The sequence below is a fragment of the Streptomyces peucetius genome (genome assembly GCF_025854275.1).
GTDB classification, from domain to species: domain Bacteria; phylum Actinomycetota; class Actinomycetes; order Streptomycetales; family Streptomycetaceae; genus Streptomyces; species Streptomyces peucetius_A.
Map to the genome: position 1 here is coordinate 624435 of NZ_CP107567.1, position 457473 is coordinate 1081907.

Below are 457473 nucleotides of genomic sequence, written 5' to 3' on the forward strand. Positions count from 1 at the left end.
TTGCGGCCTCCTCAGCTCGGCGCCGGGACAGCATCGGCTGCACCAGGGAGACGATCAGGATCAGGGCGAAGAAGATGTAGGAGACGGCCGAGGCGTAGCCGATGCGGTATCCCGTGAATCCCTGCTGGTAGACGTACTGGAGGATCGGCCGGGTGGACTCGTCGGGGCCGCCGCCGGTCATGATGTAGACCTGGTCGAAGATCTTCAGCGAGGCGAGGACCTGGAGGACCACCACGAGCCCGGTGGTGCGGCGCAGCATCGGCAGCGTGATGTGCCACAGCCGGTGCCAGGCGCCGGCGCCGTCCAGCTCGGCGGCCTCGTAGAGGTGGGCCGGGACGGCCTGCAGGGCGGCGAGGTAGAGCAGGAAGTTGAAGCCGACGGTCCACCAGACGGTGGTCGCGACGACGGAGAGCATCGCGTAGCGCTCCTCGCTGAGCCAGCCGATGCCCGGCTCCCGCCCGGCGGAGGCGAGCATCTGGTCGGCGAGGCCGAAGCCGGACGGGAAGATCATCTGCGCGAAGAGCAGACAGACGACTCCGGACGGCAGCAGGAACGGGGCGAACCAGCTGAGCCGCCACAGCCACTGCACCACCCGTAGCTGGTGCGCGAGCAGCGCCAGTCCCAGGCCCACGAGGACGAGCGGGACGGTGGACAGCACGGTGAACCAGACCGTGTTCCACAGCGATGACCAGACGTCGGGGTCGCCGAGGGCCTCGGCGTAGTTGGCGAAGCCGACGAACTCGCCCCCGGTGCCGGTGATGTTCTCGCTCGTCAGGCTCATGCCGACGCCGGACATCAGCGGCCACACCAGGAACATCGCGTACACGAGCAGGAACGGGGCGACGAACACCAGGCCGTGCTCGGTCCACCTGCGGTGGACCGAGCGGACCGGCGCCCGGTCCGCGGCGGCGTGGTGCTTCGCCACCGGTGGCGGCGGTGCCGCGGTGGTGGTGGTCATGACGCTGCTCCGGGAAGGGGGTTGCGGGTGTCGAGGAGGTTCCTGAGGCGGGCCTTGGCCTCGGTCAGGGCACCGCGCGGGCTGCGGGATCCGGTGAGGACACCGGAGAAGACGGCGCCGAGCTCGATCCACATGCGGGAGGCAGAGCCGGCGAACCACGCGGGCTCGTCGAGGGCCACGTCGTCGATGACACCGCGGTACTCGGACTGCGGCTTCAGCTCGAGATACGCGGCGTCCTTCAGCACCGGGAGGTACGCCGGCACATGGCCGCCCTCCGCCCAGGCGACGGAGTGGCGCAGCATCCAGGCGACGAGGGTGTGGGCGGCCTCGTTCGGCGCGCCGCCGCGGCCGGCCTGGTGCGGCAGGACGAAGGCGTGGCAGTCGGCCTGGGCGCTGGGACGGCCGAAGAGCGCGGGCACGCGGGTCATGGAGAACGGGATCCCGGCTGTCCGGAAGGTGCTGATCTCCCATTCGCCGTTGAGGTGGAAGGCCGTCTTCCCGCCGTTGAAGATGCCGACGGAGGCGCCGTAGTCGGCGCGGCGCACCATCAGTCCTTCCTCCGCGAGCGAGGCCATGTACGTCAGTACGCGCAGCGCCTTCGCGTCGTCGAGGGCCATGCGCCTGCCGTCGTCGGACAGGACCTTGCCGCCGGTCTGCGAGTAGAACGTGGCGAACAGCCGCCAGGGGGTGATGCAGTCGGGGCCGAGGGTCTCCGTCACCAGGCCGGGCAGGCCGGTCGCCTTCTTCGCCGCGCGCAGCGCGTCGGCGAAATCGTCGGCGCCCTCGATGGGCCTCAGCCTGCCGCCCGTCATGAGCCCGGCCTTCTCGCACACCTCGGTCTGGTAGTAGAGCACCATGGGGTGGGTGTCGAGCGGCACGGCGTACTGCTTGCCGGCCACCTTCCCGCGTCGCCAGATGTCCGGCGGGAAGTCCTGCTCGCGCACGCCCAGGTCGGCGAGCAGGTCCAGGTCGAACGGGTCCAGGAGCCGGCCGGGGGCGAACCCGGCGAGCCTGGCGAGGTGCAGCACGGCCAGTTCGGGAGCGCGTCCGCCCGCGCCCGCCATGCCCAGCTTGGTGTAGTAGGGGGCGCCCCACTGGAGCGTCACCGCTTCCAGCGCCACGTCGGAGTGCTCGGCGCGGAAGTCGTCCAGCATGCCCTGCATGTTGACGCCGTCGCCGCCGCCGAACAGATGCCAGAACCGCAGACGGGTCTGTCCGGGGCCGGCGGTGGCGGACGGCGCGGCGCAGCCGGACAGGGGCCCCAGGGCCGCGGCGCCGGCGAGGGCGCCGACACCACCGGCGAGGGCTCGGCGCCGGGTGAGGAGGGAAGGGTGCATGGCGGCTCGTCTCTGCGGGAGTTCGGTCGTCGGCTGAGGTTGCGGTAGGGGCACCGGGGGCCGCCCGGCCTCGGTGCTCCGGGCGACCGGGGGCGGGCGGCGGCTTGTGGGGAAGGGCGGGCCGGCTCGGGCGGTGGGTCAGGCGTCGGTGGCCAGGCGGATCACGTTCCACGACAGCGGCTCGAGGGTGACCTCGAGGCCCCCGCCGCCGACCCGGGCGCCCTGACCGGCGTGCGGTACGACGCGCTCGGGGTCGGTCAGGGTGTTGCGCGCGTCCGGGTCTGCGTCGCTGAGCACGCTGTGCTCCACGACACGGCTCACGTCCAGCCCCGACAGGGCCACCTGGAGCGGCAGCGGCCGGCTCTGGCTGCGGTTCACGGCGAAGACGGTGACGGCGCCGCTCTCCGGGTCGCGTACGGCGGTGGCGTGCAGCAGCGGCACCTCGCCGTAGGCGGCCGTCTCGTACGTGGGCGACTCGGCCCGTACGTCGAGGACCTCGCCGCGCCCGTACCGGGACGCCTGGGCGAAGGGGAAGAACGTCGTCTGCCGCCAGGCGGGGCCGCCCGGTTCGGTCATGATCGGGGCGATCACATTGACGAGCTGGGCGAGAGCGGCGACGGTGACCCGGTCGGCGTGGCGCAGCAGTGCGATCAGCAGCGAGCCGAAGACGACGGCGTCGGTGACGCTGTAGTTGTCCTCCAGCAGCCGCGGTGCCTCCCGCCAGTCCAGCGGGTTCGCCTCGGTCTCTGCCTGGAAGCGCTTCTGGTACCAGACGTTCCACTCGTCGAAGGAGAGCTGGATCTTCTTCTTCGACTTGAGCCGGGCACCCACGTGGTCGCAGGTGGCGACGACGTTCTCGATGAAGGACTCCATGTCGACGGCGGAGGCGAGGAACGAGTCGCGGTCCCCGTCGAGTTCCTCGTAGTAGGCGTGCAGCGAGATGTGGTCGACCAGGTCGTACGTCTCCTTCAGGACCGTCGCCTCCCACGCGGCGAAGGTGGGCATGGCCTGGCTGGAACTGCCGCAGGCCACGAGCTCCACCCCGGGGTCGATCTGGCGCATCGCCCGGGCCGTCTCCGCCGCCAGCCGGCCGTACTCCTCCGCCGTCTTGTGGCCGGTCTGCCAGGGCCCGTCCATCTCGTTGCCGAGACACCACAGACGGATGCCGAACGGGTCCTTGTCGCCGTGCGCGATGCGCCGGTCGGACAGTTCGGTGCCGGCCGGGTGGTTGGCGTACTCCTGGAGCTGGAGCGCCTCGGCCACGCCTCGCGTGCCGAGGTTCACGGCCATCATCGGCTCGGCCTCGGGGCCCGCCTTCTTCAGGAAGGCCATGAACTCGCTCAGCCCGAACCGGTTGGTCTCGGTTGACCGCCAGGCGAGGTCGAGACGGCGCGGCCGCTCCTCGGCCGGACCGACGGAGTCCTCCCACCGGTAGCCGGAGACGAAGTTGCCGCCGGGGTAGCGGATCACGGTGACGCCGAGTTCGCGGACCAGTTCCAGGACGTCGGTCCGCAGCCCGGCTTCGTCGGCGGCCGGGTGGCCGGGCTCGAAGATGCCGGTGTAGACACAGCGGCCCAAGTGCTCGACGAAGGAGCCGAAGAGACGTGGATTCACCTCTCCCACGGTGAAGGCCGGGTCGAGAGTGAAGCGGGCGTTGCTGTCGGGCATGGTGTCCTTCCGAAAGGTGTGGGGCGTCAGGGGCCGACGACGGGCCAGCCGTCCGCGCCCCAGGTCAGGGCGTTGAGGCCGAGCTTGGGCCTGCCGCCGTCCTGGCCGTCGTAGTAGTGGTAGACGAGGACGTCCCGGCCGCGGTCGCGGAGCACGGACTGGCCGCCGGTGCCGATGTGGCGGCCGTGTCCGGCGAGCAGCAATTCGCCGCCGCCGTCGGTCATGGCGGTGCCGTCGCGGTCGTAGTAGGGGCCGGTGGGGCTGGTGGACCGGCCGACGCGGATGTTGTACGTCGACTCGGTGCCGGCGCAGCACCGGTCGTAGGAGACGAAGAGGTAGTAGTGGCGGCCGTGCCGGACGATGTACGGCGCCTCGACGGCGTACGGCGCGTCCGGGCGGGTGGCGAGGTGCAGCACCTCGGGGTCGGCGGTGGCCGGCTTGCCGGTACGGCGGTCGAGTTCGATCATCCGGATGCCGGTCCAGTACGAGCCGAAGCTCATCCAGACCCGGCCGTCGGCCTGGATGACGGCTGGATCGATCGCGTTGTAGTGGTCGGAGGTCGTGGTGGCGAAGACGACGCCACGGTCCTGCCACGTGCCGGGCCTGCCGGAGGGCGAGGTGGCCAGGCCGATGGCGGAGTGGTTGGAGCCGAAGGACGAGACGGCGTAGTAGAGCCAGTGGACGCCGTCGCGGTAGGTGACCTCCGGTGCCCAGGGGTCGCCTTCGGGCGAGTAGGCGCGCCACCAGTCGGGGATCTCGGTGAAGGCGGACCCGGCGCGCCGCCATGTCCTGCCGTCCTGCGAGACGCGGGCCTCGATCCTGTTGTGGGTGGAGTAGAGGACGTAGCTGCCGTCCGCCAGACGAATGGCGGACGGGTCGTGGACCTCGGTGTCCCCGGTGACGGGGCGCGGGTCCGGATACGCGGCGGCGGACGCCGGGGCGCGGGCGGCGCGGTCCGCGGCGTGGCCGGGCAGCGTGCCGGCGCCGCAGAGGGCCGCGGCGAGGGCGGCGGCGGTCAGGGCGGTCCTGAGGTGCTTGCGGTGTTTGGGTCGCGCGGCGTTCATGAAGGGCGGCTCCTTCATCTGACGGGGGGTGGGAAGGGGAGCACCGCGCCGCCATCTGTTCGAAATACCGGCACATGCTCGCCACTTCGAACGGGACCGTAGACGCGGGGAAACGCGCCGTCAATGATTTTCGCTGAAATGACGAACAACGTTCGATATAGCGAACATGCGGCGAGCTGCTCACCGCCGCGGGCACCCCCCTCCGCTCAGCCCGCGAACGCCGGCTGCGCCAGCCCCTTTCCGGCATCGGGCAGCACCAGCACCGAGCCCGACAGCGGGTGCGGCGCCGCGAGTCCCTTACGGGCGGTGGTGATGTAGAGGTCCGCGAGGGCCTCGCCGCCGAACGCACACGCGGTGGGCCGGCGCACCGGAAGCGCGACCACGCGGTCCAGCACGCCCTGCGGCGTGTAGCGCCGCACTGCGCCGCCGTCCCACAGGGCGACCCAGACACAGCCGTCCGCGTCCACGGTCAGCCCGTCGGGGAACCCCGCGCCCGGCTCGACGACGGCCAGCGGACGGCGGTTCACCGGCAGCGGTTCACCGGGGCGCACGTCGAACACGTCGATGCGGCGGGTCGGCGAGTCGATGTAGTACATCCGGCTGCCGTCCGGGCTCCAGCCCGTGCCGTTGCTGACGGCCACATCGGTCAGCAGCGGGGCCGCCGCGCCGTCCGGCGCGATCCGGGTCAGCGTCCCGCCTCCGGCTGCCTCGTCGTAGCGCATGGTCCCGGCCCACAGCGAGCCGTCCGGCGCCACCGCGGCGTCGTTGCCGCGCCGCCCGTCGGCCGCATCCCGGTGCAGCCAGCGGAACGCGCCCCCGGCGTCGTAGAGCCCCACGCCGTCGCGGAGGTTGACGACCACTCCCCCGCCGGCGCGGGGCTTGGCCGCTCCGACGTGCTGCTCGGTGGCCATGACGGTACGCCGGCCGGTGGCCGGGTCGTAGGTGTGCACGCGCGCGGAGAGGATGTCGACCCACAGCAGGCGTGCGGCCGACGCGTCCCAGGTGGGCCCCTCGCCCAGTACGGCCTCGTGCCGCACCGCGATCTCGAGCCCCATCACAGCGCCCGGTGCCCGAGCCGCTCGGACAGGTCCGCGGCGCCCTTGGCGGCCAGCGGCCGCAGCTCGGCGAGGCGTTCCTCGCTCCAGCGGATCATCGGCACGGAGATGGACAGCGCGGCGACGACCCGGCCGGAGCGGTCGCGCACCGGCGCGGCGACACAGCTCACGTCCGCGTTCGACTCGCGCTGCTCCAGGGCGATGCCGGCGGACCGGATGTTCGCGAGTTCGGAGCGCAGGACGGCCGGGTCGGTGATGCTGTTCGGCGTCATGGCCACCAGTTCGGTGCCCGGTGCGAGCCGGGCGTCGAGCTGGTCCTCGGGGAGGGAGGCGAGCAGCATCTTGCCCACGGCGGTGCAGTGGGCCGGCAGGCTCCGGCCCGCGGCGGAGACCATACGGACGGCGTGGGTGGAGTCGACCTTCGCGACGTAGAGGACCTGGGAGCCGTCCAGGATCGCGACATGGACGGTCTCGCCGCAGGTCTGCGCGACGGAGCGGGCGACCTCCTGGCCCTCGCGGGCGAGGTCGAGCTGCTCGGCGTAGCGGCTGCCCAGCTGGTAGGTGCGGACGCCGAGCCGGTAGCGGCCGGACTGGCCCTCGACCGGGACGAGGTAGGACCGGGCCGTGAGCGTGGTGATGAGTTCGTGCACAGTGGTGCGCGGCAGCTGGAGTTTGCGGACGATGTCGGGTGCCGACAGCGTCCCGTCCCCGTCGAGGAAGAGCTCCAGAATGTCGAGAGCCCGGGTGACAGCGGGCACGTGGCGTCCCATGACTTCCCCCTTGTTCGAGATATCAACGCTTGACCGACTGAGCGAACAGTCTATCTCCGCAACCGCCCGCCGGTAAGCGTTGCGGATCTGCGGTTTCGGTCGCCAGACCCATTGACACCCACCCGGCCCGGTCCTTACCTTCACCACAGAATCTCGAACGACGTCCGAAATGCCGAACAATTGAGGTTTGCTCGTGACCCCTCCTCCCGCGCCGGCCGCCACCGGCAAACGCCGACCCGGTGAAGCGGCACTCGCCGCGCTCGGCCTGGCCGCTCCCGCAGACGACCCGGCGGACGCCTCCCCGCACCGGTTCCCCGACGGAGGCAGCTGGCGCACCGAGATCCCCTCCTGCGAGGGGCCCGAGACGCTGGCCGTCGTACTCGAGGAGGCCGCCCGGCTGGACCTGCCGATCCACCGCATCAGCCAGGGCAGCGGCGTCTGGATGCTGACCGACGGCGAGATCACGGAGATGGCCGGGGCCTGCGCGGAACGCGGCATCGAGCTGTGCCTGTTCACCGGACCGCGCGGCAGCTGGGACATCGGCGCGTCGACACGTACCGACTCCGGCGGTTCGGGGCTGCGGGCCCGCGGTCACGACGCGCTGGCCGGCTGCGTCGAGGACGCCCTGCGCGCCGCCTCCCTCGGCGTCCGGTGTCTGCTGGTCGCGGACGAGGGCGTGCTCTGGAGCCTGCACCGGCTGCGCGAGCAGGGCCTGCTGCCGGCCGATACGACGTTCAAGGTCTCCGCGCTGGTGGGCCCGGTCAACCCGGCCGCGTACGCGGTCCACGAACGACTCGGCGCCGACTCCGTCAACGTCCCTTCCGACCTGACGCTCGCTCACCTCACCGAGATCCGCCGGGTCAGCGGTGCTCCGATGGACCTCTACATCGAGGCGCCCGACGACCTCGGCGGCTATGTCCGCATGTACGAGGCGGCGGAGCTCATCCGGCGCGGCGCCCCGCTCTACCTCAAGTTCGGACTGAGCAGGGCTCCCGGCTTTTACCCGTACGGCGCCCACATGAAGGACACGATGCTGGCGTCGGCGCGCGAACGCGTCCGGCGGGGACGGCTCGTGCTCGACCTGCTGGCCCGGCACGGCGCCGACGCCGGGATGTCACCGCTCGGCTCCCGCCTGCCCGGCCCTCTCCACCGTTTTCCGGTCACCGACCGGACCGTCACGGATCTGCCCGTGGACCTGCCCGATGCCGCCCCGGCGGTCATGACCTCACCCCTTAAGGACTGATGACAATGCGTAACCGCCGAACCATGGTCACCGCCTCCGTCTCCGCCGCGCTGGCGCTGTCCCTCGCCGCCTGCGGCCAGAACAGCACCGGCGGCAGCAAGGAGGAGCAGAAGGGCGGCAAGGGCGCCACCATCGGCATCGCCATGCCGACGAAGTCGTCCGAGCGGTGGATCGCCGACGGCGACAACATGGCGGCCCAGTTCCAGAAGCTGGGCTACAAGACGGATCTGCAGTACGGCGACGACGACGTCGACCGGCAGGTCTCCCAGATCGAGAACATGATCACCAAGGGCGCGGACGTCCTCGTCGTCGCCGCCATCGACGGCCGTGCACTCAGCGACGTACTGCGCCAGGCCGGCGAGCGGGGCATCGAGGTGATCTCCTACGACCGGCTCATCCTCGGCAGTGACAACGTCGACTACTACGCGTCCTTCGACAACGAGAAGGTCGGTGAACTCCAGGCCGGCTACATCGTGGAGAAGCTGGGTCTGAAGGACGGCAGCGCCGAAGGCCCGTTCAACATCGAGCTGTTCGCCGGCTCCCCCGACGACAACAACACCCGCTTCTTCTTCGAGGGCGCGTGGAAGGTCCTCAAGCCCTACATCGACAAGAAGCAGCTGGTGGTCCGCAGCGGGCAGACCCGGCTGGAGCAGATCACCACCCTGCGCTGGGACGGCGGCACCGCGCAGAAGCGCATGGACGACCTGCTGACCGGCTCGTACTCGTCGGACACCGTGGACGCCGTGCTCTCGCCGTACGACGGGATCTCGATCGGCATCCTGTCCGCCCTCAAGTCGGACGGCTACGGCACCAAGGCCAAGCCGTACCCGGTGGTCACCGGGCAGGACGCGGAGGTCGCCTCCGTCAAGTCCATCATCGCCGGGCAGCAGACGCAGACCGTGTACAAGGACACCCGCGCGCTCGCCAAGCAGGCGGTGCAGATGGCCGACGCCGTGCTGAACGACAAGAAGCCCGAGGTCAACGACACCACGACCTACAACAACGAGAGGAAGGTCGTGCCCTCCTTCCTGCTCGACCCGGTCAGCGTCGACAAGTCCAACTACAAGAAGATCCTCGTCGACTCCGGCTACATCAAGGCGAGCGACCTGTGACCGGCGGCGCCGCACCGATCCTCGAGATGCGCTCGATCGGCAAGTCCTTCCCGGGCGTGCGGGCGCTGTCGGACGTGACGCTGACCGTGGCGCCCGGCGAGGTGCACGCCATCTGCGGGGAGAACGGCGCGGGCAAGTCGACGCTGATGAAGGTCCTCAGCGGGGTCCATCCGCACGGCAGTTACGAGGGGGAGATCCTCTTCGAGGGCGAGACGTGCGCCTTCAAGGACATCCGGGCGAGCGAGGACCGCGGCATCGTCATCATCCACCAGGAGCTCGCGCTGGTGCCGTACCTGTCCATCGCGGAGAACATCTTCCTCGGCAACGAGCACGCCCGGCGGGGCATCATCAGCTGGAACGAGACCCTGCGGCACGCCGCCGCCCTGCTGCAGCGCGTCGGTCTCCACGAGCACCCGCAGACCCGCGTCGCGGACATCGGCGTGGGCAAGCAGCAGCTCGTGGAGATCGCCAAGGCGCTCTCCAAGAAGGTCAGACTGCTCATCCTCGACGAGCCGACGGCCGCGCTCAACGACGAGGACAGCGCCAAACTCCTGGACCTGATGAAGGAGTTGAAGGAGCAGGGCATGACCTCGATCATCATCTCGCACAAGCTGGGCGAGATCGCCGAGGTCGCCGACTCCGTCACCGTCATCCGCGACGGCCGCACCATCGAGACCCTGGACGTCAGGGACGGGAACACGACGGAGGACCGCATCATCCGCGGCATGGTGGGCCGCGATCTGGACCACCGGTTCCCCGAACGCACGCCGTGGACCGGCGAGCGGGGGGAGCACCCGGCGCTGGAGATCCGGGACTGGACCGTGCACCATCCGATCGACCAGCAGCGCAAGGTGGTCGACAAGGTGTCCGTGAACGTCCGCAGGGGCGAGATCGTCGGCATCGCCGGGCTGATGGGCGCCGGACGCACGGAGCTGGCCATGAGCGTCTTCGGCCGCTCGTACGGGCGCAACATCAGCGGAACGGTGCTCAAGGACGGCAAGGAGATCAGGACCCGCACGGTCCCGGAGGCGGTGGGACACGGGATCGCCTACGTCACCGAGGACCGCAAGCACTACGGCCTCAACCTCATCGACACCATCGGCCGCAACATCACCATGAGCGCCCTGTCCAAGGTCTCCCGGCGCGGTGTCGTGGACGAGCACGCGGAACGCCGGGTCGCGGAGTCGTACCGCACCAGCATGAACATCAAGGCTCCGACGGTCTTCGAGCAGGTCGGCCGGCTCTCCGGCGGCAATCAGCAGAAGGTCGTCCTCAGCAAGTGGATCTTCGCGGGTCCCGACGTACTGATCCTCGACGAGCCCACCCGCGGCATCGACGTGGGCGCCAAGTTCGAGATCTACACCGTGATCGACCGGCTCGCGGCCGAGGGCAAGGCCGTCGTCCTCATCTCCTCCGAACTCCCCGAACTGCTCGGCATGTGCGACCGCATCTACACGATGTCCGGCGGCCGTCTCACGGGCGAGGTGCCGCGCGGCGAGGCGACCCAGGAAGCCCTCATGCGCCACATGACCGACACCAGCGACAAGAGGTAACAGACATGGGCCCGGTCACCACCGACGCCAAGAACAGCCCGCCCCGCCCGGCGCCGCCGGGCGCACGCTCCACCACGAAGACGCTCCTGATGGACGCGGCCCGCCGCAACATGCGGCAGTACGGGATGCTCGTCGCCCTGGCGCTCATCGTCGTGCTCTTCGAGATATGGACCGACGGCGTCCTGCTGATGCCGAACAACGTCACCAATCTCGTCCTCCAGAACAGCTACATCCTGGTACTCGGCATCGGCATGATGATCGTCATCATCTCGGGCCACATCGATCTGTCGGTCGGCTCCCTGGCGGCCCTCGTCTCCGCGGCGTGCGCGGTGATGATGGTCGAGCACGACGTGCCGTGGGTGCTCGCCGTGGTGCTCGCCCTGTGCATCGGCGCGCTCGCGGGCGCGTGGCAGGGCTTCTGGATCGCGTACGTCGGCATCCCCTCGTTCATCGTCACCCTGGCGGGCATGCTGCTGTTCCGCGGCGGCACCCAGATCCTGCTCGGCAGCCGGTCGCTCGGGCCGTTCCCGGAGGGGTTCCAGAAGATCTCCACCGGCTATCTGCCGGAGGTCGGCCCGGTCACCAACTACCACAACCTGACCCTGCTGCTGGGTCTCGCGCTGCTCGCGTTCGCGCTGTGGCAGGAGGTCCGTGACCGTCGCCGGCAGCAGAAGTACGACCTCGACGTGCTGCCGCGGGGCCTGTTCCTCGCCAAGTGCGCGGCCCTGGCGGCGGCGGTCCTCGCCTTCACCCTGACCCTCGCCAGCTACCGGGGCGCCCCGGTCGTGCTGCTCCTGCTGGCGGCCCTGCTCGTCGGCTTCGGCTTCGTCATGCGCAACGCGGTCGTGGGCCGCCATGTGTACGCCCTCGGCGGCAACCAGGCGGCGGCCAAGCTGTCGGGCGTGAAGGACAAGCGCGTCACGTTCCTGGTGTTCGTCAACATGGGTGTGCTGGCGGCGCTGGCGGGCGTGGTGTACGCCGCGCGCCTCAACGCCGGTGTGCCGCAGGCGGGCGTGAACTTCGAACTCGAGGCCATCGCGGCCGCGTTCATCGGCGGGGCCTCCATGAGCGGCGGCGTCGGGACGGTGCTCGGCGCGGTCATCGGCGGCCTGGTCCTCGGCGTGCTCAACAACGGCATGTCGCTCGTCGGTATCGGCAGCGACTATCAGCAGGTCATCAAGGGCCTGGTGTTGCTGGCCGCGGTCGGTTTCGACGTCTGGAACAAGCGCAAGGTCGGTTCCTGATCTCCACGGGGCCGCCGGTACGGGATCCCCGTACCGGCGGCCCTTGTGCTGTGCGGGGGCCGGCACCGCGGCGCGGAACCGGCCCCCTGTGCTGTCCTGCACCCGGTTTCAGAAGGTCCCGAAGGAGTGCACGGTCGAGGACCGGTACGTCTGCCCGGGGCGGAGCACGGTCGAGGGGAAGCCGGCCTGGTTGGGTGAGTCGGGGAAGTGCTGGGTCTCGAGACAGAAGCCGTCGCCCTGGCGATAGACCCGTCCGGAGGTGCCCATCAGCGTGCCGTCGAGGAAGTTCCCGCTGTAGAACTGCACTCCGGGCTCGGTGGTGGCGATCCTCATGATCCGTCCGGATGCCGGGTCCGCCACCGTGACCACCTGCTCCGGGGACGCGGTGATGCCCTTGTCGAGCACGAAGTTGTGGTCGTATCCCTGCCCCAGCAGGATCTGCTCGTGTCCGTCACGCAGGTCCTCACCGATGGGCTTGCCGTGCCGGAAGTCGAAGGGTGTCCGTGCGACCGGCGCCCTTTCGCCGGTCGGGATGAGGCCGGCGTCGACGGGTGTGTAGCGGGAGGCGTCGATCCGCAGCCGGTGGTCGTGGACCGTGCCGCTGCCCTCCCCCGCGAGGTTGAAGTACGTGTGGTGGGTGAGGTTGACGACGGTGGCCCGGTCCGTGGTCGCCTCGTAGTCGATGCGGAAGTCGCCGCGCGGGGTGAGCACGTAGTCGACGCGGACCGTCAGCGTGCCCGGGTAGCCCATCTCGCCGTGCGGGCTCACGCGGCGCAGGGTGAGCCCGGTGTCGGCACCCCTCCGGTACGGCTCGACGTCCCAGACCCGCTTGTCGAAGCCCCGGTCCCCGCCGTGGAGGCTGTTGGTCCCGTCGTTGGCCGGAAGCCGGTACTCCGTCCCGTCGAGGGTGAACCGCGCGCCGGCTATCCGGTTCCCGTAACGGCCGATGAGAGCGCCGAAGTACGGGCTCTTCGCGACGTAGCCCGCCAGATCGGCGAAGCCGAGGGACACGTTCGCCGGCCGGCCCCGGCGGTCGGGGATCTCGAGCACCTGGACGATGCCTCCGTACGACAGAACGCGCAACCGGGTGCCGCCGGCCGCGACCGTCCAGCGATCGACGGGGGTGCCGTCGTCCAATGTGCCGAAGTGCTCGCGCTCCGGGCCCCGCCGGCCGGCGGTCCGCGGGGAGTCCGTGGCCGCCGCCGGGCCGGTGGCCGGCGTGGCCGCCGCCGCTGTCGTCGTGGCCGCGGCGGCCGCGGCGCCCGCGGCCGCCGCCAGGACCGTGCGCCTGCTGGTCGTCATGGTTCTTCTCACTCCTTGTCGGCCGCTGGACAGCGGCATGTTCGAAATATCGATCAACGTTCGGAAGAGTGGCGTAAGTCAACGACCGCGTCCGCGCCGTGTCAACAGCCCGCACGGACCCGCATATTGACGCGCCCGGAGGGACTCCCCCATGCTCGCCATGCGCAATTTCGCACAACGTTCGACATCTCGAACTCATTGTCCTGAGGAGAGCCCCATGGCAACCCGCCCGACAAGCACGCGTGCGCCGTCCCGACGCCCATGGACCAAACCTTGGCCCCGTCTGTGCACGGGCATCCTGCTGGCCTGCACCCTCGGCGCCGGGCCGGCCACCGCCTCGGACGTGTCCGGCACGTCCGCCGCGCCCGTCACCGACTACACCCTCACCGTCGACCCCTCCGGTCGCGGCCCCTCGATCGACGACTCGATGTACGGGATCTTCTACGAGGACATCAACCGCGCCGCGGACGGCGGTCTGTACGCCGAGCTCGTGCAGAACCGCTCCTTCGAGTACGACCGTGCGGACAACGCCTCCTACACCCCGCTCACCTCCTGGGCCACGGCCACCGCCGGGTCCGCCGCCGCGGAAGTCGTCGACGACGACGGCCGCTTGGGCGAACGCAACAGGCGCTATCTGCGGGTGGCGCTCGACGGCCCCGACGCCGGCGTCCGGCTCACCAACAGCGGCTACAACTCCGGCGTGGCCGTACAGGCCGGGCAGCGGTACGACTTCTCGGTGTGGGCGCGCACCGACCGGGCCGCCGGCACCCCGCTGACGGTCTCCCTGGACGACGCGTCAGGAGCCCTCGCCGAGCCGCTGGACGTCAAGGTCGAAAGCGACCGCTGGACCCGCTACACAGGCACCCTCACCGCGAGCCGCACCAGCACCGAGGGCCGGCTCACCGTCAGTGCCGGCGGCTCCGGGACGCTCCGGCTCGACATGGTCTCGCTCTTCCCGGAGAACACGTACAAGAACCGGCCGAACGGCATGCGTGAGGACCTGGCGCGGAAGATCGCCGCCTTGAAGCCCGGTTTCCTGCGCTTTCCCGGCGGCTGCCTCGTCAACACCGGGAGCCATGAGGCCTACGAGGCACCGGACTGGGAGCGCAGCCGCTCCTACCAGTGGAAGGACACGATCGGCCCCGTCGAGGAGCGCGCGACCAACGCCAACTTCTGGGGCTACAACCAGTCCTACGGCCTCGGGTACTACGAGTACTTCCAGTTCGCCGAGGACATCGGCGCCATGCCCGTGCCCGTCGTGCCCGCACTCGTCACCGGCTGCGGCCAGAACCGCGCCACCGATGACCCCGAACTGCTGCGGCGGCACATCCAGGACACCCTGGACCTGATCGAGTTCGCCAACGGACCCAGGACCTCCACCTGGGGAGCGAAGCGTGCTGCGATGGGCCACCCGAAGCCGTTCGGCCTCACCCACCTCGCGGTCGGCAACGAGGAGAACCTGCCCGACGAGTTCCTCGCCCGCTTCACGCAGTTCCGGGACGCCATCGAGGAGCGGTACCCGGACATCACGGTCATCAGCAACTCGGGCCCGGACGACACGGGTGCCGTGTTCGACCGCGCCTGGGAGCTCAACCGGGCGGCCGGTGTCGCCATGGTCGACGAGCACTACTACAACAACCCGTCGTGGTTCCTGGAGAACAACGACCGCTACGACTCGTACGACCGCGAGGGCCCCAAGGTGTTCCTCGGCGAGTACGCCTCCAGGGACAACCGCTTCCGCAACGCCCTGGCGGAGGCCGCGTTCATGACCGGCCTCGAACGCAACGCGGACATCGTCAAGATGGCCTCCTACGCCCCGCTGCTCGCCAACGAGGACTATGTGCAGTGGCAGCCCGACATGATCTGGTTCGACAACCACCGCTCATGGGGCTCGGCCAACTACGAGATGCAGAAGCTCTTCATGAACAACGTCGGCGACCGCGTCGTGCCCAGCGAGGCGTCCGGAACGCCGGCGGCCGAGGCCGGCATCACCGGCGCGGTCGGGCTGTCGACCTGGGCGACCAGCGCCTCGTACGACGACGTCTCCGTCACCTCCGCCCACGGCCGCACGCTGCTCCGGGACGACTTCTCCGGGACCGACTCCCAGTGGACCAGGGCGGCGGGCCGCGGCTCCTGGCAGATCCAGGACGGTGCGTTCGTCCAGTCCGACACCACGGCGGAGGACACCATGGTCACCGCCGGCGACCCGCGGTGGCAGAACTACGACCTGCGGGTGAGGGCCACGAAGAAGTCGGGCCGCGAGGGCTTCCTGGTCGCCTTCGGCGTCAAGGACACCGGCAACTACTACTGGTGGAACCTCGGCGGCTGGGGCAACACCCGTTCCGCCGTGGAACAGGCCGAGCACGGCGCGAAGAACGTCGTGATCGAGGACGGCACGACGATCACCACGGGCCAGGAGTACGACCTGCGGGTACAGATCCGCGGCCGGCAGGTGACGCTGTTCCTGGACGGCAAGGAGTGGGGCAGCTTCACGGACAAGCCGGCGGAGCCCTTCCGCCAGGTCGTGACGTACGACCAGGCCCGTGGTGAGCTCGTCGTCAAGGTCGTCAACGCACAGGACGCGGCGGCCCGGACCCGTGTCGACCTCGGGCGGAGGACCGACGTCCCGCCGGTCGCGCGCCTGACGACGCTCGCCGGCGACCCGGACGCGGTCAACACCGCCTCGGCCACGCCGATCAGCCCGCAGCGGTCGGTGCTGCGCGGTGTGGACAACACCTTCAGCCACACGTTCCCGCCGAACTCCGTGACGTTCATGCGGATCAAGACCAGGACGCCCGGCTCCTGATCCGACGGGGACCCCGCGTGCCGCGGCCCGCCGCTCGACCGGCGGGCCGCTGCGTGCCACCTACACGCTGGGCGAGGATCTCGTCGTCACGATGACCGTCACCGCCCCGGCCGCGTAGGAGCGCAAAGCAGGAGTGGCGAAGGCCTCCGTGTGTGGTGGAGGTGTCGAATCTTCACCGCACGGAGGCTTCCGGCGGCGGTCGGGGCAGGCGGCCCGGCCGTGGATTCGCCGGCCGCCGCCCCCGGGTACGAGGGACGCGGACCAGCAGCAACACGCCTCATGTCCTCATCGGGCCGACCTCCGCTTGGACCCCCGCTCGGCCCTTTGGCCGCTTCGTCAATCGCCGCTGCCGTCCGCCGTTCGGCGGCGCGGGGCACGGGCGGGCCATGATGCCGTGGCCGGCCGGCCGTGCGCCCCGGCGCCACCGGCCGGAACGCCCATCGGCACGACAGACAGGACAGCAAATAGGGAATTACCGCATGTTTCCGGCATCGTGCTCCATGCTGGTCCTGCCGCGCCGGGCCCCACCCGGGGTGCCGCCCCTGGCCCGGGGCGGGATGCGCGCATGTGCGACGACCGGAGGACCATGTACTGGCAGGATCACCCCCGTCCGACCTCTGCCACGCGGCGTGCCGTACTCGGTGCCGGGATCGCCGCAGCGGGATCCGCGCTGCTCACCGCCTGTTCGGGCAGCGGCGCGGACTCCACAGCCGGCGCCGGGAAGGGGGCCGCCGGACCACAGGGCGCCGTCTCCGCGGACGACAAGGAGGTCCGGCCCACATGGACACCCAGCCCCGAAGGCAAGCTCCGCGGCCTCACCTTCACCGCCACACCGGCCACGGTCGAGATCGGCGGCGGACGCACCGTCAGGACCATGACCTACAACGGCGAACTGCCCGGCAAGGAGGTACGGATCACCGCCGGCGACACCCTCAAGTTGACGCTCGCCAACCACCTGCCCGAATCCACCACGGTCCACTGGCACGGCATCGCCCTGCGCAACGAGATGGACGGCGTGCCCGACGTGACGCAGCCGCCCATCAAGCCGGGTAGAACGTTCACGTACCGCTTCCAGGCGCCGCACCCCGGCACATACTGGTTCCACCCCCACCTGGGCCTGCAGGTCGACCGCGGAATGTACGCGCCGCTGATCGTCGACGACCCCAACGAGCCCCTCTCCTACGACGCGGAATGGATCGTCCTGCTCGACGACTGGATCGACGGGGTCGACGGCTCCAGCCCCGACGACGTCTTCGACCAGCTCCGCAAGGGCAAGCCCGCCATGGGCCACGGCTCCGCGCACCAGCGCGGGCACGACCGTGGCACCCGGCCCTCCAAACCCTCCGGAGGAATCGCGGCCGGATACGGCCCGCCGGGTGCGCACGCGCCACAGCCCGGCGACGCGCCGGCACGCGAGGAGGCGTCGCCCTCACCGAAGCCGGGGGGAGGCCCCAGCCGGCTGATGACCGGCGCCGACAGCCCGCTGCTCGGCGGCCACACCGGCGACGTCGCCTACCCGTACTACCTGATCAACGGACGCACACCCGACGACCCGACCCAGTTCCGCGCCAAACCCGGCGACCGGATCCGGCTGCGCATCATCAACGCGGGCGCCGAGACCCCGTTCCGAGTAGCCCTCGGCGGACACCGGATGACAATCACCCACAGCGACGGCTTCCCCGTACGCCACCACCGGACCGACTCCCTGCTCCTCGGCATGGGCGAACGCTACGACGTACTGATCACCGCCAAGGACGGCGTCTTCCCGCTCACCGCGCTCGCCGAAGGCAAGAACGGCGCCGCCATGGCCGTCCTGCGCACAGCGAGTGGTGCGCTCCCCGGCCCCGCGACCCGCCCCGCCGAACTCCGGCGCGCCGTTTTGCCCTCGGCGCGCCGGCTCAGGCCACACGAATCCGTCGAGCTCGACCGGCGCAGGCCCGACCGGATCGTCAGAATCACCCTCACCGGCGGTATGGAGAAATTCGACTGGGGCATCGACCACCGCCCCTACTCACCCGACCGCGTCCACCGCATCGAACGCGGCGAACGCGTACGGCTGGTCGTCGTCAACGCCACCGACATGTGGCACCCCGTCCACCTGCACGGCCACACCTACGCCCTCGCCGGCATCGACTCCAACGGCGCCCGCAAGGACACCGCCACCGTCCTGCCCCACAACAAACTCGTCCTCGACTTCGACGCCGACAACCCCGGCGACTGGATGCTCCACTGCCACAACACCTACCACTCGGAATCCGGCATGATGACCACCGTCGTCTACGACGCATAACCCCACCATCAGGGGCGGCGGAGTTCGGGACTGTAAATCGTCCGGTGCAACTCCCGATCACGGAAGATCCATCGGTGACGAGTGAGAACGTGTATGCGTCTGAGGCCGTCGAGCCCACGAAGGCTGCGTCGGCGAGGGCAGTGGACGACCAGTTGATCGACGAGCCGGTGGGCCGTGGGGAGGGGCCGGGAGATCGTCGGCTCAAGAGATCCTTCAAGGGCCACCCGTACGGCGTACGGCTGTTGAAGGATTCCTGAAGCGGGCCGCCGCAGACTGCCGTCGATCGGTGTCGCACGGCTCGGAGGGCGGAATTCTGGACGAGGTGCCCCCGCCCTACCCCGAACCGGCCGCGGTCCCGGTGCGCGAATGCGGCGAAAGGCTGGTCGACCTGCGGGACGTGCCCGCCCTGCGGACCGCGACGCCCGGATCCGTCCTGCTGCGGCTGGGCGTGGTGGACCGCCTGGTCACAGCGCAGACGATGCTGCCCGAGGGGCTGCGGCTGCTGGTGCTGGGCGCCTACCGGCCCTCCCCCGGACTCCGGTGCACCGGGCACGAGACGGGTGCGGCAGCCGACTTGACGTTGTGCCGGGCCGACGGCGTCGAGCTGTGGCCGGGCGCGACCGATCCGGTGGCCGCTGAGCAACGACACACCCTGAGCGAAGCGTTGAGCGTCGTGGGACTGAGCAACTACCCTGCGGCGTGGTGGCATTGGTCCCACGGCGACTGTTCCTGGGCGTATCTGCGGGGTGCCGGTCATGCGCGATATGGCCCGGTAAGGCGCTGAGTGACGAACCGCCCGTCGGCGCCTGCCGCCTCACAGCGTCGTTGAGGGGGCAACATGCTGCACTTGAGACTGCTCGGGCCCGTCGAGGCCGTGGCGGCGGAAGGCCGGATCGATCTCGGCGGGGCGAAACCCCGCGCTCTGCTGGCCGCCCTGGCACTGGAGCCCGGCCGGGTCGTGTCCGCCACACGACTCGTGGACGTGGTGTGGTCCGAGAACCCGCCGGCCAGCGCCCGCGCCCTCATCCAGACCTACGTCTCCACCCTGCGCCGGTCCTTCGCCGAAGCCGGGCACCCCGACATCATCGTCACCCGCGCTCCCGGCTACGCGCTGCGCGCCGACGCCGCCGTGGTGGACGCCGACCGGTTCGCCCGCCTGCTGGACCGTTCCAGGGAGGCCGCCGCCGCACGGGACTTCGCCGGAGCGGCGGGGCTGCTGCGCGAGGCCAGGGCCCTGTGGCAGGGACCCGCGCTCTCCGGGCTCGCGGACTCGCTGCTCGCCGGGGAGGCCCGGCGCCTGGACGAACTGCGGATCGCGGCCGCCGAGGAGCTGTACGCCGCCGAGCTGGCTCTGGGCCGCCTGGACCACCTGGCGGAGCTGACCGCCCTGGTCGAGACACACCCCGTCAACGAGCGGCTGCGCGGTCAGCTGATGGTCACCCTCTACCGTCTGGGCCGCCAGGCCGACGCCCTGGCCTGCTTCCGGGCGGGCCGGGACTCGCTCGTCGAGGAGCTGGGCATCGAGCCCGGTCCGGAACTGAGCGAGCTGCACGAATCCGTCCTGCGGGGCGACGACGACCGGCTGCCCGGCAGCCCGGCCCGCGCACCGGCCGCCGGGAACCACCGGCCGCCGGCCCATTTGCCGCCCCGCCTGTCCGACTTCACCGGCAGACGCGAGGAACTGCGTCTGCTCACCGCGGGTCTGACGTCCACGCCGGTGCATGTCGTCGCCGGACCCGGCGGCAGCGGCAAGTCCGCCCTTGCCGTGCACGCCGCGCACCAGGTGACGGCCCACTTCCCGGACGGACAGCTGTATGCAGAACTACGAGGCATGACCGAGTCCCCGGCCACCGCGGCCGAGACCCTCGGCGGCTTCCTGCGCGCGCTGGGCGTGCCGGACCAGCAACTGCCGGACTCCGCCCAGGCCAGGGTCGAGCTCTATCGCACCCTGCTCGCGGAGCGGCGGCTGCTCATCCTGCTCGACGACGCCGCGAACGAACGGCAGGTACGTCCGCTGCTTCCGGCGGGCAGCGCGTGCGCCGTGCTGATCACCGCGCGCGACCGGCTGGGCGGGCTCGCGGGAGCCCGGCTGACCGAACTGGACGTGCTGGTGCCGGACGAGGCGATGGACCTGTTCACGACCATAGTCGGCGCGGACCGGGTGCAGGCGGAGCCGGAGGCGGCGGCCCGCATCCTCACCGCGTGCAATCATCTGCCGCTGGCCATCCGCATCGCCGGGGCCCGCCTGGCGATGCGCCGCCGGCTGCCGCTGGCCACGCTGGCGGACCGGCTGGACGACGAACGCCGTCGGCTCGACGAACTGCGCGTCGGTGACCTCGCGGTGCGCTCCACCATCAGCCTCAGCTTCGAGGCCCTGGACGAGCAGACCCGCACGGCGCTGGGCCGCCTCGGCCACCTGGGGCTGCCGGACTTCTCCAGCTGGGTCGTCGGCCGGCTGCTGGGGCTGCCGGAATCCGAAGCGCAGCGGCTGCTGGAGGGACTCGTCGACGCCCAGTTGGTGGACTTCGCCGGGGTGGACACCGCGGGCGTGGACCGCTACCGGCTCCACGACCTGGTACGGATCTTCGCCCGGGAGCACGCGGAGGAGACGGAACCGGCCGACGTCCTGCGGTCCACCGTCGAGGCGCCACTGCACGGCTGGCTGTCGCTGCTGCGTGCCGTGGCGGCGAGCCGGCCGCCCGCAGAGATGATCTGGCAACCGCGTGCCACCGCGCCCGAGCCCGAGCCACCCGAGGAGCACACCCGGCGCGTCCTCGCCGACGTCGCCGGCTGGCTGACGAGTGAGGAGCCCGCGCTGGCCCACGCCGTCGAACGCGCCGCCGAGCTCGGACTCGACCGGCTGGTGTGCGAGGTGCTGTCGGCCCATACGGCCGTCGAACTGGGCAACAGCCGCTATGAGTTCCGCGAGCGGATCATCTCCCTCGGCGTCGCGGCCGCGCGGCGTGTCGGGGACCAGCGCACCAAGGCCGCCATGCACGCCGAACTCGCCCGGCTCCGTTTCGCCCAGGACAGGTTCGCCGAGGCCCGCGCGCACTACGGCGAGGCGCTCAGCGGCTTCCGGATCGAGCGCGACGTGCGGGCCCAGGCCGCCGCGCTGGCCGGTCTGGGCACCGCCTGCCGCGAGCCCGGGCACCTCACCGAGGCCCTGCACTTCCTGGACCAGGCCGGCGTCCTGGTGCAGGCCATGGGCGACCCGCGCGGAATGGGCTACGTCCATCGCATCCGCGGCTCGGTCCGACTGGAGCAGGGGGACTACGCGGGCGCCAAGAGCGACCTCGACGTGGCGTTGTCGGGGTACCGCGAGGCCGGCAGCCGCCGCGGCATCGCCCTGGCACTGCGTACCGAGGGGCTGTACCACCGGGCCCGCGGTGACTATGAGGAGGCGCTGCGCACCTGTGCCGAGGCCGCGGACATCTTCGCCGGGCTCGGCGACCGGCTGATGCGCTCCTATGCCGTGCGGGCCCATGCCAAGGTGCAGTTCAGGCTCGGCATGGATCACGGTGTGCTGCCTCGGCTGGAGTGGGCGCTGAGCGTGGCGAGCGCGGCCGACGACCGTTTCGGGCAGGCGGTGACGCTGCGGACGATCGGGCAGCTGCATCTGACGGAGGGGCGGCTCGATTCCGCGCTGAGGTGCCTGGACTCCGCGATGACGCTGTGGGAGGCGATGGACGTCCAGGTGTGGAGGGCGCGTACCGAATACGACCTGTCGCTCGTTCACGCCGCCCGCGGTGACGCGACGGCCGCGCAGGCCTGCCGCACTCATGCGATGGGCGTGTTCCAGGAGTACGGAGCCCGGGAGTTCGCCGAACTCAACGGCGCTGCAAAGGTCGGTGCAGAGCAACTGAAGCACGGTTGAAGCGGGTGCGCCCAGTGTGGTCGGCGTCATGAACGGCCGACTCCCCAGGGGGAATTCACCATGCGTATCAGCCTGCGTCGCCCGGTCTCCGCACTCACCGGTGTCCTCACCGCTTCGGCTCTCGGCCTCACGGCCACCGTCGTCACCGAGGTGGCCGCCCCGGGCACCGCGCACGCCTCCTCGGTCGGCGGGTCGATCAGCCGCAACGAGATCCTGAACCGGGCGGAGTGGTGGATCGACAACTACGGCGCCATCTACAGCCAGGACCAGGCTGACGCCAAGCCGTCCGTCACGGGGGAGAAGTACCGCCCGGACTGCTCCGGCTTCGTCTCCATGGCCTGGCGCCTGCCCAAGGACGGCGGCTGGGACCGCAGCACCCGGAGCCTCACCTCGTACGGGGACACCGACTACATCTCCCTGGACTCCCTCAAGCCGGGCGACGCGATCCTCGACTCCGTCGACGGCCATGTCGCCCTGTTCCACAAGTGGACCGACTCCAGCAAGAGCCAGATGTGGGTCTACGAGGAGTACAGCACCGGTGACCCGGGCCGGCACGTCGTCAAGTCCAAGTCGGCCTACGAGAACTCCGGCTACCGGGGCGTCAGCTACGACGAGGTCGTCGGCTCCACCGGCTCCGCCTCCGTCTACGGCACCCTGAGTGACGGCCGGCTGACCTACACCCGGATCGACACCGAGACCGGTCGGCGGAGCCACGGCGCGGTGGCCTCCACGGCGAAGCTGGGCTTCACCCCCAAGGCCATGGCGACGCTCAACTTCAACACCGTCCTGGTGACCTCCACCTCCGGTTACCTGTACCGGGTCGACGTCATCACCAACAACAACTCGCTGGAGTTCGATACCCCGGTCCGCCTGGGCAGCGGCTGGACCCACGACCTGCTCACCTATGACGGCAGCGGCCACCTCTACGGCATAGCCGACGGCACCCTGCGCCGCTACACCATCGGGGCCGCCAAGCCCACCGCCTCGAACATCACCGGGAACACCCTCATCGACACCGGCTTCGCCCTGCAGACGCTCACCTCCACCGGGCCGGACTGGCTGCTGGGCACGACGAGCGGCGGCGAGCTGCTCTCGTACCGGATCCGTGGCGCCGGTGACTGGAGCCGCTACGAGCTGCGGTCGTCGACCTGGCAGACCATGGACAACCTGATCGCCCCCGGCGGCGGCGCGTTCTACGGCCACCGGGCGGAGGGCTCGCTGCACGCCTACCTCGACACCCTGCCGGACAACGGCAGCGGCGCCGACCTGACCGGCACCGGCACCGTCGACACCAGTGGCTGGACGCAGATCCTGCTGTCCGCCCAGCCCCGCACCGCTCAGTAACCGCCCCGCCGAACGCGCTGCCGGATCCCTGTGGTCCGGCAGCGCAGCGGTGTCGGACACAGAGGCCGGGTCTCCGCCGCAGTGCTCGTGCATGAGCGAGCCGAAGCCTCGGACGTGCACCGTCGTGCCCCGGGCGGGTCCGCGCATCGGCGGCGCCTTGTCCCGGCGCGGGCCGGACCCGTAAAGTGACCGGCCAGCAAGCGCTTTCTACGCTCTCCACGAGGAGCAACTCCATGTCTCGCCCCCCAAGCCGTCTGCGTGCCGCCGTCGTCGGCACCGGAGCCATCGCCCACGGCAGCCATCTGCCCGCCCTGGCCGACCACGCCGACGCCGTGGAACTCGTCGCCGCCGTCGACGTGGACAAGGCGCGGCTCGACGCGTTCTGCTCCGCCGCCGGCGCAGGGGTCGAAGGCTACGACCGCCTCGATGCGATGCTGGCCGCCGCCCGGCCCGATCTGGTGCTGCTCGCGTCGCCGCCCGCGTTCCACCGCGAACAGAGCGTCGAGGCCCTGCGGGCCGGCGCCTGGGTGCTGTGCGAGAAGCCGCTGTGCCTGTCGCTCGCCGAGTACGACGCCATCGCCGCGGCCGAGGGCCGGGACGGGTCGGGCGGTCCCCACGTGTCCGTCATCTTCCAGCACCGCTACGGCTCCGGCGCCGCCCACGCCCGCGAACTGCTGACCTCCGGAGCACTCGGCACGCCGCTCGTCGCCCACTGCCAGACCACCTGGTACCGCGACACGGACTACTACGCCGTGCCCTGGCGCGGCCGCTGGGCCAGCGAAGGCGGCGGCCCCTCCATGGGGCACGGCATCCACCAGATCGACCTGCTGCTGCATCTGCTGGGCGAGTGGACCGAGATCCGCGCCATGGCGGGCCGGCTGGTGCACGACGTGGAGAGCGAGGACGTCTCCACGGCGCTGGTGCGCTTCGCGAACGGCGCGATGGCCACCGTCGTCAACAGCGTCGTGTCGCCGCAGGAGGTCAGCCGGATCCGGATCGACTGCGCCGACGCCACCGTCGAACTCACCCACCTGTACGGCCACTCCAACGACGACTGGCGCTACACCCCCGCCCCGCACGCCGCCGCCGACGGGCCGCGCGTCGAGACGTGGCGCACGCCCGCCGCCGAGCTGCCGAGCTCGCACTCGGCCCAGCTGACCGGTGTCCTGGCGGCGATGCGCGCCGGGACGCGGCCTCCCGGCGGCGGGCCCGACGCCCGCCGGACCCTGGAGTTCGTCGCCGCTTTGTACAAGGCCGCCTTCACCGGACTCCCGGTACGGGCCGGTGAGATCACCCCCGGGGACCCGTACTACTCCGCCATGCACGGCGGTCACCCCGACTGGGCACCGGTGGACGCGAGCGGCGGCGGCCGGTGAGCGCCCCCGTCTCCCTCACGCACACGCACGGCGAGAAGGTCGTCGTCTCCTGCGCGGGGGTGGACCTGATGACGTACGTCTACCGGCCCGATCCCGAGGCGTTCGAGTCCCGCAAACCGTACGTCCATCCGCTGCGCACCCTCTCCGGCCGCGTCGTCACGGGCTACCGGCCCAGCGACCACCGCTGGCACAAGGGTCTGCAGATGACGGCGAGCCATCTGTCCGGGCAGAACTTCTGGGGCGGCAACTCCTATGTGCACGGCGAGGGTTATCTGCCGCTGCGCGACCGGATCGGCTGGATGCGGCACGACGGTTTCGACGCCCTCACGGCGGAGGACGACCGGCTCACCCTGGCCGAGAAGCTCACCTGGATCGAGAACGGCGGGGCCGAGTGGGCCCGGGAACAGCGCCGCCTCACCGTGCACTCCGCGGAACCGGACCAGGGGTCGTGGGCGCTCGACTGGTCCATCCACCTCACCAACGTCCATGACGAGCCGCTGCGCTTCGGCTCGCCGACGACCGCCGGGCGGGAGGCGGCCGGCTACACCGGGCTGCACTGGCGCGGGCCGCGCGACTTCACCGGCGGCCGGGTCTTCGGCCCGGACGGGCCGGGAAGAGACGGAGAGGCGGGCGCCGCCGCCCTGATGGGCCGCCGCACGCCATGGCTGGCCTTCACCGGCGTGCACGACGAGGTCGACGCGTGCAGCACCCTGGTCTTCGCCCACGCACCGGAGAACGAACACGCCGTCCATCCGTCGCACTGGTTCGTACGGTCGGAACCGACCCCGACGGTCGCCTTCTCCTGGGCGTTCCACGAGGAGTTCGCACTGCCGCCGGGGGCGAGCTTCGCCTACCGCTACCGGATCGTGGTGGCCGACGGCGCACCGGACCGCAGGGGGATCGAGTCGCACCTGCGGTCCTGGTGACGCTGCTGATCAAGGAAGGGCTTTACGGCATGCGGTCGCCGAGCAGCGCCAGGTTCTCGATCGCGGCGAGGCCGTACAGCGCCGTGTCGTTGGTGTGGACCCAGTTCGCCTCGCTGCCCGGCACCAGCGTGACCGGTCCGCCGACCTCTTCCGTGGCCCAGGGGGCCGACTCCTTGTAGCCGTCGCTGTTGTAGAACTTCTCCCACGCGCGCCGGGCCAGCTTCTCGTCGCCGGTCTGCACGGCGGCGTACGCGTCGAGCCGCGAGTGGCCCTGGAAGAGGATCAGCGAGCCGAAGTGCGAGCCGTAGCGCGCGGCCTGCTCGGCCTTGGTTGCGTTGAAGGACCGGCAGTAGTCGAGGTACGCCTCCTTGAACTCCGGCATGTCCACCAGGTCGATCAGCTCGGCGCACAGCTCGTTCAGTCCGAAGACCGCGGAGAGGTGCGAGACACCGACCTTGGGCTCCTTGTCGATCGCGAACCGGCCGGTGTCGAGGTCGTACAGTCCACTGCCCTGGACGAAGCCGTTGGGCTGGGCGGCGATCGTCTCCATCGTGGACAGGACCCTGGCCTTCGCCTTCGCCGCCTTGGGGCCGCCGCGCTCCCATTCGGTGAGCCAGGCGGAGACCAGTCCGCTCCAGTCGGTGCCGAAACCGATGGACAGCGCGTGGCGGTCGGGGGTGTACGGCTCGGTGCGGATCTTCCGGATCGGGTCGAGGGCGAGGAAGGTCTCGTCGGAGTCGACATTGGCGTGCATCAGGTCGCCGGTGCGTTCGTCGGCGGTGAGGTAGTAGTAGAAGCGGCGGTAGGTGGTGTTGGCGATGCGCTGCTGCTTGGCGCTGTCGGCGTAGTGCTGGATGCCGTGCCGGGTACCGAGGCCCGCCCATTCGCCCAGGTGGTAGACGTCGACCTCGCCGGTGTGGCGGGTCATGGCCTCGGCGAAGCGGAAGATGTCGGCGCGGCCCGAGCGCAGATAGGCGTACCAGAGCCAGAGGTCGGGCGAGAGTTCGGAGTTGTCCCAGGCGTAGCCGCCGACGTCGTAGCGCCACTGATGCCTGGCCGGGTCGTAGCTGTGCATGATGTCGCCGTAGTCCCAGAAGCCGTACCAGCGCCGCATGTCCACCTGGTCGCGGTAGTAGGAGAACAGGAAGTCGAGGTGGTCCTCGATCCTGGCCTTGGCGGGGGTGGAGCGGTCCGGTTCGGCGAACAGTCCGCCGAAGACCTTGGCCGACACCAGATGGGCGGGCGGGGCGGCGAGCTGGGGCGGGGTGCGGACGGCGGCCGTCTCCTTCGCCAGGGTGCCGGCGCCGGGTGTGGAGTCGTGGGCCCAGAAGAGGAGTTCGCTGGTGCGGGCGATGCCGTAGGGGGTGCCGAAGCCGGGCTCGTAGTCCTCGTACGTGATGTTCAGCCCTTCGAGCTGTTCCTCGTACGTGTCCTGGCCCATGCCGTCGTGGTAGAAGCGCAGGTCCATCGGCTGGGCCTCGGGCGACCAGAGCCAGAGGGTGACCTCCGCGCTGTCGGTGTGGGCGTCACGGATGTCGAGTCCGGCGGGGTGCTTCTCCCAGAAGTCGCGCAGCCCGAAGGACAGGCCGCCGCTCGCGCCGCCGACGTAGCCGAAGCCGGAGGCTCGCCGGCCGCCGCCGGCGGCGATCCAGCCGTGGCCCTTCTTGGTGCGCTTGCGCACGGTGAAGCCGTCGGCGGAGAGCTGGCTGAGGGTGTAGTCGCCCCAGTCCGGGACCAGATGGAGCCGGCTGGTGACGCGCTGGTCCCAGGTGGCCGGGTCGGGCAGCTTGCGGCCCTCGAACTGGGCGGCCTGGACGGCGGCTCCCGGGTCGCGGCGCAGTCCCGTGACACCCTTGACGGCCTCGCGGAGCATGCCGGTGCCGTCGCCGCCGAGCCGGATGTGCCGGTCGTACGCCGGGTCCCGCATCGGCACGGTGAAGCGGACGCCGAGTCCGCGGATGAAGTCGCCGCTCGCCTTGCCCGGCTCCTGGGTGCCGTCGTAGGTGATGGTGTGCACCATGCGGAAGGACTCGGCGCCCGCGTAGAAGTAGAGGCGTACGGAGAAGGGCAGCCAGCTGCGGTTGCCCCGGCGGTGCTTGCCGTCGATGCGGACGACGGCGCGTACGGGGCCGTCCTGTTCGACCCGGGTCTCCCGGATGACGCTCTCGAAGCGTTCGTACGTCTCCCTGCCCTGGTCGCCGTCCTCGATCTCGCCCTGGCGGAGCAGTACCAGCCGTCCGTCCCTGGCGATCTCGGTGGTGCCGCGGGTGACGGACTTGACCAGGCTGGATCCGCTCCTGCCGAGTTTCGCGGTGATGACGCCGGTGGAGACCTCGATCGTGCCGCCCCTGGTGGTGACGGCGACCCGGCGGGCAGGAGCAGCGGCGGGGCGGCCCGCCGTGAGGGTGAAGCTGTCCGCGGTCGTCTCGGGGCCGATGGCGTGCGCGGTCCACTTCAAGGACCCGTCGGGCCACTGGGCGAGCGGCCAGGTCTGGACCGGAACCTCCTTGCCGTCGGGGGTGGCGAGCGAGAAGGTCTGGTCCTCGGCGTGGAGGCCCTTGGGCCAGGGCACGCCGAGTGTGGTGCCCGGGGCGGCGCCGAGCCCGTCGGCCTCGAGCCACTTGAGGGTCACCGGCTGGGGGCCGGCGGCCGCGGCCCGGGGTGCCGCCTGGGCGCTGCTGCTGCCGAGGGCCCAGCTGAACTGGGCGGCCGCGCCTGCGGCCGCGGCCGCCGAGAGCAGGGATCTGCGGGAGATGGGGGACATGACAAATTCCTTCCGTACGACCGTGCGGGCGGGAAGAAGCGGGGAAACAGGGGAATCAGCGGGCGGCGTACCGTGTCTCGACGGCCACCGCGGCCGCCGCGACGGCGCCGGTCACCGGGACGGCCAGCGGCGCCATGAACCAGGCGGAGGCCGCCACCACGGCGAACCCTCCGACGAGCAGCAGCGATCCGGCGGGGTCGCGGACGGTACGCCGGGCCGCCGCGCGCAGCAGGTCGCGCCAGCGTGCGCCGGGGTGCCAGGCGGCCGCCGCGCGCAGCACCGCGACGACGGCGGCGATGAAGGTGAGGACGCAGACGGCGCCGGTGAACGACCCGCCGGGCAGTCCGGCCCGTACGGCGGCGAGGTTCAGCCAGAGCAGCCACAGCGCGGCGAGGCCGGACAGGCCGACCAGCCAGCCGCCGCGCGCCGCGGTGGCGAAGTCGGCCGCGAACAGACGCCACCCGGACGCCTCGTCGCGCAGATGGCGCCGCAGGTGACGGCTCCCGGCGGCGAAGGCCGCCGGGGCCGTCAGCAGCGGCAGTGCGGCAAGAGTCATCCACACCCCGGTGAGCAGGCACTCGGCGAAGACACCGAAGCCGGTGGCGAGCCGGGACGGCCGGTGCGTTGCGGATCGCGCGGCCACGGGCGGTCAGCCCTTCAGTCCGGAGGTCGCCATGCCGTCGATCAGATAGCGCTGGAAGGCCAGGAAGAAGGCCAGCACGGGCAGCAGTGCGACGAGCGACATCGCGATCATGCCGCCGTAGTCCGCGACGGCGTCCTGGTCGATGAACATCTTCAGGCCCAGCGAGACGGTGTACTTCTCCGGCTCGTTCAGATAGATCAGCGGCCCCATGAAGTCGTTCCAGGCGTTGATGAAGGTGAAGATGGCGCTGGTGATGAGGGCGGGCCGGCACAGCGGCAGCACGATCGACCAGTAGATGCGCAGATGGCCGCAGCCGTCGAGCCTGGCGGCCTCGTCCAGTTCCTTCGGCAGGTTCCGCATGAACTGGAGCATGAGGAAGACGAAGAAGGCGTCGGTGGCGAGGTACTTGCCGAGCAGCAGCGGCACATAGGTGTTGATCAGTTCCAGCTTCTGGAACAGCACGTACTGCGGGATCAGGATCACGTGGTACGGCAGCAGCAGGGTGCCGATCATCAGCGCGAACATCAGGTTCCGTCCGGGGAACCGGATCTTGGCGAAGGCATAGGCGGCGAGCGAGCAGGACAGGAGCACGCCGGCCACGGAACCGACCGCCAGCAGTGTGGAGTTCAGGAAGAAGGTGGAGATCGGAATGTCGGCGATGCCCTCGGTCAGCCGCCGGTAGTTGTCGGCGATCGGCTCGGCGGGGAACAGGTCGAGACTGCCGACGATGTCACCGCTCGGCTTGAGCGAACCGCCGATGACCCAGGCGACGGGATAGAGCACGACGGCCAGCAGTGCCAGTGAGCCGAAGTGCCAGAGCAGCGAGCCGCTGCGACGCCGCCGGACGGTGGTGAGTGTGCCGCTCATCGGGCCGCCTCCTCGTAGTGCACCCAGCGCCGCTGGGACCAGAACAGCACCGCGGTGACCAGGCCGACCGCGAGCAGCAGCATCCAGGCCATGGCGGAGGCGAGGCCCATCCGGCTGTTCTCGAAGCCTTGTTGGTACAGGTAGCAGGTGTAGACGAGCGTGGCGTCCGCGGGGCCGCAGGTGCCGTTGCTGATGATGTACGCGGACCCGAAGATCTGGAAGGAGTGGATCGTCTCCAGCAGGACGTTGAAGAACATCACCGGCGAGATCATCGGCAGTGTGATGTTCCAGAACCGCCGCCAGGGCCCGGCGCCGTCGACCTGGGCCGCCTCGTACAGTTCCCGCGGCACCTGCTTGAGTCCCGCCAGGAAGATCACCATCGGCGCTCCGAACTGCCAGACGGTGAGCGCCACCAGGCTGTAGATGACCCACTCGGGGTCGCCGATCCAGCCGCCCACGTCCATGCCGAGGAACGACTGGGCCTTGTCCACCACGGCGTCGTCGGAGAAGAGCGCACGCCACACGATGGCGACGGAGACGCTGGCGCCGACCAGCGAGGGCGCGTAGAACGCGGCCCGGTAGAACGCCTGTCCGCGCCGGCTCTGGGCCAGCAGGAGCGCGACGCCGAGGGCCAGCAGCAGCTTCAGCGGGGTCCCGATCAGGACGTACTTGACGGTCACCTCGACGGAGGTCCGCCAGCGCGGGTCGGCGAACATCTCCGAGAAGTTGCCGAGGCCGATCCACTTCGGGGAGGCGAAGAGGTCGTAGTCGGTGAAGGCGAAGTAGAGCGAGGCGACCATCGGGCCGGCGGTGAGCAGCAGGAAGCCGGCGATCCAGGGCGACATGAACAGATAGCCGACCAGGCCGTCCCGCCGGCCGCGGCCCCGGGCGGCGGGCGGGGCCGTGCCACGGGCCGGGAGCGGCGCGGCGCCCGCCTGCCGTTCGGCCGGCTCGGGCTTCATCACGGTGGGGCTTCCCATCAGGAGTCCAGAGCCGTCTTCGCCTCGGTGAAGAACTGCTTCACGGAGTCCTCGACGGGGGCCTTGCCGAGCGACATGTCGCCGGCGATCCGCAGGAAGGCCGCCTCCACGACGTCGGCGCCGGCGGGGTGCGGGGTGATGGGCTCCAGCACACCGGCGTCGGCTATCTGCTGCTCGTAGGCGGCGATCTTCTTGCTGACCGGGTCGGTGGGCCGGAATGCCTCGAACTGCTCGGTGGTGGAGAGCACGCCGCGGTCGTATCCCATGATCCGGCCGGCCTCGGGGTCGTGCACCATGAAGCTGATGAAGGTGGCGACCTCGGCGGGGTGCTTGGTGCGGGCGCTGCCACTGAGCATCAGCGACCCGAGGTACTGGGCGGTGCGCTTGCCGTCCGTGGTGGGGATGGGTGCGATGGCGTACGAACTGTCGCCCTCAGCGGTGTAGCGCGCGGTGAAGTTGTCCCAGGTGAACTCGCCGCCTGCCAGGCCCTGGGCGAGAGCGGACTTGGGCTTGATCTGCTCGACCTTCTTCGGGTCGGCGTACAGCCCGGACTTGACGCGCTTCATCGCCTCCGTCCAGTACGGGACGAGGTCGCTCTCGGTGAATCCGAGCCCGTTCTCGGTGAAGAACGCCTTGCCGTTCTGGCGGAGTATCAGGTCGTAGAGGTACATGACGCCGTGGGGCCCGGAGTCGCCGGCCCTCCCGGCCTTGTCGTGGATCCTGATGAGGGCGTCGTCCCAGTCCTCCCAGGTCCAGCCGGTCTCCGGAGTGACGCCCGCCTTCTCGTAGACCCTCTCGTCGATGATGTAGCCCATCGAGTTGGACCCGACGGGGACGCCGAGGAGCTTGCCGTCGATCTCGCCGAACTTCTCCAGGCCCGCCCGGAAGTTCGCCAGGTCCAGGTTGCCCTTCTTTGCCTGCGGGCCGAGGTCGAGGAGCACACGCTTGGCGTCGTACTTGCGCAGGAAGCCGACGGCGTTCTGGAAGACGTCGGGCGGGTTGCCGCCCGCGGCCTGGGTGTTGAACTTCTTCCAGAAGTCGCCGTACTGCTGGAAGTCCGTCTTGACCTTGATCTTCGGGTGCTTCTTCTCGAAGAGGGCGATGGTCCGGTTGATCTTCTCGGCCCGGTCGTCCGCGCCCCACCATGCGTAGCGGATGGTCACGGGGCCGCCGGACGAGCCGCTGCCCGCGCCGCAGCCGGCGGCGGTGAGACCGACACCGGCAAGGGACGCGCCGGCCGCCTTGAGGAAGGTCCGCCTCTCCACATGCCTCGACATACGCATGATGCACCCTCTCGCCGTGATGACTGAAGAAATGAATGAATCGTTTCAGGAAAGCGCTTGCCACGAAATGTAGGGGCGCGGCGAGAGCGCGTCAACGGTTTGGGCGACGCCGAATTTCCGACCGCTCGTCCGGGATACCGAACGCCATGCGGCATGCCGGACGCTGCACGACCGTAACGGACCACCGGGGTGTGCGCCAGCCTCCATGGGCGCGCGATCCGCCGGGCACGCACGCCGGCGGCTCCGCCGCCTCGACCCGAAGAGCCCCACGACCCGGGAACGCCGGACGGCCGCCGTCCGCACGGCCGGCTCCACGACGGCGATCGCGGAGCCGGCGGCCGGCTCCGCAGCGCCGGTCGCGGCCCGATGCCGAAGGGACGACGATCGGGCGCGGCGCTTGCGGCGAGGGCAGGAACCGCTTCCGAAACACACTCACCTGCCGCCGGCCGCCGCCCCGGGAAGAACGTGAATCGATTCACCATCCCTGCCGAGTGGCCCGGCCTCCTCCACCGACGCGTGGCACCCCGCCACCGGTCGCGGCACACGTTCGCGGGCCGGCCGCCGAGGACACACCCCGTGCTCAGCGGTGCTCGAACCAGGCCGCCGCGGGCAGCAGCTTTTCGTCGTAGCCGAAGAGCGCCTGGTTCTCCCACGCGTTGCCGGACGACGGGTCGGCCGGGTCCCAGCCGTTGCCGGTGACCGCCGTCCAGGTCGGGTCCCAGTAGATGACGCCCAGTCCGCGCCCGCCGGGCACGGCCTCCACGACGTTCATCACATCCCGGACCCAGGCCGCCTGGCCGGCGGGGCTCGCCGGGTATCCGGCGACCAGTTCGGCGGGGAGGTCGATGATGTTCTCGTGGCCGTCCTTGCTGTCGAGACGGAAGGGATAGGCGGTCTCGGCCACCATGACCGGCTTGCCGTAGCGGGCGGAGATGTCGTCGAGATTTGTCTGCAGGTCGGACAGCGCTCCGTGCCAGTAGCCGTAGAAGGACAGGGCGATGACGTCGAACTCGACGCCCTGCGCGGTGGCGTTGTCGAACCACCACCGGTAGAGGCCGTTGTCCCCGCCGTTGGCCAGGTGCAGGGCGATCCGGGTGGAGGGGTCGACCGCCTTCGCTGCGGCGATTCCGGACTTCAGCAGCCCGGCGGTGCGGCTCCAGTTGTCCGTGGAGCCCTCGGGCCAGAGCATGCCGGTGTTGATCTCGTTGCCGATCTGCACCATGTCGGCGGTGGTGCCCTGCGCCTCGAGGGCGTTCAGGACGTCGTACGTGTGGTCGTACACGTCCTTCCTCAGCCCGTCGTACGAGTGCGAGGCCCAGGCGGCCGGTTTGGTCTGGGCGCCGGGGTCGGCCCAGACGTCGGAGTAGTGGAAGTCGACCAGCAGCTTCATGCCCTGCTGCTTGATGTGCTGGGCCATCTGCAGCAAGCGCCTCTTGTCGTTGTAGCCGTCGGCCGGGTCGACCCAGACCTTGAGCCGGCCGTAGTTCGCGCCCGCGGATTCGAGGATGCCGAGCGCGTCTCCGGTCCTGCCGCCGCTGTCGCGGTAGGTGCCGCCGAAGTCCTCGCTCTTCTTGAGCATGGAGACGTCGACGCCCTTGACGCCGAGCCCCGACGAGCCGGGGGTGAAGGCGAGGTCGTCGACGTTGATCCAGTTCCCGGCCCTGGCGTCGGAGTTGATGCTGACGGTGCACTGCCCGCCGGTCACGCGGACGGAGGTGACGAGGCGTATCCACTTCCCGTCGGGTGTGGGCGGCAGATCGGTCCGCTGCTCGGCCGATCCGCAGTTGCGCAGGGCGAGGTACGCGGACCTCTGCCCGCCGCTGGAGCGCACCCAGGCGCTGAGCCGGTAGGTGCCGCTGCTGAGGCCGGTCAGGTACTGGTACGTCTCCACCTTGTACGCGGAGGACGACCAGTGGCTGAGGCGGCTGCTGCCGCTGCGGCCGCCGGCCTCGGTGTACGAGGCCGTGTCCTGGCCCGTGGCGGAGTAGCTGGACCAGCCGGACGTGCCGGATTCGAAACCGGTGTTGGTGAGGGCGGATGCCGCGCCCGCCTGCTGGGCGGGCAGCGCGGCGAACAGCAGGGCGCCGAGCGCGGGCAGGACCGCGGCTCTCATCAGTGTGCGGGAGGTGCGTCGTGCCTGGACATGCATCGTCGAGTCCCTTCGACGGTGGTGGGCGAGGACGGATGGTGCACCTGCCGGGGGCGGCTGCTTCCTATGGCTCACTTCCCTGCGGGCGCTCGATGCCGGTGTCGACGTTCCTCGGCCCGCGGTCGCTTCGCTCCCTCGGCCTCGTCGCTTTCGACACCGCCGCGCCCTCCGGTCCGTTCGCGGCAGGCTCGGCGGCCGCCCCCGGAGTTCTGGTCCCGGTCGTCAGGCGTCGAGCCGTACGACCCTCACGGCGCCGGCCGGGACGGTGAGTTGTCCGGCGGCGCGTTCGCCGCCGAGGAGTTCGGTGCCGGGGGCCTGCAGCGGCACCTTGGCGTCGTGTTCCGTGTGGTTGACGGCGAAGAGGTAGTCGCCGCTCTCGCCGGAGCGACGCACCACCTCGTCACGCGGGATTCCGGTACGCGGCGCGATGCCCGCGTCCTCACAGGCGCCGGCGAGGACCGTGTCCAGCGCGCCCGGGCCCAGCCGGGTGGAGACGTACCAGGCGGTCCCCCGGCCGAGGCCGTGCCGGGTGACGGCCGGGCCCCCAGCGGCCGGCCCGTCGGCGTACGTCCACACGGTCTCGGCGCCGCGCGGGACGACGAACTCGGTCCAGACGTCGGCGGTGAGCGGCGTCTGCCCGGGGCCGGTGATGCGTACGCTCTCGCCCTCCCCGAGCGGCGACCACTCCTCGACCGTGAGGCCGAGCACGTCGCGCAGCACCCCCGGGTGGGCACCGGGGTGCACGGCGTCGTGTTCGTCGACGATGCCGGAGAAGTACGAGACGACGAGCGTGCCGCCCTTCTCCACGTACGCGCGCAGATTGCGTCCCGCTTCCGCGGTCGCAAGGTACAGGGCGGGGACGACGACCAGCGGGTAGGCCGACAGATCGGCCTCGGGGTGGGCGAAGTCGACGGTCAGGTGCCCGTCGTAGAGCGCCTCGTAGAAGCTGTCGGCGCGCTCGCGGGCGTCGTGGTCCTCGCTGGGGCGCCACTCGAGGCTCTGCGCCCACCAGGACTGCCAGTCCCACACCATGGCCGCGTCGGCGACGGTACGGGTGCCGTTCAGCGGGGCCAGCGAGCCGATGTCGGCGCCGAGGCGGACGACCTCGCGCCAGACGCGGGAGTCGGTGCCGGCGTGGGGCAGCATCGCGGAGTGGAACTTCTCCGCACCCTTCCGGGACTGGCGCCACTGGAAGAACATGGCGCCCTCCGAGCCGCGGGCCACGTGGGCGAGGGAGTTGCGGGCCATCTCACCGGGGCGCTTGGCGGGGTTGCGGGGCTGCCAGCTGACGCCGCTGGTGGAGTGCTCGAGCAGCAGCCAGGGCCCGCCACCGGCGACGGAGCGGGTGAGGTCGGCGGCCATCGCCAGGTTGACGTGAGTGCGGCGGCCGTCGGTCATCAGATAGTGGTCGTTGGTGACGAGGTCGACCTCGCGGCCCCAGGCCCAGTAGTCGACGGTGTCGCACTGGCTGAGCGCGGTCATGAAGTTGGTGGTCACGGGAACGCCGGGAGCGTGGCGGTGCAGGATGTCCCGTTCCATGCGGAAGTTCTCGCGCATGGTGTCGTCGGCGAAGCGGCGGTAGTCCAGCTGCTGGGCGGGGTTGCCGGCGGTGGGGGTCAGCCGCGGCGGGTCGATCTCGTCGAGCGAACCGTAGCGCAGCCCCCAGAAGGTGGTTCCCCAGGCGTCGTTGACCGCCTCGACCGAGCCGTAGCGGGCCCGGAGCCAGCGCCGGAAGTGGGCGGCGCAGTTGTCGCAGAAGCAGGCGCTGACGGGCACGCCGTACTCGTTGTGGACGTGCCACATGGCGAGGGCAGGGTGCCCGGCGTAGCGCTCGGCGAGCCGGGTGGTGATCGCGGCGGCGGCCTCGCGGTAGGCGGGGCTGCTGTGGCAGATGGCCGCGCGTGAGCCGAAGGCGTGGCGCACGCTGCTCGTGAAGGAGAGCGGCATCTACCCGGCCGCCACGTCCGCCCAGACCAGCGGCATCCTCGTCCAGGCCCCGGAGTTCTTCGCCGACCAGCCCGACTTCTACAGCCGCGCCGCCGACATCGCGAAGACCGCCGCCCCCGCCCACTGGGGGCCCAACGTGAACGTCGCCTACGCCACCTTCAAGGACGAGTTCGGCAAGGCGGCCAAGGCCAGGTCCGGCTTCGGCGCTGCCCTTGGCCGGATGCAGGACGCCACCGTCGCCGACCTGGAGAAGCAGGGCTTCGAGGTCGCGAAGTGAGCATGTCCCCCGCCGCCCGACGGACATCCGGGCGCCGGACGCCGAGCGGGGTGAGGACCGCCCCGTACGGATTCCTCCTGCCGGCCGTCGTGCTCTTCGCCCTGTTCTTCGCACTGCCCGTCGGGTACGCGCTCTGGCTCAGCCTGCACAAGGTCGACGTCCAGGGCCTCGGCCTGGGCAGGAACGCCCGGACCGAGGTCTGGGCGGGCCTGGAGAACTACATCGCCGCACTCACCGACTCCGAGCTCGGGTACGGCGCCCTGCGGGTCCTCGGCTACGGGGCGATCGTCGTCCCTGTCATGCTGGGCCTCGCGCTGCTGTTCGCGCTGCTGCTGGACACCGAGCGGGTCCGGGCACGGTCCTTCTCCCGGCTGACGATCTTCCTCCCGTACGCCATCCCCGGCGTGGTCGCGGCGCTGCTGTGGGGCTTTCTGTACCTGCCGGACGTCAGCCCCTTCCACCACGTCCTCGAGCGGCTGGGACTGCCGCAGCCCGATCTCCTCGACGGCGGACCGCTGTTCGTGGCCCTGGCGAACATCGCGGTGTGGGGCGGCACCGGCTTCAACATGATCGTGATCTACACCTCGCTGCGGTCCGTCCCGGCGGAGGTGTACGAGGCGGCGAAGCTCGACGGTGCGACACCGCTGCAGATCGCCCTCCGGATCAAGATCCCGATGGTGGTCCCCTCGCTGGTGCTGACCTTCTTCTTCTCGGTCATCGCCACCCTCCAGGTCTTCAGCGAGCCGACCACCCTCAAGCCGCTGACCAACGGCATCTCCACCACCTGGAGCCCGCTGATGAAGGTGTACAACGACGCCTTCGTGGCGGGGAACGTGTACGCGGCCTCGGCCACCGCCGTGGTCCTCGCCGCCGCGACGTTCCTCCTCTCGTTCTCCCTGCTGCGGGCCTCCGACTCCCGTGCCAAGCGCCAAGGAACCCGATGAGCACGCCCACCGCATCTCTGCGGCCCCGCAGGACCGCCCCGGCCGCCGGCACCACCCCCGGCACCTCCCAGGGACCGCCGCACCACCGCCGGGTCGCCCTGCTGCCCACCGCGGCGCTGCTGCTCGGCGCCCTCTACTGCCTGCTGCCGGTCGCCTGGGTCCTCGTCGCCTCAACCAAGTCCGGCGCGGAACTCTTCTCCACCTTCACCTTCCTGCCCGGCAGCGGCTTCGGTGACAACCTCACCGACCTCAACGCCTACCGCGACGGCATCTACTGGCGCTGGATGGCCAACTCCGCCCTATACGCGGGCCTGGGGGCCGTACTGTCCACGATGGTCTCCGCCGTCTCCGGCTACGCGCTCGCGGTCTACCGCTTCCGCGGCCGCGAGGCCCTCTTCAACGTGCTGCTCGCCGGCGTGCTCATGCCGCCGGTCATCCTCGCCATCCCCCAGTACCTGCTGATGGCGAAGGCCGACATGACGGACTCCTACCTGTCCGTGCTGCTGCCGCTGATCCTCTCCCCGTACGGCGTCTACCTCGGGCGCATCTACGCCCAGGCGGCCATCCCCATGGAGCTCGTCGAGGCCGGCCGGATGGACGGCGCCGGCGAATGGCGGATCTTCCTCAGGGTGGGCGTCCCGATGATGTCCTCCGGGCTGGTGACGATCTTCCTCTTCCAGTTCGTGGCCATCTGGAACAACTTCCTGCTGCCGTACATCATGCTCAGCGACGACGAGAAGTTCCCCATGACCGTGGGCCTGTTCACCCTGCTCGCCCAGGGCAGCAGCACGCCCGCCCTCTACACCCTGGTGATCACCGGCGCGCTGCTCGCCATCGTCCCGCTCATCGCGCTCTTCCTGGTCGTCCAACGGTTCTGGAGCCTGGACCTGCTGTCCGGAGCCGTAAAGTCTTGAGGGCAGGGGAACGAGGGGACACGACATGAACCGCGGCCCGGACGGCAGGCGCAGGCCGGTGACGATCCACGACGTGGCGCGCGAGGCGGGAGTCTCACGCGGCACCGTCTCCCGGGTGCTCAACGGCGGGCACTACGTCAGCCCGGCCGCGCAGACGGCCGTCAACAACGCGATCCGCAGGACGGGCTACGTCGTCAACCGGCACGCCCGGTCACTGATCACCGGAAAGTCCGACTCGGTGGCGTTCCTGCTGACCGAGCCCCAGGAGCGCTTCTTCGAGGACCCCAACTTCAACGTCCTGCTGCGCTCCTGCACCCAGGCACTCGCCGCCCAGGACATCCCGCTGCTGTTGATGATCGCCGGCAGCGACGACGAACGGCGCCGCAACCTGCGGTACATCGAGGCCGGTCACGTGGACGGCGTGCTGCTGGTCTCCAGCCACTCCGGCGACCCGGTGGCCGGTGAACTCCAGGCCGCGGGCGTACCCGTGGTCGCCTGCGGCAAGCCCATCGGCCGGCAGGCCAGGGTCAGTTACGTGGCGGCCGACGACCGGGAAGGCGCCCGGGACATGGTCCGCTACCTGCACGACCGCGGCCGCCGGCGGATCGCCACGGTCACCGGCCCGCTGGACACGCCCGGCGGGGTGGAGCGCCTCGCCGGCTACCGCGAGACGCTGGCCGAATGCGGCCTGCCCGCCGACGAGTCGCTGATCGCGACGGGCGACTACAGCAGGGCGAGCGGCGAACAGGCCGCCGAACTGCTGCTGGAACGCGCCCCCGACCTCGACGCGGTGTTCGTGGCGTCGGACCTGATGGCCCAGGGAGTCGTCGACGCCCTGGGCCGTGCCGGCCGCACGGTGCCCGAGGACGTGGCCGTGGGCGGCTTCGACGACTCGCCCGCCGCACTGTCGACCCGGCCCCCGCTCACCACGATCCGCCAGCCGTGGGACCGGATCAGCAGGGAGATGGTGCGGATGCTGCTGGCCAGGATCAGCGGCGAGGACCCTGCGGCCGTCATCCTCCCGACAGAGCTGGTCCGCCGCGACTCGGCCTGACGCCGGGGCGCGGGCCCGCGGACGGTCACGGACCGGCGGGGTGGGCGGGCCAGAGGCTCACGATCATTCGGCCCCGCGGGCGATGCCCCCGACCCACTGAACGACGCCCCCCGTCAGCGTGCCTCACGCGGCGGGCGCAGCGGCGCATCCATACACCGATGAGCCTCCCAGCTCCTCCTCGATGTTCGACCTGTTCGGCAGGCGTACGCAGGACGCCCTCCCCCGCGTACGCGTACCCACCACCCCGGGTAGAACTCCGACGACGCCGGGTCCATGACTAGGCCGATGTCCGCGCCGGGCCGATACCCGGCCCGGTCGATCGCGGCCATGACGAAGTCGAGCGCCTCCTCGGCCGTACGCAGCGCGGGCGCGAAGCCGCCTTCGTCGCCGACACCCGTGGAGTGGCCCGCGGCCAGCAGGTCACGTAGGCGGGTGGTCGGCAACCGCGACGCGGACGAAGCCGGGGGCCCGGATATTGACGATCCGGGCCCCGAGCTCATCGGGCCGGGCAGGGCTGGATCGCGACGAATGCGGTGTAGTGGTCGCGGTGGGTTTCCGTGAACGTCGACGGAGCACACAGCCTGGCGCGGCGGAACATGTCACGGGCGTCCTCCCGCAGGATGAAGCCGGCCCGCTGGTAGTCGCGGAGTCTGTCGGCGAAGGTCCGGACATAGGCCCGGTGGCTGCTGAACCCGAGTTGCTGCACCGTACGCACGTTGTCGTAGCTGCCGATGAAGCCGGTGAGGAAACGGGCCTCGCCGAGTTCGACGAACGGCAGCCGTGGCACGCGCCGGCCCTTGCGGTCCTCGGTGATGGCGTTGCCGTTGGTGTCCCGGACGATGGTCTCGTCGCTCAGGGTGCGCAACTGTGTGCTCGTCGGCGGCGGTGATCCCTTGCGTACCCAGTCGTGGCCCTGAAGGAAGTGCGCACGCAGCGCGGGCACGAAGCTCGCCGGTGTGGACCCCCTGACCGGGAACGGCACGTCAAGCGGCGCGTCCAGCGGATCCGGAATGTGCGGGCTGCCCGCGACGACGTAGAAGCGGTACCGCTTGGTCGCGATGCCCCGGTCGGTCAGATTCGCCGGGTCGTCCGCCTCCGAGTTCACGATGAGGACCTTGCCCCGGTAGCGGCCGGCGGCGATGTCCGCCTGGGGGTCGAACCCCTCGGTGGTGATGGGCAGCACCAGGTCGAGCGCACCGGTGGCGTCCCCGGAATGAACCAGCCGGAGCAGGGGGTACGAGCTGTCGGAGAAGCCCGTGCCGTACTGCCGGTGCACGTGGCCGACCAGTGGACGCGCGCCCGAGGACCGGGCGGAAAGAGCCCTGGCGAAGTCGGTGATGATCTCGTCGTCGACCCGTCCTCCGTCCTCTGCGAATCCGCCCTCGATGAACGTGTCGGGCACCGACGGGTCCAGGATGCGGTTCCCGATCGTGCTCCAGCCGATGCCGGCGTGCACGAATCCTTGGCGGAACAGGAAGTCCCTGCGCAGGTACACGTTGAGCGCGCCGAGTCCCACCACGAAGTGGGGCGGCTCCACGACAGCCGTGCCGTTGGCGCGGTGCGGATCGGCCGGGGCGCTGATCCGGTAGGGCACGCGGAACCGCCCGGTCGACGTCTCGCCCTCGAACACGCCGTCGTACTGCACGTATCGAATTCCGCCGAACGACCCGATGGGCGTGACCACCGGCGTGCCGAGCCGGTCCTCGGCACCGCCTTGCGGGGGGCTCGCCACGGGCCGCGGAGCCGGGGCGAGCGGGGAGTGACGGTAAGCCGCCTCGGCGGCCGAAGCCGGAACCACCGGCGTCAATGCTGCCAGCAGCAGCGCACCCAGTCGGAGAGTGCGCGCTCGTCGGCGACCCGGAGCGGGTCCATCCTGTCGGTGACACAGCCAGAACATCGAGTGCTCCTTCCTTCCGCGCGAGGAGGCACTCGTCCGGTGCTCCGGCGCTGGAGTCAGCCGATCACCCGATGCCTGTCTGGGCTTCCCGCCTGACCCAAAGGAGCGAGGCGCCTCCCCCGCACAGCCGACCGGCGACCGGCAGAAAGAGGCGGGGGAAGCGGTCCGGCGGTCCATCCCGGCGTCGATCCGGCCGGTCTCCTGTGCCTGCCGCACTGCCGCGATCTTGCCCTGGTAGGACGTCGCTTCGGTTTCCGTGGAACCCGGACGCTCCAGTTGCTTCCACAGCATCAGACGCATCAGCTCCGGCCGCCCGACAAGGTGGTCGAAGACAGCGCCCGCGTAGGCGGGCAGATCCCCGTGGCCCCGCACGGCGTGGTCTCGGGCGACCGCTACGCCCCCGGAGCTGATGAAGTCGCTGAACGGCTGACCGGTCACCGAGCGGTGGACAGGCCTCGTGCGGGCGCCGATGGCCCTGCGGACGGCTCGGGTCGCCGCGGCTCGGGCGCGTTCGGAGGCCGAGCAGGAAGTATGGCTCCAGGGACTGAACGCACACGAGGCACAGAGAGGCTGCGACATGGTGTCAGTGGCCAGGTTCACGGCTCTGCTCGACCCACCGGTGTACATCGTGACGGCTGCCGCGGACGGGCAAAGGGCCGGCTGCCTGGTGGGGTTCGCCTCCCAGTCGTCGCTGGACCCGGTGCGGTTCGTGGTGTGGCTGTCCAAGGTGAACCACACGTACCGGGTGGCGCGCCACGCCCCGTTCCTCGGCGTGCATCTGCTCCACCGCGACCGGACCGAGGTCGCCAGGCTGTTCGGCGGCGAGACCGGCGACCGGGTCGACAAGTTCGCACGGGCCCGCTGGGAGCCGAGGGGCGAGGGCGTTCCGGTGCTCGGGGATGCGTGCGCCTGGTTCATCGGCCGGGTGGAGGAGCGGGCCGACTGGGGGGATCATGTCGGTTTCTGCCTGACACCGGTCGACGGGTCGGCCGAGTCCCTGCCGCGCGGATCGCTGCTCACCCTGGGAGATGTCACCGATCTGCGGCCCGGCCACCCGGCGCCCTGACCGTCGGCGCGACCTGCCCCCGGCGAGCGCGGCGGCGCGGCCGCAGCCCGGGACGGCCGACCCGGCAGCGTGCCGCCCGGCAGCCGTCCACGGCGGGAAACACCGTCTCGGCGGGGTGGCTGCGATCCGCTGAGTCGGCACGTCGGCCACCGCGCCGTGCCGCGGCCCCGCCACACGCCGACAGCACGTTCGCCCACCGGCTCCCGCCCGTCGGTGGCGACCGCGCCGAGAGGGTGTCAGTGCCGGCGCGAGCCGACCCGGGCCCGCAGGACGTCGAAGAGCCGACGGCCGACAGCCGTGGTCGAGATGCCGTGCGGTCCCCTCCCGAGCCGGGAGGGCGGGTCGGGCTGCCGGCGCGGCGCGATCCCGTGCCGCCGCATGCGGCGTACGACGGTGCTCAGTTTCGAAGTCACTGTGGAGCTCCCTCCGTATCGGGGTCGGGGGGGTCGGCCCCCACACATCGCCTGCCCTTCGGGGCGAGCCGCATGCCCAAAAACGCGCTCCTGGCATCCATGGGCCGATCCACGGCCGGACTTCGAGGACAACCGCGGTGTGCATGACGACGCGATCCGCCGGCCTCCGGCACTGCCTTCACCACCGCGCTGGAGATGAAGCTCCGCGACGCGCGTCGACGAGGGCCTCCCAGTGGTGGAGAACTGGAACAGCGCCGATCATGACCTGTCCTGCGGGGGGACGGCGATCCGCCCGGTTCGGGCAAGCCCCGGCTCCGGTCTACGTCCGCTCGGTGGGCTGCTCGGCGGCCTCGCGTTCACCCGCGCTGACCAGCCCTGTCTCGTAGGCGACGATGACGGCCTGGACACGATCACGGAGCCCGAGCTTGGCGAGGATGCGGGCGACGTGCGTCTTGACCGTCGCCTCGGCCAGGTGGAGGCGGGTGGCGAGTTCGGCGTTGCTCAGCCCTCGGGCCAGCAGGCCGAGGACCTCCAGTTCGCGCGGGGTGAGCGAGGCGAGGTCGCGGTGGAGGGCGGCCGTGTCGCTGCCGCGCCGGGTGAACCGCTCCACGAGGCGGCGGGTGATGGCGGGCGCGAGCAGAGCGTCGCCGGTACGGACCGTGCGGACGGCCGCGGTCAGATGCTCGGGGGTGACGTCCTTGAGGAGAAAGCCGCTGGCCCCGGCGGACAGAGCCGCGTAGACGTATCGGTCGAGGTCGAAGGTGGTCAGGATGATGACGCGGGGTTCGTCGGGGGCGCCGGTGAGGATGCGGCGGGTTGCCTCCAGGCCGTCCATCTCGGGCATCCGGACGTCCATCAGGACCACGTCGGGGCGTGTGCGACGGACCGCTTCGACCGCTTCGGTTCCGTTGGTCGCCTCGGCGACGACGTCGATGCCGTCGGCGCCGAGGATCAACCGGAATCCGGTGCGGACCAGGGTCTGGTCGTCGGCGAGGAGCACACGCAGTGGCTCGGTCACGGTGTCTCCAAGGGGATCAGGGCCTCCACACGGTAGCCGCCGGTCAGGCGTCGGCCGGTGTTCAGGGTTCCGTCGTAGACGGCGAGGCGCTCGCGCAGGCCGATCAGGCCCCGGCCGCTTCCGGCGGCCCCGGCCGGGTGTCCACCGGTGTCGGTGACTTCCACCCGGAGCCGCCGCGGGCCGTATTCGACGGTCACGGCGGCGGTGGCGCCGGACGCGTGCTTCACGGTGTTGGTGAGGGCTTCCTGGACCACGCGGTAGGCGGCGAGTTCGAGACCGGGCGGGAGGGCACGGGGTGGTCCTGTCACGGTCAGGTCGACGCGCAGTCCGGTGTCCCGGACCCGTCCGACCAGCGCTTCCAGCTGGTTCAGGCCGGGTTGCGGGGTCAGCTCCGCCGCCGTGTCCGTCCCCTCGCCCTCGTCGGTCATGGTGAGCAGTCCCATGACGTGGCGCAGCTCGGCCATCGCCGCGCGCCCGCCCGCCTCGACGGCGAGCAGCGCCTCGCCGGCCTGCTCCGGGGAGGTGTTCATGATCTTGCGGGCGGCGCCCGCCTGGATGATCATCACGCTGACGTTGTGCGTGACGACGTCGTGCAGTTCGCGGGCGATCCTGGCCCGCTCGTGCTCGACGGCCCGGCGCAGCGCCTCCGCCTGTTCGCGCTTCAGGGCGGAGAGCCGGGCTCGGCCCTCGTCGGTCCGGAGCTTCCAGGTGCGCAGGCCGACGGCGGCCACGGCCATCGGGGCCAGGATCAGCAGGGCGATGTATTCGTTGGGGACGATCGGTGTCACCGAGTTCCCCGAAGTGCCGACCAGAACGACCGACACCGGCAGCGCCGCCAGGGTCGCCACCCGGTAGGGGCTGTACACGGCGGCGCTGTAGACGGCGATGACGAACGCGTAGAAGGTCAGCCGCAGGACACTCTGCGGTGTCGCCAGAGTCGCGGCCGTCGCGATGCAGAGCACGGCGAGCGGGTAGCGGCGGCGCAGCGCCAGGGCACCCGAGGCGATGACCGCGAGGGTCACCATGAGAACCAGGCCGCCGAGGCCGGACGGGCGTGGAAAGGCGCGCTCCACGCCGGGTGCGATCTCACGCACCACGACGTTGTCGACGTTGTCGACGCCGTAGTAGACGGTGGCGATTCCGAGTCCCAGTGCCACCAGCGCGTCGAACTGCCAGGCGCGCCGGGTGGGCCGCAGCGGTGGACCGGTCGGAAGCCTGGCATCGCGGATCGTCCGGCGGACGGTTTCCCGCAGCCGCGCCGGCGTCGTACGTACGTCCGTCACCGGTTCATTGTCGCCGTCGCGCGGACCCGCGGGGTCCGCCCCGGTGGTCATTCCCACGACACCGGATACATCACCCGCCTACATCGCAGGGATGACGTTTCCGGGGCCTCGTCCCGGCGCGGTACCGCAATGGGTTCGGGCGGGCGACGCGTGTGGGCCGGGCCCGCTCCTAGCGTTCACGCAACCCGACTGCCCGTACCTGAGGAGCCGTTCATGACCATGCCGGTGATCGAATTGCGCGAGGTGAGCCGCCGATACGACGACGGCCCGCCCGCTCTGCACGAGGCGTCGCTGACCGTGCAGCGCGGCGAAGCCGTCGCGATCCTCGGCCCTTCCGGCAGCGGCAAGTCCACGCTGCTCAATCTGATCGCGGGCCTGGACCGGCCCGACGCGGGGACCGTCACCGTGGACGGGGTGCGGGTGGACCGGCTGGGCGAAGCCGGATCGGCGCGCTACCGGCGGTCGAAGATCGGCATGGTCTTCCAGTTCTTCAACCTGCTCGACGATCTGACCGTCGCCGACAATGTCACCCTGCCCGCACGCCTCGCGGGCACGGCACGTCGCGAGGCGGAGCGCCGGGCGGCGGAACTCCTGGAAGTGCTGGGCATCGACCGGCACGCCCGCGCCTACCCGGGGCGGCTGTCCGGCGGCGAGCGGCAACGCGTCGCGGTGGCCCGGGCGTTGATGAACCGGCCGACGCTGCTCCTGGCCGACGAACCGACCGGGGCCCTGGACACGGCCGCCGGACAGGACGTCAGCAGGCTGCTCAGCGGCCTCAACGCCGAGGGCCAGACCGTCGTCGTGGTCACCCACGACCTGGCTCTGGCCCGGTCCTGCACGAACCGTACGGTCGAGATCGCCGACGGCCGGATCATCGCGGACGTCCGGTCGCAGGCCGTCGTGCCCCAGGCCGTCCGATGAGCACGCTCGGCAAGGTGGTGCGCTCGGGGGTGGGACGACGCCGGGTGCAGACGCTGGTTGTCGGGCTCACCACGATGATGGCGGTGGCCGCCTGCGTCCTCGGCGGATCGCTCCTCGTGGTGTCCGGCGCGCCCTTCGACGACGCCTTCGCCAAGCAGCACGGCGCTCATCTGTCCGTGCAGTTCGACGCGGGCCGAGTGAGTGCCGGGCAGTTGTCGAAGTCCAAGGACGCCGAAGGAGTGAGCAGTGCGGCCGGGCCGTTCCGTACGGCGACGGTCACCCCGCGGTCGGACGGGGCGGGCCCCGCGTGGCCGATGACCGTGGTCGGCCGGGGCGATCCCGGGCAGGACGTGGACAAGGTGGCACTGCTCGACGGGCGGTGGCCCACGCGCTCCGGCGAGATCGTGCTGTCCGCCGACTCCTCGCTCCTCCCGACCATGGGCATGCAGATCGCCTTCCCCGATCTGTCCGGCGGTCCGACCCTCACCGTGGTCGGTGTGGCCCGCTCGGTCACGCGGACCGCCGACGCGTGGGTGGTTCCGTCCCAGATGCCGGCGCTCACCGCTCCCGGCAGCGGCGGACACCAGATGCTCTACCGCTTCGCCGACGCGGGCACCGACGCGCAGATCAGCGCGGGGGGCGAGGCCGTGACGGCATCCCTGCCGCGGGGGACGGCCGTCGGCGAACAGTCCTGGCTCACCGTCAAGAAGGGCGCCGAGCGCGACACCGCCGTCTACGTCCCCTTCCTCATCGCGTTCGGCGTCCTGGGCCTGGTCATGTCGGTGCTCGTCGTCGGCAACGTCGTCGCGTCGGCCGTCGGCACGGGAACGCGCCGTATCGGCATCCTCAAGTCGGTCGGCTTCACCCCGGCCCAGGTCGTGCGAGCCTACGTGGGTCAGGCGCTGGTCCCGGCCGCCGTCGGCACGGCCCTCGGTGTTCTCGCCGGACACCTGCTCGCCGTGCCCGTACTGGCCGAGACCGAGGAGGTCTACGGCACCTCGTCCCTGGCCATCGCCCCCTGGGTCGACGTGGCGGTGATCGCCGGGCTGCTCGGTCTGGTGGCGGCGACCGCGTGGGCGAGCGCCTGGCGGGCCGGCCGGCTGCGTACGGTCGATGCGCTCGCCGTCGGGCGTACCGCTTCGGCGGGGCGCGGCCGGTGGGCCGCCCGCCTGGCCGGACAGCTGCCGTTGCCGCAGCCGGTCGCCCTGGGGCTGGCCCGGCCCTTCGCGCGGCCCGCCCGCGCGCTGGCCATGGGCACGGCGATCCTGTTCGGCGCCATCGCCGTCACGTTCGCCGTGGGGATGGGCGCCTCGCTCGGCGAGGTGATGAAAGCAAAGGCCCACGACGCCGCCGATGTCGTCGTGCCCGCGCCCCTCCCGGACTTCGGGCCCCGAGGTTCTGGAGCCGGGACGCAGCCCAAGGCCGATCTCCCCGCAGTCGCCGCGGCCGTCGAGGCCGCCGCCGGGACCGGGAAGTACTACAGGGCCGCGACGGTACGGGCGACCATGTCCGGCCTGACCGGCATCATCGACGTGATCGCCTTCACCGGCGACGCCTCCTGGGGCGGCTACACGATGGTCTCGGGCCGCTGGATCGACAAGCCGGGCGAGGCCGTGGTCCCGACCCCCTTCCTGGCCGCCACCGGCACCCGCATCGGCGACACCGTCACCCTGAACGGCCTGGCCGAGCCGGTCACGGTCCGGATCGTCGGCGAGGTCCTCGACCCCCGCAACGACGGCAGGCAGGTCTTCACCGACGCCACGACCCTCACGGCCGCACATCCCGACCTGACGGAAACGAGCCATCACATCGCGGTCGTGCCAGGCACCGACGTGTCCGGCTACGTCGCCGCGCTGAACTCGGACCTGGCACCGCTGGGTGTCACCGCGCGGGCCGGCGGGCTCGACGCGGGCGGCGACATGGTCGTCACGCTCAACGCGCTGTCCGTGATCCTCACGCTGATGCTCGTCGTCGTCGCCGCGCTCGGCGTGCTGAACGGCGTGCTGCTCGACACCCGCGAGCGGGTCCGGGAGATCGGTGTGCACAAGGCGCTCGGCATGACCCCCCGGCAGACCATCGCGATGGTCCTCACCTCGGTCGTCGTGACCGGACTGGTCGCAGGCGCTCTGGGCGTGCCGCTCGGCGTGGCCCTGCACGGCTGGGTCATCCCCGCGATGGGCGACAGCGTGGGGCTCCGCCTCCCCGGTTCCGTCATCGCCGTCTACCACGGGGCCGAACTGCTCCCGCTCTCACTCGGCGGCCTGCTCATCGCCACCCTGGGCGCTCTCCTGCCCGCCGGCTCGGCCGCCACGGCCCGAACCGCCACGGCCCTGCGCACCGAATAGGAGGCCGGGTTCGCAGCTCGTGCCTCCGGCCCCCGGCGCAAGGAGGACACTGTTGGCGAATTTCCTGTGCCAACGGAGGTTGTTGATCAGTAGGTTTGTGCCATCAAGGTTGTAACGGCCTGCTCGGAGGGGTGAACGTGGAGGACTCGCAGGTCGCCTTCCGCTTGGAGCTGGGTGTAACCGGGTTCCGCGACTGGAGTGACCCGCCCCTGCCGAGTACTGATCCCAGGACATGCCGTGCCGCCTGGCATGCCGCGGCGCGGGCTGCGGCGCGGGCTGCGGGCGGGCAGGTCGAGGACTTCACGGAGCAGGAATACCCGCAGAACTTCCACAGCGCCAGGATCAGCGATCGGGACGGCACACACAGCGCGCTGTTCCACGCTCACCACCCGCTGATTGCCTTCGTCGGAGACCGGCGCTACTGGTACACCGACGAGTTCCAGGAACCTCCCGCTTGGGCCACCGTCCTCACCGACGTCGGCTTTGTCGTCTTGAGCGCAGCACAGCTCCTGTTGCCGCTGACGGAGTCGGACACCTCTGCTCTGTCTGCGACGGAGTGGCGTCAGATCAAGCACTGGCGGCCGGAGACCCTTGGCGCAACACTCTTCAACTCATGGGACTGATGGCCCGGGCCACCCGAGCCGTCTCCTCAGGAACCCCGCCAACCTTCCTGGCGTGCAACGACACCGACACCCTCCCCGAACGCAACGTCGGCCTTCACGACCACAACGGGTCATGAAGGCCGACGTCACGTCCAGCCCTGGATTCGCCAACAGTGTCCAAGGAGCGGTGGGGGTCGGTCGGCTGGTTGGCTGCCAACTGGCGCGGGACACGGGAGTTCCGAAGCTCCTTCACCTCCGGTACGTGGTTGCAGAGCCTGTCGGCGGCGGCGCGGAGTACGGGGCCGGGCAGGCACGCCCCGGCCCCGCAGACCCGGTGAACGAGACCGGTTCCGAGGAGCGCCGACGGAGGTCAGCGCAGCGCGTGGTGCGGCAGTTCGCCGTCCGCCGTCAGCGGGACGAAGTCCTGTACGAAGTCCGCGCCCGCGCCGACGAGACCGCAGCTGCTCTCGGGAAACTCGTTCCACGCTCCCTGGAGGCCGCTGAGCGGTTCCGACACCACGAGGCGTGTCTCGGGGGACAGCCCGCTCAGGAACTCCAGATCGGGGTGCAGCGCGCGGAGTGTGTCGACCTCGGCGCTGTAGTAGAGGGACCGCGAGCGCCGCTCGCTGGAGTACCGGAAGGCCCAGAGCTGCTCCCCGTCCGTCACCGCGACGGTCATCTGGAGCGGGTGATCCACGCCGTGCCGGCGGCCCAGCTGCTCCACGTGTCCCGCCATGCGGGCCACGGCCGTCAGTGGGTCCTGGTCAAGGCCGAAGGTGAGCGCCAGGAAGAACATGACCTCGGAGTCGGTGGAGCCCTCGATGTCGGCGAACAGCGACGGGTCGATGACCAGGCACAGGTCACGGCGCAGCCGGTGGAAGTCGGCGATCGCCCCGTTGTGCATCCACAGCCAACGCCCGTGCCGGAAGGGGTGGCAGTTGGTCTGCTGGATGGCCGAACCGGTCGACGCCCTGATGTGGGCGAAGAACAGGTGGGAGCGGACGTGTGCCGAGATCTCGCGGAGGTTGCGGTTGTTCCACGCGGGGCCCGTCTCCCGGATCACGGCCGGGGTGTCCATGCCGGGGCTGTACCAACCGATGCCGAAGCCGTCACCGTTGGTCGTCTCGACGCCCATCCTGGCGTGCAGGCTCTGGTCGATGAGGGAGTGGGCGGGGCGGTAGAGCACGGAGTCGAGCAGCACGGGCGTCCCCGTGTAGGCAAGCCACCGGCACATCTGGGACCACCACTCCTCTCCGCCCCCGGCCGCCGACCCGGGCTCCTGGGCCGGGAGCAACACGGGCCGGCCCCTCCATCGTCGCCTGCCCCGCGGGGTGATCGCCACGCAGGACCCGGGTCGAGGGCCTACGGGAACCGGGTCGACGGCCATGCGGCGCCCGGGTGGATCGCATACGGGACCCGGAGCGGTGGGTGCCCGGCTGATGCTCCGCCAGGGGCGCGGAAGGCCCCGACGGGAACCCGGCGCGCCTCCCTCCGCAAAAGTTCAGGCTTAAAGGCAAGCCTAAAGAAAAGGCGTGTCGCATGTATTGACCACACCCGGCGGCGACAGGCAGTCTCTCCGACCGGAGAGCGCTCTCCCATCACAAGCTCCGACCAAGCCTGAGGAGAACGGTTCATGCCCGCAGCCGGCACACCGGTCGCGCCGACGCGACCGAGACCACCCGACACCACCTGGCGGCGAGGCCTCACGGGGGCGGTCGTCACCGCGCTGGTGGCCACCCTGCTCGCCTTCGCACCCGCCACCACCGCACACGCCGCACCCGTGCTGCTCTCCCAGGGCAAGCCGGTCACCACCTCCAGCCAGGAACACAACGGCACACCGGCGGCGCACGCCGTCGACGGCGACAACGGCACCCGGTGGTCGAGCGCCCACTCCGATCCGCAGTGGATCCAGGTGGACCTGGGCGCACCGGCGGCGCTCAGCCAGGTCGAACTGCGCTGGGAGACCGCGTACGCCGAGGCTTACCGCATCGAGCTGTCGACGGACGGGAACACCTGGTCGACGGCCTACTCGACCACGAGCGGGGGCGGCGGCACGGAGACCGTCGACATCTCCGGTACGGCCCGTCATGTGCGGATGACAGGCACCGCGCGCGCCACGCAATGGGGCTACTCGCTCTGGGAGTTCAAGGTGTTCGGCTCGACCGGCGGGGACGGCCCGGTCATCCCGGGCGGCGGCGACCTGGGCCCGAACGTCCATGTCTTCGACCCGTCGACACCGGGCATCCAGGCCAAGCTCGACGAGGTGTTCCGGCAGCAGGAGTCGGCCCAGTTCGGCTCCGGCCGCCATGCCTTCTTCTTCAAGCCGGGCACGTACAACGGCCTCAACGCGCAGATCGGCTTCTACACCCAGATCGCGGGCCTCGGCCTGAGGCCGGACGACACCACCATCAACGGGGACGTGACCGTCGACGCCGGTTGGTTCGAGGGCAATGCCACCCAGAACTTCTGGCGGGCCGCGGAGAACCTCGCCCTGAACCCGGTCAGCGGGACCAACCGCTGGGCCGTGTCACAGGCGGCCTCGTTCCGCCGTATGCACGTCAAGGGCGGGCTCAACCTCGCACCGAGCGGGTACGGCTGGGCCAGCGGCGGCTACATCGCCGACAGCAAGATCGACGGTACCGTCGGGCCGTACTCGCAGCAGCAGTGGTACACCCGCGACAGCTCGGTCGGCGGCTGGACCAACGGCGTGTGGAACATGACGTTCTCGGGCGTGGAGGGCGCCCCCGCCACCGGCTTCCCCGACCCGCCGTACACGACGCTCGACACGACGCCGATCTCCCGCGAGAAGCCGTTCCTCTACCTGGACGGCGACACGTACAAGGTGTTCGCCCCGGACAAGCGGACCGGCGCCCGCGGCACCACCTGGGCCTCCGGCACCCCGCAGGGCCGGTCGGTTCCGCTGGACCAGTTCTACGTCGTCAAGCCCGGCGCCACCGCCGCCACCATCAACGCGGCGCTCGCGCAGGGCCTGCACCTGCTCTTCACCCCCGGTGTCTACCACGTGGACCGGACGATCGAGGTCAACCGCCCGGGCACGATCGTGCTGGGCCTCGGGCTGGCCACGATCATCCCCGACAACGGCGTCACCGCCATGAAGGTCGCCGACGTCGACGGCGTCCGCCTCGCGGGCTTCCTGATCGACGCAGGGCCGGTCAACTCGCCCACCCTGCTGGAGGTCGGCGGCGAGAACGCCACCGCCGACCACGCCGCCGACCCGACGACGGTGCAGGACGTCTACATCCGCATCGGCGGGGCGGGTCCCGGCAAGGCGACCACCAGCATCGTGGTCAACAGCGACGACGTCATCATCGACCACACCTGGGTGTGGCGCGCCGACCACGGCGAGGGCGTCGGCTGGGAGACCAACCGGGCCGACTACGGCGTCCGCGTCAACGGTGACGACGTGCTGGCCACGGGCCTGTTCGTGGAGCACTTCAACAAGTACGACGTGGAGTGGTACGGCGAGCGCGGCCGGACGATCTTCTTCCAGAACGAGAAGGCGTACGACGCGCCGAACCAGGCGGCCATCCAGAACGGCAGCACCAAGGGTTACGCCGCCTACCGCGTCGACGACTCGGTCGACACCCACGAGGGGTGGGGCATGGGCAGCTACTGCTACTACAACGTCGACCCCACCATCCGTCAGGAGCATGGCTTCCGGGCCCCGGTGAAGCCGGGCGTGAGGTTCCACCATCTGCTGGTGGTCTCGCTCGGCGGAAACGGCCACTACGAGCATGTGATCAACCAGACGGGTTCACCGACCTCCGGCACGTCCACCGTGCCGTCCACGGTCGTCTCGTTCCCCTGACCGCGCCTGCGGCCGGTCCCTGGTCCCGCCGACCGGGGGCCGGCCAAGGTCCGTGCATGGCGCGCACCGAACTGGAGGCGCAGTGCAACGTGCACCTGCTACACGACGCCGTGCATCGTCACCGAGGGCGCCCCGGCCCGGGCCGGGGCGGCGCTGAACGCGCAGTACGAGCTGCCGTGAGCCGTATGCGGCAAGGGGCCGTTCCGGCCGCGGCGGAACGGGCCCCGCACAGCACTACGCGGAATCCCGGATCACCAGCTCCGCGTCGAAGACGACGGAGGTGGGCTCGGTCCGGATGCCCTCGATCTGTTCCTGGAGCAGCCGGGCCATGGTGGCCGCCATCTCCTGCACCGGCTGCCGGACCGTGGTCAGCGGCGGCCGGCAGGCGAGGGCCGCACTGGAGTCGTCGAAGCCGATGACCGCCACGTCGTCCGGCACCCGGCGGCCGCTCTCGCGCAGCGCCTCGCACGCGCCCTGGGCCATCAGGTCGTTGGCCGCGAAGACACCGTCGATGTCGGGGTGCTCGCTCAGCAGCCGGTTCATGGCGGCGGCACCGCTGTCGACGGTGAACCGTCCCTCGGCGACGGGTATCCAGGGCCGGCCGTGGCGGGCCATGGTGTCGCGGAAACCGGCCAGCCGGTCCTGGGCGGCGGGCAGTTCCAGCGGTCCGGCCACCGTGGCGATCCGCCGGCAGCCGCGCCCCAGCAGATGCTCGGCGGCCAGCTGCGCTCCCTCGCGGTGCGCGACGTCGACGAAACTGACGGGCGCCTGCGGCAGCGGACGGGCGAACAGCGCGCAGGGCAGGCCCTCGGACGCGAGGAGCGCGGGCAGAGGGTCCTCGGCACGGGTGGAGAAGACGAGCGCGCCGTCCGCGCTGCCCTGGCGCAGATACGCCACCACCTGCTGACGGGCGGCCTCCGTCTCCGCGAACATCAGCACCGGGTACATGGACCGTGGCCGCAGGAAGCCGACGACGCCGCTGACGACGCGGCCGAAGAAGGGGTCGGCCAGTGCCCGCGCCGCGAACGCGTTCTGCTCGGTCTCCGAGTCGTCCCCGGCGCCGGAGACGACCAGCGCGATGGTCTCGGCGCGGCGGGTCACCAGGGAACGCGCCGCACGGTTGGGGGCGTAGCCGGTGCTGCGGATCGCGGTGCGTACGGCGTCCTGGATGGCGGGGTCCACGTTGCGGACGCCGTTGACGACACGGGAGACGGTGGCGCGGGAGACTCCCGCCTCGCGGGCCACGTCCTCCAGGGTGGGCGCCTGTCTGGTCATGCACCGCACCCTATCGGCCGAGGCGGCCGGCCTCCGCGGCGGTGACGGCGAGCGTGCTGGTCAGCGGCAGGTCCCCGGCGGACCGGCCCGGACGGCGGCCTCGAAGGGGGCCAGGTACACCTCCCGCAGGGCACGCGCGTCGACGCGTACGTCGACCGTGAGGCGTTGGATCTCGGAGTCGCCTGCGACGTAGTGCTCGGCGGTGGCGGCGACGCCGTGCGCCTGGATGCCCCGGATCAGGGCGGCTCCGGTGCGGCCCGCGAGCAGCGGGTCCTCCGAGAAGCACACGAAGTGGCGGCCGCCGAGGGGCGACCGGTGCAGATTGAGGGTGGCGCGAGGAGCACGTGCACGCCCTTGCGCCTCGCCTCGGCGGCCAGCAGCCCGCCGAGGCGTCCGACGAGGTCGTCGTCCCACATCGCGCCGAGCGCGGAGGCAGAGGGCGGCAGGGCGGAGGTGTTCCGCTCGTCCCAGGAGTCTCCGCGCCCGCCCGCCGGGCCGTCGGAGGGGGTGAGGGCGGCCAGGCCGGCCGCCGACTCCGCGTGGGTGTCCCAGGTGGTCGCCCCCGTGAGCAGGCGGATCTTCTGCCGGGTGTCCAGTTTGTCGATCAGCCGGGCCAGGCCGTCCTCGGCCATGTGGTGTTCCCCCCACACCGCCGGAGAGCGCTCTCCGAGACGGGGAACACCACTGCGACCTGTCAATGGACCGCTCGTCCCTCCAGGGCGGCCCGCCAGGCCGGCGCGACGATCTCGCGGGCCGGCCTGGCTCTTCGGCCGCCGGCCGCGAGGAAGTGGGCGAGCGGCAGGGTCGCCGCGCCCAGCGTCACCGCGTCGGGTCCCAGGGCGCCGAGATCGATCGTCACGCGTCCGGCCGGGTAGCCCAGCGAGTACGCGGTGGCGTACTCGCGCACGGCGGCGAGGAACCGGGGGCCGAGTTCGAGCCCGGCCCAGCCGCCCATGAGGATCCGTTCGGGCTGGAAGAGATTGATGAGGCCGGAGAGCCCGGCGCCCAGGTACTCGGCCGTCTCCTGGAGCACCGCCAGCGCCACGGGATCGGCGGCCCCTTCTCCGGCCGGATACGCCGCGGCCAGCAGGGCCCCGAGCGCGGTCTCCTCGTCGGAGCCCTCCGGGGGGCATCCGCCGGCCTCCCGCCACCGTTCCAGCAGCGCCTCCGCGCCCGCGTACGCCTCCAGGCACCCGAGGGCGCCACAACGGCACCTGCGCCCCTGCACCTTGACGGTGAGGTGGCCCCATTCGAGGGCGCGGCCCTGTTCGGCCACGTCCGTCACGTGGCAGGCGCCCACACCCGAACCGAAGAGGATCACGGCCACGCTCTGCGCACCGCGTCCGGCCCCGAACCACATCTCCGCCTGCCCCAGCGTCCTGGCGCCGTTCTCGATGAAGTACGGCACGGTGTCCGGCAGTCCGCACGCGTCGCGCAGCAGCGCCTCCAGCGGCACGGCGTCCCAGCCGATGGTCTGGCCGTGGACGACCGCCCCGTCCTGCGGCGTCCGGGCCACGATGCCCGGCACGCCCACACCGACGCCGACGAGGTGTCCGGCGGTCGTCCCCGCGTGGCGCAGCACGTCGCCGATGGCGTCGCGGATGTGTTCCACGATGACGCCGACGTCGTACCCGTGGCCGGTCAGCACCCGTTCGGCGCGCGCGAGTTCGGTGAGGGTCAGGTCGAAGAGTTCGACGCGCACCCGGGTCTCGCCGACGTCGACGCCGATCAGATGGCCGCTCGCGGGGACGATGCGCAGCAGCGTGCGCGGACGGCCGCCGCCGGAGTCGACACTGCCGGCCTCCTCCACCAGGCCGTCCGCGGCGAGTTCACCGACGACGTTGCTGATGGTGCCGGAGCTGAGCCCGGTTGCGGGCCCGAGCGCCTGGCGGCTCATCGACCCGTCGAAGTACAACCGTTGCAGTACCGCGGCACGGTTGCTCCGCCGCAGGTCGTTGACCGTCCGTCCGGCCTGTCCAGCCATGCAGTGCTCCTCGGATCCGCGCGCTCGGACGTCACCTTCGCGCCAGCCCTTGACGCGGTCGCCCCCAGAAGCTTAACTCACGTCCTAAATTAAGCCGTGAGGTCATCCAGGAGTCGTGCCGCGTTCCGCCGGCCCCCTGCCCGCGGCGCCCGATGCTCCCGATGGAAGGGACACCTGGAGCCATGCACAGATTCAGAGCCGTAGCCCGTGGTGCGATCGCCGTCTCCCTGCTCGCCACCGCCACCGCCTGCGGCGGCGGCTCACCGACCGGTGGTGGCTCCGACGCGTCCCCGAAGACCCTCACCTACTGGGCGTCCAACCAGGGCCCCGACCTCGAGGCCGACAAGAAGATCCTGGAACCCGAGCTGAAGAAGTTCGAGGAGCGGACCGGCATCGAGGTCGAACTCGAAGTCGTCCCCTGGTCCGACCTCCTCACCCGGATCATGACCGCCACCACCTCCGGTCAGGGCCCCGACGTACTCAACATCGGCAACACCTGGTCGGCGTCCCTCCAGTCGACCGGGGCGCTGCTGCCGTGGGACGAGAAGAACCTCGCGAAGATCGGCGGCAGGGACCGGTTCGTCGAAGCGGCCCTCGCCTCCACCGGCGCGACCGGCTCCGACCCGGCGGCCGTGCCGCTGTACTCGATGTCGTACGCCCTCTACTACAACAAGAAGATGTTCGCCGACGCGGGCATCGAGAAGCCGCCGGCCACCTGGGACGAGCTGGTCGCCACCGGCAAGAAGCTGTCCCGGGACGGCAAGTGGGCGCTCGGCGCGGAGGGCGCCAACCTGTCCAACAACATCCACCAGGTGTTCGTCCTCGGCAAGCAGCACGGCGCCGAGTTCTTCGACGCCTCCGGCGAGGCCGACTTCACCTCCGACGGCGCGGTGGCGGCCGTCAAGCAGTACGTGGACTTCATGGCCACCGACAAGATCGTCGCCCCGGGCAACGCCGAGTACGCCCAGAACCAGTCGCTCAGCGACTTCGCCAACGACAAGACGGCGATGGTGCTGTGGCAGGCAGCCGCCTCCACCTTCAAGTCCCAGGGCATGAGCGACGACGAGTGGGGCGTGGCCCCGGTGCCCGTGCAGTCCGGCACGCCCGGCCAGGGCCGGCAGGTCAACTCCATGGTCGCCGGCATCAACATGGCCGTCTTCAAGAACACCGACAACCTCGACGGCGCCCTCGAGTTCATGAAGTTCATGACCAGCGACGAGGAGCAGCGGATCCTCTGCACGACGTACGGCTCGATACCGCCGGTCAAGGCCGCCCAGAACGACCCTGCCTTCGACCGCCCCGAGCTGAAGGTGCTCCGCGACACCCTCGCCACCAGCGCCGCCCCGCTCCCCCAGGTGCCGAGCGAGTCGCAGTTCGAGACCGTCGTCGGCACCGCGGTCAAGAATCTGTTCGCCGCGGCCGCCGGCGGCAAGCCGGTGACCACCGAGTCCGTCAAGGCCGAACTGGCCAAGGCGCAGCAGCAGATGCCGCAGCAGTGAGTGACACCCTCATGAACACGACCGTCGACCCGGAAGTGCGGGAGCGGGCCGTGCGCAAGGACACCCCCGGGGCGGCGCGTGGCCCGCGCCGCCCCGGGCGGCTGCGGCGCTCCGCACTGCCGTACCTCCTGCTGCTCCCGGCCCTTCTCCTGGAACTCCTGATCCATCTGGTGCCGATCGCCCTCGGTATCGCGATGAGCTTCAAGGAGCTGACCCAGTTCCACCTCCGCGACTGGGGGGCGGCCCCTTGGTCCGGGCTGGACAACTTCGAGGTCGCCGTCGACTTCGACGCCCCCGTAGGCGAGGCCCTGCTCACATCGTTCGTCACCACGTGCCTGTTCACCGTCCTGTCGGTCGCGCTGTGCTGGCTGCTGGGGACCGCCGCCGCGGTCTGCATGCAGGAGAGCTTCAAGGGCCGCGGCTACCTGCGGGCGCTGTTCCTCGTCCCGTACGCGCTGCCCGTCTACGCCGCCGTGATCACCTGGGCGTTCATGTTCCAGCGCGACAACGGCCTGATCAACCATGTGCTGCACGACCAGTTGGGCCTCACCGACAGCCCGTCGTTCTGGCTGATCGGCGACAACAGCTTCTGGGCGCTGCTGATCGTCTCCGTGTGGAAGGGCTGGCCGTTCGCCTTCCTCATCGTGATGGCGGGTCTCCAGAACATCCCGCGGGAGCTGTACGAGGCCGCTGCCCTCGACGGGGCGGGTGTGTGGCAGCAGATCCGGCGGATCACCCTGCCGTCGCTGCGGCCGGTCAACCAGGTGCTGGTGCTGGTGCTGTTCCTGTGGACGTTCAACGACTTCAACACGCCGTTCGTGCTCTTCGGCAAGGCGGCGCCGGAGGCGGCGAACCTCATCTCCATCCACATCTACCAGTCGTCGTTCGCCACCTGGAACTTCGGCACGGGCTCCGCCATGTCCGTGCTGCTGCTGGGCTTCCTGCTGCTGGTGACCGCCGTGTACCTGGTTGTCACCTCGCGCGGGAGGAAGGCGTCCGATGTCTAGCACCACGACGCACCGGCCGACGGCCGACGCCACGGCACACCGGCCCCGGGTGCACCGGTCCCCGATGGCAGCGCCGCGTTCGTTCCTGTGGACGCGCCGGGTCTTCCTGACCCTGCTGACCGGCTTCGTGCTGCTGCCCGTCTACGTCATGGTCTCCAGCTCACTCAAACCGCTGGAGGACGTCTCGGGCGAGTTCCGCTGGATGCCGAGCGGGCTGACGATCCGCCCCTACGTCGACATCTGGGGGACCGTCCCGCTGGCCAGGTACTTCATGAACTCGCTGATCGTGGCGGGCGCGGCCACCGTCTGCTCGGTCGTCATCGCCGTCTTCGCGGCGTACGCCGTCAGCCGCTACCGCTTCCGGGGCAAAAGGCTGTTCACCGTCTCCGTGCTGTCGACACAGATGTTCCCGGGCATCCTGTTCCTGCTGCCGCTCTTCCTCATCTTCGTCAACATCGGCAACACGACCGGCGTCGCCCTCTTCGGCTCGCGCGGCGGGCTGATCCTCACCTACCTGACGTTCTCGCTCCCCTTCTCCATCTGGATGCTGATCGGCTACTTCGACTCGGTCCCCAGGGAGCTGGACGAGGCCGCGCTCGTCGACGGCTGCGGACCGGTGAAGGCACTGTTCCGTGTCGTCGTGCCGGCCGCCGTCCCGGGGATCGTCGCCGTCGCCGTCTACGCGTTCATGACCGCGTGGGGCGAGGTCCTCTTCGCCTCCGTCATGACGAACGACACGACCAGGACCCTGGCCGTCGGCCTCCAGGGCTACTCGACACAGAACGACGTGTACTGGAACCAGATCATGGCCGCCTCGCTGGTCGTCTCCGTCCCCGTGGTGGCGGGCTTCCTGCTGCTCCAGCGCTATCTGGTCACCGGGCTCACCGCCGGCGCCGTGAAGTGACCGGCGCACCTTGCCACCCCCCTGCTCTCCTTCGGAAAGGACGTTCGTGACCGAGTTCACCGACCTCGCCGCCCTCCCCCACGACTTCGCCTGGGGCACCGCCACATCGGCCTACCAGATCGAGGGCGCGGCCGCGGAGGACGGCCGGTCGCCGTCCATCTGGGACACGTTCTCGCACACGCCCGGCAAGATCGACCACGACGACAACGGTGACGTCGCCTGCGACCACTACCACCGCTGGCGCGAGGACATCGCGCTGATGCAGCAGCTCGGCACGAACGCATACCGCCTCTCCGTCGCCTGGCCGCGCGTCGTGCCCGGCGGCGACGGCCCGGTCAACACCCGCGGGCTCGACTTCTACGACCAGCTGGTCGACGGACTCCTCGAGGCGGGCATCACCCCGTCCGTGACCGTCTACCACTGGGACCTGCCGCAGGTCCTCCAGGACCGCGGCGGCTGGCCGAAGCGCGACACCGCGCACCACCTCGCCGCCTACGCCTCCGCCGTCGCCGAACGGCTCGGCGACCGCGTCAGCCACTGGGCCACGCTCAACGAGCCGCTGTGCTCGGCCTGGATCGGGCACTTGGAGGGCAGAATGGCGCCCGGTCTGACCGACCTCACCGCCGCCGTCCGCGCCTCGTACCACCTGCTGCTCGGACACGGCCTGGCCGCCCAGGCGATCCGGGCGGCCGCGCCCGGCGCGCAGATCGGCATCGTCAACAACCTGTCCACCGTGGCACCGGCGAGCGACAGTGAGGCGGATCTGGCCGCCGCCCGCCGGATGGACGGCCACACCAACCGCTGGTGGCTCGACCCCGTCCACGGCCGCGGCTTCCCGGCCGACATGCTCGACGTGTACGGCGTGGAACTGCCCGAGCGGCCCGGTGACATGGAGACGATCGCCGCGCCGCTGGACTGGCTCGGGCTCAACTACTACTTCCCGGCCGTGGTGACCGACGACCCCACGGGCCCCGCGCCGTTCGCCCGGCAGATCGCCCGACCGGGTGTACGGCGCACCGGCATGGACTGGGAGGTCGACGCGAACGGCCTCGAGGCTCTGCTGCTCCGCCTCACCGACGAGTACGGCGCCCGCAGGATCTACGTCACGGAGAACGGCTCGGCCTACCCGGACACCGTGCGCGCCGACGGCACCGTCGACGACCCCGAGCGCGCCCGCTATCTGGAGGAGCATCTGGCGGCCTGCGCCCGCGCCGCCGGCAAGGGCGCCCCGCTGGCCGGCTACTTCGCCTGGTCGCTGCTGGACAACTTCGAGTGGGCGTACGGCTACGACAAGCGCTTCGGCCTGGTCCACGTCGATTACGCCACCCAGCGCCGCACCGTCAAGGGCAGCGGCCACCACTACGCCGGCCTGATCCGCGCCCATGCGGCGGCCCGGTCCGGCCGGGCGGCCTGACCACCCGACCGGGTCCGCCGGGGCCGCGGCCGCTCACCGGCCCCGGCCCCGGCCGCGCACCGGCCGTCGGTGTGTCCATCGCGCCGCTCGCGAGCCAGTCGGCCGCGGAGGTGCCACAGTGGCGGTGGAGAAGTCCGTGCGCCTCGACGGAACCGAGCGCGGACGTGGTGCAGAAGAGGTGGTCTTGTGACATCGGATGCGTCCGGCGGGACCCCGCCGAGCGGTGTCCGACCGCTCGCAGCAGGCGACCTCTCCGGCCGACAGCGGTGGCAGGCGCTCGCCGTCTGCCTCATGGCCGGTTTCATGACACTGCTGGACGTCTCGATCGTCAATGTGGCGCTGCCGTCCATCCGTGACGGGCTCGACGCGCCGGAGGCCGTCCTGCAATGGGTGCTGTCCGGGTACGCGCTGGCCTTCGGACTCGTTCTGGTGCCGGGCGGGCGCCTCGGCGACGCACGGGGCCGGCGTGCGGTGTTCATGCTGGGGCTTGCGTTGTTCACCCTGGCCTCGGCCGCCTGCGGTGCTGCCCAGTCGGGCACCTGGCTGGTCGTCGCCCGGGTGGCGCAAGGCTTCGCGGGAGGTCTGATCACGCCCCAGATCTCGGCGCTGATCCAGCAGATGTTCCCCGACCACGAACGCGGTCGCGCCTTCGGCGTCTTCAGCACCGTCGTCGCTGTCTCCACCGCGGTCGGTCCCCTGCTCGGCGGACTGATCATCCAGCTCGCCGGGGCGCAGGAGGGATGGCGCTGGGTGTTCTACGTGAATCTCCCGCTGGGCGCGATCTGTCTGGTCCTGGCCAGGCGGCTCCTGCCGGACACCCCTTCGACGGGCCGGATCACCGTGCGCCGGCTCGACCCCGTCGGTGTCGTGCTGCTCGGGGCCGGGGTGCTGACGCTGCTCCTGCCGTTCGTCCAGACGCACCAGTGGGAGGGGCCGTGGAAGTGGCTGCTGCTCGTCCCCTCCGCGGTGCTGCTCGCATGCTTCGCGGGCTGGGAGCGCCGCTGGCGGGAGCGCGGCGAGGAGCCCGTACTGGATTTGTCGCTGTTCCGGGTCCGCAGCTACTGGCTCGGATGCCTGCTCATCCTCTTCTACTTCGCCGGATTCACCTCGATCTTCTTCGTCTCCACGCTCTACCTGCAGAGTGGTCTGCACTACAGCGCCCTGCTGGCCGGGGCCGCCATCACGCCGTTCGCCGTCGGCTCGGGCCTCTCCGCGTGGGTGGGGGGCCGGCTGGTCAGCCGTTTCGGCAAGCCCCTGATCACCGTCGGTCTGACGACGGTCGCGGTGGGGCTCGCCGGGACCGCGCTCGCCGTCGGACTGGTTCCGGGTCCGGCGGCCGGATGGGCCATGGCGGGTCCGCTGCTGGTCGCCGGACTGGGCAGCGGCCTGGTGATCGCGCCGAATCAGACCCTGACCCTGGAGCAGGTGCCGGTGGGGGCCGCGGGCAGTGCCGCGGGCACGCTGCAGACGGCGCAGCGGGTCGGCTCCGCCGTGGGGATCGCCGCCGTCGGGTCGGTCTTCTTCGCCCACCTCGGCCAGGGCGACTGGGCCTCCGCGTTCAACGCCGGCCTGATCGTGTCGACTGCCTTCGTCGTCGCCGCCCTGGTCATCTCGATGGCCGACGTCGTCGGACGCAGACTGCGCCCGCTGCCGCCGGCCATGGCGCCGGCCGGCGACCGAGGCGCCGGGGAACGCCGCCACGGCGTGCCGGAGGCCTGATCACGTGGCCGTGGTCTCGGCGACGACCAGGTCGGTCACCGCTTTCACGCCGCCTTGGGCGAGGGCCCGCCGCTGCCGGTCGGCCGGCGTGCCCTCCTGCAGCCGCCGGTGCACCAGCGACACCACCTCCCGGTCGTCGCCGGCGGCCTCCAGCGCGGGCGTGATGTGTTCCATGAGCAGTGCGACGACGTCGCCGGCGCTTCTGCGCTCCCCCGTCGCGGTGATCAGGTGACCGTTGAGTCCGTGCCGGGCGGCCTGCCAGTTGGCGGCCTGCGCGACCTCGGGCGGTCCGGTGACCACCGGCATTCCGGCCTCGGCCTCGTGGATCGCCACGGTGACCAGCGCGCGCACGATGCCGGCGAACATGACCGCGTCGTCGGCCCGCAGCTGCACGTCGGGGCAGCGTACTTCGACGGTCGGGAAGCGGTCGGAGAGCCGGGCCTGCCAGTACAGCTGCCCGGTGTCGGAGACGATGCCGCTGGCCCGCAGCGTCTCGACGCGCTGCTTGTGGTCCGCGAGGTCGCGGAAGACGGGCGGCGGCCCGCTGACGGGCCAGCGGCCGAAGATCACGGTGCGCCAGCTGGCGAAGCCGGTGTCCCGGCCGTCCCACAGCGGTGAGTTCGCGGACATGGCGACCAGTACGGGCAGCCAGCCGCGGAGACGGTTCAGGACCGCCACCCCGGTTTCCCGGTTCGGCACCCCCGCGTGCACATGCATGCCGTTGACCAGTTGCTCGGCGACCAGTTGCGGGGCCTGTACCCGCATGGCGCGATAGCGCGGCTGCTCGGTCACCAGCGCCGACACGGCTCCCCGCAGCGGCGGTGTGGCGCAGGCCGCGAGCCGGCACCCGTTCGCCTCCGCGGCCGCGCCGACCGCGTGCCGCATGCGCAGCAGATGCCCGCCGACCTCCTCGAGGTCCTTGCAGACGGGGGTGACCGCTTCCACCTGCACCTGCAGGAGCTCCGAGTGCAGTTCGTCCGCGTCGAGGATGGGCGCCAGACCGGCGGCCGCGCGTACCTGCTCCGCGAGCGGCACCGGCACCCCGGTCTCCGGGTCGAGCAGCAGATATTCCTCTTCCACCCCAAGGGTGACCGGTTCCATCGGCCCAGTGTCACGGGCCGGGTCGCGGGAACCGCGCAGGACACAGGACGGTCGCCGGACGGTCGCCCGAAAGGCGTCCTCCGCCGTCGGCGCCTGTTCCCGGCGCGGGCGGTGAGAACACACGCGTCCCACCCGTATGGCGGCCAAGAACGCGTGCCGGGAGCGGACTGGCTCCGCGACGCGCAGGCCATGCGGTATTCCTGGCTGGATACCGCAGGGAGGCTTATCGATCACACGTACGCGGTCCGACGTCGATGCAGCCACCGCAGCCGTCGCCGCACGACACGGCGCACGGTGCCGTACGGGCGCCGATACCGGCGGCTCTGCTCTTCACCCTGTGGGAGTTCCAAATGCGCGTCATGCTCGTCCACCCGAGCGCCCTGATGTACTCGGAGATCTTTCTGCGACTCGAACCGCTGGGCCTGGAACGGGTGGCGGCGGCGGCGCGTGCCGCGGGACACGAGGTCCGCGTGGTGGACCTTCAGGTTCTTCCGCATTCGCTGCTGGAACGGGAGATGCGCTCCTTCGCGCCCGAAGCGCTGGGAATCTCGCTCAATTATCTGGCGAACATCCCCGAGGCGATCGACATCGCCCGGGAGGTCAAATCCGCCTCGCCGGGATGTTTCGTCTTCTTCGGCGGGCACAGCGTCTCCTTCATCGCGGAACATGTACTGGAGCAGGCCGAGGGGGCGGTCGACGCGATCGTGCGCGGCGAGGGCGAGCCGGCGGTCGCGCCGCTGCTCGAGGCGGCACGCTACGGCGGCCTGAACACCGTGCCGGGGGTCGTGTGCGCGGACGGCCGCGGACCGGCGCCCCGTCTGCTGGACGGCCTCGACGACCTGCCGCCCGCCCGGGATCTCATGCGCAGACGCAACCGCTACTTCATCGGCGAACTCGATCCGTGCGCCTCCATCGAATTCACCCGGGGCTGCCCGTGGGACTGCTCCTTCTGTTCCGCGTGGACGTTCTACGGGCGCAGTTACCGCAAGGCGTCGCCGGAGGCCGCCGCCGAGGAGATGGCGACCATTCGTGAGCCCAACGTCTTCATCGTCGACGACGTGGCGTTCATCCGGCCGGAGCACGGTCACGGCATCGCCGCCGAACTGGAACGCCGGAGAATCCGCAAACAGTATTACCTGGAGACCCGGAGCGACGTACTCCTGCGGAACGAGGAGGTCTTCGAACGCTGGACCCGACTCGGTCTCCGCTACATGTTCCTCGGCATGGAGGCGATCGACGCGGAAGGGCTGGACCTCTACCGCAAACGCGTCAGCCCGGACGAGAACTTCCGCGCCCTGGAAGCCGCCCGTCGCATGGGAATCATGGTGGCCATCAACCTGATCGTGGATCCCGCCTGGGACGAGGAACAATTCCGGCTCGTACGGGAGTTCGCTCTTTCCGTTCCGGAGATCGTGCATCTCACGGTGATGACGCCGTACCCGGGAACGGAGATCTGGCACACGGAGGCCCGGCAGCTGACCACGCGTGACTACCGGCTCTTCGACATCCAGCACGCGGTCGTCCCCACGAAGCTTCCCCTCGACGTCTTCTACCGGGAACTCGTACGCACCCAGGGCGTGCTGAACCGCAAGCACCTCGGGCTGAGCAACGCCTTCGGGGCCATGGGCGTCCTGGGGCGCAATCTCCTGCGCGGGCAGACGAACTTCGCCCGGATGCTGTGGAAGTTCAGCCGCGTGTACAACCCAGAGCGCCAGATGGCCGACCACCGCCGGCCCGTCCGCTACGAACTGCCGCTGCCCACGCGTCGCGACACGACACCGCAGCGGCAGGACCTGTACATCCACACCAAGCCGCAGTCGACACGGCGCCGGGCGGCCGACCCCGAGCCCGACGGGGTGTGACGGCGTGAGCGCCGGCCGGCGACCGGGCTATCCGGCCGCCGCCGCCGTGTTCGCCGTCGGGATGGCCGGGACGACGCTGCCCACGCCGCTGTACGGGCGGTACCAGGAGCAGATCGGGTTCTCCGAGCTGATGGTGACCGTCGTCTTCGCCACGTACGCCGCCGCTGTCATCGGGGTGCTGCTGGCGGCGGGCAACTACTCGGACACGGCCGGCCGGCGGCCCGTCCTGCTGTTCGCCATGGCCCTGTCGGCCGCGAGCGCGGGATGCTTTCTGCTCCAGAGCGGTCTGCCGCTGCTCTTCGCGGGACGGCTGCTGTCCGGCGGCGCGGCCGGCCTGCTGAGCGGCGCGGCGACGGCTGCCGTGATCGAACTCGCCGGTCCTCGTCACAAGGCGCGGGCCGCTTTCGCCGCCACCGCGGCGAACATGGGTGGCCTGGGTTGCGGCCCGCTCCTCTCCGGCATCGTCGCGCAGTACACCCCCTGGCCGCTGACGCTGCCGTTCTGGATCCATCTGGGGCTGGTGGCCCTTGCCTCGGGGATCATCCTGATGCTGCCGGAGACCGTGGCGGACACACGACGATGGCCGCCGCCCGCACCGCAGGGGGTCAGGGTGCCGCCCGAGGTGAAGGGGGTCTTCGCGCCGGCCTCGGTGGCCGCGTTCGCCGGCTTCGCACTGCTCGGGCTGTTCACGGCGGTCGCGCCGAGCTTCACGTCACGGACGCTGGGGGTGCACAACCTCGCCGTGTCGGGCGCGGTGGTCTTCTGCGTGTTCTTCGCGTCGACCCTGGGGCAGTACTGGACTGGGCGGATCGGCGCGCGACGAGCGCTGCCCGTGGGATGCGGCGTCCTCGTCGCCGGGCTGGTGCTGGTGGCGTCGTCACTGATCGCAGAGTCCATGCCGCTGCTCGTCCTGGGCGCCTTGTGCGGCGGCGGTGGTCAGGGCCTGGCCTTCCGCGCGGCACTCGCCCTCATCAGCGGCGCGGCTCCCGCGCGGCACCGCGGCGGCACCATCTCGGCGTTCTTCGTCGTCGCCTACGCGGGGATCTCGCTGCCGGTGGTCGGCGTCGGCGCGCTGGCCACATGGCTCGGACTGCGCCCGGCCGGGCTGATCTTCACGGCCTTCGTGATGCTGCTGGCGGCCTGCGCGGGAACGTACGCCGCGCGCAGGCCGCCGGCGGGGGCGTGACCGCGGCGCGCGCTCATGCGCGACGCGCCGCAGACGGTCGTATGGTCAGGCGGTCAGGCGGTCAGGGCTCGATGCCCACGTCCTCGCGGTGGCTCCATGCTTCCTCCCGCGCCGCGCTCAGGGCGGGCCAGTGATGGTCGCCGGCCCGTGCGCGCACCCGCGACGGCGGTGCCGAACGTGGCGAGCGTCGCGAGACAGCCGCCGAGCGGTCACTCCTCGTCGGGCGAGTAGCCCTCGAGGTGTGTGTGGGCACGCGTCTGGTTGCTGGTTGCGGGCATGTGCTGACCGTCCATGACGGCAGCTGCCGGGCTACCGCTCGGGACCCGGCCAAACAGTACGGAGCGCCTGCGCGCCGCCCACGCGCTACGCGGCGGAGAGGTCGTCGTACACGAGCAGGCCGTCCTCGCGGAGGCGGGCGCCCGGTGTGGGCCGGTGGTCGGCCGCGCGCCCGTCGTGCATCAGATGCCGGACCGGTACGCCGCGTGCCAGGACGGCGAAGTCCGCGATCAGACGCCGGTGACAGCGCCACCACACCGCCTCGCCGCACATGACCGCCGTGGGCACTGCCGCCGACCGGGCCAGCAGTTCGTCCATGGCCTCGACGAACTGCGGAGTACGGGTGTGGGCGGCGTAACCGCGGAAGGACTCGTTGCGCCACACGATGTCGGGCGAGTCGGGGCGCGGTTTGCGGAAGCCGCCCAGCGCCTGCTCCCACCGGTAGGCGATGCCGTTCTCCGGCAGCCACTCGGCGAGCCGCTGCCGGGACACGGCTGGGTTCCGCCGGCTCCCCGGCGCGGTACGGACATCCGTCACCGCCGCCACGCCGGCGTCGCGCAACAGGGTGACGATCTGCTCCTGCGTCGCCGTACTGTGCCCGAAGGTGAACAGCGGCCGGCTCACGGCGCCTGAACCTCCATGGGGGCCCGGTGCCACGCGAGGCGCTCCGCAAACATCAGGGGCCCGCCGGCGACCGGCGGTCCTCGGCTCCTGCCGTCGTCTGCGTCCGCACCGGTGAATCATCGCTCCGGCCGCAGGCCGCCGAACGGCGGCGCCGCGCTGTGGCTGTTTTGCTGAGGACCTCAGCCAAGGACACCAAGGAGCACCATCGTGTCGTCACAGCGTCCGGACATCTCGTACACCGTCCCGGGGATGAGCACTCAGGACAGCGGGCCGATCATCTCGCTGCTCCAGATGCGCCTGCACTCCCTCAACGATCTCGCCCTCACGTTGAAGCACATCCACTGGAATGTTGTCGGACCGCACTTCATCGCCGTGCACGAGATGATCGACCCGCAGGTCGACCAGGTCCGCGCCATGACGGACGATCTCGCCGAGCGGATCTCCACCCTCGGCGGCGAGCCCAACGGCACCCCCGGGGCGCTGGTCGACGAGCGCACGTGGAACGACTACTCGATCGGCCGTGCCGAGGCGATCGAGCACCTCGGTGCGCTGGACCTCGTCTACACGTCCGTCATCAAGGATCACCGTGAGGCCATGCGCGCCACCGAGACGTCCGATCCGGTCACCCAGGACATGCTCATCGAGCAGCTCCGTGGTCTGGAACTGTTCCAGTGGTTCGTCCGCGCCCACCTCGAGTCCAGCGGCGGCAAGCTGAGCACCCGCGGCGCCACCACCGAGACCGCCGCCGCCGGCCAGGCCGCCGACCAGGCACGCGACCAGCCCTGACCCGCCCCGGCCCCTGCAGAGCCGCAGGGGCCGGCCGCCGGCCACGAAAGCGCGCTCACGGCGCGATCAGTGCTCGTGCCCGGGTGCTCCGTGGTCCTCCGGCTCCGGCTCCTGCGCGGCCGGCCCGCCTGCCTGCACGGTGAACGCCGCGGTGCGGACCTTGCCCTCGTGCTGGAAGTCGAGGAAGAGACGGTACGAACCCTTGCTGGGCGCGGTCGCGGTGAAGGAGATCTCCGGGCCCGGGCGCGTCTTCCCGTCGCCCGGCTCACCGTTCGGGTGGACATGCAGGTAGGCGAGGTCGCCCGCACGCAGCGCGACGAGGTGCCCGTACGCGCCCAGGTAGGGCTGCAGGTCGGTGACCGGCTTGCCGTCCTTGGCGACATCGAGCTTCAGCTCACTGCCCGCGCCGGGGCGCAGATCTCCCCTGAGCGTCACCTCGTACCCGTCCACGGTCACCTTCCGCCCCGAAGAGGGCAGCGCCTGCGGCTCCGCCTTGCCCGATACGGCCAGGTCCGCCCCCAGTGTGAGACCGCCGGCGTTCTTCGCCCCGGGGACGAAGTCGGCGAAGACCCGGTACCCGCCCGCCTTCGGCAGTTCGACCGGCGTGGACCACGTCCCGTCCGCGGCACGCACCGGGTGCAGATGCCGATAGGTCGTCAGGTCACGTGAGGCGACGATCAGGTGCAGCTCCTTGCCGTGCTCCCGGCGGAACTCGGTCACATTGCGTCCCGCGGCCTGGTCCACGATCGCGAAACGCAGCTCACTCGTCTTCCCCGCGGCCACCCGCGGCGTCCGGAGATCGAGGGCGTACCCCTGCTCGGCGATCTGCAGACCGCCCGGCAACGACGCCTCACCACCCCCTTCCTCACCGTGGCCCTCATGCGTCCCCGCGCCGCTCTTCTCCTTCGTGTCGTGCCCGGAATGCCCCGCGCTCCGCGTCTCCTCGACGACCGGTTCCACGGCACTGCCCACCCCGTAGGCCGCGCCGAACGTCGCCCCGAGCGCCGCCACAAAGGCCGTGATCTTGAGACCGGTGTTCATGACCTGCTCCCTCGTCCAGGGCCGCCCCGAACGCGACCACACCTCGAGCATACCCCCTGGGGGTACCCAGTCAAGCTGTCGACCGTCTCACCCGTCCGCCGCTCACGCAGGGGGCCTGGGCGCGGGGGCGTGCCTCCTGAGACAGACTGAGGCCATGGGCGACCTCACTGCTCCGGAGGGGCCATCGCGGCGGTTCTCCCAGGGACCGGAGAGCGTGGCGGAGGCTCGGCGGTTCGTACGGGGCGCTCCGGGCGACGTCGCGCCGGACATCGTGGACACCGTCCAGCTCCTGGTCAGCGAGCTGGTGACCAACGCCGTGATGCATGCCCGCACGGAGGTCGAGGTCGGCCGGCGTCATTGACGACAAGGTCCGCGTACAGGTGCGGGACCAACGGCCGGACCGCGCACTCGTGCCGCACGACTGCTCTGTCTACGCCGGTACGGGGCAGGGCCTGGCCCTCGTGGAGCGGCTGGCGTCACGGCACGGCGTCGACATGGGCGAGGACGCCAAGACAGTGTGGTTCGAGCTGTGGCCCGACGGATCGCCGCCGCAGCCCAGCGGGGGGCAGACCGCCGCACCACCCTCCCGTGCCGGCGAGACCGTGACGCTGGTCGACGTGCCCGCGGCGCTCTACTCGGCCTCGCAGCAGCACCGCCACACGGTGCTGCGCGAACTCACGCTGGCCGCGGCCGCCGGCAACGACCTCGGCGGGCCGCCCGAGGACCTCGCCGTCGCCCAGGGCATGAGCAATGTGATCAGCGCCTGTGTGACGACCGCGCTGCGCCGGCAGGCCGCAGAGGCGGAGATCCGGTCCCTGCCCCTCGCGGTACCGCGGATGCCGGGCCGGCGGTGCGGACTCTGCGCGCGGTTCTGGACCGGGCCGAGGAGGCCACCCGTGACGAGCACCTCCTGACGCTGCCGGCTCTTCCACGCAGCCACGTCTTCCACGACTGGCTCTTCGACCAGATCGTCGGCCAGCTCGCCGGCGCGCACCCCACCGCCTGGACGGTGGTGCCCCGGGAGCCGGGCGCCGGTCCCTCGGAGCTGGTGCCGTGGGACGCGGGCCAGGTGCACGCCGGCCGGGTTCCGACGATCGCCGCCGACGAGCGGAACCGGATCATCGCGGCGAACGGACCGGCGGCGGACCTGCTCGGCTGGCACTCGGACGAACTCCTCGGGCTGCCGCTCATCACGCTCATTCCGGAGCACCTCCAACGGCGTCACATCTCCGCGTTCACGTCCCTGCTGCTCAGCGGTCAGCCCCGGATCCTCGGCCGCTCGGTACCGCTCCCCGCGTTGCACCCCGACGGCCCGCTGGTCCCCGTCAGGCTGGTCATCCAGACCCAGGAGACGGCCGACGGCCGCACCGTGTTCGTCGCCCAGCTCACCCCGAGGGCCGCCGCGCCCCTTCCCGCGTCACGCCCGCCCGGCCGGGCCCGGCCCGCGGCGCAGGAGGAGCCGGGCGGACCGCCTCCGCCGGACGCCCCGGAAGGCGAGCGCGGAACGGACCGCCGCCGGGCGGACCTGCCGACGCTGGAGCGGCTCTCGCTGCAGGCCGACATCGGGGCCGCGCTGAGCAACGCCATGGACCTGGACGAGGGCCTGGAGCGGGTGGGCCGGATCCTCAACGATCGGCTGGCGGACTGGTGCGCGGTGGACCTGTTCGCCGAAGAAGCCCAGGTGGAGCGGGTCTGCGTCGTCCGTAGCGCCTCCCAGGGGCCGTGGCCGGAAGAGTACGAGGGCCGGCTTCCGCCGGTGTCCGACACCGCCCGGGGACCCCTGGCCCGCGCGCTGCGCGGCGCGGGCCCGCTGCTGCTCGCCAAAGCCCCGCCGCCGAGCCAGGTCACGAGCCCGCTGGACGCCGACTACCTGGAGCTGTTCCGGAGAATGGGCGCGTCGAGCGCCGTCGTCGCCCCGCTGCGTGCGCGCCGGGAGGTCATCGGCGCGCTGACCGTGGCCCGCAGCGGCCGGGAGCGGCCGTTCAGGAGGACGATCTGCCGCTGGTCGACGACCTGGCCCGGGGCCTCGCCCTGGCAGTGGACAACTCCCGTCTCTACCAGGAGACGCGGAACACCGCCGAGCGCCTCCAGCGGTCGCTGCTGCCCGTGCTCCCGGAGGTCGAGCACCTCCAGCTGGCCGCCCGCTACGCGGCCTCGTCCACCACCGCCCAGGTCGGCGGCGACTGGTACGACAGTTTCGTCGTACCCAGCGGGGACACGGCGCTGGTCATCGGTGACGTCACCGGGCACAACCTCGACGCGGCGATCGCCATGAGCCAGCTGCGCAGCATGCTGCGCGGCATCGCCGTGGACCGCCAGGAGCCTCCCCGACGGTCCTGCGCCGCCTGGACATGGCGAACCACACGCTGCACCGGGAGGCCACAGCCACCTGCATCTACGGCCTGGTCAAGGGCCCTGCCCAGGGGCCGTGGGAGCTGGTCCAATCCTCAGCCGGGCATCTGCCGCCGCTGCTGATCGCCGCGGACGGCCGCACCCGCTGTCTGGAGGACGGCGCGGGGCTGCTGCTCGGCATGGATCCGGACATGCCCCGTCCCAGGGCGCGGGACGCGGTCCCGGCCCACGGCTGCTGTACACCGACGGCCTCATCGAACGCCGCGACGAACCCCTGGACGATTCCATGGAACGGCTCCGCCGTCACGTCGCCGAGCTGGCCCGCGAACCCCTCGACGTGTTCTGCGACGAGCTCCTCATCGGGCTGGGGGCGGACAAACGACGACATCGCCGTCCTCGCCGTCCGCCCCATCCCGCCCCCCTGACGACCCGTCCGGTCCACGCCACCTCCTAATGATGTTGTCAAGCCGGGACTGTGACCGGGAGTTCGCGTTGGAAACACCGTCCGTCACGGATCAGGGCCCACAGGACGTTGACCCGTCGGCGGGCCAGGGCGAGGACCGCCTGCGTATGCCGCTTGCCTTCGGAGCGTTTGCGTTCGTAGAAGCGGCGGGACGCGTCGCAGTTGCGGATGCTGATCAGCGCGGAGGTGTAGAAGACGCGCTGCAGGCCGCGGTGGTAACGCCGGGGGCGATGCAGGTTGCCGCTGACGTTGCCGGAGTCCCGGGGCACCGGAGCCACGCCTCCGAAGCTGGCCAGGCGGTCGGAGCTGCCGAAGCGGCTCATGTCGCCCGCGGTGGCGGCAAGGAACTCGGCGCCCAGGAGGGGGCCGATGCCGGGCATGCTGGAGATCACTTCGGCGAGCTCGTGTTCGCGAAACCGGGCCGCAATGAGCTTGTCGATCTCGGCGATCTGCTCGTTGAGGCTCATCACCTCCTTCGCCAGGGTGTGGATCACCTGGGCGGTGATCTTCTCCCCGGGGACGGCGGTGTGCTGGCGCCCGGCAGCTTCGAGGGCGGCCTCGGCGAGGGCTTCGGCGCTGCGGACCTTGCGGTTCCTGAGCCAGGTCTCCAGTCGGCTGCGGCCGGTTCGGCGCAGGGCGGCCGGGGTCTGGTAGCCGGTCAGGAGGATCAGCGGGCCGACGTTGCCGAGATCCAGTACGCGTTCCAACGCCGGGAAAATGCTGGTGAGTTGGCCACGAAGGCGGTTGATCCGGCGGGTGCGGTCCGCGTTGAGGTCGGCGCGGCGGTCCGTGAGGATCCGCAGTTCGACGGCCCGTTCGTCGTCCGGCCGCAGGATCGTCAGGTCCCGTCGCATCCGGGCCTGGTCGGCGATGACGGTCGCGTCCTTGGCGTCAGTCTTGCCCACGCCCCGGTAGCCGGCGGATGCCCGGTTGACCGCCAGGCCGGGTATGTAGACGAGCTGCTGCCCGTGGTTGAGCAACACGTTGATCAGCAGAGTGGCCATGCCGTCGGCGACGTCGACCGCCCACACCACGTCCTCGTCGATCGCCAGCACATCGGCGAGCAGAGCCAGCAGCTCCGGCTCGTCGTTCAGCACCCGCCGCGACAGCAGCCGCTTGCCCTCGGCGTCAAGGACCACGCAGTGATGGTGCGTCTTGCCGATGTCCGTACCCGCCCAGATCTGGGCCACCTGTTCCTCCGGTCGTTCGATATGCGTTGTCCTCCCGGACGACCTCGCCAGCGTGGTCCTACTCAGCGATGCACCCGCAGGGGCTCGCAGCTCCTAATCAGCGGCCGAGTCGTCGTGAGACACCGGGCGGCCAGGTGGCGGGAACCATCGAGGGCAACCCCCTGAAAGCCACACCCGGTGTCTCTGGGCCTCTGGACCTTACGACGGCCCGTCCAACCCACGAACAACGTAGGACCCCCTGACGACCCGTCCGGCCCGGTTGCCGCAGGCCCGTCAGACGCCCTTCTCGGGCAGATGCACCTCGGCCGTGTCGGGCCGGTGGTCGGGCAGTGTCGAGCGTTCGGTGGCCTCCCGGTGCAGCCGCAGGAACTCCAGGTGCCGCTCGTACTGGTCGAGAATGTTGCCGATGAGCTGCTCCTTGCTGTAGCCCATCACGTCGTAGCCCTGGCTGCCGTCGACGAGGTGCACCTCGAACCGTACGTACGTGTCGTGTTCGGTGACCACGCGGTGGGCGAACGCCGGGGTGGGCACCTCGACCGGCCACACGCGGTAGACGAAGACCTCGTCCCCGCCCATCGGGACCCGCAGTTCCAGGTGCGGCAGCCCGTTCACGTCGTCGACCCCCTCGACGATCGACGCCTCGGCTCCCTGCCGGCCCAGCTCCGCGGCGACGTCCTGGAACGCGGGGTGGCAGACCTCGTCGACGAATCTGACGGCCGTCCGATGGCTGGGGAAGCTCATCGCCCTCGCCAGGCGCCGCCGCCAGTTCCACTCCGTACCGCGCCCGCCGTGCACCGTACGCCCGGACAGCGACAGCGGCAGGGTCGTGGTCAGTGCGTCCTCCCGCATCCGTTCGATGCGCAGCGCCTTGTACAGGCCCCAGATGATCAGGAACATCACGAACGAGAACGGCAGGCCCATGATGATCGTCGCGTCGGTCAGTGCCTGCACACCGCCGACCAGGAGCATGGCGAGGGTCAGCAGTCCGGTCGCCGACGCCCAGAAGATGCGGACCCACGAAGGGGCGTCGGTCAGCGGGGTGCGCAGATGGGAGCTGAGGTTGCTCATCACCAGCGCGCCGGAGTCCGCCGAGGTGACGTAGAGCAGCAACCCGACGAAGGTGGCCAGTCCGGCGCTGAACATGGCCCCGGGGAACTGCGCGAGCAGCTCGTAGAAGCCCTGTTCGGGGGCGTTCGCCGCGGTCTCGCCGAACTCCTCGTTGCCGGCCCGCACCAGGCCCAGGGCGCTGTTGCCGAAGACGGAGAGGAAGGTCAGTGTGAACAGGAACGGGATGACCAGCGTCGCCGCGACGAACTGGCGGATGGTGCGGCCGCGTGAGATCCGTGCCAGGAACAGCCCGACGAACGGGGCCCACGCGATCCACCAGGCCCAGAAGAACAGTGTCCAGGCGTTGAGCCAGTCGGTCGGCTGGTCGTAGGCGAAGGTGTTCAGCGTCATCGACGGGAACCGGCTGACGTAGTCGCCGATGTTGAGGATGAGGCTGTTGAGGATGCGGAGCGGGCTGTCGACGAACAGCATGTAGAGCATCAGGACGACGGCGAGGACGACATTGAGTTCCGACAGCCGTCTGATGCCCCGGTCGACACCCGCGACGGCGGACACCGTGGCCAGGACCACGGCGAGCGCGATCAGCCCGATCTGCGCGGCGGTCCCCTGGGGAATGTCGAAGAGGAACGTCAGGCCGTAGTTCAGCTGTACGACGCCGATGCCGAGCGACACGGAGATGCCGAAGACCGTGCCGATGATGGCCGCGAGGTCGACCGCGTCACCGATCCTGCCGTGGATGCGCTTGCCGATGATCGGGTAGAGCGCCGACCGGATCGCCAGCGGAAGGCGGTAGCGGAAGGCGAAGTAGCCGAGCGTCATGCCCATCAGCGCGTACATCGCCCACCCGGTGATGCCGTAGTGGAACAGCGTCCACACCACCGCCTGCCGCGCCGCTTCGACGGTCTGCGGGTCGCCCTCCGGCGGGGCGAGGTAGTGGCTGACCGGCCCGGCGACGGAGAAGAACATCAGGTCGATGCCGATGCCGGCCGCGAACAGCATGGTGGCCCAGGCGAACAACCCGTAGTCGGGGGTGGAGTGCTGGGGCCCCAGTTTGATGGCTCCGTACCGGGACGCGGCCACGAAAACGACGAACAGCAGATAGAGGGTGGCGGCGAGGAAGTAGTACCAGCCGAACACCGAGGAGATCCACTCCACCACGACGCCGATGGTGCTCTCGGCCCCCGTCGGGGTGATGATCGCCCAGATCGAGATGGCGAGGATGAGCACCGACGACCCGAAGAAGACGACGGGCTTGAGCCTGCTCTCCCGTCCCGGGCCGGTGACGGCCGCCGCCGGATCCTGCGGCTCGGGTGTTTTGCTGTTTCCTCCTTCGATCGACACGGTGTCAGCTCTCCTGGGTGCGGTGCCGGTAGAAGTCCACGGTGGCCGGCGGCAACGGGGTGTTGCCGAGGATGAGGTCGGCAGACTTCTCGGCGAGCATCATCACCGGCGCGTAGATGTTTCCGTTGGTGAGGTACGGCATCGCGGACGCGTCGACCACCCGCAGCCCGTCGACACCGTGCACCCGCATGGAGGTCGGGTCCAGTACCGACATGTCGTCGACGCCCATGCGGGCGGTGCAGGACGGGTGGTAGGCGGTCTCGGCGTCGCGGGCCACCCAGTCCAGGATCTGTTCGTCCGATTCCACGCCGGGGCCCGGTGACAACTCGCCCGCGTCGTAGTCGGCGAAGGCCGGCTGGGCCAGGATGTCCCGCGCGACGTGGATCGCCTCGACCCATTCCTTCCGGTCGTTGGGCGTGGAGAGATAATTGAACCGCAGCGCCGGATACACCCTGGGATCCCGCGACTTGATTTTCACCGACCCGCGCACATCCGAATACATGGGGCCGATGTGCACCTGGTAGCCGTGCTCGGCGTCCACCGGCGTGCCGTCGTAGCGAACGGCGATGGGCAGGAAGTGGAACATCAGGTTGGGATACCGCACGACGTCGTTGCCGCGTACGAATCCGCCCGCCTCGAAATGGTTGGTCGCCGCCGGTCCCGTTCGGAACAGCAGCCACTGGAGTCCGATCGCGGGCCGCCGGGACAATTTCAGCGAGGGATTGTACGAGATCGGCTGCTTGCAGGCGTGCTGCACATAGACCTCGAGGTGATCCTGGAGGTTCTCGCCCACACCGCGCAGCTCGTGCACCATTTCGACGCCCAGCGGCCTGAGTTCGTCGGGGTTCCCGATGCCGGAGAGCTGCAGCAGCTGCGGCGTGTTGATCGCGCCTCCGCAGAGGATCACCTCGCCGCCGAAGGCCCGCCGTCGTTCCCGGCCCCACCGGCGGTAGTCCACGCCCACCGCGCGCTTGCCCCTGAACAGCACGCGGTCCACCTGCGAGAAGCACTGCACCGTCAGATTCGGCCGCTTCTTGACCGGGTGGACGTAGGCACGCGCGGCCGACCAGCGCCGCCCCTTGCGGATGTTGCGGTCGAAGCGGGCGAAGCCTTCCTGCCGGTAGCCGTTGACGTCGGAGGTCAGCGGATGGCCGGCCTGCTGCGCCGCCTCGAGGAACGCGGAGAACAACGGGTTCTTCGCAGGACCGCGTTCCAGCCACAGCGGGCCGCCCTGGCCGCGCCAGTCGTCGGCGCCGGCCACGCAGTGCTCCATCCGCTTGAAATACGGCAGGCAATGCGCGTAGTCCCAGGTCTCCATGCCCGGGTCGGCCGCCCAGCGTTCCAGGTCCATGGGGTTACCGCGCTGAAAAATCATCCCATTGATCGAACTCGATCCGCCGAGCAGCTTCCCGCGGCCCTGGGTGACGCGCCTGCCGCCCATGTGGGGCTCGGGTTCCGATACGTAGCACCAGTCGTACAGCCGATTTCCGATGACCATGGTCAGCGCGGCGGGCATGTGGGTGAAGATGTCCCAGATCCAGTCGGGCCGGCCCGCCTCCAGTACGAGGACCTTGTTTCCCCGGTCCGCACTGAGCCGATTGGCCAGTGCGCAACCGGCCGAGCCCCCACCGACGATGATGTAGTCGTACTCCGTCCGGGCCATGGCGCTCCTCGGGTTCATTGCACTGCCCTGCGTTACGCGCTAAAGATATGCAGCGGGGAATTCCGGCGCGCAACGGTGCAGCTGCATTCGGCTCAACCGGGAAAGGACTGCCACGTCCAGTCTGTTTATCGGCGGAAAATGGGTGGCCGCGTCGGGCGGCGCCACACGCGAAATTCTGAATCCCTTCGACCAGTCCGTGGTCAGAGCCGTGGACGAGGCCGACAGGACGGACGCGCTGGCGGCCGTCGCCGCGGCGAGGGCCGCGTTCGACCAGGGCGTCTGGCCGTCCTGGACTCCTCAGCAGCGTTCCGAACTGCTGCACAGGACGGCCGAGTACCTCCAGCGCGACCGTGCGGAGATCGCCCGGCTGGAAACGCTGGACACCGGAAAGACACTCGTCGAGAGCGGCATCGACGTCGACGACGTGACAGCGGTGTTCCGCTACTACGCGGGCCAGGCCGAGGCGGACTCCGGGCGGGTGGTGGACGCGGGCGACCCGAAGATCCGCAGCCGCGTCGTCCACGAGCCGGTCGGCGTGTGTGCGTTGATCACCCCCTGGAACTACCCGCTCCTCCAGGCGTCGTGGAAGGTGGCCCCCGCACTGGCCGCCGGGAACACCATGGTGCTCAAGCCCAGCGAGATCACCCCGCTGACCACCGTCAAAATGGTGGAGCTGATCGAGGAGGCCGGGGCGCCCGCCGGCGTGGTCAACCTCGTGCTCGGTGCGGGCGCGGCGGTCGGCGCGCCGTTGGTGGAGAGCCCCGATGTGGATCTGGTGTCCTTCACCGGCGGTCTGTCGACCGGTCAGATGATCATGCGCACGGCGGCCGACACGGTGAAGAACGTCGCCCTCGAGCTGGGCGGCAAGAATCCCAACATCGTGTTCGCCGACGCCGATGTCGAGACCGCGATCGACCACGCGCTCACCGCCGTGTTCTTCCACGCGGGGCAGGTGTGCTCCGCGGGCACCCGGCTCATCGTGGAGGACTCCCTGCACGACGACTTCGTCGCCGAACTGGTCGGCCGCACCGGGCGCATCCGTCTCGGCAACGGGCTGCACGAACACACCGAGAGCGGTCCGCTCGTCTCCGCGGAGCACCGGGACAAGGTCGAGTCCTATGTGCGGCTCGGCGTCGAGGAGGGCGCGAAGCTGGTCGCGGGCGGCAAGCGCCCGGACGAACCGGAGCTGCGAAACGGCTTCTTCTACCGGCCGACGGTGTTCGACGACTGCACACAGGACATGCGCATCGTGCAGGAGGAGACCTTCGGTCCCATCCTGACCGTGGAGCGCTTCACCGACGAGGACCGCGCGGTCGAACTGGGCAACCACACCGACTACGGTCTCGCCGGGGCCGTGTGGACCAGGGACGCCGCCCGGGCCGAGCGGGTGGCGCGGCGGCTGCGGCACGGCACGGTGTGGATCAACGACTTCGGCCCCTATCTGCCGCAGGCGGAGTGGGGCGGGTTCAAGCGTTCCGGGATCGGCAGGGAGCTCGGCCAGGAAGGGCTCGCCGAATACCGCCAGGCCAAGCACATCTACGAGAACACCGCTCCGGTGCCGCAGCGCTGGTTCGCCCGCTGAGCGGCCGACGGCACTGGGAGCCCGGCGCAGTGCACGGCCCGGGCAGGCCTCTGGTCTGCCCGGGCCGTGCACTGCGCCGACCGCCTCCTTGCCCCTGTGCCGCAGCGCAGCGGCCTCATCGGTCGGCATCCGTGTGCACGCCGCGCTCGTCGTCCGCGGGCGGAGCGCCCTCGCGTTCCAGGCGTTCTCCGAGCTCGTCCCGCACGAGGACGGACCGTTGAATGCCACCGGTGCGGTATGCGGTACGTCCCACGATCTGCCCGGTGACGGGAACGGTGACCAGCTGGAACAGGGCCACGAGCAGGACGACGGGAGCGTAGCGGCCCGGCACCTGAAGCGCCGTCCCCGTGAGGATCAGGACCAGACCCACCGACTGGGCCTTCGCCGAGGCATGCAGCCGGGTGACGGTGTCCGGGAAGCGCAGCAGCCCCAGCGCGGCGAGCAGGCACAGCCCGGCCCCGCCGAGGAGGAGCACGGCACAGGCGACGTCCCGCACGGTGTTCATCGCATGTGCTCCCGTTCTTCGACGAGATGGGCCGCGGCGATTGAGCCGATGAAGGCGAGCAGGGCCAGGACCAGCAGAACGGGCAGCGGGGTGGGGTCCGCACGGGCGGCCGCGTGGACGGCCGTGCCCGCGATGACCAGGGTCACCAGGACGTCCAGGGCCACGATCCGGTCGAGTGCGGCGGGTCCGCGCAACAGCCGGAACAAGGTCAGCAGCGCCGCGGCGGTGATCATGGCCAGGGCGGTCGTGAAGACGATGCTCATGACTCACTCCTCCTCGCCGCCGGGGGCGCCCGGCCCGTCCCCCCGGCCCAGTGTGCGCGTCACGCGCTCGTCCACGGCGCGGACCTCGCCCCGCCGGCGCTCGGGGCCGTCCGTGCCGCGGGCCGGGAGAGCGTGTACGTACAGGGTCTGCCCACCGCGGTCGATCTCCAACACGAGCGTCCCCGGGGTGAGCGTGGTGAGGTTGGCGACGGTCGTGACGAGGAGGTCCGTGTCGGCCCGCAGCGGTACCTCGACGATCGCGGCGGAGGTCCTACTGCCGTACCGGACGGCTTCCCATGCCACGGTGGCGGCGGAGCGGACGAGGTCGACGGCCAGGCGGCCCAGGAGCCGGACGATCCGGACCGGTCGCCGGCCCGCGGACGTGCGCACCGGCGGGAGCGGGAACGCCACGACGACGGCCAGGGCCATCAGAAGCCCGGACGTCACCACGAGGGGACTGAGCGATCCCCACAGCACCGCCCACAGCAGCCACAGCCAGCAGACCGCGGAAACGCGGCCCACGGCGCGCCGTTCGTCTCGCGTCACCGTTGCCCTCCCTCCTCGCCCAGTACGGCGGCTCGGTACTCCCTCGGGTCCAGGAGATCCTCCGCGGCCCGCTCACCGACGCGGGACAGCGGTCCGGCACCGGCCGCGATCGCCACCCCGGTCAGCGCCATGCCGGCGGTCGCGGCGAGCATGAGCGCCGTCCCGCGCCGCACGGTCCGTGGGGCTGCCGCGCCGCCCTCGGGCGGGGGCGGCGAAGGAGCGGGCCGAGTACCCGAGAACGCCGTGTTCCATACGCGTGCCATGGCGTAGAGCGTCAGCAGGCTCGTCAGCAGGGCAGCCGCCGCCAGTACGTGCCCGGCGGTACCCGCCGTCGCCGCCGCCCGGAGCAGGGCCAGCTTGGCCACGAAACCGGACAGGGGCGGGATGCCCGCGAGGCTGAGCGCGGGAAGGGCGAAGAGTACGGCGATCGCCGTGCCGGTGGCCGCCGTCCTGCCGTCCATGCGGTGCAGCGCGGTCGTGCCCGCTGTGCGTACGACGAGACCGGCGACGAGGAACAGCGTCGCCTGGACGACGATGTGGTGGACCACGTACAGGATGGTGCCGGTCAGCCCGGCAACGTCGAACAGCGCGAGACCCAGCAGCATGAAACCGATGTGGCTCACCAGGGTGAAGGACAGCAGCCGGTTGATGTCGTCCTGCGCGAGCGCGCCGAGGATGCCCACCAGAAGGGCGGCGATCGCCACGACGGCGAGCAGCAGCCACATCCCGGTGCGAGGGAAGAGCATGGTCTGGGTGCGCAGCACCGCGTACACCGCGACCTTGGTCAGCAGGGCCGCGAACACGGCGGTGATCGGCGCCGGCGCGGTGGGATAGCTGTCGGGGAGCCAGAAATGAAGCGGCACGACCGCCGCCTTGATGCCGAAGACCACGAGCATCAGCAGGCCCAGCGCGCTCCGCAGCTCGCCGGGCAGGGCGGCGAGACGCTCCGGCAGCTCGGCGAGCGTCACCGTTCCGGTGGCGGCGTACACCAGGGCCACGACCGTGATGAGCAGCAGCGAGGAAGTCAGAGAAACGATGGTGTACGTCATGCCGGCGCGTGTCCGGGGCTCGTTCGCGTCGAGGGTGATGAGCACGTACGAGGCCGCCAGCATCACCTCGAAGGCGACGAACAGGTTGAAGAGGTCGGCCGTCAGGTAGGCCAGGGCCACGCCGCCGAACAGCAGCAGGTACGCGGGGTGCAGGACGGCCGCCGTGCCGGGACGGTGGTCCGCGGTGCCCTGGCCGACGGCGAAAAGCAGCACGGCCAGCGCCACGAGCACGGAGACCATCAGCAGCAGCGCCGACAGGCGGTCGGCCACGAGCGCGATCCCCAGGGGCGGGGGCCAGCCGCCGGCGTGCACGGCCACGGGTCCCCGCTCGTCGGCAACCGTGAACAGGGCGATGGAGGCGGCGAGCACGCAGGTCAGGACGGCGATGCTGATCGCCCTGACAAGGGCTCGCGGCAGGTTGAACAGGAGTACGCCGGCGGCGAGCACCGGCAGCATGACCGGGACGGCGAGCAGGATGTCGGTCACAGGCGCTCCCCCGGTTCGTCGTCCTCGGCTCGGTCGTCCTCGCCGGACGGACCGGCGTCCGACCCGCCGTCGTCCGCCCGCTCACGGACGGTCCCGATGCGGCGGTCCTCGACGTCGTCGCGCACCTCGTCGTGTCCGGAGAGCCGCCAGGAACGGAAGGCCAGGGCCAGCAGGAACGTCGTGAGCCCGAAGGTGATGACGATCGAGGTCAGAGCCATGGCCTGCGGCAGCGGATCGGCGAACTCCTCCGGTTCCACGGCTTTGTCCCCGACGATCGGGGGCTTCCCCGGGCCGCCTCCCGCCACCAGGAGCAGCAGATTGGTGCCGTGCCCGAGGACGAGGAAGCCGAGGACGATCCGCATCAGCGACCGTTGCAGCATCAGGTAGAAACCGAGGGCGTACAGCCCGCCGACCACGACGGCCATGGTCAGGTCCAGTGTGTTCACGCCTCGTCGCTCCTCTCGGAACCGCCGGGCCCGCCCGCCCCGGAGCCGTCCGGCGCCGGCCCGTGCGGTGCCGCCGCGCGGCCGGGCATCGCCGTGTCCCGGGAGCGCCCGAGGGCGACGCCCGCGGCCGACAGCAGGGTGAGCGTGACTCCGACCACCAGCAGGTAGACGCCCATGTCGAAGAAGAGGCTCGTAGCGAACTCGACCTTTCCGAACACCGGCAGACGCGCCGTCACGACAGTGGCGGCCAGCGGCGGGCCGCCGAACAGGAGCGGCAACACGCCGACGGCGGACGCGAGGACGAGTCCCCCGCCGGCCAGGGCGCCCGCGCCGAGCGGCGCCGCCGTGCCCGGATCTGCTCTCCCTCCCACCAGGTACCTGAGGACGAATGCCTGACCGGCCACCAGCCCGCCGGCGAACCCGCCGCCCGGGTGCGAGTGGCCGGAGAACAGCAGGAAGAGGGAGAGCACAAGGATCGACGGGAAGAGCAGGCGGGTGACGACCTCGAGCAGTACGGAGCGCTCGCTCCCGGCGCGTTCGTCCGCGCCGGGCAGCCACTTCTCCCGCGGCTCGTCCCAGTGCGCCCTGGGGGAATCGTCCGGTTGCCCCGGCGCCCGTGGGGAATCGGGGTGCGACGGCCTCGCCTCGTTCCAGATCCGTACGAGACTGACGACTCCGATCGACGTGACCAGCAGCACGGAGATCTCGCCCAGGGTGTCCAGGGCGCGGAAGTCGACGATGACGGCGTTGACCACGTTGTGCGCTCCGGCCTCGTCCGCCCGGCGGAAATAGTCGGAGGCCACCGAGGGGCTTCGCCGGGCGGACGCGGCGACCAGCGCGAACGTGGCCACGAAGAGCCCCACGGCAACCGCGACGGCGGCACGTACGGTGCGGACGCGCCCGGTCGTTCCGCCGGGCGTGAACCTGGCCGGCATCCGGCGCAGCACCAGCACCACCACGACGAGCGTCATGGTCTCCACGAGGAACTGGGTGAGGGCCAGGTCGGGCGCGCCGCGCACCAGGAAGAGCCCCGCCACGCCGTAACCGGTGGCACCGACCAGGAGGACGCCGGTGAGCCTGTACCGGGTGGTCAGCACCATCGCCGCGGCGGCCAGCACCCCCGCGCCCAGCGGCAGTTCCAGGGCGGCCCGCCACAGCGGCGGTGACTCGATGCGCGGGATCATGGCCGCCAGGGCCGAACCGGGCAGCAGGACCACGGTCGTGAGGATGACGGCGAGGTAGACGGGCAGCGATCCGACCTGCGTGCGGCGCGTCAGCCGGGCTGCCGCCTCGTCCAGCGCGGCCAGCGTGCGGCGGTAGCCGGGCTGCTCCCCGGGCAGTTGTGGGGGCGCCGCGCGGGAAGGCCCCGAGACCGCGGACATGCCGGCCTGGCCGACGAGGTGCAGCAGCACACCGGCGAGCACCGCGAGCGCGGACAGTCCGAGTACGGGCGTCAAGCCGTGCCACAGAGCCGGTTCGTAGGGGGCGTCCGGGCCGGCCGGATAGCCGTCGGCGTAGGGGCGCACCGCCCGGTCCGTACCCGACGCCCACAGGCCGCCCACCAGTCCGGCGGCCGCCAGGACGGCCGCGGGTGCGACGAAACCGGCGGCGGGCGGCCGCGGTTCCTTGTCACCGGGGCGGGAGGCGCCGCCGAACGCCCCGGCGAGGAAGCGGACGGCGTAGGTCACCGTCAGGGCCGAGCCGAGGACCAGTGCCGCGAGCAGCCAGCCGTGCGCGGCGAAACCGGGGGCGTGGAGGAACGCCTCGAACGCGGCTTCCTTGCCGAGGAAGCCGATGAGCGGGGGCAGTCCCGCCATGGAGGCGGTCGCGAGGACGGCGACGGCGAACAGCACGGGCAGCCGGCGTCCCACGCCGGACAGTTCGCGTATGTCCCGCGTACCGATGCGGTGATCGATGATCCCGGTCACGAGGAACAGGGCCGCCTTGAACGCCGCGTGGGCGAGCAGCAGCACGGCGCCCGCCAGGGCGGCGGTCCGGGTGCCCGCTCCCAGCAAGGCGATCAGCATGCCCAGTTCGCTGATCGTGCCGTAGGCGAGGAGCTTCTTCAGGTCGGTCTCCCGCAGGGCGCACCACGCGCCGAGCACCAGGCTCGCCAGTCCCACGGTGAACACCATGGGACGCCAGGGTCCCGCGGGGGCCAGCCCGGGGGCGAGCCTGGCGACGAGATACACACCGGCCTTGACCATGGTGGCCGCGTGCAGATAGGCGCTCACGGGAGTCGGCGCCACCATCGCGGCGGGCAGCCAGCTGTGCAGCGGCATCTGGGCGGACTTGGCGAACGCGCCGATCAGCACCAGGACGACCGCGGCGGTGACCGCGCCGCCCCGCGGCGGGTCCGCGACGATCGCCGAGACCCGGTACGTACCGGCCGCCTCGCCCAGCAGGACGAATCCGAACAGCATGGCGAGGCCGCCCCCGGCCGTCACGAGCAGCGCCTGCACGGCGGCGCGGCGGCGCTCCGCCCGGTTCCCGCGTCCGGCGATGAGCAGGAACGACACGACGGTCGTGAGTTCCCAGAACACGTACAGCACAAAGAGGTTGTCGGCGAGGACGAGACCCGTCATCACCCCGGCGAAGGCCAGCAGCAGCGCGGACTCCCGGCCGGGGTCGTGTTGCGTGTAGTGGCGGGAGTAGAGGAGGACGGCGGCTCCCACGCCTCCGACGACCCACAGCATCAGCATCGAGAGGCCGTCGAGCCTCAGGTCCACGACGAGTCCCAGCGCCGGCGCCCATGCCCAGGACTCGTCGGCGGTGCCGCCGGCCAGCACCTCCGGGGCGTGGAGGCCGGCCCAGACGGCGGTTGCGAGCGGCACGGCGGCGGCGAGGTACCAGGCGGTGCGGGTGAACCGGCGTGCCCACCACGGCAGCACCAGGGCGACCGCCGCGTGGAGCGCCAGCAGGACCAGCACGTTCCGTCCCCCCTTCGCTGCTCGGCAGGTCCCCTGATCGATCGGCGGTGGCACGGCCTCGACGGCTGCTGCCGTTCGGGCCGCCCGTCGCCGTGCGAAGCAGTCGGCCGGCCCGCCGAGCATTTTCCAGCCGGGGCGCCGGGGCGGAGCGCCACCACGCGGGGCGTCCGGTCAAGTCCCCCGGGTGGCGGTGCGGGGCTGCCAAGGGGCTTCACCGGGCGGTGGCGAGCGGTGGCGCGGCGTCGCCGGTGGTGGCGTCGCCGTCGCCGGGTTCACGCCCTGACCGGGGTGTAGCCGTGGTCCGCGGCGTAGGCGGCGAAGGTCTGTCTGGGGGTTCCGTCTGTCCGCAGGAAGTAGGTCCCCAGGGTGGCGGCGAGGTTCTCGAGGGCCTTGCCGAGCATGGCGGCGCTCATGCGCACGGCTGCTTCTCGGGAGTGCTGTCCCTGGACGGCGAGGTCAGCGGCGTAGTCGGCCATCGCCGCCAGGGCCGTGTCGGGTTCGCCGTCGTGGAAGTAGTAGGTCTCGGCGTGCTGGGTCAGGTCGATGCGGACGTGGTTCACGTCCTCGGCGAGCTGTTGGAGCAAAACCGCGGTGGCCGTCGTCCCGGGCGGAGGCGGGAGACCCGTGGTGCGCAGCGACGACAGACGCGTGGCCAGCAGCCGCCGGCGGGTCAGCGCGGGGTAGATCTGGCTGATCCAGGAGACGGCGGCCGTCAGCAGGGCGAAGCCGATCAGGGCCTCCAAGGGGGCGGCGACGCGGAGCCACGCGTCGGTGGGGGCGATGTCGCCCAGGCCGAGGGTGCCGACCATGACCAGGGAGAAGTACAGGCCGTCCACGATGTCGGTGCGCTCCTCGGGCCGGAGGCCGGGACCATAGGAGAAGCCGTCGGGGATGTGGGGCCAGTAGACGAGAGTCCATCCGGCCACGATGATCAGAGCCCACATGAGGATCACGGCGATCATCGCCAGCGGGCCGGCCAGGGCCGCGACCGTGCCGTCGGCGCCGAAACGGCGGACCAGCCGCCACAGCCCCGTCATCACCGCCGTGCTCAGGCTGCCCCGGCCGGTGGGGTGCCACAGGGTGTGGAACAGATCGCGCAGGGCGACCAGCACCAGCAGCACCCCTGCCGCCGTGATCAGCCACTCCACGCTGCGCCTCCTTCTCCACCCGCCCCTGCTCGGCGTTCGACTGAGTGCCCGCCGTGCCCGTCACCGCGACGCGCCGTGCGGGCGGCTCGGCGTCGTCCGGCCGGGCCGGTCCCGTGCACGGAACCGTCGTCGGGCCGTGGCACGGGCTGTTCGACGGCGGATCACCACTCGGGTACCCGGACCGGGTCGCGGGACACGGAACACGTGGTCTCGGGACACGGGCCGGGACGACGGCGGCCGGCGCGGTGGTCCGGCTGTCCGGCGGCGGGTGCCGGCCGGCGCGGTACGGGGCGTGGGCCCGGGCCGCTCCCCGCGGTTCAACGCCGGGACTCGGCCCGGGTCGCGCCGATGCCGGCGGCCACCACCAGCGCGGTTCCGGCGAGTTGCAGGACCCCGGGCGTCTGCGCGATGAGGACCATGCCCGCCAGGAGACTGACGGCCGGTTCCAGACCGGCCAGGGTGCCGTACGTGGTCTTCCCGATGCGCTGGAGGGCCTTCATCTCCAGCAGGAACGGCACCAGCGGCATGAGCACCGCGATTCCCGCCGCGGCGGCCGCCGTCTGCCAGGTGAGGGCCGCCAGTGCGCCCGGCGCCCCGAACGGCGCGGCGGCGACGGCCGCGACCGCCAGGGACACCGCCAACGCGTGCGGTGCCGAGAGCCGGCTGCCGACGTGGGCGGTCCCGACGACGTACAGCGCCCAGCAGGCCGCCGAGCCCAGGCCGAAGAGCACGCCGGTCAGGCTCGTGGCACCCGTCCATGGCGAGGTGAGCAGTACGACTCCGGCTCCGGCCAGCGCCAGCCAGGCGAGCTCTCTGCGCCGGGACGACGCGAGGACGGCGACGGCGAGCGGGCCGAGGAACTCCAGCGCCGTGGCGGTGCCCAGCGGCAGACGCGCGGCGGCTTCGGAGAACAGCAGCATCATCCCCGCGCTGGCGACGCCGAGGAGGCCGGTCGCCAGCAGATCGCGCGGCGGGGTCGTGCGCAGCGTCCGCCACAGCGACCTCCCGGTGAACACGGTGAGGAAGACGGCGGCGAACGTGAGGCGCAGCCAGGTCGTGCCCGCCGGACCGAGGGAGTGGAACAGCTCGGTCGCCAGTGCGCTGCCGGTGTGCAGCACGACCATGGCGATGAGGACGAGTGCCGCCCCCGGCATACGGCGGGGGCGGGCGGCCTGCCCCGTTCCTGTCCGGGCCCGCGCGTCGGCGGCGGGGACGGCGACGACATGAGGAGCGGCAGGAGCGGCGGGTGTGGCGGTGGCGTGGGTGTTCTCGGTGGTCACCGGACCCATTGGACCGGCCCCGCTATGTTTCTGTCCACGGGCCGAAAGTGGATCGACCGGCCACCATTGGTGGACAATGTGTGGATGAGCGCGAAGGGCACGGACGGCGGCACGGAGATCGGCCCGCAACAGCTGCCCGACCTGGGGCGGCTGCGGCTGCTGGTCGAGCTGCACCGGCTGGGCACCATGGCCGCCGTGGCCGCGAGTACCGGATACGGAACCTCGGCCGTCTCCAAGCATCTGGCGGTCCTGGAACAGGAGGTCGGCATCCCGCTGCTGGCACCGGTCGGCCGCCGGGTGCAGCTCACACCGGCAGGTGAGCGACTGGTCGAGCACGCGGTGGGCATCCTGGCCGCGGTCGAGGAAGCGCAGGCCGAACTGCGTGGGACGGCCGATCCGGTCGGGCGGGTGCGGCTGGCGAGCTTCTTCACGGCGGTCGAGCCGGTGGTGCTGCCGGCGCTGGCCCGTCTGCGGGAGCAGTATCCGCGGGTCGCGGTGGAGGTGTACGAGCACGAGCCGGAGCACACGGCCCGGCTGCTGCGGTCGGGAAGTGCCGACCTGGGCGTGGTGTACGACTACAGCCTCGTACCGCGCGCCGTGCCGCCTGGTCTGAGCGCCCGGCAGTTCGAGGAGCAACCGCTGTACCTGGCCGTTCCCGCGAACCATCCGGACGCCGGCCGCCCTCTCGCCCTGTCCGGGCTGGCGGAGTTCGCCGGCACGGGCTGGATCGCCAATTCCCGTGGCACCGATGACGACGAGCTGGTGCAGCGCGTGTGTGCGATGGCCGGCTTCGTGCCCCGGATCGCCCACCGCGTGGACAGTCTCCATCTGGTCAACAGCCTCGTCGGAGCGGGTCTCGGGGTGGCCGTGCTCGCGAGCTCCGGTATCGAACGGCACCGGACGGACGTCGCCTTCCGGCCACTGGACCCGCTGGCCGGCACCCGCCGCAGTGCGCTGCTCGCGCGTGCCGGCCAGTGGTCGTGGCCTCCCGTCGCCGCGCTGGCGGCGATCGTCATGGAAGGCCCCTGCTGACCGCGGTCGACGGACGGTCGCCGTGCGGGCCGCCGACGTCCCGTCAGCCGGGCGGCCGGCCGGTGCGGAGCATGTGCCGGACAGCCGACCCGGCCGGCCCCTGGGTCGCGGGAATGCCGTAGGCGCCCTCGTCTCCGAGGCGGGGCAGCACTGCCGCGACGGTGACACCCTCCTCGTACAGCTCGATCACGCGGGGATTGCTGTAGGAGTCACGGCAGACGGCGGGGGTGCCCGCCGGGACGGCGCACAGGGGGCTGCGGCCGTTTCGGCCGCAGCTGCCAGGGCACCCGCCATGCATCGCATCGGAGGTGAACCATGCCAGGACGCGAAGAGCTTCCTTCGACACTGGAGCGCTCGCCCAAGGACGCGCAGCGCACCTGGATCAAGGCCCACGACTCGGCTGTCGAGCAGTACGGGGAGGGTGAGCGGGCCCACCGGGTCGCCTTCAGCGCGTTGAAGCACAAGTACGAGAAGGTCGCGGACCACTGGGAGCGGAAGGAGCAGGGCCGCAAGGGCCCCTCCGACCCGCGCGCCGCGACTCCGCGGCAGAAGCCGGCCCGCAGTGGTGAGGGCGTCGACGAGAACGCCACCGTGCAGCACCTGTACGAGGTGGCCCGGCGCCTGGACATAGGCGGCCGGTCGAAGATGAGCAGGGCGGAACTGCTCGAGGCGATCCGCAAGGAGAACCGTTCGAAGACGCGTGAAGCCCGGTCCTGACAGGGGCGGCGTGGGCAGGCGCACGGGACCGCCGACCGACAGGAGCCATGTATGAGCAGCAGCCGGACGGGTGCCGCATGAGCCGCAACAGCGACTACGGGAAGCGGCAGTTCAAGCGGTCGCCCAGCCACTTCACCGACCGCATCACTCGGGACGGGAGGGACGGCTGGCCGGTGGAGCCCGGCCGCTACCGTCTGGTGGTCAGCCGGGCGTGCCCCTGGGCGAGCCGTGCGCTGGTCTCCCGCCGCCTGCTGGGCCTGGAGGACGCGCTCCCGGTCGCCGTGGCCGATCCGGTCCAGGACGACCGCAGTTGGCGCTTCACCCTGGATCCCGGCGGCAAGGACCCCGTGCTCGGCATCCGGTACCTCTTCGAGGCGTACGACGCACGGGAGACGGACTACCCGGGGGGTGTCAGTGTGCCCGCCGTGGTGGACGTCCCGACCGGGAAGCTGGTCACCAACGACTACCTGCGCATCACGCTGGACCTGGCGACGGAGTGGCGTGAGCTGCATCGCCCGGGCGCGCCCGATCTGTATCCCGAGGCGCTGCGCGCGGAGATCGACGCGGTGATGGACGACATCTACCGCGACCTCAACAACGGCGTCTACCGTGCCGGTTTCGCGACGGGTCAGCAGGAGTACGAGGAGGCGTACACGGACGTCTTCCGCCGGCTGGACGCCGTGACCGAGCGCCTGAGGGATCAGAGGTATCTGGTCGGCGACACCGTCACCGAGGCCGACATCCGGCTGTTCACGACCCTGGTGCGGTTCGACGCGGTGTACCACGGCCACTTCAAGTGCAACCGCTACAAGATCGCGGAGAACGAGGTGCTGTGGGGGTACCTCCGCGACCTCTACCAGACCCCGGGCTTCGGCGACACGGTGGACTTCGACCACATCAAGCGGCACTACTACACGGTCCACACCGGCATCAATCCCACCGGCATCGTTCCGGCGGGGCCCGATCTGTCGGGGCTGACCACCCCGCACCACCGGGAGAGGCTCGGCGGCCGCCCCTTCGGGGACGGCATTCCGCCGGGGCCGCCGCCGGCGGGAGAACGGATCGCGCCGGACGGCACCGCTCCCGCACGGCCCTGATCGCCTCCGCCAAAGGCCCCGCGGTGGGGGCCGTACTTCACGCAGCTCATGTCCTTCACGCAGCTGACGTCCTTCTCGTAGCGTCCGAGCCCCTCGGACGCATACCCCCCTCCGGTATAGTTGGAGACAAAGGGAAGGAGTGATCCGATGGTTCAGGACGTGTACGACGTGAAGGGCATGACGTGCGACCACTGCGTGCGCGCGGTGACGTCGGAGGTCGGCGCACTGCCCGGCGTCGAGCAGGTGGACGTCGACCTCTCCACGGGCGAGGTGACGGTCAGCAGCAGGGACCGGCTCGACTACGACTCGATCGCCGCCGCCGTGGACGAGGCGGGATACGAGCTCGTCGGGCGTGACACGAAGTGACGCCGGGCGCCTGGGAGGCACTGCGACGAACCGCTGCCCACCCACTGGTCCGCGTCGTGGCGGTGGCGCTGCTGCAACATGCCGCGTCTCGGCTGGCCGAATCACCCTCCGCCGCCTCGGCCGCCCCGGCCGCACGCGGCGGATGCGGGAACCCGGCGGCGACGAAGGCGACGGCAGTCGAACGCCCGGAGTGAGGAGCACCGAAGGGGCGGACCGATACGGTCCGCCCCTTCGTGCCGGGACGCCGCCTTCAGCCCCGAGCGGGACAGCGACTGCGACCCCCGCCCACCCGGCTCGGGAAGGCCGGCCGGCACTCTCCCCCTTGCGCCATATACGCCTGGGGGGTATACATGGAGGCTCCAGATACCCCCTAGGGGTATGATTCTCAGGAGGATCCATGTCGGCATGCTGTACACCTGACGGAAGCTGCAACACCGGCGCGGCAGCTCAGCCCGCGACCGCCACGGCCGTGTCCGACGCCCACACCACCGTCTACAAGGTCGGCGGAGTCGGCAGCGCGCACTGCCAGGGAGTGGTCACCGAGGCTCTCGGCGGACTCGACGGCGTCCTGGCTGTCGACGTCGAGATCGGCACCGGCCTCGTCACGGTCACCACCGGCGGCGCACCCGAGGACGAGCTGATCGCGAGCACCGTCGAAGAGGCCGGCTACGCCTACGCCGGCCGCGCCTGACATCAGAACCCGGCCGGGGCCGACGGCCCCGGCCCCGATTCGTTACGTTCCCAGCACGAGGAGCAAGTCATGGGTACCCCGACGACGACAGCCGGCACAGCCGCGGTCGAGCTCGCCATTGGCGGCATGACCTGCGCCTCGTGCGCGGCGCGTATCGAGAAGAAGCTCAATCGCATGGACGGTGTCGAGGCGACGGTGAACTACGCCACCGAGAAGGCGAAGGTGACCTTCACCGAGGATGTCGCCGTCGCCGATCTGATCGCCACGGTCGAGGCCACCGGATACACGGCGCACGAGCCCACCCCTCCCCGCCCGGAGAGCAGGGCCGGCGGCACCGACGGGGCCGACGAGGAGAGCAGGGCGGACGAGGAGCTGCGGCCGTTGCGGCAGCGGTTGGTGACGGCGGTGGTGCTGGCCGTGCCGGTGATCGCGATGGCCATGGTCCCGGCGTTGCAGATCGAGTACTGGCAGTGGCTGAGTCTGACGCTGGCCGCGCCGGTCGTCACCTACGCCGCGTGGCCGTTCCATCGTGCGGCGTGGACGAACGCGCGGCATGGTGCGGCGACGATGGACACGCTGATCTCGGTGGGGACGTCGGCGGCGTTCGTGTGGTCGGTGTGGGCGTTGTTCTTCGGGACGGCCGGTACGCCGGGGATGACGCATCCGTTCGAGTTCACGATCGCGCGCAGTGACGGGGCGGGGAACATCTATCTGGAGGCGGCGGCGGGGGTGACGGCGTTCATCCTGGCGGGCCGGTACTTCGAGGCGCGGTCGAAGCGGAAGGCGGGTGCGGCGCTCAAGGCGTTGCTGGAGTTGGGGGCGAAGGAGGTCACCGTGGTGCGCGGTGGCCGTCAGGAGACGATCGCGACCGGGGATCTGGTGGTGGGTGACCGGTTCCTGGTGCGGCCCGGTGAGAAGATCGCCACGGACGGCACGGTGGTGGAGGGGTCGTCGGCGGTGGATGCGTCGATGCTGACCGGTGAGTCGGTGCCGGTGGAGGTGTCGGTCGGTGACGCGGTGACCGGGGCGACGTTGAACGCGGGTGGCCGGCTGGTGGTGGAGGCCACCCGGGTGGGGGCGGACACGCAGTTGGCGCGGATGGCGAAGCTGGTGGAGGACGCGCAGAACGGCAAGGCCGCGGCGCAGCGGCTGGCCGACCGGATCTCCGCGGTGTTCGTGCCCGTCGTGATCGCTCTGGCGCTGGGCACGTTGGGGTTCTGGCTCGGCAACGGCTCGGGGTTGACGGCGGCGTTCACCGCGGCGGTCGCCGTGTTGATCATCGCCTGCCCCTGTGCGCTGGGTCTGGCCACCCCGACCGCGTTGATGGTCGGCACCGGTCGCGGCGCGCAGCTGGGGATTCTGATCAAGGGCCCGGAGGTGCTGGAGACCACCCGCAAGGTCGACACCATCGTGCTGGACAAGACCGGCACGGTGACCACCGGGCGGATGACGCTGCTGGCCGTCCACACCGTCGAGGGCACCGAGGAGAGGGAGGTGCTGCGGCTGGCCGGTGCGCTGGAGAACGCCTCCGAGCACCCCGTCGCCCAGGCCGTGGCCACCGGCGCCGCCGAGCGGCTCGGCGCCCTGCCGGACCCGGAGGACTTCGCCAACGTCCCCGGCCTGGGCGTGCAGGGCATCGTCGACGGCCACGCCGTCCTCGTCGGCCGCACCAAACTCCTGGCCGAGTGGTCCATCGAGCTGCCCGCCGATCTGGCCCGGGCCCGGCACGACGCCGAGGCCGCCGGCCGCACCGCGATCACCGTCGCCTGGGACGGAGCCGCCCGCGCCGTCCTGGAGGTCGCCGACGCCGTCAAGGACACCAGCCCCCAGGCCATCCGCCGCCTGCGCGCCCTGGGCCTGACCCCGATCCTGCTGACCGGCGACAACAAGACCGTCGCCGACAGCGTCGCCACCGAGGTCGGCATCGACGAGGTCATCGCCGAGGTCATGCCCGAGGACAAGGTCGACGTCGTCAAACGCCTCCAGGCCGAAGGCCGCAGCGTCGCCATGGTCGGCGACGGCGTCAACGACGCCGCCGCCCTCGCCCAGGCCGACCTCGGCCTCGCCATGGGCACCGGCACCGACGCCGCCATCGAAGCCGGCGACCTCACCCTCGTCCGCGGCGACCTGAACGCCGCCGCCGACGCCATCCGCCTCTCCCGCCGCACCCTGGGCACCATCCGCTCCAACCTCTTCTGGGCCTTCGCCTACAACATCGCCGCCCTCCCCCTCGCCGCCGCCGGACTCCTCAACCCCATGATCGCCGGAGCCGCCATGGCCTTCTCCTCCGTCTTCGTCGTCGGCAACTCCCTGCGCCTGCGCAGCTTCAAAGCAACCTGAGCGGAGGCTCCAAGAGAAATGGCCGGTTACGAGCACCAGAAGGACGACGTACTCAGGCGCCTCAAGCGCATCGAAGGCCAGGTGCGCGGCCTGCACCGCATGGTCGACGAAGACACCTACTGCATCGACGTCCTCACGCAGATCTCGGCAACGGGTGCCGCGTTGAGGTCATGCGCACTCGCTCTGCTGGACGAACACCTCAACTGCTGCGTCGCCGAAGCGGTTTCGGCGGGCGGTGACCAGGCCAAGGCCAAGGTGAGTGAGGCCTCGCAGGCCATCGCACGACTCGTGAAGGCGTAAGAGGCCGGGAATCGCCGACACGACCGTCCGCCATACCCCGAGGGGGTATGGCGGATCCGTCGTGCAGGCCTCACCCTACGATGTGACACATCGTGAGCGGTTCGGGGCGGGGAGAGGGACATCGTGCGACGGCTGGGGGAACTGGAAGCGGAGATCATGGACCGCCTCTGGCGATGGCAGACACCGTCGACGGTCCGCCGGATCGTCGACGACCTCAACCGGAGCCGGCCGATCGCCTACACCACGGTCATGACGGTCGCCGACATCCTGCACACCAAGGGCTGGCTGCGGCGCGAGAAGGTGGGACGCGCCTGGGTCTACGAGGCCCGGCAGAGCCGGGAGCAGTACACGGCCGGCCTGATGCAGGCCGCCCTCGGAGACACCGAGAACAGGCAGGGAGCCCTCCTCCACTTCGTCGAGCACATGTCCACGGAGGACGTACAGGCCCTGGACGCCGCGCTGCGCGCGGTCCACCGGCCCGACGCCGACGGCAGTTCACGGTGAACCACCACGTGGTGCCGCCACTGGTGCTGGCGATCCTCGCAGGGGCGGTCCTCCCGCTCCCGCTCGCCCGTAGCCGCTGGTCCCACCAGGCCCCCCGGCTGGCGATCGCCACCTGGACCGTCCTTGCCGGCGTCTTCACCGTGGCATCGGCGCTGACCGTGCTCCAGCTGCTGCTCCCTTACAGAAGCAGCCACCGCCTCGCCGACGGCCTGGAGGACTGCCTGCCGTGGACGCCGCGCGGCTGTGCGGCGCCCGGGGCCGGAAGTCTCGTCCCCGCCGACTTCTTGGCGGCGCTCGGCGCAACAGCGGTACTCCTTCTTCCTGTGGCCCTGTTTCTGCGGCAGGCAATCCATGCCCGGCGCCGGCGGTCGCGCCATGCCGAATTGCTGCACTTCATCGGCCGGACGGAATCAAGGCTGGGAGCGACGGTCCTGGACCATCCGACTCCGGCCATTTACTGCTTGCCCGGGCGGACATCGCGAGTGGTTGTCAGTACGGGCGCGCTCCGCGTCCTCACCGGCGCCCAACTCGACGCCGTGCTCCACCATGAACGAGCACATATCACCGGTCGGCACCACCTGCTGACCGTGGGCGCGCAGGCCGCCGCCCACATATTCCCCGCCCTGCCACTCTTTCGGCATATTCAGGATGCCGTACCGCTGCTGCTGGAGATGGCCGCCGACGACCGAGCGCTGCGCCGGTGCTCACGAGAAGCGCTCGCCACGGCGCTGTACGCGATGGCAGCAGGGCAGGCGCCCCAGCCGGCCATGGCGGCCGGCGGCCCTTCCGCCGTTCTGCGCGTCCGCCGGATTCTGACGCCTGAAGCTGGACATCCCGTACTGCAGGGGTTGTTGACGACCGCCGCCGCCATCGGAGCGGTCACACCGTTGGTCATGGCCTGTTGTTCAATACCGGGCTAATTCTTTTACGGAAGTACTTAGTACTTTCGTAAATCCTCTGTATGCGGCCGGGAACGTCAATGGGCGGCTATTGTGGGCTCGTTGGAGCATGTGACACACCCTCGGGAGGTCCAGAGCCCATGCACCCCGTGGAGGTGCGTTCCGCAACCCCTGCCGAGGCATCCGCAATATCGCGCCTCCTGGCAGAAGCAATACGCGACACCTATACCGGCGTTCTGGATGAAGCGGCCGTCCAGCACTTGGTGAGCAGCAATTGCTCACTGACCCGCATCAGGGCCGAGATCGGCATCCCCGGCGGCGCACCCGGGTGGCTCGGGTGGCTCGTCGCCATGGAGGGCGACCGAGTGGTGGGCGCCGCCGCCGGAGGCGTACCGACCGCCGGCGAGGGTGAGTTGTACACCCTGTGCGCCGCGCTCGACCGACGCGGCAGGGACGTCGGAAGCACGCTGCTCACCGCGGCGACGGAGCTCATGCTCGAACACGACGCCGAGCAGCAGTCGGTGACGCTGCACTCGGAGCAGGACCCGACCGGGGGTTTCTTCCGCCGCCACGGGTTCACCGGCTCGGGCACCCGGCTGGTGCGCGGCCTGTAGAGACGGGCGACGCACCGGCAGCGCACGTCACCGTCCTCCGCGAACATCCGTGGCGCATCCACGCTATGGCGTGGATGCGCAACCGTTGGCGCTGGCCCCACCGGCGGGGTTCGGGAACCATTGTGGTCAGCGGGGTTCCGGCGGAGCCGGGCCCAGCCTCGACGGCAGGACCAGGCCGAGCGCCCGCGGAGGACCCATGCGCACCCAGACCGAGACTCCCGTGCGCGCCGCACTCGACGTCCTGTCGGTTCGGACCCCGGTCGCACCGCCCCTGCCCTTGCGGCTCCCGGGCCTGGAGTCGGTGTCACCGATCGACGAGCAGGACATGTGGCTGCACGAATCGCTGCTCGGCCCGTACAGCGAGGACATCCTGGAGTATCTGAACCTGGCCAGGCGCACCGGCGGCCGGGTTCTCGACCTGGGTTCCGGTTCCGGGCGGCTGGCCGTGCCGTTCGCACAGCACGGCTTCCAGGTGGACGCCGTGGACAGGGACGCCGCGAGCCTCGCACGGCTGCGTTCGTGGGCCGCCCGTATCGGTCCGCGCGCCCGGTGCTCCCTCTCCACCACCCGCGCGGATCTCGATCACCTGAAACTGCATCAGCACTACGACCTGGCGATCCTGGCAGGGGCCATGGTGTCCGCGGTGTCCCCCGACGCCCGCCCGGGGCTGTTGCACGAGGTCGCCTCCCACCTGAACAGAGGCGGCATGCTCGCGCTCGACTACACGTCGCACGAGCTCGACGGGCTCTCCCGGGCGCCGCGCCGCACGTGGCGCTTCCAGGTGCCGCGCTTCGACGGCCGTTCCGAGTGGACCGTGGCCCGGCAGGTGTTCGATCCGGAGGCCATGACCGAGCGGATCACGTACCACTCGGAGCGCTCCGGAGCCGGAGCGCAGACCCACAGCTCGGTGCTGACCACGTTCAAGTGGGTCGTCGACCAGGACATTCTGCGGGACGAGCTCGACGCGGCCGGCCTCCGTGTCGCCGAGCGGAAGCAACAGCGCCTCGATCGCCGGACCTTGAGCGTCTTCCTCGTCTGTCACGCACAGAAGTGACTCGCGTCACATCATCGATCAAGGGTGCGAGGCGTGCACCACATCTGTGTCTAAGGTGTGACGGGGTGCGATGTTTCCAGGTGAGCCAGGGGGGCGCTGCGCGTGGGGAAAACCGACAAAACAGGGACGCAGTCGGCCGATCTGACACTTTCCTTGTACCAGGAGCTGCGTGCCCGCGGGGCGGGAAGCTACGAGAAGGCAGTCGTCGATCTGGAGCTGGACGTCGACGAACGGGAGCGATGTCGCTCCGAGTTGCTGGACTTAGGTCTCATCGTCCCCACGGGCGAGAAGCATGCCAGCCGTCTCGACGCGGAGGGCGACGCGCCCGGCGACGCCGAAACCGACACCGTCGCGGTCATCGACCCGGAGATCGCGTTGCTCCGGCTGCTCCAGCGCGAGCAGCAGCGCCTCCAGGAGCATCTCGCCGAGGCCGACCGGTCGTACAGCGCGCTCGAATCACTGGCCGGCCGCTTCCTGAGGCCCGGCACCCTCACCAAGGGCACCGAGGTCGAAGTCGAGGTTCTCACCGACTACCGCCGTATCCAGCAGGTGCTCGAAGACATGAGCCACGTGGTGCGGCACGAAGAAGCCATGATGCATCCGGGGACGCTGCAGCGGGAGTTCCCCGAACGCGTCCTGGAGCGTGACCGGCGCCAGCTCGACAAGGGCGTACGCATCCGGGCGATCTTCAACCAGCGGTTCGTCTCCGTGCCCGAGCAGGCCGAGTACTTCCGGCGCAAGGCCGAGCAGGGTGCCGAGATCCGCATGTCCCCGGTGGTGCCCATGAACATGGTCATCGCCGACCACCATTTCGCCCTCATCCCGCTGGATCCGTCGAACCCGACCCTGGGCGCCATCCTCGCCCGCGGCGCCGCGCTGGTCCGCTCCTATCTGGCCCTCTACGAGTACTGCTGGCACACGGCCACGCCCTATGGGGAAGTGCTCAACTCGGAACAGGGCGGCGACGGTCTGACGGAACAGCAGCGGGCGGCCCTGCGCATGCTCGCGTCGGGCATGAAGGACGAGAAGATCGCCCGCAGCATGGGCGTCTCCTTGCGGACCGTCAGCCGCATGCTGTCGGAGGTCATGGCCGAACTCGGCGCGTCCAGCCGTTTCGAGGCGGGCGTACGGGCCGCGCGGCTCGGCTGGCTCGACTGAGCCTCCTGGCTCCCCACCGGGCGGCCCTCGTCACTTCTTGGGGACCAAGAGGTACGATGCCCGCAAAGGTTTGGTCCAACCAGGTGGCGGAGATCATGACACGCGAGGTAATGACGACCGAGCGCGATGCGGCGATACAGCGGCTCCGCGACGTCGGCCTGCGCGTGACGGGTCCGCGCCTCGAGATCCTGCAGATCCTGGCCGGCGGCGCCCATCTGGATGTGGAGTCCCTGACCGCCGCAGCGCGCGAGAAGTTGGGCACGCTCACCAGCCAGGCTGTTTATGAAATGCTTCGGCATTTTCTCGAGACCGGGCTTGTGACGAAATTCGACCGTCCAGGATGGCCGGCGGTCTTCGAAATCGCCGGGAAATCGCATCACCACGCGCTCTGCACGGCCTGCGGTCGCGTCGACAACGTGACGAGCACGGCCCCGCGTAAACCGGTCGCCAGCTTGCCCGGGTGGGACATCCAGGGCTCGGAGATCGTGTTCAAAGGCATATGCCCCGACTGCCGGTCCGCAAGCGGCGATTAGCCGCACAGAGACGGCGAAGGCCCGGAGTGACCCTGCCGCCAAGGTCTCTCCGGGCCTTTCCGCATTTCTCAGCCCTGCGACGGCGCCGGCCACTCACCGTCCGCCGGCTGCACCAGCTCCGGCTCCGGCGCAGGCCACTCGCCATCGCCGGACTCCGACGGAGCCGGCGTGGGCGCCGGCCACTCACCGTCGGCCAGCACCACGGCCGGGCCGGGCGCCGGCCACTCGCCGTCGCCCTCCGCCTGCGCGGCATTGCCCTGACCGGCCGCCATCACCGGCGGAAGGGCTATTGCGGAACACAGAACCGCGGCCACGACCAGCTGCCGAACGACCTTGCGCATTCCGTAAATGCGAACGTGAGCAGACATGTTTCCTCCAGGATGCGAATCGGTATTCCGTCTCCGGGGCCCGTGCCGCCGGGCTCTCGAAGACATCTAAATAATCGCTCAGGACGAGCGGCGCATCCATAGTTTTCAGCGTCGTGGACCTGCCATGGCGTAGACGCGTCACCGCTCGAATCACAAGGGCAGCGTCAAAGGGCTCCTGCGGCACCGGAAAACGAACCGCCAGAACGCATTGGGTGAAGACCGGGGAACGGCACGGCCGACGGAACGGAGAGCGCCACAGGGCTCCCGCGGCAGGCACACGCCGGCCGCGAGACGACGAGGGCGAAGCCCCGACCGGGGGCGTCGCCCTCTTGAGCACGCTCATCTTTTGGTCAAACCAAAACAGATGCTAGACTGGCGGTTCGGCTCCCCTGTTCCTCCAGGAGGGGGTTGCCGACGGGGCAGGGGCATGCCGCCGCCCTTGCCCCATCCGACTTCCCGGCCCGCAGGGCGCGTTCGTACACGGTCAGCGTCCTGTCGGCGGCCGCCTCCCAGCTCATCGCCCGCGCGTGACGCACCGCGGCGTGTCCCATCGACGTCACCGCACCGGGGTGACGCGCCAGCCACAACAGCCGGTCCGCGTAGTCGGCGGGATCGTGGCCGCGTACGAGCAGTCCCGTGACGCCGTCCCACACGGCCGTGGGCAGTCCGCCGACGTCCGACGCAAGCACCGGGGTTCCGCAGGCCTGTGCCTCGAGTGCCACCAGACCGAAGGACTCGCTGCGAGAGGGAACGACCAGAACGTCCGCCGCCCGATACCACTCGGCCAGCTCCTCCTGGGACATGGCCGGCTCGAAACGCATGACGTCAAGGACTCCCTCCTGCCCGCACAGGTTCTCCAGCGCGTCCGGTGCGGCGACAGCACCACGGCCGCTCAGCCCGCCGACGACGGGCACGACCGTGCGGCCGCGCAGTCCCGGTGCCGAGCGAAGAACTTCGCCCACCGCTTCGACCAGGACGTCCGGGCCCTTGAGCGGCTGGATGCGACCGGCGAAGAGCGGCACGAAGGCGTCCGACGGCAGCCCCAGGCGCGCCCGGGCCCCCTGCCGTCCGTGTCCCGGACGGAACAGCCGCGTGTCCACTCCCGGACTCACCACCTCGGTGCGCATCCGGTCGGCGCCGTACAGGCCCACCAACGCGGCGGCTTCGTCGGGGGTGTTCGCTATGAGACGGTCCGCCGCCCGCACGACACCGGCTTCGCCGCGGATGCGCCACTCGGGCTCGGGGACGTCACCGGGCGCCAGACAGGAGTTCTTCACCTTGGCAAGCGTGTGCATGGTGTGCACCAGGGGAACCCGCCAGTGCTCCGACGCGAGTGCTCCGGCCTGCCCGGACAGCCAGTAGTGGGAATGGACCAGGTCGTACGGACCCTCGGTCCTGGCCCTGATCAGAGCCAGCGAGAACTCCAGCAGGAGGTCACGCATCGACTCCTTCGACAGCGGCTCGCAGGGACCGGCGTGCAGATGCCGGACCCGGACCCGGTCGGCCGTCCGCACCGACTCGGGCTGCCCCTCCCCCCGGCAGCGGGTGAAGAGGTCGACGGAGGCGTTCCGGTCGGCGAGGGCACGTGCGAGCTCGAGCATGTAGACGTTCATGCCGCCGGCGTCTCCGGTGCCGGGCTGGTGCAGGGGTGAGGTGTGGACGCTGAGCATGGCGATGCGCAGGGACACAGCAGCTCCTCAATCGGAGGCCGCGCGCCCCTGCGCCGCGTCGGATCGCCGGCGCCCGGCCGCGCGGCGGATCGCTGGAAGGGACAACCCCTCAGAACCCGAATACGGGTCCCGAGAGCCGTGCGAGTCGCGTGCCGGAAGCGGGCACGGCCAGTGCGTCGGCCGTGACCGGACCCCCCGGTTCGATGCGGAGCGCGGAGGCCAGGCGCTTGGACCCTTCCGGCATCACGGGACCTGCCCAGGCGGACAGGGCCGCTGCCACGCTCAACTGTGCGGTCAGCGACGGGTGGTGGCGGCCGTCCGCGCCGGGGCGCCTGCGCTGGTGGGCATTGGCGTATCCGAAGTCGGCCGTGGAGAGCACGATCTCGTCGAGGAGGAGGACGGCGCGACGCGGGTCGAACGCCTCGGGCGCATATGCGTCGCGCAGGTCGTCGACGGCGCGGTGGAGACGTCGAAGCTGCGTGTCCCATCCCGCGCCGCCCGGAGCGGCTTCGGGGACCAGGCCGGCGTTCTCCTCCTGCACCGCTTCGAACAGGCGGTTCAGCCAGCCGTTCCAGGTGCCGGTGAGCGTCTGTCGCGTCCGCGCCAGATCGTCCATGCGGAAGTCGGTTCGCCGCGCGGCCGGACGCCCTTCGAGCACATGCCGGCGCAGTGTGTCCGAGCCGTACTCGATCAGCAGGTCCAGTGCCCATGCCTCGTCCGGCGCCTGCGCCGCCGCATAGGTCTCGTTGACGTAGAAGTCCTGCGGCAGCTTCACACCCTGTGCCAGCAGCAGCGCGGGAAGCAGCACCGCATGGCAGAAGGTGTGCCCGAAGCCGCCGAAGTGCGCGGTGCGTTCGGGCAGCGGGCGGCTGTCGAAGCCCTGGCCGAACAGGTGCATGGCTGCCGCCTCGAAGCATCCGTCGATGCGGTGGCCGTCGAATCCGTCGACGGGTACCGGGATCCCCCAGGAGCCGGGGTGGCCCACGGCCACGTCGGGCAGGCCGTCCTCGACGAGGGTTTCGCAGAGCACCGCCAGCCGTGGCGGGAGCTCGGAGGCCGCCCAGTAGTCGGCCAGCGGTTCACGGAACTGCTCCAGCACGAGGTACGGCCGGCGGGAGCGACGCGTCTGCGGGGCGGCGCCGCACAGCCCGCAAAAGGGGTCGGTCAGGACTCCGCCGTCGTTGGGCCGCGCGCAGGCGCGGCACATGCCGCCCTCGCTCGTCGCCCGGCAGTGGGGACAGCCACCGGTCACCAGAGCGCCGTGCAGCCAGCGTTCGCAGGAGGCGCAGTACGGCATCGGCCGGGAGCGCATCACGACGGCTCCGTCCGCGTGGAGCCTGCGGAAGAGTCCCTGTATCCAGCGGGCGTACCCACGGTCGCGGCGCGGGTGGACGATGTGGTCGAACTCGACGGCCGCGTGCCGCCAGTCCGCGGTGATCGAGGCACGGTAGCCGTCGGCGACCGCGGCCGGGTTCCGGTGCACGCGAAGTGCCTTGGCCTCCACCGACGCGGTGTGGTCCGCGGTCCCCGTGGTGAACAGGACCCGCTCGCCGTCCGCACGCAGGAAGCGTGCCAGGACGTCGGCGGCCACGTAGGGGCCGGCAAGATGACCGATCTCGAGTTCGGCGCAGGGGGCGGGCGGGGTCGCGGTGATCCAGAGTGGAGTGTTCACGGTTGGACCTCCTTGACGCTGGAGTGTCGCGGGTGCGGTGCTCAGCGCGGTTCGAAGTGGAAAGAGCGGATGAAGCAGTCCCGCGGCTGTTCGACCGCGTAGACGATGCATTCGAAAAGGGCCTGGGTGGTGAGCTTCTCCTCGGCGCTCTGCCGGTCCGGGCCCATGTCTTCCCATTCGGCGGACCGCGGGTCGGAGGTGGAGAAGTCCGGTGGATACAGCGAGAAGACGCGAATACCCGAAGGGCCGAGACGCCGGGAAAGGATGTCGGCGAAGCCGGCCTGGGCGCCCTTCGCCGCGTAGAAGGCTTCGTGCGCCGTGGAGTGGGGTGTCGCGCGGCCCGCGCACACGGCGACCATGTTGACGATGTCGGGCCGGCCGGACGCACGGAGCAGGGGCAGGAAGTGCTTGACCATGAGCACCGTGCCGCCGGCCGTCGACTCGATCGTCTCCACGATCTCGTCGTCGGAGGCGTCGTCGAGCTCCAGGCCGTCCAGCCATCTGGCCCCGTTGTTGACCAGCAGGTCCACCCGGTCCGTGTGTTCGCCCACGCGCCGGGCGAACTCCCGGATGTCGGCGGGCCTGCTCAGGTCGCAACCGAACGTGTGGATCCGGTCCCTGGCGGAACCCATGACTTCGGTCCTGGTGCGTTCGGCCGCTTCGACCGTGCGGGCCGATACGTAGACCTCGGCGCCCAGATGGGCGAATCCGATGGCGAGCGCACGGCCGAAGTGACGGGACGCCCCGGTCACCACGACGCGTAGATTCTCGAATTTCATCCTCTGCTGCACTCCCCCACACAGGACGGAAGCCGGTGGAACTCCCCGATGCGGATGAGCAGTCGGGAGCCCTTGTGGAATCCAGCGTGGCAGAGGACGGGCCTGGTGAAGGGGTCGGAAGGGCTGCGTATTCACGCCGTGACGCGGATACGCCAGGGCAGGCGCACCGACCGTTCCAGTATGTGCGCCCGCTTGCCGTGCACCGCGACACTGCCCAGGACTCCCGCCTTCGCCACGGCGGTCGTCCGCACCGCGCCCCCCGGGGTGAGGATCGTCAGGGCGGAGCCGTCGGCGAGGCGGTGCGGCACCGTCCCCGGAACGGCCACGGCTGCCGTGAGGCATGCCGCGCCGGTGAGCGCGAGGCTCGGGTGCCAGCCGTCGACCGCGACGCTCCGTACGAACGGCCGGCCGCTGCCGTCCGCCCCGATCGCCGCGATCTTTGGCAGCGCGGAGCGCGGTGCCAGGCCGAGCAGCCGGGCCGCCGCCGCGCGCACCCTGAGCAGCGGCAGCAGCAGTTCGACGCCGGCGCCGAACAGTTCCTCCGCCGTCCGCACGCCGAACGCCGAGGCGTCGACGAACACATAGGGGTTTCCGAAGCGCACCAGTGAGACGTCGAAGCCGCCGATCCGGTCGACCGGGCAACCCGTCGGCAGCAGACGGCGGGCCGCCCAGGGGCCGGTGAACCTGACGGTACGGGTGCCCTGCGGCTCCGGCTCGCAGACGACGGCGTCGCCGGTCGTCAGGGCACGTACGCGCACCGGTCCGGCTCGTCCCGCGGCTGCGACGCAAGCGAGCAGCGAATGACCGCAGCCGGTGCGGAAGTCGAACCCTCGCGGCAGGCTCTGGACGAACCGGTACTCCAGGTCGAAGGCCGAGGAGGAGGAGGCCCCGTACAGGGCGATCTTCCTGATGTGGCCGCGTCCGGTGCGGTCCAGCCACCGGCGCACGTTCCGTAGCTCCTCCCCCAGGGCCAGCGCGCCCTGCGGGAGCCTGTCCCCGGCGAGTACGAGAGTCGGGCCGGGCGCCCCCTCCGCCCGGACGACATCCGCCTTCACGCCGCGCAGCCGACGGGGATGCGCAGCCCCTGCACGACCTCCGTCCACAGCTCATGAACGGCGATGCCCCACAGGGCCAGCGCGTCGGAGGCGGAGGGCCGGGCGGCCTGGCGGGCCAGCAGCGCCTGGACCCGGTCGGGACGCAGGCGCCCGTCCCGGCCGAGTCTCGCCGGGGACAACAGCTCCCGCACCGTGTCCATGAGCGGACTGCCGGACGCCATCATGGCGGCGAGGGGAAGGGTGAAGGGCTGCTTGGGCCGGTTCAGTACCGAACCGGGCAGCAGTTCGCGGCCCACGTCGTACAGGGCGCGCTTCCCGGTGCGCTCCGCCGCGGTCCGCGAGCGTGCCATGGCCACGGTCCCGGGCTGGCAGAAGGGCATCCGGGTCTCGACGGCCCAGGCCATGCTCAGATGGTCGACGCGACGCAGATGGTACGCGGGCAGCCGGCATCGCGTCTCGAAGTCCTCGAGGGTGGAGAGCCGGTCCTTGGGGGAGTCGCGCAGACGGGCGGCGATCCGGTCACTGGCGGAACCACGTTCCCTGAGAAGGGCTCGATAGGCCGGGGTGTACAGACTGTGGCGCAGCAGCCTCGGGGCGGCGGCGAGCGCATCGACGTAGGCGGCTACCCAGTCCTGGCCCTCAGGAACCGCCAGGGCGCTGCGGACGCGGTCGTAGCCGCCGAAGAGTTCGTCGGCCCCGTCGCCGGTGAGGGCGACGGTGAAGCCCGCCTCACGGACCGCGCGGAACAGGGCGTAGGTGCTCAGGGCGATCGGGTCGGCGTTGGGCTGGCCCAGGTGGCGCACGGTCCGCGTGAGCAGGGAGGCGAGTTCCGACGGGTCGACGTCGACCCGGTGGTGCACCGTGCGGGCCCGGTTGGCGACAGCTTGTGCGTAGGTGTGCTCGGCACCGGGCCAGCGGCCCTTGTAGCCGAGGTGGAAGGTGTGCAGCTGCCTGTCGTCGAGGCGGAGCTCTTCGGCCGCCAGCGCGGTGACGAGGCCCGAGTCGAGGCCACCGCTGGTGACCGCGCAGACCGGCACATCGGCGGCGGCCAGCCGCTCCGTCTCGTGCCGCAAGGTGTCAAGCGTGCCCCGGCCGCCGGCCTGCGCAGTGTCCCGCGGTGCGCGGCGGCGTATCCGGAGAGCGGAACCGGGGTGGGCGACGGCGGTTGCTCCGGGCGGCAGTACGTGCACCCCGCGGAGCGCCGTCTCGGTGCCCAGCGGCGTCTTCGTCGCCAGTACGGTGTCGAGCGTCTCCTCCCGGATGTCGGTGGGGACGGCGTCGAACGCGAGGAGCGCCGGGATCTCGGAGGCGAAGCGCACGGACCCGTCTCCGGCGACGTGGTAGTGGATGGGCTTCATGCCCATGTCGTCCACGGCCAGCACGAGTCGCGGCCGTGAGCGCAGGTCGAGCACCGCGACGGCGAACATGCCGTCCAGGTGCTCCGCGAAGCCGGGGCCGTACTCCGTGTAGAGGGCGGGCAGAAGGCTGCCGTCGCACCGACCGTCGAGACGGTGGCCGCGGGCGGACAGACGCCGCCGCAGCTCACGATGGTTGTAGATCTCCCCGTTGAACACGGCGAGCACACCGGGGGCGGTGCGTAACCGGTACGGCTGACTACCGTGGCCGGGGTCCGTCACCGCCAGCCGGTCACACCCGAGCGACCAGCCGCGGCCGCTGAGGACGCCGCGCTCGTCGGGTCCGCCGTGGCGCTGTCTGCCCGACACGGCATGCAGCTCGGGGTCTGTCACCCCAGCGGCGAAGGAACCGAAAATCCTGCACATGCCAGTCGCCTCCGACGGTCACGTTCCTTATCCAGACCAATGATTTGAATCTACCAATTTTTTGAGTGGCGCGTAAGTGCCATGTCGTGGACGCGCCACCGGATGCGCCTTGCCCCGAGTCCGTCGGAGCAACAGGCTGAGGACATGGACGAGTTGAAGACGGACTCACCCGACCGCGGCGCACCCGAGAGCCTGCTGGTCGTGGCCGCCCACCCGGACGACATCGAGTTCTGCGTCAGCGGAACCGTGATGCAGTGGATCGCCCGAGGCACCAGGGCGACCTACTGCATCGTCACGGACGGAGGAGCCGGCGGTTACGACGAACAGCTGCCCCGGCAGGCGATGGCGGATCTGCGCCGTGCGGAACAGGTCCATTCGGCAAAGCTCAGCGGGGTGCAGGACGTCCGCTTCCTCGGCTACCCCGACAGCCTCGTGGAGCCGAGCGTCGCCCTGCGGCGGGACCTGTGCCGGGTGATCCGTGAGGTCCGGCCGCAGCGCGCCGTCATTCCGAGCCCCGAGATCAACTGGAAGCGGCTCGCCGACCTGCACCCCGACCACCGCGCCGTCGGGGACGCGGCACTGCGCGCCGTCTATCCGGAAGCACGCAACCCGTTCGCCTACCCCGAGCTCCTCCGGGACGAGGGGCTCGAGCCCTGGACCGTTCGGGAGCTCTGGCTGATGACCGGCCCGACCCCGAATCAGTACGTCGACGTCACAAACGTCTTCGCACGCAAGGTCGAAGCCCTGCGCATCCACACCTCACAGACCGCGCACTTCGACGATCTGTCCGGTCTGCTGCACACCTGGCTGTCGGAACACGCCCAGGCGGGCGGCCTCCCGCAGGGCCGCCTCGCCGAGGCCTTCCAGATCGTGTCGACCGAGTAGCGGGGGCCGAGTAGCCCGGTTGCCCGGCTCGTTGCCCGGTCCCTTCCGGCTCAGCGGTAGATGACCAGCTCGTGCTCGTGGGCACCGTCGAGCTCGTAGCGCGTGCCCACCAGGGGTCGCCCGGAGTAGAGCCGGATCAACGTCGGCACGTCGGCCACCAGCCGGGCAGGCGCCCGCCCCGGGACCGCGTCGCCGAGTACGAGCGTGCTGCCGTCGCCGAGGGTCGCCCGCAACAGAGGTGTATCCCGTCTTCTGCTGGCGACCGACAGCAACTCCAGTGCCGGTGCGGCGCCTTCACCGGCGTAGGCGCCCGGCGTGCCCCATGCGTCGCGCACATCGCCGGCATGGACCCACTCCCCCAGGGCGACCGTGTCCAGCAGGCCGTCCTCGTGGGTGGCGATCACCGGACCCGCCTCGGTGAAGCCGCGCTCCAGCTCGTCCAGCACGCGTCCCAGCGGCCAGTCCGCCCGGTCCGCCACGTCGGCCGCGTTGGCCTCGGGCAGGAAGACCCCCTCTTCGAGCCGTCCTTCCACGATCCGCATCAGCGCGGCGCCGCAGTGGGCGAGCACTTCGCGGACCGTCCAGCCCGGGCAGGCGGTCCGGAGGGCGAACAACTCGTCCGGCGCGGACCGGAGCAGCGGCATGAGAGCGTCCCTCTCCGTCAGGAGGAGACGGCCGGGCAACGCGGGGTCACGAGGCCTTTTGGACATCTGACTCCCCTTTCGACCGGATCAGTAGCGGTAGTGGTCGGGCTTGTAGGGGCCGTCGACGTCGACGCCGATGTAGGCGGCCTGTTCGGGGCGCAGGGTGGTGAGTGTGACGCCGAGTGCGTCGAGGTGGAGGCGGGCGACCTTCTCGTCGAGGTGTTTGGGGAGCACGTAGACGCCGGTGGGGTAGTCGGCCGGTTTGGTGAAGAGTTCGATCTGGGCGAGGGTCTGGTCGGCGAAGGAGTTGGACATCACGAAGGAGGGGTGGCCGGTGGCGTTGCCGAGGTTGAGCAGGCGGCCCTCGGACAGGACGATGAGGACCTTGCCGTCGGGGAAGGTCCAGGTGTGGACCTGGGGTTTGACCTCGTCCTTGACGATGCCGGGAATCCGGGCGAGGCCGGCCATGTCGATCTCGTTGTCGAAGTGGCCGATGTTGCCCACGATGGCCTGGTGCTTCATCCTGGCCATGTCCGGGGCCATGATGATGTCCTTGTTGCCGGTCGTCGTGATGAAGATGTCCGCGCTCTCGATGACGTCGTCGAGGGTGGTGACCTGGTAGCCGTCCATCGCCGCCTGCAGCGCGCAGATCGGGTCGATCTCCGTGACGATCACCCGGGCGCCCTGGCCGCGCAGTGATTCGGCGCAGCCCTTGCCGACGTCGCCGTAGCCGCACACGACCGCGGTCTTGCCGCCGATCAGGACGTCGGTGGCGCGGTTGATGCCGTCGATGAGCGAGTGGCGGCAGCCGTACTTGTTGTCGAACTTCGACTTCGTCACCGCGTCGTTCACGTTGATCGCCGGGAACAGCAGCGTGCCGTCGCGGTGCATCTCGTACAGGCGGTGGACACCGGTGGTGGTCTCCTCCGTCACCCCCCGGATGCCGGCAGCGAGACGGACCCAGTCGAGGGTGCTGTTCTTCAGGAGTTGGAGGATGACGCGCTGTTCGTCGTTGTCGGCGGTCGCCGGGTCGGGCACTGTGCCGGCCTTGGCGAACTCGACGCCCTGGTGGACCAGGAGGGTGGCGTCCCCGCCGTCGTCGAGGATCATGTTCGGGCCCGCGTGGCCGGGCCAGGTCAGCGCCTGCTCGGTGCACCACCAGTACTCCTGGAGCGTCTCGCCCTTCCAGGCGAACACCGGGATCCCCGCCGCCGCTATCGCCGCGGCCGCATGGTCCTGCGTCGAGTAGATGTTGCACGACACCCAACGCACCTGCGCACCCAACGCCACCAACGTCTCGATCAGGACCGCGGTCTGCACCGTCATGTGCAGGGAACCGGTGATCCGCGCCCCGGCCAGCGGCCGCGCATCGGCGTACTCCTTGCGGATCGCCATCAGACCGGGCATCTCGTGCTCGGCCAGCGTGATCTCCTTGCGACCGAAAGAAGCAAGAGACAGGTCGGCGACCTTGAAATCCGTGAACTCAGCAGACATGAGGGCTCCTTGACGCCTGGACATTGCGGTGGATGTCGAGTGCTGCCGTCGAACGGTTGAGCGTGATGTAGTGCAGTCCCGGGGCGCCCTCGGCGAGAAGCCTGTTCGCCATCTCCGTGGCGTGGTCGACGCCGATCCGGTAGGAGGCGGCGGGATCGGCGCGTACCGCCTCGAGGCGCAGTGCCAGGTGCCTGGGGAAGGCGGCGTCGCTGAGCCGGGCGAAGCGGCTGATCTGGCGGTAGTCGGTCGCCGGCATGATCTCGGGAATGATCGGTGTCGAGCAGCCCGCAGCGGACACGCGATCCCGGAATCTCAGGTACGTCTCCACGTCGAAGAACATCTGCGTGATCGCGTAGTCGGCACCCGCCTCGCACTTGGCCACGAAGTGGCGGATGTCGTCGTCCCGGGACGCGGCACGCGGGTGCCCTTCGGGGAAGGCGGCCACGCCGACGGTGAACTCGCCGAGTGACCTGACGAGTCGCACCAGTTCGACGGCGTGGGTGAAGCCCTCGGGATGCGGTGTCCACCGGGCGTTCGGGTCGCCGGGAGGGTCACCGCGCAGTACCAGCACGTCGCGGATGCCCGCGTCGGCGTACTGGCCGATGATGTGGCGCAGCTCGGCCACCGAGTGGCCGACGGCGGTCAGATGGGCCACAGGACGCAGAGTGGTCTCCGCGGCGATGCGTTTGGTGACGGCGACCGTGCGGTCCCGCGAGGAGCCGCCCGCCCCGTACGTCACGGAAACGAAGTCGGGTGCCAGCGGCTCGACGCGTCGCAGCGCCTCCCAGAGCGTCGCTTCGCCGGCCGATGTCTTCGGTGGGAAGAATTCGAAGGAGAAGGTGGTCACCGGCGGACTCCGGCGTCGAAGTGGTTCGCCTCCGGGTCGTGGGCGGCGGTCGCGCCAGTGGAGTGTCCGGGGCGGAGGCGGCACGTCACGCGGCCCTTCATGTCAGGTCCCTGAAGTGTGCGACGAGATGAGCGACGGACTCGGGGCCGTACGACGTCCTGAGCCGGCAGACGAGGGAGTCGCGGTAGAGGCGGTACTCCTGCGTTCCCACGTAGTCGAGCACCGTCGCGGCCACGGCGCAGCCCAGTTGCGCCGCGTGGAGCTCCGGCACGCCCCAGGCCAGGCCCGCGAGGAACCCGGCCCGGAAGCCGTCGCCGGCGCCTGTGGGGTCCACGACGCCGGCCACGTCGACGGCCGGGACGGTCAGCGGGGGCTGCCCTTCCCGCTCGATGCGTACGCCCTGCGCACCGAGGGTGGTCACCCAGCAGCCGACCCTGCCGAGGATCTGCTCCCCGGTGAGGCGGGTGCGCTCCTGGAGCAGTGCTGCCTCGTACTCGTTGGTGAACAGCCACCGGGCGCCGGTGACGAGTTCCAGAGTCTCTTCCCTGCCGAGTCCGGCCAGTTGCTGGGCCGGATCGGCCGCGAACGCGATGCCGTGCTTACGGCATGCCCGCGTGTGCCGGACCATCGCTTCGGGATCGTCCGGGGAGATCATGACGAGGCCGAGCCGGCCGACTCTGCGGATCACGGCGCAGAGGTCGATCTCCTTGGCCTCCGTCATGGCCCCGGCGTAGAAGGTGGCGATCTGGTTCTGCATCCGGTCTGTGGTGCACAGGAACCGGGCCGTGTGGAGTTCGGCGCTGATCCGCACGGAGTCCGTGTCGACCCCGTGCTGTTTCAGCCGGACCCGGTAGGGCTCGAAGTCGCTGCCCACCGCTCCGACCAGTACCGGCCGGAGCCCGAGCATTCCGAGCCCGAAGGAGATGTTCGCTGCCACTCCCCCTCGCCGTATCTCCAGGCGGTCCGCGAGGAAGGACAGTGACACCCGGTCGAGCCGGTCGGCCAGGAACTGGTCGGTGAACCTCCCGGGGAAAGTCATCAGATGGTCGGTGGCGATGGAGCCGGTGACAGCGATCCGCATCTCAGTCCTCCGCCGCCGCCCTGCGCAGGGCGTCGGCCCGGTCGGTGCGTTCCCAGGTGAATTCCGGCAGCTCGCGGCCGAAGTGGCCGTATGCGGCGGTCCGGGCGTAGACGGGCCGCAGCAGGTCGAGGTCGCGGATGACGGCGGCCGGGCGGAGATCGAAGACCCGGTCGATCGCCGACTGGATGCGTTCCACGGCCACGGTCTCGGTGCCGAAGGTCTCGACGAACAGGCCCACCGGCTCGGCCTTGCCGATGGCGTAGGCGACCTGCACCTCGCAGCGGCGTGCCAGGCCGGCGGCCACCACGTTCTTCGCGACCCAGCGCATGGCGTACGCGGCGGAGCGGTCGACCTTGGAGGGGTCCTTGCCGGAGAACGCGCCGCCGCCGTGACGGGCCATCCCGCCGTACGTGTCGATGATGATCTTCCGGCCGGTCAGTCCGGCGTCACCCATCGGGCCGCCGATCTCGAAACGCCCGGTCGGGTTCACGAGCAGCCGGTAGCCGTCGCTCTCCAGGCTCACACCCTGTTCGGCAAGTGCCTTGAGCTCTGCCTCGACCACGTGTTCGCGGATGTCGGGGGCGAGGAGTCCGTCGAGACTGATGTCGGCGGCGTGCTGGGAGGAGACGACGACCGTGTCCAGGCGGACGGGCCGGTCGCCGTCGTACTCGATGGTGACCTGGGTCTTGCCGTCCGGGCGCAGGTAGGGGACGGTCCCGTCCTTGCGGACCTCGCTCAGCCGGCGGGAGAGCCGGTGGGCGAGGTGGATGGGCAGCGGCATCAGTTCGGCGGTGTCGTCGCAGGCGTAGCCGAACATCAGGCCCTGGTCGCCCGCGCCCTGCCGGTCGAGCTCCTCGCCCTCCTTGCCGGAGGTGTCGACGCCCTGTGCGATGTCCGGCGACTGGGCCCCGATCGAGACGGACACACCACAGGAAGCGCCGTCGAAGCCCTTCGCCGACGAGTCGTAGCCGATGTCGAGCACGGCTTCCCGCACCAGCTCCGCCATGGGCACGTAGGCCGCGGTGGTCACCTCGCCGGCTATGTGCACCTGCCCGGTGGTGATGAGCGTCTCGACGGCGACGCGGGACGCCGGGTCCTCGGCCAGCAGCGCGTCGAGGATCGTGTCGCTGATCCTGTCGGCGATCTTGTCGGGGTGTCCCTCGGTGACGGATTCGGAGGTGAAGAGCCGTCGGGTCATGTCACTTCACCTCCGCACGGAAGAAGTTGTCCTCGATGGCGGCCAGCGTGCGGATGGCGTCGACCTCGAGGGTCTCCATCTCGATCGTCCGGCCGCTCTGCTGCTCGAGCAGGAAGACGAACTCGACGAAGGACAGCGAGTCGATCAGCCGGTTCTCGATGAGGTCCAGGTCGGAGGCGATGTCCTCACGGTCCTGGTGACGCTTGAGGATCCAGTCCTTGACCTGCTGCAGACCTGCGCTCATGGCTGTGCTCCTTACGGTGTCGTGTTCATGGGGGTGGGCTGGTGTGTCGTGACCGCCGGTGGGGGCGGCGGCAGGAGGGTCGCCGATGATGGGCGCGGCGACGGCGACGGCGTAGTCGACGTCGTGGCTGATGCTCACGGTGATCCCGGTGATGCCGGAGTCGGCGGCCATGGACGCGGCGGACCGGCGGAGTTCGACCAGGGGCCAGCCGCCGTCCGAGCGCCGCACGACGATGTCACGCCATGGCAGGAACCGGTTGCGGACCCGCAGTGTCTTGAAGGCCGCCTCCTTGGCGGCGATGCGGCCGCAGAGGCTGAGCACGTCGAGGCCGGTCGACGTTCGGCAGTCGGCCAGTTCGCCGGCATCGAGCATCCGGTCGAAGAACGCTTCGCCGTGGTCGGCCATGAGCCGGCGGACACGGTTGACGGACACGATGTCCATGCCGAGATTCGCCCAGCCCAGGCCGCCGGAGGCAGCGGTGGGGCGGGCCGGCACGTCAGGTCACCGGCCCGGCCGACGCCAGTCGTGCCACGGCGGTGCGGACCGCCTCGGTGGCGGCCGCCCAGTCGCCGTGCCGCCGGGTGAGCGCCGAGAGCCACCGTTCGAGGCCGAACGCGACGCAACTGGTGAAGGCGGGGCCACCGGTGTCGGCGAGGCTGATGGAGCAGCGGTCACCGAAGAAGTTGCGGTGGGTGTTGACGGAGGCGATCGCCAGGTCCTCGTAGAGGAATTCGTGCTTGACGGGTGACAGGCGCTGGAGGACCGCCTTGGAGCCGCCCTTGTCGAAGAACGGGTCGCAGGCCGCTTCCTTGCGCAGCGGGAGGTCGAGCGCCGCCGCGAAGGCGGTGATGCGCTCGGTGAAGCGGCAGAGGTGTTCCTCGGCGTGCTCACGGCCGCCGATGGCGACGATCTCCCGCATACGGAAACCCAGTTGCCGCCGCAGGCCCTCGTAGCGATCCTCCTTGCGGAAGCACCAGCCGACGACGGTCACCAGGGTGTCCTCGGTGAGCCGGCGCCCCTCGTGGTCGAGGTAGACGGCGTAGCAGGAGGCCGAGGGCAGCCCGAGCGCGGCCGGCTGGAGGGCGCTGCAGGGGAAGCAGCCCGAGTCGTCGCAGAACTTCTCCTGCTCACGCCGGTCCAGGTCGAGCGGGGCGGCGAGCACCGCCTGATGAGGGAAGTTCTCGTAGTAGTCGAGCCGTGCCAGGTCCGCTGCGGGCAGCAGCGGCGGCATCGTCATGGCGTGGGCGCCCGCGTCGACGCCCCAGGACTCGAAGGTGTCGTCGAGCAGTCGGAGGAGGGCGGTGCCCTCGGGTCCGAGTGACGGAAGCCCGTGCGGTTCTCCCGGGGAGGCCGGTGGTGCGGGCGACCCTCGCTGTGCGGTCAAAGTGGTACGGGACACGATGTCGATCCACCTCTCGGTTCAGACGACCGGCAGGGTGTCGTCGGAGAAGATCCCGGTCTTCAGGAAGAAGGCGAGGGGCTTACGGATGGCCTTGCGCTCGTGGGGCCGCCGGCGCTCGTCGGTGATGAGTGCCGTGCGCAGGGCCAGGGGGTCGGCGATGCCGGCGTCGCGGTAGACGTGGGGGTTGTAGAGGGAGTTGACGCTGTAGACGACGTAGCGCTTCAGGTACGCCTCCACCTCGGCGAGCCGCTCGGCGCCGACCGCCTCACGCATCCGCAGGTGGAGCAGGGACACCAGTTCCCGGCCGAAGGCGATGTGGCGGGACTCGTCCTGGTGGTGGATGCGGTTGACCTCGCGGATGGTGTCGCAGAGCGCCGGGTCCTGCGCCATCCTGCTGTTGTAGTGGTCGACGAGCTCCTCGAAGAAGAGGATGCGCGCGAAGACGAGGAAGTTCTCGACCTCCGGCTCCCACACGGAGTCGGCGCGCATGGCCGTGGAGCCGTAGATCTTGCCGCCGTAGCGCCGGCAGAACTCGGCGAAGAACCACATGTGTTCGTTCTCTTCACCGATGAAGTGGTGGAAGAAGTCCGAGGGGACCTCGAAGCCCGGCATGTGGATGCGGCCGACCACCTCGATGAGCAGCTCGCGGATGCCGTGGACGTTGAGGCTGTAGAAGTTGATGGACTCCCACTTGGCGAGCCGGCGCAGTGTGTCCTCCCCGAGCTCGTCGAAGAGGGGGGTGCCGTACGGGGTGAGCAGCTCGGGGCTCATCCACATGCGGTCCTCGTCGAGCCGGTCGGGCCACTGGAACTGCTGGTAGGGGTTGTAGTAGTCCTCGATCGACTTCTCGCTCAGCCTCCCGAGGACCTCGAGGAAACGGTCGTTCACGGGCAGGGCCGCCTGGGCCATGGTCTCTCCTGATGCGTACGTGGGTGGCGCACGGACGGGGGCGGGGATTGCAGTGGCGGTCAGGGCCTGACCTCGTACACGGCGTTGACCGGCGTCTCGGTCGCCCTGCGCCAGCGGGTGAAGCCGGCCTCTTCGGCGATGGCGCGGAACGCCTTCTCGCCGGAGTGGTTGCCCAGGGCGTGCGGGCCTCGCTGGGCAACCGCCACCGGCAGGCACATGACGGCGGACAGAGCCATGAACATCCGGGCGGCCGGAGTGCCGGAGTCGACGTCGGCGGGCGACACGTTCGACTCGACGAGCATCCATGTGCCGTCGCCGTCGAGGGACTTGTGGACGTGCTGGGCGGCGGCGACCGGATCGCCCATGTCGTGCAGGCAGTTGAAGAAGGTCACCAGGTCGTACCCGGAGCCCGGGTAGTCGTCGGCCGAAGCGGTCTCGAAGACCACCCGGTCACAGAGGCCGGCGTCCTCCGCCAGCTGGCGGGCGATGGCGATGGCCTCCTCCGAGTAGTCGAAGCCGTAGACGGTCGCCTCGGGGTAGGCCTTCGCGATGAGCAGCGTGGTGTGTCCGACGCCGCAGCCCACGTCGGCGACCCGGCCGCCGGCGGCCAGCTTGCCGGTGACGTCGTGCAGCGCGGGGAGCCAGTCGGGCAGCAGACGGTGCTGGTAGGTGGGCTCGAAGAAGCTGCCCATGCCGGTGTCGAGCGCCGGGTCGTGCTCGGCCCAGCCGACGCCGTCACCGGTGCGGTACGCCTCCACCAAGAGGTCCTCGGTGGCGTACAGCGCCTTCAGCGCGGTGAAGAACCCTGCGGCATGGGTGACGGCCGTGGGGTCGGCGAGCACCCGCGCGTGGGCGGCGGGCAGCGTGTACGTCCCGGCGCTGGGGTGCCGCTCGACGTACTCGGCACTGAGCTGGGAGTGCAGCCATTCCTCGACGTACCGCTCGGCGGTGCCGGTGCGTTCGGCGAGCTGCGCGGTGGTGAGCGGGCCGTGGTCGGCCAGCGCCCGGTACAGGCCGAGCCGCTCGCCGAGGGCCACGGTCAGACCGCGGACCGCGGCGGCCGCGTCACCGATGACGCGCTGGTGGAATTCCGTGGTGGGGCTGTCGGTCATGATGCGTTCTCCTCGCCGGTGGGCAGGTCGCAGGTGAACAGGAAGGACCGGGGCACCCGCGGCACCTCGCGTGCCGGCACCGGATAGGGCCAGCGTCCGAAGTCGGCGCCGTCCTCGCCGGGCTGCTTGACCTCGCGCACGGACCAGCCGCAGTCCTGGAGCAGCTGCTCGGGTTCCTCGGTGCCGAAGAGCCAGGGGTTGCCGTCCTCCTCCAGAGCTCGCAGGAAGGGGCGGGACAGCGGGTTCTGCAGGGCGGACCGGCTGATGACGTCACCGAGGAGGACGGAGCCGGGGGCGCTGTGCGCCGACAGGCCGGTGATGAGGGCGCGGACGGCTTCCTCGGGGAGGAAGAACAGCAGTCCCTCGACGACCCAGAGGGTGGCCTCCTCCGACCGCCAGCCGGCTTCCTTCAGGTGTCCCGTCCAGTCCTGGGTGAGATCGACCGCGACGGTGTGCCGTTCCCGGTCGGCGGGGGCCGGCTCGCCGGCGAGCATGGCGGCCTTCGCGTCGAGCAGCGCGGGCCGGTCCAGTTCGTAGACGGTGACGCCCGCCGGCCAGGTCAGGCGGTAGAAGCGGGTGTCCATGCCGGCGGCGAGGAAGACGACCTGGCGGATTCCCCGGTCCTCGACGGCGCGGCCGATGGCGCGGTCCAGATAGGTGGTGCGAATGGCCAGGAACGGCACGGTGCCTGCGCCCGCGTACCGCTCGAGGAGGTCGAAGCCGACGGTGTCGGCGACGGTACGCGCGTAAGGATCGGCGAACAGCCGGTCCTCGCGCTCGGTCTCCAGGGCACGCGCTGCGGCGGTCCACTGGGCGGTGCGGGATACGGCCTCCACGGAAGGCCCCCCTTCATTGGATGGGAATGAGCGGACGGTCGTGCTCAGCCGGCCCTCACACAGGCGACCGGGTCCTCCGCCGCGGGGGATCGAACGGAGGAGTCGGCGGGGCGCCGCCGGAAGATGCTGTGCAGGATCATGCTGAACACGACCGTCCCGTCCGGGGCCACCAGCTCGCAGCGGGGCTGGACGATGCCGGTGGCGGGGCTCATGAGCGAGGGACGGGAACCGAGGACCTCGAGCCTGGCGGTGAGCACGTCACCGGGGCGTACGGGTCGGTGGAACCGGATCTCGTCGATGCCCGGGGAGCCGGCGCAGGCGCTGTAGGCGAGCAGCCCGTCGACGTACCGCCGCATGAAGAGCGAGGCGGTGTGGAAGCCGCTGGCGATGAGCCCGCCGAACGGCGACTGCTCGGCCAGCTCGGCGTCGATGTGGAACGGCTGCGGATCGAAACGCCTGGCGAACTCCAGCACCTCGTCCTCGGTGACGGTGACCGTGCCCAGCTGGTGAACGTCGCCGGTGCGGAAGTCCTCGAAGTAGCGCATGCCGCGCCCCCCTTGAGCCGGAAGTGTGGTTTCTGATCTGACTCCAATCTACGAATCGACCATTTATTTTGTCAATCCAAATCTACGACCGATTCGCACCTGTCGGTGCGTCAGCCGTCGCCGAGCGCTTGCTCGATGTCCGCCCAGAGGTCGTCGATGTGCTCGATGCCCACCGAGATGCGCACGGTGCCGGCGCCCACGCCCGCCGCGGCCAGCGCACGGCTGTCGAGCTCACGGTGAGAGGTGGAGGCGGGGTGTGCGACGAGGGTCTCCACGCCGCCGAGGGACAGGGCGAGCCGCGCCAGCCGCACCTTCTCGATGAACGCGCGGCCCGCCTCGCGACCGCCGGCCAGCTCGCAGGTGACCATCCCCCCACCGCCCGACAGGACCCTGCGGGCGGCCCGGTACGTCGGGTTGTCCGTGAGCCACGGCCAGTGGACGGCCCGTACGGCGGCGTGCCCGGCAAGCCGCTCCGCGACGACCCCGGCGTTGGAGCAGTGCTGCCGCATCCGCAGCGGGAGGGTCGGCAGCCCGCGCAGCGTCAGCCATGCCGCGAACGGGTCCGGTGTGGCTCCGAGTTCGACGGTGCGTCCCCAGACACGGCGCCGCAGATCCTCGTCCGCGAAGACGGCGACGCCCCCGAGCACGTCGGAGTGGCCGGCCAGATACTTCGTCGTCGAGTGCACGACGATGTCGGCTCCGTACTCGATGGGCCGGCACAGCACCGGCGAGGCGAGGGAGTTGTCCACCAGGACGAGGGCCCCGCGCTGACGGGCGGCCGCCGTCAGTGCCGGCAGGTCCGGCACCCGGCCCGTCGGGTTGGAGATCGTCTCCAGCAGGACCAGGCGCGTCGCCGGCCGCAGCAGGCTTTCCAGCTCGCCCGGGTCGTCACTTGCCGGATGCTCGACCTCGACACCGAACCGCCGGGCCAGATCGGAGAGGACCGAATAGGTCCCCCCGTACAGGCACCGCTGGGCGATGACATGGTCGCCCGGCTCGAGCAGGGCGAGCAGCACCCCGCTGATCGCCCCCATCCCCGAGGCGAACGCGATGGCGGTGGCACCGCCCTCGAGCCCGGCGACCGTGCGCTCCAGCGCGCGGACGGTGGGGTTGCCCCGCCTCGTGTAGACGTACCGGCCGTCCGGGCCCGCCATGGCGTCCGCCAGCGCGTCGGCCGAGTCGAAGCCGAAGGCCGACGACTGCACGATGGGCACGCTGAGCGGCCAGCTCCCTTCACCGAAGGGCTCGTTCACGATGTGCACGGAACGCGTCCGTATGTCCATTCCTCTGCTCTCCAGGTCGGGTCGGATGGTGCTCGCGATACGGAAAGGGACCGCCCGATGTCTGCCTGAGACATCGGGCGGTCCCTCTGTGGACCTCTCCACTCCCCCGGCTGCGTGGCAGCCCATCGGCTATACGCCGACCTGCTCACCGTGCGAGGCCGGTGCGGCCTGGGCCTGCGCGGCGGCTGCGGCGGACTTCTCGCTCCGCATGACCAGCAGGGTGATGACGCCACCGACCGCGGCGATCACGGCCGCGCCGACGAACGCCGACGAGAAGCCGTCGGTGAGGGCGGGCAGGTTGCCCAGCTCACCGGCTCCCTGGGACATGGCGACCGCCGTCAGCGCGGCCAGACCCAGGGCGGAGCCGACGTTGTAGGTGGTGTTGACGATGCCGGACGCGAGACCGGCCTGCTCCTGCGGTGCGCCGGACATCGCGGCCATCATCGCGGGGATGTAGGCGAGCGACATGCCGAGCGCGGCGACGAGCGAGGCGGGCAGGACGTCGACCAGGAACGTACCGGTCGGCTCCACGGCGGACAGCCACAGCAGACCGGCGGCCAGCACGAGCAGGCCGCCTGCGATCAGCGGCTTGGCCCCGAACCTGCCCAGCAGCCTGGCCGTGATCATCGTCATGAAGATCATGAGGAGCACGGTCATGGGCAGGAGGGCGGCGCCGGAGGCGAAGGCTCCGTAGCCGAGGACCTGCTGGAGGTAGAGGTTGAGGAAGTACCACATCGGGATCCACGCGGCGCCGAGCAGGGCCATGCCCAGGTTGGCGGAGCCGAGACGCGGCACGCGCCAGATACCCAGCGGCATCAGCGGCTCGCGCACCGACTTCTGGATCACGAAGAACAGGATCAGCAGGGCGGCGGCGCCAGCCAGCTGCAGCACGGTGCCCGTCGAGCCCCAGCCCACCTCGGGCGCCCGGACGACCGCGAAGACGGTGAGCGCCAGGCCGGCGGTGACGGCCACCGCGCCCAGGACGTCGACGGAACCGCGACGGCTCTCGACGGCGGGCAGCAGCTTGGTGGCGGCGAGGGTCGCCAGACCGATGGGGACGTAGATGATGAACACCCACGGCCAGCTCAGCCACTCGGTGAAGACGCCGCCGAGGAACACACCGGCGGTACCGCCCGCGGGCGCGGCGGCGCCGTAGAGGGCCATCGCCTTGCCGAGCTCCTTCGGGTTGTGCCCGAAGAGCATCATCAGCAGCGTCATCGCGGCCGGCGCGATGAGCGCGCCACCGACACCCTGCACAGCACGGCCGACGACCTCGACCCACGCGGTCTGGGCCGCGGCGGCGACGACGGATCCGGCGATCATGACGACCCAGCCGGCGTTGAAGACCTTGCGTGCGCCGAGCAGGTCGGAGAGCCGTCCACCGAGCAGCAGCAGTCCGCCGAAGGCGATGACGTACGCGTTGAAGACCCACTGGAGCTCGCCCTGCGAGAAGCCGAGGTCCTTCTGCATCTCGGGGAGCGCGACCCCGATGATCGAGGTGTCCATGATCACCATGAACTGGGCGGCTGCGAGCACGGCGAGCGCCCACCACCGCCGGGGATTGACCGTTGACATGACCGTATCTCCCTTGGCTACATACCCCTGGGGGGTACCTGTGAAGCGCAACGTAACATACCCCCAGCGGGTATGCGAGAGCAAGGGTCGTGCACCGGCCTCGGCCACCGGAGCCGCGGCGGCGGCGCTGCGACCGCGGAACAACGGCCGACGGCGCGACGGACCCTCGTCGGCTGCCGACGAAGGCCCGTCGCCGCCATGACGTCGTCGGCGATCCGGGCGGCCACGACCTCCAGCGGTTCCCCGCGGGCCCGGAAGCGGGGCGTGAACGTGCACTCGGGCTTACCGGTTGACACCCGCCGCCGGCGTCGATCACGGCAGCCCTGCCGCACGGGGCGACGCCGGGGCGCGGAAGGCGCGCCGAAGGGTGCCGGAAGGCTTCGAGGAGAAGTAACTCTTACAGGCTTGTCAAAGTTAAGAGGGCCACATATCTTACAACCCTGTAAGCGATCCCGGCGGGACTCGACCCCCGCCCCGACCGAGGGGTGCCATGGAAGCCCTTGAGACACGGACGCCCGAGCAGTTCGTCAGCGACTTCTTCACCTCCTTCACCAATGCGGTCGTACGGGCCGAGGAGGACCCTGCCGCACTGATGAGCAGGTACTACACTCGGGACGTCGTGCAGGTCGCCGACGGCGTTCGGCTCGACTGGGACCGGCTTCTCGCCCATCTCCGCCCGGTCCGGCGTAATCTGACGGAGTATCGGTTCGAGGTGCACGAGGCGCTCGCGGACGGCGACCGCATCGCCGCCCGGTTCACCATCCACGCCGAGATGCGCAAGAGCGGACCGGTCTCGACGCAGGTGCACATGTTCGCCGAATTCACTCCGGACGGCCGGCTCCGGCGAGCGGACCAGGTCACCCGTACGCTCAAGCAGCCCTCCGGCGCGGAACCGGGGAGGCAGTGAGGGCGCGTCCGGCCCACGCGGGGCGTCCGCCGGCCGCCGGCTTCCGTCCAGCGGACGACCCCGCACCCCTCGGCCTCCGCGAAAGCCACAAGCGTTGTAACTAATCCACTTAACAGATTAGTATCCGCACGAGTCTCCGCACGGTCGATCACCCGCCCGGGGTGGCAACGGAGGCGACCGCCACGTCCACCGCTCCGACGGTGCCAGGGAGCGCTGTCCCCCGAGCGATGGCGGCCAAGGGAGAAGGAGCTCGCCTCAGTGGCGTCCCACCGTCGTCCTAAGCAGCCGAACCCGAGCTATACGACCGCGCTCACCGTGACAGCGGCGGCAGCCGTCGCCCTGTCCGCGCAGTCGGCCTCGGCGGACCCCTTGCCCGACCCCACCGCGAAGGGCGTCAAGGCGCAGGTCGACCGGCTGTACGAAGAGGCGACGCAGGCCACCGAGAAGTACAACGGCGCGAAGGAGAAGGCCGACGGGCTGCAGAAGCAGGTCAAGGCTCTGCAGGAGACAGCAGCCCGTAAGCAGGGCGAGCTCAACGAACTGCGCGACCGGCTGGGCACCATGGCGGCCGGGCAGTACCGAAGTGGCGGCCTGGACCCCTCCGTTCAGCTCCTGCTCTCGGAGAACCCCGACACCTACCTCCGCAAGGCCTCGGACATCGACCGGCTGAACGCGAGGCAGGTCACCCTGCTCCAGCAGTTCATGTCCCAGCAGCGTGCGCTGCAGCAGCAGCGCGGCCAGGCAGCGGAGAAACTCAGGGACCTCGAGGCCACCCGCAAGGAACTGGGGAGCAGGAAGCAGGAGATCCAGGGCAAGCTCTCCAAGGCCCGGCAGCTTCTCAACACCATGACGGCCGAGGAGCGGGCCCGGATCGCCGCCGCGGAGGATCGCGCCAACCGGGCCGGCGACCGCGTCGATCTCGGTGATGAGGCCAGTGCCTCGCAGCGCGCGGCCGCCGCCTTCAGCGCCGCCAGGAGCCGGGTCGGCATGCCGTACGTGTGGGGAGCGTCCGGACCGAACTCCTTCGACTGCTCCGGGCTGACGTCGTGGGCGTTCCGCCAGGCCGGAGTCTCCATACCCCGCACCTCACAGGGGCAGGCCAGTGCCGGAACCCGTATCGGCTCCCTCAGCGCGCTCAAGCCCGGCGACCTCATCATCATGCGCAGCGACCTGAGCCATGTCGGCTTCTACGCGGGAAACGGGCAGATCCTGCACGCCCCCAAGCCGGGAGCGCAGGTGCGGTACGAGTCCATCGCCCGCAGCGGAATGCCATTCATGTGGGGCGTGCGCATCAGCTGAGCCCCCTCCCCCGTTCGGCCCGGTCCGCTCACCCGAGGCCCGGTGGGCACACGAGGAGCAGGGGAAGCAGCGGGACGAGTGCCGCCACGGCCGCCGCCGAGCCGCGGAGCACGGGGTGCGGCGCCCTGTGCCGTCCCAGGACCCTGCGCATGCGGATCACAGCGCTGTCGCCCCCGACCGAGAACGTGCCCCGGGGAGCCCGTACGGCCGCCATCTCGTACATCGCCGAGGCGAACACGTCGTGCGACTGGCTTCGGACGGCACGGTCGTCCGCGATCATTTCGAGCAGCAGCGCCGTCTGCTCCTTGGCGTGACGTGCCAGGGGCAGTCGGCCGAACACCGACGCGAAGGCCTGCACAGCCGCCAGGGCGAGATGGTGCCGTCCGGCCACATGGGCCCGCTCGTGCTCCAGGACGGCCTGGAGCTGCTCGGGCGACAGCATGCGAACTGCCGTGTCACTGACGACGATCCTGGGGCGTCTGCCCGGAAGGCAGTACGCGGCGGGCGCACCGTACGTGAGCACCGTCGCCTGCAGATCGTCGGAGTGACAGCCGACCATGTCCAGCGTCTCCCGGTGCCGGGCACGCGCGCGGCGGGCGCGCAGGGCGTGGAACACGAAGCTGCTCGCCAGGGCCAGCATGACTGCCGCCGGCAGCACGACGGCCAACTGCTCCGCCGTACCCGGGTCGGGGCTTCCGGCACCCGCATGGAGGCCGCACGCATGGAGTACGCCGATGAAACCCGCGTGGAGGTGCTCGGTCGGTGTCGCCAGGTTGTAGGCGAGGAGAGCCGCGGCGACCGCGAACGAGAGAGCGAGCGCCTGCCACACCGCTGCCGCCGGAGCCGGCGCCCGATGCGGCCACGTGCTGCGAAGCATCAGCCGGGGCGCCGCGACGCCGACGGCCGCCATGTAGCCGATCAGTGCAGGCGCGGCGTTCACGCCTCGCCCTGCCGTTCCACGGTCCGCAGCGCCTTGCGCAGCGCGTCCACTTCGTCCTCGGACATGTTCTCGACGAAGTGGATCAGGGCGGCCGGGCGGTCCTTGCTGGTCCCGAGGCCGTCCTCCATGAGGGCGGCGGCATACGCCTCGCGGCTGCGGACCGGCGTGTACAGCCAGGCCCTGCCCTGCTTGCTGCGCACCAGCCAACCCTTGCCGTGCAGAATGTTGGTCACGGTCATCACCGTGCTGTACGCGACCGGGCGGTGCCTGTTGATGTCGTCGACGACCTCGCGGACTGTCGCCGGGCGGTTCCACGTCCACAGACGGTCCATGATCTCCGCCTCGAGCTCCCCCAGCCGCCGCATGGCCCGTCTTCCTTCCGCAGCACACCTTGCGGCTCCATACTAGGCGCGCCCCTCCCCGGCTCCGCGGCCGAGTGCGCCCGGCCCGGGGCTCATGAGGGTGTCGTCTCCCGCAGACGACGCCGTCCGTAGCAAATCGTCCCCCGCGGCTTGAAGACCGACAGCGCCACGGCCACCAGCAGCACCACCAGTGCGGCACCCGCGTCGGCGACGAGCTGGACCCGCAGGCCGCCGAGCTCGCCGTCCGACAGGGTCGCCTGCCGGACCGCGTCCGCCATGTGACCGATGGGCTGCATGTGGACCAGCAGCACCACGGTCGCCAGGACGGTTATCAGCAGCTTGATCAGCACCCAGTAGTGGCGCACCAACCCCCACACCGTGCCCAGCGACTGCACAAGACCGGTGACGAGGGAGGCGAGAGAGAGCGGGACGATCACGAGCCACCCGGTCAGTTCCATCGAGAGGTACGCCGCCCGCACCGTCTCGGGATCGCGGCTGTTCAAACCCGCGAGGGCGAGAGCGAGGAAGACGGCGACCGCGCCGATCCAGCCGACGGAGCAGGTCACATGGGCCGTCAGCGCGATCTTGCGCAGGCTCGGGGGCATGGTCGTCACGGCGTGTGTCCCACCATCCCGCCGCCGGTGAAGTGGATCGCGACGAACAGCACCACCACGGCGAGGACGACCCCGCCGAGCACCTTCACCCAACGCGGTGCGCCGCCCCCGTCAGGCGCTTCGTGGGGGAAATCGGGTCGGTCATGGTGCGGCCTCGTCTCTGTCCGTCTCGTGCTCAGCAGCGTCGCTGCTCAAACATTTTACGAGACACACTGTCTACGTCCTGTCCATGTCGTCTCGGTAGGGAGCAGCACGCATACTGGGGCAATGCCCAAGCTGTGGAACGAGACGGTCGAGGAGCACCGCCGCGCGGTACGGGACGCGATCCTGGACACAACGGCGGAACTGGTCGCGGAACACGGCCTCCGAGCGGCGACGATGTCCCGGATCGCCACGGAGACCGGCATCGGCCGGGCGACGCTCTACAAGTACTTCCCCGACGTCGAAGCCGTGCTGCTGGCTTGGCACGAGCGCCAGGTGACCGCCCATGTGAGCCGGCTGGCCGAGGTGCGCGACCGGGCCGGGACGCCGGTGGAGCGACTCGAGGCGGTGATGGAGGCGTACGCACTGATCGCGTACGAACGCCACGGCCACGGCGACGAACTGGCCGCCATGCTTCACCGGGGCGAGCACATCGCCATGGCGCACCAGCACCTCCGCGGCATTGTCCGCGATCTTCTGACGGAAGGCGCACACGCCGGCGAGGTGCGCGACGACGTCGCGGCCGACGAGCTGGCCGGTTACTGCGTGCACGCGCTCGCCGCGGCCGACTCGCTGCGTTCCAGGGCGGCGGTCCGCCGCCTCGTGGCCGTGACCCTGGCGGGGCTGCGCCCCGAGCACTGACCGTCCGGGCTCCGCGGTACGCTGCTTCGCGCCACGGACGGCGAGGTACCCTCCCGGCCCGGCCCCGCCCGACCCGGCCCCGAACTGCGGCCGGAGCGGTAGCGGTTGACCGACGCCGCAGGTCCGAACCCGGCTCTTGTAGAAGTCTACGAAGGGCCTGTCGACGCTTTCATGTCTTTTACGCCTGGCTGGTTCCGCTCGGGTGGCTGTGTACTCCTCTGCAAGCAGCAACGAATCAACGGATGAGCGCCGTGGACTTCCTCGGACCTGTCTCCCCAGGGGCGCCCGCGGACCCCACCCCGTCGCCCCGGGTGCGGTGTTCCGCACCGGCGGAGCGTCCCGGGGAGACCCCACCACCTCGAAATGGAGTGACCGTGACCGCACACATCCAGGAAACGAACGCCCAGGAGCTTCAGCGCGCCTGGACGGGCGAGGCGATCAGGCTGGCCACCGACAGCGTGGCGAACGGCGGCGGCCCGTTCGGCGCACTGGTCGCCAAGGACGGCGAGGTCGTCGCGATCGGGAACAACCAGGTCACCGCCTCCCTGGACCCGACGGCGCACGCAGAGGTGAGCGCGATGCGCGCCGCGTGCAAGCAGCTGGGGACCTTCTCGCTCAAGGGCTGCGTCCTGATCACCTCCTGCGAGCCGTGCCCGATGTGCCTTTCCTCCGCGCTGTGGGCGCGAGTCGACCGGATCGTCTACGCCGCCGACCGGCACGATGCCGCGGTGGCCGGTTTCGACGACCGCAGGTTCTACGACCTGTTCGAGACGAAGCCCGCATCGATGTGGCCGATGCAGGTCGAGCACCTGGACCTGCCGAACCGCACGGCGCCGTTCGACGCGTGGCTGGCCAGATCCGACCGCATCGAATACTGACGACGAGGATCGGCATGGCGCTGCCGCCGAACCCCCGTCGCGGGGTTCGGCGGCAGCGCCCCGACGGCTCAGGCGGCCCGGCCGGTCAGTTCGTAGCCGGCATCGTCGACGACCTTGGCGAACAGCGCGTCGTCGGGCTCGTCGGAGGTGATGACGGCGACCTGACCGGTGCTCAGGTCGACCTCGACGGACAGCACGCCGCCGAGGGCACCGAGCTCCTTCGTGAGAGTGGCCTTGCAGTGTCCGCAGGTCATACCGGAGACGTTGTAGACGGTGGTGCGGCCGTCGACAACGGCCTCTGCAGCCGCGCCGGTGGAGCAGCTTCCGTCGGGGGTGCAGCAGGACATGGTTCCTCCAACTGGGACAGTATACCCCTGGGGGGTACTTCTACAGCTCCTTCATGTATACCCCCACCCCGTACCCTTGGCAAGGGCGTGCCACCCGCCCCGAAGGCATTCGGCGGTCATCGGGCGGGCGCCGCCGCCGCTCCCGCGGCGCGCGCCGGCGCTTCGAGGCGGCCGGTGCGGTGCAGCGCGTACACGGCTGTGGCGCAGGCGAGACCGAGGAGGGCGAGAGCCGTCCACGGCAAGGCGGCCATGCCCGCCGCGCGGGCGGCGTCGAGAGCCACTCCGGTCAACAGGTTCCCCACCGTGATCCCGATTCCGCAGATGGTGTTGTACAGGCCGTAGTGGGTCGCCACGAGGCGTTCGCCGGACAGGCGGACGATGGTGTCCATCTCGAAGGGGTAGGCGATCATCGTTCCGACGGCGAGGAGCAGCGCGGACAGCGCGGGAGGCACCGCCGCGAGCAGCCACAGACCGATGCCGGCGTCCGGCACGGGCACCGCCGTCGCCAGGAGCAAGGGCACGAACGCGATGCCCATGGTCAGCAGCCCCCGGGCGAGCGCCCGGCCCGGTTCCATACGCGCCTTGCACCAGGCCGTCACCCTCGTCTGGCCGACGATCGTGCTGAGCCCGGAGACGGCGAAGAGTGCCGCGACCGCCGTTGTCCCGAACGCCCCGTCTCCACCCAGGCGTTGCACCTCCAGCGGCAGGGCGAGGTAGACCTGGAAGGTCATCACGTACGAGCCGACCATGGCGAGCGAGAACAGCAGGAACGGCCGGTTCGCCACGATGCCCCGCCACTGGGCCAGGACACTCCTGCGCTCCGCCGGTTCGTTCCCGTCCGCCGCGCGTCGCGCGGGCAGGGCGCGGATCTGCACGATGCTCAGTACCGCGAAAACACCGGCCGCAGTCAGGCATGTGACACGGAAGTCGACACCGGTCAGCACCATGCCCACCAGCGGTCCGAGCAGGATGCCTGCCTGGTAGAAGACATTGAAGAGAGCGAACGCCTCGACCCGGCGCTCACCCGCGTCAGCGGCGAGGTAGGCGCGGGAAGCCGGGTTGAACAGCGCCCCCGCGAGCCCGGTCGCCGCCGACGCGGCGATCAGCGCCGGCACACTGCCGACCAGCCCGAGCGTCGCGAATCCGGCGATCCGCAGCCCGAGACCGGCGATGATCATGGGCTTGTAGCCGTAGCGGTCCGCGAGCGTACCGCCGACGAGGAACATCCCCTGCTGGCTGAAGTTCCGCACCCCGAGAATCAGCCCCACGAGCCAGCCGGCCAGACCGAGCGGCCCGGCCAGGTGCGCGGCCAGGTACGGCATCAGCATGTAGAAGCCGAGGTTGATGGTGAACTGGTTCACCATCAACAGCTGAACGCTGCGGGGGTACGTGCGGACCTGCGCGACCGTGCTCCTCACCGGGCCTCCTTCGCGCCGGCCGGCTCGCCGCCGGCGTTCCGGCTCCCGGCAAGGGCCAGCGGGTCGGTCACCGTCGTGCACCGGGTCCAGCCAGTGACCTCCTTCTCGTCGAGGCGTCCGATCAACTCCGGTTCGGCGGCGGGGGCGGTGGCGAGAAGGCCGTGGGCCGCGCAGTAGTCGTCGTCGTACACGGTGCCCAGGTATCGCTGCGGCCCGTCGGGGAAGACGGCCGCGATGCGGGTGTCCGCCGGCGACGAACGCGCCAGCCACCCTGCGACGAGGGCGACGGCGCCGACGCTCCAGCCACCCGTGGCGTAGTGCGACGCGGCCAGCCGGCGGCAGGCCCACACCGCTTCGGGCGGCGCGACCCAGTGCACTTCGGAGAAGTTCTCGTAGGCGACATTGCGCGGGTAGATGCTGGAGCCGAGCCCGCGCATCAAGCGGGGCCGGGCGGGCTGCCCGAAGATCGTCGATCCGATCGTGTCGACCCCTACCAGCTTCAGCTCGGGGTACAGCTGCTGAAGTACGCGCGACACACCGGCCGAATGGCCGCCGGTGCCGACACTGCACACCAGTACGTCGATGTGGCCGAGCTCAGCGGCGAGTTCCAGCGCGAGTGGGGTGTAGGCGGAGATGTTGTCCGGGTTGTTGTACTGGTCCGGGCACCAGGAATCCGGTTCCCGCGCCGTCAGTTGGGCGACCCTGTCCCGGCGGGCCTGCTGCCAGCCGCCGGTCGGATGCGGTTCGGAGACGACGTTGACCTGCGCCCCGTAAGCCGTCAGCAGGCGGGTCATCGACATTTCCAGCCCCGGGTCGGTGACCAGGGTGACCGGATGGCCGTACACCATGCCGGCGAGGGCCAGTCCGAGCCCGAGCGTTCCGCTGGTCGACTCGATGATGCGCGCTCCTGGCAGCAGATCGCCCCGCGCGCGGGCACGCTCGACCATGTGCAGGGCGGGGCGGTCCTTGATGCCGCCGGGGTTGAAGCCTTCCAGTTTCGCCCAGAAGCCGCGGCCGGCGTGGGCGAAAGGTTCGCCCACACGCAGCAACGGAGTGTTGCCGACCAGGCCGGACAGGGCTGCGTGGCCGGGCTTGACCGGCCGGGTCGTATCGGGAGAGTGCATCGCTTGCTCTCGTCTTTCGTTGATGGCGCGTCGGGGTGCGGGCCTGGGCCCGGCGCCGCCCGGATCCTCGGGTGCACTGGGCGGAGACACGGCGCTGCGGCCGAACCGTGGGTCGGCAACGCGACAGGCGCGAACGCGCGGAGACATGGCATCGGACGGGTCCGGCGTCGCCGACGCGGCGGGATCCCCGGCCCGGATGCCCGGCAGCCGTTGCCACGCCGGAGGCGGTGACCGTCCGGCGATCAGACCGGTCAGGACAAGTCGGCAGGCGGGACGGCAGGTTGGGGCAACACCGCAGACACGGTCGCGCCCGCACACGGACGCGCTGGTGCATCGGGCCGGGGGGACCCGTCCTGCCCGCGCCGGAGGGCAAGCCGCCCATCAGCGCGGGGAGGGACCGGATCGGCGCGGAGCCGGCCGGAATTCTAGATCTGCAGGATCGTGGCTCTTATCGTCGCGCTCGGCAGCGGCCTGGCCGACGCGGCGTCACCGAATCCGCAGGCGGCAGGGCGGCTGACGAGAGGCGCTGCTTCGGCAACCAGGGCGGAGGCCATCGGCGCGTCCAGCACCGGAGTCTGCTGCGGCTGGCCGGGCACGCACTCCTGGACCACATGGTCAGGGCCGTGTTCACCGCCGTGGTGCTGCATGGGCGGGACTCCCGGCGCTGCCGTTCGATGAGTCTCGGCAGCTGCGGACAGGGTTGCGGTCGAGTCCAGATGACCGCTGACGCCTTCCATGCTCACGCCGTGCGCGTACAGGAAGGCGAACAGCGTCAAGGCCACCCACACCAGCCGCAGCGGACCCGCCGACGAGCGGGCCCGCGAGACGCGGAAGGGCGAAGCCGTGACCATGCCGTGATCTTAGCCTCTGACGCCGCTCGCAGCCGCATGGACAACCACCGACGTCGGCTGATCAGTTGGCCTGAATCCGGCGCGCCCGGCACAAAAGCACTGGTGGTGCCCGGATGCGGCCTCGCAACCATGACCGGAAGGGCACCCGGACGGGGCCGGAGGCCGGCGCGGTGCGGACCGCGCTGCCATCAGGCCGGGCTCGGGCGGTGCAGCACGGCCCAGCTCCGTCCGCCGTCCTTCGACTCGTAGACCACGTCGGCCGAATCAGCGGCCAGGAGACGATCGGCGGTCACCGCGCTCAGGAGGGTCGGCTCGGCACCCCGGGGAAGGCGGCCGCTCACGGTCCAGGTCCGGCCGTCGGTGCCTCGCAGCACCCGGCCGTCCGGGCCGATCCCGATCAGGACGCCGTCCTCGGGGCTGTCGATCGCCACCAGCGCCGGGGAACCGGGTACGGGGCGGAAGGTGCCTCCGCCGTCCTCGCTGACCTGCAGGCCGTCCGCAGTGGTCGCCCACACCCGCTGCGGCTTGCCGGCATGGGCGGCCAGGTCGCCGACGGGCAACCGTGCTCGGCGGTCCCATGTGCTGCCCCGGTCGCTGCTCACCCATACCTGCGAACTCTGGCTGTCGAACCCGTACAGCACCTCGCCCGCCTTCTGGAGCGAGTGGAAGTCCGCCTCCCCTTCCGCGGACACGGTCGTCCAGGTGCTGCCCGCGTCCGTGCTGCGGATCAGGCCCAGATGCGGCGACGCAGCGGTGCGGTCGGCGGGCGAAGGATGGCCGCTGGCGAGGAAGGTGCGCGGCCCGGTGACGGTGAAGCCCATCGTGTCCTGGAAGCGGTCCGCGACGCGCACGGCCTTCGAGCCGGCCAGGCGGAAGACTCCCAGATGCCCGGCGGCGTAGACGGTTCCGTCGGCCGGATCGACCCCGAGCCCGTGGAGATGCCCGGTGCCCGGGTCCGGCGCGGCGGCGGGGCGCTCCTCGTCCGCGGAACCGCAGGCCGCGAGAAGCAGCGCACAGACGGTCATGAGGGCGGCGACCGCCGGCCGTCGGCGGGCGGGCGGCCCGGAGGGACGCCTGTTCAGCGTGATCATGTACGTGGTCCCGATCCTCTGAGAATGGTCGCCCGAGGGTCGTGGGACCCCCGGACCAGGAACGGCGGGGGCGGCAGGAGCCGCCCCCGCCGCGGGAAGCTCCGGCACTCAGTCCTTGCCGAGCAGTTCGTTCATGCGGGTGATCTCGGCGCTCTGCGAGGTGATGATGTCGCCGGCCATGTCCTTGGCCGGCTGGTAGGAGCCGTCGGCCTGTTCGGTCCTGGCCATGTCGACGGCGCCTTCGTGGTGCTTGACCATCATGTCGAGGAACGCCGTGTCGAAGGCCTTGCCCGAGGCCTTCTCGAGCTCGGTCATTTCCTCGGCCGTCATCATCCCGGACATCGAGTGACCGGCGTGGCCGCCGCCCCCGCCCTCCTTCGGGACGTCCTCGCCCCAGGAGGTGAGCCATCCGGACAGGGTCTTGATCTCCGGGTCCTGGGCCTTCTTGATCTCGGCGGCGAGCTTCTTGACGTCCGCGGACCCCGCGCGCGTCTCCGCCAGGTCCGCCATCTCGACCGCCTGGCGGTGGTGGGGGATCATCCCCTGCGCGAAGGTCACGTCGGCGGCGTTGTGTCCGCCCTGCTTCGCCGGGGCCGACGCGGAGGCGCCGGCGGACGCGGACGCGGACGCGTTGTGGCCGTTGTGGCCGGACCCGGTGTCGGCTCCCCCGCCGCAGGCGGCGAGTACGACGGCGGCTGTTGCCGCGGCCGCCACGGCGGCGGCACGGCGGATCGTGGAACGGTGTGCGGTCATGGTGGTACTGCTCCTGTCACATACAAGGGAGATCGGGCATGGCGCACGGCGGCACCGGCTTTCGGAGCCGGGGCGCACCGGGGCTGCCCTATATGCGAAGGAGCTGCAGTTCACTCAACGACGGCGGCGCCCGGCCGTCCGGGGTCCCCGCGAGGACCGCTCTCGGCGTGCCCGTCGCGGGGGGCGCGAGGACGCCCGACGGGGCAGGGGCCGGCAAGGCGGGCGGGGCACCCGTACCGCTCGCCGCGCAGATCTCGTCGGCGTGCTCGGCGTGCCCGCCGCCCTCACGGCCGTGGTCGTCGGCGTGCTCGGCGTGCCCGCCGCCCTCACGGCCGTGGTCGTCGACGTGCGAGCAGTCGCACTCAGCCGACGTGTCGGCATGCGCCGGGATCTCGGCAGTCACCGCCGCCCGATGGGGCGCGACGGACGCCGTGCCGGTCGAGGCCGAGAAGGTCACGGGTCCCAGCCCGTGCATCGCCACCACGCCGGCGAGGACCGCCAGAACCAGCAACACGTGGACCCGCAGCCCATGGGGCTCGGTCCCGTGACGCGGCTGCCGGCTCATGCGGGCATCCTAAACGGCCCCTCACCGTCGCACGCACCGGCGGCCGCGCGAGGGCGGCGTGGCCGGGGGCGGGCCGGCACTTTCCCCGCCTCGTTCCGGTCCGGGCCGGTGCCTGCCGTATCCGCTCGGCAATGTCGCGGGCCGGAAAGCTGCCGCACACTGCACAAGAAGGCGCAGCCCGGCCGATGGCAGCATTCCGCGCATGAACGATGCCCGGGAAGTGATCTGCCGTCCCCTCCAGAACCGCGCCCTGTGGTTCCTCGTCGGACTCGGGGCGGCGGGGGCGGGTGTGGCGACGGTGCGCATGGCGTACTGGGGCGCGTTCGTGGACGTGTGGGTGTTCGTGGGCCTGACGGCCGCGGTGGTGGGCGTGGCGTGCCTCCACGGGGCCACCGCACGGGTGAGCGCCGATGCCCGCGGGCTCCACAACCGGACACTGCTGCGCCGCTGGAGCATGCCGTGGCACAACATCGCCGACCTTCGCGTGTACATGCAGTACGGGCGCAATCAGGAGATCCGTCGCGTCAGCGTGGTACTGCGCGACGGACGCAAGCGGCGGCTGTCCCTGCCGATGAGCGGGTCCGTCGACGACCGACCGGACTTCGACGCGAAGCTGGACGCGCTCCGCGCACTGCACCGCCGGCACGGAGCCCCGGAGTCGAGCCACCTCCCCGTCATCTCGTACCGCACCGCCGGGCGCGGCTCGGCCGTGTCGCTGGGCCTGTGCGTGCTGCTGCTCGCCGGCGCGGGCCTGGCGGCGTTGTTCGTGCCGATCGCCGAATCGGAGAAGCAGGCGTGGCGGTCGGCGACCCCGTGCACCGCCCGGACGCCCGCCGCGGAGCGCGGCGAGTGCCTGACCACCGTGCCGGCGGTGATCGAGCGGATCGAGGTGGGAAGCGGAAAGCAGCGCAGCTGGGTGTACTTCGCCGACGACGAGCCCCTGGACCGGCTCTCCGTCTCGCGGGAGGGAGCCCGGGGGTTCCAGCCCGGCGACAGCGTCGAACTGACCGTCTGGCGCCGCGAGGTGAGGGAGATCACCGGAGAGCACCACGTGTGGCGCGAGCACTTCCCCGGCGCCGGCGACATCGCGGTCGTCGCCGCGGCGTGCGCCCTCGCCGCGGGCTATCCCGGCGCCAAGGTGCTGCTGCGCCGCCGCGGGCGCCGGCTGCCCGACGACGAGGTCCTCCCGTCGGCTCTTCCGTTCGCGGGCGCGCTCGTCGGCACGGCGCTGTGGCTGCTGCCGCTCAGCTTCCTCCACCCCATGACCGTGCTCGACTCCCCGGTGACCGTCGCATGGGCGGCCACGGGCTCGCTGGCCACGCTGGGCCTCTTCGCCTGGGCCTGGCGCGCCACCCGCATCCGTACGCCCGAAACCGCCGCGGCGACCGGAGCGACGCGCGAGTCCCCCGGGGAGGATGTGTTCCTGGCCGCCCGCTTCCTCGAGTCCACCGACTACAACCCGAACGGCTTCGGCACCCACATCGTCCTCGGAGGCGGCCCGCCCGCGGTGACACCCCACTCCGGCCCGGGCCGGTTCGCGGCGAAACCGATCCCGGTGGAGCGGCTCGCCGTCAAGGACGTGCGACGTGTCCGGGGCAGCGACGGCGACGCCGTTCCCCGGGGCTGGCACATCGCCGAACTCGACGACGCGGGTACGCCGGTCCGCCTCGCGGCCGCCCCCGCCGACCTGACCCGCATCACGCGCGAGCTGGACCGTTCGGCGACGCCCGAGCCGTGACCGGCCCGCGTGGCGGTCGAGGTGGCGACGGAGCCCGGCCGTTCCCGTTTCCTCGTGACGGCGGGCCGGCCGCGTCGCCGCGACAGGCACGGTGACGCTGTCGCGGCCATGATCGAACGGACGCGGCAGCAGCGTCGTATCGAGCGTGTGGAGGACTCGCGTGGACACGGACGGACAGCGGAACGAGGAGCGGCTGCACTGCCTGGTCACCGGAGCGTCCGGGTACATCGGCGGGCGCCTGGTACCGGAGCTGCTGGAGGCCGGGCACCGGGTCCGTTGCCTGGTGCGTTCCCCGGGCAAGCTGCGTGACCATCCCTGGGCGGCGGCCGCCGAGGCGGTGCGCGGCGACGTGACGGATGCCGGGTCGGTCGCCGCGGCCATGCGCGGCATCGACGTCGCGTTCTACCTGGTGCACGCTCTCGGTTCCGGCTCCGGGTTCGAGGACACCGACCGCCGCGCGGCCCGGACCTTCGCCGAGCAGGCGCACGCCGCCGGGGTACGCCGGATCGTCTATCTCGGCGGACTCACCCCGCGCGGCGTGCCCGAGGACTCGCTCTCGCCCCACCTGCGCTCCCGTGCCGAGGTCGGGCGCATCTTCCTCGACGGCCCCGTGCCCGCCACCGTGCTCCGGGCGGCGGTCGTCATCGGCTCCGGGTCGGCGTCCTTCGAGATGCTGCGGTATCTCACCGAGCGGCTGCCCGTCATGGTCACGCCCAGCTGGGTGCACACCCGCACGCAGCCGGTCGGGGTGGGCGACGTGCTGCGCTACCTCGTCGGCTCGGCCACCATGCCGGACGACGTCGACCGTGCCTTCGACATCGGCGGCCCGGACGTCCTGACCTACCGGGACATGATGCGCCGTTACGCCGTCGTCGCCGGACTGCGGCGGCGGATCATCGTACCGGTGCCGGTTCTCACCCCGGGGTTGTCCAGCCACTGGGTCGGTCTCGTCACTCCCGTGCCCGCCTCCATCGCCCGGCCGCTGACCGAGTCCTTGCGTCATGAGGTCGTCTGTCACGAGCACGACATCGCCCGGTACGTGCCCGACCCGCAGGGCCGGCCGCTGCCGTTCGACGAGGCGCTGGCCCTGGCGCTGCGCAGGGTGCGGGAGGCGCAGGTCGCCACGCGCTGGTCGTCCGCCGCCGTACCGGGGGCGCCGAGTGATCCGCTGCCCACCGACCCGGTCTGGGCCGGCGGCAGCCTCTACCAGGACGAGCGACAACTGCCGGTCGACGCGTCCGGGGAGGCGCTGTGGAAGGTGGTCGAGGGCATCGGCGGCGACAACGGCTGGTACTCCTTCCCGCCGGCCTGGGCGGTCCGCGGCTGGCTGGACCGGTTCGTCGGCGGTGTCGGTCTGCGCCGTGGACGCCGTGACGCCGAGCGCCTGCGGGTCGGCGATTCACTGGACTTCTGGCGGGTCGAGGAGATCGAGCCCGTTCACCTGCTGCGGCTGCGGGCGGAGATGCGGCTGCCGGGCCTGGCGTGGCTGGAGATGTACGTCGAGACGGACGCGGAGGGCCGCACCCGTTACCGGCAGCGCGCCCTGTTCCACCCACGCGGTCTGCTGGGACACGCCTACTGGTGGGCCGTCTCCCCGTTCCACGCCGTCGTCTTCGGCGGCATGGCCCGCAACATCGCCCAGGCCGCCAAGGGCATGAGCGCACGCGGGAGGGCGTCGCACGCCGGCAGCGTCCGGCACAGGCTCCGCGAACGAAGGCTCCGGCGGTAGCGGGCTCCGTTCCGCATCATGGAATCAGTCAATTCACGCCACTTTGCTGCCTTGTTCCGACAACACCAGAGCGGGGTCCGACATGACGGTGATCTGATGACATCCGGTCGTCATGGAGGGACATCAGGTGCGGATCGGCTCGGGGCTCCAGCGCGCGCAGTCGTTTCTCGTGCTGGCGACGCTGCTGTACCGAACCAGCCACCTCGTGGTCGGTCTCACCGGTGTGGTGCGCAGCGCGCACGGCCGTCCGGCGAGCTGGCTGCTCATGTCGGCGGCCGTCGGGTGCAGCGTGCTCGCCTTCGCCCCCGCGCGGTCGGGAGGCTGGTTCCGCCGGCCGGCCGTCGTGGCCGACGTGCTGGTCGTGGGGTGCGCGCTGCCGTTCGCCTCGTACTTCTGGGCGGGCGCGCAGGACACTCCGGCCATCGGCTGGGCGATGCTGCTGGGCGGATCGTCCAGTGCACTGGCCGCTGTCGGGCTGGGCCGGTGGCCCGCGGCGGGCGCGATCACGCTGATCGCCGGAACCCACGTCATCGGCTACCGCATGACCGGCGCAGGGGCGGCCGTCGTCGTCGGGCACACCAACTCCGTGCTGTCCTCCGCGGCAATCGCCTGGGTGCTGTGGTGGTACGTGCGCCGGCAGGGAAACCTGCTCGACGCGGCGACCGAGCAGGCGATGGCGTCCGAGGCGGAACGGGTGCGGTACGCAGAGCGGATGGCCCACCACCGGGTCCTGCACGACACGGTGCTCGCCACACTGACCACCATCGCCCGTGGTGGTGTCGACGCCAACTCGGAGCGCGTCCGGGCGCGTTGTTCACGGGAGGCGGCGTACCTGCGCCGGCTGATCCAGCGCAGCGACGACGAGGAGGGGCCCGTGCCGGGCCTCGGCGCCGCACTGGAGGGCGCCGTGCGGGCCGCGGAGGACCTGGAGCTCAAGGTGACGGCCCAGTACCACGAGCTGCCCGTGCTGCCGCGCGAAGTCGTCGCGGCACTGGCCGACGCGGTCGGCGAAGCGCTCAACAACGTGCAGCGGCATGCCGGGACGGGGCATGCGTTCCTCACCGCCGCCGGGCACGGCGACGGTGTCGCGGTGAGGATCGTCGACCAGGGGGCCGGCTTCGCCCCGGGGGACGGGGACACGGCCGGTCACCTGGGGCTGGCGCAGTCGGTGCACGCCCGGATGCGGGAGGCCGGCGGCCGGGCGGAGGTGGACAGCGCGCCCGGCGAGGGCACCGTCGTGGAGCTGCGATGGCCGCGGTGATCAGGATCGCCGTCGTGGACGACGACCGGATGCTGCTGGGCAGCCTGCGGTTCTGGCTGGCGACGGCACCCGGGATGGAACTGGTGGCGGCAGTGTCCAGTGTCGACGAACTGATGGCGCCCGGCCACGCTGCGAACGGCGAGGAGCCGTCCGCCGACGTCGTGCTGCTCGACCTGCTGCTCAAGGACGGCTCGGACCCGGCAGCCAACATCCGCCGCCTCCGTGCGGCGGGCTGCCGGGTGCTGATCATCAGCACGGTGGCGGACCGGGCCCGGATCGTCTCGGCGGTCGCGGCGGGCGCGGACGGCTATCTGACCAAGGACCAGGACCTGGACGCCCTCGCGGAAGCGGTGACGGTGGTGGCGAGCGGCGGAACGGCGCACTCGGCGGAACTCGCGTTCGCCTGGGCGCACGACTCCAGCCCCGGCCGGCCCCCGCTGTCCCCCAAGGAGCGCGAGGTCCTGCTCGACTACGCCTCCGGTCTCACCCTCAAGAGCACGGCACGGCGGGCGGGCATCAGTCCGCACACGGCCAAGTACTACCTTGACCGGGTCAAGTACAAGTATCAGCAGGCAGGGCGGCCCGCGTACACGAAGATCGACCTCGCCGCCCGGGTGCGTGAGGACGGCCTCGGCGACGGCGGCGCCTGAGCACACCGCCGCCGGCCGCGCGCCGCCGGGCCGCAGTCCGGGGGCCGCCGGGTCCGGGCACCGCCTCGCCGCCGGCTCCGCCGGGCGCACGCCCGCCACGCCGAGCGGGCCAGCCGCGTCCGGGGCCGCAGGCTCCAGGTGCGCCGCGGCGTACCGCCGGGCGGCGGCCTTCGGGTGCGCGGCCGCGTCCGCCACAGGTCATCGCCGCTTCAGGACGCAGAAGAAGCGTTGTCCCGGCCCGGACTGCTCCTTAGGTTCGGGGCGTCCATCGGTGCCGGTGGTTCGCGGACCGGTCCGCGAACCACCGGCATCGCAGAACCGGGAGAGGAGGTGTCCCATGCTCCGGATCATCGACAAGATCGAGGAGAAGTACTTCTCGGCGGACGCGACGGTCGCGCCGGGCGGTTGGTGCTGCCACTGCCACTGCACGGTCGCGCAGAAGCTGCTCTAGTGCCAGGCCGCCGGGTCCGGCCCCCGCCGGACCCGGCGGTTGCCCCGCATCCGCAGCAGTCCACCGAGGAGAACCCGTGACAGAAACGCTCGACGGCGGCGTGCCGGCCGCATCCCCGACGCCGGCGGACGGTGCGCCGCAGCAGACCGGGGACCGGCTCGTGCGCAACCCGTACCTGACCCTGGTGCAGTGCACCGACGACGAGGTGCTGCTGCGCCACGGTGCTCGTTCGCGCTACTCGCGGGTACTGCGCGACGACGGCCGACACCGCGTCCTGGGGCCGCTGCTGCGGGAGTTCGCCGTCCCGCAAGTGCCCGGCGAAGTCCTGGAGACCTTCGCCGACCGGGCCGGAGCGGACGAACTGACCGCGCTGGTCGATCAGTTGGCGGACGAGGGTGTACTGGTGGCGGAAGGCTCCTCCACCTTCACCATGTACCGCAGCATCGTCGGCGGACGGCCGGTGCGCCCGCTGGCCGCGACGTCGGTGGCCGTGGTGGGCCAGGGCGCCGTCGGAGCGCAGCTCACCACGCAGCTCACCGGGCTCGGCGTCGGCGAGGTCCCCGTCCTGTCCGCCGACTCCGCCGGCGCGCCGGAGGGCGCGGACATCGACGACGAGCGGCTCGCGGACCTGCTGGACGGATCCGATCTCGTCGTCCTCGCCCTCGACGGCTTCCGCCCCTCCTTGCTGCACCGGATCAACCGTGCGGCGGTGGCGGCGGGCCGCCCCTGGCTGCCGGTGTACGCCGACGGCAGCGAGCTGATCATCGGCCCGCTGGTCGTGCCCGGAGAGTCGCCCTGCTACAACGAGCACGAGATCCAGCACGAGTCCTCGCGGGCACTGCGCGGCGAGTACCAGCTGTACAGCGAGGAGCTCGCGCGCCGCAGCGCCGACGACATCCCTCCGCTGCTCGGCCCGTACGCGGCCATCGGAGCGTCCTGGGCGGCGATCGGCATCGCACCGTTCCTCGTCGACGGCGCGAGCTTCCTGGTGGGCCGCGCGATCAGGGTCGACTTCGAGCGGCTGGAGATCACCCAGGAGCACGTGCTGCGGCTGCCGAGGTGTCCGGTCTGCACGGAGCACCGGCCCTCCTTCCGGCACCCCTTCCTCTAGTCCCGCGAGGAGACGGCACCCATGTCATCCGTCAACACCACCTCGGTCCGCACGCCGGGGCTCGACCACCTGCTTCGGCGGACGCTGGAGCAGACCCTCATCCCCTCCCCCAACGTCGTCGAACTCGCGCCGGGCAAGGCCGCCGGGTTCGTCAACCGCGTCGCCCCCGCGCAGGACGACGTCGCCGAGCTGTTCCACCTCAACAGCCGGCTGTCGAGACACCGTCCCGACGACCGCCTGACCGAAGCCGAGCAGGAGGGCGTACGCGGCTGGTACTTCACCACGTGCGGACGCCACCGGCCGGAGGACTTCACCGGCCCCTCGAACCAGGTGCGGCGTCCGCACAGTGAACTCCCTTGCGGTCTTGGCGAGTTGTGCGCCCCGTTCGGCGCCGGCGGCCGACTGGCGACCCTGCTCTACAGCTGCGACCTGATGGTCGTCGCGGCGGACGCGCTGTGCCGCCAGCAGCCGGGTGAGGACGCCCTGTGGGTGGAGCGCCGGCTGGACGGCCCGGCAGCGCTCGCCCCGGTCATGGCCGACCTGCCCGCGGCCGACGCCCTGCGCGAAAGCGAGGCCGCCGTCGTCGTCACGGGCGTGCCCTGGCGCAGCATGCTCGCCCGCGGTCCGCGCGGATACCGCCGCATGCTTATGGACGCGGGCGTCCTGACCGACGTGGTGTGCGGGCTCGCCCGGCAGTCGGGCTACGCCCCGCTGCCCGTCACGGACTTCTACGACGACGAACTCGACACCCTGCTCCACTGCGACGGCCTGGAGCGCTCGGCCCTGGCGGTGGTGGCCCTGCGCCCGGCCGCTCCCGAGGAGGAGCACCGGGCGGCGCGCCCCGACACCGGAGGTTCCGCATGACCACCGCTCCCGAGGTACCGCAGATCCTCCAGGCCCGGGAGCGGCCGGGCGACGAGGAACTGGCGGCGGCACTCGGCACTCGCGCCTGCGATCTGCCCGCCGTCCGCAGCCTGCTCGACGGCGCGGCCGCCGAGCCGGAGGACCCGCCGCTGCGGCTGCGCGACCTGCTGCACCGCCGGCTGCGGTCGGGCGTCTGCGACGACATGATCGACCCCAGGGCGCTCCAGGCGGCGCGCCCGCGCCCCGCCGAGCCCCCGTCGGCGGGCCTGCCGGCCGTCCCGTTGCCGGCGCCCCGCGCGCTGCCGGACATCACGCTCGCCGACGCGATCGAACAGCGGCACTCCAGCACCACGTTCGCCGCCCGGCCGATGGAGTTCGCCGTCCTGGCCACCCTGTTGGAGCAGGCCGCCGGTGTCCGCGGCCACCGGCCCGGCTACAACGTGCGTGACTTCCCGGTGCGCCGGGCCCCGTCGGCGGGCGGACTCGCCCCGATCGATCTGTACGTCGTGGCGAACGCGGTCGACGAATTGACGCAGGGCCTGTACTGCTACCGCCCGTCCGCACCGGAACTCGTGCGCGTCGACACGGGCAACATGCGCGCCAAGGTCGCCGAGGCCGGGATCGCCGCCGACTGGCTGTTCCACGCGCCCGCCGTGCTGTTCCTGGCGGTCGACATGTCCCGCGTCGACTGGAAGTACGGCGTGCGGTCCTACCGCTTCGTCCATGTGGACCTGGGCGTGCTCACCCAGAACCTGTACCTGGTGGCGACCGCTCTGGGGCTGAACACGTGCGCGGTGGCGGCATTCGACGACGACGCGGCCAACGATCTGCTGCGGCTGGACGGCCGGGACGCGTTCGTCTCGCTGATGTTCGCCTGCGGCCTGCCCGCCGGACGGTGACCGGATGGGGCGACTGCTGCTGGTCGTCGCGGTCCTGCCGGTGTTCGCGCTGGTCCTCGGCGCGGTGATCGCGGTCGGCATGCGCTACGGGCGGCCCGCGGCCGACGGCCGGGCGCCGCGCCGGACCGTCGAGCGGCTCGCGCCCGTGCTGTACGCCGGGGTCGTGGCGGCGGCGGCGCTCGTCGCCGCCTCGCTGGCCGGTTTCGATCCGCGCGCGCTGGGCCTGTGGACCGCCGAGCCGCTCGGGACGGGCGGCAGCGTGCTGATCGGCGCGGCGGTGGCCGGCGGGGCCGTGGCGGGGGCTGTCGGCTACCTCGGGGAACTGGTCTGGGCCGAGAGGGCGTTGGCCCGAAGAGGTTCCGGACCGCCGGGCACCGGGGACCCGGCGGTCCGGCCCGGGGGCAGCCCCGCCGCGTCGGCGGCCGTCCGCAGGGACGTGCCGTCGGCGACCGGGGCCGCCGTCCCGAGGGGCAGGCCGTGGACGACAGGCGCCGGCCCGGAGAACGGGGACTCGCCGGGAGCGACCGACCCGCAGGACAAGCGCTCGGCGGCAGCGGCCGGCCGGGGGACCGTTCCTCAGGGGAACGGGGACGCGCGGCGGCCCGAGCGCGGCGGGACCGCCGGGATGCGGGCGGCAGGAGCGTGGGCCGGCAGCCCCCGGGCCCTTTTCGCGCTCGGGTTCGTCACTGCCGTCGCGGAGGAGGTGCTGTTCCGCGGCTACCTGCTCACGGGGCTGCGGGAGGCGGTGCCGCTCGGGGCCGCGCTCGTGCTCCAGGCCCTGTTGTTCGGGGCGCACCACGCCTCGTTCGGTTTGCGGGCCGTACCGGCCAAGGCTGCGCACGGTCTGGTGTGGGGTGCGTCAGCGGTCCTCGCCGGGACGCTGCTGCCGGCCCTGACCGCACATCTGGTGTTCCAGTTCCTGGCCTGTCGGCGCATGGCGCGCCGCAAGGCCCGCGACATCCCGGAAGGAGGGACACGCGATGACGGTGCACACGGCTCCACTGCTGTGCGACGGCCGCCGATGGTCCCCTGACGGTTGGGTCCTGGTGACCGACGGACGGGTGGCCGACTGGGGCGCGGGGGGCACCCCTCCGCCCGCGGGCCACCCCGTGCAGCGGCACGGCGCGCTGCTGCCGGGCCCGGTCGACGTCTGCGCCCGGGTGACCGGCTACTTCAACCGCATGATCGACGGCGACGCCCTCGCACCGCACCGCGCCTGCCTGGAGCTGGCCGCCGAGGCCGGCGTCGGTGTGGTCCTCGCCGTCGGCGGTCACACCGAGCCGTGCGCGGCCCTGGCCGAACTCGGCGCAGGGGGCGGCCCCTCACTGCTGTGGACCGGGCCGGTTCTCGACGCCCCGCCCCTCGCCGCGACGGCGACGCGGCTGGTGCGCGATGCGCCGGCCGCCCGGCGCGCCGTCGAGGGGCTCGCGGCGGACGGGGCGTACATGGTCGCCACCGGCCCCTCGCTGGACGCCCGTCTCCTCGGCGAGGTGGTGGCCGCGGCGCGGGAGCACGGGATGGGTGTGACGCACCAGCCGGGGCGGGCCGACGCCGTCGAGGCGGCGAGAGCCGGGGTGCGCGTCGTGCGCGACCTGCCTCGCTGTCTTCTCGGACCGGCCGGGCAGGGCCGGGGCGGAGGTCGGGGGCCGGCGGCGGTGGTGCGGGCGTTCGCCGATCCGGCGGTGCGGCACGCGGCCGCCGAGCGGCTGCGGGTGCTGGCCGCGCACGAGGTGGCGCTCCTGCCGCTGCTGCACTCCTGGCGCAGGTCGGCCCTGCTGGACGAGGCGGTGGCCGAGCCCCGGCTGGACCGGCTGGTTCCGATGGCGCCGTTCCACCAGTACCTGCTGGACATGCGCGGGCCCGGCATGGTCTTCGGACGCCGGTACGCTCGCGACCACTTCGGCTTCGAGCACCTGAAGGGCGCTGCCCGCGAGGAGTTCGACGACGGCTGGGCGTTCCTGCTGGAGGCGCTGGCGACCGCCCACGCGAGCGGGGTGACGCTGCTGCCGGGCAGTGACGCCCTCGGCGTGGCCCTGGTGCCCGGCTACGGGCTGTACGACGAACTGTCCTGGTGGGAGCAGGCCGGGCTGCCGCGCCGGACCGTGCTGACCGCCGCGACGGGCGGCGCCTTCGACACGCTCACCGGCCGGTCGCAGGCGATCACCCCTTGGGCCACCGGCGTGCTGGCGCTGGAGGGCGACCTGGAGGCGCCGCCCGCCCTCGCGGCGCTGCCGCCCGCGCTGCGGACGCTCGCGGGGCCGTGGCCGGCCGACGCCCTGTCCCCGTCGCCCACCGGTCCGCCGAAGGGCGCGGTCCGCCCGCACAGCGGTCCCCCACGACCAGGTCCCCGCGACCCACAGGAGACGCGTCCATGACGACGAACGAGACGTCCCGCCGACCGGCCCCGCCGGCCCCGTCCGGCGGCCGCGTGCTGCTCGACGCGGCCGGCGTGTACAAGAGCTACGGCGACAAGGCGGTGCTCAAAGGGGTCTCCGTGCACGTCCGCCAGGGCGAGATCGTGGGACTGGTGGGCCCCAACGGGGCCGGCAAGACCACGTTCCTGGAGTGCGTGGAGGGGATCCGCCGGCCCGACAGCGGCACGGTCACCGTCTCCGGGCTGACGCGCGAGGCGGGTCCTGCCGCCTACCACCTCGCGTTCGGCGCGCAGTTGCAGGAGTCCAGCCTCGCCGAGCGGCTACGCGTGGGCGAGGCGCTGGACCTGTTCGCCGGCTTCTACGACGAGCCGTGGGACCCCGCGGACCTGCTGGAGCGGATCGGGCTGACCGCGCAGCGCAGGGTGTTCTACCGGCGGCTCTCCGGTGGGCAGAAGCGCCGGCTCACCCTCGCCCTGGCGCTGCTGGGCAGGCCGCCGGTCCTGCTCCTGGACGAGCCGACGACGGGCCTGGACCCCCATGCCCGGCTGGAGATGTGGGGCGTGCTGGAACAGCTCACCGGATCCCGGACGGCCGTCCTGCTGGCCACGCACGATCTGCACGAGGCGCAGAACCGCTGCCACCGGGTCTACGTGCTCGACAGGGGCCGGATCGCGGCCGAGGGCCCGGTCGGCGAACTGCTCGGCGCCGCGGGCCTCACCACCCGCGTCCGTCTGCCCGACCGGCCCTGGACCCAGGAGGTGCTGCGCCGGGTGCCGGGCTGGGCCGCCTCCCGGGTGGTCGCCGGCACCCACTACGCGTACGGCGGGGACGGCTTCGCCGAGAAGGCGGTGGCCGGACTGCGTGCGTACCTGGACGCCCCGCCCCGGCCGGGCGATCCCGCCCGGGACGACGTACGCCTGGTCCTCGCCGCGCTCTCCACCGGACCCACCGACCTCGAGGACCTCTATCTGACCCGGACGGGGACGCCCTATGAGCGTGACTGACCCTCCGGCACCGGTCGTCCCCCCGGCGCACCGAGCGCCGCGGGGGCTGCGACGGCTGTGCCGCATCGAGATGCTGCTGTTCCTGAGGGAACCCGCGGCCGTGTTCTTCACCCTGGTCTTTCCGATGGCGATGCTGCTGTTCCTGGGTGTGGCGTACGGCACGGAGAGCAGCGACGGGGTGCGCTACATCGACGAGTACGTGGCGCACATCGTGGTCACCATCGCGGTGAACCTGGGGGTGCTCGGCGTCGCCATCAACATCGCCGAGTGCCGGGCCAGCGGGGTTCTGCGCCGGTACCGGCTGGCGCCGGTGCCGATGTGGTGGTTCTGGCTGTCGCAGGTGGTGGTGGGGCTCCTGATGTTCGCGCTGGCCACCGGGGCGCTGCTGGCCGTGGTCGCGGCCTCCTACGGGGTGCTGCTGGCCTCGCCCGCGCAGTTCGCACTCGCGGTGCTGGTCGGTCTGGCGTTCACGTTCGCCACCGGGGTGCTGCTCGGCAGCCTCGATCTGCCCGCGCGGAGCGTGCAGATCATCGGGACCGGGCTGTTCTTCGTCCTGTTCCTCGGGTCGGGCGCGGCGATCCCGCGCGACTCGTTCCCCGGCTGGCTCCAGGCGCTCACCGCCGTCAACCCCATGACACCGGTCATCGACGCGGCCGTCGACGCCTATCTGGGCCGGCCGATGGCCGCCGAACTCCCGGAGCTGGCGCTGGTGCTGGTCGCGGCCGGGGTCATCGTCCGGATCGCCCGTACCAAATCCACCTGGGAGGGAACCCGATGAGCACACCGCCCCCTGCCGGCGCCCGTACGCCGACGCTGCACAGCGAATGGCTCAACCACCGGGACCGGCTGCTCAAACCGTCGCTGAACGACGTGGAGTTCGGCGCGATCAACGAGGTCCTCGACCACTACCACCCGCACGGCCCTCTGCGCACCTTCACCACGTACTTCCGTTCCGGGCTGGGCAAGCCGATGTACGTGGCGCACGGGCAGTACTTCGACCTGGACCATGTGATGTCCAGGCTGCTGGAGCTGCCCGGTCTCAGCACCGGGTTCGGCGGCCAGGTGTACGGCGGAGGCAAGGGCCACGACCTGTTCGGCACCACGGCGTCGTCGGTGGGCGAGGCGGTGGAGCGTGTGCTCGGTTCGCTGGCCTACCTGACGTACATGGACCGGATCCTGAACGGCTCGTACCGGACGCTGACGGGCAAGGGGATACCGTGCCTGCATCCGGAGGAGTTCCCCGTCTTCGCGCCGGAGCAGCTGGCCACCGACCCGCTGTACGAGGCGTGGACGGAGGACACCGAGCTGGGCTGGATCGCCGGGCACCGGCTGCGCTCGGGCGAGGAGGTCTACGTCCCGGCGCAGTTGGTGATGCTCTTCTATCTGCACGGTCCCGACGAGCCGATGATCGGTCTCGCCCCGAGCGGTGGCCTGGCCAGCCACATCAGCCGGCGCGACGCACTGTGGCACGGCGTGCTGGAGCTGTTCGAGCGCGACGCGGTGAATCTGCGGTGGTACGGGGGCGTCCCGCTCGACCGGGTCGTGATCGACCGGCCGCTGAAGAACCGGGCGCTGCGACGGCTGCTGGAGACGGCCGGGGAACAGCCCGGCGAGATCGGCTTCTATCTGCACAATCTCGACCTGCACGACTACCCGGTGCTCACGGCGGTCGAGCGGGACGGGTGGCTGCGCCGATACAGCTACTTCGCGGGCGGCGGTGTCAGCGACGACACGGAGGAGGCGATGCTGTCGGCACTGACCGAGTACTCCCAGGCCGAGCGGAGCCTGCGCATCTCGCTGGCCACTCCGGACTGGGAGTTCACCGAGGCCTTCGGCCGTCAGTTCGCCATCGGCAAGGACGCGCAGGCCGCGGACTTCACCAACTACATCCAGGTCATCCCGTTCTACGGTTTCGAGGAGAACCGGGACCGGGTCTCCTGGTTCTACGACGGCGGTGAGGAGATCCCGTTGTCCGAGCTGCCCCGGCGCCGGGCCGGTGAGGCGCCCGAACGGCGCTGGGACGCGCTGATGGGGCTGCTCGCGGAGCGCGGCTGGGACCCGATCGCGTTCGACTTCTCTCTGCCGCAGTTCCGGCACACCAGCCTGATGAAGGTGGTGATGCCGGAACTGAGCCCGCCGTACCCGCCGCAGGCCCCGGGGCTCGGCAACCCGCGGTACGGCCGGGTGCCCTTCGAGGCGGGCCGGCGGGAGCGGCCGCTGACGTTCGAGGATCTCAACACCAACCCCCTGCCCTATCCCTGAACCGGCACCGGGGAGCCGGGCGGCGGCGCGGCGGCGCGCGCCGGGGACGGGCCGCCGGCCGCCGGGGCGGGTGTTGCGGGTGCGGTCGCGCGGCCGAGGATCAGTCCGAGCTGGAGCCGCGAGGCGGCGCCGAAGCGTTCGGAGACGGCGGCGACGTGCCGGCGCACCGTGCGCGGGGTGACGCCGACCCGGCGGGCGACGCTCTCGTCGGTCAGACCCTGCGCGAGTCCGTCGATGACGGCGGCCTCGGTCCCGGTCAGCGCACCCCGGGAGGCGGGGAACCCCGGTGCGCACGGCCGGGCCCTGGGCCACCAGTCCTCGAGGAACCGGCGTGCCACGTCCCGGGCGGTCCCGGTCGCTCTGGTCGTGTGCACCACCATGGGGCCGCCGCCGAGTTCCAGCGCGACCGCGACGCGTTCCCGGTCGGCGACGGCGATGTGCAGGGGCAGCAGAGCGACGGTGCGTACGAGGGCCCCGCGGCCGGTCACGGCGGCCAGCCGGGCGGCCGCGCCCGGACTGTCCCCCGCCGGGAGGCCGACGATCAGGCGGTGGTGGGCGTCCGTGCCGGAGACGCGGCCGGCCGGCAGAGCGGGGCGTGCCTCCAGCAGTTCGAATCGCGCCGCCGCGCGCAGCGCGGCGAATACGTCGTCACCACCTGCCGCAGCTGTGCGGTGGGCCTCTCCGCGCCCGTCGCAACAGGGCGGCACCATCGCGGAGAGGGCGTCGGTGAGACCGTCCAGACTGTCAAGTGCGGTACGCAACCGGCCGAGCAACTGCTCCGGGTGCTCCGGGTGCTGGTGTGCGTGGTGCGTATCGACGTGACACGGACGGCTCGTCTCCGAATTGCTCTGCATCGGCTTCCCCCTCGTAAGGTTCTTCCGACGCGGGACGGCCGGCCTCGGTCGGGGGCCACCGTTTCATCCCGTTCGCCGGAAGCACGCCAATTCGCCATCCATGGATGGCCATACGCCTATTCGCTCGTATGAGCGGGCGTCTGCGAGTATTCGCCAGCCCCCGGACGAGGGTCAAGAACGAGGCGGGCAGCAGGGCCCCGGCTGTTCAGGGGGGTTTACACGGCGCGGCCGGGCGGAGCGGCGCCGGCCCCGGAGCCGCTGCGGTGCACGGCGGCGGGCCGCCGTGCACCGAGGGCCCGTATCGCCGCGGATTTCGAATTCTTGTCAGGCGGGAGCGCTCTGCGTGTTCTCGTAGCTGTACGGTCTGCGGTGCGCGACCATACGGACGCCGACACAGGCACAATCATCGGCGTCGTGCGTGGACAAGGTTCTCGCCGGGCGCTGCCCCCGGTTGACTGCCGCGGGCCCGGCAGGCGTTTCCAGTCGGCGGGCGCCGAGAGCAGCAGCCAGCAGAAGGAAGCACCGAGACAGAAAGAAGGACGGACGTGTCCGGCAGCGAAAGCGAGAACCCGGCAATCTCCTCCCCGACTCCCACGCCGACTCGGCCCAGGACGAACCGCGACTGGTGGCCGAACCAGCTCGATCTTCAGGTTCTCCACCAGCACTCGCCCCGGGCCAATCCGATGGGCGAGGACTTCGACTACGCGGAAGAGTTCGCGAACCTCGACGTCGACGCCCTGAAGCAGGACGTCTTCGAGGTGATGACGACGTCGCAGGACTGGTGGCCTGCCGACTACGGCCACTACGGGCCGCTGTTCATCCGGATGAGCTGGCACGCCGCTGGAACGTACCGCATCGCCGACGGCCGGGGCGGTGGCGGCGCCGGCGCTCAGCGCTTCGCCCCCCTCAACAGCTGGCCGGACAACGCGAGCCTCGACAAGGCGCGCCGTTTGCTCTGGCCGGTCAAACAGAAGTACGGACGGAAAATCTCCTGGGCCGATCTTCTGGTTTTCGCCGGGAACTGCGCCATGGAATCGATGGGGTTCAAGACGTTCGGATTCGGCTTCGGGCGAGAGGACATCTGGGAACCCGAGGAAATCTTCTGGGGGCCAGAGGACACATGGCTCGGAGATGAGCGCTACAGCGGCGAAAGGGAACTCGCCAGTCCTTTCGGTGCCGTACAGATGGGACTGATCTACGTCAATCCCGAGGGGCCCAACGGCAATCCCGATCCGATGGCTGCCGCCAGGGACATTCGCGAGACCTTCGGGCGGATGGCGATGAACGACGAGGAGACGGTCGCGCTCATCGTCGGCGGCCACACGTTCGGCAAGTGCCACGGTGCGGTCGATCCCCAGTACATCGGCCCCGAACCCGAGGCCTGCCCCATCGAGCAGCAGGGCATCGGCTGGAGGAACACGTACGGCAGCGGCAAGGGGGCCGACGCGCTCACCAGTGGGCTCGAGGGCGCGTGGACGTCCGAGCCGACGAAGTGGGACAACGGCTATCTGGACAACTTGTACGGGTACGAGTGGGAGCTGACGACGAGCCCCGCCGGTGCGAAGCAGTGGACTCCCACGGATCCGTCGGCCAAGGACACGGTGCCCGACGCACACGATCCGTCGAAGAGGCACGCTCCCATGATGCTGACGACGGACCTCGCCCTGAAGGTGGATCCGGTCTACGGGCCCATCACGAGGAGCTTCCACGAGAACCCGGACAAGCTCGCGGTGGCGTTCGCCAAGGCGTGGTACAAGCTGTTGCACCGCGACATGGGACCCGCCTCGCGCTACCTCGGCCCGTGGATTCCCGAGCCGCAGCTGTGGCAGGACCCTGTTCCCGAGGTCGATCACGAACTGGTCGGGGACGAGGACATCGCCGCCCTCAAGGAGAGGATCCTCTCCTCGGGACTGTCCGTCTCCCAGCTGGCGTCCACCGCCTGGGCGTCGGCTGCCGGCTTCCGTGGCACCGACAAGCGCGGCGGGGCGAACGGGGCGCGGATCCGCCTCGCGCCGCAGAAGGACTGGGAGGCCAATGACGTCCCCGAGGTGGCCGAGGTGGTGCGGACCCTCGAGCAGATCCGGCAGGACTTCAACCGGTCACAGGCCGGCGCTGTGAAGGTTTCGCTCGCCGACCTGATCGTCCTGGGCGGGTGCGCTGCCGTCGAGCAGGCAGCGAAGAACGCGGGGTACGACATCACCGTCCCGTTCGCACCGGGGCGCACGGACGCCTCGCAGGAACAGACCGACGTGGAGTCGTTCGCCGTGCTCGAACCCAAGGCGGACGGGTTCCGCAACTACCTCCGCGCGGGAGAGAAGCTGTCGCCGGAGACCCTCCTGCTGGACCGCGCCAACATGTTGACGCTGACGGCTCCGGAGATGACGGTGCTGGTCGGCGGCATGCGGGCCCTGAACACCGGCTTCAAGGGGTCCCCGCACGGTGTCTTCACCCACCGGCCGGAGACCCTGACCAACGACTTCTTCGTCAACCTGCTCGACATGGGCACGGAGTGGAAGGCGTCGACGTCGGCCGAGAACGTGTACGAAGGCCGGGACCGGACCACGGGCGAGGTCAAGTGGACGGCCACCGCCGTCGACCTCATCTTCGGTGCGCACTCCCAGCTCCGGGCCGTCTGTGAGGTCTACGCGGCGCAGGACGCGGGAGAGAAGTTCATGCGGGACTTCGTGGCGGCGTGGGACAAGGTGATGACCCTCGACCGGTTCGACCTCTCCTGAGCCCATGTCCCGGTCGGCCGCTCACCGGCCGACCGGGACACCCTCATGGACCGGCCGGTTCGCCGCACTGCTCAGTGGCGGTCCTGTTCGAAGGTCCGGAGCAGGTCTGCCGCGACGCTCACCGCGATCGTGGCGGGTTCCTTACCGGTGATCCCGGTGATTCCGATCGGGGTCTTGATCCGGTCGATGGTGGCATCGTCGTGGCCGCCTTCGGTTGCCAGGCGTTTCCGGAAGCGCGCCCATTTGGCAGCCGACCCGATCAGTCCGATGGAGCCGAGACCGCTGGTGCGCAAGGCCGCGTCGCACAGTGCGGCGTCCTCGGCATGATCATGAGTCATGATCAGGACATGGGTACCGGGTGCCAGTTCCGCGAGCACCTCCTCCGGGAGCAGCGGTGTGTGGTGCACGTGAATCTGCGCCACCGCATCCGCGAGCACGTCGAGCCGCTCGTCGGTGAGCATGTCGGCGCGGGTGTCCGTCAGGTGCAGATCGAGGTCGTGGCGGGCCATGATGCGTGCCAGCTCCAGCCCGACGTGCCCGACGCCGAAGACCGCCACCGCCGGGACCACCGGCAGCGGTTCGAGCAGTGCGGTGACGGCTCCGCCGCAGCACTGCACGCCGTGCGGGCCGGTGACCTTGTCGTTGAGGGCGAACTCCATCAGCTCCGGCTCCGGATCGGGTGTGCCGATCAGCTCACGGGCCCGGTCGATGGCCACGGCCTCGATGTTGCCGCCGCCGATCGAACCCCAGGTCTCGGTCCGTCCCACAACGAGTTTGGCACCGGCCCGGCGGGGCGCGTGGCCGCGCACGGTCGCGACGGTCACGAGCACGCCGGGTTCCCGGCGGGCCCGCAACCGCGCGACCGCGGCCACCCAGGTCATGTCAGGCATTGCTCAGAGCGCTCGCGCCGGCACGGATCTCGCTGCCGTTGCGAGCGTGGTCGCCCAGCTGCGCGTCGCCGCCGCGGGCTGCTTCGATCGCCCAGTACACCGCCTCCGGTGTCGCGGGGGAGGCGAGTTCCACGCTGACCCCGGCGGGCCCGAATGCCGCGGCGGCCTGCCGCAACGCCTCGCGCACCGAGAACGCCAGCATCAGCGGAGGCTCACCCACCGCCTTGGACCCGTACACCGCGCCCTCTTCGGTGGCGTTCTCCAGGAGCGTGACGTTGAACTCCTCGGGCATCTCCGAGAAGCTCGGCAGCTTGTAGGTGCTCGCCGCCTGGGTGAGCAGCCGGCCGCGGTTGGGCCCGTCGCCGGTGTCCCAGCGCAGGTCCTCCAGCGTCAGCCAGCCCGCGCCCTGCACGAAGCCACCCTCGACCTGACCGATGTCGATCAGCGGAGACAGGCTGTCGCCGACATCGTGCACGATGTCCACGCGCCGGATGCGGTACGCGCCGGTGAAGCCGTCCACCTCGACCTCGGTCGCGGCGGCGCCCAGGGCGAAGTACTTGAACGGCGAGCCCCGGAACGCCTTCGCGTCCCAGTGCAGCCCCTCGGTCCGGTAGAAGCCGGCCGCGGACAACTGAACCCGCTGGAAGTACGCGGTGCGCACCAGGTCGTCCCAGGCCAGCTCCTTGTCGCTGCCGAGAACGCGTGCGACGCCCTCGACGATGCGCACGTCCGAGGCGTTGCCGCCCAGCTGGGAGGCGGCCACCTGCAGCAGCCGCTCGCGCAACTGCTCACAGGCGTTCTTGATCGCCCCGCCGTTGAGGTCCGCCCCGGAACTGGCGGCGGTGGCCGAGGTGTTGGGCACCTTGTCGGTACGCGTGGGAGCAAGCCGGACCTTGTGCAGCGGGATGCCCAGCGTGGTCGCGGCCACCTGCATCATCTTGGTGTGCAGGCCCTGGCCCATCTCGGTGCCGCCGTGGTTGATCAGGACCGAGCCGTCCTTGTAGATCAGCACCAGCGCGCCGCCCTGGTTGAAGGCGGTGAGGTTGAACGAGATGCCGAACTTGATGCCCGTGACCGCAAGCGCCCGCTTGGTGTCCGGGTGCGCGGCGTTGAAAGCCGCGATCTCGCGCCTGCGGTCGGCGATGCCGGCGTCGTCCTGCACCCGCTGCCAGACGGTGGAGATCCGTTCGGCCTGCGTGACCGGCTGTCCGTACGGCGTCGTCTGGCCCTGGCCCGGCTGGTAGAAGTTGCGCTCGCGCAGCTCCATGGGGTCCAGGCCGAGCCGCGGTGCGCAGCGGCCCAGGATGTCCTCGATCACCAGCATGCCCTGCGGTCCGCCGAAGCCGCGGAAGGCGGTGTTGGAGACCGTGTTGGTCCTGGCGATGCGACCGGCGACGCGCGCGTTGGGAATCCAGTACGTGTTGTCGATGTGGCACAGCGCGCGGGCAAGGACCGGCTCGGACAGGTCCAGGCTCCAGCCGCCGTCCGCGACCAGGGTGGCGTCGAGGGCCTGGATGCGGCCGTCCGCGTCGAAGCCGATCTTCCAGGTGGCGTGGAACCCGTGCCGCTTGCCGGACATGGTCAGGTCCTGAGTCCGGTTGAGCCGGAACCGGACCGGACGGCCGGTCAGCTTGGCGCCGAGCGCGGCGACGGCCGCGAAGCCGTGCGGCTGCATCTCCTTGCCGCCGAAGCCGCCGCCCATCCGCAGGCACTGCACCGTCACCTCGTGGGCGGGCACGCCGAGCACGTGCGAGACGATTTCCTGGGTCTCCGACGGGTGCTGGGTGCTGCTCTGGATGAACACCTGCCCGTTCTCGTCCACCTGGGCCAGCGCCGCATGCGTCTCGAGATAGAAGTGTTCCTGACCGGCGAACTGGAACTCACCGGTGAACACGTGCGCGGAGTCGGCGAATCCGGCGGCGATGTCGCCGGTCTCCATCAGGGGCTGGGCGCCGTGGTAGCTGCCCGCCGCGATCGCGTCCTGCAGCGTGACCAAGGCAGGCTGTTCGTCGAGTTCCACCTCGACGGCCGCCGCACCGAGCCGGGCAGCCTCCAGGGTCTCACCGAGCACCCAGGCGACCGCGTGGCCGTGGAACATGACCTCGTCGGGGAACAGCGGCTCGTCGTGCTTCATGCCGGCGTCGTTGACGCCGGGCACGTCGGCACCGGTCAGCACGCGGACCACACCGGGCACGGCGAGCGCGGGCTCCGTGCGCAGCGCGGTGATCCGGCCGTGGGCCAACATGGCCTGGACCGGGTAGGCGTGCAGCACGTCCTTGGTGCGCTGGACCAGGTCGTCGGTGTAGAGCGCGGTACCGGTGACGTGTTGCACGGCACTCTCGTGCGGCATCGACACGCCGACGACAGGCTTTTCGGGACGCTCGGACAAATGACTCATGACGACACCGCCTCGGTGGTCTGTGCGTGCAGCTTCCGCAGGCTCTGGCCGAGCATCGCGGAACGGTAGAGGGAGCTGGCGCGGTGATCGCCCATCGGCGTGCCCTCGCCCCGCATCACCCGGGCCGCGGCCTCGACGGTCTCCGCCGACCACGGCCTGCCCTGAAGGGCCGCCTCGGTGGCGAGCGCGCGGATCGGGGTGGCGGCCACGCCGCCGAGGCCGATGCGTGCCTTGCGGACGACGCCGTCCTCGATGTCGAGCGCGAACGCGACCGCCACGCTGGAGATGTCGTCGAAGCGCCGCTTGGCGATCTTGTGGAAGCCCGTGACCGGCGACAGCGGCAGCGGAATGCTCACCGCGCGGATCAGCTCACCGGGGCGACGGACGCTCTGCCGGTAGCCCGTGAAGTACTCCGCCAGCGGGACCACGCGCTCACCGTCGGCGTCGGCGAGCACCACCGACGCCTCCAGCGCGAGCAGCACCGGAGGGCTGTCACCGATCGGCGAGCCGGTACCGAGGTTGCCGCCGATGGTCGCACTGTTGCGGATGAGCCGGGACGCGAACTGCGGGAACAGCTCCGCAAGGAGCGGAACTTCACCGTCGAGCCTGCGCTCGATCTCGGTGAGCGTCAGCGCCGCCCCGATCTCGATGTGGCCCGACTCGACGCGCAGCTCCCGCATTTCGGCCAGCCGGTCGATGGCGACCACGCAACTCGCCCGGCGTGAACGGATGTTCACTTCCACACCCCAGTCGGTGCTGCCGGCGACCACCACCGCTTCGGGCCGCTCGCGCAGTACCTGCAGCGCTTCGGCCAGGGTTCCCGGCCGCAGGAACGCACTGCCGTCCCGGGCGTATTCGGTGGCGACCGGCTCCGGCGGGGACTGTTCGCGACGCTGCGCCAGGGGGTCCTCCTCGGCGGGCGCGCCGACGGCGAACGCGGCATCACGAATCGGGCGGTAACCGGTGCAGCGGCAAAGGTTTCCGCTCAGCGCGTGCAGATCGAAACCGTTCGGACCGTGCTCGGGGTCGGTACCGTCGGCCTCCGCATCCGTGTCCCCGTCCGCCTCCGCGTGCGCACAGCGGTCGGGCCGGTAGTACTCGGCGGCCATGCTGCACACGAATCCCGGTGTGCAGTAACCGCACTGGGAGCCGCCACGGACCGCCATCTCCTCCTGCACCGGGTGCAGCGTGGGCGGCGTGCCGGCTTCACCGGCGGTGGCGAGACCCTCGGAGGTGACGATCTCCTGACCGTCGAGCGCCGCGACCGGCACCAGGCAGGCGTTGACCGCCACCCAGTCGGTGGGCTTGTTCGTCCCGGGCCGGGCCACCAGGACCGAACAGGCGCCGCATTCACCCTCGGCGCAGCCCTCCTTGGTGCCGGTGAGGCCGCGGTCGCGCAGGAAATCCAGCACCGTGGTGTGGGGCGCAGCCGGTGAAATCGGTGCTTCTTTGCCGTTGACCGTGATCCGCGCCGCTACCATGGCACGTCCTCGTTTCGGAGCGCGGTCGATCTGATTACCCTAGTCGCCATTTCAGGAGCCTTCTGTATTCGGTGGCGCAGCTCAAGAACCCGGTGCGCAGATCAGCACGCAAAGACGTGCCGTCGCAGACGGGTGACAGAAATCAAAAGATGCCGGGGCCGCAGAACAAGGGGCACGCCGGGAAAAGGGGCTGGTCAGCAGCCGTGTGCTACACGACCCGGAACCCAGGCAGCCTGGTGGGCGAGGCGATGCAGATCGGAGAAGGTCGACATCCGACTTCGCCTCCCTCCAACAGCTCACGAGTCGGTGCGCTCGAAATTACGTTGCCACGGTCCCATCGGTCAAGCCCCGATGTGCGGCGTCCTGGGCCCCGGCTGGTCGCTGTGGAAACGGGGCGCCCAGTCCGGCGGGATCGGCGGACCTGGGCGTACCGGTGAACGGGTGCGCCTCACTGCACGTTGATCCCCCGCAGCGTCTTCAGTCGGGCCGCCAGCCCGGCCGGCCGGATCGCGGCCTCGTACTCCTCACGGCCGGCTGCGACGACCGCAGCCGGGTGTACAGGAACCGATCGTCGGCGAAGCCGAACCACGTCGGATACCGGGCCGCTGGGCAGGCGGGCCGTCAGGGCAGCGGCAAGCAGGCTGCATGCGATTCGGCGCGGACACTGAAGCCTCCGGCCGCCACAGGTGCGCGCCATCGACGCCTCGCGCGGTCGCCCGGCCCAAAGCCAGCAAGCGACGTCCCGACAAGGACCGCCGAGCGTGCACCATATCTCCTGTTGCAGGCGCAGAACGCCAGGCGGAGCATGGAGAAAAAGGCGAATCCAGGAACTCACCACATCGACGTCCGGCCGTGCGGAAGCCCTGCTGGATGGCTGGAGGAAGGCCATGGCCAAGAAGGTAATTGACGTTACATTGGCGGCCATGACCAACACAGGCACGACCCGCGTGTCACCGAAGGGCGTCATCAATGCCCGCACGGTCCGCGCGGTGGACGATGAGCAAATATTCGAGACCGAGAATCTCTACTTCAGAGACGACGGACAGCCAATGCACTCAAGTGGGGTACAGGGCCTTGCGCCGGGCGAAAGTCTCACATTTGGTGTCACGAAGCGACTTACCGTTTCCCACTTCGGAGAAGAGAGCGTAGGACACCTCAATCAAATGCTGATATTCGACCCTGATCTGACACAGGACATAGTGGTCAGCGGCACGCTCCACAACCGCGTATATTTCGGCTGCTTCAAGCGCAAGGTGCGCTTCGCCGAGCTAGAGGGTTTTCAGGCGATCTCCTGCCCCCACAACGCCTTTCTCGGCGATCACGAATGTCGGTTCAGGATCGACTACACAATAAACGTAGTTTCTTCGTCCGGGTAGCCGCAGGTTATCGCCGACGGTCTTCTCGGCGGCATCGGCCCGGGGAAGCTGACCGACGCCGACGGCGGCGAGTTGGGCCGGCGGCCAAGCGCATCATGCAGGACGATTGCGGTCCCTCCGCCGGCCGGCCAGGAGGGCGGTCGCCTTCCCAGCGGTGCCACGTCCGCGGGGAGACGTTGCAGTGGCATCGTCGAGAAGCTGCTGCCTGTGGGCCGTGAGCCCAGCGGCGGCCTTGTCTACGGTGCGCCAGCCGCCTCGGAGCCTCGCGGCACATAGGGCGTCGTTGCGGCTCGCACCGCCAGTCTGCGGTGGAGCGCTCGTCGTACAGGTCGCAGACGACACCCAGGCCGCGATCGACGCCGCGCTCCACTCATTGGTGAAGGGCATACCGCCGATCCGCTCCCGCCGCGGGCCCCGTCGGCGCAAGCCGGGCAAGCTCCACAGCGACAAAGGCTACGACTACTCCCACCTGAGGCAATGGCTGCGCGAGCGCGGCATTGCCCACCGCATCGCCCGCAAAGGGATCGAGTCCTCGCAGCGGCTTGGCCGTCACCGAGGGACCATCGAGCGCACCATGTCCTGGCTCGCCGGCTGCCGCAGCCTCCACCGACGCTACGAGCGCAACGACGACCATTTCCTCGCCTTCGCCAGCATCGCCTGCACCCTCATCTGCTACCGCAGGCTCATGCCCGCCCGGGACGGCAAGGCTCAGGTGTTGGCGGCGCCATAGTGCAGGGCGTCGCCTTGTAGAAGCAGGTATCCGATGTCCCGCGTCTGCGGCAGCTTCCCCGCCAGTGTCGATGCGTCGGTGCAACCAGAAACCTCGAAACCGATAACCCCCAGGCTGAAAGAGGCGCTCTTGAAGGTTTCGACCCCTATGGCAGCCAGCCAGTCGTCCATCACGGCGGACCTGAAGAACGGCCGTCCGTCCCAGTAGGCCAGGCCCGCCTGACCCAGCGCACCGACGGGGACATAAAAGTCCAGCCAGTCGCTGCTTTCATCACCGCCCCGGATCGCTATACAACCGCAGACGACCTGTTGGCCCGTCGGCAGGCGGACCTGACCGTGGAGATGCCCGGACTCGGTCAGACGCCATCCGCTTATCGATGACGGGGCTCGTCTGGTCGAACAGGCTTCCTGTTCGGGTGATCGCGCGAGGGCTGACGCATGACAGCAGGGCCTCTTGGTAGTTCGGGGGTGCGAACCAAACCGATCGCCAGGAGGCCCTGTTGCCGCAGTCTTTCGCGCTCACATGTGTGGAGTCCAACTCGTCGTCCCTGTCGTGTGACTGCCTCGCGCACAGGTTCGGCAACGCGGCGGACGGGCCGGAGCGCGTGCGGTGTTACGGCTCGGATATGACAGACGCGGAATGGCAGGTCATCCGGGCGGTGATGCCGGTGCCCGCGTGGCTTGAAGGACGAGGCGGCCGGCCGGAGAGCTACTGCCACCGCATGATGCTGGACGCAGTCCGCTACGTGGTCGACAACGGCGTCAAATGGGTCAATCTGCCTGCGGATTTCCCGCCGTACCGGCGTGTGCACGCTTTCGCCCGCCGCTGGCAGGTGACGGGTCTGCTCGCCGAACTCCACGACCGGCTGCGCGACCGCGTGCGGGACAAGGAGGGCCGCGAGGCGGACCCGACGGCCGCGATCGTGGACTCGCAGTCACTGCGGGCAGCGGCGAACATCCCGCGCTCCACGTCGGGCTGGGACGGCGGGAAGAAGGTGGGCGGCCGCAAGCGGCACCTGGTGGTGGACTGCCTCGGCCTGGTCCTGGCCGTTGCGGTGACCGCGGCGAGCGTGCAGGACCGCGACGCCGCCGTCCCGCTGCTCGAGCAACTGCGCAAGATGTACTTCTCCATCCGCCTGGTGTGGGCGGACGGCGGCTATGCCGGGCGGCTGGTCGACTGGGCCGGCCGAGAACCTCCACCTCACCCTGGAGATCGTCAGACGAACCGACGACACCACGGGCTTCGTGGTGCTGCCGCGCAGGTGGGTGGTGGAAACAACGCTCAGCTGGCTGATGCGCTCGCGCCGCCTGGTGCGCGACTACGAGACTCTGCCCGCCATGCACGAAGCCATGGTGCTGTGGTCCATGACCATGCTCATGAGCGGCCGCCTCGCTGGACGCCGCCCCAGTGCCTTCAGCCGGCCGGCACCACGAGCGCGGTGAACACCCCCGGCCGCACCTGCCGAGCCCACCCCCGCTCCACCAGGCGTTTCGCCTTCGACCGCACCCCTCGACCTTCGCCGGGACCACCTGAAGCCCCAGAGCCCCGGCCAGCTGCTGACAGCGCATGCCCTCCCGGCCCGCTTCCGACTCCAGCACCGACACGATCCGCTGGTAGTCCGGCGCCGGCACCGACGCCGTCATGCTGTCGGTCCGGTGCGGCACCACCGAGCCGACCAACGAACCCCGCTGCGGCTTCGCGACCGCAGAAGGCGGCTCGGCCAGCACCTCGGCCACCGTTGCACGGGCATCCACCAGCCGCTGCAGCACGCGTTCTGCCTCGCCGAGTGCGGCCTGCACCCGCTCCGCCTCCTCCCGCAACCGCGCGATCTCTTCCCGGACCTTCTTCTCGCGAGCCTCCAGCAAACCGAGCACCGACGCCACCAGCCACCTCCACGAGCCAGACGAGCGGACCAACCACGCCCATCTCTCCCGCTGCCGACCGGAGTTCATACACACCCACCCGAACTAACGATCACGTTCAGAAAGCGGATGGCGTCTCAGTCACACGAGCCCTGCGCCCACTACCTGCAAGTGCGCAGTACGGTCCTGTCATGGCAGCCAAAATTGATCTGACCCTCGATTGCGCGAACGCACAGCTCCTTGCCGTTTTCTGGAAGACGGCGCTGGGCTATATCGACGAGCCGCCGCCTGCTCCCTTCACAACGCGCGAGGAGTGGCTCGCGCAGTTTGACCTGCCGGAGGACGACTCCGAGGACGACGGCGCGTGGCTCTGCGATCCCGACGGCGTCGGCCCCCGCCTCTCCATCCTCAAGGTCTCCGAACCGAAGGCGGCGAAGAACCGGCTTCATATTGACGTTCGGGTGCCGGGACACGGCAGTCCCGATGAGCGGTGGGCGCGGATCAAGGCGGAGTCTGAGCGGCTGGTGAGGGTGGGCGGGGTCGTCCTGCAGGAGTTCGACGGGCACCACGTTGTGATGGCCGACCCGGAGGGCAACGAGTTCTGCGTCGCCGCAGCCTCGGCCTGAGGTTGTCCGAGGTCGAAGACGCTCCCCAACCTCTGCCCTGGCTGGCGGAGCGCTGCTGTCACCGCCAACAATTTCGTCGACACATGGTGACGATGGAACTTCACTCAGAGTGAGCGACGTCGACTCCGCTGTGCATTTCGCTGGGGCGTGCGGGGTGACCGCGTCGGGGGCCGGCAGCTGCGAGGTGACGGTAGGGCGTCACGTCTCCCGGTGCCCACTCAAAACAGTTCCAGGTCCCCGCCGCTGGTGTCCACGACGACTGGCCGGGGCTGGGCAGGGAGGCCGTCCAGGCGGTCAGGACCGGCCGCGGCGGCCACGGTAGGGGCCGTCTCGGCCAACCAGACACGAAACCGCTCGGCGGCTTCGCGGTAGGCGACTCGCGCCAGGACGCGGTGCTCGCCGGAGGGGCAGAAGTCGACGGCGACAGTGAGCAGGCAGGAACGGGGCGCGTTCTGACTGCCCGTCCAGGACACGCGCAGGACACCGCAGGGCTTGCGCCCGCGGGAGGCTCGGTGGGTCGGGCGCAGTGATCGGCAGGCTATGTGGGCGGTCCATGCGGCGAGGTGAGGCAGGGGCAGGGTGGTGCGTGCGCGGCAGCCGGGGCAGCGGTGCCAGTGGCGGAGCCAGTCGTCGGTGTCGGTGTGGAAGAGGCGTGTGTAGCGGTTCGCCACTCGGATGTCGTTGCTGTACAGGTGGTCGGGGCGTTCCAGTGTGTTGCAGGACTGGCAGACGGGGGCGCGGACGTAACCGTGTTCGTGGCAGTGGTCGAGCACGGTGGCGGGCGCGGTGCGGCAGACGGCGCACGCCCACCCAGCCACCCTGCGAGCGGTACCGGGCTTCCTGCTGAGCACCGAGTACAGCTGACCTTCCAGCTCTTTGTTGTACGGGCACAGAGAGGCGGTGGGGCCCTCGGGGCTCGTCGTCTGCCGACCGCCGGCGTCTCGGATCTGCCGGGGGTGGGAGGACGGCTCGGTGACGGCCGCGCTTGCCTGGGGGGTCCGCGCGGCTTGCACCCACTGCGTTTCGGCGTGCTCGGCCGCGTCCAGCAGCCTGACCACAGCGCGCGGCAGCCACCACGTGCGCTGCGTCCCGTCGCGGGTCTGTTCCACGAGTATCTGTCGCCAGTCGATGCCCGCCAGATGGTACGGCCGGCCGGCTTCACGTCGTGCTGCCCGCTCGGGGCCGCCCGGCTCCTGCAGTTCCCCCGTGATGCGCTGGCGCCAACGCAGCAGCGTTCCCTCGTTGCACTCCCGCCTCGGTGCCCCACGAAACGGACCGATGCGGACCAGGTCCTGCCGATCCATCCCAACCGCGTTCAGTTCCGCCGCTGCCCGGCGCACCTCACCCTCCCGAACGCTCCACTGACCGCCGCTCGCCCGCGCCGTCGCCACCACATGGCCGCCGAGCAGGACGTGCCCCACCCGGGCACGGGCAGGAGAGCGGGTGAATGCCCCGGAAGCCGTCGGCACAGCGCTGCCGGCCGTCAGATCGACCCACAGAGCGTCCGCGGCACCCAGGGTGATCAGGCCGTCCGTGCGGCCGGGCATGACACGGTCTGGCATACCGACAGGCTAACGGCGCCAACGGGGCAACGGTCTCCATGCGCCTCGGTCAGCCGGCCGCGGCCCGCAACTCCGTATTCCTGAGCCTCTGGTTCATCAGCACCTCCCGTGCGCGTAGCCTCAGCACCAGAACGTCAAAAACCGGGCAAGTCGCCCTCGCGCATCAGCGGTCCCCTAGCCCAGACGAATTGAGCAACAGAGTCGATATCGGGGCCAAAGGCACCTGAGTACTCAAAATCTTCCAGGACAGCTGATGTTCACCGGGGCCGGATTCACCCGTTTTCCCAGGAACTGGTGCTCACGGAATCGCGGAACCTGCAGTTCGGGAGTGCGACCGCCGTAGGCGGCCGCACTCTCCGGACGAGTCGTGCCGTCAGCCGCGGTTTGTCGGAACTGTGGACGTCACTGCTGGACTCCCTGTAAGTGGTTGGTGATCTGCGCTTCGAGGTCGGCCATGCGGCGGTCCTGGAAGCGGAGGTTGGAGCGGGCAGCCTTGAGTCGTTCGTCGAGGGTGCGGTTGCCGAGTGAGCTGGCGGACTCGCTGCTTGAGGGTGGTGATCCGCTGGACGGCTTCCTGGGTCCGTTAGGCTTCCAAGTCACGTATCTGGCCGAAGAGTTCGCCGATCTGGATGCGTTGAGCGAGGATTTCGGTGTGGGCGGCCTTGAGGGTGGCCTCGGCGTTCAGCGCTCGTTCGCGCCAGGTCGCCTCGCGCTCATCGTCCTGCTCAGCGGGCATGCGGCATTGGCGTTCACCAGCCTGAGCCGTCGCTGCGGCCACCGCGGCTCTGGCCTCGGCGTTGTCGTAGAGGAAGGTGCGTGAGACGTCCGCTCGGCGGGCGAGGCTGGCCGCCTTCTCCCGCTGGTTTCCGGCCGAGCAGGACCTGCGCGGTCACGATCCGGTGCTGGGCTGGCTGCACGCCGTCGCTCACGGCGCCGACCTGCTGGGCAGCTTCGGCACCCACGCGGCCGTTCGACCCACGGACATGATCTCCCTGGCAACGGAACGCCTTCTGACCCGGAACGACTACGTCTTCGCCCAACAGGAGGACGACCGCCTTGCGCAGGCGATGGCGCTCGTCCTGACCCGCCCCGAAGTCGACGAGCACCAGGCCCTCGCCTGGCTGGACACCGTCGAGAACGACTTCGAAGGCCTCCCCTCCGGCCCGCTGCCCGCGTACGCCGCCAACTGCCTGCGCACGTTGCGCACGCTGTATCTCGTGGCCGACCTCGGCGTACGGCGGTCACGCGACGCAGCACCGGTGGTGCTCCCGCACCGCGACGCTCTCAAGCGGCGTCTGGCCGAGGTGATGGCCCCAGTGTTCCAGCACGCCTGAGCCGCCGGCCCCCACGCCGGCCAAGGTCAGCCTGCACTGCGCGACGCGGCAGGTTCCGGTGGGCCGTGCGACATGTTGACCGGACGACGAGCGGCGACACGCGTGTGTCGTGGAGAATCCCTCCTGCGACACGGTGGAGCTCTGAAAACGACACCGTGCGAGTGCGTGACGGCTGGCCCCGGGCTCCAAGTGTGACGCCCCGGAAGGCCCGTCCCTGTCGCGAGGCAGCCCTGTGCGGACCACACTGGTCCGCAGCGCCCTCGCTGGGCGAACCGTCACGCCGGAAGGACATCGTCCATGCTCACGGACGCCCACCCCGGCCCCCTGCGCGTGCTCGTCTTCGGCGCCGCCCTGCGGGCTGAGTCCACCAACGCCCGCCTCGCCTCACTCGTGGCCCGCATGATCGCCGACACCGGCGTCACCGCTGACCTCGCCACCATGCGCGACTTCGACATGCCCCCGTACGACGGCGATCTAGAGGCTTCCCAGGGGCTGCCGGAGGGCGCTCTCGCGCTGCACGACCGGCTCGAGCAATGCGACGCTTTCGTGATCTCCTCGCCGGAGTACAACGCCTCCATGCCCGGGGTCCTGAAGAACACAATCGACTGGGTCTCCCGCGTCCAACCCCAGCCGTTCAAGACCAAGCACGCGCTGCTCGTCTCCGCATCCCCGTCCATGGTCGGCGGCAACCGCGGGCTATGGGCACTGAGGGTTCCCCTGGAACACCTCGGCACCCGCGTCTATCCGGACATGTTCAGCCTTGCCAAGGCTCACCAGGGCTTCACCGAGGACGGCATGCTCACCGACTCGGGCCTGCAGGAGCGCCTTGCCGCCACCGTCGCGGCCTTCCTCCGTCTGGTCGAAGCCGATGTTCGTTACGTCTGCCTGCAGCGCCGGTGGTACGAGTTCCCAGGAGACCGCACGGAGGCACCCGTCACCCAACGGGCGGAGGACTGAAGCGTGCCCCTCTGATCGGCTGGTAAGTTGATCGGATGTGACTGTCCGGCGGAAGCGAGCCGGCAAGACCGAGGACCCGACCGGATGCTGTCATGGCAGACCGCGCGTATTCGTCCGGCGCGATCCGGGAGCCTCCGCCGGCGTGGAATCCGTGCCGTCTTTCCGCAACCGTCCGACCGGGTTGGCCACCGTCTGCGGCGGCAGCCGCCATCTCAACGGTCCACCACCCAACATGCGTTCGCAGGCCGACGTCGACCTCGACGGCGACGAGACGTACGAGCCCGCCAGCGCCACCGTGCGCAGGAATCACGACAGGTCCGGATGGCCGTCAGGCCTGGAGGACTCGGAACGCCTGAGCGTCATCACCGGCCAAGCCCGGCGACTTCACGGCGCGGCCGCCGGCGTGCGGGGCGTACAGAGCGGCCAGCTCGCGGTTGGCGGTACGGGCCGCGGTGCAAGCGCGGCGCAACTTGGCCTTGGCGTTCTGCTTGCGGCGGCTGCGGTCGAGGTGGGCCTGCCGCGCCGCTTCCAGTGCGTTGGCGGCGGTCCGGGTCTGGGCGCGGCCGCAGGCGGTGGCCAGCTGCTGCTGGCAGCGGCCGATGCCAGTGAGCGCGTCCACGGCTGCCTGGATGGCCCGGGCGCATGCGCGGGTGGCGGCGGTGTACGCGGCGTCGGCCTCGACGGCGCGCGCCGGACGGCTTCCAGGAGCTGCAGGCGAGTGGTGATGTCCATGGGTGTCCTCACGGTGTGGGGTGGTGTTCTCGGTGCCGGGCGGCTGCCACTACTGCCTGGCTGGGGTAGTGGGGTCGGTTCGAGGCGCAGAAGCGCTTCGGGCGCGGCGGGAAGTGGCCGAGGTAGCCCGGGGAGCCACGCGGTGACGCGGCGGGCGCACGGGGCCGCGTCGGCGGCGGCGTCCAGCGGCGTGGGCGATCCGTCGAAGACCGTGGCGATGTAGTCGCCCGGCGGCGCCGTGCAGGTGCGCGGACCAGGGCTCTGGGCAGCTGTCGCTGCCGCCCGACGTGCCGCGGTGAGCGGTCCGCCCACCGCGGCGGGGGCGCTTGGCTCGCGAGGCTGAGAGACGGGCGGGCCAGGGCGGCGAGGCGGTCTTCCGCGTTCGGCAGGTGGGCGGCGCCCCAACCGGTGGTGATGAACTGGCGGCCGATGTACTCGGTGTAGGCGGGCGGGATGGCTTCGGTCGGTTCCTCGTGGGCGTCGGTCCACGTGATGTCCATGGCGGCCTGCATCTCGGCGACCGTGCCCTTGCCACCACCCTTGCCGTAGGCGGCGATGTACGGGCCGTCACGGTAAACGCCGTGCCGCCAGCCGCGCACGGGCCCCGGTGCTTGACGTGGTGAGGCTGCTCGGCAGGCTCGGAGCCGATCCGGCCGATTTCGAACAGGCGGCAGCCCAGGACCCGGGACGTGCCGTCACGGTGCTCAGTGCCACGACCGCGCCGCCGAGGCGGCCGGCGTCAGCAACAGGAGCGCGATGACGTCGAGGGCCGCTTCCTGGCCACTGTTGCGAGCCGGCCAAGGCTGCGACACGGCAGGGCTGCTACGCCATCTCGGGCACGCCCGGCGACGGACATGGTCACGGCGTGGACCCGGCCCTTACGCAGAGCCGTAGAACGCACCGGTCGGGCACCCGTCAGCGCCGACGCTGCTGCCGACGCACCGGCACGATCACGAGTGGGTGGCGTGCCTTGAACGCACAATGGCCCGAACCAGACGACTCGGGGCCCTACTGTGCATTGAGAGGCAGTCAGGCAGTGGCATCTATGTCGATCAGACTGATCTTCGCCTGCCGATTGTTGATCGTCGCCAGGATCGGCGACTTCCCGTCCAGGCCCTTGGTCTTGTCCACAAGCTCCCGAAGGTCATCGAGCGTGATCTCTTTGCCTGTCTTCGGCTTCACATGAACACTCACAGGTGACATGCCCTCATGATGCAGACCATCGATCGACCTGTCACCAGTGCGCCTTCTCGGCGGCGCAATCTCGGCGCGGCGGGGGTGCCTCCCGCGCCGCCGGGGCGGGGCGCAGCGGGTCGACTGCGCCCCGGAGGTTGGGTCAGTTCTGGACGAGTCGCAGGTGCCGGGCCTGGGAGGCCGCATCGAGCGCCGGGGAGCACCACTGGATGCTGTCCACCCGCCCTTGTGCCGGCCGACCGGCTACGCCGTCGTCCGGCGCCCCCGCCTCGGCGTCTGGTCGCCGACCTTCAGGTCCGCGACGCGCACGGCTGGTGCGCCGCCGAACCAGTGGTCGGGATTCGGTACCTGAGACATCGCGGTGCCTTTCTGCGTGGAGTGCGTCGACGCCGGCGACACTGCGCCGGCGGCCGCCCGGCGTTCCCGCCGGGTGCCGGGCGGTCAGTCGCGGGGTAACGGGGCCGGTGAGCGGCCTGGGGGCGCTGTAGGGGCGCAGCATCACCGCACCGCCCCACCCCCAAAAACCGGGCTCGGCCTGGTCGCTCAGAGCAGGCAGAGCAGGCTCGGGCCTGAGTCGCCCGGGTCGTCCTCGCGCTCGGCCGAGTCCGGCAGGAAGTCGAAGCAGCCTCCAACGTCTTCCGGTCGGCGGACCAGGTGCAGCAGATCACTGGGGCGGTGCGGGTCCAGTTCGCCCCACGCCTGTCGCAGCTCGGTGTCAGTGAGGTCGGGAAGTGCAGACGAGCCTGGTTCGAAGTCGCACAGGATGTGGCCGGTGATGTCCCGGATGCTGTGGAGCCACAAGACATCGCGGTCGTCCTCGTCGCGCTCCATCACCAGGTAGGCGGCGCTCGGGTACATCGCGGGGAGGGTGTCGGCAATCGTGCGGGCCAGGCCGCGCGCCTGGTCGAGGGCGACTTCCTCGGCGTCCTTCCCAGCGATCTGAAGACACGTTGGCCGGTCTGCCACGGAGCTGCGACGATGCCCCCTGTTTCCCGAGCGGAGGACGTTTGTTCGTTTTCGTGTGTGTGCGGTGTGACGCCGAGCTGACCGCCCCGTTGTCCCAGGTCGCCCTGCCGGTCCACGCTCGTCAGAAGTACGGGAACGGGCTTCAGCTCATGGAATCGGGGACGTTCGCCGTGGAACCGGAGCCCTGGGGACCACCGTGGCGAAGGTGGGAGGAGATCAATCCGAACGAGGCGGCCGCCCGCGGCATCTACGCGCCGGTCCCCGCCCTGTCCGAAGGCACGGCCGGCGCGGTCGTCATCTCGCCGGGGGACACCCGTGGCACTGTGCTGATCCCGGAGAAGCGCGGCGCCGCCTGCTGCGGCTTCGACGCGAGTGACGGCCCGAACATGGCCTGCGCGGCATGCGGTCTTCCCGTCGCGAGCAGGATCGACGACTGCTCGCTCTGGCAGGCCGTGTGGCTCGCCCCGGATGCTGTGCGCCGTCTTCCCGTCGAAGGCGCCGACGCCGGGCTGTTGTCCTGGGCGGACCTGCTCGCGGAGGAAGCTGGCGTGCCCCCGTCCGAGCCGATCGCCCAGTGGGGAGAGCCGTTCAGGGCGAGCAACCGGTGGCACTGGAGCCCACAGTGGGTGGCGGCAGCCGGGCAGGCGCTCGCCCACCTCCTGGTGGCCTCGGAAGGCCGGGCGGTAGCCGTTCCGGACGGCCTGACCGCAAAGATGTTCCAACGCGCCCTCAACACCCTGCTGCCAACTGGCCGGCCGCCGCGGCGCGCCGTCCTGGCCGGACCGGGACATCTGGCCCGCAACGCTCACGCCGACATCCTCCTCGTGCCGTCTCACCGGCAGACCGGGAAGGCATGGACCCCTGCCACCCCGGCGTACTTGGTCCCATTGCCGTTCGGGGTGTGGCACCGGCTGGTCTTCCCCGAGCCTCAGCTACCCGTCCCTGCAACGGGTCCAGTACCCGACGGCGTCCTTCGCGACGAACCGCCTACGCCAAACGTCCATGACGTGTTCCGGTACGACTGGGAAGTCTTCCAACGGACCCTCGCCCGACTACCGGCCGTCCGCACCCCGTGGCTACGCGAGATCACCGAGAGCCTCACGCGGCATATGCGCACCGGCCTCCTCTGACAGGGGCCAGTACCGATCGAACAGCGCCGGACAGCGGTGCCTCCCGAAGTGGTGAACATCTGCTGTCTGTTCTCATGAACAAAGCCACCGGCCGCGTGACGCGGAGGCAGGCAGCGCCTGCGGCTGCGTATCTGCCCGTGAGGGCACTGCGGTGGCCGGGTCACAGGTCCCGGGGTGCTGCGTGCCGCGCGTTGGCGAGGCACTCTTCGACGAAGGCCAGGGCTTTCAGGTGGTAGGCACGGGCGGTCCAGCCGAGGCTGATGTTGTGGCCGGCTTGCGGCAGACGGTCGATGACGGTCCGTGGTGCGGCGGACAGCTGCGCGGTCAGGTCGGTGATGTCTTCATCGCCGTGGTGCCACCAGGCCTCGTGTTCGGCGAAGGTGAGCCGGACGGGGACGCGGATGCGCGGCAGGATGGCCGCCGACAGGCGTGTCCAGCTGGCGACGGTGTTCACCTCGCGTGCGGGCATAGGCGCGACGACCTGCTGGGTCGCCCAGAAGGTGTGCGGCGGATACAGGTTCAGTGGTCCCCAGTTCAGCCGCCGCAGGCTGCCGCCACGGTCACACCCGGCGAAACTGGTGTTGACGGCCAGTCGGCGCCCGCATCCGGAGACGTCCATGCCCAGCAGGTTCGGCGTGTCCCAGTCGGCCACGACCGCGAAGGCCACCTTGGCCCCGAAGGAATGCGCCAAGAGGAACGTGCCGGCACCGGGTGCGTGGCGTGCCGTGAACGCCTCGACGGCGCACCGCACGGTGGCCGCTTGGGCGGTCAGGCGTTGGCCTGCGGGCAGACGGGCGGCCGAGGCCCCGTAGCCGGGCCGGTCCAGAGCCAGCACCGTGTACCCCAGGCGCGCACCAAGAGTCAGCAACGACACGTCCGGGTGCGCTTGACCGTCGAAATAGCCCGCGTTCATACCGCCACCGTGCAGGGCAATGATGACCGCGCGCGGAGGCCTCTGTGGGGGCTCGCTCAGCAGGCCGGACAAGACGATGCCGCCCGCATCGACGGTGACCGGTCGGACGCCGGGTGAGCTCCGCCGGTCATAGGCCTCCAGCGCAGTCGCCGGGCTCGCGGCAGTGGGCTGCACGGCGGGGACATCAACCATGGCAGGCAGTCCTCAAAACTCGGGGTGGCGGCGCGCAAGCTGCACTCCTGCACCCGCACGCGAAGCACGCTGGCCGGGAAGGTCTGTCCAGGCGCGGGCCAGGCCACGTCCCCAGGCCACGCTGTTCATCCTGCGTGTCGCGACGACCGCCGGCCACCCCAGGCCACCCACCAGGGTTACCCTCGGTTGCGAGAACAAGGAAGTGGTGGCGCGACGAGGACTGCTACGGCACCAAAGCGGCCGCCGAGCCGCTGCTGGCTCAGGACCGATGGCACGCCCTGGCCTCCGCCTCGACGGACAGCCCGTGAAGGGGCCATCGGCAGCCGTCCAGCCCGGTGTTGCGGCCGGGGCGTGCGGTTGCGATCTTTCCCGGGCCGTTTTTCGTTGGAGTGCGCAGGCAGCTTCTGTGCGCCATCCGACCGCCGGCCCGGCCAGGACCACCGGTTGTGGCCGCGGAGGAGTCATGCAGGAGGCGCAGAGCAGGCACGCCTGGTGGTGGTTTCTGGCGGCCGGCGCTGTGGTGATCATCGTCTACCTCATCGTCGCCGCGCCCGTGCGTCACCTGCTTTCCCTCGTTCTGGCGGCCTGCGCCACCGTCGCGGTCCTGGTCGGCATCCGCTGGCACCGGCCACGCCCGAGCCGATCCTGGTATCTGTTCGCCGCCGGCATGGTGCTGTTCACGGCGGCGGACGCCATCTTCGGCGCCTTTCAGGCCGCGGGCACGTTGGTGCCGGTCCCCTCGGTGGCCTATCTCCTGCTCGGCGCGGGCGCACTGCACCCGTCCATGACCAGCACGACCCGGCTGGTGCCGCGCAGCCAGGAGCGGCTGTCCCCCGCCCGGATGACCGTCCTCGTCCTGCCCGCCCTCCTACTCCCCCGCAGCCTTGGCGTACCCCAGGCCATGCGCCGGGCGCCCCCAAGGCCATGCCCACCATGAACCGACGGGCTGGAACTCCCAGGAGAACCCCTATGAAAATCACCGGCTTCGAGACGTTCCTCGTCCGACCCCGCTGGCTCTTCCTGCGCGTCGACACCGACGAAGGCATCAGCGGCTGGGGCGAACCGATCGTCGAAGGCCGTGCCGAGGCCGTCCAGGCAGCGGTCACCACGCTCCTCGAGCACCTGATCGCAGCCGACCCGCTGCGCACCGAGGAGCACTGGCAGGTGCTGGCCAAGAGCGGCTTCTACCGCGGGGGACCCGTACTCTCCAGCGCCCTCGCCGGCATCGACCAGGCGCTGTGGGACATCAAGGGCCGCTACCACGGCGTCCCCGTGCACGAGCTGCTCGGCGGGCCAGTCCGCGACCGCGTCCGCGTCTACACCTGGATCGACGGCGACACCCCGCAGGACCTCGCCGAAGACGCGCTGGCCAAGGTCGAGGCCGGCTTTACCGCCGTGAAATGCAACGCCTCCGGCGCTCTGTCGCCCATCCCCGACGCCGCCGAAGTACACGCCCTGGTGAACCGCCTCTCCACATTGCGCGAGGCAGTCGGCGACGGCATCGACATCGCACTGGACTTCCACGGCCGCCTCACCACCGCCGCGACCCGCAGAGTACTGCCGCTGCTGGAACCCCTGCTGCCCCTGTTCGTAGAAGAGCCGGTGCTGCCGGAATTCTCCCGCGACCTGCGCCAGGTCGTCGAGTCTACCTCGATCCCCATCGCGGCCGGCGAACGCCTCTACTCCCGCTGGGACTTCCGCGACCTGCTGCCCACCGGCATCGCCGTCGCCCAGCCCGACCTCTCCCACGCCGGAGGCATCTCCGAGGTACGCCGCATCGCCGCCCTCGCCGAAACCCACGACGTCACCCCGGCCCCGCACTGCCCGCTCGGACCCATCGCACTCGCCGCCAGCGTCCAGATCGACTTCGCAGTCCCCAACTTCCTCATCCAGGAACAGGAACTGGGCATCGACGACAACGACGGCAACGAACTGCTGGACTACCTCGTCGACCCATCCGTCTTCCGCTTCAGCGACGGCTACGTACCACGCCCCACCGGACCGGGCCTCGGCATCGAAGTAGACGAGGAGGCAGTACGCTACGCCGCTCAAACCGGTCACCAATGGCGCTCGCCCACGCTGCGCCACACCGACGGCGGACGCGCCGAATGGTAACCACACCCCCCACCGAGCAGGCCGCCACACCTCCATGGCAGAACGGCAATGCCGCACTCCCCCGGCAAACCCCAAGCCACCGGCACACCGGCAACTCGGGCCGATCAGGCAACGTCCCGGACGGCGGTACCAGGTGCTCGCCCCGTCGGCAGCCGACTTCTGGCGCGGTTCGGCGGTGGCCTCGCGGCTGACCACGCGCCAGCCGGGTCACGGACCGAGGAGATACCGCTGAACACGGGTCCACTACGACAGCCGGACCCTTTTCGCCGATCTGCCAGCGGACAGAGGCGACGAAGTACTCGTCGGCCCCCAACCGGTAGGCCTTCAAGTCGCTCACGTCCACGAGCTTGCCGCAGGAAGGCTCCCGTAGTCGAAGCAGGCCACCAGGCGCTGCCTGGGAGTTTACGCGCATCGATACAGGACGGGGGGCGGTGACCATCGGGTACTGCGGTACGCAAGAGCTGCACGAGGCCGAGCAGTTCCGTCTTGAGGTCGACCTCCATGGAGAGGAAGGACCTCTGCCTCGGAGTTCCAGAACACGACCACAAGGAGTGGGCCTTCGTCTCGCAGTTGGAATGCTCTTCTGATTCCCCCGGCAGGTCTTCCGCTTCCTTCAAGTAGCTGTCTCTCAGCCGCAGGGCATGGCCCGGTTTACGGGGGCGTGTCGCCTGACTTCCCTGAAGGCGGCAAGGCGACGGCGTCCGAGATCGGTTTCAGCGGGTGAGGTCAGCCAGGCTGTTGAGTGCGGTGTCGATCTCTGCTGGAGTGTTGATGACGGCGGTGCCGATGCGGGTGTAGGTCGAGGTGGACAGCCGCACGCGGTGGGTGGCGGCGTGGTCGACGACCTGCTGATGGGTGTGTCCGGCCACGCTGAAACAGGTGATGCCCGCAGACAGTTCCGGGTCGGCAGGGGTGTGCACGGTGACCCCGGGGACGCGGCTCAGTCCTTGCTTCACCCGCGTCGACAGCTGTGTGATGCGGGCGGCGACGCGTGCTCGGCCCAGCTGCTCATGCAGCGCTACCGCCGCCGGCAGGGCGAAGGCATACTCGAACGCCAGAAACCCGCCGGGCGACAAGGGCGTTGCTCCCCCGCCCCTGATGAAGCTCACGAACGTGGGCCGCAGCTGGTCGAGGACGTCCGGCGCCACCCAGACCAGCCCTGTTCCCCTGGGACCGAACAACCATTTGTGCGTTCCGGCGATCACCACGTCCGCGCCCAGGCTGGCAGCATCCTCGTCGATCGCCGCCAGCCCGTGCACGCCGTCGACGACCAGCAGGCACCGGTCGGCAGGGCTGCGGCCTTCATTGGCTCGGCGCACCACCTCGGCCACCGCACGCACCGGCATCCGAAGCCCCGTGCTCGACTGCACCCAGGTGATCCCGACGACTCTGGTGTTCGGGCGGATCGCCTCACCGACTGCCGCCGCGATGCCGTCCGCCGTCGCGGTGGCGGGATCGGCGAACCAGGAGCCCAGCCGTAGCGTGTTGCCATGCTTTTCCGCGGCCAGTCGGGCGGCGGTGCGCTGGGAGATGTGGTCGTGCTCGGTCAACAGGAACTCCTGTCCCGGACGGGTCACGACGCCGTTGTAGAAGACGCCCAGCCCGATGCTCGTGCTCGCCGTCATCGCGATGTCCTCGGCCCGGCCTCCTATATAGGCCGCGAGCGCCTGGCGTACCCGGGGCCATCCGGTAGGACCATCGGGCAGCGTCAGCCCCGTGGGCACCGAGAGAGGATTGGCGTCGACCTGTGCCCTCAGATGATCCACCGCATCCCGCACCACCTTCGGATGCGAGGCCAGGTAGAACAACGCGAGGTTCACCCATCCCGGCTCCAGTCGAAACTGCGCCCGCAAGGCGTCCCAGTCCACGCGCCCGTCGACCCTAGCGACCGGCCGCTCCCGTGGTGTTTTCACCCTTGCCGCGCCGGAGCTGGGCACGAGAGTGACCGCCACCGCTCCCGCAGATCTCGCCAGCAGACCGCGCCGACTCGTCATCGACATCCAGCACCCCTTTGCACCGCGACCGGCGGAGCGGTGGCGGAATAGCTGTCGGTGCCCTTCTGCTAACGAGGTTACGCAAAGTGGCCGCGGGCGCCGGCAGCACCGTCACCCAAACGGTCTCTATCGAGAAGCCGCATAGCAGAGACCACCCGAAGAGACCAGCCATCTTGTCTGAGACGCACGCCGTCCTTCCCCTTCATTGGTAGGGCGTCGTGCCATGTCGCGCTGACATCTGCAGCAGTGCCAAAGCCAGAGGAATTCGACTTCAATAGGCCTCGGCGACCACACACGGTCACCAACCCGGGTGGACCCTCGAAGAACTGGCGACAGTTGGATAGGCGAGCTCACCAGCATCAACCCCGTTGCCCGCGCGCCGGCCTGGTTCGCGGTGCTGGGGCACCTCGGCGCGGACAGTCTGGGCCGGCCGGTCTTCCGGGCCCTCACCGTGAAGGGCAACCTCGCCAACAGGGCTCTCGCCACCAAGCGCGGCGACCACAAGAAGGGCGGGGGGGACCAAGGATGTGCAGCTGCTCGCTGACCAGGCGGGCATCCCTACATCGCGGGGAAGAAGGTGACGGCGCATTCCCTGCTGGCCGGCCGGAGTCTTGCCGGGGCCGCCGGCGCCCGCGGAAGGCCTGCGGGCTGGGCGCAGCGGTCGGCCGCGCGCAGCACCATGGGCCCAGCGCAATCCTCTTTTCCTCGGGGGGCGGGGCGCTGCGCCGTCCGCGCCGCCCGGTGGGGCGGGCCGCTGCGCTCCCCGCCCCACCTCGCTGCGTGCCGGGCGCCCGGTAGCCGGTCGACGGGGACGCTCCGCGCCCCGCTGGCTCGCTTCTCGCGCTGCACCTGCTGCAGTCCGGCACTCGTGCACGTCAACACGCTGCTGCTGCAGCAGGTGCTGGCCGAACCACCGTGGGCAATGAAGCTCACCGAGGAGGACCGGCGCGGGCTGACCGCGTTGTTCTGGTCCAATGTCAACCCGTACGGCCCCTTCCGGCTGGAGATGGACAGCGGCTCGACCTGGCACCGGCCGCCGCCGTGCTCCGCCACCGCGACGGACAACGATGGTTCCGGACTGGACATCGTCAAGCAGTAGGCGCATTCCGCAACCACGACGCGAAGGGGAGATCAGTGGTGGGGGTATCAGCGGGCTGGGGACGGCGCTCATGCTTGGCCGGCGGGGCCATACGGTCACGTTGTTCGAGCAGGACGCGCGGCAGGCCGGAGCGGACCTGGACCGGGACTTCTTCCACTGGGACAGGCCCCGAATCCCAGGTCATCCAGCCCCACTCGTTTCTCGCACCCGTGCTCACCGTGCTGCGCACCGAGGCCCCTGATGTCTACGCGGACCTGCTGGCACGGGGAGCCCGGGAGTACCACGAGTTCGACTGGTTCGGTAACGGAGATATCAACCCCCGCATATACGCAACCGTCGACTCACGCGGCTCCGACCTGGAGAAACGGTGCACAAATGTCAAGGAACAGTAGGAGTCCCCCGGGGACGGACAGTTGATCTCCCCACTGGCGGACAGCGAGTGTCCCCGGTGGACAGTTGATCTCCCCGATTGCGGGGTCAGCCGAGCGGACGACGCCTCGGCCGGTGGTGGCTTCGGCGAGGCGGTGGCTGTCGCCCTGGGTGCGTGAGAGCGCGCAGCGCTCGGTCCGGGCCGCAGCGCAGCGGAGCGGAGCGCCCGGCACGCAGCAAGGGGTGCTGCCCGCAAAGCGGGCCACACCCCGGCCGCCGCCGGTCGGCGCGCCCCGCCCCCGCCGTGCGTTCCTGGTGGGTACGCGGCCGACGTCTCGTGATCGGCGGATCGCCGGGCCGCCCGCGCCCGGTTCCGTCGTGATGTCCGAACAGCAGAGGGCGGGCAGAATTGCAGCTGAGGCCCAGGCGCCTTGGGGCGGGCGTACTCGGCCCCGTGTGCCGTGCCTGAAAGGGGGCCCATGGTGCCAGCGGACAGGCCAGGGCGAGGTCAGCCGTCCAGCTCGCTGCGCTCGGAGCCGGGAACCCTGCTGGAGCACGTCTCGGTGGCCGTGTTCGGCATCGACGAGGGCGGCCGGATCTGCTACTGGGGACCCGGTGCACAGCGCCTCTTCGGCCATGACTCCGCGGCGGTGCTGTCCCGGCCCGCCGCGCTGCTTTTCCCACGGGAGACGGGCGGCGGACCCGGCGCGGCCGTACGGCTGGCGGAACGCGGCCGCACCCTGGGCTACTGGCGGGTCCGGATGCCGGCGGTGCACGCGGACGGCTCGGTCTTCGACTGCGGATTCCGCGTCTTCCCCCTGACCGGGGAGGACGGCCGGTCCGTGATCATGGGGCTCGCGAGCAGCGGCAACGAACTGGACCGGGTGAAGACCAACCTGACGTTCCTCGACGCCCTCTTCGAGACCTGCCCCATCGGCCTGGTGATGCTCGACGAGGACCTGCGCTACGTCCACCTCAACCAGGCCCTCGCCGACATGGACGGACTGCCGATCGAGGATCACATCGGGCGGCGCATGGACGAGCTCATGGTCACCTCCGACGGAGGCGCGTACGGGCGCATGCTGCGCTCCGTCGCCGACGAAGGCCGTCCGGTCGTCGGCGCCCTCGTAGGGCTGCGCACGCCGGACCGCCCGGACCAGGACCAGGTCCGGTCGGTGAGCCTGTTCCCCCTCAGCGGGGCGGGCGACACACGCCGCGGAGTGGGCGGCCTGCTGGTCGACGTGACCGAACGCGAGCAGGCCATCGTCGAGGCGACCGCAGGGCGCCGGCGACTGGCCCTGCTCGACCGGGCCGCCGCCAGTATCGGCACCACCCTGGACGTGAAGGTCACCGCCCGTGAACTCGTCGAAGCCGCGGTCCCCGACTTCTCCGACGCGTCCGTCGTGGAGGTCGTGGACTGGATGGACGAGCCGGAGGTCTTCGACCCGCGGCTGCCGCTGGTCACCCGCCGGATCGCGGCCGGAACCACCCTGCCGCCGCCCGCGGCGGAGCTCGTGGGCGGACTCGAGAGCGTGGTCTACCCGCCCGGATCCACCATCCACGGCATGATGCAGACCGGCCGGCCCGTCGCCGTTCCCGTGAACGACGAGTTCATGTCGCGGACCGTCATTCACCCGGCCCGCGCACAGTTGCTGATCGACAGCGGACTGACCTGCCTGCTCATCGCCCCCCTCATCGCGCGGGGGACGGTGCAGGGGCTCACGATGTTCGGCCGGTCCGCCGCACGCCCGGCCTTCGACGAGCAGGACATCAGCCTCGCCGGAGAGCTGGCCTCGCGCGCCGCGCTGTGCCTGGACAACGCCCGCCTCTACAGCCGTGTCCGGCGCATCGCCCTCACCTTGCAAAGTGCGCTGCTCCCCACCGCCCTCGGGAGCAGCCCCCACGTCGACATCGCCCACCGGTATCTGCCCGCGAGCCAGGTCACGGAGGTCGGCGGCGACTGGTACGACGTGATCACCCTGCCAGGCGACCGGGTGGCGCTCGTCGTGGGTGATGTGATGGGACACGGGGTCCGGGCCGCGGCGGCGATGGGCCGGCTGCGCATCACCGCCAAAGCCGTGGCCCGCCACACCCTGGAACCCGGTGACGTCCTCACGGAGCTCGACACCTGCGCCCAGGAGGCCGGCATCGAACTGGCGACGTGCCTCTACCTCCTCTACGACCCGGCGACCGGCCGCGCCCGCATGGCCAGTGCTGGCCATCCGCCGCTGCTGGTGCGCAATCCGGACGGCACGGTGGTGACCTTCGACGACGTGCTGGGCATCCCGCTGGGAGTCGGCGGCTTCCCCTTCCGTACGGCCGAGATCGAACTCGCCGAGGGCGCCACCCTGGTCCTGTACACCGACGGCCTGGTCGAGGCCCGCGGCCACGACATCGAGGAACGCATGGAGGCGCTCCGCGGCCATCTGCGCGGCGCGACCGGGTCACTGGAGGCAACGACGGACCGCATTCTCGCGAGCATGCTGCCCGATATGCCGATGGACGACGCGGTGATCGTCCTGGCCCAGGTCCACCGCGCTCCGCGGCCCAGCCAGGGCCTCATCGTGTGACACCGCGCATGCCGGCATCCGGGTCCGCCGTCAGCAGGTGCGGCGCGAAGCGGGCCGCCACCACCATGGGAGGAGTGGTGACGAAATGCCCGCTCTGCGGTGACGAAATGCAGCCGGACCTGATTCGGCAGGGCGGCCGCCTCTGGTACGCCGACGTGTCCGTCGTGCTGTGGTCCCAGTTTGGAACGTGGTATCTGGCGCGGGATCGTCGGCCGCGCGCGGTGGACGAACTCGGTGGCCGCCGCCAGGGCCCGGCGGGCCTCGCCGGTCGTCGTGGTGGGGCGGTTCCGCTCCCGCCCCTCCTTGTGGATCTCGCGGACGAACTTGACCAGCAGGTCCACGAGGTTGGCCTTCTCCAGGTCCGTCCTCCGATCGTCGACGACCTCGGCGATGTCGTCGAGCCACCAGTACGCCTCGTCGCCGAGTACGAGACCGTCCTTATGTTCCAGGAGCCGGTGGCAGAGCTTCTGCGCGATCGGGAAGAGCGGCAGATTCCTGGCGATGCGGCCGAGCCGCTCCACCTCCTCGGCGACGGCCGCCATGGCCACGGCCACGGCCACGGCCGGACGCGCGAGGCCGGGGCCGCGCGCAGTCACTCCTGCGCGCCGTGCTCTCTGTCGGCCCATGGGGCCGAGCGGGCGCCGCCGCTACGTGGCGACGCGGGGGCTGGGCACTGTGGCCGCGTCGGCGGACGGTTCAGGATTTCCGGCCCGCCCGCCGGTCGCGGGTGGTGAGGGGGGTGAGCCGGTCACACCAGGACCAGGTGCCCCTTGGGGTTGTGCTTCAGGTACGGGCGCTTGCACCGCGGGATGGGCTTGGTGTTGGGCTCGCCGCGGTGGACGGCGCCCCAGCCGCCCCGCTGGAACTCCCGCCCGATGTACTGCGTGTACGCCGGCGGGATGGCCTCGGTCAGCTCTTCGTGGACGTCGGTCCAGTGGATGTCCATGGCTGCCTGCATCTCGGTGACGGTGCCCTTGCCGCCGCCCTTGCCGTACGCCGCGATGTACGCGCCGTCCCGCCAGACGCCGTGCCGCCAGCCGCGCACCGATCCGCGGTGCGGGACGTGCGCCGGGGGCTGAAACACATCGAAGGCCGGCACCGAGGTGGTGTCGGCCGAGTGTCGGCGGACGCGGGCCAACGCGCCTGCCTATGTCCTGAGGTTCGGGCTTGCGACCAGTCGCCGTCAAAAGGACACGACGCTACCGGCGCTGGGCTCGACTACGGACCGGTTTTGGAGACCCCCCACCTTCGTCCGGTCAGCGCGCCGCCCGTCGTCTCAAATAGCTGAAGCGGCAACGAACGGCGTTCCAACGCCGTTACGGCGCCCCCTGGCTGGAGAACATCGATCCGCGCGTGTACCTAGCAGCGCCCGATACGGGCAGCGGCCGTTGCACGCCTGATTTACGAAGGAACCGATACGTCATGACCACGAATGCGGACGCGCCGCGCCAGGACCGCGGGGACCGGAAGCTGCGTACTGCTGTGCTGCTGCTCGGGTTGGTGATGGGGCTCATGATCACAGGAGCCGCGGTCTACGTCGCCCGTGTCCATCCCTCGCTGGCTGGGCCCCTGGGTGTCGGCGCGGCCGTCTTGGGAGCGCTGGCCGGTGCGACCGCCATGGCGAGCCGTCTCGTTCGGTGATTCGCTACGTCCGTGCGGGCGGGTTGACCATCCATCCGGTGCAACTTCTCAGCCCGCCGCAGTGAGCGGCCCCGTCCACGTGCTGGACGGGGCGATGCGCATCGCCTGTGTCACGTTGCCGACCGGTGGCTGACCCAGGGGCTCGCCCTGCGTCGACGGCCCGAGCCCGGTACGCCCGCAGCTCAGGGATCCCTGCGCCGCGCGGCTGACCCAGTAACTGGGCAGGGCTGTCGCGAAGGAATTGATCGCGGCGTCGTCGGCCCGGACCTGCGCCCATCGAGTTCGGGCGGGCGCCACAGGACTGAAGGTAGCCAGCCGCGCCGTCGCGTCCGTTGTTTGAGGGCGGCGTAGAATCGCCGCGCCCGAAATCGGATGGCGGGAACCCGCCCTCCAGCACTTCAAGGACTTCCACCTTGCCTGCGGGGACGACGTAAGCGACATCAAGATCCTGACTCGTCGCCCACGTACCCGTCTCGGCTCGCTGCCCCGCCCGCCCCCGCTGCACCATCTCCAGCTCTTCACCAGGCTCAAAGATCCTCAACTCCAAGGAACGCATGGAGAAGCTCCGATGCTCTGCACGCGTGCGTACTCGCGCCCGCACGAACCAATCCTGCGATGGCACGTCTCCCCTGCGATCGCTCACTCTTCGATCTAAGTGGCTGTTGTTGTTCCGAATCTGAGGGTGGCATTTTCGCTGGTCAGGCATAGGGTCGGTGATTCGGTGGGAGTGGTGGCGTGTCGTGTCGTCGCTCCCCAGGAGGTTGCGGATGCCGTCGGTCGTCGGACTGCTGGAACAGCACGAGCTCGCCGCTCGCCGTCGAGTCGACGGGTTGCGTGAGGAAGCCGATCGCATCCAGGCCGAGCTGGCCGCCGCCGAGGAGGAATGGCAGGAGTGGGCGATCGCCCGCAGGCGAGTGGACACGGTCCTGGCTCCGGACGGCGGCAACATCGCTGGTGAGAAGGCTGCCCCCGGCCCACGGGACGTGGACGCACGCTCGGCGCCCAGGCAGGCGGCGAAGCCGAAGTCGCAGGTGCCGGTGTGGCGTGAGGGGCTGTCCTGGTCGGTGCTGTCGGTGGACTGTCAGCGCATTATCGAGACCCTCGCGGACCGGGCCCGGCTCCATCAAGGGCCGCTGACCTGCCAGGAGTTGGCCGTGATGTTCGGCCTGGACGCAGTGCCGGCCAAGGTGGAGGCACTGCGGTCGAAGGCGAAACGCCTGGTCGCGCGAGGCTGGCTGGCCGAGCGGCAGCCGGGCCAGTTCACCCTCGCCCAGGGCCCGGCCGGGCAAGGCGGCGCGTCATGAGCAGGATCATCGACCAGTAGACCATCGCTTCGGCGCTGGTGGTGCGGCGCTCGAAGTCGCGCACCAGACGGCGGGTGCGCATCAGGTGGGCGAAGAGGCGCTCGACGATCCACCGCTTGGGCAGCACCACGAAGCCGCGCATGTCGTCGCTGCGTCTGACGATCGCCAGGACCAGCGCGAGCACGGTGAGGCAGTGCTCGACGAGGCTGCCGGTGTAGCCGCCGTCGGCCCAGACCAGCTCCAGCTGGTGGTGTGCGTCGGCCACCTGCCGCAGCAGGACCTGGGCGGCGGCGCGGTCGCCGGTGTCTGCGGCGGTGACCATCACGCCCAGCAGCGGACCGAGCGTGTCGACCACGACATGCCGCTTGCGCCCGTTGACCAGCTTGCCGCCGTCGAAGCCGCGGCTGTCCGCACCGACGACCGCGTCCGCCTTGACGGACTGCGAGTCGATCACGCCGGCCGTCGGCTCCGTATCCCGCCCGTCCCTCTCGCGGATCCGTGCGCGCAACCGGTCGTGGAACTCCTTGACCAGGGCGTGGTCGCGCCAGCGGCGGAAAAACGCGTAGACCCGGTCCCACGGCGGGAAGTCGGCGGGCATCGCCCGCCACTTGATGCCGTTGTCGACCAGGTAGCGGATAGCGTCCAGTATCGCCCGGTGGCAGTACGCCTCCGGCTGCCCGCCCCGGCCGCGCAACCAGCCCGGCACCGGCAGCAACGGCCGGACCACGGCCCACTCCGCGTCCGTCATGTCCGAGGGATACCGCCGAACACGTTCCGGGTGATCGGCCGCATTCCCGAACCGATGAGCGACACAATCACACGACGGTGCATCCGAGTTGAACTTCACCGGCGCGAGCACGTACAACTGCGGCAACAGGGTCTCCTGGATCTCGGTTGGCTTCGCAACCCCGAGCTACCAAGAGGCCCTGCCTTCATGCCCGCAGCCGGCGCCAACCACCCGATCGAGACTCCCGTTCGACGCGCACCCCTCAAGATCGGAACGACAACAGCTACTCAGCCGCTTCCCGACACCATGCCGCCCTCAGCGCAAAGGGACGCCATACCGCCCTCACCAGACCGCACAGCGCCGTGGTGGCGGTCGCTGCTCTCACGCTGAACCCTTCCCGGTCGCCCGGAGCCGCATTGCCGAGCACTTCATCACGAAGGAGAGAGACATGACCCTCGCCATAGGCTTGCCGCGGCCGCCGGTCTTGCCGTAACTGGAGTACTCCTCTTCCAGAAGGTCGCGGTGCCGTTCCTCATACTGCGCCTTCTCCTCCCACGAGGCCGAGGCACGCGCTGATCTCGTGCTGCTTGCCGTCGGTCTGTGGCCGCCCCGGAAAGGGGCGGCCACAGGCATAGAAAAGGTTCAGCTGCCCGGGGAGTCCTCTGCATCCTGGATCAGCTAGGCACTGTCCGGCCGATCATGATGGCCTGCCGGCCCGCCAGACGGGCCGCCGGGCTGCCGGGCGCGGCACTATGGTCGTGAACCAGCCGACGGAGACACAGCGGTAGGGGAATCATGGTCGCGTTCCACGCGTCCGCGCTGGACGGTGTCGCCCGTAATCCGGCGCTGTCGACACCGCTGCTGCTGCGCCTGCTCGCCTTCGACGGGGGCGGTGACCGTCGTCCGCCCCGTCGTGCGCTGCAGCGGGCCGGGCTTTCCGAGTCGGCCGTCGTGGTGATCCTGGCCCACCCGGATCCGGGCGTCCGGATCGATTTCGCCATGAGTGCCAGGGCGGAGCCTGCACAGCGGGCCCGGCTCGCGGACGATCCTTCTTTCAAAGTGCGGGCAGCTCTTGCGTACGGACCCGAGGTCTACGGCCCCCGCACGAAGGTCGCGCCGCTCCCGGCCGCCGTGTGCGTCCGCCTGCTCGACGACCCCGCCCCTTCTGTCCGGACGGCACTGCTGGACTCGCCCCATCTGGCGTCGTCGTTCGTGGCCTCAATGGCTACTCATCACAGCTCGGCAGCGCGCCAGGAAGCGGTGCGTGCATGGGAGATCCTGCCGCCGGGTGAGCGGTCGGCGCTGCTTGCCGACCCTGATCCCGGTGTGCGGCGGGCCGCCGCACACCGGGAGTGCCGACGGGACGCCCACGTCACCGCCGAACTGCTCCAGGATCCGAAGTCCGCCGCCGAGGCGCTGTGCCGAGGGCTCCTCGTCCGCGCCGACGCCGAGCGGTGCGTCGCCGAGGGGACGCACCTGGCGGCTCTTGCCGAGAACCCGTCGTTGCCCGCCGATCTCGTGGAGCGGCTCGCCGTCGACCCCGACGAGGCCGTACGGCTCGCGGTCTCCCTCAGGCCCGAGCTGGACGAGGCACGGCGCATGGCGATCGACTTCACGGCCGGTGACCTCGACAGGGGCGACGGCGTGCAGTGGGTACGGGACGGGCTGACCGACCCCGAGGTGCTGCGCCGAGCCGCAACCTCCGCCCACCCGCTGCTCCGGCGCGCCGCCGCCCGGAGCCCCCACCTGCCGCCCGACCTGCTGCGCCTGCTCGCACGCGTCGAGGACCCGGTGGTGGAGAACCTCCTGGGCATTCACCACCCCGACACCCCGGAGAAGGTCCTGATGCGCGTGTTCGCGAGGCTCGGCGGGACGTTCTCCGCCTGGATGGCGGAGACGCACCCTCGCTTTCCCCGCGAGGGCCTCGCCACCCGCTACGCGGACCACCCGGACGGGAACTACCGCCGACTGGCTGTTCGGGATCCGGCCGCTACGCCCGCGCTGATCGAGCGGCTCAGCCATGACCCCGAGGTCTGGACGCGCCAGGCGGCGGCCGGCGACCCGCGCCTCCCGCTCCACCGGCTCCGCGAGGCACTCCACATACCCGAGCTGGCCTCCAGCGCGGGCGCCAACCCGGCGCTCCCTGAAGACGAGATGGCCGCCGTCCTGAACCGGGCCGGCGTTCCCGCCTGACCGCCGTGCAGGACCGGCCGGCCTGCGCCACTTCCCGGAGAGGCCCTCGTTCCAAGACTTCGACGTGTCGGCGTCACCCTCGGGCCTGGATGGCTTTATCGACGACTCACGACAGCAGTTGCTCACGACTGCGGGAGGCATCCGCCAGGGCTGAATCTCGATGTCGACGAGAACGGGCGGCGCTGGCGGGCACCCCGGCAACGGCGCGATGGCGGCTGCCACCTACGCCCGTAGCCAGCGCTTTTGCCCGCGGCGCCGACGGGCGGCAGAACGGCGGCCTGTCCGCCACCACCGAGCTGCTGCCCGAAGTCATGAACAACCGTCGCGGGCGCTGCCTCCCGAACTGCTCGACAAACGCTGCTCCGAGACGTGGACAGAGCCACGTCGTCCGGCTCACCATCGACGACGTCATCCGCGACGACGACACCATGCTGCTACGACTCGGCGAGCCACCCTCCCCCGTTCCCGCGCCGGTCGCCGCCCTGCTGCTGGAACACATCACGAACCGCGGCAACATGAACACCGCCACCAACCCGGCATCCCGCTGGCTCTTCCCCGGCCGCCGAAGCGGCCAGCCGCTCGGCCCCAACCACCTGTCCACGCTCCTGAACAAGGTCGGAATCCCGATCGCCGCCGCCCGCGGGGCCGCCATCCGGCAGCAACTCCTCGAACTCCCCGCACCCGTCGTCGCAGACGCTCTCGGCTACCACGACAAGACCACGACCAGGCTCCGCAGCGAGACCGGCGGGACCTGGAGCCGATACGCCCCAGGGGAACACGCAAGGTCACCAGCGGGCTGGGTCCCTCGTGGATCCGACGACAGTTGAAGACGAAATCTTACCTGCGTATCACACACAGGGTCAGAACTTGGCGAGGCGGTACGCGTAGCAGTCCTCGCACATGTCTTCGCCCATGTCCGCGACGGTGAAGGCGAGGTCTCCGGCCTGCTGGCAGTAGTCGCACACGCCCGCGTGGCCGCTTCCGCAGCTGAAGCAGATGTACGAAATCGTGTCGGGCGCCGCTGCGGTATTAACGGGAGCTACCGCCGAGTCGCCGCACACCGAGCAGCTGTCGAAGTCCTGGCCGCCGTCCTTGATGGTGATGTGACGGCTCTCGCCGATGTACTCCCACGCCGCTTCCACGCCGGAGCCGTAACTCTGCCAGCAGAAGTGGCACGTCAGGTCCACCGCACCGCCGTCGAGCACGACCGCGTACAGGCCGCAGGAGCGGCAGGGGACAGTCACGTACTCGTGGCCTCTGAGCTGGTCGGCGATCTCGCTCTTCCGCTGTGCGACGAAGGCCGTGATGTGCTGCAAATGGCCGCGGATCTCGTCCATCTCCTGCTCGGCGGTCCACGCCTCGCCCGGATCCTCGACGTGCGGCAGGACGTCAAAGCGGAGGAAGTACATGAGCAGGGTCAGGACGGGCAGGGTCCGGGCCTGGACTGCGCCGAAGGTGTCGCTCCCACCGAAGTGGGTCAGCCGGTTGCGAAGTTGCCCCAGAGCGACAAGGTCTTCATCCTCCGGGTCGAGAACGGTTTCAACGGCCAGACCCACGTTCTCGTTCAGTCGCTCGATCGCCTTCTCGGCGCCGCAGCTCCTGTACTTGCCGGCCTTGTGCTTTGTCTCGTCGAACTTCCCCGTGTTCGCCCAGACGAGTGCCGGCTGATGCATCTCCAACCGGGCCTTGAACAGCACCTCGGCCGCAGCGTGCAGGTGGAGCACCGCGCACTTGAGGTCCCTCGGCTCGGGACCGCCCTGGCGAGCGAGGAGCTCCACGGCGCTGCGCAGGAAGTCCAGACCGTTGGCGAGGGCGGGGAAGTGGAAGTCCTTCGCCTTGACGAGGGAGGAGCCTTCCTGCATTGAGACCGCCGCGCGGCGGGGGGAGGGGACGGGGGCCTCCAGCTCCTCCTGGCCGCCGCGGGCTTCCTCCCTCGGCGCCCAAGGGGAAACGTCGGGGCGCTCGGCTCGGTCGGCCTCGGCGCGCAGCGCGGCAGCCTTCTCCAGAAACATCCGCTCGTCGTCGATCCGGGGGCCGGCGGAGGCGGGGGGTACCCGACTCTCCAGCTCGGCGGCTCGGGCCCAAAGCTCGGCAGCCGATCCGGACTTCTCTACTCCGCTTCCCCCATCATCCGGCTCGATGCGGTCGTCCGCGAAGTCCCCTCCCGATGCCCCGTCCAGCTATCCGCTATTCCAGGGAGAATAACGGATATGGGTTACCTAAATTGATCATTTTGTGTAGTCGACGGCCGGTGTAGGCGTCGACGACGGATACGTGTGGCCGGGCTCGGTGGCCATCAGGCCGGGTCGGCCTGCGGTGGTGGTGGCGCACGGCCCGAGCGAGCCGGCGCTGGCATCGGCGATCGGTGAGGGAGAGCCCGTCACGGTGCCGCCACGGCGGCGGCTTCGAGGCTGCGAGGCTTCGTCCAGGGGTAGGCCGCCCATGCCCCCCCCAGGATCGGGTTGATGGCGGGCCGCCCGTCGGCGAGGGCCCGTAGGGACCAGCCTGCAGGCGTTGGCTGCTCGATCTGGGCGAGAAGGGCGTGTTCGAGACCGGGGTCGGTCGCGATGACGGCGTCCTCCAGCTCACTGGCCGGAGCGACCAGCGTGGGCACGTCCGTGGTCGGCAGGGTGTCCCGGAAGTCCGGGGTGTTGACCAGGTGGTACGGCTCCATGGTGATCACGAGGCCGAACATCGGGCGGTCGGCCGGGATGTGGATGAACTTCGCGTGCCGGTTGCGGATCAGCTTCGCGGTGTTGGTGATCTGCTTTCCTATGGCCTTGCCCAGCTTCTGGTCCAGCTCGTCGCCGAACTCCTGCTGGGGGCCGAGCCGCAGCTTGGCAGTGGGCCGGACCGACTTGACTTCGACCAGCAGCACGAGCCCGGGCAGGACCACGATCCAGTCGACGCTCTTCTCCCCGTTCTTGCCGTAGACGATCTCCGGGAAAACCTCGGCGTCGGGCAGGAAGGGCAGATGCCGACCGACGTACTGCTCGAACAGATCCCCCAGGTCGCGCGTGAAGGCGAGGAACGTCTCGTCGTCCGTGTAGTGGTCGCGGCCGGTGTAGTACAGGCCCATGGGGCTGACCTTACCCAGCACGGCGGGCGTGATTGAGATGAGGTAGTCGCATCCGTACCCGCGGACCAGCGGACGGGCCCGCAGCGGATTGGGGTTGTAACGCCGCAGCAGGGGATCCGAGGTCAGCAGGCCGGCCGCGACTCGGGCACGCCCCTCTGCGGCGTCGGTGGCGAAGTTCCGCTCCACCACCGTCTTGATCGCCGCCCGGCTGGTCAGGGCCTCGAAGACCGTGAGCTCGTTCTCGGGCAGCCAGGCAAGGTCGAACCGCCCCAGCCGGGTGGTCGCCGCGGTGTACAGCAGCAGCCCGAGCCCCCCGTAGTCAGCCAGTGGGCAGCCGAGGAGATCCTGCTCCCATCCGGCGGTGAGGACCTCCAGCGACCTGCTTGGCTTGGTCTGGACGAGCACGGCGACACTCCGCGCGAGCTCGGAGAAATCGTCCTCCTGCCACGTGAACTGAAGGCCCGCGAGGCGGAGCAGGAACCCTTCCAGGCGCTCGCCGACGGGCAGATGCCGCATCAGGTCGTCCAAGGCCGCGTGCTGGGCGAGGATCTCCCGCAGGTCGTCCTCGGTGGCCGCCTTCTGACGGTGCTCGTTGCCGTGGGCCAGCGACACCCAGGCCGCATCCGCAAGACCACAGGGTCGATACAGCCCGGTACGGTCGGTGGCCCACTGCTCCTTCGTCGGCCACTGCGCGCTCGTTCGCGCGATCAGCGGCAGGAGGGAGCTGGGCGGGTGCCGGCGGACTCGCTGCACGTACTCGCGGTCGGCGACGGGGGAGCGGAAGAACGAACGGGCCATGCCCATCATTCTCTTCCGCAGGCTGTACCGAACGGGCCGAAATTTCACAACTAGGGCCTGGTGGGTGAGGTGTTCGGCGAGGTCAGGGGCCGGTGGCTCGGGCAGGGACGGGGCGGCGTTGCTCGCCCACTCGGGCCTGCCCGGCCGCCTCTTCCTGCTCGGCTTCGGTGAGGGCCCGGTACAGCGAGGCGACCAAGGGGTTCGTGCCCGCGTTCTTCCCGGTCTTGATGGTCAGCTTCTTCGTGATCTCGGGGACGGGTACGTTCTTATCCTTGAGCGCCTGGCTCTGTCCACGTCTCGGAGCAGCGTTTGTCGAGCAGTTCGGGAGGCAGTGCCCGCGACGGTTGTTCATGACTTCGGGCAGCAGCTCGGTGGTGGCGGACAGGCCGCCGTTCTGCCGCCCGTCGGCGCCGTGGGCGGCATCGCCGCCCAGACCGTGGCGATCGCGGTGGCCGACGCGTTCCACCGGCAGTCCAACCTGGAACACGCCGCCGCTTCGGTGCAGAACATGATGTTCGGCTGCCTGCTCATCGTGCTGCTGGGCATCGCGCTGATGGCCACCTTCAGTCCGGACGTGACCGTCCTTGGAGTGCACCCGGCCTCGGTCGCCCTGGTGGCCCTGTACTGGGGTGGCCTGCGGCTCGTACGCGGGCAGGGCTCGCCCATGTGGCAAGCGGTTCCTACCAACGACACGCTGGCCGACGTCCCCGCCGACGACACCGACGTCGGTGAGGGGGCCGTGGCTGTTCGCAGCAGCCGGCGGTTGTGAAGGGAGTTCGCCGCCGTCGCGATGCTCGTCATGGTCAGCGGATGGGCCGTGGCCCGCGCAGCCGAGGGCATCGTGGAGGGCACGGGTCTGAGTGCGGGGCTGGTCGGCGCGGTGTTCATGGGCGTGGTCAATGCGCTCCCGGAGACCGTCACGTCCATCGCCGCCGTACGCCGCGGCGCCGTCACGCTGGCCATCGCGGCCATCATCGGCGGGAACTGCCTCGACGCGCTCAACCTGGTCGTGGGCGGCATCGCGTACCGGGGAGGATCGCTCTTCCATACCGCGGCTCCGGACGAGTTGTTCCTCACCAGCGGCGCACTGGTGATGACCGCTGTTCTTCTCGGCGGCCTGCTCGTGCGCCAGCGGGCCGGCTGGCTACGGGTGGGGTTCGACGGCGTCCTGCTCCTGGCTCTCTATCTCAGCATTGTCACCATCCTCGCGTTCTAGCCCTCCGTTGGGGAGGCCGCTGGGACGACACACCGTCGTCCCAGCGGCATCGGCCGGCCGGCGTGAAGGAGTGCGGCCCTACTGCGCGGGCTGCAGTCCCATCAGGCGGGCGATCAGGTCGTCCAGGCTGATCAGTCCGGCGAGTCGGCCGTCTTGCGCACGGATGAGGGCCAGCGACGCCCGGTTCCTTCGCAGTTGTTCGAGCGCTTGGGAGACGGTGGTGTCCGTCCTCAGTTCCGGCACGGGTCGGACCAGGTCGCGTGCGGTTGCCGCACGGCCTCGGGTGCGGGCGACCAGTGCGTCGCGGGCGTGGATGGAGCCCAGGACTGTGTCGCCGTCCACGACGAGGAGGCGGGAGCGGTCGGCCTCGGTGGTCCGGGCCAGGATCGCGTCCAGGTCTGCCTCGGCAGAGACGGTCACGATGGCATCCGCTGGTGTCAGGAGCTCCGAGACCGCGGTCTGCGGCTCCGTCAGGGAGCGGGTGATCAGCTCGGAGTCGACCTTGTTGATCAGGCCGAGGCGCTCCGATTCGGTCACGAGGTGCGTGAGTTGCTCGCGGTTGTGGACGGCTGCGAGTTCGTCGCGCGGCTGGACCCGGCACATGCGCACCAGGGCGTTGCTGACCTTGTTGAGCAGCCAGATCAGCGGCCGTACGGCGTTGACCAGGGCGCGGAAGGGCGGGGTGAGCAGCATGGCGGAGCGCTCGGGGTGGGCGATGGCCCACGATTTGGGTGCCATCTCGCCGAGGACCATGTGGAGGAAGACGACCACGGTCATGGCGAAGGCGAAGGCGATGCCGTAGCTGAGCCCGCTGGGCAGGCCCAGCTGGTGCAGCAGCGGGTCGACCTGGTGGGAGATCGCGGGCTTGGAGATCGAGCCCAGTCCCAGGGTGCAGATGGTGATGCCGAGCTGAGCGCCCGCGAGCATGAGCGACAGCTCCCGCATGCCGGCGAGAGCGGCCTTGGCACCGCGTTGCCCGTCGGCTGCTGCCTTCTCCATGCGGTGGCGTTTGGCGGCAACGAGGGCGAATTCGGCGGCGACGAAGAAGCCGCTGCCGATCAGTAGCAGGACGGTGACGAAGAGGGCCATCGGGAAGCTCATGACTGCGCCTCCTCGGCGGCGTTCTCGGCAGGCTGGGTGCGCTCGATGCGTACGCGTTCTGGAACGTGCCGGTCCAGGCTCAGTACCTGGATGTGCACCCCGTCCACGGTGAGGCCGTCACCGATGGCCGGGAAGCGGCCGAGCCGGTCGATGATCAGGCCGGCCACGGTGTCGTAGTCCTCCTCTTCGGGAAGGTCAATACCGGTGGCGTCTTCGATCTCGTCCAAACGCCGGCCGGCGTCCACCAGCCAGCCGTCCGCCTCGGGGACGGCGAGCTCGACGATGGTGTCACTCTCGTCGGCGATGTCACCGACGAGTTCCTCGGCGATGTCCTCGTAGGTGACGACGCCGGCGACGCCGCCGTGCTCGTCGAGAACGACCGCGAACTCGTCGTCCCGCTCGCGCATCTGCGCCACGGCATCAGGCAGTGGCAGCGTGTCGGGCAGCAGGAGCGGCCGGCGGGCCGCGCCGCCCGCTGTGGTGGTCTCGAAGCGGTCCGCGGGCAGGCGTATCAGGTCCCGTACGCCGAGGACGCCCGCGATGTCGTCGGGGTGGTCGCCGAAGACGGGGTAGTTGGAGTGGCCGTGTTTCGCGATGAGCTCCACTGCTGCAGCGGCTGTGGCGTCTTTGTGGAGGAACACGGCGTCCGCGCGCGGCACCATGACTTCGCCCAGGGTGCGCTCGGAGAACTCCACGGCATGGTCCAGCAGCTCGGCGGTGTCGGCAGGGAGGTGGCCCTGCTCGTGGGACTCACCGATCAGGTGGCTGAGCTCTTCGAGGGTGGCACCGTGGTGCAGTTCCTCGACGGGCTCGATGCCGACCTTGCGCAGCAGCTTGTTCGCGGCGCCGTCGAAGACGCGCACGACGGGCCCGACGATCTTCAGGTAGACGAGGGTCGAGGGAGCGAGGGACTTGGCGAGCCGCTCGGGGACGGCGAGTGCCAGGTTCTTGGGCGCCAGCTCTCCCAGCACCATCTGCACGACGGTCGCGAACAGAAAGGCAAGTGTCACGGAGACCGCGGTGACCGCCCCGCCGGACAGTCCGACTTCTTCCAGCACGGGCCTGAGCAGCGCGGAGACGGAGGGTTCGGCGAGGAAGCCGACGATCAGGCCGGTGACGGTGATACCGAGCTGGGCACCGGAGAGCATGAACGAGAGCCGTTCCAGCACTTTCAGTGCGCGGGCGGCGCGCTTGTCACCTCGTTCGGCCTCTCGGGCGAGTGCGATGCGGTCGGCGGCGACGTAGGCGAACTCCTGGGCGACGAAGTAGCCGGTGCCCGCGGTCAGGACGAGGACGGCCAGTAGGCCGAGCACGGCGGTCACCGAGCACCACCCGGACACGTGCCGGAGTCAGGGCCGAGTGGTCGGGGACTGTGGCCCGCAGGGTCCGTCGGTCTGGCGGACAAGGAGCGCTCCTTCGAAGGGGTGGATCACGGAAAGGGATGGTGGTGCGGCAGGGATTCCCAGGTAGGGCGACCGCAGGGTCACACTGTGGCCGCCGGGCCGACGAGCTCTCCGAGGACGTCCTCCATGGTGACGTAGCCCAGGACCGCGCCCGTGTCCCCGGTGACGGCCGCCAGGTGGCTGCCGTCCGTGCGCAGGGCTGTGAGCGTGTCGTCGAGCGGGGTGTCGATGCGGACGCGGGTGACCGGGTGGAGCGCGGTGCGGGGAAAGGGTTGGTCGCGGTCGGTGACGCCCAGGGTGTCCTTGATGTGGAGGTAGCCGAGGACGGCTCCGGTCGGACCGGTGACGGGGAAGCGGGAGAACTTGGCTGCGGCTGCGGCCCGTTCCAGGCCGGCGGGCGTGATGGTGTGGTCGACGCTGTGCATCCGCCGGGCGGGGACGAGGATCTCGCCGACCGGTCGGGTGCCCAGTTCCAGGGCGTCGCGCAGGCGCTCGCCGTCGGCAGGCGAGAGGAGCCCGGCCTCGCTGGAGTCCTCGACCATGCGGGCCAGCTCCCCGTCGGTGAACACCGATGCGACTTCGTCCTTCGGCTGCACCTTCAGCAGGCGCAGCAGGATGTTGGCGAAGGCGTTGATGGAGAACACGAACGGGCGCAGGGCTCGGGTCAGGGCGACGAGTGGAGGGCCGAGGAGAAGGGCGGTCTTCGCCGGGGCGGCGAGGGCGATGTTCTTGGGGACCATCTCGCCGATCAGCATGTGTGCGTAGGTGGCCGCCGTGAGCGCGATGACGAAGGCGATCGGGTGGACCATGACGTGCGGGATGTGGGCCGCTTCGAAAGCGGGCTCCAGCAGGTGGGCGATGGCGGGCTCTGCGACCGCACCGAGCACCAGCGACGAGGCGGTGATGCCGAGCTGGGCGGTGGCCATCATCTGGGAGAGGTGCTCCAGGCCCCACAGAGTGGTCCGCGCCCGGCGGTTTCCCTGCCGGGCCGCGGGTTCGATCTGGCTTCTGCGCACGGAGATCAGGGCGAACTCGGCCGCGACGAAGAAAGCGTTGGTCAGCAGGGTCAGGGCGCCGATGAACAACTGCAGCGTGGTCATCGGGCCTCCTGAAGGTCCTGCTGCGAGAGGCGGGCCGGTGCGGTGATCTGCACCCGGTCGGCCCGGTGGTGCTCGACGTCCAGGACGTCGAGGCGCCAGCCGGCCACCTCGACCGAGTCACCCTCGACCGGGATACGGGCCAGTCGCGTGGCGATCAGGCCGGCCACGGTCTCGTACGGGCCGGCCGGCGCGAGGAGCCCTATGCCGGCGAGCTGGTCCATCCGCACGCTGCCGTCGGCCTCCCAGGAGGCGCGACCGTCGCCGGTCGGCGGCGCGACGAGAAGGTCGGGGGTCTCCAGCGGGTCGTGCTCGTCACGTACCTCACCGACAACTTCCTCGACGATGTCCTCGACCGTGGCGACGCCTGCCGTGCCGCCGTACTCGTCGATGACGACGGCCATCGTGCGCTCGGCCCGCATCCGCTCCAGCAGCCGATCGGCGGGCAGGCTGTCCGGCACCACCAGGGGCGCGGTCGCCAGCGACAGCACCGGCGTCGTCGCACGCTGCTCGGGAGCCAGGGCGAGGACATCACGGATGTGGACGGTGCCGACGACCTCGTCGAGGCTGTCGCGGTAGACGGGAAAGCGGGACAGGCCGGTCGCGAACGTGAGGTTGGCCGCGTCGGTGGCCGTGGCATGTGTCTCGAGCGCGATCACGTCCACGCGCGGCGTCATCACGTTCTCCGCGGTCAGCTCGCCGAGATGAAGCGTTCGGACGAACAGCTCCGCGGAGTCCTGCTCCAGCGCGCCCGCGCGAGCCGAATGCTGGGCGAGCGCCACCAGCTCCTCCGGGGTGCGGGCAAAAGCCAGTTCCTCGGCCGGCTCCAGTCCGAAGCGGCGCACGAACCGGTTCGCCGTGCTGTTCAGATGCTGGATGAACGGCCCGAACGCGGCGGTGAAGCCGCGCTGCGGACCGGCGACCACCTTGGCCACGGCCAGCGGACGTGAAATGGCCCAGTTCTTCGGCACCAGCTCACCGACCACCATCAGCACCACCGTGGAGACGACCACCCCGAGGACGGTGGCGACGGACGAGGCCGCCGCTCCGAGTCCGACGGCTGCGAGTGGGCCGCGCAGCAGCGCGGCGAGCGAAGGCTCGGCCAGCATGCCGATCACCAGGGACGTGACGGTGATGCCGAGCTGGGCACCGGAGAGTTGAAGGGTCAGCTTGCGCACGGCCTTGAGCGCGCTGTCGGCTCCACGCTCACCCGCCTCGGCGGCACGCTCCAGATCACCGCGCTCGACGGTGGTCAGCGAGAACTCGGCCGCGACGAACAGCGCGCAGGCCAGCATGAGGGCCAGGGCCAGCAGGAGCAGCAGAAGCTCGATCACCGTGCCACCCCCGCTCCCTCGCTCATCCGGCGTCGGCAGGTGGTGACACGGCTCGTACTGGGAGGTTCACCCATCGGGGGCCGTTGCTCCTTCTCGTGCAGGGGGTGGCAGAGGCACCGAGACACCCGGGCTTCTACAACCACTGTAAAGGAATGGCAAACGAGGCGGCACGGCACGGGCCCGGACTTTTGCCGCAGCTGCCCGTTCCGTGATCTGGGCGGGGGGCTGATTCCGGACTCACCGACGAAGGCTGAGTTTCACCCCTGGCAGGGCCCGCCGACCTCTATGCTTCTACACGCATGTAGATGTTGAGTCGCTCCGCAGGAGGCTGTTGTGACGTCGATGGATCTGACCAAGGTGCTGGACAAGGCGTGGGCGGACAAGCCGCTCGCCGATGTGCTCGGCGCGCCCGTCGCCGCGCTCAAGGGGGTGTCGGACCGGGACGGCGAGCTCCTCAAGGAGGCGTTCGGCGTCGAGACCGTGGCGGACCTCGCCGACCTCAAGTACGTCCGCTGGGCGCAGGCGCTGGCCGCGCTGGCTGCAGTGAAGTAGTCACCGACCGTCGTCCCGGCCAGGACGGCGGAGTTACGCAGAAATCACAAGCATCTCGAAGGAGTGAACGCCACGATGGTGTTCAAACGCCTGCTGGGCTCGATCGGTGTCGGTGGCCCGGCCGTGGACACGGTACTGACATCCGGAACAGTGCCGCCCGGTGGCAGCCTCACCGGCCAAGTCCATCTCAAGGGCGGCAACGCGGACTTCGACATCGAGCACATCACGCTGGAGCTGGTGGCCCGCGTGGAGGCGGAGACCGACGACGGGGAGCGCGAGGGCGTCGTCGTCTTCGAGCGGTTCCGCGTCGGGGCCGGTTTCCGCCTCTCCGAGGACGAACAGCACAGTGTGCCGTTCACGGTGGCTCTGCCGTGGGAGACCCCGATCAGCGTGCTGCACGGCCAGCCGCTCGGCATCGTCCTCGGCGTACGCACCGAGCTCGGTGTCGCCGGCGCCAGGGACAAGGGCGACCTCGACGCGCTCGCGGTGCAGCCACTGCCCATCCAGGAGGCGATTCTGGAGGCGTTCGGGCAGACCGGTTTCGGGTTCAAGTCCGCGGATCTCGAGTACGGCCGCATCGGCGGCACCGGGCAGCAACTGCCCTTCTACCAGGAGATCGAGCTCACGCCTGCTCCGCAGTACGCGCATGCCGTCAACGAGATCGAGGTGACCTTCCTCGCCACCCCCAGCGGCATGGAGGTCGTCCTGGAGGCCGACAAGCGCGGCGGGCTGTTCACAGGCGGCCACGACACGCTGACCCATTTCACCGTCAGCCACCACGGTGTCGAGCACACCGACTGGAACGCCGAAGTGGAGAACTGGGTGCGACAGCTCGTCGAACACCGTGCCTCCTACGGAACTCACTCCGCCTCCGGCCACGGCGAGGCTCATCACGGCGGCCACCACCACGACACAGATCACGGCCACCGGTCCGGACCAGGAATGGGGACCGTCGTCGCGGCCGGCGCGGCCGGTCTTGCGGTCGGCGTCGTCGGCGGGATGGTCGCGGCCGAAGTCGTCGACGAGGTGGGCGACTTCTTCGAAGGCGACGAGGACGAGGGCGAAGAGGGTGACGAGGGCTGAGCCGACTCCGCCCTTGACAGCTTCTATATCACTGTAGAAGAAATCGGCGGTTCCGGACCGCTCTCCCGTACGGCCCGGACCGCCCCTGACACATATGGAGTTCTCATGGCCCTGTGGGACCGCGTCAAGGAATCCGCATCGACGATGCAGACCCAGCTCATGGCGAAGAAGAACGACCTGAAGAGCGGCGCCTTCCGTGACGCCTCCATGGCGATGTGCGCCCTGGTCGCCGCCGCCGACGGCACCATCGACCCGTCCGAACGGCGCCGCGTGGCCCAACTGATCGCCACGAACGAGGTGCTGCAGAACTTCCCCGCCGACGACCTCCAGCGCCGCTTCGACGACAACCTGGGCAAGCTGACCGCCGACTTCGACTTCGGCAAGGTCGGCGTCATGCAGGAGATCGCCAAGGCGAAGAAGAAGCCCGCCGAGGCGCGCGCCGTCATCCAGATCGGCATCGTCATCGGCGGCGCGGACGGCGACTTCGACAAGACCGAACAGGCCGTCGTCCGCGAGGCCTGCTACACCCTCGACCTGCCGCCACACGAGTTCGACCTCTGATACCGACGGCGTCGCCACGCCTTGCGTGGCGACGCCACAGCGGGGCAAGAGCCCAGAAGCCAACCAGGGAAGGAGGACCATGGAGATCAGCGGCATCATCAGCGCGATCGTGATCGGCATCGTCATCGGCGTACTCGGCAGGCTCGTCCTGCCGGGCAGGCAGAGGATCGGCGTCCTGTGGACCATCGCCGTCGGTATCGTCGCGGCGTTCATCGGCACCGCTCTCGCCGCGGCCATCGGCGTCGCGGATACCAAGGGCGTCGACTGGATCGAATGGCTCATCCAGATCGCGCTCGCCGCCACGGGAGTGGCCGCACTCGAACGGTTCAAGGCCCCTCGCTGAGACCCCTGCCGACCACCCCGCCGACAGGACTTTCATCACTCGGCGGCGGCCACGAGCAGCGCCGGGTCACAGAGGCGTTGCCGCCCTCAGAATGAAGAACAAGGTGACGGCCGAATTCGCCGAGGAGAGCGCCGAGGCCGTCGCACCGGCCGCCGCGCCCCATGTGGCGAGACCGACCGTGGTCGACAGCGGCGGCCACACGCGCGCCGCGGGCGCCGGCTCCAGCAGGGCCGCCACCCGGCGCGGGACGGGTCCCGCCGCCGCGAGCCCGGCGAGCGTCGCGACGGGCGCGCCGCGTGTGATCAGCCCCGCTTTGCCGATCGCGCGGGCCACGACGCGCCGGCTTCCGACCGCCGCGGCGGCCTCCTCGTCCGCCCACCGCTCGGCCGTGTACGTCACCGCGGTCCGCAAGGGCCGCAGGAACGGGTTGACCCGCGCGGCCAGCTGCACCGCCAGCAGGAAGCGGTCATGACGGCCGACCAAATGGGCCCGCTCGTGCGCGAACAGCGCCCGGCGCTCCGACGAGCTCAGACCGGCCAGCATCCCAGTGGTGACCACGACCCGGTCACGCTCCCGGCGCCTGCCGGGCAGTGCGTACGCGTACGGCGTGCGGTCCGGCAATACCGCCACGGACCGCGACGGAAGTGTGGAGAGGGCCTGAGTGGCCCGGCGCCGTACGCGGTGGTGGCGCCAGGCAGCTCGGCAACACGACGCGAGCACGGCCACCAGTGCAGGGATGGCGACTTTGCCTGCAACCTCGTCGTAAGGGACCGCCTCCCGCACCTCGGGGTCGGACCAGCCGTCGGGGAGCGGGTTGCCCGGCAACTGCGCGGTGCCGACCACGACGAGCAGCGCGAGGCACAGCGTGCTGCACACGGCGAGCACGCCGGCGACCGCAGACAGCAGCCAGGTGGCGGCGCGTGGATGCAGATGGTGCTCGGCAAGGCGCGCCACCGGCCACGCGCTTAAGGGCAGTACCAGCGGAAGGAAGACGAAGACCCCCATGCGGTCAGCCTTCCCCTTCCTCGGCCGCTTGAGCCAGCAGGTCACGGAGCAGTTGCTCGTCGCCCGGGGGCAGCGCCGTCACGAAGCTCGCGAGGACCGCCTCCCGGTCCGCCTCCGCGTCCAGCACCTTCCGCATCCGCAGCGCGGCGAGCCCGGCCTCGTCGGCGTTCGGCGTCCACGCGAACGACCGGCCCGCGCGCTCACGCGAGACGGCGCCCTTCGCATGGAGCCGGGTCAGGATGGTGATGACGGTGGTGTATGCGAGATCGCCGCCGAGCCGCCCCTGCACCCACGCGGTGTTCACCGGCCCCGGCGCCTCACGCAGCGCAGCCAGCACCAGGCCCTCCAACTCGCCCTGGCCTCGCCGGCGAGATTGCTGAGGGCCGCCGCCCTGGTTCTGGCCCGTCATGCCGTCTCCCTCCCGATTTCTCCGACCCGGCGCACCAGGCGCTGGAGCAGTTCATCGTACTGAGTGGTGATGCCGCCGTAGGCCCGCGTTCCCCCCGTGTTGGGCCGCTCGCCGCATGAAGCGTGAGTGTGTGACCACCGAGGGTCAGGAGCCACCTGGCCCGACCGATGAAATCCGGGCAGCCATCCGCATGGGAGCCAGGCAGATTCTACAGTGATGTAGATTTTGATCGGCTCCTTCGCGGGCCGGCGATCCGAGAACTCGTATGGGGAAGGGATTCGAGATGGGTGTGAGCCTCGGCAAAGGTGGCAACGTTTCACTGAGCAAGGAGGCACCGGGACTGACCGCGGTACTGGTCGGCCTCGGCTGGGACGTACGGACGACGTCCGGCGCGGACTTCGACCTCGACGCGAGCGCGCTGCTACTGAACGAGACCGGCAAGGTCGTCTCCGACCAGCACTTCGTCTTCTACAACAACCTGACCAGCCCCGACGGGTCGGTCGAGCACACCGGCGACAACCTCACCGGCGAGGGCGAGGGCGACGACGAGTCCATCAAGGTGAACCTGGCCGCCGTGCCGGCCGGCGTCGCCAGGATCGTCTTCCCCGTCTCCATCCACGACGCCACCGCCCGCGGACAGAGCTTCGGACAGGTCCGCAACGCCTTCATCCGCGTCGTGAACCAGGCCGGCGGCGCCGAGCTCGCCCGCTACGACCTCTCCGAGGACGCCTCGACCGAGACCGCCATGGTCTTCGGCGAGCTCTACCGCAACGGCACGGAATGGAAGTTCCGCGCCGTCGGCCAGGGTTACGCCTCCGGACTCGCGGGCATCGCCTCCGACTTCGGCGTCAACGTCTGACCCGCGCCCCGGTGCGGCACAGCGCATCATCCCACCCCCCTGCGGGCACTTCGAGAAGGCGGAAACCGGTGTTCGGACTCAGCGAGCTCGCGATACTCCTGATCGTCATCCTCATCGTGTTCGGCGCAAAAAAGCTCCCGGACCTGGCCCGCAACGCGGGCAAGGCAGCACGCATCCTCAAGAGCGAGGCCAAAGCGATGAAGGCACCGGAGCAAGCGGCCAGCACACAGCAGCCGGCTCCCCGAATCATCCAGGGACACCAGGTCGACCACACTGGCCCACACAGCAGCGGCGGCACCACGAGAGGCGACGGGCCCACGCGGCTCTGAGCCGTCCGCCGCCACCACACACCAATGAACAGCGAGGCACCTCATGTCCGTGAACCTGTCCAAGGGCCAGCAGATCAGCCTGAGCAAGTCCGACGGCGGCGCGCTCAGCGTCGTACGGATGGGGCTGGGCTGGAAGTCCGCGCCCCGTAAGGGGTTCCTCGCGCGGATGACCGCCCGCGAGATCGACCTGGACGCCTCTGCGGTGCTCTTCGCCGACAAGCAGCCGGTGGACGTCGTCTTCTTCCAGCACCTGGTCAGCGACGACGGCTCGGTACGCCACACCGGCGACAACCGCGTCGGCGGCGCGGGCCAGGGCGGCGACGACGAGTCGATCCTCGTGGACCTGGCGCGCGTACCGCTGCACGTCGACCAGATCGTCTTCACGGTGAACTCGTTCACCGGCCAGACCTTCGCCGAGGTCGAGAGCGCCTTCTGCCGCCTCCTGGACGAGACCAACGGCCAGGAGCTGGCCCGCTACACCCTCACCGGCGGCGGCCGCTACACCGCCCAGATCATGGCCAAGGTCCACCGCGCCGGTACCGGCTGGCAGATGGCCGCCATCGGCAGCCCGGCGGACGGCCGCACCTTCCAGGACCTCATGCCGACCATCGCCGCCCACCTGTAGCAAGGGAGCAAGGCCGCCGTCTTAGCTTGATCATTAACCTCGCTGCTGTTTCAGGCGGACGTGTTCGGTGAGGGTTTCGATTCGTTTCACGGTCTTCCCAGGCTCGTGACGTGGGGCTGGCCTGCGGTTCTTCGAGCCGGGTGGGCGTCCGGGGCCGGGCTTGGAGGGTCTGGGCACATCGGCGGGACGGGCGGTCTTCACGCGGAGGTGGCGGAACCCCCGGCGCACCCGGGCAGGGGTGAGCCGACGAGGCTGAGTCGGCCGCTCCCAGGGCCGACGAAGATCCTCGGCGAGGGGCCGGGCAAGGCGGAGTTGAGTGTGGGCGGCGATGATCAACCACGTCCACAGGTCGGCCGAGTGCGGATCGCGGACCTTGGGGACGGTCCAGCCCAGAGTCTGCTTGAACAGCCGGAAGGTATGTTCAAGATCGAATCTGCGCAGGAACGCCTGCCAGCGCAGATCGACGTCTTCGCCGGTCAACCCGGTGCGCGAGGACCACAGCCACACCGGCTTCGGATCGCGGTCACCGGGCAGGTGGTGGACCTTCAGCCGGATCAACGTGCCGTGGATCAAAGGGAGTTCACCGCAGTGGTCGAGCCAGGGGCCACGGGCCTGCAATCGGGGGTGTATCCGGTCCCAGGCGAGGGCTTCGGCCGTGCCGTAGCGGGTGGTGTCGCACGTCGTGGCCTGGTCAGGGGTGTGCCAGGACTCCGGCTTGGAGAAGGTGAGGACGCCGCCGTGCTTGCGGGGCTGTCCGCCGCGCGGGGTGGAGCGACGCGGTCCGGCATCCCGGAGCATGACCCGGTCCGAGCGGAGCCGGCCTACCAGCTCAACAGGCAGGTCGGCCAGGACATAGGCGAGGCGGGTGACGTCGTAGCCGGTGTCCAGGACGACGAGGATGTCCGCGTCGCCCGGCCGCCACTGCCCGGCGTGCACCAGCCGGGCGACCACCTCCCGCAGCTGGGCGGCGGTCACCGCGGTGGCGTCGTCGGTCGGCCCCAGCCGGATCGCGTCCAGCACGGCCGTCCAGGACGTGCGCCCGGTCTCCAACGCGGCAACGAAGGAGTAAGGCCAGCCGGGGATGAACTGATCTGTGCTGCGGCCTCGCCCGTAGACGTGGCAGAACAGCAGGCCAGGGCTGGTGGGGGCGTCGGGCCGCAGCCAGTTGCTCACGTCGACGGCGAGGACGATCCGCCCGTCGGCCGCACGCGGCAGTGGCGTGGAGGCAAGCAGCCTGCGCAAACGGCGCGGCTCCAGCCAGCCGTGGTTGACCGCGTTGTACATCGCTCCGTGCCCTCGCCGGTGCTCGGCCGTGAGCGTCAACTCGACCAGCGACGTCACTGGGCCGTCCGAGCACAGCACCGCGTCGGTGAGCTCGAAGAGCGCATCCGCCCGGGTGTAGAGGCAGTCGTAGAACTGGACACGAAAGTGGGACAGGACACCCAACGCAGCATCAGCGGACTGTTCAAGGGCGAGACTCTTCACCAGCGGCCGTTTCTTCACGCGACGTTGCTCAACACCTCGAAGCGTGAAGAACGGCCGCCCTGCTGTCCCGGGAATGAACCAAGATCAGCTGGTCAGGTGAACGGCTGAGGTTAAACGCCAAGCTAACAGCACCACCGTGACCCGATGCCCGTTTGCCCCAGTTTCAGTAGTCGTGTCATGCGCTTAGGGGTACTTGGAGTGCCCGGCCCATCACCTCCCGTGCGACAGCAGTGGCGCCTTCGTAGTCAGCCTGGCTCGGTGTCGAGGTTCGCGCGTGGCCTGGCGGGCGCGCTCGAAATGCCCTGTGGTGCTGCGGTTGAACTGGCCAGCCGAGCTGAGTGCCATGAAAAGAACCCTGGTTGTTCCAATGGCCTGGTTGCTCTTGACTGGGCCGGACCGTCCTTACCCGGGGATTAGAATTGCCAGCGTGTCGGCAAAAAGCAGTGACATCGAGAAGGCGGCCGGTGTGCTGCACGCCGGAGGCCTGGTGGCCTTTCCGACCGAAACCGTCTACGGTCTGGGCGCCAGCGCCGAGGATCCCGCCGCGGTCGCGCGTATCTTCCAGGTCAAGGGACGTCCGCCCTCCCACCCGCTGATCGTCCACATCGGCGGCGTGGAGCAGCTGGGCGACTGGGTCGAGGACGTGCCCGCAACGGCGCGGCTGTTGGCGGAACGCTTCTGGCCGGGACCGTTGACGCTGGTCCTGCGGCGCGGCCGTCGGGTGCCCCTGGAAGCGACTGGTGGGCTGGAGACGGTGGCCGTGCGCGTGCCCGACCACCCCGTTGCACTCGCGCTGCTGTCGGCCTTCGGCGGCGGTGTGGCGGCCCCGTCCGCCAACCGCTTCGGCTCCGTCAGCCCCACGACGGCGGACCACGTCCGTGCGGAGCTCGGTGATGCCGTCGACTTCGTGCTGGACGGCGGCCCCTGTGAGGTCGGCGTCGAGTCGACCATCGTCGACGCCACGGGCGATGTCCCGAGCGCCCTTCGGCCTGGCGGCGTGGCGCGCGAGGACCTTGAAGCGGTGCTGGGGTGCCCGATCGCGGTCCATTCGACGAGCCGGGTTCGGGTGCCGGGCCAGCATCCGTCGCACTACGCGCCGCGGGCGCGGGTCGTCCTCGTCGAGCCCGAGAAGGTCGTCGCCGAAGCGGAGCTCGCGCAGGAGCTGGGGCACCAGGTGGGCGTTTTCCTTCCCCCCTCCCTCGCCAGTGCCCCGGTGAAGGCGCACGCCGTGGTGGAGGTCCCCGCTTCGATGGCCGCCTACGCGCGCGGGCTGTACGGGTTCCTGCGCCAGCTCGATCAGAAGGGGTGCGACCTCATCGTCGTGTCCTTGCCGGTGGAGGAGGGGCTGGGAGTGGCGATCGCCAACCGGCTCCGCCGCGCCGCGGGGCCCCGGCCCTCCACCGGCATCGACGTGCCGGACCTTCAGGAACGCTGAGCGCCCGGCATCACGAGACCGCGTCCGCGGCTACCTCAAGGCCGCGAGCGGTGACCAGCCGGGCCGTTCCGTCCGCCAGCCGGTACGACAACCCCACCACCGCGGCCCGGCCGGCTTCGACCGCCTGCGCCAGGACGCGGGAGCGGTCCAGCAGCAGGTCGACGGTGTGCCGGATGTGCTCCGCGATGAAGTCCGCGTCCTCGGTGTGTCCGGCGGCACGGGCCGCCAGCACGCTGGGCGTCACCCGCTCGATCACGTCCCGCACGTAGCCGCCCGCCGCCGCGCCGTCCGCGACGGCGGAGCGGGTGGCCGCCACCGCGCCGCACGCGTCGTGACCCAGCACCACCACCAGGGGTGCGCCGAGCACGCCCACCCCGTACTCGATGCTGCCCAGCACCTCCGAGCCCGCGACGTGTCCGGCGGTGCGGACCACGAACAGGTCACCCAGCCCGCGGTCGAAAATGATCTCAGCTGCCAGGCGGGAGTCGGAGCAGCCGAAGAGCACAGCGAACGGGTTCTGGGCCGGGACGACCTCGGTACGGCGAGCGGCGTCCTGGTTCGGGTGCTCCGGCGAACCGGCGACGAACCGCTGGTTGCCGGCCATCAGCATCTCGAAGGCGTCACGGGGCGTAAGCGTCTGTGTATCGGCCATGGCAAGCAGACTACGGCCAGAGCCCGGGCACAACGCAGCCGGGCCAGGCTGTGGCTGAGGGACCCGGCGAGGTCAGGAACCGAGGCGGCGGCACGCCCAGCCGCCGGCCGATCGCGACTTCAGCCCGACCCCTGAGCCCGCGACGGAGCTGGTCGCCCCCGTACGCCCAGCCCACACCGCGGACCGGCGCGGCCCCCGGGCCACCACCATCGTCAACCCGCTGCTCACCATCCGCCGTTACACCACACCACAACGAAGCCGGACCTGAACCCGCCGTACGCCAAACGAGGGAACGGCATGCCCCGACCGTCACGGCGCGGGGCGGCCCGGTCCGCTGCCCGCAGGCCGGGAGATCACCGGGGTGACTTTCGTACGTCCGGGCTCACGCGGCGCCGTCGGCACGGGCGCCGACCCGCCCAGCCGATCAACGAGCTTCAGCGTCACGTCTCTGGTGGCGCAGACGCTCTTCCTGATGTCGGTCCTGGTCGGCCCGATGGTGAGGCTTCGCGCCTGCAGCCCGGTCGGCGAACCACCCTTGAACACGACCGAGAATCACAAACGCTCAAGCGGACTTCCGGCCGCATTCCCTCCGCCGCCAAGGTCGGCCTCGGCCTCCGCAACGGTTTCACAGACCCGGAAGAACCGATCGGCACCCGTTATCACCAGAATCCGGCGCAGCTGCTGCGGGACGCACGCCAGTACCAGCTCCGCCCCGCTCACCCTGGGCCTGCCGACCAGCCCTGAGCAGCACATTCAGCCCGGCTGAGTCGCAGAACGACACACCCGACAGATCCAGCACGACGAACCCGTCGGAGCCGGCGAGCGCCTCCAAGAGCCGCTGCCAGAAGAACGGAGCGGTCTCGTAGTCCATCTCGCCGCTGACCCGGTCAACCGACGAAATGCAGGAGCTCAGGTGACGAAATCCCCAGCACAGTCCAGGAGCGGCTCGACGACGGAGGCTGCGCGACCTCTGCTGGGCAGCTGGTTCCCAAACTGGGAACACCTCGTGTGGTGGGCGAGGGCCGGCACGGGGAATCAGCCGGCCGAGCGACCGCCACGTGTCCGGCGTCCGCGCTGGGCTCGGTTCCCAGATTGGGAACGCCCGACCGCAGGGGGATCTCGGGTCGTTCCTGGTAGGTGTACTCGGTGGCGAGCGCGAGGACTCGAAGGGCCTCTTCGGTGGTGGTGGAGGGCTGGTTCTGCTCACGGGCGTGGCCGTGGAGGGCCCTGACGAAGGCCTCGACCCAGCTGGTGAACCGTGCGCGCTTGGCGGCGTCGTCGCGGTTGTTGATGGTACCGGCCAGCTCGCCCGGGGACCCGTTCTGGTCGATCCCGAGGGAGTCGATCCGGGCGCCGCGGACCGGCCCCGTGCTGTACTCGGATGCCAGAAGGGGGGCCACGAGCAATGCCTCCATGTTCGCCTCGACGGCCCTGCAGATCGGCCTCAACATCGGCAAGGCGAGGCACAACCTCGCCCACTCCGCCGCCATTCACCGTGTGGAACAACCGCAGCTCCAACACCTCCCCCCCTCCGTGTGGACCTCACCCAACGCATTGTGTGCCGGGACTATTTCCGCCAGCGGGACACGCTACTGAGCGTGTTCGCGAAACGGAGGCGTGGTCAGGGCTGGGCGGAGCCCACCTCACACACGAGCACAGCAGAAAGCCGCCTTCCCCACCGGGCAGTCAGACCGGTTAGGGAGGCGGCTTTCGATTACTGACAACGCGTCAGATTAAGTGTCCGGCGTGCGTCAAACGTACGTCACGTGCGTCAGATATGCGTCAAGATATCGCCCGTAGCACACATATCGCACACCGGCTAAAGCTACAGGTCAGCGGCCGTTCTCGGCGGGCTCAAGAATCGCGACGCACTCCACGTGATGAGTCGTCGCAAACATGTAAATGCAAAACATGTGAAAGAAAACCGCAGGTCAGCGCCACATAGGGAACGAATCGGGCACGGGATCGATGTGCATTGTGGGCACTACGTGCAGCCTGTCGACGCACGCTCCACCCGGGGCGAGAGTCCCTCAGGGGCTCACCGCCGGAAGGGTCCGCCGTATGGCATTCGGAATGCCATACTGCTGTCATGGCTGACGACGACACCGACTTCCCGCCCGGCGACGGCCCCAGCAGCGGCATCTCCGTCTCCCTGACTGCCGGCACCCTCCAGGCGATCCGTGAGCGGGTCGGCAAGCGGGGTGTGTCCGCGTACTTGGAGAGGGCCGCCCAACGGCAGATTGAGCGCGACAACCTGGACGAGCTGATCGCCGACTTCGACAAGAACAACGGCCCCGCGGATCCGGAAGCCGTGGCCGCGAAGCGGGCCAAGCTCACTGGCGGCACCCCCTCCGGGGCCGGGGTGGCTGCGTGAGCGGCGCGCTCATCCTGGACAGCGAGGGCTTGGCCAAGGCCGTGCAGCGCGACCGCGAGGTCCACGAGTGGCTCACCGCCGCCCGCGACGCCGACCTTCCGGTGATCACCTCCGCCGCGGTGCTCGTCGAGGTGATCCACCCCAGGATCAACGACGCCGCCCTGAAATGGACGCTGTCCCGGCTGCGGGTCGATCCGGTCACCCAGCCCCTCGCCCAGTCCGCCGCCTCACTGCTGCGCGCCGCCGGACTCCACGGCCACAAGTACGCCATCGACGCCATGCTCTGCGCCACCGCTCTCGCCCAGCCCGGCCGCGTCACGATCCTGACGTCCGACGTCGAGGACATCACCATGCTCACTGCCGACCACCCCTGCGTGACCACCGAGAAAATCTGATTCGCGGCACCGCGCCAAGAGTGGGCTATGCGGCAGGCTCCAGGGCGAAGGCGAGGATCACCTTGGCCAGGGCTTCGGGGCGGTGAGGTACGCCTCGTGCGCGTGGCCGGGGATTTCCACGAGGCGGCTGTTCGGCAGGGTCGCCTGAAGCCGCCGGGAGGTGTCGATCAGGATGGGTGGGCTGAGCTCTCCGGTGATGAGGAGAGTGGGGGCCGTGAGGCCGGTGAACCGGTCGAGGTCGTCACCGAAGGCGTCGATGGCGCGGACCTCCCGTGCCCAGGTCGGCGTCATCGATGCCCGGACCGACCACACGGGGCTGCAGCGGAAGTCCTCAATCGCTTCCTCCGGCACCCTGAGGAAGTTCCGCGTTACCCAGAGTCAGGGCCCGCTCCAGGTCGCCCTCCGCCACGGCCTGCTCGAAAGGCGCGATGGCATCGCCTCCGGCGGGCCCATGCAGTGGCACAGGCAGCTCGTAGAGCACGAAGGCTGCGGGGGTCCGCTGGAGGGCGAGGCCAAGGGTGATCAGTCCGCCGTAGGAGTGGCCCAGCAGGATGGCGTCGGGGCCCGCGACGTCGAGGACGGCGGCGATGTCCCCCTGTTCGCGCTCGATGCTGTGGTCGGGGCTGTCGCCGCTGGCACCGTAACCGCGGCGGTCGACCGCGTAGGTCGTCAGGTGCGGGGCGAGGGCATCAGCCAGAAGCTGCCAGTCCTGTGCCGCGTTCAGGGCTCCCGGGAGACGACCATCGGGCGTCCCTGGCCGGTGACGGTGACGGCGATCTTGGTGCCGTCGGCCGAGGTGACGTGCGCCTGTCGGGGGCTAGTGACACTCATGGGTGCAAGGATCAGCGGCGGCCGCCGGACTCTCCGCCCTGATGTTCCTGCCGGTCGGAATCGTCCTCGTCGTCAAGCATCCGCCGACCGCAGGATCCGCCGCTTACGCCCTCGCCGCCGGTGTCCTCTCCTCAGCCGTCCCCCTACCTGGCGGACCTCATCGCTCTGCGCCGCGTACCGGCCCAGACCTTCGGGCTCTTCATGAGCGTCAACCCCGTCCTGGCCGCCGTGGTCGGCTGGATCATCCTTGGTCAGAACCTGGCCTGGACCGCGTGGGCCGCCATCGCAGCCATCGTCGCCGCCAACACGCTCAGCATGGCGCGCCGACCGGTGACAGCCTGATCGCGGTGCGGTCGGGACGCTTCCGGCCCGGCCTACAGCGCGGTCGGGCTGACCCCGGATTGCGGCGTCACATGGGCCCTGCCACCCGTGGTGTGCCCGAAGCGTGCGATGGATCTGGTGCTCACAAACCGGGTTCCGGCCGTGCTGGGGTCTGGTCTCGGGCGTCGTCGAGGCCGACGAGCTGGACGACGCCGCTTTCACGACCGACTCCTCGGCGGCCGACCGCTCCGGTGAGGCCCCGCGCAGCGCCAAGCGACTCCTGGGGACGCGATGACGGGGTATCGCTCGTGTACCGGGCCGAACGCGGTGATCCAGGACGGACTTCACGGAGGAAGCCGCCGCCACTCATCGCCACCGCCTCGACGGCCAGGAGTCGAACTCCGCGAGCTCACCCCTTTCGAGGCGGTCGAGGAGCCGGTTGTCCCAGGCAAGGCTGATCGGGATCATCGTGCTCGATCCGGCGGCGTAGTCGCCCCCGGACATCAGGCCCACGGCCGCAGCCGCGGCGTGGTGCCATAACGCTTCGGCGGTCGAGACAGGCGCCTGTCCCCGTTGGTTGTGCTGGGTAGTGCGGCTGTACGGGGCGGCCGTGGCCCGGAGTCGAGCCCCTTCAGGCGGCGAGCACGGTGGAGGCGAGGACGACGTGCAGGCCGGTCCCGGCCAGGATGCTCAGCACGAAGTTGCGGCGCCACAGGTGGACGGCTGCGGTGACGGCCGTGGCGATGGCCAACGCCGCCCACGGACGTACGCCATGCGACTCCGCCGCGCTCGACAGCAACGTGTAGATGACGAGGATGGTCATGACGCCGAGGGGCATGTGGGCGTTGAGGTAGGGCAGCAGCGCACTACGGCGCAGCGGTGCCAGGAGCGCGAAGGGGGCGGCACGCAACGTCCAGGTCACTGCGGCGCTGACCAGGACGACCGCGATCAGGTAGGTGACGCTGGGCTCAGGCATCCTGGCCGGCCTTTCTGTGTAGAAGCGCGTAGCGGACGAGCAGGGCCCCGGTGAAAAGGGTCAGCGCGGGGACCAGCATCTGGGTGCCGAACAGCCGGTGTCCGACGAGCGCGGACACCACGGCGACGAGGGGGAGCGGCACGCTGCGGGTCGCGCGGATCGCGTCGATGGCCAGGACCAGGAAGAACGCGGTGACGGCGAACTGGAGTCCCACGATGCTGTCGGGGACGAGGGTCCCGCCGAGGGCCCCGAGGGTGACGCTACCGACCCAGTTCACCTGGAAAGTGGCCTGGATGGCCAGGATGCGGCGACGCGACCAGGACTGCGCCTCCGGCGCGGTGGTGAGCGCCCACGCCTCGTCGGTGAGGGTGAAGGTGCTGTAGGTCTTGGCGAGAGGCCCGTGGACCCGGTGCAGGGGAAACGACAGCGCGTAGAAGACATGACGGAAGTTGACGAGCAGAGCGGTCACGGCGACCTGGCTGAGGGGGGCCATGACGCCGACCAGGCCGATGAGCAGGAACTCCAGGGAACCGGCGAAGACGATCGCGGCGAACACGGTCGCCCACCACCATTCCAGGCCGGAGTGGGTCACCAGCACACCGAACGCCACGCCCATCGGGATCACGCCGAGGACGGCAGGCAGTGAATGCGTGACAGCCAGACGGATCTGGCCCGGCTGATGAGCGCTGGGCGACTGTTCCGTCGTAGCGGGCACCGAGGACTTGAGGGACATTGCAGCAATGGTAGAGAGGCCGAGGCAGGCAAAGATTGCTAATCCGTGCCCTAGAATGCAGGGATGCGCAAAATTCGAGAACTGGATGCCATTGATCGCGCAATTATCGAAGAGCTCCGCCAGGACGCAAGGCTGAGCAATACCGAGCTGGCCCACCGCGTGCGCCTGACGCCCGCTCCCTGCCTGCGCCGGGTCAAGCGCCTCGAGCAAGAGGGCGTCATCAGCGGGTACCACGCGAGGGTGGACCCCACCGCGGCGGGGCGCTCGTTCGAGGTCACGGTCTCGGTCGAGGTCACGGTGAACGATCAACGGTCGCTGGAGGAGTTCGAGTCCGCGGTCGCCGCGCTGGAGGAGGTGGTCGAGGTCCGTCGAGTGTTCGGGAGCCCGGACTACATCCTGCGCGTCCTGGTCGCCGACGTCGGCGAGTACGAGCGGTTCCAGACCACTAAGTTCCTCCGCCTTCCTGGCGTCAGCCGGACCATTTCCCACCAGACCATGAAACTGGTCAAGCAAGCGTGGTGAGCAGCGGCGCCGCCGTGTGCCCGAGACTCACACACCGAGACAACGAGGCCAGCTGCCGCGGGCATTGAGTACCAGCATGAGCGGGACCGGTCCCCGGCATCGCTGGCACAGCTCCGCGCTGGTCCTGCGAGGGTCAGGGGCCAGGAGAACAGATGTCCCGCAGGCGCAGGTCCGGTCGGCACCGATGCCGCAGACACCGCAGAAGGCTGAGCCCGCCACCCAGGTGAGTCCGGCTGTACCACCCGCCACCGTCGCCCCTGCTGGTCCTGTAACACCTGCCGGAAACGCGCTCCCTGCGTGCACCGGTGGTCTGCCTCCACCGTCACCGGTCAGGGACGTCCGCTCATGGTCTCCCCGGCGCCCTGAACGCGGCACCGGACTGGCAAGAGGGGACTCCGACGGCGAGCGCTTCACCAGCCCACTTCCGATCAAGTCGAGCAGCGGAGTCGACGGCAAGCAGCGCACCGCCCGGCACTGGGGGAATGATGGGCACGCGAGGGTGCATGCCGGGATCGAGATGACATGCTGCGCGCATGACATTCACGGACGACACGCCCTGCCGAGCGAGCTCTCGATGACCCAACTGCGGGGCGCGCACGCGGTGGTCACCGGTGGGTCCAGCGGGATAGGTCTGGCGACCGCCGCGGAGCTTGCCGCGCGCGGCGCTTCGGTGTCGCTCATCGCCCGGGGAACGGACCGGCTGGATGCTGCCGCCCGACAGCTGCGGGAGGCCGGGGCCTCGGTCCGTACGGCCACGGCCGATGTCTCCGACCAGGCGTCCGTGGAAGGCGCGCTCCGTCGGCTCACGGAGGAAGCCGGCGCGCCCGACGTGCTGGTGACGTCGGCCGGTCAGGCCCGGCCGGGGCACTTCCTTGAGCTGGACGACGAGGTGTTCCGGCGGATGATGGAGGTCGACTACTTCGGCACTCTGTACCCGGTGCGCGCGGTGGCGCCGGCCATGATGGAGCGCGGCCACGGCTCGATCATGGTCGTCTCCTCCGCTGCCGGCCTGCTGGGCATCTACGGCTACACCGCCTACAGCCCCGCGAAGTCGCGGTGCGCGGTCTCGTCCAGGCGCTGCGCGACGAACTGCGGCCGTGCGGGGTCCACGCCGGATGTGTCTATCCGCCCGATGTGGATACGCCGCAACTGGCCGAGGAGAACCGGTGGAAGCCCGCGGAGACGGCGGCGATCGGTGGCTCCATCAAGCCGTTGACCGCAGGGCGCGTGGCGCGGGTCACGGTTCGGGCGATCGAGCGTGAACGCCTCGCCATCTACCCCGACCCGGCCACGGCTCTGCTGGCCGGTTTCGGGCCGCTGGCCGCGCCGGTGCTGCGCCGGCTCGTGGACCGAAAGGTACGCAAGGTGCGAGGCGCCGCGCCCTGAGCCCGTAACCTCAGGTCAGGAGCCGGAGAACCTCGGTCAAGCCCCGCTCCCCCGTGCGCTGTTCGGCCGGAACGATGTAGGCGCGCAGCCCGCAGGCGGTGGCACCACCGTCCCGGACCGGGTTGTCCCCGACCATGAGCGTGGCGCGGGGATCGACGCCGAGGTCCGCGCACGCCTTGAGGAACAAATGGGGGTCGGGCTTCTCCCGGCCGAGCTCGTAGGAGATGACGTATCCGTCGATCAGGTCGTCCATTCCGTGGTGGGCGAGGTGGGTCCGAAGGTCCCAGGCGAAGTCGCTCACGATCCCCACGCGCGTCCCGCGCTCGCGCAGCGCGCGCAGCGTGGACTCGGTGTCCGCATACGGCACCCACGCGTCGGGCGCGGTGAGCTCTCCGTAGGCCGTGTCCTCCGCGCCCCTCAGGAAGTCCACGTGACCCCACCATCCCGACATCGCGGCGCGATGCCGTTCGGCGGAGAGGTCCCGGCCTTCCTGGAGGGCGGCGACGGCGGGCAGCCGGTAGGCGTCGCGAAGCTGCCGGGATATCTCGGCGACCGCGTCGGTCCCGTGCAGCAGGTCGGCCCGGCCGGAGGCTTCGCCCACCCGGTGCAGCCAGGCTTCCAGGTCGATCATGCGGAAGATCGTGTTACTGAAGTCGAACAGCACGGCTTCGATCGGCGGTACGAGGGCGGCCATCTCGGCGTCGGTGATGTGATAGGTGGTGGGGGTTTCGAACAGTGCCTGCATCACGGGGAATTCTCTCCGGGGTCGACTGTCTCTACGGGGACTCCAAAGCCGCGGAGAGCCGCGATCTCCGTGTCGGGGGTGCCGGTGTCGGTGAGGACCGCCTCGTAGTCGGCGGCGGTGCCGTACTCGTGCGTGGCGGTCTTGCCGAATTTCGAATGGTCCACTAGGAGCAGGGACCGCTCCGCGGAGGCGAGCATGGCCAGCTTCACCTCGACGTACTCGCTCAGCGGGTGGAAGAGCCGGCCCGAGAGGACGGCGGTGGCGGACATCAGGGCGAGATCGGCTCGGATACGGGACAGGGCGCGGGTGACCGTGGGTCCCGTACAGGAGTTGAAGTCGCCGTGGTAGCGCCCGCCCAGAAGGGTGACGTCCACGCCGGGGGCGGACCCCAGGCGCTGCGCGAGGGCGACCGAGTTGGTGACGACGGTGAGCTGGTCGAGCTTCGCGAGGGCGGGGGTCAGTGGGTAGAGGGTGGTGGAGTCGTCCATGAGGACCGTGCTGCCCGGCCTGATCCGGTCGAGGACGGCCGCGCACAGTGCTGTCTTCGCCGCGAGGGCGGCGTTCTCACGGAAGCGGGTGGCCGTCTCCATGGTCAGGGCGGGGAAGGCTACGGCCCGGCCCCGTTCCTTGCGGAGCAGGTGGCGCTTGTCGAGGTCGTCGAGGTCACGGTGCATCGTCATCAGGCTGACGCCGAAGCGGTCGGCGAGGTCGTCGATGCGGGTCTCGCCGTGCTCGACGACGTGGCGCAGGACGGCCTGGCGCCGTTCCTCGACCGCGGCCTGCGACAGCCGTGTCCTGGCGGTCACCGCGTCCCTCCTTCACTTCCGTACCGGCGTCTCCGGGCAACGTCGAAGTTTCGCACACGGGGCCTACGGAGCTTCCACGGTGACGAGGACCTTGACGTGCTCCGGGGCGAGGGAGGCGGTGAACGCCTTGCCGGCATCCTCCAGCGCGTAGACGGCGGTGACGATCTCGTCAGTGTCAACGGCGCCGGAGGAGATGAGGGAGATCGCGGCGCGGTAGTCCTCCGCGGTGTACATCAAGGTGCCTTCGATACGGATCTCCCGGTCCTGGACCAGGTCCAGACGGATGGGGGTGGGGCCGGCGGCTCCCACGCCGACGACGATGATCCGGCCGCCCTTGGTGACGAGATCGGTGGCCTGGGCCATGGACTGCTCACGCGCCACGCAGTCGAAGACGACGTCGACCGGTCCGCCGAGTACGGCGTGGGCCTGTGCGATCAGATCGGGGGCGTCGGCGGGCAGGACCGCGTCGGCGCCGAGGCGCAGGGCGCGGTCCCGCTTGCCCGCCAGCAGATCGGTGACGGCAATCTTGGCGGCGCCCGCGTGCCGGGCGGCGGCGAGGACGAGCAGGCCGATGGGTCCGGCGCCTAGGACCACCACCGTACGACCCGTGAGGTCACCGGCCTTGGCGACAGCGTGCACCGGGGTGGCCAGCGGCTCGACGAGCGCCGCCTCGGTGTCGGTCATGCCCTCGGGGACGCGGTGCAGACGGTCGGCGGGGATGGTGAAAAGGTCCGTCATGGCGCCGGGAGTCTGGCAGCCGAACACCTGCAGCTCCTGACAGATGTTGTAGCGGCCGGAGCGGCACTGGGGGCACTGCCCGCAGAAGAGGTTCGGTTCGACGATCACCCGGTCGCCGGGGGCGAATCCCTCGGTGCCCGTGACGACGCCCGGTCCGACGGCGGCGACGACGCCGACCGCTTCATGACCGGGGTGGTAGGGCAGGTCCATGAACGGATGGTGGCCGAGGGCGGCGTGAGTGTCGGATCCGCACACACCCACCACGGTGGTGCGTACGAGGAGTTCGCCGTCACCGGCCACGGGCGCGGGTACCCGCTCGACGGTGATGTCGTCGATGGACCGGACGAGTACGCGGCGGATCTGCTGGGACATGGGGGTGGTGCTCCGTTCGGGGGTGTGGTCCGGTGCTGCGGGCGGCCGGCGCGAGGGGTGGTCGGAGGCCGTCTACGAGAAGGCGTACCGCGGTGCCTCTGCCGCGCTTATGTCACGAGTCCGGGCTGGATCTGGATCTTGCGGCCGACGCCCGCCTGGAAGCGGGCCATCGCGTCCGGGAATGACGCGAGCGGCAGGCGGTCGCTGATGAAGACGTCCGGGTCGATGACACCGGTGGCGAAGAGGGCAGCGGCACGTTCAAAGCTGTGCAGCACGGCCATCGAGCCGGTGATCGTGATCTCCTCGTTGTAGATCCTGTACGGCTCGATGGTGGCCCGGGTGGCGTAGTCGGCGACCCCGAACTGCAGGTAGGTGCCGCCCTTGCCGACCCGGCCGAGGGCGTCCTGGATGGCCTTGGCGTTTCCGGTGGCGTCGACGACCAGGTCCCAGCCGTACGCCGACCGGTCGAGCTCGTCGGCGGACACGGCAGCGGCCGAGCAGCCCAACCGCCGGGCCGTGGCGAGGCGTTCGGCGTATGTCGACGACGTCGACGCTCGCGGCGCCGGTCGACTTGGCGAGCTGGAGCATCATCAGGCCCATGGTCCCGGCGCCGTAGATGAGGACGCGGGAGGCGAGCCGGGCGCGCAGGACGTCGTAGCCACGCACGGCGCAGGAGAGCGGTTCGATCAGGGCCGCGTCCTCGGTCCGTACGCCGTCGGGCAGGACCACGCAGTTGGCGACCGGCGCGGGCACGAACTCGGCGGCGCCGCCGGAGTGGGTGACCCCGATGGCGGCCCAGCGTTCGCACAGATTGTTGCGGCCACTGCGGCAGTAGTGACACTCGAAGCAGTACAGCGACGGGTCGACCGCGACCTGGGCTCCGACGGTGAGTTCGGTGACGCCCGAACCGATCGCGACGACCTCCCCGGCGAACTCGTGACCGGGGACGAGGGGAAGCCGTGGTGCGAACTCCCCCTGGAGGATGTGCAGATCGGTGCCGCACAGTCCGACGGCCGACACCTCGACGACGACCTCCCGCGGGCCGGGGGCGGGGTCGTCGATGTCGGTGATCTCGATGCCGCCGGGCTGGGTGATGATGGCTGCTTTCACTTCACGGCTCCCAGGGAGAGGCCGCGGACGAGTTTGTCCTGGGCAGCGAAGCCGGCGATGAGGACCGGCAGGGAGACCAGCGTGGCCGCCGCGCACAGCCGGGCGAGGAACAGGCCCTCGTTGGTGATGAAGCCGACGAGGAACACCGGCGCGGTCGACGCCCTGGTGGCGGTGAGGTTGACGGCGAACATGAACTCGTTCCAGCTGAAGATGAAGCAGATCAGGGAGGTGGCAGCGAGTCCGGGCATGGCGACCGGCGCGACGATCCGCCACAGCACGGTGACGAGGTTGGCTCCGTCGACCTCGGCCGCCTCCAGGATCTCCTTGGGGATCTCGGCGAGGAAGGAGCGCATCATCCACACCGCGATCGGGAGGTTCATGGCGGTGTAGAGGATGACCAGCGTCCATACGTTGTCGAGCATGCCGACGTTCTTCACGATCATGTACACCGGCAGCAGGGCCGCGATGGCCGGGAGGAACTTGGTGGACAGGAAGAAGAACATCACGTCGGTCCACTTCTCGACCGGCTTGATGGACAGCGCGTAGGCCGTCGGCACCGCCAGGACGAGCACCAGCAGCGTCGAAAGGACGCTGGCGGTGGCCGAGTTGACGAGGAACGGCGCGATGTCCCGGCCGAGCAGTGTCTCGTACTGGTCCAGGGTGAGCGGGGCGAAGGGGGTCGGCGGGTTGGTCGCCGCGTCGGCCTCCTGGTGGAAGGAGGTGAGCACCATCCACGCCACCGGTGCGAAGAACGCCAGCGTGGCGGTCCAGGCGACGAAGGTCCACAGGGGCGAAAGTCGCGGCGAAGCGCTGGGGTCGCCGTGATCCTTGGGACGGCGGACGAGCTTCTTGAGCCTCGCCCCGGGGGCGGCGGCTGCTGTTGCTGCCTGGGCGGTCATCGGGATGCCTCCTCGCGGAACAGCGACGCGATGGTGCGCAGCGCGAACGTCGCGATCACGATCGAGCCGAGTACGACGACGACACCGGCGGCGGCCGCCTCGCCGTACTCGTACTTGCGGAACATGGTCAGGTAGATCTCGTACGGCAGGTTGGTCGTCTCCGAGCCGGGACCACCCTGGGTGATGGTGTAGACGGCGTCGAAGGTCTGGACCACGTAGATCGTGCCGAGCAGGACGCCGAGTTCGATGTACTGCCGCAGGTGCGGCAGGGTGATGTGGCGGAATGTCGCCATCGCGGACGCCCCGTCGACCTTGGCCGCCTCCAGGACGTCACCGGGCTGCGCCTGCAGGCCGGCCAGGAGGATCAGCATCATGAACGGGGTCCACTGCCAGACCAGCGAGATCACGACGGCCGGCATGGGGAAGGAGGAGACCCAGTCGACCGTGGGCCCGTTGTCCGCTCCGAAGAACCGGTAGACGGCGTTGAGGGTGCCGTTGAGCAGGCCGTAGTCGGGGTTGTAGACGGCGTGCTTCCACAGCAGCGCCGAGGCGACCGGCATGACGAGGAACGGGGCGATGAGCAGGGTGCGCGCAAGGCCGCGGCCGGCGAACCGGCGGTCGAGCAGCAGCGCCAGACCGAGTCCCACGACCACGCTGAGGAGCACCACCGAAGCGGTGAGCACGATGGTGTTGAGCACTGCCGAGCGCAGCCGCTCGTCGGTGAAGACGAACGCGTAGTTGGAGAGTCCGGTGAAGCGCTGCTCCTCCGGCTTGAGGATGTTCCACTGGAAGGTGGAGATGACGAGGGTCGCCACGAAGGGCAGCTGGGTGACGGCGACGGTGAAGATCAGCGCCGGCAGCAGCGGAATGCGGCGCCTCCACTTGCCGATCCCGGCGGGCCTCCGTGTGCGGGCGGGGCGCGGCTGCTTCTTGTGTGCCGTGGGTGTCTTGGGTGTACCGATGAGCGTGGTCATGGACTTTCCTACGCCAGTGAGGCCGGGGTCGGGGAAGCGGCGCCCGGCCGGCGGGGAGACCGGCCGGGCGCTCGCAATTACTGGTTCTCGGCGACTGTCTCGGCGAGCTTCTGGCCGTTGGCCAGTGCCTTGTCCACGCTGGTCTTGCCGGCGATGGCCGCGGATATCTCCTGGGTCACCTTGGTCCCGAGGTCCTGGAATTCGGGGATGGCCACGAACTGGATGCCCACCGTCGGCCTGGGCTGGACGCCCGGGTTGGTCGGGTCGGCCGCCTCGATGGACTTCAGGGTGACGTCGCCGAAGGCCGCGGAGGCCGCCTTGTACTCGGGGATCTCGTAGGTGCTGGCCCGCTTTCCGGCCGGAACGCGCGACCAGCCGAGCTTCTCGCCGACCAGCTTCTCGTACTCCTTGCCGGACGCCCAGAGCATGAACTTCGAGGCGGCGTCGGCCTTCTTCGTCGTCTTCGGCATCGCCCATGACCAGGCCCACAGCCAGCCGCTGTTCTTCGTCTCGACCACAGGGGCGTACGCGTAGCCGACCTTGCCGGCAACCTTGCTGGATTTGGTGTCCTCCAGCGACCCGGCCGCGCTGGTCGCGTCGTACCACATCGCGACCTTGCCCTGGCTCATCGCGTTCAGACACTCGGTGAAGCCGGCCTGCGGGGCGCCCGCCTCGCCGTGCTTCCTGACCAGGTCGACATAGAACTTGGTCGCCTTCTTGAACTCCGGGCTGTCGACCCGCGCCTTCCAGTCCTTGGTGAACCAGGTGCCGCCGAAGGTGTTGACCATGGACGTCAGCGGTGCGCCGAGCTCGCCCCAGCCGGGAAGTCCGCGCAGGCAGATGCCCTTCATCCCGGGCCGGGCCCCGTCGACCTTGGCCGCGATGTCGGCGACCTGCTGCCAGGTCGGCCGCTCGGGCATCGTGACGCCCTTCTCGGCCATGACCTCCTTGTTGTACATCAGGAAGGAGGACTCACCATAGAAGGGCAGGCCGTAGAGCTTGCCGTCGGCTCCGGACAGGGACTGCACCATCGGCTCCAGCAGGTCTGCCTTGTCGAAGCCCGGGTCCTTGTCGGCGTACGACCCCAGCTCGTGCAGCCAGCCGTGCTTGTTCCAGATGGGCACCTCGTAGGCACCGATGGTGGCGACGTCGTACTGGCCGGCCTGGGTGGCGATGTCCTGGGTGACCTTGTCGCGCAGCTCGTTCTCGGGAAGGATCGTGAAGTTCACCGTGATGCCGGTGTCCTTCGTGAAGGTGCTCTCCGTCAGCTCCGCGATGTCCTCCATCTGCGGATTGCCGACCATCAGCACATTGATGCTCTCGCCGCCGCCCGATGCGCTGCCGCCGCCCGCACCTGCACATCCGGTGGCCAGGACGGCGATGACGGCTACGCCTGCGATGAAGGTCTGTCTGCTCGATGGCATGGCGAGGTCCTCTTCTATCGGTGCGGGCTGCGGGGAGATCACGTCGGCGTGGGGTCGCCGACGGGGCGGGGGCGGCTACGGATCCGTCCTCGGAGAGGCGGCATGGAGACCGCTGGAGAGCATTGTTAGCAGAAGCTGTCGGTCTTGTTAACACTTCTTGCGAGATATTTATCCGGAACCTATGGTGAGTGCGCGCCGCACGAGAGCGCTCGTTGACACCTGCATGGAGACCAGATGATTACTGTTGTCGGAGAGAGCCTCGTCGATGTGGTCCGCGCGGCCGGGGCGGTGCGAGACGGAAGCGCGCACCCCGGCGGCTCGCCGGCCAATGTCTCGGTCGGCCTCGCCCGCCTCGGGGCGCCGGTCACGCTGATCACCCAGTTCGGCGACGACGACAACGGGCGACTGCTCGGCGACCACCTGGCCGCCTCGGGCGTCCGCGTGCGACGGGTGCCTAGCAGCGCCCTCACCAGCACGGCGACTGCCGTCCTCGACGAACACGGCGCGGCGCGCTACGTCTTCCGGCTCGCGTGGGACCTCCCCGCACCGCCCGAACCGGCGGAAGGGACTCGCTGTCTGCACACCGGCTCGCTCGCCACCTCACTCGACCCCGGCGCCCGAGCCGTCGAAGAGCTGCTCGCCCAGCAGCGCGCCGAAGGCTCCGCCACCATCAGCCTTGATCCCAACATCCGCCCCGCGCTGCTGCCTTCACGGGAACTGGCCCGCTCCCGCACCGAGCGCCAGGTCGCCCACGCCGACATCGTGAAGGTCAGCGAAGAGGACCTCCAGTGGCTGTACCCCGGTCTGGCCCCGTACGACATCGCCAGGTCCTGGCAGCGCACTGGTCCGGCCCTGGTGATCGTGACGCTCGGCGCGGCCGGCAGCCTGGCCGTCACCCAGGGAGACATCGTGCGTCAGCCCTCCCCCGTGATCCGGGTGGCGGACACGGTCGGGGCGGGCGACGCCTTCACCGCGGGCATGCTGCACTGGCTGTACGACGCCGATCTCCTCGGCGGCGATCGCCGGGACGCCCTTCGCGGCATCGACCGACAGGACGTGACGCAGCTGCTGGACATGGCGACGACCACGGCCGCTGTCACGTGCACCCGCCCCGGTGCCGATCCGCCGACGCTGCTGGAACTGCACGCCTGGCCGAGCACGGCCTCGGTATGAACGTCGTTCACGCGTCCGGCGCCGAACTCGTCGAACGCGCCCGCGCACTCTCCGGCCAGGGCGGACGGCGGACCGTCCTCGGCATCACCGGCGCGCCGGGCGCGGGCAAGTCGACCCTGGCGCGAGGACTGGTCCAGGCGCTGGGGCCGGACACCGCCGTCCTGGTCCCGCTGGACGGCTTCCACCTCTCCAACACGACGTTGCGCGCCCTGGGACGCCGTGACCGCAAAGGCGCATCGGACACCTACGACGCCGAAGGCTTCGTCCACCTGCTGCGCAGGCTGCGCGCCCGCAACGAACCGGTCGTCCACGCACCCGACTTCGACCGCGACATCGACGAGCCCATCGGCTCGGCCCTGCCGGTGCCCCGCGAGATCCCGCTGGTCGTCGTCGAGGGCAACTACCTGCTCTCCGGCGACGGCCCCTGGGCCCCGGCCGCCGCGCTCCTCGACGAGAGCTGGTACCTGGAGATCGACGATGCCATCAGACGCCGACGACTCGTGGCCCGCCACGAGTCACACGGCATGACACGTGCTCAGGCTCTCGCATGGACCCACGGAAGCGACGAGGCCAACGCCGAACTGGTGGCCCGCGTCGGCCGCTCCCGCGCCGACCTCGTCGTCACGGTGAAGCCGGCGACCGAGCCCCCACCGTAGCGGGCCGGTCCCGCCGGTCCGCCACGGTGGACGTCGGCCTCGGCCAAACCCTCGGTGACTGGAGGGCCCGGGGCAGGACGCCAGCAGCGCCTTGCTCCGCGCGCCACGACGCTCGACGAGGTCTTCCCCCTACTGGGCCCTGGCCCAGCATGGGCGGCTCTCTCATCCGTGAACGAGCGGGTTCGGGCTGAGGTCCAATCCGCACGCCGCCGTGACTGCCGGCCCCTATCCATCAGCAGTAGCAGTTGGCGGTGTCCAGGAACGTGCCGTCGGCGTCGCGAATCGCCGCCGCCAGGACCGGCCCGGTTGGCCGCATGCGCGCGATCGGCGGCCGGCTGGGCCCGGACCGCGTCGTCGAGGATGACCGCCAGGGCAATCAGCGCGACACGGCGGGTTGAGACCACAGGGCGCGGAACACGGCAGCCTCTACCAAGCCGGGCCTGCCTGCACGTCCCGCTTCAGCCGGGCCGGTGTCGCCGTCCGGCGGTGAGACGAGCCCAACGGGTCCGGCGGCTGCCCTCCACCCCTTCAGGAAGGCCCGCCTCCGCACAGAACACCGCTCCGTCCGGAGGCACCAAACTGCTAATGACATTCCGTCAGAAACCGCGCTGTTCGTGCGTCAAACGTGCGTCACGTGCGTCAAACATGCGTCAAGATATCGCCCGTAACGCACGTAACGCCCATAATGCACACAGAAAGAAACAGCAGGTCAGCGGCCCTTTTCGGCAGGCTCAAGGATCGCGACACACTCGACATGATGGGTCATCGGCAACAGGTTGAGATGCCTCACGACGGCAAGCAGACGACCACCACTATCCGCGTGCGAGGCACACCAGGAAGGTAATCGTCGAGAAACTCGCCACCTGCCTCTGGACGACTTCCCAAGCGAGCACGGGGCTTGCCGATCGATGCGCTACCTCACCACCGCTGCCGCCACAAAGGGACTGATCATCAGAGCCAGCAGCAGCCGCCGCATCGGCCCGGCGCCGTCGCAGCATTCGGCATCCGATGTGCCGCAGATGCCGTAGTGCAACGCAGCGTAGCCAGCACCAAGTCAGCACGGGAGTCAGCACGGTGCCTTCAAATCGTGCCCGAATAGTGCAACTCGGACAGCCTCCTTCGCGACTTGGTCGAGGGCTTCGGAGGAGCTTCGGGAGCGTCCGCATGGTGGACGCGCGCACTCCCGCGCCCAGAACTATGGTGTCCCACCACATACGCCTCTGACCTGCACGTTCCTACCGTGTGGCGACACGCAAACGTCCCCGTCACACTGCAGGAAGTGGTGCCGATGTCCTCCCCCGCGACCGCTCCGCCAGCCCCCGCCAGCCTCAAGCGCATCGTCGCCGCGAGTCTCATCGGCACGACCATCGAGTGGTACGACAACTCATCCGATCAGAGCTACGACCTGCGGTTTCCTTGCCATCGCTCGTCGTAAGTCAGCACCGAACCAGCACCGGGATCGTTCCGTGCTGAGCGGCCCGTTTCCTGACGCGTGGCCGAGACGCCCGCAAGCGGGTGGCCGTGGAGCTCCACGAAGGAATAGGTGCCGAAACATCGGAGCCCCACCCATGGATGGTGGGGCTCCGATGGCCGTTCCGTTTCGGAAGCAGGGGCTCACACAGTGGTACCCCCTGTCACCAGGACAGGAGGTACCACCGCGTTCACTTTCAGGGCAGGAATTCCCAGAACGGGCGGTCAGGCGCGAGGTGAGAACACACCGTCACGTCCTCACCCCTGAGGTAAGCCAGCAACCACTCGCCGAACGTCATCTCGTAGAGAGTCCACGCCGGACTGTCGAACTCCTGGACCACGACGCGCCAGGGCAACGAGGGTTCATCAGGAACACGAAGAAATACCCATTCCCCGGTCATGGCCGACGCCACCGGCAGCAACTCACCCGGGTTCACGCCTACCGGACTGGGCAGGAACTCCACCATGTCCTCCTCGCGCCAGAACTCGAGACCTCCCTGATGGTTCCTCCCAGACTGTGCAGAAAATGGCCGGCGGGTGCTCCAGCCCGACCATGGCGCCGGACCCGAACCGATGCCGGTCCTGAAGTTGACCGCAGTGCAGGAGAAAGTGTCCATGATCCTCCCACTTCCGTGTGCGGTTATTCCATTCCTTCTTGAAAGATTACTCCCCCTTCGAAGGCGGTCGCTTTCCGCTCAGAACCGCCGCGGTCCCTCATAATCCCAGTTTGAAATCAGGGAGGGAACCTGGGTCCAAATGATTATGAGCAGCACCAGAAGAGTCAGGGAGATCAACCAAGCAACCTTCCACCTGCGGGACACCGCTGCGGCAGCCAGCAGAAAGATAGCGGAAACCAACAGGATGAAGTTGGCCCCCACTATCTCATCGGGATCGGTCGTGGGCCCCACTTCCTCACCGACGAACGGGAGGCTCAACGCCAGCCAGAATACCGCGGCAAAGTACAACCCTGCCGCAACGAGCCCCCTACCCCACAGGCCGCCTCGACTTTCAGGGAAAACCACTTGCCAGTCCTTTCATTCGATACATGACGCAGTGCGCCCGGGACACGTTCCGGGCGCACTGCATCGAAAGCGGATCCTACCCCAGGAGGTCTCGCAGCATTGGCTGCCACCCGACTATTCGGCCACCATACCCCCGCGAACTGGGATTGGTGGCATAGAAGTCAGGCCCACCTTGATAGAAAGCACCGACGTTCTGTATGTCCGCATCCGTGAAATCAGCTGCCCCTCGGCCTGGAGCAATCTGATCTCGAGCCGTGGACAGGTATCTTGCCGACAGGAAAATGTTCTGAACATTGTCCTGTAGCGAGTCTATGATCTCGCTCCTCTGACCCCGCGTGAGGTCCTGTGGATTATATCCGAGCAAGTCGGCTGCGACACCGATCTGCATGCTGACATTCCCGAAGGACGCATTGTCGCCGCCCTTCAGCTGGCCGGCCAAGTCCGTGACCGGCGGCTTTCCCGAAACCTCGTTGTATGCGACACCGGCCACCAGAGTCGCCGGGAGGTTGTACTCCGCTGCGGCCGCCTTGATGGTGTCCGCGTATGCAGCGACGAAGTCACGCTTGTACTGCGCCCGGTCCTCTTCGACGCCGCCAAAGATCCAGTTCCAGAGCTGCGCCCCGGCGTCCCAGTCGCTCCAGACATCGAGGTCTTTCCCCGAACCGAGGCTGCTGGACAGGCCTTGCAGCCACGCGTGCTCGGCTGTGATCTGCGCAGCTCCGCTGCAGTGCTCAACGTTCGTGCCCCACCAGCAGCTCTGACCGCCCTCGACCATGGTCGAATCGGGTGCGGGTGTGGAAGGCCCTTCATGGCCGACGTCCCATCCTCCCCCGTCGTTCATGGTGCAGGTGTAGCCGGATTCGTTGCACTCAATAGGGCGGTGTCCGCCGTACTCGATGAAGGTGGTGGGGTTGCCGCCAGTGAAGGCGTACCGATTGCCGGTGAAGGGGTCGGTGCCGAGCCCCATATCGGCAAGGGCGCCGTTGTACATATCCCGGGTGGTGAAACGGTTCAGGCCCGGGCTGTAGTCGCGGAAGCCCATGTCGTAGGTGCCGGACTGGGCGTCCCAGCGCTTGGCATTGTAGCGGTACGGGTTGTAGGCCTCCTTTGTGGGATCGGCCGCATCCGGCTTGTCGATGCCAGTGAACTCGGCCTCGTCGTCCGAGCCGTAGGCCGTGTAGCCGTATGTCGCCTTTGTGTCGCCATTGGCGTCAGTGAGCGTCTCGACGTCGGTGTGGCTGTTGTAACCGTAGTAGCCGTCCTCCGTCGTGCCGTCGGTGTTGTGCTTGACCTGGGAGAGACGGTGGCCCCACGGGCTGTACTGGAAGGACTTGGTCAGCGCACCCGCGACCTCTTCACTCAGTACCTCGCCGGAGAGGCCGAGGTAGGTGAAGTCGGTGGTCTTGCCGTCCGCCGTCTTCGACGCGGTGCGGTCCAGCGGGTCGAAGGTGTACGTCGTCGACTTCATCACGCCCGTCTCGTCCCGCTTCTGGGACTCCACGACGTGATCGAAGCCGTCGTATACGCTCCGCGAGATGACCTGACCGCCGCTGGTCACCGACTCCTGACGGCCGAACGGGTCGTAGTTGTGGCTGGCGGTGACGCCCGACGTGGTAGCCGTCCGCAGCCGGTTGCGGTCGTAGTCGTACGTGGTGCTGGTGCCCTTGACCGTCTGGCTGATGACGTTGGCGTTGTCGTCGTGGACGTAGGTATCCGTCCCCGCCCCGGTGCCGGTCTTCACCGACTTCGCCAGGCGGTTGGCCGGGTCGTAGGTGTAGTCGGTCGTCGATTCGAGGTACGCCGCGTGATCATCGGCGTTCATCTTCTTCGCCACGTCCTGCGCCTTGTTCCCGTTGGGGTCGTAGGCGTAAGTGTGCGAGGAGACGAGGGTGCCGTTCGGCTTCTTCTCGCTCGTCGACTTCATCGCGCCGTCGAGGTAGTAGGTGTGGTCGACCGTGTTGCTGTTGGCCTTGGTCTCCTTCAGCGTCTGGCCGCGGTCGGTGTAGGTGTACGACGTGACCTTTGGGGACGCGTCGGTGACCGACGTGCCGACCGACACCGTCTTGACCAGCTCACGCAGGTCGTAGGTGTACTTGGAGAACTGGTCGGGGTGTGTGACCGTCTCCGTCTGGCCGTTGGCGTCGTAGGTGTACGACGTGGACTTCTTCTCCTGGCCCGCGAGGGCCTCGGTGACCTTCTGGACCTGGTTGAGGCCGGTGTAGGTGACCGTGTACGCGTCGACGTTGGCACCGGATGAGGTGTCGTCGATCGACGTCAAATTGCCGTTGACGTCGTAGGCGTAGGTGAAGGTGTGCTGCTCGGTGTCGGTGTCGGCCGAGTTGTCACGCACCAGCTTCACGCCGTCGGCGACCACGGTGCCGGCGCTGTTCTCGAACAGCTCCAGCTTGGCCGCGTTGCCCTGCGCGAAAGTGTACGAGCCGAGCGGCACCCAGGCGCCTGCGGCCGCGGTCTGGTCGATCGTCTTGTCGACCGTTCCGGTTGCGTGGGTGAGGGTGTACTTCGCCGCCGTGGCCGCACCGCTGACCTCCGGGTACTTCACGTACACGTCGTACGAGCCGTCCGCCGGGATGTTCAGCGTCCAGGCGAAGGCGTCCGTGCCCGTGCCCGCCGTGTGGGTGGCGTGGTCGTAGCCCTGCTGGCCGGTGATGTCTCCCGTCGTCCAGGTGCCGGTGGCAGAGGTGTTCTGGGTGTCGGAGTTGTCGACCAGGACGACGTTCTTCCCGACCGGAACGCCGTCGTCGGACTTCGACTTGAGCTTGCCGTCCGGGAAGTACGACCAGCTCATCGTGCGGTTCGAGGAACCGCCTGCCGAGGTGAGCGTCCGGGCGGTCTGCTGGCCGAGGTCGTTGTAGTCGTACGTGGTGGATATGTCCCACGGGTCCGTGGACGATTTCGCCCACCCGTTGTCGAAGTAGCTGAAGATCGTCTCATTGCGGACCGTCTGGCCCTCCGACGGCGGGAGCGAGGTCTTCGCCACCCGCCCCACGGCGTCGTACACCGTCTCGGTGTAGACGTTCGGGTCGTTGTAGCGGGCGTCCGCCGGGTCGTACGGCTGGAACTGCTTGACCGGGCGGTTCAGCGCGTCGTACTCCGTACGCGCGGTGAAGTCGTCCGCCGTCGCCGTCTCCACGCCTCGCGGCGTGATCACCTTGGTTGTGTTGCCGACCTCGTCGTACTCGTACTTCGTCGTCCGGTACGTGATCGTCGTGGTGCCGTCGTGCGGAGCTTTGACCTCCGTGGTCTTGCCCCGCTCGTCGTAGATGACGGTGGTGGTGTTGTTCTCCTCGTCCGTCGTGGAGACCACCAGGGAGTCCTTGTCGTATGCACGGCTCGTGGTCTTGCCCGCCGCGTCCGTGACCGTCGTGACCCGGTGGTTCAGATCGTAGGCGGTCTTGGTGGTGTAGTCGGTGGTGTCGGCAGTCGCGTTCTTCTTGGGGTCGATGACTGTGGTGAGGTTGCCGACGTTGTCGTACTCGTACGAGATCGTGTCACCGGCCGTGTTGTCGGCCGAGGTGAGCTGGTAGATCGCGTCGTAGTGGTGAGTCGTGACGTAGTCCGTCGGATCGGCTGTGGTCAGCGAGCCCTTGGGCTCCGTCGCCGTCTTCAGGTTGCCGACCATGTCGTACGTGTAGAGCGACTTCCGCTCGTCCGACGTGGCGGTGTCCTTGGGCGCCGTTGCCGAGACGACCTGGTCGGCCGCATCGTACACCGCCGCGGAGACAGCACCACTGGGTGCCGTCGACTTCGTCACATTGTCGTTGGCGTCGTAGACCGGGGCCGGAGTGGTGATCAGATCGTTCGTGGCCTGGTCCTTCGGCACCGTGTTGCCCAGCGGACGTCCGAAGGTGTCGTAGGTCTGCGTGGTCTTCTTACCCAGAGCGTCGGTGACCTCGGTGACCTGGCCGCGCTCGTCGTACACGTAGTGCGTGGACTTCTGCAGCGAGTCCGTGATCGTCGCCGGGTAGCCGGTGGGACCGAAACCGCTGTTGGTGGTCGGGTTGCCGTTGGCGTCGGTGGCCTTGGTCAGGTGGCCGTAGGTGTCGTAGTCGTACGAGGTGGTGTAGTCACCCGCGGTCGTGGTGGCGACGCCCTTGGGGTCGGTGACTGTCTTCAGGTTGCCGAAGGTGTCGTAGCCGAACTGCCACTTGCGGCCCTCCGGAGAGGTCTTGGTGGACAGGTCGGCCGAGAAACCGTCGGCGCGGGTCTGGTACGTGTACTGCGTCGAGTTCGCCGGGAAGGTGCCGGGCGCGCAGTCCGATGCCGGCGGGACGCCCGCCTTGTTGTTCTCCGCGTCGCGCTGCCAGAGTGGGTAGCCCGTCTTCTGGTCGTAGCAGTACGCGGTCTTGGCGCCGTTGGCCTCCTCCAGGTACGTGACGTTGTTGTCGGCGTCCCAAGACATCTTCGATGTCTGCGACTTGGCGTTGGTGGTCTGGACCGGGCGGCCGAAGTCGTCCGTCACATAGTCCGTGGCGTGGTTCTCGGCGTCGGTGACCTTGGTGTCGGTGAACTTGGGGTTCGTCGCGTTCGCCGCGTAGGTGAAGCCCGTGGCGCCCTGCAGACGGTCAGTGATCGTCTGGGTCCACCAGTGGTACTTCGGGTCGTCACCCTCCTTCGGGTAGTAGTACGCCAGCGACGTGCCGTTCCCGCGCGGGTCCGTGGCCTTGACCAGCTTGACGTTCTTGTTCCCCTGCGTGGCGTCGTAGGTGAACGTGAAGTCCTTGGGCTGGCCGGAGCCCACACCGTCGGTGAACTGGCCCAGCAGGCCCTTCTCCGTGTAGTAGAAGGCGATCTTGCGACCGGAGATGTCCGTCATGGACTTCACGTGGTCGTAGATCTTGGAGTTGGTCAGGTTCGAGCCGGTGACCTTCGCGCCCGTGTCGTCGATGTACTCGTAGGACGCGTCACGCTTGTTGTAGTAGTCGACGGTGAGCGACTGCCGGCCGGCCGGGTCCGTGATGTACTTCAGGAACTTGGTCGGCTTGTTGTTGGACTTGCGCTCCTCGTAGGTGAACGTCTGCGTGTTGCCGTTCTTGTCGACCGTGGAAGTCATGTAGCCGTCGCAGCCGAACAGGAACCGCGTGCCGTCGGGGCGGGTGAGCGTCCAGGCGTCCGGGACCGGGTCGGCGGACGGCTTGCAGTCCAGGCCCGGCTTCATCTCGACCTGGTAGTGGACGCCCGCCGGGGCCTTCCACACGCTGTTGACGCTGTCCCAGCGGAAGACGTGCGTGGTGCCGTCGCCGTCCGGGAGACGGATCTCCGTCGGATTCGGGTTCGGGTGAAAGTCCAGCGGGGCCCCGAGCCGGATCGGCCCGGCCGCCTGGAACGACCAGCCGTGACCGGCGACCGTGTCCGAGGTGTCCTGCGAGTTGTACGCGAACCGGGCGAAGGTGCTCAGGCCACGGCCCGGGTTCGTGAACGCGTTGTACTGCCAGACGCTGTTGCCCGCCGCCAGGTTGTTCATGACCGTCGAGCCGGCGCCGGTGTTCTTGCCTGTGTAGGAGTAGAACTTCTCCAGGCCGAGCTGGTTCGACGTCGGGTCCTCGACCGCCACGTTCTGCTTCAGCGCCGGGATGCCGCCGGTGCCGGCGGACAGCCAGGTGCCGTCGGAGATCTTGCGGACGTCCCAGCCGAGCACGTACTCGTTGCGCTTGTTGCCGGAGTCCGAGTTGATCGGGGTGGCGACCTGGGCCTGGATGGTGGCCGACTTGCCCGGCGCCAGGGCAGGGATCGGGGTGGCGAGCTGGTTGCCGCCGGTGGTCACGTCCGTGCCGTCGGGCAGCTTCCAGGTGTAGGACAGCTCCCGCTCACCCTCCGTCCACTGCGAGGACGTGGTGTTGGTGACCGTGAAGTCCACCGTGTAGGTGGTGTTCGGGGTCATCCGCGACGGGGTGGTGGGCGCGTAGTACGTGGACTGCGTGGTCGAGTCGACGTAGATGACCTGCATGTACGGGCGCAGCTGCGGGTCGGCCGCTTCGGCGGACAGGAACAGGGTGCGCTCCTGCGGGCCGGAGGAGGACTCGTCCTGCAGCCTGACCGCGACGCCCTTGTTGCCGGCCGGGTTCTCCACCCAGCTCTGCATCAGGCTGGTGGCGTCCCACCAGTGGCGGCCGACGTCCGACATGTTGGCGACCGTGTCGGAGACGGCGGCGTTCATGTCACCGCCGGGGCTGGTCCAGGCGGTGGTGGAGGTGGCGTTGTTCCACGTGGCGCTGGTTTCGGCGAAGTCCCTCGTGAGGGCGTGGAGTTCGTAGATCGCTCCGGTGCTGCCCGTGGTGGTCTCCGCGCCCCACATGTACATCCGGTTGTTGAGCACCGTGGCGGTGGCCGGGATGTCGCTGGTGGGGAACTTCAGCACGGCGCGGGTCGTGCCGTAGGTGCCGGAGTTGTTGCCGACGCTCAGCCAATTCTGGCCGACGCCCCAGGACTGGATGGTGTCCTGGTTGGTGGTGGGCTGCTGCGAGGAGAGGGTGGTGTCGGTGACGCCGCCCTGGCTGCCCTGGATGATCTTCATCGTCCGGCCGGCCTTGGGAATGCCGACGACACGGGTCGGGGACCCGAGCAGGTCACCGTCCTCGGTCTTGACCGCGATCTGGTAGTAGTACGACTTCCCGATCTCGCTCGAGCTCGAGTCGGGTGTCGGGACCGCGGTGGTGTCGGTGTAGGCGGTGGCCGCCTTGTCGATCGGCGCGATCAGCGTCGCCGCGGACGGGGTGAAGTCCTGCTGCGTGGAGCGGTGCAGCTGGTACTCGACGATGTCCGCGCCCGTGTCGCCGCTGGTGTTCTTGTACGCCGGCCAGTGCAGCTCGGGGCCGGTGGAGTGCACGACGGTCGGCGAGTCGAGCGCGGTACCGACGCGGCCCCAGGTCACGGTCAGACGCGGGATGCTGGAGGTTTCGCCGCCGTAGTAGCCGTCACCGGCCTCGTAGCGGGGACCGCCGAGCGGTGCGGTGGACGACTCGTCCTTCGCCGTCAGCACGAAGCCGTGATTCGCGGTGCCGTTGACCCACTTCTGCACGGTGTCGGCGACCGGGAACTCGTGCCACTGGTTGTACTCGCCCTTGTTCTTGACGATCTGGGCGGGGTTCACCAGGCGCACCGCGTCCGCGACGACCGCGGTGGAGGTGGAGGCCGGTCCGTCGCCGAGGACGACCTTGCCGACGGTGCCCTTGGTGAACGGCAGCTGCTTGCCGCCGTTCAGCGAGGTCCACACACCGTTCGTGCCGGCCGACTGGTCGACGGTGAAGGTCTGGCTGCCGTCGCGGTGGGTCACCGTGTACGGGGCGTTCGTCGCCCGGTCGGTGGCCGGCACGTAGTGCACGTCGACGCGGTAGGTGGCCGTGTCGGTGACCTTCGGCTGCCAGGTGTACGTGTCGCCGGCGACCGAGTCCTTGTTGTAGTGGTAGTCCTGGCCGATCGCGTACTGGGTCAAAGTCGAGCCGGACGCCGGCCAGACACCCGTCGCCGCGGTCGTCCCGGCGTCACCGTCGTCCGCCTGGACGCTGGTGCCCGACAGCTCACCGACGAGGCCGCTGGTGTTGGACCAGGTGGCCGTCGACTCGTCCCAGGCGCCGGTCGCGCGGTGCGCCTCGATCGTGACGTCGTTGCCGCCTGTGGTGTGCGTCTGGTCGAAGTAGACGCCCAGCCGGGCGCCGTCGACCTTCACCCCGGCCGGGATCTCGTCCAGCGGGAACTTCAGCAGCGACCGGGCCTGGGCGCTGCTGGAGGTCTTGCCCACGGACAACTTCCAGGACGAGTTGAAGTTCGTCGAGGCGGAGTCGGACAGAACCATGGTGTCCTGCGAACCGGACGGCGAGGGCGCGATGGTGATCGTCGGGTCGACCACCACCGGGTACTGGCGCTCCTTCGCCGCCAGCCACTTCGCGTCCGGCGTGACGGTCAGCTTCCAGCCGTCCCCGTCACGGGTGAGCTTCTGGCTGACGGCGGCGCTGTACTCGAACCCGTACGGCGAAGAGGCCGACTTCTTCGCGTCCGTCATGTACGGGGCCGGAATGACCAGCACCGGCGTGTTCGGCAGCTCGCCGAAGAACGCGATCGACCCGTCCTTGCGGGCCTTCGGCGTCAGGCCCTCGGTGTCCAGGGTGAAGGTGTACTTCACCGGACCGTCGGGCCGCTCGGCCAGGACGATGTTCTCCTTCACCCGGCCCGGACCGACCCGATACTCCAGATCGGCGCCGTTCACCGCTCCCCTGTAGGTGACGGTGGCGCCCTTGGCCTCGGGCTTCAGCTTCCCGCCGGCGCCCTGGAGGCCGAGGGTGACCGACCGGTCGCCGTCGGGCGTCTCGAAGCGCAGCAGCTTCTCCGGGTCGGAGGAGAACCAGCTGCGGCCGGTGTTCGCCGTGTTGGCGAAGTCGAAGCCCTTGGACCTGACCGCCCTGACCTGGGTGTCGATGGACTTCCAGGACTTGGAGGCCGGGTCCTGGTACGAGGTCGGCGCGGCCGACAGTTCGGCCTCGACCCGGCCGTCGGAGAGCTGCCAGAAGCGCGCGGAGGGCGTACGGCGGGAGGTCAGTTCCTTGACCCGTTTCGCCTTCGGATCATTCTTTCCCGGGGCGAGCTTTTGCCGGTCGGCTATTCCACGATTGCCATAGGAGGACGGCTCCTTGTTTTCCTTGCCGTCATCTTCGAACCACCCGGCGACGGTGTCGACAATCGACTTGCCGTCGTCCTTCTCGGGCTCCGATGGTGAGGCCGCGTATGCGACCTGCGGAAGCAGTGTGCCTGCCACCGCCGCGACCACCAGACAGGAGACGTATCTCCCGTATGGCACCTTCACGTCATCACCTTTCGACATCGGCGATCCGATCACGCCATAGGCGAGACGGGCACACCGAACGAGCCGGAGCAGAGGATTCCGCCCGGCCTGGAATGACTGCACCGCCACCCGCGAGCCGGAGAATCCCCAGTTCACAGAAGCGGCAGCAGATTATTGATCACTCGGGTGACGCCCCGTCAACCCCACGGACATTCAGGGGCAACCCGACCCGGGAAACACCCCCACTCCGCCCCTTTTGTCCGGTCGCTCGCGCGGTGCGCTCCGCGTGGTGTATAACCGCCCGGTTCGAGCACTTCGACATTGATCCGACTCACCGAAAGCCGGTCCCCGTTCATGTCATCCAAGGAATCCACGGAAAGCGCGGAGCCGGCGGCGGAGTCCGCCGGAACACCGGACACGGAAACCGCGGAAGCGGAGGTGACGGAAACGGAGAAGGCCGGCCAGAAAGCGGCCGTCGCAGAAATGACGGACGAGAGAATCGCGGACATCCAGGCGGCGAACAAGCACGCGGAAAAGGGCGGCGGCGGCCGGGCGGGAGTGGCGATCGCCGCCGTCCTGCTGCTCGCCTGCGGCGGCCTCGTCGGCTACGGCGTGCTCAACACGGAGGACAGGCCGAAGCCCTCCCCCGCCACGCCGGCCGCCGAGGTGACGTACGAGGTCACCGGCGCCGGCCCGGTCGAGATCTCGTACCTCGCCCGCAGCGAGGACGGCTCTGCGACCGTCGTCCGGGACGCCGAACTCCCGTGGAAGAAGACGATCCGGGTGCCGCTGGGCGAGGCGCCGACCGTGGCCGTCGTCCTGGGCGAGAAGGGCGGCCAGGCCGCCTGCACGCTCGCCATCCGCGGCAAGCATGTCCAGCGCGCCACGGCCATGGGCGAGTTCGGCCGCGCCACCTGCGCGGGCGAACTGCCCGCCACAGACAACTGATCGGCTGATCAACGCGCACAGCACGCGCGTACAAGTTCACGAAGGATGGCATGAGTCCGAGAGCGACCCGCGCACGGCGGGCGAGCAACACCAAACGCACCATCTGACTGGCGACGGGAGCCGTGGTCCTCGGGGCCTCCGGGGTCACGGCCGTGGCCGTCACCCCGGAGGAGACCGGCGCCCACGGCAAGCACGTCCAACAGCCACGGCGACGGGCAAACAGGGGGCCGCCTACGGGCCCGCGTCATCACCCGGACGCCTCGTGACGCGCCAGGTCGCAGTGCCTCAAACGCTGCCTGTGTGCTGCCTTCGACATGGACAGCCTCGATACCACTGGGGCCGAACAAGCCCTCGTAGTCGTCACTCAGCGAGGCGGCCTCAGCAGAGAAGCATGCGGTGGAGGCGCGGGAGGGTCTACTGGCTGGGCCAATTCATGGTCCGCCCCAAAGACGCCAGCCAATGGGATCAGTGAACACATCGGCGCGTCCATCGACTGCGGGCCGTTCAGTCCAGTTCTCGCTCTTTCGACGCTGCCCACCATCCTCCGAGTCGAAATTGGTCGCCGGGCTCGAATCCCAGCCGGTCGTACAGTTTCGTCAGATGGTTGGTGAGCGTGCGCGTACTCACTGGGATTGCTGCAGGGTTGGGTGACACCTGACCTGGCTTGCTGAGAAGCGGCCTGGAAGGATGTTGCAGTGCCCAAGCCGTATCCGAAGGAGTTCCGCGAGGACGTCGTGCGGGTCGCACGCAACCGCGAGCCCGGCGTCACGCTGGAACAGATCGCCACCGACTTCGGCGTCCACCCGATCACGCTCTCGAAGTGGCTGCGCCGCGCCGACACCGACGAGGGCGCCAGGCCCGCAACGACGTCGGGTGAGTCGGCCGAGCTGCGCGAGGCACGCAAACGGATCCGGCTGCTGGAGCAGGAGAACGAGGTGCTCAGGAGGGCTGCGGCGTATCTGTCACAGGCGAACCTGCCGGCAAAATGATGTACCCGCTCGTCCGTGAGCTGGCCGCCGCCGATGCCCCTCACCGGGTGCCGGTGGCGGTGACGTGCCGGGTGCTCGGGCTGGCCCGCCAGCCCTACTACCGGTGGCTGGCCCGGCCTGCCACCGACGCCGAACTTACCCAGGCATACCGGGCCACCGCCCTGTTCGACGCGCACCGCGACGATCCCGAGTTCGGGCACCGCTTCCTCCTCGACGAGGCCCGCGCCGGCGGTGAGGCGATGGCCGAGCGGACCGCCTGGCGGATCTGCCGGGACAACGGCTGGTGGAGTGCCTTCGGCAAACGCAGGGGCCGCGGGAAGAATGCCAAAGCCGGGCCGCCGGTCCACGATGACCTGGTGCGGCGGGACTTCACCGCAGACGGGCCGAACCGGTTGTGGCTCACGGACATCACCGAGCACGCGACCGGCGAGGGCAAGCTGTATCTGTGCGCCGTCAAGGACGTGTACTCCGGCCGCATCGTGGGCTATTCCATCGACGCCCGGATGAAGTCCCGCCTCGCGGTGGCCGCGCTGGAGTCCGCCGTTGCCCGCCGCGGCCCCGCTGCGGGATGCATCGTGCACTCCGACCGCGGATTCCCGTAAGGTCGCCGCCGTCCTCACCCGGCACGGCCTGGTCGGCTCAATGGGCCGGGTCGGGGCCGCCGGCGACAACGCTGCTTCAGAAACAACGCCCACCGCTCTGCTTACCTTCTGCGCGGATTGTCGGAACGGCATGGGTGGCGAACGAAATTTCCCTGACCGAATGTTCCACGTGGGGCGGGCTGCGATCTCCGCCTCGGGACGGACCTCGCTCGTCCAGTGACTGCATGAGCCACGTCCGCCTTGATTCACTGCCATGCCTGATCCATGCCGAACGTCGGAGTTCTACGCTGCGTAGTCAGCACCAAGTCAGCACGGGAGTCAGCACCGGGCCCCAAAACATACCGAACAGCGCAACCCAGACAGCCCTCCCTCGCCCTTCGAAATGACCCTCGAACCAGCTTGCCGACATGTCTCGCATGGTGGCCCCGCGCACACTCGACCCGAGAACTATGGTGTCCCACCACATACGCCCCTGACCTGGCCCTTCCTACGGTGTGGCGACACACAAACGTCCCCGCCAACTGTCCGGAAGTGGTGTCCATGGCCGCCCCCGCAACCGCTCCACCAGCGCCGAGCTCACTGAAGCGCATCGTCGCCGCCAGTCTCATCGGCACCACCATCGAGTGGTACGACTTCTTCCTCTACGGTGCCGCCGCCGCACTGGTCTTCAACACGCTCTTCTTCCCCGAGTCCGACCCCCTCGTCGGCACCCTGCTCTCCTTCCTCACCTACGCCGTCGGCTTCGCCGCCCGGCCCGTCGGTGCGCTCGTCTTCGGGCACTACGGCGACCGGCTCGGGCGCAAGAAACTGCTCGTCCTCAGCCTGTTGCTGATGGGCGGCGCCACCTTCGCCATCGGGCTGCTGCCGACCCACGCCACCATCGGCACCGCCGCTCCGGTGCTGCTGACCGTGCTGCGGCTCGTCCAGGGCTTCGCCCTCGGCGGCGAGTGGGGCGGGGCCGTGCTGCTGGTGTCCGAGCACGGGGATGCGCGGCGGCGCGGGTTCTGGGCCTCGTGGCCGCAGACCGGGGCGCCCGCCGGCCAGCTGCTCGCGACCGGTGTGCTGGCGGCTCTGACGGCGCTGCTCAGCGACGCCGCGTTCGAGTCGTGGGGCTGGCGCGTGCCGTTCCTGCTCTCCGGTGTGCTGGTGATCGTGGGGATGTGGATCCGGCTGTCCGTCGACGAGTCGCCGGTGTTCAAGGAGGCGCTGGCGCAGGCCGAGGCGCGCAAGGCCGACCAGGCCACCGAGAAGATGCCGCTGGTCGCCGTGATGCGGCACCACTGGAGGGACGTGCTCATCGCGATGGGTGCGCGGATGGCGGAGAACATCTCGTACTACGTGATCACGGCCTTCATTCTGGTGTACGCCGTGGAACACACCGGCCTGGAGAAGCAGACCGCCCTGAACGCCGTCCTCATCGCCTCCGCGATCCACTTCGCGGTGATCCCGGCCTGGGGCGCGCTCTCCGACCGCGTCGGCCGCCGCCCGGTCTACCTTGCGGGCGCGCTGGGTGTGGGCGCGTGGGCGTTCCCCTTCTTCGCCCTGGTCGACACCAAGAGCTTCGGTCTCCTGCTGCTCGCCGTGACCGTGGGCCTGGTCTTCCACGGGGCGATGTACGCGCCGCAGGCGGCGTTCTTCTCCGAGATGTTCGCGACGCGGATGCGCTATTCGGGCGCGTCGATCGGCGCGCAGTTCGCCTCCGTGGCGGCCGGCGCTCCGGCACCGCTCATCGCGACGGCGCTGCTGGTGAAGTACGACGGCTCGAGCATGGTGTCGGTGTACCTGCTGGGTGCGGTGGCCATCACGGTCGTCGCCCTGCTGGCGGCCCGCGAGACACGCCACCGCGACCTGGCGCAGATCGACGCCACCCGCTCACCGCAGAAGACCGCGGAGACGACCCCGGTCCGCTGAGTCCACGTCAGTCCGTGTCACCGGGACCCGTCCAGCACCTATCTGTTGTTCCAGGCGGTTCGAGAAAGTGGACGCTCCCCCGAGCCGCCCAAACGAGAAGAGGAACGAGAATGTCACGACGCCGGGCCCTGCGTGCCGCAGCCGTACTCGCCGCGCCTGTCATCGCGCTGGGGTGAGCACTTCTTCCGCGTTCGCCGCTGACACATGGGTCAACATGTACAAGAACGGCGTCAAGGTCGCCAGCATGCAGCACGTCGACAGCGGCGACTACTTCCGGGTCTACGACAATCACGCCGACGGCCACGGTGTGCGCGGGCACCTGTATTCCTGGACGGGTTATGACTACACGCTCGTGATGACCAAGTACAACGGCAGCGGAGCGGGCACCTACACGCAAATGCAGTACGACGTGTGGGGAACGAACTTCTACGCGATGCAGGTGTGTTCGGTGGACGGCTCGGGAGACACCTCGCCGGGTCCCTGCTCGGACATGAAGTACTTCAGTGAGTAAGGCGACTCTCCTTCCGGTCGTGCGGACTTCTCGGTCCGGCACCGGGCCGGCGGTTCACCGGCACACTGAGCGGCTCAGCCCCCGACCAGCAATTGGCGGGTGGCTGAGCCGTCCCTGAAGTCGGCGGCAGGGCGTGGGCCACCTGCACCGGGTCGCGGTGGCAAGGCCCGTCGCGCGAGCGGCCGTGAATGCGGAGGATCGGCGGGTGGACGCGGCCGGCCGCGTCCGGCTCTGGGCCTGGTGAAGCCGGTCAGCTCGTCAGCCCGTACAGCCGCAGCGCCAGCTGGATCTCCAGGGTCCGCGACGGCGACTGCCAGTCCGGTCCCAGGAGCCGGCCTATGCGCTCCAGCCGCTGGGCCACGGTGTTCACATGCACATGCAGGTCGTCCTTGGTGCGGGCGGGGCTCATCCCGCTCGCGAAGTACGCGTCCAGCGTCCCCACCAGGTCCGTGCCGCGGCGTCTGTCGTACGCGACGACTTCGCCGATGGTGCGGCTCACGAAGCCGTCGATGTCTCCCGGGTCGGCGAGCAGCAGGCCGAGGAACCCCAGGTCCTGGGCGGCCGCGCCCTGGCCGGTGCGCCCGAGCAGGCGCAGTGCGTCCAGGCAGCGGCGGGCCTGCTCGTAGGCTCCGGAGACCGGGGCCGTGTCGCCCGCCGGGGCCTCGACGGGGGACGAGGCGCCGACGGTGACGGACTCCCGCAGGGTGCCCCCGAGTTGGCGCGCGGCCTGCCGGGCGACGCCCGCGGGAGTGTCACCGGGTCCGAGGGGCAGCAGCAGGACGGCGCCGCCGTCACGGGCGGCGGCCAGACCGGAGCGGGTGGCGGCGAGGTGCGAGGCCGCCGACCACAGCCGCTGGCGGTCCGCGCTCTCCTGCGCGGCGGACTGCGGGGCCGGCCCGGGCATGGCGCCGGGGGTGTCGATCCGGGCGGCGAGCACCACATGGGGGGCGTCGAGGTCGGCCCGCAGCCGGGCGGCACGCTCCCGCAGCAGCCTGGGGTCGCGGTCCGGGGAGTCGAGCAGGTCGTCGAGCAGTTCGCCCCGCACCCGCTGTTCCGCGTCGTGGGCGGACCGTTCGGCGAGCAGCAGCAGGGAGGTGACCATCGCGGCGCGTTCGAGGGTGCGGCGGCCTGCGGGATCGAGGCCGGGGTGGCCGTGCAGGACGAGGGAGCCGAAGACCTCGCCTCCGGCGGCGACGGCGGCGACCCAGTCGTCGCCGTGCCGTGTCGCGTGGCCGCCCGCACCGGTGGTGTCCGGGCCGCCCCCGGAGAACTCGACCGTCCCGCCGAGGACTTCGGAGAGCGCCGCGGCCACGTCGTCGACGCCCCCGCCGCGCAGGACCAGCTCCGTCAGGCGGTCGTGGACGTCGGAGGCACGCTGGAGGACGCCGCTGTGCTCCTGGATGATCGCGTTGGCCCGCTCGAGGTCTGCGAGCGCCGAGCGGGTCTCGGCGAGGAGGTTCGCGGTGTCGATGGCCACGGCCGCGTGGGCGGCGAAGGAGGCGAGCAGCGCGACCTGCTCCCGTTCGAAGACCCTGGCGCGCCGGTCCGCGGCGAACAGTACGCCGATGACCTGGCTGCCGAGCATGAGCGGCACACCGAGAATGGCGACGAGCCCTTCGTCCCTGACGGCGGCGTCGATGCTCCCGGTGTGCTCGAATCGGGCGTCGTCGAAGTAGCTGTCGGTGACGTACGGCCGGGCGGTCTGGGCGACGAGTCCGCCGAGGCCTTCCCCCATGCCGAGCCTGACCTGCTGGAAGCGTGCCGACACGGACCCTTCGGTGACCCGCATGTAAGTGTCGCCGGCCGCCGGGTCGTGCAGGCTGAGGTAGGCCACCTCGGTGCCGAGCAGCGAGCGGGCGCGCTGCACGATCGCCCGGAGCACCGCGTCGAGGTCGCGCAGACCCGCGAGGTCGTGCGCGGTCTCGAAGAGGGCCGACAGCTCCGCCTCCCGACGCCGTCGGCCCTCCAGCTCGGCCCGCACCCGCAGAGCCAGTTGCTTGGCGCGTTCGAGGGAGGCCAGCTCCTCGGGCCCGGCGCCGTCGGCGCGGGCGAGGAGCACCGGCCTGTCGTACGCCTCCGCGGCGGCGCCTCTGGCGAGGAGCTCCAGGTAGGGGACTTGATCGTGGGACATGGACACAGGCTTACCTGCCGTACGGGTGGTCGCACCAGCCCTGTGGACGACGAAGGGGTCCCGCGGCGGGCGTCAGTGGGCGGTCCATCCGCCGTCAAGGGCCAGCGAGGTGCCGGTGATGAAGGACGCCTGCGGCGAGCACAGGTACAGGGCGGCGTCCGCCACCTCCTCCGGCTCGACGAGTCTCTTGATCGCCGAGTCCTTGAGCAGTACGTCGGTGAGGACGCGCTCCTCCGGCAGTGCGTGGGCGGCTGCCTGGTCGGCGAGCTGCTTCTCGACGAGCGGAGTGCGGACGTATCCGGGGTTGACGCACACGGAGGTCACACCGTGCGGGGCGCCCTCGAGCGCGGCGGTCTTGGAGAGACCTTCGAGGCCGTGTTTGGCGGCCACGTACGCGGACTTGTAGGCGGAGGCGCGCAGTCCGTGCACCGACGAGATGTTGACGATGCGGCCCCAGCCCTGTGCGTACATGTGCGGCAGTGCGCCCCTGATCAGCCGGAACGGCGCCTCGAGCATCACCGTGAGGACGGTGTGGAAGACGTCGGGCGGGAAGTCCTCGATGGGACGTACGAGTTGGAGTCCGGCGTTGTTGACAAGGATGTCCGTGCCGGCGGCCGCGGCCTCGGCGGCTTCCAGGTCGGTGAGGTCGAGCAGGTGCGGCTCCACGGCCCCGGCGAGGCCGTCGCCGTGGCCGGCGAGTGCGGCCAGCCCCTCCGCGTCCCGGTCGACGGCTCTGACCTTGGCTCCGGCGGCCGCGAGCCGGAGCGCGCAGGCGCGGCCGATGCCGCCCGCGGCACCGGTGACGAGGGCGGTACGGCCACTGAGGTCGACGGATACGGCAGAGGCCGCGACTGCGGGAGCCGATGTGCCGGGGGGTGTGGTGGGCGCGGTCATGTGGGGCACCCTAGGCAGCGATCACCCGGCGACCGATGTGGTCCGGGCCCATACTTCACTGCCTCTTGGTGGGTTGGAACCATGCTGGTCCCTCGGTGAGCGCATTCTTGATCCGGAAGATCGCGAAGTCCTGGAGCTCGGGCAACGCGTCCACGGGGAACCAGCCCACCTCGAGGGACTCCTCGTCGTTGACCCGCGCCTCTGCGGCGCCGCTCACGGCCCGGCACCGCATGGTGATGTCCATGTACTGGCACACGTCGCCGTTGGGATAGGTCACCGGCCTCGGCAGCGCCTGCACGAGGACGACCCGCTCGGCGACGCAGCGCACGGCGGTCTCCTCGTACACCTCCCGTTCCGCGGTCGCCGCGGGCTCCTCCCCCGGCTCCGGGATGCCGCCGATGATCGACCAGTTGCCGGTGTCGGCGCGCATGCCGAGCAGCACCCGCCCCAGGTCGTCGAAGACGACGGCGCTGACACCGGGCAGGAACAGCAGCTGATGGCCGGCGGTCGCCCGGATGGCGCGGATGAATTCGGGAGTTGCCATGCTCCGGACCTTAACGGGCCCCGGCCCGGCGGCCGAACCGGGCGGCTGTGGGTGTCCCCCGGCGGATCCCGTACGGCCCGCACCCGCGGTGCGTGCCGTACGGGGACCTACGCCGGGTCACCGGCCGGGGCGCCGTCCGCGTCGCCGTCAGCCGTCCGCCGCCGCTCCCGTACGGCGCCGGCCCCGACCGCGGCCAGGCCGCCCGCGGCGAGCAGCACCAGGGCCAGCTCGGGCGCGGCGCCGAGCCGGGTCGCGGGCGTGAGCGACGAGCGCAGCGGCACCTCGGCGACCAGGGCGTCGGGCGTGAACATCGCCGTCTTCTCGACGATCTCCCCGTCGGGCATGATGACCGCGCTGACGCCACTGGTGACGGGCACGACGACGGAGCGGCTGTGTTCGACGGCCCGCACCCGGGACATCGCGAGCTGCTGGTAGGTCATCTCGCTCCGCCCGAACGTGGCGTTGTTGCTCGGCACCGAGATGAGCTGTGCCCCGTGGGTGACGGTGTCGCGCGCCGCGTCGTCGAAGGCGGCCTCGAAACAGGTGACGAGCCCGACCTTCGTACCGGCCAGGTCGAAGACCCCGACCTCGTGGCCGGGCCCGAAGTCACGGCTGACCCGGTCCACGTCGTCGTTGAAGAGCCGTACGACGGACCGCATCGGGATGTACTCGCCGAACGGCTGGACGTGACGCTTGTCGTAGGTGTCGACCGGGCCGCGGTCCGGGTCCCACTCGATCAGGGTGTTGCGGAGCCTGCCGGTCTCCGGGGTGAGCACGGCGCCGACGACGGTCGGCACGCCGATGGCCTCCACCGCCTCGTCGATGACCTGCCGGGCGTCCGCGTTGCGGTACGGGTCGAGGTCGGAGGAGTTCTCGGGCCACAGCACGAAGTCGGGGCGGGGCTCCTTGCCCGCCTTCACGTCAGCGGCGAGCTGCTCGGTCCGCTCGGCGTGGTTGTCGAGGACGGCCCGGCGCTGGGCGTTGAAGTCGAGTCCGAGACGGGGGACGTTGCCCTGGATCGCGGCGACCGTCGCCGTGGCGTCCTGCGCGGAGGCGTCCACGAGGGGCCGGGAGGCGAGGGCGGCGGCGACGGGCACGAGGAGGGAGAGCAGCGCCGCCGTGGCGGCGGTGCGCCGGACGACCGCGCCGCGACGGTGGGCGGCGACCTGGCGTGCGGTCTCGTAGAGGCCGAATCCGCAGAGCACGACGGCGAAGCTGAGCACGGGCGTGCCGCCGAGGGCCGCGAGCGGCAGGAAGAACCCGTCCGCCTGCCCGAACGCGATCTTGCCCCAGGGGAAGCCGCCGAACGGCACGCGGGCGCGTGCCGCCTCCGCGGCGATCCATACGGCGGCGCCCCACAGCGGCCAGGCGGGCAGCCGCGTGACGGCGGCGATCCCCGTTCCGGCGAGCGCCACGAACAGAGCCTCCGCCGCCACCAGCGCCAACCACGGCACGGGGCCGACCTCCTCGCCCGTCCAGACGAGCAACGGGAGCAGGAAACCGAGCCCGGCGAGGTAGCCCAGTCCGAACGCGGGGCGCAGGCGGCGGCCGCGCAGGGTCCAGCCGAGCAGGGCGAACGCCGGGAAGGCCAGCCACCACAGCGGTCGCGGCGGGAAGCTCGCGAAGAGCAGTACGCCACTGAGCGCGGCGGCGCCGGGACGTACGAGCCGGCGCAGCAGCGGTCGGCCTGCGGCGGCCGTGGGCCGTGGGGTGTCGACGGAGGTCGTGGTGGCGCTCACCTGGCGGAGTCTACGGCGGAGCGCTGTGAAGGCCCCAGTCGCGTCGCCCCGCCGAGCAGCAACGTTTCTTCTCGATTCCCCCGCAGACCTGCGGGTCGCCCGTTAACGTGTGCGCCAGTCCTGCGCGCCCGGAACCGTTTCAGGTCGGTTCCGGCTGCCGCGGAGCGTTGCCGGTCGGGGCCGGCCCGCTGCCCGCTGCGTCCACGCGCGGGGCCCGTCACGGTCGGGGGGCGACGGGGTGGATCCAGTGGGCGGGCGGCCCATGGGCCGGGAACGCGGCAGCGGTCCCGACGCGACGGGTGTCACCGTCCTGACCTGCTGTGCCGTCTGGTCGCTGGTCAGCGCGGCCGGCCGGGACGGCAGACCGGAGGGTGTGCTGCTCGCCGTGTTCGCCGTCACGGCGGGGTACGCCTGCGGGCGGCTGTGCGGGTCGGTGCTTCCGGCGGGTGCCTTCGCCGTCGCCGCGGTGGGCGCGCTCGTCCTGGCGGTCGCGTCCCACGACGGTGTGCCGGGATCCATCGCCGGCGCGGGTACACCGCCGGGGCACGCGGGCGCGGTCGCCGCACTCCTGGTACTCGCCGCCGGTGCGGCGTGCTGCGCGGCGTCAGCGGCCCGCGCGGCGTCAGGACCGTCGCTGTCAGGGGTGTCAGGAACGTCGGCGTCAGGGGTGTCAGGACCGTCGGCGTCCGCGCGGTCGGCGTCACGGCTGCTCGCGCTCGTCGTGGCCTGCGCGGCGCTCGTTCTCGGCTCCGCGCCTGCTTTCGTGGCGTGTCTGGCCGTGCTGCTCTGGTCGCTCGCCACGGCCGGGACCCGCCGGCGCACCGCGTTCCTCGCGGCCCTGGGGCTGGCGACGGCGCTCGTGGCGGGCACCTCGTGGGCCGTGGCCGAGGACGCCCTCCCCCCGGGGCTCGCCGCTTCCGTCGAGGCGCCGCTCACGCCCCACAGGGTGGCGCTGTGGCGGGACGCGGTCGCCATGGCGGCAGAGGACCCGGTACGGGGCGTGGGCCCGGCGCGCTTCGGGCGGCTGAGTCCCACGTCCGCCGGGTCGGCGGACTCGGACGGCAAACCGCACTCGGCACTGCTGCAGCAGGCGTCGGAGCAGGGCGTGGTCGGCGTCGCGCTGCTCGCGGCAGCCTTCGTCTGGATGCTCTACGGGCTGTGGCGCTCGCCCCGTCCGACGCCCGTGGTGCTGGGCGCGGCCGGCACGCTGACGGCGCTGGCGGCGCTCGCCTGCGTCGGCAACGCCCTGAGTTTCGCGCCGGTGACGGCCGGGGCGGGACTGCTCGCGGGTCTCGCCACCGCAAGCCCGGGGACCGGCCGCCACAGCCCGTAGACGGGCCGGTTCCAGGGACCGGCGGCCTCCCGGCACGCCTCGGAGCGCGACCCGGGACCTTCAGTGCCCGGGCAGCCGGCCGCCGGCACGGGCTGCCGTCGTTCTCAGGCCTGGGTGGCCCCGTCCGTCCGGCTGGTGCCCTCTCGCTCCATCCGGGCCAGCCGGGCGCGCACGGTCCGCACCGCCGTCGCCGCGTCGTCGACGGTCACCGTGAATTTGCCGCCGTCGTCGAGGGTGACCACCAGGCCCTCCCCTCGCCGTACGACCACGGCGGTGCCCCGCTCGGGCCGCCAGCGGCAGCCCCAGCCACCCCACTGGCGGGGGGTCACCCTCGGGGCGAAGTCGGCGCTCACCACGTGGGAGAGGGGGATGTGCCGGCGCGGCACGCCGATATGGCCGCACCGGACGTCCAACGCGTGCCGGTCGATCCTGACCACGACGTACACGAAGGCGAGCGTGCCGTAAAGGATCATGATGCCCGCCGCGAAGCAGCCGATGACCGCCATCAGGAGCGCGGCGATTCCCGTGGTCCAGGTGGCGTCGACGGCAAGCTTCACGCCGAGGGCCAGGCACCCGCCGCCCGCCACCGCGAGCAGCCACTGCATACGGTTGGTCGCACGGCCGGTCCAGACCTCTGGAAGGGGTTCCGAGCCGTGCTCCTCGTGCCGGAAGTGGTGCCTCATGAATAGGACACTACCCACCAATCGGACAACGAGTACTGCCGCGACGAAAGCGGTGGAAACGCCCGGACGACGGGCGTGCGCCGTCAGCGCACAGGGATGACGGCGGGCAGCAGACGGCCTTCCGCATAGTTCAGCGCCTCGGCCGGAAGGGTGGATTCCGCCCCGCTGAGCAGCACCGTGAGCCGGTTGCCCGGCGTCGCGTCGGGCGCCGGCCGCACGCCCATGCGGCGCAGGGCCTGCGCGGCGACGGCGCCCGCGGAGCCGTGCAGCACCAGGGGCGGCCGGTCCGCCTGCTGGACCGCGGCCCGGATGCGCTCGGAGACGAGTTCGTAATGGGTGCAGCCCAGGACGACGGCCCTTACGTCGCGGGGGGTGAGCGCGGCCGCGGCGGCCACGGCCCGGTCGATGGCGGCCTCGTCCGCCTGCTCCACGGCGTCGGCGAGACCCGGGCAGGGCACCGCGGTCACGTCGGCGGCCCCGCCGAATTCCTCGATGAGGCCGCGCTGGTACGGGCTGCCGGTGGTCGCCGGGGTGGCCCAGATCGCCACCGCGCCGCCGCCCGCCGCGGCGGGCTTGATCGCCGGGACCGTACCGATCACGGGGATCTCCGGTTCGAGCTCGGCCCTGATCGCGGGCAGCGCGTGCACGGAGGCGGTGTTGCAGGCCACGATCAGCGCGTCCGGACGGCGGGCGGCGGCCGCGCGCGCCACCGTCAGGGCGCGCTGCGCGAGGTCGTCCGGTGTCCGCGGGCCCCACGGCATGCCGTCGGGGTCACAGGACAGCACCAGCTCCGCGTCGGGGCGCAGCGTGCGCACAGCGGCGGCCGCCGGGAGCAGGCCGATACCGGAGTCCATGAGCGCGATCTTCACCCGGTCACCATAGTCGACCGCCGCCACGGCCCGGCCTCCGTGCGGCAGACTGCGGCGAATGAGCGCCCTTGCCTGGATCGCCGTGGGATCGCTGACCGCCTGGGGATGGCTGCTGCTCGGCCAGGGCTTCTTCTGGCGGACAGACCAGCGGCTGCCGCACCGGGAGAGCCCGGCCGAATGGCCGGACGTGGCCGTCGTCGTACCCGCGCGGGACGAGGCCGAGGTGCTGCCGCTGAGCCTGCCGACCCTGCTGGCCCAGGACTACCCGGGTCGGGCCGAGATCGTCCTGGTCGACGACAACAGCGGGGACGGGACCGGGGAGCTCGCCCGGTCGCTCGCCGCACACCACGGGGGGCTGCCGCTGCGGCTGGTGACCCCCGGCGAGCCGGAGCCGGGCTGGACGGGGAAGCTGTGGGCCCTGCGGCACGGCATCGCCGTCGCGCGGGAACGCGGCCCCGAGTTCCTGCTGCTGACCGACGCCGACATCGCGCACGCGCCCGACAGCCTGCGGGAACTGGTGGCGGCCGCGCGGACCGGCGGCCTCGATCTCGTGTCCCAGATGGCGCGGCTGCGGGTGGCGAGCGGCTGGGAGCGGCTGGTCGTACCGGCGTTCGTCTACTTCTTCTCCCAGCTCTATCCGTTCCGCTGGATCAACAGGGGCGGTTCGAGGACCGCCGCGGCCGCCGGAGGCTGTGTGCTGCTGCGTGCCGACACGGCGGCGCGGGCCCGCGTCCCGGACTCGATCCGTCAGGCGGTGATCGACGACGTCTCGCTGGCGCGGGCCGTGCGCCGTGCGGGGGGCACGATCTGGCTCGGGCTCGCCGACCGGGTCGAGAGCGTACGTCCGTATCCGAGGCTGGCGGACCTGTGGCAGATGGTTTCGCGCAGCGCCTACGCGCAGTTGCGTCACAGCCCGCCGGTGCTCGTGGCGACCGTCGCGGGGCTGGCGCTGGTCTATCTCGCCCCGCCGGTGGCACTCGCGGCCGGACTGCTCACGCACGACCCGGCGGCAGCCTGGATCGGGGCGGCGGCCTGGGCGGTGATGACGGGGACGTACCTGCCGGTGCTGCGTTACTACCGGCAGCCGAGGCTGCTGGCGCTCACGCTGCCCTTCACGGCGGTGCTGTACCTGCTGATGACGGTCGACTCGGCGGTGCGGCACTACCGGGGGCGGGGCACGGCATGGAAGGGCCGCACGTATGCGCGGCCGGAGGTCGCGGGCGACGCCTGAGACCGTCCGGCCCGTGCCGCGCGGGACCGTCCGGCCCCCGCCGCGTGCGCGCGGCGGGGCGGGCAGGGGCGAGCAGGGGGCGTCACTTGCGGCCGGGGGTCCAGTTCATGCCCCAGCCGTAGGCCTGGTCGACGGTGCGCTGCGGGCTCACGCCGCGCTGCGGGACGAGGAAGCGGGCCTCGCGCTGGACGACGAGGTCGGAGCCGGTGTTGGTGATCAGCGCGAGGGCGCAGACCGTGGAGGGGACGGTGCACTCGCCGAGGGAGAAGTCGATCGCCGCGCCGTGCTGCGGCTGCAGGGTCACGGTCGCGTCGAGGTCGGCGAAGCTGCGGGCGCCTTCGTAGATGGTCACGAAGATGACGACGCGGCGGATGTCCTGCCGGTGGTCGAGGTTGACGGTGAGGTTCTCGCCCGGCGTGCCACCTGTGCGGTCGTCCCCGTCGAGATGGATGAACGGGGGCCGGTCCAGAGCCCCGAAGGCGTTGCCGAGTGCCTGCACCACGCCCTTGCGGCCGTCGGAGAGTTCGTACAGCGCGCAGAGGTCGAGGTCGAGGTCCCCGTGCATGGCGACGGCGCGCCCGAGTTTGGCGCCCCAGCCCTGGAACTGCTTGCGCACCCGCCAGTTGAGGTTGACCCGCATCGCGCCGGACGTGCCGCCCTGCTTGGTGAGGGAGACGGTGGGCGCCTCCTTCGTCAGCGTCACCTTGGTGAGACGTACCGGAGACGGTGGTGCGGCGGGCGCCACCGGGGCAGCAGGGGCTGTGGGTGCGGGAGCCGGGGCGGTGGGCGCCGGGGCCGCTTGCTGCGGTTCGTCGACCGTGATGCCGAAGTCGGTCGCGAGGCCCTCGAGTCCGGTCCCGTAGCCCTGTCCGACCGCGCGGAACTTCCAGGCGCCCTGACGCCGGTAGAGCTCGCCGAGCACGAAGGCCGTCTCGACCGTGGCGTCCTGGCTGTCGTAGCGGGCGATCTCGCCGCCCGAGGCGGCGTCGAGCACCCTGATGTGCAGGCCGGGCACCTGCCCGAAGGTGCCGCCGTCGACGGAGGCGGCCAGCACCACCCGCTCGATCGCGCTCTCGACCCGCTCGAGGTCGACCGCGACGACGTCGGTAACGGCGCCGTCCGCCGTCCGCTTGCCTTCGTGGCGCACCGCTCCGGACGCGTGCGCCGGCTGGTTGTAGAAGACGAAGTCGCTGTCGGAACGGATTTTTCCGGCCGCCAGCAGAAGTGCCGAGGCGTCGACGTCGGGCACCCCCGGCCCTGAGCGCCAGCCGAGCTCCACGCGGACGCTGCCCGCCGGTACCGGTGTGTTCGCTCCCTTAAGCATGGACATGCTCGCCCCCATCGCGATTCGGTGCCCGGAAGTTCGTTCGTCGTCAACCTATTCCGCATACGTCCGTCACCGAGGGGCCGACCCGTCGGTAACCCTTTCTCAGCTTGCCCTTTACACGATCACGAGACGCCAAGAGGCCCGATTCCCCCAGGTTCGCCCACATTAGCGAACCGTGGTCACTCATAGCTGCCGAAACAACCCTCTTACCGGACTCCCCAACCAGCACATCGTGGGCTTAACTTATGTGCCATGACCTCCCCCCGCGCCACTTACGGCGGCGGTTACTACTCCGCGCCGGCGTTTCCCGACACCCCGATCTACGACTCCCTGGTCGCGGAGCGGGGCACACCTCAGATCGCCCCGATCCGAGTGCCTGCCGCGTACGACACCGGCAACAGCTATCTGCCGGCGCTGCCCGCGGCCCTACCCGCCCTCCCGGCGGCTCCTTCACCGTCCGCCCCCTCCTACGGCTACCCGCAGCAGATGCAGCAGCCCGTGCCGCTGCAGCAGGCGCCTGCTCCGTACATCCCGCAGCAGCCGGCCGCTCCCCGTGGCTACCCGGGTCCGCAGTACCAGTCCCAGCCGCAGCGCCCCGCGCCCACCGGGTACGAGGCCATGCGGCCCGCGGCGGCGCGCCCCGCTCCGGCGCCCGCGCCCTACGAGGATCCGTACAACCGCCCGTACCAGGGGCGGGGGTACTGAGCCGCGACGACGCCGGTGACGGCGGCCCGCCCTCACAGTGCTCCGGCGCGGAGGTACGGACGGGCCGCCACCACGCCCTCCGCATGCGCCGTCACGCTCTCCCGCATGCACGACCGCCGAAGGCATCCGCCTCCTGACGTCCCGCACATGTCCGTCGGCGTGTCCCCCCGCCGGGAAAGTTTCCCCTGCCCGGGAACCCATCGTGGTGGCAGGCTCGTTGGACGGGGCGCGGAGACGGCTCTCCGGGGTGACGCCCCTCTCTCTTCGCGGCATTCGTGCCGTGCCGTCCCGTACCGGACAGTCACGGACACGGGAAAGGGGGTGCGGTCACGTGCGGGCCGCGGTCGGCATCTGGCGCTGGCGCCGCAATCCTCTGCGGCGTGCGACCGATCTGTTCGAGGCATGGCTCGCGCTCGTCGCCGTCCTGCTCATCATCCTGACCGCCCCGGTCGCGGGCTGGATCACCGGCGCACTGGCCGAGGAGTCGCTGCGCCAGGCGATACGGGTCCAGCGGCTGCAGCGCCATGTCACGACGGCCACGGTGCTCGGCGAGGCGACGCCGCACCGGCCCGCCGTCCTCGATCCGGAGACCGCCACGGCGAACGAGCGGCGCACACTGGTCGAGGCGAAGTGGACCGCCCCGGACGGCAGTCGGCACACCGGCACCCTCCCGACCGCCCTCCCCTCGCCGCGCCCCGGCGAGACATTCCGCATCTGGACGGACAGTTCCGGCCGAACCGTGCCGCGCCCGTTGAGCCCTGCCTCCGCCGAGGTGCACGCCGCCCTCGCCGGAGTCGGCGCCGCACTGGCCTGGGGTCTGCTTCTCGAATGCGCCAGAAGGCTGGTCCTGTGGCGGCTCGTGCGCCGCAGACACGCGCAGCTGGACCGGGCCTGGGCCGCCGTGGGGCCGGACTGGGGGCGGGCCGGAGCGGGAAGCTGACCTGCCACATCCCGTCAACTCCCGCACGGCTCGCGCGCTACGGTGGTGCGACCCCGTTCGGGGTTTCGGGACGCGTCCCCCTCAGAGGCGCGACGTTGTACGGATCACGAGGTGGGGGCAGAGCAGCACGATGGCACAGGGCACGGTCCAGGTGACGCACACCGGTACCTCGCGGTGGCGGCGCCGCACAGGCGAGTACCCCTCTCTCGCCGCTGCTCTGGAGGCCGCCGGTGACGGCGACGTCCTGACCGTGGCCCCCGGCACCTACCGCGAGAATCTCGTCGTCCGGCGCGCGGTCACACTGCGCGGTCCCGAGGGCTCGGCCGGATCGGTGCGCATCGCGCCCGCCGACGGCGTGCCCCTGACCGTGCGGGCGTCCGCGACCGTACGGGACCTCCATCTGGAGGGACAGGACTCGGCCGCTCCGGCGCTGCTCGTCGAGGACGGCACGCCCGAGTTGACGGACCTGCGGATCGTCACCCGGTCCGCGGTCGGCCTCGAGGTGCGCGGCGCAGCCCGGCCCACCGTCCGCCGCTGCACGGTCGACAATCCGGCGGGCGTCGGCATCGGTGTACTGGACGGCGCGGGCGGAGTGTTCGAGGAGTGCGAGGTGGTGTCCGCCGGCCAGTCCGGCGTGTCGGTGCACTCGGGGGCGCATCCGCGGCTCGAGCGCTGCCGCGTGCACCATGCCTCCGGTGCGGGCCTGAGCGTCAGCGGCGAGGGCAGCGGCCTCGAGGCGATCGGCTGCGAGGTGTACGAGATCAAGGGCACCGGCGTCCAGATCGCGTCCCGCGCCGGGGCTCATCTGACCGACTCCTCCGTGCACCGCACCTCGGCCGACGGTGTCACGCTCGACACCGACGCGGTCCTCACGCTCTCCGACTGCGACATCCACGACATCCCGGAGAACGCGATCGATCTGCGGTCCCGTTCCGTGCTGACCCTCACCCGCTCCACGGTGCGCCGCTTCGGCCGCAACGGCCTGTCGGTGTGGGACCCGGGGACCCGGGTGGACGCCAACCAGTGCGAGATCCACGACAGTACGGGCGACTACCCGGCTGTCTGGGTCAGTGACGGCGCGACGGCCGTCCTCGACTCCTGCCGGGTCCACGACGTGCCCGACGCGCTCTTCGTACTCGACCGCGGTTCGCGCGCCGACGTCGTCGACAGCGACCTCTCACAGGTCCGCAACACCGCGGTCTCGGTGAGCGACGGAGCCACGGCGCAGCTCGACGACTGCCGCATCCGCGAGGTCTCCACCGGTGCCTGGTTCCGTGACCACGGCAGCGGCGGCACGCTGAACGGCTGCACGGTCGACGCCGCGCAGACCGGTGTGATCGTCACCAAGGGCGCCGATCCCCTGATCGAGCGCTGCACGGTCACCTCGCCCGCCGAGGCCGGCTTCTATGTGTCGGCCGAGGGCCGTGGCACCTTCCGCGGCTGCCGGGTCTCGGGCAGCGGCGGCTACGGCTTCCATGTGATGGACGGCTGCCGTACGACTCTGACCCGCTGCCGCACCGAGCGGTGCGCCCGCGGTGGTTACGAACTGGGCGAGGAGGAAGGCCCGGTCGTGGAGGACTGCACCAGCGACGAGAGCGGGATGGCGCGCCCGGGCGCGGAGCAGGCCACGGCCACCGTGACGGCGACCAGGACCACCACGCCCGGACTGCTCTCCGCCGTCCCGGCTCAGAGTCCGCCGGCCCCGGCCGCGCCGCCCGTCCCCGAGCACGAGCCGGCCCGCAGCTCAGGGGCGGTCCTCGGCGAACTGGACGCCCTGGTGGGCCTGGACAGCGTCAAGCGCGAGGTCCGCACCCTCACCAACATGATCGAGGTCGGCCGGCGCCGCCAGGAGGCGGGACTCAAGGCCGCCTCCGTACGCCGCCATCTGGTCTTCACCGGCTCCCCCGGCACCGGCAAGACGACGGTCGCCCGGCTGTACGGCGAGATCCTCGCCTCCCTCGGTGTGCTGGAGCGCGGGCATCTCGTGGAGGTCTCCCGGGTGGACCTGGTCGGTGAGCACATCGGCTCCACCGCGATCCGCACCCAGGAGGCGTTCGACCGGGCGCGCGGCGGTGTGCTGTTCATCGACGAGGCGTACGCCCTCTCGCCCGAGGACTCGGGGCGGGACTTCGGCAAGGAGGCCATCGACACCCTGGTGAAGCTGATGGAGGACCATCGCGACGCCGTCGTCGTCATCGTCGCCGGCTACACGGCGGAGATGGAGCGCTTCCTCGCCGTCAACCCCGGTGTCGCCTCCCGCTTCTCACGCACCATCACCTTCAGCGACTACGACCCCGAGGAGCTGCTGCGCATCGTCGAGCAGCAGGCGGAGGACCACGAGTACCGGCTCGCCCCGGGCACCGGCGAGGCTTTGCTGAAGTACTTCACGGCCCTGCCCAAGGGGCCCGCCTTCGGCAACGGCCGCACCGCGCGCCAGACGTTCGAGTCGATGGTGGAGCGGCACGCGGGGCGCGTCGCCGCGCTCGCGGAGATGAGCACCGACGACCTGACCCTGCTCTACGCCGACGATCTGCCCGAACTGCCCTGAGCCTGCCGCGGCACGGTCGGGGTGAGCCGGTCCAGCAGCGCCGCCCGCTCCTCGGCGAACATCGGGTCGGCCTGGTAGCCGGAGTGCCCGAGGATCGGCTCCGGCAGCGGATGGCGCTGTGTACGCCCGTAGACGACGGGGTCCTTGAGCGCGTCCCGGTCGACGTCCGTCGGATCGTCGCAGCCGGCACCGGCGTGGATCTGCTCGCCGGCGATCAGCATCGGTCCGCCGATCGGATCGGTGCGCCGCCACAGATTGCGCCAGCAGTCGAGCTCCCTGCTGAGTCCGAGCAGCGCCTTGGGCCCGAAGTACGCGGGGAACCAGCGTCCGTACAGGCGCTCCAGCGGTGATCCGTACGTCAGGAGCGCCACCCGGCGCCGGGTGGCCGTCGGCAGCTGCCACACGGCGGCCGCGGCGAGCACGCTGCCCTGCGAGTGGCCGGAGATCACGAGCCGGCCGCCGGTCCGTTCGGTCCACGTGCACATCCGCCAGGTCAGATCGGGTACGGCCCGCTCGGCGTAGCAGGGCGGGGCGAAGGGGTGGGCGGCGCGCGGCCAGAAGGTGCCGACGTCCCAGAGGATGCCGATGGTGCGCCGGGCGGAGGCGTCGCGGTAGGCGCGGCGTCCCATGGTGACGAACAGTACGAAACCGAAGCCGACCAGCCAGGACCCCATCGCCTGCGCGGCACGGGCCGCCGGCTCGGCGAGCCCGCCGTCCGCGAAGGAACGGCCCGGAACCTCGCCGGTCAGCCAGGAACCGCCGACGGCCCCGGCGCCGAGCAGCAGGGTCGCGCCGGAGACGACGCCCACCATCAGCGGTGCGACGTCGGTCAGGGCGGCGCGGGCGCGAGTGCTCGCGATCCGGCGGGTGCGCACCGCGTCGCGGCGGCCCTCGCCGGGGGTCCCGTCGAAGTACTCCGCCTCGACGCGCGGCGCGAGCCGGCGGGCGGCGAGCCAGGTCCGTGCGACGAGCACCAGGGCGGGCACCAGCAGCACCGCCAGCAGCACGGGGATGACGGATGCCTGCCAGCTCAGCAGCACGGGCGGCCCGGGTATGGCGCCCTCGCCGTCCATCCCGGGAGTTCCCGGCCCGTCGATCCAGTCGGCGACCCGCTGCGCCACCCCGCCGGTCATCACTCCGCCGAGGGCGCAGGCGAGCATGGCGACGGCCGGCCCGGCGAGTCCGTACAGCACGGTCCGGGGGTGGCGTGCGCGGCGGTGCAGGAGCCAGGCGGCGAGGGCGAGCGTGACGACGAGCCCGCCCTGGGCCAGGACGATGACACGGAAGGTGACCTCGCCGGGCAGGGTGGCACTCGATGCCCAGCCGGGGCGCGACCAGGAGGCGTAGAGCAGCGACAGGGCGAGCAGCACGAGGGCCGCGCCGGGCAGGCCGCGGACCGCGGCGCGGTCGAGGCGGGCGTCGACGCGCCGCTCGCTGCGGCCCCGGTGGCACACGACCCACAGCACGGCGGCCGCACCGGCGACGAGGGCCCCCTCCAGCAGCACGCCGCACGTCTTCAGCAGCGCGTCCTGCGCGGCGCGGTCGTGGCGGGCGGCGGCTCCGGCGACCGCGGCGGCGACGGTCAGGATGCCGGCGGCGGTGTGCGCGGCACGCAGCCGGGCGACGAGGCGGCGGCCGTACCAGAAGCCGGGCCTGCCCAGCGCGGACCGCACGGGCGGTGCCTCCGCCGGTGCCGCCGCCTGTACGGCGTCGCCGTCGTCGCCCACCGCTGCGCCGTCCTCGACCTCGTCCTCGTCGTCGTCGCCGTCGCCGTCGGCCTCCCCGGTCGGCGGGCGCTGCGCCTCGTACGCGCTCCAGGTCCGGTTGGACAGGTACCAGAGCAGCCCCACCAGCGCGGCGGGCACCGCCGACGCGAGTGCCAGGCGGCGTCCCGGCTGCGACCACCAGCCACCCTGCGCGGCGGACATGAAGCCCAGCCAGGACCGCTCGCCGCTACAGGCGGCCGACCCGGCGCACTGCCAGGCCAGCAGGTCGAGCGCGACCTCGCAGGCGGCCGCCGTCAGCAGCACGGTCAGACTCAGGGCGACCAGGCGCACCAGTGCCCCGTAGAACCGGGTCGTCCGGCGCATCCCGGCGGCCCGGGGCCTCATCCAGTGGGCGAGGTTGACGACCATGAACGGGAGCAGCAGCAGCCACAGGGCCCGGGCGCCGTTGCCCGAGGTGAGGTTGGACCAGCAGTACGCCTCGGGGATGGGACGGTCGCGGTACGCGTCGGGGTCGCTCTCCGCCCGGGCGTCGTCGGTGCGGCGGTACACGGCGGCCTTCTCGTCGCCCGTCATCCGCACCGTACGGGGATCGCCCAGCATGTCCTGCGGGGTGGCGCCGCCGACGCCGTGGACGAGCAGCTCGAGTGCGGGTCCGCCGCTGCGCGGCGCCCGGGTCGCAGGGGACACTGCGGTGACTTCCTCTCTCGGCAACGATGGCGACAGAATCGTGGATCGAGGCAGCTCGCCGCACCGCTCTCACGGAATCTCCCCGAGCCCGGCGGGCAATACGCGTGCGAGGATGAGAAGCCTCGGTCACGCACCCGCAGACGGCGTGGCCGGCATCCGACAACGGGAAGGACCGGCCCCGGCGGTGAGCGACAACCAGAACCTCCTCGCGGAGCAGCGGCGTGCTCTGATCCTCGACGAGGTGCGCAGGCGGGGCGGGGTGCGGGTCAACGAACTCACCCGCAGGCTCAATGTCTCCGACATGACGGTGCGCCGCGACCTGGACGCCCTGGCGCGGCAGGGCGTCGTCGAGAAGGTGCACGGCGGTGCGGTGCCGGTGGCCGAGACGAGCACCCATGAGCCGGGTTTCGAGGCGAAATCGGCGCTGGAGCTGAGCGCGAAGGAGGACATCGCACGGGCCGCGGCGCGGCTGGTGGTGCCCGGCAGCGCGATCGCCCTGTCGGGCGGCACGACGACGTACGCGCTGGCGCACCATCTGCTGGAGGTGCCGGAGCTGACGGTCGTCACCAACTCGGTGCGGGTGGCCGATGTGTTCCACTCGGCGCAGCAGCCGGGCCCGGCGGGCGGCCGGAGTCCCGGGGCCGCGACGGTGGTGCTGACGGGTGGTATGCGCACGCCGTCGGACTCACTGGTGGGGCCGGTGGCGGACCAGGCGATCCGCTCGCTCCACTTCGACATGCTCTTCCTCGGCGTGCACGGCATCTCGGTGGAGGCGGGCCTGTCCACACCGAATCTGGCGGAGGCGGAGACGAACCGCCGTCTGGTGCAGGCCGCGCGCCGGGTGGTGGTCGTCGCGGACCACACCAAGTGGGGGACGGTGGGCCTGAGTTCGTTCGCCGACCTCGACGAGGTGGACACCCTGGTGACCGACGCCGGTCTGCCGGCCGCGGCACGGGAGGAGATCGCGGAGCATCTGCCTTCGCTCGTGGTGGCCGGCGAGCCGGGCACGGACGACGGCGCCCAGCGGCAAGCAGAGCGGCACGACGGCCGGGACGGCTGAGCCGGCATGGCCGTGTTCCGCATCGGCAGGACGACCGGGCTGCCCGCGGGTGAGTGCTGGCGGCGGGTCACCGACTGGCCGGCGCACGGGGCGCAGGTGCCCCTGACAGTGGTCGAGGTGGTGAGCGCGTCGCCCACCGGTGTGGGCACGGTGTTCGTCGCGCGCAGTGCGCTCGGCCGCTTCGGTGTCGACGACCCGATGGAGGTCGTCGCCTGGCGGCCGCCGTCGCCCGGCAGGCCGGGCCGCTGCCGGCTGGAGAAGCGCGGCGGTCCGATCACCGGCTGGGCGGAGATCGAGGTGCACGAGAAGGGCTCGGGTTCGGTGGTGCTGTGGGTGGAGGAGCTGCGGTTCCCGCTGCTGCCATCGGCTCTGGACCCGCTGGTGGCCCGGGTGGGCCGGCGGGTGTTCGGCCGCGCCCTCGACGGGATGCTCCGCGGCTCCGTCACGCCTCCGCGCTGAGCGCGACCAGAGGTGCGAGCGGGGCTGAGGAGCGGACATCGGACCGTGCCGCGGCTATGGTGTGCGGTCCCGTCCTTCGCCGCTGGAGGTAGCCCCCATGGCACGTCAACTCCGCCCGGTAGACCTGGAGTTCGTGGAGAGCGCACCGCTGCGCCTGGTCTTCTCCGCACAGCTCTCGGCGTCGCCCGGGGCGCTGTACACGGCGCTCGCCGACGATGTCGCCGGCTGGCCGGACTGGTTCACCGCGGTGACGGCCGCCCGGCCGGTCGACGACGGCGCGGGCCGGGAGATCAGGCTGAAGGGCGGCACGGTGTTCACCGAGACGGTGCTCGCCCGGGTGCCCGACGCCCGCTACGCGTACCGCGTCGACCAGACCAACGCCCCCGGTCTGCGGGCCCTGCTGGAGGAGTGGCGGATCACCCCGACGGCGAACGGCTCGCGGGTGCAGTGGACGTTCGCGGCCGACGGTCCCGCGCCGCTGCGGATCGCGCTGCGGCTCGGCCGCCCGGGACTCGGCCGCGCCTTCCGCGACGCCGTACGCAACCTGGACCGCCGGCTGGCCCGCTCCCCCGGCCGGTGAACGGCCCGGCGGCGGCCGTTCAGCAGCGCCAGACGCCTTGGGCGAGGAACTGGTCGATCACACTCGCGTACGGCCGGATGTCCAGCCCCTGCTCGGCGAGCCAGGCGTCGGAGTAGTACTTGTCGAGGTAACGGTCGCCGGGGTCGCAGAGCAGGGTGACGACGCTCCCCTTCTCCGCTGCCGCGACCATTTCGGAGACGATCTTCAGCGCGCTCCACAGTCCGGTGCCCGTGGAGCCGCCCGCCTTGCGCCCGATCGCGCCTTCCAGGGCCCGTACGGCGGCGACGCTGGCGGCGTCGGGCACCTTCATCATCCGGTCGATGGCACCCGGTACGAAGCTGGGCTCCATACGGGGGCGGCCGATGCCCTCGATCCGCGAGCCGCAGTCGCTGCTCGCGCCCGGGTCGCCGTGCGTCCAGCCGTCGAAGAAGCAGGAGTTCTCCGGGTCGGGGACACAGATGCGGGTGTCGTGCTGCATGTAGTGCACATAGCGGGCGATGGTCGCCGAGGTGCCTCCGGTGCCGGCGGTGGCGACGATCCAGGCGGGCTCCGGGTACCGCTCGAGACGCAACTGCTGGTAGATGGATTCGGCGATGTTGTTGTTGCCGCGCCAGTCGGTGGCCCGCTCCGCGTAGGTGAACTGGTCCATGTAGTGGCCGCCGGTCCGTTCGGCGAGCGCGGCCGACTCCTCGTACATCTTCCGGGAGTCGTCGACGAAGTGGCACCGCCCGCCGTGGAACTCGATCAGCCGGATCTTCTCCGCGCTCGTGGTGCGCGGCATGACGGCGACGAAGGGCACTCCGATCAGCTTGGCGAAGTACGCCTCCGAAACGGCGGTAGAACCGCTGGACGCCTCGATGACGGGCTTGCCGGGCCTGATCCAGCCGTTGCACAGCCCGTACAGGAACAGTGAGCGGGCGAGGCGGTGCTTGAGGCTGCCGGTGGGGTGGGTGGACTCGTCCTTGAGGTAGAGGTCGATGCCCCACTCCTCGGGCAGCGGGAAGCGCAGGAGGTGGGTGTCGGCCGAGCGGTTGGCGTCCGCCTGGACCTTGCGTACGGCTTCTTTGAGCCATCCCCGGTAGTGCGGATCGCTGCGGTCGACGTCTGCGGTCGCGGCCGGCCTGCCCGGTGCCTGCTGCTGCGCCGTGCTGTTCATCGCGTCGCCCTTCGTCTGCGGTCACTGCTGCGACCGTCTGGTACCACTGGCAACAGTAAGCCCCTCACCTGCGTAAACGTTCGCTTTGGGGGTCCATAGGAGTCGCTTGTGGCCGGGGGGCGCCGGGCGCACTGGTGTACGCGGCGCCAGTTGTGCACACTTCAGGGTGAGTCACAGCGAAGGGGGCGGTCAGATGGCCGTGGCAGAGCCCGAGTTCTGCGCCACAGGGGTGCGCATCGAGCGCTGGCCCCGCTCGCTCACCCGGGCCGGGCAGGTGCTGATCAAGGACGGCAGGCTGGCGCTGATGACCAGTTACGGCAAGGTGATCGAAAGCGCCCCGGTGCGTGCGGTCACCGCCGGACGGCCGTGGTTCGCCGGGCAGGACAGCACCGTGGCGACCCTGAACGGCAAGCGGTACCGCCTGACGATGGGACAGCGCGGCAGGCGGCCGGATGCCCGGGCCGTGGCCGGGCGTTTCCTGGACGCGGTACGCGGGGCGGGCGGCTCGCAGCGCTGAGGTGCCCGGGGCCGCCCGGTTGCGGGCCTGTGGGCGATGGTTCACGCTGATACCACCTCACTCAGGGTGCACCGGCGGTCACGCTGTGATCCAGCCCCGCCGGTCCGATCAGCAGGTCGGCCGACTGCTGGATCGCATTTCTCGTCTTCTTCCGGACTATTTCGGGGAGTCGCAGCCGTGATCAGCCAGCCCAGCAGGCACTGCACGGTGGAGCTCCAGGCCCTGCCGTCGCGGATCGGTCAGGTCCGCAGAATCATCTCGGCGCAACTGCGCTACTGGCATCTCGATCCTCTGATCGACCAGGCGGCGCTCGGCGTCACCGAGTTGCTGACCAACGTCCACCGGCACGCCCGGCCGGACAAGACGTGCACCGTGGACGTCGAGCTGTTGCTCGACCGGCTCACGGTCTCCGTCCACGACCACGACCCGCGGCTTCCGGCCGTACGCGACCCGGGCCTGGCCGCCACCTCCGGGCGCGGTCTCGCGCTGGTGGCGGCCATGAGCGAGAGCTGGGGCGCGAAACCGCAGGGCGACACCGGCAAGGTCGTCTGGTTCACCCTCCCGGCCTCCTCCCCCGCCGTGGCCCTGCCGGAGTATCCGGCGGTGTACGGGGCGACGACCATCGGCCCGTTCGCGACGCCGGAGACGGAGCCCGTGCCGGCCGTGCCGGCGACGGAGACGCCCGGCGCCCGGTCCGCCGTCGCCGGCTGACCGGGCGGGAGCGGTCCCGGGGCGCTACTCCGCGGCGATGGCCCGCAGGACGTCGAGGCGAGCGGCGCGGCGGGCGGGCCGCCGGCCCGCGACCGCCCCGGCCACCAGTCCGACCGCGGCGACCACCAGGAGCTGCACCGGCGGGACGGCGAACGCGAAGGCCGTGTCTCCCGCGCCCTCCGACGCCTCGACCAGCACCCATCCCAGCAGCGCGCCGAGCACCAGACCGCCGGCCGTGCCGTACGCGGCGACGAGTACGGACTCCCAGCGCACCATGGCACGCAGTTGCGCCCTGGTCTGGCCGACGGCCCGCAACAGTCCCAGCTCCCTGGTGCGTTCGTGGACGGCGAGGGTGAGGGCGTTGGCGATGCCGAGCAGCGCGATCACCACGGCGAGGGCGAGCAGCGCGTAGACGAGGGTGAGCATCATGTCGACGGCTCCGGCCGCGCTCCGCGCGTAGTCGTCGCGGGTCTGGACCTCCGGGTTGCCGAAGTCCGCCGCGGCCCTCTCGACCGCCGCCTTGCCGTCGGCGGTGCTCACGGCGTCCTCGAAGGTGACAGAGACGAGGGTGTCGGAGTCCTGGCCGCGGTGCGGGGCCCATGCCTCACGGGTGATGACGTAGTCGCCGGCCAGCTCGGACTCCTCGTAGACGGCGCGGACGGTGAAGGTCTGCCGGGTGCCGTCGGTGAAGGCCAGTTCGACGGTGGAGCCCGGCTTCCAGCCGTGCTCGTCGGCCTGGGTCCCGGCGACGGCGATCCCGGTCGTGCCCAGCGACGTGAGCGTTCCCTGTACGGCACCGAGTTCGAAGCCGTCCGCGAGGGCGGCCGGGTCGGTGACGGTCAGCTGTCGTCCGGCGCCGTCGACCTCGGCGACGCCACGGCCGAGCCCGACCGCGGTGCGCACCTCCGGGAGTTCCTCGATCCCCGGCGCCAGCTGCGGGCTCAGTCCGCTGCCGCCCGCGCCGAACGCCGGCGCGCTCACGGCGACATCGCCCGCGAAGGACCGGGAGACCGTCTGGTCCATGGTCGCCTTGAGGGAGGCGCCGAAGACCGTGAACAGGGAGACGACGGCGACGCCGATCATCAGCGCGGCCGCCGTAGCCGCGGTGCGCCGGGGGCTGCGCAAGGCGTTGCGCCTGGCCAGGCCCCCGGTGACGCCGGGCAGCCGGTCCAGCGGGCGGCCGAGGATCCGTACCGCGCGGCCTGCCGCGACGGGGCCGAGCGCCACGAAAGCGGCGAGGACGAGGGCGGCGCCGGTCGCGGCGAGCATGATCGAGGGGGTGGCGAGCACGCCGGTGAGGACGGCACCGATCCCGGCGGCCATCAGGGCGCCGCCTGTGTACGCGCGCTTGCGGGAGGCGGCGGAGTCGTCGACGGTGCTCTCGCGCAGGGCGGCCAGCGGCGCGGTGCGCCCGGCGCGCACGGCCGGCAGCAGGGCGGAGGCGAGGCAGACGAGCACCCCGACCGCGAGCGGCAGCAGCAGGGAGAGACCGCTGATCACCAAGGCGCCCTCGGGGAAGGGGAATCCGATGGCCGGGAACAGGCTCTGCAGCCCGGCGGCGATGCCGATGCCGGCGAGCAGCCCCACGGCGGAGGCCGCGAGGGCGACGACCGTGGCCTCGACGAGAGTGGCGGCGACGATCTGGCCGCGGGACGCGCCCAGGGCGCGCAGCAGCGCGTTCTCCCGGGTGCGCTGGGCGATGACGATGGCGAAGGTGTTGTGGATCGAGAAGGTCGCGACGAACAGCACGATGCCGGAGAAGACCAGCAGCAGGGTCGTGAACAGGCTCAGGAACTGACCGGAGATCATCTCCTGGTTCTCCTCGGTCGACTGCGCCCCCGTGATGGCCTCGACATCGGCCGGCAGCACCGGCCCGAGGGCGTCGACGAGTTCCTGCTGGCCGGTGCCCGGGGCCGCGCGCACCTGGATGGACGCCGCCTCGCCGGGCCTGGGCGTGAGGTACTTCTCGGCGTCGGCGCGGGTCATGCCGGTGAACGTGGTCTGGCCCATGCCGTCCTCGCCTCCGAACGCGGCGAGTCCGACGACGGTGACCCGTACCGGGTCGGGGGTGCGCAGCACCGTGGTGTCGCCGATCCCCAGTCCGCCGGTTTCGGCGGCGCCCCGGTTGACGACGACTTCGCCGCTCGCGGCCGGTGCGCGGCCCTCGGCGAGGCTGTACGGGTTGAGCTCGGGGTCCTGGATCCAGTTACCCGCGAGGGTGGGCGGGCCCTGGCCGCCGATCGGCTCGCCGTCCGTGCCGATGAGCTGACCGGCGCCCTGGATGTTCGGCTCTGCCGCCGCGACGCCCGGGATCTTCTCGATGCGGGCGACGAGGTCGGTGCGTACCGGCTGTCGCGTCCCCTGGGCGTCACCGGAGACCGTGACGACGGTGGAGCTGCGCACGACGGCGTCCGTACCGCCGGTGGCCCCTGCGAACAGGCTGTCGAAGCTCGCGCGCAGGGTGTCGCCCATGACGAGCGTGCCGGTCAGGAAGGCGACACCGAGCAGCACGGCGGTGAAGGTGCCGGCGAAACGCCGCTTGTGGGCGCGCAGGGCGTTGACGCTGAGGCGCAGCGAGGCGCTGTTGCCGGTCATGTCGCCACCTCCTGCGGGGCCGGCTTCCCGGTGTCGAAGGCCTTGAGGCGGTCGAGGACACGCTCGGCGGTGGGCTGCGTCATCCGGTCGACGAGGCGGCCGTCGGCAAGGAAGACGACCTCGTCGGCGTGGGCGGCGGCGACGGGGTCGTGGGTGACCATGACGACGGTGCGATCGGCGCGGCGGACCGTGCCGCCGAGGAGCCGGAGCACCTCCTCGCCCGAGCGCGAGTCCAGATTGCCGGTCGGCTCGTCGGCGAAGACCACTTCGGGCCGGCCCGCGAAGGCGCGGGCGACGGCCACGCGCTGCTGCTGGCCGCCGGAGAGTTCGGCGGGCCGGTGGTGGAGCCGGTCGCGCAGCCCGACCGTGTCGATGAGAGCGTCCAGCCATTCGGCGTCGAAACGGGCGCCGGCGAGATCCATGGGGAGGGTGATGTTCTCCGCCACGGTGAGCGTGGGGATCAGGTTGAACGCCTGGAAGACGAAACCGACATGCTCGCGGCGCAGCAGCGTGAGCCGGCGGTCGTCGAGAGCGCTGAGGTCGGTGTCGCCGATGAGGGCCGAGCCCGACGTGAGGGTGTCGAGCCCGGCGGCACAGTGCATGAGGGTGGACTTGCCGGAGCCGGAGGGCCCCATGATGGCGGTGAAGCGGCCGGCCGGGAAGCCGACGCTCACCCCGTCCAGGGCCCTGACCTCGGTGTCGCCGCTGCCGTAGACCTTCACGGCGTCGACGACCCGGGCGGCGGTGCGCGTCCCGTTCACGACGGAGGTCATGCCGCACCGTCCTTGGCGACGCGGCCGAACTGCTCGTCCAGGACGGACAGTCGCCGCCAGTACTCCTCCTCGTCGATCTCGCCGGCGGCGAAGCGGCGCCCGAGGACGGCGATCGGCGAGCTCTCGGCGATCGCCGGGCGTCCGCCCTGCCGGCGGTCGGGACGGCCGCGCCAGATGCCGGTGCGGCGCAGGACGGTGACGACGCCGACGACGACGGCCGCCCAGATCAGCGGGAAGAACAGGACCCACGGGCCGGGCCCGTCGTGGGCGAGTGTGTTCATCTCGGTTCAGCTCCTCGGTGGTGCCGGTACGGGTACTGCCTCGGTGCTTCCGAGACTCCCGCCGGCAGGGGGCCCGAGTCGTCGTACGGCCAGCGGCGGTTCGGGTACCTCCACGGGAGTACGCGGGGCGTTCACGGCTGCTTCCGGACGCCGCCCTGGAGCTTGTACCTACCAGTATGTACAGTGGGATCATGAACACTCCGGAGCGACTGGTCGAGGCCACCCGCGAGCTGCTGTGGGAGCGCGGTTACGTGGGCACCAGCCCCAAGGCGATCCAGCAGCGCGCGGGCGCGGGCCAGGGCAGCATGTACCACCACTTCACCGGCAAGCCCGACCTCGCACTGGCCGCCATCCGCCGCACCGCCGGGGAACTGCGGGCGGCGGCCGGCACGTCGCTCGACGGGCCAGGCACGGCGTACGAGCGGATCGCGGGCTATCTGCGGCGCGAGCGGGACGTACTGCGCGGCTGCCCCGTCGGCCGGCTGACCATGGACCCGGAGGTCGTCGCCGACGACCGGCTGCGCGCCCCGGTGGACGAGACGCTCGACTGGCTGCGCGGCAAGCTCGCCGGGATCGTCGAGCAGGGCCGGGAGCGGGGCGAGCTGAGCGCGACGCTCGTGCCCGCCGACGTCGCCGCGACGATCGTCGCCACGCTCCAGGGCGGCTATGTCCTGGCCCGCGCGTCCGGTTCGAGCGCGGTGTTCGACGCGGGGGTCCGGGGCCTGCTCGCACTGCTCGATCCGAACGCCGGGCCGTCCGTCGAGCCGTCCGGTGAGCCGTCCGCCGAGCCATATGCCGACGCGTCCGCCGAGCCGTCCGCGCACCGGTCCGCCGAGCCGGCGGCCGACAACAGGAGCCGATGATCCATGCATGCGATGCAGTACGAGATCACACTCCCCGCCGACTACGACATGGGCGTCATCCGTGAGCGCGTGGCGAGCCGCGGGCATCTGCTCGACGCCTTCCCCGGCCTCGGTCTCAAGGCCTATCTGGTGCGTGAGCGCGGCCCGCACTCGCCGGTGAACCAGTACGCGCCGCTGTACCTGTGGTCGGCGCCCGAGGGCATGAACAGCTTCCTGTGGGGGCCCGGTTTCCAGGGGATCGTTGACGACTTCGGACGGCCGGAGGTTCAGCACTGGACAGGGCTGGCGTACCACGAGGGCCCGTCGGCGTCCGCGCCCGCGCGCACCGCCGTCCGGCGCAGGCAGCGCATCCCGGCCGGCGTGCTGCCGGGTCCGGTCGTCGAGGAGGCGCTGGCGGAGACCCGGCGGCTCGCGGCGCTCGACGGTGTGCTCTGCGCCGCACTCGCCGTCGACCCGCGCCACTGGGAGCTGCTGTACACGACGCTGTGGGAGCACGACTCGCCCGCAGCGGCCGGTGACCGCTACCAGGTGCTTCACCTCTCGCAGCCGGAGCGCGCCGCACTGCGCCGGGGCAGGCACTGGTGAGCGGCCGTCACGCGCGGGCGTCATCCCTCCGGATGCCGCTCCTCCCGCCGCGACAGCCGTCGCCCGGTCCACACCTCGTGGGCGACGCGTCCCGCGATCGCACCGCCGTAGACGACCACTCCTACCCCGACGAGCCATGACTGGATGACCAGCACCACGCCGAACGGGCCGTAGGTGACCGCGTTCGAGGCGATCAGCGGAGAGAAGACCAGCTGGGAGAAGACCCGCAGGCCGGCCATGGCGACCGCGGTCGCCACCGCACCCGGCAGCAGGGCCCGCCAGCGGACCCGTCCACAGAGCAGCACCCGCTGCGACACCCAGAAGAACAGCAACGTGCCCGCCAGGTCGCCCACCACTGCCAGGAGGGAGTTCGGCACCGAGTCGCCGGGCAGCGGCGTGCTCACGAAGGCCAGGAGGTAGACGATGAGCATCGCCAGCCACACCGCGTGACGCCACATGGTGTGCCAGCGGGCAGCCGGCAGGTCCCAGACCTTCTCGTAGGTGGTCTGCACCGCAGAGCCGAAGGTGAGTCCGAAGACGACGAGCGCGGCGATACCGAAGGCGGTGGTGCGCTGCAGGGCCTGGCCCGGCACGCCGAACAGCCGCTCGACCTCGTCCTGCGAAGACTCGGCGACCCCCAGCGCCTGGCTCAGCCAGCGCGCGAACCCCTGCCCGCTCGCCGGATCGGTGGCCGCGACGACGATCAGCAGCGGTACGAGCGTCACGAACCCGAGCGCGGCGAAGCCCATGGCCCGGTGCATCAGCTCCAGGTCCCGGCCGCGGTTCCAGCCCACCCCGAGCGGCGACTGGGCCAGCCGGCGCCACAGGCGCAGGGGGCGGTGCGTGCGGGCGGGCTCGTTGCTCACATGTCGTGGCCTACCCGGAAGCGCCCTGCGCCCCGCCCGCGATGCCTCCGGACGGGTGGCCCGGCCGGTGAGCGGGGCGCGGAGGCGACGGAACCCAGACACGCAGCCCCCGCCGCGCGGAGCCGACGACGGCGACGGAGGCCCGGCCGAGCATGGCACCATCCCGACGACGGCGACGAAGGCCGGCGAGGGAGGCACCCGCCCGCGGAGCCCGACGACGGCGACGGAGGCGTGGCCGAGCATGGCACCATCCCGACGACGGCGGCGGGGGCCGACGAGCATGGCACCCGCCCGCGGGGCCGGCGACGGCGACGGAAGCCGCAAGCGCGGCACCTGCCCGCAGGGCGACGAGGCCGGGCAGGCACCGCGCGCGCCCGCGGCACGCTCGGACGGGAGCAGAGCTCGGGCACGTGCGGGCCCGCCGGGAGACAAGGCACGTGTGGCCCGCCCGGGAGGCCAACGCACGCGTGCCCCGCCCGCAGGCAGGGCGACGGACACCGGGCGGGCACGACCGCGCGGTCCCACCCGTACGGCGACGCCCGCGGACGGCGACGGAGGTCAGGCGAGCGCGGCCAGGGGGTCGTCGAGGACCGGCTGCCAGGCAAGCTCGGCCGCGCCGACGAGGCTGTTGTGGTCCAGGGTGCACGCCAGGATGGGGACCCCGCCGCTGCGCCCCCACAGGCTGCGGTCGGCGACCACGGCCCGCAGCCGGTCCGGGTCGGCCTCGAGCAGCTCGCGGTGGAGTCCGCCCAGAATGATGCGGTCCGGGTTGAGGATGTTGACCAGCCCGGCGAGCCCGAGCCCGAGGCGGTCGACGAGTTCCTCCGTCGCGCCCCGCACGGCGGGGTCGTCGTACTCCTCACGGAGCAGGTCCCTCGCCCGCTGGAGCAGCGACACCTCGGGCCCGGGCGCGCGGCCCGCGGCCGTCAGGAAGGCGAGCGGGTCGGTCTCGACGTCGAGGCAGCCGCGGCTGCCGCAGTGGCAGGGCCGCCCCTCGGGGTTCACCGTGAGGTGGCCGACCTCGAGCGCCAGCCCGGAACTTCCGCTGTGCAGGCGGCCGTCGAGGACGAGTGCGCCGCCGACGCCCCGGTGTCCGGTGGCGACGCACAGCAGATGCTGGGCGCCCCGGCCGGCGCCGTGGCGGTGCTCGGCGAGCGCGGCGAGGTTGACGTCGTTTCCGGCGAAGGCGGGCCCGGTGATGCCGGCCGCGCTCACCCGCTCGGCGAAGATGTCCCGCACCGGAGCCCCGGCCGGCCAGGCCAGGTGCAACGGGTTGAGTGCGGTGCCCTCGGGCTCCGCGACCGCGGAGGGGACGGCGAGGCCGGCGCCCGCGCAGCGGCGGCCGCTGCGGCGCAGCAGTTCGGCGCCGGCGTCGACGACCTCGCCGAGCACCTGGGCGGGGTCGGCCTGGACGGTGACACAGCCCGGCGCGGTGGCCACGATCCGCCCGCCGAGGCCGACGAGCGCGGCGCGGAATCCGTCGGCGTGGACCTGGGCGGCGAGGACGACGGGGCCGGTGTCGTCGACGGACAGCCGGTGGGAGGGGCGGCCCTGCGAACCGGCGGCCGCGCCGGGACGGGAGTCGACGCGGATCAGTCCGAGGGCTTCCAGTTCCGCGGCGACCGCTCCCGCGGTGGCGCGGGTGACACCGAGTTCGGCGGTGAGCACGGCACGCGTGGGCGCACGTCCGGTGTGAACCAGTTCCAGGGCGGGGCCGAGCGCACTGCGGCCTCTCTCCAGTCTCGTCCGGGTGGTCGTCGCCTTGCCGTTCATGGAGCGAGTCTCCCATGATCCCGGAGGCGCGAGCGCTGCCGCGCGGGGATTCCGGCCGCCTTGAACGGAATGGGCCGGAGCCTCTATCCTGACTTTGTGCCGCTACTAAACAAACTCGCCACGGCCATACCGGGGACGCCCGGCGGAGACCCCGCCGCCACCTCCCTGTCCCGCCTCCGCATCGCCCTCACCGTCTTCTTCGCCCTCGACGGCTTCCTCTTCGCCGGCTGGGTCGTCCGCATCCCGGCCATCAAGCAGCAGACCGGTTCCTCGGCGAGCGACCTCGGGCTCGCCCTGCTCGGGGTGTCGGCCGGAGCCGTGGTCACCATGACGCTCACCGGACGGCTCTGCCGCCGGTTCGGCAGCCACCCGGTCACCGTCGCCAGTGCCGTACTGCTCGCGCTGAGCATGGCGCTGCCGCCGCTCACCCACTCCGCTGCGGCGCTCGGTCTGGTCCTGCTCGTCTTCGGCGCCGCCTACGGCGGCATCAACGTGGCGATGAACAGCGCCGCCGTCGACCTGGTGGGCGCCCTGCGACGACCCGTCATGCCCTCGTTCCACGCGGCGTTCAGCCTCGGCGGGATGCTCGGCGCGGGCCTCGGCGGCCTGGTCGCGGGCGGCCTCTCCCCCACCGCTCATCTGCTCGCCCTCACCGGCATCGGCCTCCTGGTCACCGCGGTGACCGGACCCGTACTGCTGCGCCACCACGCTCCGGTGACACGGACGGGCGCCGTTCCCTCGGCGCCGCGCCGCCTCCAGGGCCGCACCCGCAGGCTCGTGGTGCTCTTCGGCGTGATCGCGCTGTGCACCGCGTACGGCGAGGGCGCGATGGCCGACTGGAGCGCGCTGCACCTGGAGCAGGACCTGCACGCCCACCCGGGACTGGCCGCCGCCGGCTACTCGCTGTTCGCGCTCACGATGACGGCCGGCCGGCTCAGCGGCACGGTCCTGCTGGAGCGGCTCGGGCAGACCCGCACGCTCGTCCTCGGCGGGGCGACCGCCGCGGCCGGCATGCTGCTCGGCGCGCTCGCGCCCTCGGTATGGGCGGCCCTGGCCGGTTTCGCCGTCGCGGGACTCGGCCTGGCGAACATCTTCCCCGTGGCGGTCGGACGGGCGGGCGAACTCGCCGGCCCCGGTGGCGTCGCCGCCGCGTCCACCCTCGGTTACGGCGGCATGTTGCTCGGCCCGCCGGCGATCGGATTCCTCGCCGACTGGTTCTCGCTGCCCGTGGCCCTGACGACGGTGGCGGCACTCGCGGCCGGCGCAGCGCTGATCGCGTACGCGGCACGGGGCGCCGCCGCCCCCAGGGCGATTGAGTAGCCGTACTCAGGCGCCGCCGCGCCGGGCGTCGCAGCATGGAATCACCACGACCAAGGGGAGAGGCCATGCACGCACGACTGACGGCGCTCGCACGACTGACGTTCGGCAATCGGCCGGCCCAGGTGTATCTGGCGCTGGTCGCCGTGACAGCCCTCTACGTCGCGATCGACACCGCGTTCGTCCACCACGAGGACGCGTCGTTCGCGGGTATATGGCTGCTCCTGCTCGCCGCGCCGACGATCTTCGGCTTCATGGTCTTCGGCACGCTCGTCGGGGACTCGTTCGCGGAGTCCGCCGCCTTCCTGTACCCGGCGCTCGTCGTGTCGGTGCTGCTCCAGGCCCTGGCGCTCGGACTGTTCACCCGGCTGCTGACCGGTCACGGACACACCGCGCGACCGCACGGGGCCTGAGTACTCCATCGAGGGACGCCCTCTCGATGGCAGGACCGTCGAGGGGCACAATCGGCGCCATGGAGAGCCCCGCGCTCATCAAGTCCCTCCTCCACGAAGGCCGGACGCTGGCCTCGGCCGCCGAGAAGGCGGGCTCCGACGCGGCCGTGCCGACCTGCCCGCCGTGGCAGGTGCGGGACCTGCTGCGCCACACCGGCATGGTGCACCGCTGGGCTACGGCGTTCGTCGTGGAGGGGCACACCGGGCACCGGGCCGGCGCCGGTGAGCCCGACCTGGACGGGGACGAGCTGCTGGAGTGGTTCCGCGAGGGACACGGACTGCTGGTGGGCGCGCTGAGCGAGGCCCCGCCGGACGTCTCCTGCTGGTCGTTCCTGCCCGCCCCGTCGCCACTGCACTTCTGGGCGCGGCGACAGGCCCACGAGACGGCGGTGCACCGGGCGGACGCCGAGTCGGCGGCGGCCGGCGGACCGGGGCACGTCGCGACGGAGCTCGCGGTGGACGGAATCGACGAACTGCTGTCGGCGTTCCACGCCCGGCAGGAGAGCCGGGTGCGCACCGGAACCCCACGGGCGCTGCGGGTCAGGGCGACGGACACCGGCGACGTGTGGACCGTACGGCTGTCCGCGCAGCCGCCGCGCACCGTACGCACCGACGAGGGCCCCGCCGACTGCGAGTTGAGCGGGACGGCGGAGCGGCTGTATCTGACGCTCTGGAACCGGCTGCCGGCGGCGGCCGTGTCCGTCACCGGAGACGCCGGGCTCGCACGGCTGTGGCGAGAGCAGTCGGGCATCACCTGGTCGTGACGGGTACACCAGGGCCGTGCCACCGCAAGGTCCGGTCGCGCCCGCGGCCGAAGTGACGTGTCCAGCCTGGATATTGATCCGGGCGATCAAGGTGCCGACGGCTGAGGCACGGCGGGACTGCGGATGGTGGCTTCAGCTTGAGGGCTCGGCTGGCCGACGGCGACGTGTGCCAGGGTGGCGGGCATGGATTGGCAGTCTGAGAGCCCGGAACTCTGGGCGTTCCTGGAGTCCCTGCACCGCGGCGACATCCTGTCCGGCACTGTGGCGGCGATCGAACGGTTCGGGGTCTTCGTGGCCCTGGACGACGGGCCTGGCCATCCCACCCTGCCCGGTGTCGGGTTCATCGTCATCCCCGAACTGTCCTGGCGGCACATCGATGCTCCCACCGATGTCGTCCAGGTCGGGCAGCGTGTCTCGTGCGAGTTCCTCCAGTTCGACACCTTCAACGCGGAGGCCAGACTGTCCTTGAAGGCACTGCAACCCGACCCCCTCCAGTCCTTCGCCGACCGTTGCGTGGTGGGCCAGGAACTGCGGGGAACGGTCCAGAAGGTGCTTCCCATCGGCATCTTCGTCGACCTCGGGGACGGAGTTGTCGGACTGGTCCCCTTCCGAGAGGTCGACGGCCGACCTGCGGCAAGTACGACAGAAGACGTCGAGAGCGGGGAGGAGATCGCCGTCATCGTCACGGAAATCGAGCGGCCAACCCGACGGGTGTTCCTCTCCGGGCCAGAGAGCGCCCGGAACGAACGCGTCGTGCCACCCATGTGACCGCCCATTTCCGAGTCGTTGATGTGAGCATGGGTCGGGGTGATCTGAGTGACGCGGAGTGGGAACGGCTGCGGCCGCTCCTGCCGGTCAGCAACAGGCGGTTGCGGCAGGTGGCGGGACCACCACCGGCAGGCGATCGACGGAATCTGCACCGGGTGCGGACCGGAGCGCAGTGGCGTGACCTGCCTCAACGGTTCGGGCCGTGGAAAGCGGTCCATGAACGCCCCCGGCTCTGGTCGGCCGACGGAACCTCGGAACACCTGCTGCAGCAGGTTCAGGCCGCGACTGAAGTTGATCGACCGGACATGTCCTCGCCGTCCGTCTCCTCGGCCTCTGCCGCCGGTCGTCATCAGGAGCCGCGGCCGGCGGCGTGCTTGCCCGCCGACCGCGGGACTTGTGACACTTCGTGAATGGAGCGACGCACACAGGCCGACCGGGACGCGCTGACGATCGAGATCGGCTATGCGCTGCTCAGCGCGGCAGTCGCCGGGGCGCTGGTCTTCGGGGCGGTCGCCGGGCCGAAGATGCTGTTCACGATGGGTCACGCCGTCGAGCGCGGGCTGCTGATCGCGGCCGCCGCGGCGGGCACGCTCGTGTTCGTCCTGCGGGTCGTGTCCGTGCTGTGGCGGTTCGGGCGTGCCGCGGATCAGCCCAGCCAGCCGGGGCGCACCAGCCCCGACTCGTAAGCCAGCACCACGAGTTGGGCCCGGTCGCGGGCGCCCAGTTTGATTATGGTGCGGCTCACGTGCGTCTTGGCGGTCAGCGGGCTGACGACCAGCCGCCGCGCGATCTCCTCGTTGGACAGACCGATGCCGACGAGGGCCATCACCTCCCGCTCCCGCTCCGTCAGTTCTCCGAGGTCCTCGGCCTGGGCGGGCCCCTTGGAGCGGGCCGCGAACTCGGCGATCAGACGGCGTGTCACACCGGGTGAGAGCAGCGCGTCGCCCTCGACGACCGCCCGTACCGCGCGCAGCAGTTCGTCGGGTTCCGTGTCCTTCACCAGGAACCCCGAGGCGCCGGAGCGGATGGCCTCGAAGACGTACTCGTCCAGCTCGAAGGTGGTGAGCATGACCACCTTCACACCCGCCAGGCGCTCGTCCCCCGTGATGCGCCGGGTGGCGGCCAGCCCGTCGAGAAGCGGCATCCTGATGTCCATTAGCACGACGTCCGGACGCAGTTCGCCCACCAGCCGCACCGCCTCCTCCCCGTCGGACGCCTCGCCCGCGACCTCGATGTCCTGCTGTGCGGCGAGCAGGGCCCGGAAGCCTGCCCGTACCAGCATCTGGTCGTCGGCGAGCACTACGCGGATCACTTCGTCTCCTCGGTCTGCACGGGCAGTTCGGCCAGCACCCGGAAACCACCGTCCGGCCGGGGGCCCGCCTTGATGGTGCCACCCAGCGCGCCGGCCCGCTCCCGCATACCGATCAGACCGCGTCCGCTGCCGCCGGCGTCCGAGCCGGTCGCCGGCCCGTCGTCGTCGATCTGGAGGGCGAGGCTGCCCGGCGAGTGCACGATGCGCACCCGTGCGGTGCGGGAGCCCGAGTGCCGTACGACGTTGGTCAGCGCCTCCTGGACGATCCGGAACGCCGCCAGGTCGGCGCCGGGCGCGAGGGCCGCCTTCTGTCCGACCGTTTCGACGTCGACGGTGAGTCCGGTGCTCGCGGCCTGCTGGACCAGTTCCGGCAGGCGATCCAGGCCGGGGGCCGGGGCGCGGGGTGCCTCCCCGGGGGCCCTCAGGGTGTCCAGGACCTGCCGCACCTCGCCCAGCGCCTCCTTGCTCGCCGCCTTGATCGTGGTCAGGGCCGTGCGGGCCTGTTCGGGATCGGAGTCGAGCAGGGCGAGGCCGACACCCGCCTGCACGTTGATGACGGAGATCGAGTGCGCGAGGACGTCGTGGAGTTCGCGGGCGATGCGCAGCCGTTCCTCGTCCGCGCGGCGCTTCTCCGCCGCGGCACGCTCGGCGCGCTCGCGCGCCCAGACCTCACGCCGCACCCGTACCAGCTCGGACGCCGCGGCGATCGCGATCACCCAGGCGGTGACGAACACCTCCTGTCCCCACGGCGCGGCCTCGTCACCGCCCGGCGGCAGATACGCGTACAGCCAGTGCGCGACCAGCAGGTGCGCCGCCCAGAGCAGCCCGACGGCCCACCACGCGGCACGCCGGTGCCCCGCGACGATGGCGGCGAACACGGCGACGGCGACGGTGAGGAACACGGGTCCGTACGGATAGCCCGCGGCAAAGTACACGAGTGTGACGGCGCAGACCCCGAAGACGGTCGGCACCGGGTACTTCTGGCGCAGCAGGAGCAGGGCCGGACCCGCGAGCAGCAGCACCCGGGCGAAGGCGTCGAGCGGTTCGCGCGTGCCCTGCTGGCTCTCGGCCGCGAAGCCGGAGCCGACCATGACGAAGACGGCCAGAGCCAGGGTCGACAGCCACGGAATGCGTCCGGTCTCCTGCCGGTCCGCGAGGCGACGCAGCCACGCCGGACCGCCGCCTGACCAGGGGGGACCGCCGCAGGTGCCGGTGCGCTGCTGTTCCATGCGGCACACGCTAGACCGGCGCGGCGGTCCGGGGCGTCAGCCGGTCGTGGCGGTCGCGCGTACTCCCAGGGGAGTACGGGTCGGACCAGGATCGCCCGGGCTGCGCCGATGCGTGGCCTGCACGGGCGGGTGCCGCGTCGGTTGCTGCGGGTGCTGCGGGTGCTGCGGGTGCCGCGGGTGCCGCGGGTGCCGCGGGTGCCGCGGGTGCCGCGGGTGCCGCGGGTGCTGCGGTCAGGATCCCGCGCTGCTTCCCGGGGACGTACCGGCGGCTCCGGGCCGCAGTCCCACCTCGTGGGCGAGCCGGGTGGCGGCGTGCTCGAAGAAGGCGTCCCGGTCCTCGACGACGTTGTTGAAGTGGCCGAAGAGCTCGAAGGAGATCGTGCCGAAGACCTGCGACCAGGCGGCGACCATCGCGACAACGACGGGCGGCGGCAGGTCGGGCGCGACGTCTGCGGCCATGCGCTCCGCTTCGGGGGTCAGCCGGGCGTCCACCGGCGGGAGCGCGAGCCCGTTCGTGCGGTGGGCGTCCCGGACGACGGAGATCAGCGCGAGAGCGACGCGGGAGGCCGGGGCGACGGTGTCCTTGGGTGCGGTGTAGCCGGGGACGGGTGAGCCGTAGACCAGGGCGTACTCGTGCGGGTGGTCGAGGGCCCAGGTCCGTACGGCCGAGCAGACGGCGGTCCAGCGGGCGCCGTGGCCGGCGGAGGGTGGGGCGGCGGACAGGGCGGACTCGGCGGCCGCGCCGACGGCGTCGTAGGCGTCGACGATGAGGGCGGTCAGCAGGTCGTCGCGGCTGGGGAAGTAGCGGTAGAGGGCGGAGGACGCCATGCCCAGTTCGCGGGCGACCGCGCGGAGCGAGAGTCTCGCAGCGCCCTCGGCGGCGAGCTGCAGGCGGGCCTCGTCCTTGATCGCTGCGGTGATCTCGGTGCGGGCCCGTTCCCTGGCCCCTCGGATGGTGCTCATGGTGGAGCAGTCTGTCACGTTGCGGAGCAGTGGCCAATAACGAGAGCAGTGCTCTTGCTTCGGAGCACTAGCCCAGGCACACTGTCCCCGAGCGAGAGCACTGCTCTCGAATTGAAGCACCGGTCACGCACAAGAGTTGTGCACACACGCAGGGGCTGACTCACGCACGCAGCCGTCGCTCATGCACGTACCGGTCGACCACAAGGGGAGCAGGCCATGGCGCAGGCGCACTACATCAAGCCCAACCGGTTCGACACGATCATGAACGCCACGGTCGGCTGGCTCGCGCGCCGCGGCATCAGCCTCCTCGGCACGGCGGAGCTCTCCGTACGCGGCCGCACCAGTGGCGAATGGCGGCGCATCCCCGTCAACCCCCTGCCCTACGACGGCGGCCCGTACCTGATCTCCGCCAGGGGCCACTCCCAGTGGGTGCGCAACCTCCGTGCCGCCGGTGGCGGGCAGCTCCAGGTGGGCCGCAGGACGCAGCGGTTCACGGCCGTCGAACTTCCCGACGAGGAGAAGCCCGACCTGCTGCGCACCTACCTGGAGCGCTGGGGCTGGGAGGTCGGCCGCTTCTTCGGCGATGTCGACGCCAAATCCACGGACGAGGAGCTGCTGGCCGCCGCCCACAGGCACCCCGTCTTCCGGATCACCCTGACCGGGTGACACCACGCCGGTGCCGCGCGGGGCCTGGCCGGCTCCGGCCGGACCACGTCCGACCCCCGACCCTCGACCGGCCCGGCTCCACCGGACGCGACCAGGCGGGACCAGAGACCTCGACCGTCCCCGACCAGACCGAGCCGCACCCGGCCAGGGACGCGAGGCGGCCGGGCGCGGCTGCGCAGCCGCCGCGGTCCGGTGCGGTCGGCGCGTCCTGGCGCGTCCGGTGTCGGGGCGCCCCCGGTCGTGCTGCTCCTGCCGGCGGCCCGGTCCGGCGCGGTGCGGATGCGGCACGCGCCCTGCCGGGCGGGTCAGGGCGCGGGCTGCGACGCCCGCTTGTCGAGCAGGTCCAGCGCCCGCCGGGCCACCGCGTTCGTGCGCACCAGGCCCGCGAGCGTCGTCGCGCCGCGGGTGATGTCGGCGAAGGTCTTCCAGGCCGGCCGGAACCCGGTGAGCAGCGCGTGCAGCAGTCCCGGCCGCCGCTCGAAGACGGCGAGCATCCGCCGACCGACCGCCATCTCGACGCCGAGCCCGGACTTGACGGCGAACGCGTAGTTCAGCGCCTGCCTGCGTGCGTCGACGGCATCGTGGGCCTCGGCGATCCGCACCGCCCACTCCCCCGCGAGCCGTCCCGACCGCAACGCGAAGGAGATGCCCTCCCTGGTCCACGGTTCCAGCAGTCCTGCCGCGTCCCCGCACACCAGCACCCGGCCGCGAGACAGCGGTGAGTCGTCGCTGCGGCAGCGTGTGAGATGGCCGGAGGAGACGGCGGGCTCGAAGCCGGCGAGCCCCAGCCGGGCGATGAAGTCCTCCAGATACCGCTTGGTGGCGGCGCCCTCGCCGCGCGCCGAGATCACACCGACCGTCAGCGTCTGCCCCTTGGGGAAGACCCATCCGTAACTGCCCGGCATGGGACCCCAGTCGATGAGGACCCGGCCCGCCCAGTCCTCGGCGACCGTCGCCGGGACGGGGATCTCCGCCTCCAGCCCGAGATCCACCTGGTCGAGTTTCACCCCGACATGAGCGCCTATCCGTCCGGCACTGCCGTCCGCGCCGACGACCGCACGTGTCAGGACCGTCTCGCCGTCCGCCAGCACCACGGCGACCGTGCGGCGGTCCGGCACCGCCGGTCCGTGCTGCTCCACGCGCGACACGGCCGCGCCCGTGCGCAGCACCGCGCCCGCCTTCTGCGCCTGTTCGACGAGACCGGCGTCGAACTCCGGGCGGTTGATGAGCCCGAAGAGCATCCGCTTGGAGCGGCGGGTGCGCGCCAGTCTGCCGTTGAGCGAGAAGGTCACGGCGTGCACCCGGTCGCGCAGGGGGAGTTCGAAACCCGGCGGCAGGCTGTCCCGCGACGGTCCGATGATCCCCCCGCCGCAGGTCTTGTAACGGGGCAGTTCGGCCTTCTCCAGCAGCAGTACCCTGCGGCCGGTCACCGCCGCCGCGTACGCCGCCGACGCCCCGGCGGGGCCCCCGCCGACCACGACGACGTCCCACACGGGGTCGCCAAGCTCATTTGCCGCCTCTGCTCCGGTGGCATCGTTCTCGCTGCTCACGATGTACTTCTGCTCCCGATCCGACCTGTGGCTAGGGCTCTCGACGGCATCCTACGGCGCGGTCGCCCGCCACCCGTTGTGGGAGGATCGACCGCACATTCGCCGTACACACATCGCACAACGTCGTGCCCCCGAGGAGCGTGCCCATGACCGTCGTACCGATCGCAGAGACCGTCGCGTCGCTGATGCCCCGCGCCGAGGCGGAGCTCAGGGAACTGGTGGCGTTCCGCTCGGTGGCGGACCCGGCCCAGTTCCCGAGGAGCGAGTGCGAGGCGGCGGCCGCGTGGGTCGCGGGCGCGCTGCGCGCGGAGGGCTTCACGGACGTGGCCGTCCTGGACACCCCCGACGGCACCCAGTCCGTCTACGGCTTCCTGCCCGGCCCGGCAGGCGCCCCGACCGTGCTGCTGTACGCGCACTACGACGTGCAGCCGCCGCTCGACACGGCGGCCTGGGTCTCGCCGCCGTTCGAACTGACCGAGCGCGACGGCCGCTGGTACGGACGGGGAGCCGCGGACTGCAAGGGTGGCTTCATCATGCATCTGCTCGCGCTGCGTGCCCTGAAGGCCAACGGCGGCGTGCCGGTGAACATCAAGGTGATCGTCGAGGGTTCGGAGGAGCAGGGCACGGGCGGTCTGGAGCAGTACGCGGAGGCCCACCCCGAACTGCTGGCCGCGGACACCGTGGTCATCGGCGACACGGGCAACTTCCGTGCCGGCCTGCCGACGGTCACGGCCAGCCTGCGCGGTATGACGCTGCTGCGGGTGCAGATCGACACCCTGGAGGGGAACCTGCACTCCGGGCAGTTCGGCGGGGCCGCTCCCGACGCGCTGGCCGCGCTCGTCCGCGTACTCGACTCGCTGCGGGCCGAGGACGGTTCGACGACCGTGGACGGGCTGGCGGCGGACGCGACGTGGGAGGGGCTCGCGTACTCGGAGGAGGACTTCCGCAAGGACGCCAAGGTCCTGGACGGTGTGGGCCTGATCGGCGAGGGTACGGTCGCGGACCGCATCTGGGCCCGGCCGGCCGTCACGGTGCTGGGCATCGACTGCCCGCCGGTGGTCGGCGCGACGCCGTCCGTGCAGGCGTCCGCACGGGCGCTGATCAGCCTGCGGGTGCCGCCGGGCCAGGACGCGGCCGAGGCGAACAAGCTGCTCGCCGCGCACCTGGAGGCGCACACGCCGTGGGGCGCGCGGGTGGCGGTCGAGCAGATCGGCCAGGGGCAGGCGTTCCGTGCGGACATGACGAGCCCGGCGTACACGTCGATGGCCGAGGCGATGCGCGTGGCGTACCCGGGCGAGGAGATGCAGTCCGCCGGCATGGGCGGCTCGATCCCGCTGTGCAACACGCTCGCCGCTCTGTACCCGCAGGCCGAGATCCTGCTGATCGGGCTGAGCGACCCGGAGGCGCAGATCCACGCGGTGAACGAGAGCGTGTCGCCCGAGGAGCTGGAGCGGATGTCGGTCGCCGAGGCGCTGTTCCTCGTCAACTACGCCGCGTCGCCGCGCGGCTGACGGCGGGCCGGCTCGGCCGGGCCGGGGACGAGGCCGACGGCAGGGCTGAGAGCGGGGCCGTCCGGCCGAACCGTTGGTGCGGCGGGGGCGGCGCTTTCCGAGACGTGGTTCCCCGGACGCGTCGTCCCGCTGGGGCCGGCCCCGGCCCCGGCCGCCGGGGACCGGCCCGGCGGCCGGGGCGAGGGCTCCGTCAGCGGCAGCCGACCGGGACGCCGGCCTCCAGGTTGAGGACCGTGCCGCGCTCGCGGGCCCGAAGGGCCCAGCGCAGCCGCTCGTAGCGGGCAGGAGGAAGCAGCTCCGCCGCCTCCTCCTCGTCGGCGAACTTCCAGCCGCGCAGTTCGGAGCCGGGCAGCAGCACACGTCCGGCGTCGCCGCCGGGGAGCCGGCCGCCGTCGAAGAGCAGCCGCAATCCGCCGAAGCCGGGGGGCTTCGGCGGCTCCCAGTCGACGACCAGCAGCCGGGGTACGTCGGCCAGTTCGATGCCCAGCTCCTCCGTGACCTCCCGCATACCGGCGCGGGCGGGCGGCTCCCCTCGCTCCACGACTCCGCCCGGGAACTCCCAGCCCGGCTTGTAGGTCGGGTCCACGAGCAGCACGCTGTCGTGTTCGTCGAAGAGCAGCACTCCGGCGGCGACGGTCTCCGCGGTCGGCTCGGGGGTCTGGACGATGTCACTGGCCGCCGCCGCACCCGTGCGCACGGCCTCCGCGACGGCCCGCGCCGCGGCGCGGGTGTCGATGCGGCTGTTGTCGATCACGTGCGCGTCGCCGGTGAGCCAGCCGAGGGCCGCCCGATAGCGCTCGATGTTCCCGTAGGCCCACTGCCGGCACCGCTCGCTCACCTCCGGGTCGTCGGGGAACTCGTCACGAGCCGCTATTCGTTCGCGCAAAATCGTTTCATCAGGTGCCAGGAGCACATGCCGCACCGCTATCCGGCGCGAGGCGAGACCGCCGAAGATCTCGTCACGGTAGTCCTGGCGCAGGACCGTCATGGGCGCCACCAGCACACCGCCCACCTCGGCGAGCAGCGCTGCCGCGGTGTCCACGACGAGCCGCCGCCAGATCGGCAGGTCCTGGTAGTCGCCGACCTCCGCCAGCCGCTTGGCCGGCAGCAGGTGGCGCATGCCCGCGCCGATCAACTCGGGGTCGAAGAGCGTGCTGTTCGGGATCAGGTCGATCAGTTCGCGTGCGGTACTGCTCTTGCCCGCTCCGAACGCACCGTTGATCCAGACGATCACGGGTCCCCCTCTTCCGTAGCCCACAGTGGATTGCCCGCAACACCCTGCCACGCAAACGCGGTGGCGGAACCGGTTGGCCGATCAGGCATGCCAACTGTGGCCGGGCCGTGACACCGGCCCGGGATCGTCGTTGGAGCGGAAAAGACGAGGGAGTGGGGCATGCGCCGCACGGTGTTGGAGAAGTTCCCCGCGGGGGACCCGCGGGGAAGTCGGCAGGCGGAGGAGTACGCGCGCCACCGAAGGGACGAGGGCATGGCGGTGGAGGTCGTGATGGACCTGGAGTCGGACGCGTTCCTGGTCGTGGTGCCGCAGCAGCAGAGCGCGGAGCGCGGTTGGTGAACGCCCGGGCGGCCGCGCCCGCTGTCGCCCCTGCGACAGGACCGGTCGCGGGCCGACACAGGCGAGGGGCGCCGCCACGGGCCCGGACACGTCGGCGCAGGCCTGGGGACGCGCCGGCGCACGCCGGTGCACGCCGACACGGCCCCTGCGCGAGCCGGGCGGACCGGGCACATGCGTGACCCGGCACAGGCCCGGGAACGCACCGAAGCGGGTCCGAGCTCGGGGGAACGCGCCGGACACCGGCCCCCGCGCCAGGCGCGAGGCCGACACAAGTCCGGCCCGAGGCCGAGGCCCGACGCGCGCCCGCAGCACACCCGCGTGCGGCCCGAGGCCCGACGCGCGCAACCGGCGCGCCGAGCCCGACACAGGCCCGGCCAGGGGCCCGAGACCCCACCCACCGACATGCACCCCGGGACGGGAACGTGATGTCACACGCCCCGTCGTCAGCCCCGTCCCGCCGGAACCGGCGTCTCGCCGTGGCCGAGCAGCGCCGCGGCCGCCGCGCCCACCAGCCCGGCGTCCGTACCGGTCATCGCGGGCGCGACGGTCAGCCGTCGCACGAAGGAGAGCGTCGCGTAGTCGCGCAGGGCCCGGCGCAGCGGGGCGAACAGGACCTCTCCCGCCCCGGCCACTCCCCCGCCGATGACGGCGATGTCGATCTCGACGAGTGTCGCCGTGGCGGCGATACCCGCGGCGAGCGCCTGTGCGGCCCGCTCGTACGAGGCGGTCGCGACCGGGTCCCCGGCGCGCGCCGCCGTGGCGACGGCCGCGGCGGAGGTGTCCCCGGACGGACCGGGCCGCCATCCGTTCTCCAGTGCCCGGCGGGCGATGTTCGGCCCGCTGGCGATGCGTTCGACGCAGCCGCGGCCGCCGCAGGGGCAGGGATCGCCGTCCAGGTCGACGCTGATGTGCCCGATGTGACCGGCGTTGCCCGTCGGTCCGGCGTGCGGCTTGCCGCCCAGTACCAGACCGCCGCCGACGCCGGTGGACACGACCATGCACAGGGCGTTGTCGTGGCCGCGCGCGGCGCCCTGCCAGTGCTCCGCGGCGGTCATGGCGACGCCGTCGCCGACGAGGGTGACCGGCAGCCCGCCGACGGCCCGCGACACCCGGTCGACGAGCGGAAAGCCGCGCCAGCCCGGCACGTTGACGGGGCTGACCGTACCGGCGGACGCGTCGACGGGGCCCGCGCTGCCGATGCCGAGTGCGGTGGCCCGGCCCCACAGCGGGGAGGCCGTGAGCTCGGCGAGGACGTTCTCGACCGCGTGCATCACCGTGTCGCCGTCGTCACGAGCCGGTGTGGGGCGCTGGGCGCGGTGAAGAATCGCGCCATTGCCGTCCACCAACGCGCCGGCGATCTTGGTGCCGCCGATGTCGAGAGCGGCGACGAGGCTGTTATGCATCGGTACGGGATCCCCCGGGAGCTGTCGGACCTGCGGTTTCGATAACAGTCTCCATTCCCCTGACAACGTTGTCCAGGGCCTATGCTCGACGCCACATGCTCCATAGACGTAGAGACGCGACCGCCGACACCATGACAGGACAGCGCACTGTGGCCGATTCGCCCCGTCCCCTGACGCCTCCCGGCCGCCCTCGCGGCCCCGAGCCCCGCTACGGGAACCGGCCCACGATGAAGGACGTTGCAGCGCGGGCCGGCGTCGGGCTGAAGACGGTGTCGCGTGTCGTCAACGGCGAACCGGGCGTCACGCCCGACACCGAGCGCCGGGTGCAGGAGGCCATCGAGTCCCTCGGCTTCCGCCGCAACGACAGCGCCCGGGTGCTGCGCAAGGGCCGCACCGCCTCCATCGGTCTCGTTCTGGAGGACCTCGCCGACCCGTTCTACGGTCCGCTGAGCCGCGCCGTCGAAGAGGTCGCCCGGGCCCACGGGGCGCTCCTCATCAACGGGTCCAGCGCCGAGGACCCGGAACGGGAGCAGGAGTTGGCGCTCGCCCTGTGCGCCCGCCGGGTGGACGGTCTGATCGTGATCCCCGCCGGGCACGACCACCGGTATCTGGAGCCCGAGATCAAGGCGGGTGTCGCCACCGTCTTCGTCGACCGCCCGCCCGGCCGGATCGACGCGGACGTGGTGCTGTCCGACAGCTTCGGCGGCGCCCGGGCCGGTGTGGCGCATCTGATCGCGCACGGGCACCGCCGGGTCGCGTTCATCGGCGACCAGCCGCGCATCCACACCGCCGTGGAGCGGCTGCGCGGCTACCGGGCGGCCATGGCGGACGCGGGGCTGGAGGTCGACGACGCGTGGGTCGCCCTCGGCCCGACGGCTCCCGAGCGGGTGCAGGAGGCCGTACGGGGCGTACTGTCGGGCCCCGAACCGGTCACCGCGATCTTCGCGGGCAACAACCGCGTGACGGTGACGGCGGTACGGGTCCTCGCCGGCCACGACCGGCGCGTCGCGCTCGTCGGCTTCGACGACATCGAGCTCGCGGACCTGCTCGGCATCACGGTCATAGCCCAGGACGCGGCCACGCTGGGCCGCACGGCGGCGGAGCGGCTGTTCCGCAGGCTCGACGGCGCGAACGACGAGCCGGCCCAAGTGGCCCTGGAGACGGTGCTGATCCCGCGCGGCTCGGGCGAGATCCCCCCGTCGGGCTGAGGGCCCCTCAGGAACGCCCTCGGCGGCGATGACACCGGCGGCCTGCCCGACCGCTGCTGATCCCGGAACCGCCGGGCCGGCCGCCCCGCCGGGCGGACGGCACTGCCGGCCGGTCCGGGCCCCGATCACCTCGCCCCGCCTCGTGCCAGGCGGGGCGTTGCGCTTGGGGAGCCGGCCCCTCACCCGGCCGTCGCGGTCAGGTCGCCGCGCCGGGGCCGGGCGAAACCGTCGAGGTCGGCGCGGGTGAGGCCGGTGAGGCGGGCGACCTCCGCCGTGTCCAGGGCTCCGCAGTCGATGCCGCGCAGCAGGTAGGAGCTGAGCGCCTTGGCGGTGGCGGGCTCGTCCATGACGTCGCCGCCGGCGTGGTTGGCGTAGGCGGCGAGCCGGGCGGCGGCCTGCTCGGACCCCTCGCGGTAGAAGGCGAAGACGGCGGCGTACCGGGTGGGCAGGTGGCCCGGGTGCATGTCCCAGCCCTGGTAGTAGGCGCGGGCCAGGGCGCGGCGGGTGAGACCGTAGTGGAGCCGCCAGGCGTCGTGGACGTTCTCGGTGGTGCCGACCGGCAGCACGTTGGTGGAACCGTCGGAGACCCGTACGCCGGTGCCGGCGGCGGCTACCTGCATGACGGCCTTGGCGTGGTCGGCGGCGGGGTGGTCGCTGGCCTGGTAGGCGGCGCTGACGCCGAGGCAGGCGCTGTAGTCGAAGGTGCCGTAGTGGAGTCCGGTGGCCCGTCCCTCGGCCGCGTCGATCATGCGGGCGACGGTGGCGGTGCCGTCGGGGGCGAGGATGGACTGGCTGGTCTCGATCTGGATCTCGAAGCCGATGCGGCCGGGCTCCAGCCCGCGGGCCTTCTCGAACTCCTCGAGCAGCCGCACCATCGCGGTGACCTGCTCGGGGTAGGTGACCTTCGGCAGGGTCAGGACGAGGCCGTCGGGCAGGCCGCCGCGCTCCATGAGGCCGGTGAGGAAGATGTCGAGGGTGCGGATGCCCCGGTCGCGTACGGCGGCTTCCATGCACTTCATGCGGATGCCCATGTACGGGGCGGCGGTGCCCTGTTCGAAGGCGTCGGAGACGAGGCGCGCGGCGCGGGCCGCGTCGGCGTCCTCGTCGGCGCCCGCGTAGCCGTCCTCGAAGTCGATCCGCAGGTCTTCGATCGGCTCGCGCTCCAGCTTGGCCCGCACCCGTGTGTACACCGGCTCCGCGAGCTCCTCGGCCAGGCCGAGGACGCGGGCGAGGGAGGCGGCGTCGGGGGCGTGCTCGTCGAGCGCGGCGAGCGCCTGGCCGCCCCAGGAGCGGACGGTGCCGGCGGCGAAGGCGTCGCCCGGTACGTAGACGGTGTGTACGGGCTGGCGGGTGCCGGGGTCTCCCGGGTACCGGCGGGCGAGCTCGGCGTCCACCGGCGCGAGGGAGGCACTGATGCCCTCGCTGACCGCACCGGCGAGGCTCGTCGCCACCTTCTCCTGCTGACCCATGTCCCACACCCTCCGTCAACTTCGCGGCGTTGTTGTTTTCCGTCCAGCGGAATCAACATTCTGTTGAATGAAATTAACGGCCCGTGCCGAGTCACGTCAATGGTCCCCGGAACGGGCCGGGGCCGCGCGGTGAAGATCACCGCGCGGCCCCGGGCCGTGAAGAACCGCAGATCAGCCCTTACGCGCCTTGACCTCTTCGGTCAGCTGCGGGACGACCTCGAACAGGTCGCCGACGACGCCGTAGTCGACGAGGTCGAAGATCGGGGCCTCGGCGTCCTTGTTGATGGCCACGATGGTCTTCGAGGTCTGCATACCGGCCCGGTGCTGGATCGCGCCGGAGATGCCGGACGCGATGTACAGCTGCGGGGAGACCGACTTGCCGGTCTGGCCGACCTGGTTGGTGTGCGGGTACCAGCCGGCGTCGACCGCGGCACGCGAGGCACCCACGGCGCCGCCGAGGGAGTCGGCGAGCGCCTCGATGATCGCGAAGTTCTCCGCGCCGTTGACACCACGGCCGCCGGAGACCACGATCGCGGCCTCGGTCAGCTCGGGGCGGCCGGTCGACTCACGCGGGGTGCGCGAGACGACCTTGGTGCCGGTCGCCTCCTCGGAGAACGACACCGACAGCGCCTCGACGGCGCCGGCGGCCGGCGCGGCCTCCACGGCGGCCGAGTTCGGCTTGACCGTGATGACCGGGGTGCCCCTGGTGATGCGGGACTTGGTGGTGAAGGAGGCGGCGAACGCGGACTGCGTCGCGACCGGCCCCTCGTCGCCGGCCTCGAGGTCGACGGCGTCGGTGATGATGCCGGAGCCGATCCGGACCGCCAGGCGGGCCGCGATCTCCTTGCCCTCGGCGGAGGACGGGACGAGCACGGCGGCCGGGGAAACGGCCTCGTACGCGGCCTGCAGCGCGTCGACCTTCGGAACGACGAGGTAGTCGGCGAACTCGGGGGCGTCGGCGGTGAGCACCTTCACCGCGCCGTGCTCGGCGAGCGCGGCGGCGGTGTTCTCGGCACCGGAGCCGAGGGCGACGGCGACGGGCTCACCGATACGGCGGGCCAGCGTCAGCAGCTCCAGGGTGGGCTTGCGGACGGCGCCGTCCACGTGGTCGACGTAGACGAGAACTTCAGCCATGGGACTTCTTCTCTCCTGCTTGCGAAGTACTAAGGGGGCGGTTGGTGGCCGAAGCCTCAGATGAACTTCTGGCTCGCGAGGAACTCCGCGAGCTGCTTGCCGCCCTCGCCCTCGTCCTTGACGATCGTGCCGGCGGTACGGGCCGGACGCTCCACGGCCGAGTCGACCTTGGTCCAGGCACCCTCGAGGCCGACCTCCTCCGCCTCGATCTCCAGGTCCTCGAGGTCCAGGGACTCCACCGGCTTCTTCTTGGCGGCCATGATGCCCTTGAAGGACGGGTAACGGGCCTCGCCCGACTGGTCCGTCACGGACACGACGGCCGGCAGGGACGCCTCGAGCTGCTCGCTCGCGGTGTCGCCGTCACGGCGGCCCTTGACGGTGCCGTCCTCGACGGAGACGTCGGACAGCAGCGTGACCTGGGGGACACCCAGACGCTCGGCGAGGATCGCCGGCAGCACGCCCATGGTGCCGTCGGTGGAGGCCATGCCGCAGATGACCAGGTCGTAACCGGTCTTCTCAACGGCCTTGGCCAGCACCAGCGAGGTGCCCATCACGTCGGTGCCGTGCAGGTCGTCGTCCTCGACGTGGACGGCCTTGTCGGCGCCCATCGACAGCGCCTTGCGCAGCGCGTCCTTGGCGTCCTCCGGGCCGACGGTCAGCACGGTGACCTCGGCGTCGTCCGCCTCGTCCGCGATCTGAAGCGCCTGCTCGACCGCGTACTCATCCAGCTCCGACAGCAGGCCGTCGACGTCGTCGCGGTCGACGGTCAGGTCATCGGCGAAGTGCCGGTCGCCGGTGGCGTCGGGCACGTACTTCACACAGACAACGATCCTCAGGCTCACGCCGGCTCTCCTACTGCATCGTCTCTACTGGACTGCCTTGTGAACGCAGCATAGGCGTCCGATGGGGCGGATCCCGGTCGGGGCGGGCCGCGCTCCGAACGAAATATTACTCGTCAGTACACCCAGTGTGTTCCCGCTAAGCAATCGCTTTGAACTGTGACCTTGACAACGGCACACCGGCCGCCCCCGCACAGGTCAGTCACGCAGCGCCGTGAAGCGTCCCTGGTGGTACACCAGCGGGCGGCCGCCGCCCGCCGGATCACCGGCCACGACCTCGGCGATCACCAGGCGGTGGTCCCCGGCGGGCACCCTGGCCACGACACGGCACACCATCCAGGCCACTACGCCGTCGAGCACCGGAACGCCCTCCGGACCCGTATGCCAACCGGTGGGCGGCGCGAACCGGTCCGCGCCGCTGCGCGCGAAGGTGGCCGCCAGCTCCTGCTGGTGCTCGCCCAGTATGTGGACGCCGACGTGTCCGGCCTCCGCGACGACCGGCCAGCTGGAGGAGCCGGTCCCCACCCCGAAGGAGACCAGGGGCGGCTCCGCGGCGACGGACGTCAGCGAGGTGGCGGTGAATCCGACCGGGCGGGCGCCCGTCGCGGTGATCACCGCGACGCCCGCGGCGTGCTGCCGGAAGACGGAGCGCAGGAGGTCGGGAGAGGCGAGCCGGGTGGTGGCGAGGTCGGGCGAGGCCGTCATCGGGATGTCCTTCTGGGGTTGCGAACTAGGCGGCTGCGGCTGCACGGGCAGCCGGACAGCGCGCGCTCGCGTTACGGGCGAGGTCGACATGGACCCGCCCGTGGAGAAGGAGTACTGGAGGCACAGGGAGCAGCCTGTCGATACTTGGCGTGCACAGTCAAGTGCGCCCCGGAAGGTGCGACCGGAGTCACGGGCCTCACACGGCCCGTCCCAGTGCGGCAATCACGTCGGCCTTGCGGGGCGCGCCGGACGCCCTGGTGACGATCCGTCCGCCGGCGTCGAGCACCAGCACGGTGGGCGTCCTGACGATGCCGAGCCGGCGTACGAGGGAGAGGCGGTCCTCCGCGTCGACCTCGACGTGGACGACCCCGTCGACCATCGCGGCGACGTCGGCCAGCGTCCGCCGGGTGGCCCGGCAGGGCTGGCAGAAGGCGGTGGAGAACTGGACGAGAGTGGCCCGCTCGCCGAGCGCCGTGCCCAGGTCCGGCTCGCCGAGCCGCGGTTGTGCGTCGTGAGCGGGCACGTCGTTGTCCTCTTCCCGTCCGGTCCTGCGATTCACTTCCGTGGTGTGCAGCGTTCACGGCCCGACAAGGATTCCCCCGGGCCGGGCCCGGGGGCCGGGTTCCCGTCGCCCACGTGACGAGAATCTCGCGCCCGGGGCCCGCCAGGGCTGGTCAGCACGGCGCACATGGGGCACGATCGGCCCAAAGCCGAAAACCTACGGCTGCGTAACTTCCACCGGGAGAACCCTCCCCGGGCATGAGGAAAGGGCCCTTCCCCCCATGGCAGAACTCGTCTATCGGCCGGTCATCGGCGCCGCTCTCACGATGTTCAAGGCGCTCGACCTGAAGATCGACACTCAGGGGTCGGAGAACATTCCGCGTACCGGTGGAGCGGTGCTGGTCAGCAACCACATCAGCTATCTGGACTTCATCTTCACCGGACTCGGCGCCCTGCCGCAGAAGCGCCTGGTCCGCTTCATGGCCAAGGACTCGGTCTTCCGCCACAAGATCTCAGGCCCGCTGATGCGGGGCATGAAGCACATCCCGGTGGACCGCAAGCAGGGCGAGGCGGCGTACGCGCACGCCCTGGACTCGCTGCGCTCGGGCGAGATCATCGGTGTCTTCCCGGAGGCGACGATCTCCCAGTCGTTCACGCTGAAGTCCTTCAAGTCGGGTGCCGCGCGGCTCGCGCAGGAGGCGGGCGTGCCGCTGATCCCGATGGCGCTGTGGGGTACGCAGCGGCTGTGGACCAAGGGACGGCCGCGCAACTTCAAGCGCTCCCACATCCCGGTGACGATCAGGGTCGGTGAACCCGTCGAGGCGCCCGCCGACCAGTACGCCGGCGCGATCACCCGGCGGCTGCGCGGGCGCGTGCAGGAGCTGCTGGAGGCGGCGCAGCGGGCCTATCCGGTGCGCCCCAAGGACGCGACCGACACCTGGTGGGTGCCCGCCCACCTCGGCGGCACGGCGCCCACGCCGGCCGAGGTGCGCGAGGCGCACTAGGCGCTACCCCGGGGTGTGGACGGTGATCCGTGCCCCGGGGCTCAGCTTCTCCAGCGTCTCGGCGAGTTCGGCGGCTGCCGCCCCGAGCTCGCCGCTCGCCGTCGGCCCCATGCCTTCCAGCAGGAACAGGGCGTTCACCGATTCCTCCGTCAGACGGGTGCGCACACCCTGGCGCCAGTTCCAGCGCCGGCAGGTGACGCCTTCGTCGTCGCACCAGACGACCTCGCCGGCGTCCGGGTGCTCTACTGCCGTCTCGCCGCCCGCCATGGTGGCGAACGGCTCCTCACCGGTCGCCCGCACCAGTCGCATGTCGCCCGTGATGCGGTCGGTGTCCTCGCCGCCGACGGGGATCAGACGTGCCACGCTCACCGCGTTGTAGAGGTCGACCAGGACGTTGATCCGGGGCAGCCCGCCGTCGGCGAGCGCCCGCCTGGCCAGCGCCTCGGCCGAGTTCCGGGTGCGGGAGGGCTTGGCGCCGAACGCCGTGTACGCCTCGCGCCAGGCGGCCATGTGGGGGTCCTCGTGCGGCGCGCGTCCGCCGAGGCGGGCCGCGAGGCGGCGGGCGGCGTCGTCGAGTAGCGCCGAACTGTCATGGTTGCTGGGGCCGTTGACGAGACCGTGCGCCTCCACGGCGACATGGGTGAAGCCGGGTGCGAGGGCTCGCACCTCGTCGGACACGGTGAGCTGAGGAGTCATCGCCTGCTTGCCTCGAACTGTTCAGAGTGCGGTCGGGAGCGTCTTCCACAGGTACGCGCGGTCGGGGGCCTGCTGGAGGGCCCGCAGAACCACGGGGTGCGGTGCATCATAGAGTACCGGATAGTCCATCTCGCTGGACCGGGGATCCGGCACCCACGCCAGGCGTTCACCGTCGAGGGAGAACCGGGCGTCGACCCCGGGCTTGTTGCCCCGCGGGTCCTGCCGGTGCCAGGCGCCGCCGAACCGCACGGCGACCAGACCGTGCACCACCCCGCCGAGGCGCTGGTAGCAGAGCGCGGTGGGGATGTCCTCCGCGCGCAGCAGGGCGGCGAGGGCATGGGACTTGGCGTAGCAGATGCCGGTGCGGTGTTCGAGCACCTCGGAGGCCCGCCAGATCACCTTCGCCTCACCCGTGTCCTGTGAGTGCGGGATGGCGTCGCGGACGAACTCGTAGGCCGCCTGAGCGTATACGTATGAATCCGAGGCGCGCCGGGCGAGGCGGCGCGCGACGTCGCGCACCAATGGATGATGGTGGTCCACGGCTTCATCGGCCACCAAGTAGGCGGACAGGTCTGGGTTCTGCTGGATGAGCTCCATGGACGGCGAGCATAGGAATGCGACCGATCGTCAGTCAATGACTTTTCGATCGGTCGCATACCTATGCAAAGCTACGGCCGGCGGGCCATCTCCTCCTTGAGCGCCTGGACGAAGGAGTCCACGTCCTCCTCCGTGGTGTCGAACGAGCACATCCAGCGCACATCGCCGGCCGCTTCGTCCCAGAAGTAGAACCGGAACCGCTGCTGCAGCCGTTCGCTCACGTCGTGCGGCAGCCGCGCGAAGACGGCGTTGGCCTGCACCTCGTGGAGGATCTCCACCCCGTCGACCGTGCGCACGCCGTCCGCGAGCCGCTGGGCCATCGTGTTGGAGTGGCGGGCGTTGCGCAGCCACAGGTCCTTGGCCAGCAGTGCCTCGAACTGCACGGAGACGAAACGCATCTTGGACGCGAGCTGCATGGACAGCTTGCGCAGATGCTTCATGTGGCTGACCGCGTCCGGGTTCAGGACCACGACCGCCTCACCGAAGAGCATGCCGTTCTTGGTGCCGCCGAAGGTGATGACGTCGACACCGGCGGCGTTGGTGAAGGCCCGCATGGGGACGTTCAGCGACGCCGCGGCGTTGGCTATCCGCGCTCCGTCGAGGTGGACCTTCATCCCGTGGGAGTGCGCGTGCTCGGTGATGGCGCGGACCTCGTCCACGGTGTACACGGTGCCGAGTTCGGTGTTCTGGGTGATCGACACGACCTGCGGCATGGCCCGGTGCTCGTCGTCCCAGCCGTACGCCTGCCGGTCGATGAGCTCGGGCGTGAGCTTGCCGTCCGGCGTGGGCACGGTGAGCAGCTTCAGCCCGCCCATCCGCTCCGGGGCGCCGCCCTCGTCGACGTTGATGTGCGCCGTCTCCGCGCAGATCACGGCGCCCCAGCGGTCGGTGAGCGCCTGCAGCGCGGTCACGTTGGCGCCGGTGCCGTTGAAGACGGGGAACGCCTCGGCCGTGGGGCCGAAGTGGCTGTGCATGAGGCGCTGGAGGTGTTCGGTGTACTCGTCCTCGCCGTAGGCGACCTGGTGGCCGCCGTTGGCGAGGGCGAGCGCGGCAAGGACCTCCGGGTGGGCTCCCGCGTAGTTGTCGCTGGCGAACCCGCGCAGGGACGGGTCGTGGTGGCGCCGGGCGTCGGTCTTCACGGTTTGGGGGTCAGCCACAGACGCTGTCCATTCACTTCCGGGGCGGGCCGGTCCCAGACTCCGGCGATGGCCTCGGCCAGTTCCGTCACGTCGGTGAAGCCCGCGAACTTCGCATTCGGGCGCTCGGCGCGCATCGCGTCGTGCACCAGTGCCTTGACGACCAGGATGGCAGCCGCGCTCGTCGGGCCCTGCTCGCCCCCCGCCTTGCGGAAGGCGTCGGCCAGCGCGAGGGTCCATGCCTCCGCGGCGGCCTTCGAGGCGGAGTACGCGGCGTTGCCCGCGGTCGGCTTGCTGGCGCCGGCGGCGCTGATCAGCAGGTAACGGCCCTTGTCACTGCGCTGCAGACCCTCGTAGAAGGCCAGCGAGGTGTGCTGGACGGTACGGATCAGCAGCTTCTCGAGCAGCTCCCAGTCGGCGGGGTTGGTCTCGGCGAACGAGGCGCTGCCGCGCCAGCCGCCCACCAGGTGGACCAGCCCGTCGATCCGGCCGAACTCCTTCTCCGTCTTGTCCGCCCAGTCACGGGTGGCGGCCAGGTCGAGGAGGTCGACGGTGTCGCCGGTGACCGTGGCCCCGCCGTGCGCGTACCGGGCGGCGTCCACGGCTTCGGCGAGCCGCTCGGGATCGGCGTCGGAGGCGACGACGACGGCACCCGCCTCTGCCAGCCTGAGCAGGGTGGCCCGGCCGGCCGGGCCGGCCGCGCCGGCCACCGCGATGACTGCGCCCTCCAGGGCGCCGCTGCCGTTGCTGTTCATGTTCGTAGCCTCCTGGGTGCGAGAGCTCACGCGGCAGCTCCGGGAGCGGAAGCGGCGGTGATCCCCTTGGTGGAGGCGATCACGTTCTTCAGCTTCTTGGAGAGCGCCTCATAGAACATGCTCAGCGGAAACTCGTCCGGAAGCACATCGTCCACGAGTTTGCGCGGCGGCTGGGTCAGATCGAGGGCGTCGGGCCCCTTGGCCCAGCGCGATCCCGGGTGGGGGGCGAGATAGGTCGAGACCAGTTCGTACGCGGCGAACCAGTGGACCAGCTTGGGGCGGTCGATGCCGTCGCGGTAGAGCTTCTCGATCTCGCCGCAGAGCTGGTTGGTGACCTGCGGGGCACGGTCCCAGTCGATCTTCAGGGTGTTGTCGGTCCAGCGGACCACGTCGTGCTTGTGCAGGTACGCGAAAAGCAGCTGGCCGCCGAGGCCGTCGTAGTTGCGGACCCGGTCGCCGGAGACGGGGAAGCGGAACATCCGGTCGAAGAGCACCGCGTACTGCACGTCACGACCGTGCGGGTTGCCCTCGGACTCCAGCTTCACGGCCTCCTTGAAGGCGGTGAGGTCGCAGCGCAGCTCCTCGAGGCCGTACATCCAGAACGGCTGGCGCTGCTTGATCATGAACGGGTCGAAGGGCAGGTCGCCATGGCTGTGGGTGCGGTCGTGGACCATGTCCCACAGCACGAATGCCTGCTGGCAGCGCTGCTGGTCGCCGACCATCTCGCGGATGTCGTCGGGCAGTTCGAGACCGAGGACACGCACGGCCTCCTCGGTGACGGCGCGGAAGCGGGCGGCCTCGCGGTCGCAGAAGATGCCGCCCCAGGTGAAGCGCTCGGGGGCCTCGCGCACGGCGATGGTCTCGGGGAAGAGCACCGCGGAGTGGGTGTCGTACCCGGCGGTGAAGTCCTCGAAGGTGATGCCGCAGAACAGCGGGTTGTCGTAGCGGGTGCGCTCCAGCTCGGAGAGCCACTCGGGCCACACCATCCTGAGGACGACCGCCTCGAGGTTGCGGTCCGGGTTCCCGTTCTGCGTGTACATCGGGAAGACGACCAGGTGCTGCAGCCCGTCCTCGCGGCCGGCGGCCGGGTGGAAGGCGAGCAGCGAGTCCAGGAAGTCGGGCACCTCGAAGCCGGCGGCGGCCCACTTGCGCAGGTCGGCCACAAGAGCCCGGTGGTAGGCCGCGTCGTGCGGGAGCAGCGGGGAGAGGTCCTCCACCGCGGCGATCACGCGGTCCACGGCGGCCTCGGCCGCGGAGCGGCCGGGTGCGTCCTCCGCCTCGAAGTCGATTGAGCCGTCCTTGGACTGCCAGGGCCGGATCTCTTCGACGGCCTTCTTGAGCAACGGCCAGCTTGGGTGGTCGACAACCCTGTCGGCGCGGGATATGCCCCCTGCGGCCACGTCCTGCACAAGAATTTCCGTCATGTCACTTCCTCCACGGGAGAACCTCGCGTTCTGCCACCGTATCCATGGTCGGTTCTCCGCCACAAGTGACAGCTTGATAAATCCTCCTGCGACACCCCCCTGATCGCCGCAGTTTTTGCGGCGCAGGGCGCCTGTGGCGGTCGCATCGGTGTCCTCGCCGCCCGCGCGGTGCACCCCGTCAAACCGCCGGACGGACACGCCCACCCGCGGGTGACGCGGTCGCCGGCCGCACGGCGCGCGGGTCGGGACCACGTCGGTGTGCGGCTTCAGGACACCCCGCGCGCGAGCGGTTCCCTCTTCCCGAGCGGCCGTTAGGCTGCGTCGTTACCGCCGGGTGCCGAGGCTGCGCCCGTGGGAGCCGCCGTCGACGGAAGCGAGAGAATCTTGACTTTCCTCACCATCGGTCATCGCGGGGTCATGGGCGTCGAGCCGGAGAACACCCTGCGTTCCTTCGTCCGGGCCGAGCAGTCCGGCATGGACGCCATCGAACTCGATCTGCATCTGAGCAAGGACGGCGCCCTGGCCGTCATGCACGACGCCGACGTGGACCGTACGACCGACGGCAAAGGCCCGATCGCCGAGATGACCCTCGCCGAGCTGCGCCAGCTCGACGCGGGCGGCGGCGAGCGGGTGCCGGTGTTCGAGGAGGTGCTGGACGCCGTGCGGTCCCCGCTCCAGGCGGAGATCAAGGACGTGGCCGCGGCGCGCGCACTGGCCGACGTGATGCGCAGGCGGGACCTGGTGCCGCGCGTCGAGGTGTCGTCCTTCCACGACGACGCGATCGCCGAGATCTCCGCGCTGGTGCCGGGCGTGCGCACGGTGCTGATCGCCAGCCGGTGGGGGGCCGACATCGTGGACCGGGGGAAGGCCGTGGGCGCCCGGTGCCTGGCCCTGAACATCCGCCGGCTGACGCTGGAGACCGTCGAGCACGCCCATGCGGAGGGGCTGCGGGTGATCGGCTGGGTGGTGAACACGCAGGACCATCTGCGGCTGGTGCGCGCCCTCGAACTAGACGGCGCGACCACCGACTACCCCGAGATCCGCCGCACCGGCCGCTTCACCGCCTGACGGCCGGAAGTCGTCAGACGAGGTCCTTCACCAGCACCTCGAAGGCGAGGTCGTCGCGCTGCGGGATGCCGAAGCGCTCGTCGCCGTACGGGAACGGAGTCGTCCTGCCCGTACGGCGGTAGCCGCGGCGCTCGTACCAGGAGATCAGGTCCTCCCGCGCGGTGATCACCGTCATGTGCATCTGCGTCACGCCCCAGGTCTCGCGGACGCTGCGCTCGGCCTCCGCGATGATCCGGCGGCCGAGGCCCGCCCCCTGGAGCCCGGGGCGCACCGCGAACATGCCGAAGTAGGCGGCCTCGCCCCGGTGCTCGAGCTGGCAGCAGGCGACCACCTCGCCGTCCCGCTCCACGGTCATCAGCCGGCTGCCCGGGGTGGTGATGACCTCGAGCACCCCCTCCGGGTCGGTGCGCTGCCCCTCCAGGATGTCCGCCTCCGTGGTCCAGCCCGCGCGGCTCGAATCGCCGCGGTACGCCGACTCGATCAGCGCCACGAGCACCTCGACGTCGGCCTCCACCGCGTCGCGGTAGCTCAGCGTCGTCTCGGCGCGGTCCTGGGGCGGGGCGGTGTCCATCGGGAGTTCTCCGTTCCACGGGGGCCGTCGCCCCGAGACTAACGCGCCCGGCCACGGCCACTCCGCCCGCACCGGGCGGTCCGCGCCTCCCCGCGCTCCCTCAGTACTCCCGTGCGCTCGCGTACGGGTCCGGCCTGCGGGCATCGACTCCTCGACCGACGCCGAAGGCCGCCCGAGGGGGAGGTACGCCGTGCACGGACCCGCGACGTCCGGCTGGCTGCTGGTGGTGCTGTGCGCCGTGACCGGGGCGTACTGCCTGGTGTGGATGCCCCGTTGCTCGGGGACGGCCAGAGCGGCGACCGGCGGAGAGGCGCTGATGGGATTCGGCATGGCCGCGATGGCCGTGCCCGCCGCCGTGTTCACCCCGCCGCCGTGGCACTGGGTGGTGTACGCGGCGGTCTTCGGCGCGGCCGCCCTGCGCGCCACGTGGCCGGTGCGGGACTGTGGCCGCCATGCGCATCACCTCGTCGGCTGCCTCGCGATGGTGTACATGGCGGCGGCGATGGCCTCCGGGGGCGGGCACGGGACGCACGCCGGCGGGGGCGTCCCGCTGCTCACCGGTGCGCTGTTCCTGTACTTCACCGTGTACGTGCTCCGCTCCGGCACCCGGCTCCTGTCGCTCGCGCCCTCGGGCGGCGGGACGGTTCCGGTGCCGGTGTCCCCCGTTCCCCGGACGGCGGGGCCCTCGTTGGTGCCGGCCTGCAGAGTCTCGATGGCGATCGCCATGCTGGCGATGCTGCTGACGCTCTGAACCGTCCGGAACAGTCCGGAACCGTGCGGGTCGGGCAGCGTTCGGGCCCGTACCGCACCGTGGCGTGCGTCACTTGGCAGGCATGGCCATACCCGCAGGTAGCCTCGCGCTCATAGGCTGCTGTCCATGATGGTCTCGCTCGCGCTGCTGTTGCTCGGCGCACTGGCCGCCGTCGTCGCCCCGCGCCTCGTGTCGCGTGCCGACTGGCCGGAGCGCGAGCCCGTCGTCGCCCTCTGGGTGTGGCAGTGCGTGGTCGCCGCGGTGCTGCTGTCGTTCGCCCTGTCCATGACCTTCAGCGCCGCCGCCGCCTGGCAGTTCGTGCACTCTCACGTCTTCGCCACGGCGCCGAACGGTGTCGCGGAGGCGTACGCGCTGGGACCGAACGGACAGTGGTCGGCGGCGCTCGCCGTGATCCTGGCGTGCTGCGGGCTGTGGACCGGGGCCATGCTGGCGAAGGAGATCCACCGGGCGCACGCCCTGCGCAGGCGTCAGCGTGCGGAACTGCTCGTGCGCGCCCCCCTGATGCCGGACGAGATCCCCGGCAGCGAGCCCCTGGTCGTCCTGGAGGGTGAGCGGCCCGACGCCTGGTGGCTCCCGGGTGCGGCTCCGCAACTGGTCATCACCACCGCCGCGTTGCGCCGCCTGAAGGGCCGGCAGCTGGACGCGGTGCTGGCCCACGAGCAGGGTCACGCGCGGGCCAGGCACGACTGGCTGCTGCACTGCTCCGCGGCGCTGGCAGGCGGCTTTCCGCGGATCCCGGTGTTCGCGGCCTTCCGCGACGAGATGCACCGGCTGGTCGAGCTGGCGGCGGACGACGTCGCCTCCCGGCGCTTCGGCCGGCTGACCATCGCGCTGGCGCTGGTGGAACTGAACGAGGAGCGTGGCGTGTTCGGGCCCTGCCCGACACCCGGCGCGGAGCTGCCGCAGCGCGTCAACCGGCTGCTGACACCGGCCCCCCGGCTCACTCCGGCGCGCCGGCTGCGCCTGACGGCGGCGGCGGCCCTGGTGCCGGTGGTACCGCTGCTGGTGGCATTCGTTCCGGGACTGCGCGCGCTGGGATAGCCGTACGGCCACGGGCGGGACAGGATCTGTTCATGTCTTCCCCCCGCTCCTCCGGTCCCGTCGGCTCCGCTCACGCGAAGGACACCCGCCCCCGCCCTGCGCGCGCGCTCGAGCCGTCGCGCGCGGCGGCCGCCGCACCCGCCCGTACCTGCGCCGTGTTCGCCGGACTCACCGCGCTGTTGCTGGTGGCCGTCGTGCTCGCGTGGCCCCCGCTGCTGTCCTTCGACCGGGCGGTCGTGGACGCGCTGCACGCCTCCGCGGTCACCGAACCGACGTTCACTCATGTCAACCGGGTGCTGACCGACTGGGTGTGGGACCCGTGGACGATGCGGCTGCTGTCGGCGGCGGTCTGCGGGTGGCTGTGGCTGCACCGGGAGCGTCTGCTCGCCGTGTGGGTGGCGGTGACCGCCGCCGCCGGCACGGGCCTTCAGCAGGCCGTGAAGGCGCTCGTGGGGCGCGAGCGGCCCCAATGGCCGGACCCGGTCGACTCGGCGAACTACGCGGCCTTCCCCTCCGGCCACGCGATGACGGCCGTCGTCACCTGCGGGCTGCTGCTCTGGCTGTGCAGGCGGCGTGGCGTGACCGGGCGGGTCTGGGTCCTGTGTGTGGCGCTGGCGGGCGTCTCCGTCGCTGGCGTCGGGTTCACCCGGCTCTATCTGGGCGTGCACTGGCCCTCCGACGTGGTCGGCGGCTGGCTCCTCGGCGGCTGTGTCGTCGCCCTCGCCGTGGCCTCCCACCGGCGCGCGGCCTTGCCCCGCGGTGACTGACCGGTCGAAGATCAGGGCCATGGTGATCAGGACGGTTCTGTTCGACTTCTCCGGGACGCTCTTCCGTGTCGAGCCCACCCGTGAATGGCTCCGTGTGGTGCTGGGCGAGCGCGGGATGTGCGTCTCCGAGGCCGAACTCGGCGAGTGGGCGGAAGGACTGGCCGCGGCCGGCGCGCTTCCCGGCGGCCCCGCGCCGCGGCGGATACCGGACCACTTGGCCGAGCCGTGGTCGGTGCGCGACCTGGACATGGAGCGGCACCGCGCCGCGTACACGGGCCTTGCCCGCGAGGTGCCGCTGCCGGACGAGGGCCTGTACGACGCGCTCTACGACCGCCATATGACTCCGGCGGCCTGGAGCCCCTACCCGGACGCGGAAGAGGTGCTGCGCGGCCTGCGCGAGCGCGGCGTCCGCATCGGCGTGGTCAGCAACATCGGCTGGGACCTGCGGCCGGTGTTCCGTACCCACGGATTCGACGAGCTGGTCGACACGTACACCCTGTCGTTCGAGCACGGTGTGCAGAAACCGGACGCGCGGCTGTTCCGGTCGGCGTGCGAAGGGCTGGGGAGCGACCCGCGTGAGGTACTGATGGTGGGCGACGACCGCCGCGCCGACGGCGGTGCCGCGGAGCTGGGCTGCGCCGTCCACTTCGTGGACCATCTGCCGGCGCACGCGCGGCCCGCGGGGCTTCTCCCGGTGCTCGGGCTCGTCGACCGCGGGCCTGCGCAGTAGCAGAATGACAACAAGACAAAGCCGCCCGAACCGGACGATCCCCCGCGTCGCCCGGTCCGAGCAGCACCACCCGCCGACCCCGGCCCCGAGGGCCGGACGGCGGGACACGCTGAGTATATTGGCTGAGAGCCAGTCAACGCAGGAGTCAAGCATGTCCCCGCGAAGCGCATCGGTCAATGAAGAGCTTCGTCGACGTTCTCGGGAGCGGCTTCTGCAGGCAACGGTGGAGCTGGTCGACGAGCGCGGCTACGAGGCGACGACACTCGGTGACATCGCCGACCGGGCGGGCTCCGCCCGTGGCCTGGTCTCGTACTACTTCCCGGGCAAGAGGCAGCTGCTGCAGTCGGCCGTGCACCGGCTGATGCACCGGACGCTCGAGGCGGCGCTGCTGCGCGAGCCGCGCACCGACGACGGCCGGGAGCTGATGGCCCGTGCCATCGACGCGATCCTCGGTCTGGCGGCGGACCACCCGAGGCTGATGCGTACGCACATGGCGGGGATCCTGCAGGCCGACGGCTTCGTGCAGTGCCCGGAACAGCAGCGGCTCGCCGCCCTGCTGCGGGAGACGCTGGAGCGCTACGGCTCGCGGGACGTCGACGGCGAATACCCGCTGCTGCGGGCACTGCTGATGGGAGCGGTCTTCGCCGCGCTCCTGCCCGGTGTGCCGATGGCGCGCGGACGGCTGCGCGCCGAGCTGTTCCAGCGGTACGGGCTGGACTGGGAGCTCGGCGCCCCGCCGGGCGGTCTCCCGCCCGGCGGAGCACCTGTGCGCATTCCCGATCAGTCGTCGAAGCGGCCGTGACGGTCGAAGTAGTCCGGCTGCGTCTGCACGTTGAGCTCGTGCATCCGCACCCGCTCGCCGGCGTCGGTGCGCCGGTCGTTGATCTTCAGGACGTCGAAGCCCTTGGCGATGTCGTTCGAGTAGATGTGGCCGTTGTAGTAGTAGGCGGACCAGGAACCACCGATGGCGGTGGAACTGTCGCTCAGCGGACCGCGCTCGAAGTAGGCGATCTCCTTCGGCCGGGCGGAATCGGTGAAGTCCCAGACCGAGACACCGCCCTGGTACCAGGCCTGGACCATGATGTCGCGGCCCCTGACCGGGATCAGCGAGCCGTTGTGGGCCACGCAGTTCTCGGTGTCCGCCTGGTGACGCGGGATCTTGAAGTAGCTGCGGAAGACCAGCTCGCGGTGCTTCCCCTCGCCGACGATGTCGTAGATGCCGTCGGCGCCGCGGTTCGGGCCGATCTCGGCGTTGCAGGTGGCGCCTCCGCCGCCGCCGAGCTCGTCGGTGAAGACGACCTTGTTCGCCCTCTGGTTGAAGGTGGCCGAGTGCCAGAACGCGAAGTTGACGTTGTCCTGGACGCGGTCGATGACCTTCGGCCGCTCCGGGTCCTTGATGTCGAAGAGGATGCCGTCACCCATGCAGGCGCCTGCCGCCAGGTCCTCGGAGGGGAGCACGGTGATGTCGTGGCAGCCGGTGGTCTTGGAGACACCCGGGTTGGTGGGCCCGCCCGGGTTGCCGCCGCCGTCGGGGCCCTCGCCCGGGAAGAGCACCGGGAAGCTCACGACCGCCGACTTCTCGGGGGCCTTGCGGGGCACCTTGATGACGGAGATCCCGTCGTGCGGCGGCTGGCAGTCGGGGAACGCGGCGTTCGGCGAGTACGACGAGACGTACACGTAGACGTTCCGGCGCTCCGGGACCAGCGTGTGCGTGTGCGAGCCGCAGGCCGTCTCGACCGCGGCGACGTACTTCGGGTTGCGCTTGTCGCTGATGTCGAAGATCTTCATGCCCTCCCAGGACGACTTCTCCGTCGCCGGCTGGGTGGCGCTGTTGCAGGAGTTGTCGCTCCGTGAGGAGTCGGTGGACAGGAAGAGCAGATCGCCGGAGACGCTGATGTCGTTCTGCGATCCCGGGCACAGGACCTGGGCGACGGTCCTGGGCCGCTCGGGGTTGCTGATGTCGAAGATGCGGAAGCCGTCGTAGTTGCCTGCGAAGGCGTACCGCCCCTGGAACGCGAGATCGGAGTTGAGGCTCGACAGCGCGTCCTTCGGGACGTTCGCCACGTGCTCGATGTTGTCGCTGTGGACCACCTCGTCCACCGCGGGTATCTCGCCGCTCCGGATCGCCGACCTCGTCTCGGCCGCCAGGTCCGCGGAGGCCTTCTCCCGCGCGGGGGCGTCACCGGGATCGGGGGTGGCGACCGCCGGGCCCGCCGCCAGCATCGTGGCCAGCAGTCCGACCGCGGCGGCTGCGACACCCAGTCGTCTGCGCCGCACTCGGGTGGTGTGCAACAGGATCACTGCGTCCTCCCCTGGTATCCGTTCCTGGTTGAACGGTTCACGGACTCCGGCAGTATGTTCCCTAGCATGCACATCTCAACAGATGGCGACCCGGACGAAATCAAGGTTTCCGACCAGCGGCTCGTGCGCAGTAAGTGAGTGCAGTGGTCGCGGAGTTACACGTCACCCAGGAGGTTCCCGTGTCGAACCGCCCCCGGACCGCGCGGGTCCGCAGCTCGGCCGCGGTCGCGGCGGCCGCCGTGGCCGTACTGGCCCTCGGCGCCTGCGAGTCGGGGTCCGAGGGCCCCGCGAAGGCGGACGGCGCTGCGGGGCCCTCCGTGGTCGCACCGGGGAAACCGGGTGAGCCGGCCAGGACGCTGTCCGCCGAGGAGGCGGCGAAGGCCGCACCCGACGACAGCCCCAACTCGGCGGACTTCGGCTATACGCGGATGATGATCGAACACCACGAGCAGGCGCTGGTGATGACCGCCCTCGTCCCGGACCGTGCCGACTCCGCACAGGTGAAACGGCTCGCCGAGCGGATAGCCGCGGCACAGGGGCCCGAAATCGACGCGATGCGCGGCTGGCTGAAGAACAACGGCGGGGACAAGAAGACGGACGAGCACGGACACGACCACGGCACGATGCCCGGGATGGCCACCGACGCACAGCTGAAGCAACTGCGCGAGGCCGAGGGCAGGCCCTTCGACGAACTCTTCCTGAAGCTCATGATCACGCACCACCAGGGGGCGGTCACCATGGCCGCCGACGTGCTCTCGGAAGGGAACAACATCCAGGTCGAGGAGATGGCCAACGACGTGATCGCACAGCAGACCGCCGAGATCGGCCGTATGCGCGACATGTGACGGGACCGCGGCCACGGCGGGACACGCCGGGCAGGCCGCGCGGACGCGAGGCTCCCCAGCGGGGCGCCGTGGTGCGATGCTGGAATTCCCCCTGCGGGAAGGAGCGCACCCGTGCTTCGCATCGCCGTCGTCGGATCGGGCCCCAGCGGGGTCTACGCCGCGCAAGCCCTGGTGGGACAGTCCTCCGTGCCGGACGTCCGGGTGCACATCCTGGACCGTCTCCCGTGCCCGTACGGACTCGTGCGCTACGGCGTGGCCCCCGACCACGAGAAGATCAAGTCGCTGCAGAACAACCTGCGAGCGGTGCTCGAGGACGACCGGATCGACTTCCTCGGGAACGTCGAGGTGGGCGCGCGGGGCCTGGGTCCGCGAAGGCTGCTCGAGCTCTACCACGCGGTGGTGTACTGCATCGGCGCCGCCAGGGACCGCAGGCTCGGCATCCCGGGCGAGGACCTGCCCGGCAGCCATTCGGCCACCGATTTCGTCTCCTGGTACAGCGCCCACCCCGATGCCGCGCCGGACGCCTTCGCGCTCGGCGCGCGCACGGCGGTCGTCATCGGCGTGGGCAATGTGGCGGTGGACGTGGCGCGCATCCTCGCGCGCGGTGCGGACGAACTGCGCGGGACGGACGTACCGGAGGGCGCTCTGGAGGCGCTCGCGGCCAGCCGCGTGCGCGAGGTGCACATCGTCGGCAGGCGCGGCCCGTCGGGTGCCAAGTTCACCACCAAGGAGCTGCGCGAGCTGGGCGCGCTGCCCTCGGCGGACGTGCTGGTGGATCCGGCGGACCTCGCGCTGGAGACCGCGTACGCCGATCCGGCGGCCGTTCCGGCTCTCGTGCGGCGCAACCTCACGGTCGTACGCGAATGGGCGGACCGGCCACCACAGGGCCGGCCACGCCGGCTGCATGTGCGCTTCTTCCTGCGGCCGGTGGAGCTGCTGGAGCAGGGCGGCCGGGTCGGCGGGGTCCGCTTCGAGCGGACGGCGCCGGACGGCAGCGGAGGTGTACGGGGCACCGGCGTGTACGAGGAGATCGAGGCGCAGCTGGTGCTGCGGGCGGTGGGCTACCGCGGCGTGCCGATGGAGGGGCTGCCGTTCGACGCCGAGCGCGGGGTGGTGCCGAACAGCGCGGGCCGCGTGCTGCGGGACGGCGCCTTCTCGCCCGGTGAGTACGTGGCGGGATGGATCAAGCGGGGGCCGAACGGAGTGATCGGCACCAACCGGCCGTGCGCCAAGGAGACGGTGAACGCGCTTCTGGAGGATGCGGCCGTGCTCGGGCGGCGCCAGGTGGCCGCGGATCCCGAGGCGGAGCTGCGTGCCGCGGGACACCGGCCGGTGAGATGGCGGGGCTGGCTCGCGATCGAGGAGGCCGAGGCGGCACTGGGGCACACGCTGGGCAGGCCGCGCGTGAAGATCCCGGACTGGGCGGGACTGCTGGGCGCGGCGCAGGGCGCCGCCGGAGCGGGCGGGCCGGAGGGCGCCGGTGGACCGGGTGAGGGTGCCCGCTGACCGCTCGCCGCAGGCGGGACCTCCCGCGCGTCGGCCTGCCCGCGGCAGGGCAGCGGTGCCGCCCGGCCGACCCGTCGCTGCGGAGACCGTCGCGCCCGTGCGGCCTCCGCCCGGCTGTGGTGTCAGCCGTCGGTGAGCCGGCGCTCCTGGCTGTCCGCCGCCTCCAGCACCCGGTCGAGCAGACCGGGGAAGAGCGCGTCGAGGTCGTCCCGGCGCAGGCCGTTCATCTTCGCCGTGCCCTGGTAGGTCTGGCGGATCACGCCGTTCTCGCGCAGCACCCGGAAGTGGTGGGTGGTCGTCGACTTCGTGACGGGCAGCTCGACGTCGGAACAGCTCAGGTCGGCGTCGACGGCCGCGAGTTCGCGCACGACCCGCAGCCGCATCGGATCGGCCAGGGCGTGGAGCACGTTTTCCAGCCGGATCTCCTCACGCGCCGGATGGGCAAGCACTCGGGGGCTGGTCACGGTGGTCACGGCGGCTCCGCTTCGTCCGGGGAGACCCATGGTACGAGACTCCTCGTAGTTCAGTGATCTCCATAGTTCGACGCCCTACGTAGTTTGACGTCTCTCGTAGTTTGACAGGTCCCGTACTACGATGGGTATCGTACGAACTCCTGAGCCGGTCCGCACCGAATCCCGAAGCCGGTCCCGCACCGAATGGAGCCCGTCGTGAGTGCCTTGTTCCAGCCCTTCGACCTGCGGTCGCTGACCGTCCCCAATCGCGTCTGGATGGCGCCGATGTGCCAGTACAGCGCGGAAGCCTTCGGCCCGAACGCAGGAGTGGCGGGCGACTGGCACTTCGCCCACTACGCCGCGCGCGCCACTGGCGGCACCGGACTGATCCTTCTCGAGGCGACCGCGGTGAGCCCCGAAGGCCGTATCTCCCCCGGGGACCTCGGGCTGTGGAACGACACCCAGGCCGAGGGTCTCCGCCGTATCACCGCGTTCCTCGAGAGCCAGGGCACCGTGCCCGGTGTCCAGCTCGCCCACGCCGGCCGCAAGGCGTCCACCGACCGGCCCTGGAAGGGCGGCGCACCGGTCGGCCCCGAGGACCACGGCTGGCAGCCGCTCGCGCCCAGCGCGATTCCCTTCGACGAGATCCACCCGGTGCCCGAGGAGCTGACACGGGAACAGATCGTCGGGATCGCCGGGCAGTTCGCGGACGCGGCCCGCCGCGCGCTGGACGCCGGATTCAAGGTCGCGGAGATCCATGGCGCCCACGGCTATCTGATCGGCGAGTTCCTGTCGCCCCACAGCAACCACCGCACCGACGAGTACGGCGGCTCCTTCGGCAACCGGGTGCGTTTCGCGCTGGAGGTCGTGGACGCCGTGCGCGCCGTGTGGCCCGACGAACTGCCGCTGTTCTTCCGTATCTCCGCCACCGACTGGCTGGACGAGGGAGGCTGGACGGCGGACGACACCGTCCGCCTGGCCCCGCTGCTCGCGGAGCACGGGGTGGACCTCCTCGACGTCTCCACCGGCGGCAACGCGTCCGGTGTGCGGATCCCGTCCGGACCCGGCTACCAGGTCCCGTTCGCCGCGCGGGTGAAGGCCGAGACAGAACTGCCGGTGGCCGCGGTCGGGATGATCACCGAGGCGCCGCAGGCGGAGAAGATCCTCGCGAACGGTGAGGCCGACGCCGTACTGCTCGGCCGTGAGCTGCTGCGCGACCCCTCCTGGGCCCGCCGCGCCGCACGCGCGCTGGGCGGCGAGGTGCACGTCCCGCCGCAGTACCACCGCTCGGTCTGAGCACCGTGTTCCGGCGCCACCGATGAGTTCCGGCCCGGCGGGAGGTCTGCACTTCCGTCGCCGGGCCGGGCTGCGCGCAGAGCGTCCTGCCGGCCACTGTCAGTGGCCGGGTGCAGACTGGCTCACGACCGGGACAAAGGCGTCTGGAAGGTAACGGATCATGACCGAAGTTCTGCTCACGGTGGGCACACGCAAGGGGCTCTTCGTCGGCCGCAGGAGCGCCGGCACCTGGGAGTTCACAGGCCCGCACTTCAACGCGCAGGCCGTCTACTCGATCGGCATCGACCGGCGCCGCGCCGTCCCGCGCCTCCTCGTCGGCGGCGACAGCGCCCACTGGGGGCCGTCCGTGTTCCACTCCGACGATCTGGGAGAGACATGGGTCGAGCCGGAGAAACCGGCGGTCAAGTTCCCGAAGGACACGGGCGCGTCGCTGGAGCGCGTCTGGCAGCTCCACCCTGCCACCGAGGCGGAACCCGAGGTCGTCTACGCGGGCACGGAGCCGGCGGCCCTCTTCCGCTCCGAGGACGGCGGCGAGAGCTTCGAGCTGGTCAGGCCGTTGTGGGAGCACCCGACACGCTCGCAGTGGGTGCCCGGCGGCGGCGGTGAGGCGGTCCACACGGTGGTCACCGACCCCCGTGACCCGCGGTCCGTGACGGTCGCCGTGTCCACCGCCGGCGTGTTCCGCTCCCGCGACGGCGGCGCGAGCTGGGCCCCGTCCAACCAGGGGGTGTCGGCGGTCTTCCTGCCCGACCCGAACCCGGAGTTCGGCCAGTGCGTCCACAAGATCGCGCAGGACGCCGCCGATCCGGACCGCCTCTATCTGCAGAACCACTGGGGCGTGTTCCGCAGCGACGACGGCGGGGCCAAGTGGACCGACATCGGGACCGGGCTGCCGTCCGACTTCGGCTTCGCCGTGGCCGCCCATCCGCACCGTGCGAACACCGCCTACGTCTTCCCGATCACCGCCGACTCCGACCGTGTCCCCGCCGGACGCCGCTGCCGGGTCTACCGGACCGCGGACGCGGGCGAGAGCTGGGAGGAACTGTCGACCGGGCTGCCCGAGGGCGAGCACTTCGGCACCGTGCTCAGGGACGCCCTGTGCACGGACGACGCGGACCCGGCCGGGATCTACTTCGGCAACCGCAACGGCGAGGTGTACGCGAGCGCGGACGACGGGGACAGCTGGCAGCTGCTCGCGTCGCACCTGCCTGACGTGCTGTGCGTGAGGGCGGCGGTCCTTAGGTGACACCGGCGACCCCCGTCGCGGGGATCGCCGGACGCCGGGCGAGGCTGCCGGGTGCGTCGCCGCCGGGTGCGTGCGGGCGTCGCCGCCGGGCGCCTTGAGGTGGCTGACGTGTCTGTCCGTCGTGGCCGGCGTGCCTCGTTCCCGTGGTGGTCGGCCGGCCTTCGCGGATAGCGGTGGTCGGCGGCCTCGGCCTCGTACCCGGGTGGCCGGCCGGCCTGGTGCCGCGGTGGCGGCCCGGCGCCGGCGGGGGCTGCCCGGTCTCGTCCGGTGGCCGTCCGGTGCCGGTCCGTGTTCGCGTTGACGGACCCGCCCCATAGGATGCTGCCGCCGTACAGGTGACCCGGCAACGGCCGGCACCTGCTGCCGAGACGACCAGCTCCTGGAGACAACCGCCCGTGACTGCACGACCGTTGAAGGAAATCGTCGAGGCGGGGTGGGCCGACGCGCTCGCCCCCGTGGCCGAACGCATCGCCGCCATGGGCGACTTCCTGCGTGCGGAGATCGCCGCCGGGCGCACCTACCTGCCGGCCGGGCAGCATGTGCTGCGCGCCTTCCAGCAGCCGTTCGACGAGGTACGGGTCCTGATTGTCGGCCAGGACCCCTATCCCACCCCGGGCCATGCTGTCGGCCTCAGCTTCTCGGTGGCGCCCGAAGTACAGCCCTGGCCCCCGAGCCTGGACAACATCTTCCGCGAGATGCACACCGACCTCGGACACCCCCGGCCCTCCAACGGAGACCTCACGCCGTGGACCGGCCAGGGGGTGCTGCTGCTGAACAGGGCGCTCACCACCGCCCCCCGCAAGCCCGGGGCACACCGCGGCAAGGGCTGGGAGGAGGTCACCGAGCAGGCGATCCGGGCACTCGCGGCACGCGGCAAGCCGCTGGTGTCCGTGCTGTGGGGGCGCGACGCCCGCAATCTGCGTCCGCTGCTCGGCAACCTTCCCGCCATCGAGTCGTCGCACCCCTCCCCCATGTCCGCGGACCGTGGCTTCTTCGGCTCGCGGCCCTTCAGCCAAGTGAACGAGCTGCTGCTGCAGCAGGGCGCGCAGCCCGTCGACTGGCGGCTGCCGTGAGCTGGGTCCTCGGCGTCGACTCGGGCGGCTCCGGACTGCGGGCGGCGCTGGCCGACGCCGGGGACCCGACGGGCCCCGGCACAGGCGCCGGCCGGGGAGTGCCGGAGTACGCCGCGACCGCCGCTTCCCGCGAGCCGGTGCGCACGGGCAGCGCAGGGATCGACCCCGGGCACCTGCTGGAGCAGCTGGTGCCCATGGCGCGGGACCTGCTGGAACGGGCGGGAGCCGGCCCGCTGTCCGCCGTGGTCGTCGGCGCGGCGGGTATGGGCACACTGGGCGGCCCGCTACGGGCCGAGCTCCCGGCCGCGCTGGAGAGCGCGCTCGGCGTACGGCGGCTGGGACTGGCCGCCGACGCGGTCACGGCTTACGCGGGGGCGCTGGGCAACAGGCCGGGGGCGGTCGTCGCCGCCGGCACCGGAATGATCGCCCTGGGCACCGATCTGACCGTCTGGCGCCGCGCCGACGGATGGGGGCACCTGCTGGGCGACTGCGGAAGCGGCGCCTGGATCGGGCGGGCAGGGCTGGAGGCCGCGCTGCGCGCACACGACGGCCGGCGAGGCGGCTCCCCCGTGCTGCTGGACCGTATGGAGTCGGTGCTCAGCGCCGCCCCGGAGCTGCCGGGCATCCTCTATCCCCGCTCCGACCGGTCGGCGGTGCTCGCGTCCTTCGCCCCGGAAGCCCCCCGCGGCCCCCCCCCACGACCCGGTGGCCGCCGGCATCCTCGAGCGGGCCGCGAGCCATATCGCCGAGGCGGCCGCAGCCGTGTGCCCGCCGCCGGACGAGGTGCCGGACGGCTGCGAGGTGGCCCTGACCGGTGGACTGCTGAAACTCGGCGAACCGCTCCTCGGACCACTGCGCGCCGAACTGGCCGGGCAGTTGCCCCACGCCCGTCCAACGCCGGCGGACGGCGATCCGCTCTTCGGGGCGGTGCGCCTCGCGGCCGCGCTGGCGGCCGGCGGACCGCGCCTGCCGGCCCACCCGACCCTGCTGTACGTGCCCGGCGGTACGCGGCAGGGCGGCCCTCGACGGGACACTCAACAGGACCGTCAAGATCCAACCGGATAAAAGGGGGCAGACGGCACTCCACCGCCCCCTCCCCGAACAGCCTCGCCGGCAAAACCAGTAGCATGCGGCGCCATGAGCTCCTCCACTGGGCCTGCACCCGGCCTGCCTGTACGAATGCCGCGACCCCGCCAGTCCGGACGCCACCGCCGTCCGGAACCTGTGGCGGCTCCCGAGGGCGCACCCGCTCTCGTGCTCGCCGTGCCCGGCTCTCCCGCGCCCACCACGCGCAGCCTGGCCGAAGAGGTCATAAGCATCGCCCGGTCCGAGCTGCCCGGCCTGGAGGTCGGCATCGGTTACCTCGACGGTGACGACGCGGAGTACCCCACGCTCCAGACCGTCCTCGCGCACACCGCCACCCGGCGCACCGAGCGGTACGAGCTCGCCAAGGCCGCCGGCCGTGAGGTGGCGGAGCCCGAGGGCCCCGCGGCGGTCGTGGTACCGCTGCTGGCCGGCCCCGACAACGCACTGATGCGCCGCATCCGCCAGGCCGTCATGGACAGCCGGGCCGCCGCCGAGCTGACGGACGTCCTCGGCCCGCACCCGCTGCTCGCGGAAGCCGTGCACGTCCGCCTCTCCGAGGCGGGCCTCGCACGCGCCGACCGCGCCCGGCTGTTCACCGTCGCCACGGCTGCCGACGGCATCATCCTGGCCACCGTCGGCGGCGAGGAGGCCGTGCAGGCCGCGGGCATCACCGGCATGCTGCTGGCCGCACGCCTGGCCGTGCCCGTGATGGCGGCCGCGCTCGACGAGGAGGGTTCGGTCGCCGCGATCGCCGAACAGCTGCGGGGCTCCGGCTCCGTGCAGCTGGCGCTCGCCCCGTACCTGGTGGGACCTGAACTTCCCGAGGGCCTGCTGGACGCCGCCGCGAAGGAGGCCGGCTGCGCCGCCGCGGAGGCGCTCGGCGCGTACCCGGCGATCGGCAAGCTGGTGCTGTCGCAGTACACGACGGCGCTGGGCATCGCGCCGCAGGGGCAGGGGGCCGAGCAGCGCTGACGCGGCCGCGCGGCCGACGCGAGGAGCGTGCACCGGAAGGGCCCGTGCCGGGGCTGTGGACCGCCCCGGCACGGGCCCTTCCGGTGTTCAACGGGGTAGGCCCGGGCCGGCCGCGGGGCGTGGGCAACGGCCCGGGGGCGTGCCCCCACCCCGTCACGCGCCCGACTTCCCGCCGCTCCCTTTTACCGAGCCTGGAGAGCCCCGGCCCCGCAGGCGCCGCTTCGCCCGGCCCTTCCGGCGGCGGACGGGCCGGGCTGCCGCGGGTGCGGCGGATGCGGCGGATCAGCCGCCGTCGAGGCACGGGGCTCCGTGCCCGGGGCCTTGGACGGACAGGCCACGCCCGGCGAGCCTCACCCCCGGCACTACCGCACCCCGGCCCCCGGCGCTACCGGCGCCCCGGCGCCCCCGGCCGTCAGGCGAAGATCACGCAGGACGCCGCCGGGACGGCGAGCGTACCGGCGGGCTGCGGGACGCCGGTGGCGGCGTCGATCGAGAACCACGTCACGTCGCCCGAGCGCTCGTTCGCCGCGTACAGCCGGCGTCCGGTCGGGTCGAGGGCCAGGTCCCGCGGCCAGTGGCCGCCGCACGGGACCGTGGTGACGAGCGCCGCCCGCTCCCCCGTCGCGTCGAGCGAGAGCACGGCGATGCTGTCGTGGCCGCGCACCGCCGCCCACAGATGGCGGCCGTCGTGCGCCACGACCGGTGTGGACGGGTACGCGGGACCGGTCGTGCCGTCCGGGACGACGGCCGTCTCGCCGACCGGTTCGAGCAGGCCCGCCGAGGCGTCCCACCGGCACACGACGACGACGGGCTCCAGCTCGGCCAGCACGTACACGTGCCGCCCGTCAGGGCGGAAGGCGAGATGGCGCGGCCCGGTGCCGGGCGGCAGAACCGTCTCTCGGTGCGGCAGGAGCGCACCCGCCGCGGTGTCGAGGGCGCAGATCCGTACGGAGTCGGTGCCGAGGTCGACGCTCAGGATCCAGCGGCCGGTCGGGTCCGGGATCACCTGGTGGACGTGCGGCCCGTCCTGCCGTTCGAGGACCGGGCCCGCGCCCTCGTGCCGCATGACGCCCGCGAGCGGCCCCGGCGTGCCGTCGGTGCCGACGGGCAGGACGCTGACGCTGCCGGAACTGAAGTTGGCGGTCAGCAGGTGGCCCTGCGAGACCGCGAGGTGGGTGGGGTGTCCGCCGCCCACCGGCACGCGCCGGCCGATGGGGCGCGGTGCCGCGCCGGTGGCTTCGAAGGCCGCGACCGCGCCGTCCGCCGTCTCGGAGACGGCGTGGAGCACGGTCCCGGCGGAGGTGGTCACGGCGGCGAGGTAGGACGGGTCGGCGACGGCGTCGCTCGCTCCCGTCTCCGCCAGGGCTCCGGTCTCCGGGTCGACGTCCGCGGCGACGATCCCCCGCCCGCCCGCCGACGTGAACGAACCGACGAAGGCCCGTCCCGCGCTCCTGTCCGCCACTGTGCCGCCCCCTCGCCGGATCTCCGGAGCGTCCGTCCGGGATCGCGATCACGCCTTTCGGCGAGACGTTAGCAGTTGGTTCAGACCAATCGGGGGCTCAGGCCGGCACAAGAGGGGCACGAGGGGAGGTACGCACGGGGGTGGCGAGCTCGGCGAGCGCCCGCTCCAGGTCGTGCAGATGCCGCAGTGCCGCCTCGGCCCCCGGGTGGTGCTGTGGCACCGGCACGATCTCCACGGCCACCGTTGCCGACGGCGGCGCCACGAGGGCGTGGACCGCCGCCTCCACCCGTCCGCAGGCCGCCGCGAGGCGGGCGTCGTGGGACGCCTGGGGGTCCGCCGCGACGGCGGCCAGACCCCGCACCTCACGGGCGCAGTCGTCGAGGAGTGCGACGACGTGACGGGCCCGCGCCTTGCGGGCGCGCAGCGGCGAGAGCGGGTGCATCAACGGCGCGAGCGACAGCCGGACCCGTCCCAGGAGCCCTTCGAGTTCGGTGACGTACGGGGCCGGGTCGGCGTCCGCCGACCCGGCCAGGCGCGCGGCGGCCTCGGAGGTGCAGCGGTGCACGCAGCGCACGGCTTGCCCGATCCAGGCGTGGGTGGTGGCGTGCGTGGTGACGGGCAGGACGAACAGCACGGCCAGCGTCGCCCCCAGCGCGCCGACGGCCGTCTCCGCCAGCCGGAGCACCAGCAGGGCGGGCTCGAGGAAGCCGAGCAGGCCGTACAGCAGGCTGACGAGGACCGTCACCGCCAACATCATCCAGCTGTACGAGACGGCGGCCGTGTAGAAGATGCCGAAGACGCACACGGCGACGACGGCCGCCGTGGGCGCGGCCGCGCCGTCCAGCGGGACGGCGACCAGGGCTCCGACGCCGATCCCGATCAGCGTGCCGAGGACCCGGCGGAAGCCGCGGACCAGTGTCTCGCCGCGCGAGGTGGTGTTGACGAAGACCCACCAGGCGGCGCCGACGGCCCAGTACCAGCGTTCGCCGGAGAAGACCTGGCCGGCGACGAGCGCGAACGCGCCGGCGGCCACGACCTGGACGGCCTGCCGCGTGGTGACGCGGGCCAGTCCCGAGCCGCCCGGCAGCACGGGGACGGCCGGCGGCGGCAGCCGCCGCTCGTAGCACCAGACACCGAAGCGGACCGTGGAGGAGGCCAGGACGGCCAGGATCACGGCCGCGTACACCTCGGGCAGCTGCCGGAGGCCCGTGTGCAGGAACTGCGCCACGAAGAAGGTCATGAACGCGAAGGTGCCGAGCGCGTGGCCGCGCGGGCCCCACCGCCGGGCGTACACCCCGGCCCCCGCGACCGCGAGGAACGCCAGGTCGCGCGGTACGGGGTGGTCGTGCAGCCCCGCCGCGAGGGCGAGCACGGGGAAGCCGACGGCCGGCAGCAGGGCGGTGGTGGCCGCTTGGCCGCGGACGGTCCGGTCGGTGACGGTGAAGAGGGCGAGGAGCGCCGCGAGCCCGCCGGTGACCACCGAGGGCAGGGCGAGACCGGCGAGGGCGCACACGGCGACCGCCAGGCCGATGCCGAGCACGGCCCGGACGGCGCTGCGCAGGCGCAGCCGTCCGGGGTCCGCTGCGACGAACATCCTCTTCAGCACTGCTTACCGCCCCCGTTTCGTTCCGGCATGAAAAAGGCGCCGCGGATTCCGCAGCGCCATCGACCCCACTATGACACCATCTCCCTGCCCGTTGGCTCAACTCGCGAGCAATCGGCTGGGCCATTGGCTCGCCCAGCCACTCCGCCCCCGGCCGCGGAACCGGCCATTGGCCCACCCGTCGCGCCCACCGGCCACCCCACGGCCCCGACACCCGCACGCCCACCCGCGCCGCCCACGCCCCGCCCGCACGACCGCCCACACCGCCCGACCGGGGGCGACCACCCTGCGGGCACGCCGTGCCGCCCGCCCCGAAGGGTGGTGCGCCCCGCCGTCGTGGGTACCCGGCGACTTCCGGAAGACGGCGGTCCGGACGGACGCCGCCCGGACCGAGCACGGGAGGTGCGGCCCCATGGCAACGGCAACGCAAACGGTCTCGATCGACGCCGACGGCGTCACCCTGACCGGAGACCTGGTCCTGCCCGACGCCGCCCGCGGCATCGTGTGCTTCGCCCACGGCAGCGGCAGCTCCCGGCACAGCCCGCGCAACCGGGAGGTGGCCGAGGTGCTCCAGCGCGCGGGGCTCGCCACACTCCTCATGGACCTCCTCGGCGAGGACGAGGAACGCGTGGACCGGGTCACCGCCGAGCTGCGCTTCGACATCCCGCTGCTCGGCGGGCGGGTGACGGCGGCGGTCGACCGGCTCGGCGAACGGGCGGACACCGCGGACCTTCCTCTGGGACTGTTCGGCGCGAGTACGGGCGCCGCAGCCGCCCTGGTGGCGGCCGCCGAACGGACGGACCGGGTACGTGCGGTGGTGTCCCGGGGCGGCCGGCCGGATCTGGCGGGCAGCGCGCTCGCCGCCGTACGCGCCCCGGTCCTGCTGATCGTCGGCGGTGACGACCGGCAGGTGCTGGGGCTGAACGAGCAGGCGGCGGCCGAGCTGACCGTGGAGCACCGGGTGCTCGTGATACCGGGAGCCACTCACCTGTTCGAGGAACCGGGGACCCTGGAGGCGGCGGCGGGCGCGGCACGCGACTGGTTCCTCGGCATGCCGGGGCGCGACCGAGGGTGAACCGGCGACCGGACCGGAAAGCGCATCAGGTGCTAGAAAAGAGACATGACGGACCGGTCACCCGGCCCTGATGTGCGGCAATGCGACCCCTCGCCGACGCGCCCGCCGGCGCCGGCGCCCAGATCCGGGGAAGTGGAGCGCTATGAACGGGCACAGGCCCGCCCCATCGCGGCGCCCGCTGCGGGGTAAGCGGGAGTCCCTGCTGGGGGCGCGCAGCGTCGCCGGGCAGGTACTGCTGCTGCAGGTCGTGGTCGCCGTCCTGCTGATCGCCGCCGCGGTGACGGTCCTCGTGCTCCAGGCCCGGCACGACAGCGAGCAGAGCGCACAGAACCGGTCGCTCGCGACCGCCGCCGCCTTCGCCCGCGCCCCCGGCACCGTCGACGCTCTTAGGTCGTCCGATCCCACGGCAGCGCTCCAGCCGCTGGTGACAGGGACGGCGCAGGCGTCCGGTGTCGACTTCCTCACCGTGATGGACACGGACGGAACCCGTCACGCCGACACCGATCCCGCACTGATCGGCGAGCGGAGCCAGGATGTCGAGCGGGCGGCGGCGGGCGAGGCGTTCACCGAGATCTACGAGGGCGCTCCCGGCGCCGCGGCCCGGGCGGTCGTCCCCGTGACAGGCCCGGAGGGCACCGTAGTGGGCCTGGTGCAGGCGGGCGTCGGGCTCGAGAACGTGGGCAACGCCGTGGACCGGCAGCTGCCGATGCTCCTGGGCAGCGCCGCGGCGGCGCTCGCCCTGGCCACCGCCAGTGCCGCCCTGGTGAGCCGCCGGCTGCGCCGCCAGACCCGCGGCATCGGTCCCACCGAGATGACCCGGATGTACGAGCACCACGACGCCGTCCTGCACGCCGTACGCGAAGGAGTGCTGATCGTCGGCGGTGACGGACGGCTGATGCTGGCCAACGACGAGGCCCGCCGCCTTCTCGAACTGCCGCCGGACGCGGACGGGTGCCGGGTGGAGGAGCTGGGGCTGGACCCGGCGGTCGTGGATCTGCTCCGCTCGGAGCGCGCCGTGACCGACGAGGTGCACCCGGCCGGCGACCGGCTGCTCGCCGTGAGCACCAGGCCCACCGCACCGTACGGCGGGAACCCCGGAACCGTGGCGACGCTGCGGGACACCACGGAACTGCAGGCGCTGTCCGGCACGGCCGAGTCCGCCCGGCAGCGGCTGAAGATCCTCTACGACGCCGGGACGCGGATCGGTACGACGCTGGACGTGGTGCGGACCGCCGAGGAGCTCTCGCGTGCGGCGGTCCCCCGGTTCGCGGACTTCGTCACGGTCGAGCTGCTGAACCCGGTGCTGCACGGCGACGAACCCTCCGGCGCGCCGACGGAGATGCGGCGCGCGGCGCTGACCGGCGTCAGTGCCGACCATCCTTTCCAGCCGGTGGGTGACGTGATCCGGTTCCTCGCTCCCGCGACCCCGATGGCCCAGGCGCTGGCCGCCGGACACGCGGTGCTGGAGGCGGATCTGACGGTCGCCGAGAGCTGGCGGGCCCAGGACCCCGAAGGGGCGGGCAACGCCCTCGCCTACGGCGTCCACTCGCTGGTCACGGCTCCCCTGCAGGCCCGCGGTGTGGTGCTGGGCATGGTCAACTTCTGGCGTTCGCAGCGGGAGGAACGCTTCGGGGAGGAGGATCTGCACTTCGCGGACGAGCTGGCCGCGCGCGCCGCGGTCGCCATCGACAACGCCCGCCGTTTCACCCGCGAGCACACCATGGCGGAGACTCTCCAGCGCAGTCTGCTGCCGCACGTCCTGCCCAGTCAGGGGGCTCTGGACGTCGCCCACCGGTATCTGCCCGCGCACGCCCGGGTGGGCGGCGACTGGTTCGACGTCATCCCGCTGCCCGGCGCGCGGGTGGCCCTCGTCGTCGGGGACGTCGTCGGCCACGGGCTGCACGCCGCCGCGACGATGGGCCGACTGCGCACCGCGGTCCACAACTTCTCCACGCTCGATCTGCCACCGGACGAACTTCTCAGCCGGCTCGACGAGTTGGTGGGCCGCATCGACCTCGAGGAGGGCGAGGCCGGCGAGGGCATCACCGGTGCCACCTGCCTGTACGCGATCTACGACCCGGTGTCCGGTCTGTGCACCCTCTCGACGGCCGGCCATCTGCCGCCCGCCCTGGTGCGTCCCGACGGGAGTGTGGAGTTCCTTCAGGTGCCCGTCTCCCCTCCGCTGGGCCTCGGCGGTTTCCCGTTCGAGTCGGCCGAGCTGCGGTTGCCGGAGGGCAGCCGCCTGGTCCTGTACACCGACGGTCTCGTCGAGCACCGCGAGCGTGACCTGGACGCCGGTCTGGAGATGCTGCGGTCGGTCCTGGCCGGCCGCCCCGACCGGACGCCCGAGGAGACCTGCGAGGCGGTGTTCGACGCGATGCTGCCGGCGTCCCGCCGTGACGACATCGCGCTGATGGTGGCCCGTACCCGGCTGCTGGAGGAGGACCGGATCGCCTCCTGGGACGTCCCGCGCGACCCGGCCGCCGTCGCGCCGGTGCGCAGCGCCTGCAGCCGTCAGCTGGACGCCTGGGGGCTGGAGGAGGCCGGGTTCACCACCGAGCTGGTGCTCAGCGAGCTGATCACCAACGCGATCCGCTACGGCAGCGAGCCGATCCGGGTGCGGCTGCTCTACGAGCGCAATCTGATCTGCGAAGTGTCCGACGGCAGCAGTACCTCACCGCATCTGCGGCGGGCCGGCATCACCGACGAGGGCGGGCGCGGGCTGTTCCTCGTCGCCCAGCTCGCGGCGCGGTGGGGCACCCGCTACACGCCGACCGGCAAGGTGATCTGGACCGAGCAGTCCCTGACCGACGGGCAGCCGCCGGCGGAGCTGCTCATGGCCGATGCCGATTGGTGAAGCCCGGTCACTGGCCGGCACCAGGCGGGTCGGCATGGGCCATTGGTACGGTGTGATTCCGTGAAAGACGCCGCGAAAGGGCCGACGGACCATGGCGGTGGACGAACTCGACACCCGCATCCTGCGTCTGCTGATGGAGCAGCCGCGTACCAGCGTGCGTGAGTACGCCCGGATCCTCGGCATCGCACGCGGCACCCTGCAGGCCAGGATCGACCGGCTGGAGCGCGACGGTGTGATCACCGGAACCGGTCCCTTCCTGTCCCCCGGAGCCCTCGGGCACCCGGTCCTGGCCTTCGTGCACATCGAGGTGACGCAGGGGCATCTGGACGAGGTGGGAGACGCGCTGGCGGCCGTGCCGGAGATCATCGAGGCGTTCTCGATCACGGGCGGCGGAGACCTGCTGACCCGGGTCGCGGCGCGGGACAACGGACACCTCGAGGACGTGATCCAGCAGCTGATCAACCTGCCCGGCGTGGTGCGCACCCGTACCGAGATGGCCCTGCGCGAACGGGTCGCCTACCGGCTGCTGCCCCTGGTGGAGTCCGTCGGCCGGTCGGCCGGTGCGCAGCGCTGAAGCGGCACTTGGCATGCTGGAGCCCATGAGCACCACGCGCACCCCCTCGGTCATCTTCGATCTCGACGGCACACTGGTGGACAGCGAGCCGAACTACTTCGAAGCGGGGCGCCGCGTCCTCGCCGCGCACGGCGTGCTCGACTTCGACTGGGACGAGCACACGCGCTTCATCGGCATCGGCACCCGCGAGACGCTGGAGATCCTGCGCGCCCGCTACGCCCTCGACGCGCCGCTCGACGAACTGCTGGCCGCCAAGAACCGTGCCTACCTGGAGCTGGCGAGCACCTCGACCGCCGTCTTCCCCGAGATGCGCGCGTTCGTGGAGCGCCTGTCGGAGGCGGGCGTCCCGATGGCGGTGGCCTCCGGCTCGTCCCGGGCCGCCATCGAGGCGGTGCTCGCCGGCACCGGTCTCGCCGACCGCATCCCGGTGACCGTCTCCGCGGAGGAGGTCGGCCGCGGCAAGCCGGAGCCGGACGTCTTCCTCGAGGCGGCCCGCCGCCTCGGCGCCGCGCCGCACGACTGCGTGGTGCTGGAGGACGCGCCGCCGGGAGCGGCGGCCGCCCGGGCGGCGGGCATGCGGTGCATCGCCGTGCCCTACGTCGAGGCCACCGCCGGCGACGCGGCGTTCCTCGCGGCGGACCTGCTGTTCCGGGGCGGCCAGGCGGAGTTCACGGCGACGGCCGCGTACGAGTGGATCACGGGCGGGGTGTGACGCCGGACGGTTCCCCGGGTCGCGTCCGGCGGTCGGCCGTGTCGCCCAGTTCGCCGCGCAGCCGCCGGGCACGCAGCACGAGGAGCATCTCGAAGCGGCGGTCCGGGTCGTCCAGCACCTCGCCCCACAACTCGCGGATCTGCCGCAGCCGGTAGCGGGCCGTCTGGGGGTGGATGCCCAGGCGGTGCGCCACCTCCGGGGCGCCGCCCGCGGTCTCCATCCAGGCGAGGAGGGTCTCGGCCAGACGGCGGGACTGGGCCGGGGCGAGGTGCTCCAGCGGGGCGAGGCAGCGGCGGGCCGCCGCGTCGATCAGTTCACCGGAGGGCAGCAGCACCAGTTCCTCGGTGCGCTCGGTGCAGTGCAGCACCTCGCCGTCCGGCAGCCGTCCGGATTCGACGAGACGGACCGCCGTCTCCGCCCAGCGCAGCGACCGGGCGGCGGCCGCGAGCGGTACCGGCGGGCCGATCGCCCCCGACCAGCCTGCCGTGGCGCGGCGCAGGTTCTCCGCGCGTCCCGCGGTGCACGGCTCGGGGACGACGATGCGCGGCTGCTCGCTCTCCATGTCGAGGAGGATGCCCTGTTCCACGGCCGGGGCGACGGCTTCCCTCGCCGGGCGCACGAGGACACCGACGGCCACCGTCGAGGGAAGCTCCCAGCTGATGCGGGCCGCCCGTTCGGCGAGCGCACCGGGCGGGTCGCCGCGGTGCTCGACGAGCAGCAGGTCGATCAACTGGCGTTGCAGCCGCAGCCGTTCGCCGGCCCGGCGGGCCGCGGCCTCGGCGTAGCCGCGCACCGACTGTTCCACGAGACCGTCCAGATACTCGAAACCGGATTCGGCCAGCTCGTACATGGCGGGCGGGGCGATGTCGACCTGCTGTCCGATCTCGGCGAACCGCCGCCACGCCAACCTGACCCCGAGCCGGTAGGTGGCCTGGAGCAAGTCGAGGCTGCGGCCGTCCCGCCCCTCGCCCCGGCCGAACTCCTGGAAAACCTCCGGGGGCACTCGGGGCCGTCCGGCGCCGGAGGCGAGATTGTGTACGAAGCCCTCGATGGCGCGGCGGATTCCGACGAGCGCCATCGGCTCGCCGGACTCGTCCTCGACGAGCTTCAGCCGGGGGTACTCGCGCTGGATCTCGCCGAGGATCTGCTGCGCGAGTTCCTGCGCCTCGCCCAGTGCGACGGCGGCGAACCGGTCGACCTGTGCCTTGGGCACCTCGCGCCACGCGGCGCGTGTCATCGGCCCGGCCCGGCGGTGTCGTAGCTGATCAGCGGGGTGTTCGGCTGCTCCGGTGTGGTGTTCAGCGCGGCCACCACGCCCAACGCGGTGGCCACGGCGAGCGCCGTGGCCAGCGCAGCGGTCACGGCGGCGGCTAAGAGTCTGCGCATGTCGGGTCAGCTCCTTGCTGGAGGCGATCCCCACCCGTCGGCCGGCCCCCACCGGCTGGACGCACAGTGTTGACAGTACATTGACATTCCGTCAAGTGGCCGCCTACTGTCCTGAGCCCTCGAGGGCTGACCGGCCCGGGGTCCGTGCATCCGCCTGTGAATCCATTCGATCCAGGAGTGTCCGGATGCGCCGTACCGCTTCACCGATCTCGCTCGTCCTGTTCGGGACGGGCGTCTTCCTGCTCGTGCTGGCCCCCCTTCTGGCCTGGTACGTGGCACCGCAGGCCAAACGCACACCGATCGACGTCGACACCACGACCGTGTTCACCGGCACCGGCAGCTACTTCGACACCTCAGAGGTGAAAACGGTGCACGGGCGGAGAATCACCGTCACCCGGCAGGTCCGGGGCGATGTGGCCGACAGCGAGCAGAGCGGCAACGCCGTGTGGGACGTGTCCACCTCCGTCGACACCGACGAGACGCTGCCGGCCGCCGACACCCGGGACTCCCTGCAGTGGACCCTCGAACGCTGGGTGACCGACCGCGCCACCAACGAGCCCGTGCACTGCTGCGACGAGTCCCCCGTCTTCGACGGCGAGGCCTATCTGAAGTTCCCCTTCGACGTCGAGAAGCGCTCCTACCGCTGGTGGGACGGCACCCTCGGCGGCGTCGTACAGCTCCGGTACAGCGGCGGGCGGAAGGTCCAGGGCTACGAGGGGCTTCGGTTCACCGGCAGCGTCCCGCCGACCAGGACCGGTGTGCGCCAGGTGCCCGGTCGGCTGGTCGGCAGGGACCGGACCCCGCAGGTGCTGGCCGAGGAGTGGTACGCCAACAGCGCGATCGAGCTGGTGGTGGACCGCCGCACCGGCCGGATCCTGCTGGCGGCCATCGGCCCGCGCAAGACGCTGCGCGCCCCGGGGTCGTCCGAGGACGCGGTCGTACTGCTGGAGAGCCCACGGATCGCGTTCACGCCCGAGACGCAGCGGCAGCAGGTCGAACTGGCCTCACGCGACAGCCGCAGGCTCGCCCTGCTCGGCTCGACGGCTCCGGCCGGCGCCGCGGCGCTGGGGGCGGTGCTCACCCTCGTCGGCGCAGCACTGGTGGCGCGGGGGCGCCGCCCGGACCCGGATCGTACGAATGCTCACTTGGCGACGAGTCCGGCCGTCCGATAGGGCCGGAAGTTGTCATACCGGTGAGTAGCCGTGCGCCTGCGACGTATCGAAAACTGGCTGTCCCCACCACAGCACGGCCCCCGGTCGCTCTTCCCCGCACATCACCCTCCTTTCGTCCCCCCACACCCCGAAAACGAGTTGGAGCACCCATGCCCCAGCACGTCCCTCCCCCTTTGCTCGACGCACCACGGCACCCGCCGGCTCAGGTGCGCCACCGGCCGCCCGTGCCACCGGATGATCCGGAGCCCCCGCGGCGCATCGTCTTCCTCGCCCACCGCGACCTCGGCAACGCCGCCGCCGGCGGCTCCGAGCTGCTGATCGACCAGCTCGCGCAGGGCCTCACCGCGCTCGGCCACCAGGTCACCCTGCTCTGCGGGGGCCCCGCGGTCCACCGGCCGTACCGCGTCGTCTCGGCCGGCGGGCGGCTCGGACACTACGTCGGCGCGCGTTCCGCCTTCGCCCGGCAGGTCGGCGAGTGCGACCTGCTGGTCGAGGTGTGCAACGGAATGCCGTACCTGGCTCCGCTGTGGCACCGCGGCCCCACGATCTGCCTGGTGAACCATGTGCACACCGAACTCTGGGACATGCGCTTCCCGCCGCCCGTCGCCCGCGCCGGACGGCTGCTCGAACACTGGGCGCTGGCCCGCGCGCACCGCGGCAACCTGATGGTCGCCGTCTCTCCGTCCACCGCCGGGGCGCTGCGGGCGATCGGAGTCCCCGACCGGCACATCCGCGTGGTCCACAACGGTGTCGACGAACCGGCCGCGCGCAGCCCCCGCTCGCGTACGCCGCTGTTCCTGGCGCTGGGCCGGCTGGTCGACTACAAGCGTGTCGATCTGCTGCTGCGGCTGTGGGAGCGGGTTCGGCCGGTCACCGGCGGCAGACTCGTCGTCGTCGGCGACGGGCCCGAGCGGGCCCGGCTGCAACGACTCGCCGGTGAGGGCGTGGAGTTCACCGGCCATGTGCCCGAGGAGGAGAAGCACCGGCTGCTCTGCGAGGCGTGGCTGCTGCTGCACCCGGCGGCCGTCGAGGGCTGGGGGCTGGTGGTGACGGAGGCCGGAGCGCGGGGCACACCCACCCTCGGCTTCGACGTGCCCGGCCTGCGCGACTCCGTCGACGACGGCGTCACGGGCGTGCTCGTCCGGGGCGAGTCGTCGTTCGCCGCGTCCTGGTGCACGCTGGCGCTGGACTCCGACCGCCGCGAGGGCATGGGGAAGGCCGCCGCCGAGCGGGCCGCCGCGTTCCGCTGGAGCAGCACCGTGCGGCAGTTCGGCGCCGTGGCGGCGGAGGCGGTGCGCCGCGTACCTGCCCCGCCGGGCGGCGGGCGTTCCCCGGCGAAGGGCCCGCGCACGTGAAGGACCCCTCGCTGCGCCGCTCCCTCGCACTCTTCCGGGCGTTCATGCGTGAGCAGGCCGATCCCGCCGGGGCCTACGCACTGCTCGCCCGGGACGCGGCCGACCAGATCGAGCGGTACATGAAGCTCGACGGCCGGGTCGTGGTCGATGTCGGCGGCGGAAGCGGGTACTTCACCCGCGAGTTCCGGCAACGCGGCGCCCGCGGCTACCTGTTCGAACCGGACCTCGCCGAACTGGACGCGAAACCGGGCGAGGGGACGGTTCTCGCCGACGGGTACCTCCTGCCGCTCGCGACGGGCACCGCCGACGTCTGCTTCTCGTCCAACGTGCTGGAGCACGTGGCCGATCCGCGGACCTTCCTCAGCGAGATGGTCCGGGTCACCCGGCCCGGCGGACTGATCTACGTCTCGTTCACCAACTGGCTCTCCCCGTGGGGCGGTCACGAGTGGGCGCCCTGGCACTACCTGGGCGCCGAGCGGGCGCGTACCCGGTTCGAGCGCCGCACCGGGCGGGCCGCCAAGCACCGGCTGGGCGAGAACCTCTTCGCGATCGGTGTCGGGCCGACCCTGCGTCACGTCAGGGCGCGCGGCGACGTGGACGTCGTCTCCGCACGCTCCCGGTACTGGCCGGTCCTTCCCGAGGTCGTACCCCGCGTGCCCGGGCTGCGGGAGTTCGCCACCTGGAACCTCCTCCTCATCCTCCGGCGGTGTCCATGACCAGCGCTGTCCGCACCCGACCGCCCGCCGGGCCCGACGTCGGCGGCCCACCGTCCGGGGGGCCGCCCGGCCCCCGGTCGCGGCGCTGGCTGCTGGGGTTCTGGGCGGCGGTTTTCGTCGCCTTCCTGGCGCCGTCACCCGGGCGCATGACCTTCGAGACGAAGCTGGGCGTGGTCGCCGATCCCTGGCGGTTCCTCAGCGACCTGGGCCGGCTGTGGCACGACCGGGCCGGTTTCGGAGGCATCGCCGACCAGTACATCGGCTACGCGATCCCGATGCTGCCGTTCCACGCCGCGGCCGATCTGCTGCACGTGCCCGTGTGGCTCGCGGAGCGGCTGTGGCTCTCGATCGTGGTCACCACGGCCTTCTGGGGAGCGCTGCGGCTGGCCGAACGCCTGGGCGCGGGGTCGGCGAGAAGCAGGCTGCTGGGAGCGGCCGTGTACGCCCTGTGGCCCACGTACACGATCGTCGTCGGTTCGACCTCCGCGGCGGCGCTGCCCGGCGCGATGCTCCCGTGGGTGCTGCTGCCGCTGACGAATCCGCACAGCACGCCGCGGGTCGCCGCCGCCCGTTCCGCGCTGCTGATCCCGCTGATGGGGGGCGTCAACGCGGCATCGACGCTGGCCTCGCTGCTGCCCGTCGGCCTCTATCTGCTGTGCCGGGCCGGCGGCGCCCGCAAGCGCGCCCTGATCGCGTGGTGGACGCCGGGCGTGGTGCTCGCGACCGCCTGGTGGACCGTGCCGCTGCTGCTGTTGGGCGCTTACGGCGAGAACTTCATGCCGTACGTCGAGTCGTCGCAGACCACCACCGCGACCATGTCCGCGACCGAAGTACTGCGCGGCGCGGGAAACTGGGTGGGCTATCTCCACTTCGGCGAGGCCTGGCTGCCGGCCGGCTGGACCGTCGTCGCCTCGGCCGTCGCCGTCCTGTGCTCGGCGCTCGCCGCCGCCCTGGGCCTCGCCGGCCTCGCCCGGCGGGACGTGCCGGAGCGCCGCTGGCTGGTGGTGACCGTGCTGACGACCGGTCTCGTGACGCTCGCCGGGTACGGCGGGGCGCTGGGCGGCCCGTTCCACGCCACCGTCCAGGACTGGCTGAACGGCCCGCTGGTGCCGTTCCGCAACGTCTACAAGTTCCAGACGGGGCTCGCCCTGGCCCTCGCACTGGGGCTGACGCACCTCGTCTCCGTGCTCGCGTCCGGCCCGCGCGCGGTGCGCGGGCGGCGCCTCGCGCCGGCCGCAGCCGCCGTGCTCGTGCTGCCCGGCCTGTGCTGGCCGTACCTCAACGGTTCGGTGCTGCAGCCCGGTTCCTTCCAGCGGCTGCCCGCGTACTGGGAGACGACAGCGGACTGGCTGGCGAAGAACGCCGCCGACGACCGTGCCCTGGTCGTGCCCGCGACCGCCCACGGCATCTACACCTGGGGCTCGCCCATCGACCAGCCGCTGGACGTCCTCGCACGCTCACCCTGGGCGCAGCGGGACTACGTCCCCTTCGGCACTCCGGGCAACCGCCGGGCGATGGACGCCGTCGAGCAGGCGCTGACCTCCGGGGGCGAAGTCCCGGGACTGAGCGCTTATCTGCACCGGGCCGGACTGCACCACGTCGTCGTGCGCAACGACCTCGACCCGCGCCAGCTGGGCCATGTCCCCACCACCACCGTGAAACGCACCCTCGAGGCCTCCGGGTACCGGCGGGTCGCGGGCTTCGGGCCGGTGCTCACCGGCGGCCGGATCGCCGACGACACGCCGGTGCAGGTGGAGGGCCTGTTCCCGCGGCAGCGCGCCGTGGAGATCTACGCACCGCCCGCAGGCACCGAACGCCCCGGCAAGGCGCGGCTGACGCCCGTGTCGTCGGCGGCGGTGGTCAGCGGGGGCCCCGAGTCCCTGCTTCCGCTGTCCGCCGGCAAAGTGCTCGACGACCGGCCGGCCGTCCTCGCGGGCGACGAACTCCCGGGCGTGGACCGGCCGTCGCTGTACGCGGCGGGCGACGGCATGCGCCACGCCGACACCCGTTTCGGGCTGGTCCGCTCCGGCACGTCCCACACCTACACCCGCGACGAACGCAACTCCCCGGAGGCGGTGCAGGACCCCGGTGCCGAGCCGCGCCAGATCATGCCGCTGCCGGGCCGGGAGCACCGGACCACCGCCGTACTGCGCGGCGCCGGTTCCGTCAGCGCGTCGTCCGTCGGCAACTGGCTCTTCCACCTGCCGCAGTTCGACCCGGTCAACGCGTTCGACGGCAACCCCGACACCGGGTGGGCGGAGGGCTCCCCCGGGTCGCCGCAGGGCGAATGGGTCAAGATCGTCTTCAACGGGCCGGTGAACATACCGGCCACGCTCCGGCTGACGCCGCTCCCCAGCGGCAACGTCCGCGCCGCGCCGACACTCGTCCGGGTCGAGACCGATCTCGGCAGCCGTACGGCCCCGCTCGCGCCGGACGGAACGGCGCAGCAGGTCGCGGCGCCCGAAGGGACCGCGAAGTGGCTGAAGGTGACGATCCTGGCCTCGCAGCAGGGCCGGCCCGGGCTGACCGGCGCCGGTTTCGCGGAGATCGCCGTCCCCGGCGTCCAGGTCACCCGCATGCTGGAGCTGCCCCGGGACGCGCCGGAGGGCGCCCCGGACTCCGCGGTCTACTCGCTGCGGCGCGGCAGCGACCCGGGCGGGCTGTCCGCGGTGCCCGCCGAGGTGGGGCTGCACCGGCAGTTCACCGCGGCGCGCTCCGGCGACCACACCGTCCGCGCCACCGCCCTTCCCGTGCCGGGCGACGCGCTCGACAAGCTGCTGTTCGAACTCACCGGGCGGCGCGAGCAGATCGTCGTGAGCGCGGACTCGACCGCGAACCTCGGGACGAATCTCAGCCCGCGCAACCTCACCGACGGCGACCTGACCACGGCCTGGATCGCCGGGGAGCGTCCCGTGCTCCATCTGTCCTGGCCCAGGAAGATCTCAGTGGGCGAGATCGTGTTCGCGGCGGCCGGCGGGCTGTCCGCACGGCCCGAGCAGGTGCAGATCAGTTCGCCCGACGGGACAGCGGTGGCCGCGGTCGACGAGAACGGAATGGCCCGCTTCTCACCCATCACCACCGACCGGATGGACATCACGATCTCGCGCACGGCCCCGCTGACCCTGCACAACCCCGTCGCGGACGACCAGTTGCAGCTGCCCGTCGGCCTGAGCGAGGTCCACATCCCGGCTTTGAAGGAATTCCGCTCGCCGCAGCCCGACCCGGACAAGACGTTCACGCTGCCGTGCGGCAAGGGACCCGTGCTCTCGGTCGACGGGCAGTTCCTCGAGACGCGCGCGCAGGGACGGGTGGGGGACCTGACCGGACGGCGGCCCGTCGACGTCGCCCTGTGCACGGAGGGAAGCCGCATCCCGCTCGACGAGCGGACCCACACGGTCGAGGCGGGCGACGCGGGGCCGCTGGCCGTCACCGGCGTCACGCTCACCACCGGCGACCCCGAGGCCGCCCCCGCGCCGGCGCGCGACGTCCGGGTGCTGGAGGGCGCGGACGAGGGCGACCGGCGTTCGGTACGGGTCGGGCCCGGGGACGCCTCGTACCTGCAGATTTACGAGAACCACAACGCGGGCTGGAAGGCCACGCTGAACGGTGAGGAGCTGACCCCGCTGCGGATCGACGGCTGGCAGCAGGCCTGGCTGGTACCGGCGGGCGAGGGCGGCGCGGTGACACTCGAGTACGCACCGTCCCGTGTCTACCGGGCCGGTCTGATCGGCGCCGGGGTGCTGCTCGTCGTCCTGGCGAGTCTCGCGCTCCCCTGGCGGCGCCGCCGGGCGGCCGGGGACGAACCGGTGGCACCGCCGCCGCCCGCTCCCGGGCTGCTGCTCGGCACGGTGGCACTGACGGCCGTGGCTGTGGTGATCGCCGGGCCGTGGGCCCTGGCGGTGCCCGCACTGGCCCTGGCGGCCCGGCTGCGCCCGGCGTTGCTTCCGCCGCTCGCGTTCACGGCGATGGCGGGGGCGGGCGCCGTGGCCGCGCTGGGCGCCGGCGAAGGCTACTCGCCGGGCAGCGGAGCCTACGGTGCCACGGCCCAGGCCCTGGCACTGACGGCCCTGTTCGCGGCCCTGGTGATCACGGTCCGGGCCCGCGGCACCCACCGGTCCGGCCACCGGCCCGCTCCCCCGGCGGCGTCTCCCGGCGCCCCGGAACCGGACCCCGACTCCGACCCGGGCGGCGTCCGCCCGCCCCGAGACCGAGACCCCCGAGGAGGTGCCTGATGGCCACGGTCGAACGTCCGACGCCCCAGGGCACCGCGCCCAAGCGGCAGTTGCCGCGGGTGCCGTTCCCCGTCGTCGACGAGGTCGCGCGGCACTGCGCGCAGGACACCGAACCCAACACGGTGCACATCGAGATCCATCTGCCCCGATGCGTCGAACCGGACCGTCTGCGGGCCGCGTTCGGCCAGGCACTCGCCCGCCATCCGCGCGCGCTGATGCGCGAGCGGCCGCGCGGCCCGCTCGCGCGGCGCTACGAGTGGGAGCTGACCGACGCGCCCGACACGCAGGTGGTGACCTTGCCGCCGCGCGCGCCCGGCGCCCTCGCGGCGGCACGCGAACGCGCGCTCGCCGTGGCCCCGCCGCTGACGTCGTCCCCGCCGCTGCGGCTCGAAGTCGTCCGGGAACCTCGGTCGCCCGGTTGTGTCCTGCTGTTCACGCTCAACCACACCGCCCTCGACGGCCCGGCGTGCCTGCGGCTCGCGGCGACGGCCGCGGAGATCTACAGCGACACAGCCGCCCCCGCCGTGCCGCCCCCCGCCCGGCCCGCGCCCGCCGCGGCACCCCACCGGCCGGCCCGGCCCGCGCTGCCGGCGAGACCGGCGCGGGTCGCCGCCGGAAGGCCGGGCGCGGTGCCGGGAAACGCGATGCTGGTCACCGAGCTCCCGGTGCCCCGCCGGGAGCCCGGCGCACCCTGGACCGTCAACGACCAGCTGCTGGTGGCCACCGCCCTGACCGTCGCCGCCTGGAACCGCGCCCATGGCGCGCCGGACCGGCCGCTGCGCATCACGATGCCCGTGGACGACCGAGGCCGCGGCCCCGAGATGCCGATCGGCAACGGCACCCGGCTGGTCGAGGTCGCCTTCACGGCCGCGGAGACCGACGGGCGGGACGTCCCCGCGCTGCTGCGCCGCACGGCGGAACGGACCGGGGCCCTGAAGACGCGGCCCCGCCCGCAACTGGGACACGGCGCCCGGCTGCTGACGCTTCCAGCGCTGCCGGTCGCGGCACGCGCGGGACTGACCCGTGGACTGCGGCGGCTGGCCGCGCCGTGGACGTCGACGACACTGCTCAGCAACATCGGCCGGGTGCCGTACCCGCTGGATTTCGGCGACGCCGGGCGGGCCGGCGCCGTCTGGTTCTCCGCGCCGGCCAGGATGCCGCGCGGCCTGACCGTCACCACCGCGTCGACGGCGGGCCGGCTGCATCTGGTCCTGCGCTGGTCGCGTTCTCTGCTCGGCGACGACGACGGCGAACGGCTGCGCGAGCTGTTCGCCCACCATCTGAGGGCGACGGAGGTTCCATGACGGGCACCGCCTCACCGACGCTGCGGGACTTCTACGAGGACCCCGCCGTCCCCGTCGCCTCCGGCGACGCCCGCAGCAGACGCCAGGCACGGTTGCTGGCCGACGCCCTCGGCGCGTCCCCGGGGCAACTGGTCCTCGATGTCGGCTGCGGCGACGGCAGCGCGGCCTGCGCGGCCGCCCCGTACCTCGCGGGCCATCGGCTCGTCGGCGTCGACTGGTCGCACGACGCGCTGCGCCGGGCCCGGCCCCGGATGGGCGCCGTGGTGCGCGGCGAACTGGACCGTGGGCTGCCGTTCGCCGACGGCTGCGCGGACGCGGTGCTGTTCAGCGAGGTCGTCGAGCATCTCGTCGACCCGGACCGGGCCCTGGACGAACTGCGGCGTGTACTGCGGCCCGGTGGCCATCTGATGCTCTCCACCCCCAATCTCGCCGCCTGGTACAACCGGGCGCTGCTGCTGGCCGGGGTGCAGCCGGTGTTCTCCGAGGTGAGCCTGCGCGGCATCCACGGCCGGCCCGGCTCGCAGGTGGTGGGCCATCTGCGGCTGTACACGGCCCGTGCCCTGCGCTCCTTCCTCACCGCGGCCGGCTTCCGGGACGTGACGATCACGGGCGCGCCGTTCCACGGAGTGCCGCGCGGGCTGCGGCTGCTGGACCGGGCCGCCTGCGCGGTGCCGGGCGCGGCGTCCATCCTGCTCGCGCACGCGCGGCGGGGGTAGCGCCGTGTGGTGGGGTGTGGGCGCCGCGCTGCTGGCGAACCTGCTGTACAGCGTGGGTTTCGTGCTGGAGAAGCGGGCCCTGGGCCGGCTCCCGGCGCTGTCCACGCGCAGGCCGGTGCGTGTCGTGGCCGTGCTGCTGACGAGCCCGGCGTGGCTCGCCGGATCGCTGGCGCTGGCCGCCGGTTTCGCCGCCCAGCTGGTCGTCTACCGCGCGCTGCCGATCGCCGCCGCGCAGGGCATCTTCGTCTCCGGTCTCGTGCTGCTCCTGCTGCTGTCGTCGGCGGTGCTCGGCGAGGAGCCGTCGGGGCGCGAACGCTACGCCCTGGGCGGCGTGCTCGTCGCTCTGCTGATGGTGGTCGCCTCGGTGCGGGAGGGCGAGGACGTGGTCGGCACCGGGGCGCCCTGGACGCTGGTGCTGCTGGTGTGCGTCCCGACGCTCGCCGCGGGCGTGTGGCTGTACGGCCGCGTCGAGCAGCGCTCGCGCAAGCGCCACCGGGTGCCGACCAATGGCATCGGCTACGGGGTGGCCGTGGGCCTGCTGTACGGGGTGAGTTCGCTGGCGATCAAGGGCGCGTCGAGCCGGCTGACCTCGGCCGGCGTCGGCGACGCGGCCCGCTCGCTGTTCACCTCGCCGTACCCGTATCTGCTGCTGTTCACCGCGGCGGCCGGTCTGGTCATGTCGCAGGCGGCGCTGCAGCGTTGCCGCGCGTCCCTCATCGTGCCCGTCTGCACCACGGTCACGTGTCTGTTCACGGCGGTGCTCGGCACCCTCACCTTCGGGGAACGGCTGCCGGACGACCCGCTGCTGCTGACACTGCGGGTGGTGGGCACCGCGCTGGCGCTGTCGGTGCTCCTCGCCCTGCCCCGGCACGATCCGGCTCCATGACCTGGGAGGACCGCAGGAGACCGAGAACCCGAGGGCGCGAAGGCCCGGAGGCCCGGAGGCCCGGAGGCTCGGAGAAGAACCCCGAAGCGCAAGGAAAAGGAAGGTGCCATGGACGTCGACGACCCGCTGCTCCGCATCCTCGCGTGCCCGCTCGACAAGGGCCCGCTGACGCTGCTGTCCGAGCAGAACATCCTTTACAACCCGCGCCTGCAGCTGAGCTACCCCGTCGTGGACGGCATCCCGCAGCTGCTTCCGTCCTCCGGGAGCAGGGTCACCGAGGACGACCACGCCAAGTACCTGCGGACGGCTGCCGAGTGACCACCCTCGCGGCGGCGGTAGCCTCCCGGCTGCCCACCCGGTGGGTCGGTGCAGCGGCCTGCGCGCTCTACCCGCGCTTCGAGCCGGAGCTGGGCCGGCTCGCCGACTTCTGCCCGGCGGGAGGCACCGCACTCGACGTCGGAGGCTGGTACGGCCCCTGGTCGCGCCGGCTCGCCGCGCGCTGCGCGGATGTCGTCACCATGGAACCCGTGCCGCATCTGGCCCGGCACCTGGAGGCGACACTGCCGGGAAACGCCCGCGTCGTGCAGGCGGCGGCGAGCGACCGCGACGGCATCGCGCGGCTGTGGCTGCCGGCGGGCGACCGGGGGGACCGCGGTGTCTCCTCGCTCACCCGCCGGGACATCCACGCCCACAGCGTGCGGGTGCCGTCGCGCACGGTCGACAGCCTCGGCCTCCACGACGTGCGCTTCGCGAAGGTCGACGTCGACGGCGGGGAACTCCCGGCGCTGCGCGGTGCGTCGGCGCTGCTGCGGCGGGACCGGCCGGCGCTCCTCGTCGAACTGGAGACCCGTATCCGCCCCGTCGCCCCCGTCGTCGGCCTGCTGACCGGCCAGGGGTACCGGGGGTGGGTCCTCGTCGCGGATGCCTGGACGCCTCTGGCGGGCTTCGACCTGTCCGCCCACCAGTCGAGGACCGAGCACCTGGTGCACCGGAGCCTGCTGCGCCGCGCTCTGGTGCCGCGCGAGGACCGGTACATCAATTCGGTGCTGTTCCTGCCGGACGGACGGGTCCCGGGCGGCGAGATGGCCCCTGACCGTTCCTAGAGACTGAGCAGGGGTGTCCCGTTGCCAGACCTCGTGCTCAGCCGTGTGCTCCGGACGGTTGTGGCGCACTGGTTGCCCGCGTGCTCGCCGTGCCCGGGCGGCCGGCAACTGGTGCGTGGTCCGGGGACGCGGGGGCGGGGTCCCTCACGCCCGGGGGCGCCCGAGTCGGCCTGGACGGTCCGACGCCCCTGCACGATCGCTCTGGTCGTGCAGGGGCGGGGTCGTCCGTCGCCGGATCGGGTGTCCTCGGGCGCGCCTGCCGACCGCGATGCTCGCGGCATCGTGCCGGCTGCTCGTGCGTGTCGTGCTGGGGCGGGTAACGGGGCACGTCGCCGTGCCCCGGCCCCCTCAGGCGAAACAGACCGATCACACCTGATTCCTGATGGACCCCGGGCGCGAGATGCCCGGTGAATGGCGCTCTGCGACACCGGGACGGGTAGGTGTGAAAATGGTTCGTATGGATGTACGGAGCAGGAACCATGTGACGGTGAGCGGGCGGGCCGACGGTCCGGTCGTCATGCTGGCGCACGGCTTCGGATGCGACCAGAATCTGTGGCGTCTGGTGGTGCCGACGCTGGAGCAGGACTTCCGCGTCGTGCTCTTCGACCACGTAGGGGCCGGCCGGTCGGACCTGTCGTCCTGGAACGAGGAGCGGTACGCCTCGCTCGACGGCTACGCCGAGGACGTGCTGGAGATCTGCCACGACCTGGACCTCGGTCCGGTGGTCTTCGTCGGGCACTCGGTCAGTGCGACGATCGGCGTGCTGGCGGCCGCACGCGAACCGGAGCGCTTCGCCCGGCTGATCCTGCTCACCCCGTCGCCGTGCTACATCGACGATCTCGCCACCGGCTACCGCGGCGGGTTCAGCGCCGAGGACATCGACGAGCTGCTGGAGTCATTGGATTCGAACTATCTGGGCTGGTCCACGACGATGGCTCCGATGATCATGGGAAACCCGGAGCGTCCCGAACTGGGCGAGGAACTGACCAACAGCTTCTGCCGGACCGATCCCAGGATCGCCCGGGTGTTCGCCCGCACCACCTTCCTTTCCGACAACCGTGCCGACCTCGCGAGGGTGCGGGTCCCGACCCTGGTCGCGCAATCCGCGGTGGACGCGATCGCCCCGCGTGAGGTCGGGATGTTCGTACATGACCAGATCGAGGGGAGCGAACTGGTCACCCTCACCGCGACCGGGCACTGCCCGCAGCTCAGCGCGCCGGAAGTGACCGCCGCGGCGATCGCGGCCTTCGCCGCCGGAGCAGGCCGGTGACCTCCGGGGACGCCACTGACCACGACCCCGGCCGCGGCCCGGACCTCGACGGCGGGGCCGGCGACAGCCGGTTGTCCCCGCTGCTGGAGGACAGCGCCGAGGACCTTTACGAGAACGCCCCGTGCGGCTACCTCTCCACCCTGCTGAACGGCCGGATCGCCAAGATCAACCGCACCCTGCTGGACTGGCTCGGCCATCGGCGCGAGGACGTGGTCGGCCGGATGCGGTTCGCCGACCTGCTCACCGTCGGCGGCAAGCTCTATTACGAGACCCACTTGGCGCCGCTGCTGAGCCTGCAGGGCGAGGTCAGCGGTATCGCGCTGGAGCTGAAGGCCGCCGACGGCAGCCGACTGCCGGTCATGGCGACGTCCACGCTCAAGAAGGACAGTGCCGGCCGGCCGCTGCTGATCCGCACCACCGTCTTCGACGCCCGTGACCGCCGGGCCTACGAGACCGAACTGCTCCATGCCCGCCGGGAGGCCGACCGGGAACGAGAACGCCTGCAGCGCCTGGCCACCACGCTGCAGCAGACGCTGCTGCCGCCAGCACTGGAGAACGTGCCCGGCCTGAACGTCGCCGCGCACTACCATGTCGCCTCCGTGGACAAGGTCGGCGGCGACTTCTACGACCTGTTCCCCTTGGCCGGGGGCATGTGGGGACTGTTCCTGGGCGACGTGTGCGGGAAGGGGGCCGCCGCCGCGGCCATCACCTCGCTGGCCCGATACACCCTGCGGGCCGCCGCCGTCTACCACCCCGACCCGGCCGCCGTGCTCGGCAACCTCAACACCGTGCTGAACCACGAGTACAACGCCGAGGACCCGCGCTTCTGCACCGTCATCTTCGGCCTGCTCGCCCCCACGGGCCGGGGCGGCTTCGACATCACCCTCGCCAGCGGGGGGCACCCGCCGGCGGTGCTGATGCGTGCCGACGGAAGCGCGGACCACGTGCCGACCCCCGGCGGTCAGCTGATCGGCGTCCTGCCCGACGCCGACATCGCCACCACCGCCGTCCACCTCGGCCCCGGCGACACACTCCTGCTCTACACCGACGGGCTCACCGAGGCCCGCACCACCTGGGCCGACGGACGCTACGGCGACGAGGCGCTGCTGGACTTCACCCGGTCCCTGGCCCCGACCACGGCGTCTGCCGCCGTCGCGGCGCTGAGCGACCTGCTCGAGACCTTCGGCGCCGGCCTGGACGACGACACCGCCCTCCTCGCCGTCAACGTGCCCCCACGGGGCGGCGAAGAGCACCGGCGGCACGGCTGACGACCGGGTCGGCCCGTCACGGCCGGCCACGCCACGGACAGGGGGGTTCCCCCTGACAGCGGCACCGGAGCGCTGTGCCATACTCAGCGCCCTCACCGCCCGTTCCGTATTCGTGGGGATCCGTTGAAGCCCGAGCTCGCTGCTCTCGGCACCCGATTCGTCGCCGTCGCCGCCCGCGCCACTCGGCCGGCCACGCGAACCGGGAGCGCCGCCCCGGCAGTTGCCGACGTCCGGGCGGGCAGCACCACGTGAGCGGTATAGAACTGACCACCCCGTATCTGGACACGGACGCCGACCAGCTCTCCTTCACCTTGGGGCGGCCCGCGCGCGAGGCACTGGCCGTACGCGACCTCTCCGTCGGCGGGCTCGACGTCCAGCTCCGGCTCCTCGGCGCGTCCCACCAGGTCTTCGCGGGGCCGGTCCGGGAGACCGTGGCCTGCCTGCCGGGCGTCGCGGGAGGCCTGCCGGACTCGGCGGAGCAGGAGTTCGACGACTGGTCCTACCGCTTCAGCGCCCGCGTCGAGCACTTCACCGTCGCACGGTTCAGTGAACAGGTGGCGCTGATCCGCGCACGGTCCGAGGCGTCCCGCGAGGCGCTGTACGGGGTCTTCCCGGGCTCGGTGGCGGCCGTCACCGCCCTGACCGTCGAGCGCCACGGCACCGGACTGGGCTGGCGCACCTGGCACACGTACCCGCAGAGCCGCCAGATCGTGGCGACGCACACCCGGCTGGAGGCCCGATGAAGACCGCCCGAATCATCAGCGTGACGCTGCTCGCCCTCGTCGCGCTCACCGCATGCGGCGACGATCCGGAAGACTCCAACTCCGTGCCGTCCAGCTGGATCCGCCAGCAGTACAGCGGCAGCAGCGTCGGCTATGTCGACAGCAGCGACGCGACGACCGAGGTCGCCAAGGAGATCGACGGGCACACCGCGGCCCACGACCGCATCGACGACGACGGCAAGGTCTTCCTCCGCTACCGCGACGACATCGTGGCGATCACCCCGCTCGAGCGCGGCAGCCGGATCGAGATCGACGACTACCGCACCGGCTACCGGCGCTGGCAGTCCAGCGTCCGGTCGGTGTGGCCGGACCCGGACAGCGACTCGTTCCGCGGCGGCGGCCCCGGCTCCGGCAAGTGACCGCCTCCGGTCATCCACCCACCCGAACTCCTCGACGACGTCCCCGAAAGGCACCCCCGTGGCAGAGATCTTCGAGTCGGCAGGCGTCGCCCTGCTGTACGGTCTGGTCGGTTTCTTCGTGATGGCGGTCGGCTTCATCGCGCTCGACCTGGTGACGCCCGGCAAGCTCGTCCATGTGGTGTGGACGGAGCGCAACCGCGGCGCCGCCGTCCTCCTCGCCGGCCAGACGATCGCCATCGGTCTCGTCATCGACCAGTCGATCCGGGCCAGCGAATCGGAGCAGGGACTCGGCCTCGGCCTGTTCAGCACCCTGCTCTACGGCCTGTCCGGGGTCGTTGTGATGACGCTCATCGCCTGCGTCGTCGGTCTGCTGACGCCCGGTCGCCTCGGTCACGCCGTGCTCGACGACAACGGTGACCGGCCGCACCCCGCCGCCTGGGTCCAGGCCGCGATGTACATCGGGACGGCCTTCATGGTCGGCGCCGCGGTCTCCTGACCTCCCGATGAGCACCACCGCTGCGGACCGCACCGCCTCCCCCACCACGGACTCCGCGCCCGCCGCCCATTCGCGGGCGGCGCGGTTCCTGCTGCTGTTCGCGGTGTTCCTCTGCGCGGCCTGCGGTCTGGTGTACGAACTGGCGCTGACGGCGCTGGGCAGTTATCTCATCGGCAACTCGGTGATGCAGACCTCTGTGGTCATCTCCGTGATGGTCTTCGCCATGGGCATCGGCTCGCTCGCGGCCAAGCCGCTGCAGCGGCGCGCGGTCGGCGCCTTCGCCCTGGTGGAGGGGGTGCTGGCGCTCGTCGGCGGCCTGTCGGTGCTCGTGCTGTACGTGTCGTTCGCCTGGCTGCGGATCTACATGCCGTCGATGGTGCTGGTCACCTTCGTGGTCGGCCTGCTCATCGGGGCGGAGATCCCGCTGCTGATGACGCTGCTGCAGCGGATCAGGCGGCAGGAGGCGGGCAGCGCCGTCGCGGACATGTTCGCCGTCGACTACATCGGAGCGCTCGTCGGCGGACTGTGCTTCCCGCTGCTGCTGCTCCCTGCCTTCGGGCAGCTCAAGGGCGCGCTGGTGGTGGGTGCCGTCAACGCGGTGGCCGGGGTCGTCGTCGTGCTGTGGATCTTCCGCAGACAGACCCGCCGCATCGTACGGCTGTCGCTGCTGGCCGGCATGGCCGGTGTCCTCGCCGTGCTCGCCACCGTGTACGCGCTGGCGGACGACATCGAGGTGACGGCGCGTCAGCAGCTGTACCGCGACCCGATCGTGCACGCGGAGACCACGCCGTACCAGGACATCGTCGTCACCCGGTCCACGGCCTTCACCGGCGAGCCCGACATGCGGCTGTTCCTCAACGGTGATCTGCAGTTCTCGTCGGTCGACGAGTACCGCTACCACGAGGCGCTGGTCCACCCCGCCATGTCGGGGAGGCGTTCCTCCGTGCTGATCATGGGCGGCGGCGACGCGCTGGCCCTGCGGGAGGTCCTGCGCTACGACGACGTCGAGAAGGTCACTCTCGTCGACCTCGATCCGGCGATGACGCGGCTCGCCCGCGGCTTCGGGCCACTGCGCGAGCTGAACCGTGACGCCCTGGACGACCCCCGGGTCACCGCCGTCAACGCGGACGCCTTCAACTGGCTCCGGGACGCCGGGCAGCGCTTCGACACGGTCGTCATCGACTTCCCCGACCCGGACAGCGCGGCGCTGGCGAAGCTCTACTCCGTCGAGTTCTACCACCTGCTGAGCCATGTGCTGAAGCCGGAGAGCCAGATCGTGGTGCAGGCCGGTTCACCGTTTTTCGCGCCCAAGTCCTACTGGTCGATCGCCACGACGATCGGCGAGGCGGGCTACCGCACCACCGAGTACCAGGTGGACGTGCCCAGTTTCGGGAACTGGGGCTTCGTCCTCGCCACCCCGGGCGCCGGCGGCCCGCAGCCGGCGCTGCGGCTGCCTGTGGACGCGCCGCCGCTGCGGTTCCTGGACGACGCGGTCCTGCAGGCGGCGACCGTCTTCCCTCTGGACCGCCGCCCGCAGGACGTGCGGGCCAGCACGCTGATGGATCCGGTGGTGCTGGAGTACACCCGCCACGAGTGGCAGAACTACTGAGCCGCCGGGTACGGGGCGGCCACCGGTGACCGGTGTTGGAGCCCCGCGCCCGGCGGACCGTCAGGCCACCGGGGCTCCGTAGACACCCATCTCGTAGATCGAGTAGCCCCAGGTCGTCCTGCGCTCCAGCCCCTGCATACGCACGTACCGCACGGGCTCGTCGGCGGTGATCCGGACGACGTCGGTGTCGCAGCCGTCCGGTGCCCGGGTGGCGGCGGTGGTCCAGTTCGTCCCGTCGGCCGATGTGTGGATCTCGTACCGGGTGGCGCAGGCGGTCTCCCAGGCCAGCGTGACGGCCGCGACCACTGCCGGTGCGGCGAGTTCGACCTGTACCCATTCGTCGTCCGAGTAGCCGGAGGCCCAGCGGGTACCCGTCAGCCCGTCGTTGACGTGCCTCGGCGCGAGCCGGTCGAGGTTCTGCTCCACGCTCGACGCGGTCGCCGTGCCCTCCGGCGCCAGGTTCCCACCGCCGCCCGCCACGTCCCACAGCCGCAGCCGGACGCCGGCCTGCACGAGGAACGCGTCGAGCACCCCGTCACCCACCTTGGCCTGCGCCGCGCCCCAGGTGTTGCGCGGCGGGTCGACCCGCACGGCTCGCGCCTGACCCTGGAGGGATTCGGATTCGGTGAGCAGCCGGTCGGCCGTCTCCTCGTCGCCCGCCTGCCGTGCGGCGAGCGCGTCCAGCATCGTCACCATGGCCCTGCCCCACAGCTGTGTGGCGTCCAGCCAGGGTGTGGCGTCGACCGTGAACCCTTTCTCCACCGCCCCGCCCCGGATGGTGGCCGGGGCCTGCTCGACGGCGCTCGCGTGAGCGCGCAGCGCCTTCACCGCCTCCGTGCGGTCGCCCGCGTCCCAGGACTGCCAGAATGCGGCGGTCCGCCGGGCGAGTTCGGGTGCCTGGGGCTGCCACGGGGTCGCACCGAAGGTGGGTGCCATGTGTTCGAGGTCGGCGAAGACGAGCAGGGCGTCGGTGGCCGCCCGGTCTCCGCCGGCGAGGTAGGACACGGCCCGCGGCCAACTGGCGGCGGCAGAGTAGGCGCGGTCGTTCCAGGCGAAGTCGGCAGCCCCGAAGACGGCGACCTTGCTGGCGTACGGCTGGTTCATGGGGTTGGCGACGACGCCGGAGATGTGGTCGGACAGCCCGGCCTCGCGCTTGTCGTACGGCGCGAGCAGCAGCCGGCCGCTGGTGTTGCCGAAGTCGTTGACCGGATAGTTGTCCCAGACGAAGACCTTGCGCCCGAAGAGCGTCGAGACGGCGTCGGCGTCCTTGTTGGTGATCTTCGGGGGCACGACGTCGGTCCCGGTCCACATGACGACGACTGCGGGGTCGAGGCTCGCCCGCATGGTCTGCTTGTAGGCGGTGTCGGTCAGGTCGCCGTACTCCGTGGGCACCATCTGCAGCGGACGGGCGCCCTCGTGGGTGGCGATGAAGGTGCGCTGGACGTCGTTGAGGAGATCGACCTGTGCCTCGGCGGCCGCCCGGCGTCCGGGCTCGCCGAAGGCCGCCCTGTCGCCCGTGCAGTTCCAGCGGGTGTAGCTGATGTCGTCCAGCGGGATGGAGAACGCCCGGGCGCCGAGGTCGTACAGGGCCTGGAGTTTGGCCTTGAGGTCCTTCCGGTGGGCGGGGTCGGAGTAGCAGATCGACTCCCCCGGAGAGACGGCGAAGGTGAAGCGCACATGGTTGGCGGTGGCCCGCTCCACCAACTCGCCGAGTTCTGCCAGCTTGTCCGCCGGGTAGGGCTCGCGCCACTTGCCCCGGTGGTACGGGTCGTCCTTCGGCGCGTACACGTAGGTGTTGGCCTTGACGTCCCCGTAGAAGTCCATCTGGTCGAGGCGCTCGGCGTGCGTCCAGGGCAGGCCGTAGAAGCCTTCGATGGTTCCGCGCAGCGGCATCGAGGGCTGGTCGCTCGCCTGTGCGCCGGCCACCTTCCAGCCGTCGTCGGCGGGTACGAACAGCTGGCGCAGCGTCTGGACCGCGTAGAACTGGCCCGCGGCGTCGGTGCCGCCGAGGGCGATCTGGGCGTACGGTTTGCCGGCGAAGACCCGCAGGGCGTAGCCCTCGGCGTGGTCCGGGACGGCCGTGTCCCCGAGCGCGCCCGCGATGTCCGGCCGCGACGCCGGCCCCAGCCGCACGGTGAGCAGGCCGGCCGCGGCGGGCGGCAGTGCTCCGGGGGCGACGACGTCCACCTCGTCGGCGCCGTGCGCGGTCAGTTCCTCGATCAGCCGGGCGCGGGCGGCCGGGTCGGTGCGCTCGTCCGCCACGACGAGAACCCGGCTCGTGACGACGGCGTCGGAGCCGGCTCGGTGGAGTGACTGCGGGGTCGGCGAGACCGGTGGCAACGCAGTCCCGGCGGCGGGTGCGGTGGCCGCTCCGGGATCCGCCGCCTGCGCGGGCGCGAGGGCGCCGACGAGCATGGCGCTTGCGATCGCGAAGGATGAGGTGACAGCTCTGGCACGGGTTCTGCGTCGTTGCACGGGACCCTCCGGGTGCTGGTCTGGACCATGAAGTCGCCTTTGCGGTACCGATGATGCTCCATCTGCCGTCGCGGGATAAGACGTCTGGGGTCTAGACCTCTTGTGGCCTGAGCTTTACTGTGGCCAACCGCTCCAGACCCCTTCCCGGAACACGTCCGGGCGGCCTTCACGCCGCCCGGCCCGCACGCGTGCGCCGAACCCCCCGGAAGGAATTCCGCTACCGAGGGGTAGGCCCGCCCGCCCCCCTTGCTATACGGTCCGTCCAACAGCTTGCTAGACAGTCCGTCTAACAAGGTGCGGTTGCACCTGCCCGACACAGCGTTCCGAGGAGCCGCTCCATGGCCAGCAGCACCGTTCGACCGAAGACGCAGGACCGGACCCCGCAGCACGACGTCGCCCGGCGGTTGCTCGACTCGGCCGCGATGCTCGCGTACGACCCGGCCACGGAAGTGGCCTGGGACACGCCCCTGGACAAGGACTTCCACGGCGCCAGCCCGGAGTGGAGCACGCTCTACGGCACCGCCTACTGGCAGGAGATGACCGACGCGCAGCGCAAGGAGCTGACCCGCCAGGAGGCGGCGTCGGTGGCCAGCACCGGCATCTGGTTCGAGATGATCCTCCAGCAGATGGTCCTGCGCGACATCTACGCGAAGGACCCCACCGACGCCAGGTTCCAGTGGGCGCTCACCGAGATCGCCGAGGAGTGCCGGCACTCCATCATGTTCGCCCGCGGCGCCCAGAAGCTCGGAGCGCCCCCCTACCGGCCGCACCGCGTCGCCGTCGAACTGGGCCGCGTCTTCAAGACGCTGGCGTTCGGCGAGGCGGCGTACGCCGCGATCCTCGTCGCCGAGGAGGTGCTGGACGTCATGCAGCGCGACTGGATGCGCGACGAGCGGGTCGTGCCCTTCGTCCGCACCATCAACAACATCCATGTCGTCGAGGAGTCACGGCACATGAAGTTCGCCCGCGACGAGACGCGCAAGCGCCTCGCGGGCGCCGGCCGCGTGCGCCGGCAGATCAACGCCTTCGTCGTCGCGATCGCGTCCTACTACATCGTCACCAGCATGGTGAACCGGAAGGTCTACGCGAACGCCGGACTCGACGAGCAGCGCGCCCTCACCGAGGCCGCGGCGAACGAGCACCACAAGTCGATGATGCGCTCCAGCTGTTCGGGGCTCATGGAGTTCCTGGCCTCGGCCGGACTGCTCACCGGGCCCGCGCTGTTCTTCTACAAGCGCGCCAACCTCATCTGACCCGATCCGCGGACCGAACCCGGCCCTCGCACCGCATCGAACCGCACCGCACCGCATCACACCGAGCCGAGCCGAGCTGACGACATGACCTACGCCATCACCCAGACCTGCTGCAGCGACGCCACCTGCGTCGCCGTGTGCCCGGTCAACTGCATCCACCCCACCCCGGAGGAACGGGCCTTCGGCAGCACGGAGATGCTGTACATCGACCCCCGGTCCTGCATCGACTGCGGCGCCTGCGCGGACGCCTGCCCCGTCGACGCGATCCTCCCGGTGGACGCCCTGTCCGGCGCGCAGCAGGAGTACGCCGCGATCAACGCCGCGTACTTCGAGGAGGAGGCACCCGAGCCGGCCGCCGGCAGCCCGAACTTCCACATCTGGGGCGAGCCGTCCTTCGACCGCTGCCTGCCGTCCGACTTCGCGCCCCTCCGCGTCGCGGTCGTCGGCACCGGCCCGGCGGGCATGTACGCCGCAGAGGACCTGCTGCTGCACACCAACGCCGAGGTGACGCTCGTCGACCGGCTGCCGGTGGCGGGCGGGCTCGTACGGTACGGAGTGGCACCGGACCACCCCGGGACCAAGAAGGTCGGTGACACCTTCGCGCGGTTCCACACGCACCCGCGGGTGCGGATGCACCTGGGCGTGGAGGTGGGCAAGGACATCACCCACGAGGAACTCGCCGCGCACCACGACGCGGTGACCTATGCCGTCGGGGCCTCCACCGACCGCCGGGTCGGGATCCCGGGCGAGGACCTGCCCGGCAGCATCTCCGCCACCACGTTCGTCGCCTGGTACAACGCCCACCCGGAGGTCGCACCGGACACGGTCCGCGTGTCCTCCGAGCGCGTGGTCGTCGTCGGCAACGGCAATGTGGCACTCGACGTCGCCCGGCTCCTGGTCTGCGACCCGGAGTCACTGGCCAGGACGGACATCGCCGACCACGCCCTCGCCGCACTGCGCGCCGGCACGGTGCGCGAGGTGGTGCTGCTCGGACGCCGTGGACCCGAGGACGCGGCCTGCACCCGGTCCGAACTGCTCGCTCTGAGGCACCTGCCCGGCGTCGAACTCGTGGTGGACGACCACGATCCGCGTATCGGCGCCGCCATCGACGCCGCCGGCCCGAAGGACAAGGCCGGCGACCTGCGGGGGGTGACCCGCCGCACGGTCGACTGGTCGCTGCCGCCCGCGCCGGGCCGGCGGATCGTGTTCCGCTTCCACTCCGCGCCCGTGGAGGCGGTCGGCGACGCCACGGTGCGTGCGGTGCGCGCCACCGGCGGGTCGGGGGAACAGGAGATCCCGACGGGCCTGCTGCTGCGCGCCGTCGGCTACCGGGGCGTGCCGATCGCCGGTCTGCCCTTCGACGAGGCCACCGGCACGGTCCCGCACGAGGGGGGCCGCGTGACGGGCCGACCGGGGACGTACGTCGTGGGCTGGATCAAGCGCGGGCCGTCGGGCGGCATCGGCGCCAACCGGACCTGCGCGGCCGAGACGGTCGGCACGCTGCTCGCCGACGCCGTCGCCGGCTCGCTGCCGGCACCGACGGGTTCGGCGAAGGCGTTCCGCCGGCTCGTACGCAGCCGCAACCGCGATGTCGTCGACGCCCGCGGCCTGGCGGCCATCGACCGGGCCGAGGTGGCCCGCGGCCGGGCCGAGGACCGGCCGAGGGTAAAGCTGACCACCGTCCGCGAACTCGTGGGAGCGGCGAAGGGCGCTCGCCGCCGGCTGCCGCGCTGAGGCGGGCGCGGTCACGAACGACGGGGCAGGGGCGTGGCTCGCGCCCCGGCCCTGACGAGTACGGCCCTGGTGGTCGACAGGTGCGCACCGCCGTGACGGTGAAGTGTTCGACGGTGGCGAGAGACCCGCCGGTGGATACGACGAACCTTCTCCGAGGCGACGAGAGGAAGCGGGCCGACGTCCGAGGGAGCGTTCTTGAGCGCACCGGTCTCCGAGCCCGGACAAGAGCGGGCCCAGGAGGGTCACGGCATACCCCTGACTTCCGGTCGGCGTTACGGGGCCCACGACCGTTCAGCAGGAGGGAGCGGACGGTGCGCGGCTGGGATCACCGGTTCCCTGCGTGGTGCGCAGGGGCGAGGTTCACTCCGCTGACGGGGTCGAAGACATGCATCCTGGACGTGTCCACCCACAGCTGCGCCTCGCTTCTCTCCCGTACCCGGGTCGCGCTGCTCAGCCGGGTGACGATCTGGTGACCGCCGGCGCCCGTCTCGCTGGCCCCCGAATCTGCGGCGAGCTCCGCAAGCTCCGACGTCTGAGCGGGCTGCCACTCGTCCTCCGCGAAGTAGGCGTACACGTCCGACCCCAGGGACTCGACCACACCCACCGTCGCGGTGAAGGTCATGCCCGAGCGGCCGGGCTCCACCAGGCTCGCGTCCTCGAAGGCCTCCGGGCGCAGGCCCACGATGAGGTCACGGGGAGCGTTCCGCCGCTCCAGCTCACGCAGCAGGCCCGGCTCCAAGGACACTTCTCCGACACTCGTGTGCAGGAGGTTCTCCTCGAGCGTGGCGTGCAGGAAGTTCATCGCGGGCGAACCGATGAACCCGGCCACGAACAGATTCCGCGGCTCGTCGTACAGGTGCTGCGGTGTGCCGACCTGTTGCACCACCCCGCCGCGCATCACGACGACGCGATCCCCCAGCGTCATCGCCTCTGTCTGGTCGTGGGTGACGTAGACGGTGGTGGTCCCGAGGCGCTGCTGCAGACGGGAGATCTGGGTCCGCATCTGCACCCGGAGTTTGGCGTCCAGATTGGACAGCGGCTCGTCCATCAGGAACGCCTTGGGGTCACGGACGATCGCTCGGCCCATCGCCACCCGCTGACGCTGGCCGCCCGACAGGTTGGCCGGTTTGCGGTCCAGATGCTCCGACAGATCGAGGATCCGCGCGGCCTCCTCCACCTTGGTGCGGATGACGGCCTTGTCCGTCTTCGCGAGACGCAGTGCGAACCCCATGTTGTCGCGAACGCTCATGTGCGGGTACAACGCGTACGACTGGAACACCATGGCGATGTCGCGGTCCTTGGGCGCCTTGTCGTTGACGACCTGGCCGCCGATCCGCAGCGTCCCCGCGGTGATGTCCTCAAGACCGGCGATCATGTTGAGCGTTGTCGACTTCCCGCAGCCCGACGGACCGACCAGGATCACGAACTCCCCGTCACCGACCTCGAGATTGACGTCCTGCACGGCCACGGCGCCATCCGGATACTTCTTGGTGATGCCCTCGAGAACGATCTCGGCCACGGTCGCTACTCCCTTGTCCTGACGGCCGGCTGCTGCCGGTCAGCCCTTCACGGCGCCGGACGTGAGGCCGGCGACGATGCGCCGCTGGAACAGCAGCACGAACACGATGATCGGAATGGTGATCACCACGGCCGCCGCGGCGATCGAGCCGGTCGGCTGGGCGAACTGGCTGCTCCCGGTGAAGAACGCGATCGCCGCCGGCACGGTCCGTGCTGCCGTGGTCGACGTCAGCGAGATCGCGAACAGGAAATCGTTCCAGCAGAAGATGAAGACCAGGATCGCGGTCGTGAACACACCGGGCGCCGCCAGCGGTGCGATCACCAGCCGGAAGGCCTGCGCGGGCGTGGCGCCGTCGACCTTCGCCGCCTTCTCGAGGTCCCACGGGATCTCGCGGAAGAAGGCCGAGAGCGTATAGATCGCAAGCGGGAGCGAGAACGTCATGTACGGGATGATCAGCCCCGGCCAGGTGTCGAAGATGCCCAGGAATCGTTCGATGTTGAACAGCGGCGAGACGAGAGAGATCGGTGGGAACATCGCGATCAGGAGCGACATCCCGATCAGCAGGCGCTTGCCGGGGAACCGCAGTCGCGCGATCGCGTACGCAGCCATGGTGCCCAGCACCACGGCGATTACCGTCGCGATCAGCGCGATGCCGATCGAGTTGACGAGCGCTCTGGTGAACTCGGAGGTGTCGAAGATTCCGCGGTAGTTCTCCCACGTCCACTTCGTCGGGAAGAAGTTGCCGTCCGTGATGGTGGTCGGGTCCTTGAAGGAAAGGGCAACGATCCACCACACCGGGAACAGGGCGTAGGCGATGACGACGATGTTGGCGACCGTCCAACCCGTCGTGTGCCGCTTGCCCGCACCGGCCATCAGCGTGCCCCTTCCTCTGAGCCGGGGGCCGCTGCCCCGAAGAGTTTGATGAACACGAAGGCGATCACCGCCACGCACAGGAAGATGAGCACGGAGATCGCCGACCCGATGCCGAGGTTGAGAGCGGTGAACAGGTTGTCGTAGCCGAGGATCGACACCGAACCCGTGTCGTGGGCACCTGCTGTCAGGATGTAGATGTTGTCGAAGATCCTGAATGCGTCCAGCGTCCGGAAGAGCAGTGCCACCAGGATCGCCGGCTTCATCAGCGGCACCGTCACCAGTGCGAACCGCTGCCAGGAACCAGCCCCGTCCACCTGTGCGGCGCGCAGCGTTTCCTCCGGCACCAGGGCCAGGCCGGCAAGGAGCAGCAGCGCCATGAACGGTGTGGTCTTCCACACCTCGGCCAGGATGATCAGACCGATCGCCGACCATTGTTCCGTCAGCGGCGCCTCCCCCGTTGGAAGGAGCGCCGCAAGATATCCGGTGCCCGGTGTCCACGCGTACTGCCATGAGTACGCGGCGACCACCGTCACAATCCCGTAAGGCACGAGGATCGCCGTACGCACCGCCCCGCGGCCGAACAGCGTGCGGTGCATGACCAGCGCCAGTGCGAAGCCGAGTACAAGCTCCACGGCCACGGAGACCGCGGTGATGACGAGGGTGACCCAGAACGCCTCCCACCAGAAGTCGGAGGACAGCACGGCACCGTAGTTGCTCAGCCCGACGAATTCCGCGCGGCCCGGGAAGCGGAGGTCGTAGCGCTGCAGCGAGAGGTAGACGGCGTAGCCGATCGGATACGCCGTGACCGCAACCATGACGACGACGGCAGGGGCGCACAGCATCCAGCCCAGGCGCCTCTCCTGCCGTGCACCCGCGGACAGGGCCTTCACCGTGTCCGGCGGCGCGGCGGACTCTGCTGTGCCGGAGGCCGCGGGGGCCGGTCGCTTCACGGAATCACCCCCTTCGATTCGAGAGCGTCGCCGATATGGGACTCGATGCGCTCGACGTCACTGCGCGGCGAGATCGCCGAGGGGGGCGAGAGCGTGTGCGAAACGGTGATGGAGACATTCTGGTAGGCCGGGGTCTTGGGCCGGATGCTGGCGTTCTCGAGGGCGTCCAGCACCTCGGCCGCAAACGGGTAGTCCTCGGCGAGTGCCGGGTCCGAGTACAACGAGCGCAACGTGGGCGGCAGTCCTCCCTTGAGCGCCGCGGTGATCTGGTTCTGCCGGTTGCGCAGACACAGGGCCGCCTCGAAGGCGAGGTCAGGATGGCGGGAGTACGCTCCCACCGCCAGATCGATGCCGCCGATGGTGGGCTTCGCCGGCCGTCCCGGATCCACACCGGGGTAGGGCGCCCAGCGGAAGTTCTTGAACAGGTCCGGGTTGTTCGCCTTCATCGACGGATAGACGAACGGGTAGTTGAGTTCGAAGGCGGCGGTCCCGGACTCCATGGCCAGCCGGTTCTGGTCCTCCATCTGGTTCGGGAGTGACGGGTCGGCCGCCGGCGACCGGGCCAGGTCGCGCATGATGGTCGCCGCCCGGACCGCCGGCGGGCCGAGCGACGGCTCGGTGGCGGCAGCGTTGAGGATGGAACCACCCGCGCTCTCCACCAGGGTGTTGAACCAGACCGTCAGCCCCTCGTACTGGGCGCCCTGGACCTCCACGTAGTGAGGTTTGCCCTGCCGGGCCAGGTCCCGGGCCATGGTGAGCATCTCGTCCCAGGTCTCGGGTGGCCTCGGCACGAGATCGGTGCGGTACCAGAGCAGTTGCGTGTTGGTGTTGTACGGGACGGCATACAGCCTGCCCTTCCAGGTGGCGGTCTGCAGTGGCACCTCGAGGGTGCCCTCGGTGGCACGTCGGCGGTTCTCGCCGGTCCACGGCAGAATCCACTCGGCCTCCGCGAACTCGGCGGGCCAGGTCACGTCGAGTCCCATGATGTCGACCGTGTCGTCCTCCGCGGCGAGCCGGCGGACCAGTTGCTGGCGCTGCCCGTCGGCGGTGCGAGGCAGCTTGTGGTACGAGATGCGGTACCGCCCGTCGGAGGCGCTGCTGCAAGAGGAGGCCGCACTCTCCAGGGCACCGGAGTCGTCAGGGAAGTTGTACCAGTTCAGGGTCACTGTTTCGGATGTCCCGGAATCACAGCCGCCCAGCAGCACGGCGATCAGGGGCAGGGCGGCGAGCGCCCTCAGGGTGCGCGAGGATCGGCGCCCGGGGCGGCCCGTCCGGCGAAGGCCGCGAGCGCAGAGGAGCTCGTGTGCCGCCACCGCTCGCCTCACGCGATCCACGCTCCTCACATCGGACGGTGCGTCCCGGCAGGTATGGCCCGCAGGGCTCCCCTTCCACCGAACGTAGGCGCACGACGCACCGGCACGGGCCACCTTCCACGTGTCGTGGAGGGGGTGCCACCCGTTCGGGCCCCACCGGACGAAGACGTCTCGGGACTACCGGCCGCCGCGGCTGCGGCCACAAGGCCGTCGTACGGACCCCTCACATTGCGGAGCCAGGCGCCAAGCTTCGGCCGGGTTATCGGATCGGCGGCGCCTGAGTCCTCCCCGTCTTCCGCCCAACCGATGATGTGGCCGCCGACCCCACCTGCCGCGGTGAGGGCGCCTTCGCGCCGGCGTTCCCGGGACGACGTGGCGAGCTTCATCCGCGACAGCCGCCGTACGCCAAGCAGGCACTTGCCGCAGCCGTCGCAGGGACGTTCGATCACGTTCAGGTCCGTACCGCGCAAGGCTTCCCCGTTTCGAGCACGCAGGGTACGAAAATTCCGCGGCCACACCCAGGACGATCTCGCTCAGCCCAGGAAGCTCAACCGCACCTGACGGTCCCGAGCGCGACACCGAAGCCCCCACCCCGAACTCCATCTCCCCCGCAGCTTCGCCTCCGAGACCACCACCGTCGTCTTGGACCTCGGCACGGTCACAGGCCTGCCCGCGTATCCCTCGGAGACGCCCATCGCGGCAGCCGCGGAGACCGGCGGCACCGACGCGCGCCGTCTCCTGCTCACCACGCCGGGCGGTTCCGGCCTCCACTGCGCCCTGATCACCAACGGCACGGAGAAGGCGTCCCCGGACCAGCGGGCCGCGGCCCAGAAGGAGCTGGCCGCCCAGGTGGCTGCCTCGGGCTTCACCGGCTGAACCACCCGCGCTCTCGTGCGGCTCCATCCGCTCGGGAGCGGCGATGAAATTCGGGGCACGAACAGCACGCGCTCCGGTGGGGACAGCCGCTCCATCAGCACTCACGTACGACATGGTGTGGCGCAGCACGGCGGTATCGAGGGGACCCGAGGACCGTTGTGGCCACCGGCTCGGGGAGCCACGGTCCGCCGGGCACCGCGTGGTGCCCGACGCAGGGCTTTGGCATCTCGAACACCTATGCCGAGCTCGGCGTGTCCGGCAGACGCCAACTCATCCAACACCACGGGCGTCCCACCCAGCAATTGCACAGTAAAGCTGTGGTGTGCAGAGCCATTTGGACGACAAACCGGCAACACGACGGGAGTGGCGGGGCGACCGGCGGACATGTCGGTGCCGGCCGCTCCCGAGCGTGAGCGGCTGGCACGGTGTTTCCTACTGGGCGTAGAACGTCGCGTCCGCCTTGGCGGTCTCCGTCTCAGCCGGCTGCGTAACGAGCAGGTAGTTGTAGTGACGGAGGTAGCGGCCGGGGAAGTTGTACGACTCGAAGGAGACGCCGGCGGCCGTGTCGGCCAGGCCGGGGCGGCGGTGGAAGCTGGCGTCGCTCCTGAAGGTCGCGCTCCCGTCGTTCTTCTCGACCCAGACCTCGTGGTTCTTGTGGCGGAGGTAGTAGCCGGGGAAGTTGGCCGATTCGAGGGAGACCGTGCCGGTGCCGGCGAGGCCGGTGACGACGCGGAACTGGGAATCCGCGAGGTTGGTGACGTTCGCTTCGAGCCTGGCGCGGAATTCCCAGTGCCGGACGAACCGGTCGGGGAAGTTGAAGGACGAGAAGCGGACGGGAGTGGCTCCGTCGGCGACCGGGATGCCGAAGTTCGGGCTGCCGTCGGCGTTCCAGTAGAGCTTCTGGTAGCGGGTGCGGCGGTTGGGGTCGTTGAGCGGGTCGCCGCTGATGTCCTTGTAGTTGCGGTCGTGGTAGACGAGGATGTCCGACTTTCCGTCCTCGGATGTGGTGAAGGTGTTGTGCCCCGGGCCGTACTGGCCGGTCGCGGCGTTGCTGGTGAAGACCGGGTTCGGATTCTTGATCCAGGAGGCAGGATTCATCAGGTCCGCGCCGGCGGCTGCGGTCAGCAGGCCCAGACAGTAGTTGCTGTCAGTGGCGCTGGCGGAGAAGCTCATGAAGACCCTGCCACCCCGCTGGATGACCGCCGGACCCTCGTTGACCGTGTGGCCGACCGTCTCCCACGCGTGGGTCGGCCGGGAGATCATCACCGGACTGCCGCTGATCGTCCAGGGGTTGGACATCCTGGCCAGATAGATGTTGGTGCCGGGGCCGACGGCCGGGTCGTTCTGCGCCCAGGAGAGGTAGCGGGTCGACCCGACGACGAAAGTGGTGGCGTCGAGCGAGAAGGTGTCCAGCGGCAGCGCGATGCGGCCCTTCTCGGTCCAGGTGCCCGTCAGCGGGTTGGCCGCACCGGTCTGAAGGACGTACGGCCGAATCTTCCAGATGTCACTGGTGGACCCGGCGGCGAAGTAGACGTACCACTTGCCGTCGATGAAGTGGATCTCCGGAGCCCAGATGTGCGCTCCCATCTCACCGCTGGCGTGTTTGTTCCAGATGGTGGTCTCGGTGGCGGTGGACAGGCCCTGGAGGGTGGTGGCCCGTCGCATGACGATCCGGTCGTACGCGGGAACGGTCGCCGTGAAGTAGTAGTAGCCGTCGGTGTGCTTGAAGATGTGCGGATCGGCGCGCTGTTCGGCGATCGGGTTGGTGAAGGTCACCGCCGGTGAGGCGGGGGCCGCCGCGTGGGCGGGGGCTGTGATGGTCAGCACGGCCAGTGCGGCGAACAGCGCCATGACCACCCTTGCGATGTCGCGTCTCACGGTCTTCCTCTTCTCCGTCACGGCACTCATGCAGCCGGCTTGAGCTGCCACTGCTGGCAGGCGTTGTTCAGCCAGGTCCACTGGCGTACGTCGGCGCCGTCCGCCGTACCGCAGTCGGCGACGTCGGCGACCTTGCCGCTGTTCTCGTTGACGATCCGCACGTATTCGCCCGAGGCCGTGTGTACGAGGCGGAACTTCTGGCAGTTGTTGTTCAGCCACGACCACTGCCGCAGATCGACGCCGTCGGCGGCGGAACAGTCGGCCGTGTCCATGACTTTGCCGGTCGCGACGTTGACGAGCCGGCCGGTGTCGTTGCCGAGGTCCTCGATCCGCCACTTCTGGTTGGCGCCGCCGTTGCACGTCCACTGCGCGATGTCGGTGCCGTCCGCGGTGCTGCCGCCCGCGACGTCCAGGCACTTGCCGCTGTGCCGGTTCACCAGCGTGTACGCCGTCGGTGTGGCCGCCGTCTCTCCGGACGGGCCGGGCAGGGCCGTGCCCAGGGCGACCGGGGCGCCGAAGTCCGGGGTTCCGTCGGCGTTCCAGGTGAACTTCTGGGCGCGGGTGGTGCGGCCGTTGTCGCAGCCGTCGGAGGCCGAGTCGTTGGCGTGGTAGACGATCCAGTTCTCGGTGCCGTCGGGCGAGGTGAAGAAACCGTTGTGGCCGGGGCCGAAGACCCCCGCGGAGTCGTTCCGCGAGAAGACGGGCGTGGACTCCTTGGTCCACGAGGACGCCAGCAGTGGGTTGCTGCCGGTCAGTTCCAGCCGGCCGAGCTTGTAGTCCGGCCCCCAGCAGGCGCTCGCGGAGTAGACGACGAACGTCTTGCCGTTGCGGTAGAGGGGTTCGGGCCCCTCGTTGACCGCGCCTCCCTGGGTCTCCCAGCTCAGCGTGGGGCTGGAGATGATGGTGAAGGCGGAGCCGCTGACCGTGTACGGGTTGCTCATCGGGGCGATGACCAGGCTCTGGCGGCTGCCATTGACGAAGCCGCTGCCGAGCAGGTACAGCTTGCCGCCGTGCCGCAGCACGCTGGCGTCGATGAGCCAGCCTCCGGGGTCGAGGTTCGATCCGGTGAGCTGGTTCTTGTAGGTGTACGGCCCCATGGGATCGCTACCCGCGCTCTGAAGGACATAGGTGCGCTGGGAGTCGCAGCAGGGGACACCGCGCTGCCCCGCGGAGTAGTAGAGGTACCAGCGGCCGTCGACGAAGTGCAGTTCGGGCGCCCAGAAATTGGTGTTGCGGGTGGAGGTGGTGTCGCTCCAGACCTGGACGCTGGGGGCCGTGGACAGTCCGGCCAGGGTGGGCGACTTCCGCATGGTCAGCACGCCGGTGAAGGACGTGGTGACCAGGTAGTAGTGGCCGTTGTAGTACTCCAGCCAGGGGTCGGCGCCCTTCTGCGACTTGACGGGGTTCGTGTACGGGCGCCCCTCGGCGGCCGCGGCCGGCTGCGTGCTGACCGGTGCGAACATCATGAGCAGCGCTGCCATGAGGGTGAACCAGTAGCGGGTGCGGAACAAGGCGAGTCCCTTTCGACAGCTGGCAACTGGCCGGTGGCAGCCGGCAGCCGCCGGCCAGGGTTGTTCGATATATCGGACGCCGTACGTAACTTCGACCAAAACATAGGCACGCAACCTGTACGCGTCAACGGTTCCGACAGGTTCGGTTCCGACAGGACCGCCATCGGGTGACGCATCACGTGAAGGAGACCGTGAACTCACCGGGCGACGTGGTCCGACGCGTCGAACAGGGCATCAACACACGCCCTGTCTGCGGCTCTTGACGACCCGCCGAACATGTCGTCCGACCCGTCGCACATTTCCCTCCGCCCCTTGACGCTGCGCTCGGCGCCGATCGACACTCGCGCAACGCGACGTCACACAGCCGAAACGGCAGGGCACCCCGCTCCCGGCAGCCCTGCCGTCCCATTTCCGGTTCTCCGGTTCCCCGATGTTCCGATTCGCCCTCGACTCCCCCTCAGCCCCTGAGCCCCCTCAGCAAGGGAAATTGAAACGATGCAATTCGCTCGACCACACAGCCGCGCGCAACGGCGGGCCGGGCATCTCGCCGGACTCGCCGCCGCGTCGATCCTCCTGGGCCTCACCGGCCCCGCCGCTCCCGCCCACGCGGCGGAGCGCGCGGAGACCACCGGCAGTTCAAAGATCACCGAAGGGCTGGCTCTCTGGTACAAGCTCGACGCCCCCTCCGGCACCTCCGGCACCACCGTGACCGACGCCTCCGGCAACAGCCGCGACGGTACGGTCAACGGCACCGCCGACTGGTCCGGCACCGGCGAGGGACTGGGCTTCAACGGCTCCGACACCTTCGTCAAGATGCCGGACAACATCCTGAGCGGCATGGCCACGATCACCGTCTCGATGGACGTCCGGATCGACGCGGCCCAGGCCACCCCGTACTTCCTCTACGGCTTCGGCAATACCAGTGGCACCGCAGGCAACGGCTACCTCTTCACGACCGGAAACAACTTCCGCACCTCGGTCGCCTCCGGCAACTGGTCGACGGAGCAGACCACCCAGCCCTCCCCGGGACACGCCCTGACCCGCTCCGCCTGGAAGCACGTCACCTACACCCAGACCGGCTCCACGGGCGTGCTCTACGAGGACGGCGTGGAGGTGGCCCGCAACACGGCCCTCACCCTCACCCCTGGCTCCATCGGCTCCGGGATCACCACCGCCAACCACATCGGCAAGTCGGTGTACCCCGGCGACAAGCTCTTCAAGGGCCGCATCCGCGACTTCCGGGTGTACGACCGCGCGCTGGCCGGCCCGGAGGTCGAGCAGCTCTCCCTCCCCGTCGCCACTCGAGGGGTCGCCGACGACAAGGCCGCTCTCAGCCTCGGCGACACCGGCGCCGTCGTCTCCGACCTGACGCTGCCGGCCACCGGCACGGCAGGCGGTTCCGCGATCACCTGGGTGAGCGACGCGCCCTCCGTGGTGTCGGCCACCGGCGCCGTGACCCGCCCGGCCGCTGGTGAACCGGACGGCCGCGCGCGGCTCACCGCGACGCTGAGAAAGGGATCAGTGACCGACACCAAGACCTTCGACATCACGGTCCCCGCCGCATTCGACGACGCCACCGCCGCCGAGGAGGCGGCCAGGGCGCTGACCGTCCACGACATCGACGACGTACGCGGCAACCTCACGCTGCCCACGAGCGGCGCTTACGGCACGCACATCACCTGGTCCTCGGCGAAGCCGGACGTCGTCTCCGCCGACGGTGTGGTCCACCGCCCCTCGCACGGCGCCGGCGGCACCACCGTCGAACTGACCGCGACCGTCACCAAGGGCGAGGCCGAGGCGACCCGCGTCCTGACCGCCAAGGTGCCCGAACTGCCGGCCCGGGAAGCCCTCAAGGGCTATATGTTCAGCTATTTCACCGGCGAGGGCACCGCCGACGGCGAGCAGCTCTACACCGCGCTCAGTAAGGGCAACGACCCTCTGCGGTGGCGGGAGTTGAACGACGGCAAGCCCGTCCTCACCTCCACACTCGGCGAGAAGGGCCTGCGCGACCCGTTCATCATCCGCTCCCCCGAGGGCGACAAGTTCTACCAGATAGCCACCGACCTGCGGATCTACGGCAACGGCGACTGGGACGCCGCCCAGCGCACCGGCAGCAGGTCCATCATGGTCTGGGAGTCCACCGACCTGGTCCACTGGACCGACCAGCGCCTCGTCGAGGTCTCGCCCGACGCGGCCGGCAACACCTGGGCGCCGGAAGCCTTCTACGACGAGGAGCTCGGCTCGTACGTGGTCTTCTGGGCGTCGAAGTTGTACGACAACGCAGAGCACACCGGCAACACGTACAACCGCATGATGTACGCCACCACCCGCGACTTCCGCACCTTCAGCGAGCCCAAGGTCTGGATCGACCGCGGATACTCGGTCATCGACTCGACGATGATCGAGCACGACGGCCGGTACCACCGCTTCTCGAAGGACGAGCGGAACAACACCTCCTCCACCCCGTACAGCAAGTTCATCTTCGCGGAGAAGAGCGACTCGATCCTCGACCTCTCCTACAACTTCGTCGCCGAGGGCATCGGCAAAGGGGCGATGAGCGCCGCCGAGGGGCCGCTGGTCTTCAAGTCCAACACCGAGGAGAAGTGGTACCTCTTCCTCGACGAGTTCGGGGGCCGCGGCTACCTCCCGTTCGAGTCGACCGATCTCGACTCGGGCATCTGGACCCCGTCCACCGGTTACGACCTTCCGGCCGAGCCCCGCCACGGCACGGTCCTGCCGGTGACACAGCGCGAGTACGACCGGCTGCTGCGCGCCTATCAGCCGGACCAGCTCGTCGAATCCGCCGAATCCGTCTCCGTGACGACGGCCGTCGGTGACGCCCCGGTGCTGCCGGGAACGGTGATCGCCGCGTACGCCGACGGCGTCGAGCGGCCCGTCGCCGTGGCCTGGGACGCCGTCCCGGCCTCGGCGTACGCGCAGGCCGGGACCTTCACGGTGACCGGCAGCCTGCCCGACGGCGCCGCGCTGAAGGTCCACGCCCGGGTCACGGTCTCGACGGAAGGCCCCGAGGTCCCCGCCGACCTGCTCCTGCGCTATGCCTTCGACGAGACCGGCGGCAGCATCGCCCGTGACTCCAGCGGCCACGGCTTCCACGGCACGTACGTCCGCACGCCCGGCTTCGGCACCGGTGTCGACGGCGGATCCTTCCGTATGTCCGGCGGCACCGCCGCTTCCACCACCGCGCCGTACGTGCGAATCCCGAACGGCGTCCTGAAGGGGGCCGACAGCGTCACCGTCTCCACCCACGTCAAGTGGAAGGGCGGGGACAGCTTCCAGTGGCTCTTCGGCCTCGGCCCGGACAGCGACAAGTACCTCTTCGCCTCACCGTCCAACGGCAGCGGCAAACTCTTCTCGGCGATCACGCAGGCCAGTTGGTCGGGCGAGAGGAAGCTGACCGCGGGCTCCCCGCTCACCCCGGACCGGTGGCAGCACGTCACCGTCACCGTGGACGGGCCGGCCGGCACGGCGGTCCTCTACGTGGACGGCGTCGAGGCGGCCCGGGCGACGGGGGTCACCGTCAAGCCATCCGAACTCTACGATGCCTCGAAGGGCTATTCGGGCCACATCGGCAAGTCCCTCTACTCCCCGGACCCGTACTTCGGCGGCGAGGTCGACGACTTCCGGATCTACAACCGGGCCCTGTCGGCCACCGAGGTGCTCGCACTCAGCGGAAACACCACCGGCGTCGCGGCGGCGGCCCATCCCGAACTGAAGGTCGACGCCCTCGTCGACAACGCGGCCGGCCGGATCACCCTTCCGCTGGCGGAGGGCAGCGATCTCACCTCCCTGGCACCGGAGTTCACCCTCGCCCACGGCGCCTCCATCAGCCCCGCCTCCGGCACGCTCCACAACTTCACCGAGCCCGTGACGTACGAGGTCACCGGCTCCGACGGCAAGAAGCGCACCTGGACCGTCAGGGCCCTCGAAATGAAGAGCCCGGTACTGCCGGGGCTCAACGCCGACCCGGACATCGCGCGGTTCGGCGACACCTTCTACATGTATCCGACCACCGACGGCTTCCCGGGCTGGAGCGGCACACGGTTCAAGGCCTACTCCTCCACCGACCTCGTCCACTGGAAGGATCACGGCGTCATCCTCGACCTGGGTCCCGATGTCGGCTGGGCCGACAGCAGGGCATGGGCGCCGGCGATCGAGGAGCGGAACGGGAAGTACTACTTCTACTTCTGCGCCGACGCGAACATCGGTGTCGCGGTGTCCGACTCGCCGACCGGCCCGTTCAAGGACGCGCTGGGCAAGCCGCTGCTGAAGGCCAGCCAGTACCCGGGCCAGATGATCGACCCGGCGGTCTTCACCGACGACGACGGCACGCCGTACCTCTACTGGGGCAACGGCAGGGCGTACGTCGTCCCGCTGAACGACGACATGGTCTCCTTCGACACGTCGAAGGTCACCGACATCACTCCCAGCGGATACAGGGAGGGCACCTTCGTCATCAAGCGCAACGGCACCTACTACTTCATGTGGTCGGAGAACGACACCCGAGACGAGAACTACCGCGTCGCCTACGCGACCGGCTCCTCGCCCACGGGCCCCTGGACCGAGCGCGGCGTGATCCTGGAGAAGGACCTCTCCCTGGGGATCAAGGGCCCCGGCCACCACGCGGTCGTCCGGGTGCCGAACACCGACGACTGGTACATCGCCTACCACCGATTCGCCGTCCCCGGCGGTGACGGCACCCACCGCGAAATCACCGTCGACAAGCTGGAGTTCGATGCCGAGGGTCTGATCAAGAAGGTCGTTCCGACGCTGACGAGCATCGCCCCGGTCACCGTCGTCCGCGCCGGTCCGGACGCCCGGGGCACCGAGGGCGGCGCGATCGGCGTCTCCGGCACCCTCTCGGGGGCCGGCGGACCGACGTGGACGGTCGAGGACGGAGCGCCCTGCGCCGTCGCCGACCCCGGGGCCCTCCTGACCTCGGTCACCTGCACCGACGACGGTACGTACGAGTTGAGGCTGACCGGTGGCCGCGGGAGCGACACGCTCACCGTGACCTTGGACAACGCGGCCCCGGTGATCACCTCCGCCACGGGCCCGAGCGCGCCGGTCCCGGCCGGCCGGCGGGCGGTCGTCAGCGCACACGTCACCGACGCGGGCTCCGGGGACACCCAGAGCTGCCTGGTGGACTGGGAGGACGGCACGGACCCGGCGCCCGGCACGGTCACCGGCTCCGTCTGCGAGGCGCACCACACGTACACCGCGGCCGGCATCCACCGTCCGGTGATCACGGTCACCGACGACGACGGCGCCTCCGTCAGCGCCCGGCTCCCCGAGCTGATCGTCCACGACCGTACGGCGGGCCCCGCGACCGGCCACGGCGTCATCGCCTCTCCTGCGGGCGCCTACTCCGCCGAGCCCGGCCTGTCCGGGAACGCGGCCTTCTCCTTCGCCGCCCGGTACGAAAAGGGCGACACGGTTCCCTCCGGTGAGGCCGCCTTCCGCTTCGGGGCCGGCAAGCTGAAGTTCCGTTCCACCTCTTCGGACTGGCTGGTCGTCACCGGCTCCGAAGCCCACTACCAGGGCTCCGGCACGGTCGACGGAACGGGTGGCTACGGCTTCCGTATCACCGTCACCGACGCGCCGGACACCTTCCGCATCAGGATCTGGAAGAAGTCCACGGGAGACGTGCTCTACGACAACGCCACCGGCAGCGCCACGAAGGGCATCAGGCTCGGGGCAGCCGTCCCGGGGCGATCCTGATCGGCTCGGTCAGCCCAGGAAACTCAGGCGGACCTGACGGTCGGGGTTGTCCTTGTTGGTGTCGACCAGGCACACGGACTGCCAGGTGCCGAGTTCCAGCCTGCCGCCGATCACGGGGAGTGTCGCGTGCGGCGGGACGAGGGCCGGCAGTACATGGTCCCGGCCGTGGCCCGGGCTGCCGTGGCGGTGCTGCCAGCGGTCGTCGGCGGGCAGCAGGGTGTGCAGCGCGGCCAGCAGGTCGTCGTCGCTGCCGGCTCCGGTCTCGATGACGGCGATGCCCGCCGTCGCATGCGGGACGAAGAGGTTGAGGAGGCCGTCGGCGCCGTCCGCGTTCTCCCTGAGGAAGCGCTCGCAGGCGTCGGTCAGGTCGGTGACCGTCTCGTCCGAGCCGGTGCTGATGGTCACGGTCGTGGTGGTGAAGGTTCCGGGCATGGCCCCATCCTCTCGTCCTAGGGTCCGCAGGGCTCCGTGACCGTGCGGCGCTGCGGGAAGAACCGCGCCGCTCACCCGGTTGGTAGAAGCGTGAACGACTTTGTGGCTCGGGAAGTGGACGTGGTGGTCGTCGGCGCCGGGCAGGCCGGCCTGTCCGGCGCCCACCATCTGCGGCGCGCCGGTCTGGTGCCGGACCGGGACTTCGTGGTGCTGGACCACTCCCCCCGGCCCGGCGGCGCGTGGCAGTTCCGCTGGCCGTCGCTCACGTACGGCAAGGTGCACGGCATGCGCGCCCTGCCGGGCATGGAACTGACGGGCGCCGACGACACGCGACCCTCCTCGGAGGTGATCGGCGCGTATTTCGCCGCCTACGAGGAGCGGTTCGACCTGCGGGTGCACCGCCCGGTCCGGGTGGCCGCGGTCCGTGAGGGGGACGGCGGACGGCTGGCCGTGGAGACCTCGGAGGGGGTCTGGCAGGCCCGCGCCCTGATCAACGCGACGGGAACGTGGGACCGGCCGTTCTGGCCGCGCAGTCCCGGCCAGGCAACCTTCCGCGGCCGTCAGCTGCACACCGCCCACTACCCCGGCCCGGCGGCGTTCGCGGACCAGCGGGTGGTCGTCGTCGGCGGCGGGGCGTCGGGCACGCAGCATCTGATGGAGATCGCCGAGGTGGCGGCCGCGACGACCTGGGTGACGCGGCGGCCCCCGGTGTTCCGCGAAGGGCCGTTCGACGAGGACGCGGGCCGCGCGGCGGTCGCGCTGGTGGAGGAGCGCGTACGGCGCGGGCTGCCGCCGCGGAGCGTCGTCTCCGTGACGGGCCTGCCGCTGACCGACGCGGTCCGGCGGGCCCGGGAGTCCGGGGTGCTGCACCGGCTGCCGATGTTCGACCGGGTCACGACGACGGGAGTGGCCTGGGACGACGGACGGACCGTGGACGCTGATGTGATCCTCTGGGCGACCGGCTTCCGGCCGGTGATCGGCCATCTCGCTCCGCTGGGCCTGCGTGAGCCGGGTGGCGGCATCCGGCTCGAAGGCACCCGGGCCGTGCGCGACGCCCGTGTACACCTCGTCGGTTACGGACCTTCGGCCTCGACGATCGGCGCCAACCGGGCCGGCCGGGCCGCCGTACGGGAGATCCGCCGACTGCTGGCGCAGGAACCGGCGCTGGTCTGACGCGCGCCCGCTCTGCCGCACGACCCGTCAGCCGCCGCCGGCGCGGTCCTCGGCACGGGCGGCGTTGAACTCCGCGACATTCCGCTGGTGCTCCTCGTAGCTGCCGGTGAAGCGGGTGTCGCCCGGTCGCACCGTCACGAAGTAGAGCCAGTCGCCCGGCGGCGGGGCGACCGCCGCGTGCATCGCCTCCTCCCCCGGGTTGGCGATCGGGCTGGGCGGCAGCCCTTGGCGCTCGTAGGTGTTGTACGGGCTCTCCAGCCGGGTGTCGGCGGTCGTGGTGTCCAGGGTGCTGCGGCCGAGCGCGTAGTTGATGGTCGAGTCCATCTGCAGCGGCATGCCCCGGGCGAGCCGGTTCTGGATGACACGGGCGACCTTGCCCATGTCGTCGGCCGTGTCCGCCTCCGCCTGCACGATGCTGGCGACGTTCACCGCCTGATGCGGCGTCAGGCCGAGGCGGCGGGCGCCGCTGGTGACGCGCTCGGTGCCGAAGCGCTGGTTGGCGGTGTCGACCATGAAGCCGAGGAGGCTCGCCGGGGTCGTCTTCCCGTCGACGACGGGATAGGTGGCCGGGAAGAGATAGCCCTCCGGATCTCCGCCGGCAGCGGCGGGGAGATTCAGTTTCGCCGTGCCGGCCACCCTTCTCGTGGTGCCGGCGGCGACTCCCAGGGCCTTGTCGACGGCGGCGTACACCTGTGTGGCGCGCCGGCCCTCCGGAACGACCAGTGTCTTCGGGGCCGGTGGAGGCGGGCGGTGCCGCTGTTGCGGCTCCGGGGTCAGCAACGGCACCAGAAGCGCGGCCGCCGCCGTGACGAGGGCGCTCGTCAACAGCACGAGCCGCCCACGGCGCGTCAGGCGGGGTCGGCGTCCGGGCCGTTCCGGCGTCGGGGGCTCGTTCGTCATACGCGCACGCTAGCCCGCTGTCGTACGCCGTTCCGGGAACCGGCAGGCGGCGACACGGCATTCGGTCGGATCCACCCCGTCACGAACAGCGAACGCCCGTGCGATTGCTCGCCTCAGGGGGCGACGGGGGCCGGCTGGGGGTCCCGGCGCACCAGGGCGGCATAGCGGCCGCCCTGTTCGAGGAGCTGCCGGTGGGTGCCGTACTCGGCCGTGCGGCCGGCGGCGAGCACGACGATCCGGTCCGCGTTCCTGACGGTGGAGAGCCGGTGGGCGATGGTGATGGTGGTGCGGCCACGGGAGAGGGACTCGAGGGCCTGCTGCACCGCGTGTTCGGTATGGGTGTCCAGGGCACTGGTGGCCTCGTCGAGGATGAGGACCGGCGGGTCGCGCAGGATGGTTCGGGCGATGGCGAGCCGCTGCTTCTCGCCGCCGGAGAACCGGTACCCCCGCTCGCCGACCAGGGTGTCGTATCCGTCCGGCAGGGAGGCGATGTGGTCGTGGATCTGCGCGGCACGGGCGGCCGCCTCGATCTCCTCCGCCGTGGCCTCCGGCTTGGCGAAGCGCAGATTGTCGGCGACGGAGGCATGGAAGAGGTACGTCTCCTGGGAGACGACCCCGACGGCACGCGCGAGTGTCTCGAAGTCCAGGTCCCGCACGTCGACACCGTCGATGGTGACCCGCCCGCCGGTGACGTCGTACAGCCGGGGGACCAGATAGCTGAGGGTGGACTTGCCGGAGCCGGTCGGGCCGACCACCGCGAGCGAGCCCCCGGCGGGGACGGTGAGATCGATGCCGTCGAGGGTGGGGCGCTCCTGCGCCGGATCGTAGGCGAATTCCACCTTCTCGAAACGGACTTCGCCCCGGATCCTGTCGAGCGGCACCGGCTCGGCGGGCTCGGTGATCTCGACGGGAAGATCGAGGTATTCGAAGATCCGCTGGAAGAGGGCGAGCGAGGTCTGCACCTGCACCCCGGTGGAGAGCAGGCTCACCGCGGGCCTGAACAGGCCCTGCTGCAGCGAGACGAAGGCGACGAGCGTGCCGATGGAGATCGCGGGCCCTCCGGTCTTCAGCGCGAAGCCGGCCGCCCAGTAGATCAGGGCGGGCATGGCGGCCATGACGATCCCTATCGTCGACATCCGCCAGCGGCCGGCCATGCTGGAGCGCACCTCGAGGTCGACGAGGCGCTCCGACTCCGCGGCGAAGGCCGTGGTGAGGGAGTCTGCCCGGCCCATCGTGCGGCCGAGGAGGATGCCGCTGACGGACAGGGACTCGGTGACGGTGGCCGCCATGGCGGCCATCTGCTTCTGCCGCTGTGTGGTGATCTTCTTCCGCTCACGGCCGACCCGGCGGCTGATCCAGACGAACAGCGGCAGCAGGGCCAGTGAGACCACGGTGAGTCGCCATTCCAGCGCGAGCATCGCGACGACGGTGGCGACGACCGCCGTGAGGTTGGAGACCAGGGAGGTGGCCGTCGAGGTCACGGTCGCCTGCATGCCGCCGATGTCGTTGGCGATGCGCGACTGGACCTCGCCGGTGCGCGTCCTGGTGAAGAAGGCGAGCGGCATGCGCTGCAACCGGGCGTAGACCGCGGTGCGCAGGTCGTGCATGACGCGTTGGCCCACGGTGGTGGAGATCAGCGTCTGGAGCACACCGAAGACGCTGGTCATCACTGCCGTGGCGATCATCCCGAGGGCGAGCAGGCTGAGCAGTCCGGTCCGGCCCTGCGGGATCGCCGTGTCCAGGATCTCGCGCAGCAGGAACGGCGAGGCGACGGAGACCAGCGACGAGGCGCCGACGAGCAGACCCACGACGGCGAGCCGGCCGCGGTAGGGCCTGAAGAGCCGCAGGATCCGCCGCACCTCGGCGGGCGGCTGGTCCGGGTCCTTGGGAGGTGGTGTCCAGGTGATGTGTTCGGGCCGCAACGGTCTCCTCGGGCAGCGTGGTACGAGCATGGGGAGCTTAGCTCATTGTTACCTGTATTCACAATGAACAAGGTCCTGATATTGTTCCCTTATGAGCACCCCCGACGCCGACGGCCTGCTGGCCGAGCAGCTGCTCCGGCTGACCCGTCGGCTCCACCGCAGCCAGAAGCGCCAGCTCGAATCGGCCGACATAGCGATCACCCCCGCGCAGTCACGGCTGCTGCGCACCGTCGCGCACTACGAAGAACCGCCCCGTATGGCTGATCTGGCGGAGCGTCTCGAGGTGGTCCCACGGGCCGTGACGAGTCTGGTCGACGGACTCGAAGCGGGGGGCCGGGTCCGCCGGGTGCCGGATCCGACGAACCGCAGGGTGACCCGTATCGAGTTGACCGACACCGGCCGCGCCACCCTGCGCACCCTGCGGGACGCGCGCCGGGCAGCGGCGGAGGACGTACTGGCCCCGCTCACCGCCGAGCAGCGCGAGGTGCTCGCCGGCCTGCTCACCACCCTGGTCGACAGCCCGGGGCCGCACTGCTGACCGGACCATGGACCCCGGGCGGGGGCCCGGAGTAAATCGTTTGCCGCCACCGATACCGGAGCGGGAGGGTTGGACATCTGTGCCGCCCTCCGACGATCTGGGACATCATGCAGATTCGCGACCTTCCGTATGTCGATCCCGGTCTGCCGGACGCCCGGTCGGGGCCGGCGTTCCTCCTGTGGCTCGGCCGCCGTCAGCGAAGCGGCCAACTCCGCTCGCTGTCCTGGGGGATGCTCCACTTCGTCTCCGTCATGGCACTGCCCTACGGGACCGGTCTGGCGGTCCAGGCCGTCGTGGACGGCTCCGGCGGTTCTCTCGCCGTGGCGGGCGGGACGCTCGCCGTCGCGGCCGTGTGCATCGCGCTCGGCGACACCATGCTGCACCGCACGGCCGTCACCAACTGGATCACCGCCGCAGCGCGGGTGCAGCAGCTGCTCATCCGCAAGAGCGCTGAGCTGGGCTCCGCGCTCACCCGGCGGGTCGCCGCCGGTGAGGTGGTCGCGGTCTCCACCGGCGACGTGGAGAAGATCGGCTGGTTCGTGGAGGTGGTCTCGCGTTTCCTCGCCGCCGCCCTCACCGTCGTGATCGTCTGCGTCGGCCTGGTGATCTACCAGCCCGCCCTGGGGGTCGTCGTCGCCGTCGGCGTACCGGTGCTGGCCCTGGGTGTGCTGCCGCTGCTTCCCCGGGCGACCGAACTCGCCGACATCCAGCGGGAGAAGGCGGGCCGCGCCACCGAGCTCGCGTCCGACACCGTCGCCGGTCTGCGGGTCCTGCGCGGCATCGGCGGCGAGGAGCTCTTCCTGACGCGCTACCGACGCGCCTCGCAGGAGGTGCGCACGGCCGCCGTCCACAGCGCCCGTATGTGGTCGGTCATCACCGCGGTTCAGGTGCTGCTGCCGGGTCTGCTGCTGATCGCGGTCGTCTGGCACGGGCTCGGGCTCGTCAGGGACGGCCGGATCACGGTCGGTGAACTGGTCACCGTCTACAGCGCGGTGATGCTCCTGAGCTATCCGCTGCGGCACTTCGAGGAGATCGCCATGGCGTACTCCTTCTCCCGGCCCTCGGCCCGGCGGGCCGCCCGGGTGCTCTCGCTCGAACGGGACACGGGCGCCGCGCCGGACACACAGGACGGCGCCGTTCCGGAAGAAACGGACGGCGCGGACACGCCGGACAGGGTGCTGAAGGGGGACATGTACGACCCGGCCAGCGGCCTGCTCGTGCCCGCCGGATCGCTCACCGCCGTCGTCTGCGGCGACCCCGACACGGCAGGCAGGCTCGCCGAACGGCTCGGCGGCCACCCGACGGAGCCGGACGGCCTGCCGTCCGTGCTCCTCGGCGACGTCGCACTGGACGAACAGCCGCTGGAACGGGCCCGTGCGGCAGTCCTGGTCCAGGACAAGGACCCGGTGCTGCTCTCGGGCACCCTCACGGAGCTGCTCGACGTGCCGGCCTCCGGAGCCGTCGCCCCCGACCGGGCACTGGCCGCGGCGGAGTGCGGCGACGTGCTCGACGCGCTGTCGCAGGCGTCGCTGGACGACGACCCCATGGGCGCGCCGATCACCGAGCGCGGCCGCTCCCTGTCCGGCGGTCAGCGGCAGCGGCTCGCGCTCGCCCGCTCGCTGGTCACCGACCCGCAGGTGCTGGTCCTCGACGAGCCGACGTCCGCCGTCGACTCGCACACGGAGGCGAAGATCGCCGACGGCGTGCGGAAACTGCGCGAGGGCCGCACCACGGTGGTGTTCACCTCGTCGCCGCTGCTGCTCGACCGCGCCGATCGGGTGGTCCTGGTCCACGAGGGCAGGGCCGCGGCCGTCGGCACGCACCGTGAACTGCTGCACATCGAGCCCCGGTACCGCGCCGTCGTGACCCGCGAGACCGAGGCGGAGCAGCAGCTCGTCGGAGCCCCACGCGGGGCCCCGGAAGCCGCCTTCGGCAAGGCCGGCACCGACGACATCGAGGAGACATCATGATCGGCCTGGCGCCGCCGGAGTACGATCCGGCCGCCCTGCGCACGGCGACCCAGCTGCCCGTGGGCACGCCGGCGACCGTCCGTGCCTATGTGGGCGAGCTCCTACGCCGGCACCGCAGGGCCTTCGTGATCCTGGTGGCGGTGAACACGGTCGCCGTCGTCGCCTCGATGACCGGACCGTGGCTGCTCGGTTCCCTCGTGGAGAAGGCGGCGGACGGCGCCCGCGACCTCCATCTGGAGCGCACCGTCGCCCTGTTCGCGGGAGCACTCGTCGTCCAGGCCCTGTTCGTCCGGCTCGTGCGGCTGCGCGGGGCGATGCTGGGCGAACGGATGCTCGCCGACCTGCGCGAGGACTTCCTCGTCCGCTCGGTCGGACTGCCGCCGGGCGTGCTCGAACGGGCCGGTACGGGCGACCTGCTCTCCCGTATCACCACGGACATCGACCGCCTCGCCAACGCGATGCGAGAAGCCGTGCCCCAGCTGACGATCGGCGTCTTCTGGATCGTGCTGCTCCTCGGCGGGCTCACCGTGACCGCTCCACCGCTCGCGCCCACCGTGCTGGTCGCGGTGCCACTGCTGGTCGTAGGCTGCCGCTGGTACTTCAAGCGGGCGCCGTCGGCCTACCGCTCGGAGGCCGCCGGGTACGCGGCCGTGGCTGCGGCACTCGCGGAGACCGTCGACGCGGGCCGCACGGTCGAGGCCCACCGGCTCGGGGCACGCCGGGTGGCGCTCTCCGACCGGCGGATCAAGGAGTGGACGGCGTGGGAGCGCTACACGCTGTTCCTCCGCTCGGGCCTCTTCCCCGTCATCAACCTCACCCACTCGACCGTCCTCGCGTCCGTGCTGATGATCGGCGGCGTGTTCGTGCTCCAGGGCTGGATCGGTGTCGGCCAGCTCACCACGGGCGCGCTCATCGCCCAGATGATGGTCGAGCCGGTGAACCTGATCCTGCGCTGGTACGACGAGCTCCAGGTGGCCCAGGTGTCCCTGGCGCGGCTGGTTGGCGTGCGGGAGATCGAACCGGAGGCGGGCGACGAGCGGCTGCGGCCCGACGGCCGGGACGTCCGCGCCGACGAGGTGCACTTCGGGTACCGCGAGGGTGTCGACGTGCTGCACCGCGTCTCGATGGACGTGCCGCCCGGCACCCGGCTGGCCCTCGTCGGCCCGTCCGGCGCCGGCAAGTCCACCCTCGGCAGGCTGCTCGCGGGCATCTACGCCCCGCGCACCGGTCAGATCACACTCGGCGCCGCGGAACTCTCCCGTATGCCGGCGGAACGGGTACGGGAGCATGTGGCGCTCGTCAACCAGGAGCACCACGTGTTCGTCGGCTCGCTCCGCGACAATCTGCTGCTGGCACGCGCGTCCGCCGACGACGCGGAGCTGTGGACGGCACTCGGCGCGGTCGACGCGGACGGGTGGGCGCGGGCGCTGGACGGCGGCCTGGACACGGAGGTCGGTTCGGGCGGCGTCACCCTGTCCCCGGCCCAGGCCCAGCAGATCGCGCTGGCCCGCCTGGTCCTGGCGGACCCGCACACGCTCGTCCTGGACGAGGCCACCTCGCTCCTCGACCCGCGGGCGGCACGCCACCTGGAACGTTCGCTGTCGCGGGTGCTGGACGGCCGCACGGTCGTGGCGATCGCACACCGCCTGCACACGGCGCACGACGCGGATGTGATCGCGGTGGTGGAGAACGGCCGGATCAGCGAGCTCGGCAGCCACGACGAGCTGGTGGCGGCCAAGGGCGCGTACGCGGCGCTGTGGCGGTCCTGGCACGGCTGACGTCACCTTGGGCGGGCGGCCTGCCGGGCCACGTTTCCGGGCGTGGCCCGGTCCGGGTTGCCCCCCGACCCGTGTCAGATGAAGTTCAGTGCCGCCGCTCCGCCCACGCCCCCCAGGAGCATGAACGCCGGCATGAGGACCTTCAGCTCCACCCAGCTGCCGGCCCGGAAGCGCATCGGCTTGGGCGGGCCTATCGGGTACCAGCGCTTGTTGCCGACCGGGATCGGCCACAGGATCGGGCAGCCGGAGACGGTGAGGGCGTCGCCGATGTCGTGGACGAGGGCGCCGAGGACGATGGGGAGGCCGAGCCACAGGTACTCCTGGCCGGGCGCGGTGAAGAGCCAGTCCGCGCCGTTGCCCGGCTTGTCGAGGACGCCCGCCAGGATCCACGCGCTGGTGGCGCCGAGCAGCCAGACCAGGATGTCGCTGGAGACCCGCGCGGCCCGCCACAGCAGGCCCTCGACGGCGAGCACCATGTGGACGAAGAGGATCGCGAGGACCGCCCACCGCCCGCCGAAGATCGCCAGGGCGGAGGCGCCCGCGCCGATGAGGACCGCCCAGAGCCAGGTGTGGGTCAGGGTCCGGTGCCCGCCGGTCCGACGGCTGTCTCCCTGTTTCTTCGTCGCTTTGTAGACCGCGTAGGACAGCTTGTCCACGATCTCGCACAGCGTGCGCGACACGGGCCCGAAGGCCCGCGAGATCGTCGCCGCCTTGTGGTCGAGGTCGGGCGCCAGCGCCGCGCCCGCGCAGATCAGTGCTCCTACGACGAGGACGGGCCACGGCATCGGGTGCCCGGCGGCGGCCGTCGCCGCGCCCACCCCCAGCCAGGCAGCCGCCCCGGACAGAGAGTGCGCCGGTCCCATCATGTGCGTTCCCGCCCCATTGCTGTTGTGTCGAACCCCAGTTGACAGGGCAGCGTATCGGTCGTGATCTTGCCGTTCTCGCCCGGTTCCCTGATCCGGGGTACGGACAGGCAAGATGGGGGTGTGACCCTTATCGATCAGCTGCCGCCGACCGCCGACCCCGATGCTCTCTTCGACGCCTTCTCCTCATGGGCGCAGGGGCAGGGCATCACGCTCTATCCGGCTCAGGAGGAGGCGCTGATCGAGGTGGTCTCAGGGGCCAACGTGGTCCTTTCCACCCCGACCGGTTCGGGAAAGAGCCTGGTCGCGGCGGGCGCGCACTTCGCGGCGCTGGCAGCCGACAAGGTCACGTTCTACACAGCGCCGATCAAGGCACTGGTCTCGGAGAAGTTCTTCGACCTGTGCAAGCTGTTCGGCACGGAGAACGTGGGCATGCTGACGGGCGACGCGTCCGTGAACGCGGACGCCCCGGTCATCTGCTGCACCGCCGAGGTGCTGGCCTCGATCGCCCTGCGGGACGGCAGGCACGCCGACGTCGGCCAGGTCGTGATGGACGAGTTCCACTTCTACGCGGAACCGGACCGTGGCTGGGCCTGGCAGATCCCGATCCTGGAACTGCCGCAGGCGCAGTTCCTCCTCATGTCGGCGACGCTCGGCGACGTGTCGATGTTCGAGAAGGACCTGACGCGCCGCACCGGCCGCCCCACCTCCGTGGTCCGCTCGGCTACGCGTCCGGTGCCGCTGTCGTACGAGTACCGGCTGACGCCCATCACCGAGACGCTCACCGAGCTGCTCGAGACCAAGCAGGCCCCCGTCTACATCGTGCACTTCACGCAGGCGCAGGCAGTGGAGCGGGCACAGTCGCTGATGAGCATCAACATGTGCTCGCGCGAGGAGAAGGACAGGATCGCCGAGCTGATCGGCAACTTCCGCTTCACCACGAAGTTCGGCAAGAACCTGTCCCGCTACGTGCGGCACGGCATCGGCGTTCACCACGCGGGCATGCTGCCCAAGTACCGCCGGCTGGTGGAGAAGCTCGCGCAGGCCGGCCTGCTGAAGGTCATCTGCGGCACGGACACGCTGGGCGTCGGCGTCAACGTCCCCATCCGTACGGTGCTGTTCACGGCGCTCACCAAGTACGACGGCAGCCGGGTGCGGACCCTGCGGGCACGCGAGTTCCACCAGATCGCCGGCCGGGCCGGCCGGGCGGGCTTCGACACGGCGGGCCTGGTCGTCGCGCAGGCGCCCGAGCACGTCATCGAGAACGAGAAGGCGCTCGCGAAGGCCGGTGACGACCCGAAGAAGCGCCGCAAGGTGGTCAGGAAGAAGGCGCCCGAGGGCTTCGTCGCATGGTCGGACACCACGTTCGAGAAGCTGATCGCGTCCGAGCCGGAGCCGCTGACCTCCCGTTTCCGGGTCACGAACATCATGCTGCTCTCGGTGATCGCCCGGCCGGGGAACGCCTTCGAGGCCATGCGCCACCTCCTCGAGGACAACCACGAGCCGCGCAAGGCGCAGCTGCGCCACATCCGCCGCGCCATCGCCATCTACCGCTCGCTGCTCGACGGCGGAGTGGTGGAGCAGTTGGACGAGCCCGACGCGGAGGGCCGCACGATCCGGCTCACGGTCGATCTCCAGCAGGACTTCGCGCTCAACCAGCCGCTGTCGACGTTCGCGCTCGCCGCCTTCGACCTGCTGGACCCGGAGTCCCCGTCGTACGCCCTGGACATGGTCTCGGTCGTCGAGTCGACGCTGGACGATCCGCGCCAGATTCTCGCCGCCATGCAGAACAAGGCCAGGGGCGAGGCGGTCGGCAGGATGAAGGCGGACGGTGTCGAGTACGAGGAGCGCATGGAGCGGCTCCAGGACATCTCGTACCCGAAGCCGCTGGAGGAGCTGCTGTGGCACGCGTACAACGTCTACAAGAAGTCGCACCCGTGGGTCGGTGACCACCCGGTCTCGCCGAAGTCCGTGATCCGGGACATGTACGAACGGGCGCTGACGTTCACGGAGTTCACGTCCTGGTACGAGCTGGCCCGCACCGAGGGCATTGTGCTGCGTTATCTGGCGAGCGCGTACAAGGCGCTGGACCACACCATCCCGGACGATCTGAAGACGGAGGACCTGGAGGACCTGATCGCCTGGCTGGGCGAGATGGTGCGCCAGGTCGACTCCAGCCTGCTGGACGAGTGGGAGCAGCTGGCCAACCCCGAGGTGGAGACCGCGGAGGAGGCACAGGAGAAGGCGGACCAGGTCAAGCCGGTCACGGCGAACGCCCGCGCGTTCCGGGTGCTGGTCCGCAACGCGATGTTCCGCCGGGTGGAGCTGGCGGCCCTCGACCAGGTCGGCGCACTGGGCGAGATGGACGCCGAGTCCGGCTGGGACGAGGATGCGTGGGGCGAGGCGATGGACGCGTACTGGGACGAGTACGACGACCTGGGCACCGGCCCCGACGCCCGCGGCCCGAAGCTCCTGGCCATCGAGGAGGATCCGGCGCACGGCCTGTGGCGTGTGCGGCAGACCTTCGCCGACCCGAACGGCGACCATGACTGGGGTATCAGCGCGGAGGTCGATCTGGCTGCCTCCGACGAGGAGGGCCGGGCGGTCGTGCGGGTCACGTCCGTCGGCCAGCTCTGAGAGGAAGAGGACTCAAGGATGACGAATCCGGCCGAGCGTCTGGTCGATCTGCTCGACCTGGAGCAGATCGAGCTCAACATCTTCCGGGGGCTCAGCCCCAACGAGTCGCTCCAGCGGGTCTTCGGCGGCCAGGTGGCCGGTCAGGCTCTGGTCGCCGCGGGCCGGACGACGGACGGCGAGCGTCCGGTGCACTCGCTGCACGCGTACTTCCTCCGTCCCGGGCACCCCGGGGTGCCGATCGTGTACCAGGTCGAACGGGTCAGGGACGGCCGCTCGTTCACGACCCGCCGCGTCACGGCCGTGCAGGAGGGGCGCACCATCTTCAACCTGACGGCGTCCTTCCACCGCCCGGAGCCCGGCAGCATCGAGCACCAGCTGCCGCCGCGGCTCGACTTCCCGGCGCCCGAGTCGCTGCCCACGGTGGCGACCGAGATCCGGGAACACCTCGGGGAGCTGCCGGAGGCGCTGGAGCGGATGGCCCGCCGGCAGCCGTTCGACATCCGTTACGTCGACCGGCTGCGCTGGACGGCGGACGAGATCAAGGACGCGGACCCGCGCAGCGCGGTGTGGATGCGCGCGGTGGGCCCGCTGGGCGACGATCCGCTGGTGCACACCTGCGCGCTGACGTACGCGAGCGACATGACCCTGCTGGACGCGGTGAGGATTCCCGTCGAGCCGCTCTGGGGGCGTCGGGGGTTCGACATGGCGTCGCTGGACCACGCCATGTGGTTCCACCGTCCGTTCCGGGCCGACGAGTGGTTCCTCTACGATCAGGAGTCGCCCATCTCGACCGGCGGACGCGGCCTGGCCCGGGGCCGGATCTACGACCGTGAGGGCCGGCTGCTGGTGTCCGTGGTGCAGGAAGGCCTGTTCCGGCCGGTGTAGGCGGCCGTTCGGCCGCGGGGGCGACGACCTTTGAGGAGTTTCGATGAGCCTGTACGACATCCCGCTGCGCACCCTGTCCGGTGAGCCGACGTCGCTCGCCGGCCACCGGGGCCGTGCGGTCCTGGTGGTCAATGTGGCGTCCAAGTGCGGGCTGACGCCGCAGTACGCGGGCCTGGAGCGGCTGCAGAAGGAGTTCGGCGACCGGGGTCTCACGGTGCTGGGCGTGCCCTGCAACCAGTTCGCGGGCCAGGAGCCGGGCAGCCCGGAGGAGATCGCCACGTTCTGTTCGGCGACGTACGGGGTGTCCTTCCCGCTGCTGGAGAAGACGGACGTGAACGGCGAGGGCCGTCACCCGCTGTACGCGGAGCTCACGAAGGTCGCGGACGCCGAGGGCGAGGCGGGCGACGTCCAGTGGAACTTCGAGAAGTTCCTGATCTCCCCGCAGGGCGAGGTCACCCGCTTCCGTCCGCGTACGGAGCCGGATTCCCCGGAGATGCTGTCGGCGATCGAGGCACTGCTCTCCGCCTGAGGCCGGTGGGCGGCAGAAGGCTCCGGTCCATAACCGGAGCCTTCTGCCGTGCCGGGCGTCTGTCGTCAGCGGATGGGCATGCCCGCCAGGGTGCGGGCAATCACCAGGCGCTGGATCTCGCTGGTGCCCTCGAAGATGGTGTAGATGGCGGCGTCGCGGTGCATGCGCTCCACCGGGTACTCCCGGGTGTAGCCGTTGCCGCCTAGGATCTGGATGGCCTGGCCGGTGACCTTCTTGGCCGTCTCGCTGGCGAACAGCTTCGACATGGAGCCCTCGGCGGAGGTGAACGGCTTGCCGGTGGTCGCCATCCAGGAGGCGCGCCAGACGAGCAGTCGGGCGGCATCGATCCGGGTGCGCATGTCGGCGAGCTGGAAGGCGACGCCCTGGTTGTCGATGATCGGGCGGCCGAACTGTTCGCGGGTCTTCGCGTAGTCGAGCGCGACCTCGTACGCGGCGCGGGCCGTGCCGACGGCCATGGCTCCGACGGCCGGACGGGAGGCCTCGAAGGTGGCCATCGCGGCGTTCTTCACCCGGTCCCCGCCGCCCGCCTTGGCCTTTTCGCGGGCCCTGGCGAGGCGCTCGTCCAGCTTCGCCTTGCCGCCGAGCAGACAGCTGCCGGGGACGCGGACGTCCTCGAGGACGACCTCGGCGGTGTGGGAGGCGCGGATGCCGTGCTTCTTGAACTTCTGCCCCTGGGACAGGCCGGGAGTGCTCGGGGGGACGATGAACGAGGCGTGGCCCTTGGAGCCCAGCTCGGGGTCGACGACCGCCACGACGACATGGACATTGGCGATGCCGCCGTTGGTCGCCCAGGTCTTGGTGCCGTTCAGGACCCATTCGTCCTTGGCCTCGTCGTAGACGGCGCGGGTGCGCATGGAGGCGACGTCGGAGCCGGCGTCCGGCTCGGAGGAGCAGAAGGCCGCGACCTTGACATCGTTGGCATCGCCGTACATCTGAGGGATCCAGGTGCCGATCTGCTCCTCGGTGCCGTTGGCGATGACGCCGACGGCGGCGAGTCCGGTGCCGACGATCGACAGTGCGATGCCGGCGTCACCCCAGAACAGCTCTTCCATCGTCATGGGGATACCGAGGCCGGTGGGGTCGAAGAACTGCTGGGCGTAGAAGTCGAGGGAGTAGATTCCGATCTTGGCCGCTTCCTGGATGACCGGCCAGGGGGTCTCCTCACGCTCGTCCCACTCGGCGGCAGCGGGTCGCATGACATCCCTGGCGAATCCGTTCAACCAGTCACGGACCTGCTTCTGATCGTCGTTGAGATCGAGCGTGAACTCGGCCATGTCCCCTCCAGCGGTGCGGCGATGACGTGCATGTTACCTGCGGTAACAGAAGTGTGTTACCGACTGGTAGCCCCTGTCAACCAGCCATGGCCCGATCATGTGTGCGCACCGGCAGGGTGTTACGTTGCGCAGGCGTCACGCAATCGTCCGGGCGGGGAGAATCACATGGAGACCACACAACAGCAGCGGTCGGCGGACCAGCGGCGTCGGGAACTCCTCGAGGCCGCCGACCGGGTAGTGCTCCGGGACGGCCCCCAGGCCTCCATGAACGCCATCGCCGCCGAGGCCGGCATCACCAAGCCCATCCTCTACCGGCACTTCGGCGACAAGGGCGGGCTCTACCGCGCACTGGCCAAGCGTCACACCGACGCACTGCTGAGGGCCCTTCAGGTGGCGGTCGACGCGGACGTCGACCGCCGTGAGCGGGTCGCCGGCACGCTCGACACGTACCTCGCCGCGATCGAGGCGCGTCCGCAGGTGTACCGCTTCCTGATGCACCCGGCGGAGGACAGCCAGCCCTCGGAGGCGGGCTTCGACGTGGGCCGCCACTCGGCGCCGCTGCTGCGCCGCCTCGGCGAGGAACTGGGCAAGGTGATCGCCGAACGCGTCGACCTGGGGCCGTCGGGCGATCTCGTGGCACGGGTGTGGGGCCACGGCATCGTCGGCATGATGCACGCGGCGGGTGACTGGTGGCTGGGTGAACGCCCCTGTTCGCGGGCGGAGTTGGTGGAGAGCCTGACGGACCTGCTGTGCGGGCGGCTGTTCGCGGCGCAGGACCGCGTGGGCGGTCCGGGGTTCTAGCGGGAACCCGCCCACAAGCGCTGCTTGCCCCCTCCCCGCCCCTTCCCGAAACCGGGGGCTCTGCCCCCGGTCCCCCCGCCTCAATCGCCGGCGGGGCTGGGGGTACTCCCCCTACGCCTGGCGGCGTGGGAGGTACCCCACCCATGGCCGCCAGGCCGCAGGGGGAGATTGAGGCCACCGCGCGAAGCGCGGTACCGGGGCCCGGGGCTTGCCCCGCCACGCGGCGGAGCCGCACATCGGTGCAGCGGGAAGGAACGGGGAGGGGAACAGGCCCCGCGCAGCGGCCCGCCCGCCCGCTACCCGCTCAGCCGCGCCACCCGCTCCGGCGTCGCCCACGACGCCCTCCGTGCCGCCCGCGCAAGCCGCGCCCGGCGCCACGGCGTCAGCCGGTCCGCGTACACCAGCCCCTCCAAGTGGTCGCACTCGTGCTGCAGGCACCGCGCGAAGAATCCCGTGCCCTCGACCCGCACCGGCTCGCCGTCACGTGTGACGCCCTCCACCACCGCGTGGTCGAAGCGTTCCGTGCCGGCCTCCAGGCCCGGCAGGGACAGGCAGCCCTCGGGGCCGCGGACGGTGACGCCGTCCGCTTCCACCAGCCGGGGATTGACGATGTGTCCGAGGTGGCGGACGTCCTCGTCGTCGGGGCAGTCGTAGACGAAGACCTTCAGCCCCACGCCGACCTGGTTCGCCGCGAGCCCGACGCCCTGCGCCGCGTACATCGTCGCGAACAGGTCCTCGACGAGTGCCGCGAGACCGGGACCGAAGTCGGTCACGGTCTCGCAGGGGGCGTGCAGTACGGCGTCCGCGAGCAGGCTCATGGGCCTGACGCGTCCGGTACTGCCGGGGATCAGCCGGTTTCGCATGGCGCCAAGCGTACGTTCCCCGTAGGGTCGCGTACCCCCCGCCCGGCTTCGTGCGTGACCTCCACCTTTTCCGACGGTGCCGCGGTTCGGGCGGCCGGGCAGAGCTGGATAGGCTGAGTCCGGACCGACGCAAGGAGGATCAAGGACGATGTCAGGCAACTCGGAGCCCCTGACGCCGCGAGCCAAGCTGGCCGTGACGGCGGGCAAGGCCGCAGCAGCGGTGTCCCGCGCCGCCGGGCGAGGCAGCGGATCGGTGATCGGCGGCCGGGTGGCGCTCAAGCTGGACCCCGATCTGTTGGCGAAGCTGGCGCAGCACCTGGACGTGGTCCTCGTCTCCGCGACCAACGGCAAGACCACGACCACCAGGCTCATCGCCGAGGCGCTGCGCGCCAGCGGCCCGGTCGTGTCGAACGCACTCGGCGCCAACATGCCCGCGGGCATCACCTCGGCACTGGCGGGCGGCTCGGACGCCCGGTTCGGTGTGATCGAGGTCGACGAGAAGTACCTCGCCGGTGTGGCGAGGGATGTGACGCCCAAGGCGATCGCACTGCTGAACCTGTCGCGGGACCAGCTGGACCGCGCGGCGGAGACGCGGATGCTGGCCGAGAAGTGGCGTGAGGGACTTTCCGGTTCGAAGGCGATGATCATCGCCAACGCGGACGACCCGCTGGTGGTGTGGGCCGCCTCTTCCTCGCCCAACGTGGTGTGGGTGGCCGCCGGCCAGGAGTGGAAGGACGACGCCTGGTCGTGCCCGTCCTGCGGCGGCGTGATGCAGCGCCCGGGCGACGACTGGTTCTGCGGCGAGTGCGGCTTCCGCCGCCCCGCCCCGAGCTGGGTGCTCAGCGGTGACCACGTCATCGACCCGCACGGCAGCGCCTGGCCGATCCACCTCCAGCTGCCCGGCCGCGCCAACAAGGCCAACGCCGCCACCTCCGCCGCCGTCGCCGCGAGCTTCGGCGTGCCGCCGCAGGTCGCGCTGGAGCGCATGTACCAGGTGCAGGCCGTGGCCGGACGGTACGACGTGGTGTCCTTCCTCGGCCGCGACGTGCGTCTGCTGCTGGCGAAGAACCCGGCCGGCTGGCTCGAGACGTTCTCGCTGATCGACCCGCCGCCGACGCCGGTCATCCTGTCCGTCAACGCCCGCGGCGCGGACGGCACGGACACCTCCTGGCTGTGGGACGTCGACTACACCCGGCTCGCCGGCCACCCGATCCTCGTGATCGGTGACCGCCGGCTGGACCTCGCGGTCCGGCTCGAGGTCGCGGGTCTGGACTTCCGGGTGTGCGAGTCGGTCGACGAGGCGGTGCAGAGCGCCCCGCCCGGCCGGATCGAGCTGATCGCCAACTACACCGCCTTCCAGGACGTGCGCCGGCGCGTCGGCAACTGACCTGCGGACGGACGAAGAGGACTGATGAGAATGAGCGACAACAGCCTGCGTCTGGTGTGGGTCTACCCGGATCTGCTCAGCACCTACGGCGACCAGGGCAACGCCCTCGTCGTCGAGCGCCGTGCCCGGCAGCGCGGCCTGGACGTGATGCGCATCGACGTGCGCAGCGACCAGTCGGTGCCGACGTCCGGCGACATCTATCTGATCGGCGGCGGCGAGGACCGTCCGCAGCGGCTCGCGGCCGAGCGGCTGCGCCGCGACGGCGGGCTGAGCCGGGCGGCGTCCAACGGCGCCATCATCTTCTCGGTGTGCGCCGGCTACCAGATCCTCGGCCACGAGTTCATCAACGACCTCGGTGAGCGCGAGCCCGGCCTGGGTCTGATCGACGTGGTCTCCACCCGCGGCGAGGGCGAGCGCTGCGTCGGCGACGTACTGGCCGACATCGACCCGCGGTTGGGGCTGCCCCAGCTGACGGGCTTCGAGAACCACCAGGGGATCACCCATCTCGGCCCGACGGCACGCCCGTTCGCCCGGACGGTGTTCGGCCGGGGCAACGGCACCGGAGACGGCACCGAGGGCGCGTACAACGACACCGTCTTCGGCACCTACATGCACGGCCCCGTCATGGCCCGCAACCCGCAGATCGCCGATCTGCTGCTGAAGCTGGCCCTCGACGTGAACGCGCTGCCGCCGACCGACGACCGGTGGTACGAGGCGCTGCGCGCGGAGCGGATCGCGGCCGCGACCCAGCCCGCCTGACGGTCTTTCCGCTCACCCGAGCACCCATTTCACGGCCCCTCCGCTCAGCTGAGCGGAGGGGCCGTGGGCGCGGTCCCACCAGGCGGACGCCGGTTTCTAAAGCCCCGCCCGGCGCCGGTAGGGTGGCACGGAACCGACCGGACGACGTGGTCCGGGAGTCCGCCCACGTTGTAAAGGTTTTCGGGCAATGCGCATTGGTGTGCTCACTTCCGGCGGCGACTGCCCCGGTCTGAACGCTGTCATCCGTTCCGTCGTGCACCGCGCCGTAGTCGACCACGGTGACGAGGTCATCGGCTTCCACGACGGCTGGAAGGGCCTCCTCGAGTGCGACTACCGCAAGCTCGACCTGGACGCGGTGGGCGGCATCCTCGCCCGCGGCGGCACCATCCTCGGCTCCTCCCGGGTCCAGCCCGCGCATCTGCGCGACGGCGTGGAGCGGGCCAGGGGCCATGTGGCCGACCTGGGCCTCGACGCCATCATCCCGATCGGCGGTGAGGGCACCCTCAAGGCGGCCCGGCTGCTCTCCGAGGGCGGACTGCCCATCGTCGGCGTGCCCAAGACGATCGACAACGACATCTCGTCCACGGACGTCACCTTCGGCTTCGACACCGCCGTCGGTGTCGCCACCGAGGCGCTCGACCGTCTGAAGACCACCGCCGAGTCGCACCAGCGGGTCCTGATCGTCGAGGTCATGGGCCGGCACACCGGCTGGATCGCGCTGCACTCGGGCATGGCGGCCGGCGCCCACGCCATCGTGGTGCCCGAGCGCCCCTTCGACATCGAGGAACTGACGAAGCGCGTCGGCGCACGGTTCGAGGCCGGCAAGCGGTTCGCGATCGTGGTCGTCGCCGAGGGCGCGAAGCCCCGCGAGGGCTCGATGCGCTGGGACGAGGGCGGCAAGGACATCTACGGCCACGAGCGGTTCGCCGGTGTGGCCCGCCAGCTCTCCGTCGAGCTGGAGGAGCGGCTCGGCAAGGAGGCCCGCCCCGTGATCCTCGGCCACGTCCAGCGCGGCGGCACGCCCACCGCCTACGACCGTGTCCTCGCGACCCGGTTCGGGTGGCACGCGGTGGAGGCCGCGCACCGCGGCGAGTTCGGCATGATGACCGCGCTGCGCGGCACCGACATCACGATGGTGCCGCTCGCCGAGGCCACGCAGACGCTGAAGACGGTGCCCGTGGAGCGGTACGACGAGGCCGAGACGGTCCTCTGATCCGTCCGCGGATCCCCTACGGATCCGTACGAGCCGCCCCCGGTCGCAGCGTCGGCCGGGGGCGGTTCTACTCTGGTGCGAGCAAGCGGACAACCCGCGCGAATCGCCGGTACGGCTCATCGGCGCGGACCAGGCAGCCCCCGGGAGTAGACAGATGGATCACAGCGGGCACGGCATGACGATGGATCTGCCGCCGTTCACGCTGGGGCGCGGCCTGGAGTTCTCACCGGACGCCTTCTTCCTCGTCGGCTGCCTCCTGGCGCTCGGCCTGTACGGCTGGGGCGTCGTGCGGCTGCGCCGCCGCGGCGACGACTGGGCGGTGAGCCGCACCGTCTGCTTCACCGCCGGTGTGCTGAGCATCGCGCTGATGATGTGCACCAAGCTGAACGACTACGGCATGGTCATGTTCAGCGTGCACATGGTGCAGCACATGGTGATCAGCATGCTGTCGCCGATCGTGCTGCTGCTGGGCGCGCCCATCACGCTCGCGCTGCGCGCGCTGCCGGTCGCGGGCCGGGGCCGCAAGGGACCCCGCGAAGTGCTGCTGATGCTGCTGCACAGCCGCTACATGCGGATCGTCACGCATCCGGCGTTCACCATCCCGCTGTTCATCGCCAGCCTGTACGGGCTGTACTTCACGCCGCTGTTCGACTTCCTGATGGACTCGAAGACCGGGCACATCGCGATGATGGTGCACTTCCTCGCGGTCGGGCTGGTCTTCTTCTGGCCGATCATGGGCGTGGACCCGGGGCCGCACCGGCCCGGATATGTGATGCGGATGCTGGAGCTGTTCGCCGGCATGCCGTTCCACGCCTTCTTCGGCATCGCGCTGATGATGGCCTCCGAGCCGATGGTCGGCGCGTACCGCAACCCCCCGGCCTCGCTCGGGATCGACGCGCTCTCCGACCAGAACGCGGCGGGCGGGATCGCCTGGGCGTTCAGCGAGATCCCGTCCGTGGTGGTGCTGATCGCGCTGGTCTTCCAGTGGTACCGCTCCGACCAGCGGCTGGCCAAGCGCAGGGACCGGGCGGCGGACCGCGACGGGGACAAGGAGCTCGAGGCGTACAACGCGTATCTCGCCTCGCTCCAGGCCCGCCGCGGGTAGCCGCCGGCCCGGTTTGTCACCGGGCAGTAGCGCCGGGGGCCGTACAGGGGCGACGATGGTCCTCGACGGCCCCCGCCGTCGAAGGAGGGCGCTCATGTCCGGTTCGACGAAGACGATGGGAGTGCTGACGGTCGCGACCCTGGTGGCCGTGACGGCGTACACCGCGGCACTCGGCAGCAACGGCTGGCTCTGGTTCGGCTGGGTGGTGCTCGGGATGCTGACCATCGGGGTGGTCGCCTCCAAGGGCACCTGAGACCGGGCCGTCCGTGACCGCTCCCCGCCGGTCAGAAGCGGAAGACCGCTCCGGTCTCCACCGCGAGCTCGCAGGCGTTGGCGAAGGTCTTGTGCCAGGCGGTGGGACGTCCCCGCCATGCGCCGGTCGCACTGACCGTGACGGGGTCGAACTGATCTGTGCACGGGTGCCGGTCCTCCGGCAGCCGGTCCAGGTCGCCATGGGCGGCGTCCAGCGCGGCGCAGGCGGCCGCGGCTTCCGGATGAGGCCCGGACGGTACGGGGCTGCAGTGCAGCAGCACGCCGCGGATCCAGGTGTTCTCGGAGCCTGACAAGGTCAGGAACAGCCCGCGCGAGGGGGGTGCCTCCGCCCGGCCGGCGGCGGTGACCGCGGCGGTGGCGGCCGCGGTCCGGTCCGGCACGGCCGGCACGTCCGGCGTGGGAGAGGCCGATGTCGCCATGGCGGGAGCGGCCATGGCGACGGCGAACAGGGCGGCTGCGGCAAGGGCGGCGCTGCGGTGCATCCGGTGCTCCTGGCGGGGAGGCCGGCTCTTGCCGGCGCGAGCGGGGCGGGGACGTGTCCGGCGGATCAGGGTCGCGGGGGCCGCGGCCTCCGGTGCGTGAGGGCTCCCCCGGACCGGCCAGGTCCCGGGGGCGCGCCGCACGGCACCGGAGCGTCCTGACAGCGGAGCTGTTCGGGGTTCGGCAACGCTGCGAGGTGTCGTGCCGGGGCACCACCCAGGCGCAGCTCTGGGGAAGCGCGGTCCCGGCCGTGATCCGCCGGACACGCCCCTAAGAGCACCTTCCGGCCGGGGCGCGCGCAAGGCGCCGCGCCCCGGGGTAGCGCGGACGGGTGCGCCGTCCTGCTCCGTACGGCGTGCCCGCCCGGGCAGGCACGCCGTCCCCCTCCGCCCCGGGTCGCAGCCGGGCGTCGGCCCCGGCCATGGCCATCAGGACCACGCTGGCGCTGACCGCCGGAGAGCTCGTGCGGGTACTGCGCAGGGTGCGTTCCGGCGACAGGCCGACCAGTAACTGTTCACCCTTGACGGGCTCATGAGACGTCGGATGTCCGATGCCTTGATAGCGTTGGAACCCAGCTTGGCAAGCGAGAGGGGTCAAGAGGTGGGGAGTTCAGACATGCCGGGCGCGCGGTCGGGCCGGCAGCTGCTTCGGCAGGAAGTCGTCGACGGGATCAAGCGGTACATTCTGGAGAACAATCTCCGCCCGGGCGACTCGCTACCCACCGAGCCTGCCCTGTGCGAGGCCCTCGGCGCGAGCCGGTCGAGCGTCCGTGAGGCGGTCAAGATCCTCAACGCACTCGACATCGTCGAGGTGCGTCACGGTCACGGCACCTACGTCGGCCGGCTCAGCCTCTCCGCCCTCGTGGAGAGCCTCACCTTCCGCGGACTGCTCAGCCGCGACGACGACTTCCAGATGCCGGCGGACCTGGTGGACGTCCGCGAGCTCTTCGAGCGGGGTATGGCCGACCGCATCGTCTCCTCGCTCACGGCGGAGCAGCTCGACGCCCTAGACGGTTTGGTCCAGCGGATGCGCGAGGTGGGCGCGGGCGAGGGGCACGGCTTCGCCGAGGCCGACCGGGCGTTCCACGCCCTGCTGGTCGCGCCGCTCGGCAACAACCTGATCGGCCAGCTCTCGGTGGCCTTCTGGGACGTCCACTCGATCGTGGCCCTGCACCTGGACGATTTCACCCACGCCGACGAGACGGCCACCATCTCGGCGCACCAGAGCATCGTCGACGCCGCCAGGTCCGGCGACATCCCGCGCTTCACCAAGGCACTGGGCGATCACTACACACCCGTACGGCGCCGGCTGGCGGAGGCCCGGGCCCGACGGGCCGAGCAGGACTGACCGGCGCGGCCGACGCGCGCTCGGCGGTGCTCGGCGCACACCTCGCGTCGGGCATGGACCTCGGCCGGACCACGGCGGACGCCGGGGCCGAATCCGCGGTCGCGCCCGTCTGACGCCCCACGACCGATGCCGGGTTTGCCCCGGTACGGCACGGGCAGTCGGCCCTGTGCCGGACGGACTGTCACCCCCTGCCGCTCCGGTGCAGCACATCGCCGACCGCAGACCGGAGGTCGTCATGCACGAGCAGGACAGCCATCGCATCCACGCGGAGCACGACCGGGACAAGGCGGAGCAGCTGTTCGAGCAGGCCCGCCGCACCGAGGACCCGGAGCAGTCGGAACGGCTCCGTTACCGCGCCGAGCGGCTGCGCTCACGCAGTGAGGCGGAGCTGCGCCGGGAGCCCGGCGGTCGCTTCGACGCCGACGACATGGACGAGGAGGGCCCGCAGTGACGCGCCCGCCTCGGCGGCGGTGACGCCCCACCGGTTACGTCACGGCCGGTGACGCCGCCGAGGTGCCGCCGCCCGTGACGTCACGCGATGACGTACGGCCTCACATGTGGCGGTTGGCGTAGTGGCTCTCGATCTGCCGGATGTAGTCGGCGTCGTCCTCGTGCCTGCCGCTCTCGAACGGGGGCGAGTCCTTGACCTCGGCCTTCGTGCACGCCACCCGCACTGTTTCGGCTCCGGTGTCGATCTCCGAGACGAGCCCGGCGGGCAACAGCACACGCCGGCCGAGGATCCACGGTCCGGTGTCGACGACAAGATACGAACGGCCGACGTCCTCGGTGTGCTTGTCGATCTTCCCGATCGACCCGTCGGACGCCTCGACGGAGTACCCGACGAGCTGCGCCCCCGGTGCGTAACGGGCGGTCTCGGGATAGCCCCACATGTCGCCTGCCATCGTCGCCTCCTCCTCTGTACGGGATCTTCCTGTCACATCGGCGCGGGTACCCGTGCTCCCTGCCCCGACACGGCAGGGAGGCGGTCCTTCACCCCTGCCGCGCCGCCACCATGTGCGCGAAGACCACCACGTTCTCCTTGTAGTCCTTCGCCTTCTTGTCGTACTCGCCTCCACAGGTGATCAGGCGCAGTTGCGGGTCCGGGGTGTCCGCGTAGACCCGCTCGTCGGGAAAGTCCGTCTTGCTGAAGCTCTCGACGGAGTCAACGGCGAAGGTGACGACCGAACCGTCCTCGCGCGCCACGTCCACCAGGGTCCCGGGCCCGACCGAACCGAGATGGATGAACACAGCGGGCCCGGTCCTCGTGTCGACATGACCGGCGACGATCGCCGTACCGGGCTCGCCCGGCGTCGCGCCCTCCCGGAACCAGCCGACGAGGTTGCTGTCGTTCGTCGGCGGCGAGTCGAGCCGTCCGGATGGACCGATGGACAGCGGCATGAACGGCGCGTCCACGGCGATCGAGCGGATGACCAGACGCGTCGGTTCCGCACGCGGCAGCGTCATACCGGCGGTCGCACCCGCGCCGACGGCGACGTCGGGTGCCGGCGAGGCGGGAGCCGCGATCACGGGCCGCGACAGAGGCTTGCCGTCCGACGTGGTACCGAAGGAGTTGTAGATGAGCAGGATACCCAGCCCGACCGCGACAAGCGGCCAGAGCAAGGCACGCCCCGGTGAACGTTCGGTGGAAGGCTCCTCCGACTGCTGCTGATGCTGCTTCTGCTGTTGGACCATGGTGCGTGCCTTTCACCGCGACGACATAGGGGCGACGTGATTCACCGTCAGCCTCTTCCCGGCGCCACACCACTCGGGAGAGCGGCATACGGACGACGCTGTGCGTGAGACGAGTGACCCGACGGCACGGCAGCCGGCGAACCGTCAGGGAGCGCGCCTGCCGAGAACGGCGACCGCCGCGACGACCCGGTCCCAGAACCTCTCCACGTCCAGCTCGACAGCGACCCGTGCATTCACCGGCCGGTCCATGTGCCTGTGCAGGTCCACCACGGTCGCCCCGCGGGTGTACTGTCCGTGCAGCTCGACGACCACGTTCGCCTCGACGCAGCGCACGATCCCGGGATCGATCACCCGGGCCACGGCCACCGGGTCGTGCAGCGGAGGGGCGGCGAACCCCCACAGCCGGCGGTAGGCCGACGCGAAGTACGTCATCAACTCCACGCAGACACGTGACAGTCGTGTGTCGAGGCGCCCGAGGCGGTCCAGCACATCGGGAGTGGCGAGCGCCTGATGGGTCACGTCGAGACCGCACATCGTGACGGGGAGCCCGCTGTCGAGGACGACGCCCGCGGCCTCCGGGTCGACATACATGTTGAACTCGGCGGCGGGTGTCCTGTTGCCCCGCCCGACGGAACCGCCCATGAGGACGATCTCGCTGATGTGCCGGGCACTGTCCGGATGGCGGGTCAGCAACAGCGCCACATTGGTCAGCGGCCCGGTGGGCACGAGCGTGACCGGCTCCGGATGCTCCGCCAGAACCCGGTGTATGAGGTCGACCGCGTGCTCGGGCACCACGTCCACGGTCGGCTCCGGGAAGCGCGGACCGTCCAGGCCCGAGTCCCCGTGGACATCGCCCGCGACCAGCAGCGGCTGGACGAGTGGCCGCGCACAGCCCGCGGCGATCGGCACTCCGGTGATGCCGGCGACGGTGCAGACCCGGCGGGCGTTGAGGGTCGTCCGCTCGAGGGTCTGGTTCCCCGCGACGGTGGTGATCGCCAGCAGGTCGATCGCCGGGTCCGCGGCGGCCAGCATGATGGCGATGGCGTCGTCGTGTCCGGGATCGCAGTCGAGGACGACGGGGACGGGCACGGTCACGGCACCTTCCGATCGCGGGGCGCGGAATCACTTCGGGGCAACGAGGTGGGCGAAGACCACCAGGTTCTCGGTGTAGTCCTTCGCCTTGCGGTCGTAACTGCCACTGCAGGTGATGAGCCGCACCTGGGCGTCCGGCGTGTCCGCGTAGACCCGCTCGTTCGGGAAAGCGCCCTTGTGGAAGCTCTCGAGCGAGTCGACGACGAAGGTCGCCGTCGTGCCGTCCTTGCGCCGGACGTGGAATCGGTGGCCCGGCTCGAGTTCGCTCAGCTCCGCGAAGACGGCGGGCGAGGTAACGGTGTCGACGTGACCGGCGATGATGCTGGTGCCGCGTTCGCCCGGGGACACGCCGGCGGCGAACCAGCCGACGAGATTCACATCGTCCGCGGGCGGTGCGTCCAGCGCACCGGACGGCCCGATGGCCAGATCGGTGAAGGGCGCGTCGACCCCGATCTGTGGAATGACCAGCCGTGTCGGGGCCGAACGCGGCAGTGCGGGGTCCGGCGGGGCGGACGGCTTCGACGGCTTCGACGCGTCGGCGGGTCCGGCCACCGGCGCGGGCGCGGTGGGCCGAGGCCCGTCACCGGCCTTACCCGGAGCCGAGGCGGGTTCCGCCAGGGTGTTGACCAGAGTCAGTGCCAGTACGGCCAGTGCCAGCAATCCCAGCAACCACGGCACCACACGACGAGGCACGCCGGTGATCCACGACGATCCTGACGCGTTGGGCGAACGAACAGTCATGCGGCCAGTCCTTTGCACCTTGCTGTCGAAACTGCGGCCGCTGCCTGTGCAGGCAGCGGCCGTAGTCATGTCACTGTGAAGGGCGCGCGATCAGGCCGCGGAGCCGTTCGCGTTACGCCGGCGCAGCATGTAGGCACCCGCGCCCAGGCCGCCGAGGAGGATCAGGCTCCCCGCCGCCATGCCGCTGCCCGAGGAGGCCAGGCCGCCGCCACCGGTGTGCATGCCGCCGCTGGGCTTCTCGCCCTTCCAGCCCTCCGACTTCTCGTACCCACCCGACTCGGACTTGCCGGACTCGTCCTTCTCCCAGTCGTCGTTGGTGAGCGAGGAGAGCGCACCGCCACCGGTGTGCATACCACCGTACGGCTTGTCGCCCTTGTGCTCGTAGTCCTTGTCGCCCTTGTGCTCGTAGTCCTTGTCGCCCTTGTCCTTGTCCTTGTCGTCCTTGTCGTCCTTGTCCCAGTCGTTGGCGACCGAAGCCAGAGCACCGCCACCGGTGTGCATACCACCGTGCGGCTTGTCGCCCTTGTGCTCGTAGTCCTTGTCGCCCTTGTCCTCGTAGTCCTTGTCGCCCTTGTCCTTGTCCTTGTCGTCCTTGTCGTCCTTGTCGTCCTTGTCCCAGTCGTTGGCGACCGAAGCCAGAGCACCGCCACCGGTGTGCATACCACCGTGCGGCTTGTCGCCCTTGTGCTCGTAGTCCTTGTCGCCCTTGTCCTTGTCCTTGTCGTCCTTGTTCCAGTCGGACTTGTCCTTGTGCTCGCTGCTGTACGAGGAGTCGTCCTTGTCCGACTCGGCGACGGCCAGGGCGTAGGCGCCGGGCGCGGCGATGACGAGCGCGGCCGTTGCTGTGGCCGAGGCGAGCAGAATGCGGGCAGAGCGCATTGCGAGATCCTTTCGTCGCGACTACGTCGGCTGACATACCGTCGGCTCGTGGGGGCCGTAGCGGCGACATGATCCACCGTCAGCCCGTCGCGCTCCGCTCACCACTCGGATTGGTTCTTGCGTGGACAGCCGTCACTCCATCAGTTCCCGACCGCGCCACTCCACTTCGCCGCGCCACGCCGATCTGCCAGCGCTGTTGAGCTTTCGGCACCCTCCGTCGGCCCTCGCGCGCCGAGAGTGACGAAGAAAGTGCGGGCTTGGTACGGGCGGGTGAGGCCAGTGACGGCGGCCGGGCGTGGCGGCGTACGCCGACGACGGCGCACACTGGGTCCATGGGTGAGTACCAGGGCGAGGTGACGGTGATCGCCGACGGTGTCGAGTACCCGGCAACGGCGGACCTGCGGTCATGGGGCGAGCAGGACGAGGCGAAGTCGTCCCTCCCGCCGGAGGAGGCGCCGGGGCTGACCGACTGGAACGGCAAGATCGACATCGATGCCGGCGAGGACGGAGCCTGGAACGTCATGGACGCGGAGGCGCACCGACTGCGGATGCCGGACGGCCGGACGGGCGGCTTCGTGGTGAGCCGTCGCTACTTCGGCACCGGGATCCTGCTGATCACAGGCAGTGGCGACCCGCCGTTCTGAGGGGTGCGCCAGTCGTACGGAGGAGTCGTTCGATGACAACCACAGGGAGCACGTTGCACGGCCGTACCGCCGTGGTGACCGGGGCGGCACGCGGCGTGGGCGAGGCGATGGCCCGGGAGCTGGCGGCCCGCGGTGCCAGGGTGGCCCTGCTGGGCCTCGAGGAGGAGCGGCTGACCCGGGTCGGGGACTCACTGCCGGGGGAGACGTGGTGCTGCGTGGTCGACGTCTCGGACGACGCCGGGATGGCGCGCGCGGCCGCTGAGGTCCGCAGGCGCCTCGGGCCCCCGTCCGTGGTCGTCGCCAACGCCGGTGTGGCGGAGGGCGGACCGTTCGCGGAGTCGGACCCCGCAACCTGGCGCCGGGTGGTCGAGGTGAACCTGGTCGGCAGTGCCGTCACGGCGCGGTCGTTCCTCCCGGACCTGTTCGAGACCCAGGGGTACTTCCTCCAGGTCGCGTCGCTGGCCTCCATCGGCGCGGCCCCCATGATGAGCGCCTACTGCGCGTCGAAGGCGGGGGTGGAGTCCTTCGCCCACTCGCTGCGGGCCGAGGTCGCCCATCGTCGGGTGGAAGTGGGTATCGCCTACATCAACTGGACCGAGACCGACATGATCCGGGACGCCGACGCGTACGCGGCGCTGCGGGAACTGCGCGGGCACATGCCGCCGCCGGCACGCAAGGTGCATCCCGTCGATCACGTGGCCGACCGGCTGGTCACGGCGATCGAACGGCGCAGGCCCGCCGTCTACCTGCCCCGCTGGCTGCGGGCGACCCAGCCCGTGCGGGCCGCGATTCCGCCGGTCGTGACGCGGCTGTCCCGGCGGGAGCTTCCCCGGCTCGGGGCCGACCGGTTCGAGCCCACGGGTCTTCTCGGCGACGGTGGACGGGCGGGCCTCACGGGCACCCGGGGAGCGCCCCGCTGAGCCGTGCGTACGGCGGCGCCGGCCGTCATCCGGCCGAGGGGTGAACCTGTCAGCCCGACGTGTCCGGGCGAGCCCGGCCGAGGCGCCCCCATTGCGATGAGTTCGGGCCGGGTCGCGAGTCTCTTCTGGTGACCGCCGTAGAACGTCGTACGACACGGCCCGGCACGAGACACCACCGGAGGACACCATGACGACCACGCCGGACGACCCGACCACCGCGCTGCCCGGCCGCCCGCCCGTGGTCGATCCGGCCACCTGGCGTAGCGCCCGTGACGAACTGCTGGTCCGCGAGAAGGCCCACACCCGCGAGGGCGACGCCATCGCCGCGGCCCGCCGCCGGCTGCCGATGGTGGAGTTCGACGGGACGGTCGAGGTCGTCGGACCAGACGGCCCTGTCCCGTTCCTGGATTTGTTCCAGGGACGCGACGAGCTCGTGGTCTACAAGCACATGTGGTACGACGGCGCGCCGCACCAGGGGCAGTGCGAGGGCTGCATGACCACCGCCTGGCACATGAAGGACGCCGTCTACCTCAACGCCCGCGGCGTCTCGTTCGCCGTCCTGACCACGGGCCGTTGGGACGAGGTGGCCTCCTACGTCGAGTTCATGGGCTACACCCAGCCCTGGTACTCGGTGCGCGACGTGGACCCGCCGGTCGGCGGCAGCATGGGTCACATCACCTGCTTCCTGCGCGACGGCGACCGCGTGTTCCTCACCTACTCCACGACGGGCCGTGGCAACGAGCCCGTCAACGGGGTCCCTCGGCCTGCTCGACATGACGCCCTACGGCCGCCGTGAGGCGTGGGAGGACAACCCCGAGGGCCGGCCCGAGGCCCCTCAGGCCGACTCGCCGGTCGGTGGACACGGCTCGCCGATCTGCTGGTACTGGCGCTCGGACGCCGACGGGAACGCCACCTGGGGCCCGACCAGCCGCCCCGTGCCGCAGTGGACCCGCCCCGGCGCGACCCCCGTGGAGACCCTCGGCCGGCGCGGCCACCACCACTGACGCGCCCTCAGCGAGGTGCCGGACGCCGTTCTCCTCAGCCGTCCTTGTCCTGAGCCGACTCCTGGATCTCCTGGTTCGGCAGCAGAGCGTCCGCCGCCTCGCTGTCCTTCTCCACGTCCCTGCCGAGCCGCGTTCCGGCCTCCTCCATTTCGCGGATGACCTCGTCGGCTGCCGTGTCCGTCTCCGCTCGGCGCTCGTTCCCGCCCACCGGGCCTCCTTCTTTCCGGTCGGGCCCGCGTCTTCCGCGGGCCGGTCTTCTGCTGGGCGCCCCCGCGTCCACGGGCACGGCAGATCCCGCGCCCGGGCGGAGCCCACCGCGCGAGTGCCCCGAGGCACGGCTTCCGAACCGTCAGCCGCGCCCACGGCGACAACAGCCAGTTTGAACGGAATTGCGCAGGGCACCCGCGAGCACTGGAGGTGATCAGGATGCCTGAGCCCGGCAGCAAGGAGTACGACACGCGACGGGCCAGGAAGCGCAAGGACGCCGAGAGCGCCGGCGTGCCGGACAGTCACGCCAACGACGAAGCCAACGCGTCGCTCCAGGAAGTCGCGCACTGGCGCAGTCAGGGCCCCCGAACCGAGCGCGGTCGTGCCCCAAGGGGGACCGCGAGCAAAGCGGCGACTGAGCCCGGCGCGCACCCGAAGGCCGCGAAACCGGAATCCGGAGGGACATTCCGATGACCGGCGAAGACGCCTCGAACACGCAGGTCCCGCGCCATGACGCGCTGCCGCTTCCCGACTACGACCACCTGCCGATCGAGGCCGTGCGGCAGCGGATCCGTGCGCTTTCCAGGGACGAACTCCAGCAGGTTCTCGCGTACGAGAAGGGCCACGCCGGCCGGCTGCTCGTGATGCAGACCATGGAGGCGAGACTGCAGGAACTGGCGGACGGCGGCAGCCCGGCGCAAGGCTCGCCCGACGCTGTCGCACCCGAACGGGCACAGGGAGCGAGCGGCGGATCGAAGATCTCACCGGAGACGGCGGGCCCGCCCGTGAACCCACCGTCGCACGGCACACCGCAGAACCCGGCGCAGCCTCGTTGAACGGGTGCGCCCGGCGGTGGACGGACGCCTACTGCGGGCGCGTGCGGTGAAGCGATTCCATCAAGGAGGAGGAAGTCATGCCGGCAGGGTCCAGCTCCAAGCGGGAGCGTCAGTACGAGCACATCAAGGAGGGCGCGGAGAAGCGCGGAACCTCCACAGGGCGGGCGAAGGAGATCGCTGCGCGGACCGTCAACAAGGAGCGGGCACGCTCGGGTGAGTCGAAGACCGCCGGCAAGACTTCGACCCGGGACAGGAAGTCCGCCTCCGAGCGTGGCGGCGAGCGGTCCGGCAGCGGGGCCCAGGGCCCGACCAAGGACCAGCTGTACGAGGAGGCCAAGAAGAAGAACGTCGAGGGACGCTCCTCCATGAACAAGCAGGAACTGCGCCGAGCGCTCGGCCGCTGAGCACTCCGGTTCGGTGCCGGGCGCAACAGAGCGGCACGGCGGCCGCGCCAGTGCGGGTGCCGTGCCGCTCTGCCGGGGGCATGCCGGGCTACTGGCTCTCCCGGCTCACTTCCTTGTTCACTTCCGCGGGCGAGTCGTAGGTCCTCTCCGGCAGGGAGCCGCGCGCGCTCATGATCTCCTCGTCGGCGCCGTGCTGCTTGCCTGGTCCAGGATCTGCTTCTTGTCGGCGGGGTAACCCACGTACCCCAGGCACTTCTGCAATTCGATGGGGTTCACAGTCATGGACGGACAGTTACCCGTGCCGGCAGACGGACAGCGCCGGGCGCCCCGAGGTCCACACCGATGGCCCTCGTCCCGAAGACGGTGTACGGGTGACGTGGACCGGCTGTACGAGGGGGGACCGTCCACCGCTGCCCCGTCCACCGCCGGCCCGTGCCGTGCGGCCGTGAGCGCCGGGCACGGGCATAGGGAGGCCGGCAGCGCGACTGCGCTGCCGGCCTCCGACGGCCGTCACTCCTGCTCTTCGCGCTCGCGCCGGCCACCCTTGCGCTCGTCGCTCTTGCCCTCCTCGGCCGCCTTGCGCTCCTCGGCCTCGCGCGAGCGCGAGAGTGCCTGGCGGCTGCTGTCGGTCCTGGGGTCGTCGTCCGCCACCGGCTCAGGGTCCTTCGCGTCCTCGGTGTGCGTGTGCTGCCCGGACTTCAGGTAGCCCTGCATCTGGTGCTTGAGCTCGTCGTCCTCGCGGGGACTCTTGGGATTGCTGCCACGTTGCATGGCTTTCGCCTCCAGGGTTCGGCTCGAAAACCCCCTGTTGATCGCCGGGTACCCGTCGGCCGGACACCGACACGCCCGCTCCGCGCCGTCACCCTTGCGGCCCGGCCCGCGGCGTGGCCGCAGCCCTACCGGGTACCGGTCGTGGCATGAACGCACTGGCGATCGGCTGCACGCGCGGCGCGGCGACGGCACCGGCGGCGTATCCGCCGGACGCACCTCCGGGGTGAGCACATGACGCGGAGGTATCGCCGGGCGGCCGACTACGTGGCCGCCGCGCTCATCTTCCTCCGTGACAACTCGGCGCGGCCCTGGACGCTCCCGAACTGTCCGTGACGCCCCGTTGCCCACCCCACCTCCGCCGGCGCGCCCACGGTGACCGGCGTGTATCTGCCGCCTGACACCAACACGCTGCACCACCTGCTGCACGGGAGGCCGAACCCGGACCGCTTCCACGTGCGCGGCTATGTCGGGGAAGGCACCACGACCACCCCGTACGACCTGCTCGCCGGCAACGGCGTCTCCCGGCACGACCTGGCGATCACGGCACTGCGGCATCTGCGCGGCCGCCCCGGTGCCATCGGCGACCTGGCCACCGGCTACGCGCGCCACCGGGACCGGCTGCGCGAGGAACTGCGGCGCACGGGGGTCGACCCCGCGGAGATCACGGAGTGGACGTGGGGGGCCGGGGTCTGAGTGCGGCCGTTCTGCTTCAGGGGAGAACCTGTCCGACGCGGTGTGTCCGACGCCGCCGTGTTTCCACGCTTGTGTCGGACGAACTCTGTCTGGCGCAGCACATCGGCATGACAATGGGAAGGAGGCGAAACTCGCCTTCGCTCCGCCCGCCGGCTGTCGGCCGTCCGGGACCGGGCTACGATCGATCACCACCCCGCACCTGGCGCCCCGCGCGCCGCCCGACGAGACCGCTGCGCCATCGGATGCCGTGACCCGGCAGAACGCGGCCCCAGAGCCGACCCGGCAGAGTTGGAGACCCCCGGTGTTCTACTACGTGCTCAAGTACGTCCTTCTCGGGCCTCTGTTGCGGTTGCTCTTCCGTCCGCGCATCGCAGGGCTGGAGCACATCCCCGCCGAGGGTGCGGCGATCGTCGCGGGCAACCATCTGTCCTTCTCCGACCACTTCCTGATGCCGGCGATCATCAAACGGCGCATCACCTTCCTCGCCAAGGCGGAGTACTTCACCGGGCCCGGCCTCAAGGGCCGGCTGACGGCGGCGTTCTTCCACAGCGCCGGACAGATCCCGGTCGACCGCTCGGGCAAGGAGGCCGGCCAGGCGGCCATCCGTGAAGGGCTCGGAGTGCTGGACAAGGGCGAGTTGCTGGGCATCTATCCCGAAGGCACCCGGTCGCACGACGGCCGGCTCTACAAGGGCAAGGTCGGGGTGGCCGTCATGGCGCTCAAGGCGGGTGTGCCCGTGGTGCCGTGCGCGATGGTGGGGACCTTCGAGATCCAGCCGCCCGGTCAGGTGCTCCCGAAGATCAAGCGGGTCACGGTGCGTTTCGGGAAGCCGCTGGACTTCTCGCGGTACGCGGGCCTGGAGAACCAGAAGGCGGCGATCCGCGCGGTCACCGACGAGATCATGTACGCGATCCTCGAACTCTCCGGCCAGGAGTACGTCGACCGCTACGCCGCCGATGTCAAGGCCGAGCAGCAGGAGCAGGAGCAGCGCGCGGGCAGAACGAGCCGGTTCCCCCGGCGGCGGAGCTGACACGGAGCCGCTGTCACGCCTACTGCCTGCGGGAGGGCGGCCGGGTCACCGGCCGCCCTCGCTTGTCACGGCTGCCCCGCGGCGACACTCAGCGGTGCGGCGCGTCGCCGAGCACGTCCTGCCGGGCCTGGTCGAGCAGGCGGCGCAGCGCGAGCGCGTCCTTCGCGAGCGCGGTGACCAGCGCGGCGGGGCCGGCGAGCGGGGTGAGCACCGCGGTGGGCCCCAGCGTGCGGGGCCCGGGCGGCCGGTCGCCGAACGCCGGGTCGACGACGATGAGCTGGCCGACCGCCCGGTGGCCGGCGAGTACGGCGGGTCCGTCCCAGCCGTCGGGGGCACCTGGCCCGCAGGCGAGTTCCGTGTCGAGCAGGGGACGGCCGGCGCGGTGGACGGTGAGTCGGGTGGTGAGCGTGCCGGGCTCTTCTTCATGGCGTCCGAGGATCTGTTCCTCGCGGAGCAGCAGGCGTGCGCCGGCGGCGAGACGGACCCGGGTGTGCGTCCGCAGGTCGCTGCCGCGTGCGGCGATCAACTGCTCCGGCAGCCAGTGCAGTTCGGCGTCCTCCCCGACGTCCAGGGCGAGGTCGTAACGGGCGGGCTCGGAGCCGCGGCCCGGCAGGGCGACGGTGGCGGCGGCGGAGTCGACGGTCAGGCGCGTGCCGTCGCGAACGGTGGCCTCGACGGCGAGCCGGTCGCCGCCGAGCGGCGCGCTCATCGCGCCGACCATGGTGACCCGCAGCCCGGGCCCGTGGGCCCGGGTGCGGCGCAGCGCGATCGGCCCGTCGCCGGCCAGGACGGGCAGTGCGGTGTGGTCGGCGACGATCCGGGCTGTTGCCTCGATGCTCATGCGCTGCTCAGCCGGTCCAGGCGGCGAGCTGCGCGCGTACCCACGCGGCGACCGGAGCGATACCGTCTGCTCCGCGCAACGAAGTGAAGACGACGGGCAGTTCACCGCGCTGCTCCTTCGCGTCGCGCGCCATCCGGGCGAGGTCGGAGCCGACGTGCGGCGCGAGGTCGGTCTTGTTGACGACGAGCAGGTCGGCGGTGGTGACCCCGGGTCCGCCCTTGCGCGGGATGTCGTCGCCGCCGGCGACGTCGATGACGAAGACCTGTGCGTCCACCAGTCCCTTGGAGAAGGTCGCGGTCAGGTTGTCGCCGCCCGATTCGACCAGGATCAGATCGAGCGGGCCGACACTGTCCTCGAGGTCCTCCACGGCTTCGAGGTTGGCCGAGATGTCGTCGCGGATGGCGGTGTGCGGGCAGGCGCCGGTCTCGACGGCCTGGATGCGTTCGGGCGGCAGCACCGCGTTGCGCAGCAGGAACTCGGCGTCCTCGCGGGTGTAGATGTCGTTGGTGACGACCGCGAGGGAGAACGCGTCGCGCAGTTCGGCGCACAACGCGGCGACGGTGGCGGTCTTGCCGGAGCCCACCGGCCCGCCGAGCCCGATCCGCAGGGCGCGCCGTGTGCCGTCGGGGCGTGCCGCGTCGGCGCTGACGGCGGAGGTGCTCTCGTGGTGGTGGTCGAGGTGCATGGTGCGGGCTCCTTGATACGAGTGCGGGGGCGGGGCCAGGGCGGCACAGGGCTGGGCGGGTCAGGACGCGAAGAGGCGCACCGGCCAGGCCGCGTGCTCCTCCGCGGTGATCTCCAGCAGCGGCGCGGACGCCGCCGGCAGTGCGTCGACGCCGTCGCGCGCGGCGGCCGCGGCCCGTGCCGCCACCGCGTCGGTCTCGGGGGCGAGGCGGGCGAGGACCGCCGTGGCCTGGAAGGGGTCCAGGCTCAGCAGGCGTACCGCCGCGGTCGCCGGGCCGCTGACCGTCTCGTACGCCACGCAGTGCGCGGCGTCCTCGGCGCCGAGGCCGGCGGCGCGAGCGGCCGTGCCGAGCACGACGGGCTGGTGCGTGCCGCGCGGGAACCGGGCGGCGAGCGCGTCGAGCAGCGGATCCGGCCAGGTGGCACGGGCCGCGCGCATCATCTGCCGGCCGAGCCTGCGGGCCGCCGCCCGCAGGGCCGGCGAGGGGGTGCGGGCGTCGGCGGCGGCGTCGAGCTCGGCCGGGTCGTGGCCGAGAGCGGCACAGGCGGCCAGCGCCGCGGAGGTGAGGCCGGTGGTGTGCAGCCTGCCCCGGCAGAACGCGGCGAGGTCCGCCGCGTCCTTGATGCGCCCGGCCCGGACGGCGGCCTCCGCCCCGCCGGAGTGCGCGTGGCCTCCGGCGGGGAAGCGGCCGTCGGCGAGGACGAGCAGCGCGGCGCGGCTCATACCGCCCACCCGGCTCTCGCGGCGGGCGGACCGGCGCGGTCCGGCCGGCGCGGCACGTGGGTGCGGCCCGGCCGGTCACCGGGGCCCGGACCGGCGGCGGGGGTCCTCGTCCTGGTCGTCATCAGAACAGGAAGTACCGCTGGGCCATGGGGAGTTCCCTGGCGGGCGCCGGTTCGACGGCTTCGCCGTCGATCGTCACCGTGAACGTGTCGGCGTCGACCTCCACCCGTGGCAGGGCGTCGTTCTCCCGCATGTCGGCCTTGGTCACCCGCCGGGTGCTGCGGATCGGCACGAAAGCCTTGTCCAGGCCGAGCCGTTCGGGCAGGTCGTCCTCGATCGCCGCCTGTGCGACGAAGTTGAGGGAGCTGCCGGCCGCCGCGCGGCCCAGTGCGCCGAACATCGGGCGCGGCAGCACCGGTTGGGGCGTGGGGATCGAGGCGTTCGCGTCTCCCATCTGGGCGTACGCGATCTGGCCGCCTTTGATCACGATCTGCGGCTTCACCCCGAAGAACGCCGGCTCCCACAGCACGAGATCGGCGAGTTTACCCGTCTCCACCGAGCCGATCTCGCCGTCGAGGCCCTGCGCGACCGCGGGGTTGATCGTGTATTTGGCGACATAGCGACGTGCCCGGTGGTTGTCCGCGCGCCCGTCGCCCGCGAGCGCTCCCCGGCGTTTCTTCATCACATGCGCGGTCTGCCATGTGCGCATGACCACCTCACCGATCCGGCCCATGGCCTGCGCGTCGGAGGAGATGATGGAGATCGCTCCGAGGTCGTGCAGGACGTCCTCGGCCGCGATGGTGGACGGCCGGATGCGTGACTCCGCGAAGGCCAGATCCTCGGGGACGGCGGGATTGAGGTGGTGGCAGACCATCAGCATGTCGAGGTGCTCGTCGATGGTGTTGACGGTGTGCGGCCGGGTCGGGTTGGTCGAACTGGGCAACACATACGGCTCGGAGACGACGGTGATGATGTCGGGTGCGTGCCCGCCGCCCGCGCCCTCGGTGTGGTAGGCGTGGACGGTGCGGCCCGCGACGGCGGCGAGGGTGTCGCCGACGAATCCGGCCTCGTTCAAGGTGTCCGTGTGGATGGCGAGTTGGGCGCCGGTCTCCTCGCAGACGCCCAGGCACGCGTCGATGGCCGCCGGAGTGGCCCCCCAGTCCTCGTGGATCTTGAAGCCGAGTGCCCCGCCGCGCAGTTGGGAGTGCATGGCGTCACGGGAGGTGGTGTTGCCCTTCCCGAGCAGGCCGATGTTGACGGGACAGGTGTCCAGCGCCTCGAACATCCGGGCAAGGTGCCAGGGTCCCGGTGTGATCGTGGTGGCCTTGGTCCCTTCGGCCGGTCCGGTGCCGCCGCCGACGAGGGTGGTCACTCCGGTGGCGAGTGCCTGCTCGACGAGGGTGGGCGAGATGAAGTGGACGTGTGCGTCGACGGCCCCGGCGGTGACGATCTTCCCGTTGCCGGCGATGATCTCGGTCTCGGGTCCGATGACCAGGGCCGGGTGGACGCCGTCCATGGTGTCGGGGTTGCCCGCCTTGCCGATGCCGCTGATCCGCCCGTCGCGGAGGGCGATGTCGGCCTTCACCACACCCCAGTGGTCCAGGATCACGGCACCGGTGATCACGGTGTCGGGCGCGCCCTCCGCCCGTGTCGTACGGGACTGGCCCATGGACTCGCGGATCACCTTGCCGCCGCCGAACACCGCCTCGTCGCCCGCGCGGCCGGGTCCGCCGGAGCGGTCGTCCTCGATCTCGACGAGCAGGTCGGTGTCGGCGAGCCGGATGCGGTCGCCGGTGGTCGGGCCGAACAAGTCGGCGTACACGGCGCGGTGCAGTTCAGCCATCGAGGCGTCCTCCGGTCTCTCCGCGCAGCCCGGCCACGATCCGTCGGCCGGCGAGCGGTACGAGTTCCACGTCGACGGGGACGCCCGGCTCGAAGCGGACAGCGGTGCCTGCGGCGACGTCGAGCCGCTTGCCGCGGGCGGCGGCGCGGTCGAACACGAGGCCGGGGTTGGCCTCGGCGAAGTGGTAGTGGGAGCCGACCTGGACCGGGCGGTCCGCGGCGTTGACGACGGTGAGGCGGGTGGTCTCGCGGCCCTCGTTGAGCGGTACGGGCCCGTCGCCGTACAGGATTTCTCCGGGAATCATGTGCGTCACGCCCCTCAGAGGATCGGCTCGTGGACGGTCACGAGCTTGGTGCCGTCGGGGAAGGTGGCCTCCACCTGGACGTCGTGGATCATCTCGGCGATGCCGTCCATGACGTCGTTCCGGGTGAGCACCTCGCGTCCGGACGCCATGAGTTCGCTGACGCTGCGGCCGTCGCGGGCGCCTTCGAGGATGTGCACGGTGATGAGGGCGACGGCCTCCGGGTGGTTCAGCTTCAGGCCGCGCGCCTTGCGCTTCTCCGCCACATCGGCGGCCACATGGAGGAGAAGCCGTTCCTGCTCGTGCGGAGAGAGTTGCACGCGTCCACCTCACTGTCGTCCGGCCCGTGATCGCCGGTCGTGATGGACCGTAGCGCGCTTCAACACTTTGTTGACCTGCACGCGGGTGTTCCACGACCAGGCGTTGAACCTTAGGACGCAGTCTTTTCCGGCGCTTTTCCGACGCGTTAACTGATCTTGGGTTCCCGCATCGACATCAGGGCGCGCAGCCCGTCCTCCAGTACCTCGACCTGTACATCGCCGAAGAGGGCCTGCTGGGCGATGAACCCCTGGGCGGTGGCGATGAGGGTGCGGGCCACATGGTCGGGGTCCACGTCCGCCTCCATCTGCCCGGACGCCCGGTAGGCGCCGACCAGGTCCGCCCAGGCGCGGCGCATGCCGCTGTACCCCTCGTCGAGGATGGCCGCCAGCCGTTCGTTGCGCAGCGTCTCCGTCCACACCTGGACGATGAGCCGGGCGAAGGCCTGCCGGTCCCCGCCCGGCACCCGCTCGATCAGCATGCGCCGCAGCACGCGCCCGAGGAGCACGTCCGGCGTGGGGGGCGGTGTGGTCCGCGCCGCCTCCTCGAACGCCCCCCGGATGCTGGTGAACGCCTCGTCGGCGATGGCCGCGATCAGCTCCTCCTTGCTGCGGAAGTAGCGGTACACGGCACCGGCCGACAGCCCGCTCTCGCGCAGGATGTCCTGCATCGACGTGGCGTGGAAGCCGTTGCGGGAGACGCAGCGGGCGGCGCCGTCGAGGATCTGCCGGCGGCGGGCGTCGAGGTGTTCCTGGGATACGCGAGCCATGGTCCAAAAGTAGAACGAACATTCATTCTTGACAACCACCGCAAGCGGCGGGACAGTGGCGCCAACAACAAAAACGAACGATCCTTCTCTATAGGAGTTCCCCATGTCCGCTGCACCCCACCGCCACGTGATCGCGGTGATGATCCTGATCCCGGTCGTGGCGGCGCTGGCCCTGTGGGCCTTCGCCTGGCCCGCGGCCCGGACCGCGCCGCGCGACCTGCCCATCGGCGTCGCAGGGCCCGCCGCGGCCGCCGACCAGCTCGAGCAGCGTTTCGAACAGCACGAGGGCGCGTTCGACGTCCACCGTTACGAGGACGAGGCCGCCGCCAGGACCGCGATCGAGGACCGGGTCGTATACGGCGCCGTCGTCGCGGGGCCGGGCGGCCCGGAGCTGCTGATCGCCACCGGGGCGAGCCCTGTCGTCGCCCAGCTTCTCCAGCAGTCGGTGGCCGCACAGGCACCGGCGGGCACCGAGACGAAGGGGACGGACCTGGTGCCCCTTCCGTCCGGTGACCCACGGGGCAGCGCACTCACGGCGAGCGTCCTGCCGCTCGCCCTCGCGGGCGTCGCGGCCGGGGCACTGGTGACCCTGCTCGGCCTGCGCGGCGCACGGGCCGCCGCCGCACTCGTCGGCGCCGCCGTTCTGGTGGGCATCACCGCCACCGCGATCGCCCACAGCTGGCTCGGCGCATTCGACGGCAACTGGTGGGCGGAGGCGGGCGCGCTGAGCCTGACGGTCGCCGCCCTCGGCATGTCCGTCGCCGGGCTCGCCGCGCTGCTCGGCACTCCGGGCATCGGGCTCGGAGCACTGCTGATGGTGCTGATCGGCAACCCGTCCTCGGGCGCCTCGTCCGCGCCGGAACTGCTGCCCGGGCCGCTCGGCACCCTCGGCCAGTGGCTGCCGCCGGGCGCCGGCGCAACACTGCTGCGTTCGGTGACGTACTTCGACGGGAACGGCGCGGCCACGTCGCTGCTGACGCTGTCGCTGTGGGCGGCACTGGGCCTGACCGCCGTGCTCGTCGCCGGCCGGCGACGCGTACCGGCCACCGCCGAACCGGCGGCCCGCCCCTCCCCCGCGCCGGTCGCCTAGGCCCCTTCCGTCCGACCGACCCACTCGCCGAGAGTCCCTGGACCACCACGGACCGGCCGCGCGTCCCCGCTGTAGCGGACGGGGGCGCGCGGCCTCTTTCTGCGTCGCCGGCCGAGCGCGGCCGGGGCGCTAGCCGCGATCCTCGGGACCGTGGCGCTCGGGGCGGTGATGCTCGGCGGTCAGGCCGAAGCGGCCGCGGGCGGGGGAAGCAGGCGAGGAGGAGCCGAAGGAGGACACGGAGCTGATCACCTGCTCCTCCCCGGCCTCCGACCCGCTCTCCAGCCGCTCCAGATCGGCGGCGGACACCAACGCCACGAGCGGCTTCCCGTGCCGGGTCACCACCACGCGCTCCCCGCCGTAGACGACACGGTTGATCAGCTCGGCGAGCTCTGCGCGGGCTTGCGTCACCGGAATCTCATAGGCCATGCTCCCATCATAACGGTCTGTACGTCCTGTACATTTTTTACAGCGACACGGAGACGCCGTCGACCGAGGAGAGGTACGCCATGAACCGCCCCGCCGCCCGATACGTGCTGCCCGAGTTCACCGAACGCACCTCCTCGGGAACACGCACCCTCGATCCGTACTCGAAGCTGATGGAGGAGCGGATCGTCTTCCTCGGGACCGCGATCGACGACACGGCGGCGAACGACGTCATCGCGCAGTTCCTGCACCTCGAGTACGCGGCCCCCGACCAGGACATCTCCCTCTACATCAACTCCCCCGGCGGATCACTGAGCGCCATGTCCGCCGTCTACGACACGATGCAGGTCGTCACCTGCGACGTGGCGACCACCTGCCTCGGCCAGGCCGCCTCGACCGCGGCCGCCCTGCTCGCCGCCGGCGCGCCCGGCAAGCGCACCGCCCTGCCGGGCGCGCGCATCGTGATGCAGCAGCCCTCCTACGAGGAGCCGTTGCGCGGACAGCCGTCCGATCTGGAGATCCACGCCGCGGAGTTGCTGCGGCTGCGCGAGCAACTGGCCGGGATGCTGGTACGCCACACCGGTCAGACCCCCGGACGCATCGCCGGCGACCTCGAGCGCGACAAGATCTTCGACGCACCGGCAGCCAGGGAGTACGGCCTGATCGACCACGTCATCACCTCCCGCAAGATCTCGGCCGCACCTTCCCCCGCCGCGAGGTGAGTCCGGAATGCTGCCGCCCGAACTGCCCCCGCTGCCCGCCCTCACCCGCGCCGAGGCCGAGTTCATCGACTCCTACCTCGAAGTCGTCGACCTCCTCGGCCGGATCAACCCCGCTCGCTCCACCCACACCTACACGGCCCTGCGCGCCGCGCAGGCCCTGGTCGGACGGGCGGCCGCACTCAGGGACGCCCTGACGCTCATGCACACGCGGGGCGAGAGCGAGGTGTACACGCACACGCTCACCGAGGCGCTGCGGGTGCTCGACGGCGAGCGCAGGGCGAAACGGGTGACCATGCCGCCCGTTTCCACGAGTTGACGATCACTCTGCTGCTGTCAACCGCCGACGGGACAGCGGTGCTCGTACCCCGTTCGGTGGAGCTTCGCGAAAGTTGTCGCCTGCCGCAGGACTTGCGCCGCGCGACCACCGATCTGGCGCAATCCGCCGCTTCGTCGCTGGTACGACGATGCTTCCGGGTCATGGGAAAAGGGGCTCCACGGTCCTGTCCACCCGAAAGGGCCAGTCGTGATTGGCTTCACAAAAGCCGTTTCAACTCGGAAATCGGACATGGGTGGGTAACGATCCGTGGGACGACAAGCCCCCGCCACCTTGACGGGGCGGTCCGGGCGGACGCTGAGTCCTGCCGCCGCACCGGACGTCTGGTCGACGGAAGTGCATCGGCAGGAGTGGAGGACCCGAGCAGTACGGCGTGACCGGCGACACCGGACGCGCCTTGGGGTGAAGCCGCTGCGGCGGCCGGGCGTCTTCGCCGGTCCGAACCCGACAGGTCATCCTTCACAGGCGGCTGACGAAGGGTTGCGCATGACTGCGCAGATTCATCTCCCGCTCCTCTTCTCGCGGGCGGGTGCCGTATCGGCACTGACGATCGCCGCCGTCGGCGGCACACTCCTCGCCCCGGGCGGAACCACCGAGGCCCATGCGGTCAGCAGCCACGCGAGCAAGGCGCTCAGGGTGGCGGCATCGAAGGAAGGATCGCCGTACCGTTACGGCGCCACGGGTCCGAACCGCTTCGACTGCTCCGGGCTGACGCTCTACTCGTACAAGAAGGCCGGGAAGATACTGCCCCGGACCGCACAGCAGCAGTACAACCGGACCCGTCATGTCTCCGCCGGCAACCGGCGACGGGGTGACCTGGTGTTCTTCCATTCCGGCGGTGCCGTGTACCACGTGGGCATCTACGCCGGGGGCGGGAAGATCTGGCACTCGCCGAAGACCGGCGACGTGGTCCGGCTCGTCAAGATCTGGACGCGGAGCGTCAAGTACGGCCGGGTGCGCTGACGCCCCGGCAGTTTCCCTGCGGTGGCGCGCTGTCAGTGCGCCGTCGAACGGACCAGCAGCGTCGCACCGAGCACGGTCAGCGCGCCGCCGGAAATCCCCTCGACGGCACGGGCGGTGCGCGGCCTGCGCAGCCACCGGCCGAGCCGGTCGACGAGCAGCGCCACCGCCGGGAACCAGATCAGTGCGAACAGCACGACGATGCCGGCCAGCAGCAGGGTACGCGGCAGCACCGCGGCACCGTCGGGCACGAACTGCGGAAGCAGACTCAGGAAGAGCACCGGCGCCTTCGGGTTGAGCACGTTGGTGAGGAAGCCCTGCCGCAGGCCGCGTCCGACGCCGCTCGTGGTCGCCTCGCCGTCGGGCTCCTCGGCCTGTGACCGCGCGCGGAGCGCGGTCCGTACCGCGCGGACGCCCAGGTACAGCACATACGCGCCGCCGGCGATCTGCAGTGTCCGGTACAGCAGGGGCACGGTCGCGAGGAGGGCGGCGAGTCCGGCCACGGCCAGCGCCGTGTGGACGAGCAGACCGCCCGCGACGCCCACCGCGCAGGCGACGCCGGCATGCCGTGAGGCGATCGCGTTGCGTACGACGACGGTGAAGTCGGCGCCGGGCATGGTGACCATGCCCGCGGCGACCCCGAGGAAGGCGATCAGCTGTACGTCCATGGCTCCCAGACTGGACCGTGCCGGGCCTTAACGTGTACTTGGGCTTTCTGCATAGAGGCCTGAAGCAACGCTTAAGGGGTGCGCCCATGTACGACCCGACACGGCTGGCCGCGCTCGTCGCGGTGGCGGAGGCCGGTTCCATCACGCGGGCGGCCGCCCGGCTGGGCTACACGGCACCCGCCCTCTCGCAGCAGGTGGCCAAGCTGGAACGGGAGGCCGGGGCGGTGCTGCTGGTGCGTTCGCACCGCGGCGCGCGGCTGACGGCGGCCGGCGAGCTGCTCGCCGAGCGCGCCCGACGGGTGCTGGACGAGATGGAACGGGCACGGCACGAGCTGGCCGGACTCTCCGGCCTCACCGGCGGCCGGCTGCGGGTCGGCACCTTCACGACCGTGGGCATCCATCTGCTGCCTCCGGTGCTGAGCGCGTTCCGCCGCGCGTACCCCGACGTCGAACTGACCGTCGCCGAGTACGAACCGCCGGGCGGTGTCACCGCGGTGGCGACCGGTGAGGTCGACGTGGCACTCACCCACGCCTATGAACCGGCCGAGCCGGCCGCACCACCGCCGGGTGTGGTCGTGGAGCCGCTGCTCGTGGAGGAGTTGGTACTGGTGACGGCGCCGGGTCATGTGCTGGCCGGTGGCTCCGGCCGGCTGCCCGTCGGTGACCTGGCCGGTCAGCCGCTGATCAGCAGCGCTCCCTCGCACCCGCCCCGCAAGGGGGTCGAGGGCGCACTGGCGCGGGCCGGTGCGACGCCTGCAGTGGTGTGCGAGTCACCGGGCTACGCACTGGTGTGCGCGCTGGTCAGCGCCGGGCTCGGGGTGGCGGTCGTACCGGAGATGGTCGCCGCGCTGGCGTCGACGCCCCTGCAGATACGTCAGCTGGAGCCTGCCGCGTTCCGCCGGACGATCTCCGTGGCGCACCGGGGTGAGGATTCGGGCCCGGCCGTGCGGTCCCTGCGGGCGCTGATGCGCGGCGCGTTCGGAAGGGCCGGCGCCCGTCCGGGCCCGGCCCCGCAGTGACGGGCTCGCGGCCGCGTTCCGGAGGCGGTTGCCGCGGTGGCGCGCTCCTGCCCGGGTGGGTGCCTCACGCGCTCCGGACGGGGTCGCCGCCCTCCTGCGCCGGGCGCCGGCACCGGTCAGTTCTGTACGGGGACGGACCAGGGCAGCGCGATCCAGACGGTCTTGCCGCCCTCCGCGGTGGGCGTGACGGTCAGCCGGCCGCCGCACTCGGCGGTGAGGGTACGGATGATGACCATGCCGCGGCCGTTGTCCTGGCGGACGGCGGCGGGCAGCCGCCGCGGCCAGCGCGGATGGCTGTCGGTGACGCCGATGCACAGCTGTTCGTCGCGTTCCAGGCGCAGGTCCACCGTGAACGTCGGTGACTGGCCGAAGGTGTGCTGAACGGCGTTGGTGGCGAGCTCGGACACGATCAGCCGGACGACGTCGACCGCCTCGGCGTCGGGCTCCAGCCCCCACTCGCACACGGCGTCCGTGACATGTCTCCGCGCGGCGGAGACCGACGCCGGGTCGCTCGGCAGAGTGACGGATGTTTCTTGGTGGTCTGCCATGGCGGCGCTGTCCCTTTCCCACCGCGGCCGGGCTCCGACTCGTAGCGGATGAAACGCAGGAACGGCCACGGATTACGCTTCCGCGTCAGACTGCCACTTATCGCCCCTCAGGGTCGGTGATCCACCGAGATACATACATTTCTGTCGCTCGATGCGGTGAACTCTGCTACGGGAGACCGTATTTGAGGCCCCCGGCCGAGAGTTCGTCCACGGCGACCGGGCACGGCACCGGCCTCAACGGCCGGGCGCCGTCCCGATGATCGTGGAGATCGCCGTGTCGATCTGGCGCTGCGTGAGATCCGCCCTGGCGGTGAGCCGGATACGGGAGATCCCGTCCGGCACGGACGGCGGCCGGAAGCATCCGACGACCAGTCCCGCCGCCCGGCAGTCCGCCGCCCAGCGCAGCGCCGCGTCCGGTGACGGCGCGCGCACGGAGACGACGGCGGCGTCCGGCCGGGCGGCGGTGAACCCGGCGTCGGTCAGTCGGCGGTGGAGCGTCACCGCCACCTCGCGCGCCCGGCCGGCGAGGCGGGGCTCGCGGCGCAGCACCCGCAGGCTCGCGAGCGCGGCACCGGCCGCGGCCGGTGCCAGCCCGGTGTCGAAGATGAACGTCCGCGCGGTGTTGACCAGGTGGTCGATGACACGGGCCGGGCCGAGGACCGCGCCGCCCTGGCTGCCCAGGGACTTGGACAGCGTCAGCGTGGCGACGGTGCCCGCCGCGCCCGCCAGCCCCGCGGCGTCAAGAGCGCCCCGGCCGCCGTCACCGAGGACCCCGAGCCCGTGCGCGTCGTCGACGAGAAGCGCCGCGCCCAGCTCACGGCAGGCGTCGGCGAGACCCGGCAGGGGCGCGGCGTCACCGTCGACGGAGAAGACCGAGTCGGTGACAGCGAGGGCCCGGCGGCCGGGGTGCGCGTCGAGCGTCTTGCGCACGGCCTCGACATCGGCGTGCGGGACGACCGACGTCTCCGCGCGGGACAGCCGGCAGCCGTCGACGATGGAGGCGTGGTTACCCGCGTCGGACACGACGAGCGCGTCCCGGCCGCCGAGCGCGGTGACCGCGGCGAGGTTCGCCGCGTAGCCGGAGGACAGCACGAGAGCCGCCTCGAAGCCGCAGAAGTCGGCGAGCTCGCCCTCCAGTTCGGCGTGGAGCTCGGTGCTGCCGGTGACGAGACGGGAGCCGGTGGCCCCCGCGCCCCACCGCCTGGCTGCCCGCGCGGCCCCCTCGGTGACCTCCGGGTGGCGGGTCAGCCCGAGATAGTCGTTGCTCGCCAGGTCGAGGAGATCACTCTCGGCGGCGCGCGGCCTGAGCGTACGGACCAGTCCCGCGTGCTCGCGGCGGCGCGACTCCTCGTCGATCCAGTCGAAAGGATCCTGCGGCATGGTGGTCCGGTCCTTTTGTAGGCAGCGGACAGACCCTAGCCCGGCCCGAGCGCCTGTCGGGTGTGGCCATGCACACACCTCGAAACGGCCCTGTTGTGGAGTTCCTCCTTGGCCCGGGCCCGTGCCGTACGCAAGGATCTGCGCCATGGACCTCCTGAACACGCTGGTGGAGAAGGGTCTGCGGCGCGAGCTGCCGACCCGTGAAGAAGCGCTCGCCGTACTGGCGACCTCCGACGACGACGTGCTGGAAGTGGTGGCCGCGGCCGGCAAGGTGCGCCGGCAGTGGTTCGGGCGGCGGGTGAAGCTGAACTATCTCGTCAACCTGAAGTCGGGCCTGTGCCCGGAGGACTGCTCGTACTGCTCCCAGCGGCTCGGCTCGAAGGCGGAGATCCTCAAGTACACCTGGCTGAAGCCCGAGGAGGCCTCCGAGGCCGCGGCGGCCGGTGTCGCGGGCGGCGCGAAGCGGGTCTGCCTGGTCGCGAGCGGGCGCGGCCCGACGGACCGGGACGTGGACCGGGTCTCGAAGACGATCGAGGCGATCAAGGAACAGAACGAGGGCGTCGAGGTGTGCGCGTGCCTCGGGCTGCTCTCGGACGGTCAGGCCGAGCGGCTGCGCGACGCGGGCGCCGACGCGTACAACCACAACCTGAACACGTCCGAGGGGACGTACGGGGACATCACCACCACCCACACCTACGCGGACCGCGTCGACACCGTCACCAAGGCGCACGCCGCGGGCCTGTCCGCGTGCTCCGGGCTCATCGCCGGCATGGGCGAGAGCGACGAGGACCTGGTCGACGTCGTCTTCGCGCTGCGGGAGCTCGACCCGGACTCGGTCCCGGTGAACTTCCTGATCCCGTTCGAGGGCACCCCCCTGGCCAAGGAATGGCACCTCACGCCCCAGCGGTGTCTGCGCATCCTCGCGATGACCCGGTTCGTCTGCCCCGACGTGGAGGTCCGGCTCGCCGGCGGGCGCGAGGTGCATCTGCGCTCGATGCAGCCGCTCGCACTGCACCTCGCCAACTCGATCTTCCTGGGCGACTACCTGACCAGCGAGGGCCAGGCCGGCAAGGCCGACCTGGACATGATCACCGACGCCGGTTTCGAGGTCGAGGGCACGGACACGACGACCCTGCCCGGCCACCGCGCCGCGGGCGGCGGCTGCGGGTCCGTGTGCGGCGAGAAGGGCGGCGAGGGCGGCTGCTCGGACGCCGCGCCGGCCGGGGAGGCGTCCGGGATTCCGGCGGCCGAGCCGGCGTCCGAGGTCCCCGGTGCCCGTAGAGACCTGGTCGCGGTGCGCCGCCGGGGCGCCGGGACGGATCTCGCGCCCAATGCCTGAGTTCACCCCCGCCGAACTGCGGGCGCTGGACCGGGCCCACGTCTGGCACCCGTACGGCCCGATGCCGGGCCGTACGGACCCGCTGGTCGTCGAGTCCGCCTCCGGGGTGCGGCTGCGGCTCGCCGAAGAGGTCCACGGCCGGCGCGAGTTGGTCGACGGCATGTCCTCCTGGTGGTCCGCGGTCCACGGCTACAACCACCCGGTGCTCAACGAGGCGGCGACCGCGCAGCTGGGGCGGATGAGCCATGTGATGTTCGGCGGGCTCACCCATGAGCCGGCCGTACGCCTGGCCACCCGACTGGTCGAGATCACGCCGGAGCCGCTGCGGCATGTCTTCCTGTGCGACTCGGGTTCGGTGTCCGTCGAGGTCGCGGTGAAGATGTGCCTCCAGTACTGGCGCTCGGTGGGCCGCCCCGCCAAGCAGCGGCTGCTGACCTGGCGCGGCGGCTACCACGGCGACACCTGGCAGCCGATGTCGGTGTGCGACCCGGAGGGCGGCATGCACGAGCTGTGGCAGGGCGTACTGCCCCGCCAGCTCTTCGCGGACGCGCCGCCCGCCGCGTACGAGGAGTCGTACGCGCAGGGCCTGCGCGAGCTCGTCGCCCGGCACGCCGACGAGCTGGCGGCGATCATCGTGGAGCCTGTCGTCCAGGGCGCGGGCGGCATGCGCTTCCACTCCCCCGAGTACCTGCGGGTGCTGCGGGAGGCCTGCGACGAGTACGGCGTGCTGCTGGTCCTCGACGAGATCGCGACCGGCTTCGGACGTACCGGCACGCTGTTCGCGGCCGGGCACGCGGGGATCGCGCCGGATGTGATGTGCCTGGGAAAGGCGCTGACCGGCGGCTATCTGACGATGGCTGCGACGCTGTGCACCGCGCGGGTGGCGGAGGGGATCTCGCGGGGCAAGGTCCCGGTGCTGGCCCACGGCCCGACGTTCATGGGCAACCCGCTGGCCTCGGCCGTCGCCTGCGCCTCGATCGACCTGCTGCTCGGCCAGGACTGGCAGCAGGAAATCAAACGCCTCGAGACGGGCCTGCGGGACGGGCTCGCCGAGGCCGCCGCACTGCCCGGGGTGCGGGACGTCCGGGTCCTCGGCGGCATCGGCGTCGTCCAGCTCGACCACGAGATCGACATGGCGGCGGCCACGGCGGCGGCGGTCCGGGAGGGCGTCTGGCTGCGGCCGTTCCGTGACCTCGTCTACACGATGCCGCCGTACGTCACGAGCGACGAGGATGTCGACCGGATCTGCCGCGCGGTACGGGCGGCGGCAGCGGCGGGGTGACGGATGGTGGCGCGTGGCGCCTGCGGCGGGCCTGTCCCCTACCCGCCCCTTCCCGAACCGGGGCGCGGCCCCGGCCGTCCTGCCGGGCTCGGGCTCGGGCTGAGCTGGGGCAGGGGCTCCCAGCCTGCCCCCACCGGGCTCAGGGCAGGGGCTCCCGGCCCGCCCCCACCGGGCTCGGACTGGGGCTCCCAGCCTGCCCCAACCGGGCTCGGGCTGGGGCTCCCGGCCTCCCCCCGCCGGGGTCAGGGCAGGGGCTCCCGGCACGCCCGCCAGGGCCGCGCGCCCGGCCCGGCCGCCGAACCGGGACCCTCCGGCCCGCGCCCCGGACTCGGGTGCCGGGGTCGGGCTTCGCCCGGCCCGTACCGCCCCGCGGGCGGTTTCGGGGCTCCGCCCCGGGCTCCGGTACCGCGCTTCGCGCGGTGACCTCAAACTCCGCCTACGGCCTGGCGGCCTGGGGGTACCCCCGAGCCGGGCCCAAATACCGCTCCGCGGCACCCAGCCGTCCGGCGGGAGCGAAATCCGGCCTCGCCGGCGATTGAGGCGCGGGGTTCGGGGCGGAGCCCCGACGGGACCGGCACGTTCCAGCCTCGCTGTGGGTACCTGGGGTGGGGTGGGGGGAGATCAGGCAGTCCGAACGAACGAAAGGCGCAGACGCACATGGCAGTGATCGTCGTCACCGGTACCGGAACCGAGATCGGCAAGACCGTCGTCACCGCGGCCGTCGCCGCGACCGCGCTCGCGCAGGGACGGTCCGTCGCCGTCGTGAAGCCCGCGCAGACCGGGGTCGCGCCCGGTGAGGACGGCGACGTCGACGTGGTGCGGCGGCTCGCCGGCAACGTCACACGGAGCGAACTCGCCCGTTTCCCGGAACCGTTGGCGCCCGCCACCGCCGCCCGGCGGGCCGGGCTTCCTCCGGTGCGCCCCCACCAGGTGGCAGAGGCCGCCGAGAAGCTCGCGAGTGAGCACGACCTGGTGCTGGTCGAGGGCGCCGGCGGCCTGCTCGTACGGCTCGACGACGCCGGCGCCACACTCGCCGACGTGGCCGCCGAGCTCGCCGCGCCCGTGCTCGTCGTCGCTCCCGCCGGGCTCGGCACGCTCAATATGACCGCCCTGACCGCGGAAGCCCTGCGCGCAAGGGACTTGGAGCAGCTGGGCGTCGTGGTCGGGAGCTGGCCGGCCGGGCCGGATCTCGCCGCCCGCTGCAATCTCGCCGATCTGCCGGAGGCGGCGGGCGCCCCGCTGCTGGGCGTCGTCCCCGAGGGCGCGGGCGCGCTCGCTCCCGTCGAGTTCAGGCAGCGGGCCGCCGCATGGCTGGCGCCACGCCTGGGCGGCCGGTGGGATGCCGGGGCGTTCACCGCCGCCGTAGGCTGAATTCCATGCGCGCAAAGATCGACGAGGTCGTCTTCGACTGCCACGACCCGGCCCGGCTGGTGCGGTTCTGGGCCGCGCTCCTCGGCGGCGATCCGGTGGACCGTTCCGACGACTGGTCATACATCGATCCGCCCGGGTTCGTACGCGTCGCCTTCCAGCGCGTGCCGGAGGGCAAGTCGGCCAAGAACCGGCTGCATCTGGACCTGGACGCGGGCGACGTCGACGCGGCGGCGGACGAGGCGGTCCGGCTGGGTGCGGAGCTCCTCGGTGCGGTCGTCACCGACGACCACGGCCGGTTCCAGGTCCTGCGCGACCCGGAGGGCAACGAATTCTGCTTCGTGGCGCCGCTCGACGCCTGATCCGCACCGGCCGGGGGAGAATGACGGTGACCGGCCCGTCCGTCTCATGGAGGCCCCCATGGTCCCGATGGTTCAGCGCGGCACGAAGGTCCCGAAGGACGCCGTCCACCATCCGCTCTTCGCCCGTTTCTACGCGAAGATCAGCGTGAGCGCCGACCTCAAGGGCGGCATCGCCGCCTACCGGGCCGAGCTGCTGGAGGGGCTGTCCGGCCGGGTGATCGAGATCGGCGCGGGCAACGGACTGAATTTCGCGCACTATCCGGCCACCGTCTCCGAGGTGGTCGCCCTCGAACCGGAGCGCACACTGCGGAAGCTGGCCGTGGAGGCGGCGCTGCGCGCCGAGGTGCCGGTGGATGTGGTGCCCGGCGCCGCCGAGGCCCTGCCGGTCAAGAGCGAGGGCTTCGACGCGGTGATCGCCTCTCTGGTGCTGTGCACCGTACGGGATCTGCCGCGGGCGCTGTCCGAGATCAGGCGGGTCCTGCGGCCCGGCGGGGAACTGCGGTTCTTCGAGCACGGACTCGCGGACGGCCGCGGTCTCGCGACGGCTCAGCGGGTCCTCGACGGCACCGTGTGGCCGCTGCTGTTCGGCGGCTGCCACACCGCCCGCGACCCGGTCGCCGCGATCGAGGAAGCGGGGTTCGAACTCGGCCCCTACCGGCGGTTCCGCATCCCGGACGGCGGACCGCAGCTGCCCACCTCACCGTGCGTACTGGGCGTCGCCCGCCGGCCGCGGGAGTCTGCCTAGTCCAGGCGCCGTCCGGCCGGTCCCGACCGGAGGCCGTCGCCGATGTTCTGTTCCCCGTGATGCTCCAGCACCTCGTCGACCGTCCCGAACGAGGCGAACTCCCCTGCCCGCTCCGATGTATTGGGTGTATTGGCTGCCATTCCTGCGAGTGCACGACAGCGGCTGCGCACCGATGGCGCGGGCGCGGCAGCGTCACGCGCTCCACCCGCGCAGTTCCTCCGCGATCCGCCGGACGTCGGCCTTGCCCTCCTTGACCAGCCGGGCCAGGTCCCGCACCTGTTCGGGCGAGGTGACGACCTTCAGTCCGCAGGCGACGAGATAGCCGTACGCGACGGCCGACGCGAACATGGCGTTGGAGCGTTCCAGCGCGGGCACATGCAGCAGAAGTTGCAGCAGTGCGGCGGCGCGTGAGGCGGGGTCGCCGTAGACGGGGACGCCGAATATCTCCGCCTCGTGGCGGCTGACGGCGGCGACGAGCGCTCCCCAGTCCGTGACCTGGGGATCACCGGGAGTCTTGTGCTCGGCCACCATGAGCAGCCAGGCGAGGTCGATCCGCAGGCTCAACGCTTGTCGCCGAACTCCTCGGCGAAGACCGACTCGTACTGCTTCATGAAGTCGGCCGCCGCGTCGACGAAGGTGCGTCCCGCTTCACCGGCGTCCTGCTTGACCAGTTCCTCGATGTAGCGGTTCATGCTCAGGCCGCGTTGCAGCGCCCGCTGCCGGGCGGTCTCCGCGGTGGACTCGTCCACGCGTACGTTCAGCTGGGTCTTCGCCACACCATCAAGCTAGCGCGATGCCGCTAGCATCCGCAAGTGCGCGTCCCCCTCCCACCGGTCGTCCGTCCCGCACCGTGAAAGCCGGTGGCGGGCGCGACGGGCGGCGTGCTTGGCTCGCGGCCATGACCGACCCGCTGACCAGCACCCTGACCGACCTGCGGATCCGCAATGCCGCTCCCGACGAGGCCGAGGCCGTTCTCGGCTTCTGGAAAAAGGCCGCGGAGGGCACCAGCATCACCGACGACGCGGACGGCGTCACACGCCTCATCGCACGTGACCCCGAGGCGCTCATCCTGGCCGAACGCGACGGCGTCCTCGTCGGCTCGGTGATCGCCGGTTACGACGGATGGCGCTGCTCCCTGTACCGGCTGGCGGTGCTGCCCTCCCACCGCCGGCGCGGAATCTCTGCGGCACTGCTGGCAGCGGCCGAGAAGCGGTTCGCCGCGGTGGGCGGCCGGCGCGGGGACGCGATGGTGCTCGAGGCCAACGAACGGGCGCAGCGGGCGTGGGAGTCCGCCGGGTACCTGCGCGAGGACCACTGGCGCCGCTGGGTCAAGCCCTTCGCCTGAGCGCTGACGCACCAAGCGCCTTTGCTGATCCTTTACCATGGGAGCACTGTCCACTCCCCGTACGAAAGGTGTGAGCGTCCGTCCATGGACGAGCCTCCCAGTAGCCGACATCGCGCAATCCTCCTCCCGCTGTCCGATCATGGGACGGAGGTGAACCGATGACCGAGTTGCTTCTGCTCGCTGTAGCGGTGCTGCTCTCCGTCGCCTGCGGGGCCTTCGTCGCGGCGGAGTTCTCCCTCACGACGGTGGAGCGCGGTGATCTCGAGCGGGCCGCGGAGCGCGGCGAACGCGGCGCGGCCGGCGCCCTCAAGGCCGTACGCAGCCTCACGTTCCAGCTGTCCGGCGCACAGCTCGGCATCACCGTCACCAACCTGGTCGTCGGTATGCTCGCCGAGCCCTCGATCGCCGCGCTCATCCGCGGACCGGTCGAGGACGTCGGCCTTTCCCCCTCTGTCGCCTCGTCCGTGGCTCTGGTCATCGGCACCGGGCTGTCGACCGTCGTGCTGATGGTCGTCGGCGAGCTGGTCCCGAAGAACTGGGCCATCTCCTCCCCGCTGGCCGTCGCCAAGGTGGTCGCCACGCCGCAGCGGATCTTCACCGCCGCCTTCCGGCCGCTGATCTCCCACCTCAACAGCACCGCGAACCGCATCGTGACGCGGCTCGGTCTGGAACCCACGGAGGAGCTCGCCTTCGCCCGCAGCCCCAAGGAGCTGATCGCGCTGGCCCGTCACTCGGCCAAGGAGGGCGCGCTTGAGGCGGACACCGCCGAGCTCTTCGTCCGCACCCTCGGCCTCGGCGAGCTCACCGCGGAGAACGTCATGACCCCGCGCGTGCAGGTGACGGCCCTCGAGGCGCAGGCCACGGCCGAGGACGTCGCCAACGCGACCCGGGCGACCGGCCTCAGCCGCTTCCCGGTCTACCGGGGCAACCTCGACACCGTCGTCGGCATCGCCCACATCAAGGACGTGCTGGCCGTGCCCGCGGAGCGCCGTCCGCGCCTGCGGGTCTCCGAGCTGCTGCGCGAACCGGTGCTGGTGCCCGAGTCGCTGACCGTCGACCGGCTGCTCGACCGCATTCAGGGCAAATCCACCATGGCCGTCGTCATCGACGAGTACGGCGGCACCGCCGGAGTGGTGACGATGGAGGACATCGTGGAGGAGGTCGTCGGAGAGGTGCGCGACGAGCACGATCCGCACGAGACACCCGACCTGGCTCCGGCGGGCGAGGACGCCGACGGACGGTCCCTGTGGTCGGCCGACGGTGCCGCGCGCACCGACCAGCTGGCGGCCATCGGCCTGCGCGTGCCGGACGGCCCCTACGAGACACTGGCCGGCCTCGTCGCCACCGAGCTGGGACGCATACCCGCCGGGGGTGACCGGATCGACATGGCCGGCTGGCAGCTCGACGTCGTCGACGCGTCCGGGCGGCGCGCGGCGCGGGTGCTGATGCACGCTCCGCTCGCCGCGGACCGGCCGTCCGACGAGACCGAGGAGGCGGGACGATGATCGCGATCCAGCTCTTCGTCGGCCTGCTGACGCTGGTCCTCAACGCCTTCTTCGTCGGCGCGGAGTTCGCGCTGATCTCGGTGCGGCGCAGCCAGGTCGAGCCGGAGGCGCAGGCGGGCAACCGCCGGGCCCGCAGCGTGCTGTGGGGCCTCCAGCACGTCTCGGCGCTCATGGCCGCCGCCCAGCTCGGCATCACCCTGTGCACCCTGGTCCTCGGCATCGTCGCCGAGCCGGCCATCGCACATCTGCTGGAGCCGGTCTTCGACGCGGTGGGTGTGCCGCACGGGGCGGTCCACCCCATCTCGTTCGTCATCGCCCTGTCGCTCGCGACGTACCTGCACATGCTGCTCGGCGAGATGGTGCCGAAGAACGTCGCGCTCGCCGAGCCGCTGCGCAGCGCGTTGTGGTTCGGGCCGCCGCTGGTGGCGTTCGCGCGGGCGCTGCGGCCGGTGATCTTCATGATCAACGCGTTCGCGAACGGTCTGCTGAAGCTGCTGCGGGTCCAGACGAGGGACGAGGTGTCCGCGACCTTCTCCGACGACGAGCTGGCGAACCTGGTCCAGGACGCCGGCGAGGCCGGCCTCCTCGACGACCGCTCCGCGGAGCGGCTGCGGGACGCCCTCGAACTCGGCCGCAGGCCCGTGCGCGACGTCGTGATGCCCATCGAGCGCGTGGTGTACGCGCAGGCCGGTACGACGCCGGAGCAGTTGGAGGCGCTCTCCGCGGACTCGGGCTTCTCCCGGTTCCCGGTGGTGGACGCTGGGCGCCGCATCCTCGGCTACCTGCATGTGAAGGACGCGCTGGACGCGGCGCCACGGGATGTGGCGTTCCCCGTGGCGGCGATGCGGCCGATCGCGCGGGTGCGGGCGACGACCCCGCTCGACGACGTCCTCACGGCGATGCGGCGCAGCCGCACGCACCTGGCGGCCGTCCTCGACGAGGACGGCCGGCCGGAGGGTCTGGTCACGATGGAGGACATCCTGCGGGAGCTGGTGGGCCGACCGGGGTGACGGGGGCGCGGGGCGGGCGGGCCGCTGCGCGGGGCGCTCTCCCCTCCCCGCCCCGTCCCGTTGCACCGATGTGCGGCTCCGCCGCGTGGCGGGCCAAGCCCCAAACCCCGGTACCGCGCTTCGCGCGGTGTCCTCAATCTCCCCCTACGGCCTGGCGGCCGTAGGGGGGGCACCTCCCACGCCGCCAGGCGTAGGGGGCGTACCGCCGGCCGGGCTGCACAGCAGCCCCGCCGGCGATTGAGGCGCAGGGGTACGGGGGCGGAGCCCCCGGTTTCGGGAAGGGGCGGGGAGGGGAACAAGCCCGCCGCTAGAACGCCATCGCGCCCACCCACCCGTCGAGGACCTCCCGGCGGCCCGTGACCGTGAAACGGTCCGCCGTCGGGCGGCGGCGGCCGTAGAGGAGCAGCAGCAGGTCCGCCGCGGTGGACGTGACCGTGACGGGCGCGGCCGACGCCGTCTTCGTCCACGAGAAGCCGGCCGCGCCGAAGGCGATCGTCCAGGCCGCGCCGGTGTCCTGTGCGACGAGCGAGACCGAGCCGTCCGGCAGTGCCTCGAGCCGCTCGGTGATCCACGAGTAGTGCGGCAGGTTCTCCAGGAATTCCTCGATGCCGTCCGCCGCGGTGCCCGGCGCGACCCGGGGTTCGCGTCCGAGGGCCAGTTGCGCGTCCGCGAGGTGGATCACCGCTTCGAAGAGCAGCCGCCGGGGGTAGAACGCGACCCGCTGGTCCTCCCCGTAGGACCACATCGGCAGATCGGGATCCACCTTGCGCACGGTACGCAGGGCCGCTTCCGCGCTGCGGGCCACCCAATCCGGGTAGGCCGACGGATCGTCCGGCAGGTCGAGGGGCACGTCACGGGCCCAGACGCGTTCGGCGGCCCGTGTCCGCACCACGTGTTCCGCCCAGCGGTGGGTGGTGCCGTGGTGCTTCACCAGGTCGCCCACGGTCCAGCCGGGGCAGGTGGGCACCGGGATCGCCGGGTCCACGCCCCGTACCGCCGCCACGAACTCGCCGACGAGACGCTCGACGGCGTCGCAGTACCGCTCGTGCTGGTCGTCGTCCAGGCCGAAGCCGTCCGGCACCCGGAGCAGGTCGTCGCGCCATCCGCCGTCGGGCTGGCGGTCCGCCGCCCTGCGGACGAGTGCCGCGAGCTCGCGACGGTCGGCGGGCGGCAGTCTGTCCAGCAGGAATCCGGTGGCTTCCAGCCACTTCACGGCGGTGTCGGGGTCGAGCACGTCGTCGTCGCAGGTGTCGATCAGGGTCACCACTTCGGCCAGCGCTTCGGCCAGCGCATTGAGCAGTGCGTCACTCACGAAAGCTCCCCTCCGGATACGGAACCGAGGGACCCTACCGCGCGGTACGATCGCTGCGCCATGGAGATCAATGCCAACTACACCAGTTTTGTCGCGGTCGGTGACTCGTTCACCGAGGGCATGTCCGACCGGTTGCCCGACGGCTCGTACCGCGGCTGGGCGGACGTCCTCGCCGGCCGGCTCGCGGCCCGCACTCCCGGCTTCCGCTACGCGAATCTCGCGGTGCGCGGGAAGCTGATCCGGCAGATCGTCGACGAGCAGGTCGGCATCGCGGCCTCCATGGGCGCCGACGTGATCACGCTGGTCGGCGGTCTGAACGACACCCTGCGGCCCAAGTGCGACATGGTCCGGGTGCGCGACCTCCTCGAGGAAGCGGTGGAGAAGCTCGCGCCGGCGTGCGGGCAGCTGGTGCTGATGCGCAGCCCGGGCCGCCAGGGCCCGGTGATGGAACGGTTCCGAGCGCGCATGGAGGAACTGTTCGCCCATGTCGACTCCCTCGCCTCACGGCACGGTGCCCTCGTCGTCGACCTCTACGGCTGTGCCGCCCTCGGTGACCAGCGGATGTGGGACGCGGACCGGCTGCATCTGACGGCCGAGGGGCACCGGAGAGTCGCGGAGGCGGTCTGGCAGACGCTCGGTCTGGACGCCGCGGACGACTGGAAGGCGCCGCTGCCTCCCGCGCTCCGGGGCAGCTGGGCGGCGCGGCGGGTGGCCGACGCGCAGTTCGCCCGCAGGCACCTGGGGCCGTGGATCGGCCGGCGGCTGACGGGGCGTTCCTCCGGGGACGGCAGGCCGGCGAAACGGCCTGAACTGCTGCCGTACGAGCCCGGCGGGACGTCCTCCGCCGGCGCCTGATCCGCCCGCACGACCCCCTCGTAGCAAGCTACAACCATGGGCGGGGCGCTGAGCTGCGCAAACCCACAGTAGAATCTGCTCACGTGACTGCTGTGTCTGCGAAGCCTCGCATCCCCAATGTTCTCGCCGGCCGCTACGCCTCCGCGGAGCTGGCCGTGCTCTGGTCCCCCGAGCAGAAGGTCAAGCTGGAGCGTCAGCTCTGGCTGGCGGTGCTGCGCGCGCAGAAGGACCTCGGGATCGAGGTGCCGGACGCCGCGCTCGCCGACTACGAGCGGGTGCTCGGCCAGGTCGACCTGGCGTCGATCGCCGAGCGCGAGAAGGTCACGCGCCACGACGTGAAGGCCCGTATCGAGGAGTTCAACGCCCTCGCGGGCCACGAGCACGTCCACAAGGGCATGACCTCCCGTGACCTCACGGAGAACGTCGAGCAGCTCCAGATCCGGCTGTCGCTGGAACTGATGCGTGACCGTACGGTCGCGGTGCTGGCGCGGCTCGGCAGGCTGTCGGGCGAGTACGCGGAGCTGGTCATGGCCGGCCGCTCCCACAACGTCGCCGCCCAGGCGACGACGCTCGGCAAGCGGTTCGCGACCGCCGCGGACGAGCTGCTGGTCGCCTACGGACGGTTCGAGGACCTGCTGGGCCGCTACCCGCTGCGCGGCATCAAGGGGCCGGTCGGCACGGCGCAGGACATGCTCGACCTGCTGGGCGGCGACGCGGCGAAGCTGGCGGACCTGGAGCAGCGCATCGCCGCCCACCTGGGCTTCGGCAACGCGTTCACGTCGGTCGGCCAGGTCTACCCCCGCTCGCTGGACTACGACGTCGTGTCCGCTCTGGTGCAGCTGGCGGCCGCGCCGTCCTCGGTGGCCAAGACGATCCGGCTGATGGCAGGCCACGAGCTGGTGACCGAGGGCTTCAAGCCGGGCCAGGTCGGCTCGTCCGCGATGCCGCACAAGATGAACACCCGCTCCTGCGAGCGCGTCAACGGTCTGATGGTCATCCTGCGCGGCTACGCGTCGATGACCGGCGAGCTCGCCGGTGACCAGTGGAACGAGGGCGACGTGTCCTGCTCCGTGGTCCGCCGGGTGGCGCTGCCCGACGCGTTCTTCGCGCTCGACGGTCTGCTGGAGACCTTCCTGACGGTGCTCGACGAGTTCGGGGCGTTCCCCGCGGTCGTCGCGCGTGAGCTGGACCGCTACCTGCCGTTCCTCGCCACGACCAAGGTCCTCATGGGCGCCGTCCGCGCCGGGGTGGGCCGCGAGGTCGCGCACGAGGCCATCAAGGAGAACGCGGTCGCCTCTGCCCTGGCCATGCGGGAGCAGGGCGCGGAGCGCAACGAATTGCTGGACAAGCTGGCGGCCGACGAGCGCATCCCGCTGGACCGCGCCCAGCTGGACGAACTGATGGCGGACAAGCTGTCGTTCACGGGTGCCGCGAGCGACCAGGTGGCCTCGGTGGTCTCCCGTGTGGAGGAGATCGCGAAGCAGCACCCGGAGGCCGCCGCCTACACCCCGGGCGCGATCCTCTGACCCGCCCGACCCCGGCCGAGCTGGAGGCCGCCCGCGACCGCGTGATCGAGGACGTGGTCGCGGGCGGTCTTTCCGTGCTGTTCTGCGGCATCAACCCGGGGCTGATGTCGGGTGCCACCGGTCACCACTTCGCCCGCCCGGGCAACCGCTTCTGGCCGGTGCTGCACCTGTCGGGTTTCACCCCGCGGCAGTTGAAGCCGTCGGAGCAGCGCGAGCTGCTCGGCCACGGCCTCGGCATCACGAACGTGGTCGCACGGACGACTGCCCGGGCCGACGAGATCGGCGACGAGGAGTTCCGCGAGGGCGGCCGGCTGCTGGTCGCGAAGGTGGAGCGGCTGAAGCCCCGCTGGCTGGCCGTGGTCGGCGTGACGGCGTACCGCACGGCGTTCGGGGAGCGCTCGGCCCGGATCGGTCCGCAGGAGCGGACCATCGGCGGCGCGCGGGTGTGGGTGCTGCCCAACCCGAGCGGGCTGAACGCGCACTGGTCGCTCCGGGCGATGGCCGAGGAGTACGGCAGGCTCCGCGAGGCAGCCGACGGGCAGGTCCGGGAGGACGCCGGGCCGTGAGCGGGCCGGCCCGGGGCTTCCGGGGATTGGGCGGTCGGTGGCGGGCCGGCGCGGGATTCCGGGGACGGGCGGTCGGCTGTCGGGCCGGAGGTCAGTCGGTGTCCGTGGCCGCCAGGACCGCGATCTCCTGTCCCCCGGGTCGCACCGCGGCCACGGCGAGGTCCCAGGCGACCTCCTGGAACCACGGGGACGACGTGCCCAGGCGGAACCAGTGCGTCTGCTCGACGAGTTCCGCCGTGCGGCCGATCGGTGCGTCCGCCGGTGCGCCCGCCAGTGCCCCGAGGGAGCGCCACGCGGCGAGACGCCCGTAGGCGCCGTACATGCCGCCCCCGTAGGCCGGGCTGCGCACCGCCGCGGAGAGCAGGACCCGAAGCACCTCGTCGGAGGTCGACGCGTACAACCGGTCGGTGGGCTGCCCTTCCGGCCAGGGGATCAGGGGAAGCCGCTCGATGACGGCCGGAAGGTCTTCGGGCGCGACCGGGTCGGGCGACCAGAACTCCTGGGTCGCGACGAGCCCGTTGGAGCTGTCGCGCCAGTGCTGCACTGCCGCGCCCATGGCGACGGCGGCGGTTTCGCCGGTGATCTCCGTCAGGTCGAGATCCGCGGTGCGGCTGCGTGACGACGGTGAGGCGTGGAGTTCCGGGCCGTCGTAGGTGACGGAGGGCGTGGGCGGCACCGTCCAGGTCCAGGAGGCGTCGGCGTGCGGCGGTCTGCGCAGACCGCGTTCCGCGGGCAGCAGGCTCAGGGGAAGACCCGCGAGGGGGTGCCGCGCGGCGACGAGTGTGCCGGCGAAGGAGCGGAGTGCGGCGTACTGCTCGACCGGTGCCCCGGTGAGCACCATCTCCTGGAGAAGGCAGGCGGCGAACTCAAGGGAGTGGACCGAGTCGGCTCCCGGTGCGAACACCACCTGCTCGACGTCCTCGATCCGCTGACCGTGGGCGATGAGGGTCGCCAGTCGCCGCTCGGCCGCCGTGCGTTCGGCGCCGGAGGACCGCAAGGAGGCCGGGATGCGCAGAAGCGTGCGGACGCTCTGGGGCCCGGGGTGGGCCGATACGGTCTGGAGGAGGCGCTGCAGGAGGACTTCGTGCTGCCACTGGACGTCCTTCCCGGTGGCGGCGTGGGCGGCAAGCTGCTCGCCGAGGGCCCCGGCCCGGTCGAGCCGGCCGGCACGGACCTGCCTGTCGATCTCCTCGGAAAGCGCCGAGACGTCCGCTGAACCGGCCGCGGAGAGGCCCGCGACGGTGTGCGTGATGTCGTAGGTCATCGCGGACGAACCTCGTTTCGGGTGCCGGTCCCGGCGACTTGGCCGGCACCTTGCGGTGCCGGCCAAGTCTAGCTACGGCGTTCCTACGGACTCGCCACCGGGTAGGCGCTCAGGAACAAACCGGTGTTGGGATCGACGGCGACCTTCATGTACTCCTCGCCCTGGGTCCCGATCGCCCTGCCCATGGGGAAGATGTACACCGCGTCGTCGCCGGGAACCCTGATGGCCTGGGCCTGCTTGGCCCATGCCTCGTCGACGAGATCGAACAGCTTGTTCGGGTTGTTCTCGAGGAAGACGGTGTGGGTTGCCCTGGTCGGGTCCGGCACGGTGTGGGCGAGCAGGTGGTCGATCTTGTGGCCGTGCTTCCTGTCCGGCCCGTAGATGAGACCGCCCGGCGACACGAAGTGGTCGCCGCCCATGTCCGCGAACGTGACCGGGCACGTCGCATTGTGGACGAGGACCGGAGTTCCGCCCGCGAGCACGTAGTAGGTGTGGATGTCCCGCACCGACAGGTTGAACACCTGCTGGACGCGCCGGTCCTCCTGTGCCGACACCACGGTGGCCGTGGTGCCGTCCGGCGTGCGGACCTTGTCGCCGGGGACGACGCCGTCCGCGTTGACCCAGTCCTTGCGGTTGGCCAGCCAGATCGGGTGAGCCGCGGTGGCGGTGAAGCTGCCGACCCGGCTGCCCGACTCGCCGTCCTCGTCGACCGTGATGGTCACGAGGCGCTTGAGACCCGAGGTGGTGAACAGCTGCTCGACCGCGCGGGCCGCTGTCCTCTCGGTCCCCGGGTCGGTGCTGAGCACCCGGTCGCCGACACGCACGTCCTTGATGGGCTTCGTCCGGCCGTCGGCCATCAGGACGGGGGTCTGCGGCGTGAAGCTGTTGCACTTCTTGAAGACCTTGCTGCCCTTGCTGAACAGCGACTTGAAGAAGCCGGACGCCTTGTCGCCCCACTTGCCGAACTTGACCGCGCTCGCGCCGTAGCCGAGTCCTGGCACGGCGGAGGCGCAGGACAGGGCCGCGTCGCCCAGGGCGTCCGACTTGCCGGACGCCGCTTCACCGCCGTACCAGGCGCAGTTGGCGCCGTCGGCGGCCTCTCCGAAGCCGGGGATCAGGCCGAGGACGTCGAGTGCGAAGTGGCCGCCCTCGGAGAGCACCGCACCCCAGTCGATGTCCTCGCTCTCGCGCAGCCAGTCGTTGAAGTCCTTGATCTCCTCCCGGAACTGCTTGGCCTCCTCGCTCCTGAGCTTGGCGAGCTCCTCCTCCTGCTTTTTCTCGACGGCGGCGATCAGGGCTTCCTTGGCTGCCGTCTCGGCGGCCTCGGAGTCCTTGCCCGCAGCCTCGGCAGAGGCACGGGCGGCGTTGGCCGAGGCCCAGGCGTCGCTCGCGGAGGCCTGCGCGGACGCCGCGGAAGCCTCCGCCTGGGCCGCGGAGTTGGTCGCACGCCGGGCCGCGCTGTGGGCATCGGCCTCGGCCGCGCGGGCCGTCCTGGCGGAGTTCGCCGCGTCGGCGGCGGACGCCTCCGCGGCGGCCGCGGACTTGCGGGCCTCCTCGGCGTACACGCCCGCCTGCTCGGCGGACTCCGCGGCCTGTGCGGCGTACTGCGCCGCCTCTTCGGCGGCCTTGCGGGCCTCTGCCGCGACCTTCGCCGCCAGGGCGGCGTTCTGCTGGGCGGTCGCCGCGACGCTCGCCGCACCGGCGATGATCCGCTGGATCCGGGACACATGGGTGGCGGTCAGCAGGTCCTTGCGCTGCGCCCGGAACTGCCCGACCTCGATGAAGTCGTGGAGCATCTCCGGCGGGCCCGCCAGCGCGACCCGGGCAGCGGCCTTGACCTCCGGCGTGCCCTCGCTCATCAGCTGGACGGCCCGCACGCGCTCGTCATTGGTGCGGGCCGTGTAGTAGCCGGAGGCGATGAAGGCACGCAGGGCTTCGGTCGTACCGGCGTCGAGGGCCGCCTGTCCTGCCTTCCTGACGTCCGGGCCGGCTCCCTCCATCAGCTGGACGACCCTGACGCGGTAGTCGTTCGCCGCCGCCTGGTGCTGACCCGTCTCGAGGAACTCGCTGATCGTGGCGGCGTCGCCGGTCAGTGCCGTCCGGGCGGCCGTCTGGACGGCGGAGTACTCCGAGTCCCAGGCCAGCCGTACGACACGGTCGGTCTCGTCGTGCCTGTCGGCCAGTTCAAGGCCGCTGCGCACGTACTCGACCACCTGGCTGCCGGGGCCGCTCAGGGCGACCTCGGCGGCCGTGGCGCTCCAGGGGCCGCGGGTCTTGGCGACGTGCAGGGCCACCTTGCGGGCCTGGGGCGTCACCGCAGCGACGTCGACGTCCGGCTGCGCCACCTCGGCGGCGAGCCGCTCGGCCTCCGCGTCGAGCAGCTTGGCCTGCTCGATCGCCTGCTGTGCGGCGGCGCGGCGCTCGTCGATGGCGATCTTGGCGGCCTTGGCCTCCTCGATCGCGGTGGTCGTACGGTCCGCCAGCTCCGCCGCCTCGACCTCGCGTGCGAGGTCGAAGGTGGCCCGCGCCTTGGTGACCGCGGCCGTCGCGGCGTCCGCGGCGGTCTTGGCCGCCGTCGCGTGCTTGGTGGACTCGGCGGCGGCGGTGGCCGCGTCCCCGGCGTGCTCCGCGGCCGCGTCGGCCGCCACCGCTGCGTTCTCCGCGTGGACGGCGGCCGAGTTGGCCGCGTCCCTGGCCTCGAAGGCGGCCTTGGCCGCCTTGGCTGCCAGCGCCTGCGCACGGTTGGCGGCGTTGGTGGCCGCGGCGGCGTGGCGGCGGGCCTCGGCCGCGGCGGCCCTGGCCCGCTCCGCCTGGGCGCTGGAGACGTTCGCGTAGCCGCTGGCCTCTTCCGCTGCGGCCGCGGCCGCGTTGGCGTGGACGCCGGCGCCGATGGCGGCCTTCGCGGCGTTGCCCGCCTCGGTGGCCGCGGTGCCCGCGTACTCGGCGGCCTGTGCGGCCTTCTTGGCTCCCTGGGCAGCCTTCCGGGCGCCCTCGGCGGCCTTGCGGGCGGCGTCCGCCTTCGTGGCGTCGGTCGCCGCTTCCGCGGCGGCGTTACGGGCCCGGGACGCCGCCTGTGCCGCCGCAGCGGCGGCGGATGCGGCCTGCGATGCGGCGTTGGCGGCGATACGCGCCGAGGTGTTGGCGGCGCGAGCCGAACTGATGGCCTGCTGCGCGGCCTTGGCCGCGCCGCTTGCGGCGTCGGCGGCCCGGCCGGCGGCGTTGGACGCCCTCTTCGCGTCGTCCTTGGCCGCCTCGGTCTCGGCCGCGGCGGTCTGCGCGGCCTCCTTGGCGAGCTTGGTGGCGGCGATCGCCCGGTCCGACGCCTCCTTGGCGGCTTCCGTCTCCGCCTTGGCCTGGCGTCCGGCCTCCTCGGCGAGCGCGGCCAGTTCCGTCACAGTGGCGAGCTCCTGGTCACGGGCGCGCGCGATGTGCTGGCCCACCTCCAGGAATTCTCGGACGTCGTAGATCGAGCCGTTCATCGCGGCCTCTGCGGCCTCGCGCACGGCCGGGCCGCCGGTGCTCAGGATCTGAACGACCATGACCCGGTCGTCGGCGTCGCGAGCCGTGTACTGGCCCTCGGCGATGAACGCCCGCACGTCCTCGATCGTGCCGTTCATGGCCGCGGTGCCGGCTTCCTTCACCCCCGGCCCGCCGGCGGAGATGATCTGCGTGGCCCGCACCCGCTGGTCCTGCTCCAGCGGAAGCTTCCAGCCGTCCCGCAGGAAGGCGTCGAGGTCCTCCGGCGTCCCGGCGAGAGCCGCCTCGGCCGCCGCGCGTACCGCGCGTCCGCCCGCCGAGAAGATCTGGACCGTGGCCACCCGGTCGTCGCTGAGCTGGGCCGCCGGGTACTCGTGGTCGAGGAACGTCTGTACGTCCGCGTCCGACCCGAGCAGTGCGACCTCGGCGGCCGCCTTGACTCCGGGTCCGCCGGCCCTCCACAGCTCCAGCACCCGGCCGCGATCGGTCGGCGGGATGTACTCCCCCGTGTCGCTCTGGGTGCTGCTTGCTGCCGCTTCGACCGCCGAGGCGGGAGCGGATCCGACGAGCCCCACGACGAGAGCGAGGAACAGGCTCAGGCACAGCGCGTGTGTCGCGGCCGCTGCTCCCCTCCTCCGCCCTCGGTGGTTGGCTCCCCCCGGTATGCGCACGCTCGTGCGTGACGCTCCGAAGGGGAGCCGATTTCTTGGTCTCAAGGAACGAGCCACCCCTCATATATGCCGGCAACTCCCCTGGCCGGCCTGCCACTTTGGCCAGCACAGCATAGGAGGTCGGTGCGACAGAGGCGGCCGTTGGACGATCACCGACGGCACTCACGGAGGCGGTCGAAGGCCGGTTCCGGGCGCCGCCGGTGCGGGTGCTGGTGCGAGTGCCGGGGCGGCCTAAGGCGGGTCGACGTCGGTGACGACGGCGATCAGCCGGTACTCGTCCTCGCCTTCCGCGCGGGAGACGCCGACGGCTGTCCAGTGGCTCCCGACGCGCCACATGTGCAGATCCTCGACGCAGTGGCTCAGCTCCTCCCACGGCTGCGGTATCTCCTCGCCGCAGATGCTTCCGATGAACACCGACCACAGGGCGAACCACTGGCCCTGACCCCACCGGCTGCTCAACGCCGCGACCAGCGCCTCGCACTCCGCCTCGTACGGCTCGCGTGACCGGCCGGCTGTGCGGTCGGACGCGTCCAGGCCGTCCGCCGGCGTGCGCAGGCGGGCCAGGTGGTACCCAGGGCCGCTGTCGCCGAGCTGCGACCTCTCGCGCTGCGCCGGGAAGGGGCGGCCGCGCAGCAGGTCGATCGCAGCGAGATGCTGTGCCGTGGTCATGCACCCATTGAACCGGCAGGCACCGACAGTTGGGACACGGTGACCCGTTCCGCGGGCCCGCCGCCCGGGCCGGAGACCCGGCGCGGCGCCGGCAACGAGTACGATCCGGCCAGAGGCGGCACAAACGGGGAGGACACACGTGGGGCGGCTGACCGGCGGCGATCCGTCGCTGTTGCGGCGGATCAACTCCGCGGTGGTACTCCATTCACTGCGGGGCGCCGACTCGCCCACGCTCACCGACCTGACCCGGATCACGGGCCTTTCGCGGCCGACGGTGGAGGGCGTGGTCGAGGGTCTGATCGAGAGCGGCCTGGTCGTCGAGGCCGTGCCCGACGAGGGTGAGGCCCGCCGGCAGGGACGGCCGGCGCGGCGGTTCAGGTTCCGTGCGGAGGCCGGGCACCTGCTGGGGATCGAGATCGGTGCCCACCGGGTCGCGGCGCTGCTGTCGGGTCTGGACGGGCGGATCATCGGGGCGGGTTCGCGGGAGGTGTCCGAGCGGGCGAGTGCCGACGACCGGCTGGAGCGGGTGCGGTCGGTGGTCGCCGACCTGCTGCGGCGCACCGGTGTGGCGCGAAGCAGCCTGCGCGCGGTGGGTGTCGGCTCGCCGGGGATCGTGGAGGCCGACGGGACCGTGCGGCTGTCGACGGCGCTGCCGGGCTGGACGGGGCTCCCCCTGGGCGAGCGGCTGCGCCGGTCGTTCCGGTGCCCGGTGCTGGTGGAGAACGACGCCAACACCGCCGCGGTGGCCGAGCACTGGAAGGGCGCGGCGACGGACTCCGACGACATCGTGTTCGTGCTCGCGGGGCTGAGCCCCGGCGCGGGGTCCCTCATCGGCGGGCGGCTGCACCGGGGTTACGGCGGTGCGGCGGGTGAGATCGGCGCCCTGCACCTGCTGGGCAGGGACGAGACGCCGGAGAAACTGCTGTCGACGACCGGTGAGCCGCTGCACCCGCTGGACGAGCAGGCGGTGGCGGACGTCTTCGCGCTCGCCAGGAACGGTGACGAGGGAGCCCTTGCCGCCGTCGACCGGTTCAACAAGCGCCTCGTGCACGACGTGGCCGCGCTGGTGCTGGCCCTTGATCCGGAGCTGGTGGTCATCGGCGGCTGGGCGGCCGGGCTGGACGGGGTACTGCCGCCGCTGCGTGACGAGCTGTCGCGCTACTGCCTCCGGCCGCCGAGAGTGGCGCTGTCCCTGCTGGGCGAGGCCGCTGTGGCGACCGGCGCGCTGCGGCTTGCGCTGGACCATGTGGAGGAACAGCTCTTCGCCGTCGAGGGAACGGTGACGGCCCGCCGCTGAGCAACGCGGCGGGCCGGTCGCGACCGGTCCGGGGCCGGCCGGGCGTCGGTCCTGTCAGGAGGCGCGGCGCTCCTGGCCGTGGTGGCTGATCTCGACGTCGCCGCCGAAGGTCAGCCGGCAGGTGTCGGCGCGGTACGTGGCGACGGACACCGCGGCGGTGCGGCCCTCGGAGAAGTACCGCGTCGTGACGACGAGGACGGGCGCGCCCGGGAGGCGGTCCAGCTCCTTGGCGTCGACGGCGCCCGCGGATCCGAGCTCGACGGCGCGGTCCTGGCCCGCGAGGTCCAGGCGCTGCAACTCGCGCAGCACACTGCGGGCGAGCGCCGGGCCCGACGGCGCCTCGATGACGGGCAGGTCGGGCACCGAGGCGGACGGCACGTAGAGCAGTTCGGCGGCGACGGGCTGGCCGTGGCTCATCCTCAGCCGGCGCACCGTGTGCACGGCTTCGTCGGTCTCGGTGTCGAGCAGCCGGCCCACGGCCGCCGACGGCACGGCCACGGTGCACTCCGCGGCCTGCCAGGCGTCGTGTCCCGTGCCGGGCCAGTCCTGGCGCGAGGTGGTCACGTCGACGCCCACGCGCGGCGGGGCGACGGTCGTGCCGACGCCGCGGCGGCGCTGCAGGCGGCCTTCGAGCTCGAGCTGCTCGAGCGCCTGCCTGAGAGTGGCGCGCGCGACGCCGAAGCGGGCGGCCAGGTCCCGTTCGTTCGGCAGGATCTCGCCGACGGTGAAGTCGGTGTCCAGTGCTTCGGCGAGCACGGTCTTGAGGTGCCAGTACTTAGGCTCCGGCACCGATTCCAGCTGCGTGGTCCCCACCCTGATCCTCCGCGATCGCCGTACCGGCGGCTGCTGTTCCGCGCCCTTGTTTATTAAAGGTTCCTGCACTATCCCTGCGACCATAGGACGGGCCCCAAACTTGGTCAAGACCAATCCTGAGGGTGTCACGCTGTGGAATCGCCCACTTGCGCGGCGCGTTCGCGCCGTCTTCGTACTCAGCCCGGCCCGGGCAGCACAAGACCCCGCGGCCGGATACGGTCACGGGGTCCGCGGTGCGCCGACGGCCGGCGTCAGGGCGTGCCGAGCGAGGCGAGAGCGGTGAGCTTGTCCGGGTTCCTGATGATGTAGACGCATTGAATGCGTCCGTCCAGTACCTCCAGCTGCACGACGGAGTCCAGCCGGCCTCCCAGGGCGACGATCAGGGCGGGCGCGCCGTTGAGTTCGGCGAAGCGGAGCTCCACGTCCTGAATCGACTCCTGTGTGACCGCGCAGAGGAAGCGGCCCACCTTGTCCGCGCTCTCGATGATCCGCAGCGGCGCCTTGGACTTGCCGCCGCTGTCGCCGACCAGCCGTACGTCCGGGGCGAGCAGGGAGAGCAGGCCGTTCAGGTCGCCGCCCGCGGCGGCGGACAGGAACCGCTCGGTGAGGTCACGGCATTCGGCAGGGTCCACGTCGTACCGGTGCCTGCGCTCGTCGACGTGCTTGCGCGCCCGTCCGGCCAGTTGCCGCACGGCCGCCTCCGACCGGTCGAGCGTGGCCGCGATCTCGGCGTACGGGAAGCCGAACGCCTCGCGCAGCACGAACACGGCGCGCTCCAGCGGCGACAGCGACTCGAGGACGACCAGGACGGCCAGCGACACGGAGTCGGCGAGCACGGCCTGCTCGGCCGTGTCGGGAACGGAGGGGCCGAAGTGGGTGGCGATGGGCTCGGGCAGCCACGGGCCGATGTACGACTCGCGACGCGACTGGATGTGCCGCAGCCGGTCGATCGCGAGGCGCGTGGTGGTCCGTACGAGGTAGCCGCGTGCTTCGCGCACGTCGTCGCGCGCCTCGGCCGACCAGCGCAGCCAGGCCTCCTGGACCACGTCCTCCGCGTCGGCGATCCGGCCGAGCATGCGGTAGGCGACGCCGGTCAGGACGGGCCGGTGCTCTTCGAAGACGTCGGTCACGGTGTCTGTTGCCACTCCTCCATCCCAGCCGACGGCGCTCCGGCTGTCCAGCAGGTTCCGGTGCGGCGCTCGGCACATCCGCACGCGGGCCGGTACCGCCCCTTGAACTCGGATCTACCGAGCGGTAATTGTTACTGACAGTCTGTCTACAGCAGTGCAGCGCAGGGAGCGTGCAGCATGGCCGCAGAAATCTCGTTCTCCGTCCCGACCCCCCGGGGCAGCCGCACGCTGTCCGTCACCTACGAACGCCGAGGCACCGGCGAGCCGCTGCTGCTGCTCCACGGGATCGGCCACCACTGGCAGGCCTGGGAGCCCGTGATGGACATACTCGCCGCCGAGCGCGACGTCGTCGCCGTCGACCTGCCGGGGTTCGGCGCCTCCGCCGCGCTGCCGGAGGGTGTCCCGTACGAGCTGGGAACCGTGTCGACGGTGCTCAGCGCCTTCTGCGCGGCGCTCGGCATCGACCGGCCCCACGCCGCCGGCAACTCCCTCGGCGGCCTGCTCGCCCTCGAGCTGGGCCGCGAGAAGCTGGTCCGCTCGGTGACCGCGCTCTCGCCGGCGGGCTTCTGGTCGGAGGCCGAGCGGCGCTACGCCTTCACCACCCTGCGCACGATGCGGCTGGGCGCGCGGTACATGCCGCTGCCCATGGTCGAGCGGCTGTCGCGGTCCGTCGCGGGGCGTGCGGCACTGGTCAGCACGATCTACGCCCGCCCCGGGCGCCGTTCGCCCGAGGCCGCCGTCGCCGAGACCCGCGCCCTGCGGGGCGCCACCGGCTTCCACGAGACGCTCGCGGCCGGAGGCGGCGTGATGTTCACGGACGACGTCCGCGACGTCCCCGTCACCATCGGCTGGGGCACCAAGGACCGGCTGCTGCTGCGCCGCCAGGGCGTACGCGCCAAGCACGTCATCCCCCGGGCACGTCTCGTCAGGCTGCCCGGATGCGGCCACGTCCCCATGAGCGACGACCCGGCCCTGGTGGCACGCGTCCTGCTGGACGGCAGCCGCTGATCCGGGGCGCATCGGGTCAGGTGGGCGGCCCGTCCTTCGGCGGAACGCGCACGACCAGGAGGGCGACGTCGTCGTCGTTGTCATCGGGACGCGCTCTTTCCATGACGAGATCGGTGAAGCCCTCCAGGGGCCGGCGGGCCAGAGAGGCGGCGTTCCGGCGCAGCCTCTCCAGGCCGTCGTCGAGAGAGCGGCCAGGCGATTCGATCAGGCCGTCGGTGTAGAGCACCAGAGTGGACTGCGGCGGCAGGACGACCGTTGCGTCCTCGCGGGGAATGCTGACGTGAGTGCCGAGCAGGAGGCCGTGCCCGTCCGTGAGGTAGCGGCTCTGACCGTCGTACGTGACCAGCAGTGGCGGCGGGTGGCCGGCGTTCGTCCAGCGCAGCGTCCACTGCCCCGTGGCGTCCGTCTCCAGCCGGCCGAAGATCATGGTGGCCAACTCGACCTCGGAGATGTGGGGAATGGCCTCGTCGACATGGCCGACCACGATGCTGGGCGGTTCCTGGTGCGTCCAGGCGTATGCCCGAAGGATGTTCCGGAGCTGGGCCATTTCGGCCGCCGCGTCCAGGTCGTGCCCGACGACGTCGCCGATGACCAGGGCCAGGGACCGGTCAGCAAGGTAGAAGGCGTCGTACCAGTCGCCTCCGACCTGGGACGCGTGCGGCGCCGGCAGATAGCGGGCGGCCATTTCGAGACCCGGTACGGGCGGCATCTGGGGCAGCAGGTGACGCTGCATGGTCTCGGCGACCTTGCGCTGGCGCTGGAAGAGACGTGCGTTGTCGAGTGCCAGGCCGGCGCGGCGGGCAATGTCCTCCAGCAGTGGGATGTCAGCGCTGGTGAAGGGCTCCGGGCGGTCGGATCTGCCGAGGGTCAGAGCCCCGAGGACCTCTCGTAGACCGCGGATGGGCGCGATGAGCGCAGTGTGCATGTGAGTGACGTCGAACAGTCTGGCCTGCTCGACGGCGATACCGGAGTCGGGCGCGCCCTGGTACGTCGCGGGCGTCGCCAGGGTGGACCCCGCTCCCCGCAGTGCCCGGGACAGCGGCTGGGGGGAGACCTGGGGGATCGGCGGCATCGCTCCCTCCAAGTCCTTGCGGCGCACCAGGCGGCCCCCCTCCTCGTGCGCGACCACGGTGCGCCAGACCTCGTCGTTGTCACTGATCAGGTCGACGACCGCCCAGTCCGCGAGCAGTGGGACGACCAGCCCGACCAGACGGTCCAGCGCCTCGTCGACGTCCAGGGTGGAGGTGAGCTGGGTGGTGGTCTCCGCCAGCAGAGCCAAACGTTCCAGCTCCGACAGCAGCTCCATGCTGAGGGCCGGTTCCTGCTGCGACGGCTCGGCGCCCTCGTGCTCGTGGAAGACCACCAGGGCGCCCATTTCGTCGGCGCTGATACGCAAAGGGGTCGCCAGCCAGGACATGGTCAGCAATGTCCCGTCACCGCGCTCGAAGTGGCCCAGATCCTCCTGCCGGGTGCGTCGGGACATGAAGGCTTCCATCATGGAGCACTGGCTCCTGGGAACAGGCATGCCATTGCCGTCCCGGTGGAGGAGATCATGCGCATCCCGGCCCAGCAGGTCGTCGGCGCTCCGGGCCAGCAACGTCTCGGCCTCGTGGTTCACCGCGACGATGGCGCCGTCGGCGTCCACCGCGTACGCACCGGCCTTGAGTCCTGCCAGCCAGCTTCCGAGCCACAGTTGCAGCGCAGTGCCACGTTCCCCGTCGCCTGCCCGACCACCACGTTGCGCGACCACTTCTCCGCACCTCCGCACTCGTGCCGGCCATGTCCGGAGCCTCCGCGGCCCTGGCCGGACACCACCCGGCGTCCACAGGGCCCACCCACGACGGGTGCCTTGCGTCGGCCTTGTCGGGCAGGGGGAGGCGGGGAAAATGTACAGGGTACGCCGGACTCTTCCCGCGGGGACACCGGCAGACGCGGCCTTGGCATTCCAGAGTACCGAGCCGAAATCCGGGCCCACCGTGGCCGGGGCCTCCTGCCTGCTCCTCTCCTGAGCAGCTGACGCATGCAACACCGCGGCCAGGAGATCGCCGAAGCGGTTCCGGCAGTGCTCGGCAGAACAGCCCTCGGGCACGCCGCCTCCCAGGCCGGCACCTCCGCACGCCGGCCGGCCGAGGCAGTGGGGACGTACCACTCCACCGGCCGCGCCGCGCTCGACGCCCGCGACAGGACACCGCCGGCGGCGTGGAGAATGGACCTGCCCCGGAGCGGCACCTGACCGGGGCAGTTCGCGTGGAGACAAGTGAGACGCCCCGGCTGCCGGGCCGGTTCGGTGGCGGCAGCAGGACGGAAACGGAGCCGTGATGGATCAGCAGCACTTCTCGGAGATCACCTCGTTCCTCGAGGACCGGCTCCGTCCGCTCTTCGATCCGGAGACCGGCAGTGACCACGGTTTCGGGATGGACGACACCTCCCGTGCGCTGCGTGCGCTGCGGGGCGCCGTTTCGAGTGCGGGGGCGGTGAAGGGGATCTGCGAGCAGCGCGCCACGGCAGAGGGCGAGTTGAGGGGCGTCATCGACCAGACGCTGGCGCACCACTGGGACCAGTTGGTCGGTCTCGCCCGGCACTGGGAGGACCACCCCGACTTCCGGCCGGAGTTCAAGCGCGGTTCCTGGGACTTCGAGGCCGAGCCGACCGCGGCGAACGTCTCCGGGGGCTGAGGACCGGAGCGGCGCCGCGCGTCACTGCCCCCGTGGCCGGGCCCGGAGCGCCGCGTGTGACCCGGCGTACGTGAGCGCTCCCGCGGCGGCGGCGATCAGGAGGTAGAGCCACCACAGCCGGATGTCGCCCCCAGGGGTGAGCACCAGGAGGATGACGAGCGTCCCGAGGGCGACCCGGGCCGCGCCCGCGCCCGGCGACATCTGCTTCGGAGCGTCCATGATGTGTTCCTTCCCCTCCGTGGGCGCGGGTACGCCGTTCACCCGGCGTTCGCCCACCGGACTCGGCCTGCGGCTAGGCATGGCTCGGCACACCGGCCGGCAGCACCTGGAGGCGCAGACATGTCACAGAATCCGCAGAGTTCTTTCCCCGCCCGCCGTTCCGTCCTGCGCGGCACGGTCGCCGCGTCCGCCGCGCTCGCGCTGCCCGCCGCCGGCGCGGCGGCGGCGCCCGCGCTGGCGTTGTCAGGGCGGCCGCGGGCCGGCTGGGGTGTGCAGACCGGTGACGTCACCACCGACTCCGGCCTGGTGTGGGTGCGTTCCGACCGGCCCGCCCGGATGATCGTGGAGACGTCCGCGACGGGGTCGTTCCGGCGGGCCCGCCGGTGGCGTGGCCCGCTGCTGGGACCGGGCACGGACTTCACCGGAACGACGGCGCTGCACGGTCTGCCCCCCGGCGAGCAGGTGCACTACCGCGTCACGCTCGCGGACCCGGACGATCACCGGCGTACCGGCGAGCCGGTGTACGGGACGTTCCGCACCGCGCCGGCCGACCGCCGCCAAGGGGTGCGGTTCCTGTGGTCGGGCGACATCGCAGGACAGGGCTGGGGCATCAACCCCGACATCGGCGGCTACCGGGCGTACGAGGAGATGCGCCGGCTGGACCCGGACTTCTTCCTCTGCAGCGGCGACACCGTGTATGCGGACGGCCCGCTCGTGGAGAGCGTGCCGCTGCCGGACGGGCGGGTGTGGCGGAACCTGATGACGGAGGAGAAGTCGAAGGTCGCCGAAACGCTCGACGAGTACCGGGGCACGTTCCGCTACAACCTGCTCGACGACAACGTCCGCCGGTTCAACGCGCAGGTTCCGACGATCGTGCAGTGGGACGACCACGAGGTGCGCAACAACTGGTACCCGGGTCAGATCCTGGACGACGCGCGGTACACGGAGAAGGACGTGGACGTGCTCGCGCGCCGTTCGATGCGGGCCTTCTCCGAGTACTTCCCCGTCGGCACGCTCGACGGGCGGCGCGGCGGCGAGGGCCGTGTCCACCGGGTGGTGCACCACGGGCCGCTGCTGGACGTGTTCGTCCTCGACATGCGGACGTACCGCAACGCCAACTCGCCGAACCGGCAGGCGGACGACGACCAGGGCATCCTCGGTGCGGAGCAGCTCGCGTGGCTCAAGCGGGAGCTGGCCCGGTCGCGGGCGGTGTGGAAAGTGATCGCCTCCGACATGCCGATCGGGCTCGTGGTGCCGGACGGAGCGGCGAACTTCGAGGCCGTGGCGCAGGGGGATCCGGGTGCGCCGCTCGGGCGTGAGCTGCAGATCGCGGAGCTGCTGCGGTACATCAAGCACCGGCGGATCACGGGCACCGTGTGGCTGACCGCCGATGTGCACTACACGTCGGCCCAGCACTACGCGCCGGAGCGGGCGGCGTTCAAGGATTTCGCGCCGTTCTGGGAGTTCGTGTCGGGTCCGCTGGCCGCCGGTGGTTTTCCTGCGAACGCGCTCGACGGCACCTTCGGGCCCGACCGGGTGTTCGTCAGGGCGCCTCAGCGGGCAAACGTGTCGCCGATGGAGTCGCCGCAGTACTTCGGCGAGGTCGACATCGACGGCGGCAGCGGCGAGTTGACGGTGCGGCTGCGCGCGGAGGGCGGAACGGTCCTCTTCGGCCGGACGCTCCAGCCGGGGCGCGTCGGCCAGTGACGGGTACGGTCCCGGCCGTAGGGGGCGGCCGGGACCGTGCCGGGCGGAGTGCTCTGTCAGCCTTGCCTCATGGAAGCGAACACTCCGCGCCAGAAACGGTCAAAACCAGTGGATAGCGCTCCAGACAGGCGCTTAACCCATCAGTCACAAAGCGTTCGTGATCACGCAACACCGTTAGGCCACAGTGAAGCCATGACAGATGTGACTTCCGCGAAGAGTGCCCGCCACCCGCACCACTGGCGGCGGGACCTCGTCGAACTGGCCGCCATGTTCACCGCCGTGGCCGTCGCCGACACCATCGCCAAGCTGATCGGGCACACCCCCGACGGGCCGTTCCTGCTCGTGGCCTCCGCGGTGGCGCTCGCCGCGACGGCCGCCTTCCACACATGGTGGGCACGGCGCCACGGCAACGCACCGCCCCTCGGGACGGCGGCGGGGAGCCCGGCCGCCGCGCACGGGCGCGAACACGACGAGCCCCGCGAGACCGCGCTGTGGCGGATGCGCACCACCGTCCAGGACACCCCCGGCAGCCTCGCCGCGCTCTGCGGCGCCCTGGCCGGGCTCGGCGTCGACATCCTGACGCTGCAGACGCACCCGCTGGCCGACGGCACGGTCGACGAGTTCCTGCTGCGGGCGCCCGCCTCCCTCCAGGCGCGGGAGCTGACGCGCGAGGTCGCGGCGGCCGGCGGCAGCGGCACCTGGACCGAGCGGGCCGACGCCCACGACCTCGTCGACACGCCCACCCGGGTGCTGGGCCTCGCCACCCGTACCGCCCTGGACGCGGCGGAACTGCCGCTGGCGCTGCGGCAGCTGCTCGGCCGGTGCACCATCCGCTCGCGCCCGGCCGTCTCGCCGACCGGCCGCCCCGCCGGCGAGATGCCCCCGGTCGAGGGAGTGCTGGAGGAGACCGTGATGCGGCTGCGCGACCCGAACGGCGGCGCCATCACCGTCGAGCGCGCCCATCTGCCGTTCACCCCCACCGAGTTCGCCCGCGCCCGGGCTCTCGTCGAGCTGGACGCGCGCCTCGGCCCCCGCGTCCCGCGCAGCCAAGACGTCCTCACCCTCCCGGAGGGCAACGAGATCACCGTGCGCCGCGCGGACCAGGGCGACACCGCGGCCGCGCTCGCCATGCACGAACGGTGCTCCGACCGGACGCTCTCCCTGCGCTACCACGGCCCCGTCCAGGACGCGGACCGCTACCTGAACCACCTGCTGAGCCCGCGCTTCGGCCGCACGCTCGCCGTGGAGACCGCCTCCGGGCGACTGGTCGCCCTCGGCCACCTGCTGTGGGACGGGGACGAGACCGAGGTCGCACTGCTCGTCGAGGACGCCTGGCAGCGCCGTGGCATCGGCTCGATGCTGCTCGAGCGCCTGACGGGTATGGCCGCCGAGGCCGGCTGCGAAAGCGTCTACGCCGTCACACAGGCGTCGAACACCGGGATGGTCGCCGCCATGCGCGGCCTCGGCCTGCCGCTGGACTACCAGATCGAGGAGGGGACCCTGGTGGTCACCGCCCGACTGGACGCGGCTGCAGTCCCTCCCGGTCCCCTTCACGAGCGGGCTGAGCAGGCAGGGCGGAGCGGACGGACCGAGCGCTGAGCGCCTCGGTCAGGTCCCGCCACAGGTCCTCGACATCCTCCAGCCCGACCGACATCCTCAGCAGACGGTCGCTGACCCCCGCGGAACGGCGGTCGTCGGCGTCCACGATGCGGTGGCTGATGGAGGCCGGGTGCTGGATCAGGGTGTCGACGCTGCCGAGGCTGACCGCCGGCGTGATCAGCCGGACTCCGGCGATCACGTCGTGCGGGTTCCCGTACACCTCGAAGGAGATCATCGCCCCGCCGATGCTCGGGTAGTGCACCCGGGCGACGCGGGGATCGGTGGTGAGCCTGCGGGCGAGGTCGGCCGCGGTCGTGGACGCGGCCCTGACCCGTACCGGCAGCGTGGAGAGCCCGCGCAGCAGCAGGTACCCGGCCATCGGGTGGAGCACGCCGCCGGTCGCGAAGCGCACCTGGCGCAGCTTGCGGGCGAACTCCTCGTCGCAGGCGACCACACCGCCCATGACATCGCCGTGACCGCCGAGGTACTTGGTCGCGCTGTGCAGCACCAGCCGGGCACCCTCCTCCGCCGGCCGCTGGAGAACCGGGGTCGCGAAGGTGTTGTCGACCAGCAGCGGCACCGAGCCGCAGGCCTGCCGCACGGCCCGCAGATCGACCTCGGCGAGCGTCGGATTGGCCGGGGTCTCGACCATCACCAGGCCCGTGTCGGGCCGCAGCGCCTCACCGATGCCGGCCGGGTCGGTCCAGGTGACCTCCGTGCCGAGCAGTCCGGCGTTCAGCAGATGGTCGCTGCAGCCGTACAACGGCCGGACGGCGACGACGTGGCGCAGGCCCATGCTCGCGCGCACCAGCAGCACGGCGGTGAGGGCCGCCATGCCGCTGGCGAAGGCGACGGCGCTCTCGGTGCCCTCGAGCTTGGCGAGCGCCGTCTCGAAGCGGGCGGTGGTCGGGTTGTCCAGCCGTGCGTATACAGGAGGCCCGTCCGGCCGTGCTCCGGTGGTGGCGAACGCGTCGATCCGCGCCGCCTCACCAGCGGCGTCGTGCGACGGGTAGGTGGTCGACAGGTCGAGCGGCGGCGCGTGCACACCGAGCTCGACGAGGTCCTCGCGTCCGGCGTGCACGGCATCGGTGGCCAGGGCCCGGGTCGCGGGCGTGGCCGAAGCTGCGATCTCCATGGCTGCACTGTGAACAGTTACCGGGAGGTAGCGATCCTCCTCCGTGCTACGTTCGGCAAATGGCTGATTCCGTCGCACTGGACCCGATCGATCTCCATATTCTCCGCCTGCTGCAGAACGACGCCCGGACCACCTACCGGGACCTCGCGGCGGAGGTCGGCGTGGCCCCCTCGACCTGTCTCGACCGGGTCACCAGGCTGCGCCGCTCCGGTGTCATCCTCGGCCACCGGCTCTCCCTCGACCCCGCGCGGCTGGGCCGGGGGCTCCAGGCTCTGCTGCTGGTCCAGGTGCGGCCGCACCGGCGGGAGCTGATCGGTCCGTTCGTCGAGCGTATCCGCGCCCTGCCGGAGTCGCTGGCGCTGTTCCATCTCACCGGCCCCGACGACTATCTCGTCCACGTCGCCGTCACGGACATGACGGACCTGCAGCGCCTGGTTCTCGACGAGTTCACGTCACAGCGTGAAGTGGCCCGGGTGGAGACGCGGTTGATCTTCCAGCAGTGGGAGTGCGGGCCGCTGCTGCCCCCGGCGGCGGCCGACACCGGCTGATCCGGCCAGACCGTCCGGTTGCCAGGCGCCCGACGGCCGATGGTGGTGACGAGGGGACCTGCGTTCGTACAGGATGGGCCCATGCCAGAGACTTCCAGCAGCGCGCTGCCCCGCCAGGTCGCCGACACCTACGTCGACGCACTCATCGAGCTTGATCCGACCCTCGGTACCTACCTGGGAATCAAGGAGAGTTCCGGGCTCCTGCCCGACTATTCGCCCGCCGGACAGGACGCGCGCGCCCGGCTCGCCCGAGAGACGCTGGCCAGGCTCGACGATGCGGAGAAGCTGTCCGGCGCCGACAGCGACGCCGAGCGCCGCTGCGGGCGGCTGCTGCGGGAGCGGCTCACCGCCGAACTCGCCGTCCACGACGCCGAGGAAGGCCTGCGCGCGGTCAGCAACATCCACTCCCCCGCCCACACGGTGCGCGAGGTCTTCACCGTCACCCCGGCGGAGACGGAGGAGGACTGGGCGGCGATCGCCGAGCGGCTGCGGGCCGTCCCGCGGGCACTGGAGGGCTACCGCGAGTCGCTCGCGCTCGGGGTCGAAAAGAAGCTTCTCGGCGGGCCGCGCCCCACCGCCACGTTCATCGAGCAGCTGACGGAGTGGAGCGGCGGCGCCACCGGACGCGGCTGGTTCGAGGAGTTCGCGGCCGCCGGCCCCGCCTCGCTCCGCGTCGAACTGGACGTCGCGGCCCGTGAGGCGACCCGCTCCGTGGCCGAGCTGCGCGACTGGATGCGCGACGTGTACGCGCCCGTCGTGGCGGGCGCCCCCGACACGGTCGGCCGCGAGCGCTACGCCCGCTGGTCCCGCTACTTCAACGGCACCGACCTCGACCTCGACGAGGCGTACGCGTACGGCTGGTCCGAGTACCACCGGCTGCTCGCCGAGATGAAGAAGGAAGCGGAGAAAATCCTTCCGGGGGCGGGGCCGTGGGAGGCGCTGGCCCACCTCGACGTGCACGGTGAGCACATCGAGGGCGAGGAGGAGGTCCGGGTCTGGCTGCAGAACCTGATGGACGAGGCGATCGAGGCGCTCGACGGCACCCACTTCGAACTCGCCGAGCGGGTACGGAAGGTGGAGTCCCGTATCGCTCCGCCCGGCGGCGCCGCCGCGCCGTACTACACCGGCCCGTCCGAGGACTTCTCGCGGCCCGGCCGGACGTGGCTGCCGACCATGGGCGAGACGCGCTTCCCCGTGTACGACCTGGTGTCCACCTGGTACCACGAGGGCGTGCCCGGCCACCATCTGCAGATCGCCCAGTGGACGCACGTCGCCGACCGGCTCTCCCGCTACCAGGCGTCGGTCGGACAGGTCAGCGCCAACGCGGAGGGCTGGGCGCTGTACGCGGAGCGCCTGATGGACGAACTGGGCTACCTGCACGACGCGGAGCGGCGCCTCGGCTACCTCGACGCGCAGATGATGCGGGCCTGCCGGGTGATCGTCGACATCGGTATGCACCTGGAGCTGGAGATCCCCGCGGAGTCGCCGTTCCACCCGGGCGAGCGGTGGACGCCGGAGCTGGCGCAGGAGTTCTTCGGCATGCACAGCGGCCGGCCGGCCGACTTCGTCGAGAGCGAACTGACCCGCTACCTGTCGATGCCTGCGCAGGCGATCGGCTACAAGCTGGGCGAGCGCGCCTGGCTCCTCGGCCGCGAGAACGCGCGGCGCGCGCACGGGGACGCGTTCGACGCGAAGGCGTGGCACATGGCGGCGCTGTCGCAGGGGTCGCTGGGGCTGGACGACCTGGTGGAGGAGCTGTCGCGGCTGTGACGGGGGTGTGAGCCCGGGGGTGCGTGCGGGTGCGGGTGCGGGTCCGGGTGGGTGGCGCCTGCGGCGGGCCTGCCCCCTCCCCGCTGCACCGATCTGCGGCTCCGCCACGTGGCGGGGCAAGCCCCGGACCCCGTAGCGCGCTTCGCGCGGTGGCCTCAAACGCCGGCCGGGCTGACTGTGTCGGCCTCGCCGGCGTTTGAGGCGCGGGGGTCCGGGGGCGGAGCCCCCGGTTCGGGAAGGGGCGGGGTGGGGAACGGCCCCGCGCAGCGGCCACCCATGCCAACACGCCGACCGCTCCCGCCCCGTCAGTGGCGGAAGCCGCCCTCCGAGTCGATGACCTGGCCGGTGACCCACTCCGCCTCGTCCGTCGCCAGCCAGGCGATCAGACGGGCCGGATCGTCGGGCATGCCCCATCTGCCGGCCGGGAACATCGCGGCGATCGCGTCGTACGCCTCGCCGTCCAGATAGTCCGTGTCGACCGGGCCCGGGTTGACGCAGTTGACGGTCACGGCGAGGTCGGCGAGCGAGGTCGCCAGGGAACGGGTCGCGGACGCCAGGGCGCCCTTGGCGAGGGCGTAGGCGATCTCGCCGGGCATGCCACCCGCGATGTCCTGGCCGGAGGTCATCATCAGGACCCGGCCGCCCGGCGTCCGCTCGGGCAGCGTGGCACGGGCCCGCGCGTACGCCTGGACCAGCAGGATCACGGAGCGTGCGTCGACCGCCCAGTGCGCGTCCAGCATGGTGGCGTCGATCGCGTCCAGTGGACCGTCGAAGCCGCTCAGCGCGTGGTTGGCGACCAGAATGTCGAGCCGCCCGCCGAGCGCGTCGGCCGCCGTGGCGAGCAACTCGGCCGGGGCGTCGGCCTCCGACAGGTCCGCGGGGCCGTGGCACACACGGACCTCGGGGTCCCCGAGGGCTTCACGTACGCCGGAGGCGACTGCTTCGGGACCGCCGGGGGCCGCGCCCCACGGCTGGGCGGCGTCGTGCGGAACGTGGTGGTGGAGGTAGACACTCGCGCCGTACGCGGCGAGGCGCCGGGCGACCGCGTAGCCGATGCCGCCGGTGCGGCTGGCCCCTGTGACGAGGGCGGTCCTGCCGCGCAGCGGGAGGACGTCGCGTCGCAGCGACTCGGCGGAGGGAGACGGAATCCTGGGCATGACCGATCATCGTGATCGATCCGGTGGGTGCTGTCATGCGGTTTCACGCATCGGCGCCCCCGCGAAATCGGGTACCACCGCGCCGGTCCTGTGCGGCGCTCTTCGCATCATGCGCACTCTCTTCCTCTCCCCCCGGATCACCGTCACGGGAAAGGCACTTGCGGCTGCCGCTGTCCGGCGGGGCATGCGTACGAGGACTCTGCACGACTGGCGGGTGCCGCAGGAGTGCCAGGGCGTGCCGGGGGGCTGCCTCTACGCCGGACCGCTGTTGCGGACACGGTGGCCGGCGGGCTCGGGCTCGGCCTGCTGGAGGCGCCGGATGCGTGGCTAACCGCGCTCCCCCTGGAACTGACCGGTCGGCAGATCGAGTTGACGACGGTCGCAGGGCGTCGGCCCGCTCGTAGTCGCCGGTGATCTCGGCCAGTACCGCCATCGTGTAGCCGCAGTGCAGCAGGCCCCAGCTGTCGTCGAGTCGGGTGAAGAGTTCCTGGCTGTTCCTGGCTTCGCCCACCACCGGCGCGCACCTCGGCGAGATCACCCCGCAGGAGAGCCTGCCGCGCCCGTGAGCCGTACGCCGCGGCGATGCCCCACCGGTCCTCTGCGGCTTCGAAGTCCCGCAGCGCCAGGGCCACCACGCTCCCGCTGCGGTCCAGGTCCTCACCGGAGGTGAGCAGCGCATGGCCGACGAACCAGCGGGCCCGCACGAGTTCCTTCGGGTCGTCTTCGGCCTCGTCGGGCGGGACCGGCTGCGGCGAGGGCCGCGCGACGGGCGTTGCGCCGGCTCTCTCCCCCGAGCCCGCTCCTGCTCCTGCTCCTGCCAGGAGGGCGAATCCGGTACGCCACCGGAGGGCCCGCGTACGCAGGCCCTCCGGTGCGGTGTCGGCGACGGCCAGGACGCTCGTCTGGGTGCGCAGCGCTTCACACAGCCGACCGCGCAGGAACCAGTACCAGGTGAGGGCGAGCACCGGCCTCAGCGCACCCTCCCCGTCGTGCCGCGCCACCGCCCGCTCGACGGCGATCCGCCGGTCGGGAGTCGCCCGGTCGAGAACGTCGAGCCCCCGGTGCCGGCCGGGGCCCCGGAGCTGTTCCGCCGCCTGCTCGGCCAGCTCCTCGCCCGCCTCCGTCAGCCGCTCCCGTGCGTACGCCGCGACGGATTCCGGCAACCGGTAGACAGGACCCTCGCTCACCGTGACCATCGACCGGTCGACGAGCCTGATCAGCGACTCCAGGGGTGTCCCGCTCCGGCCCGCACACCGCTTCCGCCGACCGCACGGTGAAGCTTCCGGCGTGTACGGCGAGTCTCCTCAGCACGCGCCGTTCGGTCGCGCTCAGCAGGTCCCAGCTCCAGTCGATCACCGCGCGGAGGGTCCGCTGGCGCGGCGGGACACCACGACGGCCGCCGGTCAGCAGGCGGAACCGGTCGTCCAGCCGGGCGGACAGCTCGTGGACCCCGAGGGCCCGAACGCGGGTGGCCGCCAGTTCCAGGGCCAGCGGAACGCGGTCCAGGCGCCGGCAGACGGCGGCGACGGCCGTTGCGTTCCCGTCGTCGACCACGCAGCCGGGCGCGGAGGCGGCGGCGCGCGCGGTGAACAGGGCCTCCGCATCGGCCTGCGACAGCGGGGGCACGGTCCAGACCGCCTCCCCCGCCAGCCCCAGGGGCTCCCTGCTGGTGGCGAGGATCCGCAGCCGGGGCGCCGCGGCCAGGAGGCCGCGTACCACCTCGGCCGCCGACTCGATCACATGCTCGCAGTTGTCCAGCACGAGCAGGAGTTCCCGCGGGCGAAGGGCGTCCTCCAGCCCCAGCGCTGCGTCCTCGCGCACGCCCAGGGCGGCGCTCACCTGTTCGGCGGCCTCGCCCGGCCCGGTGAGCACGACCATGCGGACACCGTCGGGGAAGGTGTCGCCGGCATGGCGGGCCACTTCCTCGGCCAGACGGGTCTTGCCGACGCCACCGGGCCCCGTGAGGGTCACCAGCCTCTCTGCGGTGAGCAGTCGGCGCACGGCGCCGAGGGCTTCGCCTCGGCCGACGAGTGCGGTGAGCGGCACGGGCAGCCTCGGGGCGGGAGCCACGGGCGCCGCCCCCGGTGCAATCGGGGGCGCCGGATGGCGGCGGGGTGGCGGAGTCGCGTCGAGCGCCTCGTCCTGCTCGAGGACGGCCCGGTGCAGTGCGGTCAGTTCGGGGCCGGGGTCGACGACCAGTTCCGAGGCGAGTCGCCGGCGCAGTCCGATGTAGACGTTCAGCGCCTCGGCCTGCCGTCCGGCCCGGTAGAGCGCCCGTATTTGGAGGGCCCGCAGACGCTCTCTCAGTGGGTGGCTCGCGACCAAGTCGGCCAGCTCCGCGAGGATTACACGGTGCAATCCCAGTTCCGGACGGGTTTCGGCCAGCGTCTCCCGGGCTGTCAGCCGCTGTTCGTCCAGCCGCTCGACGGCGGCCCGCAGGAAGGCGGCGTCGCGCAAGTCGGCGAAGGGTCGCCCCGCCACAGGGCCAGCGCCTCGGTCAGCAGCGTGGCCCTGGTCCCGGTGTCGGCCGCGTCGCCGACGGCTGCCGTCACCGTCTCGAACCGGCCGACGTCCACGTCCTGGGCACCGACGCGCAGCAAATACCCGGGCGCCTGCGAGACCACGAGTTTCTCGGCACCCGGCTGTGCGCGTCCCAGGACCCGGCGCAGCCGGGAGACCTTCGTCCGCAGCGCTCCGAGCGGGTCGCGGGGCAGCCCGTCGCCGTCCCCCCAGAGGTCGTCCACGAGCCGGTCGGCGGAGACGGGCCGGCCGGCGTGGATCAGCAGGTCGGCCAGGAGCGCCCGGACCTTCGCCTCCGGGACGGCCACCTGTTCGCCGCTGTTCGTCAGGACGGTGAGCGGCCCGAGGACGGAGAAATACACGGCGCCACGCTAACCGACGTGCCTCGGACCGCCCGTCAGGGGACCGACATGAGTCCGACAGAACTCCGACAGCGGCGTCCGGCACCTTGATCCCACACCCGGCGCCGGACGGCACGGGTGAAACGGAAGCCTCACGAAGGCTTGTGACGCAAGGGGATCGTCCATGTCGGAGAACTTCATGTACGACGGAGGCACGGTGTCGGTGATCGGCCTGGGGCACATGGGGACGCGGCTGGCACAGGCGTTCCTCGCCGGGGGTGTTTCCACGACGGTCTGGAACCGCACCGCGGCGAAGGCCGACGCCCTCGCCGCGCGGGGTGCGAAGCGTGCCACGACCGTCGCGGAAGCGGTCTCCTCCGCCTCCGTGGTGGTGGTCTGCCTGCCCGAGTACGACACGGTCCGGGCACTGCTCGAACCCGTCGGTCCGGACCTCGCCGGACGGGTGCTGGTGAATCTCACGTCCGGCACGCCGGAATCCGCCCGTCTGATGTCGCGTTGGGCCGCCGACCACGGCGCCGGCTACCTCGACGGCGCCGCGATGAGCGGCACCCGCCTGGTCGGAGGCCCTGACGCGCTCTTCGTCTTCAGCGGTGCGGCAGAGGCGTTCGCCGGCCACCGAACGACGCTCGTGAGTCTGGGCAACGCCGTTCACCTGGGTGACGATCCGGGCCTGGCGGCCGTCTACGACACCGCTCTGTTCGGGCTGGCGTGGGGTGCGCTGGCGGGCTTCTACCACGCTCTCTCGCTGGTCGGCGTGGAAGATGTGGACCCGGCCGCGTTCGCCGAAGTGGCCGCGGGGCACATGCCCTACGTCACGTCGCTCATGACGGATCACGCCCGCCAGGTCCAGCAGGACCGCTATCCGGCCGACGACGGGACCGTCCAGGTGCACGCCGCGGCGATGCAGCATCTGGTCGACGCCAGTCTGGCGGGCGGCCTGCGCACGGACGTACCGGAGTTGATGAGGTCCCTGCTGGAGCGTGCCGAAGCGGCGGGGCACGGAGCGGACGGCATGGCCGCCGTCGCACGGACGATCCGGTACGGGGCACAGCGTGTACGAGACTGACCGGACCGCGCGTGCCGTGTCGGGGCTGGGCCGCACGGGCCAGGCCGACCGCGGCGGACTTGCCGGTCAAAGGACACGGCGCGGACGGCTTCTCCGGCGTGTTCGGGCCGCTGAAGCCGCCGTCCTTTGCCGGCTGACCGGCGCGCACGCGGCCCGGGTCCCGCACGCGGGCCTCCGAAGCCGGCTCAGCAGCCGCAGTCGTCCGCGTCTACGGGCGCGGTGAGCGGGTCGGCGTCGCGGGTGGTGCGGCCCTGCCAGGTGTCGTACGGGAAGCCCTCCCTGGCCCAGTACTCGAAGCCACCGAGCATCTCCTTGACCTGGAAGCCCAGTTGGGCGAGGGCGAGGGCGGCGCGAGTCGCTCCGTTGCAGCCGGGGCCCCAGCAGTAGGTGACGACCGGTACGGACCTGTCGAGGAGTTCCTCGGCCTGCTCGGGGATCAGAGCGGTCGGCAGGTGCACGGCGCCGGGGATGTGGCCCTGGTCCCAGGACTCGGTGGAGCGGGAGTCGACGACGACGAATCCGGGGTCCCCGCCGGCGGCGAGCGCGGCCCGGACGTCGGAGACGTCTGCGTGGAAGGCCAGGCTCGCGGCGAAGTGGGCGGCCGCGGCGGCCGGTGAGGCGGGTGGAACCCGCAGGACGGGGTTGGCGGTGCGGGCCTCGGTGATGTCGCTCTGCGTCGTGGTCATGTCCAAGAATCTAGGGTCGGCGAACGCCTCCAGGAAGTGGAAATCCTCGGCACACGGGTTGATCGGCCGGGGATTCCCCTGTTGTCTGTCGGGCATGACGGCATATTCACCGGACGCCACCGACTGGCGCATTCTCCAGGTCCTCCAGACCCGCGGCAGGGCGGGCTTCACCGAGCTGGCCAAGGCCGTCTCCATGTCGGCGAGCGCCGTGACGGAGCGCGTGCGGCGGCTGGAGGAGGCCGGCGTCATCAAGGGGTACTCGGCCGTGGTGGACCCGGAGCGGCTCGGGCTGCCGGTCCTCGCGTTCGTGCGGCTGCGCTATCCGAACGGCAACTACAAGCCGTTCCACGATCTGCTGGACGCCACACCGGAGATACTCGAGGCCCACCATGTGACCGGCGACGACTGCTTCGTGCTGAAGGTGGCCGCCCGTTCCATGAGGCACCTCGAAGAGGTGTCGGGAAGGATCGGCGCCCTCGGCTCCGTGACGACGAGCGTCGTGTACTCCTCTCCCCTGCCGCACCGTCCGATCAGTCGCTGAGCGCGGCCCCCGCCCGCAGCCGCACCGCGGAGCCGCCGCGGTCCTTGACGACCTCCAGCTGCGCGGGGATGCGGCGGCGCAGGTCGCCGACGTGGCTGACGATGCCGACGCTGCGGTCGCGTTCGCGCAGCGAGTCGAGGACGTCGAGCACCTCGTCGAGGGTCTGGTCGTCGAGGCTGCCGAAGCCCTCGTCGATGAAGAGGGTGTCGAGGCGTACGCCTCCGGCCTCGTCGGTCACCACGTCGGCGAGGCCGAGCGCGAGGGCCAGCGAGGCGAAGAAGGTCTCGCCGCCCGACAGGGTCGCCGTGTCGCGTTCCCTGCCGGTCCAGGCGTCGACGACATGCAGGCCGAGGCCGGCCCGCTTGCCGCCGGTGCGGGCGTCGGAGTGGACCAGCGTGTACCGGCCGGAGGACATGCGTGCGAGCCGTACGGTGGCGGCTGCCGCGACCTGCTCCAGACGGGCCGCGAGCACGTACGACTCGAGGCGCATCTTGCGTTCGTTGTCGGCGGAGGTGCCGGCGGTGAGGGCGGCGAGGCCGGCGAATCGGTCGTACTCCTCGCGGAGCGGGCCGAGCCGCAGGATCTCCTGTACGGCCTGCCCGGACAGGCGGTCGAGTTCGGCGCACCGGGCTCGTGCCGCGTCGAGCGCGGAGGCGGCGTCACGCAGGGCGCGTTCGGCGGCGTCGTGGGCGGCGCGGGCCGTTTCCGGCGATGCGGGCGGGAGGCCGGCCGCGGCGCGGGTGTCGTCATCGGCGAGCCGGTCGGCGACGGCCGCGGCCTCCGCCTGCCAGGCGTCGACGCGGTGCTGGATGTCGCGCTGCTCGGCGTCGGGGAGCAACGCGGCGGCCGCTTCCGCCGGCGTGCGGAACCCGGCACGGAACGCGGCGTCGGCGAGCCGGTCGTCTGCCTCTTTCAGCCGCAGGGCCGTGCTGTCGACGGCGCGTACGGCGTCCGCCGCGGCCGCCAGCAGGCCGACCTGCCGCTCCAGCAGCGCGGCCCGTTCGGCGACGCTGCGGGCGTCGCCGCGTGCCCTGCTGATCTCGCTTTCAAGGCCGGCGAGTTCCTGGTCGAGCGTCTCGCGCCGGGAGGTGCGCGCGGCGCTGCGCCGCTCGGCCTCCTGCCGGGCCCGGGTCCGCTCCTCGTGCTCGCGCTCGGCGCCGGCGAGGGCCTCCCGCGCGGCGTGGATGCCGGCGGCGAGGGCGCGCGTGCCGGCGTGCTCGCGCTCCAGGTCCTCGACCTCCCTGAGCAGTCCGGCGACGGTGGGGGCCTCTCCGGAGCGCGGACCGGGGACAGCACCGCTCCGCGGTTGCGCGCCGAGGGCGGCGCTCTGCGGCCGGGGGGCAGCCCCGTCGGCGGTGAGGACAGTTGCGGCATCGCCTGCCGCCGCGGAGCTGCGCGTGGTCACGGCAGCCGGGTCCGCTCCGCGGGCCCGCGCGGCGGCCGCCGCGCGGGACTCGTCGAGCACGGCGAGCTCCCGCTCGGTCTGCGCCCTGGACTGCTCGGCGCGGGCGTGTTCCGCGTACGCGGCGTCCTCGGCGGCACGGTCCACGTGACCGGCGCCGGCGCGGGCCGGTGCCGGGTGTTCCTCGGAGCCGCAGACCGCGCAGGCCTGACCGGGGACCAGCGCGGCGGCCAACTCGGCGGCGATGCCCTGCAGTCGGCGCTCCTTCAGGTCGAGCCAGGCCGCCTTCGCCTCGTTGGTCCGCTCGTGCAGGGTGCGCAGCCGCTGCGCCGTCCGGTCGGCGCGGGCCGCCAGTTCGTCGCGTTCGCGGGCCGCGCGCAGCCGTTCCCTGGCCGGTTCGAGCCGGCCCGCGAGGTGTTCCGCCCGGGTCGCCGCGTCCTGGGCGGCCGTGATCCGTTCCTGGTGACCGCGCCGGACGCCGTCCCATTCGGCCAGCCAGCCCGCCGCCTCGGCGAGGGTGTCGTCGTCGGCCTGCGCCTGCCGGTCCAGGTCCGCGAGTTCGCGGGTGATGCCGGCGGCGCGGGCCTCGGCCCGGCGGGCGGCGTCGAGCCCGCCGGACTCCTCGCGCAGCGCCCGTTCCGCAGCGGTGAGCTGGTCGGCTCCGGCGTCGGTGAGCTCCGGGGGGAGCCCGGCACGGGCCCGTTCGCGTTCGCGGGCCGCGTCCTGGTGCTCGCGCTCGGCGGCGTCGCGTACGCGCAGCGCCGGTTCGACGAGTGCGGCCTTGCGGGCCCGTTCCAGCCGGGTCCGCAGGGTGTTCTGTTCGGCCCGCCGGGCTTCGAGGGCCTCCGAGCGGGCCAGTGCGTCCGCGTGACGGCGCTGGAGCCGGTCCCGTTCCTGCTCGGACTCCAGGTCCCGCCGGGCCGTGTCCCGGCGGCTCTCGGCGGCGGCCAGCCCGTGCTCGGCGATGTCCAGCCGCTCGCGGGCGCCGCTGCGGGCGACGGCCGCCCACTGCAGGACGGCCGCGGCGAGCCCGGGGTCGCCGGGCTGCTGTTCGGGGCGCGGCCACTCGGCTGCCGCGGGTCCGGCGGCCTGCTCGATCCGGTGCGCGACGGCGAGCAGCCGCTCGTCCCCGGTCCGCACCTGCTGCTCGGCGGCGCGCCGCAGCTCGGCGAGGCGGTCCTCGACGGCGGCGAACCTGCGGGTGTCGAAGAGCCGTCCGAGGAGCTTGCCGCGGGCCTCCGCGTCGGCCCGCAGGAAACGTGCGAAGTCACCCTGGGGCAGGAGCACGACCTGGCAGAACTGTTCGCGGCTCATGCCGAGGAGCTGGGTGATCTCCTCGCCGATCTCCTGGTGGGACTTGCTGAGCGCCTGCCATTCGCCGGTCGCGGCGTCGTACTCGCGCAGCGTGCTCTGTGCCCGCTCCTTGACGAAACCCTTGCCTCGCTTCTTGGGGCGGGGCTGTTCCGGGCGCCGGCTGACCTCCAGCCGCCGCCCGGCGACGGTCAGTTCGAGGGTGACCTCGGTCGCGGTGCCCGCCGGTGCGTGGTCGCTGCGCAGCGACGCCCCGGAGCTCTGGCGGGCGCCGGGGACCGCCCCGTAGAGCGCGAAGCAGACGGCGTCGAGTACGGACGTCTTGCCCGCGCCGGTCGGCCCGTGCAGCAGGAAGATGCCGGAGCTGGCGAGGGAGTCGAAGTCGACTTCCTGGGTGGTGCCGAAGGGACCGAAGGCGGTCACGGTCAGGGAGTGCAGTCTCACCGGGCCACCTCGCGCACGGCGGCGTCGACGCGTACGTCCTCGAAGGCGCTGCGCAGCACGGCGCGCTCGCGGTCGTCGGGGCCGTTGCCGCCGCGGACGTGGGCGACGAAGTCCTCCGCGATCTGCTGGTCGCTGCGCCCGCGCAGCCGCTGCGCGTAGGAGTCGGTGGTGTCCTGCGCCGCCCGTTCGGGTTCGAAGACGAGGTGCAGGGTGTGCGGGAAGCGTGCGGTCAGCCGGGCCATCGGGTCGGCCGGTCGCACGGCGTCGGTGAGGGTCGCCTCCACGAACGACTCCTCGTGGCGCTCGAGTGCCGGGTCCTCGAGCAGGTCCTCCAGTGTGCCGCGCAGCCGGGACAGTGGGCGCGGCACCGGGCAGTCGACGCGCTCCGCGGTGACGGCTCCGGTCGCGTCGAGGTCGACGATCCACAACGTCTTGCGGTGGTCGGCCTCGGAGAACGAGTAGGCGAGCGGCGATCCCGAGTATCTGACGCGCTCGGTGATGGTCTGGCAGCCGTGCAGGTGCCCGAGGGCCGCGTAGTCCACGCCGTGGAAGACCCCCGAGGGCACGGCGGCGACACCGCCGACGGTGATGTCCCGCTCGCTGTCGCTGGCCTGGCCGCCGACGACGAACGCGTGGGCGAGCACGACGGACCGGGTGCCCGGTTCCCGTGTCGCGAGGTCGGCCCGTACCCGCTCCATGGCCGCGGCGAGGACCGTCTCGTGGGCCGTCCGCTCTGCCTGGAACTCGTTCCTGACGAGGGCCGGTTCGAGGTAGGGCAGGCCGTAGCACGCGACGGGGCCGTGTTCGTCGGCGAGCAGCACGGGGGTGCCGCAGCCGGCGGGGTCGGTGCGCAGATGGATACCGGCCCGGTCGATGAGTCCCGCGCCGACGCCGAGACGGCGCGCCGAGTCGTGGTTGCCGGAGATCATGACCGTCGGCACGCCGGCGTCGGCCAGCCGGTGCAGGGCCTCGTCGAACAGCGCCACGGCGGCGAGCGGCGGCACGGCCCGGTCGTACACGTCTCCCGCGACGAGCACCGCGTCCACGTCCCGGTCGCGGACCGTCGCCACGAGGTGGTCGAGGAACGCCGCTTGGGCGTCGAGCATGCTCACCCGGTGGAACGACCGTCCCAGGTGCCAGTCCGACGTGTGCAGGAGTCTCATGATCGGTGAGCGTATCGGTGGGGTCGGACAATGCGGGCGGCTTCACGCATCTCCGTAGGCCTCGCCCCCGAGTTCCAGCTCCGCCGTGCCGGCAGTGACGTCGGCCAGCCATGCCCGGAAGGCGTCGACATCGGAGTCCGGCAGGCCTATCTCGATCCTGACGGTGTCCGTGTACCCGACCTCGCGGACCTGACGGCCCGTCGCCCGCAGGTCGTTCTCCAGCTTCCCGGCGCGCTGGTGGTCGACGGTGACGGTGGCGAGCCGGAACCGTCTGCGGGTGATGGTGCCGACCGCGTCCAGGGCCTCGCCGACGGCTCCCCCGTACGCCCTGATCAGCCCGCCGGCGCCGAGCTTGACGCCGCCGTAGTACCGGGTGACGACGGCGACGGTGTACCGGATCTCTCGGCGCATCAGCATCTGCAGCATGGGGACCCCGGCGGTGCCGCCGGGTTCCCCGTCGTCGCTCGCCTTCTGCACGGCGGCGTCGGCGCCGACGACGTACGCGAAGCAGTTGTGGGTGGCGGTCGGGTGCTCCCTGCGGATGCGGGCGACGAAGGCCTGCGCCTCCTCCTCGGTGGCGGCGGGGGCGAGCGCGCAGATGAAGCGCGATCGGCTGATCTCGGTCTCGTGGACGCCCTCGCCGGCGACCGTCCGGTACTGCTCCTGCATCCCGCCACCCTATGCGCCGCCCGGAGCCGGATACTCCACCGGGGAATCCCACGGGTCCCCGGCCCGTTCTCCTGGCATGTACGCAGACGAAGAAACGATCCGCAGGATTTTGACGGCCACGGGTGACACCTGGGCGGTGGTGGGCCTGTCCCACAACGAGGCGCGGGCGGCGTACGGCGTCGCCGACGTGCTCCAGCGCTACGGCAAGCGCATCGTGCCGGTGCATCCGAAGGCCGAGACGGTCCACGGCGAGCAGGGGTACGCGAGCCTCGCCGACATCCCCTTCGAGGTCGACGTCGTGGACGTCTTCGTGAACTCGGGACTGGCCGGCCAGGTGGCCGACGAGGCGGTCGCCGTCGGCGCGAAGGCGGTGTGGTTCCAGCTCGGTGTGATCGACGAGGCGGCGTACGAGCGCACCCGTGCGGCCGGTCTGGACATGGTCATGAACCGGTGCCCGGCGATCGAGATCCCGCGTCTGGGCTGAGACCAGGTCACCGGGAAGCGGCCCCGGAGGGCCTCCGGCAGCCCGGACGGCCCTCGCGACCCCGGGACGGCCCCGCGGGCACTCGGACCGCCTCGGACGGCCTCGGACCGCCTCAGACGCCGAGGCCCTCGACGACCACCGCGCCGGGCAGGGCGGCGAACGCCTTGCCCGGCATGATCAGCTTGCCGCGCCTGCGACCGCTGCCCACGAGGACCCATTCGGTGTCGACGACGGCCGGGTCGACCAGCACCGGCCAGTCGGCAGGCAGGCCGACGGGCGTGATGCCTCCGTACTCCATGCCGCTCTCACCGGTCGCGGTGTCCATCGACGCGAACGACGCCTTTCGCGCGCCCAGTTGCCTGCGCACGGCACCGTTGACGTCGACGCGGGTGTGGGACAGGACGAGGCATGCGGCGAGCGTGGTCCCGCCACCGCGCTTGCCTGCCACGATGACGCAGTTCGCCGACTGCTCGAGCAGTTCGCGGCCGTGGTGCTCGACGAAGACGGCGGTGTCGGCGATCTCCGGGTCCGTGTCGACGTAGAGGAGCTGGTCGGCGGGGACGTCGCCGTGCCAGGCGCGCACGGCGGCCGCGACGGGCGGGGCGAGGAGGTCCAGGCAGTCGGGTGCGGGGGTGGCATCGTCGAAGTTCCCGATGGGTGCACGCATGTGCCGCACGCTAACACCGTTGCGCACGGCGGCGGTCGTGCGTCTCAGCGGACGGGCGGGACGGAGACCGCCATCATCGCTTCGACGGTCTCCTCGCCGTCGTTGCGGTAGGCGTGCGCGACGTTCGCCTCGAAGGTGGCGGAGGTGCCGGCCGGTACGGGGTGGGCCTTCCCGTCGACGACCAGGGTCAGTTCTCCGGCGGTGACGTGCAGCAGTTCCGTGGTGCCGTCCGGGTGGGGGTCGGAGGCGCTCTCCTCGCCGGGCATCAGCCGCCACGACCACAGCTCCAGCGGACCGCCGCGTTCGTTGCCGACGAGGAGGGTGGTGGAACTGCCGCCCGGGGTGGACCACATGCGGACGGCCTGCTCCGGGGGGACGAGCCGGACCTGCGGGCCCTGCTCGTAGTCGAGGAGCGTCGTGATGCTCACGCCGAGGGCGTCCGCGAGCTTCACCGTGGTGCCCACGCTGGGGTTGGTGCGTGCCTGCTCGATCTGGATGATCATGCCGCGACTGACCCCGGAGCGGGCGGCGAGGGCGTCAAGGGTGAATCCTCGTTCGCCGCGCCAGCGCTTGAGGTTCCGGGCGAGCGACCGGGTGAGCTGGTCGAGGTCCGACACATTCCGTCCAGGATTCCGGCGCCGTCCAATATTCTGGATGACGCAGTCAAATAAATCGCACTATCGTGTGGTGCACCGCATCGTTCACCACACTGTACTGCGAGGCTCCGCATGACCGCACTCTTCGCCCTGGCCACCAGCCTGCTCTGGGGCCTGGCCGACTTCGGCGGCGGACTGCTCACGCGGCGCACGCCCGCACTCACCGTGGTCGTCGCCTCCCAGTCGGTGGCCGTAGTAGTGCTGGGCGCGATCGTCGTCGGCGCCGGCGGCTTCTCCGAGGCCGGACCGCGGCTCTGGTACGCGGTGGCCGCCGGCGCCGTGGGCCCCGTGGCGATGCTCTGCTTCTACAAGGCCCTCGCGCTCGGGCCCATGGGCGTGGTGTCACCACTGGGATCACTGGGCGTCGCCGTGCCCGTCGGCGTCGGGCTGCTGCTGGGTGAGCGGCCCGGACTGCTCCAGTTCGCCGGCATCGCGGTGGCCGTGGCCGGCATCGTCCTGGCCGGCGGCCCCGAGCTGCGCGGCGCGCCGGTGCAGCGCCAGGCGGTTCTGCTGACGCTCGTCGCCGCGTTCGGGTTCGGCGCCGTGCTGGCACTGATCGCCGAGGCGTCGACCACGCTCACCGGGCTGTTCCTCGCGCTGTTCGTCCAGCGCGTCACCAATGTGGCCGTCGGCGGAGCCGCCCTGTTCGTGTCGGTGAAGCGCGGCGGGCGCGCCCTGCCCGAAAACGGCGGCGCGCGCACCGTGCTGCGCTCGCTGCCGGCGCTCGCCTTCGTCGGTCTCGCGGACGTCGCCGCGAACGGCACGTACTCGATCGCCGCGCAGCTCGGACCGGTCACGGTGGCCGCGGTCCTGGCGAACCTTTACCCGGTGGTGACCGTCCTCGCGGCGCTGATCGTCCTCAAGGAGCGGCTGCGCGTCGTCCAGGCGGCGGGCGCCGGACTGGCGCTGGTGGGCACGGTCCTGCTGGCGGGCGGCTGATCAGCGCTCGTCGAGCCCGGCCCGGGCGTCCGCCGGCCCCGACAGCTCCTCGTCGAGCTCCGCGAGCGCGAGGAGCTGCTCGGGGGTGATTCCCTCGGGGATCGGTACCGGCGCCGGCGTACGCAGCGGCGGCTGCCAGCCGCCCTCCTCGTCCCACCGCCGTACGACCCGGGCCGGCGCACCCGCCACCACCGAGTGGTCGGGCACCTCTCCCCGTACGACGGCGCCCGCCGCCACCACGACATTGCGGCCCAGCCGCGCGCCGGGGAGGATCACCGCGCCCGTCCCCAGCCAGCAGCCGGGCCCGATCTCGACGGGGTCCGTGCGGGGCCACTGCTTGCCGACCGGCTCGTGCGGATCGTCGTAACTGTGGTTCGTCGAGGTGATGTAGACGTACGGACCGCAGTACGTGTCCGAGCCGATGGTCACGCGGGTGTCGGCGATGACATGGCTGCCGCGCCCCAGGACGACACCGTCGCCCAGGGTCAGTACGGTCTCGGGACCGAGGTCCAGCCCGGGCATCATCCCGGCGGTGAGGGTCACCTGCTCGGCGATGATGCAGTGGGCGCCGAGCTCGATCCAGGGGTCGCCGAAGACGGTCCCCTGGGGGAAGGCGAGCCGCGTGCCGGCGCCGATCCGCCGGAACCGCAGCCGTCCGGGGCGCTCGGCCGTGACGGCGCCCGTGTCCTGCACCCACTGCCACGCGCGGTGCAGGGCACGCGTGAGGACCCGGCGGCGCCAGACGGCCGCCGACGACGGGGTGTTCCTGCTCTTCGGCACCCGCTCACGGTAGTCGGCCGCGCCCGCCGCGACGGCCGTGACGTGCTGTGATGTTCACCCCAAGCGCCCGCCTCCGCGCACCACGACCCTTCAGTCGGCGACCGGTGTGAAGCGCAGCGGCAGGTACTTCGGCCCACGGGTGAACAACCCATCTTCATGCGGCACGAAGCCGTCGGCGGGGCGCAGGTCCGGCATGGCGTCCAGCAGCTGGTTGACGCCGGTCTCCACCTCGGCCCTGGCGAGCAGCGCGCCGACGCAGAAGTGCCGTCCGAGCGCGAAGGCGAGGTGGCCGGCGGCGGCGGAGAACGCCGTCGTCGCGTCGAGGTCGTCGCGGAAGATGTCGAACCGGTCAGGGTCGCGGTACCGCTCGGCGTCGCGGTTCGCTGCTCCGATCAGACAGGTGACGGTGGCTCCCGCCGGGATGGTGCCACCGCTGACGGTGACCTCGGCGGAGGTCTGCCGCATGATCATATGGACGGGTGGTGTGAAGCGCAGCGTCTCGGCGAACGCCCGGTCGATCAGGCTCCGGTCCTCGCCTACTGCGGCCAACTGGTCAGGGTCGGCCAGCAGATTGGCGAACAGGCCGGCGATGGCCTTGTCCGTGGTCTCGCCGCCGGCCGCGAGCAGCAGACTGCAGAACGCCTTGATGTCCTCGTCGCTCATCCGCATCCCGTCCACCTCCGCCGCGCAGAGCGTGGACAGCAGGTCGTCGCCCAGGTTCTCCCGGCGCTCCCGGATGATCGGGATCATGTAGTCGGCGAACTCGACACGGGTCCGCTCGCCGGCCGCGGCGACCTCGGGGTCCCCCGCGAGATTGCCGAAGTAGGCGACGACCGCCGTGTACCAGCCGTGGAAACGGGCGTGGTCGGCCTTGTGCAGACCGAGCATGTCGGCGATGACATTGACCGGGAAGCGGGTGGCGAAGGAATCGACGAGATCGGCCTCGCCCTTGTGGCGGAAGGCGTCGATCAGTTCGCGGGAGTTGCGCTCGATGGCGGGCAGGAACTTGTCCCGCAGATCGCTGCCACGGAAAGCGGGGGCGACGAGCGCCCTGCGCACGGCGTGCTCACGTCCGCTGAGCTGCACGATCGTCTTCCCGTGGACGGGCTCGAGCTGCCAGTCGTAGTTGTCGGTGGTGAACACCGACTCCTTGTCCTTGAAGGCCCGCTCCACGTCCTCGTAACGGGAGACGAGGTAGCTGCGGGTGGGCTCGTGCCAGATCAGCGGGCGGTGCTCGCGCATGAGCCGGTAGACGGGGTACGGGTCGGCGGCGAACTCGGGCGACAGGATGTCGGGGATGTGCTGTGCGGTGGCCATGGAGTTCCCTCGTTCCGCAACGGGCGGTGCCGGCCAGGCCATTGACCGGTCACCGGGGGCGACGGACGGCTCGAGGGGGCGCGGGGCGGCGCGGCCCCGGCGCACGTCCGCGGGCCCCTGCCGCATAGGGCGCGAGGCGGGGGCATACGGTGCGGGTAGGCGCGACGGACCGGTGAGTCGACAAGGGAGCGGGCATGACGGAGCAGGCATTGGTTGCGGGCGTGGGCGGCAGGGAGCCCGATGTCGACCCCGAGGCGTTCATCGCACCGACGTCGGTGGTCATGGGTGAGGTCACGCTCGGCGCTGGCGCGAGCGTCTGGTACCAGACGGTGCTGCGCGCTGACTGCGGACCGATCGTGATCGGCGCCGGCAGCAACATCCAGGACAACTGCACGGTCCACAGCGACCCCGGCTTCCCCGTGACCGTCGGCGAACGCGTCTCGGTCGGCCACAACGCGATCCTCCACGGCTGCACCGTCGAGGAGGACGTCCTCGTCGGCATGGGCGCCACGGTCCTCAACGGCGCGCACATCGGCGCGGGCTCGCTGATCGCGGCGCAGGCCCTGGTGCCGCAGGGCATGCGGGTACCGCCGGGCTCGCTGGTCGCGGGGGTGCCGGCGAAGGTACGGCGCGAGCTGACGCCGGAGGAGCAGGAGGGCATCAAGCTCAACGCGGCGGTGTATCTGGACCTGGCCGCTCAGCACCGCGACGCGCACAAGGACTGAGCCCCGGCTCGGCGCCCGATGGCGTGACCGCCGGGTCGAGCGGCCCAGCCCTGGGCGCCCACCGGGGCACAACTGAGCGACCTCTTCCTTCACGACTGAACCGGTACAGATGACTTACCGGCCCGTCCGCCCGAGACCGCCCCGGGGCAGCTCGGCACGGGAACTCGGTGGCGGATCCGGACCGCCGCGGATCAAGATGCACAGCATGAGCGATCAACCCGCGCGATGGACCAAGGCGACCGTCTACCCCGACATGTGGGCCGATCCGGCCGACGACCCGCGCAACAACGATGCCGGCCAGGAAGGCGAGTTGGCGACGCTGCTCGACTTCCTGACGAACTACCGCATCACCCTGCGGATGAAGTGCGCGGACCTGGATCCGGAGCAACTTGCCCGGCGGTCGGTTCCGCCGTCGACGATGTCGCTGCTCGGCCTGGTCCGGCACCTCGCCGAGGTGGAGCGCGACTGGCGCAACTGGATCACCGAAGGCGACCCGCTGCCGAAGCTGTACGGCGAGAAGGACGCGGACTTCGACGGAGCTGTCGCCGAACAGGCCGTGGTCGACGCCGCGTACGCCGATCTGGAACGCGAGCAGGCCGCGACCGACGCGGCACTGGCCGGGCACCCGGACCTGGGTGAGCGGGTGGGGAAGGAGCGGGTCGCGATCCGGGAGCTGATGGTGCACAGGATCGACGAGTACGCCCGTCACGCCGGACACGCCGACCTGCTGCGCGAGTGCGTCGACGGAAGGGTGGGCCAGTGACGGAAGCCGGCCGCCGCACCCGTCCGCGACAGCACGGCACTTCGGAGTGACGAAGGGCCGCCCCGTCACCTCGAGGGTGTCGGGGCGGCCCGGCTTCCGGCGGTCTTCGGCTGCGGCTCAGTTGTTGGGGCGCAGGGTCCAGACAATGTGCATCTCGCCGGTCACGGCGCCGTCGGCGCGCTGGATGGCGACGGTCACCGGGAACTCGGGGCGCTCCCCCGCGTCCAGTTCCTTCACCACGTCGGCGACGGGACGGCCGAGCGTGGCGGTCGCGGTGAGGACGCCCTTGGCGAGCTTCTTGTAGCTGGTCTCCGCCTTGACCGGCAGCGGTACGCAGCGGCCGAGCTGGTCGCCGAAGGCGGCGAGGACGACGGCGCCACTCGCGGACTCGGCCAGGGTGAACATCGCTCCGGCGTGGGGCCCGCCGACGTGGTTGTGGTACTCGGGATCGTCCGGCAGGCGGAGCACCGCTCGCTCGGCCGTGGTCTCCAGGTACTCCAGCTTGAGGGTCCTGACCATGGGGACGGTGGCGGTAAGCAACTCGCCGATGGACATCTGCTCTGCACTCATGGCGCGATGTTACCCGCGAGTAGCACTCCTGGCCATACCCTTCCCCGTCCGCCTCGTCCGGTCCCGTGGGGGCCGGACGTAGAAGTGCTCGACCCGCACCTCTATCGTTACTCGCCATGTGGCCAGGACAGCAGCCGCCCGGGGGCGAGCAGAACCCGCAGGACCAGAACCCGTACCAGCAGCCGGGGTACCAGCAGCCGAATCCTTATCAGCAGCCGGGATACCAGCAGCAGGGATATCAGCAGCCCAACCCGTACCAGCAGCCGACCGCGCCGCAGTACGCCGTGCCCGGCCAGATGCCCGGGGCACCGCAGCCGCCCCGCGACGAGAAGAAGAAGACGACGATCGTCGCGATCGTCGCCGCCACGGCCGTGGTCGCGACCGCGGTCGTGACCGGCTTCGTCGTGCTGCCGGACGACGACAAGACGTCCGACAAGGGCGCCGACGTGGCCGCCTCGAAGTCGGCGGAGCCCAAGAAGCCGGCTTCGGAGGAACCGGCTCCGAAGCCGTCGGGGAAGCCGCGCGGCGCCGAGGCCGAGCCCACGATCGCAGGCTGGAAGGTCGTCACCAACCCCAAGCACGGCACGCAGTTCGACGTGCCGTCGGAGTGGGAGGTCTCGAGCTCCGGCACGGCCACGGGCTTCGAGGACGAGAAGGCGGGCGACGGCTCACTCGCCGTGGTCATGAGTGCCCCGGCCCACCTGAAGACCAAGTGGTGCCTCATCGACACCGACAAGGACGGCCGGGAAGAGGAGTACAGCCTGGCCAGTACCGGCACCAAGGGCGGCAAGGGCGCCAAGAACACGGCGGAGGCCGCCGTCAACGAGGCCGGCAACTGGGTCTGGGCAGCCTTCGCCCAGACGGAGCCCAAGGGGACCGTCAAGGTCTCCAAGGCCCAGAACTACACGACGAAGTCCGGCCTGAAGGGCAGCGTCGCCACGGCCACGGCCAAGGGCGTCAAGAAGGAGAACAAGTGCGAGACGGACGGTAAGTCGATCGCGTTCAGCTTCAAGAACGCCAAGGGCGACTTCGCCAGCTGGGTGCTGTACTCCAACAGCGGCGTGCCCGACGAGGTGCCGGACGCGACGATCCAGAAGATCCTCAGCACCGTACGGCTGGCGGGCAGTTAGCCCACGGGCGGGGCGGGTGGGTCCGCTGCGCGGAGCGTCTCCCCTACCCGCCCCTTCCCGAACCGGGGGCTTTGCCCCCGGACCCCCGCGCCTCAAACGCCGGCGAGGCTGGAGAATCCAGCCCGGCTGGGGGCACTCCCCCTACGCCTGGCGGCGTGGGAGGTACCCCCGCCCACGGCCGCCGGGCCGGAGGGGGAGATTGAGGACGCCACGCGAAGCGCGGTACGGGGTCCGGGGCTTGCCCCGCCACGTGGCGGAGCCGCACATCGGTGCAGCGGGAAGGGGCGGGTAGGGGACAGGCCCGCCGCAGGCGCCACCCGCCCCCTGCCTCACCCCACCGTGAACGCCCCCTCCGGCGGCTCCGGTGACGCCGTCGCCGACGCGTCGTCGACCGGTAGCACGTCACCCCGCAGCCGCGCCACCGCGTGCCCCTCCTCGACCCTCGCGGGAAACGCGTCCGCCGCCACCCGCCGCGCCAGCGGCCCCGTGTCGAGCGGGGACTGCGACGCCAGCAGCACCGCGTTGCCGAAGCGGCGCCCCCGCAGCACCGACGGTTCCGCGACCAGCGCCAGTTCGGCGAAAACCTCCGCGAACGTGGCGATTTGGGAGCGGAGAAAGGCGAACGGCGCGCCGTCCGCCAGGTTGGCCGCGTAGATGCCGTCCGGCCGCAGCACCCGCTCGGCGGCCTGCGCGTACGCGACCGTCGTCAGGTGCGCAGGGACCCGCGAGCCGCCGAAGACGTCCGCGACGATCAGGTCCACGGAGTCGGGGGCCGCGGCCTCCACCCACGTGCGGGCGTCGGCACGGTGCACCGCGATGCCGGAGCCGTCCGGCAGCGGCAGGTGTTCCGCGACGAGCGCGACGAGGCCGGCGTCGACCTCGACGACGTCCTGCCGGGAACCGGGGCGGGTCGCGGCGACGTAACGGGGCAGGGTGAGCGCGCCGCCCCCGAGGTGCAGTACGGACAGCGGCGCGCCGTCCTCGGCGGCGCAGTCGACGACGTGGCCGAGCCTGCGCACGTACTCGAACTCGAGATGTGCCGGGTCGTCGAGATCGACGTAGGACTGCGGCGCGCCGTCCACGGTCAGCAGCCAGGCGCGCTCACGGTCCACGTCGGGCATGAGCTTGGCGGTGCCGCCGTCGACGGCGCGCAGGACGGGAAGGGACTCGTTCACCGGCCCATTGTCCCGCCCCGCGCGCCACGCCCACAGCACCGCCGTCACAGCACAGCCGTCACACCGCCCTCACAGCACGGCCGTGACCGTCCCCGCGCCCACCGTGCGGCCGCCCTCGCGGATGGCGAATCCCAGCCCCGGCTCCAGCGGTACGTCCCGGCCGAGCTCGACGGTCAGGGAGACCGTTTCGCCGGGCCGCGCCACGCCCGCCGCGCCGAGGTCGATGTCGCCGACGACGTCCGCGGTGCGGATGTAGAACTGCGGTCGGTAGCCGGTGGACACAGGTGTGGCCCGGCCGCCCTCGCGGGCGGAGAGCACGTACACCTGCGCCGTGAAGCGCCGGCTCGGCGCGACGCTGCCGGGCGCGGCGACCACGTGACCGCGCCGGACCTGGTCGCGGTGGACGCCGCGCAGCAGCAGTGCCACGTTGTCCCCGGCCTCGGCGGAGTCCATCGGCTTGCCGAAGGTCTCCAGGCCGGTCACCACCGTCTCCGTGTCCGCGCCGAGCACCTGCACCCGGTCGCCGACGCGTACGGTGCCCCGCTCGACGGCACCGGTGACGACGGTGCCGCGCCCGGTGATGGTGAGGACGTTCTCCACCGGAAGCAGGAACGGCGCGTCGGTGTACCTCACCGGCATCGGCACGTACGTGTCCACGGCGTCGAGCAGCGCCTCGACCGCGGCGGTCCAGCGCGGGTCGCCCTCGAGCGCCCGCAGCCCGGAGACCCGCACCACCGGCGCGGCGTCGCCACCGTAGCCGTGCGCGGTCAGGAGGTCGCGGACCTCGAGCTCCACGAGGTCGGTGAGCTCGTCGTCGCCCGCGTCGGCCTTGTTGAGGGCCACGACGATGTGGTCGACGCCGACCTGGCGGGCGAGCAGCACATGCTCGGCCGTCTGCGGCATGACGCCGTCGAGCGCGGAGACGACGAGGATCGCCCCGTCGAGCTGCGCGGCACCGGTGACCATGTTCTTCACGTAGTCGGCGTGGCCCGGCATGTCCACGTGGGCGTAGTGGCGGGTGTCGGTCTCGTACTCGACGTGCGCGATGTTGATGGTGATGCCGCGGTCGGCCTCCTCCGGCGCCCGGTCGATGCGGTCGAACGGTACGAATGTGCCGGTGCCCCGCTCGCTCAGGACCTTCGTGATCGCGGCGGTCAGGGTGGTCTTGCCGTGGTCGACGTGGCCCATGGTGCCGATGTTGAGGTGCGGCTTGGTCCGCACGTACGCCGTCTTGGGCATGACGAGGTCGTTCCTTCCCGGAACTCGAAGTGCGTCGGGACCCCTGGGCCTGGCCGACCCTCCCCCTGCGGGGTCCGCGGACGATCCGGGAAGGGTCAGCTTCGGGCGCCGTCGAGAGGCGCCGCGGCGGCACCGGCCGCCGCTGCAGCAGGAAACGCGGCAGCCTTCGGCGCGTCCGCGACTGCGGACGGCGCTGCGAGGAAGGCGTACCGGAACATGCGTCGATGATCGCCCTGATCCCGTACCGAGTCGAACGGTTTTCCCGGCACCGGCCACTGGGCGGGACGCACCGGCCGGGCGGTGCGGCCGTGCGCCGTACGGCCTGCGCCGTCGGGGTGCGTCGTACGGCCCGCGTCCTCGGCGTGCGCCGTACGGCCTGCGTCGTACGGCACACATTACGGCGATCACATACCGCTGTCGGTTACTCTCCCCGGATGCTCGACCTCGTCCCCAGGCCGGCATCCGGTCTCCCCGTCCGCTGCACCAGGGTCCTGTTCTCGCCCTGGTCACGGCTGGCCCTTCTCGCGGTGCTGCTCACGTCGGCCGCGGTGACCGTGGTGCTCTACGAGCCGCAGAGACTGCTCTCCGCGGGCTGGCCGCAGTTGAGCGGTCCGGCGGCCGTGGTGCTGTTCGGCGTGGGATACGGGGTGTGCACGGCCGCGTTCGTGCCCCGGCCGATCCTCAATCTGGCGGCGGGCGCGCTGTTCGGCTCGCAGGCCGGGCTCGTGGCGGCGATCGCCGGCACGGTGCTCGGGGCCGGAATCGCCTTCACCCTGGGCCGGTTGCTCGGCCAGGACGCGCTCCGGCCGCTGCTGCGGGGGCGATGGCTCGAGGCCGCCGACGGGCAGCTGAGCCGGCACGGTTTCCGTTCCATGCTGGCGATCCGGCTGTTCCCGGGCGTGCCGTTCGCCGCCGCCAATTACTGCGCGGCCGTCTCCCGCATGGGCTACCTGCCCTTCCTCCTGGCGACGGGCCTCGGCTCGATACCGAACACGGCTGCGTACGTGGTCGCAGGCAGCCGGGCGGGCTCCCCGACGTCGCCGGCGTTCCTGGTCGCGATGGGATTCATCGTGGTGACGGGCCTGGCAGCCGCTGCGGTCGCCTGGACCAAGCGCCACCGGCTGCGGGGCGCCAGGACCTGACCGCCCCCGGCCGGCCCCTAACGCCCCCGCCACCGCCCGGCGGGCCCGCCCGGCAGGGCCTGCGGCAAGCCCTTCATTTTGGGACGCTACGCTGCCCCCGGCGCCGGCCCGATGACGTACGTGAGTCGTATCTCACGGGTCATGTGCCTTCGCGCGCGCCTGACAGACCGTGACCAGCCTTTGGGTGGCGTAGCTTTCATGTCTTGGTTCGAATCATTCATCCTTGGGCTCGTCCAGGGGCTGACGGAGTTCCTTCCCATCTCCTCCAGCGCGCATCTGCGGCTCACCGCCGCGTTCGCCGGCTGGCACGACCCGGGGGCCGCGTTCACCGCGATCACCCAGATCGGCACGGAGACGGCCGTCCTCATCTACTTCCGCAAGGACATCGGCAGGATCCTGTCGGCCTGGTTCCGCTCGCTCACCGACAGGGCGATGCGCGGCGACCACGATGCCCGGATGGGGTGGCTGGTCATCATCGGTTCCATCCCGATCGGTGTGCTCGGCGTCACGCTGAAGGACCAGATCGAGGGCCCGTTCCGTGATCTGCGGCTCATCGCCACGACCCTGATCGGCATGGGGATCGTCCTCGGCGTCGCGGACCGGCTCGCCGCGCGGCAGGAGACGGGCGGCCGGCACCGGGTGATCGAGGAGCGCAAGACGCTGCGGGACCTGAGCGTGCGCGACGGCCTCGTCTACGGTCTCTGCCAGGCGATGGCCCTGATCCCGGGTGTGTCCCGCTCCGGCGCGACCATCAGCGGCGGTCTGCTGATGGGGTACACCCGTGAGGCAGCGGCCCGCTACTCGTTCCTGCTGGCGATTCCGGCCGTGCTCGCCTCCGGGCTGTTCGAGCTGAAGGAAGCCGGCGAGGGCGGCCATGTCTCGTGGGGGCCGACGATCTTCGCGACGCTCATCGCCTTCGGCGTGGGCTACGCGGTGATCGCGTGGTTCATGAGATTCATCACTACGAAGAGCTTCATGCCCTTCGTGATCTACCGGATCCTGCTCGGAATCCTGCTGTTCGTGCTGGTCAGCATGGGTGTGCTGAGCCCGCACGCGGGCGAATCCGGCGGCTGAAGCCGGGCCACGCAGGTAGCGCTATCTAGCATTTCCTAGCGCCTGATTGCAGCACCACGCCATGATCATCTCCCACTTGTCTCCCACTCATCTCCCACCGGGGAGGCGGTATACGCCCCACTAGGACGTGTGCGTCCGCAAAGTAGGGGATGACGCGGAAGGGCCCGCACAGCAGCAGCTGTGCGGGCCCTTCTGCGTGGCGGCCGGCCCGGGTCAGTCGAGGCTGAGGCGCGCCAGCAGGCCCCTGGACACGGCCGGCGAGCGCCTTCTCCGGGTCCGGGCTGATGGTGGCAAGTGCCACTGCGGCCGTCACGATGACGTCGCTCAGCTCCTTCTCGACGAGCCGCCAGCGCGGGCGGTGAGGACGTCGAGGGTGTAGCGGTCGGGGTTGCCGTAGTCGGCCAGGCCCATGAGCTTGCCGGAGGTGGTCCAGTTGCCGAGTCCGAGGTGTTCGGCGACGGTCTCGTAGAATCAGCCCAGCGACTGGCTGAACGGGAACTGGCGCAGGACCTTCAGTCCGTCGGCGGTGCCGTGGGCGAGGGTGGCGGAGACGCCGTCGCCGGATCCGTCGACCACCAGGACGGCGGCCTCGTCGAAGCCGCTGGGGTGGAAGGCGGAGGCGGCGTGCGCGAGGTGGTGCTCGACCACGGTGACCTGCCGGGGCCGGTGGTGGCCGAACAGGGCGGGGGCGAGGAGTTCGGCGATCAGCTCGGCGTCCGTGCAGATGTTGCTCGGCGTAGGCCAGGCCGGGTTGAAGGCGATGGTGATCTCGTCAACGTCGGCCAGGGTGATGCCGGCCTCGGACAGGCAGTAGGCCGCGGCCACCGCGCAGGAGCGGGAGTCCTTGTGGTGCTTGCGGCGGGAGAAGCGCTCCTCCTCGGCGAAGGCGACCACCTTCCCGTCGATGACCAGGCAGGCGGAGGGGTGGAAGCAAAGGGGGAGGAGGGGGCGGCGGTACGGGCCGATTCGGCTGGTGCCCGTCGTCCCCGATCGGCGGCCGGTGTTTCCCCTCCACGATCCTTGCCACAGCAGCCTCCTCAAGGCCTGGGTTCCCCACTGCAGAAGCGGAGGCCCGCGATGCACGAGGGCGCACATGCGCCTGTACGCCTGCTGCATACAACCCAGCGACTGGGTCGCTCGTCAGCC

The 457473-nt window shown here is 71.2% G+C and carries 413 protein-coding genes, 19 pseudogenes and 1 riboswitch (1 of these 433 cut by a window edge); of the genes and pseudogenes, 224 read left to right on the forward strand and 208 right to left on the reverse strand.

The genetic code is table 11. The annotated features are described in order from the left end of the window. The 6 genes from OGH68_RS02945 to OGH68_RS02970 all read right to left on the reverse strand — a co-directional run. Positions 1–958: the 5' portion of a carbohydrate ABC transporter permease gene (locus OGH68_RS02945; RefSeq protein ID WP_264241738.1), read on the reverse strand. It extends 5 nt beyond the left edge of the window; the window shows 958 of its 963 coding nt (coding positions 1–958); it begins with the start codon at positions 956–958; its stop codon lies off the left edge, out of view. After that, positions 955–2295, reverse strand: coding sequence for an extracellular solute-binding protein (locus OGH68_RS02950; protein ID WP_264241739.1), 1341 nt, complete (start codon positions 2293–2295; stop codon positions 955–957). The genes OGH68_RS02945 and OGH68_RS02950 overlap by 4 nt, the downstream gene beginning before the upstream one ends. A gap of 138 nt (positions 2296–2433) precedes the next feature. Further along, positions 2434–3963 carry an alpha-N-arabinofuranosidase gene (locus OGH68_RS02955; RefSeq protein ID WP_264241740.1) on the reverse strand — a complete coding sequence of 510 codons (1530 nt, stop codon included), beginning with the start codon at positions 3961–3963 and terminating at the stop codon, positions 2434–2436. Positions 3964–3989: 26 nt separating this feature from the next. Continuing rightward, positions 3990–5027: an arabinan endo-1,5-alpha-L-arabinosidase gene (locus OGH68_RS02960; RefSeq protein ID WP_264241741.1), complete on the reverse strand. Its 1038-nt coding sequence runs from the start codon at positions 5025–5027 to the stop codon at positions 3990–3992. 206 nt (positions 5028–5233) lie between these two features. After that, positions 5234–6082, reverse strand: a complete 849-nt coding sequence (locus OGH68_RS02965; RefSeq protein WP_264241742.1) for an SMP-30/gluconolactonase/LRE family protein — start codon at positions 6080–6082, stop codon at positions 5234–5236. Further along, entirely contained in the window at positions 6082–6852 is a 771-nt protein-coding gene (locus tag OGH68_RS02970) for an IclR family transcriptional regulator (protein ID WP_264241743.1), read from the reverse strand. The genes OGH68_RS02965 and OGH68_RS02970 overlap by 1 nt, the downstream gene beginning before the upstream one ends. Positions 6853–7045: 193 nt before the next feature. On the opposite strand from OGH68_RS02970, the gene OGH68_RS02975 reads away from it, so the two are divergent. From OGH68_RS02975 to mmsB, 4 genes are read left to right on the forward strand one after another with little or no spacing between them, the layout of a single operon-like run. After that, positions 7046–8095 carry a hypothetical protein gene (locus tag OGH68_RS02975; RefSeq protein WP_264241744.1) on the forward strand — a complete coding sequence of 350 codons (1050 nt, stop codon included), beginning with the start codon at positions 7046–7048 and terminating at the stop codon, positions 8093–8095. Between the two features lie 5 nt (positions 8096–8100). After that, entirely contained in the window at positions 8101–9207 is a 1107-nt protein-coding gene (chvE, locus tag OGH68_RS02980; RefSeq protein ID WP_264241745.1) for a multiple monosaccharide ABC transporter substrate-binding protein, read from the forward strand. Positions 9208–9233: 26 nt separating this feature from the next. Then, positions 9234–10760 carry a multiple monosaccharide ABC transporter ATP-binding protein gene (gene mmsA / locus OGH68_RS02985; RefSeq protein ID WP_264249870.1) on the forward strand — a complete coding sequence of 509 codons (1527 nt, stop codon included), beginning with the start codon at positions 9234–9236 and terminating at the stop codon, positions 10758–10760. A 5-nt stretch (positions 10761–10765) separates the two neighbouring features. Continuing rightward, positions 10766–12004 (forward strand): multiple monosaccharide ABC transporter permease, encoded by a 1239-nt coding sequence (gene mmsB / locus OGH68_RS02990; protein ID WP_319020173.1) that lies wholly within the window; start codon positions 10766–10768, stop codon positions 12002–12004. 108 nt (positions 12005–12112) lie between these two features. Here mmsB and OGH68_RS02995 read toward each other — a convergent pair whose 3' ends face one another. After that, entirely contained in the window at positions 12113–13306 is a 1194-nt protein-coding gene (locus OGH68_RS02995; protein ID WP_264241746.1) for an aldose epimerase family protein, read from the reverse strand. Positions 13307–13649: 343 nt separating this feature from the next. On the opposite strand from OGH68_RS02995, the gene OGH68_RS03000 reads away from it, so the two are divergent. From OGH68_RS03000 to OGH68_RS03035, 8 genes are all read left to right on the forward strand, one after another. After that, positions 13650–16112: an alpha-L-arabinofuranosidase C-terminal domain-containing protein gene (locus OGH68_RS03000; RefSeq protein ID WP_264241747.1), complete on the forward strand. Its 2463-nt coding sequence runs from the start codon at positions 13650–13652 to the stop codon at positions 16110–16112. Between the two features lie 565 nt (positions 16113–16677). Further along, on the forward strand, positions 16678–18402 hold the full coding sequence (locus OGH68_RS03005) for a multicopper oxidase family protein (protein WP_264241748.1): 1725 nt from the start codon (positions 16678–16680) through the stop codon (positions 18400–18402). A gap of 74 nt (positions 18403–18476) precedes the next feature. Continuing rightward, the gene (locus OGH68_RS03010) at positions 18477–18659 is read left to right on the forward strand and encodes a hypothetical protein (RefSeq protein WP_264241749.1); all 183 of its coding nucleotides are present in this window, start codon (positions 18477–18479) and stop codon (positions 18657–18659) included. 29 nt (positions 18660–18688) lie between these two features. Continuing rightward, positions 18689–19186, forward strand: coding sequence for a M15 family metallopeptidase (locus OGH68_RS03015; protein ID WP_264241750.1), 498 nt, complete (start codon positions 18689–18691; stop codon positions 19184–19186). 54 nt (positions 19187–19240) lie between these two features. After that, positions 19241–22279, forward strand: a complete 3039-nt coding sequence (locus OGH68_RS03020; protein ID WP_264241751.1) for an AfsR/SARP family transcriptional regulator — start codon at positions 19241–19243, stop codon at positions 22277–22279. 60 nt (positions 22280–22339) lie between these two features. Next, a complete protein-coding gene (locus OGH68_RS03025) occupies positions 22340–23623 on the forward strand; it encodes a tachylectin-related carbohydrate-binding protein (protein WP_264241752.1) in 1284 nt (427 codons plus the stop codon). Between the two features lie 233 nt (positions 23624–23856). Continuing rightward, on the forward strand, positions 23857–24999 hold the full coding sequence (locus OGH68_RS03030) for a Gfo/Idh/MocA family protein (RefSeq protein ID WP_264241753.1): 1143 nt from the start codon (positions 23857–23859) through the stop codon (positions 24997–24999). Then, positions 24996–25925, forward strand: coding sequence for a PmoA family protein (locus OGH68_RS03035; RefSeq protein WP_264241754.1), 930 nt, complete (start codon positions 24996–24998; stop codon positions 25923–25925). The genes OGH68_RS03030 and OGH68_RS03035 overlap by 4 nt, the downstream gene beginning before the upstream one ends. Positions 25926–25947: 22 nt before the next feature. Here the strand turns inward: OGH68_RS03035 and OGH68_RS03040 are convergent, their stop codons facing one another. From OGH68_RS03040 to OGH68_RS03070, 7 genes are all read right to left on the reverse strand, one after another. Then, positions 25948–28689, reverse strand: coding sequence for a Tat pathway signal sequence domain protein (locus tag OGH68_RS03040; protein WP_264241755.1), 2742 nt, complete (start codon positions 28687–28689; stop codon positions 25948–25950). Positions 28690–28744: 55 nt separating this feature from the next. Then, on the reverse strand, positions 28745–29332 hold the full coding sequence (locus tag OGH68_RS03045) for a hypothetical protein (RefSeq protein WP_264241756.1): 588 nt from the start codon (positions 29330–29332) through the stop codon (positions 28745–28747). Between the two features lie 6 nt (positions 29333–29338). Beyond that, positions 29339–30199, reverse strand: coding sequence for a carbohydrate ABC transporter permease (locus tag OGH68_RS03050; RefSeq protein WP_264241757.1), 861 nt, complete (start codon positions 30197–30199; stop codon positions 29339–29341). Beyond that, entirely contained in the window at positions 30196–31179 is a 984-nt protein-coding gene (locus tag OGH68_RS03055; RefSeq protein ID WP_413470926.1) for a carbohydrate ABC transporter permease, read from the reverse strand. The genes OGH68_RS03050 and OGH68_RS03055 overlap by 4 nt, the downstream gene beginning before the upstream one ends. After that, a complete protein-coding gene (locus tag OGH68_RS03060) occupies positions 31179–32462 on the reverse strand; it encodes an ABC transporter substrate-binding protein (RefSeq protein WP_264241758.1) in 1284 nt (427 codons plus the stop codon). Before OGH68_RS03060 ends, OGH68_RS03055 begins: the two co-directional genes overlap by 1 nt. 580 nt (positions 32463–33042) lie before the next feature. After that, positions 33043–34575 carry an arabinogalactan endo-beta-1,4-galactanase gene (locus OGH68_RS03065; RefSeq protein ID WP_413471079.1) on the reverse strand — a complete coding sequence of 511 codons (1533 nt, stop codon included), beginning with the start codon at positions 34573–34575 and terminating at the stop codon, positions 33043–33045. A 258-nt stretch (positions 34576–34833) separates the two neighbouring features. Continuing rightward, the gene (locus OGH68_RS03070) at positions 34834–36534 is read right to left on the reverse strand and encodes a beta-galactosidase (protein WP_264241760.1); all 1701 of its coding nucleotides are present in this window, start codon (positions 36532–36534) and stop codon (positions 34834–34836) included. A 4-nt stretch (positions 36535–36538) separates the two neighbouring features. Here OGH68_RS03070 and OGH68_RS03075 point away from each other — a divergent pair. From OGH68_RS03075 to OGH68_RS03090, 4 genes and pseudogenes are all read left to right on the forward strand, one after another. After that, a pseudogene (locus tag OGH68_RS03075) lies at positions 36539–36835 on the forward strand (sugar ABC transporter substrate-binding protein); the annotation flags it as partial. A gap of 2 nt (positions 36836–36837) precedes the next feature. Continuing rightward, positions 36838–37779 (forward strand): carbohydrate ABC transporter permease, encoded by a 942-nt coding sequence (locus OGH68_RS03080; protein WP_264249874.1) that lies wholly within the window; start codon positions 36838–36840, stop codon positions 37777–37779. After that, the gene (locus tag OGH68_RS03085; RefSeq protein ID WP_264241761.1) at positions 37776–38693 is read left to right on the forward strand and encodes a carbohydrate ABC transporter permease; all 918 of its coding nucleotides are present in this window, start codon (positions 37776–37778) and stop codon (positions 38691–38693) included. Before OGH68_RS03080 ends, OGH68_RS03085 begins: the two co-directional genes overlap by 4 nt. Before the next feature lie 25 nt (positions 38694–38718). Beyond that, positions 38719–39747, forward strand: coding sequence for a LacI family DNA-binding transcriptional regulator (locus OGH68_RS03090; RefSeq protein WP_264241762.1), 1029 nt, complete (start codon positions 38719–38721; stop codon positions 39745–39747). Between the two features lie 181 nt (positions 39748–39928). On the opposite strand, the pseudogene eno reads toward OGH68_RS03090, so the two are convergent. From eno to OGH68_RS03105, 3 genes and pseudogenes are all read right to left on the reverse strand, one after another. Next, positions 39929–40181, reverse strand: a pseudogene (eno, locus tag OGH68_RS03095) (phosphopyruvate hydratase); the annotation flags it as partial. A gap of 62 nt (positions 40182–40243) precedes the next feature. Next, positions 40244–41479 (reverse strand): alpha/beta hydrolase domain-containing protein, encoded by a 1236-nt coding sequence (locus tag OGH68_RS03100; protein WP_264249876.1) that lies wholly within the window; start codon positions 41477–41479, stop codon positions 40244–40246. A gap of 351 nt (positions 41480–41830) precedes the next feature. Continuing rightward, positions 41831–42271, reverse strand: a pseudogene (locus OGH68_RS03105) (hypothetical protein); the annotation flags it as partial. Between OGH68_RS03105 and OGH68_RS03110 the strand changes: the two are divergent. Next, entirely contained in the window at positions 42222–42710 is a 489-nt protein-coding gene (locus tag OGH68_RS03110; protein ID WP_264241763.1) for a flavin reductase family protein, read from the forward strand. The pseudogene OGH68_RS03105 and the gene OGH68_RS03110 sit on opposite strands and share 50 nt — an antisense overlap. Before the next feature lie 236 nt (positions 42711–42946). Here the strand turns inward: OGH68_RS03110 and OGH68_RS03115 are convergent, their stop codons facing one another. From OGH68_RS03115 to OGH68_RS03125, 3 genes are all read right to left on the reverse strand, one after another. Then, positions 42947–43123, reverse strand: coding sequence for a hypothetical protein (locus tag OGH68_RS03115; RefSeq protein ID WP_264241764.1), 177 nt, complete (start codon positions 43121–43123; stop codon positions 42947–42949). Positions 43124–43442: 319 nt separating this feature from the next. Beyond that, positions 43443–44141 (reverse strand): response regulator, encoded by a 699-nt coding sequence (locus OGH68_RS03120; protein ID WP_264241765.1) that lies wholly within the window; start codon positions 44139–44141, stop codon positions 43443–43445. After that, the gene (locus OGH68_RS03125) at positions 44138–45475 is read right to left on the reverse strand and encodes a sensor histidine kinase (RefSeq protein WP_264241766.1); all 1338 of its coding nucleotides are present in this window, start codon (positions 45473–45475) and stop codon (positions 44138–44140) included. The genes OGH68_RS03120 and OGH68_RS03125 overlap by 4 nt, the downstream gene beginning before the upstream one ends. A gap of 162 nt (positions 45476–45637) precedes the next feature. On the opposite strand from OGH68_RS03125, the gene OGH68_RS03130 reads away from it, so the two are divergent. The 3 genes from OGH68_RS03130 (at position 45638) to OGH68_RS03140 (ending at position 49313) form a co-directional block, all read left to right on the forward strand. Continuing rightward, positions 45638–46345, forward strand: coding sequence for an ABC transporter ATP-binding protein (locus OGH68_RS03130; protein ID WP_264241767.1), 708 nt, complete (start codon positions 45638–45640; stop codon positions 46343–46345). After that, positions 46342–48690, forward strand: coding sequence for an ABC transporter permease (locus tag OGH68_RS03135; protein ID WP_264241768.1), 2349 nt, complete (start codon positions 46342–46344; stop codon positions 48688–48690). The genes OGH68_RS03130 and OGH68_RS03135 overlap by 4 nt, the downstream gene beginning before the upstream one ends. Positions 48691–48827: 137 nt before the next feature. Beyond that, on the forward strand, positions 48828–49313 hold the full coding sequence (locus OGH68_RS03140) for a hypothetical protein (protein ID WP_264241769.1): 486 nt from the start codon (positions 48828–48830) through the stop codon (positions 49311–49313). Between the two features lie 349 nt (positions 49314–49662). On the opposite strand, the gene OGH68_RS03145 is transcribed toward OGH68_RS03140, so the two are convergent. Further along, positions 49663–50526: a class II glutamine amidotransferase gene (locus tag OGH68_RS03145; RefSeq protein WP_264249878.1), complete on the reverse strand. Its 864-nt coding sequence runs from the start codon at positions 50524–50526 to the stop codon at positions 49663–49665. Between the two features lie 399 nt (positions 50527–50925). On the opposite strand from OGH68_RS03145, the gene OGH68_RS03150 reads away from it, so the two are divergent. Beyond that, a complete protein-coding gene (locus OGH68_RS03150) occupies positions 50926–53121 on the forward strand; it encodes a discoidin domain-containing protein (RefSeq protein ID WP_264241770.1) in 2196 nt (731 codons plus the stop codon). 234 nt (positions 53122–53355) lie between these two features. On the opposite strand, the gene OGH68_RS03155 is transcribed toward OGH68_RS03150, so the two are convergent. The 3 genes and pseudogenes from OGH68_RS03155 to OGH68_RS03165 all read right to left on the reverse strand — a co-directional run bounded on the left by OGH68_RS03155 (position 53356) and on the right by OGH68_RS03165 (position 56380). After that, a complete protein-coding gene (locus OGH68_RS03155; protein WP_264241771.1) occupies positions 53356–54396 on the reverse strand; it encodes a LacI family DNA-binding transcriptional regulator in 1041 nt (346 codons plus the stop codon). 81 nt (positions 54397–54477) lie between these two features. Next, positions 54478–55028: pseudogene (locus OGH68_RS03160) on the reverse strand (glycoside hydrolase family 3 N-terminal domain-containing protein); the annotation flags it as partial. Positions 55029–55090: 62 nt separating this feature from the next. After that, positions 55091–56380 (reverse strand): ROK family transcriptional regulator, encoded by a 1290-nt coding sequence (locus OGH68_RS03165; RefSeq protein WP_264241772.1) that lies wholly within the window; start codon positions 56378–56380, stop codon positions 55091–55093. A gap of 182 nt (positions 56381–56562) precedes the next feature. Between OGH68_RS03165 and OGH68_RS03170 the strand changes: the two genes are divergently transcribed. The 5 genes from OGH68_RS03170 to OGH68_RS03190 all read left to right on the forward strand — a co-directional run bounded on the left by OGH68_RS03170 (position 56563) and on the right by OGH68_RS03190 (position 62923). Next, on the forward strand, positions 56563–57879 hold the full coding sequence (locus OGH68_RS03170; RefSeq protein WP_264241773.1) for an ABC transporter substrate-binding protein: 1317 nt from the start codon (positions 56563–56565) through the stop codon (positions 57877–57879). A gap of 11 nt (positions 57880–57890) precedes the next feature. Next, positions 57891–58886, forward strand: coding sequence for a carbohydrate ABC transporter permease (locus OGH68_RS03175; protein ID WP_264249879.1), 996 nt, complete (start codon positions 57891–57893; stop codon positions 58884–58886). A 64-nt stretch (positions 58887–58950) separates the two neighbouring features. Then, positions 58951–59790, forward strand: a complete 840-nt coding sequence (locus tag OGH68_RS03180; RefSeq protein ID WP_264249880.1) for a carbohydrate ABC transporter permease — start codon at positions 58951–58953, stop codon at positions 59788–59790. A gap of 46 nt (positions 59791–59836) precedes the next feature. Next, a complete protein-coding gene (locus OGH68_RS03185; RefSeq protein ID WP_264241774.1) occupies positions 59837–61204 on the forward strand; it encodes a GH1 family beta-glucosidase in 1368 nt (455 codons plus the stop codon). A 186-nt stretch (positions 61205–61390) separates the two neighbouring features. Next, entirely contained in the window at positions 61391–62923 is a 1533-nt protein-coding gene (locus OGH68_RS03190) for an MFS transporter (protein WP_264241775.1), read from the forward strand. Here OGH68_RS03190 and OGH68_RS03195 read toward each other — a convergent pair whose 3' ends face one another. Continuing rightward, positions 62924–64024, reverse strand: a complete 1101-nt coding sequence (locus tag OGH68_RS03195) for a glutamate--cysteine ligase (protein ID WP_264241776.1) — start codon at positions 64022–64024, stop codon at positions 62924–62926. 350 nt (positions 64025–64374) lie between these two features. On the opposite strand from OGH68_RS03195, the gene hpnR reads away from it, so the two are divergent. Together hpnR and OGH68_RS03205 are read left to right on the forward strand one after the other, a co-directional pair. After that, complete coding sequence (hpnR, locus tag OGH68_RS03200; RefSeq protein ID WP_264249881.1) at positions 64375–65886, forward strand: hopanoid C-3 methylase HpnR; 1512 nt, start codon at positions 64375–64377, stop codon at positions 65884–65886. A 4-nt stretch (positions 65887–65890) separates the two neighbouring features. After that, positions 65891–67072: an MFS transporter gene (locus OGH68_RS03205; protein WP_413470927.1), complete on the forward strand. Its 1182-nt coding sequence runs from the start codon at positions 65891–65893 to the stop codon at positions 67070–67072. A gap of 363 nt (positions 67073–67435) precedes the next feature. On the opposite strand, the gene OGH68_RS03210 is transcribed toward OGH68_RS03205, so the two are convergent. After that, positions 67436–67972, reverse strand: a complete 537-nt coding sequence (locus OGH68_RS03210) for a DUF488 family protein (RefSeq protein WP_264241777.1) — start codon at positions 67970–67972, stop codon at positions 67436–67438. A 207-nt stretch (positions 67973–68179) separates the two neighbouring features. Between OGH68_RS03210 and OGH68_RS03215 the strand changes: the two genes are divergently transcribed. Continuing rightward, positions 68180–68758, forward strand: coding sequence for a Dps family protein (locus OGH68_RS03215; protein WP_264241778.1), 579 nt, complete (start codon positions 68180–68182; stop codon positions 68756–68758). Between the two features lie 66 nt (positions 68759–68824). Here the strand turns inward: OGH68_RS03215 and OGH68_RS03220 are convergent, their stop codons facing one another. Continuing rightward, positions 68825–69799 (reverse strand): hypothetical protein, encoded by a 975-nt coding sequence (locus OGH68_RS03220; RefSeq protein WP_264241779.1) that lies wholly within the window; start codon positions 69797–69799, stop codon positions 68825–68827. A 154-nt stretch (positions 69800–69953) separates the two neighbouring features. On the opposite strand from OGH68_RS03220, the gene OGH68_RS36100 reads away from it, so the two are divergent. Genes OGH68_RS36100 through OGH68_RS36120 form a run of 5 tightly spaced genes read left to right on the forward strand, consistent with a single transcriptional unit; the run spans position 69954 to position 72576 of the window. Further along, positions 69954–70160, forward strand: a complete 207-nt coding sequence (locus OGH68_RS36100; RefSeq protein ID WP_319020175.1) for an ATP-binding protein — start codon at positions 69954–69956, stop codon at positions 70158–70160. Positions 70161–70179: 19 nt separating this feature from the next. Continuing rightward, positions 70180–70713 carry a hypothetical protein gene (locus OGH68_RS36105; protein ID WP_319020176.1) on the forward strand — a complete coding sequence of 178 codons (534 nt, stop codon included), beginning with the start codon at positions 70180–70182 and terminating at the stop codon, positions 70711–70713. Beyond that, on the forward strand, positions 70650–72074 hold the full coding sequence (locus OGH68_RS36110; RefSeq protein WP_319020177.1) for a PAS domain S-box protein: 1425 nt from the start codon (positions 70650–70652) through the stop codon (positions 72072–72074). The genes OGH68_RS36105 and OGH68_RS36110 overlap by 64 nt, the downstream gene beginning before the upstream one ends. Further along, a complete protein-coding gene (locus tag OGH68_RS36115; RefSeq protein WP_319020268.1) occupies positions 72029–72274 on the forward strand; it encodes a SpoIIE family protein phosphatase in 246 nt (81 codons plus the stop codon). The genes OGH68_RS36110 and OGH68_RS36115 overlap by 46 nt, the downstream gene beginning before the upstream one ends. Beyond that, a complete protein-coding gene (locus OGH68_RS36120) occupies positions 72166–72576 on the forward strand; it encodes a SpoIIE family protein phosphatase (protein WP_319020269.1) in 411 nt (136 codons plus the stop codon). Before OGH68_RS36115 ends, OGH68_RS36120 begins: the two co-directional genes overlap by 109 nt. A 37-nt stretch (positions 72577–72613) precedes the next feature. Here the strand turns inward: OGH68_RS36120 and OGH68_RS03230 are convergent, their stop codons facing one another. From OGH68_RS03230 to betA, 3 genes are all read right to left on the reverse strand, one after another. Next, positions 72614–73804, reverse strand: coding sequence for an IS110 family transposase (locus OGH68_RS03230; protein WP_264241780.1), 1191 nt, complete (start codon positions 73802–73804; stop codon positions 72614–72616). A 273-nt stretch (positions 73805–74077) separates the two neighbouring features. Next, entirely contained in the window at positions 74078–76213 is a 2136-nt protein-coding gene (betT, locus tag OGH68_RS03235; RefSeq protein WP_264241781.1) for a choline BCCT transporter BetT, read from the reverse strand. Between the two features lie 4 nt (positions 76214–76217). Beyond that, complete coding sequence (gene betA, locus OGH68_RS03240) at positions 76218–77876, reverse strand: choline dehydrogenase (RefSeq protein ID WP_264241782.1); 1659 nt, start codon at positions 77874–77876, stop codon at positions 76218–76220. Positions 77877–77961: 85 nt separating this feature from the next. Between betA and OGH68_RS03245 the strand changes: the two genes are divergently transcribed. Next, positions 77962–79458: an aldehyde dehydrogenase family protein gene (locus tag OGH68_RS03245; protein ID WP_413471080.1), complete on the forward strand. Its 1497-nt coding sequence runs from the start codon at positions 77962–77964 to the stop codon at positions 79456–79458. Positions 79459–79573: 115 nt separating this feature from the next. Here OGH68_RS03245 and mnhG read toward each other — a convergent pair whose 3' ends face one another. The 8 genes from mnhG to OGH68_RS03285 all read right to left on the reverse strand — a co-directional run bounded on the left by mnhG (position 79574) and on the right by OGH68_RS03285 (position 88111). After that, on the reverse strand, positions 79574–79963 hold the full coding sequence (mnhG, locus tag OGH68_RS03250; RefSeq protein ID WP_264241783.1) for a monovalent cation/H(+) antiporter subunit G: 390 nt from the start codon (positions 79961–79963) through the stop codon (positions 79574–79576). Next, on the reverse strand, positions 79960–80226 hold the full coding sequence (locus OGH68_RS03255) for a monovalent cation/H+ antiporter complex subunit F (RefSeq protein ID WP_264241784.1): 267 nt from the start codon (positions 80224–80226) through the stop codon (positions 79960–79962). Before OGH68_RS03255 ends, mnhG begins: the two co-directional genes overlap by 4 nt. A 3-nt stretch (positions 80227–80229) precedes the next feature. Continuing rightward, positions 80230–80772 (reverse strand): Na+/H+ antiporter subunit E, encoded by a 543-nt coding sequence (locus OGH68_RS03260; protein WP_264241785.1) that lies wholly within the window; start codon positions 80770–80772, stop codon positions 80230–80232. Further along, positions 80769–82277, reverse strand: coding sequence for a Na+/H+ antiporter subunit D (locus OGH68_RS03265; protein ID WP_413471081.1), 1509 nt, complete (start codon positions 82275–82277; stop codon positions 80769–80771). The genes OGH68_RS03260 and OGH68_RS03265 overlap by 4 nt, the downstream gene beginning before the upstream one ends. A gap of 26 nt (positions 82278–82303) precedes the next feature. Continuing rightward, positions 82304–82753 carry a Na(+)/H(+) antiporter subunit C gene (locus OGH68_RS03270; RefSeq protein ID WP_264241787.1) on the reverse strand — a complete coding sequence of 150 codons (450 nt, stop codon included), beginning with the start codon at positions 82751–82753 and terminating at the stop codon, positions 82304–82306. After that, entirely contained in the window at positions 82750–85683 is a 2934-nt protein-coding gene (locus tag OGH68_RS03275; RefSeq protein ID WP_264241788.1) for a Na+/H+ antiporter subunit A, read from the reverse strand. Before OGH68_RS03275 ends, OGH68_RS03270 begins: the two co-directional genes overlap by 4 nt. A gap of 272 nt (positions 85684–85955) precedes the next feature. Continuing rightward, a complete protein-coding gene (locus OGH68_RS03280) occupies positions 85956–86831 on the reverse strand; it encodes a potassium channel family protein (protein ID WP_264241789.1) in 876 nt (291 codons plus the stop codon). 317 nt (positions 86832–87148) lie between these two features. Further along, complete coding sequence (locus OGH68_RS03285) at positions 87149–88111, reverse strand: EamA family transporter (RefSeq protein ID WP_264241790.1); 963 nt, start codon at positions 88109–88111, stop codon at positions 87149–87151. Between the two features lie 84 nt (positions 88112–88195). On the opposite strand from OGH68_RS03285, the gene OGH68_RS03290 reads away from it, so the two are divergent. Continuing rightward, on the forward strand, positions 88196–89143 hold the full coding sequence (locus OGH68_RS03290; RefSeq protein WP_264241791.1) for a LysR family transcriptional regulator: 948 nt from the start codon (positions 88196–88198) through the stop codon (positions 89141–89143). Positions 89144–89186: 43 nt separating this feature from the next. Here OGH68_RS03290 and OGH68_RS03295 read toward each other — a convergent pair. Beyond that, positions 89187–89372: pseudogene (locus tag OGH68_RS03295) on the reverse strand (DNA topoisomerase IB); the annotation flags it as partial. Between the two features lie 86 nt (positions 89373–89458). Between OGH68_RS03295 and OGH68_RS03300 the strand changes: the two are divergent. The 12 genes from OGH68_RS03300 (at position 89459) to OGH68_RS03355 (ending at position 99416) form a co-directional block, all read left to right on the forward strand. Further along, a complete protein-coding gene (locus OGH68_RS03300) occupies positions 89459–89860 on the forward strand; it encodes a ChaB family protein (protein WP_264241793.1) in 402 nt (133 codons plus the stop codon). A gap of 47 nt (positions 89861–89907) precedes the next feature. Next, positions 89908–90957 carry a glutathione S-transferase family protein gene (locus tag OGH68_RS03305; RefSeq protein ID WP_264241794.1) on the forward strand — a complete coding sequence of 350 codons (1050 nt, stop codon included), beginning with the start codon at positions 89908–89910 and terminating at the stop codon, positions 90955–90957. 147 nt (positions 90958–91104) lie between these two features. Further along, positions 91105–91323: a heavy-metal-associated domain-containing protein gene (locus OGH68_RS03310; RefSeq protein ID WP_264241795.1), complete on the forward strand. Its 219-nt coding sequence runs from the start codon at positions 91105–91107 to the stop codon at positions 91321–91323. 469 nt (positions 91324–91792) lie between these two features. Further along, on the forward strand, positions 91793–92014 hold the full coding sequence (locus OGH68_RS03315) for a heavy-metal-associated domain-containing protein (RefSeq protein WP_319020178.1): 222 nt from the start codon (positions 91793–91795) through the stop codon (positions 92012–92014). Between the two features lie 69 nt (positions 92015–92083). Further along, positions 92084–94354 (forward strand): heavy metal translocating P-type ATPase, encoded by a 2271-nt coding sequence (locus tag OGH68_RS03320; RefSeq protein ID WP_264241797.1) that lies wholly within the window; start codon positions 92084–92086, stop codon positions 94352–94354. 18 nt (positions 94355–94372) lie between these two features. Further along, positions 94373–94654, forward strand: coding sequence for a metal-sensitive transcriptional regulator (locus tag OGH68_RS03325; protein WP_264241798.1), 282 nt, complete (start codon positions 94373–94375; stop codon positions 94652–94654). Positions 94655–94777: 123 nt separating this feature from the next. Continuing rightward, positions 94778–95158: a BlaI/MecI/CopY family transcriptional regulator gene (locus OGH68_RS03330; protein WP_264241799.1), complete on the forward strand. Its 381-nt coding sequence runs from the start codon at positions 94778–94780 to the stop codon at positions 95156–95158. A gap of 23 nt (positions 95159–95181) precedes the next feature. After that, complete coding sequence (locus tag OGH68_RS03335; protein WP_264241800.1) at positions 95182–96078, forward strand: M56 family metallopeptidase; 897 nt, start codon at positions 95182–95184, stop codon at positions 96076–96078. A gap of 242 nt (positions 96079–96320) precedes the next feature. Beyond that, positions 96321–96671 carry a GNAT family N-acetyltransferase gene (locus tag OGH68_RS03340; RefSeq protein ID WP_264249886.1) on the forward strand — a complete coding sequence of 117 codons (351 nt, stop codon included), beginning with the start codon at positions 96321–96323 and terminating at the stop codon, positions 96669–96671. Between the two features lie 196 nt (positions 96672–96867). Next, entirely contained in the window at positions 96868–97725 is an 858-nt protein-coding gene (locus OGH68_RS03345; protein WP_264241801.1) for a class I SAM-dependent methyltransferase, read from the forward strand. 153 nt (positions 97726–97878) lie between these two features. Beyond that, positions 97879–98883, forward strand: coding sequence for a helix-turn-helix transcriptional regulator (locus OGH68_RS03350; RefSeq protein ID WP_264241802.1), 1005 nt, complete (start codon positions 97879–97881; stop codon positions 98881–98883). A gap of 95 nt (positions 98884–98978) precedes the next feature. After that, positions 98979–99416 carry a Fur family transcriptional regulator gene (locus tag OGH68_RS03355; protein ID WP_264241803.1) on the forward strand — a complete coding sequence of 146 codons (438 nt, stop codon included), beginning with the start codon at positions 98979–98981 and terminating at the stop codon, positions 99414–99416. Between the two features lie 68 nt (positions 99417–99484). Here the strand turns inward: OGH68_RS03355 and OGH68_RS03360 are convergent, their stop codons facing one another. The 6 genes from OGH68_RS03360 to asnB all read right to left on the reverse strand — a co-directional run bounded on the left by OGH68_RS03360 (position 99485) and on the right by asnB (position 106741). Continuing rightward, complete coding sequence (locus OGH68_RS03360; RefSeq protein ID WP_264241804.1) at positions 99485–99757, reverse strand: hypothetical protein; 273 nt, start codon at positions 99755–99757, stop codon at positions 99485–99487. A gap of 377 nt (positions 99758–100134) precedes the next feature. Beyond that, positions 100135–101472 carry a D-inositol-3-phosphate glycosyltransferase gene (gene mshA, locus OGH68_RS03365; RefSeq protein WP_264241805.1) on the reverse strand — a complete coding sequence of 446 codons (1338 nt, stop codon included), beginning with the start codon at positions 101470–101472 and terminating at the stop codon, positions 100135–100137. A gap of 91 nt (positions 101473–101563) precedes the next feature. Then, on the reverse strand, positions 101564–103126 hold the full coding sequence (locus OGH68_RS03370; protein ID WP_264241806.1) for a class I tRNA ligase family protein: 1563 nt from the start codon (positions 103124–103126) through the stop codon (positions 101564–101566). Between the two features lie 41 nt (positions 103127–103167). Then, entirely contained in the window at positions 103168–103905 is a 738-nt protein-coding gene (locus OGH68_RS03375; RefSeq protein ID WP_264241807.1) for an SDR family oxidoreductase, read from the reverse strand. A 131-nt stretch (positions 103906–104036) separates the two neighbouring features. Beyond that, positions 104037–104960, reverse strand: a complete 924-nt coding sequence (locus OGH68_RS03380) for a 2-methylaconitate cis-trans isomerase PrpF family protein (protein WP_264241808.1) — start codon at positions 104958–104960, stop codon at positions 104037–104039. Then, positions 104957–106741, reverse strand: a complete 1785-nt coding sequence (gene asnB / locus OGH68_RS03385) for an asparagine synthase (glutamine-hydrolyzing) (protein ID WP_264241809.1) — start codon at positions 106739–106741, stop codon at positions 104957–104959. Before asnB ends, OGH68_RS03380 begins: the two co-directional genes overlap by 4 nt. A 144-nt stretch (positions 106742–106885) precedes the next feature. Between asnB and OGH68_RS03390 the strand changes: the two genes are divergently transcribed. Further along, on the forward strand, positions 106886–107626 hold the full coding sequence (locus OGH68_RS03390) for a PIG-L deacetylase family protein (RefSeq protein ID WP_264241810.1): 741 nt from the start codon (positions 106886–106888) through the stop codon (positions 107624–107626). A gap of 50 nt (positions 107627–107676) precedes the next feature. On the opposite strand, the gene OGH68_RS03395 is transcribed toward OGH68_RS03390, so the two are convergent. The 13 genes from OGH68_RS03395 to OGH68_RS03455 form a co-directional block, all read right to left on the reverse strand. Further along, positions 107677–108336 (reverse strand): maleylpyruvate isomerase family mycothiol-dependent enzyme, encoded by a 660-nt coding sequence (locus OGH68_RS03395; protein ID WP_264241811.1) that lies wholly within the window; start codon positions 108334–108336, stop codon positions 107677–107679. A 21-nt stretch (positions 108337–108357) separates the two neighbouring features. Further along, positions 108358–109764: an adenosylhomocysteinase gene (ahcY, locus tag OGH68_RS03400; protein WP_264241812.1), complete on the reverse strand. Its 1407-nt coding sequence runs from the start codon at positions 109762–109764 to the stop codon at positions 108358–108360. Continuing rightward, positions 109754–110611 carry a methylenetetrahydrofolate reductase [NAD(P)H] gene (gene metF, locus OGH68_RS03405; RefSeq protein ID WP_264241813.1) on the reverse strand — a complete coding sequence of 286 codons (858 nt, stop codon included), beginning with the start codon at positions 110609–110611 and terminating at the stop codon, positions 109754–109756. Before metF ends, ahcY begins: the two co-directional genes overlap by 11 nt. 97 nt (positions 110612–110708) lie before the next feature. Then, a complete protein-coding gene (locus OGH68_RS03410; protein ID WP_264241814.1) occupies positions 110709–111692 on the reverse strand; it encodes a carbohydrate kinase family protein in 984 nt (327 codons plus the stop codon). Between the two features lies 1 nt (position 111693). Then, entirely contained in the window at positions 111694–112890 is a 1197-nt protein-coding gene (metK, locus tag OGH68_RS03415; protein WP_264241815.1) for a methionine adenosyltransferase, read from the reverse strand. Position 112891: 1 nt separating this feature from the next. Further along, a complete protein-coding gene (locus OGH68_RS03420; RefSeq protein WP_264241816.1) occupies positions 112892–113629 on the reverse strand; it encodes a 4'-phosphopantetheinyl transferase superfamily protein in 738 nt (245 codons plus the stop codon). Position 113630: 1 nt separating this feature from the next. Then, positions 113631–114533, reverse strand: coding sequence for a hypothetical protein (locus tag OGH68_RS03425; protein ID WP_264241817.1), 903 nt, complete (start codon positions 114531–114533; stop codon positions 113631–113633). Between the two features lie 21 nt (positions 114534–114554). After that, positions 114555–115445 (reverse strand): diiron oxygenase, encoded by an 891-nt coding sequence (locus OGH68_RS03430; RefSeq protein ID WP_264241818.1) that lies wholly within the window; start codon positions 115443–115445, stop codon positions 114555–114557. A 59-nt stretch (positions 115446–115504) separates the two neighbouring features. Then, on the reverse strand, positions 115505–116557 hold the full coding sequence (locus tag OGH68_RS03435) for a class I SAM-dependent methyltransferase (RefSeq protein WP_264241819.1): 1053 nt from the start codon (positions 116555–116557) through the stop codon (positions 115505–115507). Continuing rightward, positions 116554–117393: a class I SAM-dependent methyltransferase gene (locus OGH68_RS03440; protein WP_264241820.1), complete on the reverse strand. Its 840-nt coding sequence runs from the start codon at positions 117391–117393 to the stop codon at positions 116554–116556. The genes OGH68_RS03435 and OGH68_RS03440 overlap by 4 nt, the downstream gene beginning before the upstream one ends. 44 nt (positions 117394–117437) lie before the next feature. After that, the gene (locus OGH68_RS03445) at positions 117438–117938 is read right to left on the reverse strand and encodes a MaoC family dehydratase (RefSeq protein WP_264241821.1); all 501 of its coding nucleotides are present in this window, start codon (positions 117936–117938) and stop codon (positions 117438–117440) included. 110 nt (positions 117939–118048) lie between these two features. After that, the gene (locus tag OGH68_RS03450; RefSeq protein WP_264241822.1) at positions 118049–119221 is read right to left on the reverse strand and encodes a trans-sulfuration enzyme family protein; all 1173 of its coding nucleotides are present in this window, start codon (positions 119219–119221) and stop codon (positions 118049–118051) included. 129 nt (positions 119222–119350) lie between these two features. Next, positions 119351–120796 carry an MFS transporter gene (locus OGH68_RS03455; protein ID WP_264241823.1) on the reverse strand — a complete coding sequence of 482 codons (1446 nt, stop codon included), beginning with the start codon at positions 120794–120796 and terminating at the stop codon, positions 119351–119353. Between the two features lie 490 nt (positions 120797–121286). Here OGH68_RS03455 and OGH68_RS03460 point away from each other — a divergent pair, with 490 nt between their 5' ends. Then, positions 121287–121703, forward strand: a complete 417-nt coding sequence (locus OGH68_RS03460) for a nuclear transport factor 2 family protein (RefSeq protein WP_264241824.1) — start codon at positions 121287–121289, stop codon at positions 121701–121703. A 258-nt stretch (positions 121704–121961) separates the two neighbouring features. Then, on the forward strand, positions 121962–123002 hold the full coding sequence (locus tag OGH68_RS03465) for an NlpC/P60 family protein (protein ID WP_264241825.1): 1041 nt from the start codon (positions 121962–121964) through the stop codon (positions 123000–123002). A 28-nt stretch (positions 123003–123030) separates the two neighbouring features. Here OGH68_RS03465 and OGH68_RS03470 read toward each other — a convergent pair whose 3' ends face one another. From OGH68_RS03470 to OGH68_RS03480, 3 genes are all read right to left on the reverse strand, one after another. Then, the gene (locus OGH68_RS03470; RefSeq protein WP_264241826.1) at positions 123031–123942 is read right to left on the reverse strand and encodes a M56 family metallopeptidase; all 912 of its coding nucleotides are present in this window, start codon (positions 123940–123942) and stop codon (positions 123031–123033) included. Next, positions 123939–124307, reverse strand: a complete 369-nt coding sequence (locus tag OGH68_RS03475; RefSeq protein ID WP_264241827.1) for a BlaI/MecI/CopY family transcriptional regulator — start codon at positions 124305–124307, stop codon at positions 123939–123941. Before OGH68_RS03475 ends, OGH68_RS03470 begins: the two co-directional genes overlap by 4 nt. Before the next feature lie 89 nt (positions 124308–124396). Next, positions 124397–124909 (reverse strand): hypothetical protein, encoded by a 513-nt coding sequence (locus OGH68_RS03480; protein ID WP_264249887.1) that lies wholly within the window; start codon positions 124907–124909, stop codon positions 124397–124399. A gap of 276 nt (positions 124910–125185) precedes the next feature. Between OGH68_RS03480 and OGH68_RS03485 the strand changes: the two genes are divergently transcribed. Both OGH68_RS03485 and OGH68_RS03490 read left to right on the forward strand, forming a co-directional pair. Further along, positions 125186–125761, forward strand: coding sequence for a TetR/AcrR family transcriptional regulator (locus OGH68_RS03485; RefSeq protein ID WP_264241828.1), 576 nt, complete (start codon positions 125186–125188; stop codon positions 125759–125761). 368 nt (positions 125762–126129) lie between these two features. Further along, positions 126130–126639: a nucleoside deaminase gene (locus OGH68_RS03490; RefSeq protein WP_264241829.1), complete on the forward strand. Its 510-nt coding sequence runs from the start codon at positions 126130–126132 to the stop codon at positions 126637–126639. 68 nt (positions 126640–126707) lie between these two features. On the opposite strand, the gene OGH68_RS03495 is transcribed toward OGH68_RS03490, so the two are convergent. From OGH68_RS03495 to OGH68_RS03525, 7 genes are all read right to left on the reverse strand, one after another. Beyond that, positions 126708–126986 carry a heavy-metal-associated domain-containing protein gene (locus OGH68_RS03495; RefSeq protein ID WP_264241830.1) on the reverse strand — a complete coding sequence of 93 codons (279 nt, stop codon included), beginning with the start codon at positions 126984–126986 and terminating at the stop codon, positions 126708–126710. 116 nt (positions 126987–127102) lie between these two features. Next, positions 127103–128404, reverse strand: a complete 1302-nt coding sequence (locus tag OGH68_RS03500) for an MFS transporter (protein ID WP_264241831.1) — start codon at positions 128402–128404, stop codon at positions 127103–127105. Further along, entirely contained in the window at positions 128401–129528 is a 1128-nt protein-coding gene (locus OGH68_RS03505; protein WP_264241832.1) for a PLP-dependent cysteine synthase family protein, read from the reverse strand. The genes OGH68_RS03500 and OGH68_RS03505 overlap by 4 nt, the downstream gene beginning before the upstream one ends. Before the next feature lie 425 nt (positions 129529–129953). Next, positions 129954–130379 (reverse strand): hypothetical protein, encoded by a 426-nt coding sequence (locus OGH68_RS03510; RefSeq protein ID WP_264241833.1) that lies wholly within the window; start codon positions 130377–130379, stop codon positions 129954–129956. A 188-nt stretch (positions 130380–130567) separates the two neighbouring features. Then, positions 130568–131470 (reverse strand): F510_1955 family glycosylhydrolase, encoded by a 903-nt coding sequence (locus OGH68_RS03515; protein WP_264241834.1) that lies wholly within the window; start codon positions 131468–131470, stop codon positions 130568–130570. A gap of 108 nt (positions 131471–131578) precedes the next feature. Beyond that, the gene (locus OGH68_RS03520) at positions 131579–132223 is read right to left on the reverse strand and encodes a DUF305 domain-containing protein (RefSeq protein ID WP_264241835.1); all 645 of its coding nucleotides are present in this window, start codon (positions 132221–132223) and stop codon (positions 131579–131581) included. Between the two features lie 88 nt (positions 132224–132311). Beyond that, positions 132312–132788 carry a DUF6153 family protein gene (locus tag OGH68_RS03525; protein ID WP_264241836.1) on the reverse strand — a complete coding sequence of 159 codons (477 nt, stop codon included), beginning with the start codon at positions 132786–132788 and terminating at the stop codon, positions 132312–132314. A gap of 202 nt (positions 132789–132990) precedes the next feature. Here OGH68_RS03525 and OGH68_RS03530 point away from each other — a divergent pair, with 202 nt between their 5' ends. The 12 genes from OGH68_RS03530 to OGH68_RS03585 all read left to right on the forward strand — a co-directional run bounded on the left by OGH68_RS03530 (position 132991) and on the right by OGH68_RS03585 (position 147132). Continuing rightward, on the forward strand, positions 132991–134526 hold the full coding sequence (locus tag OGH68_RS03530) for a PH domain-containing protein (protein WP_264241837.1): 1536 nt from the start codon (positions 132991–132993) through the stop codon (positions 134524–134526). A gap of 160 nt (positions 134527–134686) precedes the next feature. Next, on the forward strand, positions 134687–136255 hold the full coding sequence (locus tag OGH68_RS03535; protein ID WP_264241838.1) for an SDR family oxidoreductase: 1569 nt from the start codon (positions 134687–134689) through the stop codon (positions 136253–136255). A 112-nt stretch (positions 136256–136367) separates the two neighbouring features. Continuing rightward, positions 136368–137516, forward strand: a complete 1149-nt coding sequence (locus OGH68_RS03540; RefSeq protein WP_264241839.1) for a sensor histidine kinase — start codon at positions 136368–136370, stop codon at positions 137514–137516. After that, a complete protein-coding gene (locus tag OGH68_RS03545; protein ID WP_264241840.1) occupies positions 137504–138166 on the forward strand; it encodes a DNA-binding response regulator in 663 nt (220 codons plus the stop codon). The genes OGH68_RS03540 and OGH68_RS03545 overlap by 13 nt, the downstream gene beginning before the upstream one ends. A gap of 527 nt (positions 138167–138693) precedes the next feature. After that, complete coding sequence (locus OGH68_RS03550; protein ID WP_264241841.1) at positions 138694–139728, forward strand: TOMM precursor leader peptide-binding protein; 1035 nt, start codon at positions 138694–138696, stop codon at positions 139726–139728. 21 nt (positions 139729–139749) lie between these two features. Next, on the forward strand, positions 139750–140592 hold the full coding sequence (locus tag OGH68_RS03555) for a hypothetical protein (protein ID WP_264241842.1): 843 nt from the start codon (positions 139750–139752) through the stop codon (positions 140590–140592). After that, the gene (locus OGH68_RS03560) at positions 140589–141491 is read left to right on the forward strand and encodes a SagB/ThcOx family dehydrogenase (protein ID WP_264241843.1); all 903 of its coding nucleotides are present in this window, start codon (positions 140589–140591) and stop codon (positions 141489–141491) included. The genes OGH68_RS03555 and OGH68_RS03560 overlap by 4 nt, the downstream gene beginning before the upstream one ends. 4 nt (positions 141492–141495) lie before the next feature. Beyond that, positions 141496–142524 (forward strand): CPBP family intramembrane glutamic endopeptidase, encoded by a 1029-nt coding sequence (locus OGH68_RS03565; protein WP_264241844.1) that lies wholly within the window; start codon positions 141496–141498, stop codon positions 142522–142524. Continuing rightward, on the forward strand, positions 142472–143866 hold the full coding sequence (locus tag OGH68_RS03570) for a hypothetical protein (RefSeq protein WP_264241845.1): 1395 nt from the start codon (positions 142472–142474) through the stop codon (positions 143864–143866). The genes OGH68_RS03565 and OGH68_RS03570 overlap by 53 nt, the downstream gene beginning before the upstream one ends. Continuing rightward, positions 143863–144870: an ABC transporter ATP-binding protein gene (locus OGH68_RS03575; protein ID WP_264241846.1), complete on the forward strand. Its 1008-nt coding sequence runs from the start codon at positions 143863–143865 to the stop codon at positions 144868–144870. The genes OGH68_RS03570 and OGH68_RS03575 overlap by 4 nt, the downstream gene beginning before the upstream one ends. Further along, positions 144863–145648: an ABC transporter permease gene (locus OGH68_RS03580; RefSeq protein ID WP_264241847.1), complete on the forward strand. Its 786-nt coding sequence runs from the start codon at positions 144863–144865 to the stop codon at positions 145646–145648. The genes OGH68_RS03575 and OGH68_RS03580 overlap by 8 nt, the downstream gene beginning before the upstream one ends. Next, positions 145645–147132: a YcaO-like family protein gene (locus OGH68_RS03585; RefSeq protein ID WP_264241848.1), complete on the forward strand. Its 1488-nt coding sequence runs from the start codon at positions 145645–145647 to the stop codon at positions 147130–147132. The genes OGH68_RS03580 and OGH68_RS03585 overlap by 4 nt, the downstream gene beginning before the upstream one ends. Here OGH68_RS03585 and OGH68_RS03590 read toward each other — a convergent pair. After that, a complete protein-coding gene (locus OGH68_RS03590) occupies positions 147123–147986 on the reverse strand; it encodes a response regulator transcription factor (protein ID WP_264241849.1) in 864 nt (287 codons plus the stop codon). The two genes, OGH68_RS03585 and OGH68_RS03590, sit on opposite strands and share 10 nt — an antisense overlap. Before the next feature lie 545 nt (positions 147987–148531). Here OGH68_RS03590 and katG point away from each other — a divergent pair. Continuing rightward, positions 148532–150721, forward strand: a complete 2190-nt coding sequence (gene katG / locus OGH68_RS03595) for a catalase/peroxidase HPI (RefSeq protein WP_264241850.1) — start codon at positions 148532–148534, stop codon at positions 150719–150721. A 71-nt stretch (positions 150722–150792) separates the two neighbouring features. Here katG and xdhC read toward each other — a convergent pair whose 3' ends face one another. The 3 genes from xdhC to OGH68_RS03610 are packed head-to-tail and all read right to left on the reverse strand — an operon-like array spanning position 150793 to position 155490. Further along, positions 150793–151602: a xanthine dehydrogenase accessory protein XdhC gene (gene xdhC, locus OGH68_RS03600; RefSeq protein ID WP_264249889.1), complete on the reverse strand. Its 810-nt coding sequence runs from the start codon at positions 151600–151602 to the stop codon at positions 150793–150795. A gap of 1 nt (position 151603) precedes the next feature. Further along, the gene (xdhB, locus tag OGH68_RS03605) at positions 151604–154009 is read right to left on the reverse strand and encodes a xanthine dehydrogenase molybdopterin binding subunit (protein WP_264241851.1); all 2406 of its coding nucleotides are present in this window, start codon (positions 154007–154009) and stop codon (positions 151604–151606) included. Further along, the gene (locus tag OGH68_RS03610) at positions 154006–155490 is read right to left on the reverse strand and encodes a xanthine dehydrogenase small subunit (RefSeq protein ID WP_264241852.1); all 1485 of its coding nucleotides are present in this window, start codon (positions 155488–155490) and stop codon (positions 154006–154008) included. The genes xdhB and OGH68_RS03610 overlap by 4 nt, the downstream gene beginning before the upstream one ends. A gap of 887 nt (positions 155491–156377) precedes the next feature. Between OGH68_RS03610 and OGH68_RS03615 the strand changes: the two genes are divergently transcribed. Further along, the gene (locus tag OGH68_RS03615) at positions 156378–156866 is read left to right on the forward strand and encodes a hypothetical protein (RefSeq protein ID WP_264241853.1); all 489 of its coding nucleotides are present in this window, start codon (positions 156378–156380) and stop codon (positions 156864–156866) included. A gap of 361 nt (positions 156867–157227) precedes the next feature. Next, positions 157228–157596, forward strand: a pseudogene (locus OGH68_RS03620) (transposase); the annotation flags it as partial. Here the strand turns inward: OGH68_RS03620 and OGH68_RS03625 are convergent. Further along, the gene (locus OGH68_RS03625) at positions 157575–157766 is read right to left on the reverse strand and encodes a hypothetical protein (protein WP_264241854.1); all 192 of its coding nucleotides are present in this window, start codon (positions 157764–157766) and stop codon (positions 157575–157577) included. The pseudogene OGH68_RS03620 and the gene OGH68_RS03625 sit on opposite strands and share 22 nt — an antisense overlap. A 491-nt stretch (positions 157767–158257) precedes the next feature. On the opposite strand from OGH68_RS03625, the pseudogene OGH68_RS03630 reads away from it, so the two are divergent. The 3 genes and pseudogenes from OGH68_RS03630 to OGH68_RS03645 all read left to right on the forward strand — a co-directional run. Continuing rightward, positions 158258–158719: pseudogene (locus OGH68_RS03630) on the forward strand (transposase); the annotation flags it as partial. Between the two features lie 34 nt (positions 158720–158753). Beyond that, entirely contained in the window at positions 158754–159038 is a 285-nt protein-coding gene (locus OGH68_RS03635) for a transposase (RefSeq protein ID WP_264250453.1), read from the forward strand. Between the two features lie 611 nt (positions 159039–159649). Then, positions 159650–160084, forward strand: a complete 435-nt coding sequence (locus OGH68_RS03645) for a VOC family protein (protein ID WP_264241855.1) — start codon at positions 159650–159652, stop codon at positions 160082–160084. Between the two features lie 218 nt (positions 160085–160302). Here OGH68_RS03645 and OGH68_RS03650 read toward each other — a convergent pair whose 3' ends face one another. Next, positions 160303–161646 carry an endonuclease VII domain-containing protein gene (locus OGH68_RS03650; RefSeq protein WP_264241856.1) on the reverse strand — a complete coding sequence of 448 codons (1344 nt, stop codon included), beginning with the start codon at positions 161644–161646 and terminating at the stop codon, positions 160303–160305. Between the two features lie 517 nt (positions 161647–162163). Here OGH68_RS03650 and OGH68_RS03655 point away from each other — a divergent pair. The 4 genes and pseudogenes from OGH68_RS03655 to OGH68_RS03670 all read left to right on the forward strand — a co-directional run. Then, positions 162164–162466 carry a hypothetical protein gene (locus OGH68_RS03655; protein ID WP_264241857.1) on the forward strand — a complete coding sequence of 101 codons (303 nt, stop codon included), beginning with the start codon at positions 162164–162166 and terminating at the stop codon, positions 162464–162466. Then, the gene (locus OGH68_RS03660; RefSeq protein ID WP_264241858.1) at positions 162459–162980 is read left to right on the forward strand and encodes a DUF2785 domain-containing protein; all 522 of its coding nucleotides are present in this window, start codon (positions 162459–162461) and stop codon (positions 162978–162980) included. The genes OGH68_RS03655 and OGH68_RS03660 overlap by 8 nt, the downstream gene beginning before the upstream one ends. A 297-nt stretch (positions 162981–163277) precedes the next feature. Beyond that, the gene (locus tag OGH68_RS03665; protein ID WP_264241859.1) at positions 163278–163937 is read left to right on the forward strand and encodes an NADPH-dependent FMN reductase; all 660 of its coding nucleotides are present in this window, start codon (positions 163278–163280) and stop codon (positions 163935–163937) included. Between the two features lie 65 nt (positions 163938–164002). Further along, a pseudogene (locus OGH68_RS03670) lies at positions 164003–164142 on the forward strand (IS5/IS1182 family transposase); the annotation flags it as partial. Between the two features lie 123 nt (positions 164143–164265). On the opposite strand, the gene OGH68_RS03675 reads toward OGH68_RS03670, so the two are convergent. The 4 genes and pseudogenes from OGH68_RS03675 to OGH68_RS03690 all read right to left on the reverse strand — a co-directional run bounded on the left by OGH68_RS03675 (position 164266) and on the right by OGH68_RS03690 (position 166829). Continuing rightward, entirely contained in the window at positions 164266–164556 is a 291-nt protein-coding gene (locus OGH68_RS03675; protein WP_264241860.1) for a hypothetical protein, read from the reverse strand. A gap of 523 nt (positions 164557–165079) precedes the next feature. Next, positions 165080–165351, reverse strand: a pseudogene (locus tag OGH68_RS03680) (DNA cytosine methyltransferase); the annotation flags it as partial. 347 nt (positions 165352–165698) lie between these two features. Then, positions 165699–165872 carry a hypothetical protein gene (locus tag OGH68_RS03685; protein WP_264241861.1) on the reverse strand — a complete coding sequence of 58 codons (174 nt, stop codon included), beginning with the start codon at positions 165870–165872 and terminating at the stop codon, positions 165699–165701. Positions 165873–166406: 534 nt separating this feature from the next. Further along, entirely contained in the window at positions 166407–166829 is a 423-nt protein-coding gene (locus OGH68_RS03690) for a hypothetical protein (RefSeq protein ID WP_264241862.1), read from the reverse strand. A 41-nt stretch (positions 166830–166870) separates the two neighbouring features. Here OGH68_RS03690 and OGH68_RS03695 point away from each other — a divergent pair, with 41 nt between their 5' ends. Then, positions 166871–167959 carry a hypothetical protein gene (locus tag OGH68_RS03695; RefSeq protein ID WP_264241863.1) on the forward strand — a complete coding sequence of 363 codons (1089 nt, stop codon included), beginning with the start codon at positions 166871–166873 and terminating at the stop codon, positions 167957–167959. Positions 167960–168119: 160 nt separating this feature from the next. Here OGH68_RS03695 and OGH68_RS03700 read toward each other — a convergent pair whose 3' ends face one another. Beyond that, a complete protein-coding gene (locus tag OGH68_RS03700) occupies positions 168120–169064 on the reverse strand; it encodes an alpha/beta hydrolase (protein ID WP_264241864.1) in 945 nt (314 codons plus the stop codon). A 463-nt stretch (positions 169065–169527) separates the two neighbouring features. Between OGH68_RS03700 and OGH68_RS03705 the strand changes: the two genes are divergently transcribed. Next, positions 169528–170001, forward strand: coding sequence for a hypothetical protein (locus tag OGH68_RS03705; RefSeq protein ID WP_264241865.1), 474 nt, complete (start codon positions 169528–169530; stop codon positions 169999–170001). Then, positions 169998–171179, forward strand: coding sequence for a galactonate dehydratase (dgoD, locus tag OGH68_RS03710; RefSeq protein ID WP_264241866.1), 1182 nt, complete (start codon positions 169998–170000; stop codon positions 171177–171179). The genes OGH68_RS03705 and dgoD overlap by 4 nt, the downstream gene beginning before the upstream one ends. 713 nt (positions 171180–171892) lie before the next feature. Here dgoD and OGH68_RS03715 read toward each other — a convergent pair. Further along, positions 171893–173047: an aminotransferase class V-fold PLP-dependent enzyme gene (locus tag OGH68_RS03715; protein WP_264241867.1), complete on the reverse strand. Its 1155-nt coding sequence runs from the start codon at positions 173045–173047 to the stop codon at positions 171893–171895. A gap of 436 nt (positions 173048–173483) precedes the next feature. On the opposite strand from OGH68_RS03715, the gene OGH68_RS03720 reads away from it, so the two are divergent. From OGH68_RS03720 to OGH68_RS03740, 5 genes and pseudogenes are all read left to right on the forward strand, one after another. Then, positions 173484–173717 (forward strand): hypothetical protein, encoded by a 234-nt coding sequence (locus OGH68_RS03720; protein WP_264241868.1) that lies wholly within the window; start codon positions 173484–173486, stop codon positions 173715–173717. Positions 173718–174041: 324 nt separating this feature from the next. Then, positions 174042–174272 carry a hypothetical protein gene (locus OGH68_RS36335; RefSeq protein WP_413470928.1) on the forward strand — a complete coding sequence of 77 codons (231 nt, stop codon included), beginning with the start codon at positions 174042–174044 and terminating at the stop codon, positions 174270–174272. Positions 174273–174342: 70 nt separating this feature from the next. After that, positions 174343–174574: pseudogene (locus OGH68_RS03730) on the forward strand (FAD-dependent oxidoreductase); the annotation flags it as partial. Between the two features lie 546 nt (positions 174575–175120). After that, positions 175121–177211, forward strand: a complete 2091-nt coding sequence (locus tag OGH68_RS03735; RefSeq protein ID WP_264241869.1) for a SpoIIE family protein phosphatase — start codon at positions 175121–175123, stop codon at positions 177209–177211. 74 nt (positions 177212–177285) lie between these two features. Continuing rightward, positions 177286–177945: a hypothetical protein gene (locus OGH68_RS03740; protein WP_264241870.1), complete on the forward strand. Its 660-nt coding sequence runs from the start codon at positions 177286–177288 to the stop codon at positions 177943–177945. Between the two features lie 14 nt (positions 177946–177959). Here the strand turns inward: OGH68_RS03740 and OGH68_RS03745 are convergent. Beyond that, positions 177960–178283, reverse strand: a pseudogene (locus tag OGH68_RS03745) (hypothetical protein); the annotation flags it as partial. Between the two features lie 350 nt (positions 178284–178633). Between OGH68_RS03745 and OGH68_RS03750 the strand changes: the two are divergent. Beyond that, positions 178634–178852, forward strand: a complete 219-nt coding sequence (locus tag OGH68_RS03750; RefSeq protein ID WP_264241871.1) for a hypothetical protein — start codon at positions 178634–178636, stop codon at positions 178850–178852. Between the two features lie 767 nt (positions 178853–179619). Further along, positions 179620–180156, forward strand: a complete 537-nt coding sequence (locus OGH68_RS03755) for a hypothetical protein (RefSeq protein WP_264241872.1) — start codon at positions 179620–179622, stop codon at positions 180154–180156. On the opposite strand, the gene OGH68_RS03760 is transcribed toward OGH68_RS03755, so the two are convergent. Continuing rightward, positions 180113–180904: an IS5 family transposase gene (locus OGH68_RS03760; RefSeq protein ID WP_264241873.1), complete on the reverse strand. Its 792-nt coding sequence runs from the start codon at positions 180902–180904 to the stop codon at positions 180113–180115. The genes OGH68_RS03755 and OGH68_RS03760 overlap by 44 nt on opposite strands. Before the next feature lie 774 nt (positions 180905–181678). Here OGH68_RS03760 and OGH68_RS03765 point away from each other — a divergent pair. Further along, positions 181679–183076, forward strand: a complete 1398-nt coding sequence (locus OGH68_RS03765) for a Mucin-2 (protein WP_264241874.1) — start codon at positions 181679–181681, stop codon at positions 183074–183076. A gap of 311 nt (positions 183077–183387) precedes the next feature. Beyond that, positions 183388–183903 carry a hypothetical protein gene (locus OGH68_RS03770; RefSeq protein ID WP_264241875.1) on the forward strand — a complete coding sequence of 172 codons (516 nt, stop codon included), beginning with the start codon at positions 183388–183390 and terminating at the stop codon, positions 183901–183903. Between the two features lie 33 nt (positions 183904–183936). Here the strand turns inward: OGH68_RS03770 and OGH68_RS03775 are convergent, their stop codons facing one another. From OGH68_RS03775 to OGH68_RS03785, 3 genes are all read right to left on the reverse strand, one after another. After that, positions 183937–185088 (reverse strand): hypothetical protein, encoded by a 1152-nt coding sequence (locus OGH68_RS03775; RefSeq protein WP_264241876.1) that lies wholly within the window; start codon positions 185086–185088, stop codon positions 183937–183939. A gap of 368 nt (positions 185089–185456) precedes the next feature. After that, entirely contained in the window at positions 185457–186953 is a 1497-nt protein-coding gene (locus tag OGH68_RS03780; protein WP_264241877.1) for a hypothetical protein, read from the reverse strand. An 82-nt stretch (positions 186954–187035) separates the two neighbouring features. Then, positions 187036–187419: a hypothetical protein gene (locus OGH68_RS03785; protein WP_264250454.1), complete on the reverse strand. Its 384-nt coding sequence runs from the start codon at positions 187417–187419 to the stop codon at positions 187036–187038. On the opposite strand from OGH68_RS03785, the pseudogene OGH68_RS03790 reads away from it, so the two are divergent. Beyond that, positions 187363–188169, forward strand: a pseudogene (locus tag OGH68_RS03790) (sodium:calcium antiporter); the annotation flags it as partial. The gene OGH68_RS03785 and the pseudogene OGH68_RS03790 overlap by 57 nt on opposite strands. A gap of 78 nt (positions 188170–188247) precedes the next feature. On the opposite strand, the gene OGH68_RS03795 reads toward OGH68_RS03790, so the two are convergent. The 4 genes from OGH68_RS03795 to OGH68_RS03810 form a co-directional block, all read right to left on the reverse strand. Then, positions 188248–189270 carry a hemolysin family protein gene (locus tag OGH68_RS03795; protein WP_264241878.1) on the reverse strand — a complete coding sequence of 341 codons (1023 nt, stop codon included), beginning with the start codon at positions 189268–189270 and terminating at the stop codon, positions 188248–188250. Beyond that, positions 189267–190592, reverse strand: coding sequence for a hemolysin family protein (locus OGH68_RS03800; RefSeq protein WP_264241879.1), 1326 nt, complete (start codon positions 190590–190592; stop codon positions 189267–189269). Before OGH68_RS03800 ends, OGH68_RS03795 begins: the two co-directional genes overlap by 4 nt. Positions 190593–190753: 161 nt before the next feature. Further along, positions 190754–191773, reverse strand: coding sequence for a hemolysin family protein (locus OGH68_RS03805; RefSeq protein WP_264241880.1), 1020 nt, complete (start codon positions 191771–191773; stop codon positions 190754–190756). After that, positions 191770–193104, reverse strand: a complete 1335-nt coding sequence (locus OGH68_RS03810; RefSeq protein WP_264241881.1) for a hemolysin family protein — start codon at positions 193102–193104, stop codon at positions 191770–191772. The genes OGH68_RS03805 and OGH68_RS03810 overlap by 4 nt, the downstream gene beginning before the upstream one ends. 333 nt (positions 193105–193437) lie before the next feature. Between OGH68_RS03810 and OGH68_RS03815 the strand changes: the two genes are divergently transcribed. The 4 genes from OGH68_RS03815 (at position 193438) to OGH68_RS03830 (ending at position 195643) form a co-directional block, all read left to right on the forward strand. Further along, positions 193438–193656: a hypothetical protein gene (locus OGH68_RS03815; protein ID WP_264241882.1), complete on the forward strand. Its 219-nt coding sequence runs from the start codon at positions 193438–193440 to the stop codon at positions 193654–193656. A gap of 75 nt (positions 193657–193731) precedes the next feature. After that, complete coding sequence (locus OGH68_RS03820) at positions 193732–194739, forward strand: sporulation protein (RefSeq protein ID WP_264241883.1); 1008 nt, start codon at positions 193732–193734, stop codon at positions 194737–194739. A 105-nt stretch (positions 194740–194844) separates the two neighbouring features. Beyond that, the gene (locus tag OGH68_RS03825; protein WP_264241884.1) at positions 194845–195300 is read left to right on the forward strand and encodes a tellurite resistance TerB family protein; all 456 of its coding nucleotides are present in this window, start codon (positions 194845–194847) and stop codon (positions 195298–195300) included. A 79-nt stretch (positions 195301–195379) separates the two neighbouring features. Next, positions 195380–195643 carry a GlsB/YeaQ/YmgE family stress response membrane protein gene (locus OGH68_RS03830; RefSeq protein WP_264241885.1) on the forward strand — a complete coding sequence of 88 codons (264 nt, stop codon included), beginning with the start codon at positions 195380–195382 and terminating at the stop codon, positions 195641–195643. Positions 195644–195709: 66 nt separating this feature from the next. On the opposite strand, the gene OGH68_RS03835 is transcribed toward OGH68_RS03830, so the two are convergent. Together OGH68_RS03835 and OGH68_RS03840 are read right to left on the reverse strand one after the other, a co-directional pair. After that, positions 195710–196648, reverse strand: a complete 939-nt coding sequence (locus OGH68_RS03835; RefSeq protein ID WP_264241886.1) for a M56 family metallopeptidase — start codon at positions 196646–196648, stop codon at positions 195710–195712. Between the two features lie 4 nt (positions 196649–196652). After that, positions 196653–197057 (reverse strand): BlaI/MecI/CopY family transcriptional regulator, encoded by a 405-nt coding sequence (locus tag OGH68_RS03840; protein ID WP_264241887.1) that lies wholly within the window; start codon positions 197055–197057, stop codon positions 196653–196655. A gap of 283 nt (positions 197058–197340) precedes the next feature. On the opposite strand from OGH68_RS03840, the gene OGH68_RS03845 reads away from it, so the two are divergent. The 3 genes from OGH68_RS03845 to OGH68_RS03855 all read left to right on the forward strand — a co-directional run bounded on the left by OGH68_RS03845 (position 197341) and on the right by OGH68_RS03855 (position 198870). After that, positions 197341–197916: a TerD family protein gene (locus OGH68_RS03845; protein WP_264241888.1), complete on the forward strand. Its 576-nt coding sequence runs from the start codon at positions 197341–197343 to the stop codon at positions 197914–197916. 68 nt (positions 197917–197984) lie between these two features. Beyond that, positions 197985–198245 (forward strand): twin-arginine translocase TatA/TatE family subunit, encoded by a 261-nt coding sequence (tatA, locus tag OGH68_RS03850; protein ID WP_264241889.1) that lies wholly within the window; start codon positions 197985–197987, stop codon positions 198243–198245. A 43-nt stretch (positions 198246–198288) separates the two neighbouring features. Next, positions 198289–198870 (forward strand): TerD family protein, encoded by a 582-nt coding sequence (locus tag OGH68_RS03855; RefSeq protein WP_264241890.1) that lies wholly within the window; start codon positions 198289–198291, stop codon positions 198868–198870. Between the two features lie 33 nt (positions 198871–198903). On the opposite strand, the gene OGH68_RS03860 is transcribed toward OGH68_RS03855, so the two are convergent. Next, positions 198904–200316, reverse strand: a complete 1413-nt coding sequence (locus OGH68_RS03860; RefSeq protein WP_264249890.1) for an NF041680 family putative transposase — start codon at positions 200314–200316, stop codon at positions 198904–198906. Positions 200317–200722: 406 nt separating this feature from the next. On the opposite strand from OGH68_RS03860, the gene OGH68_RS03865 reads away from it, so the two are divergent. Further along, on the forward strand, positions 200723–201790 hold the full coding sequence (locus OGH68_RS03865; RefSeq protein WP_413471082.1) for an L-threonylcarbamoyladenylate synthase: 1068 nt from the start codon (positions 200723–200725) through the stop codon (positions 201788–201790). Positions 201791–201800: 10 nt separating this feature from the next. Here OGH68_RS03865 and OGH68_RS03870 read toward each other — a convergent pair whose 3' ends face one another. From OGH68_RS03870 to OGH68_RS36350, 4 genes are all read right to left on the reverse strand, one after another. After that, entirely contained in the window at positions 201801–202442 is a 642-nt protein-coding gene (locus tag OGH68_RS03870; RefSeq protein ID WP_264241891.1) for a carbonic anhydrase, read from the reverse strand. 552 nt (positions 202443–202994) lie between these two features. Then, complete coding sequence (locus OGH68_RS36340) at positions 202995–203120, reverse strand: hypothetical protein (protein ID WP_413471083.1); 126 nt, start codon at positions 203118–203120, stop codon at positions 202995–202997. After that, positions 203068–203313, reverse strand: a complete 246-nt coding sequence (locus tag OGH68_RS36345) for an STAS domain-containing protein (protein WP_413470929.1) — start codon at positions 203311–203313, stop codon at positions 203068–203070. Before OGH68_RS36345 ends, OGH68_RS36340 begins: the two co-directional genes overlap by 53 nt. A 16-nt stretch (positions 203314–203329) precedes the next feature. Continuing rightward, complete coding sequence (locus OGH68_RS36350) at positions 203330–203842, reverse strand: hypothetical protein (protein WP_413470930.1); 513 nt, start codon at positions 203840–203842, stop codon at positions 203330–203332. Between the two features lie 689 nt (positions 203843–204531). On the opposite strand from OGH68_RS36350, the gene OGH68_RS03880 reads away from it, so the two are divergent. Both OGH68_RS03880 and OGH68_RS03885 read left to right on the forward strand, forming a co-directional pair. Continuing rightward, the gene (locus OGH68_RS03880; protein WP_264241892.1) at positions 204532–204816 is read left to right on the forward strand and encodes a hypothetical protein; all 285 of its coding nucleotides are present in this window, start codon (positions 204532–204534) and stop codon (positions 204814–204816) included. Further along, entirely contained in the window at positions 204813–205211 is a 399-nt protein-coding gene (locus tag OGH68_RS03885; protein WP_264241893.1) for a PIN domain-containing protein, read from the forward strand. The genes OGH68_RS03880 and OGH68_RS03885 overlap by 4 nt, the downstream gene beginning before the upstream one ends. A 57-nt stretch (positions 205212–205268) precedes the next feature. Here OGH68_RS03885 and OGH68_RS03890 read toward each other — a convergent pair whose 3' ends face one another. Then, positions 205269–205562: an alpha/beta fold hydrolase gene (locus OGH68_RS03890; RefSeq protein WP_264241894.1), complete on the reverse strand. Its 294-nt coding sequence runs from the start codon at positions 205560–205562 to the stop codon at positions 205269–205271. After that, positions 205543–205935, reverse strand: a complete 393-nt coding sequence (locus OGH68_RS36355; RefSeq protein ID WP_413471084.1) for an alpha/beta fold hydrolase — start codon at positions 205933–205935, stop codon at positions 205543–205545. Before OGH68_RS36355 ends, OGH68_RS03890 begins: the two co-directional genes overlap by 20 nt. Before the next feature lie 112 nt (positions 205936–206047). On the opposite strand from OGH68_RS36355, the pseudogene OGH68_RS03895 reads away from it, so the two are divergent. Both OGH68_RS03895 and OGH68_RS03900 read left to right on the forward strand, forming a co-directional pair. After that, positions 206048–206384: pseudogene (locus tag OGH68_RS03895) on the forward strand (EamA family transporter); the annotation flags it as partial. 103 nt (positions 206385–206487) lie between these two features. Then, positions 206488–206658 (forward strand): hypothetical protein, encoded by a 171-nt coding sequence (locus OGH68_RS03900; RefSeq protein ID WP_264241895.1) that lies wholly within the window; start codon positions 206488–206490, stop codon positions 206656–206658. Positions 206659–206994: 336 nt separating this feature from the next. On the opposite strand, the gene OGH68_RS03905 is transcribed toward OGH68_RS03900, so the two are convergent. Further along, positions 206995–207339, reverse strand: a complete 345-nt coding sequence (locus OGH68_RS03905; protein WP_264241896.1) for a branched-chain amino acid transporter permease — start codon at positions 207337–207339, stop codon at positions 206995–206997. Then, complete coding sequence (locus OGH68_RS03910) at positions 207332–208072, reverse strand: AzlC family ABC transporter permease (RefSeq protein WP_264241897.1); 741 nt, start codon at positions 208070–208072, stop codon at positions 207332–207334. Before OGH68_RS03910 ends, OGH68_RS03905 begins: the two co-directional genes overlap by 8 nt. Before the next feature lie 63 nt (positions 208073–208135). Here OGH68_RS03910 and OGH68_RS03915 point away from each other — a divergent pair, with 63 nt between their 5' ends. From OGH68_RS03915 to OGH68_RS03925, 3 genes are all read left to right on the forward strand, one after another. Further along, a complete protein-coding gene (locus tag OGH68_RS03915) occupies positions 208136–208594 on the forward strand; it encodes an Lrp/AsnC family transcriptional regulator (RefSeq protein ID WP_264241898.1) in 459 nt (152 codons plus the stop codon). Positions 208595–209168: 574 nt separating this feature from the next. After that, complete coding sequence (locus tag OGH68_RS03920; protein WP_264241899.1) at positions 209169–209810, forward strand: SDR family NAD(P)-dependent oxidoreductase; 642 nt, start codon at positions 209169–209171, stop codon at positions 209808–209810. Further along, positions 209807–209980, forward strand: a complete 174-nt coding sequence (locus OGH68_RS03925) for a hypothetical protein (RefSeq protein WP_264241900.1) — start codon at positions 209807–209809, stop codon at positions 209978–209980. The genes OGH68_RS03920 and OGH68_RS03925 overlap by 4 nt, the downstream gene beginning before the upstream one ends. A gap of 10 nt (positions 209981–209990) precedes the next feature. Here OGH68_RS03925 and OGH68_RS03930 read toward each other — a convergent pair whose 3' ends face one another. The 7 genes and pseudogenes from OGH68_RS03930 to OGH68_RS03960 form a co-directional block, all read right to left on the reverse strand. Next, on the reverse strand, positions 209991–210725 hold the full coding sequence (locus tag OGH68_RS03930; protein ID WP_264249892.1) for an HAD family hydrolase: 735 nt from the start codon (positions 210723–210725) through the stop codon (positions 209991–209993). Continuing rightward, positions 210725–211531: a DeoR/GlpR family DNA-binding transcription regulator gene (locus OGH68_RS03935; protein WP_264241901.1), complete on the reverse strand. Its 807-nt coding sequence runs from the start codon at positions 211529–211531 to the stop codon at positions 210725–210727. Before OGH68_RS03935 ends, OGH68_RS03930 begins: the two co-directional genes overlap by 1 nt. A gap of 63 nt (positions 211532–211594) precedes the next feature. Beyond that, positions 211595–212641, reverse strand: coding sequence for a zinc-dependent alcohol dehydrogenase (locus OGH68_RS03940; protein ID WP_264241902.1), 1047 nt, complete (start codon positions 212639–212641; stop codon positions 211595–211597). 107 nt (positions 212642–212748) lie between these two features. Beyond that, a pseudogene (locus tag OGH68_RS03945) lies at positions 212749–213751 on the reverse strand (zinc-dependent alcohol dehydrogenase family protein). After that, the gene (locus tag OGH68_RS03950) at positions 213748–214650 is read right to left on the reverse strand and encodes a carbohydrate ABC transporter permease (protein ID WP_264241903.1); all 903 of its coding nucleotides are present in this window, start codon (positions 214648–214650) and stop codon (positions 213748–213750) included. Before OGH68_RS03950 ends, OGH68_RS03945 begins: the two are co-directional and overlap by 4 nt. Next, a complete protein-coding gene (locus OGH68_RS03955; RefSeq protein WP_264241904.1) occupies positions 214647–215624 on the reverse strand; it encodes a carbohydrate ABC transporter permease in 978 nt (325 codons plus the stop codon). Before OGH68_RS03955 ends, OGH68_RS03950 begins: the two co-directional genes overlap by 4 nt. 77 nt (positions 215625–215701) lie before the next feature. After that, positions 215702–217048, reverse strand: a complete 1347-nt coding sequence (locus OGH68_RS03960; RefSeq protein ID WP_264241905.1) for an ABC transporter substrate-binding protein — start codon at positions 217046–217048, stop codon at positions 215702–215704. 234 nt (positions 217049–217282) lie between these two features. On the opposite strand from OGH68_RS03960, the gene OGH68_RS03965 reads away from it, so the two are divergent. The 3 genes from OGH68_RS03965 to OGH68_RS03975 all read left to right on the forward strand — a co-directional run bounded on the left by OGH68_RS03965 (position 217283) and on the right by OGH68_RS03975 (position 219275). After that, the gene (locus OGH68_RS03965; protein WP_264241906.1) at positions 217283–218221 is read left to right on the forward strand and encodes a carbohydrate kinase family protein; all 939 of its coding nucleotides are present in this window, start codon (positions 217283–217285) and stop codon (positions 218219–218221) included. Then, positions 218218–218877: a nucleoside/nucleotide kinase family protein gene (locus tag OGH68_RS03970; RefSeq protein ID WP_264241907.1), complete on the forward strand. Its 660-nt coding sequence runs from the start codon at positions 218218–218220 to the stop codon at positions 218875–218877. Before OGH68_RS03965 ends, OGH68_RS03970 begins: the two co-directional genes overlap by 4 nt. A 251-nt stretch (positions 218878–219128) precedes the next feature. Next, positions 219129–219275: a hypothetical protein gene (locus tag OGH68_RS03975; protein WP_264241908.1), complete on the forward strand. Its 147-nt coding sequence runs from the start codon at positions 219129–219131 to the stop codon at positions 219273–219275. A gap of 1269 nt (positions 219276–220544) precedes the next feature. Here the strand turns inward: OGH68_RS03975 and OGH68_RS03980 are convergent. The 3 genes from OGH68_RS03980 to OGH68_RS03990 all read right to left on the reverse strand — a co-directional run bounded on the left by OGH68_RS03980 (position 220545) and on the right by OGH68_RS03990 (position 230202). Next, positions 220545–220964, reverse strand: a complete 420-nt coding sequence (locus OGH68_RS03980) for a hypothetical protein (protein ID WP_264241909.1) — start codon at positions 220962–220964, stop codon at positions 220545–220547. A gap of 78 nt (positions 220965–221042) precedes the next feature. After that, a complete protein-coding gene (locus OGH68_RS03985) occupies positions 221043–221369 on the reverse strand; it encodes a hypothetical protein (protein WP_264241910.1) in 327 nt (108 codons plus the stop codon). A 76-nt stretch (positions 221370–221445) separates the two neighbouring features. Continuing rightward, positions 221446–230202, reverse strand: a complete 8757-nt coding sequence (locus tag OGH68_RS03990; RefSeq protein ID WP_264241911.1) for a DNRLRE domain-containing protein — start codon at positions 230200–230202, stop codon at positions 221446–221448. A 444-nt stretch (positions 230203–230646) separates the two neighbouring features. On the opposite strand from OGH68_RS03990, the gene OGH68_RS03995 reads away from it, so the two are divergent. The 4 genes and pseudogenes from OGH68_RS03995 (at position 230647) to OGH68_RS04010 (ending at position 235124) form a co-directional block, all read left to right on the forward strand. After that, a complete protein-coding gene (locus tag OGH68_RS03995; RefSeq protein WP_264241912.1) occupies positions 230647–231111 on the forward strand; it encodes a hypothetical protein in 465 nt (154 codons plus the stop codon). A gap of 695 nt (positions 231112–231806) precedes the next feature. Further along, positions 231807–232787: pseudogene (locus tag OGH68_RS04000) on the forward strand (IS3 family transposase); the annotation flags it as partial. A gap of 455 nt (positions 232788–233242) precedes the next feature. Next, a complete protein-coding gene (locus OGH68_RS04005; protein ID WP_264241913.1) occupies positions 233243–234613 on the forward strand; it encodes an MFS transporter in 1371 nt (456 codons plus the stop codon). Between the two features lie 172 nt (positions 234614–234785). After that, on the forward strand, positions 234786–235124 hold the full coding sequence (locus OGH68_RS04010) for a hypothetical protein (RefSeq protein WP_264241914.1): 339 nt from the start codon (positions 234786–234788) through the stop codon (positions 235122–235124). A gap of 250 nt (positions 235125–235374) precedes the next feature. Here the strand turns inward: OGH68_RS04010 and OGH68_RS04015 are convergent, their stop codons facing one another. The 4 genes from OGH68_RS04015 to lnt all read right to left on the reverse strand — a co-directional run bounded on the left by OGH68_RS04015 (position 235375) and on the right by lnt (position 240432). Next, entirely contained in the window at positions 235375–237255 is a 1881-nt protein-coding gene (locus OGH68_RS04015) for a helix-turn-helix domain-containing protein (protein ID WP_264241915.1), read from the reverse strand. A 72-nt stretch (positions 237256–237327) separates the two neighbouring features. Continuing rightward, on the reverse strand, positions 237328–238149 hold the full coding sequence (locus tag OGH68_RS04020; protein WP_264241916.1) for a 3-hydroxybutyrate dehydrogenase: 822 nt from the start codon (positions 238147–238149) through the stop codon (positions 237328–237330). Positions 238150–238204: 55 nt separating this feature from the next. Further along, positions 238205–238693, reverse strand: a complete 489-nt coding sequence (locus OGH68_RS04025; RefSeq protein WP_264241917.1) for an NUDIX hydrolase — start codon at positions 238691–238693, stop codon at positions 238205–238207. 107 nt (positions 238694–238800) lie between these two features. Then, positions 238801–240432 carry an apolipoprotein N-acyltransferase gene (gene lnt / locus OGH68_RS04030; RefSeq protein ID WP_264241918.1) on the reverse strand — a complete coding sequence of 544 codons (1632 nt, stop codon included), beginning with the start codon at positions 240430–240432 and terminating at the stop codon, positions 238801–238803. Positions 240433–240679: 247 nt separating this feature from the next. On the opposite strand from lnt, the gene OGH68_RS04035 reads away from it, so the two are divergent. Continuing rightward, positions 240680–241765: an O-antigen ligase family protein gene (locus tag OGH68_RS04035; RefSeq protein ID WP_413470931.1), complete on the forward strand. Its 1086-nt coding sequence runs from the start codon at positions 240680–240682 to the stop codon at positions 241763–241765. A gap of 104 nt (positions 241766–241869) precedes the next feature. Here OGH68_RS04035 and OGH68_RS04040 read toward each other — a convergent pair whose 3' ends face one another. Next, entirely contained in the window at positions 241870–242448 is a 579-nt protein-coding gene (locus tag OGH68_RS04040; RefSeq protein WP_264241919.1) for a hypothetical protein, read from the reverse strand. An 83-nt stretch (positions 242449–242531) separates the two neighbouring features. Next, positions 242532–243317, reverse strand: a complete 786-nt coding sequence (locus OGH68_RS04045; protein WP_264249895.1) for a glutamate racemase — start codon at positions 243315–243317, stop codon at positions 242532–242534. Positions 243318–243375: 58 nt separating this feature from the next. Between OGH68_RS04045 and OGH68_RS04050 the strand changes: the two genes are divergently transcribed. Beyond that, positions 243376–244548, forward strand: coding sequence for a glycosyltransferase (locus tag OGH68_RS04050; protein ID WP_264241920.1), 1173 nt, complete (start codon positions 243376–243378; stop codon positions 244546–244548). 82 nt (positions 244549–244630) lie between these two features. On the opposite strand, the gene OGH68_RS04055 is transcribed toward OGH68_RS04050, so the two are convergent. After that, positions 244631–245878, reverse strand: a complete 1248-nt coding sequence (locus OGH68_RS04055; protein WP_264241921.1) for a TerD family protein — start codon at positions 245876–245878, stop codon at positions 244631–244633. A gap of 249 nt (positions 245879–246127) precedes the next feature. On the opposite strand from OGH68_RS04055, the gene OGH68_RS04060 reads away from it, so the two are divergent. From OGH68_RS04060 to OGH68_RS04070, 3 genes are all read left to right on the forward strand, one after another. Next, positions 246128–246580: a DUF6643 family protein gene (locus OGH68_RS04060; RefSeq protein ID WP_264241922.1), complete on the forward strand. Its 453-nt coding sequence runs from the start codon at positions 246128–246130 to the stop codon at positions 246578–246580. Between the two features lie 331 nt (positions 246581–246911). After that, positions 246912–247520, forward strand: a complete 609-nt coding sequence (locus OGH68_RS04065; RefSeq protein ID WP_264241923.1) for a hypothetical protein — start codon at positions 246912–246914, stop codon at positions 247518–247520. 130 nt (positions 247521–247650) lie between these two features. Next, a complete protein-coding gene (locus OGH68_RS04070) occupies positions 247651–250068 on the forward strand; it encodes a right-handed parallel beta-helix repeat-containing protein (protein WP_264241924.1) in 2418 nt (805 codons plus the stop codon). Here the strand turns inward: OGH68_RS04070 and OGH68_RS04075 are convergent. After that, the gene (locus OGH68_RS04075; protein ID WP_264241925.1) at positions 250038–252482 is read right to left on the reverse strand and encodes a hypothetical protein; all 2445 of its coding nucleotides are present in this window, start codon (positions 252480–252482) and stop codon (positions 250038–250040) included. The two genes, OGH68_RS04070 and OGH68_RS04075, sit on opposite strands and share 31 nt — an antisense overlap. Positions 252483–252666: 184 nt before the next feature. Between OGH68_RS04075 and OGH68_RS04080 the strand changes: the two genes are divergently transcribed. The 3 genes from OGH68_RS04080 (at position 252667) to OGH68_RS04090 (ending at position 254581) form a co-directional block, all read left to right on the forward strand. Further along, positions 252667–253542, forward strand: coding sequence for a DeoR/GlpR family DNA-binding transcription regulator (locus OGH68_RS04080; RefSeq protein WP_264241926.1), 876 nt, complete (start codon positions 252667–252669; stop codon positions 253540–253542). Positions 253543–253548: 6 nt separating this feature from the next. Further along, entirely contained in the window at positions 253549–254001 is a 453-nt protein-coding gene (locus OGH68_RS04085; RefSeq protein WP_264241927.1) for an SRPBCC family protein, read from the forward strand. A 97-nt stretch (positions 254002–254098) separates the two neighbouring features. After that, positions 254099–254581: an SRPBCC family protein gene (locus tag OGH68_RS04090; RefSeq protein WP_264241928.1), complete on the forward strand. Its 483-nt coding sequence runs from the start codon at positions 254099–254101 to the stop codon at positions 254579–254581. Between the two features lie 19 nt (positions 254582–254600). Here the strand turns inward: OGH68_RS04090 and OGH68_RS04095 are convergent, their stop codons facing one another. Beyond that, on the reverse strand, positions 254601–255737 hold the full coding sequence (locus OGH68_RS04095) for a PLP-dependent cysteine synthase family protein (protein WP_264241929.1): 1137 nt from the start codon (positions 255735–255737) through the stop codon (positions 254601–254603). Positions 255738–255930: 193 nt separating this feature from the next. On the opposite strand from OGH68_RS04095, the gene OGH68_RS04100 reads away from it, so the two are divergent. Together OGH68_RS04100 and OGH68_RS04105 are read left to right on the forward strand one after the other, a co-directional pair. Next, on the forward strand, positions 255931–256254 hold the full coding sequence (locus OGH68_RS04100) for a hypothetical protein (RefSeq protein ID WP_264241930.1): 324 nt from the start codon (positions 255931–255933) through the stop codon (positions 256252–256254). Positions 256255–256431: 177 nt separating this feature from the next. Next, positions 256432–256965 carry an ATP-binding protein gene (locus tag OGH68_RS04105; protein ID WP_264241931.1) on the forward strand — a complete coding sequence of 178 codons (534 nt, stop codon included), beginning with the start codon at positions 256432–256434 and terminating at the stop codon, positions 256963–256965. A 24-nt stretch (positions 256966–256989) separates the two neighbouring features. On the opposite strand, the gene OGH68_RS04110 is transcribed toward OGH68_RS04105, so the two are convergent. Genes OGH68_RS04110 through OGH68_RS04120 form a run of 3 tightly spaced genes read right to left on the reverse strand, consistent with a single transcriptional unit; the run spans position 256990 to position 260614 of the window. Beyond that, a complete protein-coding gene (locus OGH68_RS04110; protein ID WP_264241932.1) occupies positions 256990–259560 on the reverse strand; it encodes an ABC transporter permease in 2571 nt (856 codons plus the stop codon). Beyond that, a complete protein-coding gene (locus OGH68_RS04115) occupies positions 259557–260333 on the reverse strand; it encodes an ABC transporter ATP-binding protein (RefSeq protein WP_264241933.1) in 777 nt (258 codons plus the stop codon). The genes OGH68_RS04110 and OGH68_RS04115 overlap by 4 nt, the downstream gene beginning before the upstream one ends. Further along, positions 260330–260614 carry an SHOCT domain-containing protein gene (locus OGH68_RS04120; protein ID WP_264241934.1) on the reverse strand — a complete coding sequence of 95 codons (285 nt, stop codon included), beginning with the start codon at positions 260612–260614 and terminating at the stop codon, positions 260330–260332. Before OGH68_RS04120 ends, OGH68_RS04115 begins: the two co-directional genes overlap by 4 nt. 176 nt (positions 260615–260790) lie before the next feature. Between OGH68_RS04120 and OGH68_RS04125 the strand changes: the two are divergent. Together OGH68_RS04125 and OGH68_RS04130 are read left to right on the forward strand one after the other, a co-directional pair. Continuing rightward, positions 260791–261357: pseudogene (locus OGH68_RS04125) on the forward strand (TetR/AcrR family transcriptional regulator); the annotation flags it as partial. Between the two features lie 123 nt (positions 261358–261480). After that, positions 261481–262062: a DUF4865 family protein gene (locus OGH68_RS04130; protein WP_264241936.1), complete on the forward strand. Its 582-nt coding sequence runs from the start codon at positions 261481–261483 to the stop codon at positions 262060–262062. Between the two features lie 20 nt (positions 262063–262082). Here the strand turns inward: OGH68_RS04130 and OGH68_RS04135 are convergent, their stop codons facing one another. Then, entirely contained in the window at positions 262083–262928 is an 846-nt protein-coding gene (locus tag OGH68_RS04135; protein ID WP_264241937.1) for a YihY/virulence factor BrkB family protein, read from the reverse strand. Positions 262929–263486: 558 nt separating this feature from the next. Further along, on the reverse strand, positions 263487–264701 hold the full coding sequence (locus tag OGH68_RS04140) for an ROK family protein (RefSeq protein ID WP_264241938.1): 1215 nt from the start codon (positions 264699–264701) through the stop codon (positions 263487–263489). A 96-nt stretch (positions 264702–264797) separates the two neighbouring features. On the opposite strand from OGH68_RS04140, the gene OGH68_RS04145 reads away from it, so the two are divergent. The 6 genes from OGH68_RS04145 to OGH68_RS04165 all read left to right on the forward strand — a co-directional run bounded on the left by OGH68_RS04145 (position 264798) and on the right by OGH68_RS04165 (position 268688). After that, positions 264798–266021 carry an MFS transporter gene (locus tag OGH68_RS04145; RefSeq protein ID WP_264241939.1) on the forward strand — a complete coding sequence of 408 codons (1224 nt, stop codon included), beginning with the start codon at positions 264798–264800 and terminating at the stop codon, positions 266019–266021. A gap of 65 nt (positions 266022–266086) precedes the next feature. Beyond that, positions 266087–266431, forward strand: a complete 345-nt coding sequence (locus OGH68_RS04150) for an SCO4225 family membrane protein (protein WP_264241940.1) — start codon at positions 266087–266089, stop codon at positions 266429–266431. A gap of 59 nt (positions 266432–266490) precedes the next feature. Then, the gene (locus OGH68_RS04155; RefSeq protein ID WP_264241941.1) at positions 266491–267234 is read left to right on the forward strand and encodes a maleylpyruvate isomerase family mycothiol-dependent enzyme; all 744 of its coding nucleotides are present in this window, start codon (positions 266491–266493) and stop codon (positions 267232–267234) included. 183 nt (positions 267235–267417) lie between these two features. Next, positions 267418–268002, forward strand: coding sequence for a S1 RNA-binding domain-containing protein (locus tag OGH68_RS04160; RefSeq protein ID WP_264241942.1), 585 nt, complete (start codon positions 267418–267420; stop codon positions 268000–268002). A gap of 29 nt (positions 268003–268031) precedes the next feature. Beyond that, positions 268032–268412 carry a transposase gene (locus tag OGH68_RS36360; RefSeq protein ID WP_413471085.1) on the forward strand — a complete coding sequence of 127 codons (381 nt, stop codon included), beginning with the start codon at positions 268032–268034 and terminating at the stop codon, positions 268410–268412. Further along, entirely contained in the window at positions 268413–268688 is a 276-nt protein-coding gene (locus OGH68_RS04165; protein WP_264241943.1) for a DUF6332 family protein, read from the forward strand. Here the strand turns inward: OGH68_RS04165 and OGH68_RS04170 are convergent. The 3 genes from OGH68_RS04170 to OGH68_RS04180 form a co-directional block, all read right to left on the reverse strand. Beyond that, positions 268649–269314, reverse strand: a complete 666-nt coding sequence (locus tag OGH68_RS04170; RefSeq protein WP_264241944.1) for a response regulator transcription factor — start codon at positions 269312–269314, stop codon at positions 268649–268651. The two genes, OGH68_RS04165 and OGH68_RS04170, sit on opposite strands and share 40 nt — an antisense overlap. Further along, complete coding sequence (locus OGH68_RS04175; RefSeq protein WP_264241945.1) at positions 269311–270543, reverse strand: sensor histidine kinase; 1233 nt, start codon at positions 270541–270543, stop codon at positions 269311–269313. Before OGH68_RS04175 ends, OGH68_RS04170 begins: the two co-directional genes overlap by 4 nt. 231 nt (positions 270544–270774) lie before the next feature. Further along, positions 270775–271506, reverse strand: coding sequence for a TetR/AcrR family transcriptional regulator (locus OGH68_RS04180; protein ID WP_264241946.1), 732 nt, complete (start codon positions 271504–271506; stop codon positions 270775–270777). Between the two features lie 216 nt (positions 271507–271722). Between OGH68_RS04180 and OGH68_RS04185 the strand changes: the two genes are divergently transcribed. Further along, on the forward strand, positions 271723–272172 hold the full coding sequence (locus OGH68_RS04185) for a nitroreductase family deazaflavin-dependent oxidoreductase (protein ID WP_264241947.1): 450 nt from the start codon (positions 271723–271725) through the stop codon (positions 272170–272172). A gap of 305 nt (positions 272173–272477) precedes the next feature. Here the strand turns inward: OGH68_RS04185 and OGH68_RS04190 are convergent, their stop codons facing one another. Beyond that, positions 272478–273722 carry a geranylgeranyl reductase family protein gene (locus OGH68_RS04190; RefSeq protein WP_264241948.1) on the reverse strand — a complete coding sequence of 415 codons (1245 nt, stop codon included), beginning with the start codon at positions 273720–273722 and terminating at the stop codon, positions 272478–272480. 146 nt (positions 273723–273868) lie between these two features. On the opposite strand from OGH68_RS04190, the gene OGH68_RS04195 reads away from it, so the two are divergent. Continuing rightward, positions 273869–275233: a dipeptidase gene (locus tag OGH68_RS04195; protein WP_264241949.1), complete on the forward strand. Its 1365-nt coding sequence runs from the start codon at positions 273869–273871 to the stop codon at positions 275231–275233. Between the two features lie 190 nt (positions 275234–275423). Here the strand turns inward: OGH68_RS04195 and OGH68_RS04200 are convergent, their stop codons facing one another. Then, positions 275424–276467 (reverse strand): NUDIX hydrolase, encoded by a 1044-nt coding sequence (locus OGH68_RS04200; protein ID WP_264241950.1) that lies wholly within the window; start codon positions 276465–276467, stop codon positions 275424–275426. A 159-nt stretch (positions 276468–276626) separates the two neighbouring features. Here OGH68_RS04200 and OGH68_RS04205 point away from each other — a divergent pair, with 159 nt between their 5' ends. Continuing rightward, entirely contained in the window at positions 276627–276806 is a 180-nt protein-coding gene (locus OGH68_RS04205) for a hypothetical protein (protein ID WP_264241951.1), read from the forward strand. Between the two features lie 443 nt (positions 276807–277249). Here the strand turns inward: OGH68_RS04205 and OGH68_RS04210 are convergent, their stop codons facing one another. Further along, entirely contained in the window at positions 277250–278209 is a 960-nt protein-coding gene (locus OGH68_RS04210; RefSeq protein WP_264241952.1) for an ROK family protein, read from the reverse strand. Between the two features lie 131 nt (positions 278210–278340). Here OGH68_RS04210 and OGH68_RS04215 point away from each other — a divergent pair, with 131 nt between their 5' ends. Then, positions 278341–279417: a LacI family DNA-binding transcriptional regulator gene (locus OGH68_RS04215; RefSeq protein ID WP_413470932.1), complete on the forward strand. Its 1077-nt coding sequence runs from the start codon at positions 278341–278343 to the stop codon at positions 279415–279417. Positions 279418–279596: 179 nt separating this feature from the next. Here OGH68_RS04215 and OGH68_RS04220 read toward each other — a convergent pair whose 3' ends face one another. The 5 genes from OGH68_RS04220 to OGH68_RS04240 all read right to left on the reverse strand — a co-directional run bounded on the left by OGH68_RS04220 (position 279597) and on the right by OGH68_RS04240 (position 284123). Then, on the reverse strand, positions 279597–280886 hold the full coding sequence (locus OGH68_RS04220; RefSeq protein WP_264241954.1) for an HpcH/HpaI aldolase/citrate lyase family protein: 1290 nt from the start codon (positions 280884–280886) through the stop codon (positions 279597–279599). Between the two features lie 171 nt (positions 280887–281057). Then, complete coding sequence (locus tag OGH68_RS04225; protein ID WP_264241955.1) at positions 281058–282020, reverse strand: electron transfer flavoprotein subunit alpha/FixB family protein; 963 nt, start codon at positions 282018–282020, stop codon at positions 281058–281060. 56 nt (positions 282021–282076) lie between these two features. Then, positions 282077–282862: an electron transfer flavoprotein subunit beta/FixA family protein gene (locus OGH68_RS04230; protein ID WP_264241956.1), complete on the reverse strand. Its 786-nt coding sequence runs from the start codon at positions 282860–282862 to the stop codon at positions 282077–282079. A 195-nt stretch (positions 282863–283057) separates the two neighbouring features. Beyond that, entirely contained in the window at positions 283058–283564 is a 507-nt protein-coding gene (locus OGH68_RS04235; protein ID WP_264241957.1) for a flavin reductase family protein, read from the reverse strand. Between the two features lie 196 nt (positions 283565–283760). Further along, entirely contained in the window at positions 283761–284123 is a 363-nt protein-coding gene (locus OGH68_RS04240; RefSeq protein WP_413470933.1) for a TlpA family protein disulfide reductase, read from the reverse strand. Between the two features lie 223 nt (positions 284124–284346). Here OGH68_RS04240 and OGH68_RS04245 point away from each other — a divergent pair, with 223 nt between their 5' ends. Next, entirely contained in the window at positions 284347–285069 is a 723-nt protein-coding gene (locus OGH68_RS04245; RefSeq protein WP_264241958.1) for a lysophospholipid acyltransferase family protein, read from the forward strand. 3 nt (positions 285070–285072) lie between these two features. On the opposite strand, the gene OGH68_RS04250 is transcribed toward OGH68_RS04245, so the two are convergent. The 5 genes from OGH68_RS04250 to OGH68_RS04270 all read right to left on the reverse strand — a co-directional run bounded on the left by OGH68_RS04250 (position 285073) and on the right by OGH68_RS04270 (position 289677). Next, positions 285073–285765: a B3/4 domain-containing protein gene (locus OGH68_RS04250; RefSeq protein ID WP_264241959.1), complete on the reverse strand. Its 693-nt coding sequence runs from the start codon at positions 285763–285765 to the stop codon at positions 285073–285075. 21 nt (positions 285766–285786) lie between these two features. Beyond that, positions 285787–286362, reverse strand: coding sequence for a transglutaminase-like domain-containing protein (locus OGH68_RS04255; RefSeq protein WP_264241960.1), 576 nt, complete (start codon positions 286360–286362; stop codon positions 285787–285789). Between the two features lie 71 nt (positions 286363–286433). Then, on the reverse strand, positions 286434–287519 hold the full coding sequence (locus tag OGH68_RS04260) for a threonine aldolase family protein (RefSeq protein ID WP_264241961.1): 1086 nt from the start codon (positions 287517–287519) through the stop codon (positions 286434–286436). Beyond that, positions 287498–288253, reverse strand: a complete 756-nt coding sequence (locus OGH68_RS04265; protein ID WP_264241962.1) for an SDR family NAD(P)-dependent oxidoreductase — start codon at positions 288251–288253, stop codon at positions 287498–287500. The genes OGH68_RS04260 and OGH68_RS04265 overlap by 22 nt, the downstream gene beginning before the upstream one ends. Positions 288254–288279: 26 nt before the next feature. Further along, positions 288280–289677, reverse strand: coding sequence for a DUF6421 family protein (locus tag OGH68_RS04270; RefSeq protein ID WP_264241963.1), 1398 nt, complete (start codon positions 289675–289677; stop codon positions 288280–288282). A 384-nt stretch (positions 289678–290061) separates the two neighbouring features. Between OGH68_RS04270 and OGH68_RS04275 the strand changes: the two genes are divergently transcribed. Further along, positions 290062–290745 carry a glycerophosphodiester phosphodiesterase gene (locus tag OGH68_RS04275; RefSeq protein ID WP_264241964.1) on the forward strand — a complete coding sequence of 228 codons (684 nt, stop codon included), beginning with the start codon at positions 290062–290064 and terminating at the stop codon, positions 290743–290745. 13 nt (positions 290746–290758) lie between these two features. Here OGH68_RS04275 and OGH68_RS04280 read toward each other — a convergent pair whose 3' ends face one another. Continuing rightward, a complete protein-coding gene (locus tag OGH68_RS04280; protein ID WP_264241965.1) occupies positions 290759–291316 on the reverse strand; it encodes a GNAT family N-acetyltransferase in 558 nt (185 codons plus the stop codon). 190 nt (positions 291317–291506) lie between these two features. Here OGH68_RS04280 and OGH68_RS04285 point away from each other — a divergent pair, with 190 nt between their 5' ends. The 5 genes from OGH68_RS04285 to OGH68_RS04305 all read left to right on the forward strand — a co-directional run bounded on the left by OGH68_RS04285 (position 291507) and on the right by OGH68_RS04305 (position 295428). Next, positions 291507–292067 (forward strand): DUF5134 domain-containing protein, encoded by a 561-nt coding sequence (locus OGH68_RS04285; protein ID WP_264241966.1) that lies wholly within the window; start codon positions 291507–291509, stop codon positions 292065–292067. Between the two features lie 126 nt (positions 292068–292193). Beyond that, positions 292194–293129, forward strand: a complete 936-nt coding sequence (locus OGH68_RS04290; RefSeq protein ID WP_264241967.1) for a M56 family metallopeptidase — start codon at positions 292194–292196, stop codon at positions 293127–293129. 32 nt (positions 293130–293161) lie between these two features. Next, the gene (locus tag OGH68_RS04295; RefSeq protein WP_264241968.1) at positions 293162–293896 is read left to right on the forward strand and encodes a phosphatase PAP2 family protein; all 735 of its coding nucleotides are present in this window, start codon (positions 293162–293164) and stop codon (positions 293894–293896) included. A gap of 19 nt (positions 293897–293915) precedes the next feature. Next, entirely contained in the window at positions 293916–294626 is a 711-nt protein-coding gene (locus tag OGH68_RS04300) for an HAD family hydrolase (protein WP_264241969.1), read from the forward strand. 151 nt (positions 294627–294777) lie between these two features. Next, positions 294778–295428 (forward strand): TetR/AcrR family transcriptional regulator, encoded by a 651-nt coding sequence (locus OGH68_RS04305; RefSeq protein WP_264241970.1) that lies wholly within the window; start codon positions 294778–294780, stop codon positions 295426–295428. Here the strand turns inward: OGH68_RS04305 and OGH68_RS04310 are convergent. Then, complete coding sequence (locus tag OGH68_RS04310) at positions 295407–296927, reverse strand: LVIVD repeat-containing protein (RefSeq protein WP_264241971.1); 1521 nt, start codon at positions 296925–296927, stop codon at positions 295407–295409. The genes OGH68_RS04305 and OGH68_RS04310 overlap by 22 nt on opposite strands. A 179-nt stretch (positions 296928–297106) precedes the next feature. Here OGH68_RS04310 and OGH68_RS04315 point away from each other — a divergent pair, with 179 nt between their 5' ends. Together OGH68_RS04315 and OGH68_RS04320 are read left to right on the forward strand one after the other, a co-directional pair. Next, complete coding sequence (locus OGH68_RS04315) at positions 297107–297772, forward strand: DUF305 domain-containing protein (protein WP_264241972.1); 666 nt, start codon at positions 297107–297109, stop codon at positions 297770–297772. 111 nt (positions 297773–297883) lie between these two features. Continuing rightward, the gene (locus tag OGH68_RS04320; RefSeq protein ID WP_264241973.1) at positions 297884–299278 is read left to right on the forward strand and encodes an FAD-dependent oxidoreductase; all 1395 of its coding nucleotides are present in this window, start codon (positions 297884–297886) and stop codon (positions 299276–299278) included. Positions 299279–299400: 122 nt separating this feature from the next. Here the strand turns inward: OGH68_RS04320 and OGH68_RS04325 are convergent, their stop codons facing one another. Then, positions 299401–299751: an ArsR/SmtB family transcription factor gene (locus OGH68_RS04325; RefSeq protein ID WP_264241974.1), complete on the reverse strand. Its 351-nt coding sequence runs from the start codon at positions 299749–299751 to the stop codon at positions 299401–299403. 195 nt (positions 299752–299946) lie between these two features. Between OGH68_RS04325 and OGH68_RS04330 the strand changes: the two genes are divergently transcribed. The 5 genes and pseudogenes from OGH68_RS04330 to OGH68_RS04350 all read left to right on the forward strand — a co-directional run bounded on the left by OGH68_RS04330 (position 299947) and on the right by OGH68_RS04350 (position 305403). Beyond that, complete coding sequence (locus tag OGH68_RS04330) at positions 299947–301026, forward strand: NADH:flavin oxidoreductase/NADH oxidase (RefSeq protein ID WP_264241975.1); 1080 nt, start codon at positions 299947–299949, stop codon at positions 301024–301026. Positions 301027–301186: 160 nt separating this feature from the next. Then, complete coding sequence (locus OGH68_RS04335) at positions 301187–302272, forward strand: WD40/YVTN/BNR-like repeat-containing protein (protein ID WP_264241976.1); 1086 nt, start codon at positions 301187–301189, stop codon at positions 302270–302272. A 395-nt stretch (positions 302273–302667) separates the two neighbouring features. Then, on the forward strand, positions 302668–303345 hold the full coding sequence (locus tag OGH68_RS04340; RefSeq protein WP_264241977.1) for a uracil-DNA glycosylase: 678 nt from the start codon (positions 302668–302670) through the stop codon (positions 303343–303345). Next, positions 303330–304410, forward strand: a pseudogene (locus tag OGH68_RS04345) (N-acetylglucosamine kinase). The gene OGH68_RS04340 and the pseudogene OGH68_RS04345 overlap by 16 nt, the downstream one beginning before the upstream one ends. A gap of 72 nt (positions 304411–304482) precedes the next feature. After that, positions 304483–305403 carry a sirohydrochlorin chelatase gene (locus OGH68_RS04350; protein ID WP_264241978.1) on the forward strand — a complete coding sequence of 307 codons (921 nt, stop codon included), beginning with the start codon at positions 304483–304485 and terminating at the stop codon, positions 305401–305403. Between the two features lie 412 nt (positions 305404–305815). On the opposite strand, the gene OGH68_RS04355 is transcribed toward OGH68_RS04350, so the two are convergent. Together OGH68_RS04355 and OGH68_RS04360 are read right to left on the reverse strand one after the other, a co-directional pair. Further along, complete coding sequence (locus OGH68_RS04355) at positions 305816–306865, reverse strand: lactonase family protein (RefSeq protein ID WP_264241979.1); 1050 nt, start codon at positions 306863–306865, stop codon at positions 305816–305818. A 97-nt stretch (positions 306866–306962) separates the two neighbouring features. Further along, positions 306963–308471 (reverse strand): FUSC family protein, encoded by a 1509-nt coding sequence (locus OGH68_RS04360; RefSeq protein ID WP_264241980.1) that lies wholly within the window; start codon positions 308469–308471, stop codon positions 306963–306965. A 409-nt stretch (positions 308472–308880) separates the two neighbouring features. On the opposite strand from OGH68_RS04360, the gene OGH68_RS04365 reads away from it, so the two are divergent. From OGH68_RS04365 to OGH68_RS04380, 4 genes are all read left to right on the forward strand, one after another. Beyond that, a complete protein-coding gene (locus OGH68_RS04365; RefSeq protein ID WP_264241981.1) occupies positions 308881–309543 on the forward strand; it encodes a dienelactone hydrolase family protein in 663 nt (220 codons plus the stop codon). A 142-nt stretch (positions 309544–309685) separates the two neighbouring features. Next, positions 309686–312400: a SpoIIE family protein phosphatase gene (locus OGH68_RS04370; protein ID WP_264241982.1), complete on the forward strand. Its 2715-nt coding sequence runs from the start codon at positions 309686–309688 to the stop codon at positions 312398–312400. A gap of 91 nt (positions 312401–312491) precedes the next feature. Next, positions 312492–312974: an Lrp/AsnC family transcriptional regulator gene (locus OGH68_RS04375; protein WP_264241983.1), complete on the forward strand. Its 483-nt coding sequence runs from the start codon at positions 312492–312494 to the stop codon at positions 312972–312974. A gap of 25 nt (positions 312975–312999) precedes the next feature. After that, complete coding sequence (locus tag OGH68_RS04380) at positions 313000–313686, forward strand: HAD family hydrolase (RefSeq protein ID WP_264241984.1); 687 nt, start codon at positions 313000–313002, stop codon at positions 313684–313686. Here OGH68_RS04380 and OGH68_RS04385 read toward each other — a convergent pair. Together OGH68_RS04385 and OGH68_RS04390 are read right to left on the reverse strand one after the other, a co-directional pair. Continuing rightward, entirely contained in the window at positions 313670–314923 is a 1254-nt protein-coding gene (locus OGH68_RS04385) for a helix-turn-helix domain-containing protein (RefSeq protein WP_264241985.1), read from the reverse strand. The two genes, OGH68_RS04380 and OGH68_RS04385, sit on opposite strands and share 17 nt — an antisense overlap. Beyond that, positions 314920–315072, reverse strand: a complete 153-nt coding sequence (locus OGH68_RS04390) for a hypothetical protein (RefSeq protein ID WP_264241986.1) — start codon at positions 315070–315072, stop codon at positions 314920–314922. The genes OGH68_RS04385 and OGH68_RS04390 overlap by 4 nt, the downstream gene beginning before the upstream one ends. 185 nt (positions 315073–315257) lie before the next feature. On the opposite strand from OGH68_RS04390, the gene OGH68_RS04395 reads away from it, so the two are divergent. The 9 genes from OGH68_RS04395 to OGH68_RS04435 all read left to right on the forward strand — a co-directional run bounded on the left by OGH68_RS04395 (position 315258) and on the right by OGH68_RS04435 (position 326556). Continuing rightward, positions 315258–316244 carry a DUF3068 domain-containing protein gene (locus OGH68_RS04395; RefSeq protein WP_264241987.1) on the forward strand — a complete coding sequence of 329 codons (987 nt, stop codon included), beginning with the start codon at positions 315258–315260 and terminating at the stop codon, positions 316242–316244. 149 nt (positions 316245–316393) lie between these two features. After that, positions 316394–317599, forward strand: coding sequence for a glycosyltransferase family 4 protein (locus OGH68_RS04400; protein ID WP_264241988.1), 1206 nt, complete (start codon positions 316394–316396; stop codon positions 317597–317599). After that, the gene (locus tag OGH68_RS04405) at positions 317596–318315 is read left to right on the forward strand and encodes a class I SAM-dependent methyltransferase (RefSeq protein ID WP_264241989.1); all 720 of its coding nucleotides are present in this window, start codon (positions 317596–317598) and stop codon (positions 318313–318315) included. Before OGH68_RS04400 ends, OGH68_RS04405 begins: the two co-directional genes overlap by 4 nt. Further along, entirely contained in the window at positions 318312–322547 is a 4236-nt protein-coding gene (locus OGH68_RS04410) for a DUF3367 domain-containing protein (protein WP_264241990.1), read from the forward strand. Before OGH68_RS04405 ends, OGH68_RS04410 begins: the two co-directional genes overlap by 4 nt. Then, a complete protein-coding gene (locus tag OGH68_RS04415) occupies positions 322547–323851 on the forward strand; it encodes a condensation protein (RefSeq protein ID WP_264241991.1) in 1305 nt (434 codons plus the stop codon). The genes OGH68_RS04410 and OGH68_RS04415 overlap by 1 nt, the downstream gene beginning before the upstream one ends. Next, positions 323848–324567 (forward strand): class I SAM-dependent methyltransferase, encoded by a 720-nt coding sequence (locus OGH68_RS04420; protein ID WP_264241992.1) that lies wholly within the window; start codon positions 323848–323850, stop codon positions 324565–324567. Before OGH68_RS04415 ends, OGH68_RS04420 begins: the two co-directional genes overlap by 4 nt. A 4-nt stretch (positions 324568–324571) precedes the next feature. Further along, positions 324572–325453, forward strand: a complete 882-nt coding sequence (locus OGH68_RS04425; RefSeq protein ID WP_264241993.1) for a hypothetical protein — start codon at positions 324572–324574, stop codon at positions 325451–325453. A 108-nt stretch (positions 325454–325561) separates the two neighbouring features. Next, complete coding sequence (locus OGH68_RS04430; protein WP_264241994.1) at positions 325562–325771, forward strand: Trm112 family protein; 210 nt, start codon at positions 325562–325564, stop codon at positions 325769–325771. Then, positions 325768–326556 (forward strand): FkbM family methyltransferase, encoded by a 789-nt coding sequence (locus tag OGH68_RS04435; protein WP_264241995.1) that lies wholly within the window; start codon positions 325768–325770, stop codon positions 326554–326556. The genes OGH68_RS04430 and OGH68_RS04435 overlap by 4 nt, the downstream gene beginning before the upstream one ends. On the opposite strand, the pseudogene OGH68_RS04440 reads toward OGH68_RS04435, so the two are convergent. After that, positions 326553–326865: pseudogene (locus tag OGH68_RS04440) on the reverse strand (hypothetical protein); the annotation flags it as partial. The gene OGH68_RS04435 and the pseudogene OGH68_RS04440 overlap by 4 nt on opposite strands. 148 nt (positions 326866–327013) lie before the next feature. Between OGH68_RS04440 and OGH68_RS04445 the strand changes: the two are divergent. The 6 genes from OGH68_RS04445 (at position 327014) to OGH68_RS04470 (ending at position 332340) form a co-directional block, all read left to right on the forward strand. Then, positions 327014–327826 carry an alpha/beta fold hydrolase gene (locus OGH68_RS04445; RefSeq protein ID WP_264241996.1) on the forward strand — a complete coding sequence of 271 codons (813 nt, stop codon included), beginning with the start codon at positions 327014–327016 and terminating at the stop codon, positions 327824–327826. After that, on the forward strand, positions 327823–329094 hold the full coding sequence (locus tag OGH68_RS04450; RefSeq protein ID WP_264241997.1) for a PP2C family protein-serine/threonine phosphatase: 1272 nt from the start codon (positions 327823–327825) through the stop codon (positions 329092–329094). Before OGH68_RS04445 ends, OGH68_RS04450 begins: the two co-directional genes overlap by 4 nt. Positions 329095–329342: 248 nt before the next feature. After that, on the forward strand, positions 329343–329837 hold the full coding sequence (locus tag OGH68_RS04455) for a DUF2617 family protein (protein ID WP_264241998.1): 495 nt from the start codon (positions 329343–329345) through the stop codon (positions 329835–329837). Then, entirely contained in the window at positions 329834–330235 is a 402-nt protein-coding gene (locus tag OGH68_RS04460) for a DUF4247 domain-containing protein (RefSeq protein WP_264241999.1), read from the forward strand. The genes OGH68_RS04455 and OGH68_RS04460 overlap by 4 nt, the downstream gene beginning before the upstream one ends. 58 nt (positions 330236–330293) lie before the next feature. Next, complete coding sequence (locus OGH68_RS04465; protein ID WP_264242000.1) at positions 330294–330731, forward strand: DUF350 domain-containing protein; 438 nt, start codon at positions 330294–330296, stop codon at positions 330729–330731. A 7-nt stretch (positions 330732–330738) separates the two neighbouring features. Then, on the forward strand, positions 330739–332340 hold the full coding sequence (locus tag OGH68_RS04470; protein ID WP_264242001.1) for a polyamine aminopropyltransferase: 1602 nt from the start codon (positions 330739–330741) through the stop codon (positions 332338–332340). A 60-nt stretch (positions 332341–332400) separates the two neighbouring features. Here the strand turns inward: OGH68_RS04470 and OGH68_RS04475 are convergent, their stop codons facing one another. After that, positions 332401–334755 (reverse strand): beta-N-acetylglucosaminidase domain-containing protein, encoded by a 2355-nt coding sequence (locus tag OGH68_RS04475; RefSeq protein WP_264249899.1) that lies wholly within the window; start codon positions 334753–334755, stop codon positions 332401–332403. A 398-nt stretch (positions 334756–335153) separates the two neighbouring features. On the opposite strand from OGH68_RS04475, the gene OGH68_RS04480 reads away from it, so the two are divergent. Both OGH68_RS04480 and OGH68_RS04485 read left to right on the forward strand, forming a co-directional pair. Further along, a complete protein-coding gene (locus OGH68_RS04480; RefSeq protein WP_264242002.1) occupies positions 335154–336068 on the forward strand; it encodes an AurF N-oxygenase family protein in 915 nt (304 codons plus the stop codon). An 84-nt stretch (positions 336069–336152) separates the two neighbouring features. Then, on the forward strand, positions 336153–337802 hold the full coding sequence (locus tag OGH68_RS04485; RefSeq protein WP_264242003.1) for an FAD-dependent oxidoreductase: 1650 nt from the start codon (positions 336153–336155) through the stop codon (positions 337800–337802). 325 nt (positions 337803–338127) lie between these two features. Here the strand turns inward: OGH68_RS04485 and OGH68_RS04490 are convergent, their stop codons facing one another. The 4 genes from OGH68_RS04490 to OGH68_RS04505 form a co-directional block, all read right to left on the reverse strand. Further along, a complete protein-coding gene (locus OGH68_RS04490; protein ID WP_264242004.1) occupies positions 338128–339321 on the reverse strand; it encodes an ABC transporter ATP-binding protein in 1194 nt (397 codons plus the stop codon). A gap of 39 nt (positions 339322–339360) precedes the next feature. Continuing rightward, positions 339361–340194, reverse strand: coding sequence for a carbohydrate ABC transporter permease (locus OGH68_RS04495; protein ID WP_264242005.1), 834 nt, complete (start codon positions 340192–340194; stop codon positions 339361–339363). Continuing rightward, positions 340194–341036 carry a carbohydrate ABC transporter permease gene (locus OGH68_RS04500; RefSeq protein ID WP_264249901.1) on the reverse strand — a complete coding sequence of 281 codons (843 nt, stop codon included), beginning with the start codon at positions 341034–341036 and terminating at the stop codon, positions 340194–340196. Before OGH68_RS04500 ends, OGH68_RS04495 begins: the two co-directional genes overlap by 1 nt. Before the next feature lie 104 nt (positions 341037–341140). Beyond that, positions 341141–342310: an ABC transporter substrate-binding protein gene (locus tag OGH68_RS04505; RefSeq protein WP_264242006.1), complete on the reverse strand. Its 1170-nt coding sequence runs from the start codon at positions 342308–342310 to the stop codon at positions 341141–341143. Between the two features lie 789 nt (positions 342311–343099). Here OGH68_RS04505 and OGH68_RS04510 point away from each other — a divergent pair. Then, positions 343100–343333: a hypothetical protein gene (locus OGH68_RS04510; protein WP_264242007.1), complete on the forward strand. Its 234-nt coding sequence runs from the start codon at positions 343100–343102 to the stop codon at positions 343331–343333. 432 nt (positions 343334–343765) lie between these two features. On the opposite strand, the gene OGH68_RS04515 is transcribed toward OGH68_RS04510, so the two are convergent. Beyond that, complete coding sequence (locus OGH68_RS04515) at positions 343766–345184, reverse strand: family 43 glycosylhydrolase (RefSeq protein ID WP_264249902.1); 1419 nt, start codon at positions 345182–345184, stop codon at positions 343766–343768. Positions 345185–345237: 53 nt separating this feature from the next. Next, complete coding sequence (locus OGH68_RS04520) at positions 345238–346692, reverse strand: family 43 glycosylhydrolase (RefSeq protein ID WP_264249903.1); 1455 nt, start codon at positions 346690–346692, stop codon at positions 345238–345240. 525 nt (positions 346693–347217) lie between these two features. Here OGH68_RS04520 and OGH68_RS04525 point away from each other — a divergent pair. Continuing rightward, a complete protein-coding gene (locus tag OGH68_RS04525; protein ID WP_264242008.1) occupies positions 347218–352461 on the forward strand; it encodes a family 43 glycosylhydrolase in 5244 nt (1747 codons plus the stop codon). A gap of 9 nt (positions 352462–352470) precedes the next feature. Here OGH68_RS04525 and OGH68_RS04530 read toward each other — a convergent pair whose 3' ends face one another. Next, positions 352471–352893: a YjbQ family protein gene (locus OGH68_RS04530; RefSeq protein WP_264242009.1), complete on the reverse strand. Its 423-nt coding sequence runs from the start codon at positions 352891–352893 to the stop codon at positions 352471–352473. A gap of 90 nt (positions 352894–352983) precedes the next feature. Between OGH68_RS04530 and OGH68_RS04535 the strand changes: the two genes are divergently transcribed. Further along, positions 352984–354066, forward strand: coding sequence for an NAD(P)/FAD-dependent oxidoreductase (locus tag OGH68_RS04535; protein WP_264242010.1), 1083 nt, complete (start codon positions 352984–352986; stop codon positions 354064–354066). A gap of 27 nt (positions 354067–354093) precedes the next feature. On the opposite strand, the gene mltG is transcribed toward OGH68_RS04535, so the two are convergent. Both mltG and OGH68_RS04545 read right to left on the reverse strand, forming a co-directional pair. Continuing rightward, on the reverse strand, positions 354094–354966 hold the full coding sequence (gene mltG, locus OGH68_RS04540; protein ID WP_264242011.1) for an endolytic transglycosylase MltG: 873 nt from the start codon (positions 354964–354966) through the stop codon (positions 354094–354096). A gap of 113 nt (positions 354967–355079) precedes the next feature. After that, positions 355080–356918: an ABC transporter ATP-binding protein gene (locus OGH68_RS04545; protein ID WP_413470934.1), complete on the reverse strand. Its 1839-nt coding sequence runs from the start codon at positions 356916–356918 to the stop codon at positions 355080–355082. 61 nt (positions 356919–356979) lie between these two features. On the opposite strand from OGH68_RS04545, the gene OGH68_RS04550 reads away from it, so the two are divergent. The 3 genes from OGH68_RS04550 (at position 356980) to OGH68_RS04560 (ending at position 361174) form a co-directional block, all read left to right on the forward strand. Next, a complete protein-coding gene (locus tag OGH68_RS04550; RefSeq protein WP_264242013.1) occupies positions 356980–357426 on the forward strand; it encodes a MarR family winged helix-turn-helix transcriptional regulator in 447 nt (148 codons plus the stop codon). A 107-nt stretch (positions 357427–357533) separates the two neighbouring features. Further along, a complete protein-coding gene (locus tag OGH68_RS04555) occupies positions 357534–359396 on the forward strand; it encodes an ABC transporter transmembrane domain-containing protein (RefSeq protein WP_264242014.1) in 1863 nt (620 codons plus the stop codon). After that, positions 359393–361174, forward strand: a complete 1782-nt coding sequence (locus OGH68_RS04560; protein WP_264242015.1) for an ABC transporter ATP-binding protein — start codon at positions 359393–359395, stop codon at positions 361172–361174. The genes OGH68_RS04555 and OGH68_RS04560 overlap by 4 nt, the downstream gene beginning before the upstream one ends. Positions 361175–361248: 74 nt before the next feature. Here the strand turns inward: OGH68_RS04560 and OGH68_RS04565 are convergent, their stop codons facing one another. Beyond that, entirely contained in the window at positions 361249–362040 is a 792-nt protein-coding gene (locus tag OGH68_RS04565; RefSeq protein WP_264242016.1) for a metal-dependent hydrolase, read from the reverse strand. A 120-nt stretch (positions 362041–362160) separates the two neighbouring features. On the opposite strand from OGH68_RS04565, the gene OGH68_RS04570 reads away from it, so the two are divergent. The 3 genes from OGH68_RS04570 to OGH68_RS04580 are packed head-to-tail and all read left to right on the forward strand — an operon-like array spanning position 362161 to position 366088. Further along, entirely contained in the window at positions 362161–364674 is a 2514-nt protein-coding gene (locus OGH68_RS04570; protein WP_413470935.1) for a DEAD/DEAH box helicase, read from the forward strand. An 18-nt stretch (positions 364675–364692) separates the two neighbouring features. Continuing rightward, complete coding sequence (locus OGH68_RS04575; protein ID WP_264242018.1) at positions 364693–365559, forward strand: acyl-CoA thioesterase; 867 nt, start codon at positions 364693–364695, stop codon at positions 365557–365559. A 43-nt stretch (positions 365560–365602) separates the two neighbouring features. Next, positions 365603–366088, forward strand: coding sequence for a glutathione peroxidase (locus OGH68_RS04580; RefSeq protein WP_264242019.1), 486 nt, complete (start codon positions 365603–365605; stop codon positions 366086–366088). A 65-nt stretch (positions 366089–366153) separates the two neighbouring features. On the opposite strand, the gene OGH68_RS04585 is transcribed toward OGH68_RS04580, so the two are convergent. After that, complete coding sequence (locus tag OGH68_RS04585; protein WP_264242020.1) at positions 366154–367383, reverse strand: acyl-CoA dehydrogenase family protein; 1230 nt, start codon at positions 367381–367383, stop codon at positions 366154–366156. A 165-nt stretch (positions 367384–367548) separates the two neighbouring features. Between OGH68_RS04585 and OGH68_RS04590 the strand changes: the two genes are divergently transcribed. Continuing rightward, on the forward strand, positions 367549–368184 hold the full coding sequence (locus tag OGH68_RS04590; RefSeq protein WP_264242021.1) for a TetR/AcrR family transcriptional regulator: 636 nt from the start codon (positions 367549–367551) through the stop codon (positions 368182–368184). A 296-nt stretch (positions 368185–368480) separates the two neighbouring features. On the opposite strand, the gene def is transcribed toward OGH68_RS04590, so the two are convergent. Continuing rightward, positions 368481–369047, reverse strand: coding sequence for a peptide deformylase (def, locus tag OGH68_RS04595; protein WP_264242022.1), 567 nt, complete (start codon positions 369045–369047; stop codon positions 368481–368483). A gap of 148 nt (positions 369048–369195) precedes the next feature. Here def and OGH68_RS04600 point away from each other — a divergent pair, with 148 nt between their 5' ends. From OGH68_RS04600 to OGH68_RS04620, 5 genes are all read left to right on the forward strand, one after another. Beyond that, entirely contained in the window at positions 369196–370434 is a 1239-nt protein-coding gene (locus OGH68_RS04600; RefSeq protein ID WP_264242023.1) for a MurT ligase domain-containing protein, read from the forward strand. Between the two features lie 30 nt (positions 370435–370464). Further along, the gene (locus OGH68_RS04605; RefSeq protein ID WP_264242024.1) at positions 370465–371193 is read left to right on the forward strand and encodes a type 1 glutamine amidotransferase; all 729 of its coding nucleotides are present in this window, start codon (positions 370465–370467) and stop codon (positions 371191–371193) included. Between the two features lie 187 nt (positions 371194–371380). Further along, positions 371381–372406: a 6-phosphofructokinase gene (locus tag OGH68_RS04610; protein WP_264242025.1), complete on the forward strand. Its 1026-nt coding sequence runs from the start codon at positions 371381–371383 to the stop codon at positions 372404–372406. Positions 372407–372560: 154 nt separating this feature from the next. After that, entirely contained in the window at positions 372561–373511 is a 951-nt protein-coding gene (locus tag OGH68_RS04615; protein ID WP_264242026.1) for a cytochrome c oxidase assembly protein, read from the forward strand. A gap of 94 nt (positions 373512–373605) precedes the next feature. Then, positions 373606–373764 (forward strand): hypothetical protein, encoded by a 159-nt coding sequence (locus OGH68_RS04620; protein ID WP_264242027.1) that lies wholly within the window; start codon positions 373606–373608, stop codon positions 373762–373764. Positions 373765–373795: 31 nt separating this feature from the next. Here the strand turns inward: OGH68_RS04620 and OGH68_RS04625 are convergent, their stop codons facing one another. Next, complete coding sequence (locus OGH68_RS04625; protein WP_264242028.1) at positions 373796–374266, reverse strand: subtilase-type protease inhibitor; 471 nt, start codon at positions 374264–374266, stop codon at positions 373796–373798. A gap of 613 nt (positions 374267–374879) precedes the next feature. On the opposite strand from OGH68_RS04625, the gene OGH68_RS04630 reads away from it, so the two are divergent. Together OGH68_RS04630 and OGH68_RS04635 are read left to right on the forward strand one after the other, a co-directional pair. Then, positions 374880–375611: a FadR/GntR family transcriptional regulator gene (locus OGH68_RS04630; protein WP_264242029.1), complete on the forward strand. Its 732-nt coding sequence runs from the start codon at positions 374880–374882 to the stop codon at positions 375609–375611. 166 nt (positions 375612–375777) lie between these two features. Further along, positions 375778–376062, forward strand: coding sequence for an FUSC family protein (locus OGH68_RS04635; protein WP_264242030.1), 285 nt, complete (start codon positions 375778–375780; stop codon positions 376060–376062). A 100-nt stretch (positions 376063–376162) separates the two neighbouring features. Here the strand turns inward: OGH68_RS04635 and OGH68_RS04640 are convergent, their stop codons facing one another. From OGH68_RS04640 to OGH68_RS04660, 5 genes are all read right to left on the reverse strand, one after another. After that, on the reverse strand, positions 376163–376513 hold the full coding sequence (locus OGH68_RS04640) for a PRC-barrel domain containing protein (protein ID WP_264242031.1): 351 nt from the start codon (positions 376511–376513) through the stop codon (positions 376163–376165). Between the two features lie 88 nt (positions 376514–376601). Beyond that, the gene (locus tag OGH68_RS04645; RefSeq protein ID WP_264242032.1) at positions 376602–377303 is read right to left on the reverse strand and encodes a class F sortase; all 702 of its coding nucleotides are present in this window, start codon (positions 377301–377303) and stop codon (positions 376602–376604) included. Between the two features lie 144 nt (positions 377304–377447). After that, positions 377448–378392 carry a nucleoside hydrolase gene (locus OGH68_RS04650; RefSeq protein WP_264249904.1) on the reverse strand — a complete coding sequence of 315 codons (945 nt, stop codon included), beginning with the start codon at positions 378390–378392 and terminating at the stop codon, positions 377448–377450. Positions 378393–378425: 33 nt separating this feature from the next. Then, positions 378426–379136 (reverse strand): class F sortase, encoded by a 711-nt coding sequence (locus tag OGH68_RS04655; RefSeq protein WP_264242033.1) that lies wholly within the window; start codon positions 379134–379136, stop codon positions 378426–378428. 90 nt (positions 379137–379226) lie between these two features. Beyond that, complete coding sequence (locus OGH68_RS04660; RefSeq protein WP_264242034.1) at positions 379227–380015, reverse strand: hypothetical protein; 789 nt, start codon at positions 380013–380015, stop codon at positions 379227–379229. Positions 380016–380347: 332 nt separating this feature from the next. On the opposite strand from OGH68_RS04660, the gene OGH68_RS04665 reads away from it, so the two are divergent. The 3 genes and pseudogenes from OGH68_RS04665 to OGH68_RS04675 all read left to right on the forward strand — a co-directional run bounded on the left by OGH68_RS04665 (position 380348) and on the right by OGH68_RS04675 (position 382583). Beyond that, the gene (locus tag OGH68_RS04665) at positions 380348–380659 is read left to right on the forward strand and encodes a hypothetical protein (RefSeq protein WP_264242035.1); all 312 of its coding nucleotides are present in this window, start codon (positions 380348–380350) and stop codon (positions 380657–380659) included. A 32-nt stretch (positions 380660–380691) separates the two neighbouring features. Beyond that, complete coding sequence (locus OGH68_RS04670) at positions 380692–381579, forward strand: SDR family oxidoreductase (RefSeq protein WP_264242036.1); 888 nt, start codon at positions 380692–380694, stop codon at positions 381577–381579. A gap of 187 nt (positions 381580–381766) precedes the next feature. Continuing rightward, a pseudogene (locus tag OGH68_RS04675) lies at positions 381767–382583 on the forward strand (DUF899 domain-containing protein). Between the two features lie 34 nt (positions 382584–382617). Here the strand turns inward: OGH68_RS04675 and OGH68_RS04680 are convergent. Beyond that, positions 382618–382791 carry a hypothetical protein gene (locus OGH68_RS04680; protein WP_264242037.1) on the reverse strand — a complete coding sequence of 58 codons (174 nt, stop codon included), beginning with the start codon at positions 382789–382791 and terminating at the stop codon, positions 382618–382620. A gap of 469 nt (positions 382792–383260) precedes the next feature. On the opposite strand from OGH68_RS04680, the gene OGH68_RS04685 reads away from it, so the two are divergent. Then, entirely contained in the window at positions 383261–383626 is a 366-nt protein-coding gene (locus OGH68_RS04685; RefSeq protein WP_264242038.1) for a hypothetical protein, read from the forward strand. A 77-nt stretch (positions 383627–383703) separates the two neighbouring features. Beyond that, complete coding sequence (locus tag OGH68_RS04690; RefSeq protein WP_264242039.1) at positions 383704–384030, forward strand: plasmid stabilization protein; 327 nt, start codon at positions 383704–383706, stop codon at positions 384028–384030. An 88-nt stretch (positions 384031–384118) separates the two neighbouring features. On the opposite strand, the gene OGH68_RS36365 is transcribed toward OGH68_RS04690, so the two are convergent. Beyond that, positions 384119–384202: a hypothetical protein gene (locus OGH68_RS36365; RefSeq protein WP_413471086.1), complete on the reverse strand. Its 84-nt coding sequence runs from the start codon at positions 384200–384202 to the stop codon at positions 384119–384121. A gap of 338 nt (positions 384203–384540) precedes the next feature. Next, positions 384541–384801, reverse strand: coding sequence for a hypothetical protein (locus tag OGH68_RS04695; RefSeq protein ID WP_264242040.1), 261 nt, complete (start codon positions 384799–384801; stop codon positions 384541–384543). 381 nt (positions 384802–385182) lie between these two features. Here OGH68_RS04695 and OGH68_RS04700 point away from each other — a divergent pair, with 381 nt between their 5' ends. Together OGH68_RS04700 and OGH68_RS04705 are read left to right on the forward strand one after the other, a co-directional pair. Continuing rightward, on the forward strand, positions 385183–385494 hold the full coding sequence (locus tag OGH68_RS04700; protein WP_264242041.1) for a hypothetical protein: 312 nt from the start codon (positions 385183–385185) through the stop codon (positions 385492–385494). A 301-nt stretch (positions 385495–385795) separates the two neighbouring features. After that, positions 385796–386524 (forward strand): lysophospholipid acyltransferase family protein, encoded by a 729-nt coding sequence (locus tag OGH68_RS04705; RefSeq protein WP_264242042.1) that lies wholly within the window; start codon positions 385796–385798, stop codon positions 386522–386524. Positions 386525–386612: 88 nt separating this feature from the next. On the opposite strand, the gene OGH68_RS04710 is transcribed toward OGH68_RS04705, so the two are convergent. From OGH68_RS04710 to OGH68_RS04740, 7 genes are all read right to left on the reverse strand, one after another. Beyond that, a complete protein-coding gene (locus tag OGH68_RS04710; RefSeq protein ID WP_264242043.1) occupies positions 386613–387365 on the reverse strand; it encodes an urease accessory protein UreD in 753 nt (250 codons plus the stop codon). Between the two features lie 7 nt (positions 387366–387372). Further along, entirely contained in the window at positions 387373–388050 is a 678-nt protein-coding gene (gene ureG, locus OGH68_RS04715; RefSeq protein ID WP_264242044.1) for an urease accessory protein UreG, read from the reverse strand. Positions 388051–388110: 60 nt separating this feature from the next. Beyond that, on the reverse strand, positions 388111–388773 hold the full coding sequence (locus tag OGH68_RS04720) for an urease accessory protein UreF (protein ID WP_264242045.1): 663 nt from the start codon (positions 388771–388773) through the stop codon (positions 388111–388113). Positions 388774–388894: 121 nt separating this feature from the next. Then, positions 388895–390616, reverse strand: a complete 1722-nt coding sequence (locus OGH68_RS04725) for an urease subunit alpha (protein ID WP_264242046.1) — start codon at positions 390614–390616, stop codon at positions 388895–388897. Then, positions 390609–390920 (reverse strand): urease subunit beta, encoded by a 312-nt coding sequence (locus tag OGH68_RS04730; protein ID WP_264242047.1) that lies wholly within the window; start codon positions 390918–390920, stop codon positions 390609–390611. Before OGH68_RS04730 ends, OGH68_RS04725 begins: the two co-directional genes overlap by 8 nt. A 14-nt stretch (positions 390921–390934) precedes the next feature. Then, positions 390935–391237 carry an urease subunit gamma gene (locus tag OGH68_RS04735; RefSeq protein ID WP_264242048.1) on the reverse strand — a complete coding sequence of 101 codons (303 nt, stop codon included), beginning with the start codon at positions 391235–391237 and terminating at the stop codon, positions 390935–390937. A gap of 146 nt (positions 391238–391383) precedes the next feature. Then, entirely contained in the window at positions 391384–392004 is a 621-nt protein-coding gene (locus OGH68_RS04740; protein WP_264242049.1) for a TetR/AcrR family transcriptional regulator, read from the reverse strand. Positions 392005–392107: 103 nt separating this feature from the next. Here OGH68_RS04740 and OGH68_RS04745 point away from each other — a divergent pair, with 103 nt between their 5' ends. Further along, positions 392108–393094, forward strand: coding sequence for an ABC transporter permease (locus OGH68_RS04745; RefSeq protein WP_264242050.1), 987 nt, complete (start codon positions 392108–392110; stop codon positions 393092–393094). A gap of 129 nt (positions 393095–393223) precedes the next feature. Here OGH68_RS04745 and OGH68_RS04750 read toward each other — a convergent pair whose 3' ends face one another. After that, positions 393224–393520 carry a type II toxin-antitoxin system Phd/YefM family antitoxin gene (locus OGH68_RS04750; protein ID WP_264242051.1) on the reverse strand — a complete coding sequence of 99 codons (297 nt, stop codon included), beginning with the start codon at positions 393518–393520 and terminating at the stop codon, positions 393224–393226. Positions 393521–393600: 80 nt separating this feature from the next. Here OGH68_RS04750 and OGH68_RS04755 point away from each other — a divergent pair, with 80 nt between their 5' ends. The 3 genes from OGH68_RS04755 to OGH68_RS04765 all read left to right on the forward strand — a co-directional run bounded on the left by OGH68_RS04755 (position 393601) and on the right by OGH68_RS04765 (position 395536). Continuing rightward, positions 393601–394239, forward strand: coding sequence for an ATP-dependent Clp protease proteolytic subunit (locus tag OGH68_RS04755; protein ID WP_264242052.1), 639 nt, complete (start codon positions 393601–393603; stop codon positions 394237–394239). A gap of 7 nt (positions 394240–394246) precedes the next feature. Continuing rightward, complete coding sequence (locus tag OGH68_RS04760) at positions 394247–394555, forward strand: hypothetical protein (RefSeq protein WP_264242053.1); 309 nt, start codon at positions 394247–394249, stop codon at positions 394553–394555. A gap of 316 nt (positions 394556–394871) precedes the next feature. Next, positions 394872–395056: riboswitch (cyclic di-AMP (ydaO/yuaA leader) on the forward strand. A 3-nt stretch (positions 395057–395059) separates the two neighbouring features. Next, positions 395060–395536, forward strand: coding sequence for a C40 family peptidase (locus OGH68_RS04765; RefSeq protein WP_264242054.1), 477 nt, complete (start codon positions 395060–395062; stop codon positions 395534–395536). A 32-nt stretch (positions 395537–395568) separates the two neighbouring features. Here OGH68_RS04765 and OGH68_RS04770 read toward each other — a convergent pair whose 3' ends face one another. Beyond that, positions 395569–396201 carry a LysE family translocator gene (locus tag OGH68_RS04770; protein WP_264242055.1) on the reverse strand — a complete coding sequence of 211 codons (633 nt, stop codon included), beginning with the start codon at positions 396199–396201 and terminating at the stop codon, positions 395569–395571. A gap of 86 nt (positions 396202–396287) precedes the next feature. Here OGH68_RS04770 and OGH68_RS04775 point away from each other — a divergent pair, with 86 nt between their 5' ends. Further along, complete coding sequence (locus OGH68_RS04775) at positions 396288–397220, forward strand: LysR family transcriptional regulator (RefSeq protein WP_264242056.1); 933 nt, start codon at positions 396288–396290, stop codon at positions 397218–397220. A gap of 116 nt (positions 397221–397336) precedes the next feature. On the opposite strand, the gene OGH68_RS04780 is transcribed toward OGH68_RS04775, so the two are convergent. Continuing rightward, a complete protein-coding gene (locus OGH68_RS04780) occupies positions 397337–397768 on the reverse strand; it encodes an ATP-binding protein (RefSeq protein WP_264242057.1) in 432 nt (143 codons plus the stop codon). Between the two features lie 234 nt (positions 397769–398002). Continuing rightward, positions 398003–399148 (reverse strand): 8-amino-7-oxononanoate synthase, encoded by a 1146-nt coding sequence (locus tag OGH68_RS04785; RefSeq protein ID WP_264242058.1) that lies wholly within the window; start codon positions 399146–399148, stop codon positions 398003–398005. A gap of 145 nt (positions 399149–399293) precedes the next feature. Here OGH68_RS04785 and bioB point away from each other — a divergent pair, with 145 nt between their 5' ends. From bioB to OGH68_RS04810, 5 genes are all read left to right on the forward strand, one after another. Continuing rightward, entirely contained in the window at positions 399294–400487 is a 1194-nt protein-coding gene (bioB, locus tag OGH68_RS04790; RefSeq protein ID WP_264242059.1) for a biotin synthase BioB, read from the forward strand. Continuing rightward, positions 400480–401769: an adenosylmethionine--8-amino-7-oxononanoate transaminase gene (locus OGH68_RS04795; RefSeq protein ID WP_264242060.1), complete on the forward strand. Its 1290-nt coding sequence runs from the start codon at positions 400480–400482 to the stop codon at positions 401767–401769. Before bioB ends, OGH68_RS04795 begins: the two co-directional genes overlap by 8 nt. Before the next feature lie 657 nt (positions 401770–402426). Further along, positions 402427–403140, forward strand: a complete 714-nt coding sequence (gene bioD, locus OGH68_RS04800) for a dethiobiotin synthase (protein WP_264242061.1) — start codon at positions 402427–402429, stop codon at positions 403138–403140. Between the two features lie 5 nt (positions 403141–403145). Further along, the gene (locus OGH68_RS04805) at positions 403146–403499 is read left to right on the forward strand and encodes a VOC family protein (RefSeq protein WP_264242062.1); all 354 of its coding nucleotides are present in this window, start codon (positions 403146–403148) and stop codon (positions 403497–403499) included. Positions 403500–403566: 67 nt separating this feature from the next. Then, positions 403567–404244, forward strand: a complete 678-nt coding sequence (locus OGH68_RS04810) for a class I SAM-dependent methyltransferase (RefSeq protein ID WP_264249905.1) — start codon at positions 403567–403569, stop codon at positions 404242–404244. Here OGH68_RS04810 and OGH68_RS04815 read toward each other — a convergent pair. Genes OGH68_RS04815 through OGH68_RS04825 form a run of 3 tightly spaced genes read right to left on the reverse strand, consistent with a single transcriptional unit; the run spans position 404241 to position 405020 of the window. Continuing rightward, the gene (locus OGH68_RS04815) at positions 404241–404384 is read right to left on the reverse strand and encodes a hypothetical protein (RefSeq protein ID WP_264242063.1); all 144 of its coding nucleotides are present in this window, start codon (positions 404382–404384) and stop codon (positions 404241–404243) included. The two genes, OGH68_RS04810 and OGH68_RS04815, sit on opposite strands and share 4 nt — an antisense overlap. Before the next feature lie 52 nt (positions 404385–404436). After that, positions 404437–404808 carry a fic family toxin-antitoxin system, toxin component gene (locus tag OGH68_RS04820; protein ID WP_264242064.1) on the reverse strand — a complete coding sequence of 124 codons (372 nt, stop codon included), beginning with the start codon at positions 404806–404808 and terminating at the stop codon, positions 404437–404439. Then, the gene (locus OGH68_RS04825; RefSeq protein WP_264242065.1) at positions 404805–405020 is read right to left on the reverse strand and encodes an antitoxin; all 216 of its coding nucleotides are present in this window, start codon (positions 405018–405020) and stop codon (positions 404805–404807) included. The genes OGH68_RS04820 and OGH68_RS04825 overlap by 4 nt, the downstream gene beginning before the upstream one ends. Positions 405021–405166: 146 nt before the next feature. Here OGH68_RS04825 and OGH68_RS04830 point away from each other — a divergent pair, with 146 nt between their 5' ends. From OGH68_RS04830 to OGH68_RS04840, 3 genes are all read left to right on the forward strand, one after another. Further along, a complete protein-coding gene (locus OGH68_RS04830; protein WP_264249907.1) occupies positions 405167–405589 on the forward strand; it encodes a GNAT family N-acetyltransferase in 423 nt (140 codons plus the stop codon). Between the two features lie 158 nt (positions 405590–405747). Then, positions 405748–407094, forward strand: coding sequence for a hemolysin family protein (locus OGH68_RS04835; protein WP_264242066.1), 1347 nt, complete (start codon positions 405748–405750; stop codon positions 407092–407094). Beyond that, the gene (locus OGH68_RS04840; protein ID WP_264242067.1) at positions 407091–408104 is read left to right on the forward strand and encodes a hemolysin family protein; all 1014 of its coding nucleotides are present in this window, start codon (positions 407091–407093) and stop codon (positions 408102–408104) included. Before OGH68_RS04835 ends, OGH68_RS04840 begins: the two co-directional genes overlap by 4 nt. 307 nt (positions 408105–408411) lie before the next feature. On the opposite strand, the gene OGH68_RS04845 is transcribed toward OGH68_RS04840, so the two are convergent. After that, positions 408412–409416, reverse strand: coding sequence for a maleylpyruvate isomerase family mycothiol-dependent enzyme (locus tag OGH68_RS04845; protein ID WP_264242068.1), 1005 nt, complete (start codon positions 409414–409416; stop codon positions 408412–408414). Between the two features lie 60 nt (positions 409417–409476). Between OGH68_RS04845 and OGH68_RS04850 the strand changes: the two genes are divergently transcribed. The 3 genes from OGH68_RS04850 to mug all read left to right on the forward strand — a co-directional run bounded on the left by OGH68_RS04850 (position 409477) and on the right by mug (position 412363). Further along, positions 409477–410271 carry an SGNH/GDSL hydrolase family protein gene (locus OGH68_RS04850; RefSeq protein WP_264242069.1) on the forward strand — a complete coding sequence of 265 codons (795 nt, stop codon included), beginning with the start codon at positions 409477–409479 and terminating at the stop codon, positions 410269–410271. An 83-nt stretch (positions 410272–410354) separates the two neighbouring features. Then, positions 410355–411797, forward strand: coding sequence for an adenylosuccinate lyase (gene purB, locus OGH68_RS04855; protein WP_264242070.1), 1443 nt, complete (start codon positions 410355–410357; stop codon positions 411795–411797). Then, positions 411794–412363: a G/U mismatch-specific DNA glycosylase gene (gene mug, locus OGH68_RS04860; protein WP_264249909.1), complete on the forward strand. Its 570-nt coding sequence runs from the start codon at positions 411794–411796 to the stop codon at positions 412361–412363. The genes purB and mug overlap by 4 nt, the downstream gene beginning before the upstream one ends. Positions 412364–412454: 91 nt before the next feature. Here mug and OGH68_RS04865 read toward each other — a convergent pair whose 3' ends face one another. The 3 genes from OGH68_RS04865 to OGH68_RS04875 form a co-directional block, all read right to left on the reverse strand. Continuing rightward, positions 412455–413627, reverse strand: coding sequence for a DUF6183 family protein (locus OGH68_RS04865; RefSeq protein ID WP_264242071.1), 1173 nt, complete (start codon positions 413625–413627; stop codon positions 412455–412457). 83 nt (positions 413628–413710) lie between these two features. Further along, positions 413711–417679: a polymorphic toxin-type HINT domain-containing protein gene (locus OGH68_RS04870; RefSeq protein WP_264242072.1), complete on the reverse strand. Its 3969-nt coding sequence runs from the start codon at positions 417677–417679 to the stop codon at positions 413711–413713. A gap of 327 nt (positions 417680–418006) precedes the next feature. Then, on the reverse strand, positions 418007–418444 hold the full coding sequence (locus tag OGH68_RS04875) for a hypothetical protein (protein ID WP_264242073.1): 438 nt from the start codon (positions 418442–418444) through the stop codon (positions 418007–418009). Positions 418445–418583: 139 nt separating this feature from the next. Between OGH68_RS04875 and OGH68_RS04880 the strand changes: the two genes are divergently transcribed. Next, positions 418584–419741: an ROK family transcriptional regulator gene (locus OGH68_RS04880; RefSeq protein WP_264242074.1), complete on the forward strand. Its 1158-nt coding sequence runs from the start codon at positions 418584–418586 to the stop codon at positions 419739–419741. Positions 419742–419795: 54 nt separating this feature from the next. On the opposite strand, the gene OGH68_RS04885 is transcribed toward OGH68_RS04880, so the two are convergent. Beyond that, a complete protein-coding gene (locus OGH68_RS04885) occupies positions 419796–420554 on the reverse strand; it encodes a GntR family transcriptional regulator (protein ID WP_264249910.1) in 759 nt (252 codons plus the stop codon). A gap of 251 nt (positions 420555–420805) precedes the next feature. Further along, positions 420806–421699, reverse strand: a complete 894-nt coding sequence (locus OGH68_RS04890) for an RNA polymerase sigma-70 factor (RefSeq protein ID WP_264242075.1) — start codon at positions 421697–421699, stop codon at positions 420806–420808. 162 nt (positions 421700–421861) lie between these two features. On the opposite strand from OGH68_RS04890, the gene OGH68_RS04895 reads away from it, so the two are divergent. Further along, complete coding sequence (locus OGH68_RS04895; RefSeq protein WP_264242076.1) at positions 421862–422692, forward strand: alpha/beta fold hydrolase; 831 nt, start codon at positions 421862–421864, stop codon at positions 422690–422692. 16 nt (positions 422693–422708) lie between these two features. Here the strand turns inward: OGH68_RS04895 and OGH68_RS04900 are convergent, their stop codons facing one another. Further along, positions 422709–424391, reverse strand: coding sequence for a SpoIIE family protein phosphatase (locus tag OGH68_RS04900; RefSeq protein ID WP_264249911.1), 1683 nt, complete (start codon positions 424389–424391; stop codon positions 422709–422711). Between the two features lie 321 nt (positions 424392–424712). Here OGH68_RS04900 and OGH68_RS04905 point away from each other — a divergent pair, with 321 nt between their 5' ends. Continuing rightward, positions 424713–424925, forward strand: coding sequence for a hypothetical protein (locus OGH68_RS04905; protein ID WP_264242077.1), 213 nt, complete (start codon positions 424713–424715; stop codon positions 424923–424925). 85 nt (positions 424926–425010) lie between these two features. Continuing rightward, positions 425011–425367 (forward strand): hypothetical protein, encoded by a 357-nt coding sequence (locus tag OGH68_RS04910; protein ID WP_264242078.1) that lies wholly within the window; start codon positions 425011–425013, stop codon positions 425365–425367. Between the two features lie 21 nt (positions 425368–425388). On the opposite strand, the gene OGH68_RS04915 is transcribed toward OGH68_RS04910, so the two are convergent. Then, positions 425389–425586, reverse strand: a complete 198-nt coding sequence (locus OGH68_RS04915; protein WP_264242079.1) for a hypothetical protein — start codon at positions 425584–425586, stop codon at positions 425389–425391. Between the two features lie 120 nt (positions 425587–425706). On the opposite strand from OGH68_RS04915, the gene OGH68_RS04920 reads away from it, so the two are divergent. Both OGH68_RS04920 and OGH68_RS04925 read left to right on the forward strand, forming a co-directional pair. Further along, positions 425707–427293, forward strand: a complete 1587-nt coding sequence (locus OGH68_RS04920; protein WP_264242080.1) for an alkaline phosphatase D family protein — start codon at positions 425707–425709, stop codon at positions 427291–427293. Positions 427294–427485: 192 nt separating this feature from the next. Next, positions 427486–428892, forward strand: coding sequence for a GNAT family N-acetyltransferase (locus OGH68_RS04925; RefSeq protein WP_264242081.1), 1407 nt, complete (start codon positions 427486–427488; stop codon positions 428890–428892). On the opposite strand, the gene OGH68_RS04930 is transcribed toward OGH68_RS04925, so the two are convergent. Further along, positions 428801–430027, reverse strand: coding sequence for a trans-sulfuration enzyme family protein (locus OGH68_RS04930; RefSeq protein WP_264242082.1), 1227 nt, complete (start codon positions 430025–430027; stop codon positions 428801–428803). The genes OGH68_RS04925 and OGH68_RS04930 overlap by 92 nt on opposite strands. Positions 430028–430086: 59 nt before the next feature. On the opposite strand from OGH68_RS04930, the gene OGH68_RS04935 reads away from it, so the two are divergent. Together OGH68_RS04935 and OGH68_RS04940 are read left to right on the forward strand one after the other, a co-directional pair. Further along, positions 430087–430575, forward strand: a complete 489-nt coding sequence (locus OGH68_RS04935; protein WP_264242083.1) for an Lrp/AsnC family transcriptional regulator — start codon at positions 430087–430089, stop codon at positions 430573–430575. Between the two features lie 81 nt (positions 430576–430656). After that, positions 430657–432345, forward strand: coding sequence for a DUF885 domain-containing protein (locus OGH68_RS04940; protein WP_264242084.1), 1689 nt, complete (start codon positions 430657–430659; stop codon positions 432343–432345). 305 nt (positions 432346–432650) lie between these two features. On the opposite strand, the gene OGH68_RS04945 is transcribed toward OGH68_RS04940, so the two are convergent. From OGH68_RS04945 to OGH68_RS04955, 3 genes are all read right to left on the reverse strand, one after another. Further along, positions 432651–433502: an SDR family oxidoreductase gene (locus OGH68_RS04945; RefSeq protein WP_264242085.1), complete on the reverse strand. Its 852-nt coding sequence runs from the start codon at positions 433500–433502 to the stop codon at positions 432651–432653. Positions 433503–434420: 918 nt separating this feature from the next. After that, the gene (locus OGH68_RS04950) at positions 434421–435983 is read right to left on the reverse strand and encodes an ATP-binding protein (protein WP_264242086.1); all 1563 of its coding nucleotides are present in this window, start codon (positions 435981–435983) and stop codon (positions 434421–434423) included. Beyond that, complete coding sequence (locus OGH68_RS04955; protein WP_264242087.1) at positions 435902–436384, reverse strand: AfsR/SARP family transcriptional regulator; 483 nt, start codon at positions 436382–436384, stop codon at positions 435902–435904. The genes OGH68_RS04950 and OGH68_RS04955 overlap by 82 nt, the downstream gene beginning before the upstream one ends. A 163-nt stretch (positions 436385–436547) precedes the next feature. Between OGH68_RS04955 and OGH68_RS04960 the strand changes: the two genes are divergently transcribed. Continuing rightward, a complete protein-coding gene (locus OGH68_RS04960; protein ID WP_264242088.1) occupies positions 436548–437450 on the forward strand; it encodes an NAD(P)-dependent oxidoreductase in 903 nt (300 codons plus the stop codon). A 185-nt stretch (positions 437451–437635) separates the two neighbouring features. Here the strand turns inward: OGH68_RS04960 and OGH68_RS04965 are convergent, their stop codons facing one another. Next, a complete protein-coding gene (locus tag OGH68_RS04965) occupies positions 437636–438136 on the reverse strand; it encodes a rhodanese-like domain-containing protein (protein ID WP_264242089.1) in 501 nt (166 codons plus the stop codon). A 94-nt stretch (positions 438137–438230) separates the two neighbouring features. On the opposite strand from OGH68_RS04965, the gene OGH68_RS04970 reads away from it, so the two are divergent. Then, entirely contained in the window at positions 438231–438677 is a 447-nt protein-coding gene (locus tag OGH68_RS04970) for an Lrp/AsnC family transcriptional regulator (RefSeq protein ID WP_264242090.1), read from the forward strand. Here OGH68_RS04970 and OGH68_RS04975 read toward each other — a convergent pair. Genes OGH68_RS04975 through OGH68_RS04985 form a run of 3 tightly spaced genes read right to left on the reverse strand, consistent with a single transcriptional unit; the run spans position 438667 to position 443666 of the window. Beyond that, on the reverse strand, positions 438667–441834 hold the full coding sequence (locus OGH68_RS04975; protein WP_264242091.1) for an AAA family ATPase: 3168 nt from the start codon (positions 441832–441834) through the stop codon (positions 438667–438669). The genes OGH68_RS04970 and OGH68_RS04975 overlap by 11 nt on opposite strands. Next, entirely contained in the window at positions 441831–442997 is a 1167-nt protein-coding gene (locus OGH68_RS04980) for an exonuclease SbcCD subunit D (RefSeq protein ID WP_264242092.1), read from the reverse strand. The genes OGH68_RS04975 and OGH68_RS04980 overlap by 4 nt, the downstream gene beginning before the upstream one ends. 42 nt (positions 442998–443039) lie before the next feature. Next, positions 443040–443666: a YigZ family protein gene (locus OGH68_RS04985; protein WP_264242093.1), complete on the reverse strand. Its 627-nt coding sequence runs from the start codon at positions 443664–443666 to the stop codon at positions 443040–443042. 76 nt (positions 443667–443742) lie between these two features. On the opposite strand from OGH68_RS04985, the gene OGH68_RS04990 reads away from it, so the two are divergent. Beyond that, a complete protein-coding gene (locus tag OGH68_RS04990) occupies positions 443743–444150 on the forward strand; it encodes a CoA-binding protein (protein WP_264242094.1) in 408 nt (135 codons plus the stop codon). Positions 444151–444262: 112 nt separating this feature from the next. On the opposite strand, the gene OGH68_RS04995 is transcribed toward OGH68_RS04990, so the two are convergent. Then, positions 444263–444817, reverse strand: coding sequence for a YbaK/EbsC family protein (locus tag OGH68_RS04995; protein ID WP_264242095.1), 555 nt, complete (start codon positions 444815–444817; stop codon positions 444263–444265). Between the two features lie 44 nt (positions 444818–444861). Further along, positions 444862–445434: a helix-turn-helix domain-containing protein gene (locus tag OGH68_RS05000; RefSeq protein WP_264242096.1), complete on the reverse strand. Its 573-nt coding sequence runs from the start codon at positions 445432–445434 to the stop codon at positions 444862–444864. Positions 445435–445545: 111 nt separating this feature from the next. On the opposite strand from OGH68_RS05000, the gene OGH68_RS05005 reads away from it, so the two are divergent. Then, entirely contained in the window at positions 445546–446412 is an 867-nt protein-coding gene (locus OGH68_RS05005; protein ID WP_264242097.1) for a DMT family transporter, read from the forward strand. Here OGH68_RS05005 and OGH68_RS05010 read toward each other — a convergent pair whose 3' ends face one another. Both OGH68_RS05010 and OGH68_RS05015 read right to left on the reverse strand, forming a co-directional pair. Beyond that, entirely contained in the window at positions 446413–447192 is a 780-nt protein-coding gene (locus OGH68_RS05010) for an acyltransferase (RefSeq protein WP_264242098.1), read from the reverse strand. A gap of 90 nt (positions 447193–447282) precedes the next feature. Then, positions 447283–448509 carry a cytochrome P450 gene (locus tag OGH68_RS05015; RefSeq protein ID WP_264242099.1) on the reverse strand — a complete coding sequence of 409 codons (1227 nt, stop codon included), beginning with the start codon at positions 448507–448509 and terminating at the stop codon, positions 447283–447285. A 194-nt stretch (positions 448510–448703) separates the two neighbouring features. On the opposite strand from OGH68_RS05015, the gene OGH68_RS05020 reads away from it, so the two are divergent. Together OGH68_RS05020 and OGH68_RS05025 are read left to right on the forward strand one after the other, a co-directional pair. After that, on the forward strand, positions 448704–449234 hold the full coding sequence (locus OGH68_RS05020; protein ID WP_264242100.1) for a gamma carbonic anhydrase family protein: 531 nt from the start codon (positions 448704–448706) through the stop codon (positions 449232–449234). A gap of 196 nt (positions 449235–449430) precedes the next feature. Next, complete coding sequence (locus OGH68_RS05025) at positions 449431–449997, forward strand: DinB family protein (protein ID WP_264242101.1); 567 nt, start codon at positions 449431–449433, stop codon at positions 449995–449997. Positions 449998–450114: 117 nt separating this feature from the next. On the opposite strand, the gene OGH68_RS05030 is transcribed toward OGH68_RS05025, so the two are convergent. Beyond that, positions 450115–450567 (reverse strand): DUF4442 domain-containing protein, encoded by a 453-nt coding sequence (locus OGH68_RS05030; protein ID WP_264242102.1) that lies wholly within the window; start codon positions 450565–450567, stop codon positions 450115–450117. Between the two features lie 116 nt (positions 450568–450683). Between OGH68_RS05030 and OGH68_RS05035 the strand changes: the two genes are divergently transcribed. Beyond that, on the forward strand, positions 450684–451697 hold the full coding sequence (locus tag OGH68_RS05035) for a hypothetical protein (protein WP_264242103.1): 1014 nt from the start codon (positions 450684–450686) through the stop codon (positions 451695–451697). A gap of 329 nt (positions 451698–452026) precedes the next feature. Here OGH68_RS05035 and OGH68_RS05040 read toward each other — a convergent pair whose 3' ends face one another. Next, on the reverse strand, positions 452027–452872 hold the full coding sequence (locus tag OGH68_RS05040; RefSeq protein ID WP_264242104.1) for a spermidine synthase: 846 nt from the start codon (positions 452870–452872) through the stop codon (positions 452027–452029). 69 nt (positions 452873–452941) lie between these two features. Further along, complete coding sequence (tuf, locus tag OGH68_RS05045; protein ID WP_264242105.1) at positions 452942–454111, reverse strand: elongation factor Tu; 1170 nt, start codon at positions 454109–454111, stop codon at positions 452942–452944. A 434-nt stretch (positions 454112–454545) separates the two neighbouring features. Here tuf and OGH68_RS05050 point away from each other — a divergent pair, with 434 nt between their 5' ends. Further along, positions 454546–455253, forward strand: a complete 708-nt coding sequence (locus OGH68_RS05050; RefSeq protein WP_264242106.1) for a TVP38/TMEM64 family protein — start codon at positions 454546–454548, stop codon at positions 455251–455253. 198 nt (positions 455254–455451) lie between these two features. Further along, positions 455452–456327: an undecaprenyl-diphosphate phosphatase gene (locus OGH68_RS05055; RefSeq protein ID WP_264242107.1), complete on the forward strand. Its 876-nt coding sequence runs from the start codon at positions 455452–455454 to the stop codon at positions 456325–456327. Between the two features lie 471 nt (positions 456328–456798). On the opposite strand, the gene OGH68_RS05060 is transcribed toward OGH68_RS05055, so the two are convergent. After that, the gene (locus tag OGH68_RS05060) at positions 456799–457443 is read right to left on the reverse strand and encodes a carbamoyltransferase N-terminal domain-containing protein (protein WP_413470936.1); all 645 of its coding nucleotides are present in this window, start codon (positions 457441–457443) and stop codon (positions 456799–456801) included. Positions 457444–457473 lie beyond the last annotated feature (30 nt).

Excerpts from the sequence above, each read along its gene's own strand:
- OGH68_RS02950 (WP_264241739.1), bottom strand. The coding sequence starts at position 2,295 with ATGCACCCTTCCCTCCTCACCCGGCGCCGAGCCCTCGCCGGTGGTGTC.
- OGH68_RS02955 (WP_264241740.1), bottom strand. The coding sequence starts at position 3,963 with ATGCCCGACAGCAACGCCCGCTTCACTCTCGACCCGGCCTTCACCGTG.
- OGH68_RS02960 (WP_264241741.1), bottom strand. The coding sequence starts at position 5,027 with ATGAACGCCGCGCGACCCAAACACCGCAAGCACCTCAGGACCGCCCTG.
- OGH68_RS02965 (WP_264241742.1), bottom strand. The coding sequence starts at position 6,082 with ATGGGGCTCGAGATCGCGGTGCGGCACGAGGCCGTACTGGGCGAGGGG.
- OGH68_RS02970 (WP_264241743.1), bottom strand. The coding sequence starts at position 6,852 with ATGGGACGCCACGTGCCCGCTGTCACCCGGGCTCTCGACATTCTGGAG.
- chvE (WP_264241745.1), top strand. The coding sequence starts at position 8,101 with ATGCGTAACCGCCGAACCATGGTCACCGCCTCCGTCTCCGCCGCGCTG.
- mmsA (WP_264249870.1), top strand. The coding sequence starts at position 9,234 with ATGCGCTCGATCGGCAAGTCCTTCCCGGGCGTGCGGGCGCTGTCGGAC.
- mmsB (WP_319020173.1), top strand. The coding sequence starts at position 10,766 with ATGGGCCCGGTCACCACCGACGCCAAGAACAGCCCGCCCCGCCCGGCG.
- OGH68_RS02995 (WP_264241746.1), bottom strand. The coding sequence starts at position 13,306 with ATGACGACCAGCAGGCGCACGGTCCTGGCGGCGGCCGCGGGCGCCGCG.
- OGH68_RS03005 (WP_264241748.1), top strand. The coding sequence starts at position 16,678 with ATGTGCGACGACCGGAGGACCATGTACTGGCAGGATCACCCCCGTCCG.
- OGH68_RS03020 (WP_264241751.1), top strand. The coding sequence starts at position 19,241 with ATGCTGCACTTGAGACTGCTCGGGCCCGTCGAGGCCGTGGCGGCGGAA.
- OGH68_RS03025 (WP_264241752.1), top strand. The coding sequence starts at position 22,340 with ATGCGTATCAGCCTGCGTCGCCCGGTCTCCGCACTCACCGGTGTCCTC.
- OGH68_RS03030 (WP_264241753.1), top strand. The coding sequence starts at position 23,857 with ATGTCTCGCCCCCCAAGCCGTCTGCGTGCCGCCGTCGTCGGCACCGGA.
- OGH68_RS03040 (WP_264241755.1), bottom strand. The coding sequence starts at position 28,689 with ATGTCCCCCATCTCCCGCAGATCCCTGCTCTCGGCGGCCGCGGCCGCA.
- OGH68_RS03050 (WP_264241757.1), bottom strand. The coding sequence starts at position 30,199 with ATGAGCGGCACACTCACCACCGTCCGGCGGCGTCGCAGCGGCTCGCTG.
- OGH68_RS03055 (WP_413470926.1), bottom strand. The coding sequence starts at position 31,179 with ATGGGAAGCCCCACCGTGATGAAGCCCGAGCCGGCCGAACGGCAGGCG.
- OGH68_RS03060 (WP_264241758.1), bottom strand. The coding sequence starts at position 32,462 with ATGCGTATGTCGAGGCATGTGGAGAGGCGGACCTTCCTCAAGGCGGCC.
- OGH68_RS03065 (WP_413471079.1), bottom strand. The coding sequence starts at position 34,575 with ATGAGAGCCGCGGTCCTGCCCGCGCTCGGCGCCCTGCTGTTCGCCGCG.
- OGH68_RS03080 (WP_264249874.1), top strand. The coding sequence starts at position 36,838 with ATGTCCCCCGCCGCCCGACGGACATCCGGGCGCCGGACGCCGAGCGGG.
- OGH68_RS03085 (WP_264241761.1), top strand. The coding sequence starts at position 37,776 with ATGAGCACGCCCACCGCATCTCTGCGGCCCCGCAGGACCGCCCCGGCC.
- OGH68_RS03090 (WP_264241762.1), top strand. The coding sequence starts at position 38,719 with ATGAACCGCGGCCCGGACGGCAGGCGCAGGCCGGTGACGATCCACGAC.
- OGH68_RS03110 (WP_264241763.1), top strand. The coding sequence starts at position 42,222 with ATGGTGTCAGTGGCCAGGTTCACGGCTCTGCTCGACCCACCGGTGTAC.
- OGH68_RS03125 (WP_264241766.1), bottom strand. The coding sequence starts at position 45,475 with ATGACCACCGGGGCGGACCCCGCGGGTCCGCGCGACGGCGACAATGAA.
- OGH68_RS03130 (WP_264241767.1), top strand. The coding sequence starts at position 45,638 with ATGACCATGCCGGTGATCGAATTGCGCGAGGTGAGCCGCCGATACGAC.
- OGH68_RS03135 (WP_264241768.1), top strand. The coding sequence starts at position 46,342 with ATGAGCACGCTCGGCAAGGTGGTGCGCTCGGGGGTGGGACGACGCCGG.
- OGH68_RS03145 (WP_264249878.1), bottom strand. The coding sequence starts at position 50,526 with ATGTGCCGGTGGCTTGCCTACACGGGGACGCCCGTGCTGCTCGACTCC.
- OGH68_RS03150 (WP_264241770.1), top strand. The coding sequence starts at position 50,926 with ATGCCCGCAGCCGGCACACCGGTCGCGCCGACGCGACCGAGACCACCC.
- OGH68_RS03155 (WP_264241771.1), bottom strand. The coding sequence starts at position 54,396 with ATGACCAGACAGGCGCCCACCCTGGAGGACGTGGCCCGCGAGGCGGGA.
- OGH68_RS03165 (WP_264241772.1), bottom strand. The coding sequence starts at position 56,380 with ATGGCTGGACAGGCCGGACGGACGGTCAACGACCTGCGGCGGAGCAAC.
- OGH68_RS03170 (WP_264241773.1), top strand. The coding sequence starts at position 56,563 with ATGCACAGATTCAGAGCCGTAGCCCGTGGTGCGATCGCCGTCTCCCTG.
- OGH68_RS03175 (WP_264249879.1), top strand. The coding sequence starts at position 57,891 with ATGAACACGACCGTCGACCCGGAAGTGCGGGAGCGGGCCGTGCGCAAG.
- OGH68_RS03180 (WP_264249880.1), top strand. The coding sequence starts at position 58,951 with ATGGCAGCGCCGCGTTCGTTCCTGTGGACGCGCCGGGTCTTCCTGACC.
- OGH68_RS03195 (WP_264241776.1), bottom strand. The coding sequence starts at position 64,024 with ATGGAACCGGTCACCCTTGGGGTGGAAGAGGAATATCTGCTGCTCGAC.
- hpnR (WP_264249881.1), top strand. The coding sequence starts at position 64,375 with ATGCGCGTCATGCTCGTCCACCCGAGCGCCCTGATGTACTCGGAGATC.
- OGH68_RS03220 (WP_264241779.1), bottom strand. The coding sequence starts at position 69,799 with ATGAACACCGGTCTCAAGATCACGGCCTTTGTGGCGGCGCTCGGGGCG.
- OGH68_RS36100 (WP_319020175.1), top strand. The coding sequence starts at position 69,954 with ATGGGCGACCTCACTGCTCCGGAGGGGCCATCGCGGCGGTTCTCCCAG.
- betA (WP_264241782.1), bottom strand. The coding sequence starts at position 77,876 with ATGGCCCGGACGGAGTACGACTACATCATCGTCGGTGGGGGCTCGGCC.
- mnhG (WP_264241783.1), bottom strand. The coding sequence starts at position 79,963 with ATGAACACCGTGCGGGACGTCGCCTGTGCCGTGCTCCTCCTCGGCGGG.
- OGH68_RS03255 (WP_264241784.1), bottom strand. The coding sequence starts at position 80,226 with ATGAGCATCGTCTTCACGACCGCCCTGGCCATGATCACCGCCGCGGCG.
- OGH68_RS03265 (WP_413471081.1), bottom strand. The coding sequence starts at position 82,277 with ATGCTGCCGGTGCTCGCCGCCGGCGTACTCCTGTTCAACCTGCCGCGA.
- OGH68_RS03290 (WP_264241791.1), top strand. The coding sequence starts at position 88,196 with ATGAGCGCGAAGGGCACGGACGGCGGCACGGAGATCGGCCCGCAACAG.
- OGH68_RS03300 (WP_264241793.1), top strand. The coding sequence starts at position 89,459 with ATGCCAGGACGCGAAGAGCTTCCTTCGACACTGGAGCGCTCGCCCAAG.
- OGH68_RS03305 (WP_264241794.1), top strand. The coding sequence starts at position 89,908 with ATGTATGAGCAGCAGCCGGACGGGTGCCGCATGAGCCGCAACAGCGAC.
- OGH68_RS03310 (WP_264241795.1), top strand. The coding sequence starts at position 91,105 with ATGGTTCAGGACGTGTACGACGTGAAGGGCATGACGTGCGACCACTGC.
- OGH68_RS03320 (WP_264241797.1), top strand. The coding sequence starts at position 92,084 with ATGGGTACCCCGACGACGACAGCCGGCACAGCCGCGGTCGAGCTCGCC.
- OGH68_RS03325 (WP_264241798.1), top strand. The coding sequence starts at position 94,373 with ATGGCCGGTTACGAGCACCAGAAGGACGACGTACTCAGGCGCCTCAAG.
- OGH68_RS03345 (WP_264241801.1), top strand. The coding sequence starts at position 96,868 with ATGCGCACCCAGACCGAGACTCCCGTGCGCGCCGCACTCGACGTCCTG.
- OGH68_RS03355 (WP_264241803.1), top strand. The coding sequence starts at position 98,979 with ATGACACGCGAGGTAATGACGACCGAGCGCGATGCGGCGATACAGCGG.
- OGH68_RS03360 (WP_264241804.1), bottom strand. The coding sequence starts at position 99,757 with ATGCGCAAGGTCGTTCGGCAGCTGGTCGTGGCCGCGGTTCTGTGTTCC.
- OGH68_RS03375 (WP_264241807.1), bottom strand. The coding sequence starts at position 103,905 with ATGAAATTCGAGAATCTACGCGTCGTGGTGACCGGGGCGTCCCGTCAC.
- asnB (WP_264241809.1), bottom strand. The coding sequence starts at position 106,741 with ATGTGCAGGATTTTCGGTTCCTTCGCCGCTGGGGTGACAGACCCCGAG.
- OGH68_RS03390 (WP_264241810.1), top strand. The coding sequence starts at position 106,886 with ATGGACGAGTTGAAGACGGACTCACCCGACCGCGGCGCACCCGAGAGC.
- OGH68_RS03395 (WP_264241811.1), bottom strand. The coding sequence starts at position 108,336 with ATGTCCAAAAGGCCTCGTGACCCCGCGTTGCCCGGCCGTCTCCTCCTG.
- ahcY (WP_264241812.1), bottom strand. The coding sequence starts at position 109,764 with ATGTCTGCTGAGTTCACGGATTTCAAGGTCGCCGACCTGTCTCTTGCT.
- OGH68_RS03410 (WP_264241814.1), bottom strand. The coding sequence starts at position 111,692 with ATGCGGATCGCTGTCACCGGCTCCATCGCCACCGACCATCTGATGACT.
- metK (WP_264241815.1), bottom strand. The coding sequence starts at position 112,890 with ATGACCCGACGGCTCTTCACCTCCGAATCCGTCACCGAGGGACACCCC.
- OGH68_RS03430 (WP_264241818.1), bottom strand. The coding sequence starts at position 115,445 with ATGGCCCAGGCGGCCCTGCCCGTGAACGACCGTTTCCTCGAGGTCCTC.
- OGH68_RS03435 (WP_264241819.1), bottom strand. The coding sequence starts at position 116,557 with ATGACCGACAGCCCCACCACGGAATTCCACCAGCGCGTCATCGGTGAC.
- OGH68_RS03445 (WP_264241821.1), bottom strand. The coding sequence starts at position 117,938 with ATGCGCTACTTCGAGGACTTCCGCACCGGCGACGTTCACCAGCTGGGC.
- OGH68_RS03450 (WP_264241822.1), bottom strand. The coding sequence starts at position 119,221 with ATGGACATACGGACGCGTTCCGTGCACATCGTGAACGAGCCCTTCGGT.
- OGH68_RS03455 (WP_264241823.1), bottom strand. The coding sequence starts at position 120,796 with ATGTCAACGGTCAATCCCCGGCGGTGGTGGGCGCTCGCCGTGCTCGCA.
- OGH68_RS03460 (WP_264241824.1), top strand. The coding sequence starts at position 121,287 with ATGGAAGCCCTTGAGACACGGACGCCCGAGCAGTTCGTCAGCGACTTC.
- OGH68_RS03475 (WP_264241827.1), bottom strand. The coding sequence starts at position 124,307 with ATGCGGCGGCTGGGGGAGCTCGAGGCGGAGATCATGGACCGTCTGTGG.
- OGH68_RS03480 (WP_264249887.1), bottom strand. The coding sequence starts at position 124,909 with ATGCCCCCGAGCCTGCGCAAGATCGCGCTGACGGCCCATGTGACCTGC.
- OGH68_RS03485 (WP_264241828.1), top strand. The coding sequence starts at position 125,186 with ATGCCCAAGCTGTGGAACGAGACGGTCGAGGAGCACCGCCGCGCGGTA.
- OGH68_RS03495 (WP_264241830.1), bottom strand. The coding sequence starts at position 126,986 with ATGTCCTGCTGCACCCCCGACGGAAGCTGCTCCACCGGCGCGGCTGCA.
- OGH68_RS03505 (WP_264241832.1), bottom strand. The coding sequence starts at position 129,528 with ATGCACTCTCCCGATACGACCCGGCCGGTCAAGCCCGGCCACGCAGCC.
- OGH68_RS03510 (WP_264241833.1), bottom strand. The coding sequence starts at position 130,379 with ATGGTCACGGCTTCGCCCTTCCGCGTCTCGCGGGCCCGCTCGTCGGCG.
- OGH68_RS03515 (WP_264241834.1), bottom strand. The coding sequence starts at position 131,470 with ATGATCACGCTGAACAGGCGTCCCTCCGGGCCGCCCGCCCGCCGACGG.
- OGH68_RS03520 (WP_264241835.1), bottom strand. The coding sequence starts at position 132,223 with ATGACCGCACACCGTTCCACGATCCGCCGTGCCGCCGCCGTGGCGGCC.
- OGH68_RS03525 (WP_264241836.1), bottom strand. The coding sequence starts at position 132,788 with ATGAGCCGGCAGCCGCGTCACGGGACCGAGCCCCATGGGCTGCGGGTC.
- OGH68_RS03530 (WP_264241837.1), top strand. The coding sequence starts at position 132,991 with ATGAACGATGCCCGGGAAGTGATCTGCCGTCCCCTCCAGAACCGCGCC.
- OGH68_RS03540 (WP_264241839.1), top strand. The coding sequence starts at position 136,368 with ATGGAGGGACATCAGGTGCGGATCGGCTCGGGGCTCCAGCGCGCGCAG.
- OGH68_RS03545 (WP_264241840.1), top strand. The coding sequence starts at position 137,504 with ATGGCCGCGGTGATCAGGATCGCCGTCGTGGACGACGACCGGATGCTG.
- OGH68_RS03555 (WP_264241842.1), top strand. The coding sequence starts at position 139,750 with ATGTCATCCGTCAACACCACCTCGGTCCGCACGCCGGGGCTCGACCAC.
- OGH68_RS03560 (WP_264241843.1), top strand. The coding sequence starts at position 140,589 with ATGACCACCGCTCCCGAGGTACCGCAGATCCTCCAGGCCCGGGAGCGG.
- OGH68_RS03565 (WP_264241844.1), top strand. The coding sequence starts at position 141,496 with ATGGGGCGACTGCTGCTGGTCGTCGCGGTCCTGCCGGTGTTCGCGCTG.
- OGH68_RS03570 (WP_264241845.1), top strand. The coding sequence starts at position 142,472 with ATGACGGTGCACACGGCTCCACTGCTGTGCGACGGCCGCCGATGGTCC.
- OGH68_RS03575 (WP_264241846.1), top strand. The coding sequence starts at position 143,863 with ATGACGACGAACGAGACGTCCCGCCGACCGGCCCCGCCGGCCCCGTCC.
- OGH68_RS03585 (WP_264241848.1), top strand. The coding sequence starts at position 145,645 with ATGAGCACACCGCCCCCTGCCGGCGCCCGTACGCCGACGCTGCACAGC.
- OGH68_RS03590 (WP_264241849.1), bottom strand. The coding sequence starts at position 147,986 with ATGCAGAGCAATTCGGAGACGAGCCGTCCGTGTCACGTCGATACGCAC.
- xdhC (WP_264249889.1), bottom strand. The coding sequence starts at position 151,602 with ATGACCTGGGTGGCCGCGGTCGCGCGGTTGCGGGCCCGCCGGGAACCC.
- xdhB (WP_264241851.1), bottom strand. The coding sequence starts at position 154,009 with ATGAGTCATTTGTCCGAGCGTCCCGAAAAGCCTGTCGTCGGCGTGTCG.
- OGH68_RS03610 (WP_264241852.1), bottom strand. The coding sequence starts at position 155,490 with ATGGTAGCGGCGCGGATCACGGTCAACGGCAAAGAAGCACCGATTTCA.
- OGH68_RS03615 (WP_264241853.1), top strand. The coding sequence starts at position 156,378 with ATGGCCAAGAAGGTAATTGACGTTACATTGGCGGCCATGACCAACACA.
- OGH68_RS03625 (WP_264241854.1), bottom strand. The coding sequence starts at position 157,766 with ATGGACGACTGGCTGGCTGCCATAGGGGTCGAAACCTTCAAGAGCGCC.
- OGH68_RS03635 (WP_264250453.1), top strand. The coding sequence starts at position 158,754 with ATGCCGGGCGGCTGGTCGACTGGGCCGGCCGAGAACCTCCACCTCACC.
- OGH68_RS03645 (WP_264241855.1), top strand. The coding sequence starts at position 159,650 with ATGGCAGCCAAAATTGATCTGACCCTCGATTGCGCGAACGCACAGCTC.
- OGH68_RS03650 (WP_264241856.1), bottom strand. The coding sequence starts at position 161,646 with ATGCCAGACCGTGTCATGCCCGGCCGCACGGACGGCCTGATCACCCTG.
- OGH68_RS03665 (WP_264241859.1), top strand. The coding sequence starts at position 163,278 with ATGCTCACGGACGCCCACCCCGGCCCCCTGCGCGTGCTCGTCTTCGGC.
- OGH68_RS03685 (WP_264241861.1), bottom strand. The coding sequence starts at position 165,872 with ATGTCACCTGTGAGTGTTCATGTGAAGCCGAAGACAGGCAAAGAGATC.
- OGH68_RS03700 (WP_264241864.1), bottom strand. The coding sequence starts at position 169,064 with ATGGTTGATGTCCCCGCCGTGCAGCCCACTGCCGCGAGCCCGGCGACT.
- OGH68_RS03705 (WP_264241865.1), top strand. The coding sequence starts at position 169,528 with ATGCAGGAGGCGCAGAGCAGGCACGCCTGGTGGTGGTTTCTGGCGGCC.
- dgoD (WP_264241866.1), top strand. The coding sequence starts at position 169,998 with ATGAACCGACGGGCTGGAACTCCCAGGAGAACCCCTATGAAAATCACC.
- OGH68_RS03735 (WP_264241869.1), top strand. The coding sequence starts at position 175,121 with ATGGTGCCAGCGGACAGGCCAGGGCGAGGTCAGCCGTCCAGCTCGCTG.
- OGH68_RS03750 (WP_264241871.1), top strand. The coding sequence starts at position 178,634 with ATGACCACGAATGCGGACGCGCCGCGCCAGGACCGCGGGGACCGGAAG.
- OGH68_RS03755 (WP_264241872.1), top strand. The coding sequence starts at position 179,620 with ATGCCGTCGGTCGTCGGACTGCTGGAACAGCACGAGCTCGCCGCTCGC.
- OGH68_RS03760 (WP_264241873.1), bottom strand. The coding sequence starts at position 180,904 with ATGACGGACGCGGAGTGGGCCGTGGTCCGGCCGTTGCTGCCGGTGCCG.
- OGH68_RS03765 (WP_264241874.1), top strand. The coding sequence starts at position 181,679 with ATGGTCGCGTTCCACGCGTCCGCGCTGGACGGTGTCGCCCGTAATCCG.
- OGH68_RS03770 (WP_264241875.1), top strand. The coding sequence starts at position 183,388 with ATGAACAACCGTCGCGGGCGCTGCCTCCCGAACTGCTCGACAAACGCT.
- OGH68_RS03775 (WP_264241876.1), bottom strand. The coding sequence starts at position 185,088 with ATGTTTCTGGAGAAGGCTGCCGCGCTGCGCGCCGAGGCCGACCGAGCC.
- OGH68_RS03780 (WP_264241877.1), bottom strand. The coding sequence starts at position 186,953 with ATGGCCCGTTCGTTCTTCCGCTCCCCCGTCGCCGACCGCGAGTACGTG.
- OGH68_RS03795 (WP_264241878.1), bottom strand. The coding sequence starts at position 189,270 with ATGAGCTTCCCGATGGCCCTCTTCGTCACCGTCCTGCTACTGATCGGC.
- OGH68_RS03805 (WP_264241880.1), bottom strand. The coding sequence starts at position 191,773 with ATGACCACGCTGCAGTTGTTCATCGGCGCCCTGACCCTGCTGACCAAC.
- OGH68_RS03820 (WP_264241883.1), top strand. The coding sequence starts at position 193,732 with ATGGTGTTCAAACGCCTGCTGGGCTCGATCGGTGTCGGTGGCCCGGCC.
- OGH68_RS03825 (WP_264241884.1), top strand. The coding sequence starts at position 194,845 with ATGGCCCTGTGGGACCGCGTCAAGGAATCCGCATCGACGATGCAGACC.
- OGH68_RS03830 (WP_264241885.1), top strand. The coding sequence starts at position 195,380 with ATGGAGATCAGCGGCATCATCAGCGCGATCGTGATCGGCATCGTCATC.
- OGH68_RS03835 (WP_264241886.1), bottom strand. The coding sequence starts at position 196,648 with ATGGGGGTCTTCGTCTTCCTTCCGCTGGTACTGCCCTTAAGCGCGTGG.
- OGH68_RS03840 (WP_264241887.1), bottom strand. The coding sequence starts at position 197,057 with ATGACGGGCCAGAACCAGGGCGGCGGCCCTCAGCAATCTCGCCGGCGA.
- OGH68_RS03845 (WP_264241888.1), top strand. The coding sequence starts at position 197,341 with ATGGGTGTGAGCCTCGGCAAAGGTGGCAACGTTTCACTGAGCAAGGAG.
- OGH68_RS03855 (WP_264241890.1), top strand. The coding sequence starts at position 198,289 with ATGTCCGTGAACCTGTCCAAGGGCCAGCAGATCAGCCTGAGCAAGTCC.
- OGH68_RS03865 (WP_413471082.1), top strand. The coding sequence starts at position 200,723 with ATGGCCTGGTTGCTCTTGACTGGGCCGGACCGTCCTTACCCGGGGATT.
- OGH68_RS03870 (WP_264241891.1), bottom strand. The coding sequence starts at position 202,442 with ATGGCCGATACACAGACGCTTACGCCCCGTGACGCCTTCGAGATGCTG.
- OGH68_RS36345 (WP_413470929.1), bottom strand. The coding sequence starts at position 203,313 with ATGGACTACGAGACCGCTCCGTTCTTCTGGCAGCGGCTCTTGGAGGCG.
- OGH68_RS03880 (WP_264241892.1), top strand. The coding sequence starts at position 204,532 with ATGGCTGACGACGACACCGACTTCCCGCCCGGCGACGGCCCCAGCAGC.
- OGH68_RS03905 (WP_264241896.1), bottom strand. The coding sequence starts at position 207,339 with ATGCCTGAGCCCAGCGTCACCTACCTGATCGCGGTCGTCCTGGTCAGC.
- OGH68_RS03910 (WP_264241897.1), bottom strand. The coding sequence starts at position 208,072 with ATGTCCCTCAAGTCCTCGGTGCCCGCTACGACGGAACAGTCGCCCAGC.
- OGH68_RS03915 (WP_264241898.1), top strand. The coding sequence starts at position 208,136 with ATGCGCAAAATTCGAGAACTGGATGCCATTGATCGCGCAATTATCGAA.
- OGH68_RS03920 (WP_264241899.1), top strand. The coding sequence starts at position 209,169 with ATGACCCAACTGCGGGGCGCGCACGCGGTGGTCACCGGTGGGTCCAGC.
- OGH68_RS03930 (WP_264249892.1), bottom strand. The coding sequence starts at position 210,725 with ATGCAGGCACTGTTCGAAACCCCCACCACCTATCACATCACCGACGCC.
- OGH68_RS03940 (WP_264241902.1), bottom strand. The coding sequence starts at position 212,641 with ATGTCCCAGCAGATCCGCCGCGTACTCGTCCGGTCCATCGACGACATC.
- OGH68_RS03950 (WP_264241903.1), bottom strand. The coding sequence starts at position 214,650 with ATGACCGCCCAGGCAGCAACAGCAGCCGCCGCCCCCGGGGCGAGGCTC.
- OGH68_RS03955 (WP_264241904.1), bottom strand. The coding sequence starts at position 215,624 with ATGACCACGCTCATCGGTACACCCAAGACACCCACGGCACACAAGAAG.
- OGH68_RS03960 (WP_264241905.1), bottom strand. The coding sequence starts at position 217,048 with ATGCCATCGAGCAGACAGACCTTCATCGCAGGCGTAGCCGTCATCGCC.
- OGH68_RS03965 (WP_264241906.1), top strand. The coding sequence starts at position 217,283 with ATGATTACTGTTGTCGGAGAGAGCCTCGTCGATGTGGTCCGCGCGGCC.
- OGH68_RS03970 (WP_264241907.1), top strand. The coding sequence starts at position 218,218 with ATGAACGTCGTTCACGCGTCCGGCGCCGAACTCGTCGAACGCGCCCGC.
- OGH68_RS03980 (WP_264241909.1), bottom strand. The coding sequence starts at position 220,964 with ATGGACACTTTCTCCTGCACTGCGGTCAACTTCAGGACCGGCATCGGT.
- OGH68_RS03990 (WP_264241911.1), bottom strand. The coding sequence starts at position 230,202 with ATGTCGAAAGGTGATGACGTGAAGGTGCCATACGGGAGATACGTCTCC.
- OGH68_RS03995 (WP_264241912.1), top strand. The coding sequence starts at position 230,647 with ATGACGGACGAGAGAATCGCGGACATCCAGGCGGCGAACAAGCACGCG.
- OGH68_RS04005 (WP_264241913.1), top strand. The coding sequence starts at position 233,243 with ATGGCCGCCCCCGCAACCGCTCCACCAGCGCCGAGCTCACTGAAGCGC.
- OGH68_RS04015 (WP_264241915.1), bottom strand. The coding sequence starts at position 237,255 with ATGTCCCACGATCAAGTCCCCTACCTGGAGCTCCTCGCCAGAGGCGCC.
- OGH68_RS04020 (WP_264241916.1), bottom strand. The coding sequence starts at position 238,149 with ATGACCGCGCCCACCACACCCCCCGGCACATCGGCTCCCGCAGTCGCG.
- OGH68_RS04025 (WP_264241917.1), bottom strand. The coding sequence starts at position 238,693 with ATGGCAACTCCCGAATTCATCCGCGCCATCCGGGCGACCGCCGGCCAT.
- OGH68_RS04040 (WP_264241919.1), bottom strand. The coding sequence starts at position 242,448 with ATGAGGCACCACTTCCGGCACGAGGAGCACGGCTCGGAACCCCTTCCA.
- OGH68_RS04050 (WP_264241920.1), top strand. The coding sequence starts at position 243,376 with ATGAGCGCCCTTGCCTGGATCGCCGTGGGATCGCTGACCGCCTGGGGA.
- OGH68_RS04055 (WP_264241921.1), bottom strand. The coding sequence starts at position 245,878 with ATGTCCATGCTTAAGGGAGCGAACACACCGGTACCGGCGGGCAGCGTC.
- OGH68_RS04060 (WP_264241922.1), top strand. The coding sequence starts at position 246,128 with ATGACCTCCCCCCGCGCCACTTACGGCGGCGGTTACTACTCCGCGCCG.
- OGH68_RS04070 (WP_264241924.1), top strand. The coding sequence starts at position 247,651 with ATGGCACAGGGCACGGTCCAGGTGACGCACACCGGTACCTCGCGGTGG.
- OGH68_RS04085 (WP_264241927.1), top strand. The coding sequence starts at position 253,549 with ATGGCCGTGTTCCGCATCGGCAGGACGACCGGGCTGCCCGCGGGTGAG.
- OGH68_RS04090 (WP_264241928.1), top strand. The coding sequence starts at position 254,099 with ATGGCACGTCAACTCCGCCCGGTAGACCTGGAGTTCGTGGAGAGCGCA.
- OGH68_RS04095 (WP_264241929.1), bottom strand. The coding sequence starts at position 255,737 with ATGAACAGCACGGCGCAGCAGCAGGCACCGGGCAGGCCGGCCGCGACC.
- OGH68_RS04100 (WP_264241930.1), top strand. The coding sequence starts at position 255,931 with ATGGCCGTGGCAGAGCCCGAGTTCTGCGCCACAGGGGTGCGCATCGAG.
- OGH68_RS04110 (WP_264241932.1), bottom strand. The coding sequence starts at position 259,560 with ATGACCGGCAACAGCGCCTCGCTGCGCCTCAGCGTCAACGCCCTGCGC.
- OGH68_RS04115 (WP_264241933.1), bottom strand. The coding sequence starts at position 260,333 with ATGACCTCCGTCGTGAACGGGACGCGCACCGCCGCCCGGGTCGTCGAC.
- OGH68_RS04120 (WP_264241934.1), bottom strand. The coding sequence starts at position 260,614 with ATGAACACACTCGCCCACGACGGGCCCGGCCCGTGGGTCCTGTTCTTC.
- OGH68_RS04130 (WP_264241936.1), top strand. The coding sequence starts at position 261,481 with ATGCATGCGATGCAGTACGAGATCACACTCCCCGCCGACTACGACATG.
- OGH68_RS04140 (WP_264241938.1), bottom strand. The coding sequence starts at position 264,701 with ATGAACGGCAAGGCGACGACCACCCGGACGAGACTGGAGAGAGGCCGC.
- OGH68_RS04150 (WP_264241940.1), top strand. The coding sequence starts at position 266,087 with ATGCACGCACGACTGACGGCGCTCGCACGACTGACGTTCGGCAATCGG.
- OGH68_RS04155 (WP_264241941.1), top strand. The coding sequence starts at position 266,491 with ATGGAGAGCCCCGCGCTCATCAAGTCCCTCCTCCACGAAGGCCGGACG.
- OGH68_RS04160 (WP_264241942.1), top strand. The coding sequence starts at position 267,418 with ATGGATTGGCAGTCTGAGAGCCCGGAACTCTGGGCGTTCCTGGAGTCC.
- OGH68_RS36360 (WP_413471085.1), top strand. The coding sequence starts at position 268,032 with ATGGGTCGGGGTGATCTGAGTGACGCGGAGTGGGAACGGCTGCGGCCG.
- OGH68_RS04165 (WP_264241943.1), top strand. The coding sequence starts at position 268,413 with ATGGAGCGACGCACACAGGCCGACCGGGACGCGCTGACGATCGAGATC.
- OGH68_RS04175 (WP_264241945.1), bottom strand. The coding sequence starts at position 270,543 with ATGGAACAGCAGCGCACCGGCACCTGCGGCGGTCCCCCCTGGTCAGGC.
- OGH68_RS04180 (WP_264241946.1), bottom strand. The coding sequence starts at position 271,506 with ATGAGCACCATCCGAGGGGCCAGGGAACGGGCCCGCACCGAGATCACC.
- OGH68_RS04185 (WP_264241947.1), top strand. The coding sequence starts at position 271,723 with ATGGCGCAGGCGCACTACATCAAGCCCAACCGGTTCGACACGATCATG.
- OGH68_RS04195 (WP_264241949.1), top strand. The coding sequence starts at position 273,869 with ATGACCGTCGTACCGATCGCAGAGACCGTCGCGTCGCTGATGCCCCGC.
- OGH68_RS04205 (WP_264241951.1), top strand. The coding sequence starts at position 276,627 with ATGCGCCGCACGGTGTTGGAGAAGTTCCCCGCGGGGGACCCGCGGGGA.
- OGH68_RS04210 (WP_264241952.1), bottom strand. The coding sequence starts at position 278,209 with ATGCATAACAGCCTCGTCGCCGCTCTCGACATCGGCGGCACCAAGATC.
- OGH68_RS04215 (WP_413470932.1), top strand. The coding sequence starts at position 278,341 with ATGACAGGACAGCGCACTGTGGCCGATTCGCCCCGTCCCCTGACGCCT.
- OGH68_RS04220 (WP_264241954.1), bottom strand. The coding sequence starts at position 280,886 with ATGGGTCAGCAGGAGAAGGTGGCGACGAGCCTCGCCGGTGCGGTCAGC.
- OGH68_RS04225 (WP_264241955.1), bottom strand. The coding sequence starts at position 282,020 with ATGGCTGAAGTTCTCGTCTACGTCGACCACGTGGACGGCGCCGTCCGC.
- OGH68_RS04235 (WP_264241957.1), bottom strand. The coding sequence starts at position 283,564 with ATGACGGCCTCGCCCGACCTCGCCACCACCCGGCTCGCCTCTCCCGAC.
- OGH68_RS04245 (WP_264241958.1), top strand. The coding sequence starts at position 284,347 with ATGGCAGAACTCGTCTATCGGCCGGTCATCGGCGCCGCTCTCACGATG.
- OGH68_RS04250 (WP_264241959.1), bottom strand. The coding sequence starts at position 285,765 with ATGACTCCTCAGCTCACCGTGTCCGACGAGGTGCGAGCCCTCGCACCC.
- OGH68_RS04255 (WP_264241960.1), bottom strand. The coding sequence starts at position 286,362 with ATGGAGCTCATCCAGCAGAACCCAGACCTGTCCGCCTACTTGGTGGCC.
- OGH68_RS04265 (WP_264241962.1), bottom strand. The coding sequence starts at position 288,253 with ATGAACAGCAACGGCAGCGGCGCCCTGGAGGGCGCAGTCATCGCGGTG.
- OGH68_RS04270 (WP_264241963.1), bottom strand. The coding sequence starts at position 289,677 with ATGACGGAAATTCTTGTGCAGGACGTGGCCGCAGGGGGCATATCCCGC.
- OGH68_RS04280 (WP_264241965.1), bottom strand. The coding sequence starts at position 291,316 with ATGGACACCGCCCCGCCCCAGGACCGCGCCGAGACGACGCTGAGCTAC.
- OGH68_RS04290 (WP_264241967.1), top strand. The coding sequence starts at position 292,194 with ATGATGGTCTCGCTCGCGCTGCTGTTGCTCGGCGCACTGGCCGCCGTC.
- OGH68_RS04295 (WP_264241968.1), top strand. The coding sequence starts at position 293,162 with ATGTCTTCCCCCCGCTCCTCCGGTCCCGTCGGCTCCGCTCACGCGAAG.
- OGH68_RS04300 (WP_264241969.1), top strand. The coding sequence starts at position 293,916 with ATGGTGATCAGGACGGTTCTGTTCGACTTCTCCGGGACGCTCTTCCGT.
- OGH68_RS04305 (WP_264241970.1), top strand. The coding sequence starts at position 294,778 with ATGTCCCCGCGAAGCGCATCGGTCAATGAAGAGCTTCGTCGACGTTCT.
- OGH68_RS04335 (WP_264241976.1), top strand. The coding sequence starts at position 301,187 with ATGACCGAAGTTCTGCTCACGGTGGGCACACGCAAGGGGCTCTTCGTC.
- OGH68_RS04350 (WP_264241978.1), top strand. The coding sequence starts at position 304,483 with ATGAGCTCCTCCACTGGGCCTGCACCCGGCCTGCCTGTACGAATGCCG.
- OGH68_RS04365 (WP_264241981.1), top strand. The coding sequence starts at position 308,881 with ATGGCAACGGCAACGCAAACGGTCTCGATCGACGCCGACGGCGTCACC.
- OGH68_RS04370 (WP_264241982.1), top strand. The coding sequence starts at position 309,686 with ATGAACGGGCACAGGCCCGCCCCATCGCGGCGCCCGCTGCGGGGTAAG.
- OGH68_RS04375 (WP_264241983.1), top strand. The coding sequence starts at position 312,492 with ATGGCGGTGGACGAACTCGACACCCGCATCCTGCGTCTGCTGATGGAG.
- OGH68_RS04380 (WP_264241984.1), top strand. The coding sequence starts at position 313,000 with ATGAGCACCACGCGCACCCCCTCGGTCATCTTCGATCTCGACGGCACA.
- OGH68_RS04385 (WP_264241985.1), bottom strand. The coding sequence starts at position 314,923 with ATGACACGCGCCGCGTGGCGCGAGGTGCCCAAGGCACAGGTCGACCGG.
- OGH68_RS04390 (WP_264241986.1), bottom strand. The coding sequence starts at position 315,072 with ATGCGCAGACTCTTAGCCGCCGCCGTGACCGCTGCGCTGGCCACGGCG.
- OGH68_RS04395 (WP_264241987.1), top strand. The coding sequence starts at position 315,258 with ATGCGCCGTACCGCTTCACCGATCTCGCTCGTCCTGTTCGGGACGGGC.
- OGH68_RS04400 (WP_264241988.1), top strand. The coding sequence starts at position 316,394 with ATGCCCCAGCACGTCCCTCCCCCTTTGCTCGACGCACCACGGCACCCG.
- OGH68_RS04410 (WP_264241990.1), top strand. The coding sequence starts at position 318,312 with ATGACCAGCGCTGTCCGCACCCGACCGCCCGCCGGGCCCGACGTCGGC.
- OGH68_RS04415 (WP_264241991.1), top strand. The coding sequence starts at position 322,547 with ATGGCCACGGTCGAACGTCCGACGCCCCAGGGCACCGCGCCCAAGCGG.
- OGH68_RS04420 (WP_264241992.1), top strand. The coding sequence starts at position 323,848 with ATGACGGGCACCGCCTCACCGACGCTGCGGGACTTCTACGAGGACCCC.
- OGH68_RS04430 (WP_264241994.1), top strand. The coding sequence starts at position 325,562 with ATGGACGTCGACGACCCGCTGCTCCGCATCCTCGCGTGCCCGCTCGAC.
- OGH68_RS04445 (WP_264241996.1), top strand. The coding sequence starts at position 327,014 with ATGGATGTACGGAGCAGGAACCATGTGACGGTGAGCGGGCGGGCCGAC.
- OGH68_RS04460 (WP_264241999.1), top strand. The coding sequence starts at position 329,834 with ATGAAGACCGCCCGAATCATCAGCGTGACGCTGCTCGCCCTCGTCGCG.
- OGH68_RS04470 (WP_264242001.1), top strand. The coding sequence starts at position 330,739 with ATGAGCACCACCGCTGCGGACCGCACCGCCTCCCCCACCACGGACTCC.
- OGH68_RS04475 (WP_264249899.1), bottom strand. The coding sequence starts at position 334,755 with ATGCTCGTCGGCGCCCTCGCGCCCGCGCAGGCGGCGGATCCCGGAGCG.
- OGH68_RS04480 (WP_264242002.1), top strand. The coding sequence starts at position 335,154 with ATGGCCAGCAGCACCGTTCGACCGAAGACGCAGGACCGGACCCCGCAG.
- OGH68_RS04485 (WP_264242003.1), top strand. The coding sequence starts at position 336,153 with ATGACCTACGCCATCACCCAGACCTGCTGCAGCGACGCCACCTGCGTC.
- OGH68_RS04495 (WP_264242005.1), bottom strand. The coding sequence starts at position 340,194 with ATGGCCGGTGCGGGCAAGCGGCACACGACGGGTTGGACGGTCGCCAAC.
- OGH68_RS04500 (WP_264249901.1), bottom strand. The coding sequence starts at position 341,036 with ATGCTGTGCGCCCCTGCCGTCGTCGTCATGGTTGCGGTCACGGCGTAT.
- OGH68_RS04515 (WP_264249902.1), bottom strand. The coding sequence starts at position 345,184 with ATGGCGCTGTTCGCCGCACTGGCCGTGCTGACCATCACAGCCCCCGCC.
- OGH68_RS04520 (WP_264249903.1), bottom strand. The coding sequence starts at position 346,692 with ATGGCAGCGCTGCTCATGATGTTCGCACCGGTCAGCACGCAGCCGGCC.
- OGH68_RS04525 (WP_264242008.1), top strand. The coding sequence starts at position 347,218 with ATGCAATTCGCTCGACCACACAGCCGCGCGCAACGGCGGGCCGGGCAT.
- OGH68_RS04530 (WP_264242009.1), bottom strand. The coding sequence starts at position 352,893 with ATGCCCGGAACCTTCACCACCACGACCGTGACCATCAGCACCGGCTCG.
- mltG (WP_264242011.1), bottom strand. The coding sequence starts at position 354,966 with ATGACGAACGAGCCCCCGACGCCGGAACGGCCCGGACGCCGACCCCGC.
- OGH68_RS04545 (WP_413470934.1), bottom strand. The coding sequence starts at position 356,918 with ATGCTCGTACCACGCTGCCCGAGGAGACCGTTGCGGCCCGAACACATC.
- OGH68_RS04550 (WP_264242013.1), top strand. The coding sequence starts at position 356,980 with ATGAGCACCCCCGACGCCGACGGCCTGCTGGCCGAGCAGCTGCTCCGG.
- OGH68_RS04555 (WP_264242014.1), top strand. The coding sequence starts at position 357,534 with ATGCAGATTCGCGACCTTCCGTATGTCGATCCCGGTCTGCCGGACGCC.
- OGH68_RS04560 (WP_264242015.1), top strand. The coding sequence starts at position 359,393 with ATGATCGGCCTGGCGCCGCCGGAGTACGATCCGGCCGCCCTGCGCACG.
- OGH68_RS04565 (WP_264242016.1), bottom strand. The coding sequence starts at position 362,040 with ATGATGGGACCGGCGCACTCTCTGTCCGGGGCGGCTGCCTGGCTGGGG.
- OGH68_RS04575 (WP_264242018.1), top strand. The coding sequence starts at position 364,693 with ATGACGAATCCGGCCGAGCGTCTGGTCGATCTGCTCGACCTGGAGCAG.
- OGH68_RS04580 (WP_264242019.1), top strand. The coding sequence starts at position 365,603 with ATGAGCCTGTACGACATCCCGCTGCGCACCCTGTCCGGTGAGCCGACG.
- OGH68_RS04585 (WP_264242020.1), bottom strand. The coding sequence starts at position 367,383 with ATGGCCGAGTTCACGCTCGATCTCAACGACGATCAGAAGCAGGTCCGT.
- OGH68_RS04590 (WP_264242021.1), top strand. The coding sequence starts at position 367,549 with ATGGAGACCACACAACAGCAGCGGTCGGCGGACCAGCGGCGTCGGGAA.
- def (WP_264242022.1), bottom strand. The coding sequence starts at position 369,047 with ATGCGAAACCGGCTGATCCCCGGCAGTACCGGACGCGTCAGGCCCATG.
- OGH68_RS04600 (WP_264242023.1), top strand. The coding sequence starts at position 369,196 with ATGTCAGGCAACTCGGAGCCCCTGACGCCGCGAGCCAAGCTGGCCGTG.
- OGH68_RS04605 (WP_264242024.1), top strand. The coding sequence starts at position 370,465 with ATGAGCGACAACAGCCTGCGTCTGGTGTGGGTCTACCCGGATCTGCTC.
- OGH68_RS04610 (WP_264242025.1), top strand. The coding sequence starts at position 371,381 with ATGCGCATTGGTGTGCTCACTTCCGGCGGCGACTGCCCCGGTCTGAAC.
- OGH68_RS04615 (WP_264242026.1), top strand. The coding sequence starts at position 372,561 with ATGGATCACAGCGGGCACGGCATGACGATGGATCTGCCGCCGTTCACG.
- OGH68_RS04620 (WP_264242027.1), top strand. The coding sequence starts at position 373,606 with ATGTCCGGTTCGACGAAGACGATGGGAGTGCTGACGGTCGCGACCCTG.
- OGH68_RS04625 (WP_264242028.1), bottom strand. The coding sequence starts at position 374,266 with ATGCACCGCAGCGCCGCCCTTGCCGCAGCCGCCCTGTTCGCCGTCGCC.
- OGH68_RS04630 (WP_264242029.1), top strand. The coding sequence starts at position 374,880 with ATGCCGGGCGCGCGGTCGGGCCGGCAGCTGCTTCGGCAGGAAGTCGTC.
- OGH68_RS04640 (WP_264242031.1), bottom strand. The coding sequence starts at position 376,513 with ATGGCAGGCGACATGTGGGGCTATCCCGAGACCGCCCGTTACGCACCG.
- OGH68_RS04645 (WP_264242032.1), bottom strand. The coding sequence starts at position 377,303 with ATGGTCCAACAGCAGAAGCAGCATCAGCAGCAGTCGGAGGAGCCTTCC.
- OGH68_RS04655 (WP_264242033.1), bottom strand. The coding sequence starts at position 379,136 with ATGACTGTTCGTTCGCCCAACGCGTCAGGATCGTCGTGGATCACCGGC.
- OGH68_RS04660 (WP_264242034.1), bottom strand. The coding sequence starts at position 380,015 with ATGCGCTCTGCCCGCATTCTGCTCGCCTCGGCCACAGCAACGGCCGCG.
- OGH68_RS04665 (WP_264242035.1), top strand. The coding sequence starts at position 380,348 with ATGGGTGAGTACCAGGGCGAGGTGACGGTGATCGCCGACGGTGTCGAG.
- OGH68_RS04670 (WP_264242036.1), top strand. The coding sequence starts at position 380,692 with ATGACAACCACAGGGAGCACGTTGCACGGCCGTACCGCCGTGGTGACC.
- OGH68_RS04685 (WP_264242038.1), top strand. The coding sequence starts at position 383,261 with ATGACCGGCGAAGACGCCTCGAACACGCAGGTCCCGCGCCATGACGCG.
- OGH68_RS04690 (WP_264242039.1), top strand. The coding sequence starts at position 383,704 with ATGCCGGCAGGGTCCAGCTCCAAGCGGGAGCGTCAGTACGAGCACATC.
- OGH68_RS36365 (WP_413471086.1), bottom strand. The coding sequence starts at position 384,202 with ATGAGCGCGCGCGGCTCCCTGCCGGAGAGGACCTACGACTCGCCCGCG.
- OGH68_RS04695 (WP_264242040.1), bottom strand. The coding sequence starts at position 384,801 with ATGCAACGTGGCAGCAATCCCAAGAGTCCCCGCGAGGACGACGAGCTC.
- OGH68_RS04710 (WP_264242043.1), bottom strand. The coding sequence starts at position 387,365 with ATGAGCATCGAGGCAACAGCCCGGATCGTCGCCGACCACACCGCACTG.
- ureG (WP_264242044.1), bottom strand. The coding sequence starts at position 388,050 with ATGCACCTCGACCACCACCACGAGAGCACCTCCGCCGTCAGCGCCGAC.
- OGH68_RS04720 (WP_264242045.1), bottom strand. The coding sequence starts at position 388,773 with ATGAGCCGCGCCGCGCTGCTCGTCCTCGCCGACGGCCGCTTCCCCGCC.
- OGH68_RS04725 (WP_264242046.1), bottom strand. The coding sequence starts at position 390,616 with ATGGCTGAACTGCACCGCGCCGTGTACGCCGACTTGTTCGGCCCGACC.
- OGH68_RS04730 (WP_264242047.1), bottom strand. The coding sequence starts at position 390,920 with ATGATTCCCGGAGAAATCCTGTACGGCGACGGGCCCGTACCGCTCAAC.
- OGH68_RS04740 (WP_264242049.1), bottom strand. The coding sequence starts at position 392,004 with ATGGCTCGCGTATCCCAGGAACACCTCGACGCCCGCCGCCGGCAGATC.
- OGH68_RS04745 (WP_264242050.1), top strand. The coding sequence starts at position 392,108 with ATGTCCGCTGCACCCCACCGCCACGTGATCGCGGTGATGATCCTGATC.
- OGH68_RS04750 (WP_264242051.1), bottom strand. The coding sequence starts at position 393,520 with ATGGCCTATGAGATTCCGGTGACGCAAGCCCGCGCAGAGCTCGCCGAG.
- OGH68_RS04755 (WP_264242052.1), top strand. The coding sequence starts at position 393,601 with ATGAACCGCCCCGCCGCCCGATACGTGCTGCCCGAGTTCACCGAACGC.
- OGH68_RS04760 (WP_264242053.1), top strand. The coding sequence starts at position 394,247 with ATGCTGCCGCCCGAACTGCCCCCGCTGCCCGCCCTCACCCGCGCCGAG.
- OGH68_RS04765 (WP_264242054.1), top strand. The coding sequence starts at position 395,060 with ATGACTGCGCAGATTCATCTCCCGCTCCTCTTCTCGCGGGCGGGTGCC.
- OGH68_RS04770 (WP_264242055.1), bottom strand. The coding sequence starts at position 396,201 with ATGGACGTACAGCTGATCGCCTTCCTCGGGGTCGCCGCGGGCATGGTC.
- OGH68_RS04775 (WP_264242056.1), top strand. The coding sequence starts at position 396,288 with ATGTACGACCCGACACGGCTGGCCGCGCTCGTCGCGGTGGCGGAGGCC.
- OGH68_RS04780 (WP_264242057.1), bottom strand. The coding sequence starts at position 397,768 with ATGGCAGACCACCAAGAAACATCCGTCACTCTGCCGAGCGACCCGGCG.
- OGH68_RS04785 (WP_264242058.1), bottom strand. The coding sequence starts at position 399,148 with ATGCCGCAGGATCCTTTCGACTGGATCGACGAGGAGTCGCGCCGCCGC.
- bioB (WP_264242059.1), top strand. The coding sequence starts at position 399,294 with ATGGACCTCCTGAACACGCTGGTGGAGAAGGGTCTGCGGCGCGAGCTG.
- OGH68_RS04795 (WP_264242060.1), top strand. The coding sequence starts at position 400,480 with ATGCCTGAGTTCACCCCCGCCGAACTGCGGGCGCTGGACCGGGCCCAC.
- bioD (WP_264242061.1), top strand. The coding sequence starts at position 402,427 with ATGGCAGTGATCGTCGTCACCGGTACCGGAACCGAGATCGGCAAGACC.
- OGH68_RS04805 (WP_264242062.1), top strand. The coding sequence starts at position 403,146 with ATGCGCGCAAAGATCGACGAGGTCGTCTTCGACTGCCACGACCCGGCC.
- OGH68_RS04810 (WP_264249905.1), top strand. The coding sequence starts at position 403,567 with ATGGTTCAGCGCGGCACGAAGGTCCCGAAGGACGCCGTCCACCATCCG.
- OGH68_RS04815 (WP_264242063.1), bottom strand. The coding sequence starts at position 404,384 with ATGGCAGCCAATACACCCAATACATCGGAGCGGGCAGGGGAGTTCGCC.
- OGH68_RS04835 (WP_264242066.1), top strand. The coding sequence starts at position 405,748 with ATGACCGAGTTGCTTCTGCTCGCTGTAGCGGTGCTGCTCTCCGTCGCC.
- OGH68_RS04840 (WP_264242067.1), top strand. The coding sequence starts at position 407,091 with ATGATCGCGATCCAGCTCTTCGTCGGCCTGCTGACGCTGGTCCTCAAC.
- OGH68_RS04850 (WP_264242069.1), top strand. The coding sequence starts at position 409,477 with ATGGAGATCAATGCCAACTACACCAGTTTTGTCGCGGTCGGTGACTCG.
- OGH68_RS04865 (WP_264242071.1), bottom strand. The coding sequence starts at position 413,627 with ATGACCTACGACATCACGCACACCGTCGCGGGCCTCTCCGCGGCCGGT.
- OGH68_RS04875 (WP_264242073.1), bottom strand. The coding sequence starts at position 418,444 with ATGACCACGGCACAGCATCTCGCTGCGATCGACCTGCTGCGCGGCCGC.
- OGH68_RS04895 (WP_264242076.1), top strand. The coding sequence starts at position 421,862 with ATGGCCGCAGAAATCTCGTTCTCCGTCCCGACCCCCCGGGGCAGCCGC.
- OGH68_RS04905 (WP_264242077.1), top strand. The coding sequence starts at position 424,713 with ATGCAACACCGCGGCCAGGAGATCGCCGAAGCGGTTCCGGCAGTGCTC.
- OGH68_RS04910 (WP_264242078.1), top strand. The coding sequence starts at position 425,011 with ATGGATCAGCAGCACTTCTCGGAGATCACCTCGTTCCTCGAGGACCGG.
- OGH68_RS04915 (WP_264242079.1), bottom strand. The coding sequence starts at position 425,586 with ATGGACGCTCCGAAGCAGATGTCGCCGGGCGCGGGCGCGGCCCGGGTC.
- OGH68_RS04920 (WP_264242080.1), top strand. The coding sequence starts at position 425,707 with ATGTCACAGAATCCGCAGAGTTCTTTCCCCGCCCGCCGTTCCGTCCTG.
- OGH68_RS04925 (WP_264242081.1), top strand. The coding sequence starts at position 427,486 with ATGACAGATGTGACTTCCGCGAAGAGTGCCCGCCACCCGCACCACTGG.
- OGH68_RS04930 (WP_264242082.1), bottom strand. The coding sequence starts at position 430,027 with ATGGAGATCGCAGCTTCGGCCACGCCCGCGACCCGGGCCCTGGCCACC.
- OGH68_RS04935 (WP_264242083.1), top strand. The coding sequence starts at position 430,087 with ATGGCTGATTCCGTCGCACTGGACCCGATCGATCTCCATATTCTCCGC.
- OGH68_RS04940 (WP_264242084.1), top strand. The coding sequence starts at position 430,657 with ATGCCAGAGACTTCCAGCAGCGCGCTGCCCCGCCAGGTCGCCGACACC.
- OGH68_RS04945 (WP_264242085.1), bottom strand. The coding sequence starts at position 433,502 with ATGCCCAGGATTCCGTCTCCCTCCGCCGAGTCGCTGCGACGCGACGTC.
- OGH68_RS04960 (WP_264242088.1), top strand. The coding sequence starts at position 436,548 with ATGTCGGAGAACTTCATGTACGACGGAGGCACGGTGTCGGTGATCGGC.
- OGH68_RS04965 (WP_264242089.1), bottom strand. The coding sequence starts at position 438,136 with ATGACCACGACGCAGAGCGACATCACCGAGGCCCGCACCGCCAACCCC.
- OGH68_RS04970 (WP_264242090.1), top strand. The coding sequence starts at position 438,231 with ATGACGGCATATTCACCGGACGCCACCGACTGGCGCATTCTCCAGGTC.
- OGH68_RS04980 (WP_264242092.1), bottom strand. The coding sequence starts at position 442,997 with ATGAGACTCCTGCACACGTCGGACTGGCACCTGGGACGGTCGTTCCAC.
- OGH68_RS04985 (WP_264242093.1), bottom strand. The coding sequence starts at position 443,666 with ATGCAGGAGCAGTACCGGACGGTCGCCGGCGAGGGCGTCCACGAGACC.
- OGH68_RS04990 (WP_264242094.1), top strand. The coding sequence starts at position 443,743 with ATGTACGCAGACGAAGAAACGATCCGCAGGATTTTGACGGCCACGGGT.
- OGH68_RS04995 (WP_264242095.1), bottom strand. The coding sequence starts at position 444,817 with ATGCGTGCACCCATCGGGAACTTCGACGATGCCACCCCCGCACCCGAC.
- OGH68_RS05005 (WP_264242097.1), top strand. The coding sequence starts at position 445,546 with ATGACCGCACTCTTCGCCCTGGCCACCAGCCTGCTCTGGGGCCTGGCC.
- OGH68_RS05015 (WP_264242099.1), bottom strand. The coding sequence starts at position 448,509 with ATGGCCACCGCACAGCACATCCCCGACATCCTGTCGCCCGAGTTCGCC.
- OGH68_RS05020 (WP_264242100.1), top strand. The coding sequence starts at position 448,704 with ATGACGGAGCAGGCATTGGTTGCGGGCGTGGGCGGCAGGGAGCCCGAT.
- OGH68_RS05025 (WP_264242101.1), top strand. The coding sequence starts at position 449,431 with ATGCACAGCATGAGCGATCAACCCGCGCGATGGACCAAGGCGACCGTC.
- OGH68_RS05030 (WP_264242102.1), bottom strand. The coding sequence starts at position 450,567 with ATGAGTGCAGAGCAGATGTCCATCGGCGAGTTGCTTACCGCCACCGTC.
- OGH68_RS05035 (WP_264242103.1), top strand. The coding sequence starts at position 450,684 with ATGTGGCCAGGACAGCAGCCGCCCGGGGGCGAGCAGAACCCGCAGGAC.
- tuf (WP_264242105.1), bottom strand. The coding sequence starts at position 454,111 with ATGCCCAAGACGGCGTACGTGCGGACCAAGCCGCACCTCAACATCGGC.
- OGH68_RS05050 (WP_264242106.1), top strand. The coding sequence starts at position 454,546 with ATGCTCGACCTCGTCCCCAGGCCGGCATCCGGTCTCCCCGTCCGCTGC.
- OGH68_RS05055 (WP_264242107.1), top strand. The coding sequence starts at position 455,452 with ATGTCTTGGTTCGAATCATTCATCCTTGGGCTCGTCCAGGGGCTGACG.
- OGH68_RS05060 (WP_413470936.1), bottom strand. The coding sequence starts at position 457,443 with ATGCAGCAGGCGTACAGGCGCATGTGCGCCCTCGTGCATCGCGGGCCT.